Origin of the sequence: Subtercola frigoramans, from assembly GCF_016907385.1 — a bacterium.
GTDB lineage: Bacteria > Actinomycetota > Actinomycetes > Actinomycetales > Microbacteriaceae > Subtercola > Subtercola frigoramans.
The window spans coordinates 2,117,911-2,579,283 of record NZ_JAFBBU010000001.1 but is presented as its reverse complement, the minus strand read 5'-3'; the positions used below and the strand labels follow the sequence as shown (position 1 = coordinate 2,579,283).

The window sequence follows — 461,373 nt, the reverse complement described above, 5'->3', positions numbered from 1 at the left end:
CGGCGGCGTCGAGCTCGATCATCCGGAGCAGGCCCTTCGTGCGGTAGGTGAGCGCTTAACGAAGAAATGACCCGAGTTCATCGGGCCATTTCTTCTTCTACTTCTGTTTCAGGTGGGGTGAGTAACGGGGCTCGAACCCGCGGCCTCCTAGACCACAACCAGGCGCTCTGCCAACTGAGCTATACCCACCAGGCTGTCGACCCGTCAAACGGGGCAACCAGAGAAGTCTATTACAGCTTTGCGGCGAACTCGTTCACGACGTCTGCCGCAATGGTTTTGAGGTCGGCAGAGGCAGGGCCAGGTGGGGCCACGAACACGGCTTTGCGGTAGTACTCGAGCTCGCGGATCGACTCGAGAATGTCGGCCAAGGCACGGTGGCCGCCGTCTTTGGCGGGCGCGTGGAAGTAGATCGGCGGGAACCAGCGGCGGGCGAGTTCTTTGATCGATGACACGTCGACGCTGCGGTAGTGGAGGTGGGCGTCGACACGCGGCATGTATTTCGCGAGGAACATGCGGTCGGTGCCGATGGTGTTGCCCGCAATCGGGGCCTTCATCTCGTTCGGCACGAACTTCAGGATGTACTCGAGGACCTCGTACTCGGCCTCCGCCAAGCTGACACCGTTCGGGATGAGCGCGTCGAGGCCGCTCGTGGCGTGCATGTTACGCACGAAGTCGTTCATGTTCGACAGGGCGGAGTCGTCGGGCTTGATGACGATGGTGAAGCCGGGGTCGACCAGGTTCAGGTCGAAGTCGGTGATGACGACCGCCACCTCGACCAGTTCGTCGATCGCGAGGTCGAGGCCGGTCATTTCACAGTCGATCCAGACCAAGCGGTCTGTTTGTGCACTCATGGAGTCGAGTCTATCGGTGACGATTCACCCCAACGGCTGGGGACTCCGGCTACGACTCAGCTGATCAGGATCGCGGAACTGTCCAGAACTTCGGTGATGACCGATGTGATATCGGCTGTCGGGCGACAGGTCACATCCACAAAGACGCCCTGGCCAGAGGCCGCGAAGGCGCGGGCCGTGGTGATGAAGCTGTTGTTCGACTGGTCGGTTCCTGACATCGCCCGGGTCTGCACGACGGAGTCGGCGTCGACGACGTTCTGGTTGATGTAATCGTCGCTTGCATTGGCGGTGACATCGTCACTGGTGGTCTTGTCGATCAGTGCGAGATAACTCTCGGTGGTGGCCAGGTCGTCGCCCGCGGTCACGGTCACCTTCGGGTCGAGCGGGCCCTGGTGAAACGTCGTGCGACAGAGATTGTCGGCAGAGATGTAGGTCCATGTTCCCTCGGCGCCCTTGGCCAGGCCTGCCTTCCAGCCGGCAGTGCCGAGAAGACCATCACTGATCTGCGGGATGGAATCAGGTGTCAGCTTGGTGCCCGCCTCGAAGGTGAGGTCTGCGGCTGCGGGGCCCTGCGGGACTGGAACTGCCGCGGTCGGCAGAAGGGGATTGAATCCGCCCGGATCGTAGACACGCTGGGCGTGGCTGAGAGTGAGAACGAGGATCACCACGAGCACGATCACCGCCGCAAGGTCGATCACGATGCGCACGTAGCCGATGATCACACCGGCCAGCGCCAGGCCGTGGCCGCGCTCGCCCGTCTTCCGGATCTGCGAGAGCGCGATATGCCCTGTGATGACCCCGGCGAGCGACGCAATGAACGACGAGACGAACGACACGATCGCGAGCACATTGAATTGGGCTGCGGGCTGGGGGGATTCCGGTTCGCTCACGTGATGCTCTCTGTTCGTGGGTTCGCGCCCCGGGCCGTGTCTGCAGTCAAGACGTTACACCGCAGTGGATGCCCGGCTGCCCCAGCGCCGGTCGCCGTGCCGCCCGACTGCTCCTGGCGCAGGGCGGCCCTCGCGTTCGAGCCACAAAGATGTGAGGCTGGAGTCATGGACGATACGAACGCGAAGACGGTTCTCCAGCGCTACCTCCAGACGGGAAGGGATGCCCTGCTGTGGAAGCTCGAGGGCCTCTCGGAGTACGACGTCAGGCGTCCGATGGTGGCGAGTGGAACGAACCTCCTCGGCATCGTGAAACACACCGCGAGCACGGAGGCGGGGTACTTCGGCGAGGTCTTCGGCCGTCCGTTCGCCGAACCACTGCCCTGGATTGCGGCCGATGCCGAAGACAACGCCGACATGTGGGCGACCCTCGAGGAGTCGCCGGAATCCATCATCGGCCTCTACCACCGGGTCTGGGCCAATTCCGATGCCACCATCGCCGCCCTGCCCCTGGATGCTCCCGGGGTCGTACCCTGGTGGCCGGGCGAACGAGGCAAGGTCACCCTGCAGCAGATCCTCGTGCACATGATCGCCGAGACCCATCGCCACGCGGGCCACGCCGACATCGTTCGCGAACTCATCGACGGCTCGGCCGGGCTCCGGGCAGACAACAGCAACCTTCCGGAAGGCGACCGGGCCTGGTGGGAGTCGTACCGACGTCGACTCGAAACCGTCGCTCTCCGCACGCGCGAGGGTGTCGATGACCCGACCGTGACAGACCCCGCCAACTACAGGGCGCTCTGGGAGAATGACTTTGTGCGGGTGCTGGAGTACGCCGACGTTCCCGGTGCCGAAACGAGCCCCCACGATCATCCGAATTCCGTCATGATCACTCTGTCGGGGTTCGACCGGCGGCTCTCCTCGGGTGGGCGCGAATCCGATGTGAGCCTGCCCCGTGGCAAGGCCGTGTGGTTGCCTGCGCAACGGCACTCCGGCACCAACACGGGCGAGACGCCGACGCACACGATTCTCGTGGAACTCAAGGGCGCAGCTGCCGGCACTGCTTCGGGCGCGTCTCTCGGGCCGCAGGATCTGTAGGAGCATGCACGTACGGGATCTGACGAGTGCCGATGCCCATGGCGTTGTTGCCCTGTGGCACGAAGCCGGGCTCACGAGGCCGTGGAATCCGCCCGAAATCGACCTGCAACGGGCCCTCGACACCTCGACATCGACCGTGCTCGGCGCGTTCGACGGCGAGGAGTTGTGCGGGACTGTCATGGTCGGCCACGACGGGCACCGCGGCTGGATCTACTACCTCGCCGTGAGCGGGAGTCGGCGGGGAATCGGCCTGGGCAGGCTGTTGATGTCGAGAGCAGAAGACTGGTTGCGCGAACAGGCCGTTGTGAAAGTACAACTCATGGTGCGGTTGTCGAACACGGCGGTACTCGGGTTCTACGACCACCTCGGGTACGAAGACGCGGCCGTCGAGGTGCGGTCGAAGTGGCTCACCTGACGGGGGTGGCTGAGACGTAGGCCGCGAGGTGCTCGCCGGTGAGGGTCGAGGGCGTGGCGACGAGGTCGGCGGGGGTTCCCTCGAAGACGACCCGGCCACCGTCGTGGCCGGCGCCGGGGCCGAGGTCGATCATCCAGTCGGCGTGCGCCATCACCGCCTGGTGGTGCTCGATGACGATGACCGATCGCCCCGAATCGACGAGCCTGTCGAGCAGGCCCAGGAGCTGCGCGACGTCGGCCAGGTGGAGGCCTGCGGTGGGTTCGTCGAGTACGTAGATCGCGCCCTTCTCGGCCATGTGGGTTGCCAGTTTGAGCCGCTGGCGTTCGCCGCCGGAGAGGGTTGGGAGGGGTTGGCCGATGCTGAGGTAGCCGAGCCCCACGTCGACGAGCCGGGCGAGAATGGCGTGCGCGGGGGCGTTTCGAGCTTCACCCGCACCGAAGAACTGCGCTGCCTCGGTGACCGACATGGCGAGTACCTCGCTGATGTCGCGGCCGCCGAGCTGGTAGTCGAGCACCGAGGCGAGGAACCGCTTGCCGTCGCACTCCTCGCAGGTGGTCGCGACCCCGGCCATCATGGCGAGGTCGGTGTAGATGACGCCGGCGCCGTTGCAGACCGGGCAGGCCCCTTCGGAGTTGGAGCTGAAGAGAGCGGGCTTCACGCCGTTCGCTTTCGCGAAAGCCTTGCGGATGGGCTCCAGGAGCCCGGTGTAGGTGGCGGGGTTGCTCCGCCTGGAGCCGCGGATCGCGCTCTGGTCGACGGTCACGACCGTGCCGTGGCCGGTTTCAGGTGCGCGGCTGACGGAGCCGTGGATGAGCGAACTCTTGCCGGATCCGGCGACACCGGTGATGACGCACAGCACGCCGAGAGGAATGTCGACGTCGACGCTCTGGAGGTTGTTCGCCGATGCGCCACGGATCTCGAAGGTGCCCGTTGGCGTGCGCACCTCGTTCTTGAGAGCTGCCCTGTCGTCGAAGTGCCTCCCGGTGATCGTGTCGCTTTCACGCAGTTCGTCGACAGTGCCTTCGAAGCAGATCGAGCCGCCTGCCGAGCCAGCACCCGGGCCGAGATCGACGATGTGGTCGGCGATCGCGATCGTCTCCGGTTTGTGTTCGACGACGAGAACGGTGTTGCCCTTGTCTCGGAGGCGCAGGAGCAGGTTGTTCATGCGCTGGATGTCGTGGGGATGCAGGCCCGTCGTCGGCTCATCGAACACGTACGTCACGTCGGTGAGGGAGGAGCCGAGGTGGCGGATCATCTTCACGCGTTGTGCCTCTCCGCCCGAGAGCGTGCCTGATGGCCTGTCGAGCGACAGGTAACCCAGGCCGATCTCCACGATCGAATCGAGGATCTGCTGCAGCGAATCCAGGAGCGGCCGCACCGTCGGCTCGTCGAGCCCGCGGGTCCACTGGGCGAGGTCGCTGATCTGCATCGAGCAGGCCTCAGCGATGTTCACTCCGCCGATGCGCGACGAACGGGCACCTTCGCTGAGTCGGGTGCCGCCGCACTCGGGGCACGCGGTGAAGGTCACCGCTCGATCGACAAACGCGCGGATATGGGGCTGCAGGGCATCCGGATCTTTGGAGAGAAAGGAGTTCTGGACGCGGGGAATGAGGCCCTCGAAGGTGAGGTTGACCCCGTTGATCTTGACCTTCACCGGTTCGTGGTGCAGGAAGTCGTGGAGTTCGGTCGCTGTGAAGTCGCGGATCGGCTTGTCGGGGTCGAAGAAACCCGAGCCGGCGATGATGCGTACCATCCAGCCGTCGCCGGTGTAGCCCGGCACGGTGATCGCCCCCGCGTTGATCGATTTGGCGTCGTCGAAGAGCTGGGTGAGGTCGATGTCGGAGACGGTGCCGCGGCCCTCGCAGCGCGGGCACATACCGCCCGTGCGGCTGAACGATTGCGTGACCGTCTTGCTGGCGGCGCCGCGATCGACGGTGATGGCGCCGCTGGCCCGGATCGAGGCGACATTGAACGAGAACGCGCTCGGCGGCCCGATGTGGGGCTGCCCGAGACGGCTGAACACGATTCGCAGGAGTGCCGTGGCGTCGGTCGCGGTGCCGACGGTGGAACGGACGTCGGCACCCAGTCGCTGCTGGTCGACGATGATCGCCGTGGTCAGGCCTTCCAGCACGTCGACGTCGGGGCGCGCCTGCGTGGGCATGAAGCCCTGCACGAATGCGCTGTAGGTCTCGTTGATCATCCTCTGCGACTCTGCAGCGATGGTGCCGAAGACCAACGAGCTCTTGCCCGATCCAGAGACGCCGGTGAAGACGGTCAGTCGTCGTTTGGGGATGGTGACGGTGACGTCTTTGAGGTTGTTGACGTGCGCGCCCTGCACGCGGATCTGGTCGTGGATGTCTGCGGCGAGGGCGGGCGGTCGTGGCGTGCTGGAGGGTGCTTCCATGGAATCAGCTTAAGTGGAGCGCCCTCACGAGAGGAGGTTGTGGCGTCAGAAGAGGGGCCAGGGCACAGCGGGCATCTCGCCGCGGGGCGCTGGAAACGTGCCGCGCGTGAGCAGTCGCTCGCATCTCGTAGCGAGGGCGGCGATTTCGCGCACGGTGAGCAACGGTTCGAGCGTGTCGCCGAGCTCGCCCTGGAGGTCTGCGAGCACTCTTTCGACCCCGTGCCGTTCTGCGACGCTGAGATCGTCGCCGCGCCATCCCCAGAGAACCGTACGCAGCTTGTATTCGGCGTGAAAGGTCAGGCCGTGGTCGATCCCGTGGCGGTGACCGCTGGGCATCGGCAGAATATGGCCGCCCTTTCGGTCGGCGTTGTTCACCACAACGTCGAACACAGCCATTCTCCGAAGCTCCGGCGAATCCTCGTGCACGAGCGACACCGGATGATCTTCCTCGTCGATCCCGTCGAAGACGTGACGCCAGCCTTCGTCAGGCACGGAGTCCGTCGGCACGAGGTCGACGGGATCCTGCGCCCCATCGTATTCCTGCCACAGTTGAACCGAGCCTGTGCCCAGGGGGCCGTCATGCAGCCAGGTGCGGGGCACGATGTTCCAGCCGATCGACTGCGAGACCAAGTAGGCTGCGGCCTCCCGGTGCGCGAGGTTCCCGTCGGGAAAGTCCCACAGAGGGCGTTCGCCGGAAATGGGTTTGTAGATGACCGGCAGGCCTCCGATCGTGCCGAAGAAGGCCGCGTTCGAGGCCGTTCTGATCTGGCCCTTCAGCTCGAGCTCGCCGTGGGAGGGGTCGTCTCGACCGGCGAGGTCACCCCCTGTTGTCACAGAAGGTCGTCTGGCACCGGGCAGACGTGCCCGTCGGCGTCGATGGGGGTACCGCAGAGGGGGCAGATCGGCCGGCCTGCGCCAACAATCTCGCGCGTGCGCATGGCGAACGCGCGAGCGGTGCCGACAGGAATTCGGATGAGAAGCATCTCGGTGGGCTCGGTCGGAACCGGATCTGAGTCTTCATCGTCTGCGAGGTCGAGCGGAAATGCTTCGATCACGACCTGGACGGTCGAGGGGTCCCAGCCCAGGCTCATCGCCCCCGCCCGGAACTGCTCGTCGACCGGTTGTTCCAGTGGATCGTTGTCGACCAGCTCGACGGGTGTCGTCGCCTGCACACTGTAGGGATTGCCCTCAGCAGCCATCAGATCGTCGAGGATCTCGTCGATGGAGCCGGCGAGAATGGCAGATTGCTCCTTCTCGAGCGCAACACTGACGATCTGTGCGCCGGTGCGCGCCTGGAGATAGAAGGTGCGCGACCCCGGTCGGCCGACGGTGCCGACGATGATTCGGTCGGGCCAGTCGAACAGATGGACGATTGTGGGCATGGGGATATTTTAGGCGTGCGATGTTTCGGGCGCAGTACGGCTGTCGCCGCCGCCGACCGTCTCCTGCTCGGCGGAGTCAGATGCCTTGAGCCAGGAGAGGTCACCCGCGTCGGAGTTCATGGAGAAGACGGTGGGCCGCCCGGAACCGTAGCGCACGATCGAAATCGAGGCAGGGCCGACAGCGATGCGCTGGAACAGGTCGAGGTGCATGCCGAGCGCATCGGCAAGGATCGATTTGATGATGTCGCCATGACTGACCGCGGCCCACACGGCCCCGGCGCCGTGCTGGGCTTCGAATGCCGCATCGTGTCGCCTGATCGCCGACACCGAACGGGCCTGCATCGCCGTCAAGGATTCGCCACCGGGGAAGATCGCCGCTGACGGCTGCGTCTGCACGACCGACCACAGGTCTTCTGTGGCGAGTTCCCTCAGAGGTCGACCCTGCCAGAGCCCGTAGTCGCACTCGGTGATTCCTGCCTCGATCGGCGACACCGGAACGATCGGAGATTCTGCCTGGAGGTCGAGAATCATGCGCGACGTCTGGCGACACCGCTCCAGCGGGCTGGAGACCACACCCACCAGGGGAACAGCGGCCAGGCGTTCGCCAGTGCGATGAGCCTGGTCGCGCCCGACTTTGTCGAGCCTGACCCCGGCGGTGCGACCGGCGAGGATGCCGCTGGCATTGGCGGTGGTGCGGCCATGCCGCACGAGAATGACTGTGGCCATGCCCCTGAGCCTAATCGCGGTGTGCTCGGTACCGTTTTCGCAGCACGCCGTTGGGGTACGTGCGAGGCTCGATGCCGCCGCCGGCAACTACTGCATAATGGACTGGTGTAGTCCTCCCCCCGTAGCTCAGCGGAAGAGCAAATGGTTTCTACCCATCAGGCCGGGGGTTCGAATCCCTCCGGGGGGACTTCAGGTGGGGCCTTCGGGCAGCCGGCTCAACGGCCGGACGTCGCCTCGATCTGCCGCTCGACGGCGTCGACATCGCTCAGAACTCGCTGAGTATCGAGATCGCTGGGCGAAACGCGCGGTGTGGTCTCGATTGACGCTGCCGGTATGGATGACCGTGAGTACGTGGCTGCGGCAGGCGCACTGTCTGCCGATTCAGGGTGAGCCGGTGACGGGTGGGAATCTGCCGGTGCTGCAATGACGCCCGCGGCGGGAGCGGCAGCACTGCCAGTGGTTGGCGCCGCAGGGGTGACAGCAGGTGAAACGGCCACTGGCGCCGCGGCGTACTGCTCGTGATGCTGTTGCGCGACCCACGCTTCCTGCTGCTCACGAAGCGTGTTCTCTGTGTCTGCGGACTGCACCTTCCAGCGCTCGAGGTCACTCTGGAAGACACGCCGGGTGCGGCCTGGCCGGTGCTGCCATTCGACGAGCTGGTCACGGAATTGCACGACCGCGGGTTCGATCTGGTAGCCGAACGTCGCCGAGTTGCGCTTCATCTCGCCCAGGGAGTGCGCCGCCCAGTTCGCAGCGACCGAAGCTCCCTTGATGGGGAGCAGGCGCACCTGGATGTCGGCCTGGCCGGTCGCCCGGTCAGACAGGATCTGCTCCTGTGGCGAGAGAGAGTTCCAGACCGACGCCTGCTCAGCGGCGTCGACCAGTGCGCCGATTGCAGCGACCTTCAGTTCGCGATCCCTGCTGGCGAGGACTCGTTTGATCGAACCGCTCGCTATCCACGCTGCCAGAAGCCCGGCCACGACGATCGACACGGCCGGCACGACGATACTCGTGATGACGTAGGCGCCGCCATCAGTCTGAGTCCAGTTGAGAAAGTTGCTCCACCATTCCATGGGGGAAGACTACCTCCGTGCCCGCGGAATGGCTGGGCACGCCGCGCGTGTGGCGGTGGATGCGTGTGGGTGCGTCACAAGAAGCAGGTGAGTGCATCATCCATCGACGCGAAGTCGCCGATCTGCATGATCTGCCGCGTTGAGACAACAAGGCGGCGCGCTTCGAACCGAGGTGCCGTTGCCACGCCTGCGGTTCGCGCACCTTCGCTCGAACTCTCGATGTACCCGGCCAGCGACCCATCGGCGCGAATCACGCGCCAGAGCGTCGGCCGCACCTGACGGAGCGTCGGCCGTACCTGACGGAGCGTCGGCGAGTTGCGGAGCATTGTGGTCGGGGTGGAGGTGATCGTCATCGTGGTTCTCCATTCTCAGCGCCGGCCCGGGCTCGTGTTGTTTGTGTGGCTGACTCTATGAGCAGCCTCCGACACCGCAGCCCGTTCGCTCCAAGCAGAGCGCGGAGGGTCGAAGCCTGCGTGGCTCGTCGTACGCTTGAGCCATGCAAACTTTTGTTCTCGCGGGCGGCTGTTTCTGGTGCCTCGATGCTGTCTATCGCACACTCCACGGCGTCACCGACGTCGTCTCGGGCTACACGGGCGGGGAGGTTCCGAGCCCCAGCTACGAACAGGTCTGCACCGGTCGAACCGGGCATGCCGAAGTTGTGGCAGTGACATTCGACCCCGATGTCATCCCCGCCGATGTCATTCTGGACGTGTTCTTCACGCTGCACGATCCCCGCCAGCTCAACCGCCAGGGCAACGACGTGGGTACCCAGTACCGATCGGCGATGTTCTACTCCAGCCCGGAGCAGAAAGCGCTGTTCGACGCCTCGGTCGTGCGCGCGGCAGACCTGTGGGACGGCACGGTGGTCACCGAGGTTGTGCCGCTCACCGAATTCTTCTCGGCTGAGGAATACCACCAGGACTTCTTCGCCAAGAACCCCGGCCAGGGCTACTGCATGGCAGTGGCGGTGCCCAAGGTGAACAAGGTGCGAAAGAGTTTCGCGCAGTACATCAGGGCGGCCTGACCCGTACTCTTCTTCCTCACAATACTGGCGCTCCTCCCTCACAGTCGTAGCTGAGCGGATGCTCTGCACAGTCTTGCTCTTCCTCTGCCCCGCCGCGTTCGCGACGGGGCAGAGTCGTCTCACCGGGCCGTCGTGCCTGTCGAGGAGAGAGAAGAAAACCGTGACCGACACCATTTCGCTGACCGGAGTCGTGGCAACTGAGCCGAGATTCCTGACCACCAATGACGGGCTGGAGGTGACCACCTTTCGGCTGGCGTCCAGCCAGCGCCGGTTCGACCGCAACAAGAATGCCTGGGTCGATGCGGGAACGAACTGGTACACCGTCGCGTCGTTCCGGCAACTCGCTGCGAACCTCGCACAATCGATCAGTAAGGGCGACCGGGTCGTAGCCACGGGTCGGCTGCGCATCCGGGAATGGCAGGGCACGGAGCGTGCGGGTATCACCGTGGAGATCGAGGCCGATTCCGTCGGTCACGACCTCGCCTGGGGGCGGTCGGTCTTCACCAGGACGGCTGGCTCGTCGGCTGGCGCATCGTCGCTTTCACGAGATGCTGCATTCCGTGGTCAGAACGGTTCTGCGGGCCCGGGCTCGCAGAACGAATCCGGCGCGTTGTCGGCGGCGCGGAGTGCTGGTGGGCAGGTGACTGACGGAGCGTTCGTGGCTGCAGCTGTCCCTGATCCCTTCGCACTGCCGGAATCCGCTTTCCCAGCGTTGTCGCCGGGAGGCGCAGCTGACTGGAACTCCTCGCTCGGCCAGGGTGTGGCCGTGGCCGCAGCCGCTGACGCTGCCGCTGGGCGGCTGGCGGCACGCTGGGGCGACCAGGGACGTGGCGAGGCTGACCGTGACGACGACGATGATGAATATGACGACGACGATGGCGATGAATATGACGGTGTCGTCGGCGGCGACGCTGATGGCGACATCGCTGGTGAGGATTCCGTTGTCGCCGGCACTGTGGCAACAGGGTGACGGGCCGGGGATTCCGTGCCTCGTGCGAGGAGCGACGGCTCGCATCGATTCTGAGCTTTTCTCCATGCTGGCCCGCTTAGACTACGTGGCACAGGGGTCGGAAGAACGAGTTGAGTAGGAGAATCGTCATGCGCCGTGCGCATCAGCTGGGCATCGTCGTCGCGGTCTCGGTCGGCGCGGTGTTCTCGCTCGCGGCGTGCACCTCTGCTCCTTCGCCACAGCCCACAGCGACAACATCGACATCCGCCGCACTTGTGCCGTCTCCGTCATCATCGGCCGCTCCTGTCTACATTGCCGACGGAACTGCCGCGCAGAACCAGGCCTTCTTCGACTTCGTGAATGCCGGCGTCGTCACGACTGCAGCGGCGGCGAACACTCCAGCGGACGGCGTTGCTTTCATCTCGGCCCTCCGCGCGGGCGGATTCGCTGTCGCCGATATGCAGGTGACGCCCGACGTGACCACCGTGGGCGTCAAGGCCGATTCGATCCAGTTCTCCGTCGCCATTGCGGGCCAGTGCCTGATCGGCCAGTACGGTTTCGGTCACTACGCGAGCGTCGTCGTGCCCGCGCTGGGTACTGGTGGCTGTCTGATCGGTGAGACGCGCCCAATAGACTGGTAGCCATGGCCGAATACATTTATTCCATGGTGCGCGCCCGCAAGGCCGTGGGCGACAAACTGATCCTCGACGACGTCACGATGGCATTCCTGCCGGGGGCGAAGATCGGCATCGTCGGTCCCAACGGGGCGGGTAAGTCGACCATCCTGAAGATCATGGCCGGGCTCGATACCCCGAGCAACGGTGAGGCCAAACTCAGCCCGGGCTACACCGTCGGCATCCTCATGCAGGAGCCGGAACTCGATGAGACGAAGACAGTTCTCGAGAACGTTCAAGAGGGAGTCGGCCCGATCAAGGCCAAGGTCGACCGATTCAACGAGATCTCCCAGGAACTCGCTGACCCCGATGCAGACTTCGACACGCTGCTCGCCGAAATGGGTACCCTGCAGGAGCAGATCGACGCTGAAGACGCCTGGGATCTCGACTCCCAGCTCGAACAGGCGATGGATGCCCTGCGAACCCCGCCCGGCGACGCCAGTGTCGCCAACCTCTCCGGTGGCGAGAAGCGGCGCGTCGCGCTCACCAAGCTGCTGCTGCAGAAGCCCGACCTCCTCCTGCTCGACGAACCCACGAACCACCTCGACGCCGAGAGTGTGCTCTGGCTCGAGCAGCACCTGGCGAAGTACCACGGTGCCGTTCTCGCCGTGACACACGACCGGTACTTCCTCGACCACGTCGCCGAGTGGATCGCCGAAGTCGACCGTGGGCACCTGTACCCCTACGAGGGCAACTACTCGACCTACCTCGAGAAGAAGCAAGAGCGGCTCATGGTCCAGGGCAAGAAAGACGCCAAGCTCTCGAAGCGACTCGCTGAAGAGCTCGCGTGGGTGCGGTCGAACGCCAAGGGTCGCCAGGCGAAGTCCAAGGCTCGCCTGGCCCGCTACGAGGAGATGGCGACCGAGGCCGAGCGCACCAAGAAGCTCGACTTCGAGGAGATCGTGATTCCCGTCGGCCCGCGCCTCGGTTCGCAGGTCATCGATGCGAAGCACCTGCACAAGGGATTCGGAGAGCGTGTGCTCATCGACGACCTCAGCTTCACCCTGCCCCGAAACGGCATCGTCGGTGTCATCGGCCCGAACGGCGTCGGCAAGTCGACCCTCTTCAAGACCATCGTGGGGTTCGAGCCGCTCGACTCCGGCGAGCTGGTCATCGGCGACACCGTCGACATCTCCTACGTCGACCAGGACAGGGGCGGCATCGACCCGAAGAAGACCCTCTGGGAGGTCGTCTCCGACGGCCAGGACTACATTCAGGTCGGCAAGACGGAGATCCCCTCCCGTGCCTACGTCTCGACGTTCGGGTTCAAGGGGCCAGACCAGCAGAAGGCCGCTGGAGTCCTCTCTGGTGGGGAGCGCAACCGCCTCAACCTGGCTCTCACGCTCAAACAGGGGGGCAACCTGCTGCTGCTCGACGAACCGACGAACGACCTGGACGTCGAAACGCTCGGCAGTCTCGAGAACGCCCTGCTCGAGTTCCCTGGTTGCGCTGTGGTCATCACACACGACCGGTGGTTCCTCGACCGCATCGCCACGCACATCCTCTCGTACGAAGGCACCGAAGACGATCCGGCCAACTGGTACTGGTTCGAGGGAAACTTCGAGTCGTACGAGCAGAACAAGATCGAGCGGCTCGGCCCCGATGCGGCCAAGCCGCACCGCTCCGCGTACCGCAAACTCACCCGCGACTAGGCGGGCCTGCGCGACGATGCGACTCCACATCCCCACCCGCCTGCGCTGGTCCGACCTCGATGCGTACGGTCACGTCAACAACGTCCAGATCCTGCGGCTTCTCGAAGAAGCGCGCGTGCAGGCCTTCTGGGCGACCGACGAACCCGGAATCCAGCTGAAGACCTCGGAGTCCGGCGAGACGGGCGACCGCACGTCGATCGAGGGAACCACGATGGCGGTGATCAATGCCGACCTCGGTTCTGCGACGCTCAGCCTGGTCGCCCACCAGGAGGTCGAATACCTGGCACCGATCCCGTTCCTCCGACAGCCGCTGGACCTCCACCTGTGGATCAGTCGACTCGGGGGTGCGAGCCTCGAGCTCTGCTATGAGGTCTGGAGCCCCGAGGGTGTCGTGCCGGCGACGCTCTTCACCCGGGCATCCACCACCCTCGTTCTGGTCGACGCGGCAACGCAGCGACCCAGGCGCATCACCGACGAGGAGCGCGCCGCCTGGCAGCCCTACGTCGACGAACCGGTGGTCTTCAACAAACGCCGCTGAGACGCCGGCCCGCGGGCGCACCCTCCGCAACACGCCCGCGCCACCACCAGCTGCCACGTCTGCTCAGTGCACGGGGACCCGCACCATGCCTTCCTGCGCCACAGAGGCGAGGAGGATGCCCGCCTGAGAGTAGATACGGCCGGTCGCCAGTCCTCGGCCACCTTGGGCGCTGGGGGATTCCTGCACGTAGAGCATCCACTCGTCTGCGCGACCTGGGCGGTGCCACCACATCGCGTGATCGAGACTGGCCGACTTGAGACCGGGTGTGACCCAGACGACGCTGTGGCGGCGAAAGATCGGTTCCAGCAGAGAATAGTCGCTGGCGTAGGCCATCGCGGCTCGGTGGAGATCCGGGTCGTCGGGGAGCGGGCCGATCGATTTCATCCAGATGGCCTGATACTCGACAGGGTTGGGGTCGGAGGCCAGGTAGATCGGTGAGCCCACGTGCCGGATGTCGAACGGGCGCCGGTGCGCCCAGTTCTGGGCGATGGGGTGGTCGATGTGGCCGATGAGTTCAGCGACACTGGGCAGCTCTTCGGGATTCGGCAGGTCAGTTGGCATGTCGATCTGATGGTCGAGGCCCGGCCCGACTGACTGGAAGGAGGCGATCATCGACAGGATCGGCAGGCCGTCCTGATACGCCTGCGTCCGTCGCGTAGAGAACGAGCGGCCGTCATGGATCCGGTCGACGGAGAAGGTGATGGGCTTCGAGGTGTCTCCCGGCCGCAGGAAGTATCCGTGCATCGAGTGCGCCGGTCGTTCGCCGTCGACGGTGTGCTGAGCCGCGATGAGGGACTGGGCGAGCACCTGGCCACCGAAGACCCGACCGTGGGCGGTCCACTGCGACGGGGCGGTGAAGATGTCTTCTGCGGTTCGGGCGCCCGTGTCGGTGAGTGTCAGCGTCGCCAGAAGATCGGCCATCGGATCAGCATTCGGATTCGTCATGAAGCCTCCATCTCGGTACTGCAACAGCTGCGCCAGAGCACGCACGAACCGTTTCCTTGAAGTAGTTTAGAAGCTGATGGTTCACTCGTTTTCTCTCGTCGACGCGCTCTCCCTCGGAGACCTCAAAGTCTTTCTGGGACGTGCGGCGCGCATCGGCACCGGCTCGGTGCGCCTGATCGGTGGCCAGGGTGTGCTCGCGGTCTATGCCTCGGTGCTGGCACCCAAGGGCTTGCTCGACGATGCGCCGACCGTTCTCGGGCTTCGTACCTTCGCGCTGACCGACAAGACAGTGCAGTTCGACGAGATCGTCTCGATCCGCGCGCTGCTCGACCGCCTGGCGATGCTCTCCGTGACGGCGAACGGGGAGACGGGCCCTGTCGACGTCTCCCTCCCGCCCGCAGAAGGTCTCATGGCCTGGGCGGGCATCTCGCCACCCCGCGGGGGGTGGACGAACCTCGGTCTCGTCGATGCGGCCGTGCTGGAGCGGTCTGCCGGAGAGGGGATCTCCGAGGTCGCAGCGGCTCTTCCGCCCGACACGGGTGAGCAACTCGTGCACAAGGTCCGCTCAGAGGTCTGGGGCCGTGCGATTCCCGACATCGACCGACGAACTGCCGCCGGTGCCGCGTTTGCCGCGGTGAGCCTGGGCTTCCTGCGCCCTGACGACCCCGTCGCGCTGTACGAGTCGGGGCCATGGACTCGCCTCACGACCCGTCGCGGCCACATCCTCACCCGCTGAGCGCGCGCGTCACCCCTGTTGACGCGATCGACTTTCCCGATTGCGCGCCGATTTCGCGAAATCTTCGCACAATCGGGCAACTCGATGCTGGGGCGCGTCAGAGTTGAGCGGCGACAGCACGGCCTGCCTGGCGACCCGAGAAGATGCAGCCGCCGAGAAAGGTGCCTTCGAGCGAACGGTAGCCGTGCATCCCGCCGCCACCGAAGCCTGACGCCTCGCCTGCGGCGAACAGCCCGTCGATCGGGGTGCCATCAACACCGAGCGCACGCCCGGAGAGGTCGGTCTCGATGCCGCCGAGGGACTTGCGGGTGAGAATGTGCAGTTTGACGGCGATCAGCGGCCCGGCGCCGGGATCGAGGAGCTTGTGGGGAGTCGCCACGCGGATCAGCCTGTCGCCGCGGTAGTGTCTGGCACCCCGGATCGCCGTGATCTGTGCGTCTTTGGTGAACACATTGTCGAGCTCGCGGTCACGGGCACGGAGTTCGCTCTCGACGAGGTCGGGTTTCAGCGGGCTCGGGGCGGCCTCACCGGCGCCCGACAGCCGCTGCATCCCGGCCAGAAGCTCCGTCAGGGTGTCTGCCACCACGAAGTCGACACCCTGCGCCTTGAATGCCTCGATCGGCCCCGGGGCGCCAGGGCCGATGCGACCGGCCAGCAACCGCAGGTCTTTGCCCGTCAGGTCGGGGTTCTGTTCGCTGCCCGAGAGTGCGAACTCCTTCTCGATGATCTTCTGGGTGAGCACGAACCAGCTGTAGTCACACCCCGTCGAGACGATGTGCTCGAGTGTTCCGAGCGTATCGAAGCCGGGGAACAGGGGTACAGGAAGGCGCTTGCCGGTGGCATCGAGCCACAGTGACGACGGCCCCGGAAGAATCCGGATGCCGTGCAACGGCCACACGGGATCGAAATTGGTGACGCCCTCGGTGTAGTGCCACATGCGATCAGTGTTGACGAGGCGCGCGCCGGACGCCTGGGTGATGCCGAGCATCCGGCCGTCGACGTGCGCGGGCACGCCCGAGAGCATGGATGCTGGTGCCTGCCCCATTCGAGCGGGCCAGTTCGCGCGCACCAGGTCGTGGTTGCCTCCGATGCCCCCGCTGGTCACGATCACGGCAGAGGATCGCAGCGAGAACTCACCCTCGACCACCCGTGAACTGGGTTCGCCGCGGGCCGCCCCCGATGCCGCCAGGACACTCCCGCTGACGCCGATCACACGCCCGCCGGTCAGGGTGAGGGCGTCGACGCGGTGCCGGTGCAGAAGGGTGACGAGGCCGGCGTCGACCCCGGCCTGCACGCGGGCCAGGAAGGGGGCGACCACGCCCGGGCCCGTGCCCCAGGTGATGTGAAACCGCGGCACGGAGTTGCCGTGCCCGTTCGCGGTGTAGCCGCCTCGCTCGGCCCAGCCGACCACGGGGAAGAACCGCACGCCCCGCTGGCGGAGCCACGAACGCTTCTCTCCTGCCGCAAACTGCAGGTACGCCTCGGCCCATCGCTTCGGCCAGTAGTCCTCCGGGCGGTCGAAGCCCGCAGAGCCGAACCAGTCCTGCCGGGCGAGTTCGAGGCTGTCCCGCACCCCGAGCCGCCGCTGCTCGGGGCTGTCGATCAGGAACAGCCCGCCGAACGACCACCATGCCTGTCCGCCGAGCGAGGCCGCCGGCTCCTGCTCGACGATGGTGACCCTCCGGCCCGCGTCCACCAGCTCCGCGGTGGCCACAAGGCCAGCAAGCCCCGTCCCGACAACAATGACGTCGGTCTCATCGGGGTCTGTCATCTCAGAAACATCCTTGTCTCACAGTCACTCACTCAGGTCAGAGACCCGCGCATTCCGTTACTCGTCGAACGTATTCACCATGGCATGGGCGGCGCGCTCGAGGTAGTCCCAGAGTGTCGCCTCCTGCAATGGCGGCAACGCGAGGGAGTCGACGGCTACCCTCATGTGAGCCAACCACCGGTCGCGGGCATCGGGGTTGACCTTGAACGGGTTGTGCCGCATCCGGAGCCTCGGGTGACCTCGCTGCTGGCTGTAGGTGGTCGGGCCACCCCAGTACTGCTCGAGAAAGCCCGTCAGTCGCTGAATGGCCCCTTCGAGGTCGTCTTCCGGGTACATCGGCTTCAAGACCGGGTCACCCGCGACGCCCCGGTAGAACTCGCGCACCAGGGCCTCGAACGTGGCGCGGCCGCCGAGCTGGTCGTAGAACGTCACACCAGATTCGGTCGAAGGCACCGAGGCGGTCGGCACCACAGGGATCAGCGGAATGCCTGGGGGGCGCTGGGTTTCGTCGGTCATCGTGTCACGCCTTGCCAGTGGGGGAGCCGGGGCTGCTGCGCCCGGGGTCTGTGGGTGCCGGGGTGGGAATCGACTTGGTGCGCGGCGGCCGGGCTCCGGCGACGGATGATGCACCCTCGAATCCCGTGAGAACGATGCTGTTCAGCGAAGGCAGCTTCACTCCCATCGCATCGAGCGAACGTTTGAGCATCATCCGGAGCTCGCGTGCGACATCGTCTTTGGCGTTGGTGCGCGTCTTCATGACGAGGCGGATCACCAGTGCCTCGGCCGAGATGCTCTCGAGCCCCCAGATCTCGGGCTTCTCGAGGATTCGCGACCGCCACTTGGGGTTCTGGGCGAGCTCGTTCGCCGTTTCGAGCATACGGGCCTGAACCGCATCGACGTCGGTGTCGTAGGGAATGGCGAGGTCGATGATGACCCGTGCCCAGCCCTGCGACATGTTGCCCACTCGCAGGATCTCGCCGTTGCGCACAAACCACAGCGTGCCGTTGACATCGCGCAGGGTCGTCACGCGGATGCCGACGGCCTCGACCACGCCGGTCGCGGGGCCGACGTCGACCACGTCTCCGACTCCGAGCTGGTCTTCGACCACCATGAACAGGCCGTTCAGCATGTCTTTGATGATGTTCTGGGCCCCGAACCCGAGGGCGGCCCCGATGACACCGGCGCTCGCCACCAGCGCAGTGACCTGGAACTGCAGTTCGCCGAGGATCATGATGAAGGCGAAGACGACAATCGACCAGGTGATGACATTCGAGAGCACGCTGCCCATGGTGCGGGTGCGCTGCACCACGCGAACCGCAGCGACCGGCGAGGCAGGGAGTTCCTGGGTGTTCTCGGCGTCGTGCTTCTTCTTGACGCCGGTGACCACGCGTTTCACGACGCGGTCGACCGACCTCAACAGGATCCACCGGGCGATCAGGGCCCCGAGGATGATCAGCACGATGTTGATCAGGTGCTGGAACGTCCGATAAAAGTCCCCGAGGTTGGTCCAGAACTCATCCATATGTGCCCAATCGTACTCACCCGCCCCTTGGCATTGCCCGAGGCATTCAGCCCAACTTCGCTAGCGACCTCGGGTTCGCTGTCGGGCGAGCATGCAACGGTAAACCTTGGGAACGCCCAAGCGCAGGCAGCCCGTGAACGCTCGCCCGAACTCGGTTGGTCCGCCGATCGGCCTCGGTGGACTGGCAGTCGAAGCGCGTGCGTGGCGTCAGACACGCCGCAAGATCAGTCGGAGTCTTTGGCCTGGGCGGCGAGGGCGCGGTCGACGCCGGCGAGGTTCTCGACCACGAGGCGGCGAAGTGCGGCCGGCTCCGGGTCGGTGTCGAGCCAGGCCTGGGTCGCGTCGCGGAGCTCCTGGCTCGCGAGCCCGGCCGGGTACAACCCGGTGATGAGCGTCGCCGCGATCTGGTAGCTGCGGGTCTCCCACAGCTCTTTCACGACCTCGAAGTACTTCGCGATGTAGGGCTGCAGCAGCGCGTCGTCGTTCGAGCGCTGGAAACCGGCGGTCGTGGCTCGAACGATGAGGTTCGACGCACGGTCGGTGTCGACCAGGGACGCCCAGGCAGCAGCCTTCGCCTCTGCCGTGGGTATCGACGCCCTGGCGCTCGCCGCCGACTGCGCACCGGTGGCCGTGTTGTCTGCCGCGAGGGCCGCGGCGATCTCGGCCTCTCCGGCCACTCCGTTCGCCACGAGAGCAGTCAGCAGGTCCCACCCGAGGTCCGTGTCGATCTCGAGCCCGTCGAGTGCGACAGAGCCGTCCCTGAGCCCGGTCACGATCGCCAGGTCTTCAGCGGAGCTGGCAACCGCAGCGAAGAACTTCACGAACTGGAACTGCTCGTCAGAGCCGGGAGCAGCGTTTCGCGCGAGCGCCCAGAGCTCCGTCGCCGCGTGGGCGACTGCCTCCGGGCTGAACGAAGGAGCGACATAGAGTTTCGCCGTCAGCACCAGCTGGTTGAGGGCCGTGCGAAGCGTCGTGCTCTCGCTCTCAGTGGCGATGTTGCCGAGCACCAAGCGAACGAAGTCGCGCGGGCGGGTCTCGGCATCGCGCGTGGCATCCCACGCCGAACCCCAGACGATTGAGCGGGCGAGCCCGTCTTCGATCGCGGCAAGGTGATCGATGGCGGTTTGCAACGACAGCTCGTCGAGGCGGATCTTCGCGTACGCCAGGTCGTCGTCGTTCAGCAGCACCAGGTCGGGCCTCGAGAGCCCGATCAGCTCGTCGACCCTCGTCTTCTCGCCGGCAACGTCGAGCTCCACCCGATGGTTCCGGATGAGCGCGCCTTCGTGCAGGTTGTAGAACCCGACCGCGAGGCGATGCGGGCGGATCGTCGGGTACTCCGCGATCGCCGTCTGGGTGATGGCGAACGAGGTGATCACGCCGTCGGAGTCCGTCTCGATCTCGGGGCGCAACGTGTTGACGCCGGCCGTCTCGAGCCAGAGCGCCGACCACTCGGCGAGGTCACGGCCGCTGGTCGATTCGAGCTCCGTGAGCAGGTCGGTGAGTTCGGTGTTCGAGTAGGCGTGCTTCTGGAAGTACTGCCCGACACCGGCGAGGAACTGTTCCTGGCCCACCCACGAGACAAGCTGTTTGAGCACAGACGCGCCCTTGGCGTAGGTGATGCCGTCGAAGTTGACCTGCACGTCGTCGAGGTCGTTGATCGTGGCGAAGATGGGGTGCGTCGAGGGCAGCTGGTCCTGGCGGTATGCCCAGCTCTTCTCGGTCGAGGCGAACGTCGCCCACGCACCGTGCCATTCGGTCGCCTCAGCTGTCGCGAGCGTGGAGATGTACTCGGCGAACGACTCGTTCAGCCACAGGTCGTTCCACCACTTCATGGTGACGAGGTCGCCGAACCACATGTGGGCCAGTTCGTGCAGGATCGTCACGACGCGGCGCTCCCGCTGGGCATCCGTCACCTTGCTTCGGAACACGTACGACTCGGTGAAGGTCACGGCCCCCGCGTTCTCCATGGCGCCGGCGTTGAACTCGGGCACGAACATCTGGTCGTACTTGGTGAAGGGGTACGGGTAAGCGAAGGCCTTCTCGTAGAACTCGAAGCCCTTGCGGGTCGTGTCGAAGACGTAGTCGGCATCCATATACTGGGCGAGGGATGCCCGCGAGAACACGCCCAGGGGAATCACTCTGCCGTCGCTCGACGTCAGCTCGCTGTGCCAGGCCACATAGGGCCCGGCGACGATGGCGGTGACGTAGGACGAGAGGATCGGCGTGGTCTCGAAGCTCCAGGTCGCCGTGCCGACGCCGGTGGCGACGGGTTCGGGCGTGGGGGAGTTGGAGATGACCTGCCAGTAGTCGGGCGCTGTCACCGTGAAGGTGAAGGTCGCCTTGAGGTCAGGCTGCTCGAACACGGCGAACACGCGGCGCGAATCGGGAACTTCGAACTGGCTGTAGAGGTAGACCTCGCCGTCGACCGGGTCGACGAAGCGGTGCAGGCCCTCGCCGGTGTTGGTGTACATCGCGTCGGCGACGACGGTCAGGATGTTGTTGTCGGAGAGATCGTCGAGCTGGATGCGCACGCCGTCGCTGACCGAAGTCGGTTCGAGGTCGACCCCGTTCAACAGCACAGAGTGCACGTTCCTGGTGATCGCGTCGATGAACGTCGATGCGCCGGCGCTGGCGGTGAACCGAACGGTCGTGGTACTCAGAAAGGTCTCCGCGCCCTGGGTCAGGTCGAGCGTGACGTCGTAGCTCGACACCGAGATGAGAGCTTTGCGCTCCTGGGCTTCGATGCGGGTGAGGTTTTCTCCAGGCAACTGTTGTTCTCCGTAGGGTGTGTAGACGGTGGGATGCGGCCGCGCGCGGCCGAAGGACTTCGCGCTGATCTGCCTCGTGGGCTGTCTGCTCGCTCGTGAAATCCCGCACCAAGCCTAGCCCTCGGCCCTTGTGGTCACCCGTGTGACGCTCGCCACCCACCCGAGAGACCCGGCCCCTAAACTTGGCTCATGCGTATCCACCTCGGCACCGACCACGCGGGGCTCGACTTCAGCCGTCACCTCTTCGATCACCTCACCGCTGCGGGCCACGATGTCGTGGACCACGGCCCGACGAGCTACGAACCGCTCGACGACTACCCCTCGTTCTGCATCAATGCCGCTCTCGGTGTTGTGCGCGACCAGCAGGCCGGTGTCGAAGCGCTCGGAATCGTCTTCGGCGGCTCGGGCAACGGCGAGCAGATTGCAGCGAACAAGGTGACGGGTGCCCGCGCGGCTCTCGTCTGGAGTCACTCGACCGCCGTTCTCGCCCGCCAGCACAACGATGCGAACCTCATCGCCATCGGTGCGCGCCAGCACACCGTCGACGAGGCCGTGTCGTTCATCGACGCCTTCATCGCCGAGCCTTTCTCGCTCGAGGAGCGCCATGTTCGCCGCATCGCCCAGCTCGCCGAGTACGAGGCGACGGGTGCCATTGCCGGCGTGCACGTCGGCCCCGATGCCGGTGGCGCAGAGACCGTCGCCTCAGACCCCACGCCGACCGGCCAGTTCAACCCGGCCGACCTGCACTGACCCGCTCCTCCACTCTCGCTCGTCATGCCCGAAGGCCATTCCGTCCACCGCATCGCGCTCCAGTTCGAGCGCGACTTTGTCGGGCACCTCGTCGCCGTGAGCTCGCCCCAGGGTCGCTTCGCCGCCGGTGCTGCTGAAATCGACGGCCTCCGGATGCTCGAGGCCCGCGCCGTGGGCAAGCAGATGTTCCTGCGCTTCGAGCACGACAAGTGGCTGCGCATCCATCTCGGCATCTACGGCGCCTGGGACTTCTTCGGCACGATCTCGGCCATCACTGCCGAGTCTGAGGCGCTCGGCAGCATCGGTGCACCGCGGTTGAGGCGAGCCGTGCGCATGGCAGAGACCGAGCACACGAAAGACACCGACCTCAGCACCTTCCCGCCCGAACCCGTCGGAGCGGTACGTGTTCGACTGGCGACCGAAGAGAGTGTCGCCGACCTGCGCGGCCCGACGGCGTGCGAGGTCATCGACCCGGTGCAACTCGCCGCCGTGCTCGAACGGCTCGGCCCCGACCCTGCCACCGACCGGAGCCAAGCGGCCGAAGACCGGTTCGTCACGCGCCTCCGCGCGAAACCGACCGCGGTCGGCCAGCTGCTCATGGACCAGTCCGTCGTGGCCGGCATCGGCAACGTCTATCGGGCCGAGATGCTCTTCCGTGCGCGCCTCAACCCGCACACTCCGGGCAAGAAGGTCACGGAAGACCAGGCCCGCGCCCTCTGGGCGGACTGGGTGCAGCTGCTCGACCTCGGCATCCGCACCGGCCAGATGCTCACCATGGACGGCCTCGACGCCGAAGCCCAGGCGCTCGCCCTTGCCAACCGCGAAGACCGGCACTGGGTCTACAAGCGCGAGGGACTGCCCTGCCGCGTCTGCGGAACGCACATCGTCGTCGAGGTGATGGCGGCCCGAAAGCTCTACTGGTGCCCGTTCTGCCAGAAGTGATGCCGGGCATCCGGTTGCCTGCATCGGGGTCACTTCGGCTTTGAAATGGCTTCGAAACCGCTAAAGTCGCCTGATGAGAACCAACCCGAGCTTCGCGCTCGACGATCGTGCAGAGATTCGGCGGCTCATCGAGCAGAACCCGTGGGTCACGCTCGTGAGCAACACCAGCACAGGGCTCGTGGCATCGCACTACCCCGTCATTCTCGACGCGAATGCTCCCGCCGACGAGATCGTCATCGTGAGCCACGTCGGGCGACCGGATGAACGGCTGCACGAACTCGGCCAGCACGAGGTGCTCGTGGTGGTGCAGGGCCCGCACGGCTACATCTCGCCCGGGTGGTACGACGCGAACCCCGCCGTTCCCACGTGGAACTTCATCTCGGCCCACCTGCACGGGATGCCTGAAATCCTCTCCGACGCTGAGAACCTCGAGGTGCTCGGCACACTCGTCGACCACTTCGAAGACCGGATGCCCGAGCCTCGCCGCATGAACGGAACACTCGCGAACGCGGAGTACTCGGCACGGATCAGCGCCGGCACCGTCGGTTTTCGTCTGACTGTCGCGCGGTTCGAGGCGAAGTCGAAACTGAGCCAGAACAGGCCTGCAGAGACGGTCGAGCGCATCATCCACGAGCTGGCAGACGGCGATACCTACTATCGCCAGCCGGCGCTCGCGGCGGAGATGCGACGGGTGCACGACGCGACTGCGGTGCAGGGGGAGACGCCCGAGGTTCCGCGGGCATGACCGATGGCATTCTGCAGCCACGGGGTGCCCGGTCGGAGTCTGCCCCCGACGTGTTCCTGCGGGGCGGGCGGGTGCCGGGACACGAGTCGGAGCTCGACGTGCTGCTCGCCGACGGGCGCGTCCGCGCGATCATGCCCAGCGGAATCGTGCGCACACCCGCCACGGCAGAGGTGCACGAGATCGACGGGCGCTTTCTCATGCCGGGCCTCTGGGACAACCACGTGCACTTCACCCAGTGGGCCCTCTTCAGCAGACGGATCGACCTGTCAGGTGCGGATTCGGCCGATGACGTCGAGCAGGTGCTCCGTGCTCTTCGGCCCGAGACAGCGGTGCCTGGGCCGGCCGGAGGGGCCATCATCGGTGTCGGGGTGCGCGATGGTATGTGGGCAGACCCCGGAGCGCTCGACCGGCATCTGCTCGACCGGGTCTCGCCCGGGCATCCGGTCATTCTCGCCAGTGGCGACCTGCACGGCTGCTGGCTCAACTCGGTGGCCTTGGCGCTGCACGGCTTCGGGGACCACCCGACGGGCCACCTTCGTGAGGATGACTGCTTCGCCGTGCTGAGCTCGCTCGATGACGTACCTGACGAATTGAGTGACGCGTCCGTCGCCGCTGCTGCCGCCGCCGCCGCCCGGCGCGGAGTCGTCGGCATCGTCGACCTCGAGATGCGCGACAACCTGGCCGACTGGACGCGCCGTATCGCCGCCGGCTCCACGGGGCTTCGGGTGTCGTTCGGCATCTACACCGAGTACCTGGAGCAGAGCATCGCTGCCGGCTTGCGCACGGGTGACGTCATCCCTGGCACACACGGACTGCTCACCGTCGGCCCGTTCAAGGTCATCACCGACGGCTCGCTCGGCACGCGCACCGCCTACTGCTTCGACGAATACGAGGGTTTCGACGGGCATGAAGACTCCCGTGGATTGCTCACGGTGGCGCCGGATGCCCTGCTCCGCCTGCTCGAACGCGCCACCACCGCGGGCCTGACCCCGGCCGTGCACGCCATCGGCGACCACGCCAACCGGCTCGCCCTCGATGCCTTCGAGGCACTGGGCCGTGGCGGGCGGATCGAGCACGCACAGTTGCTGGCGCTCACCGACCTGGAGCGGTTCGCAGCCCTCGGCGTTGTCGCGAGCGTGCAACCCGAGCACGCGATGGATGACCGCGACATCGCCGACCGCTACTGGGCCGGTCGAACCGACCGTGCGTTCGTGTTCGAGAGCCTCCGAGCATCCGGTGCGGCTCTGCTCCTCGGCTCTGACGCACCCGTGGCGCCGCTCGACCCCTGGGTCACGCTGGCTGCTGCGGTCGGGCGCAATCGCGAGGGCCGGCCGGCATGGCACCCCGAGCAGCGTCTCGATTTCGACGTCGCCTTCACCGCTTCGACGAACGGCGTCGCCTCGATCGGCGTGGGTCTGCCCGCAGACGTCGTCGTCACCGATCTCGACCCGACGGATGCTGCGCCAGACGCCCTTCGCACGATGCCCGTCGCCGCAACCTTCCTGGCCGGTCGGCCCACCCACCTCGCCCTCTGACGCTGAATGACCGTCTGGCTCTGGGGGAAGGTACTGTGCCGGATCAACTGCACGACAGTGTCTTCAGACAGGGATACCCGGCATCAGTGGGCGTTCACCTGTAGGCCCACGGAAGCGTCTGCGTAGCCGGGTGCAGACGCGATGGCTGAACCTGTGGATGGGCCGCTGGCGGCGTAGGCGGTGGCCCGGAAGCTCCCGCTGTCTGCATTCACGGCCGCCGTGGCGTCGCCGGTGAACCCTGCCGAATAGCTGAGTGCGACAAAGGCGGGCCGTGTAGACGCGACTCCTGAGACGAACCCATCGAGGATGATCGGGTCTTCCGCATGATCCACCATGACGACCACGGAGTCGAAAATGATCACGGGACCTGATGCTGAGGACGCAGGAGCGGCGACGGCGAAAGCGACAGTCGGAACTGTCCAGGCCACACCACGGAGAACAGTGCGACGAGCCACGCTTCGTTCGTCCAGCTCATCGGCCATAGCTCAGACGGTACAGCCTCGACGGTACGACCGTCCAGAATTCCGCGGCGCCCGGAGGGAACGTTTCGCAAGCGGAGGTGGAAGCCATCGTGCCCGGCGAGGACGGGCAAGACTGGTAGCACGTCTTGCCCGGCAGGGACGGGCAAGACCAGTAACAGAGAGGGGATGACGAGAATCGAACTCGCGTGATCAGTTTGGAAGACTGAGGCTCTACCATTGAGCTACATCCCCGCGAACATCCGGATACTGACCGGAGGCACTCGAACATCGTAGTACAGGTTCGGGTCGGCCGTCTGACGCATCGTGAGGTGCTTCTGTTCGAACTCCGCGCCACGTCTGTGCACTAGACTTGCGGAGGTTTATTTCCCGGGGCGTAGCTCAGCTTGGTAGAGCGCTCGGTTTGGGACCGAGAGGTCGCAGGTTCGAATCCTGTCGCCCCGACTCGCAGCGCATTCCGATGTGCGCGAAGTAATTTTGAAACCACAGTACAGATTCAGACAGTACAGATTTTCAGACAGTACAGATTCAGTTCTCAGGAGATTCTTTAACGTGAAGACCACGGTCGAAAAGCTCAGCCCCACCCGCGTCAAGCTGGCGATTTCGGTTACCCCCGAAGAATTGAAGCCCAGCATTGACCACGCCTACAGCCACATCGCTGAACAGGTCAACATTCCCGGCTTCCGTAAGGGCAAGGTTCCGCCGCCCCTCATCGACCAGCGCGTCGGCAAAGAGGCCGTTCTCGAGCACGCCGTCAACGACGGGCTCGACAAGTTCTACCGCGCTGCGATCGCCGAGCAGGAGCTCCGCCCGCTGGGCCGCCCCGAGGCCGACATCGTCGAATGGCCGAGCAACAAGGACTTCACAGGCGATCTTCAGCTCGCCATTGAGGTCGACGTGCGGCCCGAGCTCGACCTGCCTGACTACGAAGGCCTCGCCATCACCGTCGACGCCCTCGAGGTGAGCGACGACGAGGTCGACGCTGAGCTCGAGAAGCTCCGCACGCGCTTCGGCACGCTCGTCACGGTCGACCGCCCCATCGCGACCGGTGACTTCGCCCAGCTCGACCTCGTCGCAACGATCGACGACGCAGAGGTCGACAACGCGACCGGCCTCTCCTACGAGGTCGGCTCGGGTGAGCTGCTCGAAGGCCTCGACGGCGTTCTCGACTCCCTCACCGCTGGCGAGACCACCTCGTTCGAAGCCCCTCTGCTCGGCGGGGACTTCGCCGGTAAAGACGCGCTGATCACCGTCACCGTCAACTCGGTCAAGGAGCGCGAGCTTCCTGAGGCCGACGACGACTTCGCCCAGATCTCGAGCGAGTTCGACACCATTGACGAGCTGAAGGCCGACCTCAAGGTGCAGGCCCTCCGCCAGAAGACGTTCGGCCAGGTGACGGATGCCCGCACCAAGACGCTCGACGCCCTGCTTGCACTCGTCGACGTGCCCGTTCCGCCGAAGCTGATCGAAGACGAGGTGCACCGCCACCTCGAGAACGAGAGCCGCCTCGAAGACGACGAGCACCGCGCCGAGGTCACCGAGTCGAGCACCGCCACGTTCAAGACCCAGATTCTTCTCGACATCGTCGCGGAGAAAGAGGGAGTGAAGGTCTCGCAAGACGAACTGAGCCAGTACCTCATCCAGAGTGCAGCCCAATACGGCATGGAGCCGCAGGAGTTCGTTCAGGTCCTCGACCAGAACGGCCAGATTCCCGCCATGGTCGGCGAGGTAGCCCGCAACAAGGCGCTCGCGATCGTTCTCGACAAGGCCGTCGTCACCGACTCGAACGGTACCGTCGTCGACGTCTCGGAGTTCACCGCTGTGACTCGCGATGCCGACCAGCCCTTCACTATCGCTGACAGCGACGACGAAAACCACGAGGGTCACGACCACGAGGGCCACGACCACGCAGGTCACTCGCACTAATCGCATCGCACGAATGAAGGGCCTCATGGATGACCGTGGGGCCCTTCTTCGCGCCAGGCCCCGGCCCGGGCATCCGTTCCGGCCCCGAGCTCGCCCGGCCCCGGGCATCCGTTTGCGCAGCTCGCAGGTGACTTTGGGCGGAGCTCGGCCCACTCGACCTCCCTACGACGACAGCTGCCACCAGCTCCGCCCAAAGTCACCGCGAAGCCACCCGCGACGCCCCTTCGCTCTGCCCACGGCGAACAGGGCGATATGCGCGCGAACGCTCCAGTACATTCGAAGTACCGCAAGTGAATTGGAGCGACAAACATGGCCGATATGGCGATGCCGAACAGTGTTTTCGAACGTCTGCTGAAAGACCGGATCATCTGGCTCGGCACTGAAGTTCGTGACGACATGGCAAATGAGATCTGCGCCAAGATTCTGCTTCTTGCTGCAGAAGACCCCAAGCGCGACATCTACCTCTACATCAACTCGCCCGGCGGATCGATCACCGCGGGTATGGCCATCTACGACACGATGAAGTTCGTCTCGAACGACATCGTCACGGTGGGTATCGGCATGGCTGCCTCGATGGGGCAGTTCTTGCTCTCCTCCGGCACCAAGGGCAAGCGCTACATCACCCCGAACGCACGGGTGCTGCTGCACCAGCCGTCCGGCGGCTTCGGCGGAACGAGCGCCGACATCCAGACCCAGGCCCTGCTCATCCTCGACATGAAGAAGCGCATGGCCGAGCTCACCGCTGAGCAGACCGGGAAGACTCCCGAGCAGGTCATGATCGACGGTGACCGCGACAACTGGTTCACCGCACAGGAGGCGCTCGAGTACGGGTTCGTCGACTACGTCCGGGAATTCTCGTCCGACGTGGCCGGGGGCGGCGGTACCGAGACCGCCGACTCCGTTCCCTCCGCATCCAACTAGTCGCGACTTCGACCCAAGAACAGAGATAAAACGATGGAAACCCCCACCTTCGGCGGAATGCCGATCGCCAGCCCCTACGGCAATGGCACCACGCCCTCCAACCGCTACATCCTGCCGACGTTCGAGGAGCGCACGGCTTACGGCTACAAGCGCCAGGATCCGTACGCGAAGCTGTTCGAAGACCGCATCATCTTTCTCGGTGTGCAGATCGACGACGCTTCTGCCGACGACGTCATGGCCCAGTTGCTTGTGCTCGAGAGCCAGGATCCTGACCGCGACATCGAGATGTACATCAACTCTCCCGGTGGCTCGTTCACCGCGATGACTGCGATCTACGACACGATGCAGTACGTCAAGCCGAACATCCAGACCGTCTGCCTCGGCCAGGCGGCTTCGGCCGCGGCCGTCATCCTCGCTGCTGGCACGCCGGGCAAGCGCCTCGCTCTGCCGAACGCGCGCATCCTCATCCACCAGCCCTCCGCTGGCGGCCAGGGCGGTGGCCAGGCGTCTGACATTGAGATCCAGGCCCGCGAGATCCTTCGCATGCGTACCTGGCTCGAAGACACGCTCGCGTTCCACTCGAACCGCACCACAGAGCAGGTCAACAAGGACATCGACCGCGACAACATCCTGAGTGCCGCCGACGCAGTCGAGTACGGCATCATCGACCAGGTGCTGACCTCGCGTAAGAACCTGCCGGCGCTTGTCAAGTAAGTAACGCCCAGACTGCTCTTAGCACGACAATCGAAATGGATGCCCGGAACAACGGGCATCCATCTCGTCGTTACCCGTGAACTGCTCCGCCCTACGTGAACATCGGATGCGGAATATGACGGTGCCTTGCCCAATGGCGGCGACTGTCGGCGGCACGGGTTAGGCTGCTGTCACAGGTTTTTACGAGGAGGATGAACATGGCACGCATCGGGGAGAGCGCTGACCTGCTCAAGTGTTCATTCTGCGGTAAGAGCCAGAAGCAGGTTCAGCAGCTCATCGCCGGCCCGGGTGTCTACATCTGCGACGAGTGTGTCGAACTGTGCAACGAGATCATCGAAGAACGGCTCTCTGAGAGCGGCGAAGAAGTCGCGAGCGAATTCGAGCTGCCGAAGCCGAAGGAGATCTTCGCCTTCCTCGAAGAGTATGTCATCGGGCAGGAGCAGGCGAAGAAGTCGCTCTCGGTCGCGGTCTACAACCACTACAAGCGCGTTCGCGCGAAGAACACCCTCACCTCGGCCGACGCGGTCGCCAACGAGGTCGAGATCGCCAAGAGCAACATCCTGCTGATCGGCCCGACCGGCTGCGGCAAGACCTACCTCGCGCAGACCCTCGCGAAGCAACTCAATGTGCCGTTTGCGGTCGCTGACGCAACGGCCCTCACCGAAGCGGGCTACGTCGGCGAAGACGTCGAGAACATCCTGCTGAAACTGCTGCAGGCCGCCGACTTCGACGTGAAGAAGGCCGAAACCGGCATCATCTACATCGACGAGATCGACAAGATCGCCCGCAAGGCCGAGAACCCGTCGATCACCCGCGATGTGTCTGGTGAGGGCGTGCAGCAGGCGCTCCTCAAGATCCTCGAGGGCACGGTCGCCTCGGTTCCGCCTCAGGGTGGGCGCAAACACCCGCACCAGGAGTTCATTCCGATCGACACGACCAACGTACTCTTCATTGTGGCCGGTGCCTTCGCCGGGCTCGAAGAGATCGTTGCGGAACGCTCCGGCAAGCGCGGCATCGGCTTCAACGCCCCGCTGCACTCCAAGCGCGACGACATCAACCTCTTCAGTGAGGTCCTCCCCGAAGACCTGCACAAGTTCGGGCTCATCCCCGAGTTCATCGGTCGACTGCCTGTCGTCACCACGGTCACGCCGCTCGACCAGATCGCGCTCATGCAGATCCTGACGGTGCCGCGAAACGCCCTCGTGCGCCAGTACCAGCGCATGTTCGAGCTCGACGGTGTTGAACTCGACTTCGAGAAAGACGCCCTCGAGGCCATCGCCGACCTCGCAGTACTGCGCAAGACCGGCGCCCGCGGGCTCCGAGCCATCATGGAGGAGGTGCTCGGCCCGATCATGTTCGAGGTGCCCTCCACCGACGAGGTCGCCAAGGTCATCATCACCCGCGAGGCCGTAGTGAACAACGCCGCACCGACGATCGTGCCCCGCGAGATCACCCGGCGCATCGAGAAGTCGGCCTAACGCTGGGCGACCCGCTCGCGCCGACGCTGTCACCACGGGGCCGCGCTTCACTGGCACAACCGGTTGCGGCTGGCATCGTCGCCGCGATCACCGGCTTTGCGAGCTCGTTCGCTCTTGTCATCGCGGGCCTCCACGCTGTGGGGGCGACGGATGCCCAGGCCTCCTCCGGCCTGCTGACGCTGTGCTTCGCCACGGCCCTCCTCTGCATCGTTCTCGCTCGCGTGTACCGCATGCCGATCTCCTTCGCCTGGTCCACCCCGGGTGCTGCGCTGCTCATCGCCGCGTCGAGCACCACAAACAACTTCTCGGCGGCCGTCGGTGCTTTCATGGTCTGCGGTGTTCTCATCGTGTTGTGCGGACTCTGGCCCGCCCTCGGCACAGCGATCACCCGCATACCGAGATCGATTGCGAGTGCGATGCTCGCGGGCATCCTGTTCCCGATCTGCCTGGCACCGGTTTCGGCCATCGTTCAGATACCGGCTCTGGCCGTCCCCGTCGTTCTGGTGTGGCTCGCCCTCTTCCGGATCGCGCCCCGGTGGGCTGTGCCTGCAGCAATGGGTGTCGCTGCGATCGGGATCGGTGTCTCGGCAGGCTCCGGCTGGTTGACCAACAGTTCACTGAACGTGGTTCCGCAACTGTCGTTCGTTACGCCTACTTTCGACTGGCTCGTGATCGTGAGCCTGGGCCTGCCGCTCTTCATCGTGACGATGGCGGGGCAGAACGTGCCCGGATTCGTGGTGATGTCGACCTTCGGCTATTCCGTGCCGCCCAGACCGGTACTTGTTGCCTCAGGGGCGGCCACTGCGGTCGGCGCACTGTTCGGGGCGCACGCTGTGAACCTTGCGGCGATCACGGCCGCGATCATGGCTGGCCCCGACTCGCACACCGACAAGTCGAAACGGTGGGTCGCCACCGTCACTTCTGGGTTCGTCTACATCGCTTTCGGCCTTGCTGCGGGGGTCGCGGTTGCCCTCATCTCCGCTTCACCGCCGATTCTGATCACGGCCGTTGCCGGCCTCGCCCTGCTGGGAGCGCTCGTTTCTTCGCTGGCGACGGCGATCGAAGAGGTCTCGCACCGCATCCCTGCCGCTGCGACGTTCCTGGTCACGGCATCGGGCGTCTCAGTGCTGGGAATCGGTTCGGCGTTCTGGGGACTCCTTGTGGGAGCGCTGATCATGCTCTGGGCGGCGTGGCCTCGGCGTCGGGCGTGAGTCTCGGCTGTACGTCTGACGCAAGGGAGCGCCCACGCAGCGCGTGGGCCATCCACCACCAGACTAAGGCGCCGATGACGGCGGAGACCAACGCTGTGAGCGCGGCCGCAGCAGCATAGATGCCCCACTTCACGTCGCCGTCGTTTCCGGGAGACACCAGCGTCGCCATGACGGTGTTCGAGAGGGAATAAGCCATCGACACGACCACCAGCTGCGGAATGAAGCACACTCCGATTCCTGCCCAGGTCACAGCGGCCGGTCGTCGTACACGGGCACGGCGAAGAAGAACCCAGCTGAGCAGAAAACCGGTAGTGCCGAGGACCACTGCTGCGGCAACCCCGATGATCACAGGTACGGCGGCGACGCCGACGAAGGTCAGCGTGCCGAGGTCGCCTAAGCCGGCTTGCCCAGAACTGGGGGAGTCATCGAAGACGCTGAACAACAGCACCACCACGAGCCAGAACCCCACGAACACGAGCACACCCAGAATGACATCGATGCCGATGGTCAGGAACGGCAGCGCCAGCGCACCAGCAATTCGCACGAGGCGTTTCTGGCGCGACGACAGCAGGTTCCTCGAATCGCCTTGGCTGAGTGAGTCCCCGGGTCGATGTGAAGTCATGCTGCCACCCGAGACGCCTCTGCTGGCAACGGGCACCTGCGGCGGAATGTCACTCACCCCTCTAGAGTGTCCAATAGGTGAGGTTTTGTCAAACATGTGCATTGCCCACACGTATTCTGCTCGTGGTAAACTGTGGTTAGGAGGAAATCATGACTATCGCCACGCACAGGCGCACGTTAGGCGAATTCTTGGCCGACAGCGGAGCGTCGTGGAGCGAGAGTGACATCGTCGCCTCCATGGAGATCCTGATCGGGCCGAAAGTGCAGCCGAACACGGTGACACTGCCAAAGCGGGAGCAGGAGCTGTGGGCGAAATATTCCGGAATCACTCCTTCGACAGAAGCCAGCGCGGCCTCTGAGCGACGAACTCTCTCCGAAACGGCACTTCAGAGCGTCATGGCATTCACCGGCGACGAGGTCAGTTCCCGGCTCAGGTTGAAACCCTCGACCGTGCGGCACTATCGGCTTGAGAATCGGCTATATTCGTATCTCGCTGACGGAAAATCTCGATTCCCGAGCTGGCAGTTCAGTTCCGATGGCTCGTCTGTGTTGCCTGGGCTTCCTGAGGTACTCGCTGCGCTCGATTCTGCGCTGCATCCGCGCACCGTCATGGGGTTCTTCTCGACTCCGCAGTCAGAGCTCGTGATCGACCACGTTTCGGTCACCCCGCGCGATTGGCTTCTCGGTGGAGGAGATCCTCGTGAAGTCGCAGTGCTGGCGTCTGAGGTCGGGCTCGGAATGTGACGGCGTCCCTCGAACCGCCGCCTCGGGAGGCCCTCCGCATGGTCGGGCCCGATATTCGAACCGTGTCGACGGATCTCCCTCTGTGGCGAGTCCATCGGACAGGTACCGCTCATCCGCAGGCCTGGAATGGGCTTCGCACGTGGGGCCCGATGGCGACCGCACGCTGGGATGCTCACCCGCCTCCCGTGGGTGAGCATCCCAGAGATGGTGCTGGGTACTTCGCGTTCGATGTCGTCACCTGCCTGGCCGAGGTCTATCAGACGACCCGGTTCGTCGACATCCATGCTGGCTCTCCGTACGTGACGCTCTTCACGCTGGTCAGGCCCCTGACCCTCATCGATGTCAGTGGTGACTGGCTGCTCAAAGCCGGTGGTCGCTCGTCGATCGCGATGGGAAAGAAATCGCGCACGCGTCTTTGGGCACGAGCAATTCGCGATGCATGGCCCGATCTCGACGGAGTGTATTCGAGGTCTGCCGTGGCCGGAGCGCACGCTTGCGTGACGATGTGGGGTGGTTCAGAGGATGCGTTTCCGGATGCACCGCTCTCGTCGAATCCACTGGATTCACCGGCGATCGTGGCGAGCATCGCAGCCGCCGCCGAATCAGTGAGCTATTCCAGCAACTGCGCCTGAGCAGGTGAACGGCTGAGGTCCTCGGCCCCGGGGACTACCCAGCTGACGAATCACTCGTCGGAGTACTCGTCCGATTGCGACACGGTCGTCTCATCGGTGTCGGGGTCGTAGTCGATGCGCGTTCCGTCGTCGAATTCGACGACAGGTTTGCCTTCGAGCCAGGTCAGCGTCCAGTACCACATCGACGTGTCGACGTTCTGCTCGGCGAGTTCACCCTCGACGTCGAGCACCGTGTCGATGACGGCCTGCGGAAGACGGGCTGGGGGTTCGTCGCCGCTCGACCAGCGGGTTCCGACGGAGATCATGAGTGAGTGATTCCTATCCGTGCGTGGGGGTGGGTCACACGACGAGGTCGTACGTGACCCAGGAGGTGCGGTTGGCGAGTTTGTCGTAGAGGCGCTGTGCGGTCTCGTTGTCGTCGGCGGTGATCCACCGCACGATTCCGGCGTGACGTTTCGCCGCAATCGACTTGACTTCAGCGATGAGCGCAGACGCGACACCGGAATTGCGGGCATCCGGGTCGACGAACAGATCGTCGATGTAGATTCCCCGTTCCCCGGCGAGAGGGCGCGCGAACTCGCGGATGTGGGCGACTCCGACGAGCTTGCCGTCGTGTTCGGCCACCAGTGCCTCGGTCTCGTGCGCCGGGTCGATGAGCCAGCTCCACACCAGAATGGCGCGGTCACCCTCGACTTCGGTCGCATAGAACTTGCCGTACGCCACGTAGAGGTCGTACCACGGGAAGAAGTCGTGGTCGGTGATCGGCCGGATCTTCAACGTCATTGTTGTCTGCCTTTCGTTGTGTTCCGGTGCTGCCGGGCTGTGGAACTCCAGCTGCCCACAGGCAGATTGTCATTCGACACTACCGGTTCCTGACATTTGTTCGCACCTCTTCGGGTCAGCGGCCCGCATCCAGTACTATGCAGCGTTTCCGTACCCACGATGCCGGTTCAGGCCTCGGTTTCGAAGAGGATCTCCGTCACTGCCACAGCGTCTCCCGCGACAAACCTCAGCTCGGCGATGCGACCCACCTGCTTCAGGTCATCACTTGCCAGGCGCAACTCACCGAGCAGCTCGGAGGGCCCGGCGATCGTCGCTGTGGCGACCGGAGTCTTCTGCGATGCTTTCGCGTCGGTCTTCGCCCGTCTGATAGCCACCAGAACCTGGCCGGCCAGGCCGAGCAATGCACCGTGGGCGGGGATGCTCGGTGCATCATCCGCGCTGAACGCTGCCCCGTCGCCCGAGGTCACGCCTGTCGGCCACGGCGCGCGGTGAATCGAGGTGTCGTGGCTCCACGACCACACCTCTTCTGTGGCGAACGGGATGAACGGTGCCAGCAGCCGCAACAGCACGTCGACGGCGGCCTGCAGGGCGAGAACCGCCGAGGCCTTCTCGGCAGGGTCTGCCTCGGCGCTGTACGCGCGCTCCTTCACCAGCTCGAGGTAGTCGTCACAGAACGTCCAGAAGAAGGTCTCGGTGACTTCGAGCGCCTTGGCGTGGTCGAAGTTCTCGAAGGCGGCGGTCGCTGCAATGATCACGGCGTCGAGACCGGTGAGCATGCTGAGATCGAGCGGGTTGGTGACCGCGTGCGACCCCTCCGGCAGCTCGAATGAGTAGACGAACTTGGCCGCGTTCAACACCTTGATCGCCAGGCGGCGCCCGATCTTGATCTGCGTGGGGTTCTGCGGGTCGAAAGCAGCGTCTGTGCCGAGGCGTGATGATGCGGCCCAGTACCGCACAGCATCCGACCCATGCGTCTCGAGCACGTCGGCCGGAGTGACGACGTTGCCCTTCGACTTCGACATCTTCTTGCGGTCGGGGTCGACGATGAAGCCAGAGAGCGCTGCGTGCTTCCACGGCGTGCGGTGGTCTTCGAGTGCCGAGCGCAGCATGGTGGAGAAGAGCCAGGTACGAATGATGTCCTGGCCCTGGGGGCGAAGGTCGTAGGGGGCGACGAGGTTCCAGAGCTCGGGGTCGCTCTCCCAGCCTCCGGCCAGCTGCGGGGTGAGTGACGAGGTCGCCCAGGTGTCCATCACGTCGAGCTCGCCGACGAAGCCGCCGGGCGTGTTGCGTCGGGATTCGTCATAGCCGGGTGCAGCATCCGTCGAGGGGTCGACCGGCAGCGAGGCCTCTGTCGCAACAATGGGCTGGTCGAAGACGGGGTTGCCGTCGCCGTCGAGGGGGTACCAGACCGGGATGGGCACGCCGAAGAAGCGCTGGCGCGAGATGAGCCAGTCGCCGGTCAGGCCGCCGACCCAGTTCTCGTACCTCACGCGCATGAATTCGGGGTGCCACTTCACTTCGCGGCCCATCTCGAGCAGCCGTGCGCGAAGTTCTTCGTCGCGCGCGCCGTTTCTGATGTACCACTGGCGGGTCGACACGATTTCGAGCGGCTTGTCGCCCTTCTCGAAGAACTTGACGGGGTGGATGATCGGCTTGGGTTCGCCCACCATCTCGCCGCTGTCGCGCAGCAGGTCGACGATCGCCTGTTTTGCAGAGAACACCGTCTTGCCGGCGATCGCCGAGTAGGCGTTGATGCCGGTCTCGGTGGTGATCACGTCGGGTGCCTCGCTGATGATGCGGCCGTCGAAGCCGATGATCGCGCGGTTCGGCAGACTGAGGTCGCGCCACCAGATGACGTCGGTCAGGTCGCCGAAGGTACAGATCATGGCGATGCCGGAGCCCTTGTCAGCCTGCGCGAGGTGATGCGCGACGACAGGTACCTCGACGCCGAACAGTGGAGTCGTGACGGTGGTGCCGAAGAGGGGTTTGTAGCGCTCGTCGTCGGGGTGTGCGACCAGGGCCACGCACGCGGCCAGGAGTTCGGGTCTGGTCGTCTCGATGAAGATGTCGTCGCCGCCATGGCGGTGGAAGGCGAGCCGGTGGTAGGCGCCCGGCTGGTCTTTGTCTTCGAGCTCGGCCTGGGCGACCGCGGTGCGGAACGTGACGTCCCAGAGGGTCGGTGCCTGCGCCTGGTAGGCCTCGCCCCGCTCGACATTTCGGACGAAGGCGAGCTGGCTCGCCCGCATGGACGAGTCCGCGATCGTGCGGTAGGTCTGGCTCCAGTCGACGGAGAGGCCGAGGCGGTGCCAGAGAGCTTCGAACTGCTTCTCATCTTCGACGGTGAGCACTTCGCAGAGTTCGATGAAGTTGCGCCGACTGATCGGTTTCTGGTCGGCCGCCTTGCCGCTCTTGTTGTCGCCGCCCTCGTACGGAGGCACGAAGCCGGGTTCGTAGGGCAGTGTCGGGTCGCAGCGCACACCGTAGTAGTTCTGCACGCGACGCTCGGTGGGCAGGCCGTTGTCATCCCAGCCGATCGGGTAGAAGACGCTCTTGCCGCGCATGCGCTCGAATCGCGCGATGACGTCGGTGTGGGTGTACGAGAAGACGTGCCCGATGTGCAGCGAACCCGATGCTGTGGGTGGGGGAGTGTCGATCGAGTAGATGTTCTCGCGGCTCGCGAGTGCACGGTCGAAGCGGTAGGTTCCGCGTTCGCTCCACAGCGAATCCCATTTGCCTTCGAGGCCCTCGAGCGCAGGTTTGTCGGGGACGATTGCGGTCATGGTGGCCTCCAGGCACTATGGGCGGCACCGAGTCAGTGGGGTGCCTTAATGTGAGCTGGTTCCAATTATACGTTCAGGAATCCGAACCGAACCGGCTGCCGCGGGCCCGGGTACGCACGCAGAGAACGCCCGGTCGTTGACGACCAGGCGTTCTCTGCTGTTACGACGCAAACCGGTCAGGCGAGCTTCGCCAGCCCCGCACGCAGGCGCGCAAGTTCGTCGGACAGAGCGTCGGGGATGCGGTCGGCGCCCAGGGTTCCGAAGTACTGCTCGGTTTCGTCGGCCTCGGCGATCCAGGCCTCCTTGTCGAGCCAGAGCAGCGTGTGCAGCTGGCTCTCGCTGATGTCGAGACCGGCGATGTTCAGCTCGTGCTCGAGCGGCAGCCCGCCGATGGGGGTCTGCCGTGCAGCGACATCACCTTCGAGGCGACGGATGATCCACTCGAGTACTCGCGAGTTCTCGGCGAAGCCGGGCCAGATGTACGAGCCCTCGTCGTCTTTTCTGAACCAGTTGACCTGGAAGATCGGGGGAGCGTTCTCGCCGAGCGTCTCGCCCATGTCGAGCCAGTGCTGGAAGTAGTCGGCCATGTTGTAGCCGACGAACGGCAGCATCGCGAACGGGTCGTGGCGCAGTCGCCCGACCTGGCCGACGGCTGCAGCGGTGGTCTCCGAAGCCATGGTGGCGCCGACGAAGACGCCGTGCGCCCAGTTCTTGGACTGCGAGACCAAGGGAACGGTGCTCGGGCGGCGGCCGCCGAAGACGATGGCGTCGATGACGACACCCTCCGGGGCCTCCCACTCGGCGGCGATTGAAGGGCACTGGTCAGCAGTGACGGTGAAGCGGGCGTTCGGGTGAGCGGCCGGCGTCGTCGAGTCGGGAGTCCAGTCGTTCCCCTGCCAGTCGATGAGGTGCGCAGGCGGGTTCGGCGTGAGACCCTCCCACCAGACGTCTCCGTCGTCGCGGAGCGCGACGTTCGTGAAGATCGTGTTGCCCCACATCGTCTCGACGGCGGTGTGGTTCGTCTCGATGCCGGTACCAGGAGCGACGCCGAAGAAGCCGCGCTCGGGGTTGATCGCCCGCAGCTTTCCATCGGGGCCGGGGCGCATCCACACGATGTCGTCTCCGATGGTCTCGACCTTCCAGCCGGGAATCGACGGCTTCAGCATGGCGAGGTTCGTCTTGCCGCAGGCCGAGGGGAATGCCGCTGCAACGTGGAAGACACGGTGCTCGGGTGAGGTCACCTTGATGAGCAGCATGTGCTCGGCCATCCAACCCTCATCGCGGGCCATCACCGAGGCGATGCGCAGGGCGAAGCACTTCTTGCCCAGCAGTGCGTTTCCGCCGTAGCCGGAGCCGAACGACCAGATCTCGCGGGTCTCGGGGAAGTGGGAGATGTACTTCAGCGGATTGTGGGGCCAGGAGACGTCGTCCCGGCTGACGCCGTTGTCGTCGACTAGCGGGTAGCCGACACTGTGCAGAGCGGGCACCCACTCGGTGTCCTCGGTGATCAGATCAAAGACCGGGGTGCCGATCCGGGTCATCAGCGCCATGCTGATCACGACGTAGGGGGAGTCGGTGATCTGCACGCCGATCTGTGAGAGCGGGCCGCCGACCGGGCCCATTGAGAAGGGCACCACGTACATCGTGCGGCCGCGCATGCTGCCGGCGAACAACGGCGTCAGCTCGGCCTTCATGTCCTCGGGCGAACGCCAGTTGTTCGTCGGGCCGGCGTCGCTCTCCTCAACTGAGCAGATGAACGTGCGGTCTTCGACACGGGCGACGTCTGCCGGGTCGCTGCGGGCGAGAAAGCTGTTCGGGCGCCATTCCGGGTTCAGGCGGATCAGTGTGCCCTGGGCGATCATCTGCTTCGTCAGCGAATCCCACTGCCCGACAGAACCGTCGCACCAGACGATCTCGGTCGGCTGGGTGAGGGCGGCGATGTCACTGACCCACGATTCGACGGTGGTGCTGTGAACGTGTGCCTGGGGTGCGAGGTCGCCGTTTTCGACGAGACTCAGGAAAGGGGAGGGGGAGACCGCCGACGGTGTCGGGTTGTCAGATTTGAGGATGCTCATGGCCTAGTGGCTCCTAGATTTTCGTCTTCGCATAATTTCGGGGGCTTCCTCCACTTTGCTGCCAATTCACGATGGATTCTGCTAAATTGAATGGAAAGATCATCCATTCTTTACGGGAGGCAAAGATGCCCACGAAAATCGACCTGATCACGCTGGGTCGGCGCATCCGGCATTTCAGAAAGCTGTCAGACCTCACTCTCGACCAGCTCGGCGAGAAGGTCGGTGTCGTGGGCAGTCAGCTCTCCCTCATCGAGAACGGCCGACGTGAGCCGAAGTTCTCGCTCCTGCAGTCGCTGTCGCGTGAACTGGGGGTTCCTCTGGCCGAACTCCTCTCCGAAGAGGCGCCGGATGCGCGCACCGGGCTCGAGATCGAACTGGCCAGGGCGCAAGCCGGCGATCTCTACGCCTCACTCGGGCTGCCCCGGGTGCCCGCCAGCCGCAACCTGCCACAGGAGACGCTGGAGTCCCTGGTGGGCCTGCACCGCGAGCTCATCAGGCGCGCGACCGAGTCGATTGCGACACCCGAAGAGGCCCGGCGAGCCAACGTCGAACTGCGCGATTCGATGCAGCAGCGCGACAACTACCTGCCCGACCTCGAGAAGCTCGTCGAACAGACGATGGCGAGAGTCGGGCACGAAGGCGGCGCCCTCAGCCACCGCACGGTCAGTCTGCTGGCCGAAGACCTGGGCTTCAGCCTGATCCACGTCAACGATCTGCCGCACTCGGCCAGGTCTGTGACCGATCTGGCCAGCGGCCGCATCTACTTGCCGCCAGCATCCATTCCCGGTGGCCACGGGCTTCGTTCGATGGCGCTTCAGGCGATGGCGCACCGGGTACTCGGGCACCAGCCGCCCCGTGACTACGCGGAGTTCCTGCGGCAGAGGCTCGAGATCAACTACTTCGCGGCTGCGTCGTTGATGCCCCAGACGGCGTCGGTCAAGTTCCTGCAGGCCGCGAAGGCTCGCCGCGACCTCTCTGTCGAGGATTTCCGCGATGCCTTCGGCGTCACCCACGAGGCGGCGGCCCTGCGGATGACCAACCTTGCGACCTCGCACCTCGGCATCAACGTGCACTTCCTGCGCCTGACCGATGACGGGGCGATCCAGAAAGCCTACGAGAACGACGGATTGCCCCTGCCGCACGACGTGACGGGTGCGGTGGAGGGCCAATTCGTCTGCCGCAACTGGGCGGCCCGAAAGGCACTCACGCGAATGAACCGGTCGACGGAGTTCTACCAGTACACCGACACGCCGTCAGGAACCTTCTGGTGCGCCACCCAGACCGGAACGACGGCGGCCGGGGAGTTCTCGATCAGCTTCGGCAGCTCCTTCGCCGATGCCAAATGGTTCCGCGGGCGCGACACCGAGAAACGAGCCGTGTCGAAGTGCCCCGACGAGTCGTGCTGCAAGAGGCCGGCGAACGACCTGGTCGAACGCTGGTCGGAGAGTGCGTGGCCGAGCGCCCGCCTGCATGCGCACGTTCTCTCGCCGCTGCCGTCTGGCAAGTTCCCCGGGGTCGACGACCGCGAGGTCTACGAGTTCCTCGAATCGCACGCGAGCTCCTGACGCCCACCCGAGCGGCGTGGCAAGCCCGGGGCGTCAGGGGTGTGCGGGGGTTGCGAAGCCGCGAGCCAGGGGGGCAACGGCCCGGGCGACGTAAGGCTCCAGGGAGCCGCGCAGGCTGCCAGCCGACGCCCACTCCTGCGCAGCGGCCACGAGCGCACCGGTGAACGAGTACGCGATTGTGCGGGGCATGAGCGTCTCCGGGTCGACGCCGAGGCGCACGGCCGCGAAGGTCGAGAGGATGCCCGCCACCTGGGTGAAACGGGCGAGTGCTGACGCCTGCACCTCGCCCACTGTGCCGACGAGTTCGTGTTGCGTGAGGATCCACGGCACACGGGAGGGGCCGAAGTGCGAGGCGACAGCCGCGAGGGCCGCGTTCAGCGAGGGCATCAGCGGAGCATCCGGTGCCTGGTCGGCCAGGCACGCCGACAGCAGCGGGATGCTCGCATCGACGTCGATCCAGAACACGTCGCTCTTGCCCTGGAAGTAGTTGAAGAAGGTCGACCTGCCCACGCCCGCTCGCTGGGTGATCTGGTCGACGGTCGTCTTGGCGTAGGTGTTCTCGAGGAACAGTTCGAATGCGGCGTCTTCGAGCAGCTCGCGTGACGAGGAGCGTGGCCTGCCGCGGGTGGGCTTCGTTGCCGGCGCGCTCAACGGGTCAGTCATGCGCACCAGCCTAGGGTGCGAGCACCCGGGGCGGTGTAGGATTGCTGCCAAATGACTATGAACCGGGTATCGCCGGGGAGTCGCCGGAAGAACAGCGCGTCCGCAAGGCTGTCGCTCAGTAGAACCGGCCGGGCCAGGCCCGTCACAGCCGCAGAATGAGCGACTCGGCACGAACTGGTCCCCTCCCGGGCCCGGCAGTCGCCGGGTAAGCGGGGTGGTACCGCGCCAGGGTTGACCAGGGCGTCCTCGTGGAACAGGCAGCAGCACACAGAGCCCTCCAGGAGAACCGCGAGCCATGACCTACCCGAAATCCAGCCCCGAAAGCCCAGAGCCCGGCGCAGCCTTCGGCATCTCACCTTCGCCGAGCTTTCCGGCAATCGAAGAGCGGGTACTCGGCTTCTGGAAGGAAGACGGTACCTTCGAGGCATCGATCGCCCGGCGCGCGACAGCCGAAGAGTGGGTCTTCTACGATGGGCCGCCGTTCGCCAACGGACTGCCGCACTACGGCCACCTGCTGACCGGGTACGCCAAAGACTTGTTCCCGCGCTTCCAGACCATGCGCGGCAAACGCGTCGACCGGCGCTTCGGCTGGGACACCCACGGGCTGCCGGCCGAACTCGAAGCGATGCGCCAGCTCGGCATCACCGAGAAGAGCGAGATCGAAGCGATGGGCATCGGTACGTTCAATGCGGCCGCCAGGGCATCAGTCATGCAGTACGCGGGGGAGTGGCAGGAGTACGTCACTCGCCAGGCTCGCTGGGTCGACTTCGAGAACGACTACAAGACGCTCGACATCAGCTACATGGAGAGCGTGATCTGGGCTTTCAAACAGCTGCACGACAAGGGGCTCGCCTACGAGGGTTTCCGCGTGCTGCCCTACTGCTGGCATGACGAGACTCCGCTGAGCAACCATGAGCTGCGCATGGACGACGACGTCTACAAGATGCGCCAGGACCAGACCGTCACGGTGACGTTCCCGCTGGTCGGCACGAAGGCCGAGGCTCTCGGGCTGACCGCCGTGCGTGCGCTCGCGTGGACGACGACTCCGTGGACGCTACCGACGAACCTCGCGCTCGCGGTGGGCCCGAACATCAGGTACGCCGTGGTGCCGTCGGGGCCCAGCGGCACGGCCGATGCGGAGGTCGTTCGTGAAGGAGCTGGCGGGCATCCATCGCCGGGTGCCACCGAGGTCCTGGGTGCCGAGTACCTGCTCGCAGAAGACCTCGTCGGTTCCTATGCGAAAGATCTCGGCTACGGCTCGGCAGCGGATGCCCAGGCCGCCGTCTCGCGCACCATCACCGGCCACGAACTCGAGGGCGTCACGTACGACCGCCTCTGGGACCACTACGCCGACACCGAGACCTATGGCACCCAGAACGCGTGGCAGATCCTCGTCGCCGACTATGTCTCGACGACCGAGGGCACCGGGATCGTGCACCAGGCCCCTGCCTACGGCGAAGAGGACCAGAAGGTCTGCGAGCGCGCAGGGATCCCTGTGATCATCTCGGTCGACGAAGGGGCGCGCTTCCTGCCGAACATCACCGAAGTCGCGGGCCTGCAGGTGTTCGAGGCCAACCGCCCGCTCACCCAGCTGTTGAAGGCCGAGGGCCGGCTGTTGCGCCAGGCGAGCTACGAGCACTCGTACCCGCACTGCTGGCGGTGCCGCAACCCCCTCATCTACCGGGCCGTGTCGAGCTGGTTCGTGCGGGTCACCGAGTTCCGGGGCCGCATGGAAGAGCTCAACCAGCAGATCGAGTGGGTGCCCGAGAACGTCAAGGACGGCCAGTTCGGAAAGTGGGTGGGCAACGCCCGCGACTGGTCGATCTCGCGCAACCGCTACTGGGGGTCGCCGATCCCGGTGTGGAAGAGCGACGACCCTGCCTACCCCCGCGTCGACGTCTACGGCTCGCTCGACGAGCTCGAACGTGACTTCGGGGTGCGGCCGACCGACCTGCACCGCCCGTACATCGACGAACTGACCCGCCCCAATCCCGACGACCCCACGGGCCGGTCGACGATGCGCCGCATCGAAGACGTGCTCGATGTGTGGTTCGACTCCGGCTCGATGCCGTTTGCGCAGGTGCACTACCCCTTCGAGAACCGCGAGTGGTTCGACGAGCACAGCCCGGCCGACTTCATCGTGGAGTACATCGGGCAGACGCGCGGCTGGTTCTACCTGCTGCACGTGCTCTCGACCGCGTTGTTCGACAGGCCTGCCTTCACCAACGTGATCAGCCACGGCATCGTGCTCGGCAGCGACGGCCAGAAGATGTCGAAGAGCCTGCGCAACTATCCCGACGTGAACGTGGTGTTCGACCGCGATGGCTCCGATGCCATGCGGTGGTTCCTGATGGCGTCGCCGGTGCTGCGCGGGGGCAACCTCGTCGTCACAGAGGAGGGCATCCGCGAGGCGGTCCGGCAGTTCATCCTGCCCCTGTGGAACACCTACTACTTCTTCACCCTCTATGCCAACGCCGCGACCAGTGCCGAGCACCCCGACGGGTACGACGCACAGTGGTCGACATCGTCGAGCGACGTGCTCGACAGGTACCTGCTGGCGAAGACGCGCGAGCTCGTCCGCGATGTCGCCGGCGATCTCGATGCGCTGGATTCCACGCTCGCGGCGGCAAAGTTGCGGGACTTCGGCGACGTGCTCACGAACTGGTATGTTCGTCGCTCGCGTGACCGGTTCTGGTCGGGCACCGACACCGCCGCGTTCGATACGCTCTACACGGTGCTTGAGACGGTGACGCGGGTCGCCGCGCCGCTGATCCCGCTGGTGGGAGAGGCCGTCTGGCAAGGCCTCACCGGTGGTCGCAGTGTGCACCTCGAGGATTGGCCGAACGAGAACGACTTTCCGGCGGACCCGGCGCTCGTACAGACGATGGATCAGATCCGCGCGATCAGCTCCACAGCGCTTTCGCTTCGCAAGTCCAGCGGCAAACGCGTGCGGCTGCCTTTGCCGAATCTCACCGTCGTGACCCAGAACGTCGAGGGTCTGGCCCGCTTCGAATACATCCTGCGCGAAGAACTCAACGTGAAGACGGTGACGTTCGTCGAGCAGGGTCCCACCAGCGCCGCGGATTTCGGCATCACAAGCCGGCTCACAGTGAACGCCCGTGCGGCGGGCCCACGCCTGGGCAAGAGAGTGCAACAGGCGATCAAGGCCGCCCGCACCGGGGAGTGGTTCGAAGAGAACGGCGTCGTCACCGCGGGCGGCATCGAGCTCGAGCCTGCTGAGTACGAACTGGTGCTCGAGACGGCCCCCGATGACGCCCCCGAGACGTCCGCCGGGATCGACGCCGAGCCCGCACCGGATGCCCCGCGGCGCTCGCACGCCCTCGCACTGTTGCCCGGCGGAGGTTTTGCCCTGCTCGACACGGCCACGACCCCCGAGCTCGAGGCGGAGGGCCTCTCCCGCGACGTGATCCGAGCGGTGCAGGACACGCGCAAGGCTGCAGGATTCGACGTGTCAGACCGCATCGTGCTCGACCTGGTGTTCTTCTCCGACGCTGACGCCGCTGCCGTGAGGAGTGCCGCGAACGTCGCCATCGATGCCGAGACGCTGTCGACGACATTCACCGTGGTCTCACCCAGCGGCGCGCCCGAACTCGGGCAGTATCGTGAAGTGCTGGCCTCCGAGTGGATCGGGCGCTTCGTCTCGGTCGCACCGGAACACTACGCGCGCATCGATGAGAATCGCTACGCGAACACCGATGTTTTCATTGTGGCCGTGAGCCGCGCAGGAGGAACCACCAATGTCTGACAAGGGCGCAAACAGCAACGGGACGAACGACGATGAGGCTCCGGACGAGAGCGAACAGGCGCTCGACGGAGGTCGACCCGTGCGCAATCCCGACGACGAGCTGCACACGCTCTACGACGAGGTGATCGCCAGCGACGGGTACGGAGACGACCCCGGAGACGGCGTGCACCGCGACACCAGCACGGCCGACCGGAGCGACCGGGCGTCGAAGGCCGAGGAGGCGGGCAACGACTACGACGATGACGATGACGACATCTTCGGTGAAGATCCCAGCGAATTCGACATGGCCGATGCCTACGACACCCAGCTGGTCGACCGCCAGAATCGCGCCGATGGTGAGAACGGCGACTCCGACTACGACGATCTGCCCGACGAATTCGTCGAAGCAGGAGACGAGGTGTTCCGGCAGTTGCAGTTGCGCCTGGGAGAGGCAGCGCCGCAGCCACGGCTCTCGGCGACACGGCGTGCGGTCGAGATGCTGGGTGACCCGCACCGGGCCTACCCGATCATCCACATCACCGGCACGAACGGCAAGACGAGCACCAGCCGCCTGACCGAGAGCATTCTGCGCGCCTACGGCCTGCGCACGGGGCTGTTCACCAGCCCCCACCTCGAACGGCTGAACGAGCGCATCATGATCGACGGCCGGCCGATAAGCAACGAGGCGCTCGCCGAGAACTGGGCCGACATCCAGCCCTACCTCGAGCTGGTGGATGCTGAACTCGAGGGCACCGGAGAACCCCGCCTGACGTTCTTCGAGGCGCTGTCGGTGCTGGCCTTCGCGTCGTTCGCCGAAGCGCCGATCGACGTCGCCGTGATTGAGGTCGGCATGGGTGGGGAGTGGGATTCGACCAACGTGGCCGACGGCCAGGTCGCCGTCTTCACGCCGATCTCGCTCGACCACACTGCCCGGCTCGGCAACACGGTCGCCGAGATCGCCCGCACCAAGTCGGGCATCGTGAAACCGGCCGCCCAGGTCATCACCTCGAGGCAGGTGCCGGAGGTGCTCGCCGAGCTGCAACGCGCGGCCGAGCTCACCGAGTCGACCTTCGCCGCGGAGGGGTCGGCGTTCTCCCTGCTCTCGACCAGCGTCGCGGTCGGTGGCCAGGTCATCTCGATCAAGGGGCTCGCCGGAACGTACCGCGACGTGTTCCTGCCGCTCTACGGCGACCACCAGGCCCAGAACGCGGCGGTTGCCGTCGCGGCCGTCGAGTCGTTCCTCGGCGGGGGGTCGACTGCGATCGTCGAAGACGTGCTCATCGAGGCGTTCGCCACCGTCACCGCTCCCGGGCGCCTTCAGCTCATCGGCACCGAGCCGACGGTGCTGGTGGATGCTGCTCACAACCCCGGCGGAGCGCTGGCGCTCGCTGCGGCACTGAAGGAGTACTTCTCCTTCGACAAGATCGTCGCCGTGATCAGCGTTCTGGCCGACAAGGACGCCGATGGCATCATCCGCGCGCTCGAGCCGGTCGTCTCGGAGTTCATCGTCACGCAGTCCTCGTCGGAGCGGGCCATCAACGCCGATGAATTGGCGAGCATCGTCGTGGGGATCGCCGGGGCCGACCGGGTCGTCTTCGAACTCGACCCGAGGGAGGCCGCGAATCTCGCGAGGGACTCCGCGTCGGAATCCGACACCGGCGCCGTGCTCGTGACCGGCTCGATCACGCTGGTGGGTGAGATCATCACCCTTGCCGGCGATGAGGGGTGGAAACCGTGAGCGACGAGAGTCCACCCAGCGACGCGGGCGGGGCAGGGGAACCGGTCGCCGGTTCGGCCGCCAGAGGTGGGCGGGTCCGTGGCCCGCGGCGCCAGCGCAGCGTTCGCGAGAGCCTTGCCTCGATCGTGCTCGGCTTCGAGTCGGTGATCATGTTCCTCGCGACGTTGGCCGTGTTCGGCCTGAAGGCTCTGCCTCCGTTCGTGGCCCTGGGCGGGGGCGCAGCGCTGTGCATCCTGCTGCTGGCGACCATTCCGCTGCTGTCGCGCCCCATCGGCATCATCATGGGGTGGACGCTCCAGGGGCTCATCCTGGCGTCCGCGCTCCTCGTGCCCCTGATGCTGGTCGTCGCCGTGCTCTTCGGCACGATGTGGATCTACTGCATGGTCAAGGGAGCGCGCATAGATCGCGAGAACGCTCAGCTCGCCAGCGGGGCGTGAACCTCGTGATCGCATTCTCCCGTTGGTCATGCCCGTTAGGGTAGAACCGACCGAAACCCTGCTGAAAGTGGAGACCCGTGACCGCTCACGTTGAAGAAACCCTCGTCCTCATCAAGCCCGATGGTGTTGCCCGCAACCTGATCGGCGAGATCCTCGGCCGCATCGAGACGAAGGGCTACCAGCTCGTCGACCTCAAGCTGTTCGAGCCCGAGCGCGCCCTGCTCGCCGCCCACTACGAGGAGCACCTCGGCAAGCCGTTCTACGAGCCGCTGATCGAGTTCATGGAGAGCGGCCCCATCGTCGCCGTGCGCGTAGCGGGCAACCGGGTCATCGAGGGCTTCCGTTCCCTCGCCGGCACGACCGACCCGACGACGGCTGCGCCCGGCACCATCCGCGGTGACCTGGGCCGTGACTGGGGCGTCAAGGTTCAGCAGAACCTCGTTCATGGCAGCGACTCGCCGGAGTCGGCGGCCCGCGAGCTCGCCCTCTGGTTCTGAGCAACTTGGGTCAGCTGTGCAGCAGTGACGCGATGACGTCGAGGCGCAGCTGGGCGAGCACGAAGATGATGAGGTAGCACACCACTGCGAACAGCCAGAGCACGGGGAAGAACAGCCCAGCAATCTGGCGTACATTCTCGCCGACCGGAATGTTGCCCTCTTTGAGGTTGTAGCCCGTGACGTACCAGAACAGTGCGATCACAACGGTCCACACCACCATGCAGTAGGGGCAGAGAGTTCCGAGCACGAAGATGCTCTGCGACATCAGCCAGATCACGAAGACCAGTGCCAGCACGATGCCGAAATTGAAGAGCATCCAGTACCACTTGGCGAAGGTGGCACCGGCAAGCAGTGACACGCCGACGCACACCACGATTGCGAAGGCGGCGACGCCGATGATCGCGTTCGGGAATCCGAAGAGCGAGCCCTGCCAGCTGGCCATGTTGGGCCCGCAGCTCACCAGCACCGAGATGTTGCATGAGGGCACGTACGACGGGTTGATCAGCGTTTCGATCTTCTCGATCGTGAGCGCGAACGAGGCAGCGAGGCCGATGAGGCCGGCGATCACGATGAAGATCGCGAAGGCGACAGTGCGACGGGGGGTCACGCTGTCGTCGTCTTCTGTCGGGGTCAGGGTGCCTTGGTCAGTGCTCACTGTCGGATTATGGCACACGGCGTTCACCCCCAATCTGGGAATGCGTGCGATAATTGTCGGATGCCTCCCGAGCCGCGCTCGGGTCGGCAGCAGAGAAGGCTTATCGGGCCGGTCAACTGAGCAGTAGCGCACCCGAAGCGCACAGCGAACGTCAGCCGTCCTGAACAACTTGTAGACGAATATGCGACACGTACAACGGCCAGAGCTCATGAGCCGGCCGTGAAGACGACAGTCGTGAACGTCAAGAATTTGCGGCTCCGGAGAAATCCGGGGTTAGCACGAGAGAGTACCCCGGCGGGTGGCGCGGTCGCCTTGCCAGGGCTAGGAGTGCACCAGCAATGGTGGAAGACCATATCGACAGTGAGAACAACCCGCCCGTGAAACGGCGTTCGCGCCTTTTCGGCGGGCGTAAAGCGCGCAAAGAGGCCGAGTCTCTTGCCGCTGCAGAAGAACAACTGCGAGCCGACAGGCTCGCCGACTCCCAGCGTGACGAACGCCAGCCCATTTCCGCGTTGCCTGCAGAGACCTCTGCTGCCGCACCGGGCCCGGCTTCGTCGACCGCGACGAATGTGAAGGTTTCCGTGTCAGAAAACGAATCGAACGAGCCGTGGCTCGAACCAGACCTCAACCAGGCCCCTGCGGCACCGCCCGCGACGACACCCCGACCGACGACGTCGCTGCTGTTCCAGGCCCCCGACATCCAGCCGCTTCCGCCGAGGGCTCCCCAGTACCGAGGCGATGACGACGATTTCGACGACAACGACGGCGATCGTGACGATCGCGGCGATGACCGGTCGAACCGCAACACAGACACAACTGTGCGCCGTCGCACCCGTCGCCGCAGCGGCGACGAGAGCCGCCTGCCAGACGACCTGCCGCCGAACACCGTGGTCAAGGTTCGCCCACCGCGCCAAGCGCAGGCCCCTGAGCTCATCACCGAGCCACAGCGCATCAAGGGTTCGACGAGGCTCGAGGCGAAGAAGCAACGCCGTCGCGACGGGCGTGACGCCGGCCGCCGACGCCCGGTCATCACCGAGGCGGAATTCCTTGCGCGCCGCGAGGCTGTCGACCGCTCGATGATCGTGCGGTCGAGCCAGGATCGCATCCAGATCGGTGTTCTCGAAGACGGGGTGCTCGTCGAGCACTACGTGGCGAAGTCGGCAGAAGCCTCGCTGATCGGCAACGTGTACCTGGGCCGCGTCCAGAACGTGCTGCCCAGCATGGAGGCCGCATTCGTCGACATCGGCCGCGGGCGCAACGCCGTACTCTACTCCGGCGAGGTCGACTGGGAGGCCGCCGACACCGGCAACCAGCCCCGCCGTATCGAGCTTGCGCTGAAGCCGGGCGACACCGTTCTCGTGCAGGTCACGAAGGATCCGGTGGGCCACAAGGGCGCCCGCCTGACCAGCCAGCTCTCGCTTCCCGGCCGGTACCTCGTGTACGTGCCGAACGGCAACATGAACGGTATCTCGCGGAAGCTCCCCGACACCGAACGTGCACGCCTGAAGAAGATCCTCAAGGAGGTGCTGCCCGACAACGTCGGCGTGATCGTGCGCACCGCAGCCGAGGGCGCCACCGAGGAGCAGCTCACGCTCGACGTGCAGCGCCTGATCGAGCAGTGGTCCTCCATCAGCGACAAGGTGAAGTCCCTGCAGTCGCCTGCGCTGCTGCACGGCGAGCCCGACCTGCTCGTCAAGATCATCCGCGACGTCTTCAACGAGGACTTCGGCAAGCTCGTGATCAGCGGTTCCGATGCTCGGGCGACGATCGAGACATACCTCGCACAGGTGGCTCCGGATCTGGTCGACCGCATCGAGATCTTTGACAGTGAGGCCGATCCCTTCGACCGTTTCCGTATCAATGAGCAGATCGAGAAGGCTCTCGACCGCAAGGTCTGGCTGCCTTCCGGTGGCTCGCTCGTGATCGACCGCACCGAGGCCATGACCGTGGTCGACGTCAACACCGGCAAGTTCGTCGGGTCAGGCGGAAACCTCGAGGAGACCGTCACGAAGAACAACCTGGAGGCGGCCGAAGAGGTCGTGCGCCAGATGCGCCTCCGTGACATCGGCGGCATCATCGTGGTCGACTTCATCGACATGGTGCTCGAGTCGAACCGCGACCTCGTGCTCCGTCGCCTCGTCGAATGCCTCAGCCGCGACCGAACGAAGCACCAGGTCGCCGAGGTCACGTCGCTCGGGCTCGTGCAGATGACCCGCAAGAAGCTCGGCCTCGGTCTTCTGGAATCATTCAGCGAACCATGTGAGGTGTGCGCCGGTCGCGGCGTGATCATCAACCACGACGCCGCCAAGCACAAGGGCCAGACCCCCCAGCCCGAGCGCCGGGCCCGCAACAAGGGCGGCTCTCAGAACTCGAACGGAAACGGCTCGAACAACAACGGCTCCAATGGTTCGCAGAACGGTGGCTCGAACGGCAACGGGTCGGGCAGCTCGAACGGTTCGCACTCCACTGGCGTCACCCACAGCATCACCCCTGCAGCCCAGTCGGCGCTTGCCAAGATCGCCGCGAGCACGATCGCCGGTGCGAACGTCGCCAAGACCGATCAGTCGAGGGCATCTGCAGCGGCAGCATCGAGCCCCGAGGCGCAGGAGGCTCTCGCGGGCCTGGTTGCCGCCATCGAGGAGACGATTGCCGGGTCGCCCGAATTCGAGCCGTCTTCACACCCGGGGGTGACCGCACCGGCCGAATCCCGATCGGATGCCGGTCCGACTCCCTCAGACGACGCGGGTGCAGATGAAGGCCCCAGGGCCGAGTTGTCGCAGCGCTCACGCCGCAATTCGCGCCGTTCGCGAAGCCAGCGCGCCGCGGCGAACGCCGAAGCCCGAGCCGAGGCCTCAGGTGGTCGTTCCGACGCTGGTGACAGTGCTGCCGAAGCCGAGGCCGCTGTCGCTGCCGAAGCAGAAGTTCCGCTGACGACGGAAGCCCCTGAACAGGCGAGCCGGGCCATGCCGGTTTTGGGTGACGAAGCCGCCACCACGGAACCACCTCGCGTCGAATTGCCGATCATCGATATTCCGGTGTCAACACCTGTCGTTCAGAATCGCAAGCGTGAAGACGCCGACAAGCTGCTCGGGTCTGTTCTTGACGCACTGCCCGAGCCCAAGCAGCCCGGCCAGGGTCGCTCGCGGAACCGTCGTGTTTCGACGGCCGCCCTGAGCGCCCCGGTCGAGAAGCCGTAGCGCGACTAGCGACTCTTGGTCGGGCGGTCTCGGGCGGTGACGCGCAGGCCGCTCGACCGCAAAGCCTCGACGATCTCGCGCATCGACGCCGGCACCGCGCCGGCGGCGATGGCATCGTCGTAGCGCTCTGACGGCAGGTCGTAGTGGTCGAGGTCGAAGCCGCGCCTCGGCACCCCGAGAAGGGCTGCGAAGTGATGCAGCTCGTCGAGGGAGGTGTCGCTGACCAGGTGCGACCACAGCGTGTTGTGGGCGGGCCACCGCGGAAGATCGATGAACACGGTCACCGGGGATCTACCGCTTCAGCGCCCAGAGGGTGACGGTGGCCGTCGCGTCGCCCGTCGTGTACTCCCGGGAATCGACCTTCGTGAGATCTGCGGCGTATTCCGTGCCCCAGTCAACCGGCGTGCACGCGCTGTCGGTCAGCAACCACTGAACGTCTGCCGCTCGTGTGGATGCGAGATCGAGAACACCGTTGTCTTTCTCAGCGGCAACCTGATGCACCTCTGCATACAGCGCCGGCCACGCCATTCCAGCGTTGAAGCTCGCGATCGGCCCGCCATCAGACGAGATCTTGAGTAAGAGTTGATCGACGCAATTGTCGGTGCTGACCAGACCATGGCCGGTCTTGGGCACCTCGTCGGCGAGCTCTCCCAAGGCGTTCAGCCGCGGCGTGTTGAGGTTCATGAGCGAGTGGAAGACGGTGTCTTTGTTGAACGCCCGGAAGTCTGCCGAGGAGATGAAGATGACAACCCCGCAGACGGCAACGCTGGTCAGCGCGAGCACCGTCGCGACCGTCGACTGGGCGGCCCTCCGGCGAGGGAAGAAGCCTCGCCGGGTCAGAAGAGGTCTCGCCCCGAGGTAGTCGATCGCAACCATCGCCCCGACGGGAAGGGTAGTGAACCCCACAATGCAGAACATATCGAGCCAGAACCTGTACGGTTCCTGGTTCGCACCCCACACGTCATTCGTCGCCGTCAGGGCCCAGGCAGCGATCGCCCCGATCGGAAAGGCGAGCCACAAGGGCTTTCTGCGGTGGATTCCCGCAGCCATGATCGCCAGAAGCGGCAGGAGAATCGGCAGCGCAGCGACGATTCCGCGCCAGTCGACCCCCAGGTCTTTGGATGACGAGACCCGGTAGACCAGGAAGGGATCTTTCGAGAGCAGGCCGAACACCGTGCCGATCACCTGCGGGGACGCCGCGACAACGAGCGCGACCAGCGGAAGAATGGCATCGAGTTTGACGCGCAGAACGAGAACGACGATACCCGGCAGTGCGGGGGCGAGGCCGAAAGCGAGCGCCGCAAGCGGCCCCAATCGGCCCGCCACCAGAGGGCCGAGCAGGAAGACGGCGACGACGAGCACCAGCGAGAGGATGATCATCCATCGGCGCTTCGCTGTGACCAGCGCATACGTGGCGACCACGAAGATGGCCAGGTAGACACACACCAGGAAGCCGTAGGTCTGCACGTTGGCCGCCAGGCCTATGCATGCCGCGCCGAGGCTGTAGAGCACCCGGCGTTTCCACACGGAATCGACTCTCACGAACGTCGACAGGATGACCAACATGCCGATCGAACCGAGGGAGAGAGCTGCTGTTTCTCCGTTGAGTGTGAAGAACACCCCGAAGGCCCCCCAGAGAACAGCGTGGGAGCTCAGGTTCGTGAACCAGTTACCGTCTTGCAGGTAGACGGCGAAGGTACCCAGGAGGAACGGCAGGGGAGCGAGGATCGGCATCCACCAGCGCCGCGTGAGTACGTACAGAGTCGTTGCAATCGCGGCGATCAGGACGACCTGTACGGCCAGACCGCCCACCGACCACGCCTGCAGGGGATTGATGCCGGTGATACGGGAGATGGTGCCGATGACGTAGTAGTAGAGGTGCGGGTAGTTGTTTGTGCCGGTGTTGGTGAACGGTTCGACGTTGGCGAGCCGGCCGTCAGCGGCATTCGTCACCATCGACATGTACGACAGTTGGTCTCCGGCGAAGTACGACCGGAACGAGCTCCACGCGAAGTCGGTGCGTTGCAGGAGGTTGCTCCACTGCAGTCCGACGTGGAGCACAATCGCTCCGACAATGGCGGCGACGGCCAGGGCCGGCCGCACGAGACTCAGCGGCCGTGCGAAGATCATTTCGGGGTCCTCGACGCCAGCAGCATCGATGGTAACGGTCTGAGTCACGGGAAGCTGGCTCCTCTAGATGCTGTTGCGGGCCGGCGCAGGCCGAGCGCCCTATGGCCGAACAGCATCCTACTTCGCTTCGGAGTATTATCGAGGCAGGTCGATTGTGCGGCGCGTTTGACCCGGGTGCCACCGTGAAGTAAAGTAGACCGTTGGTGCGCGCACGGCTTTGCCCGCGCATCCGACTCCAGATTTTTACCCCCGGGTTTGCAGAAGGTTTCTGCGTGCGGTTGTGCGCAGAAGCGTGTGGCTTCAGCCCTTTGAGAGAATAGGTACGTGAAGTGGTTTACGCAGTTGTGCGCGCCGGTGGTCGGCAAGAGAAGGTAGAGGTTGGCACGATCGTCACCCTCGACCGCATCAAGGCCGACAAAGACGGCAACATCCAGCTGGCAGCGGTGTTGCTGGTCGACGGTGAGAAGATCACGTCTGACTCGAAGTCGCTGGCCAAGATCACGGTCACCGCAGAGGTCCTCGAAGACCTCCGTGGGCCGAAGATCGTCATCCAGAAGTTCAAGAACAAGACCGGATACAAGAAGCGCCAGGGCCACCGCTCTGAGCTGACTCGTGTCAAGGTCACCACGATCAAGTAAGGCTGGGTAGAACAAATGGCACACAAAAAGGGCGCGAGTTCCACTCGCAACGGTCGTGACTCCAACGCGCAGCGACTCGGCGTGAAGCGCTTCGGTGGTCAGGTCGTCTCCGCTGGCGAGATCATCGTTCGCCAGCGTGGCACGCACTTCCACCCCGGCGTCAACGTCGGCCGTGGCGGCGACGACACGCTGTTCGCTCTGGCTGCAGGCTCTGTCGAGTTCGGCCAGAAGGGTGGCCGCAAGGTCATCAATATTGTCGTTCCGGTGGCGGCTGAGGCTGCCTTGGTGTCTGCCTAGTCAGGTACCTCTTGTTGTGAGAAGGGGCGGGCTTCGGCCCGCCCCTTCTTTCGTTTCATTGGCCGGCGTCTTCGTTTCATTGGCCCTGCGTTTTTTCGTTCAACCCTTCGTTAGGAGAGCAAATGGCAACGTTTGTTGACCAAGTAACCCTCCATCTGCGCGCCGGAAACGGCGGCAACGGCTGCGTGTCGATCAAGCGGGAGAAGTTCAAGCCGCTTGCAGGCCCCGACGGCGGCAACGGCGGCAACGGCGGAGACATCGTTCTCGTGAGCGACCCGCAGACGACGACCATTCTCGAATACCACCGCCGGCCCCACCGTGTCAGTGAGAACGGTGGCCCGGGAATGGGCGACCACCGTAGCGGCTTCTCCAGCGAAGACCTGATCCTGCCAGTGCCGGTAGGCACCGTCGTGAAAGACGAGGAGGGCAACACTCTCGTCGACATGGACGAGCCGGGCATCCGTATCGTCGTCGCACCCGGTGGCCAGGGGGGCCTCGGCAACGCGGCCCTTTCGTCGAGCAAGCGCAAAGCTCCCGGTTTCGCGCTGTTGGGCACTCCCGGCTGGGAAGGCGACATCTTTCTCGAGCTCAAGACGGTGGCCGACATCGCCCTCGTGGGGTACCCCTCCGCCGGCAAGTCGAGCCTCGTCGCGGCGATGTCGGCAGCGAAACCGAAGATCGCGGACTACCCGTTCACAACGTTGCACCCCAACCTTGGTGTCGTTCAGGCCGGCGAGGTGCGCTACACCGTTGCCGATGTTCCCGGGCTCATCGAAGGCGCCAGCGAGGGCAAGGGCCTCGGTCTCGAATTCCTTCGGCACGTCGAACGGTGCAGCGCCCTTCTGCACGTGCTCGACTGCGCCACGCTCGAGCCCGATCGCGACCCGATCAGCGACCTCGACATCATTCTCGCCGAGCTCGCCGCCTACCCGGTGCCAGAGGGCCAGCTCCCGCTGCTCGACCGCCCGCAGCTGATCGCACTCAACAAGATCGACGTGCCCGAAGCGCGCGACCTGGCTGAAATGGTTCGCCCTGACCTCGAGGCACGCGGCTACCGCGTATTCGAGATCTCGACCGCCAGCCATGAGGGCCTGCCTGCGCTCTCGTTCGCTCTCGCCGAGGTTGTCACCAAGGCGCGCGCCGAGGCCCAGCTCGAACAGGCGAAGCCGCGCATCGTTATCCGGCCGAAGGCTGTCGACGATGCTGACTTCGTCGTCAAAGTCGAGGGTGGGTCGTTCGGAAACATCTACCGGGTGCTGGGCGGCAAGCCCCAACGCTGGGTCGCACAGACAGACTTCACCAACGAAGAGGCCATCGGCTTTCTCGCCGACCGGCTCGCCAAGCTGGGCGTCGAAGACGAGTTGTTCCGCGCGGGGGCCGTGGGCGGCTCGACCGTCGTCATCGGCCCGGGCAACGGCATCGTGTTCGACTGGGAGCCGACCCTCACCTCGACGGCCGAACTGGTCACGGCACCTCGCGGTACCGACCCGCGCCTCGACATCAATCCTCGCCGCACCAACCAGACCCGTCGCGAGCGCTACGTCGAGATGATGGATGCCAAGGCTGCCGCGCGCGCTGAACTCGTCCGTGAGAAAGAAGCCGGCCTCTGGGGCGATGAGGCAGACGGTCTCGGGGATTCCGAGTTCACCGAGGCGGACTTCGCCGCTGCTGCAGCAGGCGCCGGCGCATCCAGCGTCGACGATGCCGCTGAATCACAGGCGGAGCGCCCCAGTGACAAGGATGACGCGTGACACGCAGTCTCCTCTCGTCGCGTGACGGGATCGTCGCGGCCAGGCGCGTCGTCGTGAAGGTCGGCTCCTCGTCGATCAGCGGCGAGAATGCCGGCCAGATCGGCCCGCTCGTCGCAGCGCTCGCTGCTGCGCACGGTCGCGGCACCGAGGTCATCCTCGTTTCGTCGGGTGCGATCGCCACCGGTATGCCCTACCTGCAACTGGATGCCCGGCCCACCGACCTCGCAACCCAACAGGCTGCCGCGGCCGTCGGCCAGAACGTGCTCATCTACCGCTACCAGGACAGCCTCGACCGCTTCGGAATCGTGGCGGGCCAGGTGCTGCTCACCGCCGGCGACCTCGAGAATCCGAGCCACCGCTCGAACGCCCAGCGGGCGATGGAGCGGCTTCTGGGCCTTCGGATCCTGCCCATCGTGAACGAGAACGACACCGTCGCCACGCACGAGATCCGTTTCGGCGACAACGACCGGCTGGCTGCCCTCGTGTCGATCCTGGTCAGGGCCGAGTTGCTGGTGCTGCTCTCCGACGTCGATGCCCTGTACACACGTCCTCCCCACGAAGCGGGTGCCGTGAAGATCGTCGACGTGCCGGTGGGCGACCTGCTCAGCGATGTGACGTTCGGCGACATCGGTGCGGCTGGTGTCGGCACCGGGGGAGCTGCAACGAAGGTGTCGGCGGCGCGCCTCGCGGCAGACGCAGGCACCGCCGTTCTGGTGACGAGTGCGTCGCTCGTGAACGAAGCGCTCGCCGGGCATCCGGTCGGTACGTTCTTCGTTCCCCAGCACGCCTGAGACCGCCCATCTCGGGTCGGGCATTGGGTAGAATTCGGGTATGTCGCACACCACTCTCGACGCTCCTTCGCTGACCGACAAACTGCTCGCGGCGCGTACCGCCTCGCTGACTCTCGCAACGGCGAACGCCGACCTCAAGAACCGAGCACTGCACGCCATCGCCGATGCCGTCGAAGGCGGCGCGGGCACGATTCTGCCGGCGAACGAGCTCGACCTGGCGAACGGCCGCGAGAACGGTCTCTCGAAGGCGCTGCAAGACAGGCTGGCGCTGACGGATGCTCGGCTCACCGTCCTCGCCGATGCCGTGCGCGAGATCACCACTCTTGTCGACCCGGTCGGTGAGAGCATCCGTGGCCGCGTGCTGCCCAACGGCGTGCGCATCGACCAGGTGCGGGTGCCGTTCGGTGTGGTCGGCGTGATCTACGAGGCGCGGCCCAACGTCACCGTCGACATCGCGGCTCTGGCGCTCAAGAGCGGCAACGCCGTGGTGCTTCGTGGGGGGTCTGCCGCCGAGAACACCAACAGTGTGCTGGTGTCGCTCATTCAGGAGGCGCTTGCGAGCGTGGGGCTGCCCGCCGATTCGGTGCAGACCATCGACGAATTCGGGCGTGACGGCGCGAAAGAACTCATGCAGGCTCGAGGCCTCGTCGACGTACTCATCCCTCGGGGAAGCGCGTCGCTCATCAACACGGTGGTGGCCGAATCGAAGGTTCCCGTCATCGAGACGGGTGCCGGCGTGGTCCACGTGTTCCTCGACGAGAGCGCCGACGAGAAGTGGGCCGTCGACATCGTGCACAACGCCAAGGTGCAGCGCCCGAGCGTGTGCAACGCCCTCGAGACACTGCTGGTGCACCGCGGTGCTGCAGAGCGGCTGTTGCCCGCCGTGCTGGCCCGCCTCCGGGCATCCGGTGTCGTCATTCATGGCGACGACGAGACACGGGCGCTCTTCGCCGACGCGGTCGCGGCCACCGAAGAAGACTGGCAGGCCGAATACATGAGCCTCGACCTGGCCGTCAGGGTCGTCGGCGACATCGATGAAGCGATGGAGCACATCCGCCAGTACTCGACGCACCACACCGAGTCGATCATCACCAATGACCTCGGCAATGCCGAACGCTTCCTCAACGAGGTCGACTCTGCCGCCGTGATGGTGAATGCATCGACGCGCTTCACGGACGGCGGCGAGTTCGGGTTCGGTGCGGAGGTCGGCATCTCCACCCAGAAGCTCCACGCGCGAGGGCCGATGGGGCTGCCCGAGTTGACGAGTACAAAGTGGCTCGTGCGTGGCAGCGGCCAGATCAGGCAGTGAAAGGGCACATGCCGCCCAACCGCTAGTCTTGTATCGAACCGAGGATCTCAGGAGAACCCATGTCTGTTGTTGCAAATGCGATCGTGCTGGCTGAAGGCGTCGTCAATGAACTGCCGATCCCCGCGTTCTTCTTCGGCCTGATCGCGTTCGTCATCTTCCTGGCCTCCGGTCTCGTCATGTGGAGTTACCGTGACGTAGCCAACCGTCACGCACACAAGGGTGAAGCCTTTGCGAAGACGCACGACCTGCACGGGCACGGCGACCGGACCGGTGCGGATCACTGAGGTCTGCTGCACAAGCATGTCGGCCAGACGACGGGCACGCAGCGCATGACGGCAGTGACGCCGGCGCTCGAGGGGCAGCCGCGGCGACCGCGGATCGGGATCATGGGCGGCACCTTCGACCCAATCCACCACGGCCACCTCGTCGCCGCGAGTGAAGTGGCACAGTTCTTCGACCTCGACACTGTGCTCTTCGTGCCAACGGGCCAGCCTTGGCAGAAGACCGATGTGACAGAGGCAGAGCACCGGTATCTCATGACGGTGATCGCGACAGCATCCAACCCTCGTTTCACGGTGAGCCGGGTCGACATCGATCGCGGCGGGCCCACCTACACGATCGACACGCTGCGCGACCTGAAGGCGGCGAACCCCGATGCAGACCTGTTCTTCATCTCGGGGGCTGACGCGATCGCGCAGATTCTCGGCTGGAAAGACGCCGTCGAACTCTGGTCTCTCGCCCACTTCGTCGCGGTGTCGCGGCCGGGCCACACCCTCGCCATTTCCGCTTTGCCGCGCCAGGACGTAAGCTATTTGGAAGTTCCGGCGCTCGCGATTTCGTCAACCGACTGTCGTGGGCGGGTAGGCCGGGGATTCCCAGTGTGGTACTTGGTACCCGACGGTGTAGTTCAGTACATCACCAAGCATCACCTATATCGGAGTGTTGAATGACTGTGCCTCACGACGAGCAACCGCTGACCAGGCGGCAGCTCCGTGACCTCGAGCGTCAGAAGCCGCGCAAGCAGCAAAAAGAAGAAGCGAAGGCCGCCGAAGAGGCTGAGGCCCAGCGACGGGCCGAGGCTGCTGCCGAAGCCGACCGCGAACGCCTGGCCTTCGAAGAAGAAGCTGCCCGAGCCGTGATCGCTGCACCTGCTCCGCGCGAAGTTGCTGAAGACGCGCCTGAGGTCGCTCCGATCGAACCGGTTTCCGACGATGGGCCCGCTGACGTTGCGGCTGCTGTTGCTGTTGCTGACGAGCCAGTGGCCGAACCCGACCCCGGTACCGATCCAGCCTCGGTCGACGTCGCAGGCGATTCGCCTGCGGTCGACGAGGGTGACGACGACGTGCAGCCCGGTGCGGCCCTTGCTGCAACGACCGCGATGCCCATTCTGAGCAGGCGCGCCCGCCGCGCACTCTCAGCCGATCATCCTTACGCGACACCGGCCGCGGCTGCGGACAGCGAAACGGCACCTGAGACTGAAGCGGCGCCGGCAACGGGCCCGATCATCGCCGAACTCATCCACGAAGACGAGCAGGCCCCAGAGGGGGTCGACACCAGTACTTTCGGTGTGGGCAACATCTGGGCCGACCGCAGCGCGGCAGCGTCAACAGGTGTGGATGACGCTCCGAACTCGGAGCACGTCGAAGGCGTCGAGGCCGCAGAACCCGTCGTCGAAGAGTTGCTGGTCATCGACGAGGCCGTCGCTCCCGAGCTCGCCGCCGCCGAAGAAGACGAACTCGCTGAGATCGACGACACACCGAACCCCGACGCTGTTCACATCATCACCATCGATGAGAGCCCCGAGGCGCCGATCCTGGCCCCGCTGTTCCAGACCCCTGTCGAGCGCGAAGTCATTCGCACTGACCTGGCTACGACATCTTTCGACGACTTGATCGGCGCGCGCGGTGTCGGTTCATCGAACAGTGTCTTGAGCACCAGTGCGCTCGTCCTCCCCTCTGTGCCGAACCACGGTGACGTGGGAACAGCGCTCGATGAGACCGGCGAAGTCATCATCACGGGTTCGATCGACCTGCCCATGAGCCTCGGTTCGACGGGTGCCGCACCCGCCGACGGCCTCGAATCGGCCGAACTCGACGCATTTCTCGACCATGACAGCGAGATCGGTTCCGATGTCGCTCCGGTGAGCGCCACACGCGCCATCAGTACTCATGGGTCCAGCTCCGGACTGGTCGCCCCGCCCAAGAGAAGCCGGGTCAACGCACCCGTCATCCTCGCGGTGACGGCCGGTGTGCTTGCAATCGGGGTCATCGGCCTCCTGCTCGCTGCCTTTGTTTTTCACATCTTCTAACCGTTTGGTAACCCACACTTCGTGACTGCAACACCTCGTTCCCTAGAACTCACCCAGATCGCCGCAACGGCGGCCGACGCCAAGCAGGCCGAAAACATCGTCGCACTCGATGTCTCCGGCCCCCTGCCCCTGACCGACGTCTTCCTGCTCGCCTCGGGCCGCAACGAACCCCAGGTTCGCGCCATCGCCGAAGAGGTCATCGACAAGCTCCTCGAACACGGCGTGAAGCTCCTGCGCCGCGAGGGCCTCTCTGAGGGCCGCTGGGTGCTGCTCGACTTCGGCGACGTCGTCGTGCACGTCTTCCACGACGAAGACCGCATGTACTACTCCCTGGAGCGCCTGTGGAAGGACTGCCCGGTCGTTCCGCTCACCATCTCGGTGGGCTGACCGCCGGGTCCGGATGCTCGAGGATGCCCTCTCCTCGGCGGTCGGCCAGAGTGCCTCGTGGTTTCGCGGCGGGGCCCGGCATGTAGTAGTCTAAGCAAGTTGTTTCGAGCGAAAAGTTCGAGATTTCGGGGCTGTGGCGCAGTTGGTAGCGCACCTGCATGGCATGCAGGGGGTCAGGGGTTCGAATCCCCTCAGCTCCACCAAATGAAAGCGGCTCACCTCAGGGTGGGCCATTTTTCTTTCTCCATTCTCGGGCAATGCGCTACAATTCTGTACATGACAACTCTTTCCGTTGCAGATGCCCGGGCCAATTTCTCTCGCATCGTCGAATCGGCCGCGACGACGCATGAGCGCTTCGAAGTCACGAAGAACGGTGGCCGAGCCGCCGTAATCCTCGGTGCTGACGACTACGACTCGTTGATCGAGACGGTTGAGCTGCTGAGAGATTCAGAGTCGATCGAGGCGATTCGTGTGGGTATTCGCGAAGTCGAAGCGGGTGAGGTGTACGACCTCGAGAACGTTCGCGCTGCCATGCGAGAAGCAGGCCGTCTCGCCGAGTGAATGAGAAGTATGAGGTCACATTCACCAAGTCCGCGCGCAGGGCGCTCGCTGAGGGGCTTCCCGAGAAAGTAGCCACTGCGGCATTCGAGTTCATTCTGGGTGCACTGAGCGAGAACCCCACACGACTGGGCAAGCAACTCGAAGAGCCGCTCTATCCGCTGTATTCGGCCCGCCGCGGTGAGTACAGGATCATCTACCGAATCATCGACCGGCAGCTGGTTATCGTGATCATCTCGATCGTGCACCGGAGGGATGCTTACAAGACACACTGACGTCGGGCTGTGCGTCTGCTGCGCCGACGTGAGCCCCGTGGGGCGGCCGCATTTCGGCGCAGGCGACTCACTCGGGCAGTGAGCCCGCTTGACGTTGACGCAGCGTCAAGCCGTAGTGTCTGTCGGTGAAGGAGGTCGCTCATGGAGTGGAGCATCCAGCAGATCGCGCGTTTGGCGGGCACCACGAGTCGCACGCTGCGTCACTACGGCGAGGTGGGGCTCGTGACGCCGAGCCGGATCGGCGACAACGAGTACCGGTACTACGACGCCGTCGCGCTTGTTCGCCTGCAGCGAGTGTTGCTGTTGCGCGAGCTCGGGCTGGGCATCCCGGCCATAGCCGAGATTCTGGCGGGGCAACGAAACGACACCGTTGCGCTGCGTGCACACCTGGAGTGGCTCACCGAAGAGAAGAAACGGCTCGACCGCCTGATGACGAGCGTTTCACGAACAATCCACGACCTGGAGAAAGGCGAAGAACCGATGGCAGAGAAGATGTTCGACGGATTCGATCACACCGTCTACAAAGACGAGGTCGAAGAGAAGTGGGGCGCAGAATCCTATGCGGCAAGCGACAGGTGGTACACCTCGATGTCACAGAGGGAGAGCGATGATTTTCTGATGGCTGCAGCAGAATTGGCTTCCGACTGGGCCAGTGCCGCACAGTGCGGCGCGGCGATCGACGGCCCTCTCGCCCAGGAATTGGCGAAGCGCCAGTGCGACTGGCTTTGCGGCATCCCTGGTGCTCCGAAGTCCGCCGACGGCCGGCCGACGAAACAGTACTTCAGCTGGTTGGGCGATTCCTATGTGAATGACGAACGGTTTGCTGTGAACTATGGCGGCACGGAGGGCGCGACCTTCGTGCGAGATGCGATGCGCGTGTTCGCAGAAGCCGAGCTGTAGGGCAGCCCGACAGCTCAGGCGACGAAAGGTTCGAGTTCGGCGGCTTCAGTCGCCTCGGCCTGACTCACCCTGACTGTTGGTGAGAAAACTGGCAGGCAGGAGTCCAGATGCCGCACCCACGTCGTTGTGGTCGACCCTCGATTGCGCCGCCACCTGAGCAGGCGCCCCCTTGCCGTGATGCCGAACCCGACGGGACGAACGTGTGCACGACTCCTACCGCGAGCCTGTCGCTGCCGTGGAGGTGCCCTGTGTAGCCTGAGCAGTACTCGGCGCAGGGGCGGCGTTCGCTCGACCGATTAGAGGAGAATTCTCATGTCGTCTGCTGAGCCCACGCCCATCCTCCCGGTCACCCCGGTAGCAGGTGCCGCGAAACCGGCGCGACCTCTCTCGGCCGGTGTCAGGGTGTCGACAATCATCTTCATCGTGATTGCTCTTCTCGGTCTCGCCGTGACGGTCGCCTTCCTGGTGGCGACGCTCGCGAGCCTGGACACCGACGACTACGGTTACTACTTGGCATTCTCCGTGGTTGCGTCAATTCTCAACGTCGTCCCGGCGGTCGTCGTTCTCATTCTGGGATTGCTCGGACGTCGCTCACCGAACCGCGTCTCGACCACCGGCCTGGTTGTCGGAATCATCGTGCTCGTGCTCCTCATCGCCCAGTTCATCGTGCTTGCAGTCGTCTGACCTGTCTCTCCTCTGCAGCCCGCGAACGTAGGCTGGGGAAGCGATGAGAATGTCAGCCAAGCGCATCAATCCTCCGTATCTGTGGAGTGTCGGGCGGCGACGGTTGGCGGAGTCCGTGCTGGCTGCGCTGCCAGAGTATTTCGGGGACTTCGTCGATCCGGCACTGACAAGCGGCGCGGCGGCCATCGCGATCATGCAGGCACGGCCCGACGCTGCCTTCAGGCTGTCGAGCGATGACGCCGAGCTTGTGAACGTATGGCGGGTTGCCGAGGCCGATGTGACCGGGCTGGTCGAACGAGTGAGGCAGCATGTGGGCCGAAGCAGCGCGTACTACTTCGCCGAACTGCGTCACAGCTCTCCGAATGCTGCCGTCGAGGCGGCTGCCAGGTTCGTGTATCTGTGTGGCGCAGCGCAGGGAGGAGGCGAGGCCGCGTCGCCGGACGGGTTTCGCAATGCGATGTTCAACCCGCGCACCACTGCGTTCGACGAGGCCAATCTGCAGAGGCTCTCCGCCCTGCTCCGCGAGCGGCAGGTCAGCTTCACAGTGCAGGGTGCGTTCGATGCGCTGCGGGGCATCCGGGAAGACGATTTCGTGTTCTTCGATGCGCTGCCGGATGCTCGACCTGACGCACGGCGCGAGGTCGCGAGCCTCGTGAAGTCGATCAATGCGAAGGGGGCGCAGTTGCTGGTACCCGAGCCGGTGCAGGTGGATGATCGGGAGTGGTTGGCTCGGCTCGAGGGCATTGCGCAGCGCGGGGAAGCACCAGGCCTCGACGCCGTGTGGGTGAACCGTGTGCTGCGGCGGGCGCTGGCCTGACGCAGCCAATAGTCTGGGGCTGTGAATCCAACAGGGCGGCGGTCGGTGATTCTCATCGAAGACCAGATGCTGATGCGGGTTCTCGTTGCCGAGTCGCTGGAGGCTGCGGGCTTCTCCGTGAGCGCCTATGCCGATGCCAGCTCTGCCCTCGAGGAGTTCGACTCGGTCGACCCCGACGCACACCACCTGTGAAGAACGGACCTGCAATGACGACCGACGCCCTGGTCATCCACACAACCCACGGCCCCGTGCGCGGTTTCGCCGACGGTCCGGTGCAGGTGTGGAAGGGAATTCCCTTCGCCGCTGCGCCCGTCGGTGAGTTGCGCTGGCGTGCACCCCGTGTGCCGCTCGCCTGGAGCGAGGTGCGCGATGCCACCGTCTTCGGCAACGTCTGCCCACAGGCGGCCAATGCGGTCATCTCGCTCGACCCGACGGCACCACACGATGAGGACTGCCTGAATCTCAATGTCTGGCGCTCCTCGGGGTCGACCACCGGCACAGACGGCACGGGCGAAACGCCCGGAGCAGGTGCCGATTCGTCGGGCGCCCTGGTCCCCGTCATGGTCTGGGTTCACGGCGGAGCCTACGTGTTCGGCTCGTCGAGCCAGAAACTGTTTGACGGCGCGTCGCTGGTGGCCGGCGGCGAGGTGATCCTTGTGACGATCAACTACCGACTCGGTGGACTCGGGTTTCTCGAACTCTCGTCACTGAACTCAGAGACCGAGCACTTCGATACCAACCTCGCCCTGCGTGACGTAGTGCTGGCACTCGAGTGGGTGCGCGACAACATTGCGGCTTTCGGCGGCGATCCCAAAGCCGTGACGCTGTTCGGTGAGTCGGCAGGCGGCGGCATCGTCACCACCCTGATGACCGTGCCGGCCGCGAAGGGGCTCTTCGCCCGGGCCGTGGCGCAGAGCTCACCGGCGACCTCCGTGTACGACGAGCACCGGGCATCCACGGTCGCCAGCGCGTTTCTCGAGCAGCTCGAGGTGACGCCGGAGCAGGCCGTGATGTTGCGCGACATCAGCGTAGACCGCATCGTCGAGGCGAGCATGGCCGTCTTTCAGAAAGTACCGACCACGGCACCCGGAACCCTCGCCTTTGCGCCGGTCGTCGACGGCGATCTTGTGCCAGAACACCCGCTGACGGTCTTCCGTGAGGGCAGGGCACACGCCGTGCCTCTGATCATCGGTACGAACAAAGATGAAGCAGCTATGTTCACGATGATGAAGTCGCCGCTGATGCCGATTCAGCCCGACACCATCAGGGAGATGTTCAACGGCATTGCCGCCGAGCACCCCGAAATCACGCTGCCGAGTGAGGCCCAGATCGGCTCGGCATACTCTGGGCTCTCGGTGAAGGCCGAGGGCATGGGCGTCGCGCGCGACGTAGGGTTCCGCATGCCGGCGGTCTGGATCGCCGAGGGGCAGAGCGTTGTCGCGCCGGTCTACCTCTACCGCTTCGACTGGGCGACACCCATGCTCCGGATGCTCGGCATCGGCGCCACGCACGCCACCGAATTGCCCTACCTCTGGGGCAACCTCGTCTCGGGACCGAAAGACATCACGTTCAAACTCGGCGGACTGCGCGTGGGCAAGACGGTCTCGGCCCACATGCAGGAGCGCTGGCTCGCCTTCGCCGTCACCGGCACACCGCACGGTCTCGAGGGTGAGCCAGAGTGGAGGAGCTATACGCAGGGTGAGCGTTCGACGCTGGTCATCGACCGGCACGATCGAGTGGTGGACGACCTCGACGGTGACCTTCGGAAGGCGTGGGGTGACGAGGTTCTGAGCTTCCTCTAGGGGCCAGCCAGGAGCCAGGCAGGTCTGAATCTGCCTCGCGTGTCAGGGTTGGCAATCGAAATCGACTAAGATTCGCGGCCTTTCGAATGCTTGACCTATCCTCAACCAGGCTGTTACTCTGCTGCGGAACGATGGTGTCAAAAAAGGTGGTGCCGTCACGGGCTGCTGGGGGTTGTGCACATGACGGGCTACGAGCGGAATCGGTTCGGAATCCTGGCTGCCACCGCTGCGGTCGCTGCCGCAGCGGCGCTCAGCTTCGGCGTGATGTCGAGTGCGCAAGCCGATACAAGCACGGAATCGTCGTATACGGCGACAACCGTGGTGCCGCTGCCCCCTGCATCGACGTTCTCCGGCAGTGCGGGAGGAGACGGTTGGGCATTGGCCGTCGAGCCCGACGCGGTGTACAACGTGTTCCATCACGCTTCGACGCTCCAAGTCGCCTGTCACCTTCAGGCCGATGCTTCGGAGTGTTACAGCCCGCGAACCATCACCGACACTGCCGATGGCAGTAATTTCGCTGTCTCCGGCCAGCCAGGGCTCTGGGCCGACACGGCGAACTCCAAGCTCTACGTCTATGCGACGAAGGTCTCCGATACCTCCGCTGGCGTCGTCTGCGTCGACACCGCGGCGGCGGCATCGAACCCGAACCCCTTCTGCGGCTACACCGTTCTTGCTCCGGCTGGCGATGCGCCACTTGCCGGGAGTATCAGTGCACTCAGTAACCCCGTTCTGGTCGGAACGAAGTGGTACGCCTTCAACACGGTGACCGATGCGTCGACCGGCGCCAAGAACCACCTCCTGTGCTTCGACACGACCGCGAAGGCCGCCTGTGGCTCACAACCGTTCGACATCGTCGGGGCGGCATCCCTGTCGACCAATGGGGGCTTCCCCGTGCCGTCGATCGCCGCAATCGGAAGCCAGATCGTGATTCCCGTCGTCGTCACTGCCCCCACTGCAGCGCAGCAATTGGAGTGTTTCTCCACCACGACGAATGCGCTCTGCGGTGGGTCGTGGCCGGTCGACACGAGCTTCGGCTACATAGGCAGCAATGGCGCGGCCTTCCCGCTGCTCAATGCCTCGGGAGTCCCCGTCGGAGTGTGCCTTCCGACCGCAGCCAACCAGTGCTTCAACCAGAACGGCGAATCGGTCGCAACGCCGGCCGGGTTGCCTGCGGCCATCGGGGCCAACCTCGTCTGGAACGGGCCGGCGATCACGGTCGGCCCGCGTGTCTTCGTGGCGAATGGGGTGAACGACTCGGTCGGCTGCTATGACTATGCCGCGGGGGCCGGGTGTGCGAACTTTCCAAAGGCCCTCAACGGCCTCAGCCTCCTCTATACGGTGAACGGTGACCCACAGCGCCCCTCGTGCATCTGGGTGAACGCCGACAACGGTGAAGCCCAGATCCAGAACTTCGACGCGTACAGCGCGGGCAACTGTGGTGCGGGCTCGATCCGCGTCTTCGCTGCCTCTTTCGTCGCCCCCCAGGAGCAATGTGTGCCGACGTCGTGGCAGTCGCTGCAGATCCTCGAGCCGGCTCCCGGTTCCTACACCGGCGCAACCGTCTCGTTCGTCGACAGTGACGCCACCCCGATCCCGAATGCGCCCGACAGGCCGGTCGGCGCAGACGGCAAGGTCGACTTGACCGGGCTCGACCTCAACGCGGGCATCGGCCTGCCGCAGTTCCTCGTTCAGTTCGCCGACCAGGGCCAGCAGATCGGTTCGGTGAAGATCCAGTTCACCTGGACCGGCGCCACCGACGTGGTCTGTGGTGCATCCGTGCCGACGACTCCGAGTCCGACTCCGACAGCGACGGTCACGCCGTCACCGACGGCCAGCCCTCATCCGGGTCTTGCCGCGACTGGCGCGACGGTGCTCCCGGCGGTGGGCATCGCTGCGGGACTCGTGGGTGCCGGCGCGCTGGTGCTTGCCCTCGTCATGGTGGTTCGGCACCGTAGGGTCGCCCCGCCGAAGAAATAGTGGTTCACGGTGACGGGGCGAGTGCGCCCCGTCACCACCCGCGGTGAACGCTGTGCCGCTACCATATGGTCATTCCCGTGAGTTGGTGGCAACGCAGCCCCTCTCTCCCTCTGACCGCGGAGCCGTGAAATGCCAGGATTGTCTCGCCGCCAGTTCGTGGCGCAGGTCGCTGCTCTGTCTGCCGCCTGGGGGCTCAGCGCCGAACTCCTGGGCCAGACCCTCTCTGCACAGGGTGCCAGCGCAGGGGCGGCTCCGAGAACCGGAGCCGCGATCGCCGATGCGGCAGCAGCGGCGGCATCCGGGCCAACGGGCTCGACCCTCGTGCAGACCGTTCTGCAGGGCTCTGCCGGAGCAGCGAAGTACCGCACACTGGTCGCCGGCCCCGGCGAACCCTACGTGCCCCGCCTCGATGTGCTCGGCCGGGCCCCGAACGCCTCCCGTGTCGCCGCCCGTCGTTCCCTGCTCTACCTCGGCCATCTGTCTGACCTTCATGTGATCGACGCGCAGTCGCCGGGCCGAATCGAGCCCATGATCGAACAGAACCATGCGGCCTGGGGTTCGGCATTCCACCCGCAGGACCCGCTCACGGTTCACGTCACCGCCGCGATGGTGAAGGGATTCTCCGATCTGCGGGTGAGCGCCGTGACCGGGGCGCCGATGGGGGCCGCCATCGTCACCGGCGACAGCGCCGACATGCACTCGCACCACGAACTCCGCTGGTACATCGACATTCTCGACGGCAAATCCGTTCTGCCCTCGAGCGGGTCGTCTGGCACCTTCGAGGGGGTGCAGGCGTGGGCAGAGGCGACCTGGGCGTACCGGCCGAACGACCCCGCCGGCGGCGACTTCGGCGACTACGGGTTCCCTCGCCTGCCTGAGCTGCTGTCGCAGGCCATCTCGAAGCCCGTCGAATCTGTCGGGCTGCCTGTGCCGTGGTACGCGGTCTACGGCAACCACGACACGCTGCTGCTCGGCACCTTCGGCCTCAGCTCGCAACTGCGTGCCCTCGCGGTCGGCGGACAGAAGGCTTACTCGGTCGACGCGACGGCGAGCTCGATTCTCGAAGGCTACGCCGCGACGGCAAGCCCCCTGCAACGGATGATCGACGCCGTCGGCTTGCAGCTCGGCCTTCGCCCGGGGTTCCGCTCGGTCTCGCCCGACGATTCGCGGTACCTGTTCGAGCAGCGTGACTTCATGGCAGAGCATTTCGTGACCGAGACGACCCCCGGGCCCGTCGGGCACGGGTTCACGCAGCACAACCTCGACACCGGGCAGACGTGGTGGGAGACCGAGCTCACCCCGGGCATCCGTGCCTTCGGCCTCGACACCTGCAACCAGGTCGCTGGCCCCGATGGCGCCGTCTCCGACACCCAGTTCCAGTGGTTGAAGGGCGAGCTGCAGGCGGCGCAGGCCGAGAAGAAGCTCGTGCTGATCTTCAGCCACCACAACAGCCTCACCCTCGAGAACCGCGCCCAGCGACCGGGCGACACGGAGGTGCTGCACGGGGCAGAGGAGTTCGTCGAGCTGTTGCTGCAGTACCCGGTGGTGATCGGGTGGCTCAACGGCCACACCCATCTGAATCAGATCCTGGCGCACACCGGCGCCGCTGGCCGCGGGTTCTGGGAGATCACGACCGCATCGTGCATCGACTTTCCGCAGCAGCAGCAGACAGTCGAGGTGGTCGACAACCGCGACGGCACCCTCTCGCTCTTCACCACGGTGGTCGACCATGCCTCGCCAGTCACACCGGGCGGGTCGGGAAGCTACCTCGACCTCGCGTCACAGAGCCGGGAACTCGCCGCGAACGACTGGGCCGAGACGCCACTCATGCGACGGGGCTCGCGGCTCGACCGCAACACCGAGCTGCTGGTGACGGCACCGTTCGACCTCGAGTCCGTCAGCGATGCGGCGCTCGAGCTGCAGCACACGGCCGAGCGAGCCCGACTGCTTGCCTACGAGCAGAAGGCGTCATCGTGAATCGTCCACTCCGGCCTGCAGTCACCGCCTGGGCCATCGTCGCTGTCGTCGGCGTGGCGACAGGCGTCTCCGGATGCTCGCAGGTCGCCGCCCTGGCGCCCGTCGGCGGCAACACCATCACCGAGATCCGCTACGCCGCAAACGACGTTCTGGTGGGCGCGGGAATCGAGATTCTGACCGCCCCGGTCTGCGTCAGCACCGCGGGCGGGGTGGCGTGCACCGGCCAGACGGCGTCGGGCGAGCCGATCACCGTGACGACGACGGATGCTGCGCTCACCACGATCGACGTCACCGTCGGTTCGACGACGGTCTATTCGGGCTCCGTCAGTGCCGTGCTCGATGCGGCAGCGAGGTCCACGAAGTGAGTGACACGAACGACGCGACTGCTGCCGATCGAAGCAGGCTGGGGCGATGGATGCTCGTGGTGCTTCTGATCCTGCTGAATGCGGCCGTGCAGGCGCTGCTTGTCGCCGGAGACCCGATCCCCGGCGTGAGCTGGTGGTTCGCCGTGCTGGTACTGCTCTCGTTCGCCGCAGTGACGGTGACCGTCTGGCTCGGCTGCGCTCTTCTCGAACCGCTGTTATACGACGGAGCCGATCGCAGACCAGCCCGACTTCGCCTGCTGGTCTGGTCGGCCGCCTCTGTCGCGATCGCGGCGATTGCCGGAGTGATCGTGCCGGCACTCGCCGTGCTGCCGGCCCTGCTCGCCGCCTTCGTGCTCCCGCCTGTGGCCCGAGGGTCGAAGGCTCCCTCCCACCACGCTGCCTCGGTGTTTCGCCGTCACCCCGTTCGGGCGGTCATCACCGCGATCGGCGGCGTCGTGCTTCTGGTGCTCAGTTGTCTGGCAGCGCTCCTCCTCGGCTTCTTCATCACCGGCTGGCTGGCCGCGGGGCTCACCTGGGTCTGTTTCGGTCTCGCCGGGGCCCTGCTGGTGTCGACAACGAGTTCGCTCTTTCGGCACTCGATGAATCGACCGTCGCGGAGAGGACGGATTGGCGAAGCCGTCACCTAAGAATTACATCAGATGTTTATCTGATGTAATATGGCACTATGAGTACGGCGACATTCACTGATCTTCTGCGGAGGCCGAAAGAGGTCCTCGCCCACATTGACGAAGGTCAGGTTCGCATCACTCGACGCGATGGTGATGACCTCGTCATATTGCGAGGGCACGATCTCGACATTCTCGAGACTGGAGTTGCGCTCTCGAGCCGTTTGCTTCGTGCGATCGGTCGGAACAAGGGCGATGTCGCAGCAGCGTTGAAGGAACTTTTCGCTTGGGTTGGGGAATTCAATAATGATGAACTCGACGCATACGCAACCGAGATCGAGCAGCTTGTCTACGCCGCCAGCGAATTGGGCACCTTCCAGCGTCTGCTCAGGGCTCAGCAGGAATGGCAGGAGACCGCATTGGCTTATGCAATCGGAATGCGTCCTGTCGAGCCAATCGAACTGCCCGAGGTTCCAGTCCGGGTCGATCGTCCGTAGATGGCGGGTAGGCGTGAGGTCGCAGTGCAGCGGCCAATCAAAGCCAGTGAGCACGAGATTTTCTTCGGCAGTGTGGCTGCCGAACGCGGCTGGATGGATGTGAAGTCAAATGCGAAGAACGCCCTTGCAGATGCCTTCGACTACCTCACAGTCCACCCGGCGCAGTACGATCCTGACCGCTGCTATCAGCTCCGAGGCGACCTTTCGACCGTTGTCGTCGATGGGGTGAGCTTGCCGCAGTGGCAGTACAAAGTGACAGACGGCGCTCGGCTATGGTACGCAGTCGATGAGCCAAACATGAAGTCGAAAAAGCCTGGGCGCGTGATTATCACCAGAGCATCGGCCGGCCACCCCAACGAGACAGACTCGAAGAAGAACTTCCGCTAAAGGAACGCAGCATCTGATAGCGAGCGATTCGCGAAAGCCCCGCTTTCGCATGCGCCTCATGCTCGATCTGGTGTCGTAACTGCCAGCCTGCGACCGTAAGCCCCGGAGAATCCTCAGAAGCTGAGGGCCATCACCGCGATCGAGAGGCCCATGCCGAGGGTCTCGAGCTGGGTGCGTCGGTGGCCCGGCCCCGTTCGCCTTCTGCGTTGCACGAGCAATGCGCCGGTGAGGGCGGTGAAGACCAGGGCGACCAGTACCACGAGCGACGGAAACGTGAATGCCCCGGCGATCAGGTCTGCCACCCCAGACGCCCCCGGGGCCGCGGTCATACCGGCCATCTGGTGCCCAGCCGAGCCGTTCGATGCGTTTTCGACGGTACGGATGCCTGATCCCATCCCGACCGAACCGGTCAGTGTGAGGGCGGCCATCAGCACGAGCCCGAGACTCCGGTGCAGCGCCATCACGCGGTAGCCCGCCGGGCCGCCATGCAGCCGCACGAGAACTGCGGGGATGACGGCCGCGAACAGCAGGAGCGCAGCCCAGGCGACGGCCGCGAGCACCCGTGTACCTGTGGCCATGTCGAGCATCGACAGCAGCATGAGGGCGGCGGGTAGGGTGTTCGCCACCCTTCGGTGCGGGGTGCCCGCGACGCAGCACGCGGCTACCGTCGCTGGCACCACCGCGCCGAAGTGTGCCAATTCGAGGCTCATGCTGACGGTCAGGCTCCGTGGTGGTGGTCGCCGTGGTCGCCGTGTGAAGCGTGACCCTCGTGCGCCCCTGAGTCGTGCGAGCAGGCGTGCTTCAGCTCACTCGGCGGTACATTCAGCGCCGGGTTGCGGTCGAAGAAGCCGTACGGCTTCAGCGTGAACTTGGCGTAGTCGGTCGGCATGACGGGCCAGTCCTCGATTCGCGGGAAGTGCGTCGGGCCGAAGGTGTGCCAGAGAACGATGTCTTCGCCGTCGACGGAGCGGTCGGCCGCCATGTACCGGGGCAGGCCGTCTCCGCCCGGGTTCTGGTGCACGAAGTCGCCGGCCGGGTACCGTTCTGCCGTGTCGTACTGCGTCACCCAGAGCTGCTTGGTGGTGAAGGCAGCGCGCGCGGCGATCGACGAGGAAGGGTCTGCCAGCAGCGTCGGCGCCTGCTCCGGGAGGAGCACATAGCCGGTCGGCCGGCCGAGGCGGTTGGTCTTCTCGGTGTTGACGATGTGCCAGGCGCGTCCGACGGAGGCGTCAGCGACACGGCCGGCGTCTGATTCACTGGAGAGGCGAGTGACGCTGTTCGTGAAGGCGCCACCGTAGGGATTCTCTGCGCTGACGGGCAGGCGCACAGCATCCACTTCATCGACGGCGTTCGAGACGCCGTCGACCATCATGTCGAGCCGGGCGCTGAAGAGGTGCTGGTGGTATGGGGCGCCGAGCCCGGGGGCGACCTCGCTGGCGTAGGGGCTGCCCTCGACGTACGAGGAGGTGAACAGGATGCCCGTGAGCTTGGCCTCGCATTCGATGGTTCCGTCGAGGTAGAGGTACCAGTAGAACCCGTAGTCGTAGTTGCCGACGGTGGTGAAGAAGCTGATCACCAGGCGACGCTGGCGGCGGACCTCGCTCGAGCCAGTGAACATATCGGAGTGCTTCCAGAGCGTGCCGAAATCCTCTTCGTGCATGCAGATGCCGTTCTTGATGGTCTGCGGGTTGCCGAGCTCGTCGGCCAGCACGGCGTCGAAGTAGTGGATCTCGCCGACGCAGTCGCAGCCGAGCTCGAGCGAGTTCGTGAAGCGGCCGAAGAGGTACTCGCCGGTGTCGAAGTAGTTCTGCCAGAACCGTACGGGGGAGGGGTCGCCGTAGGGCACGACCATCTCGGCGATCGAGCCGCGGTACATGATCGGGCGCTGTTCGACGCCGTCGAAGAACGAGAGCTGGCGCATGATGAGGCCCTCGCGCGGGTCGAAACCGACGTCGAAGCTCCAATTGCCCCAGGTGACGGACTCGCCGTCGACCACGAAGCTCGGGCCCTCCGGCTGGGTGATCGAGATCGGTTTGAGCACGGTGAGCGGTGCACCCTGCAGGGCGGGGTCGTCGAAGTTGCCGCCCTCGACGGGCACGGGCAGCGGGGCAGAGTCGATCAGGCGAGTGATCGTGCGGGCGGCGACGTCGACGTAGGCGCAGAGGCCGTCGACGGGGTGTGCCCAGGGGTGGTCTTCGGGGTAGTTCTGCTGGAAGGCGAGTACGCGCAGGATGCGGCGGCCCTCTTCTTCGGGCAGGTCGTAGAACCCGGCAGAGAGGGGCACGCAGACGACGGAGTCGACGGCGATGCCGCGAGCGGTGAGCGCGTCGACCCAGCGCTGGTCGGAGGCCACGATCGGACCGACCTCGTCGAACTCCTGGATCAGCACCGGCAGCTGGCCGTTGCTGCCGTCGAGCACGACGGTGCTGATGACCTCGGCGCCGTCGATCGAGACGATGCTGTCGGTCGAGTGACCGGTGGCCATGTCGAGCAGCATCACCCGGGCCTGGCGGTCGGGGCGGGGGCCAGAGCCCTCGAGGTAGGCGAGCACCTCGCGCTTGTGCGGCTCCTCGAGGCCGATGTAGGCGAAACGCGAGGTGGGGGTGAAGAGTTCGCTCGCGGTCACCACGTCTCTGACCTGCTCGATGTCGGCGGGGGTGAGGCTCGCCAGGGGCGAGGTGATGGTGCGATTCGGTTCTGTCAGTGTCATGGTCTGGCTTCTCTTTCGGTGGTGTGTTCGGTGGATCAGTGACGCGGGGTGGGTTTCGATACGGCCGGTGGCCTACTCAACCGGCGGGGTGTGCGCCGTATGAGTAGCACGAAGTGCGTATCGAAACCGACCGCGTTCAGCTGGCGATGGTCTCGGTGATGGCCTCGTAGGCCTCGCGATTCCTGCGCTTGATGATGGCCGCCTGGATGATGCCGGCGACAGGGAACACCACGATCAGGCCGAGGAGAACCGCGCTCACGGCGCCGAAGACGGGCACGCCGGCTGCGTCGACATCGCCGACGAGAAACGGGAAGTTCACGCCGATGATCACGGCGGCCCCGATCAGGCCGATGAAACCGAGCACCGGCGCGATCAACGTGTTCCAGAGCCGGGCGTCGGACTTCGTGCGACGGAAGTACACCACGACGGCCACCGAGGTGAGAGCCATGAGCAGCGCGATCGCGAGCGTCGCGACCCCCGAGAACCAAGTGAAGACGTTCAGCACCGGGTCGAGCTGCAGAACCGCGAACAACACGATGAGCACGAAGGCCGTGGCCGTCTGGATGATCGACGAGACGTGCGGCGAGAGGTGCTTGTGGTGCACCGAACCGACCTTGCCGGGCAGGAGTCCGGCGTTCGACATCGAGTGCTGGTACCGGGTGATGACGTTGTGGAACGAGAGCACGCAGGCGAACATGCTCGTGATGAGCAGGATGTTGATGATGAGTTCCCCGACCGGGCCCAGGTAGTTCAGCGTGGTCTGGATGACCATGGTGCCGGGGTCGATGGCGGCCTGGGCGACGACGTTCGACGGCCCCCAGGCCATCACGAGCGCCCACGAAGCCAGCGTGTAGAAGGCGCCGATACCGATGACCGCGATGTACGTGGCACGCGGGATGGTGCGATCGGGGGTCTTGGCCTCATCGCGGAAGATCGCGGTCGACTCGAAGCCGATGAAAGCAGCGAAGGCGAACATCAGGCCGACACCGGGCGAACCTGAGAAGATCTGCGTCGGCATGAACGGTTCGGCCGAGAGTCCCTCAGCGCCGCCCGTGACGACGACGGCAGCGACCAGGGCGAGCACGATGCCGACCTCGCAGACCAGCAGTACGCCGAGCACCTTGGAGCTGAGGTCGATGTGCCGGTAACCGAGCACTCCCACGATCAGCACGATCGCCAGTGAGTAGACCCACCAGGCGATGTCGGGGCCACCAAGTGAGGTGATCGACACGCTGATCAGGTAGCCCACGTAGCCGTGTACGGCGATCTGGATGGTCGTGTAGGTGAGCAGAGCCAGGTAGGCCGCCGACAGGCCGGCCGGCTTGCCCAGTCCGTGCCCGATATACGTGAAGAAGCCGCCGGGTTTGGGGATCTTGCGGGTCATTGCCACCAGCCCGACCGCGAACAGCAGCAGGATGACCGCACAGACCACAAACAGGGCCGGGAAGCCGACGCCGTTACCGAGCAGGAAGCCGAGCGGTGCAGAGCCACCGATCACGGTGAGGGGCGCGGCCGCGGCCACGACCATGAAGACGATGGAGCCGACGCCGAGCGAGCCGGAGAGGCCGGCTTTCGGTGCGGCACCGGAAACAGCTGTTCCGGCGGGTTCGCGAGTGGTTGTCATGATTCTCCGTCGATATAGAGGTAATAGGTGGAGGGTGGGCTGGTGTGGGCATGAGGAGGGCGTTCTGCTCATGATCACCCGCCCGTGTTGCGTGGCGATTTTCAGGCTGTGACGATGTGTCGAGGGCAACTGGGACGCCGTGGCCGGGCTGTCTCATTTGGAGAACACACACCCGAAACATCGGCGACCCGACTTCGCAACACCCTGCCCCTAGGCTCGGAGCTACTGATCTGCAGAAGGGCCACCGACCATGACCGCACTCGAGCGGGCAATCGCTGACCCGCCCCTGGTCGCCGGGATTCTGCGCCGTTCTCCCGTAGAGGGACTGGATCGCCGCAGTCTCGGCTTTCTCGACGTCGTCGCCCAGTCGGTCTCGGCCGTTGCGCCCTCGGCCGCGGCGACGACCATCCCGGTGATCGTCGCCGCGGTGGCCGGCAATGCCACCGTGTGGGCCGTGACTGCAGCACTCCTTCTCTCCCTGCTCGTGGCGAGTTCGATCAACCAGTTCACCCGGCGCATGTCGGCAGCGGGGTCGCTGTACACGTTCGTCTCGAAGGGCCTGGGGGCGGGAGCCTCCTTCATGACGGGCGTCTCGATGATCGTCGGCTACGGGTTCATCGCGATGTTCTCCCTCAGTGGCGCCGGGTTGTTCCTGGCGACTCTGCTCGGGCACTTCGTACCGGGAGCCGAGAAGTCGAGCCTTCTGGTCAGCATCATCGTGGTGGCGATCGCGGCGATCTGCTTCGTCGTGCTGGCCCGCGGCATCCGGCTCTCGACTCGGGTGACTCTGCTGGTCGAGTCGGTCTCCGTCGCCCTGCTCGTGGTCTTCATCGTTGCACTGCTCGTCTCTCAGGGTGGTGGCATCGACTGGTCGGTCATCTCGCTCGCCGGAACGACCTTCAGCGACTTCGCAACAGGTGCGGTGCTGGCGCTGATGGCCTTCGTGGGATTCGAGAGCGCAGCGAGCCTGGGTGTCGAGGCGCGAAAGCCCTTCGCGAGCATCCCGAGGGCACTCGTGGGCACCCTGGTGGCCTCGGGTCTTCTCTACCTGCTCTCGTCGTACAGCCAGCTCGTGGGGTTCGTGGGTCTCGACCGCTCGCTGACCTCGGTGCCGAGCCCGGTGAACTCGCTGGCGAACGCGTACGGCATGGAGTGGATGGGCCTCGTGCTCGACGCCAGCATCGCGATGTCGTTCGTGGCCTGCGCGATCGCCTCGACCACCGCCCTGGTGCGCGTCTTGTTCTCGATGGCCAGGGACGGCGTGATCCCCCGGATGTTCGGGCGTACGCATCCTCGCTTTCGCACGCCGTTCATCGGGGTCGTCACGGTTCTGCCCGTCATGACAGTGGCGACCCTGCTCTACATCGCCTCGGGTGCCGGGGTCTGGGAGGCCATGGGCGCGATTCTGGTCTGTGCTGCGGCAGGATTCATCACCTCGTACGTGCTCGTGTGCGTTGCGTCGTTCGTCTTTCTGAAGAAGATCGGCGAACTCACCTTCTGGGCCGGCCTCCGGGCGATTCTGGCAAGCCTTCTGCTCGCCCTCGGTCTTGTGGTCTATCTCGCGGTGCAGGGCTCGGGGCCCGGTGCCGTCGGCGTGTGGCTCTTTCTCGGCATCATGGTCGCGGGTGTTGTCGTCTTCCGCTTCGTGCGCCGTCGCCGGCCCTGGCTGAAGGAGACGATCGGGGTGTTCGACGAGACGATCGCCGGCGACGTTCTCGGCGGCGATCCCGCTGCATCGACAGGGCGAGTGACAGGCCGCGGATGACCGCTCAGCCGAGCCACATCAGCGAGGTCAGGGCAAGGCAGCCGCGCGCCATTCACAGCGCGCTCGTCGTGCTCGAGGAGGTCGCCCGGTGTGGCCCGGGGGTCACGGCCCGCGAAGTGAGCCACAACCTCTCGCTCCCGCGTGCTACAACCTACCGGCTCCTGAACCTCCTGGTGCAGGAGGAGTACCTCGTGCGCCTGCCCGATCTCAGCGGCTTCGCGCTCGGCAGCAAAGTCGCCCAACTGGCAGGGCTTGCGCCGGTGATACCCCGCCTTCCACGCGCTGCTCGCGATGTGGTGACCGAACTGCGACAGGGCATCCGCGGGGGAGTGCACCTGGTGCGTTACGAGCACCATCGCCTTCAGGTCACCGACATCGATCCCGACTTTCCGCTCAGTAACCCGGTACGAATTGCCCGGTTCGTCGATGCCTCTGCGATGGGCAGGCTGTTGCTGGCCGAGCTGGACGCTGGCCAGCGGTTGGGGGTACAGGCCGGCTCGCTGACGGTCGAACGCTCGCCAGAAGCGATCGATGCTCTTGTCTCCGAGACGAGGGAACGCGGCTACGCGCTGCAGGTGGGCGAGCTCACCCCCGGTTACGGCTGTCTTGCCGTTCCGATCAGAGACGCAGAAAATTCGCTCGTGGCCGGGCTCTGCCTCTCGGCGCCCGCCACCAGAGTCGAGAAGCCTGGCGAGACCCTTTCGATACTGGTGGAGGGCTCACGTCTGCTCGCCCCTCTTCTCGCCTGAGCCGTATCACTTCTCCCGCGTCTGATTCATCTGCGGCGGAGGGCGAGCACGGCGACGATCTCTGCGACCTCCTCTGCCGGTGTCTTCTCGGCGTTGACGGTGATCGCGTTCTCCGAGGGTTCAGGCGGCTCGAGACTGTCCAGCTGGGAATCCAGCAGAGCCGGCGGCATGTAGTGGTCGCTACGCTGGGTCAGGCGGTCGCCGATGAGGCCTCGGGAACCGGCCAGATGAACGAAGACCACGTCTCTTTCGCGCAGCACATCGCGGTACCGGCGCTTCAGTGCAGAGCAGGTGATCACTCCGGGGACTCCGGCCATCTCGTGCTCGACGATCCATGATGAGATTGTCTCGAGCCACGGTTGCCGATCGGCGTCGTCGAGCGGAATCCCTGCCGACATCTTCGCGACATTCTCGTCGGAGTGCAGATTGTCGCCGTCTTCGAAATCCCATCCGAGCTCATCGGCGAGCCCGGCAGCGATGGTGCTCTTGCCCGATCCGGAGACACCCATCACGACGATGATCGGCTGCCCCTCAATGAGGGGAGTCACCGTCAGAGAACCATTCCGAGCAGAAGGACCCCGATGAGGCCTGTAACCGAGATGATGCACTCTAGCGCCGTCCACACCTTGAAGTTCTGGCCGATCGAGAGTCCTAGATACTCCTTGACCAGCCAAAAGCCGGCGTCGTTGACGTGGGAGAGGAAGAGTGAGCCTGCGCCGATGGCAAGAACCATCAGGGAGACCTGTGGTGTGCTCAGGGTTGCGGCGACGGGCGCGAGGATTCCCGCTGCTGTAACCGTGGCCACTGTGGCAGACCCGGTGGCCACGCGTACGAGTGCCGCTACCACCCAGGCCAGAAGAAGCACAGACATGCTGCTGCCGGTGACGGCATTGGCGATGATGGTCCCGATTCCGGTGTCGATGAGCACTTGTTTGAACCCGCCGCCGGCGCCGACGATCAGAAGAATGCCGGCAATCGGTCCGAGTGAGGAACCGAGCGATTCGGAGACCGCCCTGCGAGACATTCCGCCGCCTCGGCCGAAGACGATCATGCCGTAGATGACGGCGAGTCCAAGGGCGACCATCGGGGTACCGAGGAAGTCGAGCGTTGCGTTGAGCGGTGCCTTCGATCCAGGGTCGACTGCATCGACGACTGCCCGGGCGAGCATAAGAACAACCGGCAGGAGGATTCCGCACAAGGCTGCGAGGAAGCTCGGTCGCTTGCGGTCGGTGATGTCTTCGCCCTCGTCTTCGGCAGTGACGAACAGTGCCGGAATGGGAACGTTCACCCATCGGGCAGCGAGCTTGCTGAACAGTGGGCCGGCGATGATGACGGTGGGGATGGCGAGGCCGACCCCGATGGCCAGGGTGAGGCCGAGGTTTGCGCCCAGTGTCGAAACGGCAACGAGTGGCCCGGGGTGAGGAGGAACGAGCCCGTGCATAACCGAGAGGCCGGCAATCGCAGGAACAGCGATCCTGATCAATGACAGTCCCGAACGACGGGCGACCAGAATGATGACTGGGATCAGGAGCACGAGCCCCACTTCGAAGAACATCGGCAATCCGATGAGCGCTCCGATGAGCGCCATTGTCCACGGCAGTGCCCGCTTGCTTGACCGTGATACCAGCGTGTCAACGATGCGATCTGCGCCGCCGGAGTCAGCAAGGATCTTGCCGAACATCGCGCCGAAGGCGATGAGGATGCCCACGCTCGTCATGGTTGCGCCGAACCCGGCGCCGAAGCTGGCGACGGCTCCCAACGGAGCCAACCCAGCTCCGATTCCCACACCGATCGACCCGACAGTCAGTGCCAGGAATGGATGCACTTTGAGCCAGGTGATGAGGGTGATGATCACGGCAACGCCGATCAGCGCTGCGATGATGAGCTGTTCCGGGCTACCGGACGGCTTGATAGGATCTGCGGTGAATACGGCCGAGATGAGATTCATGGATGAAAGCCCCTTTCAGAGGCGCTTCCCTGCGACCTCTTCGTCAAAATATATAAACCGATTAATCAGATTTATTTGATTATTATCCCGAATTACGGTGTAGTCAAGCTGTGCCCCCAAATCGGGTGCGTGAGGAGCGCAGGAACACGCCAATGGCGCATTTCAACACGGCCTCGTCGCGTACTGTGGGCGGCCTTCATTCCCGGGTCCTGAACTCTGTGGGTGCGGACATCGTCAGCGGCCAGCTACCACCCGGCTTCATACTCAATCTCGACGAGATGAGCGCAGAGTTCGACGTTTCGCGTTCGGTTCTTCGGGAGAGCATCCGGGTGCTGCAATCGCTGGGACTGGTTGAAGCTCGCCAGCGTGTAGGCACAGTCGTGCTCCCGTGGGATTCCTGGGACCTCTTCAGCCCCCAGATCATCTTCTGGCGTGGGCAGGGTCCTGGCTACTATACGCAGATGCGCGAGCTCCTCCAATTGAGGCTCGGCATCGAACCGATTGCCGCCAGGCTCAGCGCAGCACACATGACGGCCACCGAGCGGAGAGCGGTATGCGCCGCCGCAGACACTATGGACGACGCGAACCGGAGCGGCGACGGAAAGGTGTTTCTCGAGGCGGATGTCGCGTTCCACACCCTCGTGCTCAGAAGCTCAGGCAATGCGGTCATGGCCCACTTCGCCGGAACTGTCGAGGCGGTGCTGCGAACGCGTGAACAGGAACGCCGATACACGATCACGACGTACACCTCTCCCTCCGTGGATCGCCATCATGCCCTCGCTGCTGCTCTCGCCGAGTCAGATGCAGATGGCGCACAACGGGCCTCATACGCAATACTCGAGGCGACGGTGAAGGAGTTCAGCACAGCACCCAGCGAAACGAAAGACCGTGTCGAGGCCGATTCGCCTGGATGAGTGCAGAAGCCGGTTGCCTTGGGGTGCTGTAATGCGAGTCAGATCTCGTCGGCGTCAGAGTCAGAGCTCGTAGGCCTTCGCGCGGGGAATGCTCGCGAACATCTTGTCGAAGACTCGTCGGCGGTCGAATTGCAGGGCGTACTCGCGTGCGCGATCCGCCCACTCCCTGCGTTCGTCGCGCGTGGTGTGCAGAATGGCCTTGTCGAGCGCCGCGGCGATTCCTTCGGGGTCTTCGACCTCGACGATGAGGGCATGATCTCCGATCGCCTCACCGATTCCCCCGGTCAGTGTGGTGATCACCGGCCCGCCGCCGGCGAGCATCTTCTCGGCAAGGGCAATACCGAAGGTTTCGACGAATTCGGGGCGGGGCTTGCTCGGCAGAACGAAAGCCGCGCACCCGGCCATCAGGTACGGCTTCTCAGCGTCGCCGACATCGTCGAGAAACCGGATGCGGTCGACCATCGGTGAGTGCGAGGCGAATTCCCGGATGGCCTCTGCCTGGGGGCCACGCCCGGCGATCACGAGCGTCTTGTCATGGTGCGACTCGCTCAGTTCGAACCCGGTGATGAGTTCTTCGACGCCCTTCGCAGCGGTGAGGCGCGAGAGGAAGAGCACGTAGCTCTCGCGCTCGAGCCCGCGGGCTGCAAGCACCTCGTCGATGACCTGCTCGTCGAGGTGCGTGTAGGCGTCGGCGTCGATGGCGGGGTACGAGACGGTGATGCGCTCGCGACACTGGGGCGCGAAACGGGTGCCGTGATGCTGGTCGACGAGTTCGGCCTCGGTGATGATGAGGTCGCGGGTGTACTCCGAGACCGCAACGCAGTGATCCTGGCTGAGGTAGCTCGAGAGAATGTGTGCTGCTGCGCCGAGCCTGCCCTCGGTGACCGCCGTGCGAACCACGTTGGTCACGTCGGAGCCGACGGCCTCGGCGATGGTCGTGACGTTGACGGGCAGGCCGGTTCCCCAAGCTGCCCGCAGGGCATCGGCCACGGCGATCGTGTGGGGGCTCAGGTACAGCGACAGGCACACGGTGGGCACGCCATCGGTGAAGAGTTCGACGAGCCGGCCGATGATTCCGGCCAGGTACCGGCCGTCTGGCACCTTGTAGTCCCCGACAGGAGCCGGGCGATCGACGAAGATGCCCGGGCTGTAGGGCAGCACAGAATCGAGCGGTTTGAGAGGCAGACCCGCCCTCTCGAGGGTCTCGATGGGCCAGGTGACGATGCGCACCTCGTCGAATCCGCGCTCGAGGGCGGTCTCGGCGAGATTTCGTGCTTCGACCGAGTGCCCGCAGATGACAGGATCGGCGCGCACCACGATCACGAGACGGTTTTCGATGGTGGTCATGGCTGGTCTCCTCGGGCAGGGGGTGCGGTCGTGGTGTGGGCGAAGGGGGTATGCGAAGGGGGTACGTGTTCGGTGGCCCAGGTGCTCGGTTCGGCGGCAAGGGTCACCACGAGCTCGCCTCCGCGGTGCAGTTCATGGCCCGTGATCCACGAGCGTTCGAGCGGCGAACCGTTGAGTTCCACTGAGTGTACGTACTGAACCTTTCCGCCGGGTTCAGGCTCGACGAAGCCGCGCGTTCGAATGATGAACGGGCCGCCATCGGTTGCGATCGAGCTCTCGGAGAACGAGGGTGCGTTCACCAGGAAGATGTTCTGGCCGGCCACCGGGAAGAGCCCGAGCGACGCCCAGACGAACCAGGAGCTGAGGCCGCCGGAGTCATCGTTACCGGGGAGTCCGCCGCGGCCTGTGCTGAACTGCTGGTGGATGATGTTGTGAACGATCTCGGCCGTTCTGTCGGGCCGGCCGGCGTAGTGGTAGGCCCACGGTGCATCCATGTCGGGCTCATTGTTGAGGCCCTCGAAACGCCCGAGTGCGTACCCGGCGACGATCTCGGGGGCGCTCGGCTGGTTGCCGAGCTGCGTCACGGGCTCAGCGCCGTAGCCGAAGAATTCGTCGAGCTGGGCCACAAACCGGTCGACACCGCCGCTCAGGGCGATGCGGCCCGACATGTCGTGCAACAGACGGAACGAGTAGTTGTAGCGACTTCCTTCGTAGTAGGTCGAGTCTTTGAGGAGCCCTGTCGAGGTGTCGAACGCATTCGACCACCGCTCAGAGAGCGCAGAGAACTGGTCGACGAGCGTCTTGTCGCCGAGGTGCTGGGCGACGCGGGCGGTGCACCAGTACCCGAAGGCGAGGTCGAGGGTGTGGGTGATGGGGTGGGCCTCGCCACGCAGTAGGAATTCCTCGCCGTAGGTGCGCCGCAGGTCATCCGACATGTGCACGAGTGCCCAGTCCCAGTCGATGCCGCCCAGGCCGAGCTGGCAGAGATCAGCCAGAAAGGTGTGCGCCAGAGCGCTGCCCTGCCGTGAGAAGCGGTCGCTGCCCCGGGCCATGCGGTAGCCGATGGGAAAGTTGCCTTCTTCTTCGCAGATGGTGAGCAGCGCGTTGGCCAGCTCCACCGAGCGTTCGGGCATGAGCAGGGTGAGCAGCGGCAGCTGGGTGCGGTAGATGTCCCACATGGTGCTGATGTCGTAGGCGAACGGGCCGTCGGCCGGCCAGAACGGGCTCTCTGACGGAGCAAGGCAGGGCTTGATGAGCGAGTGGTAGAGAGCGGTTGAGAACACGGTCTGCCGGTCATCCGATGGCGTCTGCACCGTGATCGTCTTGAGGGCCTTGCGCCAGGTCTTCTGCGTGCGCTCCTTGCGCCTGGAGAACCGGGATTGGCCTTCGCCGCAGTCGTCGTAGAGGTTCTGCTTGGCCTGTTCGACCCCGCGCAGCGAGAAGCCGATGCGCAATTCGATGCTGAGATCATCCGGTCGCTCGCCGTAGCGCCCCGGTGCAAGGTCGGCCTCGGGCGAGAGTACCGACGCCAGGCCCAGTGATTGCCCAGGCTTGCTCGGCCCCGCCCACATGAGCCCGAACGGCCGGAGGGTGGTCGGCCTGATGTGGTCGAAGTCGAGCCGGGTTCCGCCGGGCATCAGCCTGCGGTCGTACCAGAGCATCTGTCGCCACTGCGGAGTGTCGCACTCGATGTACACCGACAGGGGAGTGCCCTCGACGACGATCTGGCCGCTGGCAACCCCCGGCGACACCGACTCGAGGTGCGCCCGCAGTGGAATCGTTTTGCCGTAGGGGATCGAGAGTCCACCGAGCGAGAAGTCGATGACGATGCGGGCATTCGGGTGCTGCGGGAACGTGTAGCGGTGCACCGCACTCTTCGGCCCGACGGTGATCTCGGCCGTCACACCCGAGTCGAGGGTCGCCGAATACCAGCCGGGTTCGGCGTGCTCCTCGGTGATGTCCCAGGTGCGGCCGAGTGCGTCGAGCGGCTCGATCATCGGGCTCACCCTGAAGTAGTTGTAGTACTTGCGAATGGCTCCCGTGCCCGATTGCTGGAAGTGCGTGAAGCCTGAGGCGAGCTGCCGGTCATGGATGCTCGACGGCACCCCCTCGAGAGACAGATCGTACTGCCCGTACCCCGTCGGGTAGGCGCCGGAGTAGGCGCAGGCAGAGACCATTCCGAGCGGAAAAGTCGCACCGGGGTGCGTGTTGCCGACCTGGGGCTTGGGCCACCACCAGGTCGCAGCCAGACCGGACTGCGGCGGCAGCGAGGTGATTTCGGTACCTATGAATGGATCAACTGCGTCGATCATCTCGGTTGTGGCCCCTGTTCGCATCATCGAAACGTAAGCGTGTCAATCAAAGCTCCGGTGAACTACCGGTGACGATGAGACGAACTATACGCGAGCGTCGTTCCGCGCTCGTGACGGTGTATTGCGTGCAGGTTTCGAGTGCGGCCGGCTGGGCCCGGTCAGCGCTTGAGCCCGCGGTTGCGGTAGAGAAGCGCGGCGGCGCCGAGTGCCAGGAACGCCACGATGGCGACGAGGGCGCCACCAACGGCGAGCCCGGTCGAGCTGAGGTTGGTCGTACCGCCCGACGACGAGGTGGGCGAGCCGGTGCCGGTTGTGCCCGGGTCGCACGAGGGGTCGGTGGTGGCTGCGGCCGACAGACTGTCGGGTGTCGAACCCGGCGTGGTGAGGTCGATTGCTGCAGCGATGCGCAGCACCCCGGAGTGGGGAGCGTAGACGGCAGGCTGGATCGAGGTGGTGTCTGTCGTTGCCGTTGTCGAGGTCGTGCCGGTCGTCTCGGTGGTCGGCGTCGTTTCGGTCGTGGCCGTGGTGTCGGTTGTTGCCGTCGTGTCTGTGGTGGAGGTGGTGTCGGTCGTGGCCGTCGTGTCAGTCGTTGCCGTCGTATCTGTCGTTGACGTCGTGTCTGTGGTGGAGGTCGTGTCAGTCGTTGCCGTCGTATCTGTCGTTGACGTCGTGTCCGTGGTCGACGTGGTGTCAGTCGTGGATGTCGTGTCGGTCGTCGAGGTTGTACCGGTGGTCGACGTTGTGTCGGTCGTCGAGGTTGTACCGGTGGTGCCGCTTGAGGTGGTGCCCGAACTTGTCGTTCCACTCGACGCCGGTGCCGTGGTGCACGAATTCGTCGTCGCAGCGAAGGCGGCTGACGAGCTGCCGGCGAAGAGGAGCGCAAGCACGAGCGGCACGGGTGCGAGCCCGAGAGCCAACCTCCGAGGTACCCTCATGGCAGGATCATATCCAAGGGACCGGCCGTGAACAAGACTCTGCACCCACACGATGCAGATACGGCTGCCCTGGCGCCCCCGAGTGTCGGCGCCGACCTCGCCACAACGCGACTCGACCGCTGGTGGGGCCGTGTGCTCTCCACTCCCGCGCGCCACCGCCGCTCGGCGTGGATCGCACCGATCATCGTCACGTCGTTCGCCGCGTTCCTTCGGCTCTGGAACCTCGGCTGGCCCAACTCCCTGGTCTTCGACGAGACCTACTACGTCAAAGACGCGCTCTCGATGAGCCGCCTCGGCTACGAAGGAACCTGGCCAGACGACGCGAACGCCCAGGTCAACAGAGGGCAGACAGACGGGTTCTCGGCCGATGCAGAGTTCGCCGTGCATCCACCGCTCGGAAAATGGATCATCCAGACCGGGTTCGCTCTCTTCGGCCGTGACAGCACGGTCGGCTGGCGCATCGCGGTCGCCGTCTGCGGAATCCTCGTCGTACTGCTGACGTACCTGATCGCCCGGCACCTGTTCGGCTCGATCGTGCTGGCGAGCATCGCAGGCCTGCTGATCGGCGTCGACGGCCAGGCGATCGTTCTGAGCCGCACCGCCATTCTCGACGGCCCCCTCACGCTGCTCTGTCTCGCCGGCGTGGGTGCGACGCTCCTCGATCGCCGTTCCCAGAACGCACGACGGATGATCGGCCGCCGCCTGCTCTGGCGACGCCCCTGGCTCGTGGTCGCCGGCGTGCTCTTCGGCCTCGCGTGCGGTACCAAGTGGTCGGCGATCTGGTTCCTGCTGGCCTTCGCCGTCTTCGTCGCGATCACCGACTGGCTGGCCTCCCGCCGGTCGAGGAGCGGGGCGGAGCCACGCGTATCGAGACCCTCACGGCTGGTTTCGATACGGCGTGCGGCCTACTCGACCGGTGTACTCGGGGTCTCCGCCGCGATCGCCTACCTCGCCACGTGGACAGGCTGGTTCGTCACCGACGGCGGCAGCGACCGCCACTGGGTGCAGCAGCACAACGCCGCCTGGGGCGGAGGGTTCGCGTGGGTTCCTCCGATCATCCAGAATTTCGTGCACCACCACCTCGCTATGCTCGCCTTCAACGTGAATCTGAGCACCCCGCACGGCTACCAGGCGAACCCGCTCACCTGGCTGCTCTACACGCAGCCGCTCAGCATGTACACCCGCACGACCTCGGGCGGTATCGGCCCTTGCGGCGAGTCCGTCTGCCGCGAGACGGCGTGGCTCATGGTCAACCCGATCATCTGGTGGGCGTCGGTCGCGGCCGTCATCGTCGTGCTGGTGCGCTTCGTTCTGCGCCGCGAATGGATGCTCGGAGTGATCCTGCTCGGAGTCGTCGCCGGCTATCTGCCCTGGTTGCTCTTCATGAACCGCACGATCTTCCAGTTCTACTCGATCATCTTCGAGCCCTACCTGATCCTGGCGCTCACGGCGGTGCTTGGCTACCTGCTCGGCAGCCGCACCGATCCACCGCGGATTCGACGATTCGGTATCGCCGTGGTCGGCGGGTTTCTCCTGGTCTGCCTCGCCGTGAGTGCGTTCTTCTATCCACTGTGGGTGGCATCGCCGCCGGTCACGAACGGCTTTGTCGACCTGCACTTCTGGCTCGTGTCGTGGCGGTTCGAGTAGACGACCACCAACACCAGGGCGCCCGTGACAACTGTGCGCACGATCACGGTGCCGACCAGCCAGGCGTCGACCCCTGCTCCCGGGTTCGCGAAATGGTTCATATCGACGAACCACAGCGCTGCTTCGACGGCCGACCACGCCGCGAGGCTGCCGACGAGCACCGCGCCACCGGCCCGCGCGAGGGCAAGCACCAGGAACGGCAGCAACCACAGCGAGTATTGCGGGCTCCACACCTTGTTGACGAGCAGGAACAGGGCGAGCACGATGAACACCAGCTGCGCCAGCGTGGGTGCTGTTGCAACTCGCACGGTGAAGACCGCGGCACCGACAACGCCCGCGACGAAGAGGGCAGCGGAGATCCACCCGGCGGCCGCGCTGTCGGGGGCCGACCATCCGGTCGCGCTTGCAAGTGACTGGTAGATCGAATCGACGTTGACGCCCCGCAGGGTGTTGATGCGCAGAAACTCGAACCACGCCGCGGGCCAGACGACCGCAACAGGCACGTTGACGACCAGCCAGGCGCCGAGCGCGCCGGCGGTCGCGAGCAGAAAGGTCGTCAACGACCGGTTCCGGATGCCCAGCAGCAGTACCGCGACCAGAATCAGCGCCGGGAACAGCTTCGCCGCTGCTCCCAGACCGCACAGTGCCCCGCCAACGACGACCCAGATCCACCACGACTGAGCCTTTGGGCCAGCCCTCTCTGCTGCCGCGAAAGCGAGCATCGCCCCCATCGCCAGGGCGACGGCCAGGGCATCCCAGTTGGTGAACGCCTGGAGTGCCACTACCGGCGAGGCCGCCACGAACACCGCCGCGAACGGCTGGTCGGGTGCCAGCCGGGTCACCGCCCAGACCACGAACAGCCAGCAGGCCGACAACAGGAGCGCGGTCACGGTGAAGAACTGCACCACGCCGATACCGGCCGGCACAAGTCCTGCTCCCGAGATCGCGGTGTACCCCGCCGAGAGCCCGGCTGCCAGCCAGCCGAGCATGCCGGTGAGAACCGGGTACTCGAGAAAGCGAGGTTGGGAGGCAGGGGCGCCTGAAGACACGCCCACGGCGCCGTGCGCGTAGGGGAAGGCGGTCGTGTCGAACCCTCGCGCCCCGTAGAGCGGAATAATGTCGGTGTAACATGCCGCTCGGAACGGCAGCCCGCCACTCCAGTCGACGCCTGTTCCGGCGGCATTCAGTGCCAGGCAGGGCTCTTTCGACAGCCAGGCGAGCACGAGAAAGAGGGCTCCGACACCGAGTGTGAGCCAGACGACGGCAGTGCGCCTCGACCGCATGGATCCATCCTGTCGTGAATCGCAGGCGATGGGCGGCTGTTCACCCCTCGATTCGGGAGAGGTTCTCCAGCAGGAACCGCACCATCGTCTCGGCGAGCAGCAGTTTCGACTCTGCGCGTCGGTACTCGTGACCCTCACCCGCGAGTTCGAGGTACTCGACCGGCCTCCCGAGTTCGCGCAGCGCGGCCACGACCTGGCGTGCCTCGTTCACAGGCACGTTCGTGTCGAGCTCACCGTGCGCCACCAGCAGGGGCACATCGATGTTCGACACCTTCACAAGCGGCGAGATGCGGCGTAACAGCTTCTGGTCGTGTTCCGGATGCCCGTACTTGGTCACAGCGGCCGCGGCGATCCACGGCTCGGTGTCCCGGTAGAAGGTCATCATGTGGGACATCCCGCAGATGTCGATTGCGGCAGCGAAGACACCGGGGGAGAATGCCAGCGCGGCCAGGGTGAGGTAGCCGCCGTAGGAGCGACCCGTCACAGCGATCCGCCCCGCGTCGGCCAGGCCGGCGTCGACGAGGAACCGGGCCGCGGCGAGCACATCGTCGAACGCGCCCTGTCGCCTATGAACGTCGTCGAGATGGCTGAACTCGCGGCCGAAACCGGATGACCCGCGCACGTTCGGCGCGAAGACGGTGATGCCCGCTGCGACCATCGCCTGGTGCTGCGGGTTGAACGTCGGTCTCTCCTGCGCCTCTGGTCCGCCGTGCAGGCTCAGCATGGCGGGCCCGGCAGACCGAGCCGATTCTGCTTCACCCGCGTCGTCGATCGGCTTCGCGTGCGCACCACGGGGGCGTGCTCCACCAGGAGCGCGGTACAACCAGCCGCTCAACCGGAGCCCGTCCTCGCCGGTGAAGTGCTCGAGCGTCGGCTCTGCGAGTGCCATCCCGGCCAGGGCCGGTACCTGCGTGACGCGCGTCCAGCTGTGTGCCGCCGTGTCGAGCCGCCAGAGCTCGCGTGGGCGCAGCGGCCCCTCGACACTCAGAATGACCGTGCTGCCATCACGGCTCAGCACCGGGCTTGTTGCAACCAACCCCGGCAGGCCGGCCACGGGAATGCATTCGTCTGTCGTCGTGTCGTAGAGCTCGATCACGCTTCGCCCCGCGCAGTTCCAGACCAGCAGCAACAATCGCCCGGCGTCGTCGGCATCGAGTGCTTCGAGTTCGGCATCGGCTCGTTCTGCGAGAACACGGGGCACACCGCGCCAGCCATCGGGGGCGAGGGGCAGGGCGACCAGTCGCTGCCTCGGCGCCCCGACTTCGGTCGCGAGGTAGGCGACGACGGGGCTGCCAGGTTCGGCACCCGCCGGCGCGGGTCGGATGAGTGCCGCTGTCGTCGCCCCGGTCACCGCGTGCCCGTGCTCGCCCGGAGGCATCAACGGGTGGTCCTCGTCACTCAGCCGATCGACGACCACACAGAACTCGTGTCCCCGCCGGCCGTCGCGGATGACCACGAGTGCCTCGCCGACCGAGAGGTCGAGCACATGGATGAGCTCACCTACGGCGAGCGGCTCGAAGTGCCCAGTCACGGGCTCGACGAGAAAGGTGCGTGTGGGCTCCCCGACCTCGGCCGACGGCACAGTGACGACCACGCGGTGACCACTGCGGGTCCACGGCCCGAGCTCAGCATGGTGTTCGCTGTCGCCGGCGATTCGCCGGGCATCCGTGCCGTCTGGCCTGACGACCCAGACCTGGCTCCGAACGCCCCCGTCGGTTGCGACGGCACACGCGAGCCACGCGCTGTCGGCCGACCAGGTCACCGCAGTGACGGGGTCGTCGCAGAATCGGATGAGCGACGGCTCGGGCAGTTCACCGCTGGTCACGACAGCCTGCACCCAGAGCTGGGGTAGGCCGGAGCGGTCGCTGATGAAGGCGACGCGGTCGGCGTCGGGCGTCATCGTCGGCCCCCAGCTGCCCCACGCGGCGACGAGGCGCGCGATCAGCTCGCCGGTGTCGATTATCGAATTCCCTGTTTCTGCAGCCACAGCTCCAGTAAACCAAGCTGCCAGAGCGCATTCGACCCGAGGGTCGTCCTCGTTTCGTTCGGAGAGGCCAGGAGACGTTCGACTTCTGCGCTGTTGAAGAGGCCACGCGCACGGGCAGCCGGGTCTGTGAGAGCATCGCGCATCTTCGCCAGGTACGGCCCCTCGAGCTGCCGGATCGCCGGCACGGGAAAGTAGCCCTTGGTGCGATCGATGACCTCATCGGGCACGATTCCGCGGCTGGCCGCCTTCAGTACCCCCTTGCCGCCGTCGGCCAGTTTGAGCTGTGGAGGGATTCTCCCGACCAGTTCGACGAACTCGTGGTCGAGAAAGGGAACACGAGCCTCCAGGCCCCAGGCCATGGTCATGTTGTCGACCCGTTTCACCGGGTCGTCGACCAGCATCACGGTGGTGTCGTTGCGCAGGGCTGCGTCGACGGAGGTCTCTGCCCCGGGCTCCGCGAATCGGCGGGCTATGAATTCGCTCGGGGCATCGTGCCCGAGCATCCAGTCACGGGAGAGAATCGAACTCATCGCGGGCCACCGGCGGTCGAAGAACACGCTGGCATAGGCTTCGGCTGCAGCGCCGCGTGGCACATCGGCGAGCGGCGGGTACCAGTCGTAACCGCCCAGGACTTCGTCGGCGCCCTGCCCTGACTGCACGACCTTGACAGACTTCGAGACATCTTCGCTGAGAAGGTAGAACGCCACGCAGTCGTGGCTCACCATGGGTTCGCTCATGGCGGCGATGGCGCCGTCGATGCCGGGCAGTAGGCGGGAGCTGTCGATCGTGATGCGATGGTGGTCCGTTGCGAAGCGATCAGCAACGAGTGTCGAGTACTCAAATTCGTCACCCGACTCGCCTCCGGCGGCCTCGAAACCGATACTGAAGGTGCTGAGGTCGGTCTGGCCCGCTCCGGCGAGAAGGGCCACCACGAGGCTCGAATCGATGCCTCCCGAGAGCAGCACACCCACGGGCACGTCGGCGACCATGCGCCGTTCGACTGCGGTTCGAAGGCTCCGGATGACCGCATCCTGCCAGTCACGCTCGTCGAATCCTGCGTACTCGTCATCGCGGGCGAAACTCGGTGCCCAGTACACCCGTTCCACCGAATGGCCGTCTGGCTCGATCAGCCGGATCGTGGCCGGCGGCAGCTTGCGTACGCCGTTCAGGATGGTGCGTGGGGCGGGGACAACCGAATGGAAGGTCATGTAGTACGCCAGTGCCTCCTGGTCGATACTCGTGTCGGTGCCACCACCGGCGATCAGGGCGGGCAGGGTCGAGGCGAAGCGGAGGCGCTCACCGGTCTCGTCCAGGTACAGCGGTTTGATACCGAGGCGGTCCCTGGCTAGCACCAGACGCCCGCTCTCCCTCTCGAGAATCGCGAAGGCGAACATTCCCAGAAAGTGGTCGACACAATCCATGCCCCATTCGGCATATGCCTTACCGATCACCTCGGTGTCTGAGGAGGAGAAGAAGGTGTAGCCCTTGCCCGCCAGCTCGGTGCGAAGGTCTCTGTAGTTGTAGATGCAGCCGTTGAAGACCACCGTCAGGCCGAGAGGGGCATCCACCATCGGTTGGGAACCCGCCGCGCTCAGATCGATGATCGACAGTCGCCGGTGGCCGAGTGCGACGGGGCCATGGGCCCAGAGCCCGTCACCATCGGGGCCCCGGTGAACGAGGCACGACGACATGCGGGCGAGGGCCGCGATGTCGGCACTCTGCCCGTCGAAGCGGAACTCCCCGGCGACGCCGCACATCTCAGGCCCCCCCTGTTCTGGCAGCCCGGCCGTTCGCCCTGCAGGCTGCGGCGCTCGGTGCCGCGTCGCTACCGGCTCGTGCGCACATGAGCGTTCCGGTCGTCGGGCGAGCCGTCTGCGCCCAGGATCCAGGTGTCCTTGGCTCCTCCGCCTTGCGAGGAATTGACCACCATGCTCCCTGCCGGTGCCACGCGCGTGAGCGCCAAGTCGGCCACCGTGACGTCATCAGGCCCGGTGCCTCGCACGTACACGAACGCCCGAAGGTCGACGTGCCGCGGTTCGAGGTGTGCTCCGGCGAAGGTCGGCAGCGAGGAGAGAGCGACGAGTTCCTGGGCGACCCACGCAGCGGGGTCTGCCGCAATCTCGCTGCGGCGCTCGGCGACACGGGATGCCGTGGCCTTCGGCCCGATCAGCACGCCGCGCCCGCCTTCGCCGTCGACCGGCTTGGTGACGAGCTCCCCGACCCGCTCGAGCACGCTGCGGCGCTCCGAGGCGTCGCTGGTGCGATAGGTCGGAACGGATTCGAGCAACGGGCGTTCATCGAGGTAGTAACCGATCACGTCGTGAATGTTGCAGTACATCGCCTTGTCGTCTGCGACCCCGTTACCGGGTGCGTTGGCGAGAAAGACGTTGCCCGTTTCTGCCACCTCGAGGATCTCCCGGCCGATCGCCCGCCCCGAGCTCGAGACGAGGTCGATCAGCTCAGGGTCGATGCGCACATACAGCGAATGGATGATCAGCCTGCCGTCTGCTGAATGACCCGGTGACATCGACCCGGCTGCCACGGCGTTGCCCGAGGCATCGCGCGACGCGGTGGCCACGACGCGCCCACTCACCACGTCGAGGTCGTCGGGCGTCACGAGCAGGAGGCCCGCATCGGCGGCCAGATGACGGTGTTCGAACCAGGCGGAGCTGGCGGTGCCGCTGCTGAGAACGGCCGCAACGGTGGGTGGCAGGTCGCCTCCGACTCCGGCACGCGGCCCGGCGAACAGGGCTTCTCTCAGCTCGGCGAGGGCAGAACGCGGGTCGCGCAGACCGAGTGGTCTGGGTAGCTCAGGGACCACGGCATCCATCAGCGCCCTGGCTGCTATGGCGTAGGCAGCCCCGCTCGGGGCACGCACATTGTCTTCGAGCACCCGCCAACCGCCGAACTCGTTGCGCACGAGGTCGAAGCCCATGACAGCGGCGCGAACGGTTCCCCGAGGGATTCGCCTGCCCTCCTCCCGCCAGCCCGGCGATGAGGTGATCGAGTCGGCGAGGTCGCGCGGCAGTACGCCGTCGGCGATGATCCGCTGCTGCCCGTAGATGTCCTGCAGGAAGGACTCGATGGCGCGGGCCCGCTGGCGAAGGCCGGCGCCGAGCTCAGACCATTCGTAGGCGCTGATGATCCGCGGGAAGAGGTCGACTTCGAAGGGCTGGAAGGCCCCCTTGACTCCGAAGTCCAGCGAGGTTCGTTCGGTATAGGCGTCGCGTTCGCGGTTGCGATCGGCCAAACCAGTCGGCTTCAGGTTGCGGTAGAAGTCGATGACGTCGCGGTACGCGGGCCGGGGTATCGAGCTGGGCCCGACGGCTTCGTCGCCGGCTCTCGTTCGGTAACTGCGCAGGGCGAGCGCCTCGGTGGCGGCCCGGGGAGCGTACCCCTCTGCGGGGCCATGGGTCTCCTGCACGACCTGTTCCACAACGTCGCGCAGCTCGCCTCGTTCTGCGAAGGCGGCCCGCTGCCGGTCCGCGGAGTTGCCACGCGCGAGGGTGGCCTCGCTCAGGTGCCTGACCTCGTCGTAGTCGCCGAGCTCCTCGAGCTGCGGGCGGAGCCGCGAGACCAGGTCGCGGATGGCGTGCGCCGCAGGGACCGGGCGAGGGTGGACGGTTCCGTCGAGCAGCATGCCCGAAAGCCCGCCGCGCGCCGCCTGCCACATCGCAGCACGGTGGATCGGAGCCCGCATCTGCGGTCGCGGTCGGCCCGCCTCGATGTCGTGTTCTGCAGAGAGCACCGAAGCCCGGAACAGACCGGCGATCAGCACGGCATCGTCGACGATCGGGCAGGCATCGCAGACGCGCAGTTCGAGAGTCGGCTCGTGCGATGAGGGCCGCACGTCGAAGTACGCCATCTTGGCATCGGCGATCACGCCGCTCGAGATGAGGTCGCTGAGCAGCTCGTCGTATTCGGCCGCAGACGAGACCTCGCCTGTCGCCCCGGCGCTCGGCCAGCGCTGCCAGATGGTGGTGCGGATGCTCGAATAGCCGGTGTCGTGCCCATTCAGAAAGGGTGAGCTGGCCGAGAGTGCCAGAAGAAGCGGCAGGTCGTGCGAGACGCGCTGGGCGATCTGCACTGCCAGATCGCGGTCGGAGACTCCCACGTGGATCTGCAGTCCGCAGATCAGCTGTTCGTCGACGAGCAGCCGGTACTGCTCCTGCATGCGCCGGTATCGCCCCGTTGCAGTGAGTTCGAAGTCCGCGAACTCGGAGTGCGGAGCAGTGCCGACCGCCGCAACGCCGAGCCCGAACTCGCCGGCGGCCTCTGCGAGACCCTTTCGGAGCCTCAGTAACTCCGCCCGGAGTTCGCTCAGGGTGGAGGTGACGGCGGTGTTTGTCTCGACCGTGGTGCGTTGGAGCTCAGCCGAGTAGCTGTCTGCAGGCAACCGTGACAGGAGTTGCGGTGCTCGAGCCGAAAGCGTGCCGCTTTCGAGATCGATCAGATGCAACTCTTCTTCTGCACCGAGGGTGAGCTCCGCCTTCATGTCGGTAACTTACAGCGCCATTCTCCCCAACGGCACGGATGACCTAAACCTGAAAATTGTGATATGGCTTTTGGGAATCAGATCGCGCGGTAACACGCGGCCCACAGTGCGGGGTGACAACCCTCAGTAGGTGGCGTAGCGCCCGGTAGAGTATTGGCCGTTTGTCGCGGCCACGGCGATGAGCACGATGAAGAACGCGACATAGGCGATCACCATGATCAGTGCCAGGCCCGTCAGGGCGTAGCCGATGATCGTGCCGGCCAGGGCGAAGCCATGGCCCTGCTCGCCTGTTCTCTTGATCTGACCGAGGGCGATGTGGCCGGTGACGATGGCCGCGAGCGGCACGACGAACGAGAGCGCGAAAGCGACGATCGCGAGCACGTTGGTTCGAGCCGCACCGTACGCCGCCGGGGGAGCGGCGGCATACTGGCCCTGCTCGCCATACTGGCTCTGGCCGGCGTACGGAGCCGTCCCGGGCTGGCCCTCGACGGAGGCGATCGGCGTCGTGCCGTAGTTCACGGGCTGAGGCTGGTGGTGATCGCCCGGAGGGTTCTGGCTGGGGTCGGTCATGGCATCCTGCCTGTTGGGTTTCGGTCTGTCGCTCAGTGCGAAGTCAACACGAGTGAGGAGAGTGATGTCTACCCGAAATCCTAGCGCTGCTCCACGGTCTGGTAGGCCTTCCACATCGTCGCGTACCGGCCGCCCCGTTCGAGGAGTTCGTCGTGGGTGCCCACTTCGGCGATACCACCGTCGTGCAGCACCGCTATGCGATCGGCCGCGCGGGCCGTCTGCAGCCTGTGGGCGATCACGATGGTGGTTCGCCCGCGCGAGACCCGGTCCATTGCCGCCGTGACCCGTGCCTCTGTCGCCAGGTCGAGATTCGAGGTCGCCTCGTCGAGCAGCAGAATGGCGGGGTCGACGAGCTGGGCCCTGGCGAGGGCGATCAGCTGGCGCTGGCCGGCAGAGAGCGATCGGCCCCGTTCGGAGAGCGCATGGTCGTACCCGCCAGAGAGCTCGGCGATGAAGTCATCGGCCCCGACGGCCGTGGCCGCGGCATGCACCTCGTCGTCAGTCGCCCCGGGGCGACCGAACGCGATGTTGTCCCGAACCGTGCCCGTGAAGAGGAATGCCTCCTGTGGCACGTAGCCCAGCTGTTTGCGAAACGCGACGAGATCGAGCGCGCGCACGTCGGTACCGTCGGCCAGAACCGCACCGCTGTCGACATCATAGAAGCGCGCCAGGAGTTTCATGACCGTGGATTTGCCGGCGCCTGTCTCTCCGACGAGGGCGACGGTCTCGCGGGCAGCGATGTCGAGGGTGATGCCCCGGAGCGCCTCGCGGGGGGCGATGAACGAGGCGTCGTCGCTCAGGGCGAGCCGGGCATCCGATGGGCCCCTGGTGGCTTTCGACGCCGACGGCAGGGGTTCAGTCGACGGGTAGGAGAATCGTACGTTCGTGAGGGTGAGGGCTCCAGAGAGCCGGCCGGGCACCAGGGCGTCTGCTGCCGTGGGAGTGAGGGTCTGGAGCTGCATGAGTTGCGAGATCCTGCCCACGGAGACGCGGGTCTGCTGCCACGAATCGAACACCTGCGAGAGCTGCTGGATGGGGGAGAAGAACATGTCGATGTACAGGATGAACGCGATGAGTGCGCCTGAGGTGAGGTCGCCGGAGGCAATCAGGCCGGCGCCGACACCCAGAACGATCGCGTCGGCCACCCCCGACAGGAACTGCACGAACGGAAAGTACAGAGCAACGAGCCGCTGCGCCTTGACCCGCGATTCGAGGTAGTGGGCGCCGAGACCGTGGAATCGCGTGACCGCCGCTGCCTCGTGAACAAAGGCCTGCGACTCGCGCACGCCAGACAGGCTCTCCTGGAAGTCGGCGTTGACCACGGCGATGCGATCGCGCGACACGTCGTAGAGCGTAGACGACCGCTTGCGGAACAGCATCGTCGCAATCGCCAGCGGAATGACGACGGTGAGCGTGCAGAGACCCAGTTCGAGGTTCACGGTGAGCAGCGCGACACCCACACCCACGAAGGTGACGACAGAGACGAGCGCCGAGAGCAGGCCGTTCTGGATGAGCGACTCGAACTGGTCGACGTCGGTGGTCATTCGCGTCATGACCCGGCCGGCCATCTCGCGTTCGTAATAGTCGAGCGACAACCGCTGCAGTTGCGACCAGATGCGAATGCGCAGCGACAGCATGACGCGCTGGGCGATCCTGCCGGTGACGAAGGTCGAGGCGATCACGTCGAAGAGGTCGGCCAGAGTGACGATGAGATACAGGGCGGATGCCCCGAAGAGCACTGCGGCAGAACCCGCCTGCACGCCGCTGTCGATGCCCGTCTTCACGAGAATCGGCCCGAGTAGCCCGGCGACGGCGTCGAGAACGACGAGCACCAGGCCCACGGCCAGAGGCTTTCGGAACTCCTTCAGCAGACGCACGAGGGTGAATTTCGGGTCGGCGACCGTCTCGCGCCCGAGGTCGATCTCGGGCACATCGCGAACCGGGCCGAGCTTCGCCACGGCGCCGAGGAGGTCGGGCATCGGGGCGAGGAAGGTCGCGCCCGCGTCGGCGGCGGCGTTTCCCGGGGTGGAGGACCCTGCAGTGGATCGGGATTCAGGTCGTCGCGGAACTGAGCCGCTGCTCGCTGCCGCGTCGGCGTCGTCCTGGCGGCCAGTAACCAGATCGCCGTCGGCGGTGAGATCTGCCAGCACTTCGATCCGGCCGCTCTGGGCTGCAGCCTGTGTCTGCTCGTCAAGGTTCGACAGCAGCCCTCGATAGGTAGCGCTACGCTCGCGGAGTTCGTCGTGAGTGCCCTGGTCACTGATGCGGCCGTTCTCGAGCACGACAATCCGGTCGGCGAGGTGGAGGGTCGATTCGCGGTGGGCGATCAGCAGCACAGTGCGTGAACCGAGGGCGTCCTTCAGCCCCGCGTGGATCGCCTCCTCCGTTTGCGCGTCGATGGCGCTGGTCGCGTCATCGAGAATCAGGATCCGGGGGTCGTACAAGATGGCGCGGGCGAGCGCGACACGCTGGCGCTGCCCCCCGGAGAGGCTGAGACCGCGTTCGCCCACGACTGTGTCGAAGCCCCTTGGCAACCGTGCGATGAACGCGCTCGCCTGGGCAATCTCTGCAGCGGCACGCACCTCGTCATCTGTCGCTGCCGGGCGACCGAAGGCGATGTTCGACCGCACGGAGTCGGAGAACAGGAAGCTCTCTTCGAACACCACCCCGACGTTGCCGCGCAGTGACTTCAGATGCAGGTCCGTCACGTCGATGCCCTCGACGCTCACGGTGCCCGCGGTGGGGTCGTAGAACCTCGAGACGAGGGCGGCGAGCGTCGATTTGCCGCTGCCGCTCGGGCCGACCAGCGCCACGCGCTCGCCCGGTGCGATGTGCAGGGTCACGTCGTCGAGCACGAGCGCATCCGGGGTGTAGCCGAAGCTCACCCGGTCGAAGTCGATGCGCCCTGACGGCCCGGGCGAGGCCGCCGTGAACGGTGTCGGAAGGTCGACGGCGGCGGGAGCATCCATGATCGAGGGCTCGAGGTCGAGCAGCTGGAAGATGCGCTCCACGCCCACGCGGGCCTGCTGGCCGATGGTCAGGATGCCCGCCAGCATGCGTGCCGGCCCCATCAGCTGGGTCAGGTAGGCCGAGAAGGCGAGAAAGGTGCCGATCGTGAGCTGGTTGTTGAGCGCCAGCCAACCGCCGAAGGCGAGCACGGCGACCTGCGCCAGCACCGGAACGGTCTGCAGCAGCGGCTGGTAGCGCGACTGGATGCGCACGGCTCGCATCTGCGAACCATAGAGGGCGGTCGACACCCCGACCATGCGGTCGATCTCGTGCGTCTCGCGCCCGAACGCCTTGACGACGCGCACGCCGGTGACGTCTTCGTCGACGATCTGGGCGACCTCGCCTTCCCGCTGCTGGGCATCCCACGTCGCCGGAAAGATGCGGGCGCGAAGGCGATACGAGATCACGACGAGCAGGGGAGTCACGACAAGCGCCACGAGCGCCAGTGGCCACGACAGCACGAACATGACCACCAGCGAGAGCACCATCAGAATGACGTTGCCGCTCATCAGGGGCATCATGTTCAGCAGGCCGAGCACGAGCGTGGTGTCGGAGTTCGCGCGCGACACGAGCTGGCCGGTGGGCAGGGCGTCGAGGCTCGCGAAATCGAGCGTCTGCAGGTGATCGTGCATGTCGTTGCGCAGGTCGGTCTGCACCTCGAGGGCGACCTTGCCGCCTCGGTAGCGGCGCACGTAGGCAAAGCCGAACACTCCCGCAGAGAGGGTGAGCAGCAGCGCGAGCCAGGGCAGCAGGGGAGCGTCGGGTACAAGAATGACGTTGTCGACGATCTGCCTGGCCACCAGCGGAATGACGACCTGGCAGGCGCTGCCCAGCAGTGCCGCGCCGAGCGACAGGTAGAGGCTCCGCCGGTGTCGGAGCAGGTACTGCCACAGGCGGCGGATCCAGCCGGATTCGGCAGGGGCAGGCGAGCGGTCAGTCACTCGCCCAATTCTACGAGCGCTTCGGGTATCACCGACCCTCCGGTGGGCGCGCGCGGGTGACCGCATTCTGGCAGACTGCTCAGATGGATGCCCGCAGCGCAGTAGCCGCATGACACCGGGAGTCGTGTTCGTCGTCGTCGGCGCGCTCGGCCTCGTACTCATGGCGATCGGGCTCATCTTCGGCGGGCTGCTCGACCTGTTCGACGTGACCGGCGGGCTGCTGTCACTTGCGCCGGTCGGAGCCGCGCTGGCGATCTTCGGGGCAGTGGGTGTCATCATGCTGGGAAGCGGCGCCGAAGCCCAGCCGGCCTACGTCATCGGTGGTGCAGCCGGAGTTCTGAGCCTCGGAATCGGCGCCGTCTTCACGCGCTACTTCCAGCGCATCAGCAGCGGCTCGACCGTCGACTACACCCTCGTCGGCCGGACGGCGATCGTCACCTCCGACGTCGATGAGACCGGGGGCGAGGTGCACGTCGAAGACAGCCGGGAATCGGGGCGCAGACTCGCCACGAGCGCTGAGATCCTCACCGAGGGCACGCGCGTCCGGGTGATCGGCCACACCGGCAGTTCACTACGAGTGGCCCCCTATGTTGTTATAACTGAATCATCGTCATCTAAAGAAAGCAGCTAACGCGTGGACGCGAGTCTCTTCACCGGCATTCCCCTCATTCCGATCATCGTGATCGTCGTCGCCGTGCTGGTGATCCTGGCGTTCTCGGCATCGCGCATCAAGAAGGTCGGCATCAACGAGGCGCTCATCATCATCGGGCAGAAGGGCGGGGCGGACCAGAAGTCGAAGCCCATCCGCACGCCGCGGTTCGATGACAGCGGAAAGCCCGTGCTCGACGAGAACGGGTCGCAGGTGTTCGACGAGGTTGCGCTCGACACGAAGAATCAGAAGGTCGTCATCGGCCAGCGGGCGTTCATCTGGCCGATCGTCAACGAGACCCAACGAATCTCTCTTGAGCAGTACCAGCACGGTTTCAGCGTGCAGGGCCCTGACGTCAACTACATCAACACGAACGTCGATGTTGCGATCCAGTTCCGCGTCGGCGGTGACCCGGACTCGGTGCGTCGTGCCGCGCAGCTGTTCCAGAGCACCCAGAAGAACCTCGCCAACATCATCGCGGCCGCCATCGAGGGCCACGTGCGGTCGATCATCGGCGAGCTCACCTTTCGCGAGATCACGAGTGACCGTGCCCGGTTCAAGGGGCTGGTGGTCAAGTCGATCAGCGCCGACTTCGCCGAACAGGGCATCATCATCGACACCCTGAACATCAAAGACGTGACCACGCCGGGCTCGAACTACCTCGCGAACCTGGGGGCCGCCGAAACGGCCAAGGCCCAGCAGGAGGCCGCCGTGGCGCAGTCCGAAGCCTTCCGGGCCAGCGAGTTCGCCCGCATCGAGTCGGAGGAGCGCGTCGCAGAGCGTGACAAGGCACTCGCCCTGAAGAAGGCCTCGATCAAGTCGGAGACCGACCGCGCCCAGGCAGAGGCCGACGCCTCCGGCCAGCTCGCCAAAGCCAACCAGGATCGACTCATCGCCGAGCAGGAGCGCCAGGCGCTCGCCGAGCAGGCCCTCGTCGAGCAGGAACGACTCGAGATCTCCATCCGAAAGCCGGCCGAGGCCGCCGCCTACGCCAAGGTGCAAGACGCCAATGCCCAGCGTGACAGCGCGAACGCCGCCACAGAATCCGAGGCGTTCCGCCGAAAGACCGTCGCTGAGGCGAACAAGAGTGCTGCAGTGCTCGACGCCGAGGCGTCGGCCGCCACGGTCACCCTTGCAGCAGAAGCCCAGCGCTCGAGTGCCAATGCGGTCACCGAAGCGGAGGCCTACCGCCGGGAGACAATCGCCGAGGCCAACAAGAAGGCTGCCCTGCTCGACGCAGAGGCGACCGCCTCCTCGGTGACCCTGACCGCCGACGCCGATGCGGCCGCCACCAACGCCAGGGGGCTCGCAGAGGCCGCCATCACCCGTGCAGCGGGTCTGGCCGAAGCCGAATCGATCAAAGCCCAGGCCCAGGCTATGGAGAGCTACGGCAACGCGGCAACGTCGATCGAGGTCATCAAACGCCTCCCTGAGATCGCCCAGAGCATCGCGGGTGCCTTCGCCGGCATCGACAACTTCACGGTCATCTCCAAAGACGGCGCCTCGGCCGTCGGCCAGCAGATCACCGACATCGCCAGCGACGTGCCCGCGCTCGTCAAGAACCTCACCGGCTTCGACCTCACCTCGGTGCTCGCCGGCATGGCGGGTGGCGCGGCCGCGTCAACCGTGCTGAAGGATGACCGGCCCTCCTCGAGCTGAACGCAGGCCTTGACGCGGCACTTGTTTTTTGCAAGTGTTAAGGCACTTCGCACGCGACAGACCATCGAGAGGGATTCACCATGCCGACAATGTTCGTCAACCTGCCCGTCACAGACCTGGAGCGCGCCAAGTCGTTCTACACGGCGGTCGGATTCACCATCAACCCGCTCTTCTCCGACCACAACGCGGCCTGTGTCGTGGTCGAAGAAGATCACAACTACTTCATGATCCTGACCCGCGAGTACTTCCAGACCTTCACCGACCTTCCGATCGGCGACCCGGCGGTGAGCCCAACGGTCTCGACCGCGATCTTCCTCGAGAGTCGGGATGCTGTCGACACGGCCGTGGCCAACGGGGTGGCCGCCGGCGGGGTCGAACCCAAACCGGCTTCAGATTACGGATTCATGTACCAGCGCCAACTGAACGACCCCGACGGGAACTTCCTCGAATTCGGCTGGATGGACCCGGTCGCCGCCGCCCAGGGCCCCGAAGCGGCGATGGCCCAGCAGGACTGAGGTCTGATGGCTGCACGGGATTACGGGCAGTATGGCGGCGTCTCCAGCGCGCTCGAACTCGTGGGAGAGCGCTGGGCGCTGCTGATCATCCGTGACCTGCTCGTGGGGCCGCGTCGCTACGGTGAACTTGCCGGCGGGCTTGCCCGAATCCCGAGCAACATCCTGGCGGCACGCCTGAAGGAGCTGCAGGCAGGCGGCGTCATCCGCCGTGTGCCGCACTCGCGTGTGATCGTGTACGAGCTGACTCCGTATGGCCGCGAACTCGAGCCGGTCATCCTCGCTCTCGGAGCCTGGGGCTTCAAGGCGATGGGGGAGCCACGCGAGGCGCAGATCATCACCCCGGATTCGATGACCATGGATCTGCGCACGGCCTTCCAGCCGCTGGTGGCCGCGAGCCTGCCGCCGACGGCCTACGCGGCGAGGCTCGGCACGGTGGAACTGTTCATCCGGGTGGAGGGGTCTGACCTGGATGTCGTGCGTGGTGGCGGCCCGGCCGACCTCGCCTTTGCCGCGGGTGCCGACATCCGCCGGCTCATCTCCGGCGAGCTCACCCCCGATCGCGCGATCACAACCGGCGTCGTGCAGGTTCTCGGTGGCCGCAACGAGCTCCTCGACCGCTTCGCGACCACCTTCCACCTCGCTGCCTGATCCGAGCTGTGCTGGCAGTCGTTTGCTGCTGCGGCGAGCCCGACGATCAGGTGCCCCCCTGCGCTGCGTGCGCCGACTCGAGACCGTCGAGGATCAGCGTCAACCCGAAGTCGAATTCGTTCGCGTAGGCGTACCCCGGTTGCAGGATCAGGCGCACAGCCATGTCAGCAAGGTGGGGGAACGCCTCTGCCATGGCTACCTGTTGCGCCATGATGTCATCCGTCGCTGAGCTGATGTCGCCCGACGGGTCAAGTGGCAGCGCTGCCTCCTGCTGGGCGAATCCCTGAACATAGCTGTCGAGGACTGACATCGCGTGAGCGGTCATGGTCATCGAGAATCCTGAGGCGGTGAGGCAGCCGATCACCGAGTCCAGGTGACCAAGAGTTGCCGGGCCGGGGGAGGTCCGCGCTTTCATGCTGATGGCCCAGGGATGCCGCGACAGCACCGTGCGGGTCGATTCCGCCCGGGTGCGCATTGCGGGGCGCCAGGGATCGCCCGCCCGAGGAGTCGAGAATTCCGAGTAGACAACATCGAGCATCCCATCGAGGATGTCGTCTTTGCTTTTCACGTGGTAATAGAGCGACATTGCTTCGATTCCGAGTTCAGCAGCGAGCTTGCGCATGCTCAGTGACTCGATACCACCGGCATCAGCGAGCTCAATCGCCACTCGGATTGCTCGCTCACGGGTGACCGGTTTTCGTGTTTCTGCGCTGCCCATAGACCTCACCTTACAACGTATGGTATCGTCATGCCATTCGACCTTACGCCGTATGGTGAAGGCATTCTCTGAGACAGGAAGAATCATGAAGAACACTCGCACCATCGCACGCACCGTCGGCGGGCTCATGCTCGCCGCCTTCCTCCTTTACGGCATCGGCAGCTCTGTCGCACTGGCGGCCACGAATGGAGTGCTGATGATCTCCGGCGTGATCATGATGCTGCTCAACTCCGTGGCCGTCATCGTGATCGGAATTCTGTTAGTCCCGATACTTCGCCCACACGCGCCGGCGGTCGCAGTCGTGTACCTGACAGCTCGCCTCTTCGAGGGCGTATTTCTCGCCGCGGGCGCACTCTTCCTGCTTCGGGGATCGGCCCACATGAACTTCCTCGCGTACAGTGTCGCGATGGCCGGTCTGAGTATCGGCAGCCTGGTGTTTTGCGTTGCTCTCTACCGATCACGGCTCGTACCCCGGTTTCTCTCTGTGTGGGGCTTCGTCGGCTACGCATCCTTCGCCACGGGCTGCATCCTGGAGCTTTCCGGTGTCGCGGGCGTGGGTATCATCTCCACCGTCCCCGGTGGACTGTTTGAACTCTTCTTCGCCGTCTGGCTGATAACGCGCGGTTTCAGATCGTCTGTGGGCTTCGCAGCCGAGGCTCGCATCTGAGCAACGGGTGGAATACCCGACGCGTTTTGCGCGCCGATCAGGTGCCCGGTCCGGCCTGGCTGGCGCGCCAGACCGCATGAATCAGCTTCGCGCGGCGCGAACTCTTCCGTACAGCCGCATCAGCTGCGGCACTACGAGGTACACCGCAACGGGAACGACGACGACCGAGAGGACGAAGGCGCGCAGCACGGGGTTCCAGTCAGAAGCGAACGGTGCGATGGCGAAGAAGCCCACCGTGACGAGTGGAAAGATCGCGATCCACGTGATCAGCGCCCTGGCGTGGACGGATGGCGGTTTGGGTGCCGAGGGCTTCGCGGTTGCGGTGGTTGGTGTGGGGAGTGACATTGTTGTTTCCTTTGTTTTGTGAACCGGGGTCCCGGTTATGGTCGCGCCGCGGTCGCGGCGTCGAGGTCTGTGTTGAGAAGCCATCCGTTGATCGAGATGGCGGCCGCGCTGCCGGCACCGGCGGCGGTGATGACTTGGGCGCTTGGGGTCACCACGTTTCCGGCGGCCCATACTCCACTCACACTGGTCTGCCCGAAGGCGTCCGCGCTGACAAGGCCGGTGATCTCATTGGTCTCGCAGCCGAGTCCCTTGAGGAGTTCGTCGTGGGCCCGCTGGGGTGGCGCTATGAAGACAGCATCGGCAGTGACTGCGTCACCGCTCATGAGACCAACCCCGGTAAGCGTCGCCGGCGCACCACCGATGAGGTGGGAGACGTTGCCCGTCACGACATGAATGTCGAAGGCCTCGAGTCGAGATCGTTCTGAGGGATCGAGATCGATGCCGTTGGTGATGAGAGTCACGGTGTCGCTGTAGCGGCGAAGAAGGCCCGCCTGCTTGATGGACATCTCGCGCGCGGGTCCGCCAATGACGGCGATCCTCAGGCCGCGCACTTCGTAACCGTGGCAATAGGGGCAGTGGTGGACAAGTGAGCCCCACCGATCACTCAGTCCGGGGATCAGGGGAAGGTGGTCGTGGAGACCGGTCGCGATGAGAAGCGCGCGTCCCTGCCTGATCGTCCCGTCCAGGAGGGTGATGCTGAAGAACCCTTCGTGTCTCTCCACGCTCGCGACTGAGCCCGCGAGGAAGGCACCTCCGTACCCTTCGATTTCGCGGCGGGCGGTTCTCAGGAACTCGGCGGGATCCATCCCGTCACGAGAGAGAAAGCCTTGCATGTGTGTAGCAGGCCCATTTCGTGGCTGACCGGAGTCAACGATGAGAACGTCGGCGCGGGCTCGCGAGAGTACGAGTCCCGCGCTAAGCCCTGCGGCGCCTCCGCCGATGATGATGACGTCAGTAGTGGTTGTGTTGTTCATGAAGGAACAGTGACATCGGTGGGATGAGATTTGGGACAACTGTTGCTGAAACTGGGACGGCATGGTTACCTGATCGCATGAGCACCTCGCAGAGAATCCAGACTGAGCTGAATCAGATCGCCCCGCGCCTACGCGCCGCCAGGCAGAAGAAGGATCTGACGCTCGAGGAATTGGCGGAGGCAACGGGAATCTCGAAGAGCACTCTGTCGAGGCTCGAATCCGGGCAACGAAAGCCAAGCCTGGAGATACTCCTGCCTGTCGTTGCGGCGCTCTCGATGACCTTGGACGACATCGTGACATCGCCCCGGATCGCAGACCCACGCGTTCCGCAGACGTCCACACGGTCGGACGGACGCATCCTGACGCCGCTGTCGCAGCACCCCGGCGAACCCCAGGCTTTCAAAGTAACCATCGCTGCAACGGACCGGAAGCCGGTGCTCCGAACTCACGGCGGCTATGAATGGATCTATGTGCTCGCCGGACGACTGCGGCTCGTCCTTGGCGAACACGACATTGTCATGGGCGCGGGCGAAGCGGCTGAATTCGACACCAAGAACCCGCATTGGTTCGGTGCGACCGGCGCTGGTCGGGTCGAGATCCTCAGCATGTTCGGCAAGCAGGGCGAACGCATTCACCTCCGTGCAAAGTCGACCTGAGTGTCATCGATGTGCTGCGACGTCATCGTTCCCGGAGGATCTGTCAAAACATCTCAGCAGGTCACCGCACCGGTTCTGGTTGATGCCGGTTTCGCGATTGGTCAGGCGCGGAGGGGAGCCGGGGTGCGCGAGCGCCGAAGTTGCCGCGCCTTGCTCGCCGTCAGCGCAAGGCCGACGAGAACGCCGAGCGTCGCACCGATCGAGTTCGAGATGATGTCTCGAACGTCGGAGACGCGGTCCGGGAGAAAGAGCTGGATGAACTCGATCCCGAACGTGAGCCCGACGCCGGCGATGATGGCGAGCCACCACTGGCGCCGGCCGAGCAACAGCAGAAAGAAGAGCCCGATCGGAAAGAACATGGCGATGTTGGCCGTGAACTCGACGCGGTCGTAGGTGATCCACTCTGTGCTGGCATGCCGGCCGAAGAAGCGGATCGCCTGGTAGAGCAGGCCCTCCGCCTTGGTGTCGAGCGGTTGCGGCCCGAGGGTGATCCACGCGACAACTCCGAGATAGGCGAGCGTGAACACGCTGAGCACGGGGTGGCGTCTGAACATGTCTCCCAGCATGCCCGATCACTCTTGGTGTTCGTTGAACGCGGGCTGTGTGGCGTCGATGTGCCACTGTTTGCGGTTGAAGCCTCGCCTCCAAGCCTCACGGCGTCGGCGTCGGTGTCGGCGTCGGGGTTGCCGTGCTGGCCGGGGTGTTCTTCGTGAAGGTGTCGGTCACGAAGGTCTGGAATGCCGTCTGGTCGCCCACCGCACCCGTGTATGCCATCCCGTCCACCAGCACAAGCGGTGTGCTGGTCAGCGATGTGGTGTCTGAATTCGGCACCGAAGCCTTCGCGCGCGCGGTCGAATCACTGACCCAGTTTGCGAACCCGTTCGACGTGATGCAGCTCGCGATGGCAGCGTCTGTCACCCCGGCCGTTGTCACAAGGTTCACGAGATCGGCGTTGCTGAGCCCGGCGCTCGCGATGGTGGCCTGGTCGGCGACCAGGGCATTGTGCACGGCGAGCACGCTGTCGGGGGAGGTATTGGCCACGCAGGCGATGGCGTTCGCCGCTCGCGCGCCCGGGTCGTTGCCATCGGTGCTCGAGAGCGCAACCGGGTGGATCTCGAGGGTGGCGTACCCCTGTTTGACCCAGCCCTGGATCGCCGCGCCGTTCGTGGTCTCGAAGGTCGCCGCGTCGGCGTTGGAGTAGTCGACATATTCGACAACAGTGAGAATGCCGTTCGTGGTGTCGAGCACGCTGGGAGTCGGCGCCTGGCCGACGGCCAGGGCACCGCTCTTCGTCGCCGTGACGTTCGTGCCGTCGCCGACCACGACGATGCCGTCGCTGGCCATGTTCGCAGGCCCGGCGAGCCCCGCCCGCACGGTGTTCACGGTGACCAGCGTTCCAACGGCGAGCAGAGCCACGCCGACGGTGATCAGGCTGGTGCGCAGGATGATCGTGTTGCGCTTCTTGCGACGCTGCTGGTCTTCCCGCTGGATTCGTGCAAACTCCCGCGAGAGTGCCTTGCGCTCCTTCTTGGGCAGGCCGCGCAATTGCTCTTCGTAGATGTTGACGCGCGCCACCCCTCAGTTCCCCGGCGGGGCAGGATCGCCGCACGCCCACAGACACGTTGACCGTACCGATCTGCTATATGAGTGAGCTATGGGCGATCTGGGAGATCACTCAGCAATCGAGCGGTGCACCGTTCAGCTGCGCTACTCTTCTGGCGCGAGAGCTTCGAGGGTCTGGATGCTCGGCACAAAGTAACTCGACCCGGTGACGGCCTTCGAGAAATCGAGAATGCGGTCATACTCGCCCACCGGGTCGCCGATGAACATGCGCCGCAGCATGTGGTCGATGACCCAGACCTTTCGGGCGTAGCCGATGAAGTAGGTACCGAACTCGCCGTGGCCGGGCCGGCCGAACGGCATGTTGTCGCGGAGGATCGCCTGTTCGACACCGTTCTCATCGACGATGGTGTTCAGGCTGCGATGTGATTTTCGGGGCGCCGACGCCGGCTCGTCGTCTTCGCGCTCGACATTGTCGATCTTCGACCGGCCGATGATCGACTCCTGCTGCTCGGTCGTCAGGCCGCCCCAGGCCGCGAGGTCATGCAGGTACTTCTGCACCACGACGTAGCTGCCGCCAGCGAATTCAGGGTCTTCATCACCGATCAACGATGCCTCGGCCATCGACTGACCGGTCGGGTTCTCTGTGCCGTCGACGAACCCGAGCAGGTCGCGCGCGTCGAAGTACCGGAAGCCCTGCACTTCATCGACCACGGTCACCGCGTCGCCGAGCTTGTCGAGAATGAGGCGCTCCAGTTCGAAGCACAGGTCGGCTCGCTCCGCCCGAATGTGAAAGAGCAGGTCGCCGGGCGTGGAGACGGCGGTGTGAACCGGCCCCGGAATGGCGTGAAAACGGTCGAGCTGCTCGGGTTTCGCTGCTTGGTCGAACCGCGACCACGCCTCGGCGCCGATGCCGACGTTGCACGAGAGCCTGCCGCCTAGGTCGCGGAAGCCGACCGTGCGAACGAGCCCACCGATGTCGGAGATGACCTCGCGAACGACGAGCGCCGCCGCAGCGGCACGTTCGATGGTGACGACGAGAAAGACCGCTGCAGACGACAGCGGAGCGTTCACGCTCTGCGGCTCGATCGGTGCGCGGGCCCAAGTCTGATCATCCATGGAGTGAGTGTATTGCCAGCAGGTATCGAGGGCGAGGAGCCGAGACGGCTGGGTTCAGATGGCGCGCACCGAGTTGTTTCGGGCGTCGTGGGTCAGCTCCGCCAGACCGAGGGCTTCGAGCAGCGGCGGAAGGTACATGCCGAAACGCCCGCGGTACCCCTTGCGCTGGCCGTACCAGCCACCGACGGGGTTGTCTTCTGACCGGCCCCAGGCCTCGACCGATCCAGCGGCAGCTGGTTTGAGCTCGTCGGCCGCGCCGAGGGGAACCCAGTCGCCCTGTGCTTTCAGCCAGGCGTGCAGGTCGTCGATCGCCCGCGCGTCGTAGGTGAGTTTGGTCGAGCCCACCTGGCACACCAACACGGGGGGATCTGTCGTGTCGTCGCGGTACATCGTGTACGACGAGCTGCCCGGAGCGGTGACGAGCTGCCACGGGTCTTCCCTGGTGCCGGCACCGACTGCTGCTGCGGGTTCTGCTGCCATGATGGCACTCCTTCGAACAGGGCCAGTATGGCAGGGTGGAGCGCATGGGTGAAGAGTGATCTCTGCGCCGGCCGAGGTGGTCGTCTTCCTGGCCGAGGTGACGGAGGCGAAACCGTCGCTTCTCCGATTTCTCGAACCGTCGGAACAGGAGCGTGCATCGACCTTCATGCGCGCCCGCGATCGTGACCGCTTCGTTGCGTCGCACGCACTGCTGCGGCTCGCTGCGGGCGAGGTCTTCGGTGTTCCGCCGGCTTCGGTGCGGTTCGACTTCACCTGCTCGGTCTGCGGCGGTTCTCACGGCAGGCCATCATTGCTCGACCCACTCGGGCTCCCCGGCGTGCCGGGTCGATTCGGCCTGTCGCTCTCCACGACACCAGATCATCTGGCGGTGGCCGTCGCCAGAAAGGGTGACATCGGAGTCGACATCGACCGAGTGGATGCTGCACAATTCCCGGGCTTCGACACCGTCGCTCTCGCCGCCCGCGAGGTTCGTGCCGTCGAGCGGCTCGACCCCACAAACGCTGCTACGGCACGGGCGCGGCTGTGGGTGCGCAAGGAGGCCGTGGTGAAGGCAAGCGGGCACGGGATGCGACGGGACCCGCGGGCCATCGACGTCTGGGTGAAGCAGAGTAGACACACAGGAACCGTGGACGTTGCAGGTGCGGCTGTGCCGGAACCGACGCGAGTTCGCTGGATCGACTTCGACACCGGGGTCAACGGTCTCTCTGGGGCCGTCGCTCGAGTGGGCCTTGAGCCTGTCGACATTGCCGTCAGAGACGCACGGCGCCTGCTGACGGCCGACTCTATCTCAGGGTCTCACTGAAACAGTCGACCGCACGACTGAACTCGGTGAAGCGCAACATGCTCCTCGGTGCAGAGAGCTTGAGGACGTCGTAGTACCCGTTCGTCAGTTCGATGTAGCCAAGCACGCTTTCGGCGTTGCTTGTAGGGATTCGCCTATCGCAGACCTGCCATTCGTGGTCAGAGATGACCGAGATGCGAATGTCGCCTGAGAGTGGAATGTTGACCTGGCTGAGGCGCGTCAACTGTGTTGTCACATCAACCTCCTTCGGTTAAGTGCTTGTGTTGAGGCAATCATGCGCACCACCCCCCCGACAAGGGGTTGACACGGCTCTCAAAGCCCAAATACAGGAAGCTGGGTGGGCTCGTGCGGAGGGATTGGGGCGAACGCCGAGGGTGGGCGATACTACCAACGTGGACACCGTTGATGTGGTCGTGGTCGGAGCAGGGCCGAATGGTCTCGCGGCCGCCGTCACGCTGGCGCGCGCGGGTCTCTCCGTGCGCGTGTACGAGCGGGCCGACACGATCGGCGGTGGCGCACGCACCAGCGAACTCACGCTGCCGGGGTATCTGCACGATGTGTGCTCTGCCGTGCATCCGATGGCCCTGGCCTCTGAGTTCTTTCGGCGGTTCGGGTTGGCCTCGCGCATCGAGTTGCGGCTGCCCGACGTCGCGTACGGGCATCCACTCGATGGGGGCAGGGCGGGCATCGCCTACCAGAGCATCGACGAGACGGCCAGGGGGCTCGGTGTTGACGGCCCGGCCTGGAAGAAGCTGTTCGGCCCGCTGGTGGAGCGATGGCGGGAGCTTGCCGAGTTCACTGGCGGCTCACTTCTGCGACTACCCCGCAACCCGCTCGTGGCTGCGCAGTTCGGCGCACGGGTGTTGGAGCAGGGGAGCCCGCTCTGGGGACTGCGTTTCGAGAGCGACGTCGCCCCGGCCCTGCTGAGCGGGGTGGAGGCACACGCGATCCTGCCGCTGCCCGGTATTGCGCCGGCCGCCGCCGGGCTCATGCTGGGAACACATGCCCACGGGGTCGGCTGGCCGGTACCAGTCGGGGGCAGTCAGGCGATCGTTGATGCCATGGCCGCTGACCTGCTCGCGCACGGCGGTGAGATCGTCACCGGCACCGAGATCACCTCGCTCGCCGAACTGCCACCCTCGAAGGCGGTTCTGCTCGATGTCTCGCCCCGGGCGCTGTTGCGGCTCGGTGGCGACCGCGTGCCGGCGCGGTACGCCCGCCGCCTCGAGCGCTTCCGGTACGGCAACGCGGTCGCCAAGCTCGATCTCGCGCTGTCAGACTCTGTTCCGTGGGCCAACCCCGAACTGCGCAGGGCCGGCACCGTTCATGTGGGCGGCACGCATGCCCAGATCGCCCGCGCCGAGGCAACCATTGCGGCGGGCAAGCACGCCTCCCGGCCATACGTACTGGTCTCGCAGCCCAGCACGATCGACTCGTCGCGCGCGCCGGAAGGCAAGCACGTGCTCTGGGCCTACACGCACGTGCCGAGCGGCTCGAACATCGACCAGACCGAGACGCTCATCGCCCAGATCGAACGGTTCGCGCCCGGCTTCCGAGACACGATCCTCGCCTCCACCAGCCGAACGGCCGTCGGCGAAGAGGCGATGAACCCCAACTACGTCGGCGGTGACATCTCGGCGGGTGCGGCGACGTTCGGGCAGTTGCTCAGGCGCCCCACCCTCTCGCCGCACCCGTGGCAGACGCCGATGAAGGGCGTGTACCTGTGCTCGTCGTCGACGTCACCCGGGCCCGGCGTGCACGGCCTGGCCGGCTGGCATGCGGCCCGGCGGGCGCTCGCGGTGGAGTTCGGCATCTCGAAGGCGCCCGAGCTCGGGCTCTGACGCTCACTCGTAGACTTGCTGCTATGTCTGAAAGCACCGCTTCGCCCACGTCTTCGAATTCCACGGCACCGGATGCTGCGCCAAAGGGTGCTCGAACACCCCGCCGGGCAGCCGCACCCCGCACCGTCCTCGTGGCGGCCGCACTCGATGTGCTGCTGCTGCTCGTCTTCGTGCTCATCGGGCGCAACAGCCACGATGAAGGATTCAGTGTGCTCGGCGCGCTCAACACATGGTGGCCCTTCCTCCTCGGGCTCGCGGTGGGCTGGGTCGCGACGCGGGCGTGGCGGTATCCGTTCGAGGTCGTGCTGCCGGGCATCCCGATCTGGCTGTTCACCGTCGCCGTCGGCATGCTCTTTCGCACGATCAGTGGGCAGGGGGTCGCGGTGAGTTTCGTCATCGTGACGCTCATCGTGACTGGGGTGTTCCTCCTCGGGTGGCGGCTGCTCGCCCGGGTCACCGTGAAGCGCAGAGCCCGTTCAGCCCGGTGACAGTGACCACGCGAAGTGATGCGGCGGCGGGGCATCTGCAGCCGGTCATCGGCGTCAGCATCACCCAGTTCTCGGTCATCCATGCCCTCATGTCGGGGCTGTACGACGGGGTCTTCCCGGCGAGCCAGGTGCTGTCGGCAGGGGATTTCGGCCTCGGCTGCGGGCATGCCCTGAACGGTGAACTCGTATTCGTCGACGGCCAGATCTTTCGCTGTACCTCCGACGGCAGTGTGAGCCGCGTCGACGAGAGCGAACGCGTGCCCTTCGCCGAGGTCTCCGTTTTTGCTCCGACGTTGAGCATGCCCCTGGGCGGGTCCGGGCCGCTCGACCGCGCCGGCTTCGAGAGCCTGGTCGGGTCACTCCTGCCGAGCAGAAACCTGTTCTACGCCATCAGGGTCGACGGCGACTTCGACCGGATGCTCGTGCGGGAGCCGATTCGCCAACACCACCCGTTCCGGCCCCTGATCGAGGTGATGCGGGCCCAGAACGAGAGCGAGCTCGGGCGCACCTCCGGCTCGCTGATCGGGTTCTGGGCACCCTCGATCTACCAGGGCATCAGTGTCGCCGGATTCCACCTGCACTATCTCGATGACGGCCGAAGTGTCGGCGGCCACAGCCTCGACTACCTGATCGCGTCGGGCACCCTGACCATGCAGGCCATGTCAAGCCTCACCGTGCGACTGCCGCACACTCCCGAATTCGCCGGGGCCGATTTCGAATCGATCGACGACGACCTGGCCATCCGCCGCGTAGAGCAATCCCGCGCCCCTTTGCGATAGCGTTCCTACCAGGGGGAGGGGCTGTAGTCCTTCAGGAAGACGCCGCACAGGTCTTCGCCCGCTTCACCGCGCACGACGGGGTCGTACACCCGGGCCGCACCGTCGACCAGGTCGAGGGGTGCGTGAAACCCTTCCTCGGCCAGACGAACCTTCGTCGGGTGCGGGCGTTCATCCGTGATCCACCCGGTGTCGACACTTGTCATCAGGATGCCATCCGTCGCGAACATCTCTTTCGCACTGGTGCGCGTGAGCATGTTGAGCGCGGCCTTCGCCATGTTGGTGTGCGGATGCCCGGGCCCCTTGTATCCGCGGGCGAACACCCCTTCCATGGCCGACACGTTCACCACGTAGGCCCGGCCCGACCTGGCAGCCGCAGCGGCCTCAGCCATCGACGCGCGCAGCTTGCTGATCAGCAGGAAGGGGGCCGTGGTGTTGCACAGCTGCACTTCGAGCATCTCGAGCGGATCGACGTCGTGCACCGCCTGCGTCCAGCTGTTCTCGTGGTGCACGTCGGGCACGAGACCACCGGCGTCGATCGCCGTTCCCGCGGCCAGCCGTTCGAGCGACGACGATCCGGCTGCCAACGCGAGCCCCGAGAGCTCGTCGGCGCTGAGTTCGCCGGGCGTGAGCCCCGCTTCGAGCAGAGCCATGCCCAGCAGCTTCGACCCGGCCAGTTCGGCGTTCGCGTTGGCATCACTCGCAGCGCCCCCGGCACGAGCGGCCCGCTGAAGCAGAGGGTGCGCGGCTACCGACGCCGCCAGCGCCTGCGGGTGCGCATCGTTGGTGTGCCCGAACGTGATCATCTCGGGTTTCGGCCCCTCGGGCAGCGGTGCCAGTTCGGCCTCGGCCAGTGGCGCATACGACCCCGGTGAGCGTTTCACCGTCTGCGCGGCGTTGTTGATGAGAATGTCGAGCGGCCCGGCCGCAGCCACAGTCTCGGCGAGACCGATCACCTGGGCGGGGTCGCGCAGGTCGATCCCGACCACGCGCAACCGGTGCAGCCAGTCGCCCGAATCGGGCAGGCTCGAGAACCGGCGTACAGCGTCACGCGGAAACCGCGTCGTGATCGTGGTGTGGGCGCCATCCCGCAGCAGTCTCAGCGCGATGTACATGCCGATCTTGGCGCGGCCTCCGGTGAGCAGGGCCCGCTTACCGTTCAGGTCGGTTCGGGCATCCCGTTTCGCGTGGCTCATCAGAGCGCAGTCGGGGCACAGCTGGTGGTAGAACGCGTCGACCTGCGTGTAGTGCTGCTTGCAGATGTAGCAGGGTCGCGACTTGATGAGGGTGCCTGCGCTCGGCGCGCTCGTGATTGCTGCGAGCGTGACCCCGCGGGTCTCGTCGTCGATGCGGTCGGGAGCCCCGGTCGCGGTTCCCGCGATCACGCTCTTGTCGGCGGCCTGAATGGCCTCGCGCTTCTCGTCTCGCCGGCTCTTCTTCACCGACTTGAACATCTTCGCCGTGGCACGCCTCACGGCCACAAAATCCGGATGCTCCTCGTCGAGTTCGTGCAGGCTCGCCAGCACGCGCAGAGCCACCTCGAGTTCGGCGGGGTCGATGGCGGGCTGTGCAGCGGGTTCTGGCGTGTCTTGGCTCATGGGAAGAGCCAATTCTACCGTGAGCCGGGCTAGTGCCCGCGGGCGATCCACTCGTCGAGTGAGGGAGCTTCCTGTCCTACCGTCGTTGAGTCGCCGTGCCCGGTGCGAACGACGGTTTCGGCCGGCAGAGTGAGCAGTCTGGCTGTGATCGACCGGATGATCGTGGGGAAGTCGCTGTACGAACGCCCGGTCGCTCCGGGCCCGCCGCTGAACAGGGTGTCGCCACTGAAGACCGTGCCGAGGTCTGGGGCGTAGAAGCAGACCGCGCCGGGGGAGTGCCCCGGTGTCCTGAGCACGTGGAGCTCGGTTCCGGCGATTCGGATGACCTGGTCGTCGTCAAGGCCGGCATCGGGCCCTTTCTCGGGGTAGACGGCGTCCCACAGCATCCGGTCGCCGTCGTTGAGATACGCCGGAGCGCCCGTCGCCGCCTGAAGTGCAGCAACGGCGTCGATGTGGTCGTCGTGGGCGTGGGTGAGCAGGATCGCCCGGAGTGCTCGGTCACCGACCGCCGCGAGGATGGCGGCCGCGTCGTGGGCCGCATCGATGACCACGCACTCAGCGTCGTCACCGACGATCCAGACGTTGTTGTCGACATCCCAGGTTCCACCATCGAGGCTGAAGGTACCGCTAGTGACGAGGTGTTCGATGCGGGCAGCCATCAGAGCACGACCACTGAACGCAGCACGTCGCCGCCGGCCATGCTGGCGAAGGCCTGTTCGATGTCTTCGATGCCGATGCGCTCGGTGACGAATTCGTCAAGCGGCAGGCGGCCCTGCAGGAAGAGGTCGGTCAGCATGGGGAAGTCGCGTTCGGGCAGGCAGTCCCCGTACCAGCTGGACTTGAGCGAACCGCCGCGGCCGAAGACGTCGAGCAGAGGAATCTCGAGCATCATCTCGGGTGTCGGTACGCCGACGAGCACGACCGTGCCGGCCAGATCGCGGGAATAAAAGGCCTGACGCCACGTCTCAGGTCGACCGACGGCGTCGATCACGACATCGGCGCCGAACGTCTTCGTCAACGCCTGCACGGCCGCGACCACCCCCGCCTCGTCGAGGTTGCTGGAGTCGATGACGTGGGTCGCGCCGAGCTTCTGTGCCTTGACGAGTTTCTTCGCGTCACGGTCGATCGCGATGATCGTGCTTGCGCCGGCCAGCTGTGAGCCGACGATCGCAGCAGTGCCAACGCCACCACAGCCGATCACCGCGACGGAGTCGCCGCGCCCGACGTTACCCGTGTTCATGGCGGCACCGAGGCCGGCCATGATGCCGCAACCGAGCAGCCCGACGGCAGCGGCATCGGCGTCAGGGTTGACCTTCGTGCACTGCTTCGAGTGCACGAGGGTCTTCTCGGCGAACGCGCCGATACCGAGTGCGGGGCTCAGTTCGGTGCCGTCTTCGAGGGTCATCTTCTGTGTCGCATTGAAGGTGTTGAAGCAGTACCAGGGATCTGCCCGCACGCAGGCGCGGCACTCGCCGCAGACCGCCCGCCAGTTGAGCACCACGAAGTCACCGACCTTCACATTGGTGACTCCATCGCCGATTGCGCTGACCCTGCCGGCGGCTTCATGACCCAGCAGAAAGGGAAAGTCGTCGCTGATTCCCCCTTCGCGGTAGTGGTAGTCGGTGTGACAGACGCCGCACGTCTCGATGTCCACGACAGCTTCGCCCGGGCCCGGGTCGGGAACCACGATGGTGACGAGTTCGACGGGCGCGCCCTGGGATCGGGCGATGACGCCGGTGGCTGTGGCGGGCATGAGGGTCTCCTTCGGGCGTTGCAGGACGTGCTCGATCACCCTACCTCCCGATCATTCTGAGGGTCTGGGATGAAGCACGCAGGAATCTGCAAATGGTTGTATATACAAGTATTTCGTGCGAGGATGAGGTAATGGTTGTAGAGACAACTATTACGAGAATGTGGAATACGGGCATCCTCGACATCGTGAAGACTCAAGTAGGAAGAAGTGAAGTCATGAGCATGGCATCGGAAGAGTTCGACTACATCGTGGTTGGTGCAGGAGTTGCGGGTTCGGTTCTCGCCTCGCGGCTGAGCGAGCATGCGGATCGCAGCGTTCTGTTGTTGGAGGCAGGGCAGGAGAACCCTTTCGACATCGGTCGCAGCCAGGGTGCCTTCTTCCTCACGTGGGGTGACACCGACAAGAACTGGGCGTACCAGACCGTTCCGCAGCCCGGCCTCGCGGGCCGTGTCGTCGACGAGCCCCGTGGGCGTGCCGTCGGCGGCTCCAACGTGCTCAACATCGGTGCGTGGCTTCGCGGTCGCCCCGAGGACTACGACGCGTGGGAGCAGGCGGGAGCCACCGGCTGGAACGCAGAGGCAGCGCGCGAAGCGTACCTGGCGATCGAAGCGACAGATCGTGGCCCGGCCGCACTGAGGGGCACAGAGGGGCCCGTGCAGCTGAACGACATCGCGACGCCGACGCCGCTCTCCGATGTGCTCCTCGACGCCTTCGTCGAGGGTGGCTTCGGCCCACGTGGAGACACCAACGGCGCCATCGCCGATGTTGCCGACCGCTACCAGACGGTGTTCGTCGACGGAGTGCGTCACACAGTCGCTGATGCCTACCTCACAGCCGAGGTTCGGCAGCGCGAGAACTTCACCATTCGCGTCGGCGCCTACGCGAGCCGCGTGATCATCGAAGACGGCCGCGCTGTCGGCGTCGAGGTTCAGACGGCCGACGGTGTGCAGGTGTTCCGGGCGCGTCGGGAAATCGTGCTTGCGGGCGGAAGCTACAACACACCGCAGCTGCTCATGCTGTCGGGCGTCGGGCCGCGCGCGCACCTGGAGACCGTCGGTATTCCCGTGGTCGTCGACCTGCCGGGAGTCGGCTCGGGACTTCGCGACCACATCTACCCGCACGTCTACACTCTGGCGGCAGCTGGCGTGGAGGGTTCGGTGCCGATGGATCTCAGCGACGCCGCCGTGCAGACCTGGCTGACCAGCCACGAAGGCCCTGCCGCCTACTTCCCCGAGAACGGAGTCGGTTGGGTGACCAAGGCGGGAAGCTCGGCACCGGACTACGAGCTGCTGTTCAGCTACAACACCGATGCCTCCAAGTTCCCGGCCGAACAGGGCGCCGAGCAGCGCTCTGGCGTGACGGTGGGTTCTGTGCTCCTTCAGCCGCAGAGCACGGGAACCGTGCGACTCGCCTCTGCTGACCCCGTCGACAAGCCCGTCATCGACCCCGGCTTCCTCAGCGTCGAAAGCGATCTCACCGACCTCGTCGAGGCCGTGCGCCTGACGCAGCGCTACCTGTCGACGCCGAGCCTGCGCCCGTGGGTCGAGCAGATGTACCCGGCGGAGTCAGCGACCGACGCTGAGATCGCCGAGCACGTGCGCCAGGACTCGGGTACGACCTTCCACCCGGTGGGCACCGCGAAAATGGGCCCAGACACCGACCCGATGGCAGTGACGGATGCTGCGCTCCGCGTGCGCGGGGTACAGGGCCTCCGCGTGGCCGACGCATCGGTGATGCCTCAGATCATCCGTGGCCACACCGTTGCTCCTGCCGCGTTCATCGGCTATCGCGCCGCGGATCTGATCGTCATGGGCGAGGCCGAATAGCTCGACTCGCGCCTGTCGCTGATCGACTACTCGCCCGACGCGGTCGCTGACGGCGATGCGAGCGTGAAGCCCGATTCTCTCCTGATAGATGCCTGGATCCGCAGGCTGATCTCTCGCAATTGATTCTTCTGGGCCTTCGTGAGCGGTTTGAGAATCAGTTCGGTGACCGTCTGTTCATGCACGGGTGTGGCTCCATCGAATACCGTCAGACCATCCTTCGTCAGGGTGGCCAGGGTCGAACGACCGTCTGAGGGGTCTCGAGTGCGCGTGACCCATCCTCGGCCTTCAAGCCGGGATACGGCTCGAGACAGGCGGGACAGCGAGCTGTTTGCATAGCCCGCCAGATTACTCATGCGCAGCGTGCGGTCGGGGGCGTCGGCCAACGCATAGAGAATGCCATATTCGAAATGTGTGAGGTCGAAATCGCGGATCAGGGTTGCGTCCAATGCCGGCGGCAGCCATTCCAGGACCGTGGCGAGCGCAACCCAGGTCAGGAGGTCGTCGCCGGAGAGGGCGTGCTGATTTCGAGAGTCGTCCATACGCTCGAGGATACAGGATTACTTGCTTGAGCAATCAACTTCGACTATCGTAGTTACTTGATCAGTCAAGTAATTTCGAGGAGAAAGCCCAGCAATGGATCTGCAGCTTGCCACCAAACGTGCCTTCATCAGCGGCTCGACCCAGGGGATCGGGTACGCCATCGCGAAGGCTCTTCTTCGGGAGGGCGCGGAGGTCGTGATCAATGGCCGTGATGAGACCAGGCTCGAGCAGTCTGTTCGGAGTCTGGAACACGAGTTGCCCGGAGCGCGTGTGACGGGTATCGCGGCCGACTTCGCCAACGCCGCTCACGTGCAGCGACTGCTTCGTTCGCTGGGGCCGGTGGACATCCTCGTCAACAACGTGGGCGTCTTCGAGGTGAAGGCCTTTTCTGACATTGCCGATGCCGAATGGGCGCGGTATTTCGACCTCAACGTCATGAGTGGGGTGCGTCTGTCGCGCGAGCTGCTGCCGGCAATGATCGCTTCAGGGTGGGGAAGGATCATCTTCATATCAAGCGAGTCGGGTGTGAACGTCCCCGCCGACATGACGCACTACGGCGTGACCAAGGCGGGGATGCTCGCCGTGAGTAATGGCCTGGCCAAGCTCACCCGCGGCACTCGTGTGACGGTCAACGCGATCCTCGGCGGACCGACCTACTCCGACGGCGTCGCCAACGCCATCCGTGACATTGCCGACGCTCAGGGGCTACCGGCAGACCTGTTGAAGGAGCGAGTCATCAGCGCGAACACCACGTCTCTCCTCGAGCGCTTCATCGAGCCGGACGAGATCGCAAACCTTGCCGCCTACCTCGCCAGCCCGCTTTCCTCGGCTACCAATGGAGCAGCCCTGCGCGCCGACGGAGGTGTTCTGACAACTCTGCTCTAGCCGACGGGTAGTCTGTGGGCATGCGCTGGGGTCGACTCTATTTCGCAGTGCAGGCGACGGCCGGGCTGGCCTGGTGGATCGCCGTGTTCCTCTCACCCGTCGTGCGTGAGACCACGCTCGGTCGGCTCAACCCGACCGTCGTCGCCGTCTTCGACATCCCGCTCTTCGTGGTCGCCTCTGCGGTGGCGGCGTTCGGGGTGAGGCCCGCGGCAGCGGTGAGCACCGGCTGGACGGGCGTCGTCAGTCTCGGCTTGGCAACGTACGCCACAGTCACCACCCAAGCAGGCTGGGGTGTGCTGGCGATGGGCGCGGCGACGGTGGGTTCGCTGGGTGCCCTGTGCATCATCCTGTTCGGTCGTGTGCCCACGGAGTGGATCATCACTGGCCCTTTTGTGTTTCGCTCTGCCACGACGCGGGCGAAACCTGCGCGTCACGTGGTTTCGACGTTCGGTCAGATCGTGATCTTCTGGGGGCTGTTCCTGGTCGTCATTCCGCTGGTGATCGCGGCACTCGAGCAACGCTGGGGGGTTGGGCTTCCGTTTCCGACGTCCGCGATTCCGTTCGGAGTCATGGTACTTGTTCTTGCCAGCACGCTCGGAATCTCGTCTGGGGTGATCATGTCAACGCTCGGCGACGGCACTCCGCTGCCCTCGGCAATGGCCAACAGCCTGGTGATCGCGGGCCCCTACCGCTGGATCCGCAACCCGATGGCCGTCTCCGGCTTCGTTCAGGGTGTCGCGGTCGGCCTGATCCTGGAGTCGTGGCTCGTCATCGCCTACGCCGTCGCCGGCTCCCTGCTCTGGAACTACGCCGTCAGACCGCATGAGGAGGCAGACCTCGAGCAGCGTTTCGGCGACGAGTTCCGCCGCTACCGTGACACTGTCCGCTGCTGGGTGCCCCAGATCCCGAGGCCCTAACGTCACATGTGTTGACGCGAATTTTCGTGGTCAGTATGAAGAATTGTCGTGTGCAGCTGTGCTTGTTCGTAATACAATCGATCCATGAAGTTCACGCGGTTCGAAATTGAACTGCTTGCTGACGATTGGCCGTTTGAAATCGACCATCAGGTCGCTCACCTGTTCAAGCATCCGAAGCTCGGGCTGCAGGACATCGCCGATGTCTGGGCGAGCGATCCGCTCTTCTATCCTGCGAAACCTCCAGCGCACTGGCTGATGGTTGCGGAGGTCGAAGGTCGAGTGCTGATGGTTCCGTTGGCGCCGTCGAAGACTGAGAGAACGAAGTGCCGGCCGATTGGATGCTACGTCGCGTCCGTGGGGTTGGCGAGGATGTACAAGGAGGATCGATGAATTCGAAGATGACGCCCGACGAAGAGTTCGAGTTCTACGCCAAACCCGAGAACCAGGTGCCGACTGGCCCAGCGGTTCGTCGCCGTAAGCGGTTGAGTGAGCCTGTGCCGGTGCGATTTCCAGACGATTTGCTGCAGAGGGTTCGAGAGAAGGCAGAGGCAGACGATCGGTCGGTTTCGAGTTGGATCCGGCGAGCAGTGGAGCATGAGCTCGACAGGAACGCGAGCTGAGGTGAGCCTGCGGTAAGGCATGATCGAAGCATGACGGATGCCCAGCTCGACTCGCGCCTGTCGCTGATCAACTACCTGCCCGACGTCGTCGCCGACGGTGGCACTCCTGCACAGGCCGACCCCGACGACCTCTTCGAGCGCTTCAGCGAGTACACCCTCTCGCGCGGCCTCGCGCTGTACCCGGCGCAGGAGGAGGCGATCATCGAGATCGTCTCCGGTGCGAACCTCATCCTCAGCACGCCGACAGGCACCGGCAAGTCGTTGGTGGCCGTGGCCGCGCACTTCGCGGCGCTCGCCGATGGTCGCCGCACCTTCTATACGGCGCCGATCAAGGCGCTCGTCTCCGAGAAGTTCTTCGCTCTGGTCGAAATCTTCGGCCCGACGAACGTCGGCATGGTCACCGGCGACTCGAGCGTCAATCCTGACGCACCGATCATCTGCTGCACGGCTGAGATCCTCGCCAACATCGCGCTGCGGCACGGCGCGGATTCCCCGGTCGACCAGGTCGTGATGGACGAGTTCCACTTCTACTCCGACCCCGAGCGCGGCTGGGCCTGGCAGGTTCCCCTCCTGACACTCCCGAACGTGCAGTTCATCCTGATGTCGGCCACCCTCGGCGACGTGACCTGGTTGTCGAAAGACCTGACCGCGCGCACCAACCGCGAAACGGCGGTGGTCACCGGTGTTGAACGGCCCGTGCCGCTGAACTACTACTACGCAACAACACCGGCCCACGAAACGGTCGAAGACCTGCTTCAGACCGGCCAGTCCCCGGTGTACATCGTGCACTTCTCACAACTGGCGGCACTCGAACGGGCGCAGGCGCTGTCGAGCATCAAGATCGTGAGCCGAGAGCAGCGGGATGCGATCGCCGAGGCGATCGGCGACTTCCGTTTCACGACGAACTTCGGTCGCACACTCTCGCGACTGATTCGCGCAGGCATCGGCGTGCACCACGCCGGCATGCTGCCGAAGTACCGCCGGCTCGTCGAGCAGCTCGCCCAGCAGGGCCAGCTGCGGGTCATCTGCGGCACCGACACGCTGGGTGTGGGCATCAACGTGCCCATCCGTACCGTTCTGCTCACCGCACTCACGAAGTTCGACGGCACGCGCATGCGCCAGCTCACTGCGCGCGAATTCCACCAGATTGCGGGTCGCGCCGGTCGCGCCGGGTACGACACCGCCGGCACCGTCGTGGCGCAGGCACCAGAGCACGAGACCGAGAACGCGCGGCTCGTCGCCAAGGCAGGCGACGACCCGAAGAAGCTCAAGAAGGTCGTGAAGAAGCGCGCGCCGGAGGGCTTCGTGTCGTGGGGCGAGCCGAGCTTCAACCGGCTCATCGCGGCGGAACCCGAGACGCTCACTTCGAGCATGCAGATCACCCACGCGATGCTCCTGAACGTGATCGGGCGCGGGGGAGACGCCTTCACGAACGTGCGAAGGCTGCTCGAAGACAACCACGAGCCGCGACACCGCCAGCTCGAACTCGAGCGTCAGGCACTGGCGATCTACCGAACGCTACGCACAGCGGGGATCGTGGAGCAACTGCCTCCCGACGCCGATGGCCGGGTGATCATCCGTCTCACCGTCGACCTGCAGCCGAACTTCGCACTCAACCAACCCCTGTCGCCGTTGGCGCTCGCGGTGTTCGACCTGCTCGGCCCGGAGTCGCCGACGTATGCGCTCGACATGATCTCGGTGCTCGAGGCGACACTCGACGACCCTCGGCCAGTGCTCTCTGCGCAGCAGTTCCAGGCCAAGGGCGAGGCGGTCGCGGCGATGAAGGCCGAGGGCATCGAATACGACCAGCGCATGGAGCTGCTCGAACAGATCACGCACCCGAAGCCTCTCGAAGAGCTGCTGGCTGCCGCCTTCGAGACGTACAAAGCCTCGCAGCCGTGGGTCGGCGACTTCGAACTCAGCCCGAAGACCGTGGTGCGCGACATGTACGAGCGCGCGATGACCTTCAACGACTACATCGGGTACTACAAGCTGAACCGCTCGGAGGGGCTGGTGCTCCGGTACTTCTCCGACGCGTTCCGGGCGGCGCGGGCGACGATCCCCGACGAGGCGAAGACCGAAGACCTGCTCGACCTCATCGAGTGGCTGGGCGAACTCGTGCGGCAGGTCGACTCGAGCCTGCTCGACGAGTGGGAGGAACTGACGAACCCCGCCGACATCCAGGGCGAGGCCGACGAGGTCGCGTCTCACGGTCGCGGGGTCACCGCTGTGCTGCCGCCGGCACCCCGCAGCGTCGTGTCGAACGCGCGGGCCTTTCGGATCCTGGTGCGAAACGAGCTGTTCCGCCGGGTGCAGCTGGCTGCGCTTGACAAAGTCGACGACCTGGGTGAACTCGACAGCCCCGGCGGCTTCAGCCGCGACCGTTGGGCGGACGCCCTGGACGGCTACTACGGCGAATACGACTCGATCGGCACGGCCGGCAACGCCCGAAGTGCTTCGATGCTGGTCATCAGCGAGGGCGCGTCCGTCTGGCGTGTGCGGCAGACCTTCGATGACCCCGAGGGCGACCATGACTGGGGCATCGACGCCGAGGTCGACCTGGCGGAATCGGCAGAGCAGGGTGTGGCGGTCATCCGGGTGACAGGCGTCAATCGCCTCTGAGTCATTTGCTCCGCATGTACGGCTATATAGTCTTATTCATGCCGCAGATCAGGATCAAGGACGCCGCGCTCTACGTGGGAGTCAGCGACGACACCGTGCGTCGCTGGATCGACAGCGCACTGCTGTCGAGCAGCAAGGACGACTCGGGCAAGACGGTGGTCGATGGCTTCGAACTCGCCCAGCTGGTCAAGAAGAATGCTGTCGCGGTGGCCGATCCCTCCGGCGTCGGGAGGTCCGCCCGGAACTCGTTCGTCGGACTCGTCACCGCGATCACCATGGACACCGTCATGGCCCAGGTCGAGGTGCAGTGTGGGCCGCACCGCGTGGTCTCACTCATGTCGAGTGAGGCTGTTCGCGAGCTGGGACTCGAGCTGGGGTCCGTTGCGGTTGCCGTCGTGAAAGCCACGACGGTCATCATTGAGACCCCGACGGGAAAGATGTGAAGAAGCTCCTCACGCTGAGGCGTTCTGCTGTCGCTGCGCTGAATCCCGGCCGCCTTCGGAGAGCGAGGACGGCAGCCGTCGTTGTGGCCACCGCAGCGATGCTCAGCGGCGCGGTCGCCTGCACCTACACGTCGACTCCCGTCGGCACAGCCGCCGTCGGCACAGCTTCGGCTACAGCGAGCCCGATGCCGACCCCGAAGGGCACGATCGTCGTCTTCGCCGCCGCCTCGCTGAAGCCGACCTTCACGGCGCTGGCCACCAAGTTCGAAGCCGCGAACCCCGGCACCACAGTCACGCTCAACTTCGCCGGGTCAGCGGACCTCGTCACACAGATCACGGCAGGCGCACCAGCTGACGTCTTCGCGTCTGCCGACGCCAAGAACATGAAGAAGCTCACCGACGCCTCAGAGATCACGGGCTCGCCGCTGAATTTCGCCACCAACACTCTCGAGATCGCCGTGCCGCTCGACAATCCGGCCCATGTATCAGCTTTCGCCGACCTCGGCAAAGCGAGTGTGAGAACCGTCATCTGTGCACCCCAGGTTCCCTGTGGCGCGGCCACAGCAACCATTGAGACGGCAACCGGCGTGACCATCCCCGCTGTGAGCGAGGAGTCGTCGGTGGCCGATGTGCTCGGCAAGGTCGCTTCGGGGGAAGCCGATGCCGGGCTGGTCTACGTCACCGACGTCAAGGCTTCAGGTTCCACCGTGGTCGGCGTTCCGTTCGCCGAGTCGTCGCAGGCGGTGAACACGTACCCGATCGGTATCGTGGCGACGACGCAGAACCACACCCTGTCGGAGGCCTTCGTCGCCTATGTGACCGGCTCCGTGGGCCAGGGTGTTCTCCAGTCGGCGGGTTTCGGTGCGGCACCCTAGCCTGCCTCGATTCGCCCCTTCTGCCCGACATTCACCTCCAGGGTGGGCCGGCGCCTCGGGCGGAGTTCCGCGCTGGGTGATCGCAGTGGCGGTTGCGGGTGCCGCGTTCGTGCTGCTACCCCTCGTCGCGATCGTCGCCCGCGTCGACTGGGTGCAATTCATTCCGCTGGTGTCGTCGCCTGCGTCGCTCGACGCCCTGTGGCTGAGCCTTCGCACCTCGCTGGCCGCGACCATCCTGTGCATCGTCTTCGGGGTGCCCCTCGCCCTGGTGCTCGCCCGAACCCGCTTCACCGGCCAGAGAGTGCTCCGCGCGCTCGTGCTGCTTCCGCTCGTCCTGCCGCCGGTGGTCGGCGGAATCGCGCTGCTCTACACCTTCGGGCGGCGGGGGCTTCTCGGCGGCGCGTTCGAGGTGCTTGGCATCCAGATCGCCTTCTCCTCGACGGCCGTCGTACTCGCCCAGACCTTCGTCGCGCTGCCGTTCCTGGTGCTCAGTCTCGAGGGCGCGCTGCGCACGGTCGGTACCCGCTACGAAGCCGTCGCTGCAACGCTCGGTGCTCGCCCCACCGGCGTGCTCTGGCGGGTGACGCTGCCCCTGGTGGCCCCCGCCGTCATCTCGGGTGCCGTGCTGTCGTTTGCCAGGGCACTGGGCGAGTTCGGCGCTACACTCACCTTCGCCGGCAGCCTGCAGGGTGTCACTCGCACGCTGCCTCTCGAGATCTACCTGCAGCGCGAGACCGACCCGGGCGCTGCCGTCGCGCTCTCGCTCGTTTTGGTGATCATCGCTCTGCTCGTCGTTCTGCTCTCCCACCAGATCGCGATTCGCTCGCGATTCAGGCTCGAGGGCGCGCCGTGACCTTCACGATTCGAGCGAGAGTGGATGCCCGGGGTCTCGACCTCGAACTGGCCGTCGCCGATGGCGAGACGGTCGCCATTCTCGGGCCGAACGGCGCCGGCAAATCGACGCTGCTCGCCATCGCGGCCGGGCTCCTCATCCCCGACAGCGGTCGCGCCACCCTCGATGACCGGACGCTCTTCGACCTGCCAGGCACGAACAGAGGTGGGACCGCTGCCGCCAACGTCACCCGCACCGCCCCTCGCTCGGTGTGGCTCGCTCCCCATGCCCGCGGCATCTCGCTCCTCGCTCAGGAGGCGCTCCTCTTCCCGCACCTCAGCGTGCTCGACAATGTCGCCTTCGGCCCGCGCAGTCACGGGCAGAGCGCTCGCGAGGCCCGCCGTTCAGCGCTTCGCTGGCTCGACGAAGTGGATGCCCGTGACCTCGCTGAGCGCAAGCCCACCGAGCTCTCGGGTGGCCAGGCCCAGCGCATCGCCCTTGCTCGTGCGCTTGCGTCGGAGCCCGCGCTGCTCCTGCTCGACGAACCGCTCTCTGCCCTCGACGTGGCCGTGGCGCCGACTCTCCGCAGGACACTCCGGCGGGTTCTCGAGGGCCGCAGCGCACTCATCGTCACCCATGACATCCTCGACGCCTACCTGCTCGCCGATACGGTCGTGATCGTCGAAGACGGTCGCATCGTCGAACACGGGTCGACAACCGAGGTGTTCGAGCGGCCCCGAAGCGGTTTCGCAGCCGACCTCGCCGGCCTCGTGGTGGTGCGAAGTGACGGCGAGACGCGTGCGGTCAGGCCGTCAGCGGTGACGCTCTGGTTGGCCGAACCGGTGCCGGACGCCCATCGAACAGTTCTGATGGGCCACATTCGAGATGTCGAACCGCGCGGTGATGTCGTGCGCGTGCACTCCGATGTCGTGGCCGCCGACCTTCACCCGAGGTGCGCTGCAGAACTCGACCTTGTTCCCGGTCAGCGGGCATGGTTCAGTTACGTGACCGACGATGCCCAGGCGTACCCGAGCCCCGGCGGGTGACCACCTCAGGCGAGCAGATGTGAGCCCGACAGTGCAAGCAGCACCACGTCGATCAGCGCACTGGCGATGATCAGCTGGAACAGCAGCCTGCTCGGTGGCCGGGTCAGTACCAGCCACACTCCGAACGCCGCGATCACCAACCCGATGGCAAAGCCGAGTAGGCCGAGTAGGCCTGGTGTCGCACCAGCGGCGACCGCTGCGTCGCTGGAGCGGGAGGGCGTGCCCGGCGCAGCGCCGGCGGCTGGCATCATCATGCCGCCGAACGTGACCATCACCGAGGCCAGGAGAAGCGAACCGAAGGCAAACAGGCCAGACCCGACGCGTCCGACCCGGTGCGGCAGCCCGTTCACCCCTGCGGCTCGGTCATCCTCGAGGTCAGGAAGCACGTTGGCAAAATGGGCCGCCAACCCCAGCAGGGAGCCCGTTGCAACCACCCACCACGCCGCAACGGCCGGGGGAGTCGCTGCGAACGTGACCACCAACGGCAGCAATCCGAAACTCACGGCGTACGGCAGCCACGAATACTGCGTCTTCTTGAGCCACAGGTTGTACGAAAGCCCTGAGGCCGTCAGAACAATGCTCGCAGCAGCAGCGTCGGCACCCAGTGCGAACGACAGCGGGATGACCGCCAGTGCGGCCACGATGAACGCCGTTCGCACGGTCGACACGGCGACGGCCCCGGTGACGACGGGCTTGTCGGTCCTGCCGGCCTCGACATCGCGCCGGGCATCCAGCCAGTCGTTCGACCACCCGATCGCGAGTTGGCCCGCCAGGATGGCAGCACCCACGCCGACAATCCGTAGAGGTGACAGCCCGATCGCGATGGCGAGGATGACCGACAGGGTGGTGACCGCGGCCGTCGGGCCGGGATGGCACGCTGCGATGAGGGCCAATGCCACATTGTCACCCCTATTGGGGGTGCGGCGGGGCGAACCGGTTTCGGTCACCGTTCCTCCCGTCCCGATATTGTGGGTTCGTGCAACGTCGACTGTTTCTCATCTTGGCCGCCGCCGGGGTGGTGGCGACCGCGACGGCGTGTGCGTCGACGCCTCAAACTACCCCAGTCGCGGCAAGCACGACACCTCGCGCGCCGGTCACGCCGACACCCACAGTGACTGCACTGCCGACGCCGATGCACACCCCGACCCCGACACCCACACCCGCTCCGACTCCGCCGGCGCTGGCAAAAGTCGCCATCCCCGAGGGCGTCATGACCGACCTCCCGGGAGACGGCAAGCTCCTCGCCTGGACGGTCGACGACGGGTCGAACAGTGAGGTGATTCGAAAGTACGTCGAATTCGCGAAGAGAACGGGCACCCGGCTGACCTTCTTCGTGAACGGCAGCTATCCCGGCTGGACGGAGAACGCAGAACTGTTGCGCCCTCTCGTGAAGACCGGCCAGATCCAGCTTGGCAACCACACCTGGGATCACGCCGACCTCACCTCGCTCTCCGACGACGGCGTCATTGAAGAGCTGCAGAAGAACCACGACTTCCTGATGAGCACCTACGGGGTGGATGCCCGGCCCTTCTACCGGCCGCCATACGGTTATCGCAACCACCACACCGACCACCTGGCGGCCGAGATCGGCTACACGACGCCGGTGATGTGGTACGGCTCCCTCTCAGACAGTGGGCTGATCACCGACCAGCAGGTGGTCGACTTCGCGACGCAGTGGTTCCTGCCGCAGCACATCGTCATCGGGCATCTGAACTTCCTGCCGGTGACAGAGGTCTTCCCCCAGCTCGAGAATCTGATCACGAGTCGCGGGTTGCAGACTGTCACGCTGAACGATGTCTTCAATCACTGAATTCGCTGCTTGAGCAGCCGCGTTGTGTGTCGCTGGCGAGCGACACTCAGTACCAGTGCGGATTCGTGTTCTGCGAGTGCGCCCAGGCTCCGCAGGGTGTGCCGTAGGCGCGGGAGATGTACGAGAGCCCCCAGTTGATCTGCGTCTGGGCGTTCGTTCGCCAGTCGGCACCGGCTGTGGCCATCTTGTTGCCGGGCAGTGACTGGGGAATTCCGTAGGCCCCACCGTCTTCATTGTAGGCGTTCACCCGCCAGCCCGATTCGCGGTTCCACAGCAGAACGAGGCAGGAGAACTGGTCTGAGCCCCAGCCCATGGACGCCACCCGGTCGGCGGCATAGGCCTTTGCGGCGGCGGGATCGACCACCACCGAGCCGGGTGGGAGTCCCTCGCTGCTGCCGGAGCCAGAGCTCGAACCCGAACCGGAACTGGCGGCAGCAGCGGCGGCTGCGGCCTGCTGTTGGGCCAGGATGTTGGCCGCTTCGATCTGCCCGAGCCGGTAGGACTCGACGATCTGCGCCGTGGAGTCCTGCAGCACCGCGAGCTGGGCGTACAGCACGTCACTCTTCGCCTTCTGGTCGGCCACCTGCGCGTCGGCAGCCTCTTGTGCTGCCTTCGCATCATCGGCCGCCTTCTGTGCAGTTGCAGCGAGTTCGATGCGAGCGTTCTCAGCGATCGTGGCCTGGTCCTTGAGCGTGATTGCGAGGTTCTGTGAGGCCGTGGCGAGGTCGCTGAGCTTCGCCGACTGCTCCGTGAGCTTGCTCATGGTGCCGAGTCGGTAGAGCAAGGAGCCCGCGTTCGAGCTGTCGAGCAGAAGCGTGGCACTCGAGCTGCCCCCCGAGCGGTACAGCGATGCCGCGATCGCGCCGACCTGCTTCTGGGCCGCCGTAGCCCTGGTCTGGGCATCCGTCGCCCGCTGGTCGGCCGTCTCGGCGATCTGGGTCGCGGCCTGCAGTTCGGCGGCGGCCTTCAGGTACGCGTTGCCCTTCTGCACGGCCTCGTCACCGAGTCGAGCGGCCTCATCTTCCAGCTGGCCGAGCAGCGAGGTGATATTCGTCACCTCAGCCTGTTTCGCAGCCTCATTCTGTTTCGCCGCGTTGACGTCGTCCCAGCTCGGGTAGTCGGTGCGAACCGCGAGCTGGCCCAGCCGAGCGGTGGATTCAGTGAATCCCGCAGATCCACCGGCAATGGATGCCCGGGCCGACGCCTGCGAAGGGAACGCTGTCGCAGTCAGCGGAGAGGCGACGCTCGCGGCGACGGCCAGCAGAGCCCCGGCAAGAAGGCGCGCCGAACGAGACATGGCTCTACGCTACGTGCCGGACCGCCGTTTGGTGGTGCCTCGGCGGCGCGTTGCCGTATTGCGTGGCACAGTTCGCCGTCGTGCCTCGAGGTCGCAGGCTCAGGCGGAGTGGGTCTCGGCGAAGATCGGGTCGCGGGTGCGGCTTCGCTTGAGTTCGAAGAAGCCGTCGTACCCGGCGACCGCAACGACGCCATCCCAGAGTGTGAGGGCCTGTTCGCCGGTCGGGGCCGGCGAGATGACCGGGCCGAAGAACGCCACGCCATTGACGGAGACGATCGGGGTTCCGACATCGTTGCCGACGAGCGCCATGCCCGACCTGTGCGATTCGCGCAACTGTTCTTCGTAGGCGAACAGGTGGTCTGCCGGATCTGCGGGGGCGTGGGCGGCCAGTGCTGTGGGCAGGCCAGCTTCAGCCAGGGACTCGGAGATCACAGCGTCGACGTCGGTGCGCTGCCCAAGGTGGATCCGCGTTCCGAGCGCGTCGTACAGCGGCTTCACAACCGCATCCCCATGCAGCTCCTTCGCCGCGGCCACCAACTGTGCGTAACGGAGTGCGCGCGGGAAGAATGCGCGGTAGCTCTCTGACACGTCGTTGTTCTCGTTGAGGATGGCGAGGCTCATGATGTGCCACGAGACGTCGAGATCGCGATGGGTCGCAACCTCGTCGACCCATCTGCTCGTCATCCAGGCCCAGGGGCACGAGGGGTCGAACCAGAAGTCGACACGCGTTGTTGGGGTAGTCATGACTTCATGTTCTCATCCCGTTGTGACGGAATGTTTCAGACTGCGGGAATAATGTGGAGAGTGGATGCATTTGTATAGATAATCGATAGCAGGTTGTATCGACAACTATTCTTGGATGAAACCGACGGAAAGAGAAACCATGACTGACACGTACACGATCCCTGGGCACAAGGCCGGCACCTGGACCATCGACCCTTCGCACAGCGAGGTCTCGTTCAGCGTTCGCCACCTGCTCATCAGCAAGGTCAAGGGCAAGTTCGAGAAGTTCGACGCCACCTTCGTCACCGGTGAGAGCCCCCTCGACACCAAGCTGACCGCAACCGCCGAGGTCGAGTCGATCAACACCGGTGACGCGAACCGCGACGGCCACCTGCGCACGAACGACTTCTTCAACGCCCCCGAGTTCCCGACCATCACCTTCGTGTCCAAGAGCGTCGTTCCCGAGAAGGACGACCTCGCGGTCACCGGTGACCTGACCCTCAAGGGCGTCACCAAAGAGGTCACGTTCACCGTCGAGTTCGGCGGATTCGGCAACGACCTCTACGGCAACTACAAGCTCGGCCTGACCGCCAAGACGGTCATCAACCGCAACGACTTCGGTGTGAGCTGGAACGCTCCCCTCGAGGCCGGCGGAGTGCTCGTCGGTGACGACGTCACCATCACGATCGACCTGCAGGCTTCGCTTCAGGCGTAGTCTCACGCAGCAGTCGACAACCGCCGTCCAGGCTTGGCCTGGGCGGCGGTTCGTCGTTGGTGCGGGCCACGCATCCATGCCTGGTGAAGGGCTCCGTCAGCGGAGTTCGCGGCCGAGAAAGGCCGCATACCCCGAAGCGCGTCGTCGAACTCCCGACTCCTCGGCGACAGAGAACCCCGCGAATGGCTCGGGGGTCACGGCGACCTGCGTGCTGGTCGCCGTTCGCGACCACGTTCCGACCACAATGCCGCCGGAGACGACCGTCGGCAGGAACATGCCGTTGTTGCCGGGCACTATGCGCTGGCTGTACTGCTCATCGAGCGCTGCGCGGCGATCGGCGTAGCCGAGAAGGTACTCGTCGAAGCCGGGCAGCAGGTGAACGGATGATCGGCGAACCCGGCTCGCAGTGGCATCCTGCAGCCCCTGGGCCAGCCAGTACGCCTGGCCGTCGTACTCGAGCGTCTCGAGCCTGTCCCTGGCGATCTCGAGCCCGCGCTTCGCCTCGGCGACCAACAGTTTCGACCACCAGAGAAAGTCCTTCAGCGTCGCAGGGCCGTGGCTGCGAAAGTAGCGGGCAGCCAGTTCGCCGAGGCTCTCGTCACGGTCGAGGCTTCGGGGTGCTGTCACCCATTCGTCGAGCAGCACGAGAGCCTGCGCTGAACCGTGCATCGGGCCGAAGCAGAGGGTTTTGGTGTGGGCGAGGTACCAGAGCAGGTTGGAGCCGCGGTTGCTGTCGGTTGCGATGCCGGCTTCGCCGAATCGTGCGAAGAGCTGGTCCCTGGTGAGCGCCACGCCACCGGCAAGGCTCGCGACGGCCACGGCACGGGCGGCTTCGAAAACGGCGTCGTCGAGGCCGAGTTGGCGATGGCGGGTGCGGGCACCGGCGACCATTCGCGCGGCGGTGAGGTCGAGCATCCACCCCAGGTCTTCGCCTGCGACCAGGTGCAGGGTGCCCCGGAACGGCCAGGATCTCACGACCTCACCGCTGTTCAGCGCGCTGTCGACCGTTTCGAGCGTGCTGCCTTCAGCGCGGAGGCCGACCGACCACTTGGCCCCGGGAAGATCCTGCGCCTGGATGGCCGTCATCCAGCGCACGACGTCGACCGGGGAGGGATCAGCCGTGTCGGGACGGGCTGCGGGGGAGTCCGCGCGGTCGATGCACTGGCTCAGGAGCCGGAGGCGCGTCAGTTGGGTTCGGGTCGCAGTCGGCATGACGGTGTGTGGTCAGAGCACGCCGAGCTGGGTGAGCTGAGCGGCCAGTCCGGATCCGTCTGGTGCGAACATCCAGTGCGCCCTGGATCGTTCCGAGAGCGATTCTGCTTTCGACCGCCCGCCTGCCAGGACGGCCTCGCTGGGGGAGAGCTGCCTGATCGCGATGGCCGCGACGCTCTCGGGGTGCTGCTCGGCGAACTCGCCGTAGATCTCCTCGTCGTGCTGGCCGTCGTCGCCCACGAGGAGCCATTTGGTCGCGGGGAACTCTTCGGCGAGGCGGTGCAGATTGTCGCGCTTGTGCTCGCGGCCGCTGCGGAAGAGCCGGTCGTGGGTCGGCCCCCAGTCGGTGAGGAGCAGTGGGCCAGAGGGGTAGAGATTTCGGGAGAGGAAGCGGGTGAGGGTGGGCGCGACGTTCCAGGCGCCCGTGGAGAGGTAGATCGTCGCTGAGCCGGGGTGGGCTGCTGAGAGCCTGTCGAGCAGCACCGCCATGCCGGGAGTGGGCATGCGGGCGTGTTCGTCGAGCACGAAGGTGTTCCACGCGGCAAGCAGCGGCCGGGGAAGGGCAGTGACCATCACGGTGTCGTCGATGTCGCTGACGACGCCGAACTTCGCTGCGGGATCGATGATGAAGATGGGCGCTTCGACGATCTGGGAGTCTTCGGCCTGCAGGGTGATCGAGTGCCAGCCGGGTTCGAGATTCGCTGGGATCTTCGCATCGACGACGCCCCCGCGATCCGCCGAGACTTGGTGCACGACGCCGTCGATCGTCACCGTCACTTCGACGTCGTTGATCGGTACCGCGGTAAAGCTCCGCCACCCCCGCACCATTTCGTCGCGCCGGCCGATCAGGGGAAGCTTTCGCCGGGGCTTTCTGTCACGGGTCAGCAGAACCCGGCTGAGCACCCGGATCCAGGTCGTCGACCCGTAACCCGTGTACGGGATCACGGTGGTGTGATAGCCCCTCTTGCGAGCGCGGTTCTCCCGGAACTCGTGGATGGCGTCTTCCACGCGCGCGGCCCGGTGCAGGATCAGCTCTGGCGTGACCTTACCCGACGAGAAGGCGTTCGCGTGCACGCCGGCAGCGTCTGCTGCTGGGCGTACGGGGGGATTCGACTCGTCTGGCACTTCCTCAGTCTGCCAGACCGCGCGGAAGACACGTCGAGGTGACCAAAACGCACCAATGACGGAGTGTCGTTCGACAGTCGGCAGTAAATGGCTCTCAATTTGCTGGCAAACGCACCTGAAAACTCCCCACACGCCATAAAACTGAGCGCGACTCAGGCGAAGTGTCAGTAACATGAGAGTTACTTGTAACAACGAAGGGGATGGCAGAAACGTGTCGCTCAGCAAGCTCATAGACGAAACCCTGCTCGAAATGGTGAACGTACGGAACGAGCCGGTCCAGGTACGCAGTTCCACGCGCATCTCGGCCCTCGTGGACGCTGCCGCGGAAGTCGTCGATGAGGTGGGCGTCGAACGTATGACGACGGCCATGGTCGCCGAGAGGGCCGGCGCTTCGATCGGAACCGTCTATCGCTACTTCCCCGATCGCATCGCTGTGCTCTCGGCACTCAGTCTTCGCAGCATGGATCGCTTCCTGCGCCAGACCCGGGAGAACATCCTTCGCGACAAGCCCGAAACGTGGATCGACCTCATGATGGTCGCATTCGACACCAACGTCGAAATGCATCGCACCGAGGTCGGCTTCACCTCGATCCGCCTGGGCGATCTCGTCTCCTACCCCGACACCGAGAGCCAGGGCATCCGCTCAGAGCGCATCGCGAGTGCGTTCGCCGAGATCATCACGCAGGATTTCGGTGTGAAGGGTTCGGCCGAGCTCACGCTCCGGCTCGAGATGTCGGTCAACATGAGCGATTCCCTCGTCACCCGTGCATTCATCGGAGAGAAGACCGGTGATGCGCGAATCATCGCCGAAGCGCGGTCGATCGTGCACGGATACCTGTCGTCGGCTCCGAGCAAGTAGACGGCTTCAGGCGCGGAGCCGATTCCGGACAGGAGCCTCGCCGCGCGGAGCGGGTTGCTGCATCTCGCCGAACGGAAACGCCCCTTCGGTAACATTTCGTCAAGGCCCTGCGCATGCCTTTGCCATGCGTTGAAAAAGATGTTTTGCTTGGCCGACACCGCAAACGACGAATGGGCATCGGCATGATCGAGTTTCGAACGGTCACCAAGCAGTTCGCTGACGGAACAGTCGCGGTCGACGATTTCAGTCTCGTCATCCCCGCCCGCCAGACCACCGTGCTCGTCGGTTCTTCGGGTTCGGGTAAGACGACGCTCCTGCGAATGATCAACCGTATGGTCGAGAAGACCTCCGGCGAGATCGAGATCGACGGCGAGAGCATCTACACGCTCGACCCTGTGAAACTCCGGCGCAGCATCGGCTACGTGATGCAGAACTCCGGGCTCCTCCCACACCGCAAAGTGGTCGACAACGTGGCGACGGTGCCGCTGCTCAACGGTGTCAAGAAGTCGGATGCCCGGCAGCACGCTCTCGCCCTGCTCGACACCGTCGGGCTTGACCGATCGCTCGCAGACCGCTACCCGAGCCAACTCTCGGGTGGCCAGCAGCAGCGCGTCGGAGTCGCCCGCGGGCTGGCGGCAGACCCCAACATCCTCCTGATGGACGAACCGTTCGGGGCAGTCGACCCGATCGTGCGGGCCGAACTCCAGCAGGAGCTCATTCGCATCCAGCGCGAGCTCGCGAAGACGATCGTCTTCGTCACCCACGACATCGACGAGGCGTTCCTGCTCGGCGACCAGGTCGTGCTGCTGGAGAAGGGCGGGCGCATCGCCCAGGCCGGCACCCCGGCCGAGATCCTGTCGAACCCCGCCAGCGATTTCGTTGCCACGTTCATCGGCGCTGACCGTGGACGGCGTGCCCTGCGTGTCGAGGTCGTGAACGGCCGCAACGTGGTCATCGATGCAGACGGACGCCCCACCGGAGTGCTTCAGTCATGAGAATTCAGGCAACGAGGGTGACCTCCGACAGACTGAGCCGACGGCGTTCAGAAGGACTCGTGCAGAGCTGGGCCGCGTTCAGGCGGGGGTTGACGTGAACTGGGTGGCCAACAATTTCGGACTCATCTGGGGGCTGACGCTCGACCATATCGCCCTGGCGGTTCCGCCGATCATCCTGGGCCTCATCATCTCCATTCCCCTCGGCTGGCTTGCCAACCGCTATCACGCCTCGCGGGGCATTCTGCTCACCGTGAGCGGACTTCTCTACACGATTCCATCGCTGCCGCTCTTCATCGCCCTTCCTGCCCTCCTCGGGACCGGCATTCTCGACCCGGTCAATGTCGTCGTCGGGTTGACGATCTACGCCGTTGCGCTCATGGTGCGTTCCGTCGCAGACGCACTGGCGGCCGTCGATCCCGGCGTGACGCAGGCAGCCACGGCCATGGGGTACTCGACCTGGGGTCGCTTCTGGCACGTCGAGTTCCCGCTGGCGGGGCCCGTTCTTCTCGCTGGGCTCCGAGTCGTCTCGGTGAGCACCGTGAGCCTCGTCAGCATCGGTTCGGTCATCGGCGTCTCGAGCCTCGGCTACCTGTTCCTCAACGGGCTCCAGCGCAACATTGTCGCCGAGGTCGCGAGCGGTATCGTTGCGACACTCGTCATCGCGGTGGTCTTCGACATCATTCTGGTGCTGGCCGGTCGCCTTCTCATGCCGTGGAACCGCGCTGACCCCAAGGTCAACGCGAGGGCGCGTGAACGGGCCGTCGTCGGCGCCGTGACAGCGGGCGGTGCCTGAACCGATGGATCTCTTCCTCCAGGGAATCGCCTGGATCTTCGACCCCGCGAATTCGGCTGGGCCTGGCGGCATCCCCCAGCGCCTCGCCGAACAACTGGCCTATACCTTCGGGGCGGTCGCCATCGGCGCGGTCATCGCCGTGCCGATCGGCCTTCTCATCGGCCACACGGGTCGCGGGCGTGACGTGGCCGTCTCGCTGTCTGGCGGCCTGCGTGCCCTTCCGAGCCTCGGACTGCTCATCATCTTCGCACTCGGGATCGGAATCGGGTTCAAAGCACCGCTCCTGACCTTCGTGATCCTGGCGATTCCACCGGTGCTGGCCGGGGCCTATGCGGGCGTCGAGGCCGTCGACAAACGAACGGTCGACGCGGCCCGCGCCATGGGTATGACCGAATGGCAGGTACTCACGAAGGTGGAGCTGCCGCTGGGACTTCCCCTGCTCATCGGGGGGCTCCGGTCGGGCATCCTGCAGGTCGTCGCCACGGCTACGCTGGCGTACTTCGCCACGGGTGGCGCACTCGGCGTGTTCATCAACGAGGGTCTCAAGACGCGCAACTATGCCGAGCTCCTGGGCGCGTCCATCATCGTGACCGTGCTCGCATTGGCGCTCGAGGGCATATTCGCGCTGGTGCAGAGGTTGGTCGTACCACGCGGTGTCGCCGCGGGACGAGTCACAGATGTCCGCGCGAGGTCAACCAGACCGCGCACGGTGGTGGGTAATTCCATCCGAGAAGGGAAATGAGAATGTTCACAGCATTGAAGAAAGGCCGTATCGCCGCACTCGGCGTTATCGCGGTCAGCGCGGCCGTCGCGCTGGCAGGGTGCGCGTCGGGGAGCAGTAGCCCTCTGGGCTCGACATCGTCGGCAAGCGCATCCGCCGGAGCCATCGTGGTCGGGTCGCAGTCGTACTACTCGAACGAGATCATTGCGGAGATCTACTCTCAGGCACTTGAGGCCAATGGCCTGACGGTGACCCGCAAGTTCAACATCGGCCAGCGCGACGCCTACCTGCCTGCTCTGCAGAGCGGCGAAGTGACGCTGTTTCCCGAATACACGGGCAACCTGCTCCAGTTCTTCGACAAGACGACGACGGCAACCAGCGCCGACGATGTCTTCGCTGCGTTGAAGACCGCTCTTCCGGCGAACCTCACGGTTCTCGACCAGTCGCAGGCGGCCGACCAGGATTCGTACAACGTCACGAAGGCATTCGCTGACGCGAACGGCGTCTCGAGCATCGGTGACCTCGCCAAGGTCTCGGGTGTCACTCTCGGTGGAAACGCCGAGCTGGCAACCCGCCCCTACGGGCCTCCCGGACTGCTGAGCACCTACGGCGTCACGGTGGGCTTCACACCGATCGACGACTCCGCAGGCCCACTGACCCTGAAAGCGCTTCTGGACAACACGATCCAGGTGGCCAACATCTACAGCGCTGACCCGAGCATCGGTTCGAACAACCTCGTGACGCTGAGCGACCCGAAGCACCTGTTCCTCGCTTCGAACGTCGTGCCGCTGATCAATAAGGACACCGCAACCCCGCAGGTGACCCAGATCATCAACAAGGTGAGTGCTGCGCTGACGACGGCCGACCTCGTGGCCATGAATGGCCAGTCGACGGTCGACCAGAAGTCGTCTGCCGACATTGCCAAGGCGTGGCTCGCCAACGCGAAACTGTTCTGATAGACAGCGACCGCACCCCTCGGGTGCACTGAGCTGACCCGGAGCCGGTCGGATTCCTCGTCAGCGGGGAGCCCGACCGGCTCTCTCTCGTTCGTGCTCCGCTACGAGGCGAGGAGCAGGGCCGCGGGAATGGCGAGCAGCAGGAGGGTCACGACCACGATCACGCCGCGCGCGGCCAGGGGGAGCTGCGGCTCGGGGTGCACGAGCCGATCGACCCTCACTGAGACCGCGCTCAGGCCGACGAGGTGCTCGCTCCCGGAGCCGGCGACGGCTTCGGCCAGGGGCTGCGCCACGATGGTGTTCGTCTCAGCCGAGCCGACGAGCGAAATCGCGAGCGCCAGAGTGAGGTCATCAGTGCTGCGCCGGCTCTCGTCGTCGGCGAGGAGTTCGACGAGCAGCGAGACGGCAGCCTGGGCTCGGGTGGCAATGGGAAACCAGGGCAGCGCGCTTCGCCACGACTGGAAGGCGAGAAGCACGAGATGGTGCTGCTGGCGCAGGTGGGCACGTTCGTGCGCGATGACCGCTTCGAGCTGCTCCGCGTCGAGCAGCGAGACCAGGCCCTCAGACAACACGGTCACGGTTCGTGCCCCGGGCAGGCAGTACGCGACGGGGGCAGGGGAGTCGATGATGTGGGTTCCGGGCCGGCCCTGAAGAGGGGTGCTCAGGAGTTCGACGAGCGAGCGGTGTCTGCGACGCTGGCGTTCGGAACGCACGGCGGTCACGAGCAGGTTGAGAAGGAGGTGCGCCGTGAGAAGCAAGGCACTGCTGAGCGCAAAGATGTGGATGATTCCCGTTCCAGGCGGCAGTGGGCCGGCAAGGACCAGCGGCGGGAGCAACATCAGCCCCCGGATGAGGCTGGAACTGAAGGGAATCAACCCGAACGTGAGCAGGGAGCCGATCATCGAGAGCCCGCCGGCGATCGCGATCGACTGCCAGATCAGGAGAGCTACGCCGGGAGAGCGCCTCGGCCAGTGAGCATCGGCCAGCATCACGGGCACGGGCCACGCCAGAAGGATGGCCACGATGGCGAGGATGATCGACGCGACTAGCACGCGCCCAGCGTAACCGCACTCAGCTGTGTGGCGGCCTCACCTGTGTGGTTCATCGTCGCAGGGGAAGACGGGTCAGGCCTCGAGTGTCGCCTGGGCATCGTTCTGAGCAGCGCGTGCACTGAGCAGCAGTCGCAGCGTCTCGGCCTCCTGCGGAGTGACCTGCCCGACGAAGTACGCCAGAGCCGCGGCACGGTCGGGCTCTGCACCCAGAACCTGGTGCAGGAGGTCGGCCGTGTGGTCTGCCCTGGTCGTCACGGCGTAGTAGAGGTGCGGGCGAACCTTGCGGTTGCGGTCGACGAACCCCTTGCGCTCCAGTCGGGACAAAACCGTGAGCATCGTGGTCAGCGCAAGGTCGTTCCCCGCACTCGTCTTGTGCGCGAGCTCGTCGCGCAACTCGGCTGCGGCCACCGGGGCATCGCTTGCCCACAGGCGCTCCATGATGGATCGTTCAAGTTCACCGAGGGTTGGCATGACTACAGGTTACTGCCTTTCAGAAAATTGTTCTACACTCTGTAGAAATCAGTTATTCTACACAATGTAGAACTATCGCATCCAGCTGGGGACAGCCTTGATGCGACCGGTGAATCTCCCTGCTTTGCCACTCCTTGAGGAGCACAGTGAACGACCTGCTCGACCCCCTTCTGCTCTCGCGCTGGCAGTTCGGCCTCACCACGATCTACCACTTCCTGTTCGTGCCGCTCACGATCGGTCTGGCACTCACGGCAGCGATCTTCCAGACCGCGTGGGTACGAACCGACAAGGCCACGTATCTCCAGCTGACGAGGTTCTTCGGCAAGATCTTCCTGATCAACTTCGCTATGGGCGTCGTCACTGGCATCGTGCAGGAGTTCCAGTTCGGCATGAACTGGTCTGACTATTCGCGTTTCGTCGGAGACGTGTTCGGCGCCCCGCTCGCACTGGAAGGTCTTCTGGCGTTCTTCCTCGAGGCGACGTTCATCGGGCTGTGGATCTTCGGCTGGGACCGCCTGCCACGAAAGCTGCACCTGGCCACGATCTGGGTCACGGCGGCGGCGAGCATCCTCTCGGCGTACTTCATCATCGCTGCGAATGCCTTCATGCAGAACCCGGTGGGCTACGAGATCAACGCCGCCAAGGGCCGGGCCGAATTGACCGACATCTGGGCACTGCTCACGAACAAGGTGGCCCTCGCCGCCTTCCCGCACACGATCTTCGCCTGCTTCATGGTCACGGCGGCCCTGATCGTGAGTGCCGCAGCCTGGCATCTCTCGCGCAACCAGCACCTCGACACGATGCGCCCGGCTCTGAAGTTCGGTCTCTGGATGATGGTCATCGCGGGCGGTCTGACGTTCCTGTCGGGCGACCAGCTGGGCCTGGCCATGGTGCAGACCCAGCCGATGAAGATGGCGGCGGCGGAGGCGCTCTACAACACCTCGACCGGAGCGAATGCCTCGTTCTCGCTGTTCACCCTCGGCACCCCCGACGGCGTCAGCGAACTCTTCTCGATTCGCATTCCCTACCTGCTGTCGTTCCTGTCGACGCACACCTTCGACGGCACGGTCGAGGGCATCAACGATCTGCAGGCCCAGTACACGAGCCTCTACGGCCCGGGCGACTACACCCCGGTCATCTGGGTGACCTACTGGGCGTTCAGGTACATGATCCTGTTCGGGGCGATCTCGGTGGCGACCGCGGTGGTGGGCCTCTGGGTGACCCGCAAGGGCCGCAGCCCGAAGAAGCGCTGGATCTGGAAGGTCGCCATCTGGTCGATGCCGGTTCCCCTGGCCGCGATGATCGTCGGCTGGGTCTTCACCGAGATGGGGCGCCAGCCCTGGATCGTCTTCAGCCTGCTCAAGACACAGGACGCGGTCTCGCCGAACACGAGTGGCCTCGAAGTGCTCATCTCGCTGGTCGCCTTCACGCTCATCTACGGCACGCTCGCCGTCGTCGAATTCCGTCTCATCAAGAAGGCCGTGCAGAAGGGGCCAGACGAACCGGCCGCTCCCGACGTCATCACCGGCGAAATCCGCCACGAAGCCACGATCTACTAGAAAGCCGGCACCTCATGGATCTCGCAGTCGTCTGGTTCTTCCTCGTCGGCTTCTTCTTCATCGGCTACTTCGTGCTCGACGGTTTCGACTTCGGTGTGGGCATGGCCCTGCCGTTCCTCGGCCGCGACGACACCGACCGCCGCCTCGTCATCAACACCATCGGGCCGATCTGGGATCTCAACGAGACCTGGGTCATCGTGGCCGGTGCCACGATGTTCGCGGCGTTCCCGGAGTGGTATGCAACCCTGTTCAGCGGCTTCTACCTGGTCTTTCTCGCGATACTGCTGGCGCTCATCCTGCGCGGAGTGTCGTTCGAGTACCGGCACCAGAGGCCGGAGCTGGCATGGAAGAAGCGATTCGACCGGATGATCGTGATCGGCTCGGCCGTTCCCGCATTCCTCTGGGGGCTGGTCTTCGCCAATGTCGTGCGGGGTCTGCCCCTTGACGCGGGTTTCAACTTCACCGGCAGCGTTGTCGACCTGTTCACCCCGTACGCCCTCCTCGGCGGAGTCACGACCCTGCTGCTGTTCTTCACCCACGGCGTGATCTTCATCTCCCTCAAGACCGACGGGCCCATCAGGGCACGCGCTCGTGCGCTCGCCTCGCGGGCGGGGCTTCTGACGATCGTGGTCGCGGCTGCCTTCCTGGTCTGGACCACGGTGTCGTTCGGCACCGTCGTGTCGGGCATCCTCTCGGCGTTCGCGGCAGTCACTCTCATCGCGGCGTACCTCGCGAACCTGCGAGGAGCAGAGCGCTGGTCGTTTGCGCTCATGGCGAGCACCATCGCCGTTGCCGTGCTCAGCCTGTTCGCTTCGCTCTTCCCCGACGTTCTGCCGGCCACGAACGACGCGGCGCACAGCCTGACCGTGTCGAACGCGTCATCGTCGGCGTACACGCTCACGATCATGAGCTGGGTGGCTGTGGTGTTCGTGCCGCTGATCCTGCTGTACCAGGGGTTCACCTACTGGGTGTTCCGCAAGCGGCTCAGCCGGGCATCCATCACGGGAGAGCACGAGGAGGCGGGCAGTGCCGAATCAACCGGTGGCGGCAGTGGATTCGGGGCTGCGGGCGGCCCAGCCTCGAGCCTGACGTGAAACCCGTCGACCGGCGACTTCTCGGCTACGCACGGTCAGCGCGAGGCTTCTTCGTCGTTGCCGGCCTGCTCGGGCTGGTGCAGACAGCATGCACGGTGGCATTCGCCTGGCTCGTGAGCTCCACGGTCGTCGCCGCGATCGGCGGTGCGTCTGTTTCGCAACTGACCGGCTCGCTCGCCGCGCTTGCGGCCGTCGTCGTGGTGCGTTCGGGTGTCATCTGGCTGATGGGCTACATCTCAGCCCGAGCGGCAGCCGTCGTCAAGGGTGAGTTGCGCCGCTCGGTGCTCGAGAAGCTGCCGCAGCTCGGGTCTGCCTGGCTCTCGTCGCGCAACTCTGTCACCGTGTCGACGGTTGTCACGGTGGGGCTGGATGCTCTCGACACCTATTTCTCGAAGTACCTGCCCCAGCTCATCCTGACCGTCATTGCGACACCCGTGGTGGTCTCCGTTCTGTTCGCCGGGGACTGGGTCAGCGGGCTCACCGTGATGCTCACGCTGCCCCTGGTTCCGGTCTTCATGATCCTGATCGGCCGGGCGACTGAATCGGCGCAGAAGACGCAGTGGCAGAAGCTCGGCCGGCTCTCGAGTGGCTTTCTCGACGTGGTCGAGGGACTGTCGACCCTGAAGATCTTCGGGAGGGAGAAGCGCCAGGCTGAACGCATCAGACGTGTCACAGACGACTACCGCACCTCGACCATGTCGGTGCTTCGGCTCTCGTTCATGAGCGGTTTTGTGCTCGAGCTGGCGGCGAGCCTGTCGGTGGCCCTATTGGCCGTCTCGGTCGGGCTCCGGCTGGTCGACGGGAGTCTCGGGCTCGGGGTGGGGCTCTTCGTGCTCATGCTCGCGCCTGAGGCGTTCCTGCCGCTTCGCCAGGTGGGTGCACAGTTTCACGCGGCAGCCGACGGGATCGCGGCGACAGACGAGGTCTTCGAAATTCTCGACACGCCCGTTGTCAGCGGCGCGATCGGCAGCGCGACGGTGACATCAGTGGGAGAGCTCCCTGGCGCCCTCGAGCAGAGAAGCACCCGCGCCGCGGCCCTCGATGGTCTCGAGATCAGTGGCCTCGGTGTCTCGTACGGTGAGGTACGCGTGCTGCACGATTTCGCCGCGACGTTCCGGGCGGGAGAGCTGACAGTGATCACGGGCCCGAGCGGTGCGGGCAAATCAACGGTCGTTGCTGCGATGCTCGGATTCGTGCAGCATCGGGGCAGCATCCGGCTGCTCGGCACGCCAGGGCGAGAGCCCGAGCCCGAGCCCGAGCCCGAGTCAGCTCGGGCTCTTGCCCCGGGGCGCGAGCTGGGCCAGAACACGCGGCCGCTCCAGCTCGACGATGTCGCGTGGAGTGGCCAACGCTCGCAGCTCTTGGCCGGCACCATCGCTGAGAACGTGACGCTCGGTGCTCGCACGCCAGACGCCGCCTTGGCTGCTCGTGCTCTCGACCTCGCGGCTGCGAGTGAGCTCGATCCACTCACCGCCCTCGGCGTCAACGGTGCCGGGCTCTCGGGCGGGCAGTCCCAGCGTGTCTCCGTGGCCCGGGCGATCTACCGCGCCCTCGATCGCGGCTGCGCTGTTCTCGTGCTCGACGAACCCAGCTCAGCGCTCGACGCCGAAACCGAGGCCGAGCTTCTCCGCGGGCTCCGCGAACTGGCAGGCCGCGGGATGATCGTCATCTGCGTCTCGCACCGGGCCGCCTTTCGTGCGGCCGCGGATGCGATCGTGACTGTTGCCCGGCCCGGAGACGCGACTGTGCCTGCCGCAGTTGCCTCACTCGCCTCGACAAGGAGGAATTGACATGGGCACCGACACGACCGCCCCGCTCCGCACTGGTACGGCAGCCGACAGGAATGCTGAAATACGCACCTCCGAGGTCCTCCGCCTCGCACAGCCCCGCTGGCGCGCCTTCGCGCCCGGGCTCGCCTTCGGCCTGCTGAGCGCGATGGCCGCGGTCACTCTTCTCGCGGCATCGGCGTGGCTCATCACCCGTGCAGCCGAGCATCCGCCGATTCTCTTCCTGTCTGCTGCGATCGTGGGCGTCAGGGCCGCGGCTCTCGGCCGGGCGACTTTTCGTTACCTCGAACGACTGGCCAGTCACGATGCCGCGTTCCGGGGGCTCGCAGACCTGCGCGTCGGCATCTACGAACGCCTCGTGCCACTTACACCCGACGGCCTGAAGCACACCCGTCGTGGCGACCTGCTCTCGCGGCTCGTGGGCGACGTCGATGAGCTCCAGAACCTCCCGCTGCGTGTGCTCCAGCCGCTGCTGACTGCGGTGCTCGTCTGCCTGGCAGCCGTGGTCGGCGTGTGGATCCTGCTTCCTGCCGCTGGACTGGCCCTCGCCGTGACCCTGCTGCTCGCATTCGTGCTCGCGACCGCGGCAAACTCCCGCACTGCTGCGCAGGCCGACCGCGAGCTCTCACCGGTACGCGCCGATTTTGCCGACCAGACCCTCGACTTCGTGGGTGCACTCGACGTGCTCACGGCCTATTCGGCGGTGGATGATCGGCTCGCCTCGCTCCAGCAGGCCGAGCGCCGGCTCACTTCCGTTGCCGTTTCGAAAGCCCGGGGTTCTGCCGCGACGGCCGCCGTGGTGTCGCTCCTCGGCGGTGCGGCGACCTTCCTCGCGCTGGCGTACGGCGTTCCGGCTCTCGGAGCGGGAACGGCGAACGGGCTCATCGATGCCCCCACCCTGGCCATGCTCGCCCTCGTGCCGATCGCCGTCTTCGAGGTGTTCGGAGTGGTTCCACTGGCCGTCGGCGCCTGCCGACAGGTCTCCGTCAGCGCCGCGCGTGTCGCCACGGCCGTGCCTGCTGTCGTACCTGTCGAGATCCCCGTCGAGACCCTCGTCGCAACCTCGCTCGGGCTTCGCGCCGGGGAGGCACCGATCCGCCCGGCCGTGATGCCCGGGGTGGCACCGACGATCGAACTCTCCGGCCTCTCCGCCCGATGGCCCGGTGGAACGGCAGACGCGTTTGCCGGAGTCTCCCTCGTCATCCGGCCCGGCGATCGTGTGCAGGTCACCGGGCGGAGCGGCTCCGGGAAGACCAGCCTGGCGCACGTGCTGGTGCGTTTCCTCGACTTCGAGGCCGGCACGTTCACCATCGACGGCGTGGATGCCCGGCGGCTCCCGCCCGAACGGCTGCGTTCTCTTGTGGGGCTCTGCGAGCAGCATCCTCACCTCTTCGATGCCTCGCTGCGGCAGAATCTGCTCTTCGCGCGTGAGGAGGCGACAGACGACGAGTTGCTGCGCGTGCTCGACAGGGTGGGGCTCTCGATCTGGGTCGACGAACGCGGTGGACTCGGGGCACAGCTCGGGGAGAGGGGCGCGCTGGTCTCTGGCGGCCAGGCGCAACGCCTGGCGTTGGCGCGGGTGTTGCTGGCCGACTTCCCTGTCGTCGTCTTCGACGAACCCACCGCCAACGTCGATGCCGAGCTGGCCGATGCGCTGATCACCGACCTGCTCCGAGCATCCGGTCCCTCTCGATCTGTGGTTCTCATCTCGCACGCGGACATCGCGCCTGCGCTGGTGGGCACCCAGCTGCGGATGCCCGACCCGAGCTGAATCGCAGCCACCCCTCGCCCGCGAAATGGGGGGCTGTGATCGTCACGGCAGCCGGTGAAAGAAGATTAGGCTTGTCGGCATGACGCCTGCGATTGCGCCACAGTGAACGCCGAACCCAGCGGTGTGCTCACCCGTAATCATGTGACGCTCTCGGGAGACGAATCGGCGCGGCCGATGATCTTCGCCCACGGGTACGGTACGAGCCAGCGAATGTGGCGGCTCGTGGCGCCGCTCTTCGCTTCAGACCATCGGGTCGCGCTGTTCGACCACGTGGGCTCCGGTGAATCGGACAGGGACGCCTACGAGCGAAGCAAGTACGACTCGCTCCACGGGTACGCCGATGACCTTCTGGAGATCATCCGCACGCTCGACCTTCACGACGTGGTGTACGTCGGGCACTCGGTCGGCGCGATGATCGGTGTCATCGCGGCGATCGCCGAACCGGAACGGTTCGGGGCGCTGGTTCTCGTGGGGCCGTCACCCCGGTACATCAATGACACGGGTTATGTCGGCGGGTTCGAGTCGGGCGATGTCGATGCGTTGCTCGACTCCCTCGATGCCAACTACCTCGGCTGGGCGTCCGCCATGGCCCCGGTGTTCATGGGCAATGCTGAGCGGCCGGAGCTGGCGGCCGAGTTGAATGAGAGTTTTGCGAACGCCGACCCTGTTGTGGCAGAGCACTTCGCCAGGGTCACGTTTCTCTCTGACCACCGGCATGATGTGGGTGAGTTGTCGGTGCCGACGCTGATTGTGAATTCGGCCGACGACCTCGTGGCCCCTGTCGTCGTCGGCGAGTATCTGAGAGACACGATCCCCGGTAGCACCCTCGTGGTTCTCGCTGACGGCGGGCACTACCTGCACCTGTCGAATCCTGCGGCCCTCCACGCGACCATCCGGGGCTACCTGCACGACACCACTCCGTGAGCGTCTGGCGATGAGCAACACCGACGCCTGGCGCGAGCTGTTTCTTCGTGCACCCTGTGGTCTGGTCTCGACCGATTCCAGCGGCACCGTGACGGCGGTCAACGACACGTTCCTGCAGATGGCTGCGGCGTCGAGGGACGACGTGCTGGGCGACTACTTGATGAGACGGCTGGCCAATGGCAGCAAGCTCTTCTTCGAGACCCGCCTGATGCCAGAGTTGCGCTCGCAAGGCAGGGTTCAGGAGGTCGCGCTGGACCTGTTGCTACCTGACCGTTCCATCTTGTCGGTGTTCGTCAATGCGGTCGTTGACACTGCGGCCGATGAACCGCTGATCAGGTTCGCGATCTTCGACGCCACGGGCCGGCGCAACTACGAGCGCGAACTGCTGGGCGCCCGGAGGACTGCTGAGTCCTCGGAGGCCAGGCTTCGCATTCTTCAACGGGCCGCAACCCAGTTCGCGGCGGCGGCAACCGAGAAGGAACTCGGGTCAGTGTTGGCAGAAGCAGCGCGGTCCGCCACCGATGCCTCCCAGGTGAGTGTGTACTTCGTGGGGGATCCGGGAGAAGGGGGCGGCCGGCCCGGCGAGCTGGTGCTCGCATTCGGTGACCGTTCGTCGAGCGAGCGGCTGTCACTGGCAGATGACGCGCCCGAAGCGGAGACCGTGCGCCTCGGCACGCCACTCAGCTGCGCGTCGGCGTCGGAGATCCGCGAGCGTTTCGGGGCTCGCGCCGAAGCGCTTCGGCTGGCCAGGATCGAGGCGTTCATGGCCCTGCCCATCGTCGATGGTTCCGAGGTGGTGGGTGTCCTGTTCTGTGGTTTCGGTCGGCCACGCACGATCGAACCCAAGACGGTCGACGTCCTCGGTTCACTCATCGACCAGGCGGTCGTCGTGCGGCAACGGATCGCCCTGCAGCAACTCATGCAGTTCCAGTCGCTCCACGATGCCCTCACCGGGTTGCCGAACAGGCTCTATCTCCAGGGCATGCTCGCCCGCGTGCTGGAGCCCGTCGACTCCCGTCGGCGTGCGATCGGACTGCTCTTCGTCGACCTCGACGGCTTCAAGGCGATCAACGACGCACTCGGACACCGGGGCGGAGATCTTGTTCTGCGGGAGGTGTCGTCGCGTCTGACGGATGCCGTTCGCCTCGGCGACACGGTGGTGCGCCTGGGCGGTGACGAGTTCCTCATCGTGTGCGACGACGTCGACGCGGACTCCATAGTGGGCGTGGCGTTGCGAGTGGGGGAGGCCATCCGGTCGCCTCTGGGTGGTAGCGCACACGGTCTGCCGCTGTCGGCGAGCATCGGCATCAGCCTCTATCGGGGTAGTGACGACGGCCACGCCACAGCGACTGCCGATGTTCTCATCCGCCTGGCCGACGAGGCGATGTACGAATCCAAACGCGGCGGCAAAGACCGCCACACCCTCGTTGTGGTCTGAAGGTCCGGGCGACCGTGCGTCTCGTCGAGGCCAACGATGTGTCGACAAACGCGCCCGGTCGTGCTCGCGCTGGGGATCAGAACGGGCGGGTGAGCGAGTCGAGCCGGCGTTGCCACAGCTCGGCCCTGGCCGGGTTCACGGTGGGCTCGGTCAGCCGAGTTCGTTCTGACACACCCTGCCACCGGGTTACCGTGCGGATGCCGTAGAGGGCATTGACCGCCCACACTTCGGCCCCCGCGAGGCCGGCTGGAGTTGCGGCCTCCTCGACGACGGGTACGCCTGTTGCCCGGGCCAGCACAACGATCGACCGCGCTGTGACGCTGTCCACCCGGGTGGCTGTGGCGGGTGGCACATGCAGTTCGTCGCCGCGCCACCAGAGAATCGCCGTCGTTGTGCCGTCAATGACCGTTCCGGCCGAATCGAGGATGACCAGATCATCCACCCCGTCTGCTCTGGCCCGGTTTCGGAGTGCCGTGAGGGTGTGCAGGTCTGGCCCCTTGATGCCCGGGATGCTGCGCGGGTCATCGCCGTCGTGAGTTCGCAGCACTGCCGATCGGGTTGCCGGGGGAGCCAGCCTCATCAGCAGCGAGAGCTGGAAGCGGGGTTTCGCGTGAGGGGAAGACGCCGTGATGGTGCTGAGCTCCACCCGTGGGAACCAGCGATGAATGGGCGGTATCGCCTCCACGGCGGCACGCCAGAACCCGTCGAGAACGACCCTGTTCGAGAAGCCCTGCTCGAGCGCCGATGTGGCGAACCGTTCCCGGTGCAGGTCGAGTGCACGAACACTGCCGTCGACCACCAGCCAGGAGTCGGCGACCAGGAGGCGTTCGCCCTCGTCTGCCGCGGGCGTTATCGGGCTGAGCGCGGCATCTCGAAACAGAAACCGCCGCTCCTGTGGCTCTCCCGGCGCGGTGGGCCCGCTCGCCTCTGTTGGTGTCATTTGACCTCCACGCTACCGCCCGGCTGCGGGTGCCGCGTCGATGCCTGCTCACTGCTCTCGTCAGGCGAGGGTGATACATTCGGCGCGTCGTGGTCTGCACCGCTGTCGGTGCCCGATCACTGTCGGAACGCGCTCAGCGCTCGTAGACGTCGCGCCGGTGCCCGACGGTGACGACCACGACTACAAGTGCTTCGTCGACGATGGTATAGATGAGCCGGTAGTCGCCGGAGCGCACCCGATAGGCATCGCGACCCTGTAGTTTTCGCGACGACGGAGGCCTCGGGTCCGTCCGGAGGAGTGCCAGCACGCCCCGGAGGCGCAGTTGCACATCGCGTTCGAGCTTTGCCAGAGCCTTGGCTGCCGTCGGTCTGAACTCGATGTCGTACTCCCTCACTCCCAGCCCAGGTCTGCCTTGACCTGACTCCAGGGGATACTGTCACCCTCCTCAGCCATCGCTGCATCGAACGCCGCCACGTCTTCCTTTTCCTCGAGGGCGTCGAGCATCTTGTCGTACTGTGCCGGGCTGACGAGTACTGCCGCGGGTGTACCGTGCCGTTCGAGAATCACTGCCTCGGTCTCGGCAGTTCTGACTGCAGCCTGCAGATTTTCGCGGGCCGAACTGATACTCATGGTCACCATGCCTCCATTGTACAAATATCTCTGTGATTTGTACGATTATGGCACAACACGGGGGCAAAGTTGAGTTATCCACAGGTTGTGGTCGAACTTCTTCCGGCCACTTTCCCGCACGGCGTCGTGCCCGCCGACGCTCAGACTCCGCGTCTTGCGGCCGCGCACCCTACGCTGGAACGATGTCACGCCGGGTTGTCAGTCGCACGGTCGAAGGGTGGGTAAAGCCTTCCGCTGCCTTCGCCGCCCTGTACCGTGACGAGCCGGCCTCATTCTGGCTTGACAGCGGCGCACACGCCGAAGTCGGCACGAGCTACATCGGTGCACCTGGCCGTGGGCACGAACGGGTGTCGGCCTTCGGGGCCGGAACTTTCGACGCGCTGCGTGCTGCTGTGGAGGAGGTGGGGCCACCGTGTTTCATGGTGACGCCGTCGGTGGGGGAGATCGCTCCACTCCTGGCAGGAACCGCCGCCTCCGAGGGGCTCCCTGCATTTCGGCTCGGTTGGGTGGGGTGGCTCGCCTATGAGATCGAAGGCTCGCAATTCATGTTCATCGACCGGGCCGTGGCCTTCGACCACGCATTGCATTCAGTGACGCTGATCGCTCTCACCGACGATGCGCACGCCTCAGCCGTGAGCGACTGGTTCGATGCGACCTCAGCCACGCTCCTCGATCTCCAGGCATCGACCGCACGGGAGTCGCCAATCAATCTCGGGCAATCGCCCACAGCCATGCAACCATCCACGCACGGGCCGTTGAAAGACGGGCGAATGGATGCCCGGTGGCGTCACAGCTCCACTGAGTACCTTCACCTCATCTCTGAGTGCCAGGCGCGGATCGCCGACGGCGAGGCCTACCAACTGTGCCTCACGAACCAGATCAGCGTCACACTCGGCAATCGGGATTCCGACGACCCTCTGGGGCTGTACGAACGCCTCAGGGCCATCAACCCCTCGCACCACGGAGGGTATCTCCGCTTCGGCGACACTGCACTGCTCAGTTCCTCGCCGGAGCAGTTCCTGGTCCTGACGACGAGCGGTCTGGTCACGACACGACCGATCAAGGGCACCCGCCCCCGTGGAGTGACGCCCGCCCGCGATCGCGAATTGCGCGACGAGCTGCTCGGCAGTGAGAAGGAGCGCGCCGAGAATGTGATGATCGTTGACCTGATGCGTAATGACCTGGCCAAAGTCGCCCGAACCGGCAGTGTGCGAGTGCCGACCCTGTTCGATGTCGAGACGTACAGCAACGTGCACCAATTGGTCAGCACTGTGACGGCAGAACTGGCAGACGGCAAGACGGGCATCGACGCCGTCGAAGCGTGCTTTCCGGCGGGGTCGATGACGGGAGCGCCGAAGGCAAGTGCTATGGCGATCCTGGAGCATCTGGAGCAGGGCCCCCGGGGAATCTATGCAGGAGCGTTCGGCTATTTCGGGCTCGACGGCCGCGTCGACCTGGCCATGAGCATCCGGAGCATTGTGATCGAGGGGGCGAATGCCACCATCGGGACCGGAGGAGGAATCACGGCATTGTCGGTGCCTGAGGAGGAGCTCGAGGAGATCGTGGTGAAGGCGGCACCCCTGCTCGATGCGCTCGGGGTGACTTCTGGGCGTTCGCCGCGCAAGGTTTAGTACTGTTGGTGGGTGGAGTTTGGCGAGATGCCCTCCGCAGGCCGACACCCGGGCGGCCACCCCCTTTACGAAGTGAGATCTACGTGACCATCGAACGAGACGCGAACGCGCCGAGCACCAGCATCGGCGACGACGAGACCGCGCGTTACGACTTCGAAGCGATTCAGAACAAATGGCTTCCGGTGTGGGATGAGATGGAGCCGTTCCGCACCGATCTCGAGAACGACAAGCGCCCGCGCAAGTACGTTCTCGACATGTTCCCCTACCCCTCTGGCGACCTTCACATGGGGCACGCGGAGGCCTACGCACTCGGCGATGTCATCTCGAGATACTGGCGCCACCAGGGTTTCAATGTGCTGCACCCGATCGGTTGGGACTCATTTGGCCTGCCCGCGGAGAACGCGGCCATCAAGCGCCAGATCGACCCGCGCGTGTGGACCTACGAGAACATCGACCAGCAGAAGTCGAGTATGAGGCGCTATGCCGCCTCGTTCGACTGGTCGCGGGTGCTGCACACCAGTGACCCCGAATATTACAAGTGGAACCAGTGGCTGTTCCTCGAGCTGTACAAGAAGGGCTTGGCGTACCGCAAGTCGAGCTGGGTCAACTGGGACCCGGTGGACCAGACCGTGCTGGCCAACGAGCAGGTGCTGCCCGACGGCACTTCAGAACGCAGCGGTGCCGTTGTCGTCAAGAAGAAGCTGACCCAGTGGTACTTCAAGATCACCGACTACGCCGACCGCCTCCTCGACGACCTCAAGCAGCTCGAGGGCACGTGGCCGTCCAAGGTCATCAGCATGCAGCGCAACTGGATCGGCCGCTCGATCGGCGCTGAGGTCGACTTCGCCATCGAGGGCCGCGAGGCACCTGTCACGGTCTTCACCACTCGCCCAGACACCCTTTACGGGGCCACCTTCATGGTGATCGCGCCCGAGAGCGAGCTGGCCGCTGAGCTGGTCGCCGACCCTGCGGTGTCTGGGGCGGCCCGAGATGCCTTCACTGCGTACCTGACCGAGGTGCAGAAGAGCACAGAACTCGAACGCCAGGCCACCGACCGGCCGAAGACGGGGGTGTTCCTCGAGCGTTATGCCGTGAACCCGGTGAGCGGCGAGCGACTCCCCATCTGGGCCGCCGACTACGTTCTCGCCGACTACGGAACCGGTGCCGTCATGGCGGTTCCCGCGCACGACCAGCGCGACCTCGACTTCGCGCGTGCGTTCGGTTTGCCCGTTCGTGTGGTTCTCGACACCAACCAGCCGGTCACCGGGGCGATCCCCGTGCTGATCGACGGCGAGCTTCCGGATGATCTGCCACCGCTCGACCCGTTCTCAACGGGTAGGGCGCTGACCGGCGACGGCAGGCTCATCAATTCCGGGCCGCTCGATGGGCTCAGCAAGAACAAGGCCATCGCGCGGGTCACCGAGCAGCTCGAGGCCGCCGGAACAGGGCGCGCGGCGAAGAACTACCGCCTGCGGGATTGGCTGATCTCACGCCAGCGGTATTGGGGCACGCCGATCCCGATCATCCACGGTGCTGACGGCGCCGAGATACCGGTGCCAGAAGACCAACTTCCCGTGCTGTTGCCACCCACCGAGGGCCTGAACCTGCAGCCGAAGGGCACGTCGCCACTCGGTGCTGCCACCGACTGGGTGAATGTGCCAGACCCTCGCGACGGCTCGCCCGCCCTGCGAGACGCCGACACGATGGACACCTTTGTCGACAGCTCGTGGTATTTTCTGCGCTTCCTGTCTCCGAACGACGACACGAAGGCCTTCGACCCGCGTGAGGTCGACAAGTGGGCACCCGTCGACCAGTACGTCGGCGGCGTGACGCACGCGATCCTGCACCTGTTGTACGCCCGGTTCATCACGAAAGTGCTCTTCGACCTGGGGTATGTGTCGTTCACCGAGCCGTTCAGCGCGCTGCTGAACCAGGGCATGGTGCTGATGGACGGCTCGGCGATGTCGAAGTCGAAGGGCAACCTGGTTCGACTCTCCGACCAGCTCGACGAGCACGGTGTCGACGCGATCCGCCTGACGATGGCGTTCGCCGGGCCGCCCGAAGACGACATCGACTGGGCTGACGTGTCGCCGGCAGCGTCGTCGAAGTTCCTGGCGCGTGCCTGGCGGCTCTCGGGCGACGTGACGAGCGTGCCAGAGGTCAATTGGCGCGACGGTGATATCGCCTTGCGCCGCATCACCCACCGCTTCCTCGCTGAGGCCCCCGGGCTCGTCGAGGCGTTCAAGTTCAACGTGGTCGTCGCCCGAATCATGGAACTCGTCAACGCTGCCCGCAAGGCCATCGACAGCGGGCCCGGCGGCGCAGACCCTGCTGTGCGCGAGGCCGTCGAGACGATCGCCCTCGGGCTTTCGCTCTTCGCGCCCTACACCGCAGAAGACATGTGGCAGCGCCTGGGGTACCCGGCTTCCATCTCGAGCTACAACTGGCGGGGCGCAGACCCGGCTCTGCTCACCGAGGAGTCTGTCACCGCCGTCGTCCAGGTCGACGGCAAGGTGCGCGACCGGCTCGAGGTGTCGCCGAAGATCTCGTCGTCCGACCTCGAGAAGCTGGCGCGTGGTTCGGCTGCCGTGGCGCGGTTCCTCGGCGACCGGGAGATCGTGAACGTCATCGTTCGCGCCCCTCGGGTCGTCAACATTGCCACACGGCAGGCCAGCTAGAAGTTCTCCACAGATTAAGGGCCAAGCGGATGCTCGGCCCTTCCTCGTTCGTAGCGTCGGGGTATGACCCCTCGACCTTCTCTCCCAGAGCCGCACGGCGCGACGCCTGCAACCAGGCGTTCATCAGCAACCCGCGCCGCAGAGACCACCGTTGCCGGTACCCGCGTTGCCGATACCCCCACTTCAGCGAAACGCGCTGCTCCCCGGTCTCGCCTGAGGGTGGGTGTCTCGGCTGCTGTGGTTCTCGTTCTCGGGGCGCTGGCGTGTGCCGTGCTCGTCTCGATGTTCAGTCCGCGCGGTCGAACTGACACGATTTCACTCTCGTCGTCCGGCGTGACACATCCGGCCGCCGCGTCAGCTCCGGTGGCCGACGGGCCAGGGCCTGAGTCGTCGACGGCCTCGCAGGAAGCGTCTGGTGCGCGTGACGCCACGGTCCCTCCGACGGCGCTTCCAGCAGGGAGTGCTGCTGGCGAAGGTGGCTCTGGCGGTTCTGCAGCAGCCAATAGGGGCGCGGTGCCTGCGAGCGGGGTGCCCGGTGCGGTCATCCTCGTCCACGTGCTCGGCGCCGTGACCAGACCGGGTCTCTACGAATTGCCTGTCGGCGACCGCGTCGTCGATGCGGTCGCTGCAGCAGGCGGTTTCACACCGGAGGCCGACCAGGGCCAGCAGAACCTGGCGCGGGTCGTCAAAGATGGCGAACAGATCGTCATTCCTGAACGAGGTGCGTCCCCTGCACTCGGCTCAGTCGCGGCGGGAGCTGCCTTGCAGGCCGCTGGTGGAGCTTCAAATTCACCAACGGGAGCAAAAGCACTTCCTTTGCAGCCGGTGAATCTCAACGCTGCCGACCAGGGCGCGCTCGAGACTCTGCCTCACGTGGGGCCCGCTCTTGCCCAGCGCATCATCGCCTGGCGGTCGGAGAACGGCCCCTTCACGCAGGTGGAAGATCTGAAGAATGTGTCCGGCATCGGCGACAAGACGTTCGCCGAGCTTCAACCCTTGGTCACGGTCTGAATTGTGACCGCCACGGCAGCTCCTGGAGTCGACGAGGGAGGCGCTTCTGCTCGCGTCGATCTTCGCCTTGTGTTGCCCGCTGCAGTCTGCTGGATTGTCGCAGCTCTTACTGTCGGCCTGCCCACACCAGCGGCGGCCGAGGTGCTCCCTGTCGCGGCAGGCGCAGCGTTCACAATTGCAGCGGCCGTTGTCTCGGTGCTCGGCGCGACGCACAACGATCGCAGTCACCTCCGCTCCGTGGCATCCACTGTGGCAGTAGTCGCGGCTGCGGGTGCGCTCGTCTGCGTCTCTGTTGCCGCGCACCTGCCGACGCGGTTCCCGGCCGACGTTTCCCGGCTGGTCGGCCACAGCGTCTCGGTCACCGTGACGGTCGACTCGGTGCCGGTACAGGCAGAGAGCCAGGGGTTCACGGGCGTCGAGCAGTCCAGTCGGTTCTCGGCGACGGCCACACTGCTGAAGACAGCGACCCAGCGCATCGAACTTCAGATGCCCGTGCTCGTCTTCCTGAGGTCGGCCTCAGCCCCTCCGGTCTCGATCGGTACCCAACTCGGGCTGACGGGAAAGCTGCAGGAGACTGGCCCGGGCGAGAGTGTGGCCGCCCTGTTCTTCGCTGAAGGTGTGCCGACGATGCTCGTGCAGCCGCCCTGGTATCTCGACTGGGCGAATCGGCTCCGTGACTCCTTTCGCCGGAGTGCGGCTGTGCTGCCTGGGGCTGGAGCCCAACTCGTACCGGGCCTGGCCATCGGCGACGTGAGCCTGGTGAGCGACGAACTCAATTCGAGCATGATCACGAGCGGTCTCAGTCACCTGACCGCTGTCTCCGGGGCGAACTGTGCCATCGTCGTCGCCGCGATCATGCTGCTGGGCGGGGCCATCCGTCTGTCCCGCCGATGGCGCATAGTGCTCTGCCTCATCGTGATGGCCGCATTCGTGGTTCTCGTCACTCCCTCGCCCAGCGTGCTCCGCGCGGCCGTCATGGCGACGATCGTACTCCTCACGCTGGCCTCGGGCAGAACACCACGTGCCCTGCCGGCACTGGCGCTCGCCTGCATCGTCATGCTCGTGGCCGACCCGTGGCTCTCGCGAAGCTACGGACTGGCGCTCTCCGTCCTGGCCACGGGCGGACTTCTTCTGCTGACCAGGCCGCTGCACACGCTCCTCTCGCGCTGGTTTCCCTCCGGCATCTCCCTCATCATCGCGGTGCCTCTCGCTGCGCAGCTCGCGTGCCAGCCTGTACTGGTTCTGCTTTCGCCCAGCATTTCGACCTACAGCGTGGTCGCGAACCTGCTTGCGGAGCCAGCAGCTCCCGTCGCAACGGTGGTCGGACTGATCTCCTGCGTGGCGGGCGCAGTGGTGCCGTCGCTGGCCAGTGCCGGGGCGTGGCTGACGTGGGTGCCGGCCTCGTGGATCGCCGGTGTCGCCACCTTCTTCGCTGATCTTCCCGGCGCGACCCTTCCCTGGCCAGGCGGTGCACCGGGGTCAGCGCTGGTGATCCTCGTCACAGCCGCGGCGCTCATCGCATTGTTCCTGCGCGATCCGCAGCGAGAGGCAGACGAGAACTCATGATTCCGTCCCGCGGTTCGCGTCGAAACCAGCACGCCGAGCGGCACGGGAATCCGCGCCGTCGGGCTCGGATCATCAGAGTGATTTGCGCACTGATTGTGCTCGTTTCAGCAGCGATCTACGCGGGCTCGGGCATCGGCGTGACCCTCTCGGCCGGCTCAGCGTGGCCGGGCAATTGGCAGATCGCTGCCTGCGACATCGGTCAGGGTGATGCCGTCGCCGTGCACGACGCCGACCGGTTTGCGCTGGTGGATGTCGGGCCCGACCCCGCTCTGCTCCGCACCTGTCTGGGTCGCCTCTCGATCACTCACATCGACCTGCTCGTGCTCACCCACTACGACCGCGACCATGTGGGCGGGCTGTCAGCCGTCCTTGGAATGGTCTCGGTTGTGCTTCTCGGCCCGCCCGAAGACGCCCGTGACGCTGCAATGGCAGACACGCTGATGAAGTCGGGCGCAGAGGTTCGCCATGCTCTGCGAGGCGACTCCGGCGAGCTGGCCGGCTTGTCATGGAGCATCCTCTGGCCGCCCGCAGGCACAGCGCTCAGAGGCAACGATGCGAGCGTGACGATCGAGTTCACCGGCTCTCTCCGCTCGCTCTTCCTGGGTGACCTGGGCGAAGACTCCCAGCGACTGGTCTCGGCGGCGAACCGTCTGAGCCACGAAGACGTCGTGAAAGTTGCGCACCACGGCAGTGCCGACCAGAACGAAGACTTCTACCTGGCCGTAAGGGCGGCGGTGGGGCTGGTTTCGGTTGGTGCGAACAATCGGTATGGGCATCCGACTGACCGGCTGCTCGGTATTCTCGGTCGCAGCCAGACCAGTGTCTTCCGTACCGATCTGCTGGGGATGATCGTGGTCGCGCCGTCGCCCGATGGCATCGTGGTGTGGTCAGACGGTCAGGCTAGGGTTGAGAAAAAGAGATGAGGTGTGGTGGTGGTAGGCGCACGATCCGGCGGGTCCGCCGCCGCGAGGGGCTCTTCGCGTGCGCCTGCAAAGCCCCCGACCAAGTCGCCCGCCCCGGTCATTCCTCAGTTGAGCTGGGAGAACATCCGCCCCGCTGCTGTCGTGCTTGTCTCTGGGCCGGAATCTTTTCTCGCCGACCGTGCGATCAGGCGCCTCAGAGATATGCTGAAGCTCGAAGACCCGAGCCTCGAAGTGAGCGACATCGACGCATCCGGTTATGCGCCGGGCGAGCTGCTCACCATGGCGAGCCCTTCGCTCTTCGGCGAACCGCGCCTGATCAGGGTGTCATCGGTCGAGAAGTGCACCGACGGGTTCCTTCTCGAAGCGATCGACTACCTGGCCTATCCAGCCGATGACACGTGCGTCGTACTGCGGCACGGCGGGGGAGTGCGCGGCAAGCGCCTTCTTGATGCCGTGCGCGCAAGTGGTGGCGATGTCATCGAGGTCGTCTGCGCTGAACTCAAGAAAGACACCGAGCGCTACGACTTCGCTGTCGCTGAGTTCCGTGCAGCTGGTCGACGGGTCAGTCCTGGCGCTCTTCGGGCACTCGTTTCGGCGTTCACCGATGACCTCGCCGAACTCTCCAGCGCCTGTGGGCAGCTCATTGCAGACACCTCAGACGAGATCACCGAAGCGACCGTCGAGCGGTACTACTCCGGTCGCGTCGAGACCAATGCCTTCGCTGTTGCCGACAGTGCGATTGCGGGCCGTTATGGCGAGTCGCTGGCCCTGCTCCGGCATGCTCTGGCCACGGGTGCAGACCCGGTGCCGATGGTTGCCGCGTTCGCGATGAAGCTTCGCACGATGGCGAAGGTGCTCGGCACTCGAGGGGGTTCTGGCCAGCTCGCCGGGCAACTGGGGATGGCACCCTGGCAGGTCGACCGGGCCCGTCGAGACCTGCAGGGTTGGACGGGCGAGGGCCTCGGCCGCAGCATCCAGATCCTTGCCGAGACCGATGAGAACATCAAGGGCGGCGGCCGCGACCCGGTCTACTCGCTCGAGCGCATGATCGCCACGATCGCCTCCCGCGGCGAACGCTGACCCGAGCGTGCCCCGGCCGACGGAGTTGTGCCGGGTGCGCTGCTTCGTCCCGCTGTTGCCGCGTGCGGGGACGTTTGTGCGCACCGCGAGCTGTAGTAGTGGGATCACGCAAAGAAGCCCCGCAGCTGCGGGGCTTCTTTTCGTAGATCTGCGCGAGGAGCGCGCGCAGATCAATAAATTCAGAGTGCGGCGACGCTCTTGGAGATCGACGACTTGCGGTTCGCAGCCTGGTTCTTGTGGATGACACCCTTGCTGGCAGCCTTGTCGAGCTTCTTGCCTGCGAGGCTCAGAGCGGCGGTGGCCTTCTCCTTGTCGCCAGCGGCAACGCTGGTCTTCACGGCGCGGATGGCGGTCTTCAGCTCACTCTTCACGGCCTTGTTGCGCTCGTGCGCCTTGTCGTTGGTGCCGATGCGCTTGATCTGGGACTTGATATTTGCCACGGAATTATCCTCTGTATCTGGTGCTGGTCTGGGGGGTATTTGTATCGCAGCTCGCGTTCACAAAACGAGTGCGGAAGCCAACAGACAACACTACCAGTTGCTGGCCTCTACTTCAATCCAGACCGCGGCGACCCGCGCATTCGGATGCGATTACCGTTAACCTTATGCCCCATCTCGCCGCGCACATGGATTCAGTGCCCCCTTCGGGCATCCGCCGAATCTTCGAGCTTGCCCAGTCGCTCGACGATGTGGTCTTTCTCGCCGTCGGGGAGCCTGATGTCGCCGTCGCTCCGCACATTCTCGAAGCTGCCGCCCGCGCGTGGCAGGCAGACGAGACCTACTACACGCCCAACGGTGGCATTCCTGAGCTTCGAGCGGCGATCGTCGCCAAGCTCGCCGCCGAGAACGGGATCATGGTCGACGCCGAGCAGGTCTGGGTGACCAACGGCGGCATGCACGCCCTCTACCTCGCCATGACCCTGGCGCTCGGCCCGGGAGATGAGGTGCTGCTGCCGGACCCCGGCTACTCGACCTTCCCGATGAACGCGCGGATGATCTCCGCCGTGCCCGTGCCCTACACACTTCGCAGCTCCCGTGACTTCCTGCCGGACTTCGACGAACTCGAGCGTCTCGTCACGGCGAACACCCGCATGATCATTGTGAACTCCCCATCGAACCCCCTGGGAGCGATCTTTCCGCGGGAGACCATCGAGGAGGTCCTTGAGTTCGCCCGCAGGCACGACCTCTGGGTGCTGAGCGACGAGGTGTATGAGCGGTTCACCTATGGTGCACTGCACACCTCCATCGCCGCCCTCGACGATGAAGACCGGGTGTTCTCGGTGTTCTCCCTGTCGAAGACGTATGCGCTCACCGGGGCACGGGTCGGCTACCTGGTGACCCCGCCCGGCATGTCGCAGATCCTTCGAACGGCGCAGGAGGCGATCATCAGCTGCATCAACCTCCCGGCTCAGTTCGCGGCGGTGGCAGCGATCACCGGGCCGCAGGATCACGTGCTCACAGCGGCCACCCACTACCGGGAGAACCTCCAAGCCGCCACAGAGCTCCTGCGCGAACTCGGCATCGAGTACCTCGAACCGTCTGGTGCGTTCTACCTGTGGGTCAACGTCTCGTACGCCACGGGCGGCGATGTTGCCGAGTGGGCGGAGCGCTTCCTGCTCGAACAGCGCGTGGCCGTGGCACCGGGCAGCGCGTTCGGCCGGCACGGTGAGGGCTGGATCCGGCTGTGCGTGGCTGCAGACCTCGCAGACATCGAGACGGGCATCCGTCGCCTGCCCCGCCCACCCGCACAATCAACTGCGTGAGTGCGTACGCGAAGTACTCGTAAACTTGAGGGCACCATTGCCCGAAAACTATGAGGAACGCGTGAGCCCCAGAGCAGTACAGGAACTCCAGCCGGCGTCGACCGACCCCGCGTTCATCCGCAACTTCTGCATCATCGCGCACATCGACCACGGCAAGTCGACTCTGGCCGACCGCATGCTGCAGATCACCGGCGTCGTCTCAGACCGCGACATGCGCGCGCAGTATCTCGACCGCATGGACATCGAGCGCGAACGCGGTATCACCATCAAGAGCCAGGCGGTACGCATGCCCTGGGCCCTCGACGGCCAGACGTACGCGCTCAACATGATCGACACCCCTGGTCACGTCGACTTCACCTACGAGGTCAGCCGCTCGCTCGCCGCCTGCGAGGGCGCCATCCTGCTGGTCGACGCGGCGCAGGGCATCGAGGCCCAGACACTCGCGAACCTGTACCTCGCGCTCGACAACGACCTCAAGATCATCCCGGTTCTCAACAAGATCGACCTGCCCGCCGCCGACCCCGACAAGTACGCCGAAGAGATTGCCGGGCTCATCGGAGGCAGGGCCGAAGACGTGCTCCGCGTCAGCGGCAAGACCGGCATGGGCGTCGAAGAGCTGCTCGACCTCGTGGTCGCCACCATCCCGGCACCCCAGGGTGACCCGGAGGCGCCGGCCCGCGCCATGATCTTCGACTCGGTCTACGACTCGTACCGCGGTGTGGTGACCTACGTGCGCATGATCGACGGCAAGCTCACGCCGCGCGAGAAGATCATGATGATGAGCACCAAATCCACTCATGAGGTGCTCGAGATCGGCGTCAGCTCACCAGAGCCGACGCCGAGCAAGGGGTTGGCCGTCGGTGAGGTCGGTTACCTGATCACGGGCGTGAAGGATGTTCGGCTCAGCAAAGTCGGCGACACCGTCACCACGTTCACCCGCCCGGCGACTGTCGCGCTCAAGGGCTACAGCGAGCCCAAGCCGATGGTCTTCTCTGGCCTCTACCCGATCGACGGCTCGGACTACCCGAATCTCCGCGAAGCGCTCGACAAGCTGAAACTCTCGGATGCTGCGCTCGTCTACGAGCCAGAGACCTCCGTTGCCCTGGGCTTCGGCTTCCGCTGTGGCTTCCTCGGCCTGCTGCACCTCGAGATCATCACTGAGCGGCTGGAGCGCGAGTTCAACCTCGACCTGATCGCCACCGCACCCAGCGTGATCTACGAAGTCACCACCGATGACAAGAAGACCGTCACGGTGACGAACCCAAGCGAGTTCCCGGGCGGCAAGATCAAGAGTGTCAGTGAGCCGATGGTGAAGGCGAGCATCCTCGCGCCCAAGGACTATGTCGGCACGATCATGGAGCTCTGCCAGGGCCGTCGCGGAACCCTGAATGGCATGGAATATGTCGGCACCGACCGCGTCGAGCTGCACTACAACATGCCCCTCGGCGAGATCGTCTTCGACTTCTTCGATCACCTGAAGAGCCGCACGCAGGGTTACGCGAGCCTCGACTACGAGCCCATCGGCGAACAGGAGGCCGACCTCGTGAAGGTCGACATCCTGCTGCAGGGTGAGGCGGTCGACGCATTCAGCGCCATCGTGCACAAAGACAAGGCCTATGCCTATGGTCTGCTGATGACCGAGCGGCTGAAGAAGCTGATCCCGCGCCAGCAGTTCGAGGTGCCGATCCAGGCCGCCATCGGCGCGAGGATCATCGCCCGCGAGTCGATCAGCGCCATTCGCAAGGACGTTCTCGCAAAGTGCTACGGCGGTGACATCTCCCGTAAGCGCAAACTGCTCGAGAAGCAGAAAGAGGGCAAGAAACGCATGAAGATGGTGGGGCGTGTCGAGGTTCCGCAGGAAGCGTTCATCGCCGCCCTGAGCGGCGACACCGAGACCAAGAAAGAAAAATAGCGGTCGGGTAGGGTGCTGCGTATGGCCGAAACCATCATCACGGTCGAGGGGCACTTCGACTACCATCACCCGGCCGAACGCGGAACAGTGTTGCTTGCTGCCGGATTCCAAGGCCCCGAACGAGCGTCGGTCGTGTCTCGTACGGCCCAGTTGCACGGCGCGCTCACGCAGCAGGCACAACAGTTGGTGGCAGGCAACACCGTTACGTGGTGGTCGGCCGACCGGATGCGCGTGTGGAGTGAGCGCCCCTGGAACAATGCGGGTGCACAGCTTCCACTCGTGCACCACGCGAGCGTCGGGCTGGAGGTGAAGTTCTCTGACCTTTCTGCGCTGGCAGTCTGGGTTGAGAAGGTCGCGACGCTCGACGGGGTGACGGTGACGGGCATCCACTGGGCGCTCACCGAGGTCACAAAATCCCGCATCACAGCCGAGTCGCAGGAGCGCGCCGTAAACGACGCGGTCAGTCGTGCGACGGCCTACGCCCAGAGTCTCGGCCTTTCCACCGTGGTGCCGCTGGCGCTTGCTGACCCCGGCATGCTCGGCGACGATTCCCGGCCGTTCTCGCCGGCAGGTGCTGCCCCCATGGTGCGCGCGATGGCTGCTTCTGCTCAGGAGGGCGGCCTGGATCTGAAGCCCGAAGACATCACCGTCGAATCCCGCGTGCACGCCCGCTTCGCGGCATCCTGAGTTCTCCCACTGACGTTCAAGGGTTGGAGCGAGTGGCAGCCCCGATCGTCTCGATCAATGCGCGTTCAGGTTGAGGCACGAGCAAACCTCTCCTGCGAACAGCGATAATGGATCACGTGGCAGAGACAGAACGACGAACCAGGTCGACGCACAACGGGCAGGCGCTGAGCTACGCGGCGATCGGCGCGAGCCAGGCCGACGACTTGATGTACTACCCGCCGAAGGGTTTCAGGCCGTTCGAATCGCGCGCACGCCTCGGCTCGGGTGACGACCGGTTCGAGTCGGCCTCCGAGGCCGTGTTGACCTGGGGCATACAGCGAGGCAGCGGTATGCAGATCGAGAATATCGAGCTGCCCCCGGCGAGCGACACCGACTATGCCGGGCTCACCTACGACGCGGCGGGAATGCCCGTAGCCCCTCGCGGCCTCGACGAAGACCAGACCTACACCGAAGACGGCACACCACACGTTGCCCCCGGTGTTTCGGCCGAACTGGTCGTCCATGTCTTCGGGGTGCGATTCGTCGCACCGGTGCGGGTGGTCTCGGTGACGAGCGACACACACCGGGTGGGCTTCGCGTACGGCACACTTCCCGGCCACCCCGCGATGGGTGAAGAGAGTTTCATGGTCGAACACCACGACGACGACTCGGTGTGGGTGGTCATCCGTGGCTTCTCGAAACCGAGTTCGTGGTTCTTCCGGCTGGGTTCGCCGCTGCTCCGGTGGCAGCAGCGCAAGGCGACCAAAGAATACCTGCGCGCGTTGTTGCCTGCCCGCGCGTGACCGTACTCAGCGATCAAGGCACGGAGGCGGCACATGGGTAGCGCGCTGCCGCTCGGCGACCCCGCTCCGCCGGATGGCCTGCTGCCGGAGTCGGCCGCCGAACGTGCCGACGGGCATCCATTCGGCGTCTACCTGCACGTGCCGTTCTGCCGGGTCCGCTGCGGGTACTGCGACTTCAACACGTACACTTCAAGCGAATTGCGCGGCGCCAAGCAGGTTGACTACGCTGGCCAGGCCGTTCTCGAGGTCGCCCTCGCCGACCGGGTTCTGACCGAGTCGGGTGTGAAGCGGCGATCTGTCTCGACCGTGTTCTTCGGTGGCGGCACACCGACCCTCTTGCCCAGCCACCAGGTCATCGACATGCTCGACGCCGTGCGCTCGACCTGGGGCCTCGAGCCCGGCGCCGAGGTCACGACCGAAGCCAACCCCGATTCAGTGGATGCCCGATACCTGAACGAACTCGCCGAAGCCGGGTTCACACGGGTCAGCTTCGGCATGCAGTCTGCCGTACCGCACGTGCTCCGAACACTCGACCGCACGCACACGCCCGAACGGGTTCCCCAGGTCGTTCAGTGGGCACGGGCCGCCGGCCTGCAGGTCAGCGTCGATCTCATCTACGGAACCCCGGGGGAGAGCCTCGACGACTGGGAGATATCGCTCGACGCCGCGCTGCAGCTCGAACCCGACCATCTCTCGGCCTACGCCCTGATCGTAGAGCAGGGCACCAAGCTCGCGAGACAGATCCGCTCTGGCGTGTACCCCGAGCCTGACGACGACCTCGAAGCCGACATGTACGAGCTTCTGGATGCCCGGCTCCGCTCGCACGGTTACGAGTGGTACGAGGTGAGCAACTGGGCGCGCGGATCGGGTCGCGGGCCACGAGCCGGCGCGGCCCCCGTCACGTCCAGCCACACCGTGCTCGACTCGGAGTACGAGTCTCACAGGTCACGCCACAACCTCGCCTATTGGCAGGGTCACGACTGGTGGGGCATCGGCCCGGGTGCCCACAGCCATGTCGGCGGCACGAGGTGGTGGAACGTCAAGCACCCGGCGGCCTACGCCGAGCGGATGCTCTCTGGACTGTCGCCGGCGGCTGGCCGGGAGACGCCCGACGCCGAAGCACGCGAGTTGGAGCGGATTCTGCTGCAGGCGCGAATCCGCCACGGGCTCCACATCTCCTCGCTCGGCGAGGTAGCGCGGCGCGAAGTGGCTGGACTCATCGCAGACGAGTTGATCGTTCCGAAGTCGGCGTTCGAGGGCACCATCGAGTTGACAGTGCGCGGTCGCCTGCTGGCAGACGCTGTGGTCAGGCGACTCACCGCCTGACCTGCTCGGTCTGTGGCGAGGTTCGACACTCTACCCGAGGGTGATCAGTGAACGAACGGGATCGCGCTCCAGGCTGGGTAGGTGTACAACTCGCCCCTGTTGGCCGCGATCGCTGCCATGATGCTGAAGACGATGACGAGCACGGCGCCGCCGAGAGCCGCGACCAGGCCGATGATCAGGATCGGGATGCCGATGAGCACGATCAGCAGGAATGAGCCGATCATCGTCACGATGGCCGCCGCCACCTGCAGGAGGATCATCGTGATCTGGAAGTTCAGCGCTGTACGGGTGTGATCCCGAACGAACAGCCCCCGGTCTTTGAGCACCAGAAAACCGATGAGCGACGGGAGCACACCGAATACGATCCCGCCGACGTGGATGAGCGTCGCCCAGAGTCGCTGGTCGCTCGGGTTCAGCGGCAGCGCAGGTGCGTACTGCTGCGGGGCGAGCGGCACGGGCGGCTCGGAGGCGGGAGGCGGGTACGTCACCCCTGCAGCTTAAACGACGGAGCGCCCCCCGCGATAGAGCCCAATGGGAGGGGCGCTCGGATGTCGGATGAATGCCGGCAGTGGGGGAGTTCTCCCGCTACTTGATCCAGCGGTAGTTCAGCGGGTAGCGGTAGGTGCCTCCGCCGTTGACCTTGACCCCACCGATGATCGCAAAGATCAGGTTCACGATGAGTACGGCGAACACGAGCAAGCCGAACAGCAGGCCGATAAAGGGAATGATTTGCAGGATGTTCAGCACGACCACAGCCCCGGTCACGTTGATGGTCCAGTTGAGCGCTTCCTTGCTCTCCTGGTTGACCAGCGGGCCGCGGTCCTTGAAGACGAGGTAGATGACCAGGGCAGGAATCAACAGGATGATGTTGCCGAAGTGAGCGAGCGACGCCCACAGTTTGTCGTCTGATTGCGACAAGGGTGCGGCGGGTGCGGCCGCGTAGCCCTGTGCGGGTGGCGGAGGCGGGACGGGCTGACCCGAAGTGGGGTCATACGGCGGGGTTGCGTTGGGATCAGACATTTTCGTGTGCGCCTTTCAGACGAATGTGGAAAAAAGCGATCTGCTTCTCTGTCACAGTGAGCGTGAATCGATCCCCTTCACCCAGTGGGGCGCGCCGAACACGTTCAAGCACAAGATACTGCGAGGTGCCCACGCGAGGCAATGATCTTTACTCAGCGTGTCGTAATCTGCGCGCGATATATAATTGGCACTCTGATCATCGGAGTGCTAAACACGAGTTCGAGGAAGGCGGCATCGTTCATGGTTTCTGAACGCAGCCTCGAAGTTCTGCGTGTCATCGTCCACGACTATGTCGCGTCGCGGGAGCCTGTGGGGTCGAAGTCGATCGTCGACCGCCATTCCTTCGGCGTGTCGGCAGCAACAATCCGCAACGATATGGCCCTTCTCGAAGAAGAAGAGTTGATCGTTGCTCCACACACCTCGTCCGGTCGCATTCCCACTGACAAGGGCTACCGCCTCTTCGTCGATCATCTCGCCGACCTGAAGCCGCTCTCTGGTGCGCAACGGCAGGCGATCGAGACCTTCCTCGGCTCCTCCGTCGACCTCGACGACGTCCTGGCGCGCACGGTTCGATTGCTCTCGCAGCTCACGCAGCAGGTGGCCATGGTGCAGTACCCGTCGCTCTCGCAGGCACGCGTCAGGCACGTCGAACTCGTGGCTCTTGCTCCTACGCGGCTGCTGTCGGTCGTCATCACCGACACCGGCCATGTCGAACAACGCATCGTCGAGGTTCCCCCCGACACCGATGAGGCGTTCCTGGCAGACGTGCGTGCCCGGGTGAACTCAGCGATCGCGGGGCTCGGCCTCGACGAAGCCGCGGGTGCACTCGCGATCTTCCCGGCGCAGTTCGCACCCGGAAGGGCATCTGCCGTGGCGATGATCACGACGGTTCTCGCCGAGCAGGTGGCTGCAAACCGTCAGGAGAAGCTTCTCATTGCCGGTGCGGCCAACCTGGTTCGAACCGAAGGCGACTTCGCTGGGAGCGTACTCCCCGTGCTCGAAGCCGTGGAGGAGCAGGTGGTGCTGTTGCGGCTGTTCAGCGAGATGCAGGCAGACCAGTTCGGAATGTCGGTGAGCATCGGCAGGGAGAACGCCTCCTTCGGCCTGGCGGAGACCTCGGTGCTTGCCAGCGGGTACAGTTCCGCGGGCGGTGCGGTGGCACGGCTCGGGGTCCTCGGCCCGACGAGAATGGACTACTCCACCAACATCGCAGCCGTGCGTGCTGTCGCACGGTACCTCTCCAAGAGCCTCGGAGAGGCGTGATCCAGCCCTCCCAGGCGCCTCTGATGCGTGCGCGCAGCGTCAGAACCACCCGATTCCCACAGCCCACACCACATTCCGCAACAAACAAAGGAGAAGCCCTTCGTGGCTGACCACTACGACGTTCTCGGAGTCGAGCGAACCGCGACGACAGACGAGATCAAGAAGGCCTACCGACGTCTGGCCCGAGAGCTCCACCCCGACGTGAATTCGAGCCCCGACGCCGAAGAACGGTTCAAGTCCGTCACTCACGCCTACGACGTTCTCAGCGACCCCGGGCAGCGACAGTCCTATGATCGAGGGCCTCAGGCCGGCTTCGGCGGGGGTGGGGGCGGCGCCCAGGGCTTCGGTGGCTTCGGCGACATCTTCGAGACCTTCTTCGGTGGCCAGCAGGGCCAGAGCAGGGGCCCCCGGTCCCGTGCCGAACGGGGTCAGGATGCCCTGCTCCGCGTTGAGGTCGACCTCGGTGAGGTCATCTTCGGCACCCATCGTGACCTCGAGGTCGACACCGCCATTCTCTGCGAGACCTGCAACGGCACCTGCGCCCAGCCAGGCACGCATGAAGTCACCTGCGACATCTGCCATGGCACCGGCCAGATCTCGCGCACGGTGCGTTCGCTGCTCGGCAACGTCATGACGAGCTCACCCTGTGGCACCTGCCGCGGCTACGGAACGATCATCCCGAACCCGTGTGTCACCTGCCAGGGCCAGGGCCGCGTGCGCTCGCGACGTGTCATCCCCGTCGACATTCCTGCGGGAGTCGACACCGGTCTTCGCCTCCAGATGCCGTCGCAGGGTGAAGTCGGCCCGGCCGGCGGCCCGCAGGGCGACCTCTACCTCGAAGTGAAGGTGCGTCACCACGATGTCTTCAGTCGCAACGGCGACGACCTGCTCTGCACTCTCGAGGTGCAGATGTGGGACGCGGTGCTCGGCACGAACACCGTGGTCAAGGCGCTCGACGGCGACGTCGAGATCGAACTGAGGGCGGGCATCCAGAGCTCTGAGGTGGTCACGGTGAAGTCGCGTGGGGTGACCAAGCTGCGCGGTGGAGGTCGCGGTGACCTGAAGATCGGCATCCAGGTCGTCACGCCGACCAAGCTCGACCACAAACAGAAAGACCTGGTCAAGCAGCTTGCTGCGGCTCACAAGTACCCGTCGCCGACGCTCGGGCAGTTCCAGCAGGGCCTGTTCTCGAAGCTCCGCGACAGGTTCATGAACTGAGCAGGCGAAAGCGGAGGCTCCTGCGGCGAGTATCGCAGGCGCGGATAGGATTCTGCAGGTGAGTTCTCTCTTTCTGCGCGATGACCTTGCTGCTGTGCCACACGACGTCGGCGATGTGGTTGCGCTCCACGGTGATGAGGCGAAGCACGCTGTCACCGTGAACCGGCTGCGCGTCGGCCAGCACACCTCCATCGGCGACGGCCGCGGCCTGGTCGTGCATGGGCCGGTCGTCGGAGCTTCTGGGTCCGAGCTCACGATCGCGGTCACCGAGGTCACAGAAGAACGGATGCCCGGACCCTCGGTCTGGCTGGTGCAGGCCTTGGCGAAGGGCGACCGCGATGAGCTCGCCATCCAGGCCGCGACAGAACTCGGCGTCGCCGGGGTCGTGCCGTGGAGCGCCGACCGCTCGGTGTCGCGTTGGGCCGGTGCCAAAGTGGCGAAAGGCGTCGAGCGCTGGCGGAGTATCGTTCGCGAGGCGGCGAAACAGTCCATTCGCGCGTGGGTTCCCGATGTCGCAGAATTGCACTCGACGCGCGATCTCGTGAGACTGGCGGGCTCCACCCGCATGCTCCTTCTCGAGCCGACGGCGAGCCAAGCACTCACCGACTTCTCACTCGACGGTGAGGATGCGGAGTCCGACCTCGTTCTCGTCGTGGGGCCTGAGGGTGGCATCAGCGTCGGGGAACTTGAGGCCTTGACTCGCGCGGGAGCAGTGCCCGTGCGGCTCGGAAGCACGATTCTGCGCACGTCGACAGCCGGACCTGCGGCGCTCGCAGTGCTCAATGCCAGGCTGGGCCGCTGGTAGGACGCGCACCCGGACCGGCGCACGCACGCGGGCCGGCTGTCAGGTGCCCGGCTTAAGATGGAGTCATGCCAGTTCCTGCCGAGCCGTCCATCTTCAGCCGCATTGTGGCCCGCGAGATCCCCGCGAACATCTATGCCGAAACAGACACGCTGATCGCGATCGCCGACATCGCACCCAAGGCGCCGGTGCACATTCTCATTGTGCCGAAGTCGGAGGGCTACGCAAACGTCGTAGAGCTGGCCGCAGGCGACCCCGGGCTTCTCGCTGAGATGATCGCCCTCGCGGCCCAGCTCGCCGCTGAACACGCCGACGGTGACTTCCGACTGGTGTTCAACACCGGCGCGGGCGCAGGGCAGACGGTGTTCCATGTTCACGCCCACCTGCTTGCCGGTTCTCTCGAAGAGGGTTCCCTTGCCGGGTTCTGAAAGCATTCCGGGTTCAGGCAGAAGCGCTGCCGAGGCCGTGATCCACGTCGACGGGCTGGCCATGGTCAGGTTGCTCGGCCCGCAAGACCGTCTCGTGACCTTGGTCGAGAAGCAGTTCCCGAGCGTGAGCCTGCACAGTCGGGGAAATGAGATCACGCTGACGGGCCCTTCCGCAGACGTCGAAGCGGCAGAACGCCTTGTCGAAGAACTGGTGCAGATGGTCAGGGCTGGCAACGACGAATTGACCGAGATCGAAGTGACTGCATCGGCGCGCATGCTCGACTCAGACCGTTCATCGAGCCCGTCAGACACGCTCGGCCAGCCGATTGTCACCACGCGCGGCAAGACGGTTCGGGCCAAGACCCCCGGGCAGAAGGACTACGTCGACGCGATCGACGAGAACACCATCGTGTTCGGCATCGGACCGGCGGGAACGGGCAAGACGTACCTCGCCATGGCCAAGGCCGTGCAGGCACTTCAGCGCAAGGAGGTCAACCGCATCATCCTGACGCGGCCGGCCGTCGAGGCGGGCGAACGCCTCGGCTACCTCCCCGGCTCACTCACAGACAAGATCGACCCCTACCTGAGGCCGCTCTTCGACGCCCTGAACGAGATGCTCGACCCCGAGATCGTGCCCAAGCTCATGGCCACCGGCGCCATCGAGGTCGCCCCGCTGGCCTACATGCGCGGCCGCACCCTCAACGACTCGTTCATCGTGCTCGACGAGGCACAGAACACGACACCCGAACAGATGAAGATGTTCCTGACGCGTCTCGGTTTCGGGTCGCGCATGGTCATCACGGGCGACATCACCCAGATCGACCTTCCTCTCGGTACGAGTGGACTGCAGGTGGTTCGCGGTGTGCTCGACGGTATCGACGACATCCACTTCGCTACCCTGACGAGTGACGACGTCGTGCGGCACACCCTTGTGGGCCAGATCGTTGACGCCTATACCCGGTTCGACCAGATTCAGCTCGCAGGCCGAAACCGTGCCGCTGAGCGTCGCGCAGGAGCCACGGCCTCTGCGTCGACCGATTCCCGACACCCGAGCACACAGAGAGATCGCCCGTGAGCATTGAAGTGAACAACGAATCGTCGATTCCGGTCGACGAAGAGGCGCTGCTGCGCCTGGCCAGCTACGCGCTCGAGCAGATGCACGTGCATCCTGACGCCGAACTCGCGATCGTGCTGGTCGACGAGGCGGCGATGGAGCAGCTTCACGTGCAGTGGATGGACGAACCGGGCCCGACAGACGTGCTGAGCTTCCCGATGGACGAGTTGCGACCGGGTACTGAAGAAGCCCCGACGCCTCCCGGCCTACTGGGCGACGTTGTGCTGTGCCCCCAGGTCGCCGAAGGGCAGGCCCAGACGGCAGGCCACTCGACGCTCGAAGAGTTACTGCTTCTGCTGACCCACGGCATTCTGCACCTGCTCGGCTTCGACCATGCCGAGCCGGCAGAGGAGAAAGAGATGTTCGGCATCCAGGGTGACATCCTGGTCGGCTTCGCCATGAAGGAGCGCCGTCGCAGAGTATGACGACCCTCCCTTTCGTCGGCCCGTTCGTTGCGGTCGCATTCGTGCTCGTCGTGCTGGGCGGCCTGTTCGCGGCTGCAGACTCCGCGATGGCGTCGCTGTCGCGGGCCGACATTCTCGAGCTGGCCGAGCGGGCGCGGGCAAAACGCTCCCTGCGTGCGATCGCCGAAGAGACCGGCGCGCACATCAACGTGGTCAACTTCGTACGGGTCGTGGTCGAGACATCGGCTGCCGTTCTCGTCACGATCGTTCTCGCCTACAGCCTCGACCAGATCTGGCTGGCGCTGACCCTTTCCATCCTCATCATGACCGCCGTCTCGTTCGTGCTGGTCGGTTCGAGCCCGCGGAGCGTCGGCCGCGTGCACGCGCGGGTCGTGCTTCGATTGACGGCCGTACTCGTCCACCTCCTCCGTGTGCTGCTCGGGCCCATCGCGAGCGCGCTGGTCGCCCTCGGCAACCGGGTCACTCCCGGCCGGCCGCGGTCGGCCACGTTCTCGTCAGAAGAACAGCTTCTGAGTATGGTCGACGAGGCCACGGAGCTCGATGTGCTCGAGGAAGACGACCGGGAGCTCATCCACTCCATTCTCGAGTTCAACGACACTGTCGTGCGCGAGGTCATGGTTCCGCGTACCGATATGGTGACGGTCGACGTCGAGGCGACCGTCGGGCAGAGCATGGGCCTGTTCCTCAGTCGGGGGGTGTCACGGATGCCCGTGGTTGCCGGCAGCGTCGACGAGATCACGGGCATCCTGTACCTGCGCGACGCGGCGCGGCTCAGCCATGAGAAACCCCGCCAGGTAGACGCGGTCACTGTTTCCGAGCTCGCGAGGCCTGCCCTCTTCGTACCCGAGTCGAAGAAGGTCGACGACACGCTTCGCCAGATGCAACTCGAATCCAACCACCTCGCGATGGTCGTCGACGAATACGGCGGTATCGCTGGACTGGTGACCATGGAAGACTTGATCGAAGAACTCGTCGGGGACATCTCCGACGAATACGATCGTGAGACGGTCGACATCGAAGAGCTCTCGTTCGGCGTCTACCGGGTCAGCGCACGTCTGCCAGTCGACGAACTCGGCGAACTGTTCGGCATCGAGCTCGACGATGACGACGTGGACTCCGTGGGAGGCCTGCTCGGAAAGGCGCTCGGCCGCCTGCCCATCCAGGGCTCGGTTGCACGAATCGCCGGTCTGGTACTCACCGCGGAACGCACCGACGGCCGGCGTCGACGAATCAGTACCGTCGTGGTCGAGCGCGACGCCCCCGAAATCTTCCCGCTCACCGACGAGGTGAGCACATCATCCAGATCGTCCCAGAAGACCACGAAGAAGAAGCCCGAGAAGGAGTCCGAATGATCGGCTCAGAATCCGTCACCGACCCCGACTTCAGGGCGGGATTCGTCTCGTTCGTCGGTCGGCCCAATGTCGGCAAATCGACTCTCACGAACGCCCTGGTCGGCGAGAAGGTCGCCATCACCAGCTCGAAGCCCCAGACCACACGGCGGGCGATCCGCGGCATCGTGCACCGACCGGATGGCCAGCTCATCCTGGTCGACACGCCGGGTATGCACCGCCCCCGCACGCTCCTTGGCGAGCGATTGAATTCGGTCGTGCAGTCGACGCTCGGCGATGTCGACGTGATCGGTTTCTGCGTACCCGCAGACGAGAAGCTCGGCCCTGGCGACCGGTTCATCAATGAGCAACTCGATGCCTTCCCCGGCGCGAAGAAGGTCGCCATCGTCACCAAGATCGATGCGGCATCGCGCCCTGCCGTCGCAGAGCAACTGCTCGCGATCTCGGAGCTGCGCAATTGGGAGGCGATCATCCCGATCTCGTCGACCAGCAACCTGCAACTCGACATTCTGACGGCAGAACTCGTCAAGCTCCTCCCTCGTTCGGGCAAACTGTACCCCGACGACCAGAAGACCGACGAAGGGCTCGAAGCCCGTATCTCGGAACTCATCAGGGAAGCAGCCCTCGAGGGAGTTCAGGATGAGCTTCCCCACTCGATTGCCGTCACCATCGACGACATGATCGAGCGCGACGATCGCGACCTGGTCGAGATCTACGCCAACCTCTTCGTCGAGCGTGACAGCCAGAAGGGCATCATCATCGGCAAGTCCGGCAGTCGGCTGGGTGAAGTCGGTGCCCGCGCCAGGGCGTCGATCGAGCCTCTCGTCGGCAAGCAGGTGTTCCTCAGCATCCGGGTGAAGGTCGCCAAGGACTGGCAGCGCGATGCGAAACAGTTGGGCAGGCTGGGATTCTGATTCACCGGTACTCTGTCAACGTGGCTCCTTCGTCTGAAATCCCCTCCACTCCCGCTCCGGCCGAGAATCCCTTCGGGCAGGTGCTGGTCGCCCTGGTGACCCCGTTCACTGCCGACGGCGAAGTCGACTGGGCGAGCGTGGAGAAGCTCATCGACAACGTGATCGCCGATGGAGCCGATGGCATCGTCGTCACGGGCACCACCGGCGAGACATCGACCCTCACCGACGCAGAGAAGGTCCGGCTTGTCGAGGTTGGCAAGTCTGTTGCCGACGGTCGCGCGAAGATCATCACCGGCGGTGGCTCGAACGAGACCGCGCACGCCATGCAGCTGGCCAAGCAGAGCGAGAAAGCCGGCGCCGACGGCAACCTGGTTGTCACGCCCTACTACAACAAGCCCACACAGGCCGGCGTGCTCACGCACTTCCGCATGATCGCCGACGCGACCGATCTGCCGGTCATCCTGTACGACATTCCCGGTCGCACGGGCATCCCAATCAGCTACGACACCATTCTCCGGGCGGCGAAGCACCCGAACATCCTCGCCATCAAAGACGCCAAAGGCGACTTCAGCGAGGTCAGCCGAGTGCTCAACCAGACCGATCTGCTGTACTTCTCAGGCGATGACTCGAACGTTCTGCCGCACCTCGCGATCGGCGCAACCGGCCTCATCGGCGTGACGAACAACATCGCCGCCCGGCCGTACCGCATCATGATCGATGCCGTGAACGCAGGCGACCTCGCCACGGCAACCGCGATGCACAAGGCGCTCGAGCCCCTGGTTCGCGCGACGATGACCCACGTGCCCGGCACCGTCGCCGTCAAGTACATCCTCCACGGACTCGGTCGCATCTCGAGCCCGCGGGTGCGACTCCCGCTCGTCGGCCCAGAAGAGTGGGAGGCCGCGAAGATCGAAGACGAAATCGATCTTGTGCGCACCATTCCAGGGCTCTCGTTCACCAATTTCCGTCCCGACCGCAACGCCGCCGCAGGCGGAGCGCTGCCCAAAATACCTGGTACGACCCGCTAGAACGCGGCTTTCTCATCCCCTGAGCCCTCATGCGCCTGCCGTATGGGAGCCGAATACCCTCTAGGAGGGCATATGCCCAACGCCGTATACGAACCCCTGGCCCTGAAGCCGGACACCCTCAGGATCACCCCGATCGGCGGTCTCGGCGAGATCGGTCGAAACATGACCGTCTTCGAGATCAACGGCAAGCTGTTGATCGTCGACTGCGGCGTGCTCTTCCCTGAAGAGACCCAGCCCGGTGTCGACCTGATTCTGCCGGACTTCTCGCTCGTCCGCGACCGCTTGAACGACGTCGTCGGCATCGTGCTGACCCACGGCCACGAAGACCACATCGGTGCCGTGCCGTACCTTCTGCGCCACAAGAACGACATCCCCCTCATCGGCTCCGGCCTCACCCTCGCGCTTGTCGAGGCGAAGCTCAAGGAGCACCGCATCAAGCCGTACACCTACCAGGTGAAGGAGGGCCAGACCGAGCAGATGGGCCCGTTCGAGCTCGAGTTCGTGGCGGTGAACCACTCGATTCCGGATGCCCTGGCTGTCGCCATCAAGACGGTTGCCGGTGTTGTGCTCCATACCGGCGACTTCAAGATGGACCAACTGCCGCTGGACGACCGGATCACCGACCTGCGGGCCTTCGCACGCCTCGGTGAAGCCGGAGTGGACCTGTTCCTGGTCGACTCCACCAACGCCGACGTTCCTGGGTTCACGCCCTCTGAGCGCACCATCGGGCCCGTGCTCGAGAACGTGATCGCCAAGGCTCCCCGCCGGGTCATCGTCGCCAGCTTCTCGTCCCACGTGCACCGTGTGCAGCAGGTTCTCGATGCAGCACACGCGAACGGGCGCCGCGTGGCGCTTCTGGGCCGCTCCATGGTCCGAAACATGGGTATCGCCGCCGAACTCGGTTACCTCAAGGTTCCTGACGGCGTGCTGGTGGACTTCAAGAAGGCCGGCGACATCCCCGACGACAAGATCGTCTACATGTCGACCGGTTCGCAGGGTGAGCCAATGGCCGTCTTGTCGCGGATGGCCAACCTCGAGCACCAGATCGAGGTCGGGCCCGGTGACACGGTCATCCTGGCGTCGTCGCTCATCCCCGGCAACGAGAATGCTGTGTACCGCGTGATCAATGGCCTCACTAAGCTCGGTGCGACCGTTGTGCACAAGGGCAACGCCAAAGTGCACGTCTCGGGTCACGCTGCCGCGGGGGAGTTGCTCTACTGCTACAACATCCTGAAGCCGAAGAACGTCATGCCGGTTCACGGCGAGTACCGGCACCTGGTGGCGAACGCGCAGCTCGCCATCGAGACCGGTGTTCCGGAGGCCAACACGATCCTGGCGGATGATGGCACCGTCGTCGACCTCAAAGACGGTGTCGCCACCATCGTCGGCCAGTATGACCTCGGCTTTGTCTACGTCGACGGCAACAGCGTGGGCGAGATCACCGATGACGACCTCAAAGACCGCCGAATCCTCGGCGAAGAGGGATTCATCTCGATCATCGTCGTCATCGAGGCGAATACGGGCCGCATCATCGTCGGGCCGGAGATCCACGCCAAGGGCTTCGCCGAGGGCGACGTCGTCTTCGACAAGGTCAAGCCGAAGATCGCTGCGGCTCTGGCCGAAGCTGTGGGCAATGGCACCCGCGACACGCATGCCCTGCAGCAGGTCGTGCGCCGCACAGTCGGTCGCTGGGTGAACACCTCCTTCCGTCGCCGACCCATGATCGTGCCGGTCGTCATCGAGGCGTAGTTCGCTCGATCTACGTGACTTTTCGGCGCGCACGGAGCGGCTAACGGCGTTCCGTGCGGGGCGGACAGTAGCGTGGACGCATGGCTACGAGTACCAGGTCGAACTCCCGCGCCCGCGGTGCTTCTGGCACGCGCGATTCGGCGGCAACGGGCTCGCGCAAGACGCCCGCGAAAACGGCGCCGACGACTGTGCAGAAGACGCTGAAGTTCCCGGCGGATGATCAGGGCCCCGGCCCGTTCGCCAGGATGTACCTCGGCCTCGCGCACCTCACCGGTGGCGCCGCACGCGCGTTCGGGCACGAGGAGCTGGCTAAAGACGAACGCCGGGACGGGTTCCCTTTCCTGCTGTTCCTGCTGGCCGTCGCCGGGGCGATCATCGAGTGGTTCCTCGTGGCCAACCCCGTCGCGAACCTGCTCGACGCCTACACCTTCGGCGGCCTGTTCGGGCGGGTGGCCTATGCGCTGCCCGTCGTGATGCTGCTCCTGTCGATCTGGTTGTTCCGCCACCCGAATTCGGTCAACGACAACGGCCGAATCGGCATTGGCCTCGGCATCCTGTTGCTCACCGTTTCGGCGCTCTGCCACATCTTCAGTCCGCAGCCCTCACCCGGTGAGGGAATCGAGAAGCTCGCAGACGCGGGAGGAGTGCTCGGCTGGGTGCTCGCGGCGCCCCTGATCCTTGTGACGACCTCGGTCGGCGCGACGATCATCGTGTCGCTCCTCCTCCTTCTCTCCCTCTTCATCATCACGAAGACACCGCCGAACAAGGTCGGTGTGCGCTCGAAGGAGCTCTACTCGTACCTGTTCGGTGCGGCGTTCGGCGAGGCACCCGATGCGGGTGAGACGAAGACCGCGAAGTCGTCCACGTCCACTGCGTCGGGAACCGCCCAGACCGGTGACCTGCAACTCGACTTCGAAGACGTCGACGAGGCGCTGCCGTGGTGGCGCCGCAACAAGACGCAGCGCGAAGAAGATCCGGCGTTCGACAGCCCGATCATCCCGACAACGACTGTCAACCCCACCGTCGTCGACCGAACGTTCATCGAAGACAGAACTCCTCCCACTGAGGTCATCGACAGCACGGCCAGCTTCGGCGCCTCGCTCCTGGGCGACATGGAGGCGGCGGAACAGGCGGTCAAGCGCTTCACGGGAGAGATCCTGCCGGGCTCCAAGTCGGCCACGGGCATCCGTGACGATGCGGCCACCGACACGGCATCGTTCACCGGAGTGCTCTTCGGCATGGAGCCGGGTGCTGCGGGAGCGGCCGACACCGTGGGCGACGTCTTCGTACCGTTGGCAGACGTGAAGGAGCTCGAGCAGCTCAACTACTCGTTGCCGCCGGCCGCCAGCCTGGCGCTCGGCGAGCCCTCCAAGGCACGATCGCAGGCCAACGACGACATCGTTGCCGCGATCACCAACGTTCTTCAGCAGTTCCAGGTCGACGCGAAGGTCACCGGCTTCTCACGGGGCCCCACCGTCACGCGGTACGAGATAGAACTCGGCCCGGGCGTGAAGGTCGAGCGTGTCACCGCACTCAGCAAGAACCTCTCGTATGCCGTCGCGAGCAACGAGGTGCGTATCCTCTCGCCCATTCCGGGGCGCAGTGCCATTGGGGTCGAGATTCCGAACACCGACCGAGAGATCGTCGTGCTCGGCGACGTGCTGCGCTCGGCCAAGGCGACGAACGACGTGCACCCGATGACGATCGGCGTCGGCAAAGACGTCGAAGGCAAGTTCATCATCGCCAACCTCGCGAAGATGCCCCACTTGCTCGTCGCTGGCTCGACCGGTTCGGGCAAGTCGAGCTTTGTGAACTCGATGGTCACGAGCATCCTGATGCGTGCGACGCCCGCCGAGGTCCGCATGGTGCTGATCGACCCCAAGCGCGTGGAGCTCACCGCCTACCAGGGCGTTCCACACCTCATCACGCCCATCATCACGAACCCGAAGAAGGCTGCTGAAGCGCTCGCCTGGGTCGTCAAAGAGATGGACATGCGCTACGACGACCTCGAGAGCTTCGGGTTTCGGCACATCGACGACTTCAATCGCGCCGTGGTCAACAACGAGATCGTGCTTCCTGCAGGCAGCCATCGTGTGCTGAAGCCCTACCCGTACCTGCTCGTGGTGGTCGACGAACTCGCCGACCTCATGATGGTGGCACCGCGCGATGTCGAAGACTCGATCGTTCGCATCACGCAGTTGGCCCGGGCATCCGGAATCCACCTTGTGCTCGCGACCCAGCGCCCGAGCGTCGACGTCGTGACCGGGCTGATCAAGGCCAACGTGCCCTCGCGTCTCGCGTTCGCCGTCACCAGCGTGACGGATTCGCGGGTCATCCTCGACCAGCCGGGTGCTGACAAGCTCATCGGGCAGGGTGACGCATTGTTCCTGCCGATGGGCGCCTCGAAGTCGATCCGCGTGCAGGGTGCCTGGGTCAGCGAGAGTGAGATCGAGAAGGTCGTTCAGCATGTGACGCGCCAGGCGCGGCCCGACTATCGCAACGACGTCACGGTGGCTGCAGTGTCGAAGCAGATCGATTCCGACATCGGTGATGACCTCGAAGTGCTCCTTCAGGCAGCCGAACTCATCGTCAACACCCAGTTCGGCTCGACGTCGATGCTCCAGCGCAAGCTCAAGGTCGGTTTCGCCAAGGCCGGGCGCCTCATGGACCTGCTCGAATCGCGCGAGATCGTCGGCCCGTCAGAGGGATCGAAGGCGCGCGATGTGCTGGTCACGGCAGAGCAGCTGCCCGAGGTTCTCGCCATGCTGCGCGGGTCGGATGCTGCGGCCGCACCTTCTTCCACGATCGACCCTCGCGGCATGTCGGCGGCGGGCTCGTCATCGGCCTCCTCCGCGCCCTCCGGCATGACGTATGCCGACCCTCTCGCCGCACCCGGTGACGGGTATCCTGAAGAAGAGGCGACTTCCGACGAAGACGCGTGGGGCCTCACCGGCAGAGAGTAGCACCATGACCGTTTCACCCGAGACTCCCGCCAAGCCCAGCAACTGGAACCTGCCGAACGCGATCACGGTCGTGCGCATCCTGCTGGCGCCTCTGTTCATCTGGATGCTCCTGGCCGACAATGGCGCGAACGGGCTGCTGCGCTACCTCGCGGCGATCCTCTTCGTGCTGGCGATCGCGACCGACGGTGTCGACGGTCATCTCGCCCGCAAGAACAACCAGGTCACCGACCTCGGAAAGATCCTCGATCCCATCGCCGACAAGGTGCTCACCGGCGGTGCGTTGGTCGGCCTGTCGATCCTCGGCGAATTGCCCTGGTGGGTGACCATCATCATCCTCGTGCGTGAGGTGGGCATCACGGTCTGGCGCTTCGCTGTCATCAAGAGCCGCGTGATCCCGGCATCCCGTGGCGGCAAGCTGAAGACTCTCGCACAGTCGATCGCCATCTCGCTTGCCCTGTTCCCCTTCGCCTCGCTCCTCGGCGACTGGGTGAACGTGGTGAACCTGGTCTTCATGTCGATCGCCTTCGTGCTGACCGTGGTGACCGGACTCGATTATCTGGTGCAGGACCACAAGCTCAACAAGGCCAAGAAGCAGTGACCGACGGCGACGAGATCGACCTGACCGCAGCCTTGATCGCAGAACTCACTCGACGCGGCGAGACGGTTGCTGTTGCTGAGTCCCTCACTGGGGGTCTCCTCGTGGCTGAACTCATCAGGCCCGCCGGTGCGTCGAACGTCGTTCTCGGGGGAGTGGTGGCCTACAACACAGCGATCAAGGCGTCAGTGCTGGGGGTCGACGCGAACCTCCTGCGAACACAGGGCCCCGTGCATCCGGAAGTCGCCGAGCAGATGGCTGAGGGAGTGCGATACGCGTTGGCTGTGGACGGTTCTGCTGCCTCGATCGGTATCTCGACAACCGGGGTGGCCGGCCCGGGCCCGGCCGACGGACACCCTGAGGGCACCGTCTTCGTCGGTCTCTCCCTGGGTGACAAGACCTGGAGCGTCGCTCTGCACCTCGACGGTGGTCGGGACAGGATTCGAGCCGGAGCTGTCAGTGAAGCTGTGCGAATCCTGAGTGCGCGCTTCTAGCCATGTTGCGCGGGAATGACTCAGGTTTCGATCTCGTTACACCTGGTGTCGTTAACACCGAAAGTCCAGTGTTGTTCGTTTAGAGTTTGTGGAACGGTACCTCGGCTGTCGAAGCCACCGTATTGTTAGTGCACCACGAACAACTCACCGAAGACACACACGCAAGGAGGCTCCAATGATTTTAGTTCGCCAAGAGATCGGCGACGTGCTGCGGGACTTCCGTCTTCAGAAGGGCCGCACCCTTCGCCAGGTGGCAAGTAAAGCCAGTGTCGCCCTCGGTTACCTCAGTGAGGTCGAGCGCGGCCAGAAAGAAGCTTCGAGCGAAATTCTCGCTTCGGTGGCCGAGGCGCTCGACACGCCCATCTCCGTCATCATGCGCGAGGTCGGCGACCGGCTGGCTGTCATTGAGGGCATCGACACGATCCCCGACACGGTGCCCGATGAATTCGTTGCAGGATTCGATGCCGGACTGGTTGCTCGCTAAGCGGTGAGACTGAGTGAATTCCGTCAGGCCGTGCTCGATGAGTTCGGCCCTGGCTTTGGAAGGGTCGTTACGAACGATCTCGCTCTGAGTGAGTTCGACGGGCGTACCGCAGACGAAGCCATCTCCAGGGGCGCGGACGCCCGTGAGGTCTGGCTGGCTCTCTGTCGCGCAGCCGATGTGCCGAAGTCCCGCTGGCACGGTGCTGGCCTGCCACAACCCCGCATCTAGACCCACGAATGCGCACGCACCCCCTGGTGTTTGCGACGCTACTGGCGAGTGAGCTTTCGTTCGTCTGGATGTTCGATGAATCCAACACGCCGTCAATCTTTGTCGAAGATATGTTCGGATCTTGCTAGTCTCCTACACAGCACGGTTTCTTCATGCGTTCTCCACAGAATGGCCTGTCCGCGGCAGCGATGTCGGTGGCACTGCCTAGCGTGGTGAATGTACGAAAGACCAGCGAAATCGCCTTGTCGTCAGCAGCATCAAACCCCCTCGAAGGGGTGTGAGAGCCGAGCGCGACAGCCTACAGGCACACCGATCGCGGCGCAGATCCAAACGAATCCTGGGTCAGGCGAGCAACTGATTGAAGGAGACCGCAATGCCCTCAGACGCCTCTCGTGAGAAAGCTCTCGAAACAGCACTCGCCCAGATCGACCGCCAGTTCGGCAAGGGGTCGGTGATGCGGCTCGGCAGCGACGAACGCGCCCCTGTCGAAGTCATTCCGACGGGCTCCATCGCCCTCGACGTCGCGCTCGGCATCGGCGGGCTTCCCCGCGGACGAATCGTTGAGATCTACGGGCCGGAGTCGTCGGGTAAGACCACGCTCACACTCCACGCGATCGCGAACGCGCAGCGAGGTGGTGGTATCGCCGCCTTCATCGATGCAGAGCATGCCCTCGATCCCGAATACGCAAAGAAGCTCGGGGTCGACATCGATGCTCTCCTCGTCTCGCAGCCCGACACCGGTGAACAGGCCCTCGAGATCGCAGACATGCTTGTGCGATCCGGATCGATCGACCTCATCGTGATCGACTCGGTCGCTGCGCTGGTGCCCCGTGCAGAGATCGAAGGTGAGATGGGCGACTCGCACGTCGGCTTGCAGGCCAGGCTCATGTCCCAGGCTCTCCGCAAACTCACTGGTGGCCTCAACCAGACCAACACCACGATGATCTTCATCAACCAGCTGCGCGAGAAGATCGGCGTCTTCTTCGGTAGTCCCGAGACGACCGCCGGCGGTAAGGCGCTCAAGTTCTACGCGTCCATTCGCCTCGACATCCGTCGCATCGAGACGCTCAAAGAGGGTACAGAGGCGGTCGGTAACCGTACGCGCGTCAAGGTCGTCAAGAACAAGATGGCTCCGCCCTTCAAACAGGCCGAGTTCGACATCATCTACGGAATCGGCATCTCACGCGAGGGTAGCCTCATCGACTTCGGTGTTGAGCACGAGATCGTGCGCAAGTCCGGCGCCTGGTACACCTACGACGGTGAGCAACTCGGGCAGGGTAAAGAGAACTCCCGTCGGTTCCTGAAGGAGAACCCCGATGTGGCCCTCGACATCGAGAACAAGATCAAAATGAAGCTTGGGCTTCTCGACGACCCGAATGCCCCCAAGGTGGCGGCCGGTGCAAATAATGTCGAGCCTCTGGCTCCGAAGATCGCCGCACGAAAGGGTGCGTAGGCTGTGACGGCGCGGGTGAGCTACCTCCCGGGGGTCCTCCCTGGTGCTCCTGCTGACGCAACTGACGGTGTGGCGGGTGACTCAGCCGACACAGTTGAGCCGCGAGAGGCGCCCATGAGTGAGGGTGAGCGCGAAGCATTCCTCGAGAATGTCGTCGTGCGAGCGCTTGCTCGCAAAGCCCTCTCTGAGTGGGAGGTGACGAAGCTGCTCGCGGCAAACGGAGTAGACGAGTCCGAGTTCGAGGTCTTCCTCGATCGCTATCGTGCCAATCGATACGTCGACGACGTCGACCTGGCCGAGAACCTCGTCGAATCACTGCATCGCCGTAAGGGATATGGGCGATCGCAGATCAAGAGCGAGCTTGCTGCCAGGCGTGTCCAACCCGAGATCATCACAGCCTCGCTCGGGGCGCTTGACGATGATGACGAACTTCAGCGAGCAACAGAACTTGCCGAGAAGCGTGCGCCCTCGCTTGCCAGGCTCGATGCTGCGACGGCTGAGCGGCGACTGACCTCGTTCCTCATGCGCAAGGGTTATCCCTCGGGAATCATCCGCACTGCGGTGAAGGCTGCACTCGAGCCTCAACCGCGCGGGGTCAGATTCCGATAGCACCACGTCCGGCATGGGCTCGAAGGGCCCACGCCGTCGTGTCGACCGTAGACTTGATCCACTATGAGCAGCATGACTGAGGCCCCCACGATCATCCTCCCGTCGTCGGCGGCGGTGGACGATGCGGGTCACGCCCGCACCTACGAGGTGCGCACGTACGGCTGCCAGATGAACGTGCACGACTCTGAGCGGCTCAGTGGATCGCTGGAGGCGGCAGGGTACATCCGGGCAGAGTCCGGTGAGGCCGACGTCGTGGTGATCAACACCTGCGCCGTGCGTGAGAATGCCGACAACAAGCTCTACGGCAACCTCGGGTACCTCGCGTCGGTGAAGAAGCGCCACGAAGGCATGCAGATCGCCGTGGGTGGGTGTCTGGCCCAGAAGGACAAGTCGGTCATCCTGTCGAAGGCGCCCTGGGTCGATGTCGTCTTCGGCACTCACAACATGGGTGCCCTGCCGAGCCTGCTCGAGCGTGCACGGCACAACGGCGAGGCCCAGCTCGAGATTCTGGATTCCCTGGAGACCTTCCCGTCCACATTGCCCACGAAACGCGACTCGAGCTACAGCGGCTGGGTGTCGATCTCTGTCGGCTGCAACAACACCTGCACCTTCTGTATCGTGCCAGCACTCCGGGGCAAGGAGAAAGACCGACGCCCGGGCGAGATCCTGCAGGAGATCCAGTTGCTCGTCGACGATGGCGCCATCGAAGTGACGCTCCTCGGCCAGAACGTGAACTCGTACGGCGTGGAGTTCGGCGATCGTCAGGCATTCAGCAAGCTGCTGCGTGCCGCAGGCGAGATTCCCGGGCTCGAACGCATCCGTTTCACGAGCCCTCACCCCGCGGCCTTCACCGACGATGTGATCGACGCGATGGCCGAGACACCCTCGGTGATGCCTCAATTGCACATGCCGTTGCAGTCCGGTTCGGATCGCATTCTGAAAGCGATGAAGCGGTCGTACCGCTCAGCGAAGTTCCTCGGAATTCTTGATCGCGTACGGAAGCGCATGCCTCACGCAGCGATCAGCACGGACATCATCGTCGGATTCCCGGGAGAGACGGAAGCGGACTTCCAGGACACCCTTCGTGTCGTCGAGCAGGCCCGTTTCGCCACGGCATTCACCTTCCAATACTCGATCCGTCCCGGCACGCCTGCAGCAACCATGCCTGACCAGGTGCCCAAAGCGGTCGTGCAGGAACGATACGAACGTCTGATGGCACTTCAGGACCGCATCGCCTGGGAGGAGAACGAGAAGGTCGTCGGCCGCCGTGTCGACCTCCTCGTTGCGAACGGTGAGGGCCGCAAAGACGCTGACACCCACCGAATGAGTGGCCGTGCCGAAGACAGCCGGCTTGTGCATTTCGACGTCCCCGAAGGATCATCGGTGCCACGCCCGGGAGATATCGTCTCCGTCGTTGTGACCGGAGCGAAGCCCTATTACCTCATCGCTGACTCGCTCGATGGTGTTCCTCTGGCGGTCCGCCGCACACGCGCGGGTGACGCGTTCGAGCGGGACCAGTCTGATTCCTGTGAAGTGCCGACGCCTACGTCAGTGGCAGACGGGTCCGGCGTCACGGCTCGGGTTTCGCTTGGACTCCCGACGCTCCGGGTCTCGACAACTCCGATCTACGACGACTCCGACGGACTGCGCTAGCGGAGGCGGCCCGTTTCGATGGCCACAGACATCATCGCCGTCGTCGGAGCGACCGGAACCGGCAAGTCAGAGCTCTCCCTCGACATAGCCGAACGACTCGCCGCGGCCGGTCAGAGCGCCGAGATCATCAACGCCGATGCGATGCAGCTCTATCGCGGAATGGACATCGGCACCGCCAAGCTGTCGCTCGACGAGCGACGCGGAATTCCCCACCACATGCTCGACGTTCTCGACGTGACTGCCGAGGGCTCTGTCGCGGCCTACCAGGCTGACGCTCGCGCTGCAATCGAAGGCGTGCTCGAACGCCACGCTGTGCCGATTCTGGTAGGCGGCAGTGGCCTCTATGTCTCCTCAGTCATCTTCGACTTCCAGTTCCCTGTGCGAGACGCGCGGGTCCGAGCCCGCTTGGAACAGGACCTTGCAGACAACGGCATCGGGATGCTCTACCGCCGTCTCGTAGAAGCCGACCCAGAATCAGCGTCGGCGATCGGCCAGCACAACGGCCGACGGATCGTGCGCGCCCTCGAAGTCATCGAACTCACGGGCGTTCCGGTGAGCGGCCAGCTCCCTGACCAGCCCGTTGCGTGGCGACCTTCGACAATCCTGGCTCTACGTCATCCGCGCGATCTGCTGGTGGAGCGGCTCGATCGGCGCGTGGAGAAGATGTGGGCCAAGGGTCTGGTCGATGAGGTCGAAGCACTGGTGCCACACGGGCTGGAACAGGGTGTCACGGCCAGCCGTGCGATCGGCTACGCCCAGGCATTGGCGCAACTGCACGGCACGCTGTCACAAGAGGAGGCGATCGCCGATGCGCAGGCCCTCACTCGTCGCTATGCGCGTCGCCAGGTCAGCTGGTTCCGGCGATATCGGGATGCCGTCTGGCTCGATGCCGACGACCCAAATCTGCTCAGGAATGCCGAAGCAGCGATAGGCATCTAGCAGCGCTCAGTGCGCATAGGCTTGTCACATGGCTTTAGATCTGCACTTCACCAAAGGCCAGGGCACCGGCAACGACTTCGTTCTGTTCTCCGACCCTGACGGCCTCATCGACCTGACGCCCGCGCAGATCGCCTCTCTCTGTGACCGTCACTTCGGTATCGGCGCAGACGGACTGATCAGAGCCGTGAAGTCGCAGAACATTCCGGCGGGTGCCGCAGCGCTGGCGGCCGACGACGCCGCGGAGTGGTTCATGGACTACTACAACGCAGACGGATCTGTCGCCGAGATGTGTGGAAACGGCATTCGGGTCTTCACGAAATATCTGCTCGAGAGTGGTCTGGCCGCGCTCGAGTCGGGGGACACCTTCGTCGTCGGCACGCGAGCGGGTGTCATCGACGTGCAGCGGAACCTCACGGGCTTCCAGGCCGATCTGGGGCGCTGGCGGCTCGAAGGCGGTGAGCCCCTCGTGCGGGCGAAGAACCTCCAGGTGGCTCGCCCGGGCCTGGGAATCAATGTGGGCAACCCTCACGTTGTTGTCGCGCTGGTCGACGAAGACGAGCTGGAGTCGGCCGACCTGACGTACGTGCCGCAGCTCGACCCCGAGCCCACAGAAGGTGCGAACATCGAATTCGTTGTGCCGCTTGAACCGCTCGTCAGGAATGGCGTCGGTCACATCCGCATGCGCGTGCACGAGCGCGGCAGCGGTGAAACGCTCTCCTGCGGCACGGGTGCCGTCGCTGCAGCCCTGGCGATCAGACACTGGGCAGGAGTCGGTGCGCCGAACCAGTGGCGCGTCGAGGTGCCGGGTGGAGCCGTGGGCGTGCGCATGTACGCCACAGAAGACGGCGAGCATGTCGCGTTGTCTGGCCCGGCAGAACTGGTCTACGAGGGCGACGTGACGCTCGCCTGACGCTGGCGCGACAGCGCTACGACTGATGAGGCTGACACCGACCGGTGAAGCCTGCGCACAGGCCTGATTTCAGACGCCCCCTGTGGAGCGGTCTACTCCACCAACGGCGAGGCGTGCAAGCGAGCACGCAGCACCCGGTACCCCTTGCTGGTGGCGGTGCGGGTCACGCTGAACCCGGCAGGCAGGGCTCCCTCGAGCCATCGGTGCAGCGAATCTGAACCGAGATTGCGTTGCACCACAAGCCAGGCATCGGAGCCGGGATCCAGGCGCGGCAACCACCGGAGCAACAAAGCGTGAAGCTCGTCCTTGCCCACTCTGATGGGCGGGTTCGACCAGATGGTCATGAAGAGCAGGTCGGCGGGAACATCGTCGGGCAGTACAGCGTTGATGTTGGTGAGGCCGAGTTTTGCGGCGTTGGTTCGCACCAGGTCGAGCGCACGCTCGTTGACGTCGACGGCCCACACCGTCGCGCGGGGTGAGTGCTGGGCCAGCGCGAGCGAGATCGGGCCCCACCCACAGCCGATGTCGAGAAGGTTGCCACCGGGCGGCGGCGCCGGAGTGTTTGCGAGAAGAACCTGGGTGCCAGCATCCACTCGGTCAGGGCTGAAGACGCCCCCGGCGGTCGTCGCGAGGAACGAGTGGCCGGCGATGGTGACCGGCACTTCTTTGAGCCTGAGTTCGATCGCTGGGCGAGCTGAGAAGTAGTGCCCATTGTCCGTAGCCATACAGGGAATGTAGCAAATGAGAGGGCTAGTCTTGAACGTAATGTTTGAACACGATTCAGTTTCGGCCGATGAAACGGCTCCACACGGCAGAACCACCACCGACTCGACCGAAGAAGCCAAAACGCCCAGCGGGTCAGAGACCCCGGCTCAGGATGCTGTGGGCCGCGTTCTGGCGCGCGCAGGTGCCCGCTCCTCAGGCTACGCACTCTTCACTCCCGGCAGCGCCCAGGCGTTGCAACGCGATGACGCGATGAGCGTGCGCGAGAATCACGATGGTGACCAGTATGACCTCGCCGACAGGCAGGCGCTTCGCCGGGTCGCCGGGCTCTCGACCGAGCTCGAAGACGTCACTGAGGTCGAATACCGCCAGCTGCGCCTCGAGAACGTCGTGTTGATCGGTGTGTACACGCAGGGCACGCTGACCGATGCAGAGAACTCGCTGCACGAACTCGCCGCTCTCGCCGAGACAGCCGGAGCCGCCGTTCTCGACGGTCTGTTGCAGCGCCGGGCGACTCCCGATCCGAGCACGTACTTCGGCAAGGGCAAGGCAGAAGAACTACGCGCGGTCGTCCAGGCGCTGGGCGCCGATACGGTGATCGCCGACAGCGAGCTTGCGCCGAGCCAGCGGCGTGCACTCGAAGACATCGTCAAGGTGAAAGTGATCGACCGCACTGCCGTCATCCTCGACATCTTCAGCCAGCACGCCAAGAGCCGCGAGGGCAAGGCGCAGGTCGAACTCGCGCAGCTCGAGTACCTCCTGCCTCGCCTGCGAGGCTGGGGTGACTCGATGTCGCGCCAGGCCGGTGGCCAGGTCGGTGGTGCGGGTGCCGGAATGGGCTCACGTGGCCCCGGTGAAACGAAGATCGAACTGGATCGCCGCCGCATCCATACCCGCATGTCCAGGTTGCGAAAGCAGATCGCGGCGATGAAGCCTGCGCGCGACGCCAAGAGGGCCAACCGCAAGCGCAACACCGTGCCGTCTGTTGCGATCGCCGGGTACACGAACGCTGGCAAGTCGTCGTTGCTGAACCGCATCACCGGCGCCGGCCTGCTGGTCGAGAACGCTCTGTTCGCCACGCTGGATGCGACGGTTCGTCGCACGCAGACCGCTGACGGCCGCGAGTTCACCTTCGTCGACACTGTGGGCTTCGTGCGGAGTCTTCCCACGCAACTCGTCGAAGCATTCCGCTCCACTCTCGAAGAGGTTGCCGATGCAGACGTCATCGTGCATGTCGTCGACGGTTCGCATCCTGACCCCGCGAGCCAGCTCACCACTGTGCGCGACGTGATCGGCGAGGCGGGAGCCAGAGGTATTCCTGAGCTGGTCGTCTTCAACAAGAGCGATCTCATCTCTGAGAGTGACCGGATCGTGCTTCGGGGCCTCGAGCCCCATTCGATGTTCGTCTCGGCACGCACCGGTGAGGGCATCGATGAACTCCTCGCTGCGATCGATGCTCTACTGCCGACGCCATCGGTCGAGGTCGACGTGCTGATTCCCTACGACAGGGGTGATCTGGTGTCACAGATGCACCAGCACAGTACCGTGCTGAGCACCGAGTACGAAGAAGGTGGAACCCACGTGCACGCGATGGTCACCCCTGAATTCGAGGCGCAGCTCCTGGAATTCAGCGTCGATTCCGTTCGGTCGTCGCAGGCCTGACGGCGAGCCACTCTGCCCGAATGCTCCCGAACAGGGAGACTTCGGGCAGAACGGCCATTGGCCGCCTCGCTGTTCTCGAAAACGTTGCCTTCGAAAGCGGGGGCTGTGCGCCTAGACCGAACGCAGCACTGCGACGACTTTGCCCAGAACGGTGGCGAAATCGCCGAGGATGGGTTCGAAATTCGAATTGCGGGGCAACAGCCAGGTGTGGCCATCTCGCTGACGGAAGACCTTCACCGTGGCCTCGTCGTCGAGCATGGCAGCAACGATGTCGCCGTTCTCCGCTGTCTTCTGGGTTCGAACAACGACCCAGTCACCGTCGCAGATCGCTGCGTCGATCATCGACTCGCCAACCACCTTCAACATGAAGAGCTCACCTTTGCCCACGAGCTGGCGGGGGAGTGGATAGATCTCCTCCACCTGTTGTTCGGCGGTGATGGGGATACCCGCCGCGATGCGGCCGACCATCGGCACCAGTGCCACATCGCCGTGGGGCGTCGATGAGTCGGTGGCAACGCTGTCACTCTTCGGAATGTCGATGAGGATCTCGAGCGCGCGCGGCCGGTTCGGGTCACGGCGAAGGTATCCGCTCAACTCGAGCTGATTCAACTGGTGCGTCACGCTCGAGAGGGAAGCGAGCCCGACAGCGTCACCGATCTCACGCATGCTCGGCGGATACCCCTGCTGGTTAACAGCCTCGGAGATCACTTCGAGGATTGCCAGCTGTTTCTCGCTGAGTGATTTTCGCCTTCGCGTGCCGCCGCGTTCGCTTGTCATGTTCTCTCACTCTCATCGGATACGACGTCGCATCGCACACCGGTTGGCTGCGGGTTGATCTTCGTCGGCGACCCAATGTCAGTGGGTGGGGTTTCACTGTCAGTGGGCAAGTTCAAAGTTTCTTTCGACAATCGAAACTGTATCGAAAACCGAGCCCAGAGCAAACAGGTGTTCGAGTGTGTCGCGAAATCGGGGCACATTTCGTGCTTGTTTATTCGAACAATCGAAGATATATTCGGAACAAAGCTTCGTATGCGGCCCTCCCGGCCGAGGGTCGCATACGAATACACCCCAGGAGGTCACGATGACTGCACTGAATTTCGCACCAGGCCCTCACGTCCCGCGTGCCCTGTCCGGTCCCGTGCGAGTCCGCCTCCGTCTCACCCGTCGCGGCCGGGTCCTCCTCGGTACTGTCGCTTCGTTGGCGCTCATTGGTACGCTGGCGGCCTTGGCGTTGTTCGGTGGTGCCCCCGCAATCGCAACATCGAACGAGTCGTCCAGTACCTTCACCTACATCACGGTCCAGTCAGGGCAGAGCCTGTGGTCCATTGCCCAGAGCATCGATCCGTCAGGCGACCCGCGCGACGTGATCGCAGCCATCGAGAGCCTGAACCAGCTGCCGTCGTCAGACGTACAGCAAGGCCAACGCCTGGCTCTTCCCAGCGAATACGCGCGGTAGCGCGAAACTACCCACCGCAGCGCTCGCGTAGCTGCGTCGGTGTGGTCGGGCGTGCGAAGGCTGATCTGGCCGCCGCGCTACCATTGGTTGCGTGAGTTCCACTAGCCCTGACGGCGATTTCAGTGACCCAAGACCGTTCTCTCTGGCAGACCTGCCCATCCGAGATGACCTGCGCGGACTGACTCCGTACGGGGCGCCGGAGCTCAAGGTCAAGGTGGCTCTCAACGTCAACGAGAACACACACCCGATTCCTGAGGCCGTTGCGCGCTCGATCATCGAAGCCTTGGCCACTCAGCTCCTCACGGTCAACCGATACCCCGATCGGGAGTTTCCGGCGCTTCGCGACAGCCTGGCCTCCTACCTCGGCCACGGGCTCACGCGGGAGAACATCTGGGCTGCAAACGGGTCGAACGAGGTCCTGCAGCAGATTCTCCAGGCATTCGGTGGCCCCGGCAGGTCGGTGCTCGGATTCCCGCCCACGTATTCGATGCACTCGATCATCGCTGCAGGAACCGGAACGGAGTGGATCGCCGGCGAGCGCGACGCCGGATATGAGATCTCCCCGCAGACCGCGGTCGACTGGGTCACCCGTACCGATCCCGATCTGGTCTTCTTCTGTTCCCCCAACAACCCGACGGGTACAGCCATAACGCTCGACACCATTGCCGCCGCCTATGACGCCACCGACAAAATCGTGGTCGTCGATGAGGCGTATGCCGAGTTCGGTCTCGCAGGGGATCCGACCGCACTCTCCTTGCTTCCGGGCCGTGACCGACTGATAGTGACTCGCACGATGAGCAAGGCGTTCGCGTTCGCCGGCGCCCGACTCGGTTACCTGGCGGCGGCTCCGGCCATCAGCGACGCCCTCAGACTGGTTCGGTTGCCCTACCACCTCTCTGCACTGACACAGGCGGCAGCGGTCGCAGCTCTTGCCCATGCACCGGAGATGCTGGCCATGGTCGACGACATCAAGCGGCAGCGCGACCGTATCGAAGACGCACTTCGTGAATTGGGCTACACGCCCTTCCCGAGTGCGTCGAATTTTGTGCTGTTCGGGGGAGTGCCCGATTCCCATGAACTGTTCGAGCAGCTTCTCGAGCGCGACATCATCATCAGGGATCTCGGCATCCCCGGGCACCTTCGTGTGAGCGCGGGTACCGAAGATGAGACGACAGCGTTCCTCGACGCCATGAGAGATCTCACTCCTTCGCGGTAGCGGTCGACAGTGTCTCGCCGCGTCGGCCATCGCCGCACGCGCGGTCGACAACGGCCGGGGCCGATAGACTTTTTCGCATGTCGACAGAACCCCGTACTGCCAGCCTGACGCGCAAAACCAGCGAATCGAGCATCCAGCTCTCACTGGACCTCGACGGTACCGGCACATCGCACATCGACACCAGTGTCCCGTTCTTCAACCACATGCTGACGGCGTTCGCCAAGCACTCCCTCACCGACCTCACCGTGACGGCTACCGGCGACACCGACATCGACGTGCACCACACTGTCGAAGACATCGGTATTGTGCTGGGACAGGCCATCCGGCAGGCGCTCGGCGACAAGAGCGGCATCTCGCGGTTCGGTGACGCACTCGTGCCGCTCGACGAGGCGCTGGTCCAGGCCGTTGTCGACATTTCGGGTCGACCTTTCGTGGTGCACAGTGGTGAGCCTGCAGGGTTCGAATTCCACCTGATCGGCGGCCACTTCACCGGTTCCATGGTTCGCCACGTCTTCGAAGCGATCACCTTCCACGCCGGACTCACAGTGCACATCACTGTGCTCGGCGGGCGCGATCCGCACCACATCGCAGAGGCCGAGTTCAAGGCGTTCGCCAGGGCCTTCCGTTTCGCCAAACAACTCGACCCCCAGGTTTCGGGCGTTCCGTCGACAAAGGGCGCGCTGTGACCTCTCGCAAAGTTGTCGTGCTCGACTACGGCAGCGGCAACGTGCACTCGGCAGTGAAAGCGCTGGAGCGGGTCGGAGCCGAGGTCGAACTGACGGCCGACCGACGGGCAGTCGCTGAGGCCGACGGTCTGCTCGTGCCGGGCGTCGGGGCGTTCGACGCCGTCATGCGTGCGCTGGAGTCGGTGCGTGGTGGCGAGCTGATCGACAAACGGCTTGCCGGCGGCAGGCCGGTGCTGGGCATCTGTGTCGGCATGCAGGTGCTTTTCAGTCGTGGTGTCGAGCGCGGGGTCGACACCGAAGGCCTCGGCGAATGGCCGGGCACGGTCGACGAGCTGAAGGCGGATGTTCTGCCCCACATGGGGTGGAACACCGTCATCGCGCCGGAGGAATCGAGGCTCTTCGCCGGAATCGCTGACGAGCGCTTCTATTTCGTGCACTCGAACGCCGCCCAGACCTGGGAGCTCGATGTACAGCCTCCGCTTCCCGCCGCGTCGGTCACCTGGGCAGAACACGGTGGCCGGTTCATTGCTGCTGTGGAGAACGGCCCCCTTTCAGCCACCCAGTTCCACCCGGAGAAGTCCGGGGAGGCGGGAATGCAGCTCCTGTCCAACTGGCTCCTCACGCTCTGACCCGGTACGACCAATTCGCCTGTCGCTTCGTTCGACTGAACCTCACCCTCATTCCCAGCCTGAAAGCACCTGAACCCGATAATGACTACACCCGCCCCAGCCCTCGTTCTCCTGCCTGCAGTCGACATCGCCGACGGGCAGGCCGTGCGCCTGACCCAGGGCCAGGCCGGAACCGAGACCAATCACGGCGATCCTGCTGACGCCGCGGCTGACTGGGTCGCGCAGGGAGCAGAGTGGATCCATCTTGTAGACCTTGATGCTGCTTTCGGCAGAGGCAACAATGTCGACGTCATCCGCCGAGTCATCGCCCAGGCGACCGGGATCAAGATCGAGCTCTCGGGTGGCATCCGCGACGACGCGTCCCTCGAGCATGCGCTCGAAAGCGGTGCCACGCGCATCAACCTCGGCACGGCAGCGCTGGAGAACCCCGAGTGGGCGGCCAAGGCGATCGCGCGATTCGGCGAGGCGATCGCGGTCGGCCTCGATGTGCGGGGTACGACGCTGGCGGCGCGCGGCTGGACGGAAGACGGGGGAGACCTCTGGGAGGTGCTCGCGCGCCTCGAGGACGCGGGCTGCGCACGGTATGTGGTCACCGACGTCACCAAGGACGGCACGCTCAAAGGCCCGAATGTCGAACTGCTCAAGCAGGTCATGCAGAAGACCGACAAGCCCGTCATCGCCTCCGGCGGAATCTCGAGCCTCGACGACCTGGTCGAGTTGCGTGCTCTCGTCGCCGAGGGCCTCGAAGGCGCGATCGTCGGCCGCGCCCTCTACGCAGGGGCTTTCACCCTCGTCGAGGCACTCGCGGTCGCGTCAGACTGACCGGTTCGAAGACCATGCTCCCCGAGCATCCTGAACAGGAGCCGGCTTCGGCCGGCCAGGGCAAGCGTGCCAGGGTGCTTCCTTCGACGGGCACACCACCATCACACGCCACGCCCAACCCGGAGCGCGGTGCACCTCTCACAGACTCGGCGGGCCAGCCGTGGGCAGGTCGCACCTTCGACGCGAGCACGAGTGACTATGTCGACGACGAACAAGAAGAGGCCGTCACCCTGGTCGAGGCGATTCGCGCTTTTCGTGCCGGGGATGGGCTTCCCCGCCCACCACGTTCACAGACCACCGTCATCGAAGCCGTCAGCGCGGCGCGGCTGCTGGTGCCGCTCGTAGCCCAAGCCGGGCAGACCGCGCTGGACCACCAAGGTCGAACGGTCGACAAGACCCAGGAACTCGCGATCGTCACTGTGACGGCTCCCGACGGCCGCACCGCGCTGCCGGTCTTCACTTCCGTCGCTGCGATGGCGAAATGGAATCCTGCCGCACGCCCGGTGCCCAACGAAGCCCGACGGATTGCTCTCTCGGCCGCCGTAGAGGGCACCGATCTGCTCATCATCGATCCGACATCGGTAACTGAGTTCGTCGTGCGGCGCCCGGCCGTCTGGGCCATCGCCCAAGGTGCCTCGTGGGTGTCACCGTTCGATATCGAAACCGACACCGAATCCGACACCGAAACCGCGGGTGCGCCACACGGTGATCGTGAGTCCCTCCCCCTGCTGGCAGAATTCCGTGCGGCAGCAGTGGGCGAACCGGCGGTGGTCTCGGTGGCGCTGGCGCAGGGCGACCCGGATGCCCGGCTGGCCGCCCCCGAGGTCACCGTCGTTCTCGCGCTGGCTCCGGGTCTCGACCGCGAAGCCCTCGATCAGCTTCTCGCGCGCCTGCAACACGGATGGGCCCAGTCGACCCTCATCGCAGATCGAGTGGACTCCTTGTCGATCAGACTTGTCGCCGCCTGATCTGCCGAGCACCCATGCCTGAGTTCGGCACTGTCACTCGATGAGGGCCGTGAATTCGCCCAGCTGATCTCGCGCGCGCTCCTGGGCGACGACCGCTTCCCGGTCGGAGAGCCGCCTGAGGCCCGCAAGGGGCTGGGCCATACGGTTGTTCGTGCGCAGCTGCGGCTCGACCCGGTCGAGAAAGGCCCAATAGCCTGCCGTGAACGGGCAGGCATCCGGCCCGAGGCGAACCTTCGGGTCGAAGCGGCAGCTGCCACAGTAGTCGGTCATCTTCGAGATGTAGGCGCCGCCGGCCGCGTACGGCTTGGTCGCGACGATTCCGCCATCTGCGTGCTGTGACATACCGATGACATTCGCCGGCATCACCCACGGAGTGCCGTCGACGAACATCGCCACGAACCAGTCATTCAGCGCAACCGGATCGTAGCCCCGCTGGAGAGCCCAGTTCCCGATGACCATCAGGCGCTGGATGTGGTGGGCCCACCCCCGTTCGCGAACACCTCGCATGCTCTGGCTCAGGCAGTTCGCCTCGATCGCGTCGGCGTCGAGTCGCCTGAACTCGATCGGCAGTTCCCGCCTCGCGTTCAGCCCGTTGTGGCTCGTCGGATACTGTTCGCCGAGATGCCAGTAGAGGTGCCAGACGTAGTCGCGCCACCCGGCGATCTGGCGAACAAAGCCTTCCACGCTCGCAAGTGGAGCTCGGCCGGCGTGGAATTCGCTCACCGCCCTGTCGACGACCGCGCGAGGGTCGAGCAGACCGAGGTTCAGGGGTACGCTCAGCAGCGAGTGAGCCATCGTCCAGTCACCCGCGAGCGTGGCGTCTTCGAACGGGCCGAAGTCATTCAGCCTGACGGCAACGAAGTCCTCGAGCGCCGCGTGCGCTTCGCTTTCCGTCACGGCGAACCTGCGGGGGCCATCGTCACCGACCAATGTCACCGATCCTTCGGCCTGCCATCGATCGAGATCCGCCCGAACCTCCTCATCGATGTCATCTTCGACCGGCCACCAGGGCTCTGGCAGCCCCAGGCTGACGGCATTCTTCGGTGGAGCCTGGCGGTTGTCCTGGTCGAAGTTCCACTGGCCGCCGGTCGGTCCGTCACCGTCCATCAGGATGCCCGTACGAAGGCGCATCTCCCGGTAGAAGTCCTCCAGCAGAAGCCGCTTGGCTCCTCGTGACGCCGCCCATTCCGCGAATTCCGTTTCGCTCGAAACGAAACCCCGGTTCGGCAGGATTGTCGCTCCGATCTGCCGCACCTTGCGCCTGGCCCGCCACGAGGTGGGGTCGATGACTTCGAGGTCGGTCCGGTCATCCACAATCTCTGAGTACGTATCGACCTGGTGGAATTCGACCCGGTCGCCCAATTCCCTGGCGCGATGCCGGATGCCCGACAGCAGCAGGTGCGCTTTCGTCCGGTGAATCGGCCCCCGCCCGAGCGCCCGCCTCGACTCGATGAGCAGCATCGGGCCGCCATCGTCGAACAGCGAACCGAGCTGGCCTGCAAAGATCCAGCGCACCCGCCCGGCAGTCATCTCAGTTGACGGGCCCGGTCAGTTTCTCGCCCGGGCCCTGGCCGATTGCGTCGGGGAAGGGTGACGCTTCGCGGAAGGCCAGCTGGAGCGAACGCAGGCCGTCGCGCAGGCTTCGGGCGTGCATGTCGCCGATCTCCGGGGCTCCAGCCGTCACGAGCCCGGCGAGGGCGATGATGAGTTTTCGCGCCTCGTCGAGGTCCAGCTGGTTCTCGGGGTCGTCGGCCAGGCCGACCTTCACCGCAGCGGCGCTCATCAGGTGCACGGCGGTCGTTGTGATGACCTCGACGGCCTGTACGTCGGCGATGTCGCGCGCCGCCCCGATCGAATCGTCTTCGAGATAGACATCGCTCACAGTGATTTGATTCCGTTCTAACATGTTGGCCTGAGACTCTGATATGCTCTATGCGGCTCTGAGGCCATTATGGCTTCAGACAAAAGTGGAGAATCTCCCACCCGCGCTTGACCGTTTGGCTTGATGCCTCAAGGTTACCGGGTTGATTGCACTCCGCCCCGTCGATGAGAACGAATACCTTCGTGAACATCAGCAGGGCAGGTGTCTGCGAGAGCAGATGAGGGTGCGGTACGTGTGTGATGTGTGCTGTCGAAGTTCGGCGGTGTCGTTTGTGCGTGGATTATTTCAGTTTTGCGTGCCCACGGTTCGTGCCGCGGTGCGTCGGCCGAGCATCCGTCAGCACAAAGGAGCAACGCATCAGCGATCCCCGTACAAACGACCGAATACGAGTACCCGAGGTCCGCCTCGTGGGTCCGGCCGGTGAGCAGGTTGGCGTCGTCAGTATCGACGTGGCACTCAGACTCGCGCAAGAGGCCGACCTTGACCTGGTTGAGGTGGCCCCGAACTCGAAGCCGCCCGTTGCCAAGATCATGGACTACGGAAAGTTCAAGTACGAAGCTGCGCAAAAGGCCAAAGAGGCCAGGCGCAACCAGGCGAACACGATCCTCAAAGAGGTTCGCTTCCGTCTGAAGATCGATGTTCACGACTACGAGACGAAGCGCAAGCGCGCCGAAGGCTTCCTCAAGGCCGGTGACAAGGTCAAAGCGATGATCCTGTTCCGTGGCCGTGAGCAGTCACGCCCCGACCAGGGTGTTCGCCTTCTCCAAAGATTTGCCGAAGACGTTTCGGAGTTCGGTTCTGTCGAATCGAGCCCGACCATCGACGGTCGCAACATGGTCATGGTGATCGGCCCCCTGAAGAACAAGTCAGAGGCCAAAGCCGAGGCCAACGCCCAGCGCGCTGCTGCAAAGGCACCTCGCGAGGCGCCAGCGCCTGCCAGTGCCGACACGAGCAGTGCCGAAGGCACCAGTACACCGACCACAGCTGCAGCAACACCCGCAGCCGAGTAACTTTCCCTAACCCACGAGGAGACAATAATGCCCAAGATGAAGACCCACTCCGGAGCCAAGAAGCGATTCAAGATCACCGGCAGCGGCAAGGTCATGAAGCAGCAGGCCGGCATGCGCCACAACCTGGAAGTGAAGTCGGGCCAGCGCAAGCGCCGCCTGAACACCGACCAGGTTCTTGCCCCGCAGGACGCCAAGGTCATCAAGAAGCTCCTAGGCCTCTAGAACTCACGACGACGATTTAAGGACAGAAGAAAATGGCAAGAGTAAAGAGGGCCGTCAACGCCCACAAGAAGCGTCGCGTAATTCTCGAGCGCGCAGAGGGCTACCGCGGCCAGCGTTCGCGCCTCTACCGCAAGGCCAAGGAGCAGGTCACCCACTCCCTCGTCTACTCGTACCGCGACCGCCGCGCACGCAAGGGTGACTTCCGTCGCCTGTGGATCCAGCGCATCAACGCGGCTGCCCGTCTCAACGGCCTCACGTACAACCGCCTCATCCAGGGTCTGAACCTGGCCGGCATCGAGGTCGACCGCCGTATTCTGGCCGACCTCGCCGTCACCGAGCCCGCCACGTTTGCGGCTCTCGTCGCCAGCGCAAAGGCTGCACTTCCCGAAGACACCTCGGCCCCGAAGGTCGACGCTGCCGCGTAGTCCTTTCACCACAGGTGAATGGTCAGCGGCGCGGCAATTCGTGCCCGCCTGGCCGACAAACAACTCAATATCTGCTTGACTTGGCACATGCTTGATAATCCGCGTTCACCGCGTGTTCGGGCCGTCGCCAAACTTGCAAAAAAAGGGGCCCGGTCTGAGACCGGGCTCTTTTTGTTGGAAGGCCCGCAGGCGGTAGCTGAAGCGCTCCTGTTCAGCCCCCAACTCGTCGTCGAACTGTATGCAACACCCACCGCCCTCGAGCGCTACACCGACATCGCCGAGACAGCAGTCGATGCCGGCGTCGATGTCGAGTTCGTCTCCGAACACGTGCTCGAAGTGATGTCCGACACCGTCACCCCGCAGGGCTTCATCGCCGTCTGTCACCAGTTCCCCACGGCGATCAAGGACATCTTCGCGGCCAAGCCACGCCTCATTGCCGTGCTCGAAGAAGTCCGCGACCCGGGCAACGCGGGCACGATCATCCGGGCTGCGGATGCTGCGGGGGCTGACGCGGTGATTCTCACCGGCCGCTCTGTCGACCTCTACAACCCCAAGGTGGTGCGGTCGACCACTGGCTCGCTGTTCCACCTGCCTGTGGCTGTCGATGCGAACCTCGACGACGTCAAGCGCAGGGTGACCGAGGCCGGAATGCAGCTCCTGGCGGCCGACATCAAGGGGGACGACCTTCTCGAGGTGCGTTCGACCGGGCTGCTGGCCGGCCCGACGGTGTGGTTGTTCGGCAATGAGGCTCGGGGTCTCACCGATGAGAACCTGACCCTCGCAGACAGGGTGATCTCGGTGCCGATCTACGGCAGGGCGGAGTCGATGAATCTCGCCACGGCCGCTTCCGTGTGCTTGTACGAGAGTGCGTTCGCCCAGCATTCAGAGCGGTAACGCTCCTCCCTCCCAGGGTCATGGTCCGGGTAATTCTGCACAACCATAGACAAGCCGAAATCACGGGCTGGGCAAGCTGGCTAAACTTGTGTCTCGTGTCAGAACCCTCTCTTCCCCCTGAGCTCACCATTTCCGACGAGTCGGTTGCCGCTGCGGTTGCTGCAGCACTTGCCGCCATCGACTCGATCGCCGATACGGCGTCATTCAAGGCCGTACGCTCTGAGCACGCGGGTGAAGCATCGACCCTCGCGCGTCTGAACGGTCTGCTGCGCACCCTGCCCAACGAGCAGAAGGCGGCAGCAGGCAAGCTGGTGGGCCAGGCGAGGGGCAGGGTCACCCAGGCCCTTGCCGCTAAGGAGGCCGACGTCGTCGAGCTCGAGAATGCGGCGCAGCTGGCATCCGAGGCGCTCGACGTCACAGCGCTCCCCGTGCGCCGGCACCTGGGTGCACGTCATCCGCTCTCGCTCCTCCAGGAGAAGATCGGTGACATCTTCCTCGGCATGGGGTGGGAGATCGCTGAGGGGCCCGAACTCGAGAACGAGTGGTTCAATTTCGATGCGCTCAACTTCGACCCCGATCATCCGGCCCGTGCCATGCAAGATACATTCTTCGTCGACCCTGTCGAGTCGCACCTGCTGCTGCGTACGCACACGTCCCCGGTTCAGGTGCGCTCTCTGCTCGAACGCGAGCTGCCGGTCTACGTGATCGCGCCGGGTCGCACGTACCGCACCGATGAGCTCGATGCCACCCACACACCGGTCTTCAGCCAGGTGGAGGGCATCGCCGTCGACAAGGGGCTGACCATGGCCCATCTGCGGGGCACGCTCGAATTCTTCGCACGCCAGATGTTCGGTGATGAGGCGAAGATCCGCCTGCGCCCGAACTACTTTCCGTTCACCGAACCGAGCGCTGAGATGGATGTGTGGCAACCCAACGCCAAAGGTGGTGCCAGGTGGGTGGAATGGGGCGGCTGTGGCATGGTGAATCCCAACGTTCTACTCTCCGCGGGTATCGACCCTGAGGTCTATTCCGGATTCGCCTTCGGCGTCGGAATCGAACGTACGCTCCAATTCCGCAACAACCTGAATGACATGCGCGACATGGTCGAGGGCGATGTCCGGTTCAGCCAGCAATTCGGAATGGTGGTCTAGACCCATGCGTATCCCCCTGAGCTGGCTCGCGGAGTTCGTCGAACTCCCAGCAGGCACCACGATTGCCGACGTTCATGCTGCCCTCGTAAGCGTCGGGCTCGAAGAAGAAGGTTCACACGACTTCGACATCACGGGCCCGGTCGTCGTCGGCGAAGTGCTCGAATTCACCGAAGAACCGCAGAGCAACGGCAAGACCATCCGCTGGTGCAGTGTGCGCGTGGCCGCCGCCGGTGAGACGGCGGGCGATGGCGGGGCTGATGTTCGCGGCATCGTCTGCGGTGCCCCCAACTTCTTCGTGGGCGACAAGGTCGTCGTGACGCTGCCGGGCGCAGTACTGCCCGGAAACTTTGCCATCGCCGCGCGCAAGACCTACGGCCACGTCTCCGACGGCATGATTGCGTCCACTCGGGAACTCGGGCTCGGTGACGAGCACGATGGCATCCTGCGGCTGTCGACCCTGGGCCTCGATCCTGAGGTCGGTACCGACGCACTCGCACTGCTCGGGCTCAACGATGCCGCCGTCGAAGTGAACGTCACTCCCGACCGTGGTTATGCTTTCTCGATCAGGGGCATCGCCCGCGAATACGCCCACGCCACGGGGGCAGTGTTCCGCGACCCGGCTGCGGTGGTCCCGGTCGCGGCCGCGGAGAACGGGTTCTCCGTGACCATCGACGACCGAGCTCCCATCAGGGCCAGGGTCGGGGCCACGGTGTTCGTGACCCGGGTGGTGCGTGGGATCGACGCCACACGGCCGACGCCGGCGTGGATGATCGCCAGGCTCAAGCTCGCTGGTATTCGATCGATATCGCTGGTCGTCGACATCACCAATTACGTGATGCTCGAGCTGGGTCAGCCACTCCACGGCTACGACCTCGACACGATCCAGGGCGGAATCGTCGTGCGGCGTGCCGAGTCCGGCGAGACTCTCCTGACGCTCGACGGCCAGAACCGGGTTCTGAACCCGGAAGACCTTCTGATAACCGACGACGCCGGGGCGATCGGCCTTGCCGGAGTCATGGGTGGCCTGCAGACCGAGATCACTGATGCCACCACGAATGTGCTCGTTGAGGCCGCCAATTTCGACCCCATCAGCATCGCGCGCAGCGCCCGGCGCCACAAGCTACCGAGCGAAGCGTCGAAACGCTTCGAGCGAGGAGTGGATCCAGAGGTCGCGGCGACGGCGGCGGCCCGAGTCGTGCAGCTGTTGGAGGAATTGGCGGGCGGTCGGGCTGAGAATGCTGGATCGCATTTCCATGCCCACAACCCGCTTTCTCCGATCTTCCTGCCCGACGGCTACATCTCGAAGCTCGTCGGCGTCGACTACACAGACGAAGAGATCAGCGATTCACTCATCGAAATCGGGGCGACGCTCGAGCACGGCCACGACGGTCTGATCGTCTCGCCGCCGTCGTGGCGCCCCGACCTCACTCACAAGTCGTCCCTCGCTGAAGAGGTGGCGCGAATAGTCGGGTATTCCCGCATCCCGAGCATTCTTCCCACCGCACCACCGGGCCGGGGGCTCACGCGCGAACAGCGATTGCGTCGACTCTCGGCAGAGACCCTCGCGGCAGCGGGCCTGACCGAGGTCCTCGCCTATCCCTTCGTCTCCAGCACTTCGAACACCCTGTTCGCGTCATCTGATGACAGCGCGGTGCCGGCGATCCGGTTGGCGAACCCGCTCGACGCCGAAGTGCCATTCCTCAGGGCTACGCTCCTTCCTGGCCTGATCGACATTGCGCGCCGCAACCTCTCCCGCGGTTTGACAGACCTCGCACTCTACGAAGTCGGTGCTGTCTTCGAGCCGGAGGAGGGGATTCACTATGGCGTTGCAGAGGTCCCGCCAGGGGCCGCGATACCCTCCCAGGAGACACTCGATGCGTTGGACGCGAGTATCCCTCCGCAGCCGTGGCACGTCGGCATGCTCTTCCTCGGCAACTCGGTCGAAAAGCAGCCAGGGCAGCCCGCCCTGGGTTCAGGCATTGCAGAAGCACTCGACGCCGTTCGCCTGCTCACCGACGCGCTCGATGTCACTTTGACTGTTCGCCAGGGCATCCACAAGGCGTTGCACCCGGGGCGAACGGCTGAACTCTTCGCCACGATCGTCAACCACCACGATGGCGAAGAGACGGCCGTATCGATAGACGCCACCTCTGAAATTCCTGTGGGCTACGCAGGAGAACTGCTACCCGCGCACTCTGACGAGTTCGACCTTCCTCGTGTTGTTGCTGTCGCTGAGCTCGACCTCTCACTTCTGATGGCACTCGCAGCTCGCAGCGTCGAGGCGACTCCGCTCTCGTCGTACCCTGCTGCAACCCAGGATGTGTCGCTTGTCGTTCCCGTCGGGGTTCCGGCGGGCGACGTTCGGGAAGCCCTGGTCCAGGGGGCCGGTGAACTGCTCGAGAATATCCGGGTCGTGGACGACTACCGGGCGGCCGGCATCGAAGAAGGGCACAAGTCACTCACCTTCGCGCTCCGATTCCGCTCGTCAGAGCGCACGCTGACCGCCGCGGAGGCCAGCGAGGCGCGAGTTGCCGGCGTCGCCGAGGCGGCTCTTCGCTTCGGGGCGGTGTCACGCGAGTGAGCGGTAGGTTTGGCGTATGTCTTTTTCGGTAGCCGTAGCCGGTGCGAGTGGGTATGCCGGCGGCGAGCTGTTGCGCCTTCTCGCCGAGCACCCCGAGTTCGAGGTGCGCACAGTGACGGCAAACGCCAACGCTGGCCAGCCGTTGATCGCGCTTCATCCACATCTGCGAACCTATGGTGACCTCATCCTCGGCGAGACATCGCCCGAGGTGCTGAACGGGCACGACATCGTCTTTCTCGCGCTGCCTCACGGCAAGTCGGGAGCAGTGACCGAAGCACTCGACCCAGCGACACTCGTGGTCGACTGCGGCGCCGATCACCGTCTCACGAGCGAGGCGGATTGGTCGAAGTTCTACGGTGGAGAGTTCTACGGTGCGTGGCCCTACGGATTGCCGGAACTCCTCATCGAGGACTTCCAGCGGCAGCGCTCGAAACTCATCGGCGTCAAGCGGATTGCTGTACCCGGTTGCAATGTCACTGCAATCAGCCTGGGTCTGGCACCCGGGCTCCGGGCCAGCGTCATCCAGCCCGTCGACATTGTTGCAGTACTCGCCGTCGGCCCCTCAGGGGCAGGCAAGAGTCTTCGAACAGACCTCCTGGCGAGTGAGATCCTCGGTTCGGCCAGTGTCTACGGTGTGGGGGGAGGCCATCGCCACAACCCCGAGATCGTGCAGAACCTCTCGGCCGCAGCCGGGGCGACCGTCTCCGTTTCGTTCACTCCGGTTCTCGTCCCCATGTCCAGGGGCATCCTGGCCACCTCGACGGCCAGACTCGCGGCCGGTGTGTCTGCGCACGACGTGCGTTCAGCCTGGGAGACGGCATACGCCGACGAGCCGTTCGTGCATGTGCTTCCGGAGGGCCGGTTCCCGCGAATCTCCGACGTGGTGGGGGCGAACACGGCCCTGATCGGCATCGCAGTCGACGAGGCCGCCGATCGGGTCGTAACGGTGACAGCCATCGACAATCTGGTCAAGGGCACCGCAGGTGCTGCCATCCAGTCAGCGAACATCGCTCTCGGGCTTACCGAGACCCTGGGCCTTCCTCTGAATGGAGTTGCACCGTGAGTGTCACCACACCGGCAGGGTTCGAAGCAGCGGGCATCATTCGCGGGTTGAAGTCCACGGGGGCTCGTGACCTGGCCCTCGTGGTGAACAGGGGGCCGCGTTCCTCGGCTGCAGCCGTCTTCACCTCCAACCGCTGCAAGGCCAACCCCGTGCTCTGGTCTGAGAAAGCCCTGCTCGACGGGGCTGTCTCGGCGGTCATCCTGAATTCCGGTGGAGCCAACTGCTACACCGGCTCCTTCGGATTCCAGACGACGCATCTCACCGCAGAGGCCGTCGCCGAGAGCCTCGGTGTCTCGGCAGGAGACGTCGTCGTCTGTTCAACCGGCCTCATTGGTACGGGAGACCAGGCTTTTCGCGACAAGGTGGTCGGGGGAGTGCCCGAAGTCGTGGCAGCGTTGTCTGCCGATGGCGGCACAGACGCCGCACTGGCGATCATGACGACCGACACGAAGGCGAAGCAGTCCGTCATCGTGGGCGACGGCTGGTCGATCGGTGGCATGGCCAAAGGGGCAGGAATGCTCGCACCGGGGCTTGCGACGATGCTCGTCGTCATCACGACCGACGCAGACATCCCGTCGACCGGGCTCGACGCGGCGCTTCGCGAAGCCACGAGGGTGACCTTCGACAGACTCGACTCCGACGGCTGCATGTCGACCAATGACACTGTCACGCTGATGGCGAGCGGGGCATCCGGAATCACCCCGGAGCCCGCTGAATTCAGCGCGGCCTTGACAGCCCTGTGCCAGGACCTCTCGCTCCAGCTGCAGGCAGATGCCGAGGGCGCGAGCCACGACATCACCATCACGGTCGTGAACGCCGAGAGCGAAGACGACGGTGTGGCAGTAGCCCGCGCCGTCTCCCGCAGCAATCTCTTCAAGGCCGCCATCTTCGGCAACGACCCTAACTGGGGCAGGGTTCTGGCCGCTGTGGGAACCACCGATGCATCCTTCGACCCCTACGACATCGACGTCACGATCAACGATGTCAAGATCTGCAAGGCCGGTGAACCCTTCGAGAGCCGGGATCTGATCGACCTGACTCCGCGCGCCGTTTCAGTGATCATCGACCTCCACTTCGGCGACGCCACTGCCACCATCTGGACGAACGACCTGACCCACGAGTACGTTCACGAGAACAGCGCGTACGCCAGCTGATGGTCGACGTGAACGAACCAGAACTCCTGCTTGGCGACATCGCGCAGGGCCTCGCGGGGGTGAAGGCCGCGACCCTCATCGAGTCGCTACCCTGGCTCAAGGCTTTCCACGACAAGATCATGGTGATCAAGTTCGGCGGGAACGCCATGGTCGACCCCGAGCTGCAGCGTACCTTCGCAGAAGACATCGTCTACCTGCGGTATGCCGGAATCAAACCTGTCGTCGTTCACGGAGGTGGCCCACAGATCTCACGGATGCTCGACAGGCTCGGCATCGAGAGCGAATTCCGTGGTGGCTACCGGGTCACAAGCCCCGAAGCGATGGATGTCGTCCGCATGGTTCTCACTGGGCAGATCAGCAGGGACATCGTGAGCCACATCAACGAGCACGGACCTCTCGCCACCGCCCTCTCCGGCGAAGATGCCGGTCTGTTCGAGGGCCGGAAACGCCTCGTCGAAATCGATGGGGAAGTGGTCGACCTCGGTCTCGTGGGCGATGTGGTGGGGGTGAACCCTGAGACCGTCTTAGAACATCTGGCAGCCGGGCGGATCCCGGTCATCTCCTCGATCGCTCCCGACCGCGACGAGCCGGGCCAGGTTCTCAACATCAATGCCGACGCCGCGGCCGCAGCGCTCGCCGTGGCACTGGGGGCCGAGAAGCTCGTCATTCTCACCGATGTCGCCGGTCTGTACTCCGACTGGCCGAACCGCGATTCGCTGGTGTCGGTCATCGAGGTCGAGCAACTCCGCTCGCTCCTTCCCTCGCTCGAATCCGGCATGATTCCGAAGATGGGCGCCTGCCTCGAAGCGGTCGACGGCGGTGTACCCAAAGCTGCCATCATCGACGGGCGCACACCCCACTCGATCCTGCTCGAAGTCTTCACCCAGAGCGGAAGCGGAACAGAGGTCGTGCTGCATGCCGCAGTGGTGCCTGAGCCGGCGGCAACACCCAACGAGACGACAGCAGCGACCGAAGCAACAGCACAAACCGAAAGGCAACTCTCGTGACCACCGACGTCAATGTGACCGTCAGCCATGCGGCCCCGGGCTTCACCCCAGGGGCATGGGTCGACACCTTCGACGAGTCGATGATGCGAACGATGGGCCGGCCTCTTGCGCTGCTCACCCACGGGCGCGGGGCGTTCGTCTGGGATGAGAACGAGAAGGAGTACCTCGACTTTCTCGCCGGCATCGCCGTGAATTCGCTGGGCCACGCGCACCCCGTTCTGGTTGAGGCCGTCACACGCCAGATCAATACTCTCGCCCACGTGTCCAACTACTTCTCAACACGCCCCCAGCTCCAGCTCGCTGAACGCCTCAAGCGCATCACCGGCGCGGGCGCCGAGGGCCGCGCCTATTTCTGCAACTCCGGCGCTGAAGCGAACGAGGCCGCGTTCAAGCTGGCGCGACTGAATTCCACACCCGCGCGAAAGACGATCGTCGCACTCAAGAACTCGTTCCACGGTCGCACGATGGGCGCTCTCGCCCTCACCGGCAAGCCGGAGATGCAGCAGCCCTTCCTCCCGCTCCCCGGAGGTGTCGTGCACATCGACTCGACGATGGAAGCCCTCGAAGCGACAATTGACGACTCGGTCGCTGCATTCTTCGTCGAGCCGATCAAGGGCGAGGCCGGAGTCATCGACCTGCCAGAGGGCTACCTTGCACGCGCTCGGGAACTCACCGAGAAACACGGGGTTCTCCTCATTCTCGACGAGATCCAGACGGGTATCGGCCGAACGGGCCGATGGTTCGCCTACGAGCTCGCAGGCATCAAGCCCGACGCGGTGACGATCGCCAAGGGAATGGCTGGCGGTGTGCCGATCGGCTCGCTGGTGACTTTCGGGTGGGCATCAGAGCTCTTCCAGCGAGGCATGCACGGCAGCACCTTCGGCGGCAACCCTCTCGCGACAGCTGCAGCGAACGCTGTGCTCGAGGAGATCGAAGACAAAGATCTCGTGGGCAATGCCGAGCGCCGGGGCATCCAGCTCCGCTCGCGTATTGCCGAGCTGAACTCCCCACTCATCGGTGACATTCGCGGTCACGGGCTCCTGATCGGGCTCGGCCTCACGGAACCTGTTGCCCTGCAGCTTTCCGCCGCTGCGATGGATGCTGGGCTCATCATCAACGCAGCGAACGAGTCGAGCATCCGCATGGCGCCTCCGCTGATCATCCGTGACCTCGAAGTCGATGCATTCATCACTCGCTTCAGTGCGGCGCTTCGCGCACTCGGAGCACTCCCCGAACCAGAAGGCCAACTCCGATGACCCGCCACTTTCTTCGCGACGACGACCTGACTCCTGCCGAGCAGGCGGAGATCCTCGATCTGGCTGCAGAGCTGAAGCGAGACCGCTTTGCGTCGAAACCCCTGGCGGGCCCGCAGACGGTTGCGGTCATCTTCGACAAGTCGTCGACACGCACCAGGGTCTCATTCGCCGTCGGTATCGCCGACCTGGGAGGGAGCCCGCTCATCATCAGCACGGCGAACAGCCAGCTGAGCGGCAAAGAGACTGCATCAGACACGGCTCGAGTTCTCGAACGTCAGGTTGCCGCCATCGTGTGGCGCACCTATGCCCAGACTGGCCTCGAAGAGATGGCCCTCAACACCACGGTTCCCGTCGTGAATGCGCTTTCTGACGAGTTCCACCCGTGCCAGCTCCTCGCCGATCTTCTCACCATTCGTGAGCACCGGGGTGAACTCGCCGGCCTCACCGTGGCCTTCCTCGGTGACGGCGCCAGCAACATGGCCCAGTCCTATCTCCTCGCCTGCGCAACGGCAGGTATGCACGTTCGCGTCGGGTCGCCCGCGGCGTACTCGCCCGACCCGGCCGTCGTGGCCGATGCGCGCACGATTGCGGCAACCACCGGAGGGTCGGCCACCGTTCTCACCGACCCGGCAGAAGCGGTTGCGGGGGCAGACATCGTTGTCACCGACACATGGGTCTCGATGGGCAAAGAAGACGAGAAGGCTGCCAGGGTGAAGGTCTTCGGCGGTTACCAGGTGGACGCTGACCTCATGGCCGGCGCAAAACCGGACGCGCTCTTCCTGCATTGCCTCCCGGCCGATCGAGGCTACGAGGTGAGCGCCGGGGTCATCGACGGCCCGCAGAGCGTGATCTGGGACGAGGCCGAGAACCGACTGCACGCCCAGAAGGCACTGCTGGTCTGGCTGCTCCGCCAGCAGACCGTGGCTGCCTAGCCCAGGACTTTCGCGGTACCTGCGCCAGCAGTTCAGCGCGCCGAGCCGGCGCGCTGAGGCGAGCTGGTCCGACCGTGGCACGGGGCCGAGCGCTGGCCCACAGTAAACTACAAGCGCTGCAAACCTCAAGGAGAAAAAGTGTCAGAACGGGTAGTGCTCGCGTATTCCGGAGGTCTCGATACCTCCGTCGGCATCGGCTGGCTGAAAGACGCGACGGGTAAGGATGTCGTTGCTCTCGCCGTCGATGTGGGCCAGGAAGGTGAAGACATGGAGGTCATCCGCCAGCGCGCACTCGACTGTGGTGCTGTTGAAGCCGTTGTCGTCGATGCCCGTGACGAGTTTGCGAACGACTACCTCATGCCTGCTCTCAAGGCGAATGCTCTCTACCAGAAGCGCTACCCTCTGGTCTCCGCTCTCAGTCGTCCCCTGATCGCCAAGCACCTCGCGTCGACCGCAATCGCGCTCGGTGCCGACAGCGTGGCGCATGGATGCACCGGCAAGGGTAACGACCAGGTGAGGTTCGAGGCGGCGGTCGCTGCGCTCGCTCCCGACCTGATCTCGCTCGCTCCGGTGAGGGATTTCGCCCTCACCCGCGACAAGGCCATCGAGTATGCCGCTAAGCACAACCTGCCGATCGCGCAGTCGAAGAAGAGCCCGTACTCGATCGACCAGAACGTCTGGGGTCGCGCGGTCGAGACCGGATTCCTCGAAGACCCGTGGAACGGCCCCATCGAAGACCTCTACACCTACTCCCAGGATCCCGCGATTCCGCGCCCGGCAACCGAGGTCACCATCACCTTCGTCGAGGGCATCCCCACGGCGATCGACGGCAAGCCTGTGACGCCCCTCGAGGCCGTAGTCCTGCTCAACAAGCTCGCAGGCGACCAGGGGATCGGCCGTATCGACATCGTCGAAGACCGTCTCGTCGGCATCAAGAGTCGTGAGATCTACGAGTCTCCCGCCGGCCTCACCCTGATCGCCGCCCACGAAGAACTCGAGAACCTCACGCTCGAACGTGACCTCGGCCGGTACAAGCGCAGCGTCGAGGCCAAATGGTCAGAGCTCGTCTACGACGGGCTCTGGTTCTCCGGTCTCAAGCGCTCGCTCGATGTCTTCATCGACGACACCCAGCGTTATGTCTCCGGCGAGATCCGGCTCGAGCTCCATGCAGGCAAGGCCACGGTCACCGGTCGGCGCAGTGAGCAGAGCCTCTATGACTTCGACCTCGCGACCTACGACACCGGCGACAGCTTCGACCAGACGCAGGCGAAGGGTTTCATCGAGATCTGGTCGCTCCCGAGCAAGATCTCGGCGCGGCGTGATATCGCTGCGGGCGGGTCGATCGAGGCGTAACACCGAAATGGTACAGAACAGAGCCGGAGAGGCGGGCGCCCTGTGGGGCGGCCGCTTCGCGAGCGGGCCCTCACCCGAACTCCTCGCGCTCAGCAAATCGACCCAGTTCGACTGGCAGCTCTGGCCGTATGACATCGCCGGTTCCCGAGCGCATGCCAAGGCGCTCGCCGCAGCCGGTTACCTCACCAAGGCGGAGCTCGTTTCGATGTCCTCGGCATTCGACCATCTGGCCGAGGCCATCGAGTCGGGCGAGTTCGTCGCGGAGGAAGGCGACGAAGACGTTCATTCGGCGCTCGAACGGGGGTTGATCATCCAGGCGGGCTCTGACCTCGGCGGAAAGCTGCGAGCGGGTCGAAGCCGGAACGACCAGATCGCCACACTGGTGCGCCTGTATCTTCTCGATCATGGTCGCGAGATCGCCCACTTGGTGATCCAGCTGATCGATGCGATCGCCTCACAGGCCGCGGCGCACCCGAATGCACCGATGCCGGGGCGTACCCATCTGCAGCACGCACAACCGGTTCTGCTGTCGCATCACCTTCTCGCCCACTCGTGGCCGCTGGTGCGCGATCTCGAACGGTTGCGAGATTGGTCGGTCAGGGCATCCGCGTCGCCGTATGGCGCAGGGGCGTTGGCGGGCAGCTCGCTAGGGCTCGACCCGGCGCTTGTCGCACGCGAGCTCGGACTCGGTGGCGGCCCGATGCCCAACTCCATCGATGCGACCGCGAGCCGCGATGTCGTGGCGGAATTCGCGTTCATCACCAGCATGATCGGCATCAACCTCTCGAGGTTCGCCGAAGAGATCATCGTGTGGGCCACGCGCGAATTCGGCTTCGTGAAGCTGCACGACGGGTATTCAACGGGCTCGTCGATCATGCCGCAGAAGAAGAATCCCGACATCGCGGAGCTCGCCAGGGGAAAATCCGGTCGATTGATCGGCAACCTCGCTGGCCTGCTTGCCACCCTGAAGGGTCTGCCGCTGGCGTACAACCGCGACCTGCAGGAAGACAAGGAGCCGGTCTTCGACTCTGTCGAACAGCTCGAAGTCCTGCTGCCGGCCTTCACCGGCATGGTCGCGTCGCTCACCTTCAATACCGAGCGGCTGGCTGAGCTGGCACCCCTCGGTTTCTCGCTAGCGACCGACGTCGCCGAGTGGCTCGTGAAACAGGGAGTTCCGTTCCGGGATGCGCACGAGATCAGCGGTGACCTGGTGCGCTTCTGCGAGGAGCGGGGCCTCGAATTGCACGAGCCGACTGACGAGCAACTCGCTTCGGTGTCTCCACTTCTCACCGCAGACGTTCGCGCTGTCGTGACCGTCGCCGGGTCGATTGCCAGCCGCGACGGTGTCGGCGGAACGGCGGGTACTCGCGTCGCCGAGCAACTCGCCAGCCTCACCCAGCAGGTTCGAGCCCTGCAGAACACCGTGACCGGTACGGCAGGCGAAGATGTGCACGCACCGGCCGAGCCCACGATCTATCACCCGAAGGGCGCAGCACGATGACACTCAGCAGCCAGAATCTCCCCGACGACGACCGCCCCTCCGAAGGCGGCAAGGCCGGCAAGGCGAAAATCGACCGCGACATCCGTAACCACCCCCAGTACAAGATGCCGTGGTGGCGCAAGCCGATGGGGCCGCTCACCTACTGGGTCGTGGCCATTGTGGCAGCGGTCATCGTGGTCGTCGCCGTCGTCCTCTCCCTGTCGCTGGGCATCCGACTCTTCTGAGAACGCTGGCCTGGGCACCGAAGGCTGAGGCACGATGACGGAAATCCCGATCGAGCTGCCAGGCGAGCCCGCAGACGTCGCATTCTTTGAGCAATCGGCCGTCGTGGTCGCCCCACTCCTTCTGGGCGCGGTTCTCAGCCGATCGTCGCCGGAGGGTGTCGTCGCGTTGCGCATCACCGAAGTCGAGGCGTACCTCGGTGTCGGCGAGGATCCTGGTTCGCATTCGTTCCGGGGCCAGACGCGCTCGAACTCTGTGATGTTCGGCCAACCCTTCCACCTCTACACGTATTTCACCTATGGAATGCACACCTGCGCGAACATCGTCTGTTCCCCGGTCGGCACTGCAAGCGCCGTGTTGCTGCGGGCAGGCGAAATCGTCGACGGCGAGATGCTCGCCCGGGCTCGCCGCGGCGCCGCGGTTGCAGTCAGAGACCTGGCGCGCGGCCCGGCCAGGCTCACCAAGGCGCTCGGCATTCCGTTGAGCGACGGGGGAGTGCGGCTTGACCAGGCGCCATACGAGCTGCGGATGCCCGGGCATCCATTGCCGTACGTCACCAGTTCACGCACCGGCGTCAGCGGGCCCGGCGGCACGAGCACCTACCCGTGGCGGTTCTTCCTCGTGGGGGAGCGGACAGTCTCGCCCTACCGGCGACACCCGGCGGTCCCGCTCGCCGATGTGACCTCGCCTCGTATCGCTTGGCCGCCCGGCACCGAAGGCTCGCAGGGTTCGGCGCGCTGATACTCTGAACATCGTGTCTGTGCCTGCCTCAGTGACCCTGTCTTCCCAAGAGAACGATCCGTCGTTCGATTCTGTCTGGGAGGAGCTGAAGTGGCGTGGCCTGGTGCATGTGTCGACCGATGAGGCTGAGCTCGGTGCCCTTCTCGCCGGTGACCCGATCACGTTCTACTGCGGTTTCGATCCGACCGCCCCGAGTCTTCACCTCGGCAATCTCGTGCAGCTGTTGGTGATGCGCCGGCTGCAACTCGCCGGGCACAGACCGCTGGCACTCGTCGGCGGGTCGACGGGCCTCATCGGTGACCCTCGTCCTACGGCCGAGAGAACGTTGACGGCCAGAGACACGGTGGCCGAGTGGGTGGGCTACCTCCAGACTCAGATCTCGCGGTTTCTGAGCTTCGACGATGCAAGCGCCGCGCGACTCGTCAACAACCTCGACTGGACAGCACCGCTCAGCGCCATCGACTTTCTCCGCGATATCGGTAAGTACTTCCGCGTCGGCACCATGCTCAAGAAGGACGCCGTCAGCGCGAGGCTCAACTCTGACGCTGGCATCAGCTACACCGAGTTCAGCTACCAGATCCTGCAGGGGCTCGACTACCTCGAACTGTTCAGAACCTACGGATGTGTGCTGCAGACCGGGGGGAGCGACCAGTGGGGCAACCTCACCAGCGGCACCGATCTCATCCGCAAGGCGGAGCAGGCGAGTGTGCATGCGATCGGCACCCCGCTCATCACGAATTCCGATGGTACGAAGTTCGGTAAGAGTGAGGGCAATGCGATCTGGCTGGATGATCGGCTCACCAGCCCGTACGCCTTCTACCAGTTCTGGCTCAACACCGACGACGCCGACGTCGTCGAACGACTCAAGATCTTCACCTTCCTGAGCCGCGCCGAACTTGAACGCCTCGCTGCAGCAACAGAATCCGAACCGTTCCGGCGGGAGGCCCAGCGAACGCTCGCCTCTGAGGTCACCTCTCTGGTGCACGGCACAGATGCGACGGATGCTGCCATCGCAGCCTCAGCCGCCCTCTTCGGCCAGGGTGAACTCTCTGATCTTCCTGAAGTGGTGCTGCGCCAGGCCCTGGAAGAGGTCACGACCATCGAGGCTGCGGCCGACGTTGCTGTGACGGAATTGCTGGTGCAGAGTTCGCTGTGCGCATCGCTGAGCGACGCGCGTCGAGCGGTGGACCAGGGTGGTGTGTACGCGAACAACGTGAAGGTCACTTCACCGGGCGAGCTTTCCGGTGCTCTCGCGCATCGGGGCGTCATCGTTCTGCGTCGCGGCAAGAAGACCTTCGCCGGCGTCTTCGTGGCCTGACCGCTGCGGGTTCCCCGGGTTTCCGGGCCTGTCGCAAAGCGACACGCCCGGGCGTAGAGCCCAACTTGCCAGACACGAAACATGCCCGTAATGTTTCCTCTTGTCACCCCAAAGGTTCGGAAAGCGGAAGAGCTTACCGGCCTCAAGCGGGGCCATCCACAGCAGTGAAAACCTCTTGTTCGAAAGAACTTCGAGAGTTTGGGCACAGCTCGTCGGATGTAGATATATAGTAGTGAAGTTGCCTGTTCAGGTCTTCGTCGTAACGATGAAGTAGCCGGTTCAGAGCGTCCGATCTTTGAGAACTCAACAGCGTGCACATTGTCAAATGCCAATTCCCCGTGGCACCTTTTGGGTGTCCGGGTTCCTTTGGGAAATGAAATTAGCGATTGCCTTTCGGGGTGGTCGCGGACAAGCAAGTCAGTAATGATTTGTTCTGTCAGTATCGAACTTGTCAGTCAGCATTCGATTCCCGTTTGTTGGTTGGCGCGTAAGCATTTACGGAGAGTTTGATCCTGGCTCAGGACGAACGCTGGCGGCGTGCTTAACACATGCAAGTCGAACGATGATCCAGAGCTTGCTTTGGTGATTAGTGGCGAACGGGTGAGTAACACGTGAGTAACCTGCCCTTGACTCTGGGATAAGCACTGGAAACGGTGTCTAATACCGGATATGACCTTCGGCCGCATGGCCTGTTGGTGGAAAGATTTTTTGGTCAAGGATGGACTCGCGGCCTATCAGGTTGTTGGTGAGGTAATGGCTCACCAAGCCTACGACGGGTAGCCGGCCTGAGAGGGTGACCGGCCACACTGGGACTGAGACACGGCCCAGACTCCTACGGGAGGCAGCAGTGGGGAATATTGCACAATGGGCGAAAGCCTGATGCAGCAACGCCGCGTGAGGGATGACGGCCTTCGGGTTGTAAACCTCTTTTAGTAAGGAAGAAGAACTTCGGTTTGACGGTACTTGCAGAAAAAGCACCGGCTAACTACGTGCCAGCAGCCGCGGTAATACGTAGGGTGCAAGCGTTGTCCGGAATTATTGGGCGTAAAGAGCTCGTAGGCGGTTTGTCGCGTCTGCTGTGAAAACTGGAGGCTCAACCTCCAGCCTGCAGTGGGTACGGGCAGACTAGAGTGCGGTAGGGGAGATTGGAATTCCTGGTGTAGCGGTGGAATGCGCAGATATCAGGAGGAACACCGATGGCGAAGGCAGATCTCTGGGCCGTAACTGACGCTGAGGAGCGAAAGCATGGGGAGCGAACAGGATTAGATACCCTGGTAGTCCATGCCGTAAACGTTGGGAACTAGATGTAGGGGCCATTCCACGGTTTCTGTGTCGCAGCTAACGCATTAAGTTCCCCGCCTGGGGAGTACGGCCGCAAGGCTAAAACTCAAAGGAATTGACGGGGGCCCGCACAAGCGGCGGAGCATGCGGATTAATTCGATGCAACGCGAAGAACCTTACCAAGGCTTGACATATACCGGAAACCTGCAGAAATGTAGGCCCCGCAAGGTCGGTATACAGGTGGTGCATGGTTGTCGTCAGCTCGTGTCGTGAGATGTTGGGTTAAGTCCCGCAACGAGCGCAACCCTCGTTCTATGTTGCCAGCACGTTATGGTGGGAACTCATAGGAGACTGCCGGGGTCAACTCGGAGGAAGGTGGGGATGACGTCAAATCATCATGCCCCTTATGTCTTGGGCTTCACGCATGCTACAATGGCCGGTACAAAGGGCTGCAATACCGTAAGGTGGAGCGAATCCCAAAAAGCCGGTCTCAGTTCGGATTGAGGTCTGCAACTCGACCTCATGAAGTCGGAGTCGCTAGTAATCGCAGATCAGCAACGCTGCGGTGAATACGTTCCCGGGCCTTGTACACACCGCCCGTCAAGTCATGAAAGTCGGTAACACCCAACGCCAGTGGCCTAACCCGTAAGGGAGGGAGCTGTCTAAGGTGGGATCGGTGATTAGGACTAAGTCGTAACAAGGTAGCCGTACCGGAAGGTGCGGCTGGATCACCTCCTTTCTAAGGAGCACGTTCATCGGTCCTCTGTATACAGGGACATAAACGGTGACAGTCATTTCAACGGAAGTTATCTGTTGGTGGCGCTCATGGGTGGAACATTTGACATTCACGTAGTGCGTGGTTGGTTGTTAGTACGACCCTTTCGGGGGTTTGGAACAGGGCTGGTTATCGTAACCGTGTTGTGCACGCTGTTGGGTCCTGAGGGACCGGGCAGCTTTTTCGTCGTTCACAGGCCTTTTGGGTGTGTGGGGGGTGGGAGGGTTGGCTGTAACTTGTTTGGACCTTATTTCGGCCCTGGCTTTGTGCTGGTGGTTGTTTGGGGTACCGCCCGTATTTTGAGAACTACACAGTGGACGCGAGCATCTTCAGATGTGTCACGTAAATGAACCGGATGGCCTTTGGGTTGTGCGGTGATTGTTGCGGGCACTGTCTGATAATCAATGTTCCCCGGACTTTCGGGTTCGGGATAAACATTGGTCTTTGTTGTGTAATTTTGTTTGTTGAAGTTTTTAAGAGCAAACGGTGAATGCCTTGGCATCTGGAGCCGAAGAAGGACGTATAAATCTGCGATAAGCCTCGGGGAGCTGATAATAGAGCTGTGATCCGAGGGTCTCCGAATGGGGAAACCCCGCCAGGCCCGTGAGGTGACCTGGTGACTCCCGCCTGAATATATAGGGCGGGTAGAGGGAACGTGGGGAAGTGAAACATCTCAGTACCCACAGGAAGAGAAAACAACATGTGATTCCGTGAGTAGTGGCGAGCGAAACCGGAACAGGCTAAACCGATCATGTGTGATAGCCGGCAGGCGTTGCATGGTCGGGGTTGTGGGACTTTTCAGCAGTTACTGCCGTACTGCGAGGATTACAGCGCCATATAGACGAATGGGATTGAAAGCCCAGCCGTAGCAGGTGCCAGCCCTGTAGTCGAAATGTGGTTATGGTCCGAAGAGTATCCCAAGTATCGCGGGGCCCGAGAAATCCCGCGTGAATCTGTCAGGACCACCTGATAAGCCTAAATACTCCCAGATGACCGATAGTGAACAAGTACCGTGAGGGAAAGGTGAAAAGTACCCCGGGAGGGGAGTGAAATAGTACCTGAAACCGTTTGCTTACAAGCCGTCGGAGCGCCCTTTGTTGGTGTGACGGCGTGCCTTTTGAAGAATGAGCCTGCGAGTTAGTGATCAGTGGCGAGCTTAACCCGTGAGGGGAATGCGTAGCGAAAGCGAGTTCGAATAGAGCGTTTGAGTCGCTGGTTCTAGACCCGAAGCGAAGTGATCTATCCATGGCCAGGTTGAAGCGACGGTAAGACGTCGTGGAGGACCGAACCCACTTCAGTTGAAAATGGAGGGGATGAGCTGTGGATAGGGGTGAAAGGCCAATCAAACTTCGTGATAGCTGGTTCTCTCCGAAATGCATTTAGGTGCAGCGTTGCGTGTTTCTTGCCGGAGGTAGAGCTACTGGATAGCCGATGGGCCCTAAAAGGTTACTGACGTTAGCCAAACTCCGAATGCCGGTAAGTGAGAGCGCAGCAGTGAGACGGTGGGGGATAAGCTTCATCGTCGAGAGGGAAACAACCCAGACCACCATCTAAGGTCCCTAAGCGCGTGCTAAGTGGGAAAGGATGTGGAGTTGCATAGACAACCAGGAGGTTGGCTTAGAAGCAGCCACCCTTGAAAGAGTGCGTAATAGCTCACTGGTCAAGTGATTCCGCGCCGACAATGTAACGGGGCTCAAGCACGCCACCGAAGTTGTGGCATTTATATTTTTGGCAGGCCTTCGTGGTCCAGCCGTATGGATGGGTAGGAGAGCGTCGTGTGGCCAGCGAAGCGGCGGTGTAAACCAGCCGTGGAGGCCACACGAGTGAGAATGCAGGCATGAGTAGCGAAAGACGGGTGAGAAACCCGTCCTCCGAAAGATCAAGGTTTCCAGGGCCAGGCTAATCCGCCCTGGGTAAGTCGGGACCTAAGGCGAGGCCGACAGGCGTAGTCGATGGACAACGGGTTGATATTCCCGTACCGCAGAAGAACCGTCCAAGCCAATCCGCTAATGCTAAGCATCTGAAACCAGATAGACCGATCCCTTCGGGGTGAGGCGTTTTGGCGTAGCGTGCGACCCGATGTGGTGCGGTTAGCGTATTAACAGGTGTGACGCAGGAACGTAGCTGAGCCGGGCGATGGTTGTCCCGGTCTAAGAATGTAGGCCGAGGGGTAGGCAAATCCGCCCCTCTTATAAGGCTGAGACTCGATGGGTACCCTTCAGTGGGGAAATCAGTGATCGTCTGCTGCCAAGAAAAGCATCGGCGTGAGGTTCCATGTGCCCGTACCCCAAACCGACTCAGGTGATCAGGTAGAGAATACTAAGGAGATCGAGAGAATCGTGGTTAAGGAACTCGGCAAAATGCCCCCGTAACTTCGGGAGAAGGGGGGCCGGAGCTGTGAAAGGACTTGCTCCTGGAGCAGTGTATGGCCGCAGAGACCAGTGGGAAGCGACTGTTTACTAAAAACACAGGTCCGTGCCAAGTCGCAAGACGATGTATACGGACTGACGCCTGCCCGGTGCTGGAAGGTTAAGAGGAAGAGTTAGCCGCAAGGCGAAGCCCAGAATTTAAGCCCCAGTAAACGGCGGTGGTAACTATAACCATCCTAAGGTAGCGAAATTCCTTGTCGGGTAAGTTCCGACCTGCACGAATGGCGTAACGACTTCCCAGCTGTCTCAACCGCGAACTCGGCGAAATTGCACTACGAGTAAAGATGCTCGTTACGCGCAGAAGGACGGAAAGACCCCGTGACCTTTACTATAGCTTTGTATTGGTGTTCGGTGTGGCTTGTGTAGGATAGGTGGGAGACTGTGAAGCGGGCACGCTAGTGCTGGTGGAGTCATTGTTGAAATACCACTCTGGTCACTCTGGATATCTAACTACGAACCGTAATCCGGTTCTGGGACAGTGCATGGTGGGTAGTTTAACTGGGGCGGTTGCCTCCTAAAGAGTAACGGAGGCGCCCAAAGGTTCCCTCAACCTGGTTGGCAATCAGGTGGCGAGTGTAAGTGCACAAGGGAGCTTGACTGTGAGACTGACAAGTCGAGCAGGGACGAAAGTCGGGACTAGTGATCCGGCAGTGGCTTGTGGAAGCGCTGTCGCTCAACGGATAAAAGGTACCTCGGGGATAACAGGCTGATCTTGCCCAAGAGTCCATATCGACGGCATGGTTTGGCACCTCGATGTCGGCTCGTCGCATCCTGGGGCTGGAGTAGGTCCCAAGGGTTGGGCTGTTCGCCCATTAAAGCGGTACGCGAGCTGGGTTTAGAACGTCGTGAGACAGTTCGGTCCCTATCCTCTGCGCGCGCAGGAAATTTGAGAAGAGCTATCCCTAGTACGAGAGGACCGGGATGGACGAACCTCTGGTGTGTCAGTTGTACTGCCAAGTGCACCGCTGATTAGCTACGTTCGGAACGGATAACCGCTGAAAGCATCTAAGCGGGAAGCCGGCTTCGAGATGAGATTTCCATACCATTTATGGTGAGAGGCTCCCAGGAGACTACTGGGTTGATAGGCAGGATGTGGAAGCACCGACGAAAGAGGTGTGGAGCTGACCTGTACTAATAAGCCGATAACTTCAACACCACCACCACACCCCCGCAAGGGCCCGGTGTGGCTGAAAATCTTTGCGCAACAAAAACACTCGCGTCCACTCTGTGGTTCCCGACATACGGTCGGGTCACAACCAAACCCGCTAACGGTTTGGCACAACTAAACATGAACGAAGCTAAACACTTCCGAACATTTTAGACACCCCATCAGGATGTCCCTAATGTTTCGGCGGCCATAGCGCGAGGGAAACGCCCGGCAACATTCCGAACCCGGAAGCTAAGACTCGCAGCGCCGATGGTACTGCAAGGGAGACCTTGTGGGAGAGTAGGACACCGCCGGACTCACTCTAGAAACACGACAGAGGCCCACCCCACCAGGTGGGCCTCTTGCCGTTAAGACCACAATCGTGCATATCCTCGTGAGCACACCGAGGCGTTTACACTGGAACCCATACCTACACAGCGCGCGTACGAACAAACAAGGAGTGTCATGAGCGATTCACCAGACAGGGAGAAGCGCCCAGGGCGACGTGAAGACGGTGCGCGATCAGACGGCGGCAGGGCGGGCTCAGCGAGACCCCGCAGTGCCAAACCGCCTCAGGCATCCGGTGAACGGCGCCTGTGGACGAGTGACGGTAAGCCCGCACGCAGTGCGGCCCCCGGTTCGCGCGATAAACAGCACGCGCAGCGTGGTGGCCGACGCGAAGAAGAACTCACCCCCGAAGAGCTCAGAGCCAGGGAGCTGCGAGCTGTTCGCCCGCATCACGACGACCCGGAGATTCCCGAAGACGTCTCTGTCAAGGAACTCGATCGCATCGCCTTCAACGAGCTGAAGACGCTGTCGAAGGAGAACGCCGATGGAGTGGCGAAGCACCTGGTCATGGTCGCACGGCTCATCGAGTCGGATCCGGAGCTCGCACACAAACACGCCACGTCGGCTTCGCGCCGCGCAGGGCGCATTGCCATGGTTCGGGAAACCCTCGCCATCACGGCCTATGCGACGGGTGACTACGCCCTCGCGATCCGTGAGCTGCGCACCTATCGCCGGATCTCGGGGTCGAACGAGCAGCTCGCGCTCATGGTCGACAGCGAACGCGGACTTGGCCGCCCTGACCGTGCACTGGAACTGGGCCGGTCTGTGGAGCGTCACACTCTGACGCCGGCAACCCAGGTTGCTGTAGCGATTGCCATGTCGGGTGCGCGACTCGACCTGAACCAGCCTGAGGCAGCACTCGCTGAGCTCGAGATACCCCAGCTCGATCGAAATCTCGCCTATTCCTACAGCCCCGAGCTGTTCTGGGCCTACGCAGAGGTTCTCGACGACCTCGGTCGCGAGAGCGATGCGGCGCAGTGGCGTGCTTACGCCGAGCGTGCCGAAGAAGCGCTCGACTCGGCTGAGGGTGACGACGACACGATAGAGGTCTTCGAAGAGGAGGTGGATGGTGGCACTGTTCACGAAGAAGGGGAATGACGCAGGGCTGCGTGCAGCCCCGATCGATGGTGTGGATGTTCTGCTCGCCGACCTCGACGGAGTGGTCTACAAGGGCAAAGGTGCAATCGACCACGCCGTCGGTGCTCTGAGCCGCGCTGCGGGTTCCGGAGTCCGCGTGGGCTACATCACGAACAACGCATCGCGAACAGACGCGCAGGTCGCTGAACACCTCTCCAGTTTCGGTCTTTCGGTTGGTGCCGCTGATGTCGTGACGAGTCCACAGGCGGCCGTCCGACTGCTTTCGGGGCTGGTGCCCGCCGGATCGACGATCCTGGTTGTCGGAGGTATCGGGTTGACCAGTGAGGTCGAGAGAGCGGGGTTCACTGTCACACGGCAGGCGGATGACCTGCCCGCGGCCGTCATTCAGGGCTTTTCGCCTGATGTGGGCTGGAAGGACCTCGCTCAGGCCAGTTTTGCACTCCACCGAGGAATTCCGTGGGTGGCCACGAACACCGACTGGACCATTCCTGTCGAGGGCGGCATCGCACCGGGCAACGGCACACTCGTCTCTGCGGTTCATACCGCTGTGGGCATCCTGCCCGTCGTCGGCGGAAAGCCCGAGAAGGCGATCTTCGACGCAGCCGTGGCTCGCTTTGGAGCGGAGAACCCCCTCTTCATCGGCGACCGCCTCGACACCGACATCATCGGTGCGAACCGTGCGGGAATGCGATCCGTGCAGGTGCTCACCGGCATCGATGGCCCGAAGCAGCTGCTCGCCGCCGACAAGGATTCCCGGCCCACCTTCATCCTCGACGACCTGCGCGGGTTGTTCGAGCCCTACCCCGACGTGCAGGTTGCAGACGACCTCCTCTCGGCCACCGCGGGCACGGCCGTCATACGCCTTCGGGGGAACAGTCTCGAGATTGCGAAGGCTGGTGACTCGGGGATCAACCGGCTGAGGGCCGCATGCAGCCTGCTCTGGGCATCCGGTCGCCCGATTTATGGCCTCAGCGTAGCGCCTGAACTCTATAGCTGAAACGCGCGGGTAGCCTTGGAGCGTGACGTCAGATGCGAATGAACCCACCGGTCAGGGCACGCTGCTGCCGCGGCTCGGGCTGATCGAAGACCAGCCGTTGGAGGCGCGCGCGGCGGCGTATGTTCAGCTGCATGATGAACTGCGCATCCGGCTCGAAGGTGGAGACGTCGCGGCAACCCGTGGTTGACGACACCTTCAGCGAAGAACCCCGTGACGAACACGATGAGGCACTCGTCTCGTCGCGGCTGGATTCTGCGCTGACCACGAGCGGCCTGGCGCGCTCACGCAACCAGGCGGCCCAGCTGATCGCCGACGGCCTGGTCAGCGTGGACGGCGTCGTCATTGTGAAGCCGTCGGCGCGCGTGAATGCCGGCCAGGAATTACGCGTCGAAGGGGACGACCAGTATGTCAGCAGGGGTGCGGGCAAGCTGGTCGCCGCGCTCGATGCTTTCGCTGCGGTCGTCGTGGCCGGTCGTATTGCACTCGATGCCGGTGCCTCGACCGGAGGGTTCAGCCAGGTGTTGCTCGAACGGGGCGTATCGAAGGTGATCTCCGCCGATGTGGGGCACGGCCAGTTGTCGCCGGTCGTCTCCGCTGACCCTCGGGTGAGCGTCGTCGAGGGGTACAACATCCGGTATGCGACCCCGGAATCGCTCGCTGCGGTCTCTGGGGTGACGGATGCTCCCGCCCTCGTCGTCGCAGATCTCTCCTTCATCTCTCTGACGACAGTGCTGCCGGCGCTAGTCTCGGTCGCCGCAGACGGCGCGGACTTCGTCCTGCTGATCAAGCCGCAGTTCGAGGTCGGTCGCACGGGCATCCGGGAAGGTGTCGTGCGGAACGCAGGGCTGCGGGCTGACGCCATTTCGGCGGTGTTGTGGGCGGCTTTCGACCTCGGTCTCGGTACGGCGGGCATCATCTCCTCCCCAGTTCTCGGGAACGCTGGGAATCACGAGTATCTCGTCTGGCTCAGCGCAACTGCCGGCAGCAATCCGACAGAATGGTTGAACGTCGTCTTTGACCTTTCAGGAGCACACACCCCGTGACACGATCCCGCTACATTCTCGTCGTGCTGCACACCGGCCGGCGGGATTCGGTCGAAGCGGCCATCCGGGTGTGCGACCAGCTTGTCGCTTCGGGTGTCGTTCCTGTGCTGGCTCCCAGCGACCTAGCCGACATCTCCGCGCGGCTCACCGACCCCAGCGTGATCGGGGTGCTGGGTGACGGTGTCGAACTCGGAGACCTCGAACTCGTGATCGTTCTCGGCGGCGACGGCACCATCCTGCGTGCAGCCGAGGTGGTTCGCGGGTGCTCGGTGCCGCTGCTGGGCGTGAACCTCGGCCACGTGGGCTTCCTCGCCGAGAGCGAGCGCGAAGACCTGACCGAGTCGGTCGAGCGGGTGCTCTCTGGCGACTACATCGTCGAAGAGCGTATGACTCTCGACATTGTGGTGACCAGCGGTGACGAGGTGATCTACGAAGACTGGGCTCTCAATGAGGCCACGGTCGAGAAGGCCAGCCGGGAACGCATGATCGAGGTGGTCATCGAGGTCGATGGACGCCCTCTCTCGTCGTTCGGTTGTGATGGAGTGGTGATGGCGACACCCACTGGCTCGACGGCCTACTCGTTCTCGGCAGGAGGGCCGATCGTGTGGCCGAGCCTTGACGCGCTGCTGTTCGTTCCCCTCAGCCCACACGCCCTGTTCTCCCGAGCGCTCGTGATCGGGCCGGAATCCGTTCTCGCCGTGGAGCTCCTCGAACGTGCGCCGGGGGCGGGCGTGCTCTGGTGTGATGGTCGTCGGGGGTTCGACCTCCCGAGTGGGTCACGAGTCGAGTCACGGCGCTCGGCGGTGCCGGTGCGCCTGGCCCGGCTCACCCACGGGCCGTTCTCCGACAGGCTCGTACAGAAGTTCGCCCTGCCCGTCGAAGGTTGGCGTGGCCCCGTGAGGCGCGGGGAGTGAGGCGCGTGCGCCAGACCGACGTGAGTGCAGAACTCGATTTCAGCTCCACGACCCCCGAACCCGAGGTGTACCCGGTTCGCGGAGTGATCGACGAGATCACCATCCGTGATCTCGGTGTGATCGCCGAAGCGGTGCTTCCGCTGGGTCCCGGATTCACTGCGGTGACCGGTGAGACCGGTGCAGGCAAGACCATGGTGGTGCAGGCTCTCGGGCTCCTGATGGGCGAGCGAGCCGTGGCAGGCCAGGTTCGGGTGGGACGTGCCCAGAGCTGGGTGGAAGGTCGCTGGCGGATTCCCACGGTCGGCCCGGTCGCCGACCGGGTGAACGACGCTGGCGGGCAGATCGACGAACTCGGTGCAGGCGAAACCGGTGTTGACGAGCTGGGTGCTGACGGGCCGCGAGCAGGCGAGCCCGGTCCCGGTCGACTGGGGGAGCTCATCCTGTCGCGGTCGGTATCGGGTGAGGGTCGCAGCCGTGCCATCGTGGGTGGTCGAAGTGCGCCGGTTGGCGTGCTGAGTGAGCTCGGTGAACGGTTGGTGGTGGTGCATGGCCAGTCCGACCAGCTGAGGCTCCGATCATCCACCCAACAGCGCCTGGCGCTCGATCGCTTCGCCGGGGCAGAGTTCCGCGCACTTCTTGAGAAGTACGAAGCGGAGTTCCGGGGGTGGCAGGAACTCCGGCGGGAACGAGACGAACTCGTCTCGCAGCGGGAGGATCGCCTGCGCGAAGCCGACGCACTGCGCACAGCTGTCACCGAGATCGAGCTCGTCGGCCCCGAGAGCGGCGAAGACGTTGCCCTCGCCGAACGGGCGAGCAGGCTCACAAATCTCGAAGACCTGAGGGTCGCTGCTGCCGGGGCGCGGGAGGCAGTCTCAAGCGACGAACTCGATGGACGGCCCGATACGGTTTCCCTGCTCGATTCAGCCCTGCGCCAGCTCGAGCGCGTGAGTGCGCACGACGGTGCCCTCGAGCCCATCGTGGAGTCCCTGGCGAGTGCATCGTTCTTGGTTGCCGAGATCTCGACGCAGCTCTCGAGTTACCTTGCAGAACTGGACACCGACGGTGGGGCCGAGCTCGACGATGTGCAGGAGCGACGAGCCGAACTCTCGGTGCTGGCGCGAAAGTACGGCCCCTCGCTCGACGATGTCATCGGATTCTTCGCTTCAGCGGGTCCGCGACTGCTGGAACTCGACAACGACTCCGACCGGATCGATGAACTCTCTGCCGCTGTCTCGGAGGCCGAATCTCTCGTTCTCGACCTTGCGGCCAGGCTGACGGCCGGGCGGGTTCGCGCCGCAGAGCAGCTCAGCGCGCTTGTCTCCGGTGAGCTCGCCGCGCTCGCGATGGGCGGGTCCCAGCTGATGGTCGAGGTCACCGAAGGGGTCGAGCCGACTCCGTCAGGCCGCGACACCGTGACCTTCCTCCTCGCTTCCCATGAGGGCGCTGAGCCCCGGCCGCTCGGCAAAGGTGCCTCCGGCGGGGAGCTCTCGCGCATCATGCTCGCCATCGAGGTTGTTCTCGCCGCGACTGATCCTGTGCCAACGTTCGTCTTCGACGAGGTCGACGCCGGGGTGGGCGGCGCATCGGCAATCGAGATCGGCCGGCGCCTCGCCCGGTTGGCTCTCGGTTCGCAGGTGATCGTGGTCACGCACCTGGCCCAGGTCGCAGCCTTCGCCACGAACCATCTCTCTGTGGTGAAAGACAGCGAGGGTGCCGTCACCGAGAGCAGTGTTCAGCAACTCCGGGGCGAAGAACGTGTGGCCGAGATGGCCAGACTGCTCTCCGGACTGCCCGATTCCGAGAGTGGGCTGGCCCACGCCAGAGAGCTGATCGAGCTCGCGGCCGAGTCGCGGCGGCAGTGGCAGTCGTAGGTACTGTTAGAGTGGAACTCCGTGGATGATCATCAAAACGCGAGCCCGAGAAGTACCCCCTCCGACCTCGATTCGGGGCCTCATTCTGGATCAGAATCGCAGCCGAAGCTGACGAAGCACATCTTCGTCACGGGGGGTGTCGTCTCCTCCCTGGGCAAGGGCCTCACCGCGGCAAGCCTCGGTAACCTGCTCACGGCCCGCGGTCTTCACGTCGTGATGCAGAAACTCGACCCGTACCTGAACGTCGACCCGGGAACGATGAACCCGTTCCAGCACGGTGAGGTCTTCGTCACCGACGACGGGGCCGAGACAGATCTCGACATCGGTCACTACGAGCGTTTTCTCGACATCAACCTCAACCAGGCGGCAAATGTCACCACCGGGCAGATCTACTCGACGGTCATCGCCAAAGAGCGGCGCGGCGAGTACCTCGGCGACACCGTGCAGGTCATTCCCCACATCACTGACGAGATCAAGCGCAGAATGCGCCTGCAGGCCCAGGGAGCAGATGCCCCTGACGTCATCATCACCGAAATCGGTGGCACGGTCGGCGACATCGAATCGCAGCCGTTCCTCGAATCGGCCAGGCAGGTGCGCCACGAGCTCGGCCGACGCAATGTTTTCTTCGTGCACGTCTCGCTGGTTCCGTTCATGAATGCCTCGGGTGAACAGAAGACCAAGCCCACGCAGCACTCCGTTGCCGCGCTCCGATCGATCGGTATCCAGCCGGATGCGCTGGTGCTCAGGAGCGACCGCCCGGTTTCAGAATCCAACAAGCGCAAGATCGCCCTGATGTGCGACGTCGATGAAGACGCTGTCGTCAACGCGATCGACGTGCCGAGCATCTACGACATTCCGACGATGCTCCACGAGCAGGGACTCGACGCCTACATCATCGACCACTTCGGCCTCACGACCGACGACGTCGACTGGTCGGGATGGTCGACTCTGCTTGAAGCAGTGCACGAACCCAAGCACGAGGTGACGATCGGCCTGGTCGGAAAGTACATCGACCTTCCTGATGCGTATCTGTCTGTCACCGAAGCGCTGCGTGCCGGCGGGTTCGCCCATAAGACGAAGGTCACGCTCAAGTGGATTCCGTCAGACGACTGCGAGACGCCCGAGATGGCAGCCAAGCAGCTCTCTGACGTCGACGGCATCTGCGTGCCGGGCGGGTTCGGCGTGCGAGGGATTGAGGGCAAACTCGGTGCGCTGCGATTCGCCCGCGAGAACGGGATCCCGAGCCTCGGCCTGTGCCTGGGCCTCCAGTGCATGGTGATCGAGTACGCCCGCAACGTCGTCGGCCTCGACAACGCGTCGTCGAGTGAGTTCAACCCCGAGACGCCGTTCCCGGTGATCGCGACGATGGCCGAACAGGTCGACATCATCGCCGGGGGCGACCTCGGTGGCACGATGCGCCTGGGCCTCTATGAAGCCAGGCTCGCCCCCGGCTCACTGGTCGAAGACCTGTACGGAGCGCCTTCGGTCGACGAGCGCCACCGGCACCGTTACGAGGTCAACAACAACTACCGTGACCAGATCGCCGAAGCCGGACTGTGGTTCTCCGGCACCTCGCCCGATGGCCACCTCGTCGAGTTCGTCGAGCTGCCCCGCGAGGTGCACCCGTACTACGTCGGCACCCAGGCGCACCCGGAGCTGCGTTCACGCCCCAACCGCGCCCACCCCCTGTTCGACGGTCTCATCGTCGCCGCACTCGATCGCCAGGAAGCCAGCCGGCTCTTCGCGGCAGAGGCGTGACCCGGTGACGAGCGACAACATCGCGCCAGACGAGCAGGTTCTCCCTGTTCCCCGTGTTCTGGCAGACGAGCCCGTCGACCTGGCGATCAGCCGGAGCGACCGCGTCTTCACGGGCAAGATCTGGGACGTGCGGAGCGAGACCTTCGACTACAACGGCGAGAACGTGCTGAGGGAGTTCGTCGATCATCCGGGTGCCGTCGCCGTGCTCGCGCTCGACGACGACGACCGCGTGCTGCTCATCAAGCAGTACCGCCACCCGGTGCGCAGTCGCGAATGGGAGATCCCAGCAGGGCTCCTCGATGTGACGGGCGAAGACTTCCTGGTCGGCGCGCAGCGTGAACTGGCTGAAGAAGCCGACCTCGAAGCTTCGGAGTGGAGCGTGCTGCTCGACTATGCGACAACACCGGGCGGCAACAACGAGCTCATTCGCATCTACCTCGCCCGCGGGCTGCGTGCGACAGAAACGACGTTCGAGCGGACCGATGAAGAAGCCGACATGGAGCTTCGCTGGGTCGGCCTCGACGAGGTCGTGGATGCTGTACTCGCCGGCCGCATCCAGAACCCGTCACTCGTGATCGCCTCGCTGGCCGCCCACGCCTCGCGCCAGTCGGCCTGGACCTCGCTTCAGCCAGGAGATGCCCCCTGGCCGGAGTGGACCCGGCTGCACCCGGCCGCCAGCTGACACACGCGCCTCGACGAGCCCGACCGCCGATACCCGAAACCGTCGCCCAGAGCCTGCCGCCGACAATGCCGACCGAAAGAACGCCGCTCGAGGTTCTGATCGACGGATATCTCCGGCACCTGGCGATCGAGCGCGGCCTGTCGGCCAATACACTCGCGGCCTACCGCCGCGACCTCGCGCGATACTCCAGGTGGCTCGAGGCTCAGGGCGTGACGGGTATCGAGAGCGTCGGGGAGGCCCAGATCGGTGCCTTCACCCGTCAGCTGGTCTCGGCGGTGCCTGTTGTGAAAGTGCCCGTGGAAGGCGATTCCCTGGCAGCTGGTCCTGTGGGCGTTGCAGGGGGGGTAACGGAAGCGGCTGCGCCGGTGCGCCTCGCGCCGTCGTCGGTCGCCCGCATCACCTCGTCGGTACGCGGCCTGCACAAATTCCTCGCCGAAGAAGGCGTCGTCTCGAACAATGTGGCACGGGAAGTGAAGCCCCCGAAGCTCGGCACGAAGCTGCCCAAGGCCATCTCGATCGAGCAGATGACCTCGCTCCTCGAGGCGACGGGGGGCGACGACCCCGCTTCACTCCGTGACCGCGCACTGCTCGAGTTGCTCTATGCGACGGGAGCGCGGATCTCGGAGATCGTCGCACTCAATGTCGATGACGTTCCCGACGATTCGGATTTCGTGCGGGTCGTGGGCAAGGGCAGCAAGCAGCGTCTCGTTCCGGTCGGGAGTTTCGCCCGGGCAGCACTGCAGACATATTCGGTGCGTGTGCGACCGCTGTACTCGGCCCGTGGCCGGTCGACGCCGGCGCTCTTTCTGGGGCTGCGGGGCGACAGATTGAGTCGCCAGGGGGCCTGGCTGATCATCCAGTCGGCCGCCAGGCGTGCGGGGCTCGAACAGCACATCTCGCCGCACACATTCCGGCATTCCTTCGCCACACACCTGATCGCCGGTGGCGCCGACGTGCGGGTTGTTCAGGAACTGCTGGGGCATTCCTCGGTGACGACAACGCAGATCTACACCCATGTCACGGCCGATACGCTCCGTGACATGTACCAGAGCGCGCATCCTCGAGCCCGAGGGTGAACGTGCCGGTGTCTCACACGCTGGCGCACCTCCACTGCTCGGGTGCCCGCGGGCCATAGAATCGCAGTACCGCCCTGGGAGAGGTCGGGGCGAGTAAGGAGCAGTGCCTGTGACGGCGAAGAAGAACAGCCTTGCCGCCGAGTTGCCGGGCCTTGAGTCGCCCGTTCTCGGCCCGACCGGTCGGCCGTTGAGGCAGTTTCCGAAGCCCGCTCCGCTCACGAGCCACGGCCCTGCGCGCATCATCTCGCTCTGCAACCAGAAGGGCGGCGTCGGCAAGACCACGACGACCGTGAACCTGGGCGCAACACTCGCCGAAGACGGCCGCAGGGTTCTTGCCATCGACTTCGACCCACAGGGTGCCCTGTCGGCGGGCCTCGGGGTCGACACGCATGACGGACTCACCATCTACGACCTGCTGCTCGGCACGGCCAAAGACCCGCACGACGCCATCAAGACGACCAGCGTGCCGAACTTCGACATCATTCCGGCCAACATCGACCTCTCAGCCGCCGAAGTGCACCTCATCAACGAGGTCGCCCGCGAGACGATCCTCGCCAGGGTGCTCCGCAAGGTCTCCGATGAGTACGACGTCATCCTGATCGACTGCCAGCCCTCGCTCGGGCTCCTGACGGTGAACGCGCTGACGGCGAGCCATGGCGTGCTGATTCCGCTGGAGTGCGAGTTCTTCGCCCTCCGCGGCGTGGCGCTGCTCGTCGAGACGATCGAGAAGGTCCGCGACCGGCTGAACCCCGCCATCAAACTCGACGGAATCCTCGCCACCATGTACGACTCGCGCACCCTGCACTCGCGCGAGGTGATGCAGCGTGTTGTCGACGCTTTCGGAACCGACGTGCTCGAGACGGTCATCGGTCGCACGATCAAGTTCCCTGACGCGAGCGTGTCTGGTACTCCGATCACGCAATTCGCGCCCGATCATCCTGCCGCGAACGCGTATCGACAGCTTGCGCGCGAATTGGTCTTCCGTGGCGCGGTCGCCTAGGGCGCTGCCCCTCACGACCGGGCGCGGGCGGGCCTCGGCACCAGGTCGCGGTCAGAGTCCGACAATGATTCGCGACGGCGAATCTCCTGACGCACAGAGTTTCGGTGAGGCCTCGGGCTCCGCGCCCAGCGGCTTCTCGCTGCGCCTCTCGAACTTCGAGGGCCCGTTCGACCTCCTGCTGTCGCTGATCTCGAAGCACGAGGTCGACATCACCGACATCGCGCTGAGTGTGGTGACCGATGAGTTCATCAGCTACCTCAAGGACCTCGACTCCGAGGAGGAGCTGGAACGAGCATCCGAATTCCTGGTGGTGGCCGCAACCCTGCTCGATTTGAAGATCGTGGGGCTGTTGCCGCAGGGTGAGCTGGTCGACGCCGAAGATGTGGCGCTGCTCGAGGCCCGTGACCTGCTGTTTGCCAGGCTTCTGCAGTACCGCGCCTTCAAACAGGTCTCGGCCTGGTTCAGCTCCCACTTTGACGAGGAGACGGGCCGGCACGCGAGGGCGGTGCGGCTCGAAGAGAAGTACCGGCAGAGCGCCCCCGACCTGGTGTGGACGCTCAGTGCCGACGATTTCGCTGCACTGGCGATGCTCGCGCTGACGCCACGCGAGGTTCCTGTCGTGGGGCTCGAACACCTGCACGCGCCGCTCGTCAGCATTCGAGAGCAGGCAGCGCACGTCGTCGTGATGCTGCGGGGCGGCGAGCCGGTGACCTTCCAGCGCCTGATCGCGGGAATCGTCGAGAAGGGCGTCGTCGTCGCACGGTTTCTCGCGGTTCTGGAGCTGTATCGGCGCTCGGCCGTGTCGTTCGAGCAGCTCGAACCACTCGGCGAACTGACGCTCCGCTGGACGGCAGAGACCTGGTCAGAAGAGAGCCTGTCGAACCTCGGAGCAGACTATGACAACTGAAACCACACCGATGCCGCCAGTGTCGGCCCCCGAGTTGGCGCCCGTGCCAGCTTCAACGACAACGACAACGACAGCTTCAACGACAGCGACAGCGACCCCGTCAGCGACAGGGTCAGCACCGGGGTCTGCGACCGAAGCTGCGGTGGATGCCCGGCCCTTCGACCTCGAACGTGCCCTCGAGGCGATCCTCATGGTCGCCGACGAACCCCAGGGTCTCGTGACACTCGCCACAACGCTCGGGCGCCCGGTCGCGGCCGTGCGCCAGAGCATCGAACGACTCGTCGACGACTACGACGGGGTGAGCAGTGCCGCCGCTGGCGGAGCTGGCAGCGGCGTGCGTCGCGGATTCGAATTGCGCGAGGTCGCTGGCGGATGGCGACTGTACGTGCGTGCCGAGTACGACCGGGTCGTGCGTGAGTTCGTGGTCACCGAGAACCCGTCGAGGCTCTCCCAGGCAGCACTCGAGACGCTCTCGGTCATAGCCTACAAACAACCCGTCGCGAGGAGTGCCGTCGCGGCGATTCGTGCGGTCAACGTGGATTCGGTCATCCGGACCCTGCTCGGCCGCGGCCTCATCACCGAGGTTTCGACCGACAACGAAACCGGTGCCATTTACTATGGAACGACAGACTTACTACTGACGCAGCTCGGCATCAACAGCCTCGACGAGCTGCCCAAGATTTCACCACTCCTGGCCGATGGTGCGGAGGGTTTCGATGACCAATTTCACTGACAGTCCTGATTTCGCGGGGCGCTCCGGCGAGGGCCGGGCAGGGGAGCAGCCAGACGGCGTGCGGTTGCAGAAGGTACTCGCTTCGGCGGGGGTCGCCTCCCGGCGCGTGTCTGAAGACCTGATCACCGCGGGGCGCGTGCGCGTCAACGGCGAGATCGTTCGCGAACTCGGGCGCCGGATCAACCCCGAGACCGACAAAGTCGCCGTCGACAACCAGGCCGTGCAGCTCGACACGACCAAGCGGTACGTCATGCTCAACAAGCCGGTCGGCATTGTCAGTTCGCTCACCGACCAGTACGGGCGACCCGACCTTTCGCGGTACACCTCGCAGTTCGAGGAACGACTCTTCAACGTCGGGCGCCTCGACGCCGAGACGTCGGGCCTGCTCATCCTGACGAACGACGGTGAGCTCGCCCACGTGCTGGCACACCCGTCGTTCGGCGTGATGAAGACATACATCGCCCAGGTCGAGGGGCGGGTCACGGCCCAGACGATCGCGAAACTCATCAAGGGCGTCGAACTCGACGACGGGCCGATCGTCGCCGACAAGGCGCGCCTGCTCGACAGCTCTGCCGGCAACAGCCTGGTCGAGGTGACGCTGCATTCCGGGCGTAACCGAATTGTGCGACGGATGCTCGAAGAAGTCGGTCACCCCGTGCTCGAGCTCGTTCGGCGGCAGTTCGGGCCACTGCACCTCGGTTCGCTCAAGGCCGGGGAGCTTCGCGATCTGAGCCGTGACGAACTCGGCGCACTGCTGACGCTGTCCCGGGTGGCTACCGCGCCGGGAGCCGATCATGCCGACGTCACGTCGTCGTCAGCCGCTGGCCCGGGCCGCTCCTCCTCCACGGGCGAGAAGAAGCCTGCACGTTCGAAGTAGCGCGCCGCCTGCGAGTGGCGGGGCTGTAGCGTGAACATGTTCGTTGTGTGGTGTGAAGGGCAGTGTTGTGGTTGAGAGTCGTTTGACGGGGCCGGTGCGTGTTGTCGGTGTCGGCCTGCTCGGTACGAGCATCGGGCTGGGGCTCCGTGCCCGCGGCGTCGAGGTGATCCTTGCCGATGCGTCCCCGACCCACCTGAGCATCGCCGTCGACTACGGCGCCGGGCGCATCGCTGTTGAGGGCGACGAACCTCAGCTCATCGTGGTCTGCGTCCCTCCCGACGTGACGGCCAGAGTGGTCGCCGCTGAGCTCGAAGCATTTCCGCGGGCGATCGTCACCGACGTGGCCAGCGTCAAGCTGGCGCCCCTCCACGAACTGCGGGCGGCCGGGGCAGATGTGTCGCGGTACGTCGGCACCCACCCGATGGCCGGTGCCGAGCGCGGTGGCCCACTGTCAGGACGGGTCGACCTCTTCGTTGGCCGGCCCTGGGTCGTCACCGCCCACGACGGCATCTCGTACCAGCGAGGCAGTGTCATCGACGACCTCATCCTCGATCTGGGCGGCTCGCTCGTCGAAATGACGCCAGAGGCTCACGACCGTAGTGTGGCGCTCGTCTCGCACGTGCCGCAGGTCATCTCCTCGCTCATGGCGAGGCGCCTGGTCGATGCTCCGGGTGCTGCTGTGAACCTGGCCGGCCAGGGGCTCCGAGACGTGACCCGCATCGCCGCGAGCGACCCCGAACTGTGGGTGCAGATTCTCGGGGCGAATGCGGCACCTGTTGCGAGCATCCTGAGGCTCTTCAGTCAGGATCTCGAGCGCATGATCGAAACGCTCGAGGCGCCTGAAGCCGTGGGCGCGAGTCGCCGACTGGCCGAAGAGTTGGCCGGGGGCAACGCCGGTGTGGCACGGATTCCCGGCAAGCACGGGGTCGACCGGCGGTACGCACAACTCGTGGTGATGGTCGACGACAGCCCTGGTGAGCTCGCGCGGCTGCTTGCCGAGATCGGTGAGGCGGGCGTGAACCTCGAAGACCTGCGTCTGGAGCATTCGCCGGGGGCGCAGATCGGGTTCGCCGACATCTCCGTTCTGCCAGAGCAGCTCGGGTACCTCGTGGAGTTCCTGCGGGCACGCGGCTGGCGGATCGCCGGATGAGCGGCGCAGAGAATCTCGTGCCGGGGGAGTCAGACGCGGCCGACTCGGCCTCGGGCCAAGCCGCCTCGGCGCCAACAGTCGTCGTCGCCATCGATGGCCCGGCCGGCAGCGGCAAATCGAGCGTGAGCAAGCAGGCTGCCCTCAAGCTTGGGTACGCGTACCTCGATACGGGAGCCGCGTACCGGGCGCTGGCGTGGATGCTGCTGGATCGTGGGCTTGACGCAGAGAACCCCGCGGTGGTGATCGAGTCGCTCGCCGAATTCGACTTCACCATCGGGACCGAACCTGAGGGGTACTTCGTCAAGGTCGGCCCCGACGTCGTCACCGTGGCGATCAGGGAGCCGTGGGTCACGAGCGAGGTGCGCCTCGTCGCCCGCCTCCCGGAGGTACGGGCGCATCTCACCGAGATGTTCCGTTCGATCATCCGGAACACCTCGAAACCCGGAATCGTGGTGGAGGGCCGTGACATCACCACGGTCGTCGCGCCCGATGCTACCGCCAGAATCCTGCTCACGGCGTCAGAAGAGGCTAGAATGGGCAGGCGTTCAGCAGAACTTGTCGATCAATCGGCCGCCGTCGTCGGTGAACAGCTCCGATCACGCGACCGGGCTGACTCCCGCGTCGTCGACTTCATGAATGCCGCAGACGGTGTAACCACCGTCGATTCCACCGAACTCGACTTCGACCAGACCGTTTCAGCGGTGGTCGAGGTTGTCCATCTTGCTTCATTGAGGGTTTTCCATGGTCAACATCCACAGCGCTGACAAAGACACCGACGGCGACTTCGACGACTATCCAGCCGTCTCGAACGCGGTCGTCGAGCGTCTCTCTGACCTCGACGAAGACCTGGTGTCGCGTCGGGCCGACGCGCTCCGCACCGGTCTCGCCGACTACGACCTGGGTGAAGACGACCTCGCCATCCTCGACGCGGCGACCGAAGATCCCAATGCGATCACCTACCTGCCCGCGCTCCCGGTGCTGGCCATCGTGGGCCGCCCGAATGTGGGAAAGTCAGCGCTCGTCAACCGCATCATCGGCCGGCGCGAGGCTGTCGTCGAAGACACTCCCGGCGTCACACGCGACCGCGTGAACTACAAGGCCGAATGGGCAGGCCGCCACTTCACCATCGTCGACACCGGCGGCTGGGAGCCCGATGCCCGCGGCATCGACGCTTCTGTCGCCGCCCAGGCCGAGATCGCGATCGACCTCGCCGACGCCGTGCTGTTCGTCGTCGACGCCAACGTGGGCCCGACGGCCACCGACGAGCATGTCGTGCGCATGCTGCGCAAGACCAAGCGACCCGTCTTCGTCGCTGCGAACAAGATCGACGACGTGCGCCAGGAGCCGAACGCCGCCGCACTCTGGTCGCTCGGCCTCGGTAACCCGTATCCGGTCTCCGCGCTTCACGGCCGTGGCGTCGCCGACCTGCTCGACCAGATCATGAAGACGCTTCCCGAGGTCTCTGCCGTCGCCAAGCAGGAGGTGGGTGGCCCCCGTCGCGTCGCCATCCTCGGCCGGCCGAACGTCGGCAAGTCGTCACTGCTCAACCGTGCCGCCGGCGAAGAGCGGGTCGTTGTGAACGAGCTCGCGGGAACGACCCGTGACCCGGTCGACGAGCAGGTCGAGATCGCCGGCAAGATCTGGCGCTTCGTCGACACCGCCGGCATCCGTCGCCGCGTGCACCTGCAACAGGGTGCCGACTTCTACGCGTCGCTCCGCACCTCGGCCGCACTCGAGAAGGCCGAAGTCGCCGTTGTGATGATCGACGTCTCGCAGCCGGTCAGCGAACAGGATGTTCGGATCATCGACCTCGTTCTCGAATCCGGCCGCGCCCTGGTGCTGGCCTTCAACAAGTGGGACCTCCTCGACGACGAACGCAGGCGGTACCTCGAACGCGAGATCGAGCAGGATCTCGCGCACGTGTCGTGGGCACCCCGCGTGAACATCTCGGCGAAGACCGGGCGTCACATGGAGAAGCTGGTACCGGCCCTCGAGCTGGCGCTCGAGTCATGGGACACCCGTATCCCGACCGGAAAGTTCAACGCGTTCCTCGCAGAACTGACCGCCGAGCATCCTCACCCTGTTCGTGGCGGAAAGCAGCCGCGCATTCTGTTCGGCACCCAGGCGTCATCACGCCCGCCGACATTCGTGCTGTTCACCACCGGTTTTCTCGACCCGGGCTACCGCCGGTACATCACGCGGCGCCTGCGCGAGATCTGGGGCTTCGAGGGTTCACCGGTCAACGTGAACATGCGTGTGCGCGAGAAGCGCAAGCGCTAGCAGCCAGCAAACCGCCTTCGCTGGTTGAGTAGGCGCGCGGAGCGTGCCGTATCGAAACCTGTAGCCCGTGGGGGTTTCGACAGGCAGCGCGTGGCGGCGCTACTCAACCGGTGACGTGGCCAATGCGGCCACCGCTCCGATGCGCACGGCATCAGTGACGGCGTCGAGCAGGGCGGACTTCAGGTTCCACCGTTGCCAGTAGAGCACGACGTCGACCGGATGCTCGGGGTCGAGCTCGACGAGCCGACCCTGTTCCAGGTCATCACCGCACTGCCCTTCGGGGAGGAGCCCCCAGCCGAAACCGAGCAGCAGCGAGCGGGCAAAGTCCGCTGATGTCGGAACGAAATGCGTCGGAGGAACCTGATCGCTGTGTGCGCCCAGAAAAGTGCGCTGAAGTTCGTCTTTGCGATCGAAGTTGACCATGGGGGAGCGGCCGAGTCGGTCGAGGGTCTCGGGCCCGATCATCCATCGCCGGGCGAAGGCCGGACTGCAGACCGCCCGGTAGCGCATAATGCCGAGGCGCTCGGAGGTACAGCCCTGCACGGGTTCGGGTGTCGAGGTGACCGCGGCGAGCACCGTGCCTGAGCGGAGCAGGGTCGTCGTGTGCTCCTGGTCGTCCCTGTGCAGGTCGAAGACCAGCTGGTGCGTGACCGACAGTTCGGCGATGCTCTCGAGGAACCAGGTTGCGAGGCTGTCGGCGTTCACAGCGAGGGCAATCGTGGTCGCGTGTTCACCGGAATCCCCCGAACCTCCGAGGTGCAGCTCGCGCCGGGTGTCGTCGTCGAGCAGTTGCACCTGGCGGGCGTACCTCACCACGATGGTGCCCGCGGTCGTGAGCGTCACCGGAATCGTTCGCTCGACGAGGATCTGCGAGGCGGCCTGCTCCATGGCCTTGATGCGCTGCGACACGGCAGAGGCGGTGACGTGCAACCGGATCGCGGCCTTCTCGAAAGTACCCTCTTCGAGAAGAGTGGTCAGCGTCTGCAGTTGCTCGAACTGGAATGCCATCATCAGCCTCGTGCCATTAGTTATGCTTAGGTATCATAAGAAACATTAGCTGTACTGAATATATCGGGGCACCTACGGTTGGGGTGTGCCCTTCTCCCAGACTCTTCTGCCTGCCCTCATCGGTCTCGGAACAGGGTTGGCGCTCATCGTCGCGATCGGTGCCCAGAACGCCTTCGTGCTTCGCTTGGGCATCGAAGGGCGCAACCGCACGATCCTGCCCGTGGTGCTAGTGTGCGCGCTCTCCGACGCCGTGCTCATCCTGGCCGGGGTCGTCGGCATCGGCGCCATCATCCAGGCGGTCCCGCTCGCACTCGTTGTCATTCGCATCGTCGGCTCGGGGTTCCTGATCGTGTACGGATTGTTCGCGGCTGCGCGAGCCGTGCATCCGAAAGCCTTGGTTACGGCCGACGGGCCAACATCGATCACCCTGAAGACGGCCGTGGTGACTGCGGTCGCACTGACCTGGCTCAATCCGCACGTCTACCTCGACACCGTGATCTTGCTGGGCTCTGTCGCCAACCAGCAGGGCGCAGCCGAGCGATGGTGGTGGGCCGGCGGCGCCATCGCCGGCAGCTTTCTCTGGTTCTTCGGCCTGGGGTTCGGCGCGCGACTGCTGCGGCCGTTCTTCGCCAGGCCGTCCTCCTGGCGCATTCTCGACGGCATCATCGCCGTCGTGATGATCGCGCTGGGACTCCGCATGGCAGTCGGCGTCTGACCCTCGCCGCCGACCACTCGGTGGTGCCTGCAGGTGGGCAAGCGATGGCGCAGCACTGGCGGGAGGGTCTCTCGGTAAACTCTGAACCACTGGCAGAACCCAGCACGCGAGAGGGCATCATCATGGCAGAACTGGTGGCGGCATGCGTCGTTCACGAACTCAGACCCGATGCGGGTTCGGTCGGCGTCACCGCCATCGACAAACGCCCTGTCTCCGGCCCTGTGCGCGTGCGCAAACTCGGGTTGCACGCCGACGTTCAGGCCAGCCGCAAGTACCACGGCGGCGAACTGCAGGCCCTCTACGTCTACGCGCAGGAAGATGCCGAATACTGGGAGAACGAGCTCGGCCGCCCGCTCGACGCCGGCTGGTTCGGCGAGAACCTCCGGGTCTCGGGCCTCGACGTCTCGGGCGCCAGGGTCGGCGAGCGATGGATGATCGGCCCCACCGTGATCGTCGAAGTCACCTCCCCTCGCGAACCGTGCGCCACCTTCGCGCGCTGGGTCGGTGGGCCAGATGAACGCGGCTGGGTGAAGCGCTTCGCTGCTGCCAGGCGCACCGGACTTTACCTGCGCGTGGTCAAGGCCGGCGAAATCGTTGCCGGTGACACCATCGAGGTCATCGACGTTCCGGCTGGCGCGCCGACGATCACCGAGGTCTTCGTCGGCACCGCTGCCGCCGGTTGAGTAGGCACGAAGTGCCGTATCGAAACCCCCACGCGTGGTGGGTTTCGATATGCGTGGCTTCGCCCCGCTACTCAACCAGCGTTGTGTGTGGGCGTCCGTCCGCCGGTTGAGTAGGCACGAAGTGCCGTATCGAAACCCCCACGCGTGGTGGGTTTCGATACGCGTGGCTTCGCCCCGCTACTCAACCAGCCGCGAGGGCCGCCGTCAGCAGCTCGAAATCGGCCTGCGACTGGTCTGCGTAGGCCAGTGACCAATCGACCACCGCGTCGTCGAACGCCCCGGAGCCGCCGAGGTACCCGGCAATGAGCGCCGCGTTCTCACTTTGTGAGTGCGCCCGCGCCAGCAGTGTGCCGCACGCGGCCGCGTAGGTCACGAACGGTTCGATCGTGAGCTTCGAGACGTCGATCGACCCCTTCATGTCGCGGAACTGGCGAACATAGAAGTCCTTCTCGTCGTAGCGGACGTGCCCGAGAAAGAGGTCGGAGACGGCCTGCAGGATGCGCTGGTTCGACACGACGCGAAGGGCTTGCGGGGCATCCGCCGTCTCGAGCCCCAGGAAGCGCGGGTTGACCGGTTCGCCGCCGTACGACTGCAGCACAGAGACCTGAGCCTCTTTGATCTGAAGCACCAGCGACTCTCCCTGCGGCCCAGTGAGGATCATGATGTAGCACCGTGTGCCGACACTGCCCACGCCGACAACCCGGCGGGCGATGTCGGTGATGGTGAATTGCGAGAGCAGCTGGGCGATGTCTGCCGGCACCGTGCGGCGGTACTTCTCGAAGAGCTCGATGATCGATTCTTCGTCGGTGTACGGCACGTGGGCAAGCACGGGAGGGTTCTCTTTGAGCAGCAACCGGCCGTCGGGCCCGCGCTCGGAGATCTTCTCGATGAATGCTTCAGAGGTGCGCAGGCGCGCCTGCTTGGTCGCCTTCTTCAGCACCTTGCGCGCCGCCGAATCGAGGTTCTTGTTCTCACCCTCGATGTCCACGCGAAAGTAGAACCGCTCGAGCACCGAGAGCTTCATCATGTCGCAGAGACCCTCGCGGTAACCTGCTGCTGCCGCCGTGGCCGCCCGGCGGATCTCTGCTGGCGAGAAGTTCGACTCGCGCGCGCCGATCACCACGCTGGCCACCAGGCGCTTCACGTCCCACTCCCAGGGCCCGACCGCCGCCTCGTCGAAGTCGTTCAGGTCGAACACCATTGTGCGCTGGGGGCTCGCGAACAGGCCGAAGTTGCTGATGTGGGCGTCGCCGCAGCTCACCACACGAACGCCCGTGATCGGGCCGTTTGCGAGGTCGGCAGCCATGATGGCGGCCGCACCGCGGTAGAACGTGAACGGGCTGACGAGCATCCGCTGCATTCGAAGGGGCACCAGCTCCTGCACCCGCGTGGCGTTCTGTTCGTTCAGGATGCCCAGCGAGTCTCTCTGCGCAGACGGCACGTAGCTCGCGTGCGACTGGCGCGGCACCTGCGTACGCAGGGCTTTGCCGGCAGCAAGCAGGTCGCTCTGGGACGCACGGCCCTCACGTTGGTCGAGATTCCAGCCGGCGATAGTCATGCGTGCCTTTCGTTTGACATCACTCTAGGGCCGCGCGGGTCGGCTGAATGTCGCGTGGTTGGTCGGTCGTGCCCGGTGTTCCACGGCGGATTGGTTTTCGGGCTAATATAGACAAGTTGTCCCACGGGCTGTGGCGCAGCTTGGTAGCGCACTTGACTGGGGGTTAAGGGGTTCACCCCTCCCGGACAGCTCGAATAACTGAAAATTGAATGCCACGGGCTGTGGCGCAGCTTGGTAGCGCACCTGACTGGGGGTCAGGGGGTCGCAGGTTCAAATCCTGTCAGCCCGACAGAAAAACCCTGATGAGAAGCTATTTTCATCAGGGTTTTGTTGTTTCCGGAGGTCGTTTTTTCTGGTCCCCTTCTGGTCCCCCTCGACCTCTCGGCGGGATGAGGGTGCGGACAAGGGAATCGGCCGCGAAGCTCCTCCTGTGGATAAGGGGACCAAAAGGGGACCAGAACGCCTCCTAGCCCGTCTGTCGGCACTCGGTGAGGCATCAGAGGCCACGCGTCGAGGGGGCACTTCGAGCGGCTTGACGCTTCTGCCCGGAGGGGGAGAGGAACGCGTTGGCTTGCTCTGCGGCGGACGCGAGGTGCCGGTCATCGGGGTGCACATACCCGCGGGTGGTTTCCATAGATGCGTGCCCAAGAATCTCCTGAAGCACGTGCAGCGGAACACCGGCGTCGGCCATCCACGTTGCTCCCGTATGCCGAAGCCCGTGACGGGTGAGGTCGGGCAGGCCGAGTCCTGCGACGATCGTGTCCCAGTTGGTGGCGTCCCTGACGGTCGCGGTGGTGAGCACGCCGCCCTTGGGGCCGACGAGGAGTTGGTCTTCAGGAGCTTTGCCCTCGGCCAGACGCTCGAGGACGGGCCGGAGGGGCTCGAGGATCGGCACGCGCCGTTCCTTGCGGCTCTTGGTCGGCTTCGTGACGAGGCCGCCTTTACCGGGGAAGATCTGCCGGGCGATGATGACAAGATTCTTCTCGAACCGCACGTCGCCGACCTGCAGGCCGGACACTTCGGAGGAGCGGGCGGCCAGGAGCGCGGCAAGCATGACGAAGTCGCTGTAGGGCTGGCCGACCTTCCCGCACGCTTGCGCAAGTTTGGTGAGGGTCTTCATGTCCGGGATCGCGTGTGCGCGTGGTGAGGCCTGCTCGGCGGACTGGGTTCGGAAGGCGTTGCGGTTCAGGCTGCGCTTGGCGCGATTCTTCGCCGGGTTGATCCCGAGCAGCCCGTCACGGACCGCCTCGTCGAGCACACGCACGAGCGGGGCGATCGAGTTCTTGATCGTGGAGGCCCCGTAACGCTGTTCCCATTCATCGATGGTGCGGTCGATGATGCCCGCAGTGATCTGCGCGACCGGCAGGTGCCCGAGGGCGGGCAGGACGCGGAGCTTTAGCCCGAACCCATAGATCTCGCCGGTTGAGGTCGGGTCCAGGCCTCGCGCCCACCGGTCACCGATCGAGGTCACGAACTCCGTCAAGGTCATGGAGGTATCCATGCCCTTGACGGAGGACGTGCGCAATTGATCGAAGAACGCGTGGGCGGCTGCCTCATCGGGGACGATTTCGGAGCGGATGATGCGACGCTTGCTGATCGGGTCCGTCCACCGGGCGCGGGCGCGAACGCCGTAAGAGCGGCGTTCCATGTCGGTGGAGACTTTCACTCCGATTGGCGGGACCGGCCTCGGTTCAGCTCTGGGGAGTGGTTCACTCCTGCGGGGCATGGTCGCGTTCTAGCTCGGCCAGCCATGCGTCGACTGCATCGATCCGGTATCGGGCGATGCCGCCCAGTCGGATGAACGGCGGGCCCGTTCCCGCGGACCGCCACCGAGACAAGGTCGACTCGGACACCTTCAGGTAGGTGGCGATGTCCCGGCTATGCATCAACGGGGATACAGCGGACGTGTGAGGCGTTTCGGTCATGAGATTTCACCGGTCGACGGGTCGAGCGAGCGGTAGAGCCGGTCTTCCTCTTCGCGACGTTTGGTGACCTCGGCCAGCACGAACTCCACGAACTCGGCCTCCCGGTCCTCGATGATGATGTCCTCAACGGCGGGTGCCGGAGGTTCACCGGGCCAGCTGGTCTGCCTGGTGGGGCGGTCACGATCAAGGCGTGTGCCGGCGGCGGCCACCCAATCGCGAAGTCGCAGCCGGGTATCGGCGAAGTCGCGGTGCCAGGCCAGAGGTGCGGAACCGGTCTTCTCTGTGTCGTAGGAGCACAACCAGTGCAGGTGCAGAGCGGACAGTTCCCAAAGCAACTCGGGGTGATGGTGCCAGAACGGAGGAACGACTGAGGTCGGCAGACCGTAAGTGTTACGGAGCCAGTGCACCCACCGGTTCAGTTCCAACCACTCGGCTTCCAGATCCTCGGGACTTAAGAGATTCCAGTTGATCGGATGTGGAGGCTCGACGAGCAGCGGTCCCTCGAACTCGGTATCGAAGTCGTCCTCCTCGAGGACGTCAGGCTCGGGAGCGTTGTCGTCCATCACAGCCACCGGCTCAGATGCTCGCCCGCGACGCAACGCTGGACTGTTGCCGCGGACTTGACTCGAACGACGCTTCTTCCTGGACCGCTGCCTGTCGTTCGGTGCTGGAGCGTCGCGGTGAGCGGTCAACGTCGTAGCGGGTGCGGGCGAGGTCGTGTCCGATGCGTGAGGCGATGAACTCTTCGGCCGGGACGGTCTGCCCGTCCTTGTCGTAGCTGTACTCATGCACGCGTCCGGTAGCGACGAACTTGTCGCCTTTCTGGAACCGGGCGGCGGCTTCTTCGGCGGTCTTTCTGAAGATGGCCAGATCGTGGAAGCTCGGGTCGAGCTGCGTGAACGATCCATCGGGTTCTTGCCGGGAGTGCTCAATCCCGACGCGCGCATGAAACCGTGCCACCCCGTTCTCGGTGGTCGTGAGCCGGGGTTGTGTGGCGATGAACCCGGAAATGGACTGCTGCGTGTCAATACTCATCGGACTACTCCTGTCGGGCGCGGCGGTCACCCTGTGGTGCCGTCTCACGTGACAGGTGCACCTGCCGCTCCCTCTGTTGACCCGGTTATGGGCGTTGCTGCAACAGCGCCTCGATGCCGGCGCGGTGCTCACGCAGCGTGGCTGCGTCGCTCCTGGTGGTCCAGGCGCGGAGGCGGGCGACGATGGGCGGTGCGGAGCGGAGGAGAACGAGGCCGGTGCCGAACGGGAGGGTGCGGATCACGTCGGGAGGCATGATCGGCACCCGCCGGATGGATCGTTGCGCGGAGCGGGAGCCGTGGTCGCCGATGGTGGTGGAATCGGTGATCTCGTCTCGTTCTCCGATGAGGGTCGTTAGGTCGTGTAGGTCGCGGGAGTTGGATGCTCCGCCGAGGATGATCTTCACGATGGATGCGTCCCAGATGGCTCCGGCGGCGTTCTCGGACCACTTCTCTCGCGCCTGTGCGAGCGACTGAAGCACGGGCATGGTGGTGATGCCGGTGCCGCCGCCTTCGGCCATCAGCGTCGGCAGGGACGGCAGCGGCGCGAGATTCCCGACTTCATCCAGTGCGAGCAGCAGAGGTGGGTCGAGGCGTGCTGCGGGGGAGCGTGCCGCGATGCGGCGGGCAGCTTCGACAAGGTCTTCGACGAACGCCGCGACCAGGGCGGCGGAGTTGTTCGCCCCGGCACCCGTGGCGAGGAGGTAGACCGTGCCGCGGTTGCGTAGGAACTCCTCCGGATCGAATCGTTCATCCGGTCCCGGGCTGACCGCGTCCAGCACCCGCGGATCAGCGAGGGCGGCGAGGGAGAGAGAAACGCCCTGCCAGATGGAGTCGCGGGTTCTGGGGTCGGAGTCGATCATTGCCTGTAGCGAGTCTGCCCACCCGGTCGCGGCATTGGGATTGGCGGTGAGGATCGCGACAGCATCCGCTGCGGCGGCAGGGTCGAGCGTCCACCGGAACAACTCGGCGGGCTCGCGGTGGTCGAGGGCCGCGGCATGGAGGAGTGCTTGGAGGGCGGTGCGAGTTTTCCCTTCCCAGAAGTCACCGCCCTGAACCCCGCCCGCGGACAGGCCGGTGCCGGCGGCAAGGCCGGTAGCGCGGATCATCGCCGTCAGCGTGTCCTCACATCCCCGGATCGGGGACCAGCGCAGTCCAGCCGGGATACCTTCGGCTAGGTGCTGTGGATCGAACACCGCCACCGGCCGCCCACCCGCGCTCCGGGCTGTCAACGTCGCAGTGAGGTTGTCCGGCCGGGTCGAGGTCGTGACCACCGCACCCGGCGCATCCAAAATGGCGTTGATGACAATGTGCAGGCCTTTCCCCGAGCGAGGAGGCCCGATCAGGAGGATCGAGTCCTCCACGCTTGCCCACACGCTCACCCCGCGCGAGGTGCCGAGCTGGTAGCCAACATCACCCGGTGTCGGTTTGGTCAGCGACGGTCGGAGTTGCCCTGCCCGCCGTAGTAGTGCTTTTTCGGATGCGGTGGTGGTGAGGTCGGTGCGGGTGGCGATCCCGACGATCCGGTACGGGTCGACCTTGGTCTGGCGGCCGTGCTCCCGCATGGCCCGCCAAACCCACCACCCCGCAGCACCGACCGCAAGGACGAGGAGCCCGGCGGTGATCCAGTAGGCGACGGGGTTCAGTCCCTCCGCGCCGAGCGGGTCACCGGGGTCCGGGGGGTTCAGGAGTACCCCGAGTCCGGCCTCGACACCGCCGGTCGGTTGTGTGGTCCCGGTGATCCATGCGGCAACTGATCCTGCCCCGCGAAGGATGGCGGCGAGGACGGCGGCGGCGATGAGGGCGATGATGCCCAGGTTTGCCAGCTCGTCCCCGAGCGCGCCGCCTTGGCGCGGGGTGCTCATTCGGGGCGTCCGATGACGATCGTGCCGGAGATCCGGCCGAACAGGATCACTTCGCCCGTGTGCGCGGCCGCGACCTGCTCAGGGGTCAGGAGTGCGCGGACGCTCCCGTCACCGGCGGCATCGCTGTGGGTGTGGATGATCGCGACGGCGACATCCTCGCCGGGTACGAACCCACCGCCCGACACCTGACGCAGCACCGGAACCACCGAAACCGCCGGCCGGGGCACGGGAGCAGCGGACGACATCTCGGCTGAGAGCGGGGGCTCGGTGCGGCGGGCGCGGGGCGGGGTGATGATGTCCGTGAACGTCGTCCCGTCCGTTTCCCGCACTTGCACTCGCAACGGGGTCTGCAACCGTAGAGCCAGGTCGTCGAGGATCGTTGGGAAGGACTCGCGCCGCCACCCCGGGGCGAACGGCGGCGGGTTATGCGGGTTGCCGTCGATGGTGACGGTCATGCTGCCGTCCTCGTGCACAGTGAACTCCACCACCGGCACGACCAGAGGCCCACCTGCCTCGCTCTCGGAGGTGGGGAGGGCGCGGCGGTAGCGGGGTTTCGGGGTCACAGAGAGGGTCCTTCCAAACGAAAACGCGGATGTCGTCATCCAGGTACGCCCTCGAGGCCCAGGCAGAAAAATGGGAGGGCACGAACCTGGGGATCGGTTCGTGCTCTCCCGGTGCTGACCCGCCCACGGTTGGGGGTGCCCGACGGATCAGCGGTCGACGCGGGCTACTCCTCCTTTGTTCCTTCGAACTGGTCCTTGAACGTCTGGAATGCTTCGTCTTCCTCCCGGACGTATCCGTTTCGTTCGCGGGTGATCGCCAGGCGGCGACCGAACAGCAGAACCCCACCGGTCGCGGCAGCCATCAGCCCACCAACGAGTCCGAGCGGCCACCAATCACCGCCGCCGGTGTGCGCCAGCACCCCGGGCGTAGCCGGCTTACCTGGCGTCTCTGGGGTCTCCGGCACTGGGGTGACGGTGGTGGTTTCGTCCGGTGCTCCGCACCGTCCGCGATGCAGGATGAGTCCGTCCGCATCGATGACGATCTCCACCCAGTAGTAGACGCCGACCCGGTCGAAGGTCACCTCGTCGGAGCGGTACTCACCCGGCCCGTCGAGATCAATCACCGCCGAGGTGAACACGAGCTCCTCCGGCGTGCAGGTGGCGGTGTCGGAGTTCTGCCGGTACGCCTCGAACACCAGACGTGCCCCCTCCGGCACGGTGCCAGTGACGGTCGCGACATCATGCGCTGACTCACCGAGTACCACCGTCGGTACCGCGTTCGTCTTCACCGTGAGCTCTTCGGGCTGTTCACGGATCACCGTTGTTTCACCGGGCGCCCCGCACGTGCCTTCGGCGACGATCTCGCCGTCGGCGTCATACAGGGTCTCAACCCAGTACACGTTGCCCGCGGTGTCCACGGTGGTGGTGCCGGAGCGGTAGGCGCCGGCCTGGGTGACCGGGACCTCGTCGCTCGTGAAGAACGGCTCCTCGCAGACCACCCCGGCGTCTGCCGGGTGGGGTCCGTAAGCGCGGAACAGCAGGTAGGCACCGTCGGGGATGGTGGTGCCCTGGACGAGTGCGGTGTCCTCGAACGGCTGCCCAACGAGCGCCTCTGGGGTGGCCTGGGTGATCACCGACACCGGCACCTCGGTATCGGTGGGTGGGACGTAGAAGCGTTCCAGCACATCCGCCGGAGACGACGCATAGGGCAGCACCCGGTCATCGCCTTCGAAAGTGGTGACGAGGACGTAGAACCCGGGCTCGGTCGGCACGATCTTGTCTTCGTCGGTGAAGCCGAGCTTGTAGACCCCGTTCCGGGCCGGCGTCGTCAGCTCGATCAAGATCGGCGCTGAACTGAGGTCAAGATCATCCGTCAGCTCCGCATCGGTCTCGAACGGGCCATACACGGTGTGACGGAGCTCGTCGAGGTCGGCGCCCCAGTAGCCGTCGCCGGTGAAGTCCCCGTGGTTTGCGGGCAACCCGGTCACCGTGATGACGTCGAAGGCGCGTCCGCCGGGGTGCACGTTGTACTCCCGCATCAACGAGGTCACCGTGACAGGCCACCGCACCGATGTGGTCTCGACGGTGATGCCGTACTCGTCAGCCCAGTCGTCCGTGAGGTAGTCGAGTACCCACTCCGGCTGCGTGGCCTTCTTCACTTCCCACACCCAGGTCACGAACCCGCCGGTCGGTGCGATCACCTCAGGCGAGGTGTAGACGCCGGGACCGTCCGCGGTCACCGTGACTGTTCCCAGCGGCACCGCCGTCGGATCGATCGTTGCGGACTGTGCCGGGGGCAGAGTTCCGGGCACCTGGTAGGCCGTGCCCTCGAACACAACCGGAACGAACGCGCCATCCTTCTTCAACCACGCGCCGTTCGAGCTGCTGACGGTGATGGTGTCGGTGAGCGCGTCGCCGGGAACCGCTAGCCGCTGATCCGCCTCAGATACGGCGACCGGCTGGAACGGCACCACGGACGTCTCAGCACCCTGCCCGTATCGGTCGGTGAAGGAGTCAGTGAGGTACTTCTCGTTCTGCCCTTGCGCATCCTTGTCGATGCTCCATACCCAGGTGTAGAACCCCGACGATGGTGCGGTGATGGTCCCCGGCGACGTGTACGAGCCAGGACCGGTAAAGATGACGGTCTCGGTGCCTGCGACGGGTGCGTCTGCGGGTGGGGTGTCGGCTTCGGTGGGCTGCTCATCGAATGGCCCATACAGGGTGCCTTCCGCGGTCACCTCGATCGGTGCTCCGTCCTGGTGAATCCAGGTTCCCTTCGACACGCTCACCGTCAGCCCGTCAACGAACGGATCGCCTTCGGTGACGAATCGGGAGGCGACCTGGGTGGTGATCTCGGGTTGGAAGTCCAACTCGATCACCGGCGACTCTGCTTGTGCAGACAGGCCTGTGGAGGAGCCGGCGACGGCGGCGACCAGCCGCTGCGAACCGGGTGTCGTGTACAGGTCCAGGGCGGCGCCGTACCCGGCGGCGGGCACCGACATCGACGCGGCGATCCGGTAGGAGGGAACCCCGTCTGCGGAGGTGCCGGTGATCGGATGCGTGCCGGCGCCGAGGGTGCGGCTGGTTGAACCGTCGGAGAACACCGCATCCGTCAGGGATGCCGTGCCGGTTAGCGATGCAGGGTGCGCGTCGACGGTCAGTGTTCCTGCGTACTGGTCCGACATGGTGAGCGACAGCGACAACGACGGGTCCGTGACCGAGTTCACCATCGCTTCCTGGCGCATCGTGTTGAGGTTGGCAAGGATCGCGGCGCGTTCAGACGCGGGCGCACGGCCGACGTAGTAGTCGTCGCCGGACATGCCATGCGAGTTGTAGGTGCCGGGGTCGGCGACCGACCACGTGAACAGTGCGACTGCGGCGGTGATGTTCGCATCTCCGGACTGCCCCCACCGGTCCAGCACGAAGTTCAGTTCCGCGAGCTGCTGACGAGACAGGGCATCTAGCGATGTGATCGTTGACGGTCCGGAGGTCTGCCCGAACGGGGGATTTGAGCCGATATCGAGGCAGTAGGCCTGACGCCCGTCGACATCGGTGTTGTACGCACCAAGGAATCCCTCTCCGAGGTCGTACCCCACGCCCTCACTGCCGGCATATGCGGGCGCGGCGGTGAGCGTGACCGTGCCTGCCAGTAGCAGCAGTGCGATGAGTGCCGACAGTATGCGCCGCAACACGGTCGGTGGGGGAGCGGCGTTTTGCTCCGGGATGTGGGTGAGTGATCCTGACACGAGATGCCTCCTGGCTGTCATCAGCGACCCCAACGGTCGCCTCCAACGCAGGTGCACCACGGCTCCCCGCTCGACCTGTCAGAGACTCAGCCCGCGTCGTGGCGCCCGTGACGACGACATGGATGCGTCGAGCGGGTCACGCTCGGCGCCCACAGTTCGCTGGGCTGTGCGGTGGGTGCTCCCAGGTCTCTCATCGAGGAGTCTTCGCACGTCGTCGTATCCGGTGATGACGGTGCCGAGCCCATCCCGCAGTAACCGGTGGCACCCGGCCGAGGCGGCACTCGTGATCGGTCCCGGGACGGCTCCGACAGGGCGGTGCAACTCGACGGCGCGGGCCGCGGTGTGAAGCGCCCCGGACCGGTAGCCGGCTTCCGCGACGATGACCGCGCCGGAGAGCGTGGCAAGGGTTCTGCCGCGTTGCAGGAACCGCCACTTCGTCGGTGGTGCGCCCGGCGGCATCTCACTGAGCAGCAACCCCTGCTCGCCGACACGGGTGAGGAGTTCGCTGTGCCCGGCAGGGTAGAGCCGATCCAACCCACCGGCCATCACCGCGATCGTGGAACCGCCCGAAGCCAGCGCCGCACGATGCGCGACACCATCAATCCCATACGCGCCACCCGAGACGACCTGGCGCCCATCCTCGACAGTCGAGTGCGCAAGCTCCATGGTGACGTGTTCGCCATACCCGGTCGATGCTCGAGCGCCCGTGAGTGTGAGCCGATCCCAGATGGGCGAGGACAGCAGCTTCGTGTCGCCCTTCGCCCAGAGAGCGAGCGGGGCCCCATCCCCGAGCGCGTCAACTCCGGCCGGCCAATCGGAATCGCCCGGGATCAACACTCTCAGACCGTGCCTCTGTGTATCCGCCAGCACTCGTCTGACTTGACCTTCGTCAATGCGTGGTGCGAGACGACGCTGCCAGGTATCCCCATCCGGCCCGACTGGTACTTCGCCGCCGATCGCTTGAGCGACGGTCTCCATCGCACCGACCGTGCGCACCATCCGCCCCGTAACCGCATCCGCCGGCTCGGACGCCACAGCGAGGATCACCCTCGCCGTCCGCTCGTCGGATGCCAATCCCATGATTGTGTCCATACCCTGCTCCTGTCCTCGTGATGCTAAACAGGTAGGCGGCACACCACTTCACTCCACAGCTCTGATGTGCGATCAAGTCGCTGCGAGAATGGGAGACGTGATGCCCATTCCGCGACCCGAACCTGCCGGCGCTGCTTCTGCGTCGAGAGCGTCGTTCCTGGTTCGGGCGGTCTGGGTGCTATGGATCGTCGGGTATCTCATCGGTACGACCACTCACCTCGCTGATCTCGTGGCCGGTGGTACGCAGACTTACTCGGGATTCGCTACGGGGCTGCGCGTGCTCTGGATCTCATTGACGGTGCTCGACCCGCTCATCGTCGTGCTGCTCTTGCTCCGTCGTCGCGCGGGCATTGTGCTTGGGGTGGCGGTGATTTTGATCGACATCGCTGTCAACTGGACCGTCTACGCGACCATCGGTGGGAACCCCCTGTTCGGTGTCATCGACCAGACACTCTTCGCGATCGTCATCGTCGCGACCGCCCGCCCTCTCTGGCGCTGGTTCACCGCATCGCCCCGAGGAAGGATGGCGACAGCCTGACCCGCTCGCGGCTACCGGGAGTGGCTGTCAGCTTTCCCCTAGGTAGCGGGCGTCTGTCCGGAAGACGTCGAGCTCGGCAGGATGTAGCTGGTGTTGAACGACGAAGGAGCGTTCCTTGATCCGCCACAGCCCTTGCCCGGTGCCGAGGCTCGGAAGAAGCTTTTGTTCCGTGCCGGTCAAGCCGAGGGCCGCCGCGGTAGCACCGAGCTGGTCGGCTTCCTGCCGGTAAATGATCCGCGTCTCCGCATTCGCCAGAAGGCTGTTGGCGAGGGATCGCATGGCGGAGCCTTGGTCGCCGACGTTGTCGAGGTCGGTGAGTTTGTGGAAGATCAGCATGTTCGCGATCCCGTAGTGCCTGGCGAGCCGCCACTGCGCATCCATGCGTTTCAGGAGGGCGGGGTAGGCCATGAGTCGCCAGGCTTCGTCGTAGATCACCCACCGGTGCCCGCCGTTGGGGTCCATCAGTGCCGACTCCATCCACGCTGACGAGCAGGTCATCAGCACCGAGATCAACGTCGAGTTCTCCGCCACCCGCGACAGATCGAGACTGACCATCGGCAGCGACGGGTCGAACCGAACGGTCGAGGGCCCGTCGAACAGTCCGGCGAGGTCGCCGGCGACGAGCCGGCGCAGCGCGTGGCCCACAAGTCGGCCGTCTTCCCCGAGCCGCCCGTCCGTGTTGCTCGCGGGGTCAGGGTTGAGGATGTGGTCAACGACCATCGGCAAGATGGGCACGTCCGATGACCGGACAGCGTCGTGGAGGGCGAGGTCGATGGCGGTGTGTTCCAGCGGGGTCAGCACCCGATCCAGCACAGTCTCGGCCAATGCGCCGATTAGTTCTCGCCGGCGGGATGCGACTTGCGCGACCCATTCCGCGTCCGAGAGGCCAGAGGGGCGGTGGCCTTCATCGAGGGGGTTGAGGCGGTTGCGGAGTCCGTGGCCGAGGACGATCGCGCGCCCACCAACTGCTTCGGCAACAGCGGTGTGCTCGCCTTTCGGATCTCCCGGGACATACACGCGCCGGCCGAACGGGATCGACCGCGTGTAGAGGCTCTTCGCGAGTGATGACTTCCCGGACCCGACGATGCCGGCGAGGACGATGTTGGGGGCGGTGATCATCCCGCGGGCGTAAAGGGTCCAGGGGTCGTAGACGAAGGAACCGCCGGAGTAGAGGTCCTGCCCGACGAAGACTCCGTCAGCGCCGAGCCCTCCTTCGGCAAGGAACGGATACGCGCCAGCGAGCGTTGCCGAGGTGTCCTGATGCCGGGGGAGTCGGAACCCTCCCGGCGTGCGCAACGCCGCAGCCCCTGCCTCACCCGCGGAGGACAAGTAGGTGGTGGCCCGTCGTTCAGCTCGCTCCGCATCCAGACGTGCCTGCGCCTTGGCGTGTTCGGCGCGGCGGGCATCCTGCTCGATACGGGTCGCGGTCTTCTGGCGGGCCTTCCGGTGCTTGCGGGCTTCCCCGGACGGTTCGACCAGCGCCGCTGTGTGCAACCGGCTCTCGTCGCCAGTCACAGTGATCGCCCTCTCGATGCAGAGGGCGAGCGCGACAAGCGCCACTGGTCGTCGTCCGCTTCCTGCGTGCGTGCAGGGCGGTGCGGGGTTGCACGAGAAGCAGCGGCACACTGCGGCTGAGCATCGGATTCCATCTCTGGCGTAGCAGAGAGGTGGGTTCGCAGGAGGGAAATGTGGCCAAGTTCATGGTTGTAGGTGAGGGTGTAATCCTTGCCCGTGGTGATCTGATCCAACGCACCGGCGGGGACGTGGTCGTAGACGTATCCGTTGACGAGCGCGGCCTGCGTTGTCTCCTCACCGACGTCGAACCCGGCCAGGTGCTCAATCGCAGCATCGGTGCCGTCACGGTCAATGAGGGCCAGCACCTCGTCGGCTTCCTCGCCCTGAAGGAAAACAACACCGATCCACCGGCTTGGCCGCTCCTCTCGGATTGGTGCCGGTTCTGGGTGCCAAGCGATCCGGCCGGAATGCTGCGACGCGTGGTCCAGATGTGCCTCGACAGCGTCGATGAGGATGCTGGCCTGCTGCAACTCGTCCGCTGCCGCTAGCGCGGCGCGGGTGCCGACCTGAGGGTTACCGTCGTCGGTATGCGCCCGGTCGTGGTGGGTGATGTGTGCGGCGGCGAGCTGGTGCAGCACCTGCCGCAGAGACCGTACCCCTGACAGCAATTCACCGATCACCGCATAGGTGTCCGCCGGATCATCGAACGCACGAGTCGCGTGGGCGAGGCCGCGTAAAGCCTGGGTGGCTTCGTCGCTGTCCGCGACGGGGTCCTGAAATGTCGGCATGAAAGCTCCCTGGAAGATCGAGTACGCCAGCAAGGTGCACGCGCGACGCCCCGCTGACGGCGCAAGATTTGTCGTCGGGCGCGGCTAGCGTTGACAGAAGACGAGGATGTCGAGGGAAGGGCTGAGATGAGCGCGAGTCAGTATCGAGGGCAGCTTGAGCGAAAACGCAAGCAACGGGTAGGCGCTGAGAAGAAAGCTGGCGAATATCGCGGCAAGGAATCAAAGAAGCGTGCTGATGCGGCTACTGCTCGCGCATCAGCGGCGAAAACGAAGAGCGACAGCACGAGTCGAAGCAAACTGCGAGAGGCCGAGCGGCGAGACTTCGAGGCTGCCGTCGCGGGTAAGGAAGCCGGCCGGTGGCAGACGAAGGCTGCTGGCTACTCGAAGGAGGAAGCGGCGCTCGCGGGCAAGCTGGCCCGTGCCGAGGCCTCCGAAACTAACGCCGCCCAACAGCGCCGTCAGCGCGAACAGCAGCAAGCTGATCGGCGAGCGCAAGCGCAGCAGGCCGCTCTTGAACAGCGCATCACGCAAAGTGAAACCACCGTCACCAGTGCCGTCCGGGAGCTGCGGGAACCGAAGCCGGAGAAGCTGCGCGTCCTGATTTTGGGTGCCTCATCCGAGGGTGATCTTCGTGTCGGACGTGAGCAGAAACGGATTCGCGCCGCGGTCGAATCCGCGCTCCACCGTGACCTGATCGAACTTGATGTGCGGCCTGCCGCAACAACGGCGGACCTCCTAGATGGGATAACCAAGTTCCGCCCACACGTCGTTCATTTTTCCGGGCACAGCAATGAAACTCTCATCGTTTTCGAGGATGAAAAGGACGAACAGCATGACGGAGTGATCGTTAGTGCTGAAGCCTTCGCCGCCGCCATCCGGGCAACAGATGACCCGCCATTGCTGGTTGTGCTGAACTCCTGCCATTCCGCCAGTCAGATCGATGACCTCGTCGACCATGTGGTGCCCTTCGCTATCGGCATGGCAGATGAGATCGATGACAGCGACGCCATCAACTACGCAGCCCAGTTCTACGCCTCCGTTGCGAACGGCCAGTCCATCAACTCAGCCCATCTGGCGGGGCAGGCCGCATTGCAACTCGCCGGTCTCGATGGTGCTGACCTGCCCACCCTTGCTTGGGCAGAAGACGTCGATCCGACAGCAGCCGTCCTCGTCCGCCCCGCGCCATAGACAAAATTCATCACACCGTTCGGCACAGCGGCAGGGCTGCGACAGTGAATGCTTGGGCTTGCTGGCCGACGAGGCGGCGGGTTTCGCAGGACGCTTGGATCGCGGCCTGCTCGATCGCGGCCACCGCCGTGTCGAGCTCTTCCACGGTGGGGGCTGAGATGGAGATGAGGCCGGTGAAGCGGAGGACGCCGTGGCCGGCGGTGAGGTCGGCTTCCTGTTGCAGGACGTCGCCGTATTCGGCGGTTTGGGAGGCATCCTCGATCTGCCCCATCTTCTGACGTTGAGCCGCGTCGGAGATCAGCTCGGTCTTCTTTTTCCTGATATCTCGTGCCGCCTGGTCGGAGCGAATCGGGGTGCAGATCAGCGAGAACGCGCGCTGAATCCCAGAGGACAGCAGCACGGGAGCAAGGAACCCTGGATAGACCTGTGAGCGGGGCCACTCGCTGATCCACAGCACCGCATGATGCGCGGAATCCGAGCGCAGCCGGTCCCAGGTTTCGGTGACCGCGACCGGCCCCGCTGTCGCAAGTGATCGTCCGATGTCGCCGTGGCGTTCCAGAGACGCGGCGGCGGCCGGGTCGTAGGCGGCACGAAGGATTACCGCCACCTCCGGCGGCGTCAGCCAGCCGGTAACGGCGAGCTCCGCAGCGCGTAGCGCGGTGGTGAGAGTCGTCATCTCCTGCCGCAACACCGCGGCAGCGCCCTTGATCCCGCCACCGCTCGTGCGGATCTGCCGGGCTGCAGCACGCATGTCGAGGGCGACACTGATCGTGGTCGCGTGGCGTTCCCCGGCGGGCCCGGCTCGGTCGATGAGTTCTCGGTAGACGGTGGAGGTCCAGGACTCGTCATCTTGGCCGTGCCTGCGCCACCACTCCACCAGCCCGGAGCCGCCGTCGGGGAGGGTGCGTTCGCAGATCTGGAGGCGGGCGATCCGCCCAGAGCGGCACGCGGTGGCGAGGACGCGTCCCCAGGTGGCGACGCGGCGTTCCTGCTCGCCGGGGTCGAGGAGCACGAATGCGGGATGTGAGACGGCGACGATAGCGGTAAGGGTCTGAGCGTGTGGGTCGTGGATCATCGCGGCCCCGGTCTCCGGGTCCTCCCACTCCCGCAACGCCGCCGCGTCACCCGGCAGCGCCAGAGTTCCTGCGGGGCGGGGCTTCACGACCCGCATCCGGAACACGGTCTGCCGTGCTGAGGTGCGGAGCAGCCATCGGACGGTGACGGGCACCCACTCGATGAGCTTCCTGCCTCCGATCGGCGTCCACGCGAGCACGGCGCACACAACCCAGACGGGCGCTGTCCAGGCGAGGAGTACCCCGCCACCGGCATAGAGGGCACCGACGACGGAGAGTACGCCGATGGCGAGGACGATCAATTGGGGGAGGGAGAGGCCGAGGAGGATGCCGCGGCGAGTGAGGCGAGAGAACTGCACAGCCCGCAACTCGAACTCGGCCTTGCTCCTGTTCTGCTGACTGGCCATCGGTTACTCCTTCCCGCTCGCAGGCTTGGTCGAGGGCGGTGGCGGCGGTGCCGATGGTGCCGCCCGGGGTGGTGCGGTCGGAGCCGAGTTCGGTGGCGGCGGTGCCGGTTGTGCGGCCTGTTCAGCCCCGGCAGCGTGTTCTTCCGTGGCATCGGCGACTGCGCCGCCGAGCTTCGGTCCCGCGGTTACTGCGGCTCCGGCGACCTGCGCGGCGATCACCGCAGCTGCGGCAGGACCTGCCGCGGCAACGCCCGCGCCCGCGCTGGCCCCCGCCGTCCCGCCCGTGGTGGCAGTCGCGGCAGGCGCAGTGCTCACCGGTGGTGGCGCGGTGCTGCTGGGAGACGGAGGTGTTCCGTTCCCGCCGGATGCGGGAGGTTCACCGCCACCGTCAAGAACCTTCTTCGCCCCGTCCGTCTTCGGCGCCGACGGGACCGGGACGGGGCGATTGAGTGCGGATTTGGCTTCTTGTTCGGTGGACATGGCGTGGTACATGTCGAAGCCGACAAACGACAGGAACTTGTACGTCATGTAGGGCGCGAAAGCGGCGATGAACATCAGCACCACCCCGGCGATCGGGTCGCTGATCGACGCAAGATCTGCCTCGATGGGGGCTGAGACTTGGGTGATGGCAACGAGGAAGATCACGACGAGGACGAGCTTGGAGAGGATCAGGGCGATCACGAATGTCGCCCACTTCGCAAACCACCCCTTCGTGGCATCCCACGAGAACCCGGCGAGTGCGATGGGGGCGAACACGATCGCGACTAGCAGTAGGGCTTTGCGGATCAGGAGCGAGAACCACACGATCGCCGCCGCCGAAATGGCGAGGCCGGCGAGGAAGATTGTGACGATCGCTCCGACTCCGGGGGCGGTGATGTTGAGTGTGGCGAAGCCGCCGGCGAGGAGGGTGATGCGGTCGCCGATGGATTCCATCGTGTTCCCGCTCGCCTGCACGATCCCGAGCGCCAACTGATCGGTGATCTCCAACAGCAGCCCAGTGAGGCCGATGGCGACGAACGATCCGAGGATGCTCTTTGCGGCTCCGAGGGCGGCGCGGGTGAGAGCGGTAGGGTCACGGTGGATGAGGCCGGTGATCAGTTGCAGGCAGAAGAAGATCAGCACCACGAACACCGCGACTCCGAAGAGGATGTTGTAGACACCGATGTAGCCGGGATCGGTGAGGTCGACGAGCGTGGTGGTGTCGAACACCGCCCAGACGGCTTCGAACAGCCAGGCTGCGGCACCTCCCATGGCCTGGGCGAGCCAGTCGAACGGGGCCGCGATCAACGTCGCTGCCCCCTGCCCGACCGTGTCGCACACGGCCGAGATCACCGGCACATCACACACACTCATCGCCCACTCCTCCCTTCGCGATTGGTCGGTTAGACGGCCTGGCCGACGCCCCAGAAGAAGTTGATGAGCGTCACCGACGCACCGCAGATGATCGCGGCACCGCAGGACACGAGCACCCCGACCTTCCCCCGAGAGGCGAGGTGGGGGTTGGAGGAGTTCGCGCCGAACCCCCAGACGATCGCGGAGATGATCAGGGCGAGGACGGAGAGGATGAGGCCGACGGTCATGACCGCGCCGACGATGATGCGCAACTGCTCGATACCGGGAAGCCCGGTATCGTTCGGGTCGATGTCGATCACTGGATGCTCCTTCTGCTGACAAGCCGGGAAATGGCGGACTTGCCAGACAGGTGCACCACGGCGACCGTGGCTACGCTGGGCGTGATGGGGAACGCAGATCGGTCAGCGCTCGTAGAGCGCAGTGATGGCTTCAACTACGACTACGCGATGAACTGCGCGTGCGGCGAGGTATCGGTATTGTCCGCGCAGGACTACTTCGCCGAAGCCGACAGCGCACACATGAGCTGCTCGCACTGCGGTGCGATGATCCACTTCGGAATCGCTGTGGCAGCGTTGCGCGATAGGGATGACCCCGCGCTGGACAACGATGCCGTTGCGAGCTTCACCTGGTATCACACGAGCACTGACCCGGACTGGCCGTCCCCGGACTACGCTCGCCGATTCGTCGAAGAACTGGAGCAGCACCAGCACCACCTCATCATGAGCCGCGAGCTCTACATCTCGGACCACACGACCAAGGCATTGCATCTCGGAACGTACGAGACGGCGATCGAGAACATGCTCCGGCGAATGGACGACGAGGACGACGGCGGTTCCCAGTTCTACCTCTACCGTGTTGCACTTCGCCTCGATCCGGCACGAATCAATGCCGGATACCGAGACGAGAATCATGAGGAAGCTGCCCAACTCACGATCAGCGACCTGGACAGCGAGGAACTAGATGCCGTCCGCTATCTCAACGTCCACGAAGGAACGGGTGTGCTCTCACTCGCCGTCCGCCCCGAGATCATCGACGCCGTCCAGCGCGTTCGCATTCCGCTTCCGGAACTCACCACGCCGGGCACACCTGACCTCGTCCGGGGTGACATCGATGCCTTGGAGAAAGCGAAAGGCGAGATGGAAGCCGCTCAGGCAAAGGTTGAATCCATTCCTGCAACGCGACGCCGGATGATGTACTTCGGCGTCTACCCCGATCCCGATGGTTTGGCGAAACAGGCGGGTGATCTGGAGCACCACTACATCGACTTGCGGCGACAGCTCGAGAATCGGTTAGCGGAGATTCATCTGCCGCGTGTGTCCCCGGTGATTCGTCGAGACTTCAACGAAGCGATGGCAAGTTGGAAGAGCGACAACCCAACCAGCGGATCCGACGACTTCATCGAGCAGTATCGAGTGATGGCAGCCTTGCTCGAACGCCAACCTGACGTCATCAACAGCGTCGCAAATCAGGACTGGCGCGTCTTGCTTCGCCCCTGACCCGTAACACTGACCCTTAGGTCGCCCCGCTCCCGTATATCGGCGAGCATCCTCGTCTACAGGCCCTCGCCGATACCGAGGAGGAAGTTGACCCAGGTGACGCCGGCTCCGGCGAGGGCGGCGGCGCCGAGGGCGACCCAGGAGCCGGTTCGGGCTTTGGTCGCCGTGTGGTGATTGCCGGTGCCGGAGGCGATGGCCCAGATGATCGCGGAGACGATAAGCATGAGCACGGCAATGATGAGCACGAACATCAGCAAGGCGCCGACGACCATGCGGAGGTCGCTGCTGCCGCCCACAGAACCGAAGTCGGGGAACACGTCCATTAGGCCCGACCTCCGAGTGTGCAGGTCGCCCGCGAGCTGCCGCCCGTGATGCCTTCTGCGCCGTGGTCGGTGAGCCATTGGTCGGCGTCGATCGCGGGTTGCCCCTGGCCTCCGGGACGGATTTCGAGGTGCAGGTGTGCACCGGTGGATTTGCCGGAGGAGCCGACGTCGCCGATGTGCTGACCGGCGGTGACGGTCATGCCTTCGGTGACGTGGATGCCCTGCTCCCACATGTGCGCGTAGTAGGAGGCGATGCGCTGTCCGCCTATGGTGTGTTCGACGATGATGAGTCCGCCCCAGCTGCCGGTGTATCCGGCGCGCACTACGATCCCGTCCGCGACTGCGTAGATGGGGGTGCCGTCTGCGGCACCGTAGTCGCTGCCGGAATGGAAGGCCTGCTCGAACGTCATCGGGTCGGTGCGCCACCCGAACGGGCTCGTCCGCACCCACGTCCCCTCCGGGAGCGGGAACACGACCCGCGTTGTCTCCGGCACCACACCACCGCCACCCCCGGTGGTGGGTGCGGGGCGGGTGAGGGCGGTGAGGATGGCCTCGGCGACGGGCTGGTAGCTCTGATATCTGTCCGGGTACGCACTGACTTCGACGGCTTGCGCTGCTTCGCCGGGGTCGAGTTGCTGCCACCCGGAAATGTCGAGGAGCCCGCGTGGTGAGGGGTAGTTGGGGCCGGTGGGTCCGCCGTAGAACGCGCGTGCCTGATAGTTCGGGTCCATCAGCTCAGCGACGTTGCCCCACCCGGATTGCGGGCGCATCTGGAACAGGCCCAGAGAATCGTGGTCACTGCCGTTGCCGTCGTTCGAGTAGTCACCGGACTCGGGGTAGGTGCCGGTATTGGCGAGCATCCGCAGGGTGGACTCGGTGAGGGCGGCCATCAGCGCGATCGTCACGCCGGGACGGCCGACGCCATCGGTTTGCCCGCCGACAGTGATGATCGTCGCCGCGTGAGTGAGCTGCTGGCGGTTCAGCGTGACCGTCTCACCGTTCTTCCTCGTCGCAGTGAGCGAGTCCGGAATTGGGCCGACGGTCAGCGACCCCGGCGCGCACGCCGCGACTGCGGGATTGGCGAGTACTGCGACGGACAAAACGGCAACGGTGGGGCCGAGGAACACTCCGGCGAGGGCGAGGGTGGCGAGGAGTTTGCGGAGCATCAAAGTTCACCGCAGGGGATTGTCGAGCTGCGAGAGCCGCAGCAACTGGCAGGTCTCAGTGATTCCATCGCCCGGCGCTGGCGCGGTCGAGCGTTCCGGGGCGCAGGTGAGGAACACGGTGAACGCGACCGGATGTGCCGTGGTGACGGGTTCGGTGTTCCAGATGCCGTCCCGGTGTCGGGTGCCGGTGATCGTGTACGCGACGGCACCGTCGGGGAGCTGGCCGGGAGCGGCCTGTGCCACGGCGGTCTCCCACGCGTCAGGGATGTCGATGGTGTCGATGCTCAGCCGCTGCCGGGTCTGGTGGGTGCGGAGCTGCGCCCAGGCGGCAGGGGTGGGGATGTAGGCGCGCACGTCGGTCGCGGCGGCATCCGCCTCGACGCTCGCTGTGATATCCGCCAGTGTTTGTGCGTAGTCGGCGGGGCCGTATCCGCTGGTTGTGTTCCAGGTGAACAGCGCCTCCGCGACCTGCCGTGCGAACTCCTCGGACTCACCAAGCCCCGTGATCGGACGCGGTCCCGCATCGCCGGGAGTCGTGGGGGCCGGCGCGGCCGTTGCCGTCGTCGTTGAAGGCGTGGGGCTAGCGGTGTCGGGTCCGCGGAGGAGGCCGTAGATGCCGACCCCGATGAGGAGTACCAGCACGAGTCCGCCGGCGATAGCGGCGATCAGTACGGTACAGCGGCGGCGATCCGTGGGGTTCATCCTGGGTTCCTTCCGACGAGGTCAGGTCACCAGGCAGGTACACACCCGAACCCACGGGCAGGAGGTGTGGTCAGGCGGTTTCGCGTCCCCGCGTGCGGGCGGTGCGGGCGGCATCGGCGAACCGAATTGTTGCCGTGAGGGTTGCTTCGAATCGTTCCCATTGCTCTGGTGTCAGTGCGGCACCGATGACGGCCGGGTCGTACCGGTCAGCCCATTCGGCGAGCTCGTCCCAGAGGTAGACGAATGAACGCACCGGCAGCAGGGCGCGGGGTTCGTCCTCGACCGCCCGCAGCCGGGTCGCGTCGGCGCGTTGCGCGGGGCGTTTCTTTGTGGCAGCTTTCGCGCGCTCTAACGCCATCTGTGCGAGTCGTTCCAGGTCTGCCGCCCGTGCGGTGTCTTCCAGTTCTCGTAACCGTGCAGCACCGGCGGCGGCGGTCTCTCGGATGCCGGCCGGCTGTGTGGTGTCTATGGCGAGGGTGTCGAGTTCGGCGAGGGCTTGGGCTGCGTGGATGCGTTGCTGCGCACCGGTGATCGATCCGCCCTCGTCGATGCCATCTAGCTCGGTTTGTGCACGGACTCGCACTTCAGTCGGCTGCGACTGGTCGGCAACGATTTTCTGGAGTTCGTTGATTCGCTCCAGCGAGGTGTAGGCGTTGCGGCCGCTCACGATCAGCGCGGCCTGTTCTCGTGTCTTTCCAACACCGCCCGGAGGCGGTGGGGCCACGGTGGCACCACCGTGTGATCTGGGGTTTTGCTGGTTCGAGGTGAACCGTGACGCTTCTTGACGGCCGGCAGCATCGTCGGCCATGAGCGCCTTCAGTTCCGCGTAAAGGGCTGCCTCTTCGGTGCGGGTGAGGGGCTTGTGGAGGAGGTTGTCGTCTTGTTCGGCGAGGAGTAGCCCGAGGGTGGTGGAGATCCCGGACCGCACCCACACGTTGATGGTCTTCCACCCGAGCTTTCGGATCGCGGTGAGGCGTCGGGCGCCGCAGATCAGCATCCCGTCCGGGGTGATCGTGATCGGCTGCAACAGCCCGTCGCGCTCGATTGAGGCCACAAGTGGGTCGAGGTCGCCGTAGTCTTCCCGGTGCCGACGTCCGGCCCAGATCGAATCGACCGCCCGTTCTAGCTCTATGTGCCCGGGGCTGCTCATTCCGATCGCCCCCGCAACACCCCGGGCACGGCGAGAGAGACGGACAGCACGAGATCCTCGTCAGTGAGCAGGTGCTGGAGGGGTTCGCCGATGAGTAGCCGCAGCAGTACCCCACGGCCCGCGTTCGTGCCGGTGTGGGCGGTGTCTTGGGAGCCGAGGACGATGCGCAGCAGCCGGTACCACGATGGCGCGGGGAGATCGAGGAGGGCGCGGGCGTGACGGTCGCGCCGTAACGATTCGTACGCGCCCGCGCGTGACGCTGACTCCGCTAACCGCGCGCACACGTAGTCGATTGCGGCGTGGGCGAGTTCGGGTTCCCAGCCGAGGAGGCAGAACAAGACGATCGTGTCCTCGACCGCCGACCCCACACCCGTCGACCGGTCGTCCTCACTCACGGGCTCGTCGTCTTCGCTGTGATCGTTTTCGAAGGGGTCGACGTGGAAGGCGGGGTGGTAGTCGCTGAGGGGGTTCTCTCGGTCGGAGAACCGTTCAGCGTCATGGAAACTCGAGTACCGGGGACGTCTGGCTTGATGCACCGAGCACAGCAGTCCGTTGGCGCGGTCTTCGGCAATGCAGGTGACCTGCACGGCACGGGTGATGACCGCCCACGGGTCATCTGCTCGCCGTACTGCTGGGGTGCGCATTGCCTCGAACGCCGCCGCGGCGGCTTCCCACGGGTCCAGCCCGTGCTTGCGGGCGAGAGCGGCGTACTTGGTCGCGGCGTGGCGCATCAACGCTGCCGCGTCCGCATCGCTTTGCCAGGCGTGAGCACCGGCGTCGTGGAGTCTGTTCAGCAGGATGCGAAGGTTCTCGGAGTTCTCGAACCCTGGCCGGTTGGTGTGTGGGTGTTGTGACATGGGGGCACCTCCTGGAAGTGAGGTGCGCACGCGCTCTCCAGCATCACCGTGACGGCGTCCAGGAAGCGCGGGCATGTCAGCTCACCCCAGACCAATCCCGGAGGGGCGCACCCACGACGACGAGGGACGGCGGTAACCGGCGTCGAACACGTCCGGCTCAGGCGAGGTGCTTTGGACGCGGCGAGGTCGCGTTCCCGCACGTTCCCGCACGGCACGTACTCCGTCTCGCCCGGCGCGAACCGCCTGGCCAGGTGCGCGGCGCGCTTGGCGGGCGAGCTCAGCCTGAAAGTCGATGCCGCGTCCCGCGGCCCGGGCGCTGGTAGCGGCGATCAGATCCGACGGCCGCACCCACTCGATCCCGCGCCCGCCCCGCCGACCCGACCTACCAGCCGCGAGGGATGGGTCGCGGTGCATCGCGAACGCCGACCGCTCCGCTTCGCTGGAAGCCTTCTCGGCATCGGGGCGCACGGTGGGTTCTTCTGTTTCCTTGCGCGGGTCACGTTGCGGCATCTCTTGGTCGTTCATCCGTCTTCCTCCGTCGTCTCAGTGCTGGTGAGCGCGGGTGGGGTGAACCACCGGCCCACGGTTGAGGGGTGCACGCCGAGGTGGCGGGCGATCTGCTTGTTCGACCACCCCTGGACCTCCCGCAACTCCTCAGCCACCGCACGCCGCGTACTTGGCATGCCGGACGCATCCTTCTGGACTGGCAGCGGCACAAGCTCCCGTGATTCAGTGGTTGATTCCTGGACACCGGACGGCTCGCGTTCCGTCCGCTCGGCCAAGCTCGGCGCAGTGACGGCGTCCTGCTCCGCAACTGCAGGGCGGGTGAGGATCACGGTGAGGTGGGTGATCGCGAGCAGCACAAGCGGTGGCACTGCTGCGACGCTCGCGGCCAGCACGCTCGGCACGTCGCTGTCCGCGGCGATGATGGCATGAATCGCGTTCGCCGTGACAGACACGATCGCCCCCGCAGCCAGCAACGTCCACGGGTACCGGGTCGGGCGGCGTTGCCCGGCGAGCGCGACGACGGCGACGGTTGCGACAACGATGATGCCGTCCACGATCAGCGGCCATGCCCACGCCTGACCTGCCTCGATCCCTGACCTTCGGGCAAGATCCGCCAGGGCGGTGAAGGAAAGCCAGAACGCACCGGCCGCGATGAACACCGTCCCGACGATCGCCGTCACCACCGCCAAGCGCCGACCCCGCACCACGACCAGCTCACTCATGACAGCACCCGCCCCGACGACTCGCCCATCGCGCGACGTTCATCGACTGCGGGCGGAGTCGCTTCGCGACTGTGGTCGGTGTGGGTGGTGCGGTATGCGGAGCGGATCGTCGCCACTATCTCCCTTGCACCCAACCCGGCGTGGTTCGCCGCTGGCCCCAACGCATCCAGTGCAGCGGACGGGGGAGTGCCGGCCTCTGCGAGTCGGCAAGCCGCCCAAAACAGACCCCGGTTACGTTCACCCTCACTACGGCTGGCAACCCACCCCGCCAGCACCTTCACATCCGCATCCCGCTGGACACCCCGTACCGCGCGGGCGCTCGTGAATGGGACTGCCGCTCGGGGGTCGAGGAAGTCGCGCAGCCTTGCCGCCTCCACCGGTTCGGCAGTGTTGCCGTTGACGATGACCAGCCGGTAAGGCACCCGGGTCCCGTTCGGGCGGGCGATCAGCGAGGGTGGGGCGATGATGTAGGCTCCCGCACCTCGGAAGTCCACGTGCGCACGTGCGGCTTGCCAGGACGGCTGTGACCTGTCGGCGTCGGCCGGGTAGTAGGCGTGCAGCCCGCCCGATGGGGTGCGAACTAGTGCTGCCCATCCGGCGGCGTGACCTTCGCGGTGCGCAGCACGAAACGCCGGGAACCCGGTACCAGCGGTATGCACATCGACATCCACGACCTCAACGCCGGAGGCGGTTCCGGTGGGGATGCCGATGTTCGCCTGCGGACACCGACGCCACCACGCCTCAACTTGGGCAGGGTTGGTGGTGGCGTCGTGGAAGCCATGCTCCACGAGCGGACGCTTCCCACCCGGCACGCACGGGAACACGGGCGCACCCTCCGCCACCAACAACCTAGCCGCATCGCGCAGGGACAGACCGGCGAGTAGTGGGAACACGTCGATGATGCCCATCACAGGCTCCTCACCGCAGCAGAAGAGCGTCGCTGCGACGACTCGGTCAGAGGATCACTGGCTGACTCCACCACCGGCTCGCGTAGCGGGCTCGAGGTCCGAGTTGCTGGGGTGTCGCGGATGTGTCCGGGAGGGTCGCCGTTGCCTATCTGTGCCGTGTCGAGGTTATCGAGGATCGTTGCGGCGGTCTTGCGGACGCGTTCACCAGTGGCCTGCACCACCTCGACCGGAGATCGCCCGTCAACGTTGCTGGCCCACCCGGTGACGTAGGGGATCGTGTAGCTGCTGGTGTCCATGCCGTGCGCGGCACCGATCATCAACGCGACAGACTCAGCCTCCACCTCACCAATTCCACGATGGCCGGTCGCGTCCGCATTGTCCGGGCCGTGCAACAGCACATGGGCGAGCTCGTGGGCGAGGGTCTTCACCTGTGCAGCCGGGTCCATGTTCTCCCGCACCGCCACCGTCCGCGCCGCAAAATCGGTCACCCCGTTCGCCCCGTGGATCATTCCCTCATGCGGCACACGCAACACCGCGAACCCCTCAGCCTCCACCCGCGCCGCAAGACCGTCCCAGAGACGGGCGGGCGCTTCGCCTTCCAACAGATGCGGGCGAGGAGGCTCGGGGATCGGATCGCCTGCTGTCTGCGAGGCATCCCACACATAGGTCGGACGCACCCCGACCAGGCGAGAACGGACAGCCTCGCCGGGCTTGGGCCTCTCGAAGCGACCCAACCTTCGCCACGACTCCGCCACTGACGGTGTCGCAGAGGCAAACCGCCCCGTGACCGGGGCGAAAATCATGTACCCCGACTGCCCCTTCGAGACTTGCCGCCCGAGGGACTGCCACTGCTTGAACCCCGCCACATACGACGGCATCGGCTCCGACACTCGACCCACCTCAAACGCCGACTGGTGCTGCGCCCAAATCAGCAACGTGTTGTTAAACGAGCGGGCGCGGAACCGGGCGGCGAACTCCAACGCCTGCCGCCAGTCGCTACCCGACACAAGTTGCTCGACCGCAGTGGCTAGTTTGTCGTGGAGGGCATCGAGCTTCGCATCCCGCGCAGCTATGGCCTCATCCGCCGTCGCCATCACTCCTCCTCCCCGGAGGCTCCCCCGAGAGTGGGTGAGCCTTGCGACCATGAGGTACGCCAGACGAGTCAGTGAAGTGAGACGGACGACAGACAGCGACAATGCTGAGAGCGACCACCAGGTGCTGCGCTGAACCTGACGATCAGTCCGGCCTACCAGCCCTCATAAGTCGGCGGACCTGCCGTCCGTGAAACATGTCGATATCGACCTACAAGATGGTCAGATCGGCCTAGCCGTCGACTCGCCCGCAGGCATGTCCATGGCCCGGTATCGGCTCGGGGTGACGCCAACGTGCTCGCGGAAAACTCGTGCGGCGTGGCCAGGATCGGCCCAGCCGACCTGAGGCGCAATGGTCCCTATCGGGAGGTCAGTTTGACGGAGCAGTCTGGCCATCTCCTCTGAGCGGAGCATGTTCAAGTACGACAACGGAGTGCGGCCAAAAGCCTCGACGAATACGCGGGAGAGGTGGGTCGGTGACAGATGAACCTCTTCGGCGAGCGTCTCAAGCGTCCATCGTTTGGTCAGGGCGGATCTCAGTAGCTCTCGTGTTTGGAGCGCCTCTTCACGAAGCGGTCGGAACCGCGCCGGTCCCACGGCCGTCCTCGCCCGTTGCAGAGGGGAGCGCCTAGTGGGAGATGTTCTGATGTGGGGCACGATGATGTCGAGCACCGCAAATAACAGGGCTTGCATGCGGTAGAAGTGGGCTTCGAAGTTGTGGTCGAGGCTGAGTGCCACAAGTTCATCGAGCCATGGCATTAGATGCCCGGCGCGTTGCTCGCCTAGGTGCAGTATTTGGGCGGGCTCGCTGTAACGGGCTTCGAGGTAGTCAGCAGCATCAAGATGGTCACGAACTTCACCACAGTGTTGCCAGTAGAACTGGTCGATCAGGTAACGACGATCGATGTAGATCGTCGTTACCGTGATCCAACCCTCAGGTTCGCTTCCGCACAGCACGTTCGGCGCGAGCACGACGACGTCACCATCTCGGACTCGTTTCTCGCCGAACTCGCTGAACAGGACGGCTGACCCGGAACGTACAACGATGATCTTGATGCAGTCGTAGGTGGCTGGCCCGACGGGCTGATGAACGGCTGTGGTCCGGGCAAGGATCGGCGCAAATTGTGGCGGGTCTCCCGCTGATTCAGACATGTAGCCGGGTCACCCGGTGGGACACAAACTTTGCTGAATGTCCGTGTCCGTCTTAAAGCTGATCGTGGTCCATGACTGGGCAAGCTTCGACGGCTCGAAAGGATGCTCTGTCCAGTGCGGCACGGGAGACCGATCGACGCTGTCTGCTAGGCAGACTGTGGGGCGTTCTTAATGAGCCAAGGGCTCAACAAGGGCAGGACGTTCGAGCTGTGCATGGCGCTCATGTGATCGAGTCCGGGGAGCAGCTCGATATCCCATCCTCGGCTGGAGAGATAGTCGCGATTTCGAGCGAGCGGTTCGGCGATTGTGACGATGGTGTCGCCCCAGCCTGGGCCGTAGGTGATGTTGTCGTCGCTGCCGGCGAACGCGAGCCGCGGGCCTGTCAGCTTCAGTTGTGCTGCATCGTCTTCGAAATCTTCGAGGGCTTCGTAGAGCGTGACAAACTGCGCGGTCACCTGCTCGCCGACGGTGATCCCGGCTGCGTCCCAGTCTCCGGGTTTCACTGGTTCCACGGCGGGTTTCTGTGGACTCAATGCCTTATCGTGAGCGGCGCGAGTGACGTCCAGCATTGCTTGATAAGGGCCGGCTACGGGCGGGAATCCGCCCATCACTAGGCCCCACAGTCGATCGGTGCGCAGGGCAAGTTGGAGGCCGGCGAGGGCGAGCCAGGAATAGCCGTAGTAGGCAAAAGTGTTAGCCCCGGCCGCGTCGGCGACAGCGATCAGATCAGCGACGAGGTTGTCCGGGGTGAGAGTTGTGGCGGCCGGGTGATCCATGCGGTGCCCCTCGTAGTCAGCGGCAATGACTCGGAAGTGCTCCGAGAGGTCACGGACAAGGGTTCCGCCAAGGTCGGGGTCCGCGCCCCACTGGCGCATGTTTTCTGCTGCCGCACTTTCGTGCGGGAGGGTTCGGACAGGCAGCATCAGGGCAGGTCCGACCCCGGAAGTCGTGCCGGTCAAAGTCGTTCCGTCGTGCAAGGTCGCGATGAAGTCAGCCACATTTTCTCCAAAGGTCTACGCTGTAAGGGATTAATAGTCTACGGTATAAAGGTATGCATGGCAAGAAGAGGAAACGTGGACGACGCCCAGCTGCTGCGGCTCTTGTGGGGTTCGGGTGAGCGGCTAGGTCCACGACCGGGCCCTAAGTCGGACCTCACCATGGAAGCGGTTGTGAAAGCTGGTATCGCGGTCGCTGACGACCGCGATGGGCCGGCCTTGTCCATGCGGTTGGTCGCCACGCGACTGGGCCGTACGCCGATGGCGCTCTACTCGTACGTGGATGGGAAGGACACGCTGCTTCGCCTCATGTACGACGCAGCGCACGCCGAGTTCATGCCACTTGGTGACGATCAGGCAACCGAAGATCAGAGCGCCCTGTGGCAGGTCCATGAGTGGACGCGCGCGCTGACCGGGCTTTACGCAAGACATCATTGGCTGACGGAGCTCTCGTGGTCGCGTCCGGTCCTCGGGCCTCATGAGCAGGAGGTGCTTGAGTCGCTGCTTCGCCGCCTTAGCCCGCTCCGCCTGGTTGCTGCGCAGGAGGCCACGGTCGCCTCGGCGCTGCTTACTTTGTGTCGCCACACTGGACGCCTCATTGCCGATGCCCGATACGCCAAACGTGTCACCGGAAAGGGCGACGAGCAGTGGTGGCAGGAACAGTCGGCTGCTGTAGCTGCTCTCGGTCTGGATCTGGCGGAGCGGTTCCCGCTGAGCTCTCGTCTCGAGCCTGGTTTCCCGGAACCAGAGGCGGGCGACGACCCTGCTCAGGGATACCTGGAGCGATCCGCCCGCGCCCAATTGAGGCGAACAGTCACGCTTCTGATTCAAGGGGCTATGGCCCACGAGGGCAATTGAAGAATTGGCCAGACCTTGAACAACCGACTCGCTGCTCTCACCCGCCGCGGCGTTTCGCCCTTCGTCACGCCTGCTCAGCTTGACAAATTGCTTGCCGCTGAAGGCAGGTGAGAAACGGTGGTGGACTTTCGAGGGGCCTGGCTTGGCGCTCATCCGGCCCCGGATGATGTTCGGGGATCAATCGGCGACGAGGGGCAGATGTCAGGGTTCGTGCGGCCATGAGTCAGGTCGCGATGTCTCGAGTCGATTTCGTAGAGGAGAGTGCGGACAGTGCAATCAATGGTCACTTGCAAATACCGTCACGCCGAGAGTGCGCCGCGCAACGTGCGGGCCACATGCGCCCTCACCCAATCGGAATCGAATGGACGCGAGCGAAGTAGCCATCGATGGAATATTGGGCCAACGAACAACTCTGCAAGGTCGTCCGAGTTCGGTATGTTTTCCTGGCGGAAGCGGTTCGAAATGCCAGCGAGTTGCGGGCCTAGAAGTAGTTCGCGGAACTGTGCTGCCAGCTCTTCGTCGGATTGCATTTCTGCCGTCACAGCTCGCAACAATGGTTCGTGCGTCGGGTCGGTCAACTCGGCGATCGTTGCCGTTGCCAGCGACTGAAGGTCGTCAGCGAGGGTGCCGGAATCCGGCACTGCGACAGTGTCATGCTCGTCCGTGCTCCGCGATAGGAGAGCGTCAAAGAGAATCGCCCCTGTCGAGGGCCAGGTCCGGTACAGGGTCTGCTTGCTGACGCCGGCCCGCTTTGCCACGCCCTCCATGGTGATCGTTCTGATTTGAGCTTCACGGGCGAGGGATAGCACTGCCTCGTGCACTTTGCTTCGTGTTTGCTGACGCGCCATGCAAGAACACTAGTCACAAACGAGACGGTGCGTCCAGTTTGAGATATGGTGAAAACATGACTTCATCACAAACTTGGATGATTACCGGAAGCAATCGAGGCCTCGGGCGCGCGATCACCTTGGCGGCTCTCGACGCGGGACATTCCGTGGTCGCAACGGTCAGGGGCGAGCACTCTCTCCCCGAGCACAGGAATCTGACCGTGCAGACCCTCGACGTTCGTGATCGCTCTGCGGCGCATGAAGCTGTGGAGCGGGCCGCTGTGCATCACGGACGAATCGACGTCCTCGTGAACAACGCCGGGTACGGGCTAATCGGCGCAATCGAAGAGTCATCCGAAGAGGATGCCCGCGCGATCATCGACACCAACCTGCTCGGCCCTCTCTGGTTGAGCCAAGCCGTCATCCCGATCATGCGCGGTCAGGGAGGCGGACACATCGTTCAGATTTCGACCGTCGGAGCGGTCGGCACAATGCCGATGCTCGGGCTCTACAACTCCACGAAATGGGGCCTGGAAGCGTTCAGCGAGGCGATGGCTGCGGAGGTGCAGCAGTTCGGCATCCGGGTGTCCCTAATTGAACCCGGCGCGTTGGACACAGACTGGGCCGGAGGAAGCATGCGGTTCAGTGCGCCAGCGAATTCCTACGACGACCTGCGAACCGACCTGTTCGGCACCGCAGAGATTCCGTGGCCCCAAGGTGAGTCGGGTAGTGGCACGAGGCCGGAGGATGCAGCTATCGCGATCCTCGCTAGTGTCGCAGCGACCGATGACAATCGCCTACGTGTGCTCGTCGGTGATGACGCCCCGGCTCAGGTTCGGGCGGCGCTCGATCTTCGTCACAAGGACTACGCTCGAGACCCCCGTTTCTCAGCCGAGTAGCCGTGCCGCCACGGCGCGATGCGAACGTTCCGACTCCGAAGCCTGTGTAGTCCATCAGCCCCGGTCAAGCAGCGAGTACGTCGTTCGTGGTGTTGGCGTCACCGTGATTCTTGGCTGAGCGCAGCACGTCCAGCACTGACCGCAGCGACAGCTTGCCGGGGGAGTACCCCGTTGCCGAGGGCGGTGATCTGTTGGTTGATTGTGAGTCCGTGGTGTGCGTCGGTGACCCAGCCGGCTGGTAGGCCCATCAGCCATTCCACAAAGGCGGGCGAGGGACGTGGGCCGGTTGTTTCATTGAGGAGCGCGGGAGCCGGTGCGGGGAATCCGGTGATTCGTGTCCAGCGGGTTATGGCTGGGGCGTATCGTCCCCAGCGTCGAAGAGCTGCCCGATCAACGTCCACAGGCCCTCGGGTTCCTTCGTGCTCGGGTATCCGTTCGGTCCGTGGAGGGCGAGGTCGATGATCTGATGGCTCAAGGCGATCGTTCCGCGGCGTGCTTTGACGTGTTGCAGTGTTTCCCCGCCGCGTGAGGAGTCCGATGCCAGCGGGGTGCGGAATAGTGCGGTGGGCGACGATGAAGACTCGGAACCGCGGGTGGGGTGCGCCGATTGCGGAAGCGGGTAGACCGATCCATGTCGCATCCATCCCGAGGTCGGCCAAGTCTCCCAGAACTGCTCCTGCTGCCCGAAGAGGTCGAGTTGCGGTCTCTGCCAGAAACCACGAGTCGGGTTCCAGATCGCGAGGGGTTGCACCGTCGGGGGTTGCGGTTGGGGTGTTGCGTCGCTCATCTTCTTCTCCTTCCGAGCGTGCGCGGGTCGCGGGTGCGGAGAGCAGCCCGCGGACGTTCTCGATGATGACCCACTCGGGTTGCAGAGCTTCGATTGCGGTCGCCATGTGCGCCCAGAGGCCGGAACGAGTGCCCGGGGCGAGACCGGCTCTCTTCCCGACGGTTGATACGTCCTGGCAGGGGAACCCGCCACAGAGGATGTCTATCGGCGGCACGACGGCCCAGTCGATGGTGGTGATGTCGCCGAGATTCGGGGCGTCGGGCCAGTGGTGGGAGAAGACGCGGGCGACGGGCTCGTTGATCTCGGAGAACCAGACCGTTCGGGCGTTGAAGACTTCTTCGACGGCGAGGTCGAGACCGCCGTAGCCGGAGAACAGCGATCCCACGCGAAGCGGTGCCGCTTGGTTGGCGGAATCTTGGCTGAGCATGCGCACCCTCATGGATGGTGAACCCCGAAGTCGAGTCGAGTGACGACGGCTTCGAGCTGGTCACCTGCCAGGTGCACAACATCGCCCAGTGGACCCCGTTCGACATATCGGCCCGCCCACTCGCCGGACTGCTCGACGGCGACTTCCGCCATGCTCGACGCGACCCCTCATTGAGTTGCCACGCGTCTTGCAGATGAGGTTCGCGCTGTCGCGCCGGAATTCCGAGAGAATGGAGACTCTGTATGTCGGTGGTACGGGGAGGGGGAGCGATGTCGTTCGCAGATCGATTTGGGTACGCCCGTCCCGAACCTCCACGGACGCAGGTCGAGCGCGACAGTGATGCTCTTCGAATCGTGTTGTGGAACGCGGTCAGCAACGACGGGAAGAGTTCGCTCGCCGCCTACAGGCGGCTGTGTGAACACACGCATCAGCTTCCTGATTCGAACGTCTGGAGTGACTCGTATGCCGACGAGTCAGCGCGGCTTGTTCTCGATCAGATGACCTGGATCGACGTCTACGAAGCGTTGGAAAAGGAGGTCGCGAGCGCAAGGGGGCAGGTGCGCTCGAAGCTGCAATCGGCCATCAATCAGGCGCTTTCTCGCAGCGGGATCGCGTATGAGATGCGCGACGGACGCTTCGAGTTCTACGAGCCGGTTGCGAACGAATTGGGGACTCGGCGTGACGAGGATGAAGCGGTTGCGTCGCTGACAGATGAGTTCGAACCGGTGCGCAAGCAGTACCTCAACGCGTTGCGCAACCTGCGCGGCATGCCCGCGAACCTCGAGGGCGCAGTCGCGGATGCAATTAATGCGCTCGAGGCCGTTGCGAAGATCGTGGAGGGCAAACCGCATGCAACCCTGTCTGACGTTGCGCGCAACCTTTTCCCCGACAGCCCTGGCTACCACGTGCCCCTGCGCGGCGCAATCGAGAAGATCTACGCATACTCAAACCAGCTTCCGGGTGCCCGGCACGGCCGCTATGCAGAACCAGAAATCGCCTATGCGGAGACCGTGATGGTCGTGCGAATCGCGGGCGCCATCATCACCTTCCTGGTCACACTGCACCGTGGCGAAGGCGTGGACGACTCAGACGATCCGGGCCCCGCTTTCCAGTTCTAGTCTCACCCGGAGGGGGAGGGACCGTTCTAGGAACGAAGTCTGTAGCTCGCGATCAGGTCTGGTCGCTGAGATAGTTGCGTTTCGAGTCGGCTGTCTGGCCAGAGCTCGATGAACGGGAGCTTGCCGTCGGCGTTGTGCTTTTCTGCGATCGCCACGGCGTCGGAGGTGAAGCGTCCGCTCGTTGCTATTACTAGGGTTCGAACTACAGGCGGTTCCCAGAGCGGGAGCGCGGCCAGAGTGTTCGTGATGTCGGCCGGCGCGACAGACTTCGTGGTCCAATGCTTGGCTTGGACAATCACCCGCTCAGTGCGTGTCGTTCCGCCGTCGTCCTTGATGATGCGCTCCGCTGACAGGTCTCGCCCTCGATCAGGTGCACGCGTTTTCATGAGCCACTCGACGTTCTGGTAGCTGGGGAAGCCCCTCAGCAGGTCGAACAGCAGGCGCTCGAATCCGTCGTCATCGAGGGCGGTCCATGTGAGTCCGATGGTTGCACCCCCTGTCGGTTTTGCCGAGGCGGCGACTCCGAGGTCGATTACTGGCACCGGCAGCGGGTCCGTCTCAGAGAGACTTGCGGCCTCGATGTCCTCACGAACGGACGGCCAGTCCATCTCGGCGATGTCGTGCCAGTCGTGGCCCTGACCGAAATGGAGATGTCTGTGGAGATCACCCCACCGTCCCTTTCGATCGGTGGTGTCCCCGAGCAACCGCTCGATCTCGCTGATCGAGTCCTCGACCACCTTTGTTCCTGGATCATCTACGCGATCCGATGAGTTGCGATCAACTGATTCAGTGAGCTTGGCAAGTGTCCCGGTGATCGTGGACGTGAGTTGATCCAAGCGGTCGTGGATTGCTCGACGCCGCGCTTGGGCGAGCCTGAATCGGTACTCGTCGAGTTGGTGGCCGGGCTTCTCCAACTCGTTCATGAGCGCGAAGGCGGGCTCGCCGATTTCCCAGTAGTCAATGAACGACTGACCCGCCTCGTCGATGTCAGGAAGCTCTTCGGTAACCGTCAACCCATCGATTGGAGGTAGGCCAGAGAGCAAAGGCGTCCATGCTCGGCGTAGGTCTTCGTACTCCCGGCTCGTGCCGCGTTGTGGGCTTGACGGGATCATCGGCTGGGCGCGATCCCAGATCGTCTGAAGCTTCGCAAGATTCGCTGCCGCACGGTCCATCACCTGAAGAAGCTCGTCAAGATTCACTCCGCAAGTTTCTCACCTCCGCTTTCAGGGCCGTGCTCACCACCTAACCGACGTGACGGTCTCCATGCGAGTGATGAGCGCCGGTAGCGGCTACAAGTACCTCCTGCGAACCGTCGCCGTCGGCGACGGAGACCGCTCCCTGTCCACCCCGTTGACGAGGTACTACACCGAGGAAGGCAGCCCGCCCGGCTTCTGGCTCGGCTCGGCCACCACCGCACTCGGCAGCGGGCAGATCGTCCCGGGCGATCGCGTCTCCGAGTCCCAGTTGCAGCTACTCATCGGCATGGGCCGAGATCCAATCACCGGGGAACCGCTCGGGCGCGCTTACCCTGAGTACCGCACCGTGGCCGAGCGAATCGACGCTCGCACAGCGGCGCTCGATCTCGACCTCAGCCCGGTCTCGCGTGCGGAGGTTATCGCCGCGATCGAAGTCGAGGAAAATGACCGCGGAAGCCGACGGGCAGTGGCGGGGTTCGATTTCACGTTCTCCATCCCGAAGTCAGCATCGGTGCTGTGGGCGGTGTCAGATGCAGGAACACAATCTCTCATTGCGGACGCGCATCATGCGGCGGTTGCGGAGATGGTTGCGTTCATGGAGCGGGAGGTTGCCGCGACCCGTGTCGGCGCGGTCGGACGCAACGGGGCGGTTTCGCAGGTCGACGTGACCGGACTGATCGCGACGGCGTTCGACCACTACGACAGCAGAGCCGGCGACCCCCACCTTCACACCCACGTCGTGATCTCGAACAAGGTGCAGACCGCTCACGACGGAAAGTGGCGGTCCCTCGACGGCCACCCTCTGCACGCGGCAACGGTTGCACTGTCGGAACTGCATGAGGCCGTGTTCGCCGACCACCTGACCCGCGCCTTCGGCGTCGGGTGGGAAGCCCGAGAGATGGGGCGTGACCGCAACCCTGCGTGGGCGATCACCGCGGTGCCCGAGCATCTCGTGGTCGAGTTCTCGTCGCGCTCGCGGCAGATCGAGCAAGAGAAGAACCGGCTGATCGCCGAGTACATTGAGCGCCAGGGACGGCAACCCTCGCCGACCACCGTGATCAAGCTACGCGCACAGGCAACGCTCGCCACCCGGCCCGAGAAGCAAGTCCGCTCTCTCGCCGACCTCACCGCAGAGTGGCGCGCACGAGCGACCCACCTCCTCGGTGAAGACGCGACCACCTGGGCTCGCACCGTCACTGCGAACGGCGCCCCGCTGTTACTGCGTGCTGACGATGTGCCGCTGGACGTTATCGCGGAGCTCGGGCGCAGCGTCGTTGCGACGGTAGGGGAGAAGCGGTCGACCTGGCGGCGGTGGAACCTCACCGCAGAAGCCGCCCGCCAGACCATGCCCTACCGTCTCGCCACCACCAGAGACCGCGAAGCCATCGTCGGGATGGTCGTGGATGCCGCCGAAGCCGCCTCGCTGCGACTGACCCCGCCCGAGCTTGCGGCCAGTCCCGCGGTGTTCCGCCGGCCTAATGGTACGAGCGCATTCCGCCCGAAGGCATCGACGGTGTACACCTCAGAAGAACTCCTCGCCGCCGAAGACCGGCTCCTCGAGCGCGCCCGCACAATTACCGCGCCGACCGCGCCTATCGACGTCGTGGAGAAGGTCACCGCTCGCCCCGACTGCGAAGGACGAATGCTCGGCGAGGATCAGGCCGCGGCGCTTGCGGCGGTGGCCGTGTCAGGGCGAGTAGTCGACGTGTTGGTCGGCCCCGCTGGGGCCGGAAAGACCACGGCCATGCGTGCACTGCGCACCGCGTGGGAGCGTGAGCACGGACGAGGCAGCGTCGTCGGACTCGCCCCGTCGGCGGTCGCGGCGCAGGTCCTCGCGGACGACCTCGGTATCACGACGGAGAACACCGCGAAATGGTGGGACACCCATCAGCGCACCGGCGCGACCTTCCGCAAGGGTCAGCTGGTCATCATCGACGAAGCCTCCCTCGCCGGCACCCTCTCCCTCGACCGAATCACGGCCCTGGCCGAGCAGACGAGGGCGAAGGTGCTGTTGGTGGGGGACTGGGCGCAACTCCAATCCGTCACCGCAGGTGGTGCGTTCTCCCTCCTCGTCCACGACCGCGACGATGCCCCCGAACTGGTCGACGTGCACCGGTTCGTCAATGTGTGGGAGAAGACGGCCTCACTCGACCTGCGTCACGGCTGTGCCGAAGCGATTGACGCATACGCTGACCACGACCGCATCATCGGTGGCGACAACGAGACGATGATCGACGCCGCGTACACTGCCTGGCGCGCCGACACACGTGCTGGAATCGCGACAGTGCTGATCGCCGATTCGAACGAATCCGTCCATTCCTTGAACCAGCGCGCCCGCGCAGACCTGATTCTCGACGGCACCGTGAATGCACTCCGCGAAGTCGAACTCCAGGACACCTCCCGAGCCTCCATCGGCGATGCGATCATCACGCGTCGCAACGATCGGCGCCTGCATGCCGGTCGCGGGTGGGTGCGCAACGGAGACCGCTGGACGGTCACCGACGTTCGCGATGACGGCTCCCTCACCGTTCGCCGTGCCGGCATGCGTCGGGGTGGGGAGTTGGTGTTGCCGGCCGGGTATGTGGCCGAGTATGTCGACCTCGGATACGCGGTGACCGCACACCGTGCTCAGGGCATCACCACCGACACCTCTCATATCCTCGCCGATGCGAGCACTACGAGGGAGAACCTGTACGTTGCGATGACCCGTGGACGCGAAGCGAATCTCGTCTACATCGCCACCGACAGACCCGACGACTCCCACAACGGCCCGCACCCCGCAGACAACCCCGACGCAACGGCACGGACTGTGCTCTACGGGGTGCTGCAGCACGTCGGCGCGGAACTCTCCGCGCACGAGACGATCACCGCTGAGCAAGAAACGTGGGGATCGGTGGCGCAACTCGCGGCTGAGTACGAGACGATCGCGCAAGCCGCCCAGCACGACCGCTGGGCAACGCTCATCCGTAGCTCCGGTCTCACCCCGGACGAAGCCGAAGACACGATCCGCTCCGACACCTTCGGTGCTCTGACCGCAGAACTCCGACGCGCGGAAGCTAACCACCACGATGTCGACCTGCTACTTCCGCGACTGGGTGCAGCACGGGGATTCGGCGACGCGGACGACATCGCTGCGGTCCTTCACCACCGCCTCACGCGCGCCACCACCCGCCCAGCAGGGTCAGGGCGTACTCGCATGGCTCCCCGTTTGATCGCGGGCCTGATCCCCGAAGCCTCCGGGCCGATGGCAGCCGAGATGCAGCAGGCACTCACCGAGCGGCGAGAGCTGATTGGGCGGCGTGCCGACGCCGTCCTCGACCAAGCGACCCTAGAGAAACAGGAGTGGGTACTGAAGATCGGCGAGGAACCTACCGAGGCGGAGGCAGCAGCGAGTTGGCGGCGGCAAGCTCGAACCATCGCGGCGTACCGCGACCGCTACGACATCACTGCAAACAACCCGCTCGGTGCGGCACCAGGCGTCGAAGCGCAAAACATCGACCTTGCACGAGCCAGCGCCGCGCTGGTGAGGATCAAAACCATCAAAACGCAGCCGACCGACGAAGCAACGCCACCCTCACCGAGGCGTACAGGCACCGGCCGGGTCCTGTGAACTCAACCAGGATGCTGACCATGCTCCCACTTCCCGACGGCCAGAGTCCGATCTACAGTGGACTGTATAAGTAAGGCGGCTTTCAAATGTGTGTCGCCGTCGCCCCGAGCGTGACGGCATGATCGCCCGATCCGGGCAGTCCTTCAAGGTCCTTTGTCGCTAGACCCGTAGAAGAGGACTGCCGCAATGATCCGCCTACTCTGGAATGCCAGCATCCATGCCCGGGGGTTCCTCCGCCGGTACATGCCCACCAACATCCTCCTCGATGCGATCCGCACAAGGCGAGGACTCAAGTGGGGTGTGCCAGCAACGCTGCTTGCCGCGCCGTACCTGCTTCTCGCGAGTATCTGCACCAACTTCATCGCTGACGGTGGTCCCGGATGGCTCAATCTTCTCGTTCTCCTCTTCACGTGGAACGCGCTGAAGTTCATCGTCGTGGGGCCTGTGAGCCTCGCGCTGCTGATCCGCGCTCGCCACCGAGTGGCGGCGGCGACTCGTGCAGGTCATTAGATAAGGCGACAACGCGCGGGGCCCCGCGACGAGGAGATAGCATGCTTGGCGGGGGAGCACGGCTCGCCGCTACTCCATCTCAAGCCAATGTCGTGTTGATGTTCGAAGTGACGACGCCGAGCAGCGCGGAGATATCGCGACTGCGAGGTGTTACACAGAACAGATGAAGATGTTCCTATTGGGCGCGGGCGCGTCAGTCGATGCTGGGCTGAAGTCGAGCGTCGGTCTCACCAAAGCAATCGCGGAGCGACTTGGTCGAGGTTCGTTCCGGAATCCGACGGGGCAGCTACTCCATGCCGTGATCGGAGCGATGGTTCAGCATGACGCCAGCGGAGGCGCGGATGCATTCGTCGTTCCTGATGTCGAGCGCGTGTTCTCGGCGGTGACCAAGCTGAAGTTGCGTGACGACCTCGATATTTCCGCATTCGTCGAACGATGGAACGGCAGCCTAGACACGGTCACTGGACCATCGGGCCTCCCCAGATCGTGGGCACGCGAGTTTCGTGAATCCTTGAGCGGAGAGGCTGCCGGCGATATGGAACTGCAAGCCACATTCGAGCGGGGCGTGTCCGCCCTGACTGAGTCCACATCTTCGTCGTTGTTTGCGGACCTCGAACAGCGGATGCGGATGGCTCTCGTTCAAGTTCTCAAGGTCGACTCAGAAAGGGTCTCGTATCTGAACCCGATGGTGTCCTCGACAGACCTACACGCGATCGCAACGCTCAACTACGACCTGTCCGTCGAAACTGCTAGTTCGCGGATCGGACTTACGGTAGATACCGGACTCGACAGGTGGAGGGGCGGCTACGGATGGGGCTGGACGCCCGAGAGCGACCTGAAGCTGCTGAAACTCCACGGCTCGTTGGACTACGTGCTCCACCACGCGCGACCGATCGGAGGCCGGATGATCAGCGAGCACCTTGTCGGAGTTGGTGATGAGGTCGGAGCAAATCCTGCGCTGGTTTTTGGGCTCGGATCTAAGCTGCGTTCAGACGGGCCGTTTCTTGCGATGCTCGTGGAGTTCGACCGCCTCCTTGCGAGTACCGAGTGGCTCACTATCGTGGGCTACTCGTTCCGCGATGACCATATCAACGCTGCGTTGACAAGGTGGATGAACGGGAGCAGCGCTCGCCGCTTGTCCGTCATTGACCCAGACATCGAGAAGTGGATGCAGGACGGTGGCGGCGCACCGAGCTACTTCGCTCGCCTTCAACGAGGTGCGTCCGGAGAGGGTTACGAATTCGGGAGCCGTGCCATGTGGACGCCTATCCAGACAGATTTCCTTCCTTTGGGTGCAGCTCAGGGGGTGGAGCAGCTTCACGGCTAGGCGTGCTGATCCAACTTCCTCGCTCTAGACGCCGGTGTGTGATGGGACGATTGACTGGTGAAGTTCCAGCCGCGCTCTCGACAGCCTCATGAAGATGAGTCCAGAGGCATCTGGCTTGCGAACGACACAATCCTTCGAATCGGTGCAAGCGAGTTGCACCTAAACCAGCACGTAGACCCTCCAGAAGGCCCGCATTTCCTGTACGAGGACGGACCGTCGCTGTTCCTCGGACGTACTGGACGTGGGCCGCTTCAGGTTGCCTGGGACACGAACCTGCTCATCGACTACTTCGAGCACGGCATGCAACTCTGGGAGGGTGAGGCCCTCCCGCAGAAAGTCCTCGCAGATCATGGCGAAGAGCTGGAAGGTCTTCAGCTGGTCATGAGTCTCTGGGTACTTCGCGATATCCGGTTCCACATTCTGCTCGGAGTGATTGACGATTCGAAGAATCAGCTTGATCCGCTTCGGAGACGGCAGAGGGTGCACGCATGGAAGGAGTTCTGCGCCGCGCTCGCTCTCGTCGAAGATGACGGATACGGACTGCCCACACCGTGTGCTGACCTCGGCGATCTGGAGATCAAGGATGCGCTGTCTCACGTTCCCGCCGGCAACGACCGAACCCTCGTCGAAGATGCGCTCAGGTCAGGGATGCACGTATTCATGACTTGCGACAAGGGTGTCCTCAGAGCGCGGGAACACCTGACGCCGCTCGGACTTCTCATCGCCAGCCCGCTCGACCTTCTCGAAGAACTAGGTGCCTCTGGAGCCCTCCACTGCTTGTTCGAGCGGCAGCACCTGTACTGGCCGATGCCAGATCAACAGAGAGTTTCTCACCTGATTCAGGCACTCGGAACGGCCGCAGGGGAGACCTCGTCGCCGACCCTCTAACCCGGATGCGTCACCAACTGACCCCGGCAGTGCAGTGTGCACGCGGTGCGCCATGCGGCGTGCGTCGCGCTCTTCCATACCGGTAAAATGACAACCGGGGATTCTTGACATGGCGTGTCGCGGCACCCGGCATCATCGTTCGTGTTCTCCTGGAGGTGAACGCTTAGGTTCAGCAAGGAGAAGTGACGCGTGGCAACGTACGCAGTGAAGCTCGAGCGCTCCGTCCCGCTAATCCTGCCCCGGCACCCCGATGCGCCTGAGGACGAGAAATTCGTCGAATGGTGCGCAGCCGAAAAGCAATCCGGACGCCCCCTCGCGATCGACCTGTTCTCAGGTGCCGGCGGACTCGGCGCCGGCGTCGAGGCAGCCGGCTGGACGGTAGTGGCTGCGGTCGACCATGACAAAGCAGCCCTAGAGACACACCGCGCCAACTTCCGCGGACGAGCACTAGAAGTCGATATGTCCGACTCAACCCAGGTCGCCAGCCTTATCAAGGAGTTACGTCCTCTCGGCATCGATCTCATAGCAGGCGGGCCGCCGTGCCAGCCATTCAGCAGAGCCGGTCGAGCGAAGATCCGTTCACTCGTCAACGAAGGAACACGCGACGCGGTTGACGCGCGCAAAGAACTCTGGCGCTCGTTCATCGACGTGGTGCTCGCGCTTCGGCCTCGTGCCGTCCTGATGGAGAACGTGCCTGACATGGCTATCGGGGACGATCTCAAAGTCATTCGAGAAATCGCGGACATCCTCGAAGATGAGGGTTACACCATCGACTACAGACTCCTTGACGCTTGGAGACATGGCGTCCCACAGCACCGCAAACGATTTATCCTCCAAGCACGAAACGACGGAGCCCTGCCAGTGTGGCCGAGCCTGACAGATGATCCGCCGTCAGTCCGCGATGCGATTGAAGATCTGCCATCGCTCAATGACACCACCGGGGCCCGAGAACTGCCCTACCTGACTGAGCCGACAAGGACACTTGCGAAAGAGCTACGTGGTTCCGCAAGTCCAGGCATCATTTACGACCACATGACCCGTCCAGTACGCGATGACGATCGCGAGGCATTTGAGCTGATGACCTCATCGACTCTCTACTCCGATCTCCCCGACCGTCTCAAGAGATACCGCTCCGACACCTTCAACGACAAATACAAGCGGCTCGACTGGGACGACCTCAGCCGGACCATCACCGCGCACATCGCCAAGGACGGGTACTGGTACATCCACCCGGGAGAGCACCGCACCCTCACTGTCCGCGAAGCCGCACGCATTCAGACGTTCCCCGACAGCTTCCGGTTCTTCGGAACTCGAAGCGACGCATTCCGCCAGATCGGAAACGCAGTCCCCCCGATTCTTGGCCGCGTCGTTGCTCAAGCGATCCTGCCACTCAGCGAGCCCGGACACGAGCTCGCGCCGTTGCCGGCGATGCGAGCTCACCTCACCCAATGGGCGCTCCGGCAGCGGCAGGCCACATGGTGGCTGTATCCCGGTCCAGATATGACCGCTGCCGCAGCCGCTATCGCCGCCTTGCTCGACGTGCATCGGCTGCCCTTTGCCTCAGCATTCGCTCTCATGGAGCCGGTCCGAGGGATTCAGGATCTGACGCCAACATCACTTCAACACATCGATGTTCACAATCTCAGCAAAACAAGGAAGCAATCCGTTCGAGACCTCCGCGAGATCTTGCGCAACGAGGAATCCGTCGACTGGACTCCACTTCTGGCGACGCTCCTTGGTGCCGCCCAGCGCAAGGTCTTTGCACTCTTGCGTGGCGGTAACGAGCTGCTCGTAAACGAGCACATCGGCAAAGTTGTCACCCTACTCATGGGCCTGCCGGAGGCGCAGACCGGACTGCACACCGACATCAAGGTTGCCTTGGCCCAATTGGTGTCCACCGGACCCGAAGCCGCACTGCGGATGAGCGCCATACGAGCGATCACAGTCTCCGAGGCGCGGGCGCACATCATGAGTCCTCTCGGTGCAGACCTTGAGAACCTGGGGATAGAGGAAGCGTCATGACCGATGAGATCGTCACCCGGCAACACGACCCAGCTACTCCGACCGGTTTGGGCGCGCTGAGACCAAGAGCACGTCTGCTCCGCACGCTGGGTAACGATCTCATCAGTAGTGACAAAGTTGCGCTCATCGAACTGGTCAAGAACTGCTACGACGCCGACGCAACTACTGTCATCATTCGCTTTCGCGGACCTCTGGAAGAAGGCAGTGGCAGGATCGAGGTTTGGGACGACGGGCACGGGATGGACGTTCCCACTCTTCAGCGTTCATGGCTTGACATCGCCACCGACACAAAAAGGCGCAAGCCCAAAAGTGACAGCGGACGGCGCGTGCTCGGCGAGAAAGGCATCGGCAGGTTGGCCGCGGCAAGGCTCGGCAGCGAGCTGATGCTCGTGACCAGGATGGCCGACGTCAGCGAGGTAAAACTCCTCATCGACTGGAGCCAGTTCGACCGCGACGACGCCTACCTTGACGAGATCGAAGTGGCATGGGAGCTCGGCGACCCAGAGATCTTCTCTGAAAGCGGCTCAGCCAGCGAAGTTTTCTCCGATTCCGTCAGCGAGACATGGCAACGCGGCCATGGAACTCTGCTGCAAATCGACAAGCTGACACACGGGTGGACGAAGGAGGACTTCGTCGAACTTCGCACCGCACTCACCCGATTGATTCGTCCCCGACCAGTCGCCAAGACCACGGCCGAGGTATTGACCGCTAAGGGTCCCGAAACCGCCGCCCCCGATTTCCAGATCCTCATTGAACTCCTAGCGGTCCCAGAAGAGTTGCAGGGATTCGCCGGTCCAGTTGACACCTCAGCCGATCTCCAGACACCCCACTATCGACTTACTGGGTCCGTCGACAAGAACGGATCAGCAGCCCTTCACTACGTACAGCAGGACCCTCCGATCGACGAAGATCTAGGGACAAAACTGCTTTGGAACAACGACAAACGAGCTCCGAATGCCGGGCCCTTCGACTTCGAGATCAACGTATGGGATCGAGATAAAGACGCCATCCAGCGGACCCTCGAAGCGGCGAGCCCGGGCGGACCTACCCCTACTCCGAAGGATTTGAAGGGCTTCCGCGAAACACTCGACGTTGTCGCCGGGGTCAGCATATACAGAGACGGCTTCCGCGTCCTGCCCTTCGGCGAGAGCGGCGACGACTGGCTCGGCCTTGACCTCCGACGCGTCCAAAGCCCCACTCGTAGGCTCTCCAACAATCAGATCATCGGTCACATCTTTATCGGAGCTGACACGAATGAGGGTCTAAAAGACCAGTCGAACCGAGAAGGTTTTCTCGCGGGGCCGGCCTATTCAGATCTTCAAGCGTTGGTTCGAGCTGCACTGAACGAGCTAGAGATTCGTCGCTACACGGCGCGACATCCCGAGAAACCACTAGCCGAAAAGAAGGGCGGACTGTTCGAGCGGTTCGACCTTGGTGAGATCCGCGGCGCACTCGCCGCGAGCTACCCCGGTGACACTCGACTCATCGGTCTGATTGACGAGAAGAACCGCGACATTCAGGACGGAGTCACCGAGGTTCAGCACGTCCTGTCGCGATACTCGCGTCTCGCCACTCTGGGATCACTGGTCGACCGTGTCCTCCACGATGGGCGAACAGTCGTTACACGCCTCAAGAACATTGCAAGGTTTGGGAAGCGCGACCTCGACAAGCCCACCTTGCCGCTAGCGGAAAAAGTCGTGATCGCTCAGGGCTCTATGGAGCAGACGGGCGTACAGGCGCAGGTTCTTTCGTCACTGTTCAACCAGATCGAACCCTTCGGGGGACGCAAGCGCGGTCGACCGAAGGAGACCCGGACTCACGATGTCATAAAGAATGCGATAGCCATCATGCAGGTCGAGGCCGATGATCAGGGTGTCGAACTTCTTGCGGGCGATGACGATTTCACAACGCGGCTGGACGAAGCAGAGGTGCTGACTGTTCTCGTGAATCTGATCCAGAACGCGATCTACTGGACCGCCACTCAGTCGAAGGACGCCGAGAGGAAAGTCCTGATTGGGGTTCGAAGCAACGACGACTCATCGCTGACCTTCGCCGTCAGCGACTCGGGCCCCGGGGTGCCGGATGATCTTCGACCGCACATCTTTGACCCGTATTTCTCAAGCAAGCCCGAAGGGGTCGGACTCGGACTCAGCATCGTCGGAAACTTGGTTGAGGACATATACGGCGGCGAACTCACTCTCGTCAACGAGGGCCCTCTTAGTGGGGCAACTTTCGAGGCGACGTTCAGGAGGCGTGTCTAGTGACGGAGAAGACCTGGCGGATCTTGATTATCGAGGATCAGGCGGACCTCGCTGCCGCAGCGCAGCGCGAGATTACAGACGCTTTTGATCTGAACCCAGCGATAGACGTTGACGTGCAGTTTGAGACCGATTTCGACGCCGGATTTGCCCGTGTGCAGAGGGGCGAGAGTGACTTGGTGGTGCTCGATGTCAGACGAGACACCCCGAATCCGACGACGGCCGATAAAACCGCCGGCCACGCCGTTTTTTTGGACATCAAAGAAGCACGTTTCGCCCCTGTCATCTTCTGGACGGCATTACCCGAGAACGTCGACAATGAGATCATGCTCCCGATCGTCGCTGTCGTAAAAAAGGACGACATAGACAAGCTGCCGGGTGCCATTGAAGCAGCTATAGCGAGCCGTGCAGTAGACACAATCGATGACATCGAAAAGCAGGTTGCGGCGGTACTCACGAAGCACATGTGGACAGAGCTCGGACCCCACTGGAGCGAGTACACCGACGGCGCAGACTCAGCGACGCTCGCCCAAGTGCTCATCAGCCGGCTTGCGCGAGTGCTAGACGAAGACCGTGAGCACTCGTTCACAACTCACCCGAGCCACCGATATGTGTATCCGCCAGCTTCAGAAATACGGTCCCCGGGCGACATCCTTCGCGAGCGTGGCCAAGATTGGTGGGTGGTACTAACACCCGCATGCGATTTCGAACAGAAAAAGTTCGAGTACGTATTGCTAGCCCACGCGGGACCGATTGAGGCGCATCGCAAGTACACGGCCTGGACATCGGCAAAAGCTCAAGGCAAGGCCGCGAAAGGGGAGTGGAACGAACTCCGGAAGGACGTTCTGAAAGCAACTCAAGGTCGCTACCAGTACCTGCCAGCATTTCGAGACATTCCAGACCTCGTGATCGACCTTGAGAATGTCCGATCCGTCAAGGTGGATGTGCTCGAAGCGATGGAAGCTGTGGCCTCGCTTGTCAGTCCATTCTCCGAGGCACTATTGGTGCAGCACAGTCAGTTCCGTGGACGTATTGGTGTGCCCGACCTCGATGAGGATCTAATCAAGCGGCGGCTGGAAGATTCGGTACTGCCAGGTCAGACAGCTACCGGCACGCCGTCTGTAGTTCCGTTGTGATCGGATCAACGCGCTCGCAAGAGCATAGCCCGGTACAAGACGGCCGAGGCCTGCGACGATCGAGTCCAGTTGGTGGCATCCCTGACAGTCGCCGTGGTGAGCACATGTCATCGGTGGCCGCGTACCTATGAAACCCCTGCCCTGAGACCTGTAGCGTCCAGGGCAGGGGCGTGTCGCCTGGCGATATACGGTCGATGGGCTTAGGGCATGATGGGGGCATGCTCTTCGTCGTCATGGACACCAATGCGTTGTTCCGAGACCCGTGGATGACCCGCGATGCGGCGCCGAAGCTGGTCGACCTAGCCGCCACCGGTGCGTGCAAGATCGTGTATCCGCAGGTCGTAATCGACGAGTTGCGGCGTCAGCGCGTGGAGTCGGCTAGGGGCGCTCACGAGGATGCAGCAGCCAGTGTCCAGCAGATGCGCGCGGCCGGGAGTGATGTCACCCAGACAGCCAACGATCTCAGCGCAGCCCACGACCGCATCGAAGCCGACATCGACAGCACGTTCCATGCAGTGCTGGCACGCGACGGCGTCCATGCAGCGCCGGTGCCGAAGGTGCCGACGTCGGATCTTCTGCGCCGAGATTTGGGCCGACGCCGGCCGTTCCTCGAGATCGAACAGGGGAAGACGAAGAAGTCCCTCGGCTTCCGCGATGTGCTGATTTGGGAGAGCGTTCTTGAACTCCTGGTCGGCGCTGAGATCGACGACAAGGTGCTGTTCGTGACGTTCGACAATGGCTTCCTCGCCGAGGATAAGAAGTCCCTTCATCAGGATTTGATGGACGACGTCGATCGACTCGTGATCCCGCGGAATCGCATCTCCTGGTCCCGAAATATCGTTGAGGCAATCGCCATCGTGGAAGCGCAGGTACCCGCGTCGCCCCCGGTGGAGACCATGCCCCCGGTGGAGGAGACTCCCGAACCGAAACCCACAGCATCAAGGCCGTCAAAGAATCCCATCGACGTGGCCGTGAATGAGCTGAAGCAGATGCGTTCTCCCGTGGCGAAGGTCGACCTAGTCAAGGCGGCCACGGACGCTCTCTATGACCTTATGAACGAGAGCGTCTCCGAGCAGCTCATCTACGGCGGCGACTACGGCTACCCCTCGTTCGTGAAGTTCACTGTGCCAGCGATTGAGGACGCCGCCATCGCGGGCATTGACCAGACGACGGAGTTCTCCTTCAAGGAGGACCCTGCGTCGCCTGACGTGATCATCGCAACCGCAGTAGCTGTCGTGACCCTCGAAGGGGGGCTTTACCGAGGGGACTGGCACTCGGGCGACGGCGAGGTAAGCATTATCGGGGAACTCAACAATCACTACCTCGAGGCCAGCGCGGAGGTCGAGGTTCGGGTTGTCGTCCAGCTCGACATCGAGGGCGGATCCGGGATCCCGATCGATGTGGTTCTTGAAGACCCACGGCCTGCGGTTGGCATTGTCGATGACGTGCTGGACTTCGCGCTCGCGGACTGACCGCTTGTTGCTGGGAACGGTGAGGCTCCGCCCATGTCGGGCAGGGTCGATTCTCGAGGAACATGACAACATTCCGGGATTCCGTGAGCACGACTTAAGGTTCATGTGCGACGTGTGCCGCGAAGAGTGAGACTTCGTCTCCGGACTTTCAGTGCGGGGTGGCGGATCGCGCCCTTCTCGCACCGGCTGCCGGCTGATGACCTCTGGTCCCGACCCCGCAGTGGCGTGCGAGTATCACTGCGGGGTGGGGATCGGTCTGCCGCCAGCTTCTGCCGGAACCCCTGCTCTGGTGATCCATGGAGGGGGACCAAAAAGGGACCAGAATCATGCAAACCATGCATGGCGTGACATGCTCTGCATGATCTGATCGGCGGAATTATGCAGTTTTCGGATCGAATCGAGTCGTTTGGACGCCTGGGGGTCAAGGGGTCGCAGGTTCAAATCCTGTCAGCCCGACCAGATGAGTGTTACTGCAAACAAGGACCCTATGGTCCGGAACAGGCAGTAACGATAGGGACATCGCCGTAAGAGAGCCGCTCATTTGAGCGGCTCTCTTACGTTTCGGGTAATGCTTCGCCCACGAGGCCGCTGCAAGCTGATTGACGGCATCCTCGGGTAAACCGATTCGACGGGCGGTATAGACCCGTTCTGCGGCAAGCAGGTCGCCAAGTGGCTCTTCCAGGTCGTGGTCGGTGACTTCTTCATGATCGACAAAGATCTGCCTGAAGATCGCCTGGTTTAGCCGCCGCCGCACCTCATCGCTGGCGTCCATGTACAGGGCGTGAGGATCCTCTAGCAGCGCTAGGTTGGCTTCGACGAACGCGCTGGCGTCGGTCAGACTCTCATTTAAGTTTTCGAGTTGCTCGGTCAGGCGAAGTCTGTCCGCGGCGATTGTACGAAGGCGTTCTCTGATCTTCACCTGCGGCAGCGTGCCGTCAGCGGCCAGGTCGAGAAGGTTCGACTCCTTTGCATCCAGACTGTCGAGTTGATCCGTGAGCTGCTTCTTTAGCAGTCGTTGCGAATGTTCTTGGTCGGACAGCCCTTCACTCAGCGCGGCGCGCATCGTCTCGAGATATTCAGGACTGAACTGAATCGTCCTGAAGTGATCTTCGACGGCTCGCTCGACGCGTTCCATATTCGAGTATTTGGCGTCGCACAGACCGTCTTGAGTGCCGCGACAGAAGAAGTAGAAGTACTCGTCGCCCGACCGCGAGATGGTCCGTCTGATGATCATGCGTCGGACTGATCCATCGCGCCGGAAACACCTACCGCACCAAAGTGTCCCTTTGAGATAGTGGTGCACTACCCGGCGTCGCTCACCGGCATGGCCACGTGATTCAAGCAGGCCCTGCACTTTGTCGAAGAGCTCTTGGTCGATGAGTGCCTCGTGGCGACCGGGATATTCCTCGCCCTGGTACATGACGAGTCCGAGGTAGTAGCGATCTCGGAGGAGTTGAAACATCTTGCTTGTCGAGATGGGACCGGCTGGCCTACTTTGGGTTGCTCTGGTGCGTAGACCTCTGTCTGTGAGTTCTGTTGCGATGTCATCGAGTGTGGCGTGACCGGCGGCGTAGAGCTCGAATGCAAGCTTCACGAAGGGCGCACGTTCGGGATCGACTTCGACGGCCCGAATTTCTCGTCCGTCAACACGGTCGATGGTGTTCATATATCCAATTGGGGCTCGTCCGAGGGTTCCACCTTTCTTTGCTTTTTCGCCCATCTTGTAGGCGATGTCAGCGCCTTCTTCAGCGGAACGGAACTCGTTGAACGCCGCGAGGATGCCGTGCATGAGTTGGCCCACCGGTGTTTCGTCGATTGACTCGGTGGCCGAGATCAACGTCACTCCGCGCTTCTTGAGGTCTGCCCCCACGATCGCATCATCAAACCGATTTCGGGCCATTCGGGAGAGTTTGTAGACGATCACATAGTCGACGTCTTTCTCGACCCGGATACGTTCGAGCATCTGCTGGAACGCCAGACGCTTCGTCATTTCAGTGGCGGATCGTCCCGGCTCGACGTACTCGTCGATGATCGTCACGCCGAGTTGTTCAGCCTTGCGGTAACAGGCCTTGCGTTGTGCGGGTAGCGAGTTGCCCTCAGGGTCATAATCAGTGGTCACCTGACGCTGGGTACTTACTCGAATATAAATGACCGCGCGCTTGCCCTTGGGTACGCCGACCATCGTCACGTCCGTGCCATCCAACAAACCCGGTAGCGGCAACTGCAGCTCGTTAGGTAACTGCGGTGATGGGTTGCCAGATATGAATGCGCTCATGGGTGTATGTCCGTTCTGGTCAGAGGCGAGGTGGGCATTAGCAGCGAGTACGGAAACGAGAGTTCCCGTAGCCGGTTGGTCATGGCGACAGACAAGCCGACTCGCAGTTGGCTTAGGCCGGAATATCGGGATGCAGCGCTCGACACGACGGTTTGACACCAACGATTGACAGCAACGTGCCCGAGGATGAGCGTGATTGTGTGCGCGCGCAGGGCTTTGATTACAGAGGTGGAGAGCAACTCCACAGAGTGGAAATTCGTGCTCTTAAGCAGGGTGTCCGGGGTTCGAGTCCCCGCTGGCCCTCCACTGTAAATCGTCGATATTTTCGCTACCGATCGACGATTTTCACTGGTTGACATCAACGATTGACAGCAACCGTCACTGCCATCAACCATGACTAGCTTCGACTCACTCGATCCGAGTGAGTTTTTGCTGCTCTCTAAAAACATCCGTTCAATGCTTCCCATCGCCTCACGCTGGGCTTTGATGTCGCCGTGCTGGTAGAGCTCCTGAGTCGTGGTCACGCTGGCGTGCCCCAGGATCAATTGAGCGTCTCTCGCAGGGACGCCAAGGTTCTTGAGCAGCGTCGCAGCCGTGTGGCGCACATGATGCACGGTGATGATCGGTAGCCCTGCCTTAGCGCTCAGCAGCTTGAATGCTCGAACGAAATTCTTCGGATCGACAGGTTGTCCTGTTTTACTGTGGATCACAAGCCGCTGTGAATCTTCAACAGCAAACCGGCTGTCAGTCATGCTGACTCCACGTCGCTCCGCCTCCCGCTCAAGCGCCTGGCGCATCATTGGCAAGAGCGGCAACGTGCGCCGGCCGGCCGAAGTCTTGACTGGCCCTGCGGTGAGGGCACCGTCAATGCGCTGGATCTGCTGCCGAACGTAAAAGCAGTCGTTCGCTAGATCGATATCGCTCCAGCGAAGGCCAAGTACTTCGCCGCGTCGCATTCCGTACAGAATCAGTAGCATGTAGCCAACTTCCCAGATGTGGCCCTGCGCGCTCTGGAGGAACTGGGACGCATCCCGGCTTTGCCACGGCTGGATTTCTTTTCGCTCCCAGGCCGGTAGTTCGACGAATCGCGCCACGTTTCGGTGCACGAGCTCTTCGCGTTGAGCGCGACCGAGGGCGGAACTAAGCACGGTTCGCATCTTGTGAACTGTGCGAATCGAGTGGCCACGCTCAAGGAGGTCGTTGATCGCCTCCTGAACGTCCTTGACTGTGAGCGCAGTCAATCGACGGGACCCGACGAGCGGTTTGATGTGCAGTCGTATCGTGCTCTCGTATAGCTCCTCGGTTCGCGGTCGGTTCTTGACGGGCACCACGTTGGCTAGCCAGTAGTCAAGGTATGAAGCGACTGTCCACGTCGTTTCAGGTGCCGGAAGACCCTTGCGAGAATTGTCGAGGTGAACGAGAAGCTTGTCGTGCACCGTTTTGCGGCTTGCGCCGTAGACGTACACCCGCTTGCTCGCTCCTGAAGCGGTGTTCACGAAGGCCGAGCCTGCGAACCGACCGTCTTTGCGCTTGTAGATCGTGCCTTCGCCGTTTGCTTTTCTAGGCATGATGACCTCGCAGCTCGACGATTCGAAGGTTGTCGACGTAGGCATCGAGATCGAGCGAGGGAACGAGCCGTCGTGAGCCGATTTTGATCGTCACGAGTTTGCGTTCACGGATGAGCTTGTAGATCATCCATTGGCTGGTCTTCAGCCGCTCTGCCGCTTCTGCGACGCTCAACACGAGGGCGGCGCTTGTAGCTGACGGGGTTTGATTGATGATCGAATTCATTTGAGTTCCCTCCTTTCGGGATTTGGGTTTACGTTGCTGATGACTGTGAAAAGCCGTAGGTCGGAAAGTCTGAGGGCGGTTCGGTCGCGGCTGACGTCGAAGTACTCCGCTACGGAACGAAGGGTCTGGTGACCTTCTTTGATCGCTGTGCGCACCTTTGCCGCGGGCATAACGGCAGATGCTGCGAAGTGGTCCGCTGCCATCTCCGCTTGAACGTGGCCCTGTAGGTAGCGCGGGTCGTAGAGCCGAGACTCTGAGCCTCGATCGACGATGTGTTTGAACTCGTGCAGAATGCTGAAGCGCTGTCGTGCCGAGCTCTCACCGCTCCGGATGACAATGACCCACTGGTCGGTCTTTCCGTCCCAGAAGATCATTCCTGAGTCGGGGAGTTCTTCGTCGAACTCGATCCGGATGACCCGGAGGGATGAGATATAGGCAACCACGTCAACGTTGTCGCGGTCCGCAAGTCGGGCCAGCAGAGCAGCCTGGTTGCCGGCGACACGTTGTGAGGCGATCCAGCCGAGCGGATGATCCTGTTTCGGTACGAGAAGCCGGAGTCGTTTCAATATTGGTGTTCGGGCAGCCCTGGAAGAGCTACGCGTTGATGTGTTTTCGCGGTTTGTGTTCAAAGGTGCCATTTTTCATCTCCTCCTCCCACCCGGGAGTTTGTGCATGCCTTTTTTATGGTTAGTGCTTTTCGTCTTCTCCGTTCTGGGGGCCAGTCAGGCTGACGCCGTCGCGCTGGGCGAGTTTCACGAAGTAGTGCTCCAGTTCCTCTACCGTCGACGGTGAAAGGTCGTGGTAGCGAGCCCTGAGGTAGGGGGCGAACGAGGGCAGGTTGTGAGGGGCGGGATAGTTCGCGAGAGCGTAGAGATCTGCGATGGGGACATTGAGCGCGGTGCCAACAGCAGTTAGTAGATCGGGGCGTGGTCTGGCCGTGCCGCCGCGTTCGATCTTGCCGATGGTCGTGCGAGGAACGCCGCTCAGCTCGCTGAGCTGTCGTATTGTGAGTCCGGTCGTGTGGCGAGCCTTCTGTAAGTACTCGCCAAGATGCTGAGCTGTCTCTGCGTTTCGCATACTGCGATGTCTCCATTTGATTACTCCTCAATTTTACCTTGACTTGTCCCTAAAAGTGCCGATCAGGGCATATTTCACAACGTTTCCTGTCTGCCGTTCGCGAACTCTACGGTGCGGGGCGAACCGCAAATAATGGGAATTACTACGGATGGTGTCCCTGACTGGAGATCGAACGCTATGGGTCGCGTGCCTTCGCTGGCGTGACCGGTCGATGGGATTTGGAACCGACTCGTTTGCGCAGTGTGGTTTTGACAACACCCTCACCAGGATCCGCACGATGTACGCGTGTCTTCGATGCTGAGGGCTTGACTCTGGTCGTCGATTCATGGGAACCCCATGCGTCGACGAGGGTTTCGATGTATGCACTACCAACCGCTGCGCCACCGAAAATCGAGACGCTACGTTGACGCGGTTTCGTCGGTTGCTTACTTGATGAAGACATACATCCTGCCTCTCAGCTCGACGAGGTCGTAGCCAGCCGTGAAGATCTCATTGAGCTTGTCCTCGTCGTAGGTGAACACCGATTCCAGGCCGTGCTCCTGGGCTAGGCGCTCGACCGACTCGATAACCTCGTCAATCTCGGTCAGTGCACTCATCGCAGCGTGTCGATCGGTGAACTCGTCAATATAGAACTCGTCGAATGTCTGCGCGAGGTTGTCCGCTCCGCCGTCGACGTCCGCAAGCGTGAGGAAAGCCGCAAATGCGGTACCCAACCGGTCGACGAGAGCTTCGACGTGGTCCGCGGCAGCTTGAATCTCGGGGGAGGTGAGGTCTGCGCGAGCGTAGAAGTGGATGAACTGGCGAGGGGACTCGTGTGGCACGAGTAGGTGATGAAGGGTGTCTATCGGAGCACGGCGATAGTCATCGGGCAGCAGGTTATGACGTCCAAGCAGAAAGGTGCCCAGTCGATCGATCCAGAGCTTGATCTGAACTGGCGTTGAAGCGTCACGGTACAGCGAGAGAAATTCGTCGGATACAGCCTCGTACGAACCTAGACCTGACTTTGCGAAGTATTCGAGCGCGGCAAACTTCTGGCTCGTCATCGAGAGCACTTGCGCAATGGCTCGAGATGTTTCTTCGCTGATTTCGGTTCCCTGACGCTCAGCGACGTCAACGCCGGCCACGATCCTCGCCTCGAGCGCGTGCTCTCCGGCATCGGTCTCTCCTCGATGGCGCGGGAGCCGATTCATATTGCGGCCTCAGCATCCGAACACGGTCGGACTCGACCTCGTGCGGGTTCAGCAGTGATCTTTCGCTCGAGGTAGTCCCAGAGGGCGGTCGTCCACCTGAGCCGACGAACGTTGCCGAACGAGCCCTCCAGTTCCTCGAGAGCTGATTCGGGATCGACAAGTTCGCCAGTCGCGGCGAACTGCTGAAGGCTCCCGTGGACGCTGCGAAACGTCGCGGCGCATATCACCCGAGCCGTTGCGTCATCGAGCGTCTGTTCGAGTGAGCCGAGTGCGTCTTCAATTTGTCGAGTGGCGAGCGCCTCGTTGTTCACTCGAGTGCGAAACAGGCGTGCTTGCTGGTAGCGATTGGTGGTCATGTGGGTGGTCTCCTTTCAGGGGATCGCTTAGTGATTGGTTGAGGTGTAATTCGTCGTCGAATGAGCGAGGAACGGGCTGAAGGCTCATTCACGGTGCGCCGCCGGAGGTAATGAGGGCGATGAAGTTCTCGGTTGTTGTGAAGCGAAATAGCTCGACTGGAAGGCCTGGGGTGGAAGCAACCGCTCGAGACAGTGAGGCTGCGCGGGCTCCGTCTTTCGTGACCCAAACGACAGCGGGGAACACACCGAGTCGGTGTTGTTCGATACCCGACGCTGCGTACGAGGCGTAGCTTCGACATTTGGCCAGGATCTGGGGAAGATGCTCAGTGCCTTCGTCTGCTTCGATGAACCAGTGATCTTCGAAGTCGCCTGACGCTGTGACGGCTGAAAGATCGGGTTTGAGCGTCTGCACGGTGCCCTGCGGTCCGGTGTACTCACGCCAACACTGCGGTTCCGGTTCGACCGACAACAGCTCGACTGAAGGTTCACTTTCAAGAGTGCGTAGCTGCACGACGAGGCTCGAGACCGCGAGGGTGTGGGAAGTAAACAGACTTGAAGGTTCGGTGTACCGGGTACGACCTGGTTCGCCCCTAAAGAATCGCTGCACCCGGTCGCCAGTCGAGCTGAGCTGCCAGATGTTTCCCTGGCTCCCATGCCGAACTCCGCCAATGCGTCGCTGGAGATGGCTGATTATATGATGCGCGTGAAGGCGTTGTAGGACTCTCGTGGTTGCCTTCGTGGCCGCACCGATAGTTAGATGGTTGCCGGCTCCGACGCGGAAATGCAGGGCTTGAATGTTCCTCGTACTCAGAAGACGATGCTTCTCAAGATCGTCAAGCACGAGACGATCCCTGTCGGTTAGTCGAGCCGCGAGGTTCGGGATATCGACGTAGCTCATACGGCGCCTCCGAACATCCACCGCAGTCGTGCGCGGGGGAGTCTCGTTGCAAGGTTGGACCCCACTCTGGCACCCCTGGTACAGGGGTGAGTCCCCTCCCAAGGTGCACGAAAACGAGCGAGATCACGCGGATGTACCGCTGTTCTGGGCAACGTGAATAGACAGACGACCAGACGACCGACAAGACGGGCAATCTGTGCACGTGCATCTGAGAGTTGGCGCATCATCGGTTTCTCCTCCTACGCCCGATCGCTCCAGCCGGAGGAGTCGCGGGCGCTGGCGAAGTACTGGTCGGGGTGAGCGCTCCAGGGGCGACCAGATCCGTGGATGAGGCGTTCGCGGCAGCGGCGACAGCTTGGTGATGCTGACGGCTGACCCGGAGGACTTCTGCAGGGTCGCTGATCTGACGTGAGGGTGGCAGCGTTTTCGCCAGAGCCCAGTCGGTGGTGACGCCATCTGCAACGAGCTTGACGTAAATCTCGAACTTGGCGAGCGACATAAAGTCCTCTGCCGTGAGTTCGGGAGCAAGCCTGGCGAACGTGTGGGCGTCTTCGTCTGATTCCATTTTGAACGCGATCTTTGTTCGAGCGTTGCTCCTGACGGCGCTCTTCATCTCTTTGGGCAACTGGTCCCAGAACTGGGTCGCGAGAAACCAGGAGACAGACAGTGACCGGCTGCGGGCGAGCGCTTCTGCGAGTGAGACGGACAGGCTGCCGTTCATGAAGCGGTCTGCCTCATCGACGTAGACGAAACCGGGCCACGTTGCATGATCTTTCTCGGAGGCTCGCTCCTGCGCAGCCTGCCACGTTTCAGCCAACACGAGCGAGCCGAGCAGGTCTGCAGTGAGGGGTCCCACAAGCCCTTCGTTCAGCGGCAACAGAACAATCTTGCGCTCGCGGAAAATGTTGCGCAGCCGGAACGCCGGATGACGCTGACCGAGAATTTTGACGACGGCTGGTCGAAGCAGGATCGAACGCAGTTTATTCATGGGCGATGCGATCACGAGAGCCTGTTGTGACGGCTTCAGATCGTCGAACCATGCCCAGAATCCGGCGAGTGCGATGTCTCCTGAGACTGCCCCAACCTGACGAGCGCGATAGGCCGGGTCTGTCCAGAGCGTTGGGAGATCCATCAGGGTGTTGGGATAATCGACGGTGCCTGATCTCGCCAGTGTTCGGAGAGATGCCGAGAAGATGTCTGCGGTTCTTGGTCCCCAGCCTTCGCTGAAGATCTTTTTGAATACGGCCAGGATGCTGTCAGCGACGACGTCGGGATCGCGGCCTGAGGCGTCGAGCGGGTTGAACCCGACCGGGTTGTCGTCGGTGGGGTCGATTTCGACAACGTCTTCCCAGCGCTCCTCTGGGATGCGACCACGGATGAACTGGGGGATCTGGGCTTTCGGATCAATGACGAGTACGGCACCACCCGATTCGATGTCTCGCTCAATGAGGTGCTGCATGAGCGTCGTCTTGCCGACACCCGTGGGCCCTATGGCGAATGCGTGATAGAGCGCCGCGGCTGCATCGAAGCCAAGAAAACGCGAGTCTCCCGGTGCGAGGGCTTGAGCGAATACACGCGGCCCCGTGTGAACTGAGGCTGCAGCGCGCATAACTTTCGGGTGCAACGGGGGCATGCCAGGAAGATGACCGTCGCCAACAGGCCAACCGGTGAGAGGTACGAGCTCGGGAACGGAGAGACGAAGCGACCATCGTCGGGGGATCGAGGACATATCAATTCGCGATGCTGCTATACGAACGAGGTCAAGGTGGACACCAGGAGCCTGAGCCACCGATAGTCCGGCGAGTAGCTCAAGTGCAAACCGCTCGCGACGCTCAGGTGTGGGCGCGGTGACGCCGATTCGTAGCTCGCATGACAACCCGTAGTGAGCAGCTCGGTCTCGCACACGGGTGCGATCCTCCGAGCTTGCGTCGCGCTGTCCTACCGTGAGGGCCTGAACCACCGTCATGCCGCGAGGGTCTTTGATTTTGGGTGGCACCGTCCGAGGAGGGACGCCCGGGCCGAGCACCAGTTGCATGACGGCGGCCTCGTTTGTCTTGTACTTGCGAGCGAACGCCGAATAGAGGCTGCGCGCCACACCCACCGGATCATGCGTGGAGAGCGGGAGGCTCGCGGGACGTACGGACACCAACGCAGCGGAGTGCATTGATGGCCGTACGTATCCCTCGAGACCTGTCATGACCGTCCCCGGTACGAGATCGTCGAGCAGTCGCCGAACTCGCTGCAGCATGGTGGCATCACAACCGACCAGATGCGCGAGGCCGGTCTTGTCAGCTCGGGTCTCGAACACGACAGGTAGTCGCGATCGATCTGAAGCCAGGCGAACCAGGAACGCTTCGATGTTGTCGAGTGGCAATGGATGCGGCAGGAACAACCTTGAATAGATGAGCGGTGTGGGGTTAGGCATTATCGACCTCATCTACATCTGCACGTGCTTCGCCGTTCGACGACTTCAGGTTGGTAGCAGGCGGTTTTTCTACCGGCGTGACGATGGAAGTCGCGTCGTGCAAGATCAGCGCGCCAGCGAGCCGCTGTTGTTCCGGCGGATCGACGAGGGCGCTAAAGACGATGACCCCTGAGTCATTGGCGCGGGTGTACGACCGAGTTGTTCGTCGTGGCTGTGATCTAGGCATTGGGTAGGTTCTCCTTGAATACAGGTCGACCCACCAGCCGCTGTCCACTTTTAGGGACAGATCTCCTGCCGCTTGTTATACGTCCCGTTTTGGGGACTGTAAAGCAGATTGTTAATTCCACAACGACTCCACGGGGGCGAATGCAGTCATGGTTACCACCGCTCATTTCTTGCCTTGATGATGCGTACGACTGCCCAGATGGCACCGATGAGCACCGCAATGATGAGCAGCCAGACCCAAAACCGAGCGATGAGTTCGAGCGCTATCCAGAGCGCAATTACCCCGCCCAGCAGTGCCATACAGGCTCGAAAGAACGTCTGAGACATCGAGAGTTTCGCTTTCTTGTCGCCATGCTTCTCGCTCACGGGTTGGCCTTTCTGATGACGCCGTCAGCCCACTGATCGTGGCTGCCGGAGATGGGATCGAGGGCTCTTGCCGAATACATCGGAACGTCGAAGCCTTTGATGTGGATATCTGAGCCGCCTGGTACCTCGTTGCCCCAGTGGTCGAACCCGGGAAAACGGCGACGGGCGAACAGCTCGAGGTACGGGCCAGGGGAGCAACGCTGGATTGCGACCATGATCTCTTCGGGCTTGTGCGAGTGATCGGTCAGAGGTGCGCGAACGACGTCGCGTTGACCCTTGAACAGGATCGGTGCTCGACCCTTCGTGAAGAGATAGAGCGTTTCGTGAGAGCCGCGCAAGTAATTGCCGAGGCCGGTGCGATCCTTATCCCAGATGAGTTCTGACCGAAAGGTCAGGCCCCAGATGTTCTCCGCAATCCGCTTGGCATCCCACTTCGATGCGGTCGTCGCCCAGATCCAAACGTGCGCGTTTTCATCGAGCAACTCGGGAACGGGCAGCCGCGCGATTTCATCGGTAGTCATGAGCGAGTAGTGCTTGACCGCGCCGAGGTGCCCACGCTGCAAGTGAGACCAAGGCGGATCGAGCACGACTGTCGCGTAGCGCTTAGTGGGGTAGATCCCGCCACTATTGGGTTTGTTGGTCATGTCGTACTCCTTTCGTAGTTGGTGACTGCGAATAGGTATACGGCGAGCGGTTCCGGCTGTGAATTGTCTCTTCGCCCGTCCCTTCTCGAGACGCGACGGGCGAACTGACGCGAGGCTACTCATGGTGATCCCCGGCCTTAGAGGACGGAATTGGTGCCACCGCATCCGTTGTGTAATCGACACCAGCGCGCAACCGCGCAGGGTCGTATTGCCCGGCGCGCGCGAGCTCAGCGAGAAGGGATGCGCCGAGTCCGAACTGCACGTAGTTCAAGATGAAGACGCGCTGATTGATCAGGTAGCTGCGATTGACTGAAGAAGACATGACGGTACCGATGGCGTCAGCGTGCAGTAATCGCCATGCCAAGCTGTCGGGCTTGAGGCCGTTGCGTTCTGCCTCATCGAGGTGGTCGATCGCGATGTCGACTTCATGCGGGTTCGTGAAGTCACGTTCTCGTTCGACGTGTGTCACGTCATGCCAGAACCGGTACGCGCCAATAGCCTCCGGGGACGTGAAGATCACGTCATGGCAGCCCACGTTGCTGATCGGGAGTGGTGTCCCCGTTTCGCGAGAGTGCTCCCAGGCCTCAAGTAGCGCATGCCAAGAGTTGGGTGCGTCTGCCGTTGGGATCCATCCGAATCCGACGCGCTCTGCAGCCTGCTTGGCCATGCGCTCGACGAACTCGGTTAGTTCTTGCCTGGCGGCTGCCAGTTCGGTCTCGGAAAACGAGATCCATGGGAGGGTATATCGGAACATTACAAGTCTGCTTTCTTTGAAGAGTTTTCGGGGGAGAGCGGTGGAATTGACGGTTGAGTGCGGAGCTCATGCAGCGGCGAGAGACGTCGACCACGCCTCGTCGCCGTCAGCGAGCGATGCACAGCCGCAGCGACCGCTCCGAGCGGGTCGTCGTGCGAAATCCGCGTGATCGAGATGTTCTCGCCGCGCAGGTCTGGCGGCGGCTCTGCGCTCAGTACGACGGCGTGCACCTGGCCCGGAAAGCCCTTGAGCCGGTTGAAGATGTCGTCGAGATCGTCATCGAACAACTCGAAGTCGGAGAAGATCGTCAACCGAACGTCATGGTCTGCATAACGTTCAGCCAACTGCTCAGCCTTCGCGAGCGCTGGCCCCAGGTTGCTCGAACCTATCGCGCTCGCCGGAATTGCGAGGGCTGCCCTTACGGCGAACAACGACCCTGCTCGGTTGAGCGGAAGCACCGTGGTGTCACCGGTAGAGGGCTGGTCAAAGTGAATGACTGCAACCTTCGGGCGCCTCGTGAAGCTCCACGCTCTAACGACTTGAACTGCGCGGTAGGCCTCAGCGAAGCGATTGCCCACCGGATCTGCGCCTGATACGGCTGACACGGAACCAGAGCTGTCGAAGCTGAGTGCATCGAGACTCGGGCGAGCCGGATCGAATCCAGGGAAGCCAAGATCTAGTCCGTCTTCGAGGGTGGCGTCGTCAAGTGACGGTTCAGGCTGTAGACGGCTCGCGAGGGGCAGAGAGCGGCGGAAGGGCGCGTTCATGCTGACGCTCCAGACTTGCGTGAGCGGCGACCGACCACAGCTTGAGGCTGAGGCCGAGGCTGCGAATCTGGCCCGTGCCCGACAGTGCCAGGGTTGTGGGCGAGGATTCGCCACTTGGCCGCCGTGACTGAGCGCTTGGCGGCGTCGCCCAGATGGGATTGTTCCGCCTCAATCGATTCATGCTCTGCGAACTTCTCGAGGTACTCGCGGCGAGCGCTATTGCCGGCAAGATGCAACTGGCGTTTGATGGCCCGGTCGTACTCTGCGGTGAAGTTGTCGAGCAAATCGCTGATCTCGTCGCCGTAGGCATACGAAGAGGCCAGCGATCCGAGCATGATGGCGGCGGCAAAGCACCCGAACACGAGCCCGGTGAGGCCGCCATCGATGCTCGCACGGAGGGCGAAGATGCCGCCCCCGACGAGCACGCCGATCGCGAGCGAGACGCCGATGATCAGTCGGATAATGACCGTCCCCGAGTCACGGCCCGTGAACAGGTGCGCGAACTGTTGCTGTTCAGGGGTGAGTGCGTCGAGGTCGCGCTCGCGCCGCATGCTTTCTCGAACCGACCGGAGATCCTTTCCGACTAGCCCCGCAACGACGGTCGCAGTTGCGGCGGATAGTGAGAGCACGAAGGCGTTCAGTGGGATCTCGCCCAAGCTAATTGCGGCTCCCGATATTCCAGCGATGTCTCCGACGAGAAAGGCGATCGTGCGAGCTACGTAGAACAACTTCGCTTTGGGTGCTCGGGTACGAAACGCGGCCAGCGCTTTCATTGCAGCCGTGCGACTCTGGCGAGCCTCGTCGAGTAAGGTCGCGTCTCCCGCGGCCACCTGCGCGGCCGCCTCTGCCTCTGGGCGAAGCCCACCTGCTGTCAGTCGAGCTACCCGAGAAGCCGCGCTGGCGGCGGCTGCGAAGAGCGGGGTTTGCTCAAGGGCGCGCTCATCGAACTCCTTTTCTTTCCAGGTTTCGATCACGTCGGTCGGGCGCGCTTGCAAGGCGGCAGAATCGACCCGATGGAACGATGTGTTATCTGCTTCCTGCGTCAGTTCGAACCCGGCAACGAGCTGTCCGTCTTTCGCTGAACTGCGCTGAACGCGCTGCTTCTTGTTGGTCGCCATCGCTGTCACTTCCAATCCGTAACTGACAGGCACGAAGAGGCACCAGTTTGAGCACAGAGGGCGTCATAGAAGTCGATAAGGGCCTCGATCTTCGACGAGGGAAGCGGATCACCCGCGACGCGGCCAATGCCGGCCACAGTGATGTCAACGTCTGGCAGTTGCGGCATCGGAATACTGCGGGCGAGTTCCACCGCCGTATCTTTGGTTAGCACGTCGGTATCAAGGTTGATGCCACCAACGTTCTGCTCGCCATCAGTCAGAATCGTTTCTGCCATCTTGTAGTGATCGCCGAGCTGAAGTTTCTGCTCCGCTGCCACTCGATAGATCCCGATGATGTCGGAACCGTCCTCGGGAAGTTCAGCCAGCGACTTCCCGTAGTTCGCTTTGACTTCGGTCATCACTTGGTCGACGGCATCAGGCACACGACGGAGCTTCGCGATATCTGTTTCCCCAGCGACGCTGACGTCGCCATCAAAGATCGTTGAGGTCGAACCCGACGACGACGAAAACGCTGAGATGGTGAGATGCCCGCCACAGATGACGGTGCGGGTAGTGATTTCTTGAACGATGCTTAGCCGCTCAGTGTCGGACGTAGTAGAGCGGCCCGAGCTAGTTCCGTCGATCTCGATGATCGAGGCGAGCTGTTGACCCTTGGGGCACCCGTCGAGGATCTTCTGATCGTCTGCGAGGATGCCTGTCGTGGCGCTCGAGCATCCGGCAAGACCGGCAAGAAGTGTCAGGCTTGTCAGAATCTTGAGAACCGGGGCAGCAGCTTGGCCATGTGCTTTGTGTTTCGAACTTGATGACTGACGTAGTTGTAGGTTGGAATTCGTCACGACCGACGACCTTTCTTCATTTCGCAATTGATTGGTTACTGGTGTTTGAGTGGCAGGAGTGGCCCGTTGGTGCGGGGCCACTCCGTTGGCGATCGATCATCAGATTGCTTTGATGATCAGGAGTTCGACCTGGGTCGACACCAGGGTGAGGTTGTGCACCTGTTCCAGCACGTCGTCACCCTCGAAGAAGTGCCCGTCGTTTTCGCGGATCACTTCAGCGGTCAGCTGGTAGAGCTGAAACAAAGCACTGTTGGCTTCGCTGATCGCATCGAGGAGCATTCCGCGAAACGGGTGCAATCTGATTGGCATGGGTAGGGGGACGAGCTGGTTATCTGCATCTTCTGTGTTTGTCATGGCTCCACATTTGCCGTCTCGCTGTCTGCTGCAACCGTGTGAACGTAGGCCGCTAGGACACTGCTAGGACGGCGTTCTTCCGCGTCGAAGTTAGAAGCAGTGAGTATCGGGGCGCACTCGTCCATTGCGCTTGCTGCCCCCGGTCGGGAGCAAAGAAAGTCGAGGGCAGGGGCCCTCAGACGCGCCCAGAACCAAAGAAAAAGCCCGCTCTTGTAAGAGCGGGCGGGTGGCCAGACGGATGAACTTTTTGATGATTAGGCTGAATCCAGTGTCAACGGTTTGCTGAGAGTGGAAGTGCCGTCGTAGGTGGGCTCGCTTGCGAGCTTGTCTCGTGATCAGGTGTCAAATAGTTACGAAGCAGAAACGCTTCCACTTCGAGTTTCACCTGCGGCAATTGAGCAGGCTGCTCCGTTGGTAATTGTTTGGCCACGGCGGCCTCCTTATTGTTAAGGGCCACCCTGGTGAAAGCATACTATAAACATGAGGAATTGTCAATAGGCTACCATTGGGCATGACTGCAGTGAACGTTCCGCAAAAACTTCGACTCGAAATGTCTGCGTTCGTTACTGGCCGAGAGCAGTTAGGAACCTCTCGAGCAAGATATGTTTTGCATGAGAGCACTCACTCGTTCCCTCTGATCGAAGCGCTGGTCCGGGACGGTGCCGGTGCTCACTGGGGCGACAATTTCGCCTGGAGGGTCATTCGCGACCTCTTGCTCAAGGTTGAGGATTCGGGCTGGCGAGAGAATCCTTATTTGGTCGCCGCAAAGCACCTACTGGCACTCGACGGCCCCTACGACGATGACCGTAAGGTCCCAGGTCGTGACCCAGATCTGACTATTCGATTGTTGCGCCGACAGCTCCCAGGTTCGGGCGGCAGCTTCTTTGAGTGGGCAGTTCTCCGTAGGTCCTTCGCGGCCAGGGCTTTGGGCGCTTCGGACCCTGGCGTTTTCAAATCAACAAGACCCAGCTTTGCTGCAGTTGGGGCGGCGGTGGCCGAGCGGCTCATGACTGCGAGCGCTGATGGAACGATTCGAGACATGGTCGCGCGCTACGAGAAAGAAGCGCAAATTCCTCAAGAGCCGACAGATCAGGATCGTTACTACCAACGCCCGAGAACTTGGCAGAACAGGGAGCAACTTGTGAGTTCTGCTGTTAGTGATCTTCAGCGTTCGGATGCGAACATATTGCAGCTTCACGGTGAGCCGGGAATGGGCAAAAGCTTGCTCGCACCCGAAATCTTGCGAGCTTTAGGCTCTGAACTGCCCATAGTGGTGATCAGGAATTCATCTGAAGCCCGCAAGTTCCAGGACTTGAGACTCTTGCGCCGATCTCTGGGGCAACAAGACCTGCAGAACGGTGAGCTCGTTCTTGTCGATTTTCAGGAGATGATCGCCAAAGGCAGCGGACTGCTTGGGGGCATCGTCTTGGATGGAATCGAATCAGTTGAGGCGCTGCTGCTCCTCTGTCCTGAGGTGGCCTCGATTCCGGTCGTCGTGACGTCTCAGAGTCGCTTCGACGTTCCTGGGATGGCCCACGTTCGGGTCCGAGAATTTCGAAACGAGGAGGCCAAAGACTATCTACTGAGCCAGGTGCCTGACTTAGATCCTGAGCTTGCCGAGCAGTTGCGGAGGAGGTTTGCCAACTACCCACTCGCGCTCCACGCTGTGGCTTCCTATTTGGTTCAGTTTGAAGGACTTGAAATGGAAGCGAGGGCTGCCGAGGTACTTCGCGACCCTATTCGAGCTCTCGGTCGCCTTACTCGTCAAGGCGGGCGTCAGATTGCAATTCAAGATGTTTACCAGAGGATCATCGACAGCCTGTCGACCGAGGATGATGAAGTGCTCGACGTTCTCGACGCGCTTCTTTGGCTAAACGAGCCCGTGATCCGGATTGTCGATCATGTACCGGGCAGGCTCGGAGACGTGATCACATCGAATCAAGTCCAGCTTGATGTTTCGATTTATCTCGACAGGCTCGAGTCATTTGGGTTACTGCGATTGTCGGAAACGGAAGTTGAATTCCATGCCATCACACACCGGCTACTCAGGACTATACGCGTGGGCGTGATGGAGACGACGGTGCGCAGATTTTTGGCGGTTCTCGAGGCTGAGCCAGGGTTGAGTAGGTCGAGGATGTTTGACGCGCTTCGTTACCGCGTGATGACCGCTGTCGCCCACCGTCAGACCCAAAACGATCCGGAATTCGATGAGGAACAGCTTCGCTTTACCGGGATCGACAGCTCGCTCGTCGTGATGGTTGACCGCGATTTCAACGACGAACGAGAATCCGAGCATGGAGTGCTGTTCTATTCTGATCTACTTGCCCTCGACGCAGATGAAGTTGTTGAGTACGGGGGATCTCTGATGAATGTGATGGACACCAGTACTCACATTGCGCGTCTATACAGGCATTTCAACAGGCTCACTGTTCAAGTCCTCACTCTGTTCGAGTTCGAAATGATGGGGGATCTTGACGCGCCAAAATTGCGCGCAAACCTCGTGGCCCAAGGCGAGATCACCGAGGCATTGATTGAAAAGCATTTCTCCTGGGCTCGAGCTCAGCTGCCTCCGGAAATTAAGTCTCAGTGGCCTTTCAAGCCACATGGTCATGCTGATTTTACTGAGGCGTTTAGCGACTGGCTCGATAAGCCAGAAAACGCTCACTACCTGGAATTGCCTGGCGAACTGGACTAGTTGATCCGGCACCCGCTCGCTTCGAGCAGGCTAGGGGTGGTCGCTCGCGGCCACTCCTATCAACCCTCGCGTTGGATCCTTAGATGCCTCGAAGCAAGCAGCGTGCCTAACTGACTCGTAGTGAAACTCGCAGACTGCGATCACTTCAATAAGCGGCGGACAGGAGACCTTGATCTTCTGGTTAGCGATGCGCGAGCAGCGGTCAACAACGCAATCGACCTGATAAGGGACGTCACTCATGATGAATAGCTTTCCGTGGATGCCCTGCGCTTGACTGATTAAAGCTCATGCTTCATAATCCTACGCAGATATTGAAATAATTGGAGTTTTATTCAACAGAGCTATGGCGCGACTACCTCAACCAGGCAAAGACAGCGGGCAGTGGGGTGACATCCTTAATGACTTTCTGACTCAGTCGCACGATGCGCATGGCAATCTGAGAGACAACGTCGTTACCGCCAACGTGATTGCGGATAGTGCCGTAACTGGAGCTGCGCTTGCGGATGGCGTAGTGACCGAATCAATCCTCTCGTCAGCCGTCCAGACGAAGCTCAATGCAGCAGGTTCAGGCAGTGTGGCCGACGACACGATCACAGCCGCAAAATTGCAAAGTAACTCTGTCACGGCCGTGAAAATTCAGAACGGCGCGATCGACGAGACGAAGCTCGCCGCCGCCGTCGTTACGAAATTGAATGCGGCACCTACCATCGCGGATGGAAGCCTCACGGCAACCAAGCTCGTGGCCGCTGTGCAATCAAGCCTCGGTAAGGCTGACACTGCGCTTCAGTTGGCAGATATTGCCGGCAAGGCGGACGACGCTGCCGTACTACATAAAGCGGGATCGGAGACCATCACCGGGACGAAGAACTTCACAGGCGGCTTGTCTTCAGGTGGATCAGCAGTAGTGGTTGACTCAGATGCGCGTTTGACTGATCAGCGCGTTCCGATCGATAGCTCGGTGACCACTTCAAAACTGCAAGATAGTGCCGTAACTACGGCCAAGCTGGTTGACGGAGCGGTGACCGCATCCAAGCTTGCACCGGGTACCTTTTCGACCGTTGCTACTAGCGGTTCGTATGCGGATCTGATTACCAAACCGACCATTCCCGCAACGGCGAGTGACATCGGTGCTGAACCAGCTGGGCTCTCGTCCGCAACGCAGACATCCCTCTCTGCCGCCTTTGCGCCAAGGGCCCCGCAGACCGCTGTGAAGACTTCCATGTATACCGCGGCGGCGGGTGAGATCGTCAGAACAGACGCAACCGTGGCACCATTTACAATCACTCTCCCTACCGCTCCCGCTGACCGTAGCCGTGTGACTGTGAAGAAACTCGACGCAACGACGAACGCAGTTAGCGTCGCTCTAGGCGGTTCGGACAGATTCAATACCACAACAGGGACGACGACAAGCACCCTGAACCTCATGAACCAGGCACTTACCGTTCAATACGACAGCGCCACCTCCGTCTGGCTGGTCGTATCCGATGACCTGCCTTTATCGCAGACGGACGCCCGATATGCCGAGAGGCCCGTCGCGTCGCGAAATAGCCTAACTAGCTACTTTCATGCAACTGGGTTTGGCGTGAAGGCGGACGGTCTAACCGATGACACTGCCGCGCTTCAGGCTTGCATTAACGCTGCTCAAGCAGCCGGGCCTGGCAATACCGTATATCTGCCGAAGGGCACTATCCTAACCACCGGTATCACTTTGGCCCAGAATAAGCTCGTGCGCTTACAGGGCATGGGAATTGGCTATGTGGGCGGTGACGCTGGGACAAAGATTCTGCGAAACGGCGCGGGAACGGCCGTGCTCCTGCAGGGTATTGGTGATCCAACGACTCTTACCAACGTTGGCGACCCAACTAAGAGGTGTCGAGTAGAGATTTACGACCTCGAGCTGAATGGAAACAATACTGCCGGGGAAGTGCTGAACATATTCCGTGGCTCTCAGGTTCGAATCGAACGTGTCAGGGTGCGCAATTCCGCCGGTATAGGCGCGCATTTCACGCAGCTTTTCAACAGTTCTTTCTCGCAGCTTTTCATCTCTTATAGCGGAAATGGAACCGTACCCGCACTTCTGCTCGACGGTACTTCGGGCGAAGGGACGGCGGCAGGCGGTAATACGATTCACTTCGACTCGTGCGAGTGGGAAACTAACGCTGGCACGGACATAAAGATCGACGGTTCATCCGCTGACATTGCGCCTACAGCTGGCGTGACGTTCACGAACATAAAGATCGAGCGTGGCAACGGAGAATATCCCCTGATTGACATGCAGTATTGCCACACGGTCAGCTTCATCGGGCTTTACGGCTACGTCGGATCTAGCGCGACCGCGCTCGTACAGCACAACTCGAATTTGGGTACATCGAACCGTATTTCAAGTTCATCGCTGGCCAATGGTGGCTTTCCCGCTTATCATCTCGCTCATACGTCTGGGTGGTTACAGCTTTCTAGCGTGCGATTCTCGGGAACACCCACGACTGGGCATGTGCAGATTTCGTCAGGGGTACCTTATAACGCTCACGAAGCCCGGAACGTGTCGGGTGATGTGCCGTCAAAACTATATGTTGATGGTCGTGGTGCAGGAGCTTTCGGAGTACGTATCGTGTCATTGCCTCTCGATTTCTCGTCTACCGCTTTTGTTGCAGTGGGCAATGCCGGTGCTGGTGTGAGCTTCGCACACGGTACGAGCACACCCTTCGTTTCTGGAATCTTCACCATCCCTAATGACGCTCTGGTCGGTGGCACAGCGGGGATTGTGATTCGGTGGTGTCCGTCGACCACCACAGGCGGCAACGTGCAATGGGCAGCTATAGCCCAAGATGTGACCACAGCTTCAGTCATATCCTCGGGCGGCGCCACTTCAACCGTGACAACAGCGGCAGGTACTACGGCGTTCGCGTTGAAAGATTCCCCAGGCCCCGGCCTGACGGTAAATCCGGGCCATATGATGCGGTTCAAACTCTACCGGGATGGCATAAACGCCGCAGATACCTATGCGGATCCTGCTTATCTGGTCACGGCTCACCTTCAGTATCAGTACTCAGTGTGAGAAGCGGCTTCCCAATCTGCGGCAAAGATCGAAACCTGCATGGTGAGGTGCCTCTGCCATAGCCGATCGAGCGCGATTTTCGATAATCAAACCGCGAGGTTGTGCCAAACTAACCATGAAATATATGGGGGAGTAGCCGTGAGGCTGAACAGAATTGAATTGATCAATCACAGTCGATTGAAAGATCTGAACATCGAGGTTCGCGAGCATCTCGTTGTGATCGGTGCTAACGATGTCGGGAAGACATCGCTCTTCAGATGTCTCAACTTGATCTTGGGTGCAACGGCACAGCAGCTATACCAAGGCATCACCGTTGATGATCTTGGCCAAGCAGACGAACCCTTCATTTGCCGCGTGTCGCTGATCGACTTCTCTGATGACGAGCGCGCCCTGTTTCCCGATGAGACTACGATCCAGGCGGATGGCAGCGAGGTCTTGATCGTTGAACTCTCTGTCGAGCGCAGCCCCGATGATAACGAGCAAGTCATCATTCGTAGATGGTTTCCTGAGGGTACCGATCGGACACCTAACCGTGGTCAACTCGACGCCTTTGGATGGCAATATTTGCCGGCCAGCAGGTCGTCTGCCATCGAGTTCATGCAGGGTCGTCGCAGCCCGCTTCGGTCGCTGCTTGAGTCGACAGACCTCGGGGCGGACAAGCAGGCACTCGTCGAGACGCTCGATGCGTTCAATGGCAAGTTGGAGTCGAACACCGCTCTCGAAGACCTTCGCAACATGATCGCTGAACACCTATCGCGCTCAATGCCCAAGGTGATCGACAAGTCGGAACTCACTATCCGCACGACAGCCGATCCCAACTCCGACGTGCTCGAGGACGTCACTCTGTTCTTGAAACGCGATGAGGGCGTTCGCGCGCTTGCCGATCAATCTGACGGTGTGCGGCAACTCATGACCATGACATTCTTCGACCTCGCGAAGTCAGGTGCCAACATGGTCGCGATCGACGAGCCTGAGCTTCACCTCCATGCTTCGAGTCAACGCACTGTCGCGGAGCTGTTCGCAAGCGGAAAGAATCAGCGACTTCTCGTGACGCACTCGCCTTACATCGTTCAGCGGTTTGAGCCCAAGCATGTGCTTGTAGTGACTGCCGACCAAGAGGTGCGTCAGATCCCTTCCTCGAGCTTTTCCTCGGTTGAAAAGGAGATGGCGAACTGGTGGTCGCCCCGCCTACTCGAAGCACTCACTTCGCGACGAACTCTTGTTGTTGAGGGCATTGCAGACCGAGTCTTTATCGAGGCGTGCGCTCGCAAACTGGGTGTCCCGCTCGACAAACTTGGGATCACCGTGTTGGAGCTCGACGGTGCAGACAAGTTCAAGCACGTCTACAACCTGCTTGGAAAGAATGGTTTCGATCTCGACATCATCGGACTCGTGGATCACGCCGAACGCGGATCGTGGATGAGCGCCTTGTCCATCAAGCCAAAGAACATCAACAAGAAGGTGCTCTTCGTTGCAAATGCGGATCTCGAAGACGAATATGCTCTCGGGATGGGCGGACCTGCGGCGGGTCAAGCACTCATCGATGAGGGGGTATGCCGTGAGCAAGGGATCTTGCAAGCTGCCGGTGTCTCAGCCGTTGCAGATTTGACGGAAGCGCAGGTTGCTGAGTTTGCCCGTGACCGTAAGGTCACCAGTGCTGTTGCCGTCGGTAAACACGTCACCGTCGATCAGATCGCCCGCATGCCCGCAGTTTCGGGTCTGTTCGACTACATCAAGAGTCTCGACGTATGAGCGCCATTCACCCGATCGGTAAGCAGATCGATGCGGTGGAGAGCACAGCGCAGCAACTTCTGCTGGTTGCTCCTCCTGGTTGTGGCAAAACAGAAGTGATTGCGATGCGGGCTCATCATCTCGTGACACAGGGCACAATCCGAGAGGGTCGACGGCTTCTGGCGATCACCTATTCGAAGCGCGCTCGCGACAATATGGCACGTCGAATTCAACAGAGCCTGGGCCACGAGCGAACTCGCGGAAGCGTCACCGTACAGAACTTTCATGGACTCTCTGCCCGAATCGTTCGGGCCCACGGCAGAACGCTCGGAATTCCGGAAGATGTTCTACTCCCATCGAAGCGATGGTTTAGCGACACTGTCTCGCCGCTGACCTCAGACTGGGACGCGCGGGGCGAGGCGGAGACGCTGCTTAGGAAGCTGAAGTCTCAACCGATCGACGACGACGAGTTGCTCGAACTTGTCGTCGCGTCGAGAAATCAGATCGCCTTCAAAGTTGAAGAGGCGAGACGGCTCCAGAACAAGCTCGATTATCCCGACTTGCTTCGCCATGCTCAGCGACTCCTCCATGTTCCGCAGATTGCAAACCTCTACCAACAGCACTTTGACGCATTGCTCGTGGATGAGTTTCAAGATCTTTCGCAGCAACAACTGGACATCGTGTCGTTGGCCGCGCCTCGAAACGCGATGTACGTCGGGGACCCCCTTCAAGGCATTTACTCATGGGCAGGGGCTGAGCCCGCCACGGTCGAAGCGGAACTGGTCGCCCGCTGCGCTGAGCGCGTTGACCTTGACATCTCGTATCGCTCGTCGCCCGAAGTGCTCGCGGTTGTAAACGCTGTCGCGCGCCCCCTTGGCGCGGTGGAGCTCTCCGCAGCTGATCCCGACGCCTGGGATCCGTCGGGCCATGCCTACGCCTTTTCGTTCGATACTGATGTCGAAGAAGCCGCCGGAATCGTGCGAGTGGCTCGCCGTCTCGTTAGGAAGTACCCCACCGAATCGATTGGTGTGATCACCAGGTCGCGTTATCGCAGGGGACAAGTCGACATCGCCATGTCAGCCGCGGCAGACATTCCGGTTCAAACGTGGGATATGTCTCTCGATACACCCGGCCTGCTTACGACGCTCAAAAGCGCAGCGAGAGGGATCAAGACTTCAAAACCGCTGACTGAACAGCTTCAGTTGCTCTTTGAGCGCGCGGCGGCGGTCATCGGAGACGACGACGTGGAAACCATCAATGAGCTGACGGACGCGATTTCGATACTTCGGGAGAAGGCGGTTGAAGGAGAATCCATTCGAGACGCATTGGCGCGCTTTCGCGAGGTGCATGTCACGGATGCGATCGCGCCGGGTGTCCATCTCCTTAATGCGCACATTGGAAAAGGCCAGCAGTTCGATTGGGTCGTGGTGCTCGGTCTGGAGGAGGGAAGCATCCCGGCATTCCAAGCGAAAACAGCTGAGGAGATCGCTGAAGAGGAGCGAGTCTTGATGGTCATGCTGTCCCGCGCAAAGCGTGGCCTTATCATCACCAAGTCAGCTCGGACCACGAATAAATACGGGCTCAGAGTGCAACGCGAAAGTCGGTGGTGGTCGACTGTTGCGGGAGCCACAGAGACTGTCGCAACAGCTACAGAAAACTTGGTGCGGGGAACCTAGTCCAATCGAATTTAACTCGGAAACGGATCAGGTCTGACCGACTGATCTATTTAATTGGTAAGAATCAAGAGTTTTTCGAGAACTTTATCTTGGACAATTCGGATCAATTTTCGAGTACGACACTTGTATCCACCCGGGTGACCAATCGCGCGTGCCTGTGGATAACTTCGTCCTTTCGGTTGATAACACACCCGAAATTGTGAATAACACCTGTGTAATTCGCTTTGGAGGTCTGCCCTCAGCCAAATTAGCCGCTAATTGGCCACTCAATGCCTCGTAAACGGACGATCTCGGACTAGGTGGACATCGTCCTAGCTCGAGCATTTTGAGGGCTTTGTGAGGCATATGTCGGTAGGTTCACGTAGAATAGCGACGTAGAAAGAAAAGAACCCCGATCAGCCTGATCGAGCGGGGCTCGAAAGACAGATCGGGGTCTTTGTGTGTCTGTAGGAAGACACTTAGACTCTAGGCTCCCCTGCGGGCCTACGCCAAGTTTGAATTGCTGAGCTGAGTGTGTATCTGTCCTTTCTCTCAATAGAAAGGAACACCATGGCCAAATCAGGCCGTTCATCCAAGCCGTCGAAGACTGCGCTCTCGAAGGCGGGGAAGACGCTTGCGTCCAACTCGTCATCCAAGCCGTCGAAGTCGAGCGCGGGCTCGACCCTCGGTAAGGGCTAGGCGAGAGGGGCCGGCGACGCGCGCATGTTTCGCCGGCCCCTCCCTCCTCTCAACATTCAAATCTGTCGTCGCGATGGCTGAACAGTAGTTCTGCTGCACGTGCACGACAAACGAGCATTTAGGAATTGCAATGAGTATTCAGATCACGCACGTCCGGTTCGCCGGAACAACCAAAGTGCACGAGTCGATCATCAGGTACAAGTGGAAGAGCATTCAGGACGGAAGCGTCGGTGATAACGACAAGCCGTCGCTCGTCGCCTGGGTCGATACCAAGACCAACAAGGCATACGTTGGCACAGGTGCGCAGCAAGTCGCGGTGGGTGCTATCCACCCGGCAACGTCACCTGCCTACCTGAAGACGCATGCCGATGGTGTCTGGACGAATAACCTGCTGTCGCTGCCGACCTTCTAAAGCACAGCAATGAAGTGAGGCGCCTCACTTCAAAAGCGATCCCAATAAAAATAGGCGGGATCGATCTGTACGAGCTACCCGCTCTAATCTCAGATCGATCCCGCCTTCTGTTTTGTGACGGGGGCTCGTTACTGTTCAACTACCCTGACGTCGATTACCGCGTCGTCAGCGTCCGCATAAAGCAGCGCATGAAGTGCGGCGTCGAAATAGTTATCGAATTCGACCTCTGTGCGCCGCCAATCTGGGTGGGCGACGGTCTCGATTTCCACCCGAAAGCGCGCCGCTCCGAGTAACAAATGATGCAGATCGTCCGGCACACTCGCCGAGGTGAACGTGCCGTGTGGGGCACCGATCACAACGACATTCCCGACAAGCTCCTCCAGAGCTCGTTCAATAGGATCCAATAACCACCACAGTGCTGTTGCGCGGCGATTTCGCGGCAAGCGGTGGACCTTTCCTTCTTCATTGGCGTACATCGTCAACTTTGCTGTCGTCAGACGGATCGGTTCGATGTAGCCGCCGACCGCTTCCTGGTAATCGGTTAGCTCTGCGAACTGCTGCTCGTAAACGGGCATGTCTGAATCGTGTGGAATGACAATCCCGGTAACCATCTCTTGCTCTCCTATTTCATGGGGGTTGTCTCTAGCCGTGTGGCTAGAGAGTTGCCTCCACGAACGGATGGGTTCGCTGGAGAGGCTCTGCCTGACCCTCATATGGTCAGGCAGAGCCCTCCGGATGACTGCGATCAGTCAGTGGCACCTTTCGCGGATCCGGCTGAGCGGGGCAGGGGAGGGGCCTTGGCGGCTCCCTTCTCACCGGAGAAGATCGCGTCAATGGCGTTGCTCTTGACCTTGGCCTCCCGCTCGATGTCAGCCCGAACCGACTCTGCTTTGCGAAGCACAGCTGGATCAGATTTACTCTTTTCGATCCAGTGTTCGAGCGCAACGCGAATCTCTTCGGTGACGCTGCGTTCTGTGAGCTGGGCAATGATGTCCAACTGTGCACGCAGGTCGTCGGTGATGCGCACCGCCAGGGTTCGAAGCTGGCTTGATTGGCCGGATACGGATTCACTGTTCTGCTCACTCATCGTGAGCACCTCCTCTTTGTTTGTGCGACGGACGATCCGGTTGGATCATCTGAACGCCGCAGGGCGAAGGGGAGCGTGGGTAGAAGTATGAACTGAATTTCTGGGCAATCAATCGTCCGGCCGGGAATGTCTGTTGTGAAAATTGCAATTGTTCTTCATCCCAAATCGATTGAGCGTGACGGGAGCCTTGAACTAGTTCCGGCCAGTGACTAGGTGGAACATCCCTTTTCCGACGGTCAGGCTTGGTGACGCAGTGTCGGATATCCGTGACCCGGCGGGTGCCCGGTAAGGTGAAACGAGGCTCAATCTGCAACCCGAGAATCGCGGGTCTGCCGACCGCCTGACGAAAGTCCCCGACCCGGAAGAGCGCACTTCGAATGGCATTCAGTGGACGACTCGAGCTCACCTGGACCAATAAAGACCAGACGCTCTTGTCGTCAGCGGACGGTCGTTACGACTACACGTGGGTTGATCCGTCCGACTACCGCGCGTCCGAGGTTCGACTGCTCAACACCGTAGGGTATGTGGAATCGCCGACGCCCGAGGAGTCCGTGATGTCGCCTACGACTAAGAATCTGCTGATTACCGGGGACGCGATGCACGTTCTTGCTTCGCTGAACTCGATTCCCGAGTACTCGGACGAATACGTCGGAAAAGTCAAACTCGTCTACATTGACCCGCCGTTCAACACGCAGCAAACATTTGATCACTACGAAGACAACATCGACCATTCGATCTGGCTAACGATGCTCAGGGACCGGCTGCGACAGATTTGGCCACTTCTTAGCGACGACGGTTCAGTTTGGGTGCACCTTGACGACTCGGAAGTGCACCGCTGTAGATCGGTGCTAGACGAGGAGTTCGGGCCGGAAAACTACGTCGACACGGTCATCTGGCAGAAGGCGTATAGCCCCAGGAATGACGCGCCGCAGCTCAGCACGGATCAGGACTACATTCTGATCTACTCGAAAAAACGGACGTGGCGCTCTAACAGGCTGTCGAGGCTCGCTGCGCGTGATGCTCTGTACGTTGCTAGCGACGGTGACAGTCGTCCTTGGATTTCGGGTGACCCGGCCGCGCCAAGCGCGAAACGCAATCAAGGCTGGGTTTATGCGATCCAGTCTCCATTCACTGGTGAGCTTATCTATACCGCGGCAGGCCGATGCTGGGGCTCGAAACAGGAGACGATGAAAGATCTGCTCGAGGAGTGGGGCGTCGAGTATGAGATGGAAGATATCGGTGACAGCGCTCGCCGCGCCATGATCTGCGGGGTTCCTGAATCCGAAGTACGTCCTGGAGTGAAATCCCTCCTCGTGAAGGGGGACCTAGAAGCAGCCAAGGTCGTCGCGCAGGCGAGGTACGAGCGAGGCGCGTGGCCTCGCCTCTATTTCACAAAAAAGGGCCAGGGCGGCCTCAAGCTGAAGCGTTATTTAGACGAAATCAGCGGGTCGAGAGCGCCGCAAACTCTCTGGCTACACAGTGAAGTTGGTCACAACCGAACTGCAAAGAACGAGATCACCAAGATGTTCCCTGGGGTCAACCCATTTGCAACGCCTAAGCCTGAGTTGCTGCTGCAGCGCGTTATCCATATCGCAACCAATCCGGGAGACATCGTTCTTGACTGCTTCGCCGGATCCGGGACTACAGCTGCTGTAGCCCACAAGATGGGCCGACGCTGGGTGACGAGCGAGCTGCTCCCATCAACTGTCGCATCATTCACCAAGCCCCGACTTGAGATGGTGATAGCGGGTGAGGATCAAGGTGGTATCTCAACGGTGACAGATCGAGTTCCCGTAGACGAGCTTCCGCCCGGCCTAACTCCGCAAGAGGCCCAGGTATTCAACGCACTGCTCCGAAAGGTAACTCCCGCGGTAGAGGGTCTCGATCCGGGGACCATCAGAGCCCTCCGTTCAGCGACAAAGACCGCTGACGAAACGACAGTGAACTGGTTGGGCGGCGGTGCGTTCACGCACCTCGTGGTTGGACCGTCGATGTTTGAGAAAGTTGGCGATCGTATCTATATCGCGGACTGGGCTGTGCACAGTGAGCTTGCTCGAGCCGTTTGCGCTCAGATCAAAGTGCGATACCAACCCGATGAAATCAGTTCAGGTCGCGACGGAGACACAAGAGTTGTCGTGATCGACGGGTTGGTCGTGGGGGACACCGTGAGAGCGATTCTCGACAGGGTCGCAAGAGAAGAATGCGTCGAAATCTGGGCGACTCAGATTGATGATGCCGCTGGTGAGGTTCTTCGAGACCTCCGGCCAGGATCGCGATTGCGCAAGATACCCGATTCGATCCTGACTACGTACCGAGCGGTTGCCTCAACCGTCTCTCGTTTCGCGAAGGAACCGTCCGATGTCTGACCTCACCATTGAGTATGACCTTCTCGCTGAGGTATCGCAGAGGCTCCAGCTTCGCGAACCGAATCGAAAGGCAGTGGAATCGGTCATCCTCGAAACGTCGCAGTATTTCGACGTGGAGCAAAAATCCGCACCCTTCGAATGCATCGTCGATTCAGCAACGGGCGTGGGTAAGACATACGTTCTTGCCGGCCTAATCGAGTACCTCGCCGGTGCCACTCCGCCCGTTCGTAATTTCTTGATCATCGCTCCCGGATCCACAATTCGGGACAAAACGATAGCGAACTTCACACGCGGTCATCGTCGATCTCTGACGGGGAGTCTCCGCTGCGCTCCGTATCTAGTGACCGCCGCAAACTTTGACACCGCCGCTACCCGGCGGATGATGGACGACCGCAGTGTCACGAAGGTGTACGTGTTCACCGTTCAGGCGCTTTTGTCACCATCTACAGATGCTGGACGCAAGACTCACGAGTTCCAAGAGGGCCTTGGTGCGGGGCTATACGAGTATCTGGCGAACCTGCCCGACCTGGTGATCTTCGCGGATGAGCATCACTGTTACACAGGGCCAGCCTTCAACAGGACTATCAAAGATCTGAAGCCGCAGCTGCTTATTGGACTCACAGCTACTCCTGCCAAGGCCGACGAAGCGAAGATTGTCTACAGGTACCCGCTGTCATTCGCGATCGCTGATCGCCTGGTAAAGAAGCCAGTGCTCGTCGGGCGAAAAGACGATGCTGCTGACGATCTGACGAAGCTTGGTGACGGCGTCAACTTGCTGAAATTCAAAGCGTCAACGGCTGAGCGCTATTGCGCGGAGAACGGCATCCCGCGCGTAAATCCGGTCATGCTCATCATTGCCCAATCAATTGAGGAAGCGGAAGACTATCGAGCCCTCCTCGAATCGACTTCATTCGACGAGGGGGCATGGGCCGGTCGCACACTTCTTGTTCACTCGGGTCTGCCTACTGCCGAGAAAGAAGAAACCCTTGCGGCGCTGGATGCCGTTGAGGATCCGCAGTCCCCGATCCGAATCATCATCTCTGTTGGCATGCTCAAAGAAGGATGGGATGTCAAGAACGTCTACGTAATCGCCTCAATGCGGGCATCAGTGTCGGAGGTTCTGACCGAGCAGACACTTGGCCGAGGGATGAGACTTCCATTTGGAAAATACACTGGCATCGAATTGCTCGACACAGTTGAGGTGCTCGCGCACGAGCGCTACGAAACGCTGCTTCGCAACAGAAACGTCTTGAATCAGGCGATCATCGATCACGCCACACGCGCGGTCATTCGGTTGCAAGCTGATGGAACCAGAATCGTCCGACAGGAGACTGAGGAAGTACCATTCACTCTTTCGATCCCCGGAGATTCTGACGTACCCGTGTTTGACTCAGGTGATCTGGCTCCGAAGAGTTTCGTCATCGATCTTGATTCGAGAACCAGCCAAGCTGCGGCACAGACTGCTGCCACGGCGGGCGGCTCCGTGGCGTACGCGCCTGTCGCCGGGCGTCGGTCGATCAAGATTCCACTTCTGCGTGCGGTGGCGGAGTCGCGAACAACTTCGCTCAATCAAATAGTCGACCTCGCGCCGTTTTCGCAACTCGGAGCGAGCTTGGCTGAGTCCGACGGCCGAGAGCTAATTAGGACCGTACTCGATTCCAAGAGGCTCGATGCCACACACGCCAACATGACGGCTTCAGCTGCTGCCGACTCGGTTGAAGGTGCTTTGTACGACATCCCGCTCGAGGAGTCTCGCGCAGCGCTCATCAGTAAAGTGCTCGCGTCTCCTGAGGTGCCTGCGCGGGCAACCGAGGCGGGTGCCGCCGAGCGCATCGTAGATGCGGTCATTACCGCGATGGGTGCGAACGCTCGAGAGAATCTCTCGCTGTACCTTGAGCGCTGTCAACGCCGATTGGTTGCCGAAGTTGGTCGTCGTCTTCGGGTAGTTGCAAGACCGGTCGACTATGTCGACACCGTCGACGTAATTGAGCTCAACAAAATTCGGTCTACCCCAAAGCAGCCAATCCACAGTCACATTGGTGACTTCGATCGCGACGTAGCGTACAACTCTTGGGCCAAAAATCTCTATTCTCATGCTTGGTTCGATACGAGCACCGAGTTTGCCGCCGCGCAGGCGATAGACGCAGGCACCGACGTGGTCGTATGGGCGCGCCTTCACAGGAATGATGTTCCAATTCAGTGGACGCATGAAGGACGTACCTACAATCCGGATTTCGTGGTCGTCGAACAATCATCGGGTCGAACCCTGAGCTGGTTGGTCGAGACAAAGCAGAACCGCGAGATGGAGTCTGAGGAAGTTCAATCCAAGCGTCTTGCAGCTCGGGCGTGGGCAAATACGCTCAATTCGCTGAATCCAGACGACGGTGAATGGCGCTATTTGTTGCTCTCGGAAACGGACGTCTTCGACGCGCGTGGTTCATGGTCTCAGCTCAAAGGCTTTGGACGGTAGTCGAGGGAAGTCGGAGGAGCGGGGGCCGGCTCGATTTCGTCGTTGGCCTCACGGCGAATCGGAATCTCCCATTTTGGTGGCTGCGGTCATCTGAACCGCAGCAGCCAGGCTACTGACATTTGTGATCATTACTCGGGCGCGCGGTAAGACGTAGCGAGATTCATGATGCGCATTTGTAGACTCGACGCCAACGCAAGGAGTCCATTGCTTAGCCAACGCAGTCGCGTCCTCATTACCGTCAAGGCGTCGCCAGAACCCTCAAAGTCTTACGTCGATACCGTTTGCGTCGCAGGTGTTCGGTTAACCAATGCGGGACCTGAGTGGGTTCGTATCTTTCCGATTGCCTTCCGGCATCTCAGTAGCGACAAACAGTTCAATAAGTACGAGATTATTGAAGTTGACTTGGCTCGATCAACTAAAGACGCGCGTTTGGAAAGTCACCGTCCGAATTGGGAAACGCTGACTCGGGGCAAGCGTGGTCCTCTAACGCCCAAGGCGCGAGGTCCAATACTCGAGAAGTTAATTGGGCCCACAATGTGCGACCTGCGGCTCGGGGTTGAACAAGATCTTAACGCGCAGTCACTGGGTCTCATTGAGGTACGGAAGCTGGAGCCGCTTGTCTTTGAATATCATGGTCCGTGGAGTGCGGAACAGATCGCCAGCATGTCAGCCGCGATGGCCCAGCCAGATCTCCTCGGGGAGGTGGATGATGCCCCCATGCTCACGCCGCCGCGGTACAAGGTCAAATATCGCTACTACTGCGCATCACCGGACTGCAAGCGGCACGAGCAAAGCATCCTTGACTGGGAACTTACGGCGCTCCAGTACCATAATCGTCGACTTAGCGACGTCGACCTTCGCGCGCTGATTACGAAGAAGTTCTACGACGAGATGTGGAACGACAAGGTTCGGACCTACTTCTTCGTCGGAAATTTTGCCGACATAGTAAAGAGACGGAACTTCTCAGTCCTGGGTGTCTATAAGCCGCCTCGCGGCTCTGACTATGCCTCGACTCTCTTCTAAACCTTCGTAAGTTCCCGGTCACGAATCGCGGTCAAAACGACCTCCCGGTGGCAGGTGCATTCGTCCGCCTCGAAGCAGAGGAGCGCGACTAGACCGATTTGAGAAAGTGCGATGACGCTGTCCAACTTATCTTTAGCTTCGGACGATGAAAGTAACGCCTCATAACGGGCACGCGCGTCCTTACCTGCCTGTCCGGTGATGTCAGCGAACCCCTCTCGGTTATCACGAGGATTCCCGAGAGCCGGAAAATGTTCGTAACCGATATTGGCATTTGCAAGTAGCTCTCGAAGTGCCGACTTGGACATGCCGCGCTTGCGCGAGATTGGGTTGAGCCTCACATCTACTACCGTCGACACTCGTCGGAGTCGCAATCGTGCCAACAGTCCGTCGCTGTCGAGGCCCTCGTAACCGATGCCAATCACGTTTGTGTCCATGATGCACTAGTCTCGCATCTCCTGAGCGGGCTTTGGTTGTCCGTCGCGCTGGGCGCCTCACCCATCGCGGTTGAATCCGCCTTTCGTCAGGCGCTCGTCCGGGCAGAAAGTAGGCGAGCTATTCAACCGCGAGGACTCCCGGAAACAATAAGCTCGCCCTATGGGGAATCGATCGAGTTGGCGTCTGCTTGACCCGTTGGAGTATGAGACGGTGTGGGACCAGTTCCGTGAAAAATTTGGTTTTCGCGCGGACATCCGTGCCTCCGGTTGGCCGGCTATTCGGGAGCCAACGCCTTCCATTACATTTGACCTCTCGGGCATTCCGGAGGGCCCTCGTTTTGCCTCCGCAGTGGCGGCGATCAATACTGAGGCCCTGAGATGCTTCGTCTGGGTGATGCCCGACATCGCTGAGCTACTTGTCCTTGACTGGAATCACGAGGCGTATTGGCTCAAACCAGAGCTCGAAAGCTTGCTGCCTCCGGAGGATCCGATCAACGGCCACCCGACGGTTCATCCCAATGGGGACTACTACTCGTTTCTTAACCCGGACATGACCGAGGGCACGTTTGGTCATCCTTGGGAGCAGAGCATCTGCGTCATGGGTCAGCGGCTGATCGACAGTCTTGGGAAGTCATTCGCACTCTGGCTGCCTGTACTTCGCGTCAATGGTGTGCCCGTCACACAACCGATGGCGTCGGAGTAGCAGGCCAAGTTCCGACCACTCCAGGTCGATTACCGCGTCCCTGGCTCCGCGCCAGTTCAGCTGGACTTGCTGCCGGAAATCGCCGTCGTCGGTGGCACCTCATATGGTCGTTTGCGTGGGCGCATCAGCACTGGAGGAATAATCTTGTTTGATTTGGATATCGCAAGCGCGGCAGTTTCCGCGGTAGCAGCGATGGCGGGTGTCGTCGTTGCCATCGTGGCCGTCGTCGTCGCCAATAAGCAGCTCCGACAGCTTTCAATCTCGAATCAGCAACTTGCCTTGTCCAACGACGAGATCACTGCCTCGAATAGAAACCTTGTGAGACCCGTGATCGTCGTCGACTACCTTCTCACCAGTCACCCCTCCAAGAACCCTCAGTTTGGCGGCACATCTTCGGTAAGCGTGATTGTCAAAAACGTCGGAGTAAGACCCGCCTGTAAGGTTCTGCTCCAAGTTTCACCGCCGTTCGAACCGGTCGGAGATGATGCCAACGACCCAAACGTGATGCGAGCCCTTGATTTCGTGAACGGCGTGATGAATGGTCATCACGAGATCGCGATGATCGACTCAGCGCGTCCGGCCGTCTACCACCTAGCAAACGGCTCGGATGCTTTCGAAGACGATGCTGTCGGGAAGCAGTACACCGTCAATGTCAGCTACACAGATATTTCTGGATCAACTCGGTTTCACGAATCGTTCGTGCTCGACCTTCGCGCTTGGCAGTTAGCATGGTCGCGGGCTGAGCCGTTAGACAGGTTGTCTAAAGATATTCAGTTCCTTACGGACACACTCAAGAACAAGTGAATGTTAGCTACTTGCTTGGGATCAAGTCCCCGGCTGCGACCAGCCCGGATTCATTCGTGACGAAATACTTCGCAAGCGTTCGCAGCTCATCGACTGAGGGTGCAGTCGACGACGAACTCACATCTGTATTGATGGCTTTCGTCACGGTGATCATCCCTGTGGCTGTGCAGCTCGTATAAGCGGTGCTGATAGCAGTGGAGATATTCAATTGTGCGTAGCCGGACACGATTCCGGGGCCGGAGGTATCCACGGTTCCCATTCCTGACGTGTCGCCGCCTGGATCGCAGGCGAGGTGGAATCCTGTGGTGCCGCGCTCGTAGAACACGGTGATCGAGTACTCGTAGGGCTTTCCGTCGAAGGTGCAGTTGTACTCAACCAGACCATCGCTGTGGCGAAAGGCTCGGTCGTCGAGAATTCCTTCAGTCAATATTGCTTGCACGGATCCGGAGATCAGGTCGAGTCCCGGGACTGCTGCGCATACCGGATCCAACTTGCTCGTGTCGACGGCCGCGGTTGAGGTTGGGGGCGGAGTAGTCACTGGGGTCGAAGAATGGGTGACGGCTGTTGGGGTGTCGGTTGGTGTCGTGGTCGTGGCGCCGGTCGATGTGGCCACCGGGCTGGCGCAACCGACGAGGGATCCCGAGAGCGTGGCAGCGATTAGTAGTGCGACAGTTTGATTTCTTCGTGGCTTGAACATGATCTCCATTGCGGTCGAAGGATGGGGGTGCCGCATACGTGGCAGCCAGGTTTTCTTAGGAGCGTTTGCAGTCAACGTCGAAATCGTTCGAGCTGTAGGTCGCATCCGTGTATTTGAACTTCAACGTTGTCGCGGTCAACTCCCCAGTCGCACTACCCGGCGTGACGTCACCTCTCACGGACTTGGCGTACTGGAACGTCTGCACGAGTGGGAGGTTCCCGGGCAGTTGCAGAATTTCCGGAAGGCCTGAAACCATTAGTCCACCGCCGTCGATGGGGTCGCTATCGCTATCTGTGGCGAAGGTGATTGCACCCGCTCGGTAAACCCACGATCCTTGAAACTCGCCATCGCCTGGTTCAGAAGCCATCGTCCACGTACCGTCTTTCGAGACGACTATGTCTTGAGTCCAATGGTCCTGAACGGAGCAGGTCCAGTTCCCGACGATCCACTCGTCGAGTGCAATGACCTCTGGTGTACTTACAACTGATTCGCTCGCAGGCGACGAAGCGCCAGACGATGAACTACCCGATGCACACGCGGTGAGTGAGATCAGCAGGGCAGGCAGCAGGGAGCCGAACAATACGACTCGACTTGGCCGGATCCGGCGGTGAGATGCCGTGCCGGTTTCTCCAGGCATCTTTATGGCTTGAAGCTTGGATTTTTGGGTCATCAAATTGCCCCTCATCTATGGTTTATGGCCCCGAAAATGGCATGTATACATGCGCATGTGGAGCATAGCGGGATTACAGGCTTGATGGGTGGCGAGCCAAGGAACTGAGGACGGTTGGCCCGCCTATGCCCAAGAACTGGGGCTAAAACTGGCCCGTGCCCGTGAGGCTGCCGGTTTGAGCCAGGAACGGCTTGCTCACGCGGCGGGGATATCTGCCTTCACGTACCGCAAACTCGAGAAGGGTGAGTCCAATCCGGGCACCGCTGCCAACCCGCGCCTCAAGACGCTGGTCGCGTTAGCGGAGGTATTAGAGCTCGGAGTTAGTGACTTGCTACCCAAGACAACGCCTGACGTTGCGATAGGTCGCTGATTAGAGTCGCTTCATACGCGGCAAACCACTCGTCCGATATCGTTCAATCGTGACCGAATCTGATCGTCCGCCTAGACGACCTTCGTGGCGGCAGATTGGCCGGTTGGGCCCGCCATTGCTTCATTGGGTGTGGCATCGTGGGCCCACTGCCAGTTTCCTCGCGGTAATCGCTGTACTCATTAGCGTTGCCGCGCTTGGCGTTCCGTACGCGATCGATTCGAACGTCGCCACTCGCGATTCTCAAGCGGCTTCGGATGCGGCCGCCGGTGAGCAGGCAACTCTCGATGAAGCGAAGGCGCAAGGAGATGCCCTTGAAAGAATCGCCAAAGCACTAACGGGTGCGAACCCAGTGGCGCCCGACTCGCAAGATCCCAGCGCTACAAGCTGCCGAAATGGCGGAGTCAAATTTGCAGGGGTCTGGGGTCCGGAGCGTCCTATCTATACAGATGCGGTGGCACCGGCTTACGCCCTATTCGATTCGGTGCGGGATGATCCGAATGTCGGAGACGAACGTAGCCTCTATGTGATCAAAGATGCATCTGAGGTCGGAAGCGAGCAATGGCAGACCCACATGGACGTGCAGGCAGGCCACACCTACCTAATGCGGATATTTGTTCGCAACGACTCGACGGACCCGAACGCGATGGCGCGGAATACGCGAATTTCTGTAAATCTGCCAACTTGCACCGGTACCTCTATCCAGACCACGGGGTATCTTTCGTCGAACGACACATTCCCGCTCAAGGTTTACGGCGGGGTTGCCTTGAGTGCCGATCAGCCATTCAATCTGGCCTACGTCGCGGGTTCAGCGTCTATGTACAACAACTCGATCAACAGTCCTTTTGCGATCACTTCGGATGATTTCCTCGCGTCCACCGGCCAACAACTGGGATTCGACAAACTCGACGGTGTCCAGGGGGCGGGGTATGCGTCGGACGTATATTTCTTCTTCAAAATTCGTCCTCAGTTCGCCCAATGACCGACCGTTAGATTGATGAACCCCCTAAGCCTTGTTTACCTCGACCCGCAATGTTAAGTAGCCAGATCCGCGGTACTTGCCGTCTGAGGAGTATCCGACCGGAAACTCTCCGTCGGGGGATGACCAACCGACGGGCAACTCGCTCACGTAGTCTCCGACTATGGGCACGTTGAAATCTCCCGCGTTCGTACGCATCGTTGCTGAGTCGCTCAGTATGCTGAGGCTAACGGGCTCGTCCGAAATGATCGTCGCTCCATCCCAGACCTGAGTTGCATTTTTGCCTCCCAGCGTCACACCGATCGACGAATCGGTGCCCGGAGATGGCCAGGAGAATTTCGCATAGAGACCGTGGATCGTGCTCGCGGACCCTGCTAACCCATCGCTAGCGTCGTCGAATACGCAGACCAGAAGCTCAATCTGATCGCCAGGTTTCGCTCGCACGAATTCCCCAAAGTTCCCAGTACTGTCAGCCAATTTCACGCGAACAAAGTTTCGCTCGTCGCCAATGTCTGGATTGTCTGTAATCGAATTCAATACTGCATACGGAGCGGAGTGCTCTGAGGTAAAAGTGTCTCTCTCGGGACCATATCCACCGTGATAAGTCGTGGGTGCCGGTGAAGGTACGGCAGAAGCATCTGAGGGTGCAGCGGAACCGACTGCTGCCGGAACAGGCTTATCGACCATGTTTTGTGCGGGAGTTGGCCAGAAGTATCCAAGCACCGTCACTATCGCAGCCAATACGACAAGCACCGTGCCTATTCTTATTAGGAGCCGGCGAAGGCTTGGCTGATTCTGTCATTCCAGCTCTCTCGCAAGGATGATCTGTCGTCGACATCAGCATATTGGAGCTGATGGGTGACTCAGTAATGCTCAGTCCGCATGCAAGCCTTTGTGTGCATCGCTACGATTGACGCACCGTCGCGGTGTTTGTTGAGCTCGGTCACAAAGTGTGCTGAAGCGTTGCCCAATCGGTGAGGGCACGAGACGCAGCAATTTGATGTTAGGAGCTGCGCCTCTCCTCACACGACCGCCGCGATATCGAGCAGGGTGGGGACTCCGGCTACGCCGGGGGATTGATCGACGGCTGTGGTTGCCCAGTTGCGAGGGCTCGTTTGAGGGTGCTCTCGCTGACGTCAAATCGTTCGCTCAGTGATTTTAGTGTTTCGCCTGCTCGTTTCAGCTCTTGGATTTCGAGCTTCTCGTCATGGGAGAGCTTGGCGACCTTGCCCCCCGATATAGCAACGCCGTTCCGTCGGAGCGTGTCACGGACTGTGTTCCGTCGGATTCCAAATTGCGCTGCGATGGCATACGTCGAGGCTCCTCCAACGTAGCTTCGGATGAGTGCCTCAACGAAGTCACTGTCTCGTTCGCGTCGATGAGGTGTGGATGAAGCACTTCTTGACCGACCTGACCTGGCTGAGCTGGCAGCGAGGCGTACGAGCTCCTGAATTTGCTGGGTTCGGTGTAATTGTTTGCAGTACCGTTTCAGCAGGCCGACAAAACGTCTCGGAAACTCAAGGGTTTCCGAGACTTTTTGATTTAGGAGATGTGACTACCCCATCAAACGCTCCGGTCCGTTCGGCTTATTCCTTCTAGTGGAGAAACTCTCTAGTAGTTATAGTGAGATATCTCACTAAGAAGAATATACAGAGGAATATGCCGACTTCGACGATTACCGAGTCTGACGCAGTTGAGGTGCTCGTCGCTGCCGGCTTCGACGTGTCAGCGCGTCCCCATGAGCGTCGGGGCGTCGACCTTCTCGTGAGCCGCGACGGCGAGACCGCTGTCGTGGACGTCAAGGTACGGCAGAAGACGATCTACGAGTGGGACGCTCTGCGGCTTCTTGAGAACGCCCACGAGCGCGTCTTGATCGTCGTGCCGATCGCGAGCCGCGGCCTCATCGACGCCGCGAAGCGTGATCGGCGATTGGGCGTCGTGTCACTCGGGAATCGACTCGTTATTTGGAACCGCAAGGAAATTCACTCACCCGACGCGATCGCCAAGACCCATGCGCCAACTGTGCCTGGCCGTCGACGCAACCCGTGGGGTCGCTGGGCAATCATGCGTGCCTACCTCCTCAACGAAAAGCCCCGATCCCAGCTCGAGCTGGCGGAAGAAGCTGGCGTGACGCAGTCTGCTGTGTCCAAGTCGAACAGCATACTCGAGGGCCTTGTCGTCAGATCGCCCTCTGGGTGGAGGGCGACAGATCGCTTAGCACTCTGGCATGCGTTCATGGCGGAGTACGCGGGTCCGGGAGGGATCACCACATACTGGTATGGGCTGGACGCTGTCACTGACCAATCGAATTCGGTGGCGGCCGCCGGTGCATCCGCTGGAGTCCAAATCCTAGTCTCTGGAGATTCCGCCGCTGATCAGTTGGCGCCGTGGCGAGTTCCTGCGCGTGCTGTCGTATACGCCGCGTCAGGGATGGCTTTGGGCAAGCTCGGCTTCGCACAGACCACCGATGAGCGTGCCACGCTCACATTCACCGTTCCAACGGACCACACCATCTGGGCAACCGCGGCGTCGTGGTCGCAACGAGGCGACATTTCGACAGTCGACCCCGTTATCGCGGCATGGGATGTCAGGCGCACGGGCGGCCCCGACGCGGACGAGGCCATCGAACGGATCCGTGATCTGGTCCTTACGGGCGGACGATCGTGAAGATCCGACGCTCAGTTGAGACGGTTGCGACCTCCAATGCCGACGACGCCGCCTATCTGGCATTGGAAGACGTGGCCCGCATCACCGAGCACCTCAACGATGTCCGTGTCGTCGGCGGGCAGATGGCCAGCTTGCTGCTGGCGGCATTCCCGGTTGCGGAAGCCATCGTCCGGCGCACGGCTGACGCGGACGCCGCCATCTCGACATCCATCGCCGCCTCTGGGCACATACATCGTGCACTGACGGACGCGGGATACATCGACGTGAGCGGCAACCACTATGCAAAGGGACCGCTCGAGATCGACCTGCTCGTTCCGTCCGGGACCAGCGAGTTCGTTGTAGCAGAACACGGAGGCCGCGGCTTCGACGCAGCTCCGGGCCTCATGCGGGCTTTGGCAACCGAACCAGTCCTCCTCGATGTCGGCGTCATGCTTACCGATGGAAGCCGCCATGAGTTCCTTATCCGTGTCCCACCGGTCGAGCTCGCGGTCACCCTGAAGGCCTACGCGACGACGTCACGAGCGGCAGCGAAGGACCTTACAGACCTCTACAACCTGCTGGGCGTTGCGAACTCCTACGACGAGGATGACATCGGTGCATGGACATTGCGCGGTCGCCTTCAGGGCACCCGACTCGACACTGGCCGCATTCTCCACAACATCGCGGACAGGGCTCGAACAAGTGCACTGGTTCGCGAGGCGGGGATCCCGCAAGAGCGACTCGCTGCACTGATCCGAAGGCTCGTCACCGATCCGCGGTAGCAACCGGAAGTGGGCAATTACAGTCGCCCGGGTGCCTATCATTTTCGAATCGAAATAGACAACTAACGATCGGGCAAGCCAGCGTACAACCCGGGCCAGCTAACCTTCTGATTCCTTCACACTGTCGAGAATCGGCCGGGCCGCGCCAGCCACGGTCTCCAATTCGCTTCGGCCACCGCGGCTTCAATGAGGGCACGAGACAATTGCGACGAGGCAAACTGCCCAGGCGATGGCAAGGGCGATGATGCTCCCCGCACCGTTAGCGAGGAGTTTCGCCCAGCCTTCGCTAGCAGACAGCCCTACCGTCGCCGGCATTCCTACGTAAACCGGGCCCGCGACAACAATCACCGCGGATAGCACCGCAAGTGAAACGATCGCCTTTCCCGACACACGCAGTTGCACCTGTGAGAGGGCGGGTCTTGAAGATGACGGTTGAGCATCTGGTGGCAGCGTCATGATAACGATGGTCGCACACTGATGGGTTCGTCTCCCATGTCCTAGGCGGGTTTGAGTGTTGGTTGCTTATCGTTCCAGACATGCGGCGTGGTTTCGCGCGTGGTCGTCCGTGTTTCTCACCAGCACGTTGAAGACCTCGCGCCACGGTGACGGCTTCGAATTTCACCGCGGAGAACTGGTCAGTGGTGCTCGGGAACTTGGTAATCAGGCTCCGGGCGCCGTGCGCGACGTCTAGAGCGCGCGGCGTCGGTCAGATTCGGGCTTCGTTGAGGCCAAGGTCGATGGGGTCTGTCCACTGGCCGAGGGCGACGGTGAAGCCGTGGATCAGGCGGTCGAAACTTCGGTCGATGTCGGCCTTGAGCGCAAACCCTCCGGCCGTCTCGAGGGAGATGAACCCGTGGAGGATCGAGCGGAGGGCCCGGATGGCGTCGACCGAGTCGTCGCCTTCCAGGTCGTAGGCGCTGAGCACGTCGGCGATGACCTGGATGGCCGCCATCATCGTGTTCTCGTCATCGATGTCGCCCGGGGCGGGCGGTGTCTGGGTCACGTCGTACCGGCCGGGATGAAGGAGCGCCCAGTTGCGGTACGCGTGCGACATTGCGAAGATCGCGTCGGCGCCCGAGCGGCCCACAGCGGCCCGCGAGACCGCAGCGCCGAGTTCACGCTTCGCGAGGAGCGAGACACTCCGGTGCAGTCCCGCGAGCGAATCGATGTGCTTGTACAGCGACGGTTGCTTGACGCCCAGGCGTTCGGCCAGGGCAGCGAGGGTGAGGGAGTTGAGCCCGATTTCGTCTGCCATGATCGCGGCAGTCTCGACGACGCTTTCGCGGGTCAGGCCGGCCCTAGGCACGGGGAGCCACCGCCCGGAGGAAGCCCAGCACGGCCGGCGTGGTGATCTCGGGCTGCTGGGACTGGGGGTAATGACCGGCGTCGGGCACCATGACAACCTGGGCGTTCAGCTTCTGGCCGACCCATTTCGCTTCGCCTGCGGGGTCTGTGAAGTCTGGGTCGCTGTCGCCCATGATGACGATCGCGGGTGCAGTGACATCGTCGAGCCGCGCCTCAGCCGGGTCGTGCGTGGTCTGGTTTGTGGTGAGCGAGAACGCTTTGCCGTAGCCGGGACGTCTGAGGCTCGCGATGACCGCAGAGCGGTATTCGTTGAAATCGGCTGGCTTCTTGCCCTTGTAGAGGGTCGGCATGTAGGCCTTCCACATCGAAGCCACCCACAGCGGTGCCATCATCGTGCGGAACAGCCACGCCATGAAGGCAGACGTAGGAGGATTACGGACGAACGGCCCGAACAACACAAGACCAGTCACCTTCGCGGGGTGCTCGGCCGCGACGATGACAGCCGCGCCCGCAGCAAGCGAGTTGCCGCCGATGACGGCCTTACCGCCCAACTCGTCGATGAGCGCTTCAATGTCGCCCGCAGTCTCTGGATCGCCGTAGGACGAGAACGTCGTGTCGCTGTCGCCGTGGCCGCGAAGGTCGGTCGTGGCGACGGTATAACCGGCAGCGATGAGCTGCGGTGCCAGGAAACGGTAGCCGGCACGAAGGTCACCCATGCCGGGGACGAGCACCACGACAGGCCCAGTGCCCTGTACGTCGTAGGCGATGCGGCCCTCTGGCCGGGTGATGTATCGGGTTGACGGGGTCTGGGTTGTGCTTGAGGAGGTCATAAAAGCTAGTCTTTATCTCTTGAAAGCTAATGTCAATAGCCAAATGACGGCAATTTGTCTCGCTGGATGCCATGCGCCTTGCCTCGGCTGTCGTGCTCGCGAGCCACGTCGTCTTTGCCTCTCGTGTTCGAGCGAGCATCCGTTGCCATTCTTTCGAACATATGTACTGGGTATCTGCTTAGGTCAAGTTCTCCGGGTATGCTCGCGGATATGGTCGAGCGTTTGGTCGGTGGGGTGGATTATCCGCAGACGATTCTGGAGTTTCAGGATTGGTTCGCGACCGATGATGCGTGCTTGAAGTTCTTGACGGGTCTGCGATGGCCGGACGGCTTTGTCTGCCCGAGGTGTGGTGTGAGTGGGCAGGCGTGGCGGATCGCGGGCGGCTTATGGATGTGTCGGGCGTGTGGACGGCAAACGAGCGTGACGGCGGGCACGATCTTTGATCGGACCCGCTCGCCGTTGCGGATGTGGTTTCACGCCGCGTGGTACATCACCTCGCAAAAAACCGGAGTCTCCGCGCAGGGGCTGCAGCGGGTGCTCGGGCTGCGGTCATATGAGACGGCGTGGGTCTGGATGCACAAGTTCCGTCGGGCGATGGTCGTGCCCGGCCGGGGGCTGCTGCAGGGTGTGGTCGAGCTAGACGAAACCTATGTGGGCGGGATAAGCCGCGGAAATTCGGGCCGAAGCAGCACAAAGGTGGGGGTAATGGTCGCTGCCGAGATGCTCGGCGTCAAGCGGCTGGGCCGAATACGGCTCGAGCCAAGCCCCGGCGAGAGCTTGCAGCTGATCAGCTTCGCACAACGTGTCATCGACCCCGGCGCCCTGATCCGTACGGACGGAGCGCAAGAGCTCAAGCGCCTCGCAAAGCTCGGATACGAGCACGAGCGTCACGTAGAACTCGGCTCGAAGGTCCCCGCCCACGTATCCCTCTACGGCGTGCACACCGTTGCCTCGTTACTCAAGCGCTGGCTCGAAGGCACCCTCCACCAGGGCATCAGCAACGACCACCTAGGCTACTACCTAGACGAGTTCACCTTCCGATTCAACCGCCGCGCATCCCGCAGCCGAGGCCTGCTGTTTTACCGTCTCCTCGAACAAGCCATGCGCACGAACCCTGCACCTTTGCCAACGATCATCGCCGCCAAACGTACTAATGGAGATGCCTAGCCAAAGTACTTTCCGGGCGGTTACAACCGCAGGCTGAGTACTCTCCGGGTGGGCAGGTGTCCTCCGCGGTCGTCCTCGATGCGTCGCATCCCGATCTTCTCTGCGACCCGCTCCGATGCGCGATTCTCGGGATGAATAATTGCGACCAGTTCCGGAACCCCGCCGAGCTCGCGCGCGAAGTCGCGGCACGCGGCGGCGGCCTCGGTCGCGAAGCCGCGACCCTGCCACACAGTTCCGACGTGATACCCCACTTCGAGCTTGCTGACGCCGTTGACGTCTTGCCAGGTCAGGCCGCAGTCGCCGACGAAGTCGCCGGCTAGCGTCTCGATGATCCAGAGGCCATACCCATGGTCGGTGTAGTTCTTCTCGTTCCAAGCAATCCATGTTGCGGCCTGGTCCCGCGTTTTCGGCATCGGATAGAACTGCATGACTTTCGGGTCACCCAGCAATCCGGCCATTGCATCAAGATCGGATGACGCCATCTGACGAAATCGAAGCCGCAGGGTATCTGGAGGAGGCATGTCAACACGTTAGCTGAACCTAAAACAAACCCAAGTTTGGCAGGAACCTCGCCGCTGACTTGACCTAAGCAGATACCCGGTACATATGTTCTAGTGTTTCTGTATGGGCACAAACAAGCGCTACTCCGCAGCCGTCGATCGCCGCATGAGTGAACGGATCGACCAGGCTGTTCCCAGACCGACGCCGGTGACCCTGACCGCCGCAGAACTCGACGTCGCCAATCACCCGATCAAGCAGGCGGTGTCAGTGATCCCCGTGCTTGCGTGGGTGCGATTTCCTGAGACGGCGGTGCAGGCGGAGGCCGATGCGTTCGAGTGGACAGACAAGGCTGTGCACGTCTCGTGGAAGGCTGCCGACGGAGGGCGGCACCAGGCCTGGGTGTGGGCTTCGTCGGTCGAACGGCGTGCCCAGCAGTGACGGCATTCAGCAGTGGTGACGATCGGAGCTGAGCAGAAACGTCATTGTTCGATGTTGTCCTCCGCGGGAGGTGCGGTGTGGACGGCAGGCTCGGTGTATTGGGGAGGCTCGGTGTAGGAAGCGCCGCCGTCTGTGGAGTATTCGATACTGGAAGCGAATCCGGGCGAGCTCGAGATTGTGCCGATGAAGGGCTCGCCGCCGAAGGCGAACGTCTCCGGTTCGGGCTCCCACCCCGCCGCAGCCTGGCCGCCAGCACCGAGGAGGTGCCGAGTGAGGGATTCGCGGGCGGATAGAAGGTCATCCAGAGCGGTGTTCAGGTCGGCGTCGGTGACCGTTTCGTCGCGCAGGGCGGCTCGAAGCACGGCGCGACGGATGAGTTCCTTGGCGAATGACCCGGTCACACCCTCCGAACGCTCAGCCGCGTCATCGAGGGCCTCGCGGCTGAAGGGCAGGTCGTTGGCGTAACGCTGGAACAGCCGCTGGCGTTCGCGCGGGCCGGGGAGCTCGATCTCGACCGCGAGGTCGACCCGGCCGGGTCGCTCGGCAAGGGCACGTTCGAGTACCTCGACGCGGTTGGTTGTCATCACGAACGCGACATCGGCATCACCCTCGAGCCCATCGAGTGCGTCGAGAACTTCGAAGAGCAGTGGCTGGGGTGAGATGTGGCGCTCCATGGCGACGAGGTCGATGTCTTCGAGTACGACGATCGACGGCTGGAACGTTCTCGCGATCTCGGCGGCGGCCCCGATGTGCGCGATGCTCGATCCGGTCAGCAGAACGGCGGTGATGTCGGGTGTGCGACTGAGCAGGTGTCGTACGGTCAGCGTCTTCCCGGTTCCGGGAGGGCCGAACAGCAGAACACCGCGTTTGAGGTGCTGCCCCGAAGCGAGAAGCGTGTCGCGTTGCTCGCCGATGCCCACCACGTGCTCGACGACCGTCTCGAGCACACCTTCGGGCAGGATGATCGAATCTGCCGTCACTGCGGGCCGGGGGAGGAACGTCACGCCTGCGCTGCCGCCGAACTGGGAACCGACGAACGACAGCACCTGGCGGCGGAGCACACTGTGCTCGATCATCAGTCGCCTCAATTCGGCGAGAAATTCGGTGACGAGCCTCGCGGAGCCTGCCATGATTTCGAGTTCGGCTTCGTTGCGACCGAACTGGGGGTTCGCTGCCCTCTGGATGATCGCAACAGGCTCACCCTTGAAGCCCAGCAGACGGAGCCCGAAGGCAACCACCTGCCGTGTCGAGTCCGGCCCGGTCGGCCGGGACGTGAAGTCGACGGGCCCCTGGCCGAAGCGGGTGTGGGGGTTCGAGAGAAGTTCAGACATGGTGGAGTGAAAGCGTTGCTGGCCACCGCTCACGCCAGATAACGGGGTGATGTCGTCGCCTCCGGGAGCTGCGCCAGACAGGGCATCGAGAGCGATGTCGGCATCGATGAGACGATGATCGGCGATCGACTCTGAGACCACGGGGAGTGTGGAAGCGTTCTGGCCCAGGTGCGCAGACACGCGCTCGCCCAGGGGGGTCAGTTTCGCTTCGCCCGTGCTGTCGGCTGAGGCGATGGCGACGTCCATGAACTTCTTGAAGGACCGCAGTACGTCACGTTCGAACTTCTTCTTCGGCATCGAATTCCGTTCCGGGGAGATTCGCTCCCGCCTGCCAATCGTAGTCAGATCGTGGGCTGCGCAGCCGGGGCCGGGATGTGGAGCGGAGCTGTCAGGTGGTTGTCGACTCGTGAGCGTTAAGGGTAGCCTTACCTAAGTAAGCCAACCCTAACCAAAGGAACGACTTGAGTCACCTCCGCACCGTCGGCCTCATTGCCGCGACGACCATCGCCCTCTCCCTTGCCGCGTGCTCTGCCTCGCCGCCCAGCGAACCGGCCACGACAAGCACAGCCGGCGCGTTCCCCGTGACCATCGAGCACGTCTATGGCGCGACGACGATCGAGAAGAAGCCTGAGCGGGTCGCCACCGTCGCGTGGGCCAACCACGAGGTGCCCCTTGCGCTGGGCATAGTGCCGGTCGGCATGAGCAAGGCGACCTGGGGCGACGACGACAACGACGGCGTCTTGCCGTGGGTGGAAGACAAGCTCACGGAGCTCGGTGCCGAAACCCCGGTTCTCTTCGACGAGACAGATGGAATCGATTTCGAGGCGGTGGCCGACACCAAGCCTGACGTGATTCTGGCCAGCTACTCGGGAATCACCCGGGAGGAGTACGACACGCTCTCGAAGATCGCTCCGGTCGTCGCGTACCCCGGTGTGGCGTGGGGCACGTCGATGAACGACATGATCCGCATGAATTCGACGGCGCTCGGCCTGGCGAGCGAGGGGGAGAAGCTCACCACTGACCTCGACGCCACGATCGCAGCGACGCTCGCGAAGAACCCGTCCCTGAAGGATTCGAAGCTGCTCTTCTCGTACATCGACCCGTCTGACCTCAGCCAGATCGGCTTCTACACGAGCAACGACACCCGCCCCGGGTTCCTGGCATCGCTGGGCATGCCCCTGCCGACCGTGGTCGCCGAGGCATCGGCCGGTACAGACGAGTTCTACACGACAGTCAGTTCTGAAGAGGCCGATCGATTCGCCGATGTCGACGTGTTCGTGACCTACGGCGACGCCGACGGTGCGATCATCGCACAGCTGCAGGCCGACCCCCTGCTGTCGAAGATCCCGGCCATCGCAAACGGCCGCATCGCCGTGCTGCAGAACTCGACGCCCCTGGCCGCGTCGGCCAACCCGTCACCGCTGTCGATCGGATGGGGCATCGACGACTACTTCGCCCTCCTCGGCGCCGCGGTGGCACCGGTTCCGGCGGCGTGAGCCGGGCAGAGCCGATTGTACGGATGCCCGGGGTCGCCGAACTGCGGCGCCCGACGTTCGTCAGGCTCGCCTGGCTCGGGGTGGGAATCATCGTGCTGGCCCTGCTGGCGCTGGTGTCCCTCGTCTTCGGCACGCGGATCGTCTCCGTCGACGAGCTCGTCTCTGCGCTCGGCGGAGACACCACCGGAATCGCTGAGGCGGCGATCGTGAAGCGCGTCCCCCGAACGGTGCTCGCCCTGGTGGTGGGCGCGGCGCTCGCCGTCTCTGGTGCCACCATGCAGGCCGTCACCCGTAACCCGCTCGCCGATCCGGGCATCCTCGGCGTCTCGAGCGGCGCGGCGCTCGCCGTGGTCACCGGAATCGCCTTCTTCGGCATGTCAGACCCCTTCGTCTTCATCTGGATGGCGATAGCCGGTGCAGCCGCAGCGGCCGTCTTCGTCTACACCGTCGGCTCAGCCGGGCGAGGCGGCGCGACGCCGTTGAAGCTCGCTCTTGCCGGTGCGGCCATCTCGGCAACACTGGGCTCGCTCATCAGCGCGATTCTGCTGCCCCGCGCCGACATCCTCTCCACCTTCCGTTTCTGGCAGATCGGCGGCGTGGGAGGGGCGACCTGGGAGCGCATCGGCATCCTCGTGCCGTTCTTCGCCTGCGGGTTGCTGGTCTGCCTGCTCTCGGCACGCGGCATGAACACCCTCGGGCTCGGCGACGATCTCGCGGCAGGTCTCGGCGAAAGCGTGTTCCGCACCAGGCTCGTCTCGTCGGCGGGGGCGGTCATCCTGTGCGGGGCGGCCACCGCGATCGCCGGCCCGATCGGCTTCCTCGGTCTTGTCGTACCGCATTTCTGTCGGATGCTCGTGGGCACCGACCAGCGTTGGCTGCTGCCCTTCTCTGCGCTGGCCGGTGCCGCGTTGCTGGTCATGGCCGACGTGATCGGCCGCGTGGTCGCCCGCCCGCAGGAGATCGACGTGGGAATCATCACCGCGGTGATCGGCGCCCCGTTCTTCATCTGGATCGTGCGGCGGCAGAAAGTGCGCGAACTGTGACCGCGCCCGCCACCCTCGTCACCTCCTCGACAGCTGCTCTCGTGATCGCCGGCCGCCGCTCGCGCGCTCGCCGTCGGGCCGTCGTTCTGACGATCCTCGCCGTGCTCGTGCTGGCGGTCTTCGTGGTGAGCCTGATGGTCGGCAACACGGTGTACGGCCTCGGCACTGTGATGCGCGTGATTCTCGGAGAACACGTGAGTGGGGCATCCTTCGCCGTGGGTGAGCTGCGCCTGCCACGGGCGGTGCTCGGGATGCTCGCGGGCCTGTGCTTCGGAGTCGCCGGCGTCACGTTCCAGACCATGCTGCGCAACCCGCTCGCCTCACCCGACATCATCGGCATCAGTTCTGGGGCGAGTGCGGCGGCTGTCATCGGCATCGTCGTCTTCTCGCTGAGCGAGACGGCGGTGTCGTTTCTCGCGCTCGGCGGTGCGCTCGTGACGGCCGCGACGATCTACCTGCTGGCGAACCGGCGGGGGTTTGCGGGTGCGCGGCTCATTCTCATCGGCATCGGTGTTGCCGCAATGCTCGACAGTGTCATCTCCTACGTTCTCTCGCGTGCGGCGACCTGGGACCTGCAGCTGGCGATGCGCTGGCTCACTGGCAGCCTGAACGGTGCAAGCTGGCCCAGTGTGATCACCCTGGCGATCTCGTGCGCCGTACTGCTACCCCTTCTGCTCGGGCAGGAACGGAGCGTCGCCCCCCTCCGGCTGGGCGACGACACCGCGGCCTCGCTCGGCGTTGGTGTGCGGCGGTCTCGGGTTCTACTCATCCTTGCGGCAGTGGGCCTGCTGGCGTTCGCAACTGCCGCGACCGGCCCCGTCGCCTTCGTGGCCTTCATGGCCGGCCCGGTCGCTGCGCGCATCATCGGTGCGGGCGGGTCGTTGACCCTGCCGGCAGGTCTCATCGGCGCCCTGCTCGTGCTCGTTGCCGATCTCGTGGCGCAGTTCGCCTTCGACAACCGCTTCCCGGTGGGAGTCATCACCGGAGTCGTCGGTGCGCCGTACCTCGTGTACCTATTGATTCGAACGAATCGATCCGGAGGCTCCTTGTGACCACGCTGCACCGACTCTCGGCCGAATCGATCACCCTCGCGTACGGCGATCGTGTTGTCGCCGAGGCCCTTGACCTCGCCATCGCTCCCGGAAGGATCACGGCGATCGTCGGGGCGAATGGATGCGGCAAATCCACTCTTCTCCGTGCGCTCGCCCGGCTCATTCCACTAAGCAGGGGGCGGGTACTGCTCGACGGACGAGAGTTGCGCTCGCAGCCATCGAAGACCGTCGCCCGCACGCTCGGACTACTGCCGCAGCGACCCGTCGCGCCCGAAGGAATCGTGGTGACCGATCTTGTCGGTCGTGGAAGGCATCCTCACCAGAAGTTGCTCGCGCGATGGAGTGTCACAGACTACGAGGCCGTGGCAGCGGCGCTCGACGCAACCGGTATTGCAGACCTCGCCGACCGGTCCGTGGACGAGTTGTCGGGTGGCCAGCAGCAGCGGGTGTGGATCGCCATGGCCCTGGCCCAGGAGACCGACATCCTGCTGCTCGACGAGCCGACGACTTTTCTCGATCTCGCGCACCAGGTGGAGGTACTCGACCTGCTCACCGATCTCAACCGTGAGCGCGGCACGACGATCGTCATGGTGCTGCACGACCTCAATCTCGCTGCCCGCTATGCCGACGAACTCGTGGCCATGCGCGATGGTCGAGTGCATGCCGCAGGTGCACCGGCCCACGTGGTCACGACCGAGCTCGTCCGTGACGTCTTCGGGCTCGACAGCAGCATCATCACCGACCCTGTTTCTGGAAAACCGTTGGTACTACCGAGTGGGAGACACCATGTCCTCTGAATCACCGTTCGTTCTGGCCCGGGTGCGGGTCGCGACCGTCGACAGGCTCTCGCCGAGTTTCATTCGGATCGGGTTCCGCGGCAGCGACCTTGACGACGTGGGTACCCCCGGCCAGGTGTTCGACCAGCGCATCAAGCTCATCTTCCCGGCTGCCTCCGGGGAGCTTCCGAGCCTGAGCGGCGACGCGGGCTGGTACCAGGAATGGCTGGCGTTGCCTGAAGACTCCAGAGGATCGATTCGCACCTACTCGATTCGTGACCTCGTCGTCGATGGTGGCACAACAACCGTCGTCATCGATTTCGTGCTGCACCTCGACCCGGAGGCGAGCGGGCCGGCATCGAGCTGGGCGAACGATGCTGCCGTCGGCGATCACATTCTCCTTCTCGGCCCGCGGAGGGGCCGAACTGACGGAGGTGGCATCGAATACTCGCCCGGCTCCGCAGGCACGGTGGTGCTGGCCGGAGACGAGACGGCGGCACCGGCGATCGCCAGGATTCTCGGCGACGCTGATCGCGCGGTGCGCGGGGTCGCCTTCATCGAGGTGCCACACCACGACGATGTGCTGGCGATCGACGCCCCGGCTGGTGTCGAGGTGCGGTGGTTGCCTCGAGCCGAGTTGCCACACGGGGGAGCGTTGCAGCTCGCGGTGCTCGACTACCTCGGTGCGGGCATCCAGAGCTGCACGGAACAGTCGCCGGGAGACGAGCTGCTTTGGGAGACCCCGACGTACTCCGGCCTGGGTGAGTCGCTCGGCGACGGCGGGCACCCGGCGGAGCGCTACTACTGGATCGCGGGGGAGAGTGGTGTCGTCACCACCCTGCGGCGGCATCTCGTGAAAGACCTCGGTGTTTCGCGCTCGCAGGTCGCCTTCATGGGGTACTGGCGCAAGGGTGTCGCGATGCGCGGGTAGTTCGCGCTTAGTGCTGCGCGAAGCCGTGGTGAAGGCGAGCACGGGACTGTGCCAAGCTGTGAGTCATCACATCGGGGGAACAGTGACGAACAGAATGGGGCGGCCGCCTCGGGTTTTTGTGGTCGCCGGGGCCATCGTGTCACTGGTTTTCGCATTCGCGCTGACATCGTGCGCGTCGGCGGCCGAGGGTGTCGCCACTGCAGCGACACAGAGCGCCAGAGCGACTGCCGCGCCGACTCTGACTTCTCCACCGACTCCGACGGCCACGCAGAATACCGAACAGCTCGATCCGGAGACGCCGGTCGCCTCCGGCGACAGCGCAAGCGTCTCCGCATCCGATTCCAGCGTCACGGCGGGAATGGCGATCGACGTGCTCGCGAAGCTGGCCGTCAAGGGTCGCGCGCCGAAGACGGGATACGACCGCGTCGGCGATTTCGGTACGGCCTGGCTCGATGTCGACAGGAACGGCTGCGACACCGGCAACGACATTCTCGCCCGCGATCTCACCGCGGCGACAAAATCGGGCCCGTGCAAGGTGATGACGGGCATTCTTGCGGACCCTTACACCGCCACGACCATCAGCTTCGTTCGCGGCAATTCGACATCGCTCGCGGTGCAGATCGACCATGTTGTCGCCCTTTCTGACGCTTGGCAGAAGGGCGCGCAGCAGCTCAGCCAGGCCCAGCGGATCAGCCTGGCCAACGACCCGCTCAACCTGATCGCGACCGACGGGCCGACGAACGAACAGAAGAGCGATGGGGATGCTGCCACCTGGCTTCCGCCGAACAAACCGTTTCGCTGCGAGTACGCCGCCCGCCAGGTCTCGGTGAAGGCGACGTACGGCCTCTGGGTCACGCAGGCCGAGCATGACGCGCTGGCGACGATCCTCAGTGTCTGCCCGAGCCAGCCGGCGGTCTCATCGGCATTCGCGCCCACTCCTGCCGTGGTTGTGCAGCCCGCGCCGGCTCCTGCACCTGCTCCTGTACCAGCGCCTGTTCCGGTACCCGCTCCCGCGCCTGCACCAGCACCCGCTCCCGTGCCGGCGCCCGACGCGTATTACGCCAACTGTGCCGCCGCACGCGCTGCCGGCGTCGCGCCGCTGCACACCGGCGACCCCGGCTATCGCTCGGGCCTCGACCGCCACCACGACGGAATCGCCTGCGAATAGCCTTCTCGTGCTCTTCGCGAGGACACCTCTAACCGGGTTCACTCGGCCCACAAATCAACTTTATAGGTACTAAAGTTGATTTGAGAAATCATCTCATTACGTGAGGAATGAAAGTCGTGGCCCACTACATCGAGCGGTTATGGAATCCGCAGGATGCGGCCCAACTCAGCCGCAAGGATCGTGCTCCAGGCCGCTATCGCGCCTACGTACCCGACGAGCTCGGAGTGAAGCTTCCAGCCATCGGCGAAGCGGCCCGGCAAGCCGCCGAGAATGCACTCTCGGTGCTTACGCGCGCTGACGAGCGGATTGGAGCGCGAGGTGGCTACTTGAACCACTTGCTCATTCGATCAGAGAGCATCTCTTCGTCGTGGATCGAAGGCAACCGCGTCACACCCAAAATACTCGCGATTGCCGAACTTCTGGAATTCGGTACCCGCGTTGCCCTTGACGTCGTTGCGAACGTCCGCGCGACGGAGGAAGCAATTGCCCTGCTTGCTGAGAATGATCGGTCGGTGACGACGGCAGACCTGGAGCATCTGCAACATGTCATCGAACCTTCATTGGAACCCGGACTGCGAAACGAACAGAACTGGGTGGGTGGCACGGGGTGGAGTCCGCTTCGCGCCGACTTTGTTCCGCCGCCAGAGTCTGAGGTGCTCAGGCTTGTCGACGATCTTGCGCGTTTTGTGACGGAAACGGAAGGGAATGCTGTCGTGCGTGCGGCCATTGCCCACGCGCAATTTGAGACCATCCACCCGTTCATCGACGGCAATGGCCGCACGGGCCGGGCGATCATCCACACCATATTGCGCAGGACGGACGCCCTTCGAAACACAGTGATACCAATCAGTACGGTTCTTGCTGGAGACACGAATGCCTACCTCTCGGGTTTGACTGCCTTTCGCGAGGACCCGCCTCGACTCGACGATTGGATCATCGGGTTTGCGGAGGCCGCAGAACTCGCCGCTTCGAATGCGGTACGCCTTGGTGATGACATCGCCCGCCTGGATGAGTCGCTGCGTGAAGAATTGATTCAGTACAGAACTACACAGGGCGCCTCGCCGTCGATTCCCCGCCGCGGGGCCGTCGTTCTGCGAATTCTCGACAGCTTGGCGGCTGACCCCGTTCTCACTGTCGAGAGCGCATCTGTGCGGCATGGCGTGTCTGCGACAGCAGCGCATCGAGCGTTGACGGAGCTCGCTGAGGCGGGCATCCTCGGCCGTAATAAAGACCAGAAGGGTCAGCTGATCTGCTGGACCTCCGATCGCCACCTGGCGCTGGTTGCGTTGACAGAACGCAGCAATCGAGTCGGGGCGGGGGACACTGCGAACCGGCGGCCCCGGCTCGGCCCGCCGTTGCCGTCCGTCGATCAAGTCGGGCCGATTCGGTCTGGCAGCGCTGGCGTGTGAATCTGCGGTGGGCGGGAGTGCGGTTGCTTAGGCGGTTGAAGGGCGGGTCATAGGGCTCGCATAGGACTCCTTTCTAGGGTCGTGTCAGAACCCACACGAAGGAGCCCCATGTTCGGCACGTACCTCCGGCGAGAACTCGTCAACAGGCGAAAACAGACCATCATCATTTCGATTGGAATGGCGTTGGCGATCGGCCTCGTCATTCTGGTCAACTCGATCTCCGCCGGGGTGCAGGGTGCCCAGGCAACGGTGCTGCAGTCGGTCTACGGTGTCGGTACCGACATCACGATCAGCCAGGCCGCTGCAGCACCGACCGCCGGCACAAACCCCGGCGGCCAGTTCAACTTCGGTTCGGGGTCGGGTGCGACCTCTGATGGCACGACCACGTTGAACCAGTCCACCCTGACAGTGAGTCGCACGCAAACGGTGTTTGCCGACACGGCGCTTGCCACCGTGCAGTCGACGAGCGGCGTCTCGGCGGCGACCGCGACATTGGCGCTGACAAACCAGACCTTCAGCGGGCAGCTTCCCGACCAGAGCGCAACCGGCACCACTGGAGGCCAGGGCGGCGCGCCGGCCGCGGGTGACACGCCCCCGACCGGTGGCCCCGACGGCGCAGGCGGAAGCGCGTTCGACGTGAACAGCTTCACCGTGCTCGGCCTCGACCCGTCGGGCAGCTCCGTCGGCCCGCTCTCGGCCGTGAGCCTGGCGACAGGCCGACTGCTGACCGCGGCGGATGTCGGAACCGACAATGCTGTGCTCGACAGCAGCTATGCCACCTCGGCGTCACTCGCCACCGGCGGCACGATCGACATCGGCGGCACCACGTTCACCATCGTCGGCACGGTTTCATCGACCGGTTCCGACAGTGTGACGGCCTCGAACGTCTACATCCCTCTCGATGTCGCCCAGACCCTCTCGAGCAACGCCGGCATGATCAGCAACATCTACGTGACGGCCGCCTCATCAGGGAGCGTCGACTCTGTGGCCGCTGCGCTTCAGACCGCACTGCCCGCCGCGACAGTGAGCACGCAGGCCGACCTCGCCTCGACCGTCTCCGGCTCACTCTCGACCGCATCGTCTCTGCTGTCGAACCTCGGCACGTGGCTGTCAGTGCTGGTGCTCGCAGCAGCCTTCCTGATCGCGATCCTCTTCACCATCTCTGGAGTGACACGCCGGACCCGTGAATTCGGAACGCTCAAAGCTGTCGGCTGGAGCAACTGCCGCATTGTCAGCCAGGTCGCTGGCGAGTCGGTGGTGCAGGGTCTCATCGGTGGTGCGATCGGCATCGTAGTGGGCCTGGTGGGCATCGTCATCGTCAACATCATCGCCCCGACGTTGAGCGGATCGGCCGCGTCGACGACGGCAGCAGCCGGTGGACCCGGTGGTGGTGGTCCCGGCGGCGGCGGTTTTGGCGCAGCAGCGTCGACGGCCGCCACGACGACCGTCACCCTGCAGGCGCCTGTGACGATCGGCATCATCTTGATCGCCGTGGGGCTTGCCGTGCTCGGCGGGCTGCTGGCCGGCGCAATCGGTGGCTGGCGCGCGGCCCGGCTCCGGCCCGCAGAGGCTCTGCGTTCGGTGGGCTAGCACCACGGGCATCCGGAGCAGTGCAACAGTGCCGCGCGGACTGCACACGCAGCCGCGCGGCACCCCCATCACGTGAACGACACGAACCACACGAAGGAGTTACAGACAATGTACGAACTGAAGAACGTGACGAAGACCTACAACGCTTCGAAACGAAAGATCACGGCCCTCGACGGGGTCACGCTGAGTATTCCCGACGGGCAGATGGTCGCTATCCAGGGGCCGACGGGGGGCGGCAAGTCGACTCTGCTGCAGATGCTCGGGGCGCTCGACCGGCCCACCTCCGGTGAGGTCATGCTGGGCTCGTCGCTGCTGTCGAAGCTGGGAGACAACAAGCTCGCGGCCATTCGGGCCAAGGAGGTCGGTTTTGTGTTCCAGGGTTTCAACCTGATCCCGACGCTGACGGCTCTCGAGAACGTCGAGACGGCTCTTGCGCCCCTGCCGGTTTCGGGGCCGGAGCGCAGGCGGCGCTCGCAGGAGGCGCTCGACTCTGTCGGTCTCTCGGAGCGCTACGGCCATCTACCCGCCGAGCTGTCGGGTGGCCAGCAGCAGCGTGTTGCGATTGCTCGCGCACTGGTTAAGCGACCGGATGTTCTGCTCGCCGATGAACCGACCGGAGCGCTCGACGAAGACACCCGTGACGAGATCATGGAGTTGCTCGAGAGTTTCTGGCGGGACCAGGGGCTCACGCTGATCATCGTGACGCACGATTCGGCTGTGGCGCGCCGGGCCGAGCGGCGGCTGCACATCAAGGGCGGCAAGGTGACAGAGGTGTCGACTGCGGGTGCGAAGGCGGGTGCCGTGTCGGCCGTGTAGTTCGCATCGCATCTCGCGGAATGCCGTCGTCGGCCGGGCCATCACGGTTTGGCCGACGACGGTCGAGCTATCGATTCGAGGGCAGGCGTCGGCCGGCGATGAGCAGCCAGAAGATGAGGGCGACTTCGCCGACAAAGGTGAACTGCGCGAACGCGGCGGTGAACCCGGGGATGGCCGCCTTCGCAATTGCGTCGGCCAGATAGCCGAGGCCGGCAATGCCGAGGAGTACACCGAACACTCTCGCTATGAAGCCGGAGCGGTACGCCAGGTAGCCGACGACGAGCAGGCTGAGACCGAACAGGCCCAGACTGACGACCCAGATCGTGGTGAACGACTGGAATGTCGCAAGAGCGCTGGTGGGATCGCTCAGTTGCGAATAGCCGACCACAAGCCTGCTGATCGCGACGAGGAACAGCACTGCGTACCCGACCCTGAGCAGGGCCGCCGTGAGCGAGAGGCGGGGGTTCACCGGCCTGAAGAGTGTGAAGAACGCACCGGCGACAATCACGTCAAGGAGCGCCACGACGGTGAAGCTGGCAACTCCCGCCAAGAACAGCGTGGGGGAGAGGGAGATGGTGCGTGCGGTCGCGTCTGCATCGCCGGGAACGATCAACGGCGTGATGGCACCGAGGTTGCCGAATCCGCCCAGTACGGCCATCAAAGCGAGCGCAACTCCCGCGACGAGCGCCGCAGTGCGGGGTGACCAGCGCGTGAAGCCGAGCGGAGGGCGCCGAATCGATGGAGCGGGTGACGTAGCAGGTGTGGGGCGCATCGCAAATCCTTACGTTGTAAACTTATGTCGTAAGTACGATACGAATACGCGGTAAGCTTGTCAAGGAGACGGTGGGGAATCATGGCGAAGCGATCGGGTACCGGTGACGTGTCATCACGCGTGCGACTCAATCGAGCTCTGGTGTTGGATACCGCCATCGCGATTGCCGACGAATCCGGTATCGAATCGCTGACCATGCGAAAGTTGGGCGAGCAGCTTGGCGTCGAGGCAATGTCCCTGTACAACCACGTCGCCAACAAGGATGACCTGCTTACCTCCATGGTCGATGCGGTCTTCGCCGAAATCGAACTTCCGTCGCACAACGACGACTGGAAGTCGGCGCTGCGTAAGCGATCGGTGTCATTCCGAGACGCGCTGTCTCGGCATCCGTGGGCCATCGGGGTCAAGGGCTCGGGCACCAATCCGGGGCCGGCAACCCTGCGCCATCATGACCGGGTCATCGCGACCTTCAGGAACGCCGGGTTTTCCATAACCATGACCGCGCACGCGTTCTCGGCCCTTGACAGCTATATCTACGGATTCGCGATGCAGGAACAGAGTCTGCCCTTCACGACCGAAGAGGAGACCGCCGCGATGGCGCACATTCTGCTCGCTCAGCTCCCGACCAAGGAGTTTCCGTATCTGGCCGAGCTGACAGCGCAGCATGTGCTCACTCCGGGCTACAACTACGCCGACGAATTCCCTCTCGGTCTCGACCTGATTCTGGACGGTCTCGAGCGCTGGCTCTAGGTGTGCTTGGAATCGCGCACCTCTGCCCGGATGCGTGACGGAATGAAATCTGGTTCGCAGTGTTGAAGTACCCATGACAGATTACGGAATCATCGGAGCCGGAAACATCGGCACGGCACTCGCACGCACACTCATCGAGCACGGTCACACCGTCACGATCGCGAACTCTCGCGGGCCAGCGACGCTCGCTGACCTCATTGCAGAACTCGGCCCGAACGCCGTCGCCGCGACGGCTGACGAGGCCGCCGAGGCAGGCGACGTCGTCGTCGTGACGGTGCCGTTGAAGAACTACACCGCCGTTCCGGTCGCGCCGCAGGCCGGCAAGATCGTGATCGACACGAACAACTACTACTGGGAGCGCGACGGCCGCATCGCCGCCCTCGACGAGGGACGCACGACCGTCTCGGGCATGCTGCAGCAGCACCTGCCGCAGTCGAAGGTCGTCAAGGGCTTCAACCACATCCAGGCTGCCGACATCCAGACCACAGGTTCGCCTGCCGGCACCGCTGACCGCCGTGCGCTCGCGACCTCGAGCGACTTCCCGGACGCTACCGCTCTCGTGATCGCGCTCTACGACGAGTTCGGCTTTGACGCCGTCGACGTCGGCCCGCTCTCGGAGAGCTGGCGTGTCGAGCGTGACCGCCCCGCCTACGGAGTTCGCCAGAACAAGGCTGAGCTCGACGCGAACCTCGCGAAAGCACCGCGCACGCTCGAGTCCTGACCGGGGTGACCGGGGGTAAGTGAGCGACTTTCGTGTGCCCACCCCCGGTACCACTGGCCTGGCGGACCCGGCGCCGGCCGCACGGCAAGATAGAACCATGGCTACCACCGAAACACGCCCCTGGCTGAAGAACTACCAGCCGGGAGTGCCCGCCGACATCGACCTGCCGACCGAATCGCTCGTCGACATGCTCGAGCGCTCCGTCGCTGAAGCGGGCGACAGCCCGGCCACCGAGTTCTTCGGGCGCCGCACGAGCTATCGCGACCTCGGCGACCAGGTCGACCGCGCGGCCGAGGGCCTGCGCCGCCTGGGCGTGCGCTCGGGAGACCGGGTCGCCCTGTTGCTGCCGAACTGCCCTCAGCACGTCGTCGCGTTCTACGCGATCCTGCGCCTGGGTGCAGTGGTCGTCGAGCACAACCCGCTCTACACTTCGCGAGAGCTCCGCCACCAGTTCGAAGACCACCAGGCCCGCGTCGTGATCGCCTGGGACAAGTCGGTCGCGGCCATCCAGAACTTCCCTTCAGACGTCGAGATCGACCACATCGTCTCGGTCAACCTGCTGCAGGCGTTCCCGACTTTCAAGCGACTTGCCCTGCACCTGCCGGTGAAGAAGCTGCGCGAATCGCGCGAAGCCCTGACCGGAAAAGTTGCCGGAACGCTCGCCTGGAAGGACCTTCTCGCCCACGACCCGATCGACCCCGAGCATCCGAAGCCTGCCGTCGGCGACCTCGCCGCGATCCAGTACACCTCGGGCACCACCGGCAGGCCCAAGGGCGTCATGCTCACGCACTTCAACCTCTACTCGAATGCCCTGCAGGGCGAGGCATGGATGCTCGGGGCCGAGCCGCGCAAAGAGATCTTCTATGCCATCCTGCCGATGTTCCACGCGTTCGGAATGACGCTGTACCTCACCTACGGCGTGCACAAGCAGGCGCTGATCGTGCTCTTCCCGAAGTTCGAGCCCGGCCTGATTCTCGATGCCATGAAGAAGTCGCCGGCCACGGTGTACTGCGCAGTGCCGCCGATCTACGAACGAACAGCGCTCGCCGCGAAGGAACGCGGAATCTCGCTGAAGTCCTGCAAGTACTGCATCTCGGGCGCGATGAACCTGCCCGACAGCGTCGTGGAACTCTGGGAATCGGTGTCTGGCGGCTTACTCGTTGAAGGCTACGGCATGACCGAGTCGTCTCCGGTGGCGCTCGGCAACCCGTTCTACCGTACGCGCCGCACCGGCACGATCGGCGTGCCGTTCCCGTCGACGCTGATGAAGGTGGTCGGTCTGGATGATCCGGCCACCGAAGTGCCGCAGGGGGAGCCCGGTGAGCTGCTCATCTCCGGCCCGCAGGTGTTCCAGGGGTACTGGAACAGCCCCGAGGAGACAGCTAAGGCGCTTCTGCCGGGTGGGTGGCTGCGAACCGGAGACATCGTCACCGTCGATGCCGACGGCTTCACGACGATCGTCGACCGCGCCAAGGAGCTGATCATCACGGGCGGGTTCAATGTCTCGCCCACCGAGGTGGAACTTGCGCTCCGGTCACACCCCGATGTCGTCGACGCAGCCGTTTTCGGCAAGCCACTCGAACGCGGAGGAGAGCTGGTCGTCGCTGCCGTGCAGCTCGAGCCGGGCGTCACGCTCGATGAGGAGGCGCTACGGCTGCACTGCCGTGACCTGCTCGCTGCCTACAAGATCCCGAAGCGCATCGTGCAGATCGACGACATGCCCCGCTCGATGCTCGGCAAGATCCTGCGCAAGCAGGTTCGCGAGCAGGTTTTGCCCAGCCTCTAGCGTGTTCGCTGGTCGCGTAGGCCGGGGATGAGCGGCCCGGCTAGCGGCGCGGCTTGCGGTCGGGGCGATCGGTGCCGTAACCCTGGCGGGTGGGGCGGGCGTCGGGCTGGATCTCGATCAACTTGCCGCTGATGCGAGTGCCCTTGAGCCTGCCGAGAACGTCGCCTGGCAGATCGGCCGGCAGTTCCACGAGCGAGAACTCGGGCAGAATCTGGATCGCTCCGAAGTCCTCACGGCTCAATCCGCCCTCGTTTGCGAGGGCGCCGACGATCTGGCGGGGTTCGACCTTGTGACGCTTGCCGACTTCGATGCGGTACGACGCCATGGCGCGGTTCGCGGGGCGCGCGCGGCGCTCGGGCTTGTCGCCGTCGTCACCGCGAGAAGAAGCTCCGTAGCCGCTCGTGCCGCTGGCCCTCTCGCTGCGGCCGCCGCGATCGTCGCGGTCGTACGACCCCCTGCGGTCACCCTGGCCACCGCGGTCGCGCTCGGCGGCCCGGGCAGCTCGGTCGCCACGGTCGGCGCGTTCCGGCCGCTGGGCACGCTCATCGGCAGCAGAGAGCAGCAGGGGCGTGTCACCCTGCGCCACGACGGCGAGTGCTGCAGCGACATCGGCTTCGGGCACGTCGTGGTGCTCGATGTAGTGCCCGACGATGTCACGGAAGGCCTCGATGCGACTGGTCTGCGTGAGTGCCTCGGTGATCGCATCGTCGAAGCGAGCCAGTCGCGTGAGGTTCACGTCTTCGAAGCTCGGCAGCTGCATCTGGGTGAGCGGCTGGCGCGTCGCCTTCTCGATCGCGTTGAGGAGGTGGCGCTCGCGGGGTGTGACGAAGCTGATCGCGGCGCCGCTGCGGCCCGCACGGCCGGTGCGCCCGATGCGGTGCACGTACGACTCGGTGTCGATCGGAATGTCGTAATTCACCACGTGGCTGATGCGGTCGACGTCGAGCCCGCGGGCGGCGACGTCGGTGGCCACGAGAATGTCGAGCTTGCCGCTCTTCAGCTGGTTCACCGTTCGTTCGCGCTGGGCCTGGGGCACGTCGCCGCTGATCGCCATGGCCGAGTATCCGCGAGCGCGCAGTTTCTCGGCGAGCGCCTCGGTCTCGTTCTTGGTGCGAACGAAGACGATCATGCCCTCGAAGTTCTCGACCTCGAGAATGCGGGTCAGGGCATCCACCTTCTGCGGGTACGAGACCAGCAGGTAGCGCTGGGTCGTGTTGGCCGAGGTGGTGGTCTTGTTCTTGACCGTGATCTCTTCGGGGTCGTGCAGGTAGTTCTTCGAGATGCGCCGGATGCTCGCGGGCATCGTCGCCGAGAAGAGGGCGACCTGTTTCTCATCCGGAGTATCGGCCAGAATCGTCTCGACGTCTTCGGCGAATCCCATCTTGAGCATCTCGTCGGCTTCGTCGAGAACCAGGAACTTGAGTTCGGAGAGGTCGAGCGTGCCTTTGTCGAGGTGGTCCATGATGCGCCCCGGCGTGCCGACGACCACGTGAACGCCGCGGCGGAGGGCCGACAGCTGCGTTCCGTAGCCCTGGCCGCCGTAGACCGGCAGCACATGCACGCCCTTCATGTGTGCGGCGTACTTCTCGAACGCCTCACAGACCTGCAGCGCCAGCTCGCGCGTGGGCGCGAGAACCAGCGCCTGAGGGTTCTTCTGCGAGAGGTCGAGCCGCGAGAGGATGGGCAGCGCGAACGCTGCCGTCTTGCCGGTGCCCGTCTGGGCGAGGCCGACAACGTCGCGACCGGCGAGCAGCGGCGGGATCGTGGCGGCCTGGATGGCGGAGGGATTCTCGTACCCCACGTCGCGCAGCGCCTTCAGTACCGCGTCACTGAGCCCCAATTCGCTGAAAGTCACGGCATCGGGGGCAGTTTCTGCCTCGCTCGGCGCGCTGGTGTCAGTGGTAGTCATAACTACCAAAGGTAGCCCGTCGAGCCGGTCGTGAGGTCCCGCAGGCCGAATTCTGTGCTGACGAGTCAGAGTCAGGCCTGGTGTGTGTCTGACAACTCGGCCACGTGCGGGGCTCGCCTGGCGAGTTGGAACACCCCGTAGGCCGCGAGCGCGCCTGCAATCACGAAGACGAACCCGGCCCAGATCGGCGCAGTCGCCGCCTCGCCGAGCACGAAGATTCCGATGCTCACCCCCACGATCGGGTCGATCACGGTCAGGCCGGCCACGACGAGATCGGGAGGGCCAGAGGAGTACGCCGTCTGAACGAAGTACGAGCCGATGAGCGCCGCGGCGATGATGCCGACGATGCAGAAGATGGTGATGCCGTCGGAGGGAGTGAGGTGGAAACCCCGCTGAACTATCGTGTGCACCCGGTCGATGATGACTTTGGCGAGGGTTGCCACGAAACCGAACAGAATTCCCGCCCCGACGATGTAGAAGATGTTTGTGAAGCGGTGACGGAACATCAGGAACGCCGCACCGAGGATGACCAGCACGATCGCGAGGATGACCAGCACGATGATGAGCTGCGTCTCATCGATCGGGAGCGAGGAGGTCGTCAGCGCAGCGACGGTGACGAACAAGGCGATGCCCCCCACGCAGAAGATGATGCCCCTGATGGTCTGGCGGCTGAGTTTCGTCTTCGTGGTTCGTGCCGTGACGATGGAGGTGATCACCAGGGCGATGGCTCCCAGGGGCTGCACCACGGTCAGGGGAGCGAGGAACAGGCTGACGAGCTGAAAGACGATGGCGAGCCCGAGCATCAGGGTGCCGAGCACCCAAGACGGCCGCTTGACCAGGGCCAGCAACTGGCCGACACTCAGGCCCGTCGATGCACTCTTGCCGGTCGCGGCGTCGACCTTGTTCACTCCTCTGTGCTGGAATTCCGCGCCGAGGGCGAGAAAGACAGCACCGACGAGGGCGATCGGAATGCCGAGGGCCTGCATGGGCGTCAGCGTGATGAGTTCAACTTCCACCTGATCAGGGTACTTGCCTGCCGCCCGAGCCGGCGCACCCCACGGGCGCGTTCGACGAAGTTCCTGCGTAACGATTGACACGCTCGTCGGTTCGCCGATTGCGCTCCGGTGTACACCCCGCCAAGATGTCAGGTGTGAACTCCCTGCGCTGCCCGAACTGCTCGTCCCCGGTCTTCCTCGAAACCCTCGACTGCCCCACCTGCACCGCCTCGATCGGCTTCCACGCACCGACCCGTGGGTTCTTCCTGGTCGGCGCTGAGGGCAGTGAGATCGAGATCGACGGGTCTGTCTGGGTGGCCTGTTCCAACCGGTTCTGGAAGTGCAACTGGCTGGCAGACACGAGCCAGCCGAGCGGGGCGTGCCGGGCCTGCAGACTCACCCGGCGCCAGCCGTCCAACGACGACACGCTGGCGCTCGAACGGTTGGCAGACACGGCGGTCGACAAGCGACGTCTGCTGGTGCAACTGAACGACCTGGGGCTGCCGGTCGTACCGTTCTACGAGCGAGAGGGCGGCCTCGCCTTCGATCTCGTGTCGAGCCGCAGCGGTGAGCCTGTGACGATCGGCCACGCGAACGGCGTGATCACCATCGATCTCGCCGAATCCCTCGACGACTACCGCGAGACCCTGCGGGTCAAGCTCGGTGAGGTCTACCGCACGGTACTCGGCCACTTCCGGCACGAGGTCGGCCACTACTTCCAGAACATCCTCGTCGACACCGACGAGCGCTGGGCAGAGTGCCGCCGGCTCTTCGGGGACGAGCGCACAAGCTACAGCGATGCAATCGCCCGCCACTATCGATATGGCGCCCCAGCGACCTGGCGCGAATCGTTCATCTCGGACTACGCGACCATGCACCCGTGGGAGGACTTCGCGGAGACCTTCGCCCACTACCTCCATATCACGGGCACGGTCGCCACCGCTGCGGGCTCCGGGCTCATCCTGCACGCCGATCGAGTCGGGTTCACGGGTGTCGGCGACATCGTGGCGCGGTTCTCCTACGCAGACCGCACTATCGAGGAGCTGCTCGCCGACTGGCATTGGCTGTCGCTGATGTTCAACAGGGTGAACCGGTCCATGGGTCTCGGTGACTTCTATCCGTTCGACCTGACCGAGCCGGTCATAACGAAGCTGTCGTTCGTTCACGCTCTGGTCACGGATGCCCGTGGATGATCTTCCCAGCCAGAACTGAGGTTCTCTTCAGCTGAGCCGGGTTAGGGTATTCACTTCGCCTGCGGCAGCCCACTGTGGAGCCGCTGCACCTGCCGAGACCACCACGCGTCTCGAATACACCCGACACCGACTGTCACGTCTGCCTCGCTCGAGTCATGCGCACTGTGCCCTACCCGTCAGCCAGCCGCGCCCCTCGAAGGGCGAAGGACTTCTTCTTCTTCTGCGAAAGCCGACGTGCCCGTATCCGGATTCCCGTTGTGGAAACCAGGTACAGGTCGGCCGAACCATTGGAATACATGCACTCCCGTCACACTGAATCAGACCAGTCCACCGCCACTGCCGCCACTAGCACCGACACCGCCACCAACCGCAGGGCACTCCGCAGAGGCGTGAGGCGGTTCGCCACAAAGAAGATCATCATCGCCTCGGCCCTCGTCGCAACCGGCATTCTCGTCGGCTCCGGATTTCTCGCGCAGTCCTCGATCGCTTCGAGCGAGAAGGCCGCTTCCTCCCAGCGCACCGAGCAGGCGCTCGCCGCGACCGTCGAGAAATCGCGGGTTGTCGCCCAGGCCCAGGACACCCTCGCGCGCGCCGACCAGGTCGTCGCTCTGGCCACCGCAAAGGTCGACACCACCACGCTCTCGACGTCGATCGCCTCGCTCACCAACTACAGCGCACTCGACGCGCCTGCGGTCACAGCGCTCACCGTACAGACCGAATTCCAGGCGCAACAGGTGAAAGCTGCCGCGGATGAGGCTGATCGCATCGCGGCCGAAGCTGCCGCCGCGGCCGCCGAGAAGGCTGAAGCAGACGCTCAGGCTGCAGCGGCCGCTGCTGCCGAGGCGCTGGCGCAGACGAACACCGTCGACGGGGCGAAAGCCGCCGCGGCGAGCATCGCCTCATCGCAGTACGGCTGGGGCGACTCCCAGTTCTCCTGCCTGGCGAGTCTCTGGCAGAAGGAATCCGGATGGTCGTACCAGGCCTACAACGCGTCGAGCGGTGCCACGGGCATCCCCCAGGCTCTGCCCGGCAGCAAGATGGCCTCGATCGGCAGTGATTGGGAGACCAACGCCACCACGCAGATCAAGTGGGGACTGCAGTACATCGCCTCCTCGTACGGAACGCCGTGCTCCGCCTGGTCGCACTCACAGTCGGTCAACTGGTACTGATCTGGTACTGATCTGGTACTGATCTGGTACTGAACGCCGCTGGTTCGCGACGTCGTCGCCGGGGCTGGCCAAGACCGGACCGGGCTTTCAGGCCCGCCAATATCGGGCAGATCTCCGGGCTCGGGGATCGCAGCGCCCGTTTCTGCTCGTAGAATCTCTGAGGCGGGTTGTGCCGACGGTGTCCGTCAGGCTCTCCTGCTGCGGTCTTTACCCGGGAGACTCGCGGTGTGTGCGAAAGGTTTGACAGAAAAATGGCGAGTGGCGTAAACACGAAATGCCCGATCTGTGGGCGGGCTGTTGCCGTCGGTCTCGTTTCCCAGGCGTTGATCCAGCATGAGACCAAGAACGGCGAACGCTGCCAGGGCTCGGGCCAGGCCCCGGTCACATCGGGGAGTGCTGCCTCGTCGCGTGCATCGTCTCCGGTAACCCGCTCGGGCAGCACGTCGGCCGCAGCGCGAACGCCGAGCAGCGGCCGCTCCACCTCAGGAACCGGCACGACTGCCGCTCCCAAGACGGTGCCCGCTGTCAAGCGCGGAGTGAGCGTTCGGCGCGTCGAGGTCGACCAGGATCGCCTGCGTGAGCGCGCAGAGAAACAGGAACGCTTGCGGCTCGAGCGTGAGGCCCGCGCCCGTGCCCGCAACGAGTTCTACGTCGTCGACATCGAGGTCGAGCAGGTCGACGTCACGGTCGAGCCTGCCCCCGAGGCCGACTCGACGGTGGATGCTGTGGTCGCCGAGGAGCAGAAGGGCGACGCCGAGTAGAGAGCGTCGTAGAGTGAAAACATGAAACTGGGCATCCATTTTTCGAACTTCACTCTTCCAGGCGGGGCCGAAGCCCTTGCCCCCACCCTCACAGCAACGGCAAAAGCGGCCGAAGACGGTGGTGCTTCGCTCTTCACCCTCATGGACCACTGGTTCCAGATGGAGAGCCTTGCCACTTCATACGACCCCATGCTCGAGGGCTACACCTCCCTCGGATTCGTCGCCGGGCAGACCTCGACCATCAAGCTCGGGCTTCTCGTCACCGGCGTGACGTATCGCTACCCAGGGCTGTTGGCCAAGATCGTCACCACGCTCGATGTGCTCAGCGGAGGACGCGCCGTTCTGGGGTTGGGTGCGGCGTGGTACGAACGCGAGCACCTCGGGCTCGGTGTGCCCTACCCGGGCCTCAGTGAGCGTTTCGGGCGACTGGAGGAGACCATCCAGATCTGCCAGCAGATGTGGAGCGACGACGACGGAGCGTACAACGGCGAGTACTACCACCTCGCCGAGACGATCTGCTCGCCGAAGCCCATCCAGAAGCCCGGGCCGGAGCTTCTCATCGGCGGAAGCGGCGAGAAGAAGACCTTGCGCCTGGTTGCCCAGTACGCGGATGCCTGCAATCTTTTCGACGTGGGTCTCGATGGCCTCACTCACAAGCTCGAGGTTCTGCGTGGTCACTGCGACGATCTCGGTCGCGACTACGATGCGATTGAGAAGACCGTCATCACGGGCGCCGACCGCTTCGACGACGCCGACGCGTTTCTCGCCTCGATGGAGAAATATTCTTCCATCGGCATAGACCTCGTGACGACGAGCCCGAAGGCACCCGACCCGGCCGGCTGGGTCTCGCGCACCACAGAGGCACTGGGCTCACGTCTCAGCGAGATCTGAGCGCAGCGATTCAGCCAGACAACCCCCTAGCCTTGGGGTGACAACGAAGCCCGACGAAGGGAATTCCATGCAGAAGATCAGCCTGTTCCCCTGGTTCGACACCCAGGCAGCAGAAGCCGCTGGGCTCTCCCTGCACAGCGGGGTACGACTATGACAAGCGCAGCATCCGTTCTCGCCGATGCATTCGACCGCATCCAGGGTTCGGTGCACCGCGTTCTCGACGGTCTCACGCCCGAACAGCTCACCGCGCGCGTCGACAGTGGGGCGAATACGATCGCCTGGCTCGTGTGGCACCTCACACGCGTGCAGGATGACCACCTCGCCGATGCCGCGGGCTCACCTCAGCTCTGGGTGACCGGCGGCTGGTTCGACCGTTTCGCGCTTCCCTTCGACGTCGATGCCACGGGTTATGGCCAGACGTCTGACGATGTCGCGCTGGTCGAGGGCCTCACGCCTGAACTGCTGGCCGGGTACTTCGACGAGGTGCACGCCCAGACGATCGTCTACGTCTCTGCGCTGGGTGACGACGACCTCGACCGTATCGTCGACACCCGGTGGACGCCGGCTGTCACCCTCGCGGCGCGGCTTGTGAGTGTCATCGGCGACGACACGCAACACGTCGGCCAGGCCGCCTTCATCAAGGGCGTTCTGAAGCGGCGCTGATGACGGGGGCCCGGCCGGGCATAACACCGGTCGTTCGCTCGTTTCACCTCTTGTCTCATCGAAAGGAAATCACATGAAGGTATGGTTCATCACCGGCACGTCACGAGGCTTCGGCCACGAGTGGGCCGAAGCAGCCCTCGAGCGTGGTGACAAGGTCGCGGCCACGGCGCGCAACATCGATTCACTGGCCGATCTGGTCGAGAAGTACGGCGACAACATCCTGCCGATAGCCCTCGACGTCACCGACCACGACGCCGACTTCGCTGCCGTCGCCCAGGCGCACGAGCACTTCGGGCGTCTCGACGTCGTCATCAACAACGCCGGCTACGGGCACTTCGGGTTCATCGAGGAGCTCACCGAGAAGGAGGCACGGGCGCAGATCGAGACGAACGTCTTCGGGGCCCTGTGGGTGACGCAGGCTGCGCTGCCGTTCCTGCGGGCGCAGAAGAGTGGGCACATCATCCAGGTCTCGTCGATCGGCGGTATCTCAGCGTTCCCGCTCGTCGGCATCTACCACGCCTCGAAGTGGGCGCTCGAGGGCTTCAGCCAGTCGCTGGCCCAGGAGGTCGCCCCGTTCGGTATCAAGGTCACGCTGATCGAGCCCGGTGGATTCTCGACCGACTGGGGCGGATCGTCGTCGGTGACCTCTGAGCCACTCGCCGACTATGCCGAGCTTCACGAAGCCGTCGTGGCCGCCCGCAAGCAGCGACTGGGCGTCGCTGGCGATCCTTCGGCTTCCGCCGCAGCGGTACTGAAGATCGTCGACGCCGAGGAGCCGCCACTGCGCGTCTTCTTCGGAACGGCACCGCTCGGCATCGCGAAGGCCGACTACGCCAGCCGCATCGAGACCTGGGAGAAGTGGAACGACGTCTCGATCCAGGCGCAGGGCTAGTCTCGGCCCGTCTCGCTGCGCCGAGCGCGACTACACAACGCCGGTGAATGTGGCCGAGAGTGCTCTCCGGGCAATGGCCAAGGGCATTTTCGGCCACATCGCTGCGCGATGAAGCGGCTTTCACTCGTCGCTCGTCCCGCTAGTGTCGACGTATGGCGACCCCTGACTTCGTACTCGCGCTGCGCGAGAAGATCGGCTCTGCTCCGCTCTGGTTGACGGGAGTCACGGCCGTCGTCACCCGGGCAGACGGCGACGACGAGCATGCCGAGATCCTCATGGTCAAGAGGTCCGACAATGGTGCCTGGACCCCGGTGACCGGCATCATCGACCCGGGTGAACAGCCCGCTGTCGCCGCAGCCCGCGAGGTGCTCGAAGAGGCGAACGTGACTGCCGTCGCCTCCCGGCTGGCGTGGGTCAACGCCCTGCCGCCGATGACGTACCCGAACGGCGACCAAGCCCAATATCTCGACCTCACCTTCCTGATGACGTACGTCTCTGGCGAGCCTCACCCGGCCGACGGCGAGAATTCCGAAGCCCGCTGGTTCAGGGCGGATGCCCTGCCCACCATCTCGGCGAACTTCGCTGACCGCATCGCCCACGCCCTCTCGAGTGCAGAACGTACCGCGTTCCACAGCTGAAACGGGTGACGCGCGGCGCTCGGGGCCGAGGGGATGAACGGTCTCGGGTTCGTCGACTCTCTGCTCGAGGGTTCCTGGCGGTCAGGCGCCAGTCGTGCGTCGAACTCTCCAGAGCACCAGAATCCCCGCGAGCAGCATGATGCCGCCGCTGGCGAACACGGTTGTTCCGTCGAGCCCGGTGTCGGCCAGGCGGGTCTGCTGCGCAGAGGTCGTCAACGGGCTGGACGACATCGAATCGGCCTGTTTCGGATCGGTGGCCAGAGGAATGCTCGTCGAGGTCGGAACCCCTGTGGTCGGCGTTCCGGTGACGGGCGGGGTGGTGCCGAGGCCGGTCTCGCAGCTCTGCTGGCTCACGGACAGTTGCTCAGCACCACCCTGCACGATCGTCTGGTAACGGTCGGCGCGTGTCTGAATCGACTGCTCTGCCTCCGAGCCACTGTCGACCAATGCCATCGTCCAGATTGGATTCGACCCATCGAGGCCGGCCTGCAGAAAGGGCTGAATCACCGCGATGTAGTCATCTACAGCAGTGGAAGAGGGATCGGCATCAAACGCCTGCGTCAGCGTGGCCAGCGATTCCGACCAGCCTGTCGAGTCCGAGGGATCGGCTTGAGTGAGTTCAGTGGTCGAAATCTCAGTGTCGAGGTGAATCATGTTGGCGAGCACATCCCGACCTTGGGTGACCAGTACGAGCTGGCTGGATGCCTCCTCCAGCAGAGTCGAGTTCACACCACCCGACAACTCGAGAATCGTCGTATTGAGATTCTGCAGTTGTTGCTCGAGAAAGATTCCCGCCTCACCGCTGTAGGGATTGGGGCCCTCTGAAAATGCCAGCCACGGCTGTTGCATGAATGCCGGTGTCGGGACCGTGGTGCACGTTGCCGCATCGACAGCGTTCGCAGCGCCGACAGCGTGGGCGGCCGAGGGCCAGACAGCGAGCATCACGGCCATGACCGCGGTGCCGATCAGGGCGCCCGCACGGACGACGAACCTGGGCTTGACCGGCATGGCTTCTCCTACGGATTTCGGCTGTCATGGCGAAGGTGGGCGCACAGTGCACACGGCAGCGAATCGCCGCCCCCCCCGCGACACACAGTACTGCACACGGTGGGCGGCGTCGGGTGAGTCGCGCTTCTGAGTCCGCTTCGTCAAAAAGAGACACGTGTGACGGGCTCATTTTGGCGCAACGGGTGCCTCACCGGGCAAAGGGGCTCACGATGGGGGAACGCTCTGCGCGAAGCTGAAAACGTCGCTCGGGTCGTAGGCTGATTTCACCGTTCTGAGACGTGGCACACCGAGACCCCAGTATTCGGTCAACCAGTCCGCCGCGTCGGCGTTCGGCACGTTGGGGTATGCGCCGTTCACGAACGGCTCCATAGCCTCTGCGAAGTCGGCGACCCAGCGCAGGCACTGGGACGTGAGTGGGTCTTCGGCCGCCATTACACCTCCGCGTGCGCCCCACCCTGCCCCGGGTTCGGCGTAGAAGAGGGCGTTGCGGTGGGCGAAGGCGCTGCCGCCCGTCGGTTCGCTGTGGGCGACTGCCCCGCCGAAGGCGTTTGTGAAATAGTTGCAGTGCTCGGTCGGCGCGAGCGCCATGAAGCGCACGATGATGTCGATCGCCTCTGCCGGGAACGGTTCGGACACGAACTGTGAGGTGAACTTCCAGTTTGCCGGTTCTTCTGCAGTGGCGATCTGGAATCCGGAGTAGGTTTCGGGCCACGATGCGTGTGTCACCACGACTTCAGGGCTCGCAATTGCGAGCAGGGGCGCGAGCATCCGCTCTGCTTCTGCCTTCGCTTCAGCCCCTGTTTCGTTGGCATTCGGCGAGTCGGCATACGCTGAGTGATCACTGGCCTCGGATTGGGCCGTGACCGTTGGCACGAGCACAGCGAACAGCACCATTGAGTCACGGGTGATCTCCAATTGGCTGGTCAGCCTCTCATTGGCCACCGGAGCAGTGGCCTGCCACGTCGCAAAGACGTCTGGTAAGGCCTCGAGGCCTGGCCACGTGGCAGTGACCGAACAGACGTCGGCGAGCGGATGCACGGCATACGTGAGCGCCGTGACGACGCCGAAGCTGCCATTGCCGGCTCCACGCAGGGCCCAAAGGAGTTCTGCGTTGTTGTCAGCGTCGACCGTCAGTACTTCGGCGCCGCCGTCGACTGAGGCCACGACGATCTCGACGGCGAGCAGATTGTCACAGGCCATGCCGAAGACCCGGGTCAGCAGGCCGAAACCGCCGCCGAGAGTTGCCCCCGCGAGACTCACCGTGCCTTCTGTGCCGGTCGGTGCGGCGAACCCTGCTGCTCCGAGAGCCGCAACCGCCTGCGCCTGCGTGAGTCCGGCGCCGACCGTGGCTGTGCGGGATTCGGTGTCGACCGAGACCGAGGTGAGCCCGCTCACGTCGATGACCAGGCCATCGTCGAGTGTCGACCAGCCCTCGAGGCAATGACCACCGCTTCGCACTCGCAGGGGTATGTCGTTGTGGCGTGCGATGACGACGGCATTGACCACATCGCCCGTGTCGTGAACGTAGACGATCGCCGCCGGTCGGTGGGAGAACAGCAGGTTCCAGGATGCCCGCACCGTTTCGTACTCGTCGTCGCTCGGTAACACGACCCGGCCAGTGAGGGCATCGAGCGCGCCCATGTTCAGGCCCCCGGAGCCGTGCTGGCGTCGGCATCCGTGGTGGTTTCGGGCCGGGCATCCACCTCGATGTCTTCGACTGCTGCCCCGCCGTCAGGCTCATTCTCAAGCACTGTGCGCCTGAAGATCATGAGCCAGGCGAAGTAGACGCCGCCGGCCAGAATGAGCCCGAGAACCACCAGCGCCGGTACCAGGGCATCTGGCGGGGTGACGAGCACGAAGAGCACGAGAGCCACCCAGACAAGGGCGACGATGGTCACAGGCAACTCGAAACGACCGAGGTTGAACCCGCCCTCTTTGCGCTCGAGCTTGGTGCGCACCGCAAGGTAGAGCACCACGATGGCGCCGTACATCAGCGCGGGCAGCAGGGTTCCGCCGACGAGCAGCTGGTTCAGGGCGTCACCGGGCAGGGCAACCATCAGCACGATTCCGATGGCCACGATCAACAGGGTCGCGGCGACCGGTGTGCGGGTACGACGGTTCACGCGTTTCATCAGGCCGGATGCAGGAAAGCGGCCGTCGCGTGCCATCGCAAACGCTTGGCGCGCGCAGGCGGCCATCACGACCATCCCGGCGCCGAAGAAGGCGAAGGCGATGCCGCCGATGAGAATGCGCTCCCAGAAGGGGCCGAGTTGACCCCGGATGATCGCGGCGACCGGTGAGGCGTCGGCGGTGACCGCGCCCACGTCTTTGATGGAGACCGTCAGCACGATCAGAAAGATGAGACCGGCAACGCTTGCCGCGACGACCGATCCGACGATCGCTCGCGGTACCGTTCGAAAGGGGTCCTTCGCCTCCTCGGCGAGGTTTGCGGCCGAGTCGAAGCCGACCAGAGTCGTAAGACCCATGAGGGCCCCGGCCATGAGTCCGCCTCCGATGGCGAAATAGTTGGGGTCGCTGATCGAGACCCCGCGTGACGTGAGGTTGCCGATGTCACCGCCTCCAGTGAGCGCGATGACGACAAGCAGGGCGACGACCAACACGGCGATGATGCCCAGTTCGACGCCAACCGCAGCTGACGTGATCATGCCGAACAGCCGAGTCGAGGCGATCACCAGCGCGGCCTGGATCACCAGGATGACCAGGGTGACGATGCGCGCAGTGCCTTCGTCAGCATCCATGCCGAACAGCGGCATCACTGCTTGGCTCGCCATTGCGTTGGCCATCGTCACTACGGCGATGGCGAGATACCAGAAGCTGAGCCAGCCGAAGAACCAGCCGATCTTCGGATTCGCGAGCCTGGATGCCCACTGGTACGACGAGCCACTCAGGGCAATGCGGGCTGCAAACTGGGCGACGACCAGGGCGACCAGTGTCTGCCCGGTTGCGGCGGCAACCCAGAGCCAGATTCCGACCGGGCCCGCCGTCTGCAACATCTCGCCGTACGTAGCGAAGACGCCGACCGCAACCGAGATGAAGGCGAACGAGATCGCGAAGACTTGGAACCCGCCTAGTGTGCGCCTCAGCTGTGGCTGGTCGCCAGCTGGGGGATCGAATGCATCGGCTTGCGCGTCGGTGCGGGGCGCGTTGACGGTCATCGTGACCCCCTTTCTGGGTATTCTCCAGTGTCCTGAAGTGTCCAGCCGGTGACAAGAGCCGCTTGCGGACACGTCCGCTATCGGCAAGCATCAGTACAAGCTGACGCGATCGTCTGGGTTGGCATCATCGGGTGGGGATGCGCGAGGGGACCACGATGGATGACGAGACTCTCCTCGCGGTGATCTACCGTGGTCGGCCCGCTACGACCGATGCGGTCGCCTCCTTGGCGCACCTGACTGAACGCGAGGCGGCAGAGGCGGTCGAGCGCCTGCGTAGGAGTGGAGTTCTCGGAGGCACCGATTCCACCCTTTCCTATCTGGACCCCTCGGTCTGGGTTGCCGCGGCTGTGGCCGTGGGTGCGGAGGAGCTGCGCCGCAGTGCTGAGGCGAATCTCGCCGAGATCGAACGGGCCGTCGCAGGGCTTCCTGCGATGCTTCGTCACTGGTCGGTTGGCGAGGCGTCCGCCGAACAGGTGCCCATCGTGATGCGGCACGGCACGAACGCATCGGAAGACCTCTGGTTCGACACGGCTCGCCATGATTCTGGAACGCTACAGGCCATTCTGCCCGATGTCAGCCGCTTTCTCTCGGGTGCCGAAGATCGGATCGCACGGTTCGCGCACGCGCTCAGCGGCAAAGATGCAGTGCGCGTCATTATCGCAACATCAGCAATTGCCGATCCAGCTACGGCTGCGATTGTGCACCGGTACGACAGCGCGGGTGTTGAGCTTCGCATGCTCGATGATCTGCCGAGCTGGTTCTGGACCGACGGCGACCAGCTCGCATTGCCCTTCGAATGGGGCGAATCACGCCCGACCAGCGTTCTCGGCGTTCGCAACGGCGTGATCGCTGGGCTTGCCAGCGCGTACTTCCAGAGCCTGTGGCAGCGCGCCGAACCTGTTGCGCCTGTCGCACACACGTGGACACCATTGTTGAGATTGATGAGGCAGGGGGTGACACTCGAGACCGCTTCGCGCACCGTGGGTGTCAACCCGCGCACCGGCCGCCGGCGGGTTTCGGCCGCGATGGAGCACTATGGCGTTTCGACGCTGTTCGCGTTGGGCGTGGCCTGGTCGGCCGACTCGGGGCGCACAGAGTGACGGAGTGAAATCCCGTGCTGAATCTTTGGTGCGCGCAAGACCACGTCTACATAGCCGCGAGTACGGTGGTCGCATGAGTTTTGACGTCACTGCCGCCGCATACTTGAACTTCATGGGCCGGTACTCCGAGCCACTCGCTGAGATCTTCTCCGAGTGGTCGGGCGTTCGGCGGGGAGAACGTGTGCTCGATGTTGGTTGCGGCACCGGAGCCCTGACCGAGCAGCTCGTCGCGCGGCTCGGCGCGGCTGCAGTCTCGGCGGTAGACCCGTCGGCCTCTTTCGTCGAGGCTGTCGAGAAGCGCCTGCCGAACGTCGACGTGCGCTTGTCGGGCGGCGAGCACCTTCCGTTCGCCGATGCAGAGTTTGACGGTGCACTCGCTCAGCTGGTCATCCATGTCATGGCGGATGCTCGTGCAGGTCTTCGCGAGATGGTGCGAGTGATTCGACCCGGCGGCTTCGTTGCGGCCTGCGTGTGGGATCACGCTGGGGGCCGTGGGCCGCTCGCTACTTTCTGGGATGCGGTTCATGACCTCGACCCAGAGGAGGTCGGTGAGGCGATGCTCCCGGGTACGCGTGAGGGTGAGCTGAGTGATCTGTTCACTGCAGCGGGGCTGGTGGAGGTCGAAGCCTCGAGCTTGACGGTGGTGCGGCACTACGAGTCGTTCGACGACTGGTGGCAGCCGTATCTGCTCGGAGTCGGGCCGGCCGGCGCGTATGTTGCCCGGCTTTCGAGTTCGCGTCAGTTGGCTCTTCGGGCGCGCTGCGCCGAACTTCTGCCTGCGGGGTCGTTCAATGTTTCCGCACTGGCGTGGTGTGCGCGCGGAATCGTGCCGCACGGGATCGTGGGCCGGTGATGGTGATGGTGACGAGATGGCTGCCTTCGGACGGGGGGGGGGGGGGGGGGGGATTCGCCTGCCCTCTTGATGGTGTGTCTTCTTGTTGCCTTGTTCTCCACAATCGGGGCGTGAAAGTAGTTCTCCACTGATGTTCGCGGGAGCCCTGATTTGGTGAGGGATTGTCAGTGGTGGGTGTTTGAATGGGGGTATGAAGACACCAGCTGCCGGGTTTCCCGGGTCGTCGCCTGAGGGCTTGGATGACCCTCGGGCTTCTGCGCTGCGTGCGGCGGTGGAGGCTGTAATGTCGTCTGGTGGGTTTGGGGCTGCCGCGCCCTGCGGGCTTGCCGACGAGGAACTGCTGGCCTGGGCGGTGGCTGGTGAGGCGTTGCTGCGGTGTGCGGAGGGGATCGTTGTCGAGGCGGCTGGGGAGCTTGCCGAACGGTCCAAACGTGAGCACGGTGATGACCGGTTGACCGTGAAGCATGGGTGCGCAGATGTCGTGTCGTTGATCAGTGGTTTGACGGGGGTGTCGAAGAAGACCGCGGCAGGCCGGGTGCGACTGGGTACGGCGGTTAGGTCGTCGATGTCGGTGGTGGGATTGGTGAATGAGAGTAATTTCCCTTCCGTACAGGAGGCTCTGCGTTCTGGCCGGCTCGGAGTGGATAGTGCGCAGGTCATCACCCGGATGCTGGGCGAGTCGGCGAGGCGGGTGGGGTTCGGTGCGGATCTGCATGAGTGTGAACGGATGGTGGTGCTCGCCGCTGATCCGACGACCGATGTGGGGTTGGGGTTGTCGGCGGATCAGGTGGCGATCATGGTGGCGCAGTGGCAGGGGCATTTGGATCCTGATGGTGCCGAGCCGACAGCTCGGGAGTTGGAAGACAAGCGCGGGTTGTGGTTGCGGCAGCAGGCTGACGGGAGTTTCAAGGTCGGTGGTCTGCTCACGGCGGTGCAGGGGGCGAAGTGGCAGGCCATCGCCCAAACCATCCTCAGCCCGAGACTTCCCCGATTCGCAGACAACGGCGAGGCCCCGGGCGCCAGTGATGGCTCTCATTCTGGTGATGCTCCTGATGCTCCTGATGGTTCTGGTGCTTCTGAGGGTTCGGGCGGCGGCGAGGTCGAGGATGGTTCTTCGATGCCCATCGGTGATGGTGTCCGCGGCAGAAACGGTAGCGGCCCACGCTTCTTCGCCGATGATGACGGCGAGGAGGAGGTCAGCCCGGTGTTGGCTGACACCCGCACGCGTGAGCAGTTGTTGGCTGATGGGTTCACGGCGTACATCGACCGGGTCGCGGGGTTACCCGACATGCCGGCACTGTGTGGGGCGCGTCCGACGGTCAACGTGCACGTCACCCTGGAAGACATCGTCGAGGGTCGGGGTGTGGGCTGGGTTGACGGTGTTGACCAGCCCGTGCCGGTGACGAGTATTGAGCAGTTGCTGTGTCACGGGGATGTGATTGCGACGCTGATGCGTGAGGGGCGGGTGTTGCAGCACGGGAAGACGAAACGGCTGTTCACTCCGGCGCAGAACAGGGCCCTCGCCGCCCGGGATGGTGGGTGTGTGTGGCCGGACTGTGGGAGACCCCCGTCGTGGTGTGAGACCCATCATGTTCTCGACTGGCGTGACAAGGGATACTTACCCGGCCGAACGGATACTGATAACGGGGTGCTGTTGTGCCATTTTCATCATTCGAATGTGCATAAGAGCCGATGGAAACTCGTCATGCGTCAGGGCGCACCGCACATCATCCCGCCGCCCGAGATCGACTGGACACAAACACCCCGACCCTGCACCGGGAGACGAACCAGACAGTGACGACGGTGACTGCGTTGCGATTAGCGAATACTCTGAGGAGTGAATGTGGGACCAGTACGGAATAGTTCGACCCAGATGCTCGTTGATTCGAATGTCAATGCGTAAGCATAGAAATGAGGGCATCATGCAGTTTGGAATCTTCAGCGTCAGCGATGTGACCACAGACCCCACCAACCTCACAACCCCGACCGAGCACGAGCGCATCAAGGCGATCGTTGCCATTGCCAAGAAGGCCGAAGAGGTCGGGCTCGACGTCTTTGCGCTGGGGGAGCACCACAACCCGCCATTCGTGTCGTCGTCGCCGACCACGATGCTGGCCTACATTGCGGCCCAGACCGAGAAGATCATCCTGAGCACGTCGACGACGCTGATCACGACGAACGACCCTGTGCGCATCGCTGAAGACTACGCGATGCTCCAGCACGTCTCTGATGGGCGAATGGACGTGATGATGGGCCGCGGCAACACTGGCCCGGTCTACCCGTGGTTCGGGCAGGACATCCGCCAGGGTATTCCGCTGGCGATCGAGAACTACGCGCTGCTGCACCGGTTGTGGCGTGAAGAGTTCGTGGATTGGGAGGGGAAGTTCCGCACTCCACTGCAGGGGTTCCAGTCGACGCCTCGCCCGCTTGACGGGGTGCCTCCGTTTGTGTGGCACGGGAGCATCCGGTCACCCGAAATCGCGGAACAGGCCGCGTACTACGGTGATGGGTTCTTCGCAAACAACATCTTCTGGCCGAAAGAGCACTATATGCAGCTCATCAGTTACTACCGCCAGCGTTTCGAACACTACGGGCACGGTTCTGCCGACCAGGCGATCGTCGGGCTCGGCGGGCAGGCCTATATGGCCAAGAATTCGCAAGACGCCGTCGACGAGTTCCGCCCGTACTTCAACGAGGCCCCGGTCTACGGGCACGGGCCGTCTCTGGAGGACTTCACCGAGCAGACTCCATTGACCGTGGGGAGCCCGCAGCAGGTCATCGATCGCTACGCGTCGATGCGTGAATACTTCGGCGACTACCAGCGCCAGCTCTTCCTGATGGACCACGCGGGGTTGCCGTTGAAGACGGTGCTCGAGCAGCTCGACCTGTTGGGCGAAGAAGTTGTGCCCGTGTTGCGCAAGGAGTTCGCCGTGAACCGGCCTGCGACTGTGCCCGAAGGGCCCACTCATGCCTCGCTGGTTGCTGCTTCGCTCGCGCGTGAAGCTGCGGGTTCGAACGGTTCGTCTACCTCGGCGGCTGCCGCTGAATCTGTGGATTCGCCGGCTGAACGGGAATCCGAACGCGTCTGAGCAGAATGGGTCAGCGCAGAAAAGGCCAGCGCGGAAAGGCCAGCGCAGAAAAGATGAGCGCAGGAATGGTGAGCGCTGGGTAGGTCTGTACAGGGCGACCGGCTAGACGAACGGAGTCGCTGTGTCCATCAGGCGTGACCGGATGAGAAATCGAACACCCTCTGGGGCCTCGACCGAGAAGCCACTGCCGCGGCCTTTGACGACATCGACCGTCAGGTGGGTGTGGCTCCAGTAGGCGAACTGTTCGGATGACATCCAGAAGTTTATGGACTGGGGTTCCGTGGGTGAGCCGGCATCTTCGTTTCGCGAGACGGCGGTTGGGCTGATGTCGAAGGTCCCGAGGAGCACATCGTTGTCAGAGGTGATGAAGTCGCCTTCGGGATAGCACATCGGGGAGCTTCCGTCGCAGCATCCGCCGGACTGGTGGAACATGAGTGGTCCATACGTGAGCCAGAGTTTGCGGAGAAGCTCGACGGCGGTCGCGCTGAGGGACACGCGCGACAGGGTTTCTCCAGGAATCGTGACTGCCGCTTCGAGCGGCGCTGCGGTCGTGTCGAGCATGGTGACCTTCTCTCTCCTCAGAACGTTACGCTTGTCGGGGTTTTGAGGAGGGTTTCGATTCGCTGCGCTGCTCAACCAGTGGTGGAATACCACTCATCGAGCAGCACAGCGTTGTGCCGAAACCCGCCTCCTGTGTCGCGGGTGACGGTTTAGAAGAAGCCCAGCGCGTTCTCGGAGTACGACACCAGCAGGTTCTTGGTCTGCTGGTAGTGGTCGAGGGCGAGCTTGTTGTTCTCGCGACCGATGCCCGAGCTCTTGTAGCCGCCGAATGCTGCGCCAGCGGGGTAGGCGTGGTAGTTGTTGATCCATACGCGACCCGCCTGGATGTCGCGACCCGCTCGGTACGCCACGTTTCCATTGCGCGACCAGACGCCGGCGCCGAGGCCGTAGAGGGTGTCGTTGGCGATCGAGATCGCGTCGTCGTAGTCGTCGAATGAGGTGACAGCGACAACCGGGCCGAAGATCTCCTCCTGGAACAGGCGCATCTTGTTGTGGCCCTCGAAGATCGTCGGCTGCACGTAGTAGCCCTCTGTCAGATCTCCGCCGAGGTCAGCACGCTCGCCACCCAGGCGGAGTTTTGCGCCCTCCTGTTTGCCGATGTCCATGTAGCTCAGGATCTTCTCGAGCTGGTCGTTCGATGCCTGGGCGCCGACCTGGGTGTCGGTGTCGAGGGGGTTGCCCTGAATTGCCTTGGCCGTGCGAGCGGTGACCGTGTCGAGGAATGAGTCGTAGATCGGCTTCTGGATGAGCGCGCGGCTGGGGCAGGTACAGACTTCACCCTGGTTGAAGGCGAAGAGAGTGAAGCCCTCCTGTGCCTTGTCGTAGAACGCATCGTTCTCGTCGGCGACATCCTTGAAGAAGATGTTCGGGGACTTGCCACCGAGCTCGAGGGTCACGGGGATGAGGTTGGCGCTCGCGTACTGCGAGATGAGGCGACCGGTGCTGGTCTCACCGGTGAAGGCGATCTTGCGGATGCGCGGGCTTGACGCCAGCGGCTTACCTGCCTCGACGCCGAAGCCGTTGACGATGTTGATCACACCGGGAGGCAGGATGTCGCCGATGAGTTCGATCAGCACGAGGATCGAGACCGGGGTCTGCTCGGCCGGCTTCAGAACGACAGTGTTGCCCGCAGCGATCGCCGGAGCGAGCTTCCACACGGCCATCAGAATCGGGAAGTTCCAGGGAATGATCTGCCCGACCACGCCGAGGGGTTCGTGGAACTGGTAGGCCACAGTGTCGCCGTCGAGCTCGGCGTGATCGCCGTCTTGAGCCCGGATAGCGGCGGCAAAATAGCGGAAGTGATCAGACGCCAGCGGGAGGTCGGCGTTCAGTGGTTCGCGGATGGGCTTGCCGTTGTCCCACGTCTCTGCCACCGCCAGGAGCTCGAGGTTGGCGTCGATCACGTCGGCAATCTTGTTGAGCACAGCGGCTCGCGCGGCAGGTGATGACTTGCCCCAGGCCGGTGCTGCCTTGTGGGCAGCGTCGAGCGCCGCATCGATGTCTTCGTGCGTACCTCGGGCGACCTCTGCAAACGGTTTGCCATTGACGGGCGAGATGTCTTCGAAGTACTGGCCCTTCACGGGGGCGACCCATTCGCCACCGATCCAGTGCTCATAGCGGGGCTTGAAAGTGATCTTGGACCCGGGGGTTCCGGGCACTGCGTAGACGGTCATGTCTGCATCCTTCTGACGTCATTGTCGTTTGTGCTGTCGTGTGTGCTGTCGTGTGTGCTGTCGCGTACGTGCTGTCGAGCACGTGCTTCACAGCCGGAGTTCAGGCTGTGACGGTGACACTACGACCGTCCACGTTGCAGAAAGGTTGCGAGAGGTTGCGGGGCGGTTGGGCGTCGCCAGAAGTCAGCGCTTGAGCTCCGTGTCGATGCGTTCGATGCGTGAGACGACGGATGCCCGTTTCGGTGATTGCGCCGGCAGACGCTGAAGGCAGGCGATCCACACCTCGCGGTCGTAGGCACACTCATCAGTGTGGGCGTACGCCAGCAACACATCTGCCGAGGCATCGGTCATCAGTGATTCGCGCACGTTTGTACTGATCTCGTCGCGGATCTCCACAACCCCGGGCGCAGTCGACCCCATCACCACGGGGCCGACGTACGCGGCCAGGGCGACACGGTGCGCCCCGCGTTCGAGGAATGCCAGCACGCGGTGAGCGTCGAGTTCGAGTGGAGGGGCGAGTCGATAGGGGCGTGATTCGATGACCACGGACGGGTCGACCTCTGCCAGCACGGCACGCAATCGCACGATCTCGGCTCTCAGGGTGGCGACCGAATTGTCGGCAGCGTAGAGTTTCTGGGCCAGCTGATCGGCCGAGAGCCCGCGGCGGTGCCACGCGAGGAGGGTCAGGATCTCGGTGTGACGGGCGCTGAGTTCGACTGTGTTGGTTTCAGCGTTGCCTTCTGTGCCGACAGTGAGACGGCCAAGCTCGCGGCCGAGCACACTGAGTTGCCGGGCATCCGTTGCTCGCGGCTTCTTCGTGCCGCTCGATGAGCGGGCGCTGGTCTCGACGGTGCCGGGTGCGTTGCCGGTTGAGCTGGGACTCATGCCGATGCCGATGCCGGTGCCCGTGTCGGTGATCATGACCGCGCTCGTGTTGGCAACGACGTGCGCGCCCGCGCCCGGCCACCCAGGACCACCGCCTACCCGCGATGGCAGTCTCAGTTGCGTGGTGAGGCCGAGTCTGGGGTGGGCCCGGGCCAGTTGGTGGATGCGCAGTTCGGATTCCGCGGCGGCCACTGCGGCCTCGAGCAGGGGCATGGTCGCCGGAGAGACGGCGTCGTCGCCGCCGGTGATGTCGATGACTCCGAGAATGTCGCCTGTGGCCGGGTCGTGCACGGGAACGGCGGTGCAGCTCCACGGGTGAACAATGCGGTTGAAATGCTCGGCCCCGCCGATCTGGATGCCGTGGTCGAGCGCCAGGGCCGTGCCGGGGGCGCTCGTTCCGACGCTTGCCTCAGACCAGTCCGCACCCTCGACGAAATACATGCCCTCGGCGCGGCGGCGCAGTTCGCGGTCACCGTCGATCCAGAGCAACCGGCCCGCCTGGTCCCCGATAGCGACGATGAGCCCGCTCTCGAAGGTGTGGGCGATCAACAGGCGGTGGATGATCGGCAGCACCAGTGACAGGGGATGCTCCCTGCGGTACTCGCGCAGGGTCTCGTCGTCGAGGTCGAATCGTGGAAGCAGCGTATCGGGGTCGAGTTTTCGCGCCAGCGAGCGTTTCCAGGACTCCTCGACCAGGCGGCGCACCCCAGCCGCGTCTGCATAGTCGGCTCCAACGGCATGGCTCGTTTCCACAGAGTGGTCGGGAGCGCTCTTCGCGCCGGTTCGGATGCCCGAGGCGTCGACAACGCTTGTGCCCGTGTGCTCCAAGCTCGTTCCGGCGCCGATCAGTGCATCGTGCGCCTGAGCCTGGGAGAGCGCGCGTTCGCGCGGGCCGTCATGACGGCTGTCGGGTGGGGAGACTACCCAGGGACTGGCCACGGTTCTCCGATCTGCGTTGATCTGGCGAGCGTTGAGCTGGTGAGTGTTCAGCTTGCGAGCGTTGTCTGGCCAGCGTTCAGCTGGCGCAGGTGGTGCTGAGCGAAATGAGCGGGGATTCTTGTGAGCTTTTGTCTGGTCTGCGGTGACCTTTCGCGAGTCTACCGCGCCTGGCCCTGAGCGGGCCGGGCGCGCTCAACGTCTTCGACGCGAGCTTCGGGCATCGCGGCGGCCGCGAAGATCGTCGCCGCAGCGCACACTGAGATCGCGATGAACGCACTGCCTGACGCGAGGGCGATGACCGCCGCGTCATGCTGGGTGCCTGCGCCGGATCCCGCTCCGGATGCCGCTCCAACACTGTGCGCCGCATAGATGCCATTCGCGATCGCGCCGAAGATCGCGACTCCGACGGCGCTGCCGATGGAGCGGGCGAACAGGTTCGTTCCCGTGACGACACCACGTTCGTTCCACGGCACGCTCGATTGTGCGGCGATCAGCGCGGGTGTGGCGGCGAGCCCGAGACCCAGGCCGACGATGAAACAGCTCGCGGCGGTCAACCAGAGGTTGGGCGTACTGGCGGTGAAGGTCAGGGCGAGCGTACCGACGACAGCGATGCCGACGCCGATGAGCACCGTGCGACGGAAGCCGAGTCGCAGGTAGAGCCGCCCCGACTGAGATGCCGAAATCGGCCAGCCCACTGTGAGTGCTGCAACGGCCAGCCCGGAGACGATGGGCGTGACACCGATCGAACCCTCGAGGAATGTGGGCACGAAGGAGGTGAGCCCGACAAGGATGGCTCCGACGCCGAGCGACACGAGGGTCGTCGTCAACAGGAGTCGCCTCGAGAAGACCCAGAGGGGCAGGATCGGCTCAGCGGCCCGGCGCTCGGCGAGCACAAACGCGACCAGAAGCAGAGCCCCCAGAACGAACGCCCCAATGCTGGCCGGCGCGTCCCACGCCCAGGCCTGTCCGCCTTCGAGCACCGCCAGGATGAGCGCGCTCAGGCCCAGGGTGAGCAACACCGCACCCGCGTAGTCGATCGTGTGTTTCTGGGGAGCGATCTTCTCGTGCAGGTTCTTCACGAGCATCCACCCTGCGAGAAAGCAGAGCGGAATGTTGACGAAGAAGATCCAGCGCCACGACACGAACTCCGAGAAGACGCCACCGAGGGTCGGGCCGACGACAGAGGAGACAGCCCAGACGCTCGCGATGTAGCCCTGTACTTTTGCGCGTTCGGCCACGGTGTAGATGTCGCCGGCGATCGTGACCGCCATCGGCTGCACGGCTCCCGCGCCGAGCCCCTGCACCACGCGGAAGGCGATGAGTGCCGGCATGCTCCACGCGAAACCGCAGAGGATCGAGCCGACCAGGAACAGGCCGATACCGACGAGGATGATCGGCTTGCGCCCGAGCGTGTCGCTCAGTTTCGCGTAGACCGGCACCGACACCGCTTGGGCGAGCAGGTAGATCGAGAACAACCAGGGAAACTGGGAGAAGCCGCCGATGTCACTGACGATCGAGGGCACGGATGTTGCGAGGATCGTCGAGTCGATGGCAACGAGGCCCGTGGTGAGCATGAGGGCGATGAGTACGGGGCCACGCTCGGAGCGGAAGCCGACGTCAGCGCGGGTGGCCGCGCCTGTCATGGCGAAACCACGGTGTCGGCGACCACGGTGTCGGCGCTGGTGACTGAGTGCGCTGGTTCGTGCATCACGAAAGGCAGATGATTCTCATGGTGATCCAATTGACGGCGAGTTTCACATTCAGGAAGTCAGGCTACGCCCGTTTGACCCTTTTCATTGACCAGCGCGAAGTACATTGCGCAGTCTCGACCGATGTGCAGTCTCGACCGATGTGCACCCCGACTGATGTGCACTCTCGACTGATGTGCACTCTCGACTGATGTGCACCCAGAAGGTCAGTGAGCACAGACTACGATCGGGGGCGTCTCAGTTGGGGCCGTCCCAGTCGGGTCCCTCTCAGTTGGGGGCTGCGCTGGATGTCGGGGCGGGAACGGGGCCGGCTACGGGTGAAATCGGGATAATGAATACCGGTGGGGTGGGGAACGTGAAGATCTTGGTGAGGCCTGACGACGATCCCGACGACGTTGACGACGATCCAGACGATGCAGATCGTTTCCGTGCATCAGCAGCCGCCTGTTGGGCTGCAACCTGGTCGGCATTGCTCTTCTGCACGGCCTTCGCCGCCGTCACGTAGCCACTCAAGGCGTTCGTCAGAGCAGCTACGTCGGTTGTCGTCGTCTTCGCAGTCGCAGTTGCAGTTGCAGTTGCAGTCGCAGTCGCAGTCGCGAGTGCCGCGAGTGCGCCCGTGAGCGCATCTTTCGCTCCCTGCTCTGCGCTGGGGTTGTCTGCGATCAGTGCGGCACTCGCAGGCGGGACCGAATTCGCCAGCGCGACGAGGGCGGCCTGGCTGGCAACGAGTTGAGCATTCACCTCGGCAAGTGTGGCTGTGATGTCGGCTGCGCGAGCCTGCACAGCGGAGATCTGCCGCGCGATCGTGGTCGTCAGTTCGGCCAGCTGGTTCGGGCGAAGCGACGCCGGGTCTGGGTCGGTCGGGAGTGCCGAGGAGGTTGTTTGTGCCGTCGAGACAGTGGTTTTCTTCTGCTCACTGTCGATCAACGCCAATTGGGCCGTCGCACCAGCTTGCGCATCGACCCCGACATATCCGTCGGTCTGGGCCACCGTCGAGGCGAGTCCGGAGCGAACGGAATCGAGCGCAGCCGTTGCCGTTTCGAGCTCGGAGAGCGCAGCATCCTGTGCAGTGCCCGCTGCCATCAGCTCGGACTCGGCCTGCTGTGCTGACGCGACCGCCCTGTCGTGGAGCTCGGCATTGTGGATCACGTTCGCCGTGACGCCTCCCGCGGTCAGGAGTGCAACGACAACAGAGAAGCTGACAAGTCCAATCAGCTTTGTGCGGCGAGTAGGAGCCGGAGGCCTGGACGCGACGATGCTCATGATTCCCCCCTGGCATGCAGCGGAGACGCACGCGCATCCCAAGGATAGCTGACCCTGAATCTGACCCGGATTCTGACCCGGAGCTTGACATCGGACTTATGCTCGAAGCCCCCTGTCAAGCCGTCGGTACAGACCGAGCGAATGCGCCTGCCGAACAATACGCTGGAAAGCATGACCCCAGAGCGCAATTCGCGGCCCAGAACACTCCTCATTCTCGGTGCCAGTGGCGACCTCACGCAGCGGCTACTGCTGCCGGGGCTTGCCAGTCTCGTTGCGAGCGAGGTGCCTGCCGATCGGGACATGGTCGCGGGGCTGCGCATCGTGGGCTCCGGGCGTTCGGAGCGAAGCCGCGCCGATTGGCAGAAGCAGGTGAACGCAGCGCTCGCCGAGGCGGGGGTGAGGGCAGCGGATGCCCGCGCCCTTGTCGCGGCGGCCGACTACGTTGTGGCAGACCCGACGTCCAAGGCCGACCTGAACCGGATCATCGAGGGTGTGCGTGCTGGCCTGATCATCTACTTCGCCCTGCCGCCAGCGATTGTGCTCACTGTCGCCGATACCCTCTCGAAGTTGAGCGCAGAAGCGACCAAGGTTCTCGATACAGCGGTCCTGGCCGTCGAGAAACCGTTCGGGTCGGACTCCCGCAGCGCCGCGACACTCAACCGCCGGCTGCTCAGAGTCGTGCCAGAGGAGCAGATCCATCGGGTCGACCACTTTCTCGGAATGGCGACTGTTCTCAACCTCGTGGGACTCCGGTTCGTGAACCGCCTTGTCGAGCCCGTCTGGAACGCTGACAATGTCGAGAAGGTCGAGATCGTCTACGACGAAGACCTGGGACTCGAAGGCCGCGCCGGCTACTACGACACCTCAGGCGCGCTTGTCGACATGCTGCAGTCCCACCTTCTCCAGGTGCTGTCGATCGTGGCGATGGAGGCGCCGGCGAGCATCGATCCCGTCGACTTCCGTGCGGCGACGGCGCAGGTCTTGCGAGCGACCGAGGTCTGGTCGGGGCCGCCGGTTCTCCCAGGCACTTCGTTGCCGAGCAGGCGTGCGCGATACACCGCGGGCACCGTGGATGGGGACGCGCGCAGTGGTGATTCAGGCAGTGGTGATTCGCGCAGCGCTGATCCACGCAGTGGTGATTCAGGCAGCGGGGAGAAGGGCCGCGGCAGAAGCATGCCTGCCTACGCAAAGGAGAAGGGCGTCGACCCCTCGCGCGAGACCGAGACCCTCGCCGAGCTGGTGGTCGAAGTGAACACCCGGCGGTGGGCGGGCGTGCCGTTCGTACTGCGGTCGGGCAAGGCGATCGGCGTGCCGCGCAAGGAGATCATCCTGACCCTGAAGCCCGTGGGGTTCGTGCCGCGTGGGTTGACCGGCACAGAGCGGCCGGAACGCATCGTGGTGGGGCTGAAGCCGTCGTCGGTCACGCTGGAGTTGACCATGAATGGCGACGGCGACCCATTCGGGCTCGACCGGCACGACCTGTCGGCGACGCTGGATGCTGCGCCCATCACCGCATACGGCGAGGTCATGCGGGGTGTGCTCGGGGGCGACCCCACGCTTTCGATCAGGGGCGATGTCGCGGAGACGTGCTGGCGGATCGTCGCGCCGGTGCTGAACTCGTGGCGAAGGAATGAAGTGCCTCTCGAGGAGTACCGTGCTGGCAGTGAGGGTCCCGCGGCGTGGAGGCGCGACATCACCCCGCGGTGAGACCGTTAACGCGAGCGAGGGCGATGGACATCGACGCACGCGGTCGTTGATGATCCGTCATGTTCGGCGTAGTGTTGAGGGTATGTCAGACATGCAGCCCGAACCCCTCGTGACCCAGACGCCTCCGACGATGATCATCGGCCGTGTCACCCGAAAGACGAACAACGCGCTCGTTCTCACGTTCAACGACGGGCCTGCAAGCACTCCGCTGGCGGTAGCGCAGCAGGGTGGGGCAGACGGGGTCGGTTCGAAGCTCGGTGTTCTCTTCGGTTTCAAGAACGGTGGTTCGGGCCAGCACGTGATGACCATGCGCGACGGCTCGGTGATCACGGTGGTGACGAGCGGGGGAGACCCTACCCGCGTCATCCGGGGGTCGGGCGCATCCACAGCGGGTTCAACGGGGGTGGCGCTTGCCACAGTGGAGCGTGGCGATGTTTCGACGGTGACGCTGGCTGACGGAACGCACCTCTTCACGATCATCCCCGATCCCGTGGAGCCGAAATCACCCGAGTTGTACAGACTGCGTGTGCAGGCCGGTGAGACGGCGCCTGGTTCCGCGGGGCCGGAGATCGGGCGGCTCGATGTGATCCTGCAACCCAACGCCTGGCGGCTGGGTCTCAACAACCTGGGCCTCGACGGGGTCATCGGCGACCTGGCCGATCTCACGAACATGTCCGGGAGGAGCTCCCTGCCCATTCTTGTCCAGGGGACACGTCTCATCGTGACCGGTCAGCTGTCCGAGTTGCAGCGCGACATCCTCTGCGCCATCTGCGTCGATCTGGCGATCGGGCACCGGCCGTACGTGAAGGCGATGCGCTGAGCTGACGCTGCGCTGACCTGTGTTGCGCTGCGCTGGGCTGCGGACGTTTCGAGCTGGAGACGGTTCAGTTTATGCAGGAGCCTGACGCGTAGCTGGTGGTCGGGGCCTCCGTTGCGGGGGCCGACGAGTCCGGTGTGCTCGCGGGAGCATCGTTCGCGGCTGGGGCAGCTGCGCTCGGGTCGACAACCGCGAGGCCGTCGGTTCCGAGGATGAGTGTGACATCAGTGGCGTCCGACGACTCCTCGAGCGCTGCACCCGGCACATAGGCGGCGAGCGCTTTCGCGTCTGCCTCTTTGCCCGGAGCGTACTGGATGGTGGTTGTGGCGCGGGTGGCCGCAGAGTCGGGAGTGCCTGTCTTGAATCCGAACCCGCCCAGGGCATCGGTGTTCGATGCAGCGACGCCGTCGGAGTCGCTCGCGTTCAGCACCGTCACGGTGACGTCGCCGACATTCGATGCCGTCGCGGAGTCATACGCTGACGGCGACGACGAAGCCGAACCAGACGAGCCGGAGCCGCCGGGATTGACGATGCCCTGGATGAACGCGGGCATGGCGGCCGTATCGACCTCAACGATCGAGACGTCGCTGCCGTCGACCGTGATCGTCGGTGTGCCGGTGATGGGAATGGTGGCCGAGGAGATCTTGTCTGCGTTCAGGTTTCGCATCTGGGCTGCGAGATCGATGATGTTCAGCCCGGAGTCGGTCTCGATCGACGAACTGATCGCGTCGAGAACACTCGCGAGCTTGCCGGGGTTGAGCAGGGTTCCTGCCGAGAGGATCTGCCGCGCTTCGACCGAGAGGAAGTACTGCTGTCGCACTTCGCGGTCGAGGTCACCGCGGGGCAGTCCGTGGCGCTGCCTCACGAACGAGAGAGCCTGCGAGGCGTTGAGTTCGGAGACACCGGCGGGCAGATTGATTGCGGAGAAGGGGTCGTTTACCGCCTCATTGAGGCAGACTTGCACGGGCCCGAGCGCATCCACCACGTTGTAGAAACCGAGCAGGGAGACGCGAACGAAGTGGTCGATCGTCAGGCCGGTGAGGTTCTGGATGGTCGAGATCAGCAGCTTCGCGCCCCCGGCGTCGCCTCCACCGTTCTCGGTGCCGAGCACGAACGCCGAATTCAGCTTGCCTTTGCCATTGTCGGGGATGTCGACCCAGGAGTCACGCGGCAGCGAGATCATGGTCGCGGAGCTGCCATCGGCAGGAAGATGAACGACGATCATCGTGTCGGTCGAGGTACCACCGCCGTCTTGCTCGGTACCGAGCGCGGCCAGCTGCTCCGGAGTCGCGTTGTCGGGGCGATGATCGTCGCCGACCAGGAGGATGTTCTGGTCTTTCCCGCTGCCGCCGTTGCTGCCGATGCCGTCGATGTGAGTGATTCCGTTGACGAACCTCTGGTAGTTGTAGGCGACGTACCCACCCGTGACCACGACGGCAAGCACCACCACGATGACGATCCACCGGGTCGTGACCTGGCGCCGACGCCGACGCCGGCGCTGCTCGGGTGTGAGCGGCCGGTGCTGGTGGGGCTGCTGATGGGGCGGGGTCACGGTAGTCATCGGGTATGAGCCTAGGCAGATCGAGGTGTGCAGACCCTGAACGACCCGGCTCTTGGTGGAAAACAGTCAGCACTGCAGCCGGGAACGCCCCTCGGCCGATGTGACGAAATCACGGTGCATCTCGGTCTGGGCGAGTGCGGAGATCCTGTTGAAGGGGGGTAGGTTGTCCCAGCCCGCCGACCAACTCACCCGCTCAGCGATCTGCCAAACCGACACCTGGCCTTTTTCGGAGACGATGGCCGCGACTTGACGCGACCGGGTCAGGTGGTGCAGCTCGGTATCGACGCGCCGTTCACCCAGGCCGGTGAATCGGTAGCCGTGCCCTGGTAGCGCCAGGTAGTCGTCGAAGGGCTCAACACGGTCGAGCGAGCTGAGATAGTCGGCGATCGGGTTGGCCGGAACAGGGTTCGAGTGAGGGCTGGCAACACGTGCGCCGAGCCCGAGCCCCGGGTAGAGCGTGGGGAGGATGTGGTCGCCTGTGAAGATCAGCTTGCGTCGGGTATTCACCAGGCACAGGTGGCCCGGCGTGTGCCCGGGGGTATGGATGACCTGCAACTCATGCCCGGGAATGTCGAGCGTCTCCGCGTGAACGACGCCGCGATCGGCTGTCGTCGACGCAATCGCCGAGCCGAGTCGTGGTGCGGCGAGGAGTTCGAGTCGGCGATCTGCGGGGACACCCCACGAGTCCAGGAGAAGGGCGCGGTCGGGATCGTCTGCCGCGTCACTGCCGCTGTTGTTCTGCTGAGCGAGGACCGCCCGCAGGGAGTCGCGTTCGCTCTCGTGCATCACGATAGGGGCGCCGGTCGCGGCTTGGAGGCGCGCGGCCATTCCGAGGTGGTCGATGTGCAGGTGGGTGACGAGGATCGACTCGATGGCATCGATTGTCGAGCCGAACGCGGTGAGGGCTGCCTGGAGACGAGAGAAGTTCTCGTCGGAGTCCCACCCGGGATCGATGAGGTGAACGGCACCGGCAGTGTCGACGATGAAGTAGCTCAGCGTGTACGGCACGTGACTGGAGGGAATGGGCTGCGACACCACGAAGACGCCTGGCGCGACTGCTTCGGGCAGGGGGAGAGTGTCGTCGAGCGACGCTCGGTATTCTTGCTCGCTCGCGGGCTGCATCGTGTCTCCAGACTACCTCTGCGCCAATTCGCGAGACTGAGCACACAAGGACGCGGAATAAATCACGGCGCAGCATGTTGGCCTGTATGCAAACGCATGAATCATGAAGTGCAGAACAGTGAGTGGAGAAGGAAATGACGCAGCAGGCTGACATGACAGCGGAGACGACAGCAGTGACCGGGATCGAATTCGGCCTCGACACCTTCGGCGATGTCACCCAGACGCCAGGCGGCCAACCCGTCTCCCAGGCGCAGGTGATCCGCAATGTCGTCGACGAAGGCGTGCTCGCCGACCAGATCGGCCTCAGCTTCTTCGGAGTCGGTGAACACCACCGTGAAGACTTCGCGGTCTCAGCCCCCGACGTGGTACTTGCTGCCATCGCTGCACGCACGTCGAGCATCCATCTCGGTTCAGCGGTCACCGTATTGAGCTCCGACGACCCCGTGCGGGTGTTCCAGCGTTTCGCAACGCTCGACGCGATCTCGAACGGTCGTGCAGAGGTGATCCTGGGGCGCGGTTCCTTCACCGAATCGTTCCCGTTGTTCGGTTACGACCTCGCTGACTACGAGCGCCTGTTCGAGGAGAAACTCGAACTGTTCGCTTCTCTCATCACCGAGAAGCCGGTCACGTGGAGCGGTACCACGCGTGCGTCGCTCACCGACCAGTCGGTCTTTCCGCTCACCGAGAGCGGCTCGCTGCGCACCTGGGTCGGTGTGGGTGGAAGCCCGGAATCGGTTGTTCGCACTGCGAGCTATGGAATGCCGATGATGCTCGCGATCATCGGTGGGTCACCTGTGCGGTTCGCTCCGTACGTCGACCTGTACAAGCGCGCCCTTGCACAGCTGGAGACGCCCCTGCTGCCGATCGGCATGCACTCTCCCGGATTCGTCGCCGACACCGACGTCGATGCACGCAACGAATTCTTTCCGCACTACCAGGCCATGCACGCACGGATCGGTGCCAGCCGTGGTTGGCCGCCCCTGACGCGGCTGCAGTTCGACGCTGAGGCGAGCCCGGAAGGCGCGCTCTACGTCGGATCACCCGACACGGTCGCTGAGAAGATCGCTCGCAACGTCGCCGCGCTCGGAGTCAATCGATTCGACATGAAGTACGGGGCGGGCACCCTCTCGCACGAGAGCATGATGAAGAACATCGAGCTGTATGGAACGCGCGTCGTGCCGCAGGTTCGCGAACGTCTCGCTGAACTCGAGGTTGCAGTCCAGGTCTAGTTTCCGGGGCCGGCTGTTCAGACGTTGGTTCAGGCCAACCCGACCATCCCTGCGCTCAACTCCCAGAGGTCATGGGCAAGCGCAGGGTCGTAGGCCTGCTTGTTCGCTTTCTGGATCATTCGCTTCTCGTAGTATTCGCCGCGTACCCAGTCGATGCCAGGTCTAGTCGTTGCAAGCCAGTTCAGGGTGTCTGCACCGCGGTCCGGAGTGAGCATGAGTCGGCCGAGCACGGTGCGATAGACGAACCGCAGGTGACTGGTGGAGTCCGCGGCAAAGCTCGTGCCGACAATGCCGGGGTGGAAAGCCGCGGTCGCGATGGCCCCTGGCGTATCGGTTTCCGGGCCGGAATCGCGGTAACGAAAATCGAGTTCCCGGGTGAAGAGGATGTTCGCCAGCTTCGCGTTGCCGTACGCGCGGTTCGGCGAGTACTTCTGCCGGGCATCCAGATCGGAGAGGTCAAGTCGGCCGTAGAGGCTGTTCGCGACGCTCGCGGTGTTGATCACAATCGCTCGGCTTGCCGACAACCTGTCGATGAGCAGGTTGGTCAGCAGGAATGGCGCTAGGTGATTGACCTGCAGCGTCTTCTCGTGGCCGTCGACCGTGTCTTCACGTTTCGACATGATGCCGCCGGCGTTGTTGGCGAGAACATGGATGACCGGGTAACGCTCGCGAAGGGTCTGGGCGAGGCTGCGAACGTCGTCGAGCTGGGCGAAGTCGGCGATGATGTAGTCGCTCGCGAGCTCGCCGGCGATCGCCCGGGTCTTGCCCGGCGACCGGCCCACGATCACGACGTTGTCGCCACGCCTGGTCAGGAATCGTGCTGCGGCTGCGCCGATGCCGTCGCTTGCGCCCGTGATGACGACGGTTCGCGGGGTGAGCGATCCGGGCGTCGCTTCTGCTTCGCTCAATTCACTGCCAGCGGATGACTGCCGCCCCGGCCAGCCTCACCCTGGTCCAGCCCGGCAATGGTCGCCAGCTCGGTGTCGGTCAGTTCGAAGTCGAACACATCGATGTTCTCGGCCATGCGGTCGCGGTTGTTCGACTTCGGAATGACGATGGTATTCAGCTGCAGGTGCCAGCGAAGGATGACCTGCGGCACGGTCTTGCCGTGGGCCTCGGCGATCGCGAGCAACTCGGTCGAGGAGTTGATCCGGCCCTGGCCGAGGGGCCCCCAGGCCTCTGTTGCGATGCCGTGGGCTTCGTGGAATGCACGGAGCTCGGTCTGTTGGAGATCGACGTGCAACTCGATCTGGTTGACGGCAGGAACGATCGACGTCTCGGCGAGGAGGGTTTCGAGGTGCGGGATCATGAAGTTCGAGACGCCGATCGCTTTGGCCCGACCCGTGGCGCTGATCGCCTCGAGACTCTTCCAGGCTTTGACGAAAGTGCCCTTCTCCGGCGTCGGCCAGTGGATCAGGTACAGGTCGACGTAGTCGAGCTTCAGTCGGCCGAGGCTCTTCTCGAACGCGGCTGCGGCGCTGTTCTGGTCGGTGTTCCAGAGCTTGGTGGTGATGAAGAGTTCTTCCCGCGGGATGCCAGCCCCGGCGATGGCGTGGCCCACCCCCTCTTCATTGCGGTAGATGGCAGCGGTGTCGAGGTGGCGGTAGCCGACCTCCAGTGCATCGGTGACGATGCGGCTCGTCTTGTCGGGGTCGACTTTGAACACTCCGAAGCCCAATTGGGGAATGTCGGTGTCGTTGTTCAGCGTGTAGGTGGGAACAGCCGGGTCGGGAACAGCCGGGTTGGGAACAGCAGAGTTGGCAGCGCTTGTCGTCATGTTTCAAGCTTAGGCAGCTATCGTCTGTCTGTACGAGTTGTGCGTGCCTGCTGTGAAGCCGGTGCCGTGATGTGCCTGTTGCCGTGATGGCCCCGTTTGCCGTGATAGCCCTGTTGAGAAATGAGTTGAGCCCCAGCGATGCCCGAGAGCCCGGCAGCCCAGAGCGCCTACGACGTACTCGGTGTGAGCCCGACATCGACGGAAGACGAACTGCGTCGCGCCTACCGGTTGCGATTGCGCGAGACGCACCCCGATACCGGTGGAAGCGCCATTCAGTTCCAGGCGGTCCAGGCTGCGTGGAGCCGCATCGGCACCGCTGCCGACCGCGCGATCTACGACGCCGGTTCTGGCAACCGTTTCGACCGGTCTGGTGGGCCGGGGCCAGCGGGCGGCGCCGGAGGGGATTCGGCTGGCAGCCCCGGTGCGGGAATGGGGGGCCGGGCATCCGGTGCTTCGCGCGGCACCCCGTCGACCCTCAAGGCGCGATCGTTCGGGCACCCCGGTGGGGACGAGCGGGTGCACTACCTCACACTCATTCGGGAATGGGTCGGCAGGGGAGTGGAACTCACAGATCCGTACGACCCCGCGCTGGTGCGCTCGGCTCCGCGGGAGATTCGCCGCTGGCTCGCCAAGGCCATAGCCGAGGAGGAGACGGCGCGGATCGTCTCGACGATGGGCATCGGCTTTACGGTCTGGAACAACGTGCTGGTTGGTCGAACCGGTGAGAACGTCGACCACGTGGTGCTGGGGCCCGCCGGGCTTTTCGCAATCGCCTCGCATGATTGGGGGAGTGAGGTGCGCCTGTCGAAGTCTGAATTGGTCGGTGACGACATCGCCGACGATGAAGATCCTCTCAGGAGCCTGGGCCAAAGCGCACGGATGCTCTCGAAGTCGCTCGGCGTCACATTCACTGCTCTCGTGGTGGTTGTCCCCGATGACGATCTGGCGGTGGGTTGCGCCCAGGTGGAGCGCGGTCGTCTCGCCGGAGCGGTCGTCGTGCGCCGTTCTGTGCTGCCGCAATTGTTGCGGAACGGGGTCTCCGGCGTTGTGCCGGGCGGGCGTGGCGGTGAGGAGCGGGCGAGCGTCGACCGCATCTTCGAATTGCGCTCGCGACTGCAGGATTCCATTCGCTTCGTCTAGTCATTCCATACGCTTCGTCTGGTCGCTTCGTGTCATTCCTGCGGGTATCTTCTTCGTGTAGTTGCGTCGCACTGCAATGTCGGGCACCTCAAGGGAAGCTGAAAGTTCGTGTCACGATGTGACAAATTGGTAACGAACGCATAACCTCGAGAAGTCGCTTCTTTCACCCGAAGAGAGAATCGATGGGTTCGGACGCTTGCCTTCGCCGTTCCCGCGTAAGCCGGTGAGACCCACCAGGCCCGCAGCACCACTGCGCCACCATGCACCAGGAGACATCTACACGTGACTGATTCGAGCGAGATACCAGAAGGCCTCAGGCATCTGGTACCACCAACTCGACTCGTTGCTCCCGGTGAATCAGACTCTGCTGCCAGGGCCTCCAATGCTGGATCGACAGTGAGCCGGCGCGAACTCCGCATGCGTGCACTCGACCAGTCCGTGACGGCGTCCCCGATTGCTCCGGCCGTTGCGCCTGCCGCCGAGACGCGGCGCGAACGTCGCATGCGCGAGCTGGCGGGTATGTCGGCCGCATCCTCGGCTCTTTCTGAAGCACCCACCGCGGCGATTGCGGCGACCGAGATGCCCACACCGGCACGAGCTGTCACACAACCGGCGACTTTCGCTGTAGCCACGGCTTCAGTACAGGCAGATTCTCTCCCATCGATCGCTGCCGCTGTGCCGATGGTCGCGGTGCCGAGGGTCGTTTCATCGACAGGCGCTGTGCCGACAGGCGTTGTGCCGATGGTCACTGTGCCGACAGGCATTGTGCCGACAGTCAACCTGTCGGTTTCGACAGCCCCGACGAAGTCGGTGCCGATTGTGAGGGCGGTTGCGTCCGCCCCCGCACCCCGTATCGAAAGACTGACCGGCGCGACCGAGCCCCGCAGTGCCGGAGCCTCGATTCGCCCGAGAGGCCCGGAACTGGCGGCCCGCGCCAATCGCCGGCATCGCGGTGCTGGGCCACGGGATCGCAAGCGCACAATCGCGAGCACCGTCGTCATGGTGGCAACGGCTGGTCTGGTTGCCACACTGGCGCTTCCGGCCTACGCCTATTCGGATTCGAACTCCGTAGCCAATGCCAACCTTTCTGCGTCGAGCCAGCTCGGTATCCAGAGCCTCACCGTTTCCGGTGTCAACGGCCAGACGTCGCTTCGCGACGGGTACACGACGACCGGCGACATTGCCGCAATGGATTCCACCACAGGTTCCACCGTTTCGCCGACAGTGCAGGCGCTGGCGGCCGAACTGGTCGCCGATGTGGCCTCCGGCAAGCTGGTCGGTTCGTTTCCCGATCACATCCAGGAGATCCGCAACCTCGCGAACGGTCAGGCGGTTAACGGGTGCGGGGTCGACTACCGGGTGCTCCAGACCATCAAAGTGGCCGTGGACAACTTCAGCAAGGTCGGCGTGAGTGACATCAACCGCCACTGCACAGGTCAGATCGAGGGGGCGGGCACTGCGTCGTCCCACTACGCCAACGGTGGGGGTCACGCGGTCGACTTCTACATTCTGAACGGCCACGGACTCACTGGCGCAGATGCCGACTCGCTCAAACTCATCCAACTTCTCGACCCGCTCGTTCCTGCGGGCACGAATGTCGGCCAGGCCGGATGCGGCCGTTCGATCTCCCTGAACAACATGGTTCAGTTCGACGACACCTGCACGCACCTGCACATCGACTTCGGCGCCGCCCGAGGCGTGAGCCTCAGCAGCTGACGCAGCCGTGAGCCTCAGCAGCTGACGCAGCCGTGAGCCTCAGCAGCTAGCGCAGCCGTGAGCCTCAGCAGCTAGCGCAGCCGTGAGCCTCAGCGGCTAGCGCAGCCGTCGGCCTCGACAACCGACGTCAGCACTCCACCCTCAGAACCAGGGTCGGGTCTGGGCTCACCTCATCAGAGGCCACCAGGAATCGGCTGGGGGCACTCCCTGTTGATGGCGGCCCAATCCGATTCGGACATGGTCTGGCTGAGCGTCGCGAGATCTGATGTCGCGACGGCTGACCAGGGGTGCGTGTCGTACTCACTCAGGAACGTCTGGAGAGTCGGCGGTTCAGCAACGGTGTAGCCGTGATTCTGAAGGCACGTTCGTTCAGCGAGTTCGGCTTCGTAGAGCAGATTCTTCTGCCGGTCATCCACGGGGAATTCGGCAGTGACGACCAGATTGCACTGCCACGTGTCCTTCACATACAGGTCGTACTGCTCGGCAGGGATGGTGGCGCTGGAGGCTTCGATTGCCCCGTCGTCCGTCAGTACGACCTGCCACCCGTGCTCGGTGAGGCAGTGGTAGAGCGCATCGACGACCGGAGAGCCGCTGAGCGTCAGTCCTGGCGGTTCGTGAGCAACCGATAGGGGCTCTGGCGGCTGCAGGGCCGGATCTGCGCCTGCGCAACCCGTGAGGACGGCCGCAGCCGCGAGCACTGCCAATACGGTGAGCGCCGCCGGGCCTGCGGTGCGGCGCGCTCTCCTGGGTGGTCTGGCGACGCGCCGTTCGGATGATTGTGGCGAAAAAGCATGAGGCATATAGTGAGGATTCATCACCACCAGAATCCCACTGTCTGCAACCACCGTCAACCGTCTGCGTGTCCCCGGACCAATCGACCAGGGCGTTCGTCGGCAGCGCGGTGGCACAGCCAGGAGTGGGCAACGAAAGGAACAACCATGAAGATCATCCCAGGCGCTCTAGCGGTACTCGCCATCACCGGCGCCGTTGTGCTCTGCGGGGCTCCGGGCGCGAACGCGAATTCGGCGAATTTCGGCTCACAGGTCTGCGGATTCGGCGGCCCGTCGGCGGCATCGACCGCCTATGTGAACGGCACGAGCATCCACCATCACCAAGCTAACGCGGTCGACTGGTCGAGTCGCACGTTCGGGGCGGGATTCCACCGCTTCTCATCGGGAAACGGGGTCGTCACGATGCAGATCAGTTTTCCCACCGGCACAGAGACGGGCTACGCCTTCTCGTGCGCAGACGGTTCATTCTGAGGCCCGGTGCGCGCGATCACCATTGAAGAGCGCGATTGACCCACCGATGACCAGCTTCAACAGTCACGTATGACGAATGCGAAAGAGAGCGTGAATGACGACCGGGAATGACGGGCCGTTCGAAACGCTGGCCGATGCCACGACCAGCGCGCGGCGAAGCCCTGTTGGCCGAGCCCACGCGCTGCAGCTGGCCTGTGCAGAAGCAGGTGTATCGCTCGGCCGGTTCGACAGGAGGGTGCTCGACGAGGTCAGCGGCCTCGAGACGGAGGTGGTGTGGGCCCTGGCGGCAATCATCCGAAGGGCAGGAGGGGCCCACTCGTGAAATCCCGCACGGGTCGGGCAGCGCACCCGCTGGCGCTCGTGGCGATCGTTATCGTCGTCCTCGCGAGTGTGTGCGCGCTCTCTGCCTGGGCAGCCCTGACAGTCGCGGCCCCCGCTGCCGCGGGCCCTGCTCAGGCAGGGTACTCCGTGGCCGATGCCGTTGAGGGTGAGGTGAGTGCTCAGCTCACCCTCAACGTCTCGGCCTCGTGGCCTGCCTCGCCCGTCGGTACGAATCGAGCCGCGGGCGTCGTCACCTCGGTCGATCTTGTTCCCGATCAGCTGGTTACCCAGGGTACGCAGGTGTATTCGGTGAACCTGCGGCCGGTCGTCGTGGCCTCGGGCGACGTGCCGGCCTTCCGGATGATCGGAAGAGGCTCGCGCGGGGCCGATGTCTCCCAGCTCCAGGAGATGTTGCGTTCGGGAGGATTCTTCGATGCACCGACTGACGGTTCTGCGGGTGAAGGCACCCTCGAGGCCGTATCCCTGTGGCAGTCGTCCCTCGGTCTCGAGCCGACGGGCGAGGTATCGCCCGGAGACGTCATCTTCGTCCCCAGACTTCCTGCTCGAATCGCCGTCAGAGCCGAGTCCGTCTTTCGAGGGGGCACCCTTGTCGGCGGCGAGCAGGTTCTTCTGGGTCTGGGAGATGCGCCCCAGTTCACCCTCCCGGTGAGTGAGGCGCAGTCCGGCGCCATACCGGATTCGAGTCGGGTGGAGATCGACGATGGCGCAGGGCACACCTGGCACGGCATTGTCGGCGAGCGAATGTCTGCTGAATCGGGCGCCGTGGCCCTCTCGGTCGATCCGGCTGAGGGCAGTGGTGCGGTGTGCGGTGACGAGTGCGACGTCGTCGGTCTCGTCGGGCAGACGCTTCTCCCCTCGCGCGTTGTCACGGTACCGGCGGTCACCGGCACCGTCGTGCCGTCGGCGGCGCTGCAGTCCGATGCCCAGCAGGCACTCTCAGTCGTCGACGAACTAGGGGTGGTCCACCCCGTCATCGTTCAGGCGCAGGCTCACGGGCAGTCCGTGGTGACGGGCATCAGGCCCGGACTCGCGGTTCGCGTTCCCGAAGTGGAGCGCCAGTGACTGGCCCCATGCTCGAAACCAAGAACCTCACGTTCGGTTACGACCAGCGTTCGACCCTCTTCGACGGGTTCAGCGAGACATTCACGTCAGGAGAGATGGTGGCACTCACCGGCTTCTCCGGTCGGGGCAAGTCGACCCTCCTCTACCTGCTCGGGCTCATGGTGAAGCCCGACCGGGGCGACGTCGCGATCAACGGTGCCGATACCTCTCTACTCGGAGACGCGGCACGGGCACGCCTTCGCGCCCAGCTGATCGGATTCGTGTTCCAGGACGCGTGTCTCGATTCGACGCGGACGATTCTCGACAACGTGCTGGAGACGTGTCTCTATCGATCTGAACCGCGATCCAGGTCCAGAAGCAAGGCGCTGGCGCTTCTGGAGTCTTTCGGTGTCGAGGGCCACGTTGATTCGAGGCCGGGACGGCTCTCGGGTGGCCAGGCCGGGCGCATCGCACTCTGCCGAGCACTCCTGAGCGATCCGGCGATCATCCTCGCAGACGAGCCGACTGGCAATCTCGACGCCGCTTCTGCCGAGATTGTGACAGGGGCATTCCGTAGGCGAGCAGCTGCCGGCGCGATCGTCGTCGTCGCCACCCACGATTCGACGCTCGTCGCACAGTGCGACCGCTCTGTCGTGCTGTGAGGTGAGCCGTGACTCCAGCCGTGAAACCAGCCGTGAAACCAGCCGTGAAATTCGTCGGCGCTGTTGTTCTAGAGGCGATTGCATCACTGCTCGGGATGCGGGTGGTTTCGATGACGACCGTCGGTGTTGTTGCGGCACTGTGTTTCACCGTGATGCTCACGACCGGGCGTAACATCGCCGAAAGCGATGCGGTGCTCGCCAACATCGACTCCGTGGGCACACGGATCCTCGTGGTGCGCGCAGAGGCGGCATCGGGCCTCGACACCCGAGTACTCGACCGCCTCGCGCCGTTGCACGGAGTCGAGTGGGTCGGGGCGCTGGGACCCGCGAGCGATGTGACGAATGCCGCCATCGAAGGGGGCACAAGAGTCGCGCTTCGGCCGGCTTACGGTGCAGGTTGGCGCATCATGGGCGTCGGCAGGCCCGCGGACACGCCCGGTTCCAGCCGGGCATTCACGAACCTCCGCGCGAAGTGGCTCCTCGGCTTGAGCGACGGGGTCGGCGCTGTGAAAGACGTCCAGTCCCAGGAGATCGTCGACGTCGTCGGTTCTGTGATGCTGCCCGAGTATCTCGATCTCATCGGCCCGGCCGTTCTGGTACCCGAACGGTCGCGTGTCGATCCTCGTCCGGTCTCGGTACTCATCGTCGTTGCTTCAACAGCATCGCAGGTGGAGGCCCTCACCTCGACGGTGAGCTCGCTTCTTGCCGTCGATGACTCTACCAAGGTCACAGTCACATCCGGCGAACAACTGGCTCAGCTTCGCGAGAGAGTCGGTGCCCAACTCGGGGTGTTCGGCCAGTCGTTTGTTCTGATGGTGTTCGTGGCTGGCGCGGTTCTCGTGGCCATGATCCTCTCGTGCCTCGTCATGATACGAAGAAAGGACTTCGGTCGCCGACGGGTTCTCGGTGCCTCTCGAAGGCTGGTCATCGGGCTGCTTCTCGTAACCGTTGGACTACAGGCTGTCGCCGGTTCGATCGTCGGCAGCGTGGTGGCTGTGGCGCTCCTCCTCATACAGGGCAGCCCGGTGCCAGCGCCTGCCTTCTGCGTCGCCGTTGTCGTGCTTGCTCTCGTCACGAGCATCAGTGCAGGAGTCATTCCGGCGCTGATCGCATCGACCCGCGAGCCCCTGCGTGAGCTTCGTGTGCCCTGAGCGGTGCGGGATGGGGTGAGAGGGCGGATTATGGAGTCGCGTAGGGTGGATTTCGTGGTCAGCGATATTCGAGCGGGTGAGAATCGAGCGCTTGAAGTTCGGGCGCATGAAGGCCAAGCGCGTGAAGTTCGACTCAGCGAAGCCGACCTGCAAGCAGCAGAGCTGGCGCACCAGGAGCGCGCCGACGCACTGACGTCGGGCTGGCGCGAGCGCCGCAGCGTGGGCGAGGCTCACGCCGTGGATGACTTCATGTTCACCTACTACCCGTTCAAACCAGCGCTCCTGCGTCGATGGCATCCCGGTGCCGGTGTTCGCCTCGCGGGAGCGGCGGGTCTCGAGCGCGCCGAATGGAAGTGGTACCGGCAGAGCCGGGGCACCGATCTCCTGGTTGATGCCAGAGAGCTCTTCGCGGCCCGGGCGCAGTCCATCGCGTTCATTTCACGCCTCCTTCAGCAAACGGCTCTGCGCCCAGCCCAGTTCGGTTGTTTCGGACTGCATGAATGGGCGATGGTCTACAAGGTCGCCGATGGCCACGTGCGGCATGAATCCATTCCCCTGCGCCTGACGGCTGAACAGACAGACAAGGTCGTCGAGTCCCATCGCATCAGGTGCAGCCATTTTGACGCGTTCCGATTCTTCACACCCGAAGCGAGAGGCAGGAACAGCCTGCTGCCGTCACGAGAGAACCAAGAGTCCTTCGAACAGGCCGGGTGCCTTCACGCAGGAATGGATGTCTACAAGTGGGCGATCAAACTCGGCCCGATCGTACCCGGTGTGCTGTTGCTCGACTCGTTCGATCTCGCCAGGGAGATTCGGCAGGTCGACATGCGAGCGTCGCCGTACGACGTCTCGAGCTTCGGGCTCAGCGCCATCCGAATCGAAACGGCGGAGGGCAAAGCCGAATATTCCGCGTTCCAGCACGACTTCGCCACCCGATCGAACATTCTGCGTAGTCGCCTCGTCGAGTCGATCGTGCGCGCGGAGAGTTTCGCCGCAGCTGGCTGACTCCGCACGTCGGCGATGGGTCTAGTCGTCGATGGCGCGAAGCTTGTCCAGCTCGCGTCGTTCGCGCTTGGTGGGTCGCCCGGCGCCCCGATCGCGCACGGCAACGAGAGCAACAGTCTCGCGTGGGGGCGGTGGTGGTGTCAGATCGACGAGGCATTCCGCGGCAACGGGTGCACCCACCCGCTTCAGGACCAAACGAGTGACGACCACAATGCGATCGAAGCCGGCGCTGCGGATGCGCACTTCATCGCCGACATGCAGCGCCTGCGCAGCCTTCACCCGCTCGCCGTTCACCCGGACGTGGCCGGCTCGACAGGCAGCCGTGGCTGCGGACCGGGTCTTGAACAGCCGAACGGCAAACGCCCAGCTGTCGACCCGTGCACTGTTCACCCCTGGGCCGGTGCCGGAGCCCGCGGCTTTGCTCGTGGCGTTATCTTCGGCCATGCGGCACAGATCCTCAGGATCGAGACGTGAATTCCACGTCGACATCGTCGGAGAGCTCGTTCGAGAATTCAGCATCTGCCTCCGCGGTATCCGAGGGCGACCCGGCGGGCGCAGTCTCACCCTCGTCACGCTCGTCACTACCCCCGTACAACGAATTGAGTACTAGAACAGCCGCGTCGTTGGCGCCGATGGCGTAGTCCCCGGTCTCGGTCTCGTCGACCAGCTGGGCGTTCGCCACGTCTTCGATCTCGTCGAGGGTGGCACGGGCGAGCTCGAGTTCTGAGCTGAGCGCGAGCAGGGTCTCCTCGACGAAATCGATGAGCCGATCATCCGATGCGTTCGTGCTCGACCACGCGCCGACGGACGCCGAGCCCGAGAGTCCGGCAACCATGGTCTGGACCCGGCTGCGCCATTCGGAGCTGGCCGCAACAGCACGGTCGCGCTGGGCTGTGAGCGAACCCGCCTCGAGGCGAGCCTCCTTCAGCTGCGCCGTGACGGCGGCGGCAGCGGTAACGGCCTCAGCAAGCTTCAGCTGGAGGGACTCGAGAGCGTTACGGTGCTCAGTCTCCATCGCCGCGACAGCACTCTGGTGCCGGGCGTCCGCTTCGTCGACGCCGTTCTGGTGGGCATTCGCCAACGATGCGAGAGCCTCTTCGTGCGTGGTGAGGAGCCCGGCGATCTCGGCCTCGTGCTTGGCGCGCTGGGCATCGGTGTCGGTCTCGAGCTTCTGCCGGATTGCGAACACCTCGGCCTCGTTACGGGCTGTGAGATCGGCCACGGTTGCGTCCCGTTGTGCCGAGAGCTCCGACACCGTCGCATCCCGTTCGGCGGTGAGTTCGGCGATCGTCGACGCGTGCCGCGCGCTCGTATCCGCCAGCTCTGCCTGGTGTGTCGAATGCAGGCCGGAGATGTCGTCTTCGAGCTGGCGGCTGAGCGAGGTGACCTGGGATTCGGCGAGCTGAAGCCGTGCGGCAGTGTCGGCCAGTTCGGCCTCGACGTCGACGGAGTGACTCTTGACTGCCAGAAGCTCCTGGCGGGTTGTCTCGTAATGCTCCAGTGCGTCGAGCCGTGCTTTGTCGCGCGCACGACGATCGTCGACCACCAGGCCGAGGTGCGACCGGATGATCTCCAGGGGATCGCTCTCTGCATCGAGTTTCTCGACGCTGGCCAACGCGGGTGGCACGAATGCCGGCTTTGCTGTGGGGTCGATGAAATGGTGGGTGAAGAGCTCATCGGTGACCGGGCGGTAGCGCTGCTGGAAGTCGGGAGTGCCGAACTTCACTGCCCAGTCGATGAACATGACGGCTGTGCGGTCTCGGCGTGTGAGCACGTAGCCGGTGTCGAGCCCGGATTCGGGCTGGAACCCGGCTTCGGAGTCGGCTCGGGTGTCAGTAGTGCCGTCGGGCGTCAGGTCAGGCGTGGAGTCGGGCGTGCTGTCGGGCGTGGAGTCGTCAGTCATGGTGCTCCTCGTGGGTGTTCCAGATGTCGTCAAAGATTTCGGTTGGTCACCGTCGTTAAACCAGAGTAGCCGCCGACACTGATGACACAAACGTGAGCCTGCGTGGGGATCGACCAATACAGCTGAGAACTCCAGCGTCTTTGCGGCACAGCAAGCGCGAAGGCGACTCCCAGCTTTCGCGAGATCCCTACATAGCTTGTTCATAAGGTTGGGGAGTTGTGTTGTCTGCACAGCCCACAGCGGGCAGCCGAGAGGAAAACATGCACACCCCCGATTCTGAGCAGCCGGAGTCAGCCGGCGACGCCACGCAGCCGAAAGCCAACGCACCACAGCCGGACGGGCTGATCGTGCCGATTCAGCCAGCCCAGCAGATTCAGCCAGAGCAGCAGATCCAGCCAGCCGCTGCTCAGCCCATTCAGCCCGTCCAGCAGATGCTCCCGATCCAAGAAATTCAGCCCGTCTCCGGGCTCAGGCCCGCTGATCACACTCCGCAGGAGTGGTCGCAGACTGCGGGTGGGGGTTCGGGTGCTGCTGCAGGTTCACAGCAGCAGTATTCGCACGATCACCGCATCTGGCGACCGCGCAACTTTCTCATTCTGGGTGCAGCGGCCGCTGCGATCGCCATCGCCGGAGTCAGCGTCGGTGTGACGATGGCCGTCGGAGTTCCCCTTGCCATCCAGGCCGCATCATCGTCGACGTCGACGCTCGACCGCCCAGTCACGAGTGACAGCGGCACCAGCTCCGGAAGCACTGGCTCAGGAAGCGCTGGTTCGGGCGGCACCAGCTCAGGGGGCAGCGGAACCTCGCCTGGATACGGCAACGGGTACGGCACCGGAAACGGCTTCGGTTTCGGGCAGGGCCGTGACGGTTCTGGCAGCACTTCGGGCTCGGGAACAGCCACGCAGTCGGCGACTGCCGCGACCGATGCCCAAGCCGTGGGCGTCGTGCTCATCGATACCAAACTCGACTACCAGAATGCCGCTGCGGCTGGCACTGGAATCATCCTGAGCTCCGACGGCACGATTCTGACCAACAACCACGTTGTCGAGGGCTCGACGAGTATCTCTGTGACGATCGCCACCACGGGAAAGACCTACACGGCCAAGGTCGTCGGCACCGACGCCGTCGACGATGTTGCCGTGTTGAAGCTCGACGGGGCTTCAGAGCTGACAACGGCCACCCTCGACACATCGGACTCGGTCGCTGTGGGCGACGCCGTAACCGGAGTCGGCAATGCCGGTGGCACCGGAAGTCTTTCTGCGGCTGCTGGTGCGGTCACCGGCCTCGACCAGTCGGTCACGACACAGGCTGAGGGCAGCGCGGCCGGCGAAACGCTCACCGGAATGATCCAGATCGAAGCCGACATCCAGGCAGGCGACTCCGGTGGACCGCTCTACGACGCGCAGGGTGAGGTCATCGGCATCGACACGGCTGCCTCAAGCGGTAGCGCGACTGTCACCGGCTTCGCGATTCCCATCAACACCGCATTGAAGATCGCGAAACAGATCGAATCGGGCACCGAGAGTGGCAACGTCACCATCGGATACCCGGCCTTCCTCGGAGTGCAGATCGGCAGTCAGACGTCAGGAACAGGTTCCTCCGGACTTGGATCGCGGGGCTCCAGTGGGAGCACTTCGACGGTGGCCGGCGCAACCGTGGCGGGCGTCATCGACGGGACCCCTGCGGCAACCGCAGGGCTTGTCGCCGGCGACACGATCACCACGGTCGATGGCACGACCATCGACTCGGGCTCGACCCTCACGAAGACGATGAAGTCGTACAACCCCGGTGACTCGGTGACGATCAGCTGGACGGACGCCAGTGGCGCAACCCACTCCGCCTCCGTCACCCTCATCGAAGGACCCGCCGCATAGGTCCGGCGACCGCAACCCGGGCTCGCCCCCACCGGGACTGGCTCCGGAGTGAACGGGTCATCGGCACGCAGAATGCTGTCGATGGCCCGTTCTTCTGTTCAAGGAACATGCCGTTCAGGGGAACTGCCGTTCAGGGGAACATGCCGTTCAGGGGAACTGCCGTTCAGGGGAACTGCTGTGCGGGAGGACTTCTGTTCTGGAGTACTTCTGTGCAGGCGGCCACACCTCAGATGGTGCGGGCGGCCAATCCTGCGTTGATCGCCTCGGTCAGCCCGGCATCGATCGGTCGAGCCTCACCGTCGATCTCGCGGATGGGAGCGGCGTTGCGCACGCTCGAGACGAGCCACGCGCTCTCTGCACGCCGAAGGTCGGCCGGTGTCAGCATCTCGTAGGCCGTGCCATACCCATTGACCGCCGCGATCTCGAAGATGCTCTGCTGCGTTGTGCCCGGCAGGATTCCGCTCTCGGTGCGCGGGGTCACGAAGGTGTCGTCGAGTTTCAGCACAATCGTGGCCGTCGGGCCCTCGAGCAGGTACCCGTCGCTGCTGACGAAGATGACATCATCGGCGCCGCGACGCTGCGCTTCCCGCGCAGCGGCCTTGTTGATGGCGTACGAGAGCGTCTTCGCCCCCTGGAGAAGCCACGGCGAGGTGCGTTGCACCGAGCTTGCATAGCCCCGGTCTAGCAGAACAACGCTGATTCCCTCGGTGCGTTCAGTGGTGAAGTCCGGGCTCTGCTGCAGGTAGATCCAGCCGGTGGGGATGCCCGAACCTTCGATTCCGCGGGTGTAGACCAGTTTCGCGAATGCCTCGTCGACAGTCGGCCGCGAGTCGACGGCGGCGAACACGCCCTTCTTCCACGTCTCGGGCTGGGGAGCAGGGAGGTCGAGCATCGCAGCTGACCGTGCGAAACGGTGCAGATGGGCATCCAGCGCCTGGGGCATGCCGTTCACAACGGTGATCGTCTCGAAGATTCCGTCACCCCGGGTCACTCCCAGATCGAGTGCGCTCACGACAGGGGAGTCGGGATCCACGGCAATGAACCCCGATACCGAATCGGCCGACGCCGAATTAGCCGACGTCGACTTACCCGTCGTCGAATTGACCGACGTCGATCTGCCTGCATCCGATTCGAGCGGGTCGCGCAAGACGAGCAGGGCGGGCGAGAATCCGTTCGGCATCAGCGGTCCCCGTTCTGGGTTGCGGTCGCAGTGGTTGTTTCGCCGGGAGCCGTGACGAAGTCGATGAGCTGCTCGACTCTGCCGAGGAGCTCGGGTTCGAGGTCGGTGTACGTTCGAACCCGGCCCAGGATTCGCTGCCAGGCGGCTGCGATGTCGGCCTGGTCGGCATGCGGCCAGCCGAGCGCTTCGCAGATCCCGTGCTTCCATTCGATCGATCTCGGCACAACGGGCCACGCGGTGAGGCCCAGCCGGCCCGGCTTGACCGACTGCCAGACATCGACATACGGGTGCCCGACGATCAGGACCGATCCGGGTTTCTGAGACCGCATGACAGTGTCGGCGATGCGGCTCTCCTTCGAGCCCGAGACGAGGTGGTCGACCAGGACGCCGACCCGGCGTTCGGCGGTGGGAGCAAAATCCTTGAGTACCTCGGCCAGGTGATCGACGCCTTCGAGGTACTCCACGACGACGGCCTCGGAGCGCAGGTCGTCTCCCCAGACCTTCTCGACCAGTTCTGCGTCGTGGCGACCTTCGACGAAGATGCGGCTGGCGAGCGCGACGCGGGCCCGGGCATCCGGTGCCTTGAACGACCCCGATGCCGTGCGTGCGGCTCGGGGTTTGGCCGACTGCGCCGCGGGGGCGACGAGGATGACCGGGGTGCCCTCGTACAGAAAGCCACCGCCAAGCGGGAACATGCGGCGCCGCCCGTGACGGTCTTCGAGTTCGACCATCTTGCCCTCGACGTGCGTCACTGAGCCGCAGAAGTCGCTGGCCACGTCTTCGACGACCAGGCCGGTCTGTGCCTCCTGCGAGGCGACAGGCCGTCGTGCCGGCCGGCGGGAGAAGTCGGCGAGAACGTCTGAACCATATCGATCGAATGTCACCTCGACGACGTTACAGGGTCATGCTGTTTCAGCCTCGGCACCTCGCTTGGGGAACCACGGAATGAGCGATGAGGTGCGCGCCTGGTAGAGCGCATAGTCGGGGTACTTCGACCTGCTGATCGATTCGGTGAACCGGGTCGACCCGAGGAACAGCGTGGTGAGGAGTACGGCACCGATGATCGTCCACTGCCAGAGCGAACCGGCGGCGATGCAACCGAAGAAGAAGACGACCCACCACTGGGACTGTTCGAAGAAGAAATTGGGATGCCTCGACACAGTGAAGAGGCCCGTCGTCAGGAACCCACGCGACGGGACCCCGCCGCTGGCCAGCGTTCTGGCTTTCTGGCGCTGGAAGACCCACTGCTGTTGGTCAGCGACGGTCTCACCGACCAGGCACCCGAGAAAGGCGACGGTGGCGACGAGGTCGAGAGGGCCGAAAGCCGTGCCCTGGTGGGCGAACATCGTGAGCATCGGCAGTGTGATGAGCAGGAGGATCGCGTTCTGGTACAGCGTGATGAAGACCACATTGAAGAGCTGGAACCGCCAGGGAGGCATCTGTGATCGCAAAACCTTCCAGCGATAGTCCTCGCCGCCGGCACGGTAACCGCCCTTGCGAGCGAAGTTGAAGGTGAGGCGGATGCCCCAGAGCGTGATGAGCGAGGCGACGACCGTGAGCCGGGCATCCGTGAACCCTGCGGCGCCGGCGAAGATCCACGCGTAGGCAACGGGAACCACCGACCACAGGCGGTCGACCCAGGAATACTCGCGCGTCGCCACGGAGAGGATCCACACGAGTGCGCAGACTGCTGCGCTCACGATCAGGCACACGCCGAGGGGACCCATGCCCACACAGTACTCGCACAGATCCCTCCGTCAGAAGCCCCTCATTCAGCCAAAAAGTGCTGGAGAGTTGCCGTTGAGTTGCGTGAACGGCTGGATTTTGCCCCAGTGCTATCGGCTACGCTGGGAGCAAGTAAGGAGGTTCGGCTATGCCCACGGAATTTGGTTTGGATGAGTCCGGTTTAGACCGCGAATCGCGTTCAGAGCGCATGACACGGGGAGTAACGGGTGCGCACGAGACGATTGTCAACGACACCACGCTGAACCTCACTGGGGAATTCGCGGCGCAGCTTTCGGCGCTCGAAGGGGGCGTTTCTCCCGAGGAGCGCGACGCGATAGCCGCGCTTCCCTCTGGCTCGGCGCTGGTGATCGTGCGGAGGGGCCCCAACGCCGGAGCCCGCTTCCTGCTCGACAAGCTCACCACGACGGTCGGCAGGCACCCTGAAGCAGACATCTTTCTCGATGACGTGACGGTATCCCGCCGCCACGCCGAGTTCTCGAGGTCGGGCACGACCTTCGTCGTTCGTGACCTGCACTCGCTGAACGGCACGTACTTCGACGGGGTCAGGGTCGACGACGCCCTGCTGAGCGATGGCTCGGAGATCCAGGTCGGCAAGTTCCGTCTCACGTTCTACCCCTCGCGCCGCGATGTCGTGGCACACTCCGCCAGCTAGTGGCGGCCGCCTCCCGATCGTCGTCAGCGCGATCGTCCCCAACGAGTTCGTCTGCTGCCCGCTCGGCGACGCCTGCCCACGGTTCTGGTGCTCTTCTGAGCATCGGCCAAGTGCTGTCGATCCTCACATCGGAGTTTCCCGACGTGACACCGTCCAAGCTGCGGTTCCTCGAGGAACGTGGGCTGGTCACTCCGGCGAGAACGCAGTCGGGCTACCGCAAGTTTGCCAAAGCCGACGTTGAGCGCCTGCGGCTCATCCTGGCCATGCAGCGCGACTGTTACCTGCCGCTCAACGTCATCAGGAAGTACCTCGCCGATGTGGACGCCGGTCTGAATCCGGTCATGCCCGGCGCAACGACAGCGACCGTACCATCGATGCTCGGTGGTGCCAGGCGGTACTCGAGAGACGATCTGGTGAAACAGTCGCACGGCAGCATCACCCTTCTCAACGACGCCATCAGCGCTTCCCTCCTCCCTGCAACCGAGACGTACGGCGACGACGCCCTCGCGGTGTTGAAGGCGCTCGTGGAACTGCAGCGTGTCGGCATCGAGCCGCGCCATCTCCGGGGCTTCCGCGCAGCAGCAGATCGTGAAGTCGGGTTGATCGAGAGTGCTCTGGTGCCCGTGGCTCGCCGCAACACCGTGTCGAGCCGGGCACATGTCGCCGAGCGGGCCAGTGAGATCTCCCAGCAGCTCGAGCTGGTGCGAACAAGTCTGATTCGTTCGGCACTGGGTCGACTTGCACCGTAAGCTGAAAGTGTCAGGCGGGCGCGACGAGCGCCGGGTGAAAAACGTTCAAAATGAGCACGGGGCTGCGACACGCCGGGGGAGATCGTCGAATGTCGTTGATCGCTGGCACGCACCTCGCTAGCGTGGCGTATGAGTGGAATTTCGGCGTGGTGAACTCGTTGCCAGCCGAATTGAGAAGGGCACAACAATGACTGAGCACGTCCATGGCGAGCAAGCTCGTTTCGACCAGGGCCTGCTCTTCACCGACGGCCTGCCCGAACTCGACGATGCTGCGGGCTACCGCGGAGCAGTTGCCGCCCGTGCGGCTGGAATCACCTATCGCCAGCTCGACTACTGGGCACGCACCAGCCTGGTCGAACCGACCGTGCGCGGAGCCGCCGGGTCTGGTTCTCAGCGCCTCTACGGTTTCCGCGACATTCTCGTGCTCAAGCTGGTCAAACGCCTGCTCGACACCGGTATCTCACTCCAGCAGATTCGCACGGCGATTGAACAGCTGAGAGAGTCTGGCGTGACCGACCTCGCCCAGACAACGCTGATGAGCGATGGCGCGAGCGTCTACCTCTGCACATCGAACGACGAGGTCATCGACCTCGTCAGCAGAGGTCAGGGTGTGTTCGGTATCGCCGTGGGCAAAGTCCTGCGAGAGGTCGAGTCCAGCCTCGTCGAACTCGGTACCGACGTTGCAGACCCGATGGACGAACTCGCTGCACGTCGCGCTGCGCGGAGCGCGTGACGCTGGTTCCGGCGCTGGGGCGCTGATAGCGCTTTACGCTGGCCGAGAGTAGGCACGCGGAGCGAGCCGTTCGCCCGGTGTGGCGGTTGCGTGCGGGTTTCGATACGCTCCTGCGGAGCTACTCAACCGGCGAGGTGCCGGATTTCCGGTCAGCGCTCTGCGGGTGCCTTCGCGGCGTCGGCGTAGTCGCCCAGGCGGCCGGTGCGCATGACACGCTCGAGCAGCAGGTCGAAGTTGCGTGCCATCTCCTGCGCCCCTTCGCCGGGCCAGACGTGGAGCGGTTTCGCCGCACCCTGGGCTTGCTGCAGCGAGGTGCGCTCGGGGAGCTGTGGGCTCAGCACGAGCGGGCCGAACATGTCGCGAAGCTCTTTGATGCGGAACTGGTGCTCAAGCGACTGTGAGCGCACACGGTTCACAATGATGCCGAGTGGCTGGAGCCGGGGCGAGAGCCCGCGACGAATCTCTTCGATGGCCCGCAGGGCCCTGTCGGCCGCGGCGACAGAGAAGAGCCCTGGTTCGGTCACGACAGCGACCCGGTCGCTGGCAGCCCATGCTGTTCGCGTGAGCGCGTTCAGCGACGGCGCGCAGTCGATGAGCACGAGGTCGTAGTCGTTCTCGACGGTTGCGAGAGCTTCTTCGAGCTTCCAGATGTCACGGATGCTCGGGTGGGGCCCGTCGAAATTGAGTGCAGACGGCGACCCGATGAGCACGTCGATGGTGCCCCCGCGATCCTTCGTCCAGCCGCTGGGCGCGATGGCCGCCCGCACGATCTTCTCCTTGGGCGAGGCCAGGACATCGGCCACGTTCAGGTGACCGGCGACGTTGATGTCCATGCCGGTCGAGACATCGGATTGGGGGTCGAGGTCGACAACGAGGGTGCGCAGGCCCTTCGCGAAGGCCGCCGAAGCCAAACCGAGGGTAACGGTTGTCTTACCGACACCGCCCTTGAGTGAGCTAACGCTGAGTACATGCACAATCGTCTACGTTACCTTCACTAGGCTGGGAGAACCTAACCGTCTCCTGTGTGCCGCATGGATGCCACGCAGCTCTGAGGAAGGACTCCATGTTCGCCAAGATCCTGGTCGCAAACCGTGGTGAAATCGCCATTCGCGCCTTTCGTGCAGCATACGAACTCGGGGCCAAGACCGTCGCAGTCTTTCCCTACGAAGACCGCAATTCGATGCACAGGCAGAAGGCAGACGAGGCGTACCAGATCGGTGAGATCGGGCATCCGGTTCGCGCCTATCTCGACGTGAGCGAGATCATCCGGGTTGCCAAGGAGAGTGGCGCAGACGCGATCTACCCCGGGTACGGCTTCCTGTCCGAGAACCCCGAGCTGGCCTCAGCTGCCGCGGCGGCCGGAATCACGTTCATCGGGCCGCCGACGAGCGTTCTGGAGATGGCGGGCAACAAGGTCACGGCGAAAGAGCATGCGATCGCGGCCGGTGTGCCCGTTCTGCGCTCGACGCCGGCGTCGAAAGACGTGGATGAACTGCTCGCCGGTGCCGAGAGCATCGGTTTCCCGCTGTTCGCCAAGGCGGTCGCCGGTGGCGGTGGCCGTGGAATGCGCCGCGTCGAGTCCCGCGAAGACCTTCTCGAGGCACTGCACGCCGCCATGCGCGAAGCAGACAGCGCCTTCGGTGACCCGACGATGTTCCTCGAGCAGGCGGTGCTCCGGCCCCGGCACATCGAGGTGCAGATCCTCGCCGACACCCACGGCAGCACCCTCCATCTCTTCGAGCGCGACTGCTCTGTGCAGCGTCGCAACCAGAAGGTCATCGAGATCGCGCCGGCTCCGAACATCACCGACGAACTTCGCGATGCCCTACACGCCGACGCGATCAAGTTCGCTAAATCCATCGGCTATATCAATGCTGGAACGGTCGAATTCCTGGTCGACACCGTCGGCGACCGCGCAGGTGAACATGTCTTCATCGAGATGAACCCGCGCATCCAGGTCGAGCACACGGTCACTGAAGAAGTGACCGACGTCGACCTCGTGCAGTCTCAGATGTTGATCGCCTTCGGGGCGTCACTGGCCGAACTCGGGCTCACTCAAGACACGATCGTCTTGCGCGGGGCTGCCCTGCAGTGCCGAATCACGACCGAAGACCCGAACGCCGGGTTCCGGCCCGACACGGGCAAGATCACAACCTATCGTTCACCCGGCGGGGCCGGGGTGCGCCTCGACGGCGGCACGGTCGCCTCCGGGGCCCAGATCAGCCCGCACTTCGACTCGATGCTGGCCAAACTGACCTGCAGGGGGCGCGACTTCCCGACGGCTGTGCGCCGTGCCAAACGGGCGCTGGCCGAGTTCCGCATCCGCGGTGTCTCGACGAACATCCCGTTTCTCCAGGCCGTGCTCGACGACCCGGCCTTCGTCGCCGGCGACCTCAGCACCTCGTTCATCGACGAACGCCCGCAGTTGTTCTCGACCCATGTGTCTCAAGACCGGGGAACGAAGATCATGAGCTGGCTCGCCGAGGTCACGGTGAACCAGCCCAACGGCAAACGGGTCGGCACGGTCGAACCGGTGACCAAGCTGCCACCGATCGATCTGACCGAGCCGGCACCCGATGGCTCCCGCCAGCGACTTCTCGAGCTCGGCCCGACACTCTTCTCTGCCGAACTCCGGGCCCAGACTGCGCTGGCGGTGACAGAGACGACGTTCCGGGATGCCCACCAGTCGCTTCTCGCGACCAGGGTCCGCACGAAGGACCTCCTCGAAGTGGCCCCGTACGTTGCCCGTCTGACCCCGCAACTCCTCTCGGTGGAGGCCTGGGGAGGGGCCACCTACGATGTCGCCCTGCGGTTCCTCGGGGAAGACCCGTGGGAACGCCTGGCGAGCCTGCGCGAAGCCCTGCCGAACATCAACCTGCAGATGCTGCTGCGGGGCCGCAACACGGTCGGCTACACGCCGTATCCGACAGAAGTCACCGATGCCTTCGTACGCGAGGCAGCGTCGACCGGCGTCGACATCTTCCGCATCTTCGACGCGCTGAACGATGTCAGCCAGATGAGGCCCGCGATCGAGTCGGTCCTGTCGACAGGTACCACCATCGCCGAGGTCGCCGTCTGCTACACCGGTGACCTCCTCGACCCGGCAGAAGACCTCTACACCCTCGACTACTACCTCCGTCTGGCTGAACAGATCGTCGACGCCGGCGCCCACATCCTCGCCATCAAGGACATGGCGGGACTGTTGCGACCGTATGCCGCTGAGAGGCTGGTCACGGCGTTCCGTGAGAACTTCGACCTGCCGGTTCACGTGCACACCCACGACACGGCGGGCGGGCAGCTCGCCACTCTGCTCGCGGCCAGTCGTGCGGGTGCTGACGCGGTCGACGTGGCCAGTGCGCCCATGTCGGGAACCACCAGTCAGCCCTCTGCGTCTGCGCTGGTGGCGGCCCTTGCGCACACGGAGCGCGACACCGGGATCTCCTTGCAGGCCGTCTCTGACCTCGAACCGTACTGGGAGGCCGTTCGCGAGCTCTACCGTCCGTTCGAATCCGGCCTGCCCGGGCCGACCGGCCGCGTGTACAAGCACGAGATCCCCGGCGGTCAGCTGTCGAACCTCCGCCAACAGGCGAAAGCTCTTGGGCTCGCGGACCACTTCGAACAGATCGAAGACCTCTACGCAGCGGCAAACCAGATTCTCGGCCGCATCCCCAAGGTGACGCCGTCGTCCAAGGTGGTCGGCGACCTCGCACTCCACCTCGCAGCTGTCGGAGCCGATCCCGTCGATTTCGCCGAGAACCCCGGCAACTACGACATCCCCGACTCAGTGATCGGCTTTCTGGCCGGCGAACTCGGCGACCTTCCCGGTGGCTGGCCTGAGCCGTTCCGCAGCAAAGCCCTCGAGGGCAAGACGGTGAAGATCGGCGTCGCAGAGGTCAGTGAAACAGACCACGCCCTGTTGGGCGGCACACCTGCAGAGCGTCGCAGCACCCTCAACCGCCTCCTGTTTCCCGGGCCGACAGCCCAGTTCGAACAGATTCGTGAGACCTATGGTGACCTGTCGACGGTCAGCACGGCCGACTATCTCTTCGGCCTGTCACAGGGTGAGGAACGCGTGGTCGAGATTTCCCGAGGAGTCCGGCTGCACGTCGGGCTCGAAGCAATCGGCGAAGTCGACGACAAGGGTATGCGGTCGGTGATGACGATCCTGAACGGTCAGCTGCGGCCTGTCTCGGTGCGCGATCTCAGCGTGAAGGTCACAGCAACCCAGGCAGAGAAAGCAGACCAGTCGAAGCCGGGCAACGTCGCTGCGCCGTTCTCCGGGGTTGTCACCCTCAAGGTGACAGAAGGCTCGGTTGTTGCCATCGGCGATGCCGTGGCCACCATCGAAGCCATGAAGATGGAGGCGGCGATCACGTCGCCGGTCGCGGGAACGGTTCGCCGGCTGGCCATTCCGTCGACGCAGCAGGTCGAAGCCGGCGATCTCCTGGTGGTGGTTGAGTGAGCGTGCGAGAGATCCGTATCTTCGGTGACCCCGTGCTGAAGACGGTTTCCGACGAGATCGGACAGATCGACGACCGTGTGCGCGCACTCGTCGCGGACCTGGTCGATTCTGTACTGCTGCCGGGGCGCGCGGGAGTTGCGGCATCGCAGATCGGCGTGAACCTGCGGGCGTTCAGTTACAACGTCGATGGCGAAGTCGGGTATCTCCTCAATCCGCGGATCACCGAGCTTTCGGGTGAGCCAGAATTCATGGATGAAGGCTGTCTCTCGGTGCCCAACCTCTGGTTCAAGACCAAGCGTTATCCCTCGGCCACGGCAGTCGGTCTCGATCTCGAGGGCAACACGGTCGAGATCTCGGGCACCGGAGTGCTGGCCCAGGCCTTGCAGCACGAGGTCGACCACCTCGATGGGATGCTCTATCTCGACCGACTCGAGAAGGAGACCAGGCGCGAGGCGATGCGCCAAGTACGCGAGAGTGACTGGTTCTGAGTAGGTCTGGTTTCGATACGCTCCTGCGGAGCTACTCAACCGGCGCTGGTTGAGGAGCGGGCGAAGCACGCGTATCGAAACCTATGAGCTCTGGGCTAGTGAACGAGTGACTCGCCTGACGTCGACGGAGCGCTCGAGTAGATGCTCTCGATCGTCGGCGCGAAGTCCTTGACGATGACCGCTCGCTTGATCGTGAGCTTGGGGGTCAGGTGCCCGCTCTCTTCGGTCAGCTCCTGCGAGAGCACCACGAATTTGCGAATCGACTCAGCACGCGAAACGAGTTTGTTCGCAGCATCCACCGCTCTCTGGATCTCGGCGAGAACTGCCGGGTTCTGTGATGCCTCGCTGAGGCTGAGGTCGGCCTTCTGACCGTTGTTCGCCAGCCACGCGGGCAGCATTTCGGGGTCGAGGGTGATCAGCGCGGAGATGAACGGCTTCTGGTCACCGACGACGACGACCTGGCCCACCAGTGGGTTCGCGCGGATGGGGTCTTCGAGCACAGCAGGGGCGACGTTCTTCCCCCCGGCGGTGACGATGATCTCCTTCTTGCGGCCGGTAATGGTCAGAAAACCGTCGTCGTCGAGCGAGCCGATGTCGCCGGTCCTGAACCACTCGCCGTCCATGGCTTCAGCGGTTGCCTTCTCGTTGTTCCAGTAGCCGGCGAACACGTTGATGCCCGTGACCTGTACCTCGCCGTCTGCGGCGATACGGATGCCGACACCGGGCAGGGGCGGGCCGACGGTGTCGATCTTGAACTTGTCGACCAGGTTCACCGTCGCCGGGGCTGTGGTCTCGGTGAGGCCGTAGCCTTCGAGCACCGTGATGCCGAGGCTGCGATAGAAGTGACCTAGGCGGTGGCCGAGTGGCGCAGAGCCCGAGACAGCGAACTTCGTGCGGCCGCCGAGTGCGGCGCGCAGCTTCGAGTAGACCAAACGGTCGTAGAGGGCGAACTTCGCCTTTAGGCCGAACGGAACGTGGCCTGCGTCGAGAGCCTCGGAGTGGGCGATGGCGACATCGGCCGCCGCACGGAAGATCTTGCCGCGCCCGCCGGTCTCTGCCTTCTGCTCTGAGGAGTTGTAGACCTTCTCGAACACGCGAGGCACGGCCAGCAGGAAGGTCGGCTTGAACGAACCGAGGGCGGGTAGGAGCTGCTTGGTGTCGCCCTGGTGGCCGACCTTCACGCCGCCGTGGACGCACATGATGGCGATGAACCGTGCAAAGACGTGCGCCGTGGTGATGAAGAGCAGGGTGGATGCGCCCGGGCTCACCACGTCGCTGAGCTTCACGGCGGCATTGCGGGAGAGCTCGACGAAGTTCGAGTGCGTGAGAATGCAGCCCTTCGGCCGCCCCATCGTGCCCGAGGTGTAGATCAGCGTGGCCATGTCGCTGCCGATGGCGAGGGAACGGCGGCGTTCCACCTCGTCGTCGCTGACGTCTGTTCCGCCAGCGACGAGCTTGTCGAGGTCGCCGAGGTCGATCTGCCAGACGTTGGCGATGAGCGGGAGGTCGGGGTAGGCCTCGTCGAACCGCGAGAAGTGGTCTGGCGTCTCGACGATGACCGCCGTCGCGTCGGAATCGCTCAGGCTCCACTGAACCTGTGCGGGGGCAGAGGTCTCGTATACCGGCACCAACACTGCTCCCGCGAACCAGACGGCGAAGTCGATCAACGTCCATTCGTAGCGAGTGCGGCACATCAGGCCGATCTTGTCGCCCGGTTCGATGCCGGCGGCGATGAATCCCTTGGCCAGTGCGCGCACCTGTGTGAGGAAGTCGGCTGCCGTGATGTCCGACCAGCCGGATGCACTGCTCGACGGAATGGCGAACAGTGGCTGGTCGGGGGTGAGCTCCACGCGCTTCAGCAGCAGATCGGTGGCGTTCGCCAGAGGGTCGGCCTGCACGACGGCAGGGGTGAAGATCTGGTCCACGGCAACTCCTTCGGTTCCTTCTCGACAAGTGTACGCGGTGGATTTCTGCCGGACCCGGGCAGGCAATTAGACACGGCTTCGCCTCTGGGACAAGATAAGTGCGTGCATGCCATCGGAATTGACATTGGCGGGACCAAGATCGCGGGCGCTCTGGTCGACGAACTCGGGACGATTCTGCGATCGGATCGCCAGCCGACCATGGCCAGCAACCCTCAATTGATCGAGGACGCCGTGGTGTCGATGGTCAAACGCCTCTCTGAGGGTGTTGAGGTCACGGCGGTCGGAGTGGCGGCTGCCGGCTTCATCGATGCCTCCCAGTCGATCGTCTACTACGCGCCCAACATCTCGTGGCGCAACGAGCCCTTCCGCGAGAAGCTCCAGCAGCGCCTCGGCATGCACATCATCATCGAGAACGATGCCAACGCGGCCGGCTGGGCCGAGTTCCGTTTCGGTGCGGGCAGGCTGGTGAGCGACATGGTGATCCTGACCATCGGCACCGGTGTCGGCGGCGCGATCGTATCGGGTGACAAGCTCTTCCGCGGCGGTTTCGGGGCTGCCGCCGAGCTCGGCCACCTGCGGGTGGTGCCTGACGGGCTGCCGTGCGGGTGCGGTGCTCGTGGGTGTATCGAGCAATACGGTTCTGGTCGGGCCCTTCTTCGCACTGCCAACGAACTTGCCGATGCCGGTGGAGTTGGAATCGGGCTCGCCGAGGTGCGCTCGCGCGTCGGCACCCTCACCGGGCTCGACGTCAGTGATCTCATCCAGTCCGGCGACCCCGGAGCTCTTCTCGCCTTGCGCACTCTCGGTCACTGGCTCGGGCAGGCATCTGCCAGTCTCGGGGCAGTGCTCGATCCCCAACTGTTCGTCATCGGCGGGGGAGTGGCCCAGGCCGGCGACCTGCTTCTGGACCCGATCCGCTCCGCGTACCTTGACGTGTTGCCGGCCCGCGGGTTCCACCCCGAACCCGAGTTCCGGATCGCGGAACTCGTGAACGATGCCGGGGTTGTCGGCGCTGCCGACCTCGCGCGTCTGTATGCGGAGTCGATCTGATGTTCTACTGGTTCATGAAGTACCTCGTGGCCGGCCCGATCGTGAAGGCTGTCTTCCGGCCCTGGGTGCGGGGGGCGGAGAACATCCCCCAGACGGGCGGGGCGATTCTCGCGAGCAATCATCTCTCGTTCGCCGACTCCGTCTTTCTGCCACTGATGATGGAACGCCGCATCAGCTTTCTGGCCAAGAGCGACTACTTCACCGGCAAGGGACTGAAGGGCTGGCTCACGAAACTGTTCTTCACGGCCACCGGCCAGTTGCCCATCGACAGGTCGGGAGGCAAGGCGTCAGAGGCCTCCCTCAACACCGGTCTGGAGGTGCTCGGCCGGGGCGACCTGCTGGGCATCTACCCCGAGGGAACGCGCAGCCCAGACGCGAAGATGTATCGCGGCCGCACGGGCGTGGCTCGCATGGTTCTCGAGGCCGGCGTGCCGATCATCCCGGTCGCCATGATCGACACCGAGAAGGTGATGAGCGTCGGGCAGCCGATCAGAATCCGCCGAATTGGCATCGTGTTCGGGGAACCACTAGATTTCTCTAGGTTCGAAGGCATGGAATCAGACCGATTTGTGCTTCGATCGATTACCGACGAGATCATGTACGAGCTCCACCGCATCAGCGGGCAGGAATACTCCGACGTGTATGCGACTTCGGTAAAGGAGAAACGCGCGAAAGCCGCGCGCTAGCCACCTCGGCTGTCCTGCCGCGGGGCTGAACAAACAGAAAATACGTGTTGCTGTGATAGATCTGTCCGAACGTGTCATCGAAGCTCTGCCTTCCGTGATTGATGGTCTGGACTATTGGCGCACACTCGAGGCGAAGCAGCAGCCCCAGTGGCCTGACCGGGCTGCGGTCGAAGAGGCTTCAGCCCAGATCTCCAAGCTCCCGCCGCTCGTCTTCGCTGGCGAGGTCGACACTCTTCGTGAGCGCCTCGCCGATGCGGCAGCCGGCCGTGCGTTCCTCCTCCAGGGTGGCGACTGCGCCGAGACCTTCGCGGGCGCGACGGCTGACCAGATCCGCAACCGCATCAAGACGGTGCTGCAGATGGCCGTTGTTCTGACCTACGGCGCCTCCATGCCCGTGATCAAGATGGGCCGCATGGCGGGGCAGTTCGCCAAGCCGCGCTCGAGCGATTCAGAGACGCGCAACGGGGTGACGCTGCCCGCGTACCGCGGCGACATCGTGAACGGCTATGACTTCACCCCGGAGTCGCGAACCGCAGATCCAGCGAGGCTCGTCGCGGGCTACCACACCTCGGCGTCGACCCTCAATCTCATCCGTGCCTTCACGCAGGGTGGTTTCGCCGACCTGCGCGAGGTGCACCACTGGAACAAGGGCTTTACCTCGAACCCGGCCAACGCGCGCTACGAAGACCTGGCGCGCGAGATCGACCGCGCCATCCGGTTCATGATCGCGTGCGGTGCCGACTTCGAAGCGCTCAAGCGCACCGAGTTCTACACCGCGCACGAGGCGTTGCTGTTCGACTACGAACGCCCGATGACGCGTATCGACTCGCGGACGGGAACGCCCTACAACACCTCGAGCCACTTCCAGTGGATCGGCGAGCGCACCCGCAACCTCGACGGCGCCCACGTGGACTTCCTGTCGCGCGTGCGCAACCCGATCGGTGTGAAGATCGGCCCGTCGACCTCTCCCGACGACATGCTCCGTCTGATCGACAAGCTCGACCCGAACCGGGAGCCCGGCCGCCTGACGTTCATCACCCGCATGGGTGCTGGCAAGATCCGGGATGCCCTGCCACCGCTGCTCGAGGCCATCAAGGCCAGCGACGCCACGCCCCTGTGGGTGACTGACCCGATGCACGGCAACGGGCTGACCACGCCCAACGGCTACAAGACGCGTCGTTTCGACGACGTCGTGGACGAGGTCAAGGGGTTCTTCGAGTCGCACCGTGCGGTCGGAACGCACCCGGGCGGAATCCACGTGGAGCTCACCGGCGACGATGTGACCGAGTGCCTCGGTGGCTCGGAGCACATCGACGAGCACACCCTCGAGACCCGGTACGAGTCACTCTGCGACCCGCGCCTGAACCACATGCAGTCGCTCGAACTTGCCTTCCTGGTGGCGGAAGAGCTTCGTAACGCCAAGAGCTGACGCGCGAGGGTTTCGATACGCACCTACAGTGCTACTCAACCGGCGGATACGACGCTGGTTGAGTAGCAGGGCGGCAGCCCTGCGTATCGAAACCTGCTGCGCGCGGCCTGCTCAGCGGTCACACCCTGCCCAGCGATCAGAATCGGCTCAGCGGTCAGAATCGGCTCAGAAGCCGCTGAAGCTCACGGTGATCTTCGAGCCCTTGTCGAGTGACGCACCCGCTGCGGGGTCTGTGGCGCGCACGGTGAACGCATCGGGCGCCAGGTCTGCAAGACCGTTGTAGGCGAGCGAGAAGCCCAGCTTCTGCAACGCGGCCTTCGCGTCGCTCCAGGACTTGCCGGTCACGTCAGGCACCGTCACCGGCTCGGGCCCGCGCGAGGTGTTCAGGGTGACCGTGGCGCCTAGGTGCACCGGGTCGGCTGGCAGGTCGACCGAGATCACGTCACCCTTGGCTACGGTGTCGCTGTACTCTTCGGAGCCGGCCGCGCTGACCAGGCCGACCGCGACCAGCGCTGCGTTGGCATCACCCGCCGACTTGCCGACCACATCGGGAATACCGCCCAGCGAGACGAGCAGGGTGATGGGTTGCTGCTCGCCGTACGTCGCACCGAGCGGTTGGCCATCGGCTCCCGAGGCCTGGATGACCGTTCCGGCAGCAACAGACGAAGAGAACTGTGTCTGCTGCGGGTCGACGACGGTGAAACCGGCCGCTGTGGCCGCCTGTTTCGCGGCATCTGCGTTCTGGCCGACCAGGGCCGGTACCGGCAATTGAGCGGGCCCGATCGAGGTGACCAGCGTGACCTGCGTGCCGTTGAGCACTGACGCACCAGCGGGCGGGTCAGTTCCGATCACCGCCCCGGTGGGTACGGTCGGATTGGTGGCTGTGCCCGGTGTGACCGTCAGGCCGAGGGCCACGAGTGCGGCTGTTGCGTCGTCGGGCGACTTGTCGCTGACGCTCGGGATCCTGAGCTGGCCACCGGGGCCGGCGCTGAAGAACCAGCCTGTGCCACCCGCGCTGGCGACGAGCACAACGACGAGCGCGAAGATCCACCAGCCACGGCGGCGACGCTTCGTGTTCTTCGTCGCCAGCTTCTCGACAGGGTTTGCGTGACTCTTCGTGCCGGCAAGCGCTGTTGCTCCAGCCGCCGCCAAGAGGGCCGGGGCCGGCGCTGCAGGGCTACCCAGGCCACCCGCTGCAGCCGAAGGGGCTGCAGCCTGCGAACCGAATGCCACGGTGGCCGCCGTCGCGGCGGTGACGCCAGTGGCCAGAGGATAAGCAGTTGATGGATGCCCGGCAGACGGCCGATTCTGGCGACCCAGGACCTGGGTTTCTGCCTCCGATATCGCCCCCGTCATCATCGGCGGCATCACCGCGGTGCGCAACAGCGCAGCCGTTGCCCTGATGGAAGCAGTCGTGCTCTCTTCGGCGTCGCGGAGTGCGTCGAGCATCTCTCGGGCGTCGTGGGGCCTGGCCTCTGGGTCGCGCGAGGTCGCCCAGACGACGATCTCGTCGACTTCGGGAGGAACAGAGGGGTTCTTCACGCTCGGTGCCGGCACCGTCTCGTTCGCGTGCTGGAACGCGATCTGCATCGGCTGCTCGCCCAGGTACGGCTGTTCGCCGACGAGCATCTCGTACATCATGATTCCCGAGGCGTAGATGTCGCTGCGGGCGTCGGCCACGCCCCGGGTGAGAAGTTCAGGGGAGAGGTAGGCGATGGTGCCGAGTAGTGCCTGCCCGGTGGCCGTGTTCGCGCTTGCCGCCCGTGCCAGGCCGAAGTCGCCGATCTTGATGCGACCGTCGTCGGCGAGCAGCACGTTCTCGGGCTTCACATCGCGGTGCACGATTCCGGCCTTGTGAGCTGCAGCAAGACCGCCGAGCACGGCCTCCATGATGTCGAGCGTCTGTTCGGTGGTCAGCCGACCGTAATCCTTGAGGAGGTCTCGAAGGGTCATGCCGGGCAGGTACTCCATGACCATGTAGGCCATGTCGCTGTCTGAGCCCTGGTCGAAGACGCTCACCACGTTCGGGTGGGCGAGCCGGGCCGCTGAGCGGGCCTCCTGAACAAAGCGTTCGCGGAAGGCCTCGTCGTCTGCGAGGTGCCCGTGCATGATCTTGATGGCAACCCGTCGATCGAGTCTCAGGTCGTTGGCCACGTAGACCGTGGCCATCCCGCCCCGGGCAATGCGCGACCTCACCTCGTAACGGCCGTCGATGAGACGACCTGTCATGGGATCGGTGGGCGCGCTGGTCACGCCATGATTCTAAATTGCCGAGCGTCGCGAACCCTGCATAGACATTGCCAATAGCGATACCGCTACCGAATCGAAACATCAAGGGTGACTCCGGACTTCACGCCGAAACATCGGGGGGAGTGCGGGGCGCCGGTGAAACGTGGCACTCTAGTCGTGTGAGTGACATTTCTTCGCCCAGAACGTGGCTGACCATTCCCGACCTGGCTGAACGACTCGGATCGACACCGGGCAAGGTTCGCAAGCTGATCGAAGAAGGCGCCCTCCTGGCGATCCGCCGTGACGGTGTTCTCTCGGTGCCAGAAGTCTTCCTCGCGGGAAACCTTCCGCTCAGCGAATTGCGGGGCACGATCATCCTGCTCGGGGACAGCGGTTTCTCGAATGACGAGATGATGCAGTGGCTGCTCGAACCGGAGGACTCGCTCGATGCAGCCCCGATCGACGCGCTGCTCGCCGGGCGCAAGGCCGAAGTGCGCCGTGTAGCTCAGGCGCTGGCCTGATCCACGCCCGTCAGGCGTCGCGCTGGGTGATCGCGCCCGCCAGTCGCGAGAGTTCGATCTTCGACGTCTCGCTGCAGTCTGCCGCCGCAAGCGCGCGCAGGGCCGTGTCGACGTAGGCGGTGATGCGTTCCTCGACCCGATCGGCTGCGCCGCTGTCGGCGATCGTCGCCTGAAGCGTGCTGATCTGCTCGGCGGTGAGCTCCGGATCTCCCAGCATTTCGTCGAAGATACGCTTGCTGCCCGAAGACAGTGTCTGGCGGGTGAGGGCGATGAGTACGGTGCGCTTGCCCTCCCGGAGGTCATCCCCACTCGGTTTGCCAGTGCGGCTGCTGTCGCCGAAGACGCCCAGAAGGTCGTCTCTCAGCTGGAACGCGATGCCCAGCGGCAGGCCGAAGGCTCGCAGGCTGTCGAGCTGGGCTTCGGATGCCCCGTGCAGGCGTGCGCCGAGCACCAGGGGTGACTCGACGCTGTACTTCGCCGACTTGTACACGATGACCCGTTCGGCGCGGTCGAGGTGCTGGGACTCGGGTACGACAGGCCAGGCGTTCTCTTCGAAGATGTCGAGGTACTGGCCCACGGTGACGTCGAAGCGCATGCGGTTGAATTCGAGCCGCGTCTTCGTCGATGCGGTCGAATCGAGCAGGCCCAGCGCGTCGCCGACGAGCTCGTCGCTCCAGGCGAGCAGCAGGTCGCCCATGAGAATGGCGCTGGCGATGCCGAATGCCGATGCGCTTCCCGAGAACGAACCGGAGGAATGAACGGACTCGAACCGCCTGTGTGCAGCAGGGCCACCTCGGCGGGTGTCGGAGCTGTCGATGATGTCGTCATGAACGAGGGCTGCAGCGTGGAAGAACTCGAGCGCAGTGCAGAGCTCGACGAGGGCTGCGAACTCCTGTTCGGCCCGGGCGGATTGGCCGTTCGGGCCGGAAAAAACGTCGTCAGAGACTGCTCGCCAACCCCAATAGCAGAATTGGGCTCGGAATCGCTTGCCGCCGCTGAGAAGATTCCGCGAGAATTCGCCAAAAGGAGCCAAATCGGGTGCGATAGAGGCCAGAATAGGTTCACGATCTGTGATGAAGTTAGCGATGTGAGAGTCGACTAGCTTTGTCAGGTGCGTTCTTTCAGTCACGCGCCTAGCCTAGCTACAGTCGGCAGACTATGATCGTGGTCCATACCGAACCTGAGGTGAAGAAAATGCCGCTATCGGAGCAAGAGCAGAAGCTCCTCGATGAGATGGAGCGCAGTCTCTACCACAACGATGCCGATTTCGTTTCGGCCGTTGGTGGAGCCAGGGGCAGGCTGAACTACGGTTCGCTCGTTCTCGGCATACTTCTGGCCATCGTCGGCCTCGGCGTGGTGATCGTCGGCGTCGTCATCCACGCCCCCGTCGTGGGTATCCTCGGATTCGCTGTCATGTTCACGGGAGTGCTGGTCGCGCTGAAGCGATCACGACTCTCTGCCGTACGCGGCTCAGGGGCGCGCTCATCGAAGAGCGGCTCGTCCCGAAGCAAGGCGGGCTTCATGGACCGCCTGAACGACCGCTGGGACAACCGCGACGAGAAGAACGAGTAAGGACGACCAGGCAACAACAACCAGAGCAGACTTTCAGAGACCGGCCCCCGTGGCCGGTCTCTTTTTTTGTGCCCATCGCCGGTTGAGCTCGCCGAAACCCATGAGCGGATCGACCGGTTTCGATACGGCCTGCGGACTACTCAACCAGTGAGGGGGAGGGTGTGACCTCTATTTCGGGCGAATTCATTGTCGAGTGGAGGAAAGTGGAGTAAAGTGGAGGTATACCCGCAGTCTGGCCGGAAATGAGGGGTGAGGTGGAGCATGTTCCTTGGTACCTACGCCCCCAAGCTCGACGACAAGGGGCGAATCGTCTTGCCGGCCAAGTTCCGCGATGAGCTGGCCAGCGGAGTCGTCATGACCCGTGGCCAGGAACACTGCATCTACGTCTTCAGTACCCGTGAGTTCGAGACTTTGCACGACAAGATCCGCGAAGCTCCCGTGACCAGCAAGCAGGCGCGTGACTATCTCCGCGTCTTCCTGTCTGGCGCGAGTGCGGAAAACCCCGACAGCCAGCACCGGGTCACAGTGCCGGCACCACTTCGCGCCTACGCCGGCCTCGATCGCGACCTCGTCGTGATCGGGGCAGGTACCCGCGCCGAGATCTGGGACGCAGAGGCTTGGGAGACCTACCTCGCGGAACAGGAAGCCACCTTCGCCGACACCTCAGAGGAGGTGATCCCGGGACTCTTCTAGTCGTCGTCTCCTGTGACTCCCAGCCGTTCGGCCCTGGCACACTTCCCCGGTGCCAGGTCTGTAATGGATGGGGATCAGAGGACACGAAGACTTTCATCCCTGAAACCTATGGATCTATCCAAAATCCACACCCCTGTCATGCTCGAACGCACGATCGAGTTGCTTTCGCCCTCCATCGGCGCACCCGGTGCCGTTCTCGTCGATGCAACGCTCGGCATGGGTGGCCACGCTGAAGCATTCCTCTCCCGTTTTCCCGAACTCACGCTCGTGGGGCTCGACCGCGACCCTGAAGCGTTGGCCATCGCAGCCGAACGACTCGCGCCCTTCGGCGATCGTGCGAAGTTCGTGCACTGCGTCTACGACGAGATTCTGGATGCCCTGCAGAGCCTGGGGTACAGCGAAGCCCAGGGCATTCTCTTCGACCTCGGTGTCTCGTCGATGCAGCTCGATCGTGCCGAACGCGGGTTCGCCTATTCCAAGGACGCCCCCCTCGATATGCGGATGGACGGCACCGCCGAACTCACCGCCGAAGAGATTCTGGCCGAGTACAGCGAAGCCGATCTCCGGCGCATCTTCTGGGAGTACGGCGAGGAACGCCTGGCCTCCCGGTTCGCGAAGCGGATCGTCGAGCGGAGAGTCGAGAACCGGCTCGTGCGTTCGGCCCAACTCGTGGACCTGATCTCGAAGGCAACACCTGCAGCCCTTGCCCGACAGGGTCACCCGGCGAAAAGGGTCTTCCAGGCCCTGCGGATCGAGGTCAACCAGGAATTGGTGGCTCTCGAGCGAGCAATGCCAGCGGCCATCGATGCTCTCGCGCTCGGCGGGCGCATGGTGGTGCTGTCGTATCAATCCCTCGAAGACCGGATCGTCAAGCGAGCGCTTCACGCGGCATCCAGTTCTTCCACTCCACAGGGTCTGCCAGTCGAACTTGCCGACCACCAGGCGCAGCTGAAGCTTCTGGTGAGGGGAGCCGAACTGGCCGACGACGATGAGAAGACATCGAACCCCCGGTCAACCCCTGTGCGTCTGCGCGCGGCAGAACGCGTGGCGAAGGCAGACCCGCAGGCCGTGGCAGAACGTGCAGCGAAAGCAGAACGAGCGAGAAGACCAGCATGAGCAACACGGCACCGTCGACCTTCAGTGATCCGTTCGACGATCTTCCCGAGACCAGTAGCCGGCCTGCTGCTGGCTCCCGGGGGCGTTCCACCCTGACTCTGGCGAGCACCGCCGTTCTGCGGCGGCGCAGACCTCGTCTCGCTTATGCTGCGGTCGTCGTCGTCGGGGTCTTCGCCATTGTCGTCACCCAGCTGCTCCTGAGCATCGGGCTGTCGAACGGCGCGTACCAGATCGAGTCCCTGCAGAACCAGCAGAAAGATCTCGGCCGGTCGAACGAATCGCTGAGCGAGAAGCTCGATGGCCTCTCCTCGCCGCAGAATCTCGCAGCCAGTGCAGAGTCCCTCGGAATGGTGACCAATGTCAATCCGGTGTACCTCCGGCTCTCTGACGGTGCCGTTCTCGGCACACCCAAAGCCGCATCGGCGGCAACAGGATCGCTGACGGGCGGCCAATCGTCGCTCACCCCGAACGCCGTGACCGCGGGGACGGCCGCCGCTGCGGTGCCGGCAACTGCTGCTGCGTCGAGCGCGCCTCCCGCGACCACGCCGCCGCCGAGCGTAGCGTGGCAGGGAGAACTGCCGTCGCCTACGACCCACTGAGCGCGCACGGTGCGCTCGCACACAGAACCGCCGCACCCCAGCGTTAAGGACATGCATTCGTGACCAGTATTCGATCAACACGAAATCGCATTGCGGTGGCGATCATCATCATCACTGCAGTCGTCGCTGTGCTGGTGGTCCGGTTGGTCGACATCCAGGTCGTGCAGGCCGATTCCCTCAACAAAGAGGCCTACAACACCTTGTCGATGGCCCAGACGATCTACAGTCCACGCGGTGACATCGTCGACGCCAACGGTACGGTGCTGGCGACGACGGTGATCCGGTACACGGTCACGGCGTCGCCCGTGCAGGTCGCCGACTTTGTTCCGACCGACCCGGCAACGGGTAAGGACCTGGCCCCGGTGACCCCCGTCGAGGCCGCAGCGCAGATCGGCGCGATCACCGGCCAGACCGGGGACGCTGTCTATGCGCTCCTCACGGCAGACAAGACCTCGGGCTACGCGCTCATCGTGAAAGACCTGAATCTCGACCAGTACAACGCCATCCGTGCTCTCGACATCCCCTGGCTGCAGTACTCGACCGATCCACAGCGGGTGTATCCGAACGGAAGCGTCGGTGGCAACCTCGTGGGATATATGGGTGACGACACGACAGCGGGCGCCACGGGCACGACGGGGACCGGCGGCCTCGAAGCCATGGAGAACCAGTGCCTGACCGGCACCGATGGGCTGCAGACGTACGAGAAGGGCGCCGACGGGGTCGCCATTCCGAACACCCTGACGGTCGACAAAGCACCCGTCACCGGAGGCACGGTCGTCACGACCATCGACAGCGACCTCCAGTACTACTCCCAGCAGGTGCTGGCGCAGCGGGTGACCGAGACAGGTGCCCAGTGGGGCAGCGTCGTCGTCGAAGAAGTCAAGACCGGCAAGCTGCTCGCCGTGGCCCAGTACCCTACAGCCGATCCGAACAATCTCGATGCCACCGATTCGAAGTACTGGGGTGCCATCGCCTTCAGTGACCCGTTCGAGCCGGGCTCGACCTTCAAGGCGGAGTCCGCCGCCGCGTTGATCGATGCGGGCAAGGCCACACCGGCCACCCAGGTGCTCACGCCGTACCGGTACAAGTCTCCCGGTGGCGCCGTCGTCACCGACTCCGAAGGCCATGACCCGGCACAGTGGACTCTGACCGGCGTGATCCAGGAGTCGTCGAACGTCGGCATCTCCATCCTGAGTGCCATGCTCACCGACCAGCAACGCTATGACTACATGAAGAAGTTCCACCTCGGAGAGAACACCGAGGTGAACTTCCTCGGCGAGTCCGAAGGAATCCTCCGCACCCCACAGGAATGGGATGAGCAGACGCTCTACAACACCTCGTTCGGCCAGGGCATCACCACCACGGCCGCCCAGGTGGCGAGCATGTACCAGACCCTCGGCAACGGCGGTGTGCGCATGCCGGTTCAGCTGGTACAGGGTTGCAAGGGTGCCGACGGAACCATGGCCGACACTCCGTCGACCCAGGGCGAACAAGTCATCTCCGCAGATGCCGCACAGCAGACCGTCAACATGATGCAGAGTGTGGTCACGGGCGGTTACGCAGCGAGCCTGCTCAAGATCCCTGGCTACAACGTTGCCGCCAAGACAGGAACAGCCGAGGTCAGCAACGGGCAGGGCGCCTACGGCGGTGGGTACCTGACGAGCGTTGCCGGCGTCGCTCCGGCAGAGGCTCCGCAGTACGTCGTTTCGGTCAACATCATGAAGCCCGTTACCATTGAAGACGGTTCGGCTTCGGCCCCGGTCTTCCAGAAGATCATGTCGCAGGTCCTGCAGAAGTACCGCGTGCTCCCTTCCACGACACCCGCCGTCAACTACCCGACCGACTACTAGAACGCGGTACGCACGTCGCCGTTCAGCATCCCAACACCCAGCCCAAGACTTCAGGAGCCGCCACCGTGACGACAGAGGTTAACCAGCGGCTGAGGCCACAGCATCCGGCAGTCAGGCCCGTTGCAGACCTCGTGGAGCACTTCGGGCTCGACGCCAGGGGAGATGTCGACGGCCTGGTGATCTCGGGCATCACCCTCTCGTCGAAAGCCGTCGAACCCGGTGACCTCTACGTGGGACTGGCCGGGGTTCACGCCCACGGCGCACAGTTCGTCGACGACGCCCGCGCGAAAGGTGCGGTCGCCATCGTGACGGATGCCCGTGGTGCGACCCTCGCAGCACGCTCTGGTCTTCCCGTGCTGGTCATCGACGACCCGCGAACGGCTCTCGGCGCACTCTCTGCGTGGGTGTATCGCACCGCGGAGAACCCCCCGACCCTGTTCGGCGTGACCGGCACGAACGGCAAGACCAGCGTCGCCTACATTCTCGAAGCCCTGCTGAAGCAGCTCGGTGTGCTCGCCGGGCTCAGCACCACTGCCGAGCGACGCATCGGCGACTTCGCCATCACGAGCTCGCTGACCACTCCCGAGGCGACCGAGGTGCACGCCATGCTCGCCAGGATGAGCGAGGCCGAGGCTGAAGCGGTCATCATCGAGGTGTCAGCGCAGGCGTTGACCCGTCACCGGGTCGACGGCATCGTCTTCGACGTGGTCGGGTTCACGAACCTGACCCACGACCACCTCGACGACTACCAGACGATGCAGAACTACTTCGAGGCGAAACAGCCCCTCTTCACGCCGGAGCGCGCGCGCCGCGGCGTCGCGATCACCGATGCAGAGTGGGGTCGACGGCTGGCCCGCACCGCTGCCATTCCGGTCGCGACGGTTTCGACGTACCCGGGACAGGCGGCCGACTGGTACGCCGCTATCTTGCGGGAGACGATCGACGAGACCCGCTTCATTCTGAGTGGCCCCGACGACCAGAGCATCACCACGTCGATTCCCGTGCTCGGCCGCCACATGGCTGAGAACGCCGCCCTGGCGATCGTGATGCTGGTCGAATCGGGAGTACAGCTCAGCGCGATTGCCGCGGCGGTGGAGCGTGACGGCGGAATCCGGGTCTACATTCCGGGGCGCGCGGAGCGCATCCAGAATGACGGCCCGGCAGTCTTCATCGACTACGGCCACAGCCCCGATGCCTTCACCAGCACTCTCGATTCCCTCCGGCGCGTCACCGACGGCCGGATCATCATGGTCTTCGGTGCCGACGGCGACCGCGACCCGAGCAAGCGCCAGGAGATGGGTGAGATCGCGGCCCGTCTCGCCGACGTGGTGGTGATCACGGATTTTCACCCGAGAACCGAGGATCCAGCATCCATCAGGAAGGTCCTGGTCGACGCGGCCACGGCCGCGGTGCCGGGGCGTGAGCTCTACGAGGTGGCCGACCCGCGCACGGCATTCCGGCAGGCGCTCAGCGTCGCCACACCGGCTGACGTGATCCTGTACGCGGGCCCCGGCCACGAGGACTACCACGAAGTGGGGGGCGAGCACCTGCCCTACTCCGCACGAGACGATGCGCGCCTGGCGCTTCATGAATTTGGATGGCTCTGACAGTGAACATGACCCGTACCTCCGCACCATCACAGGCCTCCATGGCCCAGGCCGGTCTCGTCGTATGATCGACCTCACGCTCGGTGAACTGACGCGGATCGTCGGGGGAACGCTCGTTCTCGGTGACCACGCTGTGCAGCTCGGAACGTCGGAGTCGACGATCGTCAACGGCCCCGTCGACACCGACTCGCGGGAGATCGTGCCCGGTGGCATCTTCGTGGCCAAACCCGGCGAATTCAGCGACGGCCACCTCTATGTGCCGGCCGCCGTCGAAAACGGCGCGGATCTCGTCGTCGTGGAGCGGGTGCTCGATGACCTGGCGATTCCACAGATCGTCGTGGCGAATTCCGTCGATGCGCTCGGAATGCTCGCCACCGAAGTGGTGCGGCGCATCCGTGCTGACGGAACTCTCAAGGTGATCGGCATCACCGGGTCCAACGGCAAGACGACAACCAAGAACCTGGTACGCACCATTCTCGAAGGTCGCGGCCCGACGGTTGCGCCCCGGGATTCGTTCAACAACGAGGTCGGCGCACCTCTCACGATGCTGAAACTCGAATCTGACTCCCGGTACCTGGTGGCTGAGATGGGAGCCAGCAAACCAGGCGAGATCACCAGACTCGTACGCATGGCGAGACCCGACATCGGCGTCGTGCTGATGGTGGGTCTGGCCCATGCCGGCGAGTTCGGTGGCATCGAGAAGACTCTCCAGACCAAGACGGAGATGGTCACCGACCTGGTGCCGACCGATGTCGCCGTGCTGAACTTCGACGACTACCGGGTTGCCGGCATGGCTGAGAAGACCCGGGCCGGCATTCTCTGGTTCGGTCTAGACCCGAGGGCCGATGTGCGGGCCTCCTCCCTCGTCGCAACGCCGAGCGGGACCGATTTCACGCTCACCCTGCCGACCGGTGAATCCGCCCGTGTACATTTCAGTGTGCTGGGTGAGCACCACGTGACGAACGCCCTCGCGGCCGCGGCGGTCGCCCACACCCTTGAGGTGCCCCTCGCAGCCATCGTGACCGCCCTCGAATCCGTCACTCGCGCCGAGCGGTGGCGCATGGAGGTAGTGCAGGGCACGCAGGGCGTCACGATCATCAACGACGCGTACAACGCCAGCCCCGACTCGATGTTGGCGGGGCTGAAGACCCTGGCGCAGATCTCTGGCCCGGGCATCCGTCGCGTTGCGATTCTGGGGGAGATGAGTGAGCTCGGCGAGTTCTCGCTCGAAGAGCACGACCGCATCGGCCGCACGATCGTGCGTCTGGGCATCGAGCGGATCTTCGTGGTGGGCGAAGGGGCGCTGGCCCTGCACCTCGCCGCCACGCAGGAAGGTTCGTGGGATGGCGAGTCGGTCTTCTTCGCGACGGCCGACGAGGCATACGCTGTGCTCGAAGCAGAACTTCGAAGCGGTGACGTCGTGCTCGTGAAGTCGTCGAACTCCGCTGGCCTTCGCTTCTTGGGCGACAGGCTGGGGGAGCGTTTCGCATGATCACCCTCATCGCCGCCGGCGGACTGTCGATGGTCTTCTCGCTCTTCATGACGCCGGTCTTCATCAGGCTCTTCAAGAAGCTCGCCTGGGGCCAGTACATCAACATCGACGGCCCGAGCTCCCACCAGGTGAAACGCGGCACGCCGACCATGGGTGGCATCGTCATCATTCTCGCCACGCTCTTCGGGTACTTCGTGGCACTGCTCATCACGCAGAACCCTCCGGCGACCTCCGTTCTGCTGGTGCTGTTCCTGATGGTCGGCCTCGGCGTGGTCGGTTTCGTCGACGACTTCATCAAGACGCACAAGAAACGCAGCCTCGGACTCGGCCCGGCCGCGAAGATCGTCGGCCAGATCGTGGTCGGTGGGGCGTTCGCCCTGCTCGCGATCAGTTTTCCGGATGCCCGGGGCAACACTGCCGCATCGACGCACATCTCCGTGGTACGCGACCTCGACTTCGACTTTCTCTCGTGGGGCCTGGTCATCGGCATCATTGCATTCGTCGCGTGGATCGTCATCATGGTGATCGCGACGTCGAACGCCGTGAACCTGACCGACGGGCTCGACGGGCTCGCACCTGGCTCGGCCATCCTGGCAATCGGCTCGTTCATCATCATCGGGTTCTGGCAGGCCAACCAGTCGTGCTCGAGCCTCACCCTCGACCCCGACGTGCAGTTCAAGTGTTACAACGTCAGCCAGCCCCTCGACCTCGCGGTGATCGCGGCGGCGATCTCGGGTGCGCTGATCGGATTTCTCTGGTGGAACACCAATCCTGCCAAGATCTTTCTGGGTGACACCGGTTCGCTTGCTATCGGCGGGGCACTCGTGGCCCTTGCGATCGAGAGCCGCACAGAGCTCCTCCTCGTCCTGATCGGCGGCATCTTCGTCATCGTCGCCGGCCAGGGGGTCATCCAGCTCACCTACTTCCGGCTCACCGGCGGCAAACGCATCTGGCGGGCAAGCCCGTTGCACCACCACTTCGAGGTGAAGGGCTGGGCCGAGGTGACGATCGTCGTTCGCTTCTGGATCATCGCCGGTCTCTGTGTTGCAGCCGGTGTGGGCGCGTTCTACCTCGAATGGATCCTGCAGACGTGACCGATCGGCTCGACACACTGACCAGCTGGCACTCGGACTGGGTGGGGCTCCGGGTCGGCGTGCTCGGCCTCGGCAAGACCGGGTTCTCGGTGGCCGACACCCTCGCTGAGCTGGGGGCCCGCGTTCTGGTCGTCGCCCAGCGGGCGGCCGAATCGCAGATCCAGCTCGTCGAGGTGATCGGCGCGTCGCTGGTGCTCGACGAGAAACTCGACGGACCGCCCGAGGTGCTGGTGGAGCTCGACCCCGAGGTGCTGGTGGTGTCGCCGGGGTTCCACCCCGATCATCCGGTGCTCGCCTGGGCTGAAAGCCGGGGTATCGCCATCTGGGGTGACGTCGAACTGGCCTGGCGCCTGCGTGACAAGGTCGGCACGCCGGCCGAGTGGATCGCCATCACCGGCACGAACGGAAAGACCACCACCACACAGCTCACCGCGACCATGCTCGTCGAGGGCGGCTTGCGCGCGGCACCCTGCGGCAACATCGGCATTCCCGTTCTCGACGCGATCCGTGACCCTCAGGGGTTCGACGTGCTGGTCGTCGAACTCTCGAGCTATCAGTTGCACTCCACTTCGAGCATGTCGCCGTACGCCTCGGTCTGTCTCAATATCGCCGAAGACCACCTCGACTGGCACGGTTCGATGCAGGCCTACGTCGATGCCAAGGCGCGCGTCTACACGAACACCAGGGTCGCCTGCGTCTACAACCGATCGGATGCCCGCACCCTCGCCATGGTCGAGAACGCCGAGGTCGTCGAGGGGTGCCGCGCCATCGGCTTCGGGCTCGGGGTACCGGGGCTCAGTGACTTCGGCCTGGTCGACGGCATTCTGTGCGATCGTGCCTTCACCGACGACAGGCGGATCTCGGCCCTCGAGATCACGACGGTTGCCAACCTCGCCGCTCGCGGGCTCGCGGCGCCGCACATGGTCGCGAACGTGCTCGCGGCCGCCGCCCTGGCCCGCAGTTTCGGCGTGCCGATCGAGGCGATCAGGCGTGCACTCTCGCTCTTCGAACTCGACCACCACCGTATCGAGACCGTGGCAACCGCAAACGGCATCGAGTGGGTCAACGACTCCAAAGCGACGAATGCCCACGCGGCCGATGCCTCGCTCGGTGCATTCGAATCGGTGGTCTGGATCGCCGGCGGCCTACTGAAGGGGGTCGATGTCGGGCCTCTCGTCGCGGCGCGCTCGGGAAGGCTGCGTGCGGCCGTGCTCATCGGCGCAGATCGAACCGAGTTGCGGCTCGCATTCCAGCGACACGCGCCCGGGGTACCCGTCTTCGAGGTCGGCGGCACCGAGACTGAAGACGGTACGGGAATTGGCGGCGGCACCAGGGTCGAAGAGGGCTCCGGGGCAGGCGACGGCACCGGTGCCGAATCAGTGATGTCGGCTGCAGTTCGACTGGCAGCAGCGGTGGCCATGCCGGGTGACGTCGTGCTCCTGGCCCCGGCCGGAGCCTCGATGGACCAGTTCGTCGACTACAACGACAGAGGCGCCCAGTTTGCCAGGGCTGTGAACGACTATCTGGGAGGTGAGCGCAGCTGACAACAACGCTACGCCCGGCCCGTACGGCCCGCATCTCGGTCGGCCGGGCCTTCCAGGCAGAGTCGAGCAACTACTATCTGCTGCTCGGTACCACGCTCTTCCTCGTCATTCTCGGCCTCGTCATGGTTCTCTCCTCGTCGTCGGTCGACTCGTTCACGGCTCGGCAGGGCTTCTTCGGCATCTTCTGGCGGCAGGGCCTGTTCGCGCTGATCGGTGTGCCCCTCATGCTGGTGATCTCGCGGCTGCCGATGCGGTTCTGGAAGCGGTGGGGCTGGCTCGCACTCGCCGGTGGCGCCTTTCTCCAGCTGCTGGTGCTCTACACCCCACTGGGCATCGAAGTCGGTGGCAACCTCAACTGGATCGGCATCGGCGGGTTCAACATGCAGCCCTCCGAGCTGATCAAGGTCGGGCTCGTCATCTGGCTCGGCGTGATTCTCGCCAAGAAACAGCGGTACCTGAACCTCTGGGGCCATGTGGCCATCCCGATCATCCCGGTGGCCGGCGCAGCGGTTCTGCTCGTGCTGATGGGCGGCGACCTGGGAACCGTCATCATCATGGCAGGGCTCATTCTGGGAGCGCTCTTCTTCGCCGGTATCAAGCTCCGGATGCTCGCGGTGCCGGTCATACTCGGCGCCTTCGGCATCGTGGTCATCGCCTTCACCAGTGCGAGCCGCGTGTCGCGTATCTTCTCGTTCCTCGGCTCTGCATGCACCGACACCTCGGGGGAGTGCTGGCAGTCGCTGCACGGCAAGTACGCCCTCGCAGCAGGTGGGTTCTTCGGCGTGGGCCTCGGCAACTCCAAGGCCAAGTGGTCGTGGTTGCCGGCAGCCGACAACGATTTCATCTTCGCCATCATCGGGGAGGAACTCGGCCTGATCGGCGCGCTCGTCGTGATCGGGCTCTTCATCGCCCTGGCGATCGCATTCCTTCGCATCGTGCGATCGAGCCACGACATGTTCTCCCGGGTCGTGTCCGGGTCGGTGATGGTCTGGATCCTCAGCCAGGCGTTCATCAATATCGCCGTCGTGCTCGGCGTGCTGCCGGTGCTCGGTGTTCCGCTGCCGCTCATCTCCTCTGGCGGTTCTGCACTCATCACGACTCTCATCGCCATCGGGGTCGTGCTGTCGATCGCGCGCGGTCAGACGACCCTGCCCACCGACGACGACCTGGCCGCCACCGGGCCAGCACCTGCCGCACGTAACCGAGCCCCGCGCCAGCCAGCCCGCAGCCAGCCCGCGCCCCGCCAGCCGGCACGCAGCCAGCCCGGATCACGCCAGCCCGCAGCCAGCCAGCCGGCGCGCAGCCAGCGAGCTCAGCGGTGACGACGTACCTCCTTGCCGGTGGCGGAACCGCGGGCCACGTCAACCCTCTGCTCGCCACGGCTGATGAGCTGCGCCGGCGCGAACCCGAGGCCGAGATCATCGTCGTGGGAACGGCGGCGGGGCTCGAGGCGCGCCTGGTGCCGGCCAGGGGCTACGAACTCGTCGCGATTCCCAAACTGCCCTTTCCCCGGCGCCCGAACCGGGCCGCCGTCTCATTCGGCCCGCGACTGGCCCGGGTGATCTCCGACCTCACGACACTGATGGTGAGCCGGGGCGTCGACGTGGTCATCGGCTACGGTGGCTACGCGGCCGCGCCGGCGTACCTGGCTGCCCGGCGCGCGAAGGTTCCGCTGGTCATCCATGAGGCGAATGCCAAGCCGGGGCTCGCCAATCGGCTCGGCGCACGATTCACCCCGTTCGTGGGTGTCGCCTTCCGGGTGACGCCGCTGCCCCACGCGAGATTCGTGGGAATGCCCCTCCGGGCAGAGATCGAGAACCTCGACCGCGATGCTGCGCGTGCTGAGGCGAGGGAATTCTTCGGATTGACCGCCGACCGGCCGACACTCCTGGTCACGGGTGGCTCACTCGGCGCGGAACAGATCAACGCCACGATCTTCGCGTCGGTGCCGGCGATCATCGACGCTGGGTACCAGATCGTGCACATCGTGGGCGACCGCTCCAGCCTGGTCGACCCGGAGACCGAGGGTTATCACCTCCTGCGCTACTGCGATCGCATGGAACTCGCCCTCGCCGCGGCGGATTTCGCCGTCTCGCGGGCTGGAGCCGCCACTGTTTCGGAGCTCGCTGCGCTCGGGATCGCCTCGGCCCTCGTACCCTACGCCGTCGGCAACGGCGAGCAGCGCTTCAATGCCGAGGACATCGTTGCGTCCGGCGGCGCGATCCTCGTCGCCGACGCCGAATTCGTTCCGGAGTGGGTGACGTCGACTCTGCTGCCGCTGTTGGCCGACCCCTCTCGCATCATCCAGATGGCATCGTCGGCGGCAGGCACGGGAGTGCGAGACGGCTCTGCCCGGATGGCCGACCTCATCGACCTCGCCGTACTGCCCGGCCCGGCGAATCCGGTATGACCCAGCGAATCCGGAATTATCCAGCGAACCCGGAATGATCAAGCGAACCCGGAATGACCCAGCGAACCCGGAATGACCCAGCGAACCCGGAATGACCCGGGAGCCGGCGCGACTCGCCGAACCAGGGTCGAGCCGGCAATGCCGGCCCGGCCGGGCGAAACCGGCGTAACGTGGAACCCTGGTATTCGAACCGAATCGCCCAGACAGAAAGTATCGATCCTGTGATCAAACCCGACCTGACCCTCCCGATTCCGGCCGATGTCGGTGCCGTTCACTTCGTCGGGATCGGCGGGGCCGGCATGAGCGGAATCGCCCGGCTGTTTCTTGCTGCAGGTGTCACGGTGACCGGGTCTGATCGCACTGATTCGAAGACGGCGCAGAAGCTCCGCGACCTCGGTGCCACGGTCTACATCGGGCACGACGCGGCCAACGTCGGCACGGCAGACACGCTCGTCGTCACCAGTGCACTCTGGCCCGACAACCCCGAGTACCTGCGTGCCCAGCAGCAGGGGCTGCCGGTGCTGCATCGCTCACAAGCCCTGGCTTGGCTGGTGAATCGTCGTCGACTCGTCTCGGTCGCCGGGGCGCACGGCAAGACCACCTCGACCGGAATGATCGTCACCGGGCTGATCGGCCTCGAGGCCGACCCGAGCTTCGTCAATGGCGGAGTGATCTCGTCTCTCGGCACCAGTTCTGCGTGGGGAGACGGCGAGCTCTTCGTTCTCGAAGCCGATGAGTCAGACGGGTCATTCCTGCTGTACGACACTGCCGTGGCCCTGATCACCAACGTCGACCCCGACCATCTCGACCACTACGGCTCCACTGAGGCCGTCGAAGACGCCTTCGTCACCTTTGCCGACAATGCCAGCGAACTCGTCGTCATCTCCTCCGACGACGCCGGTGCCTTGCGGGTGGGGTCACGGCTCTCGGCCGAACGTGTGCTGACCTTCGGGTTCGCCGACGGATCTGACGTGAGGCTGCACTCTGTGGGGTCGACTGGACCCGTGTCGTTCGAGCTCGACTATCTGGGTGAACGGTATTCGGGCCAGCTACGGGTGCCGGGCATCCACAATGCCGTCAATGCCGCCGGAGCTTTCGCGGTGCTTGTGGGCCTCGGCTTCGACCCGGCGCAGAGCCTCGAGGCCATCGGGTCCTTCGACGGCACCGGCAGGCGGTTCGAACTGCACGAGACCATCGGAGGCGTCAGTGTCTACGACGACTACGCCCACCACCCGACCGAAGTGGATGCTGCACTCAGCGCCGCGCGAACCGTCGTCGGTGCCGGTCGTATCATCGCCGTGCACCAGCCGCACCTCTACAGCCGCACCCAGCTGCTCGCGGGTGACTTCGCCGAGACTCTCGAACGCACAGCCGACTTCACCGTGGTTCTCGACGTCTGTGGAGCGCGGGAGGATCCGGTCGAGGGCGTGACCGGTGCCCTTGTCTCCGACCGGTTCGTCGATCACGACAAGGTCGCCTTCATCTCTGACTGGCAGCAGGCCGCCGACTTCACGGCGTCCATCGCACGCCCGGGTGACTTCGTGATCACGCTGGGGTGCGGCGACGTCAATCTACTGGTTCCCCAGCTGCTCGACTCGCTGAGGGCGGTCGAAAGCCGGTGAAACGGCCACCCGGCATTCCGGTTCCGCCGCCCGAATCGGCGGTGCCCGCTCGCGTGACGGGCAAGCGCCCGGCCGGAATAACCGCACCCGTCCGGCCGATCACCGAGCCGAAGCCAGTGCCGGATGCGGTCCCGAATCGAAAACAGAGTAGGGAGCCGCAATCCCTGGCCGACGCTCTCCAGGGTTCTGCGCGTGATGCTCCGCTCGATTCTGCTCCGATTTCTGCGGCGAAACCTGCGGCGAAGTCCGCACCCGTGCCCGCACCGACTCCACCGCCGAACGCCCAGCGTGCCCAGCGCGCCGCAGAAGCGGAAGCGCGAGCCGCAGAAGCCAGGGCCGAGAAAGACATGCGCGCGGCCGAGCGGCAGAGGCGGCACTACGAACGGTCAGAAGCCCGGCGATTCACCGAACGCAGCCGCCGGCGCCGCCTGGGGTGGCTCGTCTCGCTGGGTGTCGTCGTGGCACTCGTGCTCGTGGTGGTGTTCACGGCCTATTCGCCGATGTTCGCGGTGCGTGCGGTCGCTATCGAAGGCACCTCCCGGGTCGATGCGGCAGCGGTCCGGACGGCTCTCTCCGCCCAGCTCGGTAAGCCGCTCGCCCTGATCGATTATGGAGCGATCGAATCCGACCTCTCCGCGTTCCCCCTCATCCAGAGTTACTCGACCGAGTCACAGCTGCCCGATACTCTCGTGGTGCACATCATCGAGCGTTCACCGGTCGGCCAGCTCGCCAGCGGCACCGGGTTCGACCTGGTCGATCCGGCGGGCGTCACGGTCCAGCACACCGAACAGCAGACGGCCGGCTTCCCGGTGATCGATCTGGCCGGAGGCCAGCTGGGCGGCCCCGGTTTTCTCGCATCGACGACGGTGCTTCGCACTCTGCCTGCTGACTTGCTCGCAAAGGTCGGCTCGGTGAGCGCCGCCACGCCCGACTCCGTCACCCTCGTGCTGAATGGCGGGGCACAGAAGGTCATCTGGGGCAGTGCAGAGAGCTCCTCTCTCAAGGCGCTCGTGCTCGACAAACTCATCGGCACCCAGAATCCCGACTCCCGGCTGACCTACGACGTCTCGAGCCCCGAGAGCCCCGTCGTCACGTGAATCGCGACACGCGGTGTGTCGTCATCGGCCGTACTCCCATTCGCACGTAAGTTCATCTCAGGAAATACATACTCAGCAGAACATTAACCCTCAACCTGAGGTTTAAACCTTTTGAGAAGATGAAGGGCTTACCGGAGGCCGGACGTGACATCAAACCAGAACTACCTCGCCGTAATCAAAGTCGTCGGCATCGGTGGTGGCGGCGTCAATGCCGTCAACCGGATGATCGAACTCGGCCTTCGCGGAGTCGAATTCATCGCCATCAACACCGACGCCCAGGCGCTGCTCATGAGCGACGCCGACGTCAAGCTCGACGTCGGTCGTGAACTCACCCGTGGCCTCGGCGCCGGGGCAGACCCCGAAGTCGGTCGCCGCGCCGCAGAAGACCACGCAGAAGAAATCGAAGAGGCCCTCGCTGGGGCCGACATGGTGTTCGTCACCGCAGGCGAAGGCGGCGGCACCGGCACGGGCGGCGCGCCAGTGGTGGCCCGCATCGCCAAGTCGATCGGCGCCCTCACCATCGGTGTCGTCACCAAGCCGTTCGGCTTCGAGGGCAAGCGACGCATGTCGCAGGCCGAAGACGGCGTTGCCATCCTGAAGAACGAGGTCGACACCCTCATTGTGGTGCCGAACGACCGCCTGCTGGAGATCAGCGACCGTGGCATCAGCATGCTCGAGGCGTTCTCGACCGCTGACCAGGTGCTGCTCGCCGGTGTACAGGGCATCACCGACCTCATCACGACCCCTGGCCTCATCAACCTCGACTTCGCCGACGTGAAGAGCGTCATGCAGGGTGCCGGTTCGGCCCTCATGGGCATCGGCTCGGCCCGCGGTGCCGACCGAGCGATCAAGGCTGCGGAACTCGCTGTCGCGTCTCCTCTGCTCGAAGCGAGCATCGAGGGTGCACACGGAGTCCTGCTGTCGATCCAGGGCGGCTCGAACCTCGGCATCTTCGAGATCAACGATGCAGCGAAGCTGGTTCAAGACGCTGTGCACCCCGAAGCCAACATCATCTTCGGTGCCGTCATCGACGACACCCTGGGCGATGAGGTGCGGGTGACGGTGATCGCTGCCGGGTTCGACAGTGGCGATGCGACGTCCGGTGCAGAGGCCAAGCGTGCGCTCACGGTACCCAACGACGCCAGCGACCTGTTCGCCCGAGCCGGTTCGGCGCCCCTGCGTCGTGACCGGGTCGACGAGCCTGCTGCTGCGTCGTGGAAGCAGAACACGGAGCACAGCCTGACTGGTACCGTCGCGCTCGACCCGGCATCAGACGATGACGATCTCGATCTCGACGTGCCCGACTTCCTGAAGTAACCCGATTGACCACGATCGAACGCGAAGGCGAGACTGACCTTGCTGGTCGCCTCGCCTTCGTGCGTGCGGGCATAGCCGAGGCTGCGGCGGCGAACTCCAGGCGGCTCGACGAGCTCACGCTCATCGTGGTGACCAAGTTCCACCCGGCAAGCCTCGTCAGGGAGCTGATGAATCTCGGCGTCACTGACTTCGGCGAGAGCCGGCACCAGGAGGCACGAGACAAGGTCGCCGAACTCACGGGGACACCCGCCACCTGGCACTTCGTCGGCCAGCTGCAGGGCAAGAAGGCAAAACAGGTCGCAGCGTATGCCTCGGTCATCCACTCCCTCGACCGCCCCTCGCTTGCCGACCTGCTCTCCTCCGCCGAGGTGAGACCGACGGCTGGACGGACCGACGTCTTCCTCCAGGTCAACCTCACCGACGACCCTGGCCGCGGCGGAGTGGCTCCCGGAGGCGCCAGGGAGCTGGCTGAGTATGTCGAAGTCCTGCCTGGCCTCCGGCTCCTCGGTGTGATGGGCGTTGCGCCCCTGGGTGAAGGACCCCGTTCCGCCTTCGCGCGGCTGCGCGCGGTTTCAGAGGCGGTCACGCAGAGTGTTCCCCGGGCATCCGCGATCTCGGCCGGAATGTCGCACGACTACGCAGAAGCCATCGCAGAGGGCGCGACACACCTTCGAATTGGTTCTGCAATCACCGGAATCAGGCCTGCCGCCGGTTAATCTTCTAGCAGGCAACCGCACGACAATCCCGGAGGATTCGAAATGGCCAATCCACTACGCAAGACGATGGTCTATCTTGGGCTCGCAGACGAAGAGCTCGAGTACGAAGACTCCCCAGCCCAGCCCGTGGCGCATGTCGCGCACCCCCAGGCCTCCTCGCCGGCGCCGTCTACCGCCACCTCCAGCGCCAGTTCACACGGCGCAGGCAACAGGGCACCGGTGACCCCTCTCCGTCGAAACTCTGCGGGAGCAACGTCCGCGCAGAAGAATGTGGTGCCTCTCGAAATGAATGAAATCCTCACTGTTCACCCGAAGCAGTACAAAGATGCCCAGGTCATTGCCGAGAGCTTCCGCGAGGGCATTCCTGTCATCATCAATCTCTCCCAGATGACCGACGCCGATGCCCGTCGCCTGATCGACTTCGCCGGCGGTCTCTCCCAGGGCCTCTACGGCAAGATCGAGCGCGTGACCAGCAAGGTGTTCCTGCTCTCCCCGTCGCACGTTTCGGTGTCGGGTGAGGCCGTTACTGAGACACGTGCAGAAACGTCGTTCTTCGTCCAGTCATAATTGACGGGTGTCCTTCGTCGCCATTCTTGCCACCATCGCGTATTTCGCGCTGCTCCTCTACTTCTTCGTCATGTGGGGCCGGTTCATTCTCGATCTTGTGAGGAGCTTCCAGCGCTCCTGGCGGCCCCAGGGCGCTGTGCTCGTGCTCGCCGAAGTGGCCTACACGGTCACCGACCCGCCGATCAAATTCTTCCGGCGAGTCATCCCTCCACTCAAGGTGGGCCCTGTCGCCTTCGACTTCGGCTGGAGTATCGTCATGCTGCTCGTGGTCATTCTGCTTTCGATCATGAGCTACGTTCGCTTGATTGCGTGACCCATGTATCGTAGTTTGTGAAACGCCGAACGTTTCCTCGACGGTCTCTTAGATTTCAGACAGTCCGACAAGTACAGTCCAATTAGTTCAAAGGTGGAAGAACATGCCGTTAACTCCAGAAGAAGTTGTTAACAAGCGCTTCTCGCAAACCCAGTTCCGCGCGGGCTACGACCAGGATGAGGTCGATGACTTCCTCGATGAGGTCGTGGTAGAACTTCGCCGTCTGATTTCCGAGAACGAAGAGCTCCGTGCCGGTATCGTGCCGGCCGCGGCGTCCGAGAGTAGCACCGAGGCTGCAGACGACGTCGAAGCCCCTGAAGTTGCGGAAGAGACCGCTGTCGTCGAGGTCGTCAACGAGACACCGGCCCCCGTCGAGGCTGCTCCGGCAGCCGAGACAGACGACGCGTCGAGCACGACGAGCCTTCTGCAGCTCGCCCGTCGCCTGCACGACGAGCACGTCAAGGAGGGCTCCGACAAGCGCGCTGCTCTCATCGAAGAGGGCCAGGCAACGGCCGCCCGTCTCGTCGCCGAGGCAGAGACGAAGCAGCGCACCGAGCTGGCCAAGCTCAACCAGGAGAAGGCGGGCATCGAACACCGCATCGACGAGCTGCGCTCCTTCGAGAAGGAGTACCGCCAGAAGCTCCGCAGCTACATCGAAGGCCAGCTTCACGACCTCGATTCCAGCAACTCCGACAGTGCAGAGGGTGCTTCGGCCACCTCAGGCGCCTCGAGTTTTGGAGCCTAGCGAAGACACGGCGACCGCCAGTTCAGATTCACGTCACGAAAGAAGGGTCAGCCCCCGGGCGCTGGCCCTTCTTGTGATTGTGGCGCTGGGTGTTCTCGCTGTAGACCAGATCGCCAAGTATCTGGTTGTCACCCATCTGCCACTGGGCCAGTTCGTACCGGTCCTCGGTGACCTGGTGCAGTTCTTCTACGTCACGAACTCTGGCGCTGCCTTCTCCATCGGCAGCGCCTACACGTGGATCTTCTCGGTGCTCGCCGTGGGCGTACTGGTGTTCATCGTCTGGTTTGCTCGTCGCATCCGCTCTGTCGGCTGGGCCGTCGTCTTCGGGCTCCTGCTCGGCGGTGTACTCGGCAATCTGACCGACAGACTGTTCCGGGAGCCGGGATTCGGAATCGGCCACGTGGTGGACTTCGTCAAGATCCCCCTTCTGCCGGCGATCTTCAACCTCGCCGACGTGGCGATCTGCGCAGCCATGGTGTTGTTCCTGATCCAGACGATCCGCGGAATCGGGCTCGATGGGCGAAAGACCGTCCGCGAAGCTGACACGACAGGGCGCGACTGATCATGGAGTCACGTCAGCTGCCGGTGCCTGACGGCCTCGACGGCATACGGGTGGATGCCGGTCTCGCCCGACTTCTGGGTTTCTCTCGCAGTTTCGCCGCAGAGGTTGCCGATGCCGGGGGAGTGAGCGTCGACGGGCGCGTGCTCGGCAAGTCCGACAAGCTGCGTGCAGACAGTTGGCTCGAAGTCAGCTGGGCGCCGCGCGAAGAGGTGCGGATCGTGGAAACGCCCGTCGAGAATCTCACCGTCATCTACGACGACGAGGACATCGTGGTCATCGACAAACCGGTCGGAGTGGCGGCACACCCCTCCGTGGGCTGGACCGGCCCGACCGTTCTCGGCGCGCTGGCCGCGGCGGGTTTTCGCATCTCCACCTCGGGCGCAGCCGAACGTGCGGGAATCGTGCATCGGCTCGACGCCGGTACCAGCGGCTTGATGGTGGTGGCCAAGAGCGAAGACGCCTACACCTGGCTGAAGCGACTGTTCCACGACCGGGAGGTCGACAAGATCTACCACGCGGTCGTCCAGGGTCACCCGGACCCCTTGGCCGGCACGATCGACGCGCCGATCGGCCGCCACCCGAGATCCGACTGGAAGTTCGCGGTCGTCGCCTCGGGCAAACCCTCGGTGACGCACTACGAGACGATCGAGGCATTCCCCAGCGCATCCCTGCTCGAGATCCACCTCGAGACGGGCAGGACGCACCAGATCCGGGTGCACATGGCCGCCCAGCGTCACCCGTGCGTCGGCGATGCGATGTACGGCGCCGACCCCACCATTTCGGCCCGGCTGGGACTCGAACGGCAGTGGTTGCATGCCCTGAAGCTCGGGTTCGAGCATCCATCGTCCCGCGAGTATGTTTCGTTCGAATCGACGTACCCGTCAGACCTGCAACACGCGCTGGATGTGTTGCGAGCCGACTGAGCATCGCTGCCGAAGGGTAAACTGAAGCCCTCGACCTCGACATCCAGCCGGAGAATCTGTGCCCCCCCAGAGCGATTCATTTGTTCATCTTCACGTGCACAGTGAATACTCCATGCTCGACGGTGCCGCGCGGGTGAAACCCCTGATCGAAGCGGCAGTCGAGCAGGGAATGCCCGCCGTTGCGGTGACCGACCACGGCAACGTCTTCGGTGCCTTCGACTTCTGGAAGACCGCGACCGATGCCGGCATCAAGCCGATTATCGGCACCGAGGCGTACATCACGCCGGGCACGGCCCGCGGCGACAAGACCCGGGTCAAATGGGGCGGCCCGAACTCGGGGCGCGACGACGTCTCGGGCTCCGGCGCGTACACCCACATGACGCTGCTGAGCGAGAACACGCCCGGCATGCACAACCTCTTCCGGTTGTCGTCACGCGCGTCTCTCGAGGGCTACTACTTCAAGCCGCGCATGGACCGCGAACTGCTCTCGCAGTACTCGAACGGCCTGATCGCAACCACCGGATGCCCGTCTGGCGAGGTGCAGACCAGGCTGCGTCTCGGGCAGTACGACGAGGCCGTCAAGGCAGCTTCAGACTTCCGTGACATCTTCGGCAAAGAGAACTACTTCGCCGAGATCATGGACCACGGCCTCGGGATCGAACGACAGATCATGGATGACCTGCTGAAGCTGGCCAAGCAGCTCGACCTGCCACTGGTTGCCACGAACGACCTGCACTACACGCACGCCCACGACGCCACGAGCCACGCTGCACTGCTCTGCGTGCAGTCGGGGTCGACTCTCAGCGACCCGAACCGGTTCAAATTCGACGCCGACGAGTTCTACCTGAAGAGTGCCGCAGAGATGCGGCAGATCTTCCGCGATCACCCCGAGGCCTGCGACAACACCCTGCTCATCGCCGAGCGGTGTGAGGTGGCCTTCAACACCTCAGCAAACTACATGCCACGGTACCCGGTGCCGGCCGGCGAGACCGAAGACACCTGGTTCATCAAGGAGGTCGAGAAGGGGCTCGTCGAGCGGTATCCGAATGGCATCTCGCCCGAGGTGAGGGCCCGGGCAGACTACGAGGTCGGGGTCATCGTGCAGATGGGTTTCCCCGGGTACTTCCTCGTGGTCGCCGACTTCATCAACTGGTCCAAGAACAACGGCATCCGCGTTGGCCCGGGCCGTGGCTCGGGCGCCGGATCGATGGCGGCCTACGCCATGCGCATCACCGACCTCGACCCGCTGCGCCACGGGCTCATCTTCGAACGCTTCCTGAACCCCGATCGCGTGTCGATGCCCGACTTCGACGTCGACTTCGACGACCGGCGCCGCGGTGAGGTCATCCGCTATGTCACCGACAAGTACGGCGATGAGCGCGTGGCCCAGATCGTCACCTACGGCACGATCAAGGCCAAACAGGCGCTCAAAGACAGCTCGCGTGTTCTCGGGTTCCCCTACGGCATGGGTGAGAAACTCACCAAGGCGATGCCGCCACCCATCATGGGCAAAGACATCCCGCTCTCGGGAATCTTCGACCGCGATCATCCACGGTTCAAGGAGGCTGCCGATGTGCGGGCCGTCATCGAGGCGGACCCTGAGGCTCGTACGGTGTTCGACACCGCGGTGGGCATCGAGAACCTCAAGCGCCAGTGGGGTGTTCACGCGGCCGGTGTGATCATGTCGAGCGATCCACTGATCGACATCATTCCGATCATGAAGCGTGAACAAGACGGTCAGATCGTCACGCAGTTCGACTACCCGGCGTGCGAGTCGCTCGGGTTGATCAAGATGGACTTCCTGGGGCTCAGGAACCTGACGATCATCGACGACGCGCTCGACAACATCGAATCCAACCGCGGGTTCCGGCCCGTGCTCGAAGAACTCGAGCTCGACGACGTGCCGGCGTACGAGCTGCTGGCCAGGGGTGACACCCTGGGAGTCTTCCAGCTCGACGGCGGGCCGATGCGGTCGTTGCTGCGACTCATGAAGCCGGACAACTTCGAAGACATCTCCGCCATATTGGCGCTGTACCGGCCGGGGCCGATGGGTGCCGACTCCCACACGAACTATGCGCTGCGCAAGAACGGGCTGCAGCAGGTCACCCCGATCCATCCGGAGCTCGAGGAGCCGTTGCTCGAAGTGCTCGGCACGACCTACGGTCTCATCGTGTACCAGGAGCAGGTCATGTCGATCGCGCAGAAGCTCGGCGGTTTCACCCTCGCCCAGGCCGACCTCCTGCGTCGCGCGATGGGCAAGAAGAAGAAGTCGGAGCTCGACAAGCAGTACGAGGGTTTCTCCGCCGGCATGCATGCGAACGGCTACTCCGAAGCAGCCGTGAAGACGCTCTGGGACATCCTGCTTCCCTTCTCCGACTACGCCTTCAACAAGGCGCACTCGGCCGCGTACGGTGTCATCTCGTATTGGACGGCCTACCTGAAGGCCCACTACCCGGCCGAGTACATGGCAGCGCTGCTCACCAGCGTCGGCGACTCGAAAGACAAATCGGCGATCTACCTCAACGAGTGCCGTCGCATGAACATCACGGTGCTTCCGCCCGACGTCAACGAGTCGATCGGGTTCTTCGCGGCCGTCGGTGAAGACATCCGCTTCGGCATGGGTGCTGTGCGCAACGTCGGCGCGAACGTCGTCGAAGGCGTCAAGCAGGCCAGGGAGACCAAGGGGCGCTTCACTTCGTTCCACGATTTCCTGCAGAAGATCCCGCTTTCCGCTGCGAACAAGCGCACCATCGAATCGCTCATCAAGGCCGGCGCGTTCGACTCCCTCGGCGACACCCGCAGAGCGCTCGTCGAGATCCATGAGGGTGCCGTCGAGGCGGCGGTGAGTGAGAAACGTGCTGAAGCGAACGGCCAGGTTGGTTTCGACTTCGACTCGCTGTGGGATGCCCCGCAGGACAACCGGCAGGTGCCGGACCGGCCAGAGTGGTCCAAAAGAGACAAGCTCGCATTCGAGCGCGACATGCTCGGGCTCTACGTCTCCGATCATCCGCTCGCCGGCCTCGAGGTACCGCTGGCCAAGCACGCCTCTGTGACGATCAGTGAGCTCCTGATGAGTGAGCAGGTGACAGACGGTGACACGGTCACCGTGGCGGGCCTCATCACGAACGTGCAGCACCGGGTGGCGCGCAACTCCGGCAACCAGTACGGCTCTGTCGTGATCGAGGACTTCGGCGGGGAGATCACCGCCATGTTCATGGGCAAGGCCTACCAGGAGTTCGCGCCGGCCCTGACGAATGACGCCATCGTGGTCGTGCGGGGCCGCGTGAGCATGCGCGACGACGGCATGAACCTGCATGCGTTCAATGTGTTCAGCCCCGACCTCGGCCAGGCAGACGGTGGCGGGCCGATCGAGATCTCGATGGCTGAAGCCCGGGCGACCACCGAGACGGTGCAGGCCTTGAACGATGTGCTGATCCGCCACTCGGGTGACAACGAGGTGCGTCTGAAACTCATCAAGGGCCAGACGGCCCGGGTGTTCGAGATCCCCTTCCGAGTGCGCGTGACGGCCGATCTCTACGGCGAACTGAAGTCCCTGCTCGGGCCGAGCTGCCTGACCTGAGCTCAGGGGGTTTCGATACGCACCACTGCGTGGGCTACTCAACCTGCGGCGGGTGATTCGCTGGTTGAGTAGTCGCATGGTGACGCATCGAAACCCGTAGGCTGGGTGAGCCATGATCCAGACGATTGACTTACGGGGACTGACCCCGAGCCGTGCCGAATTCCTCGACCTCGTACCGCGGGCGGTGACAGATGTCTCCGTCGCCCAAGGGGCCGCAGAGGCGCTCATCGATGATGTGCGCGAGCGTGGGGCCGCGGCCCTGCGTGCGCAGGCCGTTCGGTTCGATGGGGCAGAAGCCGCCAGCATCCGGGTTCCGCAGAGCGATATCGACGATGCCGTTGCCACGCTCGATGCCGACGTTCGAGCTGCTCTCGAAGAGGCGATCGATCGTGTTCGCTCGGCGACTGCGGCACAGATCCCGCCGGCCCAGAGCACAGTCCTGGGCGACGGAGCTGTGGTCGAGCAGCGCTGGCAGCCCGTCGACCGGGTCGGGCTCTACGTGCCGGGCGGCAAGGCCGTCTATCCGTCGAGCGTGGTGATGAACGTTGTTCCAGCGCAGGCCGCAGGCGTGGAATCGATCGCTCTGGCCTCGCCGCCCCAGGTGGAGTTCGGCGGCCGGGTGCACCCCACGATTCTCGGCGCTGCCGGCCTGCTGGGTATCACCGAGGTCTACGCAATGGGCGGGGCCGGCGCAATCGGAGCCCTTGCCTACGGGGTCTCCGACATCGGGCTCGAACCCGTGCAGATCATCACGGGGCCGGGCAACGTCTACGTTGCCGCGGCAAAACGCCTCGTTCGCGGGCGCACGGGGATCGACTCCGAGGCCGGACCGACCGAGATTCTCATCATCGCCGACGAGACGGCGAACGCGAGATACGTTGCGGCCGACCTGGTGAGCCAGGCCGAGCACGACGAACTGGCCGCTGCGGTGCTGGTGACGAACTCACCAGCATTCGCAGATGAAGTTCGACTTGAACTTGAAGGTTGCGCGAACTCGACGCTCCACTCCGAGCGGGTACTGGTCGCTCTGCGTGGGCAGCAGTCGGCGATCGTGCTGGTGGACGACCTGGCCGCCGCCGCCCGCTTCAGCGACGCCTACGGGCCAGAGCACCTGGAGATCCAGGTCGCGGATTCCGATGCCGTGCTGGCGGGCATCCACTCGGCCGGGGCCATCTTCATCGGTGCCTACGCGCCGGTTAGCCTCGGCGACTACCTCGCGGGGTCGAACCACGTGTTGCCGACGGGCGGCCAATCGCGCTTCTCCTCGGGGCTCGGGGCCTACACCTTCCTGAAGCCCCAGCAGGTCATCCGGTATGACCGGGACGCACTCGAGGCCGTGAGCCAGAACATCCACGCCCTGGCAACCTCAGAGAACCTGCCGGCACACGCCGAGGCCGTCGCAGCCCGCTTTCCCCGCTAAACTGGCCGCACCATGTATTGCCCGTATTGCCGTTACCCCGATTCGCGCGTCGTCGATTCGCGTACCACCGACGACGGCGTGGCGATCAGGCGGCGACGACAGTGCCCCGACTGCGGGCGGCGTTTCAGCACGACAGAGACGGCGAGTCTCAGCGTGATCAAGCGCAGTGGTGTCGTCGTGCCGTTCAGTCGCGAGAAGATCATGAACGGTGTTCGCAAGGCGTGCCAGGGTCGGCCCGTGACAGACTCCGACCTGGCCGTGCTGGCGCAGCGGGTCGAAGAGGCTGTTCGCTCTACGGGTGCAGCCCAGGTCGAGGCGAACGACATCGGCCTCGCCATCCTGCAACCGCTCCGTGAGCTCGACGAGGTCGCCTACCTGCGGTTCGCGAGCGTCTACCAGGCATTCGATTCACTCGAAGACTTTGAAGCCGCGATCACGCTGTTGCGCGTCGAACACTCCTCGGCTCCTGCCGCGCCGGCCGAGTAGAGCTGCGGTTTGGTGTACGACTTCTTCTTTCGCCACGTGTTGTCGCGGCTCGACCCTGAACGCGCCCATCACCTGGCGTTCGACGTCATCAGGTCGATTCCCCGATCGGGTTTCGCGTCGCTCGTGCGTCGCTACACAGCTCCGGATGCCTCGCTCGCTGTTCGCGCGCTCGGGCTCGAGTTCGAGTCTCCGTTCGGTGTCGCAGCCGGGTTCGACAAAGACGGCAGGGCGATCGTGGGCCTCGGTCTCCTGGGTTTCGGCCACGTGGAGGTCGGCACCCTGACTGCGAAGGCCCAGCCCGGCAATGAGAAACCGCGCCTGTTCAGGCTGGTTCCCGACCGGGCAGTGATCAACCGCATGGGGTTCAACAACGGGGGAGCAGCATCCGCGGCCCTTCGCATTGCCCAGACGACCAGCGCACCATGGCGACCGATCGTCGGGATCAACATCGGCAAGAGCCGTGTGGTCGACGTCGCCGATGCCATCGACGACTACCGGTCAAGCGCCAGGGCCCTCGCGCCCGTTGCCGACTATCTCGTGGTGAACGTGAGTTCACCCAACACGCCGGGACTCAGAGGGTTGCAGGAGCTCGACAAACTCGCGCCACTGCTGGCCGCCGTGCGTGAAGAGGCCGGCTCGGTGCCTCTGCTGGTGAAGATCGCCCCCGACCTGAGTGACGACGAGGTGCGCCGCATTTCGGAGCTCGCCGTTTCGCTGGGACTCGACGGAATAATCGCGACCAATACGACCATCTCGCGAGACGGGCTGCAGACCGACCCGTCGATCGTCGAGGCGGCTGGGGCGGGCGGACTGTCCGGCCCACCGGTTGCGGCGCGTGCGCTCGAGGTTCTGAAACTCGTTCGTGCGGTGGTTCCCGCGGAGCTGTGCGTGATCTCTGTGGGCGGGGTCGAGACGGCATCCGACGTCGTCGAGCGTCTGGCGGCAGGCGCCACCCTGGTGCAGGGGTACACGGCCTTCCTGTACCGAGGCCCGTTCTGGGCGCGCGAGATCAACCGTGGGCTCCTGCGAATCGGCTGGCGCCAGGGCGCGCCGCGAGCACGATAGAGCCGGGCACTTTAGAGACGATCGCGGGGGGCCGGGCTCAGGGGAGCCGGCCGCATAAAGGCCGGGCGCAGGAGAGTCGGCCGCGGTAAAGCCGCGCTGTGTGGAACTTTTCAGCTACTTCAGCTGGGGAAGTGGCCGCGCTTGCCCTGGGGTTTCGGCAGGCGCATGGGGCGAAGCTGCAGGGCACGCATCGCGCCGTACCAGCGAAGGCCGCGCTCAAGCGTTCCGTATTTAGCTTTGAGCCGATTGTTGATCTTCGTGCCCATGATGTAAAGGTCGACGATGACAATGACCACAAACCCGTAGAGAACGAGCATGAGGTACGTCTGGATGCTCTGGTTCGGCACAAGCGTAAGCAGGATGACACCGAACATGACCGGGATGATGACCTCGCCGATGCTGAAGCGGGCGTCGACATAGTCGCGTACGTAGCGACGCTGCGGGCCCTTGTCGCGGGCCAGGAGGTATTTCTCCTCGCCAGCTGCCATGCCGATGCGGGCGCGTTCGCGGGCCGCCTGGGTCTGGGTCTTCGCGGAGCGCGCCGCCTCTTTGCGGTCGCTCGGAACGAGCGGACGCTTGCGCGCCGCCTCCTGCTCCTTGCGGGTGGGGGTCGCGTGACCCTTGGTGTTCGCCGCAGACTCGTCTGCAACCTCGATCACTTCGGCTGGTGTTTCTCGCTTGGCCACAGTTCAGTCCTTGAGCTCCGCGGGCTGAAAGAGACAACCTGCCCCTTAAGATTACCCGTATGAGCGAGCAACAGAGCACGTCAGACCGGAACTCTCAGGCGATGGAGCGACGCGAGGCGGGCATCCGTTCGTCTGTCGCGGCGGCATTGCCGACGACAGTGGCCGACCTCACCGACCTCATCCGCATTCCTTCCGTCTCGTGGGACGCGTTCGACCCTGGCCACGTGCGTGCGAGTGCCGAGGCCGTTGCCGCCCTGTTCGACGGCACGGGCATGTTCGAGCGGGTGACCGTCTCGACTGCGCTGACGGACTCCGGTGAAAGCGGCCAGCCGGCCGTTCTCGCCACGCGCGCGGCCCGCAACGGCAGGCCGACGGTACTGCTCTACGCCCACCACGACGTTCAGCCGCCCGGTGACGACGCGGACTGGGATTCGCCGCCCTTCGAGCCGACCGTTCGCGGCGACCGACTGTACGGGCGCGGGTCGGCCGACGACAAGGCTGGCGTGCTCTCTCACGTCGCCGCGGTGCGCGCGCTGGCGGAGGTCTATGGCGACGAGCTCGAGCTCGGACTGGTCGCCTTCATCGAGGGGGAGGAGGAGTTCGGTTCTCGCTCGTTCGCCAATTTTCTCGAGGCGAATCGCGAGGCGCTCACTGCCGACGTCATCATCGTCGCCGACTCCGACAACTGGAACGTCGACACGCCAGCCCTCACCGTGAGCCTGCGCGGCAACGTCACCTTCAAGCTCACCGTCTCCACCCTCGCGCACGCTTCGCATTCCGGCATGTTCGGAGGCGCGGCCCCCGATGCGATGCTCGCGATGGTGCGCCTGCTCGCCACGCTCCACGACGATGACGGCAGTGTCGCTGTCGACGGGCTCACCTCGTCGGGGCAGCCGACGCCCGACATCGCCGAAGCCGGTTTTCGTGCCGATGCCGGACTGCTCGACGGCGTGACCCCCATCGGAACCGGCCCGATTCTCGCCCGGCTCTGGGCAAAGCCCGCCATCACCGTGACGGGCATCGATGCGCCCAGCGTGGCCAACGCCTCGAACACCCTTCTGCCCAAGGTCTCTGTTCGGCTGAGCGCCCGCATCGCTCCCGGTCAGGATGCCCGTTCCGCACTGACCGCGCTTGAGGCACACCTTCGAACCCACGTGCCCTTCGGTGCCCACGTCGACATCAGCGATATTGATACCGGCCAGCCCTTCCTGGTCGACACCACAGGGTGGGCCGTTGCCGAGGCGAAGCGGGCGATGGCCGATGGCTGGGGAGTGCCGGCCGTCGAGACCGGTGTCGGCGGATCCATCCCGTTCATCGCCGATCTGGTTCGCGTCTTTCCCGACGCGCAGATATTGGTGACGGGCGTCGAAGACCCTGGAACGCGTGCGCACAGCCCCAATGAATCCCTGCACCTGGGGGTCTTCCGACGGGCGATCCTCACCGAGGCGCTGTTGCTGGCACGGCTGGCGGAGTCGCCGCTCAGCGAACGCGGGTGATCTGCCGGGCATCCGTCATCGTGTGAAGGACAACCACTTCGCTGCAATCGGTGGTGTCATGAGAAGCCGAAGGGCCAATGCGGGAATGAAAGCGGGTTCGCTCAGGTTCTCGGTTTAGAATCTGTCATAGGTTTTCTGTTTGCGGTTCGTCTAGCCTTAAGGAGTTGCAATGAGCGACACAACTGTTCTCGCCCCGGCTGAGGTCATCGCCGCCCCAGCGCACAAAGTGGGTCTGACCGACCAGGCTGCTGCCAAGGTCAAGAGCCTGCTCGGCCAGGAGGGTCGCGACGACCTTCGTCTGCGCGTGGCTGTCCAGCCTGGTGGATGCTCGGGCCTGATCTACCAGCTCTACTTCGATGAGCGACAGCTCGACGGCGACGGTGTCGTCGACTACGACGGCGTCGAGGTCATCGTCGACAAGATGAGCGTTCCGTACCTCGACGGCGCAACCATCGACTTCGAAGACACCATCCAGAAGCAGGGCTTCACGATCGACAACCCCAATGCAGGCGGCAGTTGCGCCTGTGGTGACTCGTTCCACTAAAAATTCTACCGAGGGTAGAAACCCTTCACCTGTGCTGATGAGGTCGCCAAAAGGCGGCCTCATCAGCCTTTAACTGTACTTGTTGCTCCAAGGCGCCCGGCGCGGCCCTCGCGTCGTGACACATCGATGGGGCGTTCGACGCAGTAGGCTGGGCAACGTCAAATACACTTGACACAAGATCTGCCAGCAGTACATCCGAAGGGTTACAGGTGCGCTCGAAACGACGTCTTAGATGGATTGCCATCCCCGTCATGGTGACCATGGGCCTGGCGCTTGCCGGGTGCTCCCAGCAGCAGCTGAACGGCTTCCTCCCCGGAGACCCGGGCACCACCAACAACACGAGCGCGGTAACCGGCCTGTGGGTGACCTCGTGGCTCGTGCTGCTCGCGGTAGGTATCGTCACCTGGGGCCTCACGATCTGGGCCGTCGTGGTGTTCCGACGCCGCAAGGGCCAGACGGGCTTGCCCATCCAGCTGCGTTACAACATGCCGATCGAGATCTTCTACACGATCGTGCCACTGATCCTCGTGCTTGGCTTCTTCGCCTTCACTGCGAAGGACCAGGCAGACATCGAACAGCCGTACGCCAGCCCCGACCAGGTCATCTCGGTCTACGGCAAGCAGTGGGCCTGGGACTTCAACTACGTCAACCAGAACGTCTTCAGCGCAGGCGTCCAGGCGAACACCGAGACGACGGACGCGAACAGCTCTCTCGTCGAAGCCGAGATCCCGACGCTCGTTCTTCCTGTCAACAAGAAGATCACCATCGAGCTGCACTCCCGCGACGTCATCCACTCCTTCTGGGTCATCGACTTTCTCTACAAGAAAGACATGATTCCCGGCAAGGTCAACTACATGTATGTCACGCCTGAGCGAATCGGCACCTTCGCCGGTAAGTGCGCCGAGTTGTGCGGCGAGTACCACTCGAACATGCTCTTCAATGTCAAGGTAGTCTCGCAGGCCGACTACGACGCCTACACGGCTTCACTCGCTGCACAGGGCAATGTCGGTCAACTCGGAGACGACTACAATCGCAACTCCAACCTCCCCGGCGTCGTATCGCCGATCGAGCCCGCAGGGGCAAGCGCAGCATCATCAACAACAAGTTCGAAGTAGAAGGCGACGATGAGCACACTAACCGCCCCGCGAATGACTGTCGGAGCACAGCGTAAGGGGAACATCCTCGTCAAGTGGATCACCTCGACCGACCACAAGACGATCGGGTACATGTACCTGATCGAGTCGTTCATCTATTTCTGCCTCGGCGGCGTGATGGCTCTCGTCATCCGCGCCCAGCTCTTCGAGCCGGGTGAGCAGCTGCTGGCCACGAAAGACCAGTACAACCAGCTCTTCACCATGCACGGCACGATCATGCTGCTCATGTTCGCGACCCCGCTTTTCGCCGGGTTCGCCAACGTGCTCATGCCACTGCAGATCGGGGCACCCGACGTCGCTTTCCCGCGTCTGAACGCACTCGCCTTCTGGTTCTACTCCTTCGGCTCGGCCATCGTCGTCGCCGGGTTCCTCACCCCACAGGGTGCCGCTTCGTTCGGTTGGTTCGCCTATGCGCCGTTGTCGAATACGACGTTCACTCCCGGTGCCGGAGGCAATCTCTGGGTCTTCGGTCTGGTCCTGAGCGGGTTCGGCACCATCCTCGGGGGAGTGAACTTCATCACCACGATCATCACGATGCGTGCACCAGGCATGACCATGTTCCGCATGCCGATCTTCACGTGGAACACCCTCGTGACGTCGATCCTCGTTCTGATGGCCTTCCCGCCCCTAGCCGCTGCGCTCTCCGGGCTCGGCGTGGACCGGGTGTTCGACGGACACATCTTCGACGCGGCCAACGGCGGTGTGCTCCTCTGGCAGCACCTCTTCTGGTTCTTCGGGCATCCTGAGGTGTACATCATCGCGCTGCCGTTCTTCGGCATCATCTCCGAAGTCCTTCCGGTGTTCAGTCGCAAGCCGATCTTCGGGTACAAGACACTCGTCTACGCGACGATCTCGATTGCTGCTCTGTCTGTCACCGTGTGGGCGCACCACATGTATGTCACTGGTTCTGTGCTGCTGCCGTTCTTCTCGCTGATGACGATGCTCATCGCGGTACCGACCGGTGTGAAGATCTTCAACTGGGTCGGCACGATGTGGCGCGGCTCGGTCACGTTCGAGACGCCAATGATGTGGGCGATCGGGTTCCTGATCACGTTCACGTTCGGTGGCCTGACCGGTGTCATCCTGGCATCACCCCCGCTGGACTTCCACGTCTCAGACAGCTATTTCGTGGTTGCCCACTTCCACTACGTGGTCTTCGGCACCGTTGTGTTCGCCATGTTCAGTGGCTTCTACTTCTGGTGGCCGAAGTGGACCGGCAAGATGTTGAACGAGAAGCTCGGGCAGTGGCACTTCTGGCTCCTGTTCATCGGCTTCCACACCACCTTCCTGATCCAGCACTGGCTCGGTGTGGTCGGCATGCCGAGGCGCTATGCGACGTATTCACCCGACGACGGTTTCACCTGGATGAACCAGATCTCAACGATTGGCGCCTTCCTGCTCGCCTCGTCGATGATCCCGTTCTTCCTGAATGTCTACATCACCGCACGCAAGTCGCCCAAGGTGACCGTGAACGACCCGTGGGGCTATGGCCGCTCGCTCGAGTGGGCGACGTCCTGCCCGCCGCCTCGGCACAACTTCACCTCGATTCCCCGTATCCGAAGTGAGTCTCCTGCCTTTGACCTGAACCACCCAGAAGCGGGTGTTCCTGTCGGAGTCGGGCCGGCGAAAGACGCTCCTGACGCGCCCGTTCGTGACATTGCGTCAGACAAGGTGAAGTGACATGCGCGCCAATATCAACATCTTCTGGATTCTCGGCGGCTTCTTCATTCTCGCCGACGCGATCTACACCTTCTGGTCGCTCATCTCCTACGGCAAGGTCGAGTGGGTCGGTACGCTGGCCATCGCGCTGAGTGCGATCCTGGCGGCATTCCTGGCCTTCTACCTAGCCCGTGTTCACGCGGCGCAGGGCGGTGAGCTGCCTGAAGACCTGACCGACTCGAATATCGACGACGGTGACCCAGAAATGGGCTTCTACAGCCCGTGGAGCTGGTGGCCGATCATCATGGCTGCCGCACTGGCTATCTTCCTCACCGGCCTCGCTGTCGGCACCTGGATCAGCTTCATCGGTGTTGCCATCGTGCTCATCGCGATCGTCGGTTGGACCTACGAGTACTACCGCGGATATTTCGCCCGCTAGGCCGTCTCTCAGATCGTCAGAGAACCCCTGCTCGCTTCTCCCTCTCCTGAGGTGGATGGCAAGCAGGGGTTCTTCTGTTTCTGCGGGTTCGGCATGGGATGTCGTGGTCAGCTCTTGTTGGTGTGTTCTCCATCGATCTGAGTCCACTTGTCCAAATTGAGTCCCGCGCACGCGTCGCTACTGGGCGCGACGGCCTCACGATGGTGTCGGTCGACGTGACATGTGGCAGCAGGCACGTGCTTCCACGGGTTCGGCGTTCAGGGTGTTGCGCGCGCCGACTGCGGCCCTTCAGAGCGCCTGAGGGGCGGACCACCTGCGTAGTCCAGTGAGGACGTCGGGACTCCGCGCTGCACGGAGCATCGGCGATCGAGGCTGGTGCGGGCCACAGCAGGCTTTGGATGCCCCCGCTAAACCGCAATCGGGCGCAAGGGGAGGGGTTTTCTCCTGAGTTGCGGGCCCCGCCTAGTCTGCCACAACGAGAGAAGCCCCTCACCGATGCGGGTGAGGGGCTTCTCTCGTTCAGACGTGCGGGTCGATCAGTGGTGCTGGCGCTCCACCTCGGACTTGGCCACGGGGGCAATACGATCCTCGAAGAACCACTTCGACATGCCGGCACGCAGGCGCTGGGCGCCAGTGATCTTGCCCTGGGCGTTCGGGCGGATCATGAGGGGCTTGTATTCGTTGTAGCCGACCAGGCGCCAGCGCTCGTACTCGTCGACGGGCTGGTGAACCTCGATGTACTCACCGCCCGGGAGCCTGACGATACGACCCGACTCGAAGCCGTGGAGCGCGATCTCGCGGTCCTTCTTCTGAAGGGCCAGGCATACGCGCTTCGCGATGTGGTACGCGATGATCGGTCCGATGATCAATGTGGCCTGGATGGCGTGGATCACCGATTCGATCGAAAGCTGGAAGTGCGTTGCGATGAGGTCGGAACTTGCGGCAGCCCACAGTGCGGCGTAGAAGGTAACGCCGGCGGCTCCGATTGCGGTGCGCGTCGGGGCGTTCCGCGGACGGTCGAGTATGTGGTGCTCCCGCTTGTCGCCAGTGACCCACGACTCGATGAACGGATAAATCAGGACCGTGAGGATGAACAGGCCGAGCACTGCGACCGGAATCAGGATGTTCCACGAGTACGTGTGGCCCCAGATCACCGATTCGAGACCCGTCGGAACCAGTCGGAGGGCACCGTCGGCGAAACCGATGTACCAGTCTGGCTGGGTTCCGGCAGAGACGGGGGAGGGGTCATAGGGGCCGTAGTTCCAGATCGGGTTGATCGTGAAGAACGAGGCGATCAACGCGATGACACCGAAGACGAGGAAGAAGAACCCCCCGGCCTTGGCAGCGTAGACCGGCAGAACGGGGTAGCCGACGACGTTCTGGTTGGTCTTGCCGGGACCTGCGTACTGCGTGTGCTTGTGCACGACGACGAAGACCAGGTGCAGTGCGATCATGGCCACGATGATCGCAGGCAACAGCAGGATGTGCACGGTGTACAGACGACCGACGATGTCACCACCAGGGAACTCACCACCGAAGATCAGGTACGAGATCCAGGTTCCGACGAAGGGGAATCCCTTCACCATTCCGTCGATGATGCGAAGACCGTTTCCTGAGAGCAGGTCGTCAGGAAGCGAGTACCCGGTGAAGCCCTCGCCGAGTGCCAGGATGAACAGCACGAAACCGATCACCCAGTTGAGCTCACGCGGCTTGCGGAAGGCACCGGTGAAGTAGATGCGCAGCATGTGCAGGCCGATGGAGGCGATGAACATGAGAGCGGCCCAGTGGTGGATCTGGCGGATGAGCAGGCCACCACGGAGGTCGAACGAGATGTTCAGCGTGGAGTTCATCGCCGCAGACATCTCGACGCCCTTGAGTGGCACGAAGCTGCCGTCATAGACCACCGGCACCATGGATGCCTGGAAGAAGAAGGTCAGGAACGTTCCGGTGAGGATGATGACGACGAAGCTGTACAGAGCGACCTCGCCGAGCATGAACGACCAGTGGTCGGGGAAGATCTTTCGACCGAACTCCTTGACCACCGCGGAGATGCTCGTGCGCTCGTCGATGTAGTTCGCCGTCCAGGCCGTGAAGCCGGCCTGCTTCGTGTCGGCCAGTTCGGGGCCGGTGTTCTCCGGCACCTGAGGTGCCGGAGTTCTTTCGATGGTGCTCATGAACGCTCCCAGAAACTAGGACCAACTGGTTCGAGAAAATCACTCTGTGCGATGAGGTAACCCTCACCGTCAACGGTGATGGGCAGCTGGGGCAGGGCGCGCTTGGCCGGGCCGAAGATGACCTTGCACTCGTTGTTCACGTCGAAGGTGGACTGGTGGCACGGGCAGAGCAGATGGTGGGTCTGCTGTTCGAAGAGTGCCACCGGGCATCCGACGTGTGTGCAGATTTTGGAATATGCGACGATGCCGTCGTAATTCCACGTCTCTCGGCCGGGGCTCACATTGAGGTCGGCCGGGTTGACGCGCATGAGCAGAACAGCAGCTTTCGCCTTCTGCTCAAGTCTGTCGGGCATCTCATTGAGGCCCTCAGGGATGATGTGGAATGCGGAGCCGAGTGTGACGTCTGACGCCTTGATCGGAAGACCGGAGGGGTCGAGCGTGAGCCGTGCACCGGCTTTCCACATCGTGGTCTCGAGCAGGGAGGCAGGGTTGTCGAACTGGGGGCCGAGACCGCGGAACAGGATGACTGCCGGTAGCGGGAACGCCACGAGTGCGCCGATGAGGCTGTTTCGGATGAGGGTGCGGCGACCGAAGCCGGACTCCTTGTTCGCGTCGTCGAAGATCTCCACGGCACGGGTGCGGGTCTCCGGCGTGCCGCGAACGGGGTGACGAACGTCGATTCCCTCGTGGTCTGCCATGAGCGTCTTGGCCCAGTGAACCGCGCCGAGGCCGATACCCATGAGCGCGAGCGTGATGCCGAGCCCGAGGAAGACGGTGTTCAGGCGGAGCGCACCGGGGTCGCCGTCTTCGATCGGAAACGCCATGTAGGCGGCCAGGGCGAAGACGCTACCCGCGACCGACAGGTAGAAGAGTGTGTAGACGGCCCGCTGGGCAGTCCGCGCCTTCTTCGGGTCGAGGTCTGTGACCCTGGGCCGATGCGGCGGCATTCCCGGATCGGGAAAGGTGTCGGTCGTGATGACGGCGAGGCCACCGTTCGACTCGGCAGTGCCAGCACGTTCGACTGCCGTGCCCGCCGCTGCTCCAGACGAGGGAGCGGCGAGCTCTGAGCCGCTGCTGTCGTCGTGTGCCATGGTGTTCCCTTTCGAGCCTGTCAAGAAATGTGGGTCTGCTGGTGCTGTTGAGCTGGGTTGATGCTGGGCTAGTTCGACTTGGCGGTCAGCCAGACCGTCAGAGCGACGACTGCGCCGATTCCGAAGATCCAGATGAAGAGCCCTTCGGCTACGGGGCCGAGATTTCCGAGTTCGAAGCCGCCCGGAGACGGGTTGCTCTGCAGGTACTTGAGGTACGTGATGATGTCGCGCTTGTCTTCAGGCGTGATGTTGTGATCGTTGAAGACGGGCATGTTCTGCGGGCCAGTGAGCATGGCCTCATAGATGTACTTGGAGTCGACCCCGGTCAACTCGGGCGCGAACTTGCCCTCGGTCAGGGCGCCACCGGCACCGGCGACGTTGTGGCACATGGCGCAGTTGATGCGGAAGAGCTCTCCACCGTTGGTCGCGTTGCCGTTTGCTGTCAGTTGTTCCTCAGCCGGGATGGCCGGGCCAGGCGATAGTGAGGCGACGTAGTCGGCGAGTGCCTGCGTCTGCTCAGCAGTGAACTGCGGAGGCTTCTGCATGGCCTGCGGCCCCGACATGGCCAGGGGCATGCGACCCGTTCCGACCTGGAAGTCAACGGATGCTGCACCGACGCCGAGCAGGCTTGGACCCGCTGCTGAGCCCTCGAGGTTCATGCCGTGGCACGTGGCACAGTTGGCGGCGAACAGCTTCTTGCCCTCGTCGACTGAGGACTGCGAGGTGGCTGCCGTTGCGGACTGGGCTGTGGCCGTGCTGGTGAACAGCGCGTAACCGCCGCCGGTGAAGGCAAGCCCGATTGCGATCAGAACGACGGTAGCGAGGGGGTGTCGTCTGTTCGCTTTCCTGGAATTGCGGGCCATTCTCTCAACTCTCTTTTGGTGCGGGTCTTTCGAAAGGAGCATGCATGTGCGACGGATCGTGCGATGAGCTACTTGAGCACGTAGATCACGAGGAAGAGGCCGATCCAGACCACGTCGACGAAGTGCCAGTAGTAGGAGACCACGATCGCACTGGTGGCTTCGCGGTGACCGAAGTTCTTGACGGCGAATGCCCGGCCGATCATGAGAAGGAAGGTGAAGAGACCCGCGGTGACGTGCAGCGCGTGGAACCCCGTTGTGAGGTAGAACGCCGAACCATAGGCGGAGGAGCTGATGGTGATGCCGTCCTGGACCAGGTTTGCGTACTCCCAGGCCTGGCCGGAGACGAACAGTGCGCCGAGGATGAAGGTGAGGTAGAACCACTCGACCATTCCCCATTGCGTGGGCTTCCAGCCTGTTGCACGCGACTGCAGTCGTTCGGCTGCGAACACTCCGAACTGGCATGTGAATGACGAGGACACCAGGATCAGCGTGTTCACGGTTGCGAACGGTACGTTCAGGTGTGTGGTCTCGATGCTCCACAACTCGGGAGACGTCGACCGCAGAGTGAAGTAGATCGCGAAGAGGCCGGCGAAGAACATCACCTCACTGCCGAGCCAGACGATCGTGCCAACGGCCACGACATTGGGCCGCTGCACCAGCGGCGCGGAGGATGTTTGGGTCAGCGAGTTGCTCGTCACGGTTCCATTATGTCCGATTTCTCACCCCGTGTTTGGCATTTCCACACTCTGTAGAAGTCGAGCCCGGCGTGTCCGGGTTGAGGGACCGTTTATGATCGCAGATATGGCACCTGAACAGAGTTGGCCCAGCATCATCTCGTCGCTGCTGGAGCAGCACGACCTGTCTGTGTCCGACGCCACGTGGGCGATGAACGAGGTCATGCAGGGTTCCGCCACATCGGCCCAACTGGCGGGATTCCTCGTCGCCCTCCGGGCAAAAGGGGAGACGGTCGATGAGATCGTCGGCTTTCGCGATGCAATCCTCGACCATGCTGTGCCTCTCGCCGTGGACCCATTCGCGCTGGACATCGTCGGCACCGGCGGCGACCGTTTCGGCACGGTGAATGTATCGACAATGGCCTCGATCGTCTGTGCCGCTTCCGGCGTGCCGGTCGTGAAACACGGTAACAAGGCAGCGAGTTCGCTCTCCGGCTCGTCCGATGTCCTCTCCGCCCTCGGCCTCAACCTTGCGCTCGAAAGCACCGAGGTGGCACGGGTACTCCTCGACGCCGGCATCACCTTCGCGTTTGCGGCGAAGTTCCACCCCGGGTTCCGCCACGCCGCGACGGTTCGCGGCGAGCTCGGCATCCCAACCGTGTTCAACTACCTCGGGCCCCTGGTGAATCCCGCGCGGCCGGAGGCCTCGGTCGTCGGTGTGGCGCAACTCGATCGCGTCCCGCTGTTTGTCGGCGTGTTCCGCACCCGAGGTGCGACGGCGCTCGTTCTCCGTGGTGACGACGGGCTCGATGAACTCACCACGACAGGCCACAGCCACGTCTGGGAGGTTTCCCGCGGCGCCGTGACCGAGCACGATGTCGACCCCCGCGAACTCGGGCTCCAGCGCTCGTCGATCGACGACCTCCGGGGCGGCAGCCCGATGGAGAACGCAGCAACGGTGCGTCGAGTCATGGCTGGTGAGACAGGCCCCGTGCGCGACATCGTGCTGCTGAATGCGGCCGCCGGCCTCGTCGCGTTCGACCTTGCACGCGACCCGGCACAGGTCCAACGCGGCATCGTCGAGCGTCTTGCTGCACGGATGATCACCGCAGCTACTGCGATCGACTCCGGTGACGCCGCTGAGAAACTCGACACCTGGATTTCTGCAACGCAGTCCTGAGGGCTGATAGGCCGCCAGGGGCCAACGGAAATGCCGCTTCGTGCACAGATGTTCGAACAATCGAGACCCCTGTTCCCCGGCATTGCATTGGGCGTAGGTTTAGCTCGGACGAGACCCCTCTTTCGTGATGGTGGCCTCGAAAGATCGCTCCAGAGATAGGACTTTCAATGAAGAAAATCATCAACGACCCGAAAGACGTCGTCACCGAGTCCGTCGCCGGTTTCGGCGCGGCTCATCCCGATCTGGTCACCATTTCACTCGACCCCGTCTACATCCTTCGAGTCGATGAACCGGTCAAGGGAAAAGTCGCGCTGGTGAGCGGCGGTGGCGGCGGGCACGAGCCCCTTCACGGCGGTTTCGTCGGCTTCGGCATGCTCGACGCGGCCGTTCCCGGGCCGATCTTCACCTCCCCGACGCCCGATCCGATTCTCGCAGCGACGATCGCCGTCGACGGGGGAGCAGGTGTCCTTCACATCGTCAAGAACTACACCGGCGACGTTCTCAACTTCGAAACCGCTGCCGACCTCGCTGCCGCCGAGGGAATCGACGTGCGCACGGTCATCGTCGACGACGACGTCGCCGTCAAGGACTCGACGTGGACAGCTGGCCGCCGTGGTGTCGCAGGCACTGTGCTGGTCGAGAAGATCGCCGGTGCCGCCGCCGAACGGGGCGACGATCTGGATGCTGTGGCCGCCGTCGCCACGAAGGTCAACGCCCAGACGCGCACCCTGGGTATCGCCCTCACGGCCCCGACCGTTCCCCACGCCGGCGAGCCCAGCTTCACGCTCGACGAAGACGAAATCGAGATCGGGATCGGAATCCACGGCGAACCTGGCCGCGAACGGATCAAGCTCGAACCGGCCGATGCCATTGTGGACCGCATGCTCGAACCCATCCTCGAAGACCTGCCATTCGCATCCGGCGACTCGGTGCTGTTGTTCGTGAATGGTATGGGTGGAACGCCCCTCGTCGAGCTCTACATCATGTTCCGACGCGCAGCCGAGGTACTGGCTGCGCAGGGCATCACCGTCACGAGAACACTCGTCGGCAATTTCGTGACCTCCCTTGAAATGCAGGGTGCGTCGATTACGGTATTGAAACTGGACGACGAACTGACCGGACTGTGGGATGCACCAGTGCAGACCGCTGCGCTCCGGTGGGGAAGGTAGACGAAGCATGAGTTTGGGCATCACCTGGGTGAGGGACTGGGTCACAGAGAGCGCGCGCGTCGTCGCGGAACACCGAGTCGAACTGATCACCCTCGACCGCGAGATCGGCGACGGCGACCACGGGGAGAACCTCGACAGGGGGTTCTCCGCGGTGATGGCCAAGCTCGGCGACCTGCCTCCGGATGCCGTGCCGGGTGATGCCCTCAAACTCGTTGCGACGACGCTCATCTCGACTGTGGGAGGCGCTTCGGGCCCACTGCTCGGCACGGCCTACCTCAAGGCATCGGTGGCCGTCGGCAAGGAGCCGGAGCTCGATGGCGCCGCATTGGTGGCGATGCTCACTGCTGCGCGCGACGGAGCCGTTCTGCGCGGCAAAGCCGAGGTGGGCGACAAGACGATGATCGACTCGTGGACCCCCGCGGTCGACGCTGCAGCTGCAGCCCTGGCAGATGGCCGGAACGAGGTCGAGATCCTCCAGGCAGCTGCCGACGCCGCTGCAGCCGGTGCCGAATCGACCGAGCCCCTGATTGCCCACAAGGGCCGCGCAAGCTATCTGGGCGAACGGGCCATCGGGCATCGTGACCCGGGCGCGCAATCGTCTGCGCTGATCATCCGTGCTGCTGCGGATACGGCTGCGGCCGACTTCGTTCCCGCCGCCGGGTCGGAGAACTGACGTGACGGCAGTTGCCGGCAAGGTCGGTCTGGTTTTCGTCTCGCACAGTGTGAAAATCGCAGAGGGCCTGATCGAACTCGCCTCGCAGATGGCACCGAACACGGCGCTGGCTCCGGCGGGCGGCACCGACGAGGGCGGCATCGGCACGAGTTTCGACAAGGTCCTGGCGGCCATCGGGCAGGTCGACTCCGGCGAGGGCGTCGTCGTGCTGTGCGATCTGGGCTCAGCGATCCTCACTGCGGAGACCGCGCTCGACTTTCTCGACGACGAAGTACGTTCCCGGGTGAGAATCGTGGATGCTCCGCTCGTCGAAGGGGCGGTGGCCGCGTCTGTCACTGCCGAGTCCGGCGGCTCGCTCGACGACGTCGTCGCAGCGGGGGAGTCCGCACGGGGCACTCTGAGCCGGGCAGAACCGGCGACCCCGGAGGAGCATGCTGCTGCCGCCGCCACCCAGCCGGATTCCCGGACGATGAAGGACACCCTGACCAGAACGGTCGAGATCGTCAACAAGGACGGCCTGCACGCGAGACCTGCCGCCGAGTTCGTGAAGTTAGCCAACACCTTCTCCGCGAAGGTCACCATCAACGGGAAGGACGCCAAGAGTCTCTTGGGAATCATGTCGCTCGGCCTCGTGCGTGGCACCACAGCCACTCTCGTGACTGCGGACTCCGACGGCACGGGTGCCCTCGACGCGCTGGCTGCTCTCATCGAGAGCGGTTTCGGAGAACCCTGAGTCCTGCGCCGGATGTTCAGGGCGCCCGCCGCGCTCATCGTGCCGCGCTTGGGGCGAGCGCCTGTTCAGGGCGCCCGCCGCGCTCATCGTGCCGCGCTTGGGGCGAGCGCCTGTTCAGGGCGCCCGCCGCGCTCATCGTGCCGCGCTTGGGGCGAGCGCCTGTTCAGGGCGCCCGCCGCGCTCACTTACTTCTTGGTCGCCCTGCGGTTCTCCGCTGAGACCATCCACGCGTACTGTTCGAGCTTCTCGATGACAGCATGGAGGATGTCGGCGCTTGTCGGATCCGCATCGTCGACGGTGTCGTGCACGTCGCGCATCGTTCCGACGACCGCTTCGATCCGCGCTGTAACGAGGTCGACCGTCTCCGAAGTGTCGATTTCACCGTTGGGGTACTCGGGCAACGTCGTGGTCGCGGCGACGGTGTCGCTCCGACCATCCGGAACTGCATGAAGGGCACGCATGCGCTCAGCAACCATGTCGCTGAATTCTCGAGCCGAATCGATGATCTCGTCAAGCTGCAGGTGCAGGTCCCTGAAGTTCTTTCCCACGACGTTCCAGTGCGCCTGCTTGCCCTGCACGTGCAGCTCGACGAGGTCGACGAGCACCTGCTGGAGGGAATCGGTCAATTCCTTCGGGGCCTTGAAGCCGCGTTCTGCGTTCTGGCGACGGGTGCTCTTTGCGCCACCATCGACGGGAACGTGCACATCTCGCTTGATTGTGGCCGTTGACATGGATTGTCGTCCTTTCGGTTGAGAGGTGTGAGGGGTCAGATCGTTGCGACAGAGCCGAACCCGACCTGGTCCATGATTCGAGGCTACGCCGGTCGATCCAGGTTCCCGAGGATGATCGGGGGTGCTTGACAAGGAGCCCGGGTCGGGCGTCGAATACCGGCGCTTTCGTCTGTGTCGTCTGGAAGCCAGGCGGAGGCTGCCGCGCTCGCATGTCTGCGGGTCGCAGTGCTCACGCCTCGGCGTAGCTCGAACTCGAGGGCATGCTCAGCTGTGAGCGGAGGTATCCGGCGAAGCCGCCGGGAGTGCGACCGGTGCGGCGGCCGGATGTCAGCACCTCGTGGTCACGGGTCTCGATGATCGAGGCACCGCATGCCCGGGCACGGGTCACCAGATCGACGTCTTCGTGTTCGGTGACAGGGGAGAAGCCTCCTGCTGCACGGTAGACGTCTGCCCGTATTCCGAGATTGGCGCCGTAGATGCGACCGGTCGGCTGGCTGCCGGAATGCGTCTGGGTCCACGCGCGGATCTGCGCTTTCGACAGGTCGTCGAAGTTGGGCCGGACGGTGCCGAGCACCACGTCAGCACCGAGCTCGGCCAGCTCCATGTGCCGGGCGACCCAGTTCAGTGGTACCTGGGAGTCGGCGTCGGTGTTCGCGATCCAGACCGAATGCGCGGGTTCCTCCCGAAAATGGTCGAGCGCGACGACGACGCCCGAGGCCCGCGCGCGACCGACGTTGCCCCGGTCAGACGACTCCATTTCGACAACAGTCACATCAGAGAATGTCCCCGCAATCGCTGACGTCCGGTCGACTGAACCGTCGATGACCACCACGACCTGGAGCCGTGGTGAACACCCTCCCGGGGTTCGATGCGCGAAGAGGGCCGACGCTCGCAGAGACTCGAGACAGGGGCCAATGAGCTCCTCCTCGTTTCGCGCCGGGATGACGATCGCCAGCCCTCGCATCTCTTTCACCGCAGGCCTGTCTGTTCAGCGACCGATCGCCCGTCGAGCGTGAACACTTCGAGTACGAAGTCCTTCTCTTCGTGCCGCGATACGCTGTGCCAGCTGCGGTTCGCCGCGATCCTCCGGTGAACCTCGTCTCCGCTCTGGAGATAGTCGCCGACCGGGTATCGCCAGTGGCAGGCGACAAGAGTCCCCTCGGGAGTCAGGGAGACTTCGATATCGTGAAGAACACCGTCGAGTCGGTCGGGGCTGAAGTAGTAACCGACTTCAGAGAGCACCACGAGGTCGAACGAGCCTGACGGGAACTCCTTCCCGACATCCATCACCTGCACCTCGACATTCGGCGTCTCGACGAGTCGCTCGCAGGCCCGGGCGACGGCGGCCTCAGAGATGTCGACACCGAGCAGCCGATCGCAGCGGGCTGCAAGTTCCTGCGTGAGCACACCGATCGAGCAGCCGATCTCCAGTCCGTAGCCATAACGCGGCTGGGGGAGTGAGGCAACGGTCACCGCGCGTTTGCGTTCCTCGTACCAGCGGTCGGTGAAGCCCCACGGGTCGGGATGCAGGTCGTAGGTCTCGTCGAAGTAGGCCGCCGGAAGGGTCGTGAGCGATACGCGGTGAGACTCCGGCGAGCTGACCACGAAGATCTCCGATGGGCGCGTGAAGTGTTCGAGGAAATCGGGGCGCAGAAGGGCCTCGTCACCGGGCTGGTCAGACAGGGGCGCCACCTGCGAGCGGTGTGCGGAGACGGCCCTGGTCTTCGCTGCAAGGGAGGATGGACTCAGCTGCAGCGATGCGAGGTCATCCCAGGGCATGGCGGGATCGTCAGGGTTCGCCCAGTGCCACATCCAGATCGGATATTCCGCAAGGCCGCACCCTGACGAGCTCGAAATCTCGGCGGCAATACGCCCGACGAGCTCATGGTCGTGGTGGCCGTCTCCGCGCCAGGGTGCAACAAGCAGAACCGTCTCGCCCGCATCCGTGCCCACTGCGAGAGACACGGCATCGCGAATCGCCGGGACGGCGGCGTCGACGTTGCCGTCTTCGAACGCGAGCGTTCTGATGGATGCGTGCGGGGCGAGAATCGTGATGGCCTCGCGTACCTCCCCCTCGCGCCAGCGGGCCAGAGCCTCACGGTCGAACGATGGTGACCCGGGGTGGGACGCGCTGCCGTCTGTCACAACGATCACGCTGACCTCGATTGATCGCAGTGCGCACTCGGCAATCAATCCGCCGGCTCCCAGAGTCTCATCGTCAGGATGAGCGGAGACGACGACCACTCGATCGAACCCATCGAGCTCCAGGTCTCCAAGCGAATCCAGGCGCGGATCTGATTGCCAGACCGCCTGGGAGGTGCCAGCGTCACGGGCATCGAAGCTCACCACGGCTGGGTCACGCCTTGCTGGAGTTGCGAGCCGAGCGCCGCCTCATCCTTCTCCGCGTGATGCTGGCGAAGGTAGAGGGTGAGATCGGCCACGCGTTTCGCGTGTGCTGCGTCATCGGCCAGCGGACTCGGTCCGAGTGCGCGCCCGACACGCCGAAGGACCTCATCGCACGCGTCGGCGACCGTGTCGCGAACCCGCAGGGCGAGAAGCCTGCCATCGTTCCCGGTTGCGTAGCCCTCGTCGACGAGTGCTGCCGCTTCGGCGAGGGCGCGTCGGGCATCGCTCAGCCGGGCATCCACCGCACCGAGATGCGCGAGCATGAAGGGGCCAGCTGATGCGTGCGTGGCAGCAAAGAGCGTTCGCGCGAGACCCACAGCGCCGCCGTACCAGCAGGCGGCAACTCCGATGCCGCCCCAGGAGAATCCGGGCCTGTTGAGATACCACCCCCGATCGCCCACTTCGGTGGCCGCCACGGCGGAGAACCTGACGGGGCCGCTCGGTATCTCGATGAGCCCCCGCGCGTGCCAGTGGCCGGAGAGGACTGTCACACCTTCATCCCGGAGGGAAACGGAGTACAACTGTCTCTCCTCACTGTCGGCGACGGAGGCCGAGACGAGTGCGTGGTCCAGTCGATCGGCGAGGGAACACCAGGGCTTGGTACCGTCGAGACAACCGTTTCGTTCCATCAGGGGAGTGCCGCCGCCTTCGGACGCGAAGACTCCCCACGTGCCGGTGCCTGCGTGGTCGTCTGCGTCCGCCTGGTGGAGGATGGCCAGGGCATCCAGATGTGGCTCGACCGCCCGGGCTACTCCGAGGTCCCGTGCGGCGACGGTGGCTTGCGCCTCCCAGAGTTCAGCTGTTCGCCCTTCACCGGGAAACACGCTGTGGGCCCCGAGTCTCCTCGCGAGGTTCAGAGCATCGAGGAGGGTTTCAGCTGGGTCGGTGAGGGCGGAGTCCACCAGCGGACTGTGCGACCGCCGAGGGGAGAACGACGTGAACGTCACTGCACCCGGGGAACTGGACATCTTTCGAACTCCGATCCTTCGGCGACCAGAACCCGGCCGCCTTGCTTCTACCGTTGTGCGCTCGCCACCCGGCTCTGGCTGAGCGCGGCCCGTCGATTCACTGTAGAACCGGGGGGAATGCAGATCGAAACGAAGGCTGACCCCTTGCGCGCGCACGAAGAATGGTCCAGTGTCAAGCCTCCCGTGCGAGTTGTGGCCGGGAAGGGTGTTTCGTCCAAGATGAATTCATGCCCTCCGCTTCCACCTCGCTCCCATATCCCCTTGGCGTCACTCTGCGGGAGGGGGGCATTTCGTTCGCTGTCTACTCCGAAACAGCAGACTCCGTCGACTTCTGCACCTTCGATACCGAGGGGCTCGAGACACGAACCCGGCTCTCCGAACGCACCGGGCACGTGTTCCACGGATTCGTCTCCGGCGCGGACGTCGGCACGCGGTATGGCATCCGGGTCGACGGGCCGTGGGATCCCGCGAACGGGTTGCGGCACAACCCTCACAAGCTCCTTCTCGACCCGCACGCCACCGCGATCGAGGGTGAATACACGTGGGGCCAGGAAGTCTTCGGCCACGACATGAACGAACCGGAGAACCGCGACGACAGCGACTCTGCGCCGTCGACTCCGCGCTGCATCATCACCGACCCTGCATTCGACTGGAACGCCGACGGTGAGGATCGCGCACCTCGAACCCCGCTCGCAGAGACGATCATCTACGAGACGCATGTGAAGGGGTTCACGAAACTCCACCCCGACGTTCCCGAGGAGATTCGCGGAACGTACGCCGGACTGGCTCATCCCGCAGCAATCAAGCACCTCACCGACCTCGGGGTCACTGCCGTCGAACTCATGCCTGTGCACCAGTTCGTGCAGGACAGCCACCTGCTCGAGAAGGGACTTCGCAACTACTGGGGTTACAACTCCATCGGCTTCTTCGCTCCTCACGGCGAGTACGCATCGGGTGGAGATGGTGGTGCACAGGTGCCAGAGTTCAAGGCCATGGTGAAGGCGCTGCACCAGGCAGGACTCGAGGTCATCCTCGACGTGGTCTACAACCACACGGCAGAGGGCAATCACCTGGGCCCGACGCTGTCGTTCAAGGGCATCGACAACGCCGCGTACTATCGCCTCGTCGAAGACGACCGGGCTTCGTATTTCGACACAACGGGCACCGGAAACTCGCTCAATGTCGGTCACCCCACGGCCCTCGGACTCATCATGGACTCGCTGCGCTACTGGGTCACCGAGATGCACGTCGATGGGTTCCGCTTCGACCTGGCGACGACTCTCACCAGGCAGGGCGGCGATGCGGAGCTGCATTCAGCGTTCCTCACCCTGATCGCCCAGGACCCCGTGCTCGCACCGGTCAAGATGATCGCGGAGCCCTGGGACACCGCGGGTTACCAGGTCGGCGGCTTTCCGGCCGACTGGTCGGAGTGGAACGGAAAATTCCGGGACGATGTCCGCGATTTCTGGAACGGCAGCGACGGTGTGCTCGGTACGCTCTCGCAGCGCGTCCTCGGCAGTCCCGATGTCTACGAAGCAGACCGGCGTTCACCGCTGTCGAGCGTGAACTTCGTGACCGCCCACGACGGCTTCACGCTGGCAGACCTCACCTCGTACACCCAGAAGCACAACGCAGCCAACGGCGAAGACAACGAAGATGGCGAGAGCGACAACCGTTCGTCGAACGGCGGCGCTGAGGGCCCGACCGACGACCAGGCGGTCAACACCCGCCGCGACATTCTGCGCCGCAA

At 64.0% G+C, this 461,373-nt stretch carries 422 protein-coding genes, 6 tRNA genes, 3 rRNA genes and 1 pseudogene (2 of these 432 cut by a window edge); 273 read left to right on the top strand and 159 right to left on the bottom strand.

The annotated features are described in order from the left end of the window. The 4 genes from JOE66_RS12090 to JOE66_RS12075 form a co-directional block, all read right to left on the bottom strand. Nucleotides 1-22, bottom strand: the 5' end (the start) of a protein-coding gene (locus tag JOE66_RS12090) for a metallopeptidase family protein (protein WP_205109777.1). The gene continues 329 nt to the left of window position 1, outside the view; 22 of the gene's 351 nt are visible here — the first part of the coding sequence; the start codon lies at nucleotides 20-22; its stop codon lies off the left edge, out of view. 91 nt (nucleotides 23-113) lie between these two features. Next, a tRNA-His gene (locus JOE66_RS12085) sits at nucleotides 114-189 on the bottom strand. Nucleotides 190-230: 41 nt separating this feature from the next. Continuing rightward, nucleotides 231-851 (bottom strand): oligoribonuclease, encoded by a 621-nt coding sequence (gene orn, locus JOE66_RS12080; protein ID WP_205109775.1) that lies wholly within the window; start codon nucleotides 849-851, stop codon nucleotides 231-233. A gap of 56 nt (nucleotides 852-907) precedes the next feature. Continuing rightward, on the bottom strand, nucleotides 908-1,741 hold the full coding sequence (locus JOE66_RS12075) for a DUF4190 domain-containing protein (RefSeq protein WP_205109773.1): 834 nt from the start codon (nucleotides 1,739-1,741) through the stop codon (nucleotides 908-910). Between the two features lie 165 nt (nucleotides 1,742-1,906). On the opposite strand from JOE66_RS12075, the gene JOE66_RS17670 reads away from it, so the two are divergent. Then, nucleotides 1,907-2,836: a mycothiol transferase gene (locus tag JOE66_RS17670; protein WP_307827179.1), complete on the top strand. Its 930-nt coding sequence runs from the start codon at nucleotides 1,907-1,909 to the stop codon at nucleotides 2,834-2,836. Nucleotides 2,837-2,840: 4 nt separating this feature from the next. Beyond that, nucleotides 2,841-3,251, top strand: coding sequence for a GNAT family acetyltransferase (locus tag JOE66_RS12060; RefSeq protein WP_205109772.1), 411 nt, complete (start codon nucleotides 2,841-2,843; stop codon nucleotides 3,249-3,251). On the opposite strand, the gene JOE66_RS12055 is transcribed toward JOE66_RS12060, so the two are convergent. Genes JOE66_RS12055 through JOE66_RS12040 form a run of 4 tightly spaced genes read right to left on the bottom strand, consistent with a single transcriptional unit; the run spans nucleotide 3,244 to nucleotide 7,763 of the window. Next, nucleotides 3,244-5,655, bottom strand: a complete 2,412-nt coding sequence (locus JOE66_RS12055; protein WP_205109771.1) for an ATP-binding cassette domain-containing protein — start codon at nucleotides 5,653-5,655, stop codon at nucleotides 3,244-3,246. The genes JOE66_RS12060 and JOE66_RS12055 overlap by 8 nt on opposite strands. Before the next feature lie 45 nt (nucleotides 5,656-5,700). Further along, nucleotides 5,701-6,489 carry an SCO1664 family protein gene (locus tag JOE66_RS12050; protein ID WP_205109770.1) on the bottom strand — a complete coding sequence of 263 codons (789 nt, stop codon included), beginning with the start codon at nucleotides 6,487-6,489 and terminating at the stop codon, nucleotides 5,701-5,703. Next, nucleotides 6,486-7,037 (bottom strand): DUF3090 domain-containing protein, encoded by a 552-nt coding sequence (locus JOE66_RS12045; protein ID WP_205109769.1) that lies wholly within the window; start codon nucleotides 7,035-7,037, stop codon nucleotides 6,486-6,488. The genes JOE66_RS12050 and JOE66_RS12045 overlap by 4 nt, the downstream gene beginning before the upstream one ends. Nucleotides 7,038-7,046: 9 nt before the next feature. Continuing rightward, nucleotides 7,047-7,763 (bottom strand): histidine phosphatase family protein, encoded by a 717-nt coding sequence (locus JOE66_RS12040; protein ID WP_205109768.1) that lies wholly within the window; start codon nucleotides 7,761-7,763, stop codon nucleotides 7,047-7,049. Between the two features lie 115 nt (nucleotides 7,764-7,878). On the opposite strand from JOE66_RS12040, the gene JOE66_RS12035 reads away from it, so the two are divergent. Next, nucleotides 7,879-7,950: transfer RNA gene (locus tag JOE66_RS12035), tRNA-Arg, on the top strand. A gap of 28 nt (nucleotides 7,951-7,978) precedes the next feature. Here JOE66_RS12035 and JOE66_RS12030 read toward each other — a convergent pair. Continuing rightward, nucleotides 7,979-8,836, bottom strand: coding sequence for a hypothetical protein (locus JOE66_RS12030; RefSeq protein WP_205109767.1), 858 nt, complete (start codon nucleotides 8,834-8,836; stop codon nucleotides 7,979-7,981). 74 nt (nucleotides 8,837-8,910) lie between these two features. Further along, complete coding sequence (locus JOE66_RS12025; RefSeq protein ID WP_205109766.1) at nucleotides 8,911-9,189, bottom strand: hypothetical protein; 279 nt, start codon at nucleotides 9,187-9,189, stop codon at nucleotides 8,911-8,913. Nucleotides 9,190-9,332: 143 nt separating this feature from the next. Between JOE66_RS12025 and msrA the strand changes: the two genes are divergently transcribed. The 5 genes from msrA (at nucleotide 9,333) to JOE66_RS12000 (ending at nucleotide 13,673) form a co-directional block, all read left to right on the top strand. Further along, on the top strand, nucleotides 9,333-9,860 hold the full coding sequence (gene msrA, locus JOE66_RS12020; RefSeq protein ID WP_205109765.1) for a peptide-methionine (S)-S-oxide reductase MsrA: 528 nt from the start codon (nucleotides 9,333-9,335) through the stop codon (nucleotides 9,858-9,860). 160 nt (nucleotides 9,861-10,020) lie between these two features. Beyond that, nucleotides 10,021-10,830, top strand: coding sequence for a single-stranded DNA-binding protein (locus tag JOE66_RS12015; RefSeq protein WP_205109764.1), 810 nt, complete (start codon nucleotides 10,021-10,023; stop codon nucleotides 10,828-10,830). A gap of 128 nt (nucleotides 10,831-10,958) precedes the next feature. After that, nucleotides 10,959-11,450, top strand: coding sequence for a DUF6993 domain-containing protein (locus JOE66_RS12010; protein WP_205109762.1), 492 nt, complete (start codon nucleotides 10,959-10,961; stop codon nucleotides 11,448-11,450). Between the two features lie 2 nt (nucleotides 11,451-11,452). Continuing rightward, nucleotides 11,453-13,135: an energy-dependent translational throttle protein EttA gene (gene ettA, locus JOE66_RS12005; protein ID WP_205109760.1), complete on the top strand. Its 1,683-nt coding sequence runs from the start codon at nucleotides 11,453-11,455 to the stop codon at nucleotides 13,133-13,135. 16 nt (nucleotides 13,136-13,151) lie between these two features. Next, entirely contained in the window at nucleotides 13,152-13,673 is a 522-nt protein-coding gene (locus JOE66_RS12000; RefSeq protein ID WP_205109758.1) for an acyl-CoA thioesterase, read from the top strand. 63 nt (nucleotides 13,674-13,736) lie between these two features. Here JOE66_RS12000 and JOE66_RS11995 read toward each other — a convergent pair whose 3' ends face one another. Next, complete coding sequence (locus JOE66_RS11995) at nucleotides 13,737-14,618, bottom strand: acyl-CoA thioesterase (RefSeq protein WP_205109756.1); 882 nt, start codon at nucleotides 14,616-14,618, stop codon at nucleotides 13,737-13,739. A 76-nt stretch (nucleotides 14,619-14,694) separates the two neighbouring features. Here JOE66_RS11995 and JOE66_RS11990 point away from each other — a divergent pair, with 76 nt between their 5' ends. Further along, nucleotides 14,695-15,354: a DUF8185 domain-containing protein gene (locus tag JOE66_RS11990; RefSeq protein ID WP_205109754.1), complete on the top strand. Its 660-nt coding sequence runs from the start codon at nucleotides 14,695-14,697 to the stop codon at nucleotides 15,352-15,354. Between the two features lie 97 nt (nucleotides 15,355-15,451). On the opposite strand, the gene JOE66_RS11985 is transcribed toward JOE66_RS11990, so the two are convergent. The 4 genes from JOE66_RS11985 to pepN form a co-directional block, all read right to left on the bottom strand. Further along, nucleotides 15,452-17,125: an FAD-binding dehydrogenase gene (locus JOE66_RS11985; RefSeq protein WP_205109752.1), complete on the bottom strand. Its 1,674-nt coding sequence runs from the start codon at nucleotides 17,123-17,125 to the stop codon at nucleotides 15,452-15,454. Between the two features lie 57 nt (nucleotides 17,126-17,182). Then, a complete protein-coding gene (locus JOE66_RS11980) occupies nucleotides 17,183-17,641 on the bottom strand; it encodes a globin (RefSeq protein ID WP_205109750.1) in 459 nt (152 codons plus the stop codon). Nucleotides 17,642-17,645: 4 nt separating this feature from the next. Continuing rightward, on the bottom strand, nucleotides 17,646-18,647 hold the full coding sequence (locus JOE66_RS11975; RefSeq protein WP_205109748.1) for a mechanosensitive ion channel family protein: 1,002 nt from the start codon (nucleotides 18,645-18,647) through the stop codon (nucleotides 17,646-17,648). Between the two features lie 224 nt (nucleotides 18,648-18,871). Next, nucleotides 18,872-21,415, bottom strand: a complete 2,544-nt coding sequence (gene pepN / locus JOE66_RS11970) for an aminopeptidase N (RefSeq protein ID WP_205109745.1) — start codon at nucleotides 21,413-21,415, stop codon at nucleotides 18,872-18,874. A 189-nt stretch (nucleotides 21,416-21,604) separates the two neighbouring features. Here pepN and JOE66_RS11965 point away from each other — a divergent pair, with 189 nt between their 5' ends. The 4 genes from JOE66_RS11965 to JOE66_RS11950 all read left to right on the top strand — a co-directional run bounded on the left by JOE66_RS11965 (nucleotide 21,605) and on the right by JOE66_RS11950 (nucleotide 25,387). Then, nucleotides 21,605-22,165 carry a ribose-5-phosphate isomerase gene (locus JOE66_RS11965; RefSeq protein ID WP_205109743.1) on the top strand — a complete coding sequence of 187 codons (561 nt, stop codon included), beginning with the start codon at nucleotides 21,605-21,607 and terminating at the stop codon, nucleotides 22,163-22,165. 24 nt (nucleotides 22,166-22,189) lie between these two features. Then, nucleotides 22,190-23,107, top strand: coding sequence for an Fpg/Nei family DNA glycosylase (locus JOE66_RS11960; RefSeq protein ID WP_205109741.1), 918 nt, complete (start codon nucleotides 22,190-22,192; stop codon nucleotides 23,105-23,107). Between the two features lie 73 nt (nucleotides 23,108-23,180). Next, nucleotides 23,181-23,852, top strand: coding sequence for an FMN-binding negative transcriptional regulator (locus tag JOE66_RS11955; protein WP_205109739.1), 672 nt, complete (start codon nucleotides 23,181-23,183; stop codon nucleotides 23,850-23,852). Continuing rightward, nucleotides 23,849-25,387 (top strand): amidohydrolase, encoded by a 1,539-nt coding sequence (locus JOE66_RS11950; protein WP_205109737.1) that lies wholly within the window; start codon nucleotides 23,849-23,851, stop codon nucleotides 25,385-25,387. Before JOE66_RS11955 ends, JOE66_RS11950 begins: the two co-directional genes overlap by 4 nt. A gap of 83 nt (nucleotides 25,388-25,470) precedes the next feature. On the opposite strand, the gene JOE66_RS11945 is transcribed toward JOE66_RS11950, so the two are convergent. Next, nucleotides 25,471-25,869, bottom strand: coding sequence for a hypothetical protein (locus JOE66_RS11945; protein ID WP_205109735.1), 399 nt, complete (start codon nucleotides 25,867-25,869; stop codon nucleotides 25,471-25,473). A gap of 160 nt (nucleotides 25,870-26,029) precedes the next feature. Then, a tRNA-Gly gene (locus tag JOE66_RS11940) sits at nucleotides 26,030-26,100 on the bottom strand. Nucleotides 26,101-26,236: 136 nt separating this feature from the next. Here JOE66_RS11940 and JOE66_RS11935 point away from each other — a divergent pair. The 6 genes from JOE66_RS11935 (at nucleotide 26,237) to JOE66_RS11910 (ending at nucleotide 32,116) form a co-directional block, all read left to right on the top strand. Further along, a tRNA-Pro gene (locus JOE66_RS11935) sits at nucleotides 26,237-26,310 on the top strand. Nucleotides 26,311-26,418: 108 nt separating this feature from the next. Continuing rightward, entirely contained in the window at nucleotides 26,419-27,792 is a 1,374-nt protein-coding gene (tig, locus tag JOE66_RS11930; protein WP_205109733.1) for a trigger factor, read from the top strand. 318 nt (nucleotides 27,793-28,110) lie between these two features. Further along, nucleotides 28,111-28,713, top strand: coding sequence for an ATP-dependent Clp protease proteolytic subunit (locus JOE66_RS11925; protein WP_371733954.1), 603 nt, complete (start codon nucleotides 28,111-28,113; stop codon nucleotides 28,711-28,713). Between the two features lie 33 nt (nucleotides 28,714-28,746). Continuing rightward, nucleotides 28,747-29,427, top strand: coding sequence for an ATP-dependent Clp protease proteolytic subunit (locus JOE66_RS11920; RefSeq protein WP_205109729.1), 681 nt, complete (start codon nucleotides 28,747-28,749; stop codon nucleotides 29,425-29,427). A gap of 197 nt (nucleotides 29,428-29,624) precedes the next feature. Next, the gene (clpX, locus tag JOE66_RS11915) at nucleotides 29,625-30,905 is read left to right on the top strand and encodes an ATP-dependent Clp protease ATP-binding subunit ClpX (protein ID WP_275576818.1); all 1,281 of its coding nucleotides are present in this window, start codon (nucleotides 29,625-29,627) and stop codon (nucleotides 30,903-30,905) included. A 2-nt stretch (nucleotides 30,906-30,907) separates the two neighbouring features. Then, nucleotides 30,908-32,116 (top strand): benzoate/H(+) symporter BenE family transporter, encoded by a 1,209-nt coding sequence (locus tag JOE66_RS11910; protein WP_205111945.1) that lies wholly within the window; start codon nucleotides 30,908-30,910, stop codon nucleotides 32,114-32,116. Here the strand turns inward: JOE66_RS11910 and JOE66_RS11905 are convergent. Further along, the gene (locus JOE66_RS11905) at nucleotides 32,079-32,660 is read right to left on the bottom strand and encodes a hypothetical protein (protein WP_205109725.1); all 582 of its coding nucleotides are present in this window, start codon (nucleotides 32,658-32,660) and stop codon (nucleotides 32,079-32,081) included. The two genes, JOE66_RS11910 and JOE66_RS11905, sit on opposite strands and share 38 nt — an antisense overlap. 227 nt (nucleotides 32,661-32,887) lie before the next feature. Between JOE66_RS11905 and JOE66_RS11900 the strand changes: the two genes are divergently transcribed. After that, the gene (locus JOE66_RS11900; protein WP_205109723.1) at nucleotides 32,888-33,481 is read left to right on the top strand and encodes a hypothetical protein; all 594 of its coding nucleotides are present in this window, start codon (nucleotides 32,888-32,890) and stop codon (nucleotides 33,479-33,481) included. A 38-nt stretch (nucleotides 33,482-33,519) separates the two neighbouring features. Next, entirely contained in the window at nucleotides 33,520-34,113 is a 594-nt protein-coding gene (locus tag JOE66_RS11895; RefSeq protein WP_239518297.1) for an RES family NAD+ phosphorylase, read from the top strand. 50 nt (nucleotides 34,114-34,163) lie between these two features. On the opposite strand, the gene JOE66_RS11890 is transcribed toward JOE66_RS11895, so the two are convergent. The 4 genes from JOE66_RS11890 to JOE66_RS11875 form a co-directional block, all read right to left on the bottom strand. Beyond that, the gene (locus tag JOE66_RS11890) at nucleotides 34,164-34,418 is read right to left on the bottom strand and encodes a hypothetical protein (RefSeq protein ID WP_239518296.1); all 255 of its coding nucleotides are present in this window, start codon (nucleotides 34,416-34,418) and stop codon (nucleotides 34,164-34,166) included. Nucleotides 34,419-34,452: 34 nt separating this feature from the next. Further along, nucleotides 34,453-34,896: a GNAT family N-acetyltransferase gene (locus JOE66_RS11885; RefSeq protein WP_205109719.1), complete on the bottom strand. Its 444-nt coding sequence runs from the start codon at nucleotides 34,894-34,896 to the stop codon at nucleotides 34,453-34,455. Between the two features lie 167 nt (nucleotides 34,897-35,063). Further along, nucleotides 35,064-37,676, bottom strand: coding sequence for a valine--tRNA ligase (valS, locus tag JOE66_RS11880; RefSeq protein WP_205109716.1), 2,613 nt, complete (start codon nucleotides 37,674-37,676; stop codon nucleotides 35,064-35,066). A gap of 176 nt (nucleotides 37,677-37,852) precedes the next feature. After that, nucleotides 37,853-39,751 carry a phosphoenolpyruvate carboxykinase (GTP) gene (locus JOE66_RS11875; RefSeq protein ID WP_205109714.1) on the bottom strand — a complete coding sequence of 633 codons (1,899 nt, stop codon included), beginning with the start codon at nucleotides 39,749-39,751 and terminating at the stop codon, nucleotides 37,853-37,855. A 125-nt stretch (nucleotides 39,752-39,876) separates the two neighbouring features. Here JOE66_RS11875 and JOE66_RS11870 point away from each other — a divergent pair, with 125 nt between their 5' ends. Further along, entirely contained in the window at nucleotides 39,877-41,316 is a 1,440-nt protein-coding gene (locus JOE66_RS11870; protein WP_205109712.1) for an XRE family transcriptional regulator, read from the top strand. Between the two features lie 33 nt (nucleotides 41,317-41,349). Here JOE66_RS11870 and JOE66_RS11865 read toward each other — a convergent pair whose 3' ends face one another. After that, a complete protein-coding gene (locus JOE66_RS11865) occupies nucleotides 41,350-41,979 on the bottom strand; it encodes a TetR/AcrR family transcriptional regulator (RefSeq protein WP_205109710.1) in 630 nt (209 codons plus the stop codon). Between the two features lie 295 nt (nucleotides 41,980-42,274). On the opposite strand from JOE66_RS11865, the gene ileS reads away from it, so the two are divergent. From ileS to ndk, 4 genes are all read left to right on the top strand, one after another. Further along, nucleotides 42,275-45,745, top strand: coding sequence for an isoleucine--tRNA ligase (ileS, locus tag JOE66_RS11860; protein ID WP_205109708.1), 3,471 nt, complete (start codon nucleotides 42,275-42,277; stop codon nucleotides 45,743-45,745). Nucleotides 45,746-46,028: 283 nt separating this feature from the next. Continuing rightward, nucleotides 46,029-47,462, top strand: coding sequence for a bifunctional folylpolyglutamate synthase/dihydrofolate synthase (locus JOE66_RS11855; protein ID WP_205111940.1), 1,434 nt, complete (start codon nucleotides 46,029-46,031; stop codon nucleotides 47,460-47,462). Beyond that, entirely contained in the window at nucleotides 47,459-47,899 is a 441-nt protein-coding gene (locus JOE66_RS11850) for a DUF4233 domain-containing protein (RefSeq protein WP_307827178.1), read from the top strand. Before JOE66_RS11855 ends, JOE66_RS11850 begins: the two co-directional genes overlap by 4 nt. A 77-nt stretch (nucleotides 47,900-47,976) precedes the next feature. Then, on the top strand, nucleotides 47,977-48,396 hold the full coding sequence (gene ndk / locus JOE66_RS11845) for a nucleoside-diphosphate kinase (protein ID WP_205109706.1): 420 nt from the start codon (nucleotides 47,977-47,979) through the stop codon (nucleotides 48,394-48,396). 10 nt (nucleotides 48,397-48,406) lie between these two features. Here the strand turns inward: ndk and JOE66_RS11840 are convergent, their stop codons facing one another. Then, the gene (locus JOE66_RS11840) at nucleotides 48,407-49,051 is read right to left on the bottom strand and encodes a vitamin K epoxide reductase family protein (RefSeq protein WP_307827177.1); all 645 of its coding nucleotides are present in this window, start codon (nucleotides 49,049-49,051) and stop codon (nucleotides 48,407-48,409) included. Nucleotides 49,052-49,389: 338 nt separating this feature from the next. Between JOE66_RS11840 and JOE66_RS11835 the strand changes: the two genes are divergently transcribed. Beyond that, the gene (locus JOE66_RS11835; RefSeq protein ID WP_205109702.1) at nucleotides 49,390-52,248 is read left to right on the top strand and encodes an Rne/Rng family ribonuclease; all 2,859 of its coding nucleotides are present in this window, start codon (nucleotides 49,390-49,392) and stop codon (nucleotides 52,246-52,248) included. A gap of 5 nt (nucleotides 52,249-52,253) precedes the next feature. On the opposite strand, the gene JOE66_RS11830 is transcribed toward JOE66_RS11835, so the two are convergent. Continuing rightward, on the bottom strand, nucleotides 52,254-52,532 hold the full coding sequence (locus JOE66_RS11830) for a DUF4031 domain-containing protein (RefSeq protein ID WP_205109700.1): 279 nt from the start codon (nucleotides 52,530-52,532) through the stop codon (nucleotides 52,254-52,256). 7 nt (nucleotides 52,533-52,539) lie between these two features. Beyond that, nucleotides 52,540-54,426 carry a putative glycosyltransferase family protein gene (locus JOE66_RS11825; RefSeq protein ID WP_205109698.1) on the bottom strand — a complete coding sequence of 629 codons (1,887 nt, stop codon included), beginning with the start codon at nucleotides 54,424-54,426 and terminating at the stop codon, nucleotides 52,540-52,542. 281 nt (nucleotides 54,427-54,707) lie between these two features. Here JOE66_RS11825 and rplU point away from each other — a divergent pair, with 281 nt between their 5' ends. The 23 genes from rplU to JOE66_RS11710 all read left to right on the top strand — a co-directional run bounded on the left by rplU (nucleotide 54,708) and on the right by JOE66_RS11710 (nucleotide 72,724). Then, the gene (gene rplU, locus JOE66_RS11820) at nucleotides 54,708-55,016 is read left to right on the top strand and encodes a 50S ribosomal protein L21 (protein WP_205109696.1); all 309 of its coding nucleotides are present in this window, start codon (nucleotides 54,708-54,710) and stop codon (nucleotides 55,014-55,016) included. A 15-nt stretch (nucleotides 55,017-55,031) separates the two neighbouring features. After that, a complete protein-coding gene (gene rpmA, locus JOE66_RS11815) occupies nucleotides 55,032-55,313 on the top strand; it encodes a 50S ribosomal protein L27 (RefSeq protein ID WP_205109694.1) in 282 nt (93 codons plus the stop codon). A 122-nt stretch (nucleotides 55,314-55,435) separates the two neighbouring features. Next, on the top strand, nucleotides 55,436-57,064 hold the full coding sequence (gene obgE, locus JOE66_RS11810; RefSeq protein WP_205109692.1) for a GTPase ObgE: 1,629 nt from the start codon (nucleotides 55,436-55,438) through the stop codon (nucleotides 57,062-57,064). After that, a complete protein-coding gene (gene proB / locus JOE66_RS11805; RefSeq protein WP_205109690.1) occupies nucleotides 57,061-57,855 on the top strand; it encodes a glutamate 5-kinase in 795 nt (264 codons plus the stop codon). The genes obgE and proB overlap by 4 nt, the downstream gene beginning before the upstream one ends. A gap of 40 nt (nucleotides 57,856-57,895) precedes the next feature. Next, nucleotides 57,896-59,164 carry a glutamate-5-semialdehyde dehydrogenase gene (locus tag JOE66_RS11800; protein WP_205109687.1) on the top strand — a complete coding sequence of 423 codons (1,269 nt, stop codon included), beginning with the start codon at nucleotides 57,896-57,898 and terminating at the stop codon, nucleotides 59,162-59,164. 59 nt (nucleotides 59,165-59,223) lie between these two features. Further along, entirely contained in the window at nucleotides 59,224-59,448 is a 225-nt protein-coding gene (locus tag JOE66_RS11795) for a hypothetical protein (protein ID WP_205109685.1), read from the top strand. Nucleotides 59,449-59,493: 45 nt separating this feature from the next. Next, nucleotides 59,494-60,114: a nicotinate-nucleotide adenylyltransferase gene (gene nadD, locus JOE66_RS11790; protein ID WP_205109683.1), complete on the top strand. Its 621-nt coding sequence runs from the start codon at nucleotides 59,494-59,496 to the stop codon at nucleotides 60,112-60,114. After that, entirely contained in the window at nucleotides 60,111-61,472 is a 1,362-nt protein-coding gene (locus JOE66_RS11785) for a hypothetical protein (RefSeq protein WP_205109682.1), read from the top strand. The genes nadD and JOE66_RS11785 overlap by 4 nt, the downstream gene beginning before the upstream one ends. 21 nt (nucleotides 61,473-61,493) lie before the next feature. Then, the gene (gene rsfS, locus JOE66_RS11780) at nucleotides 61,494-61,859 is read left to right on the top strand and encodes a ribosome silencing factor (RefSeq protein ID WP_205109680.1); all 366 of its coding nucleotides are present in this window, start codon (nucleotides 61,494-61,496) and stop codon (nucleotides 61,857-61,859) included. Nucleotides 61,860-61,986: 127 nt separating this feature from the next. Next, nucleotides 61,987-62,062 (top strand) — tRNA-Ala (locus JOE66_RS11775). 73 nt (nucleotides 62,063-62,135) lie between these two features. After that, nucleotides 62,136-62,420 (top strand): type II toxin-antitoxin system Phd/YefM family antitoxin, encoded by a 285-nt coding sequence (locus JOE66_RS11770; RefSeq protein ID WP_205109678.1) that lies wholly within the window; start codon nucleotides 62,136-62,138, stop codon nucleotides 62,418-62,420. Then, complete coding sequence (locus tag JOE66_RS11765) at nucleotides 62,417-62,692, top strand: type II toxin-antitoxin system RelE family toxin (protein WP_205109676.1); 276 nt, start codon at nucleotides 62,417-62,419, stop codon at nucleotides 62,690-62,692. Before JOE66_RS11770 ends, JOE66_RS11765 begins: the two co-directional genes overlap by 4 nt. Before the next feature lie 141 nt (nucleotides 62,693-62,833). Further along, the gene (locus JOE66_RS11760) at nucleotides 62,834-63,592 is read left to right on the top strand and encodes a MerR family transcriptional regulator (RefSeq protein ID WP_205109674.1); all 759 of its coding nucleotides are present in this window, start codon (nucleotides 62,834-62,836) and stop codon (nucleotides 63,590-63,592) included. Nucleotides 63,593-63,904: 312 nt separating this feature from the next. Next, nucleotides 63,905-64,276 (top strand): hypothetical protein, encoded by a 372-nt coding sequence (locus tag JOE66_RS11755; protein ID WP_205109672.1) that lies wholly within the window; start codon nucleotides 63,905-63,907, stop codon nucleotides 64,274-64,276. Between the two features lie 43 nt (nucleotides 64,277-64,319). Then, nucleotides 64,320-65,093: a DNA adenine methylase gene (locus tag JOE66_RS11750; RefSeq protein ID WP_205109670.1), complete on the top strand. Its 774-nt coding sequence runs from the start codon at nucleotides 64,320-64,322 to the stop codon at nucleotides 65,091-65,093. 21 nt (nucleotides 65,094-65,114) lie between these two features. Beyond that, a complete protein-coding gene (locus JOE66_RS11745; RefSeq protein ID WP_205109667.1) occupies nucleotides 65,115-65,285 on the top strand; it encodes a response regulator in 171 nt (56 codons plus the stop codon). 14 nt (nucleotides 65,286-65,299) lie between these two features. Then, entirely contained in the window at nucleotides 65,300-66,895 is a 1,596-nt protein-coding gene (locus tag JOE66_RS11740) for a carboxylesterase/lipase family protein (RefSeq protein ID WP_205109665.1), read from the top strand. A gap of 180 nt (nucleotides 66,896-67,075) precedes the next feature. Continuing rightward, the gene (locus JOE66_RS11735) at nucleotides 67,076-68,872 is read left to right on the top strand and encodes a hypothetical protein (protein WP_205109663.1); all 1,797 of its coding nucleotides are present in this window, start codon (nucleotides 67,076-67,078) and stop codon (nucleotides 68,870-68,872) included. A gap of 129 nt (nucleotides 68,873-69,001) precedes the next feature. Further along, the gene (locus tag JOE66_RS11730; RefSeq protein ID WP_205109661.1) at nucleotides 69,002-70,849 is read left to right on the top strand and encodes a TIGR03767 family metallophosphoesterase; all 1,848 of its coding nucleotides are present in this window, start codon (nucleotides 69,002-69,004) and stop codon (nucleotides 70,847-70,849) included. Continuing rightward, complete coding sequence (locus JOE66_RS11725; protein WP_205109659.1) at nucleotides 70,846-71,214, top strand: hypothetical protein; 369 nt, start codon at nucleotides 70,846-70,848, stop codon at nucleotides 71,212-71,214. Before JOE66_RS11730 ends, JOE66_RS11725 begins: the two co-directional genes overlap by 4 nt. Beyond that, entirely contained in the window at nucleotides 71,211-71,861 is a 651-nt protein-coding gene (locus JOE66_RS11720; RefSeq protein WP_205109657.1) for a hypothetical protein, read from the top strand. Before JOE66_RS11725 ends, JOE66_RS11720 begins: the two co-directional genes overlap by 4 nt. A gap of 38 nt (nucleotides 71,862-71,899) precedes the next feature. Beyond that, nucleotides 71,900-72,337 carry a hypothetical protein gene (locus JOE66_RS11715; RefSeq protein WP_205109655.1) on the top strand — a complete coding sequence of 146 codons (438 nt, stop codon included), beginning with the start codon at nucleotides 71,900-71,902 and terminating at the stop codon, nucleotides 72,335-72,337. Next, nucleotides 72,338-72,724, top strand: coding sequence for a hypothetical protein (locus tag JOE66_RS11710; RefSeq protein WP_205109653.1), 387 nt, complete (start codon nucleotides 72,338-72,340; stop codon nucleotides 72,722-72,724). Between the two features lie 113 nt (nucleotides 72,725-72,837). Here JOE66_RS11710 and JOE66_RS11705 read toward each other — a convergent pair whose 3' ends face one another. From JOE66_RS11705 to JOE66_RS11695, 3 genes are all read right to left on the bottom strand, one after another. Then, on the bottom strand, nucleotides 72,838-73,434 hold the full coding sequence (locus tag JOE66_RS11705; RefSeq protein WP_205109650.1) for a hypothetical protein: 597 nt from the start codon (nucleotides 73,432-73,434) through the stop codon (nucleotides 72,838-72,840). 8 nt (nucleotides 73,435-73,442) lie between these two features. Next, nucleotides 73,443-75,434, bottom strand: coding sequence for a primary-amine oxidase (locus JOE66_RS11700; protein WP_205109648.1), 1,992 nt, complete (start codon nucleotides 75,432-75,434; stop codon nucleotides 73,443-73,445). Between the two features lie 136 nt (nucleotides 75,435-75,570). After that, nucleotides 75,571-77,058, bottom strand: a complete 1,488-nt coding sequence (locus JOE66_RS11695; RefSeq protein WP_205109646.1) for an APC family permease — start codon at nucleotides 77,056-77,058, stop codon at nucleotides 75,571-75,573. 250 nt (nucleotides 77,059-77,308) lie between these two features. On the opposite strand from JOE66_RS11695, the gene JOE66_RS11690 reads away from it, so the two are divergent. Then, entirely contained in the window at nucleotides 77,309-78,823 is a 1,515-nt protein-coding gene (locus JOE66_RS11690) for an APC family permease (protein WP_205109644.1), read from the top strand. Beyond that, the gene (locus JOE66_RS11685) at nucleotides 78,820-79,572 is read left to right on the top strand and encodes an IclR family transcriptional regulator (protein ID WP_205109642.1); all 753 of its coding nucleotides are present in this window, start codon (nucleotides 78,820-78,822) and stop codon (nucleotides 79,570-79,572) included. Before JOE66_RS11690 ends, JOE66_RS11685 begins: the two co-directional genes overlap by 4 nt. A 26-nt stretch (nucleotides 79,573-79,598) precedes the next feature. On the opposite strand, the gene JOE66_RS11680 is transcribed toward JOE66_RS11685, so the two are convergent. Then, entirely contained in the window at nucleotides 79,599-80,120 is a 522-nt protein-coding gene (locus JOE66_RS11680; RefSeq protein ID WP_307827176.1) for a gluconokinase, read from the bottom strand. A 2-nt stretch (nucleotides 80,121-80,122) separates the two neighbouring features. Next, nucleotides 80,123-81,520 carry a GntP family permease gene (locus JOE66_RS11675; protein ID WP_205109640.1) on the bottom strand — a complete coding sequence of 466 codons (1,398 nt, stop codon included), beginning with the start codon at nucleotides 81,518-81,520 and terminating at the stop codon, nucleotides 80,123-80,125. A 152-nt stretch (nucleotides 81,521-81,672) separates the two neighbouring features. Here JOE66_RS11675 and JOE66_RS11670 point away from each other — a divergent pair, with 152 nt between their 5' ends. Further along, entirely contained in the window at nucleotides 81,673-82,434 is a 762-nt protein-coding gene (locus tag JOE66_RS11670) for a FadR/GntR family transcriptional regulator (RefSeq protein ID WP_205109638.1), read from the top strand. 60 nt (nucleotides 82,435-82,494) lie between these two features. Here the strand turns inward: JOE66_RS11670 and JOE66_RS11665 are convergent, their stop codons facing one another. The 3 genes from JOE66_RS11665 to JOE66_RS11655 all read right to left on the bottom strand — a co-directional run bounded on the left by JOE66_RS11665 (nucleotide 82,495) and on the right by JOE66_RS11655 (nucleotide 87,028). Continuing rightward, nucleotides 82,495-83,781 carry a glycosyltransferase gene (locus tag JOE66_RS11665; protein ID WP_205109636.1) on the bottom strand — a complete coding sequence of 429 codons (1,287 nt, stop codon included), beginning with the start codon at nucleotides 83,779-83,781 and terminating at the stop codon, nucleotides 82,495-82,497. Then, a complete protein-coding gene (locus JOE66_RS11660; protein WP_205109634.1) occupies nucleotides 83,778-86,093 on the bottom strand; it encodes a glycoside hydrolase domain-containing protein in 2,316 nt (771 codons plus the stop codon). The genes JOE66_RS11665 and JOE66_RS11660 overlap by 4 nt, the downstream gene beginning before the upstream one ends. Before the next feature lie 158 nt (nucleotides 86,094-86,251). Continuing rightward, nucleotides 86,252-87,028, bottom strand: a complete 777-nt coding sequence (locus JOE66_RS11655; RefSeq protein ID WP_205109632.1) for a hypothetical protein — start codon at nucleotides 87,026-87,028, stop codon at nucleotides 86,252-86,254. 27 nt (nucleotides 87,029-87,055) lie between these two features. On the opposite strand from JOE66_RS11655, the gene JOE66_RS11650 reads away from it, so the two are divergent. Next, nucleotides 87,056-88,675, top strand: coding sequence for a dolichyl-phosphate-mannose--protein mannosyltransferase (locus tag JOE66_RS11650; protein WP_205109630.1), 1,620 nt, complete (start codon nucleotides 87,056-87,058; stop codon nucleotides 88,673-88,675). Here the strand turns inward: JOE66_RS11650 and JOE66_RS11645 are convergent. From JOE66_RS11645 to JOE66_RS11620, 6 genes are all read right to left on the bottom strand, one after another. After that, a complete protein-coding gene (locus tag JOE66_RS11645) occupies nucleotides 88,591-89,958 on the bottom strand; it encodes a glycosyltransferase family 87 protein (protein ID WP_205109628.1) in 1,368 nt (455 codons plus the stop codon). The genes JOE66_RS11650 and JOE66_RS11645 overlap by 85 nt on opposite strands. Nucleotides 89,959-89,998: 40 nt before the next feature. After that, nucleotides 89,999-91,945: a S9 family peptidase gene (locus tag JOE66_RS11640; RefSeq protein WP_307827175.1), complete on the bottom strand. Its 1,947-nt coding sequence runs from the start codon at nucleotides 91,943-91,945 to the stop codon at nucleotides 89,999-90,001. Further along, a complete protein-coding gene (locus JOE66_RS11635) occupies nucleotides 91,918-93,702 on the bottom strand; it encodes an N-acetylglutaminylglutamine amidotransferase (protein ID WP_205109626.1) in 1,785 nt (594 codons plus the stop codon). The genes JOE66_RS11640 and JOE66_RS11635 overlap by 28 nt, the downstream gene beginning before the upstream one ends. Nucleotides 93,703-93,770: 68 nt before the next feature. Beyond that, a complete protein-coding gene (locus tag JOE66_RS11630) occupies nucleotides 93,771-96,440 on the bottom strand; it encodes a carboxylate--amine ligase/circularly permuted type 2 ATP-grasp protein (protein WP_205109624.1) in 2,670 nt (889 codons plus the stop codon). A gap of 123 nt (nucleotides 96,441-96,563) precedes the next feature. Continuing rightward, a complete protein-coding gene (locus JOE66_RS11625) occupies nucleotides 96,564-97,010 on the bottom strand; it encodes a DUF4190 domain-containing protein (RefSeq protein WP_205109622.1) in 447 nt (148 codons plus the stop codon). A gap of 80 nt (nucleotides 97,011-97,090) precedes the next feature. Next, entirely contained in the window at nucleotides 97,091-100,960 is a 3,870-nt protein-coding gene (locus JOE66_RS11620; RefSeq protein ID WP_205109621.1) for an ABC transporter ATP-binding protein, read from the bottom strand. 109 nt (nucleotides 100,961-101,069) lie between these two features. On the opposite strand from JOE66_RS11620, the gene JOE66_RS11615 reads away from it, so the two are divergent. From JOE66_RS11615 to JOE66_RS11600, 4 genes are all read left to right on the top strand, one after another. Next, nucleotides 101,070-101,591 carry an NfeD family protein gene (locus JOE66_RS11615; protein WP_205109619.1) on the top strand — a complete coding sequence of 174 codons (522 nt, stop codon included), beginning with the start codon at nucleotides 101,070-101,072 and terminating at the stop codon, nucleotides 101,589-101,591. Nucleotides 101,592-101,594: 3 nt separating this feature from the next. Then, on the top strand, nucleotides 101,595-103,268 hold the full coding sequence (locus tag JOE66_RS11610; RefSeq protein ID WP_307827174.1) for an SPFH domain-containing protein: 1,674 nt from the start codon (nucleotides 101,595-101,597) through the stop codon (nucleotides 103,266-103,268). An 80-nt stretch (nucleotides 103,269-103,348) separates the two neighbouring features. Beyond that, nucleotides 103,349-103,783, top strand: coding sequence for a VOC family protein (locus JOE66_RS11605; RefSeq protein WP_205109617.1), 435 nt, complete (start codon nucleotides 103,349-103,351; stop codon nucleotides 103,781-103,783). A 6-nt stretch (nucleotides 103,784-103,789) separates the two neighbouring features. Continuing rightward, nucleotides 103,790-104,431, top strand: coding sequence for a winged helix-turn-helix transcriptional regulator (locus JOE66_RS11600; RefSeq protein WP_205109615.1), 642 nt, complete (start codon nucleotides 103,790-103,792; stop codon nucleotides 104,429-104,431). A gap of 46 nt (nucleotides 104,432-104,477) precedes the next feature. Here the strand turns inward: JOE66_RS11600 and JOE66_RS11595 are convergent, their stop codons facing one another. After that, nucleotides 104,478-105,149, bottom strand: coding sequence for a TetR/AcrR family transcriptional regulator C-terminal domain-containing protein (locus JOE66_RS11595; protein WP_205109613.1), 672 nt, complete (start codon nucleotides 105,147-105,149; stop codon nucleotides 104,478-104,480). A gap of 85 nt (nucleotides 105,150-105,234) precedes the next feature. Between JOE66_RS11595 and JOE66_RS11590 the strand changes: the two genes are divergently transcribed. Next, nucleotides 105,235-105,816, top strand: coding sequence for a DUF4386 domain-containing protein (locus tag JOE66_RS11590; protein WP_205109611.1), 582 nt, complete (start codon nucleotides 105,235-105,237; stop codon nucleotides 105,814-105,816). An 81-nt stretch (nucleotides 105,817-105,897) separates the two neighbouring features. On the opposite strand, the gene JOE66_RS11585 is transcribed toward JOE66_RS11590, so the two are convergent. Next, entirely contained in the window at nucleotides 105,898-106,161 is a 264-nt protein-coding gene (locus tag JOE66_RS11585) for a putative antibiotic biosynthesis monooxygenase (protein ID WP_205112165.1), read from the bottom strand. 35 nt (nucleotides 106,162-106,196) lie between these two features. Then, on the bottom strand, nucleotides 106,197-107,135 hold the full coding sequence (locus JOE66_RS11580; protein WP_205109609.1) for an NAD(P)/FAD-dependent oxidoreductase: 939 nt from the start codon (nucleotides 107,133-107,135) through the stop codon (nucleotides 106,197-106,199). A gap of 77 nt (nucleotides 107,136-107,212) precedes the next feature. On the opposite strand from JOE66_RS11580, the gene JOE66_RS11575 reads away from it, so the two are divergent. Continuing rightward, entirely contained in the window at nucleotides 107,213-107,791 is a 579-nt protein-coding gene (locus JOE66_RS11575; protein ID WP_205109607.1) for a helix-turn-helix domain-containing protein, read from the top strand. A gap of 101 nt (nucleotides 107,792-107,892) precedes the next feature. Here the strand turns inward: JOE66_RS11575 and JOE66_RS11570 are convergent, their stop codons facing one another. From JOE66_RS11570 to JOE66_RS11555, 4 genes are all read right to left on the bottom strand, one after another. Continuing rightward, complete coding sequence (locus JOE66_RS11570) at nucleotides 107,893-108,345, bottom strand: VanZ family protein (protein WP_205109605.1); 453 nt, start codon at nucleotides 108,343-108,345, stop codon at nucleotides 107,893-107,895. 97 nt (nucleotides 108,346-108,442) lie between these two features. Further along, on the bottom strand, nucleotides 108,443-109,366 hold the full coding sequence (locus JOE66_RS11565; protein ID WP_205109603.1) for a DsbA family protein: 924 nt from the start codon (nucleotides 109,364-109,366) through the stop codon (nucleotides 108,443-108,445). A 132-nt stretch (nucleotides 109,367-109,498) separates the two neighbouring features. Next, complete coding sequence (locus JOE66_RS11560) at nucleotides 109,499-110,470, bottom strand: Dyp-type peroxidase (RefSeq protein ID WP_205109600.1); 972 nt, start codon at nucleotides 110,468-110,470, stop codon at nucleotides 109,499-109,501. 54 nt (nucleotides 110,471-110,524) lie between these two features. Then, on the bottom strand, nucleotides 110,525-110,950 hold the full coding sequence (locus tag JOE66_RS11555) for a DUF6855 family protein (RefSeq protein ID WP_205109598.1): 426 nt from the start codon (nucleotides 110,948-110,950) through the stop codon (nucleotides 110,525-110,527). A 55-nt stretch (nucleotides 110,951-111,005) separates the two neighbouring features. On the opposite strand from JOE66_RS11555, the gene JOE66_RS11550 reads away from it, so the two are divergent. Continuing rightward, on the top strand, nucleotides 111,006-111,773 hold the full coding sequence (locus tag JOE66_RS11550) for a 4'-phosphopantetheinyl transferase family protein (RefSeq protein WP_205109596.1): 768 nt from the start codon (nucleotides 111,006-111,008) through the stop codon (nucleotides 111,771-111,773). Here the strand turns inward: JOE66_RS11550 and JOE66_RS11545 are convergent. Beyond that, nucleotides 111,754-112,008, bottom strand: a complete 255-nt coding sequence (locus JOE66_RS11545; RefSeq protein ID WP_205109593.1) for a hypothetical protein — start codon at nucleotides 112,006-112,008, stop codon at nucleotides 111,754-111,756. The genes JOE66_RS11550 and JOE66_RS11545 overlap by 20 nt on opposite strands. Nucleotides 112,009-112,165: 157 nt before the next feature. Here JOE66_RS11545 and JOE66_RS11540 point away from each other — a divergent pair, with 157 nt between their 5' ends. From JOE66_RS11540 to budA, 3 genes are read left to right on the top strand one after another with little or no spacing between them, the layout of a single operon-like run. After that, on the top strand, nucleotides 112,166-113,614 hold the full coding sequence (locus JOE66_RS11540) for a phytoene desaturase family protein (RefSeq protein ID WP_205109591.1): 1,449 nt from the start codon (nucleotides 112,166-112,168) through the stop codon (nucleotides 113,612-113,614). A 23-nt stretch (nucleotides 113,615-113,637) separates the two neighbouring features. Next, nucleotides 113,638-114,102: a DUF3054 domain-containing protein gene (locus tag JOE66_RS11535; RefSeq protein WP_205109589.1), complete on the top strand. Its 465-nt coding sequence runs from the start codon at nucleotides 113,638-113,640 to the stop codon at nucleotides 114,100-114,102. 2 nt (nucleotides 114,103-114,104) lie between these two features. Continuing rightward, nucleotides 114,105-114,881, top strand: coding sequence for an acetolactate decarboxylase (budA, locus tag JOE66_RS11530; RefSeq protein WP_205109587.1), 777 nt, complete (start codon nucleotides 114,105-114,107; stop codon nucleotides 114,879-114,881). Between the two features lie 5 nt (nucleotides 114,882-114,886). Here budA and JOE66_RS11525 read toward each other — a convergent pair whose 3' ends face one another. The 3 genes from JOE66_RS11525 to JOE66_RS11515 are packed head-to-tail and all read right to left on the bottom strand — an operon-like array spanning nucleotide 114,887 to nucleotide 118,229. Further along, nucleotides 114,887-116,476, bottom strand: coding sequence for an SDR family NAD(P)-dependent oxidoreductase (locus tag JOE66_RS11525; protein WP_205109585.1), 1,590 nt, complete (start codon nucleotides 116,474-116,476; stop codon nucleotides 114,887-114,889). Nucleotides 116,477-116,505: 29 nt separating this feature from the next. Next, nucleotides 116,506-117,135 (bottom strand): MBL fold metallo-hydrolase, encoded by a 630-nt coding sequence (locus JOE66_RS11520; protein ID WP_205109583.1) that lies wholly within the window; start codon nucleotides 117,133-117,135, stop codon nucleotides 116,506-116,508. After that, nucleotides 117,135-118,229, bottom strand: coding sequence for an S-(hydroxymethyl)mycothiol dehydrogenase (locus JOE66_RS11515; protein WP_205109581.1), 1,095 nt, complete (start codon nucleotides 118,227-118,229; stop codon nucleotides 117,135-117,137). The genes JOE66_RS11520 and JOE66_RS11515 overlap by 1 nt, the downstream gene beginning before the upstream one ends. Nucleotides 118,230-118,444: 215 nt before the next feature. Between JOE66_RS11515 and JOE66_RS11510 the strand changes: the two genes are divergently transcribed. Beyond that, entirely contained in the window at nucleotides 118,445-120,055 is a 1,611-nt protein-coding gene (locus JOE66_RS11510; RefSeq protein ID WP_205109578.1) for a GMC family oxidoreductase, read from the top strand. A gap of 26 nt (nucleotides 120,056-120,081) precedes the next feature. On the opposite strand, the gene JOE66_RS11505 is transcribed toward JOE66_RS11510, so the two are convergent. After that, nucleotides 120,082-120,594 (bottom strand): MarR family winged helix-turn-helix transcriptional regulator, encoded by a 513-nt coding sequence (locus tag JOE66_RS11505; RefSeq protein WP_205109576.1) that lies wholly within the window; start codon nucleotides 120,592-120,594, stop codon nucleotides 120,082-120,084. A gap of 94 nt (nucleotides 120,595-120,688) precedes the next feature. Here JOE66_RS11505 and JOE66_RS11500 point away from each other — a divergent pair, with 94 nt between their 5' ends. The 9 genes from JOE66_RS11500 to JOE66_RS11460 all read left to right on the top strand — a co-directional run bounded on the left by JOE66_RS11500 (nucleotide 120,689) and on the right by JOE66_RS11460 (nucleotide 128,835). Next, entirely contained in the window at nucleotides 120,689-121,480 is a 792-nt protein-coding gene (locus JOE66_RS11500; RefSeq protein ID WP_205109574.1) for an SDR family NAD(P)-dependent oxidoreductase, read from the top strand. Nucleotides 121,481-121,500: 20 nt separating this feature from the next. After that, nucleotides 121,501-122,397: an isoprenylcysteine carboxylmethyltransferase family protein gene (locus tag JOE66_RS11495; protein WP_205109572.1), complete on the top strand. Its 897-nt coding sequence runs from the start codon at nucleotides 121,501-121,503 to the stop codon at nucleotides 122,395-122,397. Between the two features lie 84 nt (nucleotides 122,398-122,481). After that, nucleotides 122,482-122,787, top strand: a complete 306-nt coding sequence (locus tag JOE66_RS11490) for a hypothetical protein (RefSeq protein WP_205109570.1) — start codon at nucleotides 122,482-122,484, stop codon at nucleotides 122,785-122,787. Further along, complete coding sequence (locus tag JOE66_RS11485) at nucleotides 122,784-123,017, top strand: YlcI/YnfO family protein (RefSeq protein ID WP_239518293.1); 234 nt, start codon at nucleotides 122,784-122,786, stop codon at nucleotides 123,015-123,017. The genes JOE66_RS11490 and JOE66_RS11485 overlap by 4 nt, the downstream gene beginning before the upstream one ends. Before the next feature lie 30 nt (nucleotides 123,018-123,047). Then, nucleotides 123,048-125,639: a DEAD/DEAH box helicase gene (locus JOE66_RS11480; RefSeq protein WP_205109568.1), complete on the top strand. Its 2,592-nt coding sequence runs from the start codon at nucleotides 123,048-123,050 to the stop codon at nucleotides 125,637-125,639. 38 nt (nucleotides 125,640-125,677) lie between these two features. Beyond that, nucleotides 125,678-126,082, top strand: a complete 405-nt coding sequence (locus JOE66_RS11475; protein WP_205109566.1) for a TOBE domain-containing protein — start codon at nucleotides 125,678-125,680, stop codon at nucleotides 126,080-126,082. Between the two features lie 98 nt (nucleotides 126,083-126,180). Beyond that, nucleotides 126,181-126,957, top strand: coding sequence for a molybdate ABC transporter substrate-binding protein (gene modA, locus JOE66_RS11470; RefSeq protein WP_205111927.1), 777 nt, complete (start codon nucleotides 126,181-126,183; stop codon nucleotides 126,955-126,957). Between the two features lies 1 nt (nucleotide 126,958). Further along, nucleotides 126,959-127,810 (top strand): ABC transporter permease, encoded by an 852-nt coding sequence (locus JOE66_RS11465; RefSeq protein WP_205111925.1) that lies wholly within the window; start codon nucleotides 126,959-126,961, stop codon nucleotides 127,808-127,810. After that, a complete protein-coding gene (locus tag JOE66_RS11460) occupies nucleotides 127,807-128,835 on the top strand; it encodes a sulfate/molybdate ABC transporter ATP-binding protein (RefSeq protein ID WP_205109564.1) in 1,029 nt (342 codons plus the stop codon). Before JOE66_RS11465 ends, JOE66_RS11460 begins: the two co-directional genes overlap by 4 nt. Nucleotides 128,836-128,840: 5 nt before the next feature. Here the strand turns inward: JOE66_RS11460 and JOE66_RS11455 are convergent, their stop codons facing one another. After that, nucleotides 128,841-129,782 (bottom strand): UbiA family prenyltransferase, encoded by a 942-nt coding sequence (locus JOE66_RS11455; protein WP_307827173.1) that lies wholly within the window; start codon nucleotides 129,780-129,782, stop codon nucleotides 128,841-128,843. Nucleotides 129,783-129,811: 29 nt separating this feature from the next. On the opposite strand from JOE66_RS11455, the gene JOE66_RS11450 reads away from it, so the two are divergent. Further along, a complete protein-coding gene (locus JOE66_RS11450; protein WP_205109561.1) occupies nucleotides 129,812-130,645 on the top strand; it encodes a polysaccharide deacetylase family protein in 834 nt (277 codons plus the stop codon). A gap of 46 nt (nucleotides 130,646-130,691) precedes the next feature. On the opposite strand, the gene JOE66_RS11445 is transcribed toward JOE66_RS11450, so the two are convergent. Then, a complete protein-coding gene (locus JOE66_RS11445; protein ID WP_205109559.1) occupies nucleotides 130,692-131,942 on the bottom strand; it encodes a coiled-coil domain-containing protein in 1,251 nt (416 codons plus the stop codon). A 99-nt stretch (nucleotides 131,943-132,041) separates the two neighbouring features. Further along, complete coding sequence (locus JOE66_RS11440; protein WP_205109557.1) at nucleotides 132,042-132,686, bottom strand: mycothiol-dependent nitroreductase Rv2466c family protein; 645 nt, start codon at nucleotides 132,684-132,686, stop codon at nucleotides 132,042-132,044. A 139-nt stretch (nucleotides 132,687-132,825) separates the two neighbouring features. Between JOE66_RS11440 and JOE66_RS11435 the strand changes: the two genes are divergently transcribed. Continuing rightward, nucleotides 132,826-133,380, top strand: coding sequence for a YceI family protein (locus JOE66_RS11435; RefSeq protein WP_205109554.1), 555 nt, complete (start codon nucleotides 132,826-132,828; stop codon nucleotides 133,378-133,380). A gap of 96 nt (nucleotides 133,381-133,476) precedes the next feature. Here JOE66_RS11435 and JOE66_RS11430 read toward each other — a convergent pair whose 3' ends face one another. Further along, nucleotides 133,477-134,592 carry a winged helix DNA-binding domain-containing protein gene (locus JOE66_RS11430; RefSeq protein WP_205109552.1) on the bottom strand — a complete coding sequence of 372 codons (1,116 nt, stop codon included), beginning with the start codon at nucleotides 134,590-134,592 and terminating at the stop codon, nucleotides 133,477-133,479. A gap of 12 nt (nucleotides 134,593-134,604) precedes the next feature. After that, nucleotides 134,605-135,666 carry an App1 family protein phosphatidate phosphatase gene (locus tag JOE66_RS11425; RefSeq protein WP_372435513.1) on the bottom strand — a complete coding sequence of 354 codons (1,062 nt, stop codon included), beginning with the start codon at nucleotides 135,664-135,666 and terminating at the stop codon, nucleotides 134,605-134,607. A 262-nt stretch (nucleotides 135,667-135,928) separates the two neighbouring features. Between JOE66_RS11425 and JOE66_RS11420 the strand changes: the two genes are divergently transcribed. The 5 genes from JOE66_RS11420 to JOE66_RS11400 all read left to right on the top strand — a co-directional run bounded on the left by JOE66_RS11420 (nucleotide 135,929) and on the right by JOE66_RS11400 (nucleotide 140,041). After that, nucleotides 135,929-136,576, top strand: coding sequence for a TetR/AcrR family transcriptional regulator (locus JOE66_RS11420; protein ID WP_307827172.1), 648 nt, complete (start codon nucleotides 135,929-135,931; stop codon nucleotides 136,574-136,576). Between the two features lie 182 nt (nucleotides 136,577-136,758). After that, nucleotides 136,759-137,571 carry an ABC transporter ATP-binding protein gene (locus tag JOE66_RS11415; protein WP_205109548.1) on the top strand — a complete coding sequence of 271 codons (813 nt, stop codon included), beginning with the start codon at nucleotides 136,759-136,761 and terminating at the stop codon, nucleotides 137,569-137,571. 94 nt (nucleotides 137,572-137,665) lie between these two features. Beyond that, nucleotides 137,666-138,364 carry an ABC transporter permease gene (locus tag JOE66_RS11410; protein WP_205111919.1) on the top strand — a complete coding sequence of 233 codons (699 nt, stop codon included), beginning with the start codon at nucleotides 137,666-137,668 and terminating at the stop codon, nucleotides 138,362-138,364. Between the two features lie 4 nt (nucleotides 138,365-138,368). Next, on the top strand, nucleotides 138,369-139,106 hold the full coding sequence (locus JOE66_RS11405) for an ABC transporter permease (protein WP_205109546.1): 738 nt from the start codon (nucleotides 138,369-138,371) through the stop codon (nucleotides 139,104-139,106). Between the two features lie 2 nt (nucleotides 139,107-139,108). Then, on the top strand, nucleotides 139,109-140,041 hold the full coding sequence (locus tag JOE66_RS11400; protein ID WP_205109543.1) for an ABC transporter substrate-binding protein: 933 nt from the start codon (nucleotides 139,109-139,111) through the stop codon (nucleotides 140,039-140,041). Between the two features lie 101 nt (nucleotides 140,042-140,142). Here JOE66_RS11400 and JOE66_RS11395 read toward each other — a convergent pair whose 3' ends face one another. After that, nucleotides 140,143-141,093: a M56 family metallopeptidase gene (locus JOE66_RS11395; RefSeq protein WP_307827171.1), complete on the bottom strand. Its 951-nt coding sequence runs from the start codon at nucleotides 141,091-141,093 to the stop codon at nucleotides 140,143-140,145. A 72-nt stretch (nucleotides 141,094-141,165) separates the two neighbouring features. Beyond that, the gene (locus JOE66_RS11390; RefSeq protein ID WP_205109541.1) at nucleotides 141,166-141,564 is read right to left on the bottom strand and encodes a BlaI/MecI/CopY family transcriptional regulator; all 399 of its coding nucleotides are present in this window, start codon (nucleotides 141,562-141,564) and stop codon (nucleotides 141,166-141,168) included. 146 nt (nucleotides 141,565-141,710) lie between these two features. Here JOE66_RS11390 and JOE66_RS11385 point away from each other — a divergent pair, with 146 nt between their 5' ends. The 6 genes from JOE66_RS11385 to JOE66_RS11360 all read left to right on the top strand — a co-directional run bounded on the left by JOE66_RS11385 (nucleotide 141,711) and on the right by JOE66_RS11360 (nucleotide 150,137). Then, nucleotides 141,711-143,123, top strand: a complete 1,413-nt coding sequence (locus tag JOE66_RS11385) for a cytochrome ubiquinol oxidase subunit I (protein WP_205109539.1) — start codon at nucleotides 141,711-141,713, stop codon at nucleotides 143,121-143,123. A 14-nt stretch (nucleotides 143,124-143,137) separates the two neighbouring features. Continuing rightward, nucleotides 143,138-144,217, top strand: coding sequence for a cytochrome d ubiquinol oxidase subunit II (gene cydB / locus JOE66_RS11380; RefSeq protein ID WP_205109537.1), 1,080 nt, complete (start codon nucleotides 143,138-143,140; stop codon nucleotides 144,215-144,217). Continuing rightward, nucleotides 144,214-146,007 carry a thiol reductant ABC exporter subunit CydD gene (gene cydD, locus JOE66_RS11375; protein WP_205109535.1) on the top strand — a complete coding sequence of 598 codons (1,794 nt, stop codon included), beginning with the start codon at nucleotides 144,214-144,216 and terminating at the stop codon, nucleotides 146,005-146,007. Before cydB ends, cydD begins: the two co-directional genes overlap by 4 nt. Nucleotide 146,008: 1 nt before the next feature. Then, nucleotides 146,009-147,775, top strand: a complete 1,767-nt coding sequence (gene cydC, locus JOE66_RS11370) for a thiol reductant ABC exporter subunit CydC (protein ID WP_205109533.1) — start codon at nucleotides 146,009-146,011, stop codon at nucleotides 147,773-147,775. A 102-nt stretch (nucleotides 147,776-147,877) separates the two neighbouring features. After that, the gene (locus JOE66_RS11365) at nucleotides 147,878-148,699 is read left to right on the top strand and encodes an alpha/beta fold hydrolase (protein ID WP_307827169.1); all 822 of its coding nucleotides are present in this window, start codon (nucleotides 147,878-147,880) and stop codon (nucleotides 148,697-148,699) included. Between the two features lie 10 nt (nucleotides 148,700-148,709). Next, nucleotides 148,710-150,137, top strand: a complete 1,428-nt coding sequence (locus JOE66_RS11360; protein WP_205109531.1) for a diguanylate cyclase domain-containing protein — start codon at nucleotides 148,710-148,712, stop codon at nucleotides 150,135-150,137. 76 nt (nucleotides 150,138-150,213) lie between these two features. Here JOE66_RS11360 and JOE66_RS11355 read toward each other — a convergent pair whose 3' ends face one another. From JOE66_RS11355 to JOE66_RS11345, 3 genes are all read right to left on the bottom strand, one after another. Beyond that, the gene (locus JOE66_RS11355; RefSeq protein ID WP_205109529.1) at nucleotides 150,214-151,077 is read right to left on the bottom strand and encodes an aminotransferase class IV; all 864 of its coding nucleotides are present in this window, start codon (nucleotides 151,075-151,077) and stop codon (nucleotides 150,214-150,216) included. Nucleotides 151,078-151,210: 133 nt separating this feature from the next. After that, entirely contained in the window at nucleotides 151,211-151,471 is a 261-nt protein-coding gene (locus tag JOE66_RS11350; protein WP_205109527.1) for a type II toxin-antitoxin system RelE family toxin, read from the bottom strand. Then, complete coding sequence (locus JOE66_RS11345; RefSeq protein WP_239518292.1) at nucleotides 151,468-151,707, bottom strand: type II toxin-antitoxin system Phd/YefM family antitoxin; 240 nt, start codon at nucleotides 151,705-151,707, stop codon at nucleotides 151,468-151,470. The genes JOE66_RS11350 and JOE66_RS11345 overlap by 4 nt, the downstream gene beginning before the upstream one ends. A gap of 182 nt (nucleotides 151,708-151,889) precedes the next feature. On the opposite strand from JOE66_RS11345, the gene JOE66_RS11340 reads away from it, so the two are divergent. The 6 genes from JOE66_RS11340 (at nucleotide 151,890) to holA (ending at nucleotide 160,596) form a co-directional block, all read left to right on the top strand. Then, a complete protein-coding gene (locus tag JOE66_RS11340; RefSeq protein ID WP_205109523.1) occupies nucleotides 151,890-153,338 on the top strand; it encodes an anthranilate synthase component I family protein in 1,449 nt (482 codons plus the stop codon). A gap of 122 nt (nucleotides 153,339-153,460) precedes the next feature. Continuing rightward, nucleotides 153,461-156,016, top strand: a complete 2,556-nt coding sequence (leuS, locus tag JOE66_RS11335; RefSeq protein WP_205111912.1) for a leucine--tRNA ligase — start codon at nucleotides 153,461-153,463, stop codon at nucleotides 156,014-156,016. 63 nt (nucleotides 156,017-156,079) lie between these two features. Continuing rightward, nucleotides 156,080-157,027 (top strand): ComEA family DNA-binding protein, encoded by a 948-nt coding sequence (locus tag JOE66_RS11330; protein ID WP_239518290.1) that lies wholly within the window; start codon nucleotides 156,080-156,082, stop codon nucleotides 157,025-157,027. Between the two features lie 3 nt (nucleotides 157,028-157,030). Continuing rightward, nucleotides 157,031-158,593 carry a ComEC/Rec2 family competence protein gene (locus tag JOE66_RS17665; RefSeq protein ID WP_205109521.1) on the top strand — a complete coding sequence of 521 codons (1,563 nt, stop codon included), beginning with the start codon at nucleotides 157,031-157,033 and terminating at the stop codon, nucleotides 158,591-158,593. A gap of 77 nt (nucleotides 158,594-158,670) precedes the next feature. Continuing rightward, nucleotides 158,671-159,516, top strand: coding sequence for a ComEC/Rec2 family competence protein (locus JOE66_RS11320; protein ID WP_205109519.1), 846 nt, complete (start codon nucleotides 158,671-158,673; stop codon nucleotides 159,514-159,516). 9 nt (nucleotides 159,517-159,525) lie between these two features. Continuing rightward, nucleotides 159,526-160,596, top strand: a complete 1,071-nt coding sequence (holA, locus tag JOE66_RS11315) for a DNA polymerase III subunit delta (RefSeq protein ID WP_372435493.1) — start codon at nucleotides 159,526-159,528, stop codon at nucleotides 160,594-160,596. Between the two features lie 179 nt (nucleotides 160,597-160,775). On the opposite strand, the gene rpsT is transcribed toward holA, so the two are convergent. Next, nucleotides 160,776-161,036 (bottom strand): 30S ribosomal protein S20, encoded by a 261-nt coding sequence (gene rpsT, locus JOE66_RS11310; protein ID WP_205109517.1) that lies wholly within the window; start codon nucleotides 161,034-161,036, stop codon nucleotides 160,776-160,778. 164 nt (nucleotides 161,037-161,200) lie between these two features. Here rpsT and JOE66_RS11305 point away from each other — a divergent pair, with 164 nt between their 5' ends. The 5 genes from JOE66_RS11305 to JOE66_RS11285 all read left to right on the top strand — a co-directional run bounded on the left by JOE66_RS11305 (nucleotide 161,201) and on the right by JOE66_RS11285 (nucleotide 167,065). Beyond that, nucleotides 161,201-162,358: a pyridoxal phosphate-dependent aminotransferase gene (locus JOE66_RS11305; RefSeq protein ID WP_205109515.1), complete on the top strand. Its 1,158-nt coding sequence runs from the start codon at nucleotides 161,201-161,203 to the stop codon at nucleotides 162,356-162,358. A 61-nt stretch (nucleotides 162,359-162,419) separates the two neighbouring features. Beyond that, the gene (gene lepA, locus JOE66_RS11300; protein WP_205109513.1) at nucleotides 162,420-164,270 is read left to right on the top strand and encodes a translation elongation factor 4; all 1,851 of its coding nucleotides are present in this window, start codon (nucleotides 162,420-162,422) and stop codon (nucleotides 164,268-164,270) included. A 21-nt stretch (nucleotides 164,271-164,291) separates the two neighbouring features. Then, nucleotides 164,292-164,957 carry an SIMPL domain-containing protein gene (locus JOE66_RS11295; RefSeq protein ID WP_205109511.1) on the top strand — a complete coding sequence of 222 codons (666 nt, stop codon included), beginning with the start codon at nucleotides 164,292-164,294 and terminating at the stop codon, nucleotides 164,955-164,957. A gap of 116 nt (nucleotides 164,958-165,073) precedes the next feature. Then, nucleotides 165,074-165,739 (top strand): DUF1990 domain-containing protein, encoded by a 666-nt coding sequence (locus JOE66_RS11290; protein ID WP_307827168.1) that lies wholly within the window; start codon nucleotides 165,074-165,076, stop codon nucleotides 165,737-165,739. A 33-nt stretch (nucleotides 165,740-165,772) separates the two neighbouring features. After that, on the top strand, nucleotides 165,773-167,065 hold the full coding sequence (locus tag JOE66_RS11285; protein ID WP_205109507.1) for a coproporphyrinogen-III oxidase family protein: 1,293 nt from the start codon (nucleotides 165,773-165,775) through the stop codon (nucleotides 167,063-167,065). 44 nt (nucleotides 167,066-167,109) lie between these two features. Here JOE66_RS11285 and JOE66_RS11280 read toward each other — a convergent pair whose 3' ends face one another. Both JOE66_RS11280 and JOE66_RS11275 read right to left on the bottom strand, forming a co-directional pair. Next, the gene (locus JOE66_RS11280) at nucleotides 167,110-167,553 is read right to left on the bottom strand and encodes a DUF4870 domain-containing protein (protein WP_307827167.1); all 444 of its coding nucleotides are present in this window, start codon (nucleotides 167,551-167,553) and stop codon (nucleotides 167,110-167,112) included. Nucleotides 167,554-167,650: 97 nt separating this feature from the next. Next, nucleotides 167,651-168,085 (bottom strand): DUF4870 domain-containing protein, encoded by a 435-nt coding sequence (locus JOE66_RS11275; protein ID WP_205109505.1) that lies wholly within the window; start codon nucleotides 168,083-168,085, stop codon nucleotides 167,651-167,653. Between the two features lie 240 nt (nucleotides 168,086-168,325). Between JOE66_RS11275 and hrcA the strand changes: the two genes are divergently transcribed. The 20 genes from hrcA (at nucleotide 168,326) to dapF (ending at nucleotide 188,703) form a co-directional block, all read left to right on the top strand. Further along, nucleotides 168,326-169,348, top strand: coding sequence for a heat-inducible transcriptional repressor HrcA (hrcA, locus tag JOE66_RS11270; RefSeq protein WP_205109503.1), 1,023 nt, complete (start codon nucleotides 168,326-168,328; stop codon nucleotides 169,346-169,348). Between the two features lie 102 nt (nucleotides 169,349-169,450). Continuing rightward, nucleotides 169,451-170,566: a molecular chaperone DnaJ gene (gene dnaJ, locus JOE66_RS11265; protein ID WP_205109501.1), complete on the top strand. Its 1,116-nt coding sequence runs from the start codon at nucleotides 169,451-169,453 to the stop codon at nucleotides 170,564-170,566. 58 nt (nucleotides 170,567-170,624) lie between these two features. After that, nucleotides 170,625-171,371: a 16S rRNA (uracil(1498)-N(3))-methyltransferase gene (locus tag JOE66_RS11260; RefSeq protein WP_205109499.1), complete on the top strand. Its 747-nt coding sequence runs from the start codon at nucleotides 170,625-170,627 to the stop codon at nucleotides 171,369-171,371. A gap of 65 nt (nucleotides 171,372-171,436) precedes the next feature. Beyond that, nucleotides 171,437-171,796 carry an HIT domain-containing protein gene (locus JOE66_RS11255; protein ID WP_205109497.1) on the top strand — a complete coding sequence of 120 codons (360 nt, stop codon included), beginning with the start codon at nucleotides 171,437-171,439 and terminating at the stop codon, nucleotides 171,794-171,796. Next, nucleotides 171,783-172,871: a PhoH family protein gene (locus JOE66_RS11250; RefSeq protein WP_372435492.1), complete on the top strand. Its 1,089-nt coding sequence runs from the start codon at nucleotides 171,783-171,785 to the stop codon at nucleotides 172,869-172,871. Before JOE66_RS11255 ends, JOE66_RS11250 begins: the two co-directional genes overlap by 14 nt. Further along, nucleotides 172,868-173,335: an rRNA maturation RNase YbeY gene (gene ybeY / locus JOE66_RS11245; RefSeq protein ID WP_205109493.1), complete on the top strand. Its 468-nt coding sequence runs from the start codon at nucleotides 172,868-172,870 to the stop codon at nucleotides 173,333-173,335. The genes JOE66_RS11250 and ybeY overlap by 4 nt, the downstream gene beginning before the upstream one ends. Further along, nucleotides 173,332-174,687: a hemolysin family protein gene (locus JOE66_RS11240; protein WP_205109491.1), complete on the top strand. Its 1,356-nt coding sequence runs from the start codon at nucleotides 173,332-173,334 to the stop codon at nucleotides 174,685-174,687. The genes ybeY and JOE66_RS11240 overlap by 4 nt, the downstream gene beginning before the upstream one ends. Then, nucleotides 174,684-175,598 (top strand): GTPase Era, encoded by a 915-nt coding sequence (era, locus tag JOE66_RS11235; protein ID WP_205109489.1) that lies wholly within the window; start codon nucleotides 174,684-174,686, stop codon nucleotides 175,596-175,598. Before JOE66_RS11240 ends, era begins: the two co-directional genes overlap by 4 nt. Before the next feature lie 20 nt (nucleotides 175,599-175,618). Beyond that, nucleotides 175,619-176,626, top strand: coding sequence for a 4-hydroxy-tetrahydrodipicolinate synthase (gene dapA, locus JOE66_RS11230; RefSeq protein WP_307827166.1), 1,008 nt, complete (start codon nucleotides 175,619-175,621; stop codon nucleotides 176,624-176,626). 72 nt (nucleotides 176,627-176,698) lie between these two features. Then, nucleotides 176,699-178,375, top strand: coding sequence for a ribonuclease J (locus tag JOE66_RS11225; RefSeq protein ID WP_205109487.1), 1,677 nt, complete (start codon nucleotides 176,699-176,701; stop codon nucleotides 178,373-178,375). A gap of 80 nt (nucleotides 178,376-178,455) precedes the next feature. Beyond that, the gene (locus JOE66_RS11220; protein ID WP_205109485.1) at nucleotides 178,456-181,338 is read left to right on the top strand and encodes a DNA translocase FtsK; all 2,883 of its coding nucleotides are present in this window, start codon (nucleotides 178,456-178,458) and stop codon (nucleotides 181,336-181,338) included. Between the two features lie 4 nt (nucleotides 181,339-181,342). After that, entirely contained in the window at nucleotides 181,343-181,936 is a 594-nt protein-coding gene (gene pgsA / locus JOE66_RS11215; RefSeq protein ID WP_205109483.1) for a CDP-diacylglycerol--glycerol-3-phosphate 3-phosphatidyltransferase, read from the top strand. After that, nucleotides 181,933-182,427 carry a CinA family protein gene (locus tag JOE66_RS11210; RefSeq protein ID WP_307827165.1) on the top strand — a complete coding sequence of 165 codons (495 nt, stop codon included), beginning with the start codon at nucleotides 181,933-181,935 and terminating at the stop codon, nucleotides 182,425-182,427. Before pgsA ends, JOE66_RS11210 begins: the two co-directional genes overlap by 4 nt. 175 nt (nucleotides 182,428-182,602) lie before the next feature. Further along, on the top strand, nucleotides 182,603-182,911 hold the full coding sequence (locus tag JOE66_RS11205; RefSeq protein WP_205109481.1) for a helix-turn-helix domain-containing protein: 309 nt from the start codon (nucleotides 182,603-182,605) through the stop codon (nucleotides 182,909-182,911). A 3-nt stretch (nucleotides 182,912-182,914) separates the two neighbouring features. After that, nucleotides 182,915-183,139, top strand: a complete 225-nt coding sequence (locus tag JOE66_RS11200) for a DUF3046 domain-containing protein (RefSeq protein ID WP_205109479.1) — start codon at nucleotides 182,915-182,917, stop codon at nucleotides 183,137-183,139. 373 nt (nucleotides 183,140-183,512) lie between these two features. Further along, entirely contained in the window at nucleotides 183,513-184,592 is a 1,080-nt protein-coding gene (gene recA, locus JOE66_RS11195; RefSeq protein ID WP_205109477.1) for a recombinase RecA, read from the top strand. Nucleotides 184,593-184,706: 114 nt separating this feature from the next. Continuing rightward, nucleotides 184,707-185,201: a regulatory protein RecX gene (locus JOE66_RS11190; protein WP_205109475.1), complete on the top strand. Its 495-nt coding sequence runs from the start codon at nucleotides 184,707-184,709 to the stop codon at nucleotides 185,199-185,201. Between the two features lie 63 nt (nucleotides 185,202-185,264). Next, nucleotides 185,265-186,854 carry a tRNA (N6-isopentenyl adenosine(37)-C2)-methylthiotransferase MiaB gene (gene miaB, locus JOE66_RS11185; RefSeq protein ID WP_205109473.1) on the top strand — a complete coding sequence of 530 codons (1,590 nt, stop codon included), beginning with the start codon at nucleotides 185,265-185,267 and terminating at the stop codon, nucleotides 186,852-186,854. Between the two features lie 18 nt (nucleotides 186,855-186,872). Then, the gene (miaA, locus tag JOE66_RS11180) at nucleotides 186,873-187,793 is read left to right on the top strand and encodes a tRNA (adenosine(37)-N6)-dimethylallyltransferase MiaA (protein WP_205109471.1); all 921 of its coding nucleotides are present in this window, start codon (nucleotides 186,873-186,875) and stop codon (nucleotides 187,791-187,793) included. 28 nt (nucleotides 187,794-187,821) lie between these two features. Further along, on the top strand, nucleotides 187,822-188,703 hold the full coding sequence (gene dapF / locus JOE66_RS11175) for a diaminopimelate epimerase (protein ID WP_205109469.1): 882 nt from the start codon (nucleotides 187,822-187,824) through the stop codon (nucleotides 188,701-188,703). A gap of 92 nt (nucleotides 188,704-188,795) precedes the next feature. Here the strand turns inward: dapF and JOE66_RS11170 are convergent, their stop codons facing one another. Further along, nucleotides 188,796-189,428, bottom strand: a complete 633-nt coding sequence (locus JOE66_RS11170) for a class I SAM-dependent methyltransferase (protein ID WP_205109467.1) — start codon at nucleotides 189,426-189,428, stop codon at nucleotides 188,796-188,798. 40 nt (nucleotides 189,429-189,468) lie between these two features. Between JOE66_RS11170 and hflX the strand changes: the two genes are divergently transcribed. After that, the gene (hflX, locus tag JOE66_RS11165; RefSeq protein ID WP_205109465.1) at nucleotides 189,469-191,088 is read left to right on the top strand and encodes a GTPase HflX; all 1,620 of its coding nucleotides are present in this window, start codon (nucleotides 189,469-189,471) and stop codon (nucleotides 191,086-191,088) included. Nucleotides 191,089-191,199: 111 nt separating this feature from the next. Here the strand turns inward: hflX and lexA are convergent, their stop codons facing one another. Then, nucleotides 191,200-191,865: a transcriptional repressor LexA gene (gene lexA / locus JOE66_RS11160; protein ID WP_205109462.1), complete on the bottom strand. Its 666-nt coding sequence runs from the start codon at nucleotides 191,863-191,865 to the stop codon at nucleotides 191,200-191,202. 304 nt (nucleotides 191,866-192,169) lie between these two features. On the opposite strand from lexA, the gene JOE66_RS11155 reads away from it, so the two are divergent. From JOE66_RS11155 to JOE66_RS11130, 6 genes are all read left to right on the top strand, one after another. Beyond that, nucleotides 192,170-192,544, top strand: a complete 375-nt coding sequence (locus tag JOE66_RS11155) for a LysM peptidoglycan-binding domain-containing protein (RefSeq protein WP_205109460.1) — start codon at nucleotides 192,170-192,172, stop codon at nucleotides 192,542-192,544. 91 nt (nucleotides 192,545-192,635) lie between these two features. Continuing rightward, nucleotides 192,636-193,760 carry a histidinol-phosphate transaminase gene (locus tag JOE66_RS11150; protein ID WP_205109458.1) on the top strand — a complete coding sequence of 375 codons (1,125 nt, stop codon included), beginning with the start codon at nucleotides 192,636-192,638 and terminating at the stop codon, nucleotides 193,758-193,760. Nucleotides 193,761-193,837: 77 nt separating this feature from the next. Continuing rightward, nucleotides 193,838-194,446, top strand: coding sequence for an imidazoleglycerol-phosphate dehydratase HisB (gene hisB, locus JOE66_RS11145; RefSeq protein WP_205109456.1), 609 nt, complete (start codon nucleotides 193,838-193,840; stop codon nucleotides 194,444-194,446). Beyond that, complete coding sequence (gene hisH / locus JOE66_RS11140) at nucleotides 194,443-195,075, top strand: imidazole glycerol phosphate synthase subunit HisH (protein ID WP_205109454.1); 633 nt, start codon at nucleotides 194,443-194,445, stop codon at nucleotides 195,073-195,075. The genes hisB and hisH overlap by 4 nt, the downstream gene beginning before the upstream one ends. A gap of 81 nt (nucleotides 195,076-195,156) precedes the next feature. Beyond that, nucleotides 195,157-195,897 carry a bifunctional 1-(5-phosphoribosyl)-5-((5-phosphoribosylamino)methylideneamino)imidazole-4-carboxamide isomerase/phosphoribosylanthranilate isomerase PriA gene (priA, locus tag JOE66_RS11135; RefSeq protein WP_205109452.1) on the top strand — a complete coding sequence of 247 codons (741 nt, stop codon included), beginning with the start codon at nucleotides 195,157-195,159 and terminating at the stop codon, nucleotides 195,895-195,897. Nucleotides 195,898-195,911: 14 nt separating this feature from the next. Then, complete coding sequence (locus tag JOE66_RS11130) at nucleotides 195,912-196,865, top strand: SseB family protein (protein ID WP_205109450.1); 954 nt, start codon at nucleotides 195,912-195,914, stop codon at nucleotides 196,863-196,865. Nucleotides 196,866-196,898: 33 nt separating this feature from the next. On the opposite strand, the gene JOE66_RS11125 is transcribed toward JOE66_RS11130, so the two are convergent. Further along, complete coding sequence (locus JOE66_RS11125) at nucleotides 196,899-198,395, bottom strand: cryptochrome/photolyase family protein (protein ID WP_205109448.1); 1,497 nt, start codon at nucleotides 198,393-198,395, stop codon at nucleotides 196,899-196,901. A 1-nt stretch (nucleotide 198,396) separates the two neighbouring features. After that, nucleotides 198,397-198,747, bottom strand: coding sequence for a DUF1844 domain-containing protein (locus JOE66_RS11120; RefSeq protein WP_372435491.1), 351 nt, complete (start codon nucleotides 198,745-198,747; stop codon nucleotides 198,397-198,399). Nucleotides 198,748-199,103: 356 nt separating this feature from the next. Here JOE66_RS11120 and infC point away from each other — a divergent pair, with 356 nt between their 5' ends. The 35 genes from infC (at nucleotide 199,104) to der (ending at nucleotide 237,943) form a co-directional block, all read left to right on the top strand. Then, nucleotides 199,104-199,757, top strand: a complete 654-nt coding sequence (gene infC / locus JOE66_RS11115) for a translation initiation factor IF-3 (protein ID WP_205111900.1) — start codon at nucleotides 199,104-199,106, stop codon at nucleotides 199,755-199,757. Nucleotides 199,758-199,784: 27 nt separating this feature from the next. After that, nucleotides 199,785-199,979, top strand: a complete 195-nt coding sequence (gene rpmI / locus JOE66_RS11110) for a 50S ribosomal protein L35 (RefSeq protein WP_104243253.1) — start codon at nucleotides 199,785-199,787, stop codon at nucleotides 199,977-199,979. Between the two features lie 32 nt (nucleotides 199,980-200,011). Next, nucleotides 200,012-200,404 carry a 50S ribosomal protein L20 gene (rplT, locus tag JOE66_RS11105; protein ID WP_205109444.1) on the top strand — a complete coding sequence of 131 codons (393 nt, stop codon included), beginning with the start codon at nucleotides 200,012-200,014 and terminating at the stop codon, nucleotides 200,402-200,404. Nucleotides 200,405-200,491: 87 nt separating this feature from the next. Further along, a complete protein-coding gene (locus JOE66_RS11100) occupies nucleotides 200,492-201,298 on the top strand; it encodes a TrmH family RNA methyltransferase (protein WP_205109442.1) in 807 nt (268 codons plus the stop codon). A gap of 95 nt (nucleotides 201,299-201,393) precedes the next feature. Then, on the top strand, nucleotides 201,394-202,449 hold the full coding sequence (pheS, locus tag JOE66_RS11095) for a phenylalanine--tRNA ligase subunit alpha (RefSeq protein WP_307827164.1): 1,056 nt from the start codon (nucleotides 201,394-201,396) through the stop codon (nucleotides 202,447-202,449). A gap of 4 nt (nucleotides 202,450-202,453) precedes the next feature. Further along, nucleotides 202,454-205,030, top strand: a complete 2,577-nt coding sequence (pheT, locus tag JOE66_RS11090; protein WP_205109438.1) for a phenylalanine--tRNA ligase subunit beta — start codon at nucleotides 202,454-202,456, stop codon at nucleotides 205,028-205,030. Nucleotides 205,031-205,046: 16 nt separating this feature from the next. After that, the gene (gene argC, locus JOE66_RS11085; RefSeq protein ID WP_205109436.1) at nucleotides 205,047-206,093 is read left to right on the top strand and encodes an N-acetyl-gamma-glutamyl-phosphate reductase; all 1,047 of its coding nucleotides are present in this window, start codon (nucleotides 205,047-205,049) and stop codon (nucleotides 206,091-206,093) included. Next, nucleotides 206,090-207,247 carry a bifunctional glutamate N-acetyltransferase/amino-acid acetyltransferase ArgJ gene (gene argJ / locus JOE66_RS11080; protein ID WP_205109434.1) on the top strand — a complete coding sequence of 386 codons (1,158 nt, stop codon included), beginning with the start codon at nucleotides 206,090-206,092 and terminating at the stop codon, nucleotides 207,245-207,247. Before argC ends, argJ begins: the two co-directional genes overlap by 4 nt. Nucleotides 207,248-207,255: 8 nt before the next feature. Next, nucleotides 207,256-208,254, top strand: coding sequence for an acetylglutamate kinase (gene argB / locus JOE66_RS11075; protein ID WP_307827163.1), 999 nt, complete (start codon nucleotides 207,256-207,258; stop codon nucleotides 208,252-208,254). Then, nucleotides 208,251-209,510: an acetylornithine transaminase gene (locus JOE66_RS11070; RefSeq protein ID WP_307827162.1), complete on the top strand. Its 1,260-nt coding sequence runs from the start codon at nucleotides 208,251-208,253 to the stop codon at nucleotides 209,508-209,510. Before argB ends, JOE66_RS11070 begins: the two co-directional genes overlap by 4 nt. Continuing rightward, nucleotides 209,507-210,442: an ornithine carbamoyltransferase gene (gene argF / locus JOE66_RS11065; RefSeq protein ID WP_205109430.1), complete on the top strand. Its 936-nt coding sequence runs from the start codon at nucleotides 209,507-209,509 to the stop codon at nucleotides 210,440-210,442. The genes JOE66_RS11070 and argF overlap by 4 nt, the downstream gene beginning before the upstream one ends. A 138-nt stretch (nucleotides 210,443-210,580) precedes the next feature. After that, nucleotides 210,581-211,795: an argininosuccinate synthase gene (locus JOE66_RS11060; protein WP_205109427.1), complete on the top strand. Its 1,215-nt coding sequence runs from the start codon at nucleotides 210,581-210,583 to the stop codon at nucleotides 211,793-211,795. 7 nt (nucleotides 211,796-211,802) lie between these two features. Continuing rightward, nucleotides 211,803-213,296, top strand: coding sequence for an argininosuccinate lyase (gene argH, locus JOE66_RS11055; protein ID WP_205109425.1), 1,494 nt, complete (start codon nucleotides 211,803-211,805; stop codon nucleotides 213,294-213,296). Continuing rightward, entirely contained in the window at nucleotides 213,293-213,520 is a 228-nt protein-coding gene (locus JOE66_RS11050; RefSeq protein ID WP_205109423.1) for a hypothetical protein, read from the top strand. Before argH ends, JOE66_RS11050 begins: the two co-directional genes overlap by 4 nt. 34 nt (nucleotides 213,521-213,554) lie before the next feature. After that, nucleotides 213,555-214,259: a DNA-3-methyladenine glycosylase gene (locus tag JOE66_RS11045; RefSeq protein WP_205109420.1), complete on the top strand. Its 705-nt coding sequence runs from the start codon at nucleotides 213,555-213,557 to the stop codon at nucleotides 214,257-214,259. Between the two features lie 19 nt (nucleotides 214,260-214,278). Continuing rightward, complete coding sequence (gene tyrS, locus JOE66_RS11040; RefSeq protein ID WP_307827294.1) at nucleotides 214,279-215,577, top strand: tyrosine--tRNA ligase; 1,299 nt, start codon at nucleotides 214,279-214,281, stop codon at nucleotides 215,575-215,577. Between the two features lie 494 nt (nucleotides 215,578-216,071). Continuing rightward, a 16S ribosomal RNA gene (locus tag JOE66_RS11035) occupies nucleotides 216,072-217,597 on the top strand. A 499-nt stretch (nucleotides 217,598-218,096) separates the two neighbouring features. Beyond that, nucleotides 218,097-221,217, top strand: a 23S ribosomal RNA gene (locus tag JOE66_RS11030). 192 nt (nucleotides 221,218-221,409) lie between these two features. Further along, a 5S ribosomal RNA gene (rrf, locus tag JOE66_RS11025) occupies nucleotides 221,410-221,526 on the top strand. Together the 16S, 23S and 5S rRNA genes form the textbook arrangement of a ribosomal RNA operon. Before the next feature lie 148 nt (nucleotides 221,527-221,674). Continuing rightward, nucleotides 221,675-222,655: a tetratricopeptide repeat protein gene (locus JOE66_RS11020; protein WP_239518288.1), complete on the top strand. Its 981-nt coding sequence runs from the start codon at nucleotides 221,675-221,677 to the stop codon at nucleotides 222,653-222,655. Next, nucleotides 222,624-223,652, top strand: coding sequence for an HAD-IIA family hydrolase (locus JOE66_RS11015; protein ID WP_205109418.1), 1,029 nt, complete (start codon nucleotides 222,624-222,626; stop codon nucleotides 223,650-223,652). The genes JOE66_RS11020 and JOE66_RS11015 overlap by 32 nt, the downstream gene beginning before the upstream one ends. 22 nt (nucleotides 223,653-223,674) lie before the next feature. Further along, complete coding sequence (locus tag JOE66_RS11010) at nucleotides 223,675-223,839, top strand: hypothetical protein (RefSeq protein ID WP_205109416.1); 165 nt, start codon at nucleotides 223,675-223,677, stop codon at nucleotides 223,837-223,839. A 58-nt stretch (nucleotides 223,840-223,897) separates the two neighbouring features. After that, entirely contained in the window at nucleotides 223,898-224,695 is a 798-nt protein-coding gene (locus JOE66_RS11005; protein WP_239518724.1) for a TlyA family RNA methyltransferase, read from the top strand. Continuing rightward, nucleotides 224,692-225,609, top strand: coding sequence for an NAD kinase (locus JOE66_RS11000; protein WP_205109414.1), 918 nt, complete (start codon nucleotides 224,692-224,694; stop codon nucleotides 225,607-225,609). Before JOE66_RS11005 ends, JOE66_RS11000 begins: the two co-directional genes overlap by 4 nt. Before the next feature lie 83 nt (nucleotides 225,610-225,692). Continuing rightward, nucleotides 225,693-227,480, top strand: coding sequence for a DNA repair protein RecN (locus JOE66_RS10995; protein WP_205111892.1), 1,788 nt, complete (start codon nucleotides 225,693-225,695; stop codon nucleotides 227,478-227,480). Nucleotides 227,481-227,588: 108 nt separating this feature from the next. Further along, nucleotides 227,589-229,238 carry a CTP synthase gene (gene pyrG / locus JOE66_RS10990; protein ID WP_205111891.1) on the top strand — a complete coding sequence of 550 codons (1,650 nt, stop codon included), beginning with the start codon at nucleotides 227,589-227,591 and terminating at the stop codon, nucleotides 229,236-229,238. A gap of 4 nt (nucleotides 229,239-229,242) precedes the next feature. Further along, the gene (locus tag JOE66_RS10985) at nucleotides 229,243-229,920 is read left to right on the top strand and encodes an NUDIX domain-containing protein (protein WP_372435490.1); all 678 of its coding nucleotides are present in this window, start codon (nucleotides 229,243-229,245) and stop codon (nucleotides 229,918-229,920) included. Nucleotides 229,921-229,985: 65 nt separating this feature from the next. Continuing rightward, nucleotides 229,986-230,996: a site-specific tyrosine recombinase XerD gene (locus JOE66_RS10980; protein ID WP_205109412.1), complete on the top strand. Its 1,011-nt coding sequence runs from the start codon at nucleotides 229,986-229,988 to the stop codon at nucleotides 230,994-230,996. A 109-nt stretch (nucleotides 230,997-231,105) separates the two neighbouring features. Continuing rightward, nucleotides 231,106-231,996 carry a ParA family protein gene (locus JOE66_RS10975; protein WP_205109410.1) on the top strand — a complete coding sequence of 297 codons (891 nt, stop codon included), beginning with the start codon at nucleotides 231,106-231,108 and terminating at the stop codon, nucleotides 231,994-231,996. A 64-nt stretch (nucleotides 231,997-232,060) separates the two neighbouring features. After that, nucleotides 232,061-232,903 (top strand): segregation and condensation protein A, encoded by an 843-nt coding sequence (locus JOE66_RS10970; RefSeq protein ID WP_205109408.1) that lies wholly within the window; start codon nucleotides 232,061-232,063, stop codon nucleotides 232,901-232,903. Further along, on the top strand, nucleotides 232,893-233,636 hold the full coding sequence (gene scpB, locus JOE66_RS10965; RefSeq protein ID WP_239518287.1) for an SMC-Scp complex subunit ScpB: 744 nt from the start codon (nucleotides 232,893-232,895) through the stop codon (nucleotides 233,634-233,636). The genes JOE66_RS10970 and scpB overlap by 11 nt, the downstream gene beginning before the upstream one ends. Beyond that, entirely contained in the window at nucleotides 233,620-234,513 is an 894-nt protein-coding gene (locus JOE66_RS10960) for a pseudouridine synthase (protein ID WP_205109406.1), read from the top strand. Before scpB ends, JOE66_RS10960 begins: the two co-directional genes overlap by 17 nt. A gap of 67 nt (nucleotides 234,514-234,580) precedes the next feature. After that, on the top strand, nucleotides 234,581-235,663 hold the full coding sequence (locus JOE66_RS10955) for a prephenate dehydrogenase (RefSeq protein ID WP_307827161.1): 1,083 nt from the start codon (nucleotides 234,581-234,583) through the stop codon (nucleotides 235,661-235,663). Beyond that, nucleotides 235,660-236,427: a (d)CMP kinase gene (cmk, locus tag JOE66_RS10950; RefSeq protein WP_205109404.1), complete on the top strand. Its 768-nt coding sequence runs from the start codon at nucleotides 235,660-235,662 to the stop codon at nucleotides 236,425-236,427. The genes JOE66_RS10955 and cmk overlap by 4 nt, the downstream gene beginning before the upstream one ends. Beyond that, nucleotides 236,405-237,943: a ribosome biogenesis GTPase Der gene (gene der / locus JOE66_RS10945; RefSeq protein ID WP_205109402.1), complete on the top strand. Its 1,539-nt coding sequence runs from the start codon at nucleotides 236,405-236,407 to the stop codon at nucleotides 237,941-237,943. Before cmk ends, der begins: the two co-directional genes overlap by 23 nt. Nucleotides 237,944-238,042: 99 nt before the next feature. Here the strand turns inward: der and JOE66_RS10940 are convergent, their stop codons facing one another. Continuing rightward, the gene (locus JOE66_RS10940) at nucleotides 238,043-238,954 is read right to left on the bottom strand and encodes a LysR family transcriptional regulator ArgP (RefSeq protein ID WP_205109400.1); all 912 of its coding nucleotides are present in this window, start codon (nucleotides 238,952-238,954) and stop codon (nucleotides 238,043-238,045) included. A gap of 82 nt (nucleotides 238,955-239,036) precedes the next feature. Between JOE66_RS10940 and JOE66_RS10935 the strand changes: the two genes are divergently transcribed. After that, nucleotides 239,037-239,666 (top strand): LysE/ArgO family amino acid transporter, encoded by a 630-nt coding sequence (locus JOE66_RS10935; protein ID WP_205109398.1) that lies wholly within the window; start codon nucleotides 239,037-239,039, stop codon nucleotides 239,664-239,666. Between the two features lie 122 nt (nucleotides 239,667-239,788). Further along, on the top strand, nucleotides 239,789-240,349 hold the full coding sequence (locus JOE66_RS10930; RefSeq protein ID WP_205109396.1) for an MOSC domain-containing protein: 561 nt from the start codon (nucleotides 239,789-239,791) through the stop codon (nucleotides 240,347-240,349). A gap of 181 nt (nucleotides 240,350-240,530) precedes the next feature. Here JOE66_RS10930 and JOE66_RS10925 read toward each other — a convergent pair whose 3' ends face one another. Further along, on the bottom strand, nucleotides 240,531-241,907 hold the full coding sequence (locus JOE66_RS10925) for a DUF2252 domain-containing protein (protein ID WP_205109394.1): 1,377 nt from the start codon (nucleotides 241,905-241,907) through the stop codon (nucleotides 240,531-240,533). Between the two features lie 215 nt (nucleotides 241,908-242,122). On the opposite strand from JOE66_RS10925, the gene JOE66_RS10920 reads away from it, so the two are divergent. Continuing rightward, nucleotides 242,123-242,196, top strand: a tRNA-Pro gene (locus JOE66_RS10920). A 207-nt stretch (nucleotides 242,197-242,403) separates the two neighbouring features. Here JOE66_RS10920 and JOE66_RS10915 read toward each other — a convergent pair. The 8 genes from JOE66_RS10915 to dprA all read right to left on the bottom strand — a co-directional run bounded on the left by JOE66_RS10915 (nucleotide 242,404) and on the right by dprA (nucleotide 251,568). Then, on the bottom strand, nucleotides 242,404-243,555 hold the full coding sequence (locus tag JOE66_RS10915) for a tyrosine-type recombinase/integrase (protein WP_239518285.1): 1,152 nt from the start codon (nucleotides 243,553-243,555) through the stop codon (nucleotides 242,404-242,406). A gap of 61 nt (nucleotides 243,556-243,616) precedes the next feature. After that, on the bottom strand, nucleotides 243,617-243,793 hold the full coding sequence (locus JOE66_RS10910) for a helix-turn-helix transcriptional regulator (RefSeq protein WP_239518719.1): 177 nt from the start codon (nucleotides 243,791-243,793) through the stop codon (nucleotides 243,617-243,619). Between the two features lie 35 nt (nucleotides 243,794-243,828). Next, nucleotides 243,829-244,395: a hypothetical protein gene (locus JOE66_RS10905; RefSeq protein ID WP_205109388.1), complete on the bottom strand. Its 567-nt coding sequence runs from the start codon at nucleotides 244,393-244,395 to the stop codon at nucleotides 243,829-243,831. Nucleotides 244,396-244,408: 13 nt separating this feature from the next. Continuing rightward, entirely contained in the window at nucleotides 244,409-244,867 is a 459-nt protein-coding gene (locus tag JOE66_RS10900; RefSeq protein ID WP_205109386.1) for a single-stranded DNA-binding protein, read from the bottom strand. Between the two features lie 85 nt (nucleotides 244,868-244,952). Next, on the bottom strand, nucleotides 244,953-246,728 hold the full coding sequence (locus tag JOE66_RS10895) for a type IV secretory system conjugative DNA transfer family protein (RefSeq protein ID WP_205109384.1): 1,776 nt from the start codon (nucleotides 246,726-246,728) through the stop codon (nucleotides 244,953-244,955). Beyond that, complete coding sequence (locus tag JOE66_RS10890) at nucleotides 246,725-247,330, bottom strand: hypothetical protein (RefSeq protein WP_239518284.1); 606 nt, start codon at nucleotides 247,328-247,330, stop codon at nucleotides 246,725-246,727. Before JOE66_RS10890 ends, JOE66_RS10895 begins: the two co-directional genes overlap by 4 nt. Nucleotides 247,331-247,455: 125 nt before the next feature. Next, on the bottom strand, nucleotides 247,456-250,476 hold the full coding sequence (locus JOE66_RS10885) for an RHS repeat domain-containing protein (protein WP_205109382.1): 3,021 nt from the start codon (nucleotides 250,474-250,476) through the stop codon (nucleotides 247,456-247,458). A 78-nt stretch (nucleotides 250,477-250,554) separates the two neighbouring features. Beyond that, the gene (gene dprA, locus JOE66_RS10880) at nucleotides 250,555-251,568 is read right to left on the bottom strand and encodes a DNA-processing protein DprA (protein ID WP_205109380.1); all 1,014 of its coding nucleotides are present in this window, start codon (nucleotides 251,566-251,568) and stop codon (nucleotides 250,555-250,557) included. Between the two features lie 100 nt (nucleotides 251,569-251,668). Between dprA and JOE66_RS10875 the strand changes: the two genes are divergently transcribed. Next, nucleotides 251,669-252,106, top strand: coding sequence for a hypothetical protein (locus tag JOE66_RS10875; RefSeq protein WP_205109378.1), 438 nt, complete (start codon nucleotides 251,669-251,671; stop codon nucleotides 252,104-252,106). A 27-nt stretch (nucleotides 252,107-252,133) separates the two neighbouring features. On the opposite strand, the gene JOE66_RS10870 is transcribed toward JOE66_RS10875, so the two are convergent. After that, on the bottom strand, nucleotides 252,134-253,621 hold the full coding sequence (locus JOE66_RS10870) for a putative type IV secretion/conjugal transfer ATPase (RefSeq protein ID WP_205109376.1): 1,488 nt from the start codon (nucleotides 253,619-253,621) through the stop codon (nucleotides 252,134-252,136). Then, nucleotides 253,618-254,442: a hypothetical protein gene (locus JOE66_RS10865; protein WP_205109374.1), complete on the bottom strand. Its 825-nt coding sequence runs from the start codon at nucleotides 254,440-254,442 to the stop codon at nucleotides 253,618-253,620. Before JOE66_RS10865 ends, JOE66_RS10870 begins: the two co-directional genes overlap by 4 nt. Nucleotides 254,443-254,535: 93 nt before the next feature. Between JOE66_RS10865 and JOE66_RS10860 the strand changes: the two genes are divergently transcribed. Then, complete coding sequence (locus JOE66_RS10860) at nucleotides 254,536-255,597, top strand: CHAT domain-containing protein (protein WP_205109371.1); 1,062 nt, start codon at nucleotides 254,536-254,538, stop codon at nucleotides 255,595-255,597. Between the two features lie 10 nt (nucleotides 255,598-255,607). On the opposite strand, the gene JOE66_RS10855 is transcribed toward JOE66_RS10860, so the two are convergent. From JOE66_RS10855 to JOE66_RS10845, 3 genes are read right to left on the bottom strand one after another with little or no spacing between them, the layout of a single operon-like run. Further along, entirely contained in the window at nucleotides 255,608-257,077 is a 1,470-nt protein-coding gene (locus JOE66_RS10855) for an SCO6880 family protein (RefSeq protein WP_205109369.1), read from the bottom strand. A gap of 3 nt (nucleotides 257,078-257,080) precedes the next feature. Next, nucleotides 257,081-258,430 (bottom strand): TrbL/VirB6 family protein, encoded by a 1,350-nt coding sequence (locus tag JOE66_RS10850; protein WP_205109367.1) that lies wholly within the window; start codon nucleotides 258,428-258,430, stop codon nucleotides 257,081-257,083. A 29-nt stretch (nucleotides 258,431-258,459) separates the two neighbouring features. Then, nucleotides 258,460-258,729, bottom strand: a complete 270-nt coding sequence (locus tag JOE66_RS10845) for a DUF6112 family protein (protein WP_205109365.1) — start codon at nucleotides 258,727-258,729, stop codon at nucleotides 258,460-258,462. 66 nt (nucleotides 258,730-258,795) lie between these two features. Here JOE66_RS10845 and JOE66_RS10840 point away from each other — a divergent pair, with 66 nt between their 5' ends. Next, complete coding sequence (locus JOE66_RS10840; RefSeq protein ID WP_205109363.1) at nucleotides 258,796-259,926, top strand: hypothetical protein; 1,131 nt, start codon at nucleotides 258,796-258,798, stop codon at nucleotides 259,924-259,926. 56 nt (nucleotides 259,927-259,982) lie between these two features. Here the strand turns inward: JOE66_RS10840 and JOE66_RS10835 are convergent, their stop codons facing one another. The 10 genes from JOE66_RS10835 to JOE66_RS10790 all read right to left on the bottom strand — a co-directional run bounded on the left by JOE66_RS10835 (nucleotide 259,983) and on the right by JOE66_RS10790 (nucleotide 269,502). Further along, a complete protein-coding gene (locus tag JOE66_RS10835) occupies nucleotides 259,983-260,249 on the bottom strand; it encodes a DUF6112 family protein (RefSeq protein WP_205109361.1) in 267 nt (88 codons plus the stop codon). Then, nucleotides 260,249-261,415: a M23 family metallopeptidase gene (locus tag JOE66_RS10830; RefSeq protein ID WP_205109359.1), complete on the bottom strand. Its 1,167-nt coding sequence runs from the start codon at nucleotides 261,413-261,415 to the stop codon at nucleotides 260,249-260,251. Before JOE66_RS10830 ends, JOE66_RS10835 begins: the two co-directional genes overlap by 1 nt. A gap of 6 nt (nucleotides 261,416-261,421) precedes the next feature. Beyond that, a complete protein-coding gene (locus JOE66_RS10825; RefSeq protein WP_205109358.1) occupies nucleotides 261,422-262,117 on the bottom strand; it encodes a hypothetical protein in 696 nt (231 codons plus the stop codon). Between the two features lie 70 nt (nucleotides 262,118-262,187). Continuing rightward, nucleotides 262,188-263,267: a ParB N-terminal domain-containing protein gene (locus tag JOE66_RS10820; RefSeq protein ID WP_205109355.1), complete on the bottom strand. Its 1,080-nt coding sequence runs from the start codon at nucleotides 263,265-263,267 to the stop codon at nucleotides 262,188-262,190. Beyond that, nucleotides 263,264-264,124 carry a hypothetical protein gene (locus tag JOE66_RS10815; protein ID WP_205109353.1) on the bottom strand — a complete coding sequence of 287 codons (861 nt, stop codon included), beginning with the start codon at nucleotides 264,122-264,124 and terminating at the stop codon, nucleotides 263,264-263,266. Before JOE66_RS10815 ends, JOE66_RS10820 begins: the two co-directional genes overlap by 4 nt. Before the next feature lie 521 nt (nucleotides 264,125-264,645). Then, nucleotides 264,646-265,353: a DUF2637 domain-containing protein gene (locus JOE66_RS10810; RefSeq protein ID WP_205109351.1), complete on the bottom strand. Its 708-nt coding sequence runs from the start codon at nucleotides 265,351-265,353 to the stop codon at nucleotides 264,646-264,648. Continuing rightward, nucleotides 265,350-266,261 (bottom strand): bifunctional DNA primase/polymerase, encoded by a 912-nt coding sequence (locus JOE66_RS10805; protein ID WP_205109348.1) that lies wholly within the window; start codon nucleotides 266,259-266,261, stop codon nucleotides 265,350-265,352. The genes JOE66_RS10810 and JOE66_RS10805 overlap by 4 nt, the downstream gene beginning before the upstream one ends. Further along, nucleotides 266,261-267,355, bottom strand: a complete 1,095-nt coding sequence (locus tag JOE66_RS10800) for an ArdC-like ssDNA-binding domain-containing protein (RefSeq protein ID WP_205109346.1) — start codon at nucleotides 267,353-267,355, stop codon at nucleotides 266,261-266,263. Before JOE66_RS10800 ends, JOE66_RS10805 begins: the two co-directional genes overlap by 1 nt. Nucleotides 267,356-267,574: 219 nt before the next feature. Continuing rightward, complete coding sequence (locus JOE66_RS10795; protein ID WP_205109344.1) at nucleotides 267,575-268,504, bottom strand: helix-turn-helix transcriptional regulator; 930 nt, start codon at nucleotides 268,502-268,504, stop codon at nucleotides 267,575-267,577. Between the two features lie 146 nt (nucleotides 268,505-268,650). Continuing rightward, complete coding sequence (locus JOE66_RS10790; protein WP_205109342.1) at nucleotides 268,651-269,502, bottom strand: alpha/beta fold hydrolase; 852 nt, start codon at nucleotides 269,500-269,502, stop codon at nucleotides 268,651-268,653. Nucleotides 269,503-269,577: 75 nt separating this feature from the next. Here JOE66_RS10790 and JOE66_RS10785 point away from each other — a divergent pair, with 75 nt between their 5' ends. Then, nucleotides 269,578-270,357 carry a TetR/AcrR family transcriptional regulator gene (locus JOE66_RS10785; protein ID WP_205109340.1) on the top strand — a complete coding sequence of 260 codons (780 nt, stop codon included), beginning with the start codon at nucleotides 269,578-269,580 and terminating at the stop codon, nucleotides 270,355-270,357. Between the two features lie 299 nt (nucleotides 270,358-270,656). Here JOE66_RS10785 and JOE66_RS10780 read toward each other — a convergent pair whose 3' ends face one another. After that, nucleotides 270,657-271,124: a TetR-like C-terminal domain-containing protein gene (locus JOE66_RS10780; RefSeq protein ID WP_239518283.1), complete on the bottom strand. Its 468-nt coding sequence runs from the start codon at nucleotides 271,122-271,124 to the stop codon at nucleotides 270,657-270,659. A 137-nt stretch (nucleotides 271,125-271,261) separates the two neighbouring features. On the opposite strand from JOE66_RS10780, the gene JOE66_RS10775 reads away from it, so the two are divergent. Then, on the top strand, nucleotides 271,262-272,083 hold the full coding sequence (locus JOE66_RS10775) for an SDR family NAD(P)-dependent oxidoreductase (RefSeq protein WP_239518282.1): 822 nt from the start codon (nucleotides 271,262-271,264) through the stop codon (nucleotides 272,081-272,083). A 98-nt stretch (nucleotides 272,084-272,181) separates the two neighbouring features. On the opposite strand, the gene JOE66_RS10770 is transcribed toward JOE66_RS10775, so the two are convergent. Continuing rightward, nucleotides 272,182-273,297: a DNA cytosine methyltransferase gene (locus JOE66_RS10770; protein WP_205109335.1), complete on the bottom strand. Its 1,116-nt coding sequence runs from the start codon at nucleotides 273,295-273,297 to the stop codon at nucleotides 272,182-272,184. An 8-nt stretch (nucleotides 273,298-273,305) separates the two neighbouring features. Further along, nucleotides 273,306-273,449 (bottom strand): hypothetical protein, encoded by a 144-nt coding sequence (locus JOE66_RS10765; RefSeq protein WP_205109333.1) that lies wholly within the window; start codon nucleotides 273,447-273,449, stop codon nucleotides 273,306-273,308. Between the two features lie 90 nt (nucleotides 273,450-273,539). Here JOE66_RS10765 and JOE66_RS10760 point away from each other — a divergent pair, with 90 nt between their 5' ends. Beyond that, nucleotides 273,540-274,415 (top strand): AbiJ-NTD4 domain-containing protein, encoded by an 876-nt coding sequence (locus JOE66_RS10760; protein WP_372435489.1) that lies wholly within the window; start codon nucleotides 273,540-273,542, stop codon nucleotides 274,413-274,415. Between the two features lie 26 nt (nucleotides 274,416-274,441). Here JOE66_RS10760 and JOE66_RS10755 read toward each other — a convergent pair whose 3' ends face one another. Next, nucleotides 274,442-275,614, bottom strand: a complete 1,173-nt coding sequence (locus JOE66_RS10755) for a restriction endonuclease (RefSeq protein WP_307827159.1) — start codon at nucleotides 275,612-275,614, stop codon at nucleotides 274,442-274,444. Between the two features lie 64 nt (nucleotides 275,615-275,678). On the opposite strand from JOE66_RS10755, the gene mobF reads away from it, so the two are divergent. From mobF to JOE66_RS10715, 8 genes are all read left to right on the top strand, one after another. Next, the gene (gene mobF / locus JOE66_RS10750) at nucleotides 275,679-279,221 is read left to right on the top strand and encodes a MobF family relaxase (protein ID WP_205111879.1); all 3,543 of its coding nucleotides are present in this window, start codon (nucleotides 275,679-275,681) and stop codon (nucleotides 279,219-279,221) included. A 186-nt stretch (nucleotides 279,222-279,407) separates the two neighbouring features. Continuing rightward, a complete protein-coding gene (locus JOE66_RS10745) occupies nucleotides 279,408-279,731 on the top strand; it encodes a sulfate permease (RefSeq protein ID WP_205109329.1) in 324 nt (107 codons plus the stop codon). Nucleotides 279,732-279,894: 163 nt separating this feature from the next. Further along, entirely contained in the window at nucleotides 279,895-281,058 is a 1,164-nt protein-coding gene (locus JOE66_RS10740; RefSeq protein WP_205109328.1) for an SIR2 family protein, read from the top strand. A 153-nt stretch (nucleotides 281,059-281,211) separates the two neighbouring features. Continuing rightward, entirely contained in the window at nucleotides 281,212-281,946 is a 735-nt protein-coding gene (locus JOE66_RS10735; protein ID WP_205109326.1) for a hypothetical protein, read from the top strand. A gap of 189 nt (nucleotides 281,947-282,135) precedes the next feature. Continuing rightward, nucleotides 282,136-283,968, top strand: coding sequence for a DNA cytosine methyltransferase (locus JOE66_RS10730; RefSeq protein WP_205109324.1), 1,833 nt, complete (start codon nucleotides 282,136-282,138; stop codon nucleotides 283,966-283,968). Further along, nucleotides 283,965-286,229, top strand: coding sequence for a sensor histidine kinase (locus JOE66_RS10725; RefSeq protein ID WP_205109322.1), 2,265 nt, complete (start codon nucleotides 283,965-283,967; stop codon nucleotides 286,227-286,229). The genes JOE66_RS10730 and JOE66_RS10725 overlap by 4 nt, the downstream gene beginning before the upstream one ends. Next, on the top strand, nucleotides 286,229-287,362 hold the full coding sequence (locus tag JOE66_RS10720; protein WP_205109320.1) for a hypothetical protein: 1,134 nt from the start codon (nucleotides 286,229-286,231) through the stop codon (nucleotides 287,360-287,362). Before JOE66_RS10725 ends, JOE66_RS10720 begins: the two co-directional genes overlap by 1 nt. A gap of 218 nt (nucleotides 287,363-287,580) precedes the next feature. Further along, nucleotides 287,581-288,834 carry a PIN domain-containing protein gene (locus tag JOE66_RS10715; protein WP_205109318.1) on the top strand — a complete coding sequence of 418 codons (1,254 nt, stop codon included), beginning with the start codon at nucleotides 287,581-287,583 and terminating at the stop codon, nucleotides 288,832-288,834. A gap of 421 nt (nucleotides 288,835-289,255) precedes the next feature. Here the strand turns inward: JOE66_RS10715 and JOE66_RS10710 are convergent, their stop codons facing one another. From JOE66_RS10710 to JOE66_RS10630, 17 genes are all read right to left on the bottom strand, one after another. Further along, a complete protein-coding gene (locus tag JOE66_RS10710) occupies nucleotides 289,256-291,109 on the bottom strand; it encodes a recombinase family protein (protein ID WP_205109316.1) in 1,854 nt (617 codons plus the stop codon). Next, a complete protein-coding gene (locus JOE66_RS10705; protein ID WP_205109314.1) occupies nucleotides 291,106-292,677 on the bottom strand; it encodes a tyrosine-type recombinase/integrase in 1,572 nt (523 codons plus the stop codon). The genes JOE66_RS10710 and JOE66_RS10705 overlap by 4 nt, the downstream gene beginning before the upstream one ends. Then, entirely contained in the window at nucleotides 292,670-292,900 is a 231-nt protein-coding gene (locus JOE66_RS10700) for a helix-turn-helix domain-containing protein (protein WP_205109313.1), read from the bottom strand. The genes JOE66_RS10705 and JOE66_RS10700 overlap by 8 nt, the downstream gene beginning before the upstream one ends. Further along, nucleotides 292,897-293,466, bottom strand: coding sequence for an ImmA/IrrE family metallo-endopeptidase (locus tag JOE66_RS10695; RefSeq protein WP_205109311.1), 570 nt, complete (start codon nucleotides 293,464-293,466; stop codon nucleotides 292,897-292,899). Before JOE66_RS10695 ends, JOE66_RS10700 begins: the two co-directional genes overlap by 4 nt. Before the next feature lie 121 nt (nucleotides 293,467-293,587). After that, a complete protein-coding gene (locus tag JOE66_RS10690; RefSeq protein ID WP_205109309.1) occupies nucleotides 293,588-293,977 on the bottom strand; it encodes a helix-turn-helix domain-containing protein in 390 nt (129 codons plus the stop codon). Nucleotides 293,978-294,402: 425 nt separating this feature from the next. Then, complete coding sequence (locus tag JOE66_RS10685; RefSeq protein ID WP_205109307.1) at nucleotides 294,403-295,020, bottom strand: hypothetical protein; 618 nt, start codon at nucleotides 295,018-295,020, stop codon at nucleotides 294,403-294,405. Nucleotides 295,021-295,163: 143 nt separating this feature from the next. Then, nucleotides 295,164-295,523: a hypothetical protein gene (locus tag JOE66_RS10680; protein WP_205109305.1), complete on the bottom strand. Its 360-nt coding sequence runs from the start codon at nucleotides 295,521-295,523 to the stop codon at nucleotides 295,164-295,166. An 88-nt stretch (nucleotides 295,524-295,611) separates the two neighbouring features. Then, nucleotides 295,612-296,421: a replication-relaxation family protein gene (locus JOE66_RS10675; RefSeq protein ID WP_205109303.1), complete on the bottom strand. Its 810-nt coding sequence runs from the start codon at nucleotides 296,419-296,421 to the stop codon at nucleotides 295,612-295,614. A 223-nt stretch (nucleotides 296,422-296,644) separates the two neighbouring features. Further along, nucleotides 296,645-298,030 carry a type IV secretory system conjugative DNA transfer family protein gene (locus tag JOE66_RS10670; RefSeq protein WP_239518712.1) on the bottom strand — a complete coding sequence of 462 codons (1,386 nt, stop codon included), beginning with the start codon at nucleotides 298,028-298,030 and terminating at the stop codon, nucleotides 296,645-296,647. Nucleotides 298,031-298,838: 808 nt separating this feature from the next. Then, complete coding sequence (locus JOE66_RS10665; protein ID WP_205109299.1) at nucleotides 298,839-299,072, bottom strand: hypothetical protein; 234 nt, start codon at nucleotides 299,070-299,072, stop codon at nucleotides 298,839-298,841. Between the two features lie 152 nt (nucleotides 299,073-299,224). After that, the gene (locus tag JOE66_RS10660) at nucleotides 299,225-299,437 is read right to left on the bottom strand and encodes a hypothetical protein (protein ID WP_205109297.1); all 213 of its coding nucleotides are present in this window, start codon (nucleotides 299,435-299,437) and stop codon (nucleotides 299,225-299,227) included. Beyond that, nucleotides 299,434-300,081, bottom strand: a complete 648-nt coding sequence (locus JOE66_RS10655; RefSeq protein ID WP_205109295.1) for an MT-A70 family methyltransferase — start codon at nucleotides 300,079-300,081, stop codon at nucleotides 299,434-299,436. The genes JOE66_RS10660 and JOE66_RS10655 overlap by 4 nt, the downstream gene beginning before the upstream one ends. A gap of 115 nt (nucleotides 300,082-300,196) precedes the next feature. After that, complete coding sequence (locus JOE66_RS10650; protein WP_205109293.1) at nucleotides 300,197-300,835, bottom strand: hypothetical protein; 639 nt, start codon at nucleotides 300,833-300,835, stop codon at nucleotides 300,197-300,199. Continuing rightward, nucleotides 300,835-301,179 carry a hypothetical protein gene (locus JOE66_RS10645; protein ID WP_205109291.1) on the bottom strand — a complete coding sequence of 115 codons (345 nt, stop codon included), beginning with the start codon at nucleotides 301,177-301,179 and terminating at the stop codon, nucleotides 300,835-300,837. Before JOE66_RS10645 ends, JOE66_RS10650 begins: the two co-directional genes overlap by 1 nt. A 419-nt stretch (nucleotides 301,180-301,598) precedes the next feature. Continuing rightward, complete coding sequence (locus tag JOE66_RS10640; protein WP_205109289.1) at nucleotides 301,599-302,720, bottom strand: hypothetical protein; 1,122 nt, start codon at nucleotides 302,718-302,720, stop codon at nucleotides 301,599-301,601. Nucleotides 302,721-302,725: 5 nt separating this feature from the next. Further along, nucleotides 302,726-303,556 carry a hypothetical protein gene (locus JOE66_RS10635; protein ID WP_205109287.1) on the bottom strand — a complete coding sequence of 277 codons (831 nt, stop codon included), beginning with the start codon at nucleotides 303,554-303,556 and terminating at the stop codon, nucleotides 302,726-302,728. A gap of 99 nt (nucleotides 303,557-303,655) precedes the next feature. Next, a complete protein-coding gene (locus tag JOE66_RS10630) occupies nucleotides 303,656-303,910 on the bottom strand; it encodes a hypothetical protein (protein ID WP_205109285.1) in 255 nt (84 codons plus the stop codon). A gap of 511 nt (nucleotides 303,911-304,421) precedes the next feature. Here JOE66_RS10630 and JOE66_RS10625 point away from each other — a divergent pair. The 6 genes from JOE66_RS10625 to JOE66_RS10605 all read left to right on the top strand — a co-directional run bounded on the left by JOE66_RS10625 (nucleotide 304,422) and on the right by JOE66_RS10605 (nucleotide 314,157). After that, nucleotides 304,422-306,605, top strand: a complete 2,184-nt coding sequence (locus JOE66_RS10625; RefSeq protein WP_205109283.1) for an ATP-binding protein — start codon at nucleotides 304,422-304,424, stop codon at nucleotides 306,603-306,605. 511 nt (nucleotides 306,606-307,116) lie between these two features. Further along, complete coding sequence (locus JOE66_RS17660) at nucleotides 307,117-309,660, top strand: glycosyl hydrolase family 28-related protein (RefSeq protein WP_205109281.1); 2,544 nt, start codon at nucleotides 307,117-307,119, stop codon at nucleotides 309,658-309,660. A gap of 138 nt (nucleotides 309,661-309,798) precedes the next feature. Continuing rightward, nucleotides 309,799-311,412 (top strand): ATP-dependent nuclease, encoded by a 1,614-nt coding sequence (locus JOE66_RS10615; RefSeq protein WP_205109279.1) that lies wholly within the window; start codon nucleotides 309,799-309,801, stop codon nucleotides 311,410-311,412. Further along, entirely contained in the window at nucleotides 311,409-313,067 is a 1,659-nt protein-coding gene (locus tag JOE66_RS10610; RefSeq protein ID WP_205109277.1) for a UvrD-helicase domain-containing protein, read from the top strand. The genes JOE66_RS10615 and JOE66_RS10610 overlap by 4 nt, the downstream gene beginning before the upstream one ends. Before the next feature lie 549 nt (nucleotides 313,068-313,616). Then, nucleotides 313,617-313,745 (top strand): hypothetical protein, encoded by a 129-nt coding sequence (locus JOE66_RS17485; RefSeq protein WP_275576817.1) that lies wholly within the window; start codon nucleotides 313,617-313,619, stop codon nucleotides 313,743-313,745. Nucleotides 313,746-313,875: 130 nt separating this feature from the next. Next, nucleotides 313,876-314,157, top strand: coding sequence for a DUF3892 domain-containing protein (locus tag JOE66_RS10605; RefSeq protein ID WP_205109275.1), 282 nt, complete (start codon nucleotides 313,876-313,878; stop codon nucleotides 314,155-314,157). A gap of 128 nt (nucleotides 314,158-314,285) precedes the next feature. Here JOE66_RS10605 and JOE66_RS10600 read toward each other — a convergent pair whose 3' ends face one another. Beyond that, nucleotides 314,286-314,768, bottom strand: coding sequence for a DUF3846 domain-containing protein (locus JOE66_RS10600; RefSeq protein ID WP_205109273.1), 483 nt, complete (start codon nucleotides 314,766-314,768; stop codon nucleotides 314,286-314,288). Between the two features lie 134 nt (nucleotides 314,769-314,902). Beyond that, nucleotides 314,903-315,244, bottom strand: a complete 342-nt coding sequence (locus JOE66_RS10595; protein WP_205109271.1) for a ribbon-helix-helix domain-containing protein — start codon at nucleotides 315,242-315,244, stop codon at nucleotides 314,903-314,905. 377 nt (nucleotides 315,245-315,621) lie between these two features. On the opposite strand from JOE66_RS10595, the gene JOE66_RS10590 reads away from it, so the two are divergent. From JOE66_RS10590 to JOE66_RS10580, 4 genes and pseudogenes are all read left to right on the top strand, one after another. After that, nucleotides 315,622-317,610: a site-specific DNA-methyltransferase gene (locus tag JOE66_RS10590; protein WP_205109269.1), complete on the top strand. Its 1,989-nt coding sequence runs from the start codon at nucleotides 315,622-315,624 to the stop codon at nucleotides 317,608-317,610. Continuing rightward, nucleotides 317,603-320,080: a DEAD/DEAH box helicase family protein gene (locus JOE66_RS10585; protein WP_205109267.1), complete on the top strand. Its 2,478-nt coding sequence runs from the start codon at nucleotides 317,603-317,605 to the stop codon at nucleotides 320,078-320,080. The genes JOE66_RS10590 and JOE66_RS10585 overlap by 8 nt, the downstream gene beginning before the upstream one ends. A gap of 162 nt (nucleotides 320,081-320,242) precedes the next feature. Continuing rightward, nucleotides 320,243-320,542: pseudogene (locus JOE66_RS17905) on the top strand (DUF8758 domain-containing protein); the annotation flags it as partial. A gap of 72 nt (nucleotides 320,543-320,614) precedes the next feature. Further along, nucleotides 320,615-321,103: a DUF8757 domain-containing protein gene (locus tag JOE66_RS10580; RefSeq protein ID WP_205109265.1), complete on the top strand. Its 489-nt coding sequence runs from the start codon at nucleotides 320,615-320,617 to the stop codon at nucleotides 321,101-321,103. On the opposite strand, the gene JOE66_RS10575 is transcribed toward JOE66_RS10580, so the two are convergent. After that, nucleotides 321,100-321,537 carry a DUF488 domain-containing protein gene (locus JOE66_RS10575; protein ID WP_205109263.1) on the bottom strand — a complete coding sequence of 146 codons (438 nt, stop codon included), beginning with the start codon at nucleotides 321,535-321,537 and terminating at the stop codon, nucleotides 321,100-321,102. The genes JOE66_RS10580 and JOE66_RS10575 overlap by 4 nt on opposite strands. A gap of 160 nt (nucleotides 321,538-321,697) precedes the next feature. Between JOE66_RS10575 and JOE66_RS10570 the strand changes: the two genes are divergently transcribed. Further along, nucleotides 321,698-322,240 (top strand): DUF2716 domain-containing protein, encoded by a 543-nt coding sequence (locus JOE66_RS10570; RefSeq protein ID WP_239518281.1) that lies wholly within the window; start codon nucleotides 321,698-321,700, stop codon nucleotides 322,238-322,240. A 144-nt stretch (nucleotides 322,241-322,384) separates the two neighbouring features. Beyond that, nucleotides 322,385-323,044, top strand: a complete 660-nt coding sequence (locus tag JOE66_RS10565) for a DUF8453 domain-containing protein (protein WP_205109259.1) — start codon at nucleotides 322,385-322,387, stop codon at nucleotides 323,042-323,044. A gap of 7 nt (nucleotides 323,045-323,051) precedes the next feature. On the opposite strand, the gene JOE66_RS10560 is transcribed toward JOE66_RS10565, so the two are convergent. Next, complete coding sequence (locus JOE66_RS10560; protein WP_205109257.1) at nucleotides 323,052-323,471, bottom strand: hypothetical protein; 420 nt, start codon at nucleotides 323,469-323,471, stop codon at nucleotides 323,052-323,054. A gap of 325 nt (nucleotides 323,472-323,796) precedes the next feature. Further along, on the bottom strand, nucleotides 323,797-324,411 hold the full coding sequence (locus JOE66_RS10555) for a hypothetical protein (protein WP_205109255.1): 615 nt from the start codon (nucleotides 324,409-324,411) through the stop codon (nucleotides 323,797-323,799). Nucleotides 324,412-324,499: 88 nt separating this feature from the next. Here JOE66_RS10555 and JOE66_RS10550 point away from each other — a divergent pair, with 88 nt between their 5' ends. After that, the gene (locus tag JOE66_RS10550; protein WP_205109253.1) at nucleotides 324,500-324,781 is read left to right on the top strand and encodes a helix-turn-helix domain-containing protein; all 282 of its coding nucleotides are present in this window, start codon (nucleotides 324,500-324,502) and stop codon (nucleotides 324,779-324,781) included. Nucleotides 324,782-324,830: 49 nt separating this feature from the next. Beyond that, nucleotides 324,831-325,760 carry a hypothetical protein gene (locus tag JOE66_RS10545; RefSeq protein ID WP_205109251.1) on the top strand — a complete coding sequence of 310 codons (930 nt, stop codon included), beginning with the start codon at nucleotides 324,831-324,833 and terminating at the stop codon, nucleotides 325,758-325,760. 24 nt (nucleotides 325,761-325,784) lie between these two features. Here the strand turns inward: JOE66_RS10545 and JOE66_RS10540 are convergent, their stop codons facing one another. Then, nucleotides 325,785-326,510 (bottom strand): hypothetical protein, encoded by a 726-nt coding sequence (locus tag JOE66_RS10540; RefSeq protein ID WP_205109249.1) that lies wholly within the window; start codon nucleotides 326,508-326,510, stop codon nucleotides 325,785-325,787. A gap of 906 nt (nucleotides 326,511-327,416) precedes the next feature. Here JOE66_RS10540 and JOE66_RS10535 point away from each other — a divergent pair. Next, a complete protein-coding gene (locus JOE66_RS10535; protein ID WP_205109247.1) occupies nucleotides 327,417-328,424 on the top strand; it encodes a winged helix-turn-helix domain-containing protein in 1,008 nt (335 codons plus the stop codon). Beyond that, on the top strand, nucleotides 328,421-329,185 hold the full coding sequence (locus JOE66_RS10530; RefSeq protein WP_205109245.1) for a hypothetical protein: 765 nt from the start codon (nucleotides 328,421-328,423) through the stop codon (nucleotides 329,183-329,185). Before JOE66_RS10535 ends, JOE66_RS10530 begins: the two co-directional genes overlap by 4 nt. 706 nt (nucleotides 329,186-329,891) lie before the next feature. Here the strand turns inward: JOE66_RS10530 and JOE66_RS10525 are convergent. Together JOE66_RS10525 and JOE66_RS10520 are read right to left on the bottom strand one after the other, a co-directional pair. Then, entirely contained in the window at nucleotides 329,892-330,440 is a 549-nt protein-coding gene (locus tag JOE66_RS10525; protein WP_205111877.1) for a TetR-like C-terminal domain-containing protein, read from the bottom strand. Between the two features lie 43 nt (nucleotides 330,441-330,483). Then, entirely contained in the window at nucleotides 330,484-331,320 is an 837-nt protein-coding gene (locus JOE66_RS10520) for an alpha/beta fold hydrolase (RefSeq protein ID WP_205109244.1), read from the bottom strand. 210 nt (nucleotides 331,321-331,530) lie between these two features. Here JOE66_RS10520 and JOE66_RS10515 point away from each other — a divergent pair, with 210 nt between their 5' ends. After that, nucleotides 331,531-332,487, top strand: a complete 957-nt coding sequence (locus JOE66_RS10515) for an IS1595 family transposase (RefSeq protein WP_372435488.1) — start codon at nucleotides 331,531-331,533, stop codon at nucleotides 332,485-332,487. Between the two features lie 20 nt (nucleotides 332,488-332,507). Here JOE66_RS10515 and JOE66_RS10510 read toward each other — a convergent pair whose 3' ends face one another. Beyond that, the gene (locus JOE66_RS10510; protein WP_205109240.1) at nucleotides 332,508-333,008 is read right to left on the bottom strand and encodes a GNAT family N-acetyltransferase; all 501 of its coding nucleotides are present in this window, start codon (nucleotides 333,006-333,008) and stop codon (nucleotides 332,508-332,510) included. 103 nt (nucleotides 333,009-333,111) lie between these two features. Here JOE66_RS10510 and JOE66_RS10505 point away from each other — a divergent pair, with 103 nt between their 5' ends. Then, nucleotides 333,112-333,426, top strand: a complete 315-nt coding sequence (locus JOE66_RS10505; protein WP_205109238.1) for a hypothetical protein — start codon at nucleotides 333,112-333,114, stop codon at nucleotides 333,424-333,426. A 41-nt stretch (nucleotides 333,427-333,467) separates the two neighbouring features. Here JOE66_RS10505 and JOE66_RS10500 read toward each other — a convergent pair whose 3' ends face one another. Beyond that, nucleotides 333,468-335,054 (bottom strand): AAA family ATPase, encoded by a 1,587-nt coding sequence (locus JOE66_RS10500; protein ID WP_205109235.1) that lies wholly within the window; start codon nucleotides 335,052-335,054, stop codon nucleotides 333,468-333,470. Between the two features lie 164 nt (nucleotides 335,055-335,218). Here JOE66_RS10500 and JOE66_RS10495 point away from each other — a divergent pair, with 164 nt between their 5' ends. The 9 genes from JOE66_RS10495 (at nucleotide 335,219) to JOE66_RS10455 (ending at nucleotide 345,038) form a co-directional block, all read left to right on the top strand. Beyond that, nucleotides 335,219-336,253 (top strand): iron-siderophore ABC transporter substrate-binding protein, encoded by a 1,035-nt coding sequence (locus JOE66_RS10495; RefSeq protein ID WP_205109233.1) that lies wholly within the window; start codon nucleotides 335,219-335,221, stop codon nucleotides 336,251-336,253. A 23-nt stretch (nucleotides 336,254-336,276) separates the two neighbouring features. Next, on the top strand, nucleotides 336,277-337,296 hold the full coding sequence (locus JOE66_RS10490) for a FecCD family ABC transporter permease (RefSeq protein WP_205109231.1): 1,020 nt from the start codon (nucleotides 336,277-336,279) through the stop codon (nucleotides 337,294-337,296). Beyond that, nucleotides 337,293-338,348 (top strand): FecCD family ABC transporter permease, encoded by a 1,056-nt coding sequence (locus JOE66_RS10485; protein WP_205109229.1) that lies wholly within the window; start codon nucleotides 337,293-337,295, stop codon nucleotides 338,346-338,348. Before JOE66_RS10490 ends, JOE66_RS10485 begins: the two co-directional genes overlap by 4 nt. Next, the gene (locus tag JOE66_RS10480) at nucleotides 338,345-339,145 is read left to right on the top strand and encodes an ABC transporter ATP-binding protein (protein ID WP_307827158.1); all 801 of its coding nucleotides are present in this window, start codon (nucleotides 338,345-338,347) and stop codon (nucleotides 339,143-339,145) included. Before JOE66_RS10485 ends, JOE66_RS10480 begins: the two co-directional genes overlap by 4 nt. Further along, nucleotides 339,135-340,055 carry a siderophore-interacting protein gene (locus tag JOE66_RS10475; RefSeq protein ID WP_205109227.1) on the top strand — a complete coding sequence of 307 codons (921 nt, stop codon included), beginning with the start codon at nucleotides 339,135-339,137 and terminating at the stop codon, nucleotides 340,053-340,055. Before JOE66_RS10480 ends, JOE66_RS10475 begins: the two co-directional genes overlap by 11 nt. An 82-nt stretch (nucleotides 340,056-340,137) precedes the next feature. Then, complete coding sequence (locus JOE66_RS10470) at nucleotides 340,138-341,223, top strand: GmrSD restriction endonuclease domain-containing protein (protein WP_307827157.1); 1,086 nt, start codon at nucleotides 340,138-340,140, stop codon at nucleotides 341,221-341,223. A gap of 116 nt (nucleotides 341,224-341,339) precedes the next feature. After that, nucleotides 341,340-342,632: a Fic family protein gene (locus JOE66_RS10465; RefSeq protein WP_205109225.1), complete on the top strand. Its 1,293-nt coding sequence runs from the start codon at nucleotides 341,340-341,342 to the stop codon at nucleotides 342,630-342,632. Between the two features lie 108 nt (nucleotides 342,633-342,740). After that, nucleotides 342,741-344,222, top strand: a complete 1,482-nt coding sequence (locus JOE66_RS10460) for an ABC transporter permease (RefSeq protein WP_205109223.1) — start codon at nucleotides 342,741-342,743, stop codon at nucleotides 344,220-344,222. 108 nt (nucleotides 344,223-344,330) lie between these two features. After that, nucleotides 344,331-345,038: an ABC transporter ATP-binding protein gene (locus JOE66_RS10455; protein WP_205109221.1), complete on the top strand. Its 708-nt coding sequence runs from the start codon at nucleotides 344,331-344,333 to the stop codon at nucleotides 345,036-345,038. A 67-nt stretch (nucleotides 345,039-345,105) separates the two neighbouring features. Here JOE66_RS10455 and JOE66_RS10450 read toward each other — a convergent pair whose 3' ends face one another. After that, a complete protein-coding gene (locus JOE66_RS10450) occupies nucleotides 345,106-345,810 on the bottom strand; it encodes a DUF4386 domain-containing protein (RefSeq protein WP_205109219.1) in 705 nt (234 codons plus the stop codon). 81 nt (nucleotides 345,811-345,891) lie between these two features. Between JOE66_RS10450 and JOE66_RS10445 the strand changes: the two genes are divergently transcribed. The 3 genes from JOE66_RS10445 to JOE66_RS10435 all read left to right on the top strand — a co-directional run bounded on the left by JOE66_RS10445 (nucleotide 345,892) and on the right by JOE66_RS10435 (nucleotide 349,067). Further along, entirely contained in the window at nucleotides 345,892-346,560 is a 669-nt protein-coding gene (locus tag JOE66_RS10445) for a TetR/AcrR family transcriptional regulator C-terminal domain-containing protein (RefSeq protein ID WP_205109217.1), read from the top strand. A 73-nt stretch (nucleotides 346,561-346,633) separates the two neighbouring features. Further along, nucleotides 346,634-347,281, top strand: coding sequence for an NADPH-dependent F420 reductase (locus tag JOE66_RS10440; protein ID WP_205109215.1), 648 nt, complete (start codon nucleotides 346,634-346,636; stop codon nucleotides 347,279-347,281). Between the two features lie 97 nt (nucleotides 347,282-347,378). Next, nucleotides 347,379-349,067: a long-chain-fatty-acid--CoA ligase gene (locus JOE66_RS10435; RefSeq protein WP_205109213.1), complete on the top strand. Its 1,689-nt coding sequence runs from the start codon at nucleotides 347,379-347,381 to the stop codon at nucleotides 349,065-349,067. 40 nt (nucleotides 349,068-349,107) lie between these two features. Here JOE66_RS10435 and JOE66_RS10430 read toward each other — a convergent pair whose 3' ends face one another. Continuing rightward, on the bottom strand, nucleotides 349,108-350,976 hold the full coding sequence (locus JOE66_RS10430) for a DEAD/DEAH box helicase (RefSeq protein WP_205109211.1): 1,869 nt from the start codon (nucleotides 350,974-350,976) through the stop codon (nucleotides 349,108-349,110). A gap of 71 nt (nucleotides 350,977-351,047) precedes the next feature. Then, the gene (locus tag JOE66_RS10425) at nucleotides 351,048-351,992 is read right to left on the bottom strand and encodes a DMT family transporter (protein WP_307827156.1); all 945 of its coding nucleotides are present in this window, start codon (nucleotides 351,990-351,992) and stop codon (nucleotides 351,048-351,050) included. Nucleotides 351,993-352,126: 134 nt separating this feature from the next. Between JOE66_RS10425 and JOE66_RS10420 the strand changes: the two genes are divergently transcribed. The 7 genes from JOE66_RS10420 (at nucleotide 352,127) to JOE66_RS10390 (ending at nucleotide 358,178) form a co-directional block, all read left to right on the top strand. Beyond that, complete coding sequence (locus JOE66_RS10420) at nucleotides 352,127-353,164, top strand: zinc-binding metallopeptidase family protein (RefSeq protein ID WP_307827155.1); 1,038 nt, start codon at nucleotides 352,127-352,129, stop codon at nucleotides 353,162-353,164. Between the two features lie 257 nt (nucleotides 353,165-353,421). Continuing rightward, nucleotides 353,422-354,333, top strand: a complete 912-nt coding sequence (locus tag JOE66_RS10415; RefSeq protein ID WP_205109207.1) for an aggregation-promoting factor C-terminal-like domain-containing protein — start codon at nucleotides 353,422-353,424, stop codon at nucleotides 354,331-354,333. A gap of 251 nt (nucleotides 354,334-354,584) precedes the next feature. Further along, nucleotides 354,585-355,094, top strand: coding sequence for a hydophilic protein (locus tag JOE66_RS10410; RefSeq protein ID WP_205109205.1), 510 nt, complete (start codon nucleotides 354,585-354,587; stop codon nucleotides 355,092-355,094). Between the two features lie 21 nt (nucleotides 355,095-355,115). After that, nucleotides 355,116-355,985, top strand: a complete 870-nt coding sequence (locus tag JOE66_RS10405; RefSeq protein WP_205109203.1) for an LLM class F420-dependent oxidoreductase — start codon at nucleotides 355,116-355,118, stop codon at nucleotides 355,983-355,985. 150 nt (nucleotides 355,986-356,135) lie between these two features. Then, nucleotides 356,136-356,648 (top strand): mycothiol transferase, encoded by a 513-nt coding sequence (locus JOE66_RS10400; protein ID WP_205109201.1) that lies wholly within the window; start codon nucleotides 356,136-356,138, stop codon nucleotides 356,646-356,648. 73 nt (nucleotides 356,649-356,721) lie between these two features. Beyond that, the gene (locus tag JOE66_RS10395; protein WP_205109199.1) at nucleotides 356,722-357,540 is read left to right on the top strand and encodes an SDR family oxidoreductase; all 819 of its coding nucleotides are present in this window, start codon (nucleotides 356,722-356,724) and stop codon (nucleotides 357,538-357,540) included. Nucleotides 357,541-357,692: 152 nt separating this feature from the next. Further along, nucleotides 357,693-358,178, top strand: coding sequence for an NUDIX hydrolase (locus JOE66_RS10390; protein WP_205109196.1), 486 nt, complete (start codon nucleotides 357,693-357,695; stop codon nucleotides 358,176-358,178). A gap of 81 nt (nucleotides 358,179-358,259) precedes the next feature. Here the strand turns inward: JOE66_RS10390 and JOE66_RS10385 are convergent, their stop codons facing one another. The 3 genes from JOE66_RS10385 to JOE66_RS10375 all read right to left on the bottom strand — a co-directional run bounded on the left by JOE66_RS10385 (nucleotide 358,260) and on the right by JOE66_RS10375 (nucleotide 362,362). Then, nucleotides 358,260-359,186 carry a hypothetical protein gene (locus tag JOE66_RS10385; RefSeq protein WP_205109195.1) on the bottom strand — a complete coding sequence of 309 codons (927 nt, stop codon included), beginning with the start codon at nucleotides 359,184-359,186 and terminating at the stop codon, nucleotides 358,260-358,262. A gap of 204 nt (nucleotides 359,187-359,390) precedes the next feature. Further along, nucleotides 359,391-360,827, bottom strand: coding sequence for an FAD-binding oxidoreductase (locus JOE66_RS10380; protein ID WP_205109193.1), 1,437 nt, complete (start codon nucleotides 360,825-360,827; stop codon nucleotides 359,391-359,393). Between the two features lie 2 nt (nucleotides 360,828-360,829). Continuing rightward, the gene (locus JOE66_RS10375) at nucleotides 360,830-362,362 is read right to left on the bottom strand and encodes an APC family permease (RefSeq protein WP_205109191.1); all 1,533 of its coding nucleotides are present in this window, start codon (nucleotides 362,360-362,362) and stop codon (nucleotides 360,830-360,832) included. Nucleotides 362,363-362,517: 155 nt separating this feature from the next. Here JOE66_RS10375 and JOE66_RS10370 point away from each other — a divergent pair, with 155 nt between their 5' ends. The 4 genes from JOE66_RS10370 (at nucleotide 362,518) to JOE66_RS10355 (ending at nucleotide 367,404) form a co-directional block, all read left to right on the top strand. After that, nucleotides 362,518-363,462, top strand: a complete 945-nt coding sequence (locus tag JOE66_RS10370) for a hypothetical protein (protein WP_205109189.1) — start codon at nucleotides 362,518-362,520, stop codon at nucleotides 363,460-363,462. Between the two features lie 73 nt (nucleotides 363,463-363,535). Further along, entirely contained in the window at nucleotides 363,536-364,315 is a 780-nt protein-coding gene (locus JOE66_RS10365; RefSeq protein WP_205109187.1) for a class I SAM-dependent methyltransferase, read from the top strand. Between the two features lie 190 nt (nucleotides 364,316-364,505). Next, nucleotides 364,506-366,113 (top strand): HNH endonuclease signature motif containing protein, encoded by a 1,608-nt coding sequence (locus JOE66_RS10360; protein ID WP_205109185.1) that lies wholly within the window; start codon nucleotides 364,506-364,508, stop codon nucleotides 366,111-366,113. A 124-nt stretch (nucleotides 366,114-366,237) separates the two neighbouring features. After that, nucleotides 366,238-367,404 (top strand): LLM class flavin-dependent oxidoreductase, encoded by a 1,167-nt coding sequence (locus JOE66_RS10355; protein WP_205109183.1) that lies wholly within the window; start codon nucleotides 366,238-366,240, stop codon nucleotides 367,402-367,404. A 102-nt stretch (nucleotides 367,405-367,506) separates the two neighbouring features. Here JOE66_RS10355 and JOE66_RS10350 read toward each other — a convergent pair whose 3' ends face one another. From JOE66_RS10350 to JOE66_RS10330, 5 genes are all read right to left on the bottom strand, one after another. Further along, the gene (locus JOE66_RS10350) at nucleotides 367,507-367,965 is read right to left on the bottom strand and encodes a DUF779 domain-containing protein (protein WP_205109181.1); all 459 of its coding nucleotides are present in this window, start codon (nucleotides 367,963-367,965) and stop codon (nucleotides 367,507-367,509) included. 149 nt (nucleotides 367,966-368,114) lie between these two features. Next, the gene (exaC, locus tag JOE66_RS10345; RefSeq protein WP_205109178.1) at nucleotides 368,115-369,638 is read right to left on the bottom strand and encodes an acetaldehyde dehydrogenase ExaC; all 1,524 of its coding nucleotides are present in this window, start codon (nucleotides 369,636-369,638) and stop codon (nucleotides 368,115-368,117) included. A gap of 183 nt (nucleotides 369,639-369,821) precedes the next feature. After that, on the bottom strand, nucleotides 369,822-371,462 hold the full coding sequence (locus JOE66_RS10340) for a helix-turn-helix domain-containing protein (protein ID WP_205109176.1): 1,641 nt from the start codon (nucleotides 371,460-371,462) through the stop codon (nucleotides 369,822-369,824). Between the two features lie 158 nt (nucleotides 371,463-371,620). Next, complete coding sequence (locus tag JOE66_RS10335; RefSeq protein WP_205109174.1) at nucleotides 371,621-373,105, bottom strand: MDR family MFS transporter; 1,485 nt, start codon at nucleotides 373,103-373,105, stop codon at nucleotides 371,621-371,623. 333 nt (nucleotides 373,106-373,438) lie between these two features. Next, complete coding sequence (locus tag JOE66_RS10330) at nucleotides 373,439-374,434, bottom strand: hypothetical protein (RefSeq protein WP_205109172.1); 996 nt, start codon at nucleotides 374,432-374,434, stop codon at nucleotides 373,439-373,441. A 171-nt stretch (nucleotides 374,435-374,605) separates the two neighbouring features. Here JOE66_RS10330 and JOE66_RS10325 point away from each other — a divergent pair, with 171 nt between their 5' ends. Both JOE66_RS10325 and JOE66_RS10320 read left to right on the top strand, forming a co-directional pair. Beyond that, nucleotides 374,606-376,141, top strand: coding sequence for a glucose-6-phosphate dehydrogenase (locus JOE66_RS10325; protein ID WP_205109170.1), 1,536 nt, complete (start codon nucleotides 374,606-374,608; stop codon nucleotides 376,139-376,141). 82 nt (nucleotides 376,142-376,223) lie between these two features. Then, on the top strand, nucleotides 376,224-376,961 hold the full coding sequence (locus tag JOE66_RS10320) for a hypothetical protein (RefSeq protein WP_205109168.1): 738 nt from the start codon (nucleotides 376,224-376,226) through the stop codon (nucleotides 376,959-376,961). Nucleotides 376,962-377,025: 64 nt separating this feature from the next. Here the strand turns inward: JOE66_RS10320 and JOE66_RS10315 are convergent, their stop codons facing one another. Further along, nucleotides 377,026-378,519 (bottom strand): LCP family protein, encoded by a 1,494-nt coding sequence (locus tag JOE66_RS10315; protein ID WP_205109166.1) that lies wholly within the window; start codon nucleotides 378,517-378,519, stop codon nucleotides 377,026-377,028. Between the two features lie 66 nt (nucleotides 378,520-378,585). Continuing rightward, nucleotides 378,586-379,641: an MBL fold metallo-hydrolase gene (locus tag JOE66_RS10310; protein WP_205109164.1), complete on the bottom strand. Its 1,056-nt coding sequence runs from the start codon at nucleotides 379,639-379,641 to the stop codon at nucleotides 378,586-378,588. 134 nt (nucleotides 379,642-379,775) lie between these two features. Between JOE66_RS10310 and JOE66_RS10305 the strand changes: the two genes are divergently transcribed. Next, nucleotides 379,776-380,870 (top strand): LLM class flavin-dependent oxidoreductase, encoded by a 1,095-nt coding sequence (locus tag JOE66_RS10305; protein ID WP_239518279.1) that lies wholly within the window; start codon nucleotides 379,776-379,778, stop codon nucleotides 380,868-380,870. 29 nt (nucleotides 380,871-380,899) lie between these two features. On the opposite strand, the gene JOE66_RS10300 is transcribed toward JOE66_RS10305, so the two are convergent. Then, nucleotides 380,900-381,778 (bottom strand): SDR family NAD(P)-dependent oxidoreductase, encoded by an 879-nt coding sequence (locus JOE66_RS10300; protein WP_205109161.1) that lies wholly within the window; start codon nucleotides 381,776-381,778, stop codon nucleotides 380,900-380,902. After that, nucleotides 381,775-382,647, bottom strand: coding sequence for an aldo/keto reductase (locus tag JOE66_RS10295; protein WP_205109159.1), 873 nt, complete (start codon nucleotides 382,645-382,647; stop codon nucleotides 381,775-381,777). The genes JOE66_RS10300 and JOE66_RS10295 overlap by 4 nt, the downstream gene beginning before the upstream one ends. Nucleotides 382,648-382,785: 138 nt before the next feature. Here JOE66_RS10295 and JOE66_RS10290 point away from each other — a divergent pair, with 138 nt between their 5' ends. Together JOE66_RS10290 and JOE66_RS10285 are read left to right on the top strand one after the other, a co-directional pair. Further along, complete coding sequence (locus JOE66_RS10290) at nucleotides 382,786-383,787, top strand: DnaJ domain-containing protein (protein WP_205109157.1); 1,002 nt, start codon at nucleotides 382,786-382,788, stop codon at nucleotides 383,785-383,787. Between the two features lie 282 nt (nucleotides 383,788-384,069). Further along, nucleotides 384,070-385,503 (top strand): hypothetical protein, encoded by a 1,434-nt coding sequence (locus JOE66_RS10285; protein WP_205109155.1) that lies wholly within the window; start codon nucleotides 384,070-384,072, stop codon nucleotides 385,501-385,503. A gap of 173 nt (nucleotides 385,504-385,676) precedes the next feature. On the opposite strand, the gene JOE66_RS10280 is transcribed toward JOE66_RS10285, so the two are convergent. Beyond that, on the bottom strand, nucleotides 385,677-386,303 hold the full coding sequence (locus JOE66_RS10280; protein WP_205109153.1) for a hypothetical protein: 627 nt from the start codon (nucleotides 386,301-386,303) through the stop codon (nucleotides 385,677-385,679). A gap of 138 nt (nucleotides 386,304-386,441) precedes the next feature. Here JOE66_RS10280 and JOE66_RS10275 point away from each other — a divergent pair, with 138 nt between their 5' ends. The 6 genes from JOE66_RS10275 to JOE66_RS10250 all read left to right on the top strand — a co-directional run bounded on the left by JOE66_RS10275 (nucleotide 386,442) and on the right by JOE66_RS10250 (nucleotide 390,966). Next, on the top strand, nucleotides 386,442-386,765 hold the full coding sequence (locus tag JOE66_RS10275; protein WP_205109151.1) for a hypothetical protein: 324 nt from the start codon (nucleotides 386,442-386,444) through the stop codon (nucleotides 386,763-386,765). Nucleotides 386,766-386,859: 94 nt separating this feature from the next. Beyond that, nucleotides 386,860-387,087, top strand: a complete 228-nt coding sequence (locus tag JOE66_RS10270) for a hypothetical protein (RefSeq protein WP_205109149.1) — start codon at nucleotides 386,860-386,862, stop codon at nucleotides 387,085-387,087. Next, on the top strand, nucleotides 387,084-388,169 hold the full coding sequence (locus JOE66_RS17270) for a peptidoglycan-binding domain-containing protein (RefSeq protein WP_205109147.1): 1,086 nt from the start codon (nucleotides 387,084-387,086) through the stop codon (nucleotides 388,167-388,169). Before JOE66_RS10270 ends, JOE66_RS17270 begins: the two co-directional genes overlap by 4 nt. A gap of 8 nt (nucleotides 388,170-388,177) precedes the next feature. Further along, nucleotides 388,178-388,810 carry an ABC transporter ATP-binding protein gene (locus tag JOE66_RS10260; RefSeq protein WP_205109145.1) on the top strand — a complete coding sequence of 211 codons (633 nt, stop codon included), beginning with the start codon at nucleotides 388,178-388,180 and terminating at the stop codon, nucleotides 388,808-388,810. Nucleotides 388,811-388,818: 8 nt separating this feature from the next. After that, nucleotides 388,819-389,961, top strand: a complete 1,143-nt coding sequence (locus tag JOE66_RS10255) for an FtsX-like permease family protein (RefSeq protein ID WP_205109143.1) — start codon at nucleotides 388,819-388,821, stop codon at nucleotides 389,959-389,961. A gap of 54 nt (nucleotides 389,962-390,015) precedes the next feature. Beyond that, the gene (locus tag JOE66_RS10250; protein WP_307827154.1) at nucleotides 390,016-390,966 is read left to right on the top strand and encodes a 3-methyladenine DNA glycosylase; all 951 of its coding nucleotides are present in this window, start codon (nucleotides 390,016-390,018) and stop codon (nucleotides 390,964-390,966) included. A 21-nt stretch (nucleotides 390,967-390,987) separates the two neighbouring features. Here the strand turns inward: JOE66_RS10250 and JOE66_RS10245 are convergent, their stop codons facing one another. Together JOE66_RS10245 and JOE66_RS10240 are read right to left on the bottom strand one after the other, a co-directional pair. Next, the gene (locus JOE66_RS10245) at nucleotides 390,988-391,410 is read right to left on the bottom strand and encodes an RNA-binding S4 domain-containing protein (RefSeq protein WP_205109141.1); all 423 of its coding nucleotides are present in this window, start codon (nucleotides 391,408-391,410) and stop codon (nucleotides 390,988-390,990) included. Between the two features lie 13 nt (nucleotides 391,411-391,423). Continuing rightward, nucleotides 391,424-392,869 (bottom strand): coiled-coil domain-containing protein, encoded by a 1,446-nt coding sequence (locus JOE66_RS10240; RefSeq protein ID WP_205109139.1) that lies wholly within the window; start codon nucleotides 392,867-392,869, stop codon nucleotides 391,424-391,426. Nucleotides 392,870-393,129: 260 nt separating this feature from the next. Between JOE66_RS10240 and JOE66_RS10235 the strand changes: the two genes are divergently transcribed. After that, nucleotides 393,130-394,743, top strand: coding sequence for a S1C family serine protease (locus JOE66_RS10235; RefSeq protein ID WP_239518278.1), 1,614 nt, complete (start codon nucleotides 393,130-393,132; stop codon nucleotides 394,741-394,743). A gap of 226 nt (nucleotides 394,744-394,969) precedes the next feature. On the opposite strand, the gene JOE66_RS10230 is transcribed toward JOE66_RS10235, so the two are convergent. The 3 genes from JOE66_RS10230 to JOE66_RS10220 are packed head-to-tail and all read right to left on the bottom strand — an operon-like array spanning nucleotide 394,970 to nucleotide 397,650. Further along, nucleotides 394,970-395,923, bottom strand: a complete 954-nt coding sequence (locus tag JOE66_RS10230; RefSeq protein WP_205109137.1) for an aminodeoxychorismate lyase — start codon at nucleotides 395,921-395,923, stop codon at nucleotides 394,970-394,972. Further along, nucleotides 395,923-396,807 (bottom strand): DUF3097 domain-containing protein, encoded by an 885-nt coding sequence (locus JOE66_RS10225; protein ID WP_205109135.1) that lies wholly within the window; start codon nucleotides 396,805-396,807, stop codon nucleotides 395,923-395,925. Before JOE66_RS10225 ends, JOE66_RS10230 begins: the two co-directional genes overlap by 1 nt. An 18-nt stretch (nucleotides 396,808-396,825) precedes the next feature. Beyond that, nucleotides 396,826-397,650: a DUF1295 domain-containing protein gene (locus JOE66_RS10220; protein WP_205109132.1), complete on the bottom strand. Its 825-nt coding sequence runs from the start codon at nucleotides 397,648-397,650 to the stop codon at nucleotides 396,826-396,828. Between the two features lie 206 nt (nucleotides 397,651-397,856). Here JOE66_RS10220 and JOE66_RS10215 point away from each other — a divergent pair, with 206 nt between their 5' ends. The 3 genes from JOE66_RS10215 (at nucleotide 397,857) to JOE66_RS10205 (ending at nucleotide 399,803) form a co-directional block, all read left to right on the top strand. Then, nucleotides 397,857-398,321 (top strand): FHA domain-containing protein, encoded by a 465-nt coding sequence (locus JOE66_RS10215; RefSeq protein ID WP_205111869.1) that lies wholly within the window; start codon nucleotides 397,857-397,859, stop codon nucleotides 398,319-398,321. A 95-nt stretch (nucleotides 398,322-398,416) separates the two neighbouring features. After that, nucleotides 398,417-399,070, top strand: coding sequence for a transcriptional regulator FtsR (gene ftsR / locus JOE66_RS10210; RefSeq protein ID WP_239518704.1), 654 nt, complete (start codon nucleotides 398,417-398,419; stop codon nucleotides 399,068-399,070). A 187-nt stretch (nucleotides 399,071-399,257) separates the two neighbouring features. Continuing rightward, a complete protein-coding gene (locus JOE66_RS10205) occupies nucleotides 399,258-399,803 on the top strand; it encodes a MerR family transcriptional regulator (protein WP_205109127.1) in 546 nt (181 codons plus the stop codon). A 149-nt stretch (nucleotides 399,804-399,952) separates the two neighbouring features. On the opposite strand, the gene JOE66_RS10200 is transcribed toward JOE66_RS10205, so the two are convergent. Beyond that, nucleotides 399,953-400,777: a ParA family protein gene (locus JOE66_RS10200; RefSeq protein ID WP_205109125.1), complete on the bottom strand. Its 825-nt coding sequence runs from the start codon at nucleotides 400,775-400,777 to the stop codon at nucleotides 399,953-399,955. Nucleotides 400,778-400,866: 89 nt separating this feature from the next. On the opposite strand from JOE66_RS10200, the gene JOE66_RS10195 reads away from it, so the two are divergent. After that, a complete protein-coding gene (locus tag JOE66_RS10195) occupies nucleotides 400,867-404,265 on the top strand; it encodes a pyruvate carboxylase (protein ID WP_205109123.1) in 3,399 nt (1,132 codons plus the stop codon). Beyond that, the gene (gene def / locus JOE66_RS10190; protein WP_205109121.1) at nucleotides 404,262-404,753 is read left to right on the top strand and encodes a peptide deformylase; all 492 of its coding nucleotides are present in this window, start codon (nucleotides 404,262-404,264) and stop codon (nucleotides 404,751-404,753) included. The genes JOE66_RS10195 and def overlap by 4 nt, the downstream gene beginning before the upstream one ends. A gap of 95 nt (nucleotides 404,754-404,848) precedes the next feature. Here def and JOE66_RS10185 read toward each other — a convergent pair whose 3' ends face one another. Next, nucleotides 404,849-406,678: an AMP-dependent synthetase/ligase gene (locus JOE66_RS10185; protein ID WP_205109119.1), complete on the bottom strand. Its 1,830-nt coding sequence runs from the start codon at nucleotides 406,676-406,678 to the stop codon at nucleotides 404,849-404,851. Nucleotides 406,679-406,780: 102 nt separating this feature from the next. Between JOE66_RS10185 and JOE66_RS10180 the strand changes: the two genes are divergently transcribed. From JOE66_RS10180 to JOE66_RS10170, 3 genes are read left to right on the top strand one after another with little or no spacing between them, the layout of a single operon-like run. Then, nucleotides 406,781-407,728, top strand: a complete 948-nt coding sequence (locus JOE66_RS10180) for an ROK family glucokinase (protein WP_205109116.1) — start codon at nucleotides 406,781-406,783, stop codon at nucleotides 407,726-407,728. Then, on the top strand, nucleotides 407,728-408,414 hold the full coding sequence (locus tag JOE66_RS10175) for a lysophospholipid acyltransferase family protein (RefSeq protein WP_205109114.1): 687 nt from the start codon (nucleotides 407,728-407,730) through the stop codon (nucleotides 408,412-408,414). Before JOE66_RS10180 ends, JOE66_RS10175 begins: the two co-directional genes overlap by 1 nt. 52 nt (nucleotides 408,415-408,466) lie before the next feature. Beyond that, entirely contained in the window at nucleotides 408,467-409,843 is a 1,377-nt protein-coding gene (locus tag JOE66_RS10170; RefSeq protein WP_372435487.1) for a class II 3-deoxy-7-phosphoheptulonate synthase, read from the top strand. A gap of 165 nt (nucleotides 409,844-410,008) precedes the next feature. Here JOE66_RS10170 and pknB read toward each other — a convergent pair whose 3' ends face one another. Then, nucleotides 410,009-412,096, bottom strand: a complete 2,088-nt coding sequence (pknB, locus tag JOE66_RS10165; RefSeq protein WP_205109112.1) for a Stk1 family PASTA domain-containing Ser/Thr kinase — start codon at nucleotides 412,094-412,096, stop codon at nucleotides 410,009-410,011. Between the two features lie 155 nt (nucleotides 412,097-412,251). On the opposite strand from pknB, the gene JOE66_RS10160 reads away from it, so the two are divergent. After that, nucleotides 412,252-412,593, top strand: a complete 342-nt coding sequence (locus JOE66_RS10160; RefSeq protein ID WP_205109110.1) for an Rv2175c family DNA-binding protein — start codon at nucleotides 412,252-412,254, stop codon at nucleotides 412,591-412,593. A gap of 10 nt (nucleotides 412,594-412,603) precedes the next feature. Here JOE66_RS10160 and JOE66_RS10155 read toward each other — a convergent pair whose 3' ends face one another. Further along, complete coding sequence (locus JOE66_RS10155; protein ID WP_205109107.1) at nucleotides 412,604-413,722, bottom strand: polyprenyl synthetase family protein; 1,119 nt, start codon at nucleotides 413,720-413,722, stop codon at nucleotides 412,604-412,606. A 65-nt stretch (nucleotides 413,723-413,787) separates the two neighbouring features. On the opposite strand from JOE66_RS10155, the gene JOE66_RS10150 reads away from it, so the two are divergent. From JOE66_RS10150 to JOE66_RS10035, 24 genes are all read left to right on the top strand, one after another. Continuing rightward, on the top strand, nucleotides 413,788-414,165 hold the full coding sequence (locus tag JOE66_RS10150) for an SCO2097 family morphological protein (protein WP_205109104.1): 378 nt from the start codon (nucleotides 413,788-413,790) through the stop codon (nucleotides 414,163-414,165). Nucleotides 414,166-414,426: 261 nt separating this feature from the next. Further along, complete coding sequence (gene mraZ / locus JOE66_RS10145; RefSeq protein WP_205109102.1) at nucleotides 414,427-414,858, top strand: division/cell wall cluster transcriptional repressor MraZ; 432 nt, start codon at nucleotides 414,427-414,429, stop codon at nucleotides 414,856-414,858. 108 nt (nucleotides 414,859-414,966) lie between these two features. After that, complete coding sequence (gene rsmH / locus JOE66_RS10140) at nucleotides 414,967-415,974, top strand: 16S rRNA (cytosine(1402)-N(4))-methyltransferase RsmH (protein ID WP_205109100.1); 1,008 nt, start codon at nucleotides 414,967-414,969, stop codon at nucleotides 415,972-415,974. Then, nucleotides 415,971-416,573, top strand: coding sequence for a cell division protein FtsL (ftsL, locus tag JOE66_RS10135; protein WP_205109097.1), 603 nt, complete (start codon nucleotides 415,971-415,973; stop codon nucleotides 416,571-416,573). Before rsmH ends, ftsL begins: the two co-directional genes overlap by 4 nt. A gap of 59 nt (nucleotides 416,574-416,632) precedes the next feature. Beyond that, a complete protein-coding gene (locus JOE66_RS10130; protein ID WP_307827153.1) occupies nucleotides 416,633-418,423 on the top strand; it encodes a peptidoglycan D,D-transpeptidase FtsI family protein in 1,791 nt (596 codons plus the stop codon). A gap of 65 nt (nucleotides 418,424-418,488) precedes the next feature. Next, a complete protein-coding gene (locus tag JOE66_RS10125) occupies nucleotides 418,489-420,030 on the top strand; it encodes a Mur ligase family protein (protein ID WP_205109095.1) in 1,542 nt (513 codons plus the stop codon). 64 nt (nucleotides 420,031-420,094) lie between these two features. Then, nucleotides 420,095-421,522: a UDP-N-acetylmuramoyl-tripeptide--D-alanyl-D-alanine ligase gene (locus tag JOE66_RS10120; protein WP_205109093.1), complete on the top strand. Its 1,428-nt coding sequence runs from the start codon at nucleotides 420,095-420,097 to the stop codon at nucleotides 421,520-421,522. Then, nucleotides 421,519-422,616: a phospho-N-acetylmuramoyl-pentapeptide-transferase gene (mraY, locus tag JOE66_RS10115; RefSeq protein ID WP_205109091.1), complete on the top strand. Its 1,098-nt coding sequence runs from the start codon at nucleotides 421,519-421,521 to the stop codon at nucleotides 422,614-422,616. The genes JOE66_RS10120 and mraY overlap by 4 nt, the downstream gene beginning before the upstream one ends. Further along, a complete protein-coding gene (gene murD / locus JOE66_RS10110; protein WP_205109089.1) occupies nucleotides 422,598-424,160 on the top strand; it encodes a UDP-N-acetylmuramoyl-L-alanine--D-glutamate ligase in 1,563 nt (520 codons plus the stop codon). Before mraY ends, murD begins: the two co-directional genes overlap by 19 nt. A 122-nt stretch (nucleotides 424,161-424,282) precedes the next feature. Further along, complete coding sequence (gene ftsW, locus JOE66_RS10105; protein ID WP_239518277.1) at nucleotides 424,283-425,482, top strand: putative lipid II flippase FtsW; 1,200 nt, start codon at nucleotides 424,283-424,285, stop codon at nucleotides 425,480-425,482. Beyond that, nucleotides 425,479-426,570, top strand: coding sequence for a UDP-N-acetylglucosamine--N-acetylmuramyl-(pentapeptide) pyrophosphoryl-undecaprenol N-acetylglucosamine transferase (locus tag JOE66_RS10100; RefSeq protein ID WP_205109086.1), 1,092 nt, complete (start codon nucleotides 425,479-425,481; stop codon nucleotides 426,568-426,570). Before ftsW ends, JOE66_RS10100 begins: the two co-directional genes overlap by 4 nt. 221 nt (nucleotides 426,571-426,791) lie before the next feature. Then, nucleotides 426,792-428,192, top strand: a complete 1,401-nt coding sequence (gene murC / locus JOE66_RS10095) for a UDP-N-acetylmuramate--L-alanine ligase (protein ID WP_205109084.1) — start codon at nucleotides 426,792-426,794, stop codon at nucleotides 428,190-428,192. After that, on the top strand, nucleotides 428,189-429,289 hold the full coding sequence (locus JOE66_RS17655) for an FtsQ-type POTRA domain-containing protein (RefSeq protein WP_205109082.1): 1,101 nt from the start codon (nucleotides 428,189-428,191) through the stop codon (nucleotides 429,287-429,289). Before murC ends, JOE66_RS17655 begins: the two co-directional genes overlap by 4 nt. A 144-nt stretch (nucleotides 429,290-429,433) precedes the next feature. Further along, nucleotides 429,434-430,606 (top strand): cell division protein FtsZ, encoded by a 1,173-nt coding sequence (gene ftsZ / locus JOE66_RS10085; protein ID WP_205109080.1) that lies wholly within the window; start codon nucleotides 429,434-429,436, stop codon nucleotides 430,604-430,606. A 5-nt stretch (nucleotides 430,607-430,611) separates the two neighbouring features. Next, the gene (locus tag JOE66_RS10080) at nucleotides 430,612-431,322 is read left to right on the top strand and encodes a YggS family pyridoxal phosphate-dependent enzyme (RefSeq protein ID WP_239518276.1); all 711 of its coding nucleotides are present in this window, start codon (nucleotides 430,612-430,614) and stop codon (nucleotides 431,320-431,322) included. A gap of 42 nt (nucleotides 431,323-431,364) precedes the next feature. Further along, nucleotides 431,365-431,889 carry a cell division protein SepF gene (locus JOE66_RS10075; protein ID WP_205109078.1) on the top strand — a complete coding sequence of 175 codons (525 nt, stop codon included), beginning with the start codon at nucleotides 431,365-431,367 and terminating at the stop codon, nucleotides 431,887-431,889. Nucleotides 431,890-431,896: 7 nt separating this feature from the next. Continuing rightward, nucleotides 431,897-432,202, top strand: coding sequence for a YggT family protein (locus JOE66_RS10070; RefSeq protein ID WP_205109076.1), 306 nt, complete (start codon nucleotides 431,897-431,899; stop codon nucleotides 432,200-432,202). A gap of 103 nt (nucleotides 432,203-432,305) precedes the next feature. Then, nucleotides 432,306-432,947 (top strand): DivIVA domain-containing protein, encoded by a 642-nt coding sequence (locus JOE66_RS10065; RefSeq protein ID WP_205109074.1) that lies wholly within the window; start codon nucleotides 432,306-432,308, stop codon nucleotides 432,945-432,947. Then, a complete protein-coding gene (lspA, locus tag JOE66_RS10060) occupies nucleotides 432,937-433,509 on the top strand; it encodes a signal peptidase II (RefSeq protein ID WP_275576815.1) in 573 nt (190 codons plus the stop codon). Before JOE66_RS10065 ends, lspA begins: the two co-directional genes overlap by 11 nt. Before the next feature lie 2 nt (nucleotides 433,510-433,511). After that, nucleotides 433,512-434,432, top strand: coding sequence for an RluA family pseudouridine synthase (locus JOE66_RS10055; RefSeq protein WP_205109071.1), 921 nt, complete (start codon nucleotides 433,512-433,514; stop codon nucleotides 434,430-434,432). A gap of 112 nt (nucleotides 434,433-434,544) precedes the next feature. Next, nucleotides 434,545-438,012, top strand: a complete 3,468-nt coding sequence (gene dnaE, locus JOE66_RS10050; RefSeq protein ID WP_205109069.1) for a DNA polymerase III subunit alpha — start codon at nucleotides 434,545-434,547, stop codon at nucleotides 438,010-438,012. Between the two features lie 112 nt (nucleotides 438,013-438,124). Further along, nucleotides 438,125-439,432, top strand: a complete 1,308-nt coding sequence (gene hisD / locus JOE66_RS10045; RefSeq protein WP_205109067.1) for a histidinol dehydrogenase — start codon at nucleotides 438,125-438,127, stop codon at nucleotides 439,430-439,432. A 12-nt stretch (nucleotides 439,433-439,444) separates the two neighbouring features. Next, a complete protein-coding gene (gene nrdR, locus JOE66_RS10040; RefSeq protein ID WP_205109065.1) occupies nucleotides 439,445-439,918 on the top strand; it encodes a transcriptional regulator NrdR in 474 nt (157 codons plus the stop codon). A gap of 12 nt (nucleotides 439,919-439,930) precedes the next feature. After that, nucleotides 439,931-440,983 (top strand): quinone-dependent dihydroorotate dehydrogenase, encoded by a 1,053-nt coding sequence (locus tag JOE66_RS10035; protein ID WP_205111857.1) that lies wholly within the window; start codon nucleotides 439,931-439,933, stop codon nucleotides 440,981-440,983. 119 nt (nucleotides 440,984-441,102) lie between these two features. Here JOE66_RS10035 and JOE66_RS10030 read toward each other — a convergent pair whose 3' ends face one another. Continuing rightward, nucleotides 441,103-441,669, bottom strand: a complete 567-nt coding sequence (locus tag JOE66_RS10030; RefSeq protein WP_205109063.1) for a DUF3043 domain-containing protein — start codon at nucleotides 441,667-441,669, stop codon at nucleotides 441,103-441,105. A gap of 59 nt (nucleotides 441,670-441,728) precedes the next feature. On the opposite strand from JOE66_RS10030, the gene JOE66_RS10025 reads away from it, so the two are divergent. The 5 genes from JOE66_RS10025 (at nucleotide 441,729) to JOE66_RS10005 (ending at nucleotide 446,961) form a co-directional block, all read left to right on the top strand. After that, nucleotides 441,729-443,165, top strand: coding sequence for a dipeptidase (locus tag JOE66_RS10025; protein WP_205109061.1), 1,437 nt, complete (start codon nucleotides 441,729-441,731; stop codon nucleotides 443,163-443,165). Between the two features lie 169 nt (nucleotides 443,166-443,334). Further along, nucleotides 443,335-443,709, top strand: a complete 375-nt coding sequence (locus tag JOE66_RS10020) for a HesB/IscA family protein (RefSeq protein WP_205109059.1) — start codon at nucleotides 443,335-443,337, stop codon at nucleotides 443,707-443,709. A 209-nt stretch (nucleotides 443,710-443,918) separates the two neighbouring features. Next, nucleotides 443,919-444,824: an aa3-type cytochrome oxidase subunit II gene (gene ctaC, locus JOE66_RS10015; protein ID WP_205109057.1), complete on the top strand. Its 906-nt coding sequence runs from the start codon at nucleotides 443,919-443,921 to the stop codon at nucleotides 444,822-444,824. A gap of 9 nt (nucleotides 444,825-444,833) precedes the next feature. Continuing rightward, nucleotides 444,834-446,543, top strand: a complete 1,710-nt coding sequence (gene ctaD, locus JOE66_RS10010) for an aa3-type cytochrome oxidase subunit I (protein ID WP_205109055.1) — start codon at nucleotides 444,834-444,836, stop codon at nucleotides 446,541-446,543. Between the two features lies 1 nt (nucleotide 446,544). Next, nucleotides 446,545-446,961: a cytochrome c oxidase subunit 4 gene (locus tag JOE66_RS10005; protein WP_205109053.1), complete on the top strand. Its 417-nt coding sequence runs from the start codon at nucleotides 446,545-446,547 to the stop codon at nucleotides 446,959-446,961. Between the two features lie 536 nt (nucleotides 446,962-447,497). Here JOE66_RS10005 and qcrB read toward each other — a convergent pair. The 4 genes from qcrB to ctaE form a co-directional block, all read right to left on the bottom strand. Next, complete coding sequence (gene qcrB / locus JOE66_RS10000; protein WP_205109050.1) at nucleotides 447,498-449,135, bottom strand: cytochrome bc1 complex cytochrome b subunit; 1,638 nt, start codon at nucleotides 449,133-449,135, stop codon at nucleotides 447,498-447,500. Then, nucleotides 449,132-450,226 (bottom strand): cytochrome bc1 complex Rieske iron-sulfur subunit, encoded by a 1,095-nt coding sequence (gene qcrA, locus JOE66_RS09995; protein ID WP_205109047.1) that lies wholly within the window; start codon nucleotides 450,224-450,226, stop codon nucleotides 449,132-449,134. The genes qcrB and qcrA overlap by 4 nt, the downstream gene beginning before the upstream one ends. Nucleotides 450,227-450,294: 68 nt before the next feature. Then, nucleotides 450,295-451,089: a cytochrome bc1 complex diheme cytochrome c subunit gene (qcrC, locus tag JOE66_RS09990; protein WP_205109045.1), complete on the bottom strand. Its 795-nt coding sequence runs from the start codon at nucleotides 451,087-451,089 to the stop codon at nucleotides 450,295-450,297. Nucleotides 451,090-451,157: 68 nt separating this feature from the next. After that, complete coding sequence (gene ctaE / locus JOE66_RS09985) at nucleotides 451,158-451,787, bottom strand: aa3-type cytochrome oxidase subunit III (RefSeq protein WP_307827149.1); 630 nt, start codon at nucleotides 451,785-451,787, stop codon at nucleotides 451,158-451,160. Between the two features lie 103 nt (nucleotides 451,788-451,890). Between ctaE and trpD the strand changes: the two genes are divergently transcribed. From trpD to dhaM, 4 genes are all read left to right on the top strand, one after another. Next, the gene (gene trpD, locus JOE66_RS09980) at nucleotides 451,891-452,943 is read left to right on the top strand and encodes an anthranilate phosphoribosyltransferase (RefSeq protein ID WP_205109042.1); all 1,053 of its coding nucleotides are present in this window, start codon (nucleotides 451,891-451,893) and stop codon (nucleotides 452,941-452,943) included. A 167-nt stretch (nucleotides 452,944-453,110) separates the two neighbouring features. Beyond that, entirely contained in the window at nucleotides 453,111-454,112 is a 1,002-nt protein-coding gene (gene dhaK, locus JOE66_RS09975; protein WP_205109039.1) for a dihydroxyacetone kinase subunit DhaK, read from the top strand. A 7-nt stretch (nucleotides 454,113-454,119) separates the two neighbouring features. Further along, nucleotides 454,120-454,785 (top strand): dihydroxyacetone kinase subunit DhaL, encoded by a 666-nt coding sequence (gene dhaL, locus JOE66_RS09970; protein WP_205109036.1) that lies wholly within the window; start codon nucleotides 454,120-454,122, stop codon nucleotides 454,783-454,785. 1 nt (nucleotide 454,786) lies between these two features. Then, complete coding sequence (dhaM, locus tag JOE66_RS09965) at nucleotides 454,787-455,518, top strand: dihydroxyacetone kinase phosphoryl donor subunit DhaM (protein WP_307827148.1); 732 nt, start codon at nucleotides 454,787-454,789, stop codon at nucleotides 455,516-455,518. A gap of 185 nt (nucleotides 455,519-455,703) precedes the next feature. On the opposite strand, the gene JOE66_RS09960 is transcribed toward dhaM, so the two are convergent. The 4 genes from JOE66_RS09960 to JOE66_RS09945 form a co-directional block, all read right to left on the bottom strand. Continuing rightward, nucleotides 455,704-456,249 carry a Dps family protein gene (locus tag JOE66_RS09960; protein ID WP_205109033.1) on the bottom strand — a complete coding sequence of 182 codons (546 nt, stop codon included), beginning with the start codon at nucleotides 456,247-456,249 and terminating at the stop codon, nucleotides 455,704-455,706. A 229-nt stretch (nucleotides 456,250-456,478) separates the two neighbouring features. After that, entirely contained in the window at nucleotides 456,479-457,213 is a 735-nt protein-coding gene (locus JOE66_RS09955; RefSeq protein ID WP_205111853.1) for a glycosyltransferase family 2 protein, read from the bottom strand. A 5-nt stretch (nucleotides 457,214-457,218) separates the two neighbouring features. Further along, a complete protein-coding gene (locus JOE66_RS09950) occupies nucleotides 457,219-458,598 on the bottom strand; it encodes a PIG-L family deacetylase (RefSeq protein WP_205109030.1) in 1,380 nt (459 codons plus the stop codon). Next, nucleotides 458,592-459,623: an acyl-CoA dehydrogenase family protein gene (locus tag JOE66_RS09945; RefSeq protein ID WP_239518273.1), complete on the bottom strand. Its 1,032-nt coding sequence runs from the start codon at nucleotides 459,621-459,623 to the stop codon at nucleotides 458,592-458,594. The genes JOE66_RS09950 and JOE66_RS09945 overlap by 7 nt, the downstream gene beginning before the upstream one ends. 227 nt (nucleotides 459,624-459,850) lie before the next feature. Here JOE66_RS09945 and glgX point away from each other — a divergent pair, with 227 nt between their 5' ends. Next, nucleotides 459,851-461,373: the 5' portion of a glycogen debranching protein GlgX gene (gene glgX / locus JOE66_RS09940; RefSeq protein WP_205109028.1), read on the top strand. Its footprint extends 529 nt past the window's final position; the window shows 1,523 of its 2,052 coding nt (coding positions 1-1,523); the start codon lies at nucleotides 459,851-459,853; the stop codon falls past the right edge of the window.

Coding starts and splice junctions, on each gene's coding strand:
- orn (WP_205109775.1), bottom strand. CDS start 851: ATGAGTGCACAAACAGACCGCTTGGTCTGGATCGACTGTGAAATGACC.
- JOE66_RS17670 (WP_307827179.1), top strand. CDS start 1,907: ATGGACGATACGAACGCGAAGACGGTTCTCCAGCGCTACCTCCAGACG.
- JOE66_RS12060 (WP_205109772.1), top strand. CDS start 2,841: ATGCACGTACGGGATCTGACGAGTGCCGATGCCCATGGCGTTGTTGCC.
- JOE66_RS12055 (WP_205109771.1), bottom strand. CDS start 5,655: ATGGAAGCACCCTCCAGCACGCCACGACCGCCCGCCCTCGCCGCAGAC.
- JOE66_RS12045 (WP_205109769.1), bottom strand. CDS start 7,037: ATGCCCACAATCGTCCATCTGTTCGACTGGCCCGACCGAATCATCGTC.
- JOE66_RS12040 (WP_205109768.1), bottom strand. CDS start 7,763: ATGGCCACAGTCATTCTCGTGCGGCATGGCCGCACCACCGCCAATGCC.
- JOE66_RS12030 (WP_205109767.1), bottom strand. CDS start 8,836: ATGGAATGGTGGAGCAACTTTCTCAACTGGACTCAGACTGATGGCGGC.
- JOE66_RS12025 (WP_205109766.1), bottom strand. CDS start 9,189: ATGACGATCACCTCCACCCCGACCACAATGCTCCGCAACTCGCCGACG.
- msrA (WP_205109765.1), top strand. CDS start 9,333: ATGCAAACTTTTGTTCTCGCGGGCGGCTGTTTCTGGTGCCTCGATGCT.
- JOE66_RS12010 (WP_205109762.1), top strand. CDS start 10,959: ATGCGCCGTGCGCATCAGCTGGGCATCGTCGTCGCGGTCTCGGTCGGC.
- ettA (WP_205109760.1), top strand. CDS start 11,453: ATGGCCGAATACATTTATTCCATGGTGCGCGCCCGCAAGGCCGTGGGC.
- JOE66_RS12000 (WP_205109758.1), top strand. CDS start 13,152: ATGCGACTCCACATCCCCACCCGCCTGCGCTGGTCCGACCTCGATGCG.
- JOE66_RS11995 (WP_205109756.1), bottom strand. CDS start 14,618: ATGACGAATCCGAATGCTGATCCGATGGCCGATCTTCTGGCGACGCTG.
- JOE66_RS11990 (WP_205109754.1), top strand. CDS start 14,695: ATGGTTCACTCGTTTTCTCTCGTCGACGCGCTCTCCCTCGGAGACCTC.
- JOE66_RS11985 (WP_205109752.1), bottom strand. CDS start 17,125: ATGACAGACCCCGATGAGACCGACGTCATTGTTGTCGGGACGGGGCTT.
- JOE66_RS11980 (WP_205109750.1), bottom strand. CDS start 17,641: ATGACCGACGAAACCCAGCGCCCCCCAGGCATTCCGCTGATCCCTGTG.
- JOE66_RS11975 (WP_205109748.1), bottom strand. CDS start 18,647: ATGGATGAGTTCTGGACCAACCTCGGGGACTTTTATCGGACGTTCCAG.
- JOE66_RS11965 (WP_205109743.1), top strand. CDS start 21,605: ATGCGTATCCACCTCGGCACCGACCACGCGGGGCTCGACTTCAGCCGT.
- JOE66_RS11960 (WP_205109741.1), top strand. CDS start 22,190: ATGCCCGAAGGCCATTCCGTCCACCGCATCGCGCTCCAGTTCGAGCGC.
- JOE66_RS11955 (WP_205109739.1), top strand. CDS start 23,181: ATGAGAACCAACCCGAGCTTCGCGCTCGACGATCGTGCAGAGATTCGG.
- JOE66_RS11950 (WP_205109737.1), top strand. CDS start 23,849: ATGACCGATGGCATTCTGCAGCCACGGGGTGCCCGGTCGGAGTCTGCC.
- JOE66_RS11945 (WP_205109735.1), bottom strand. CDS start 25,869: ATGGCCGATGAGCTGGACGAACGAAGCGTGGCTCGTCGCACTGTTCTC.
- JOE66_RS11925 (WP_371733954.1), top strand. CDS start 28,111: ATGGCGATGCCGAACAGTGTTTTCGAACGTCTGCTGAAAGACCGGATC.
- JOE66_RS11920 (WP_205109729.1), top strand. CDS start 28,747: ATGGAAACCCCCACCTTCGGCGGAATGCCGATCGCCAGCCCCTACGGC.
- clpX (WP_275576818.1), top strand. CDS start 29,625: ATGGCACGCATCGGGGAGAGCGCTGACCTGCTCAAGTGTTCATTCTGC.
- JOE66_RS11900 (WP_205109723.1), top strand. CDS start 32,888: ATGACTATCGCCACGCACAGGCGCACGTTAGGCGAATTCTTGGCCGAC.
- JOE66_RS11895 (WP_239518297.1), top strand. CDS start 33,520: ATGGTCGGGCCCGATATTCGAACCGTGTCGACGGATCTCCCTCTGTGG.
- JOE66_RS11890 (WP_239518296.1), bottom strand. CDS start 34,418: ATGATCTCCGTCGGAACCCGCTGGTCGAGCGGCGACGAACCCCCAGCC.
- JOE66_RS11885 (WP_205109719.1), bottom strand. CDS start 34,896: ATGACGTTGAAGATCCGGCCGATCACCGACCACGACTTCTTCCCGTGG.
- valS (WP_205109716.1), bottom strand. CDS start 37,676: ATGACCGCAATCGTCCCCGACAAACCTGCGCTCGAGGGCCTCGAAGGC.
- JOE66_RS11875 (WP_205109714.1), bottom strand. CDS start 39,751: ATGAGCATCCTCAAATCTGACAACCCGACACCGTCGGCGGTCTCCCCC.
- JOE66_RS11870 (WP_205109712.1), top strand. CDS start 39,877: ATGCCCACGAAAATCGACCTGATCACGCTGGGTCGGCGCATCCGGCAT.
- JOE66_RS11865 (WP_205109710.1), bottom strand. CDS start 41,979: ATGACTGACCCGTTGAGCGCGCCGGCAACGAAGCCCACCCGCGGCAGG.
- ileS (WP_205109708.1), top strand. CDS start 42,275: ATGACCTACCCGAAATCCAGCCCCGAAAGCCCAGAGCCCGGCGCAGCC.
- JOE66_RS11855 (WP_205111940.1), top strand. CDS start 46,029: ATGGCCGATGCCTACGACACCCAGCTGGTCGACCGCCAGAATCGCGCC.
- JOE66_RS11835 (WP_205109702.1), top strand. CDS start 49,390: ATGGTGGAAGACCATATCGACAGTGAGAACAACCCGCCCGTGAAACGG.
- rpmA (WP_205109694.1), top strand. CDS start 55,032: ATGGCACACAAAAAGGGCGCGAGTTCCACTCGCAACGGTCGTGACTCC.
- obgE (WP_205109692.1), top strand. CDS start 55,436: ATGGCAACGTTTGTTGACCAAGTAACCCTCCATCTGCGCGCCGGAAAC.
- JOE66_RS11800 (WP_205109687.1), top strand. CDS start 57,896: ATGTCGCACACCACTCTCGACGCTCCTTCGCTGACCGACAAACTGCTC.
- JOE66_RS11795 (WP_205109685.1), top strand. CDS start 59,224: ATGTCTGTTGTTGCAAATGCGATCGTGCTGGCTGAAGGCGTCGTCAAT.
- nadD (WP_205109683.1), top strand. CDS start 59,494: ATGACGGCAGTGACGCCGGCGCTCGAGGGGCAGCCGCGGCGACCGCGG.
- JOE66_RS11785 (WP_205109682.1), top strand. CDS start 60,111: ATGACTGTGCCTCACGACGAGCAACCGCTGACCAGGCGGCAGCTCCGT.
- JOE66_RS11770 (WP_205109678.1), top strand. CDS start 62,136: ATGACAACTCTTTCCGTTGCAGATGCCCGGGCCAATTTCTCTCGCATC.
- JOE66_RS11760 (WP_205109674.1), top strand. CDS start 62,834: ATGGAGTGGAGCATCCAGCAGATCGCGCGTTTGGCGGGCACCACGAGT.
- JOE66_RS11755 (WP_205109672.1), top strand. CDS start 63,905: ATGTCGTCTGCTGAGCCCACGCCCATCCTCCCGGTCACCCCGGTAGCA.
- JOE66_RS11750 (WP_205109670.1), top strand. CDS start 64,320: ATGAGAATGTCAGCCAAGCGCATCAATCCTCCGTATCTGTGGAGTGTC.
- JOE66_RS11740 (WP_205109665.1), top strand. CDS start 65,300: ATGACGACCGACGCCCTGGTCATCCACACAACCCACGGCCCCGTGCGC.
- JOE66_RS11735 (WP_205109663.1), top strand. CDS start 67,076: ATGACGGGCTACGAGCGGAATCGGTTCGGAATCCTGGCTGCCACCGCT.
- JOE66_RS11730 (WP_205109661.1), top strand. CDS start 69,002: ATGCCAGGATTGTCTCGCCGCCAGTTCGTGGCGCAGGTCGCTGCTCTG.
- JOE66_RS11715 (WP_205109655.1), top strand. CDS start 71,900: ATGAGTACGGCGACATTCACTGATCTTCTGCGGAGGCCGAAAGAGGTC.
- JOE66_RS11710 (WP_205109653.1), top strand. CDS start 72,338: ATGGCGGGTAGGCGTGAGGTCGCAGTGCAGCGGCCAATCAAAGCCAGT.
- JOE66_RS11705 (WP_205109650.1), bottom strand. CDS start 73,434: ATGAGCCTCGAATTGGCACACTTCGGCGCGGTGGTGCCAGCGACGGTA.
- JOE66_RS11700 (WP_205109648.1), bottom strand. CDS start 75,434: ATGACACTGACAGAACCGAATCGCACCATCACCTCGCCCCTGGCGAGC.
- JOE66_RS11695 (WP_205109646.1), bottom strand. CDS start 77,058: ATGACAACCACTCGCGAACCCGCCGGAACAGCTGTTTCCGGTGCCGCA.
- JOE66_RS11690 (WP_205109644.1), top strand. CDS start 77,309: ATGACCGCACTCGAGCGGGCAATCGCTGACCCGCCCCTGGTCGCCGGG.
- JOE66_RS11685 (WP_205109642.1), top strand. CDS start 78,820: ATGACCGCTCAGCCGAGCCACATCAGCGAGGTCAGGGCAAGGCAGCCG.
- JOE66_RS11675 (WP_205109640.1), bottom strand. CDS start 81,520: ATGAATCTCATCTCGGCCGTATTCACCGCAGATCCTATCAAGCCGTCC.
- JOE66_RS11670 (WP_205109638.1), top strand. CDS start 81,673: ATGGCGCATTTCAACACGGCCTCGTCGCGTACTGTGGGCGGCCTTCAT.
- JOE66_RS11665 (WP_205109636.1), bottom strand. CDS start 83,781: ATGACCACCATCGAAAACCGTCTCGTGATCGTGGTGCGCGCCGATCCT.
- JOE66_RS11660 (WP_205109634.1), bottom strand. CDS start 86,093: ATGATCGACGCAGTTGATCCATTCATAGGTACCGAAATCACCTCGCTG.
- JOE66_RS11655 (WP_205109632.1), bottom strand. CDS start 87,028: ATGAGGGTACCTCGGAGGTTGGCTCTCGGGCTCGCACCCGTGCCGCTC.
- JOE66_RS11645 (WP_205109628.1), bottom strand. CDS start 89,958: ATGCGGTCGAGGCGCACTGCCGTCGTCTGGCTCACACTCGGTGTCGGA.
- JOE66_RS11635 (WP_205109626.1), bottom strand. CDS start 93,702: ATGTGCGGCGTCGCCGGGGAGTTCCGCTTCGACGGGCAGAGTGCCGAC.
- JOE66_RS11630 (WP_205109624.1), bottom strand. CDS start 96,440: ATGAAGGCGGAGCTCACCCTCGGTGCAGAAGAAGAGTTGCATCTGATC.
- JOE66_RS11625 (WP_205109622.1), bottom strand. CDS start 97,010: ATGACCGACCCCAGCCAGAACCCTCCGGGCGATCACCACCAGCCTCAG.
- JOE66_RS11615 (WP_205109619.1), top strand. CDS start 101,070: ATGACACCGGGAGTCGTGTTCGTCGTCGTCGGCGCGCTCGGCCTCGTA.
- JOE66_RS11605 (WP_205109617.1), top strand. CDS start 103,349: ATGCCGACAATGTTCGTCAACCTGCCCGTCACAGACCTGGAGCGCGCC.
- JOE66_RS11600 (WP_205109615.1), top strand. CDS start 103,790: ATGGCTGCACGGGATTACGGGCAGTATGGCGGCGTCTCCAGCGCGCTC.
- JOE66_RS11595 (WP_205109613.1), bottom strand. CDS start 105,149: ATGGGCAGCGCAGAAACACGAAAACCGGTCACCCGTGAGCGAGCAATC.
- JOE66_RS11590 (WP_205109611.1), top strand. CDS start 105,235: ATGAAGAACACTCGCACCATCGCACGCACCGTCGGCGGGCTCATGCTC.
- JOE66_RS11585 (WP_205112165.1), bottom strand. CDS start 106,161: ATGTCACTCCCCACACCAACCACCGCAACCGCGAAGCCCTCGGCACCC.
- JOE66_RS11580 (WP_205109609.1), bottom strand. CDS start 107,135: ATGAACAACACAACCACTACTGACGTCATCATCATCGGCGGAGGCGCC.
- JOE66_RS11575 (WP_205109607.1), top strand. CDS start 107,213: ATGAGCACCTCGCAGAGAATCCAGACTGAGCTGAATCAGATCGCCCCG.
- JOE66_RS11570 (WP_205109605.1), bottom strand. CDS start 108,345: ATGTTCAGACGCCACCCCGTGCTCAGCGTGTTCACGCTCGCCTATCTC.
- JOE66_RS11560 (WP_205109600.1), bottom strand. CDS start 110,470: ATGGATGATCAGACTTGGGCCCGCGCACCGATCGAGCCGCAGAGCGTG.
- JOE66_RS11555 (WP_205109598.1), bottom strand. CDS start 110,950: ATGGCAGCAGAACCCGCAGCAGCAGTCGGTGCCGGCACCAGGGAAGAC.
- JOE66_RS11535 (WP_205109589.1), top strand. CDS start 113,638: ATGTCTGAAAGCACCGCTTCGCCCACGTCTTCGAATTCCACGGCACCG.
- JOE66_RS11525 (WP_205109585.1), bottom strand. CDS start 116,476: ATGAGCCAAGACACGCCAGAACCCGCTGCACAGCCCGCCATCGACCCC.
- JOE66_RS11520 (WP_205109583.1), bottom strand. CDS start 117,135: ATGGCTGCCCGCATCGAACACCTCGTCACTAGCGGTACCTTCAGCCTC.
- JOE66_RS11515 (WP_205109581.1), bottom strand. CDS start 118,229: ATGCCCGCCACAGCCACCGGCGTCATCGCCCGATCCCAGGGCGCGCCC.
- JOE66_RS11510 (WP_205109578.1), top strand. CDS start 118,445: ATGAGCATGGCATCGGAAGAGTTCGACTACATCGTGGTTGGTGCAGGA.
- JOE66_RS11505 (WP_205109576.1), bottom strand. CDS start 120,594: ATGGACGACTCTCGAAATCAGCACGCCCTCTCCGGCGACGACCTCCTG.
- JOE66_RS11500 (WP_205109574.1), top strand. CDS start 120,689: ATGGATCTGCAGCTTGCCACCAAACGTGCCTTCATCAGCGGCTCGACC.
- JOE66_RS11495 (WP_205109572.1), top strand. CDS start 121,501: ATGCGCTGGGGTCGACTCTATTTCGCAGTGCAGGCGACGGCCGGGCTG.
- JOE66_RS11490 (WP_205109570.1), top strand. CDS start 122,482: ATGAAGTTCACGCGGTTCGAAATTGAACTGCTTGCTGACGATTGGCCG.
- JOE66_RS11485 (WP_239518293.1), top strand. CDS start 122,784: ATGAATTCGAAGATGACGCCCGACGAAGAGTTCGAGTTCTACGCCAAA.
- JOE66_RS11480 (WP_205109568.1), top strand. CDS start 123,048: ATGACGGATGCCCAGCTCGACTCGCGCCTGTCGCTGATCAACTACCTG.
- JOE66_RS11475 (WP_205109566.1), top strand. CDS start 125,678: ATGCCGCAGATCAGGATCAAGGACGCCGCGCTCTACGTGGGAGTCAGC.
- modA (WP_205111927.1), top strand. CDS start 126,181: ATGCTCAGCGGCGCGGTCGCCTGCACCTACACGTCGACTCCCGTCGGC.
- JOE66_RS11445 (WP_205109559.1), bottom strand. CDS start 131,942: ATGTCTCGTTCGGCGCGCCTTCTTGCCGGGGCTCTGCTGGCCGTCGCC.
- JOE66_RS11440 (WP_205109557.1), bottom strand. CDS start 132,686: ATGACTACCCCAACAACGCGTGTCGACTTCTGGTTCGACCCCTCGTGC.
- JOE66_RS11435 (WP_205109554.1), top strand. CDS start 132,826: ATGACTGACACGTACACGATCCCTGGGCACAAGGCCGGCACCTGGACC.
- JOE66_RS11430 (WP_205109552.1), bottom strand. CDS start 134,592: ATGCCGACTGCGACCCGAACCCAACTGACGCGCCTCCGGCTCCTGAGC.
- JOE66_RS11415 (WP_205109548.1), top strand. CDS start 136,759: ATGATCGAGTTTCGAACGGTCACCAAGCAGTTCGCTGACGGAACAGTC.
- JOE66_RS11405 (WP_205109546.1), top strand. CDS start 138,369: ATGGATCTCTTCCTCCAGGGAATCGCCTGGATCTTCGACCCCGCGAAT.
- JOE66_RS11400 (WP_205109543.1), top strand. CDS start 139,109: ATGTTCACAGCATTGAAGAAAGGCCGTATCGCCGCACTCGGCGTTATC.
- JOE66_RS11390 (WP_205109541.1), bottom strand. CDS start 141,564: ATGCCAACCCTCGGTGAACTTGAACGATCCATCATGGAGCGCCTGTGG.
- cydB (WP_205109537.1), top strand. CDS start 143,138: ATGGATCTCGCAGTCGTCTGGTTCTTCCTCGTCGGCTTCTTCTTCATC.
- cydC (WP_205109533.1), top strand. CDS start 146,009: ATGGGCACCGACACGACCGCCCCGCTCCGCACTGGTACGGCAGCCGAC.
- JOE66_RS11360 (WP_205109531.1), top strand. CDS start 148,710: ATGAGCAACACCGACGCCTGGCGCGAGCTGTTTCTTCGTGCACCCTGT.
- JOE66_RS11355 (WP_205109529.1), bottom strand. CDS start 151,077: ATGACACCAACAGAGGCGAGCGGGCCCACCGCGCCGGGAGAGCCACAG.
- JOE66_RS11345 (WP_239518292.1), bottom strand. CDS start 151,707: ATGAGTATCAGTTCGGCCCGCGAAAATCTGCAGGCTGCAGTCAGAACT.
- JOE66_RS11340 (WP_205109523.1), top strand. CDS start 151,890: ATGTCACGCCGGGTTGTCAGTCGCACGGTCGAAGGGTGGGTAAAGCCT.
- JOE66_RS11330 (WP_239518290.1), top strand. CDS start 156,080: ATGACCCCTCGACCTTCTCTCCCAGAGCCGCACGGCGCGACGCCTGCA.
- JOE66_RS11305 (WP_205109515.1), top strand. CDS start 161,201: ATGCCCCATCTCGCCGCGCACATGGATTCAGTGCCCCCTTCGGGCATC.
- JOE66_RS11295 (WP_205109511.1), top strand. CDS start 164,292: ATGGCCGAAACCATCATCACGGTCGAGGGGCACTTCGACTACCATCAC.
- JOE66_RS11285 (WP_205109507.1), top strand. CDS start 165,773: ATGGGTAGCGCGCTGCCGCTCGGCGACCCCGCTCCGCCGGATGGCCTG.
- JOE66_RS11275 (WP_205109505.1), bottom strand. CDS start 168,085: ATGTCTGATCCCAACGCAACCCCGCCGTATGACCCCACTTCGGGTCAG.
- hrcA (WP_205109503.1), top strand. CDS start 168,326: ATGGTTTCTGAACGCAGCCTCGAAGTTCTGCGTGTCATCGTCCACGAC.
- JOE66_RS11255 (WP_205109497.1), top strand. CDS start 171,437: ATGCCAGTTCCTGCCGAGCCGTCCATCTTCAGCCGCATTGTGGCCCGC.
- JOE66_RS11240 (WP_205109491.1), top strand. CDS start 173,332: ATGACGACCCTCCCTTTCGTCGGCCCGTTCGTTGCGGTCGCATTCGTG.
- era (WP_205109489.1), top strand. CDS start 174,684: ATGATCGGCTCAGAATCCGTCACCGACCCCGACTTCAGGGCGGGATTC.
- JOE66_RS11225 (WP_205109487.1), top strand. CDS start 176,699: ATGCCCAACGCCGTATACGAACCCCTGGCCCTGAAGCCGGACACCCTC.
- JOE66_RS11220 (WP_205109485.1), top strand. CDS start 178,456: ATGGCTACGAGTACCAGGTCGAACTCCCGCGCCCGCGGTGCTTCTGGC.
- pgsA (WP_205109483.1), top strand. CDS start 181,343: ATGACCGTTTCACCCGAGACTCCCGCCAAGCCCAGCAACTGGAACCTG.
- JOE66_RS11205 (WP_205109481.1), top strand. CDS start 182,603: ATGATTTTAGTTCGCCAAGAGATCGGCGACGTGCTGCGGGACTTCCGT.
- recA (WP_205109477.1), top strand. CDS start 183,513: ATGCCCTCAGACGCCTCTCGTGAGAAAGCTCTCGAAACAGCACTCGCC.
- JOE66_RS11190 (WP_205109475.1), top strand. CDS start 184,707: ATGAGTGAGGGTGAGCGCGAAGCATTCCTCGAGAATGTCGTCGTGCGA.
- miaB (WP_205109473.1), top strand. CDS start 185,265: ATGAGCAGCATGACTGAGGCCCCCACGATCATCCTCCCGTCGTCGGCG.
- miaA (WP_205109471.1), top strand. CDS start 186,873: ATGGCCACAGACATCATCGCCGTCGTCGGAGCGACCGGAACCGGCAAG.
- dapF (WP_205109469.1), top strand. CDS start 187,822: ATGGCTTTAGATCTGCACTTCACCAAAGGCCAGGGCACCGGCAACGAC.
- JOE66_RS11170 (WP_205109467.1), bottom strand. CDS start 189,428: ATGGCTACGGACAATGGGCACTACTTCTCAGCTCGCCCAGCGATCGAA.
- hflX (WP_205109465.1), top strand. CDS start 189,469: ATGTTTGAACACGATTCAGTTTCGGCCGATGAAACGGCTCCACACGGC.
- lexA (WP_205109462.1), bottom strand. CDS start 191,865: ATGACAAGCGAACGCGGCGGCACGCGAAGGCGAAAATCACTCAGCGAG.
- JOE66_RS11155 (WP_205109460.1), top strand. CDS start 192,170: ATGACTGCACTGAATTTCGCACCAGGCCCTCACGTCCCGCGTGCCCTG.
- hisB (WP_205109456.1), top strand. CDS start 193,838: ATGTCGACAGAACCCCGTACTGCCAGCCTGACGCGCAAAACCAGCGAA.
- priA (WP_205109452.1), top strand. CDS start 195,157: ATGACTACACCCGCCCCAGCCCTCGTTCTCCTGCCTGCAGTCGACATC.
- JOE66_RS11130 (WP_205109450.1), top strand. CDS start 195,912: ATGCTCCCCGAGCATCCTGAACAGGAGCCGGCTTCGGCCGGCCAGGGC.
- JOE66_RS11125 (WP_205109448.1), bottom strand. CDS start 198,395: ATGACTGCCGGGCGGGTGCGCTGGATCTTTGCAGGCCAGCTCGGTTCG.
- rpmI (WP_104243253.1), top strand. CDS start 199,785: ATGCCCAAGATGAAGACCCACTCCGGAGCCAAGAAGCGATTCAAGATC.
- rplT (WP_205109444.1), top strand. CDS start 200,012: ATGGCAAGAGTAAAGAGGGCCGTCAACGCCCACAAGAAGCGTCGCGTA.
- JOE66_RS11100 (WP_205109442.1), top strand. CDS start 200,492: ATGCTTGATAATCCGCGTTCACCGCGTGTTCGGGCCGTCGCCAAACTT.
- pheT (WP_205109438.1), top strand. CDS start 202,454: ATGCGTATCCCCCTGAGCTGGCTCGCGGAGTTCGTCGAACTCCCAGCA.
- argC (WP_205109436.1), top strand. CDS start 205,047: ATGTCTTTTTCGGTAGCCGTAGCCGGTGCGAGTGGGTATGCCGGCGGC.
- argF (WP_205109430.1), top strand. CDS start 209,507: ATGACCCGCCACTTTCTTCGCGACGACGACCTGACTCCTGCCGAGCAG.
- argH (WP_205109425.1), top strand. CDS start 211,803: ATGGTACAGAACAGAGCCGGAGAGGCGGGCGCCCTGTGGGGCGGCCGC.
- JOE66_RS11050 (WP_205109423.1), top strand. CDS start 213,293: ATGACACTCAGCAGCCAGAATCTCCCCGACGACGACCGCCCCTCCGAA.
- JOE66_RS11045 (WP_205109420.1), top strand. CDS start 213,555: ATGACGGAAATCCCGATCGAGCTGCCAGGCGAGCCCGCAGACGTCGCA.
- JOE66_RS11020 (WP_239518288.1), top strand. CDS start 221,675: ATGAGCGATTCACCAGACAGGGAGAAGCGCCCAGGGCGACGTGAAGAC.
- JOE66_RS11015 (WP_205109418.1), top strand. CDS start 222,624: ATGGTGGCACTGTTCACGAAGAAGGGGAATGACGCAGGGCTGCGTGCA.
- JOE66_RS10980 (WP_205109412.1), top strand. CDS start 229,986: ATGCCGACCGAAAGAACGCCGCTCGAGGTTCTGATCGACGGATATCTC.
- JOE66_RS10970 (WP_205109408.1), top strand. CDS start 232,061: ATGATTCGCGACGGCGAATCTCCTGACGCACAGAGTTTCGGTGAGGCC.
- scpB (WP_239518287.1), top strand. CDS start 232,893: ATGACAACTGAAACCACACCGATGCCGCCAGTGTCGGCCCCCGAGTTG.
- JOE66_RS10960 (WP_205109406.1), top strand. CDS start 233,620: ATGACCAATTTCACTGACAGTCCTGATTTCGCGGGGCGCTCCGGCGAG.
- cmk (WP_205109404.1), top strand. CDS start 235,660: ATGAGCGGCGCAGAGAATCTCGTGCCGGGGGAGTCAGACGCGGCCGAC.
- der (WP_205109402.1), top strand. CDS start 236,405: ATGGTCAACATCCACAGCGCTGACAAAGACACCGACGGCGACTTCGAC.
- JOE66_RS10940 (WP_205109400.1), bottom strand. CDS start 238,954: ATGATGGCATTCCAGTTCGAGCAACTGCAGACGCTGACCACTCTTCTC.
- JOE66_RS10930 (WP_205109396.1), top strand. CDS start 239,789: ATGGCAGAACTGGTGGCGGCATGCGTCGTTCACGAACTCAGACCCGAT.
- JOE66_RS10925 (WP_205109394.1), bottom strand. CDS start 241,907: ATGACTATCGCCGGCTGGAATCTCGACCAACGTGAGGGCCGTGCGTCC.
- JOE66_RS10915 (WP_239518285.1), bottom strand. CDS start 243,555: ATGGAACGCCGCTCTTACGGCGTTCGCGCCCGCGCCCGGTGGACGGAC.
- JOE66_RS10910 (WP_239518719.1), bottom strand. CDS start 243,793: ATGCATAGCCGGGACATCGCCACCTACCTGAAGGTGTCCGAGTCGACC.
- JOE66_RS10905 (WP_205109388.1), bottom strand. CDS start 244,395: ATGGACGACAACGCTCCCGAGCCTGACGTCCTCGAGGAGGACGACTTC.
- JOE66_RS10900 (WP_205109386.1), bottom strand. CDS start 244,867: ATGAGTATTGACACGCAGCAGTCCATTTCCGGGTTCATCGCCACACAA.
- JOE66_RS10895 (WP_205109384.1), bottom strand. CDS start 246,728: ATGAGCACCCCGCGCCAAGGCGGCGCGCTCGGGGACGAGCTGGCAAAC.
- JOE66_RS10890 (WP_239518284.1), bottom strand. CDS start 247,330: ATGACGACATCCGCGTTTTCGTTTGGAAGGACCCTCTCTGTGACCCCG.
- dprA (WP_205109380.1), bottom strand. CDS start 251,568: ATGGACACAATCATGGGATTGGCATCCGACGAGCGGACGGCGAGGGTG.
- JOE66_RS10875 (WP_205109378.1), top strand. CDS start 251,669: ATGCCCATTCCGCGACCCGAACCTGCCGGCGCTGCTTCTGCGTCGAGA.
- JOE66_RS10860 (WP_205109371.1), top strand. CDS start 254,536: ATGAGCGCGAGTCAGTATCGAGGGCAGCTTGAGCGAAAACGCAAGCAA.
- JOE66_RS10855 (WP_205109369.1), bottom strand. CDS start 257,077: ATGGCCAGTCAGCAGAACAGGAGCAAGGCCGAGTTCGAGTTGCGGGCT.
- JOE66_RS10850 (WP_205109367.1), bottom strand. CDS start 258,430: ATGAGTGTGTGTGATGTGCCGGTGATCTCGGCCGTGTGCGACACGGTC.
- JOE66_RS10835 (WP_205109361.1), bottom strand. CDS start 260,249: ATGGACGTGTTCCCCGACTTCGGTTCTGTGGGCGGCAGCAGCGACCTC.
- JOE66_RS10830 (WP_205109359.1), bottom strand. CDS start 261,415: ATGCTCCGCAAACTCCTCGCCACCCTCGCCCTCGCCGGAGTGTTCCTC.
- JOE66_RS10825 (WP_205109358.1), bottom strand. CDS start 262,117: ATGAACCCCACGGATCGCCGCCGCTGTACCGTACTGATCGCCGCTATC.
- JOE66_RS10820 (WP_205109355.1), bottom strand. CDS start 263,267: ATGAGCAGCCCCGGGCACATAGAGCTAGAACGGGCGGTCGATTCGATC.
- JOE66_RS10815 (WP_205109353.1), bottom strand. CDS start 264,124: ATGTCACAACACCCACACACCAACCGGCCAGGGTTCGAGAACTCCGAG.
- JOE66_RS10810 (WP_205109351.1), bottom strand. CDS start 265,353: ATGAGTGAGCTGGTCGTGGTGCGGGGTCGGCGCTTGGCGGTGGTGACG.
- JOE66_RS10805 (WP_205109348.1), bottom strand. CDS start 266,261: ATGGGCATCATCGACGTGTTCCCACTACTCGCCGGTCTGTCCCTGCGC.
- JOE66_RS10800 (WP_205109346.1), bottom strand. CDS start 267,355: ATGGCGACGGCGGATGAGGCCATAGCTGCGCGGGATGCGAAGCTCGAT.
- JOE66_RS10795 (WP_205109344.1), bottom strand. CDS start 268,504: ATGTCTGAATCAGCGGGAGACCCGCCACAATTTGCGCCGATCCTTGCC.
- JOE66_RS10780 (WP_239518283.1), bottom strand. CDS start 271,124: ATGGAGGGCGTGGCAAAGCGGGCCGGCGTCAGCAAGCAGACCCTGTAC.
- JOE66_RS10775 (WP_239518282.1), top strand. CDS start 271,262: ATGACTTCATCACAAACTTGGATGATTACCGGAAGCAATCGAGGCCTC.
- JOE66_RS10770 (WP_205109335.1), bottom strand. CDS start 273,297: ATGCTCAGCCAAGATTCCGCCAACCAAGCGGCACCGCTTCGCGTGGGA.
- JOE66_RS10765 (WP_205109333.1), bottom strand. CDS start 273,449: ATGGCGGAAGTCGCCGTCGAGCAGTCCGGCGAGTGGGCGGGCCGATAT.
- JOE66_RS10760 (WP_372435489.1), top strand. CDS start 273,540: ATGTCGGTGGTACGGGGAGGGGGAGCGATGTCGTTCGCAGATCGATTT.
- mobF (WP_205111879.1), top strand. CDS start 275,679: ATGCGAGTGATGAGCGCCGGTAGCGGCTACAAGTACCTCCTGCGAACC.
- JOE66_RS10745 (WP_205109329.1), top strand. CDS start 279,408: ATGATCCGCCTACTCTGGAATGCCAGCATCCATGCCCGGGGGTTCCTC.
- JOE66_RS10740 (WP_205109328.1), top strand. CDS start 279,895: ATGAAGATGTTCCTATTGGGCGCGGGCGCGTCAGTCGATGCTGGGCTG.
- JOE66_RS10725 (WP_205109322.1), top strand. CDS start 283,965: ATGACCGATGAGATCGTCACCCGGCAACACGACCCAGCTACTCCGACC.
- JOE66_RS10715 (WP_205109318.1), top strand. CDS start 287,581: ATGCTCTTCGTCGTCATGGACACCAATGCGTTGTTCCGAGACCCGTGG.
- JOE66_RS10710 (WP_205109316.1), bottom strand. CDS start 291,109: ATGAGCGCATTCATATCTGGCAACCCATCACCGCAGTTACCTAACGAG.
- JOE66_RS10705 (WP_205109314.1), bottom strand. CDS start 292,677: ATGCCTAGAAAAGCAAACGGCGAAGGCACGATCTACAAGCGCAAAGAC.
- JOE66_RS10700 (WP_205109313.1), bottom strand. CDS start 292,900: ATGAATTCGATCATCAATCAAACCCCGTCAGCTACAAGCGCCGCCCTC.
- JOE66_RS10690 (WP_205109309.1), bottom strand. CDS start 293,977: ATGCGAAACGCAGAGACAGCTCAGCATCTTGGCGAGTACTTACAGAAG.
- JOE66_RS10685 (WP_205109307.1), bottom strand. CDS start 295,020: ATGACGAGCCAGAAGTTTGCCGCGCTCGAATACTTCGCAAAGTCAGGT.
- JOE66_RS10680 (WP_205109305.1), bottom strand. CDS start 295,523: ATGACCACCAATCGCTACCAGCAAGCACGCCTGTTTCGCACTCGAGTG.
- JOE66_RS10675 (WP_205109303.1), bottom strand. CDS start 296,421: ATGAGCTACGTCGATATCCCGAACCTCGCGGCTCGACTAACCGACAGG.
- JOE66_RS10670 (WP_239518712.1), bottom strand. CDS start 298,030: ATGCGCGCTGCAGCCTCAGTTCACACGGGGCCGCGTGTATTCGCTCAA.
- JOE66_RS10665 (WP_205109299.1), bottom strand. CDS start 299,072: ATGCCTAGATCACAGCCACGACGAACAACTCGGTCGTACACCCGCGCC.
- JOE66_RS10655 (WP_205109295.1), bottom strand. CDS start 300,081: ATGACCAACAAACCCAATAGTGGCGGGATCTACCCCACTAAGCGCTAC.
- JOE66_RS10650 (WP_205109293.1), bottom strand. CDS start 300,835: ATGTTCCGATATACCCTCCCATGGATCTCGTTTTCCGAGACCGAACTG.
- JOE66_RS10640 (WP_205109289.1), bottom strand. CDS start 302,720: ATGGCGACCAACAAGAAGCAGCGCGTTCAGCGCAGTTCAGCGAAAGAC.
- JOE66_RS10630 (WP_205109285.1), bottom strand. CDS start 303,910: ATGACAAACACAGAAGATGCAGATAACCAGCTCGTCCCCCTACCCATG.
- JOE66_RS10625 (WP_205109283.1), top strand. CDS start 304,422: ATGACTGCAGTGAACGTTCCGCAAAAACTTCGACTCGAAATGTCTGCG.
- JOE66_RS10610 (WP_205109277.1), top strand. CDS start 311,409: ATGAGCGCCATTCACCCGATCGGTAAGCAGATCGATGCGGTGGAGAGC.
- JOE66_RS17485 (WP_275576817.1), top strand. CDS start 313,617: ATGGCCAAATCAGGCCGTTCATCCAAGCCGTCGAAGACTGCGCTCTCG.
- JOE66_RS10605 (WP_205109275.1), top strand. CDS start 313,876: ATGAGTATTCAGATCACGCACGTCCGGTTCGCCGGAACAACCAAAGTG.
- JOE66_RS10600 (WP_205109273.1), bottom strand. CDS start 314,768: ATGGTTACCGGGATTGTCATTCCACACGATTCAGACATGCCCGTTTAC.
- JOE66_RS10595 (WP_205109271.1), bottom strand. CDS start 315,244: ATGAGTGAGCAGAACAGTGAATCCGTATCCGGCCAATCAAGCCAGCTT.
- JOE66_RS10590 (WP_205109269.1), top strand. CDS start 315,622: ATGGCATTCAGTGGACGACTCGAGCTCACCTGGACCAATAAAGACCAG.
- JOE66_RS10585 (WP_205109267.1), top strand. CDS start 317,603: ATGTCTGACCTCACCATTGAGTATGACCTTCTCGCTGAGGTATCGCAG.
- JOE66_RS10580 (WP_205109265.1), top strand. CDS start 320,615: ATGTGCGACCTGCGGCTCGGGGTTGAACAAGATCTTAACGCGCAGTCA.
- JOE66_RS10575 (WP_205109263.1), bottom strand. CDS start 321,537: ATGGACACAAACGTGATTGGCATCGGTTACGAGGGCCTCGACAGCGAC.
- JOE66_RS10570 (WP_239518281.1), top strand. CDS start 321,698: ATGGGGAATCGATCGAGTTGGCGTCTGCTTGACCCGTTGGAGTATGAG.
- JOE66_RS10555 (WP_205109255.1), bottom strand. CDS start 324,411: ATGACCCAAAAATCCAAGCTTCAAGCCATAAAGATGCCTGGAGAAACC.
- JOE66_RS10535 (WP_205109247.1), top strand. CDS start 327,417: ATGCCGACTTCGACGATTACCGAGTCTGACGCAGTTGAGGTGCTCGTC.
- JOE66_RS10525 (WP_205111877.1), bottom strand. CDS start 330,440: ATGGCAGACGAAATCGGGCTCAACTCCCTCACCCTCGCTGCCCTGGCC.
- JOE66_RS10520 (WP_205109244.1), bottom strand. CDS start 331,320: ATGACCTCCTCAAGCACAACCCAGACCCCGTCAACCCGATACATCACC.
- JOE66_RS10515 (WP_372435488.1), top strand. CDS start 331,531: ATGGTCGAGCGTTTGGTCGGTGGGGTGGATTATCCGCAGACGATTCTG.
- JOE66_RS10510 (WP_205109240.1), bottom strand. CDS start 333,008: ATGCCTCCTCCAGATACCCTGCGGCTTCGATTTCGTCAGATGGCGTCA.
- JOE66_RS10505 (WP_205109238.1), top strand. CDS start 333,112: ATGGGCACAAACAAGCGCTACTCCGCAGCCGTCGATCGCCGCATGAGT.
- JOE66_RS10500 (WP_205109235.1), bottom strand. CDS start 335,054: ATGCCGAAGAAGAAGTTCGAACGTGACGTACTGCGGTCCTTCAAGAAG.
- JOE66_RS10490 (WP_205109231.1), top strand. CDS start 336,277: ATGCCCGGGGTCGCCGAACTGCGGCGCCCGACGTTCGTCAGGCTCGCC.
- JOE66_RS10475 (WP_205109227.1), top strand. CDS start 339,135: ATGTCCTCTGAATCACCGTTCGTTCTGGCCCGGGTGCGGGTCGCGACC.
- JOE66_RS10460 (WP_205109223.1), top strand. CDS start 342,741: ATGTTCGGCACGTACCTCCGGCGAGAACTCGTCAACAGGCGAAAACAG.
- JOE66_RS10455 (WP_205109221.1), top strand. CDS start 344,331: ATGTACGAACTGAAGAACGTGACGAAGACCTACAACGCTTCGAAACGA.
- JOE66_RS10450 (WP_205109219.1), bottom strand. CDS start 345,810: ATGCGCCCCACACCTGCTACGTCACCCGCTCCATCGATTCGGCGCCCT.
- JOE66_RS10445 (WP_205109217.1), top strand. CDS start 345,892: ATGGCGAAGCGATCGGGTACCGGTGACGTGTCATCACGCGTGCGACTC.
- JOE66_RS10440 (WP_205109215.1), top strand. CDS start 346,634: ATGACAGATTACGGAATCATCGGAGCCGGAAACATCGGCACGGCACTC.
- JOE66_RS10435 (WP_205109213.1), top strand. CDS start 347,379: ATGGCTACCACCGAAACACGCCCCTGGCTGAAGAACTACCAGCCGGGA.
- JOE66_RS10430 (WP_205109211.1), bottom strand. CDS start 350,976: ATGACTACCACTGACACCAGCGCGCCGAGCGAGGCAGAAACTGCCCCC.
- JOE66_RS10410 (WP_205109205.1), top strand. CDS start 354,585: ATGGCGAGTGGCGTAAACACGAAATGCCCGATCTGTGGGCGGGCTGTT.
- JOE66_RS10405 (WP_205109203.1), top strand. CDS start 355,116: ATGAAACTGGGCATCCATTTTTCGAACTTCACTCTTCCAGGCGGGGCC.
- JOE66_RS10400 (WP_205109201.1), top strand. CDS start 356,136: ATGACAAGCGCAGCATCCGTTCTCGCCGATGCATTCGACCGCATCCAG.
- JOE66_RS10395 (WP_205109199.1), top strand. CDS start 356,722: ATGAAGGTATGGTTCATCACCGGCACGTCACGAGGCTTCGGCCACGAG.
- JOE66_RS10390 (WP_205109196.1), top strand. CDS start 357,693: ATGGCGACCCCTGACTTCGTACTCGCGCTGCGCGAGAAGATCGGCTCT.
- JOE66_RS10385 (WP_205109195.1), bottom strand. CDS start 359,186: ATGCCGGTCAAGCCCAGGTTCGTCGTCCGTGCGGGCGCCCTGATCGGC.
- JOE66_RS10380 (WP_205109193.1), bottom strand. CDS start 360,827: ATGGGCGCGCTCGATGCCCTCACTGGCCGGGTCGTGTTACCGAGCGAC.
- JOE66_RS10375 (WP_205109191.1), bottom strand. CDS start 362,362: ATGACCGTCAACGCGCCCCGCACCGACGCGCAAGCCGATGCATTCGAT.
- JOE66_RS10370 (WP_205109189.1), top strand. CDS start 362,518: ATGGATGACGAGACTCTCCTCGCGGTGATCTACCGTGGTCGGCCCGCT.
- JOE66_RS10365 (WP_205109187.1), top strand. CDS start 363,536: ATGAGTTTTGACGTCACTGCCGCCGCATACTTGAACTTCATGGGCCGG.
- JOE66_RS10360 (WP_205109185.1), top strand. CDS start 364,506: ATGAAGACACCAGCTGCCGGGTTTCCCGGGTCGTCGCCTGAGGGCTTG.
- JOE66_RS10355 (WP_205109183.1), top strand. CDS start 366,238: ATGCAGTTTGGAATCTTCAGCGTCAGCGATGTGACCACAGACCCCACC.
- JOE66_RS10350 (WP_205109181.1), bottom strand. CDS start 367,965: ATGCTCGACACGACCGCAGCGCCGCTCGAAGCGGCAGTCACGATTCCT.
- exaC (WP_205109178.1), bottom strand. CDS start 369,638: ATGACCGTCTACGCAGTGCCCGGAACCCCCGGGTCCAAGATCACTTTC.
- JOE66_RS10335 (WP_205109174.1), bottom strand. CDS start 373,105: ATGACAGGCGCGGCCACCCGCGCTGACGTCGGCTTCCGCTCCGAGCGT.
- JOE66_RS10330 (WP_205109172.1), bottom strand. CDS start 374,434: ATGAGCATCGTCGCGTCCAGGCCTCCGGCTCCTACTCGCCGCACAAAG.
- JOE66_RS10325 (WP_205109170.1), top strand. CDS start 374,606: ATGACCCCAGAGCGCAATTCGCGGCCCAGAACACTCCTCATTCTCGGT.
- JOE66_RS10320 (WP_205109168.1), top strand. CDS start 376,224: ATGTCAGACATGCAGCCCGAACCCCTCGTGACCCAGACGCCTCCGACG.
- JOE66_RS10315 (WP_205109166.1), bottom strand. CDS start 378,519: ATGACTACCGTGACCCCGCCCCATCAGCAGCCCCACCAGCACCGGCCG.
- JOE66_RS10310 (WP_205109164.1), bottom strand. CDS start 379,641: ATGCAGCCCGCGAGCGAGCAAGAATACCGAGCGTCGCTCGACGACACT.
- JOE66_RS10305 (WP_239518279.1), top strand. CDS start 379,776: ATGACGCAGCAGGCTGACATGACAGCGGAGACGACAGCAGTGACCGGG.
- JOE66_RS10295 (WP_205109159.1), bottom strand. CDS start 382,647: ATGACGACAAGCGCTGCCAACTCTGCTGTTCCCAACCCGGCTGTTCCC.
- JOE66_RS10290 (WP_205109157.1), top strand. CDS start 382,786: ATGCCCGAGAGCCCGGCAGCCCAGAGCGCCTACGACGTACTCGGTGTG.
- JOE66_RS10280 (WP_205109153.1), bottom strand. CDS start 386,303: ATGCCTCATGCTTTTTCGCCACAATCATCCGAACGGCGCGTCGCCAGA.
- JOE66_RS10275 (WP_205109151.1), top strand. CDS start 386,442: ATGAAGATCATCCCAGGCGCTCTAGCGGTACTCGCCATCACCGGCGCC.
- JOE66_RS10270 (WP_205109149.1), top strand. CDS start 386,860: ATGACGACCGGGAATGACGGGCCGTTCGAAACGCTGGCCGATGCCACG.
- JOE66_RS10260 (WP_205109145.1), top strand. CDS start 388,178: ATGCTCGAAACCAAGAACCTCACGTTCGGTTACGACCAGCGTTCGACC.
- JOE66_RS10245 (WP_205109141.1), bottom strand. CDS start 391,410: ATGGCCGAAGATAACGCCACGAGCAAAGCCGCGGGCTCCGGCACCGGC.
- JOE66_RS10240 (WP_205109139.1), bottom strand. CDS start 392,869: ATGACTGACGACTCCACGCCCGACAGCACGCCCGACTCCACGCCTGAC.
- JOE66_RS10235 (WP_239518278.1), top strand. CDS start 393,130: ATGCACACCCCCGATTCTGAGCAGCCGGAGTCAGCCGGCGACGCCACG.
- JOE66_RS10230 (WP_205109137.1), bottom strand. CDS start 395,923: ATGCCGAACGGATTCTCGCCCGCCCTGCTCGTCTTGCGCGACCCGCTC.
- JOE66_RS10220 (WP_205109132.1), bottom strand. CDS start 397,650: ATGGGTCCCCTCGGCGTGTGCCTGATCGTGAGCGCAGCAGTCTGCGCA.
- JOE66_RS10215 (WP_205111869.1), top strand. CDS start 397,857: ATGACACGGGGAGTAACGGGTGCGCACGAGACGATTGTCAACGACACC.
- JOE66_RS10205 (WP_205109127.1), top strand. CDS start 399,258: ATGACTGAGCACGTCCATGGCGAGCAAGCTCGTTTCGACCAGGGCCTG.
- JOE66_RS10195 (WP_205109123.1), top strand. CDS start 400,867: ATGTTCGCCAAGATCCTGGTCGCAAACCGTGGTGAAATCGCCATTCGC.
- JOE66_RS10175 (WP_205109114.1), top strand. CDS start 407,728: ATGTTCTACTGGTTCATGAAGTACCTCGTGGCCGGCCCGATCGTGAAG.
- JOE66_RS10150 (WP_205109104.1), top strand. CDS start 413,788: ATGCCGCTATCGGAGCAAGAGCAGAAGCTCCTCGATGAGATGGAGCGC.
- mraZ (WP_205109102.1), top strand. CDS start 414,427: ATGTTCCTTGGTACCTACGCCCCCAAGCTCGACGACAAGGGGCGAATC.
- rsmH (WP_205109100.1), top strand. CDS start 414,967: ATGGATCTATCCAAAATCCACACCCCTGTCATGCTCGAACGCACGATC.
- ftsL (WP_205109097.1), top strand. CDS start 415,971: ATGAGCAACACGGCACCGTCGACCTTCAGTGATCCGTTCGACGATCTT.
- JOE66_RS10120 (WP_205109093.1), top strand. CDS start 420,095: ATGATCGACCTCACGCTCGGTGAACTGACGCGGATCGTCGGGGGAACG.
- mraY (WP_205109091.1), top strand. CDS start 421,519: ATGATCACCCTCATCGCCGCCGGCGGACTGTCGATGGTCTTCTCGCTC.
- murD (WP_205109089.1), top strand. CDS start 422,598: ATGGATCCTGCAGACGTGACCGATCGGCTCGACACACTGACCAGCTGG.
- ftsW (WP_239518277.1), top strand. CDS start 424,283: ATGGTTCTCTCCTCGTCGTCGGTCGACTCGTTCACGGCTCGGCAGGGC.
- JOE66_RS10075 (WP_205109078.1), top strand. CDS start 431,365: ATGGCCAATCCACTACGCAAGACGATGGTCTATCTTGGGCTCGCAGAC.
- JOE66_RS10065 (WP_205109074.1), top strand. CDS start 432,306: ATGCCGTTAACTCCAGAAGAAGTTGTTAACAAGCGCTTCTCGCAAACC.
- JOE66_RS10055 (WP_205109071.1), top strand. CDS start 433,512: ATGGAGTCACGTCAGCTGCCGGTGCCTGACGGCCTCGACGGCATACGG.
- dnaE (WP_205109069.1), top strand. CDS start 434,545: ATGCTCGACGGTGCCGCGCGGGTGAAACCCCTGATCGAAGCGGCAGTC.
- hisD (WP_205109067.1), top strand. CDS start 438,125: ATGATCCAGACGATTGACTTACGGGGACTGACCCCGAGCCGTGCCGAA.
- nrdR (WP_205109065.1), top strand. CDS start 439,445: ATGTATTGCCCGTATTGCCGTTACCCCGATTCGCGCGTCGTCGATTCG.
- JOE66_RS10025 (WP_205109061.1), top strand. CDS start 441,729: ATGAGCGAGCAACAGAGCACGTCAGACCGGAACTCTCAGGCGATGGAG.
- JOE66_RS10020 (WP_205109059.1), top strand. CDS start 443,335: ATGAGCGACACAACTGTTCTCGCCCCGGCTGAGGTCATCGCCGCCCCA.
- ctaD (WP_205109055.1), top strand. CDS start 444,834: ATGAGCACACTAACCGCCCCGCGAATGACTGTCGGAGCACAGCGTAAG.
- JOE66_RS10005 (WP_205109053.1), top strand. CDS start 446,545: ATGCGCGCCAATATCAACATCTTCTGGATTCTCGGCGGCTTCTTCATT.
- qcrB (WP_205109050.1), bottom strand. CDS start 449,135: ATGAGCACCATCGAAAGAACTCCGGCACCTCAGGTGCCGGAGAACACC.
- qcrA (WP_205109047.1), bottom strand. CDS start 450,226: ATGGCACACGACGACAGCAGCGGCTCAGAGCTCGCCGCTCCCTCGTCT.
- qcrC (WP_205109045.1), bottom strand. CDS start 451,089: ATGGCCCGCAATTCCAGGAAAGCGAACAGACGACACCCCCTCGCTACC.
- trpD (WP_205109042.1), top strand. CDS start 451,891: ATGGCACCTGAACAGAGTTGGCCCAGCATCATCTCGTCGCTGCTGGAG.
- dhaK (WP_205109039.1), top strand. CDS start 453,111: ATGAAGAAAATCATCAACGACCCGAAAGACGTCGTCACCGAGTCCGTC.
- dhaL (WP_205109036.1), top strand. CDS start 454,120: ATGAGTTTGGGCATCACCTGGGTGAGGGACTGGGTCACAGAGAGCGCG.
- JOE66_RS09960 (WP_205109033.1), bottom strand. CDS start 456,249: ATGTCAACGGCCACAATCAAGCGAGATGTGCACGTTCCCGTCGATGGT.
- JOE66_RS09955 (WP_205111853.1), bottom strand. CDS start 457,213: ATGCGAGGGCTGGCGATCGTCATCCCGGCGCGAAACGAGGAGGAGCTC.
- JOE66_RS09945 (WP_239518273.1), bottom strand. CDS start 459,623: ATGTCCAGTTCCCCGGGTGCAGTGACGTTCACGTCGTTCTCCCCTCGG.